We start from the raw sequence: 461,373 nt of genomic DNA on the forward strand, positions 1-461,373 counted from the left end.
GCATGTGCCGCTGTCAACTCCCGTTCGGCATTGGCTGATTGTGTGCGTCGGACACCGAGTCGGTGCGCGCAATCTCCTGGTGCGGTCACGTTCGGTTGCTTACCGTAGAAACTGGAGGTCGCGAAGCGTGCACTCTGCGTGTTCGCGGACCGATCTCCGGCCTTGTCCGTCAACCCCTGTTGTTGTGGGGGTGCGAGAGGAGAACCCATGTCGCTCGACGTCTCACCGGCCCTACTCGAACAGGCCGAGCGAGGCGAGGTCGACGAAGCCGCCTTCGTCGACTGCGTCCGGACCTCCCTGCCCTACGCGTGGGAGATGATCAGCTCCCTGGTGGCCCAGCTGAAGGTCGACGGCGGAGAGTTCGCCGACAACCAGACGCCCCCGCCGGACGAGCAGGCACGCGGACAACTGCTGCGCGCGCTCGCCAGCGACGCGATTCGCGGCGCGCTGCAGCGGCACTTCGGTGTCCGGCTGGCCTTCCAGAACTGCCACCGTGTGGCGGTGTTCCCTCTGGACCCGTCCGTGGACGACAGGCTGGCCCGCTTCACCTCGATCCGCGGCCAACTCCTCAACCAGTCCCCGGAACTCCGGGACTGCTGAGAACGTGACGCAGTACAGCTTGCCGCTCCCACCGCGGGAGGTGCATCGGTAACCGGGGCGGCAAGCTCCCCGCAGTGGCTCAGCCGAGGTGAGGCAGCACCTCGGCACCGAGTCGCCGTACGTTCTCCTCCGTCGCCGACAGGTCGCCGGAGCCCTCGACGAGCAGGGCGAAGCGGGAGATGCCCGTCCGTTCACTGGTCGCCGCGAGCCGGTCGGCGCACAGCCGCGGGGGCCCCACCGGGTGGAGCCCGCAGAGCAGTTCGGTGTACGCGAGCGGGTCCCGCATGGCGCGGGCGCGGCCGTCGACGGTCACATGCGCGTCGAGGCCCTGCTTCAGCCAGCCCGGCATCGCCTTGGTGAGTGCCTCCACGGCGTCGGTGCGCCGGTCCGCGATCTGGCAGACACCGGCCGAGACGTGGGCCGCGCCGGAGATCTCCTCCGGCGAACGGCCCGCCGCCCGGGCGTACGTGCGCCACAGCGCGACCATGTCGGCCTTCTCCTCGTCCCCGACGTGCATCCCGAGAAGCATCGACAGCCCCCGCTCGGCGGCCAGCCGTACGCTCGCCGGCGAGGTGCAGGCGACGACGACCTCCGGCCCCGGCGTCTCGTCCAGGTCCTCGGCGGGCCTGGGGACGACGGGGACCTCACGGAAGCTGAATCGTTCCCCCGAGGCGGACACCGAGGGTTCGCGCAGCCAGCGCACCAGCAGATCGAGTGATTCCGGGAACCCCTTCTCGTACGCCTCGAGGCCGGCGCCGAACACCTCCAGGTCGACCCACGGTCCGCCGCGCCCGACGCCCAGCGAGAAGCGTCCGCCGGACGTCACATGCAGCAGTGCGGCCTGTTCGCCCAGGGCCACGGGGTGGACGGTGGGCAGCACGCTGACCGCCGTGCCGACGCGGATGCGCCGGGTTCGCCCCAGCAGTAACGCGGCGAGGGTGATCGCCGACGGGCATGTGCCGTACGGCACGAAATGGTGCTCGGCCAGCCAGACCGCGTCCAGCCCGGCCTCGTCGGCCACTTCGGCGGTCCGGACCGCCCGGTGGAGCGCCTCCCCCTGGCCCTGGCCGGGGAATTGGGCTCCCAGTACAAATGTTCCTACGTGCATCGCTCTTCCTGCTTCCTCGGCTCCGACTCGGGAGCTCCCCCACCGGCATAACCGTGTGACACGTGCCGAAGACACGGCCTCGCGGCGAGATTTGCGGATTGTCTGCAGAATGCGGCGGACGGAGGGCGATCTGAGGGGATTGGTGAGGTACGCATACCCCCACCGGGCGCGCGTAGGCTGGACGCCAACCCTGCTCCCTGTATAGCCCCGTGAGGTGTCCCGTGTCCCCGCGTCGCAACCGCCCCAAGGACCATGCCTCGTCGGGTCTGTCCGGTCCGTCGGGCCGCAGCGCGGAGGAGGACCGGTCGGACCGGTACGGCGGCTGGCAGACCAGCGAGCCCTGGCGGGGCGAGGAGTGGAGCGTGCGCCATGTGGCGGGCGCGAGCGCCGCGGGCAAGACCTATCGCTGCCCCGGCTGCGACCAGATGATCCCCTCCGGGGTGCCGCACCTCGTCGCCTGGCCCGAGCACTCGGGCGTCGACGAGCGCCGGCACTGGCACAAGGCCTGCTGGAACGCGAAGGACCGCCGCACCTCGCGGGTGCAGCGGTCCCGTAACGCACCGAGGTTCTGAACCTCATCGGCCCCCGGTCACACGTCCCGCTGCTCCAGCAGGGCGTACGCGCCGACGAACGCGGCGGCCACCAGCCCGAGCATGATCCACAGCGGGTCCCAGCCGGACGGGCCCGACTGGCTGAGCTCCGAGCCGTAGAACACGCTGAGCTGGCTCGGGATCGAGTACTCCAGCAGGAACTCCTGCACGTCCTTCAGCGACTCCGAGAACATGAAGATCGCGATGACCAGCGGCGCGAGGAACACCCCGAGCATGAGGGTGATCGCGCCCGCCGAGTGCCGGATGAGCGAGCCCATCAGCAGCGCCAGCAGTCCGAACAGCGCGAGGAAGAGGCTCACGCCGACGGTCGCCTTGAACCACTCGTCGGCGTCGGGGCTGGTGGCGCCGTTGCCCTCCAGGATCGCCACCGTGGCGAAGCTGACGAACGCGGTGGACACCAGGGTGACCGTGAACGCGAGCCCGAAGAACACGATCGCCTTCGCGGCCAGGACCCGGCCGCGGCTCGGGCACGCGGTCATCGTGGTCCGGATCATCCCCGTGCCGTACTCGGAGGCCGTGGTCAGCACCCCGAGCGTGAGGATGCAGACGCTGCCGATCATCAGCCCGAACATGCCCAGGCCCAGCGGGGACTCGCCGTTCAGTTCCATGTCCGTGGAGGCGGCGATCATGGCGAAGAGCAGACCGAGGCCGATCACCAGGACGACGAAGACGCCCAGCGTCCACATCGTCGAGCGGACCGACTTGATCTTCGTCCACTCGGAGGAGATCGCGTGCCCGAGGTGGGTGCGCACCACCGGGATCGGCGAGGTGTACGAAGTGCCCGGAGCCCCCTGCCAGTTGGGGGCGGGCGGCTGCTGGGCGAGGGGTGGCTGGGGCGTGCTCATCGGGCGTCCTCGGACTTCGTCAGGTCGGCGGCGGGCGCGGCCGCGGGGGCGGGCTGTGCGGGGGCCGGCGCGGCGGAGGGCTGCGCGGGGGCCTGGGGCGCGGCCTGGGCGTACGGGTTCGGCTGCGGCTGACCCGGAGCCGGAGCGGGCGCGGCGGCGGGCGCCGGAGCCCCGTACGGCCCGGCCGGCGGCGGACCCTGCGGCACGGGCTGGCCCTGCGGCGCGTACGGCTGGCCGCCCTGCTGCGGCGCCGGCGGGGCGTACCAGCCCGGCTGGCCCTGTCCGGGCACCGGCATGGGCGGCTGCGCGCCGGGCGGCAGGGGCTGCTGGAAACCGGCCTTCTGGTCGGTCGTCGAGCGGTAGTCGACGGCGCCCTGCGTCATCCGCATGTACGCCTCCTCCAGCGACGCCTGGTGCGGCGACAGCTCCCACAGGCGTACGTCGGCGCCGTGCGCGAGGTCGCTGATGCGGGGGAGCGGCAGACCCATGACGCGCAGCGCGCCGTCCTGCTCGGGCAGCACCTGGCCGCCCGCCTCGGTCAGCGCGGCCGTCAGCTTCTCGCGCTGCTGCGGCTCGGTGTCCGGTGTCCGGACCCGCGCGAAGTCGGCGGAGTTCGCCGAGATGAAGTCCTTGATGCTCATGTCGGAGAGCAGCTGCCCGCGCCCGATCACGATGAGGTGGTCGGCGGTCAGCGCCATCTCGCTCATCAGGTGCGAGGAGACGAAGACCGTACGGCCCTCGGCGGCGAGCGCCTTCATCAGGTTGCGGACCCAGAGGATGCCCTCGGGGTCGAGGCCGTTGACCGGCTCGTCGAAGAGCAGCACCTGGGGGTCGCCGAGCAGGGCGGCGGCGATGCCGAGCCGCTGGCCCATACCGAGCGAGAAGCCCTTGGAGCGCTTTTTGGCCACATCCTGGAGGCCGACGACGCCCAGCACCTCGTCCACCCGGCGGGCCGGGATGCCCGACAGCTGCGCCAGCGACAGCAGGTGGTTGCGGGCGTGCCGGCCACCGTGCACCGCCTTGGCGTCGAGGAGCGCACCGACCTGGCGGGCCGCGTTCGGCAGCTTGCGGTACGGATAGCCGCCGATCGTCACCTGCCCGGAGGTGGGATTGTCCAGGCCGAGGATCATGCGCATCGTCGTCGACTTGCCCGAGCCGTTGGGCCCCAGGAAGCCGGTGACGGCCCCCGGCCGCACCTGGAAGGAAAGGTTGTACACGGCCGTCTTGGCGCCATAGCGCTTCGTCAGGCCGACTGCCTCGATCATGCTCCGCACCCATCGAACGGTTGAGGACGTCTCAGGACGTCGGGGCACACGCCCCCGTAAGGGTTAGGAGCCTATCGGGGCGTTGACGGTTCCGCCCAAGAGGAAGTAAAACCACGCAGGTCACCGGGGCATCGGTTTGGCATGTACGTAACTGCTGGTCAGGCCTCTGGTCGTGGGCCACGACCATCTGCCACGTCCGCCCGGCACGGTCACGCGTCACGCTCCTTCAACATCAGACAGCCTCCGAGCAGGGCCGCCGCCACCCACAGCGCCATGATGGCGAGGCCGCCCCAGGGCCCGTACGGCGTGTCGTCGTCGACCGGGGTGACCACCTGCATGATCTTGCTGCCGGCCTGGTCGGGCAGATACCGGCCGATCTTCTCGGTGGCGTCGACATTGCCCAGGATGTTGGAGATCAGGAAGAAGAAGGGCATCAGGATGCCGAGCGACAGCATCGGGCTGCGCAGCATCGCGGCGACGCCCATCGAGAACATGGCGATGAGGGTCATGTAGAGCCCGCCCCCGAAGACCGCGCGCAGGACGCCCGGATCGCCGATCTCGGCCCGGTGCGAGCCGAGCATGGCCTGTCCCAGGAAGAAGGCCACGAAACTGGTCGCGAGGCCCACCACGAAGGCGAGGGCGGTGGCCACCGCGATCTTGCTGAAGAGGAAGGTGCCCCGCTGCGGCACGGCGGCCAGCGAGGTCCGGATCATGCCGGTGCTGTACTCGTTCGACACCACCAGCACCCCGAACACGATCATCGCCAGCTGTCCGAGGGTCATTCCCGCGAAGCTGATGAACGTCGGGTCGAACGAGAGCCGGTCCGCGCGGCTCAGACGGTCGAACTCGTGCTTCGACAACAGCGAGATCAGCACGCCCAGGGCGATCGTGACGACCCCGGCCAGTGACAGCGTCCACACCGTGGACGCCACCGAACGGATCTTGGTCCACTCCGAGCGGACGACCTGGGTGGCGGCCACGGTCAGCCCTCCCGCTTCGAGCCGCCGCCCCAGCCGGGGACGGGGGCCGGGTTCGCCACCGGCGTGCCGTCGTGCGCGTGGTACTCCACCGACTCGGCCGTCAGTCGCATGAACGCCTCCTCCAGCGAGGCCTGTTGGGGACTCAGCTCGTGCAGGACGATCTGATGCCGGGCCGCCAGCTCGCCGATCTGTTCCGGTTTCGCGCCGTCCGCCTCCAGCGCTCCGTCGCCCGTCTCCACGACCATGACGCCGATGGCGTGCAGTGAGTCGAGCAGCTGTTCCCGCTGCGGGGTGCGGATCCGTACGTACGACCGTGAGTTCTGCTGGATGAACTCCGCCATCGAGGTGTCGGCGAGCAGCCTGCCCTGCCCGATGACCACGAGATGGTCGGCGGTCAGCGCCATCTCGCTCATCAGATGCGACGACACGAAGACGGTCCGGCCCTGCGCCGCGAGGGACTTCATCAGATTCCGGATCCAGTGGATGCCTTCGGGATCGAGCCCGTTGACCGGCTCGTCGAACATGAGAATCCGTGGATCCCCGAGCAGCGCGCCGGCGATGCCGAGCCGCTGGCCCATGCCCAGGGAGAACCCCTTCGCCTTCTTCCCGGCGACCGACGTCAGTCCGACCGTGTCCAGCACCTCGTGCACCCGCGCCCTGGGGACGCCGTTGCTCTGCGCGAGACAGAGGAGGTGATGGAAGGCGCTCCGGCCGCCGTGCACGGCCTTGGCGTCCAACAGCGCGCCGATGTACGTGAGCGGGTCCCTGAGGCGGTCGTAATGCGTCCCGTCGATCCGTACGTCCCCCGCCGTCGGCCGGTCCAGCCCCAGAATCATCCGCATCGTCGTCGATTTCCCGGCCCCGTTCGGCCCGAGAAACCCGGTCACGATCCCGGGCCGCACAGCGAAGGTGAGGTTATTGACCGCGACCTTCTCGCCGTACCGCTTGGTCAGCCCGTCGAGCTCGATCATGCGGCCACGCTAGAACGGGCACCGGGTGCCTGCCACCGGAGTGCGCCGAGGCCACTCCGGCCCCGTCAGGGGCGCGGGAAACCGCGCCACCAGCCGCGTACTGGTGGCAGCCGCGATACGACGGGTACCCCCGAGCCCACCCCCGCCCCCGGAACACCGAAGGCCCGCGCCCCCCGAGGGGAGACGCGGGCCCTGCTTGCCTCTTCCGGCTGGTGCCGCCGTCCGGCAAAGGTGTTACCGGGACTGCTGCGCCGGAACCCCACGCGAGATCGGCTCGTCGTCCGTGACCGGCGTGCTGGCCGCGGCCACCGCGGCACCCGTGAGGGTCGCCAGCATTTCGCGCACGTTGGTGAGCTGGGCGTTGATCGAGTCGCGGCGGTTGGTGAGCGCGGCGAGCTCGCGCTCGGATTCCGAACGGATCCGGTCCGCCTTGGCGTTCGCGTCCGCGACGATGTCCTCGGCCTGACGCTGCGCGGTCTCCACCGTCTGGCGGGCGCGGCGCTCGGCGTCGGTGCGCAGCTTCTCGGCCTCCAGGCGGAGCTGCTCCGCGCGGTGCTCGATCTCCGCGAGACGCTTCTCGGCCTTCTGCTGACGCGACGCCAGGTCCCGCTCGGACTGCTCACGGCGCTTGGCGAGGTTCGTCTCGAAGTCGGCGGCGGCCTGCGCGGCCTTCGCGCGGGTCTCCTCGAAGAGGGCGTCCGCCTCCTCGCGCTTGGACTGCGCGTCCTTCTGCGCCTCCTGACGCAGCTGCGAGGCGTCGCTCTTGGCCTTCTCGACGATCCGGACGCCCTCGTCCTCCGCCTTGGCCTTGCGGTCCGCGGCGAACGACTCGGCGTCGTTGCGTACCTGCTGGGCCGCCGACTCGGCGAGCTCGCGGTGCTGCTCGGAAGCGCGACGGGCCTCCTCGCGCAGGTCCTTCGCCTCCTCCTCGGCGAGGCGGAGGATCTTCTCGACGCGTGCGCCGAGACCCGCGTACGACGGCTCCGCGTCGGTTACCTGGGCCTGGGCGTTCTGCGTTTCGAGGTGGAGCTCCTCGATGCGCTTTTCCAGAGCGGTGATGCGGGCGAGAGCGGAGTCACGGTCGGAGACGAGCTTGGAGATACGTTCGTCCACCTGAGCGCGGTCGTATCCACGCCGCACAAGCTCGAAGCCGTAGGGGGAAGTGTCGCTCATGGGGTTCCTGTCGAATGAGACCGGTGAGGTGATAGGTGGAATCCTAGGGGGCGAAGCGGCGTGTCATCGAGCAGATGCACGTTTGATCTGGAGAATGACACCCCTTTTGAGTGGCCGACCATCGGAATACTTGCCAGAAACTTTGCATAAAGGCCCTGGCAAGCACAGAACGAGCACAAATTGATCTCTTTAGCGCTGGGGCGGTGCGGGAAGATACCCGCAACGCTCCGGCACCGCTAGCCGTCTGACGGCTTACCACCCGAACGAGTCGCACCCGCCGCGGCACCCGTCTTGACTCCACCGTCCTTGCCACTCGACGGGGCCTCAAAAGACTCCAACGCCACCAGGACGTCCTGGACACGGGAAATCTCCGCATTGATGTCCTCGCGGCGCCGGACCAGCACCTCCAGCTCGCGCTTGCCCTCCTCGACCGTGCGGCGGGCCTCGCGGATCGCCTCGGCCTTCAGCTCCTCGGCCTCACGGACGAGCGTGGACTTCTTCTGCTCGGCCTCCTTCAGGAGACCCTCGGCCTTCTTCACCGCGGCGATACGGACCTTGCCCGCCTCGGAGTTCGCCTCGGAAACGATCTCCTTGGCCTTCGACGTCGCCTTCTCCAGCTGCTCCTCGGCGGCCTTGATGAGCGCGTCACAACGGTCGCCCGTCGATTTCATCGTCTCGGCGGCCTCGCGGCGGGCCCGCGTGTGCAGCGCCTCGATCTCGGCCGTGATGCGGTCGCGCAGCTCCTCCGCCCGCTCCCTGATGGCGGTCGCGTCCCGGCGCGCGCCGACCAGCAGCTCGTCGGCGTCCGTGCGGGCCTTCTCCACCGTGGAGTTCCCCTCGACGGTCGCCTCCGCGACCAGCCGGTCGGCCTCCTTGCGGGCCGCGCCGACCATGGAGTCGGCCTGCCCCTCGGCGTCCGCGGTGGTCTGCAGCGCCTGCGTCTGCGCCTCGGTGAGCAGCTTGTCGGCCTCGGCCGCCGTCTCCGAGATGAGCTTGTCGACCTGCTCGGCCGCCTCGGAGCGCCGCTTGTTGGCGTCCTTGCGGGCCTCGTCGAGGGTGTTGTCGGCCTCCTCGCGGGCGTGCGCCATGAGCCGGTCGGCCTCCGCCTCCGCCTCGGCCCGCGCGCGCTCGGCGTCGGCCCGTACCCGCTCGGCGTGCTGCCGCGCGGAGCCCACCGTCTCGGCGGCCTCGGCCCGCAGCCGCTCGGCCTCGTCGGTGGCCTCGCCGATCAACCGGTCGGCCTTGGCGACGGACTCGGCCCGTACCCGCTCGGCCTCCTCGTTGGTCTCCCGCGTCAGCCGCTCCGCCTCGGCCGTCACCTCGGTGATGAGGGTGTCCGCCTGGGTGGCCGCGTCCGAACGGATGCGGTTGGCGTCCTCGCGTGCCTCCGCCCGGGTGCGCGAGGCGTCCTGGTCGGCCCGCGCGACGGTGTCCGAGGCCTCCGTGCGGACCCGCTGGGCGTGCTCGGAGGCGTCCGAACGCACCCGCTCCGCGTCGGTGATGGCCTCCGCGACCGTGCGCTCGGCGAGCGCCTTGGCGGCGTCCGTCTCGTCCCGTGCCTCACGGCGGAGCCGGTTGGCGTCCTCGGTGGCTCGCTCCCGCTCCGCGTAGGCGTCGGCGCGGACCCGGTCGGACTCCTCCTCGGCCTCCCTGCGCATCCGGTCCGCCACGTGCTCGGCCGTGTTGCGCAGCCCGGCGATCTCCTCCTGGGCCTGCTCGTGCAGCCCGGCGACGGACTCCCGCACCTGCTGGGCGTGCTGCTCGGCCGCCGACACCATCTCGCCGGCGCGCCGCTCGGACTCCTCGACCAGTCGTACGGCCTCGGCCTGGGCCTCCTCCACGCGCTTGCGCGCCGAGGCCAGCAGCTCCTCGCTCTGCTCGCGGGCCCGCCGGCGCTCCTGGTCGGCCTCCTGCCGGGCCGCGCCGAGCAGTTCCTCGGCCTCGCGGCGGCGCCGGGTGGCCTCCTCCTGCGCGGCGGCCAGCGTCTCCGAGGCCTCCGTGGCGAGCCGCTCGGCGGCGGCCTGCGCCTCCGCCCGTACCCGGTCGGCGGTGTCCTGCGCCTCGGACTTCAGCCGCTCCGCCTCGGCCGCGGCCTCGGACCGCAGCCGTACGGCGATGGCCTCGCCCTCGGCGCGGGAGGCGGACGCGTCCGACGCGGCCTCGTCCCGCAGCCGCTCGGCCTCGGCCTCGGCCTGCGCCTGGAGCGTACGGATGCGCTCGGCGGCCTCGGAGCGCAGCCGGTCGCTCTCCTCGCCGGCCTCGCGGCGGATCCGCTCGGCCTCGGCGCGGGCGTCGGCGAGGGACTCCTCGGCGGAGGCCAGACGGGCCTCGGCCTCGGTGTGCAGCCGGGCCAGCTCCTCGGCGGCCTCGGCCTTGCGGGCCTCCACGCCGCGCTCGGTCTCCTCGCGCAGCTCACGGGCGGCGAGCTCGGCCTCGGCCTTCAGCTCCTCGGTCTGCTCGGCGGCCTCGGCGCGGTACCGCTCGGCCTCCTTGCGGGTGCGGTCCAGCGTCTCCTCGGCCTGGCGGCGCAGCGTCGAAGCGCGTTCGATGGCCTCGGTGCGGACCTTCTCGCTGTCCGCGGTGGCCGTCTGCCGCAGCTCGTCCGCGTCCGTGCGCGCCTTGGCGAGCAGCTCCTCGGCGGTCTTGGCCGCCTCCTCGATCTGCTGGACGGCCTCGCGGCGGGCCTCGGAGCGGATCCGCTCGCCCTCGGCGACCGCGTCGGAGCGCAGCTGCTCGGCCTCGCCGCGCAGCCGGCGCGCCTCCTCCTGCAGCTCGACCGTCTTGGCGCGGTACTCCTTGGTGTCGTCCTTCGCCGTGCCCTTGAGCTGTTCGGCGAGGTCGTGCGCCTCGGCGCGCAGCCGGTCCGCCTCGGCCTCGGCCTCGGCGCGGATGCGCTCGGCCTCCTCGGTGGCGGCCTTGGTGGTGTTCCTGGCCTCCTCGGACGCCTTGTTCAGCACGTCCTCGGCGGTCTTGGCCGTCTTGGCGAGCTGGGAGGCGGACTCCTCCGCGGTGATCGAGCGGGCCTTCTCGGAGGCCTCGGCGACGATCTTCTCGGCCTGGGCCTTGGCGTCGGCGACGGCTTCCTCGGCGGCCGCCTTGGTGGCCTCGGCCTCCTTCGTGGCCTCCGTGACCAGCCGGGCGACCTGCTCCTTGGCCGTACGCGTGCGCTGCTCGTTGGTCGACTCGGCGCCGGCGACGGCCTTGGCCGCGGTCTCCCTCGCCTCCGTGACCAGCTTCTCGGCCTCGGCGCGCGCCTCGCGGAGCGCCGCCTCGGCCTCGGTCATGCGCTGCTCCGCGGTCCGGCTCAGCTCGGAGGCCTGGCGGCGGGCGGAGTCCGACTCGGTCGCGGTGGAGGAGCGCAACTGCTCGGCGTGCTCGGTGGCCTCCTGGGCCTGTGTCGACGCCGCGTTCAGCAGCCGCTCGGCCTCGGCGCGGGCCCGGCGCAGGATCTGGTCGGCCTCGCCGCGGGCGGCCTCCGAGTCGCTCTGGAGCCGCTGGCGGGCCTCGGTGGCGAGCCGCTCGGCCTCGGCGCGGGCGGCGGCCAGCGCCTGCTCGGCCTCGGCGCGGGACTCGTCGACGAGCCGACGGGCCTGGGACTCGCTGCGGGCGCGGAGCTGCTCGGCCCACGCCACGTTCTCGTTGACGTGCGACTCGACCGTCTGGCGGCGCTCCGACAGCTCCTGGTCGAGCTGCTGGCGACGGGTGACCGCCTCCTGGTGCAGCTCCGCCTGGAGACGGGCCGCCTGCTCGGCGTGCTCCTGCAGGATCCGCTGGGTCTGCGCCCGGGCCTGGCTCAGCTCGCGCTCGGCGTCCGCGCGCAGTTGGTCGGCCTGCATCTGGGCCTGGCGGAGCATCTGCTCGGCCTGGTACCCGAGGTCGCCCCCGCTGTCGTAGGCGGGCCGGGACATGAGGGTGCGGCGCGCCTCGTGCAGCTTGGCGCGCAGCACCTCGACCTGGTAGCCGAGGTCCTCGGCGTGCTGGATCGCCTTTTCCCGCTCGGTCTTCAGCCGCTCCATCTCGGCCTCGAACCGAGAGAGGTGGTCGACGTCAGCCGCCGGCTCTCGCTCCTGGCGTTCGTAGCCCCGCACTGCGCGGTCCCATCCGTCCCCTGGTCGCAACCTCTGGCAAACGAGCTCCGTCCAACCGCCGAACGGGGCCCCCGGGGAATGGTGTCAGATCAACGGCGGAGCACGGGCTGCCGCCCTCACCCTCGTCCCCCGAAACCTGGACCCCGGCCCTGGGGCAGCCGCTGATGGATCTCCGCGGTGCCCCTGGATCCCGCTCCTCGGAAGGCGACGGGATCCGGGCCGTCCCCCTCGAAGGCGACGGCCGACCCCAACCCTACCGGCCCATATGTACGGGGGTCAGTGCTCAGGTGACTCAACTGGCGCCGAAGTGACCAGTTCTGTCAGTACGCCGTGGCAATCCTTGGGGTGCAGAAACGTGATGCGTGACCCCATGGAACCGACTCGCGGCTCCTCGTACAGGACGCGTACGCCCTTGTCCTTGATCGCGGCGGACTCGCCGTCCACATCCGCCGTACCGAAGGCGATGTGGTGGACCCCCTCGCCGTTCTTGGCCAGCCACTTCGCGACGGTGGAGTCCTCGCGGGTGGGCTCCAGAAGCTGCAGGTAGGAGGCACCGCCGTCGTCCGTGCTGTTGATCTTGAGCATGGCCTCGCGCACGCCCTGCTCCTCGTTGACCTCGGAGTGGTACACCTCGAAGCCGTAGGTGGCCCGGTAGAACTCGACGGTCTTGTCGAGGTCGAAACAGGCGATCCCGATGTGGTCGATTCGCGTCAGCATGGTGTCAGTGCAGCGCGCCGCGAGTGGTTACGCAACGTGCCAGCGATCACACCGACAGCCCGGTGACGGCACGGAGTGCCACTCAGTACATTCGAAGTAAACCCTCGTTCACTCCTCGGCTGTGCAAGCTGGAAGGGGATCGCACCTCATGACTGGATCCAACGGCAGGACCTCGGTGATCGTCGCCGGAGCCCGGACGCCCATGGGACGGCTGCTCGGTTCGCTGAAGTCCTTCTCCGGAGCCGACCTCGGTGGCTTCGCGATCAAGGCCGCCCTCGACCGTGCGGGGATCGGTGGCGACCAGGTGCAGTACGTGATCATGGGCCAGGTGCTCCAGGCCGGGGCGGGGCAGATCCCGGCGCGCCAGGCAGCGGTCAAGGCGGGCATCCCGATGAACGTGCCCGCGCTCACGATCAACAAGGTCTGTCTCTCGGGCCTCGACGCCATCGCGCTGGCCGACCAGCTGATCCGCGCCGGCGAGTTCGACGTGGTCGTGGCGGGCGGCCAGGAGTCCATGACCAACGCCCCCCACCTGCTCCCGAAGTCCCGTGAGGGCTACAAGTACGGGGCGATCCAGATGCTCGACGCCATGGCGCACGACGGGCTGACGGACGCCTTCGAGAACATCGCCATGGGCGAGTCCACCGAGAAGCACAACACGCGCCTCGGCATCCTGCGCCCCGAGCAGGACGAGATCGCCGCCCTGTCCCACCAGCGGGCGGCCGCCGCCCAGAAGAACGGCCTCTTCGACGCCGAGATCACGCCGGTGGAGATCCCGCAGCGCAAGGGTGAACCGGTCGTTTTCAGCCAGGACGAGGGCATCCGCGGCGAGACGACCGCCGAGTCGCTGGGCAAGCTGCGGCCGGCCTTCGCCAAGGACGGCACGATCACGGCCGGCTCCGCGTCGCAGATCTCCGACGGCGCCGCCGCCGTGGTCGTCATGAGCAAGGCCAAGGCGGAGGAGCTGGGCCTCACGTGGCTCGCCGAGATCGGCGCCCACGGGAACGTGGCCGGACCGGACAACTCCCTGCAGTCGCAGCCGTCGAACGCGATCGAGCACGCCCTGAAGAAGGACGGCCTGGCGGTCGCCGATCTCGACCTCATCGAGATCAACGAGGCCTTCGCCGCGGTCGCCGTGCAGTCAATGAAGGACCTCGGCGTGTCCCCGGAAAAGGTGAATGTCAACGGTGGTGCGATCGCTCTCGGGCACCCCATCGGCATGTCCGGCGCCCGTCTCGTCCTCCACCTCGCCCTGGAGCTGAAGCGGCGCGGCGGCGGGGTCGGCGCGGCCGCGCTGTGCGGTGGCGGCGGGCAGGGTGACGCGCTGATCGTGCGGGTACCCAAGGCCTGAGGCCCTCGGTACCCAGGTGTACGTGCTACTCGGAACGGAGCTGTGATGCAGGACGTCCCCACGCTGGTGGCACAGGCCAGGGAAGGGCGGCCCCGGGCCGTCGCCCGGCTGATCTCCCTGGTGGAGGGGGCGTCCCCGCAGCTCCGCGAGGTCATGGCGGCGCTGGCCCCGCTCACCGGCGGGGCCTACGTCGTCGGCCTCACCGGCTCGCCCGGCGTGGGCAAGTCCACGTCCACGTCGGCGCTGGTGACCGCGTACCGGAAGGCCGGGAAGCGGGTCGGGGTGCTGGCGGTGGATCCGTCGTCGCCCTTCAGCGGCGGTGCCCTGCTCGGCGACCGGGTCCGGATGTCGGAGCACGCCTCCGACCCCGGCGTGTACATCCGTTCGATGGCGACACGTGGACACCTGGGCGGCCTGGCGTGGGCGGCCCCGCAGGCGATCCGGGTGCTCGATGCCGCCGGGTGCGACGTCGTGCTGGTCGAGACGGTCGGTGTCGGCCAGTCGGAGGTGGAGATCGCCTCCCAGGCGGACACGTCCGTGGTGCTGCTGGCGCCCGGCATGGGGGACGGCATCCAGGCGGCCAAGGCCGGGATCCTGGAGATCGGCGACGTCTACGTCGTCAACAAGGCGGACCGGGACGGCGCCGACGCGACCGCGCGCGAGCTGAACCACATGCTGGGGCTGGGCGAGTCCCGTGGCCCCGGTGACTGGCGGCCGCCGATCGTCAAGACGGTCGCCGCGCGGGCGGAGGGCATCGGCGAGGTCGTGGAGGCGCTGGAGAAGCATCGGGCGTGGATGGAGGAGCGGGGGGTCCTCGCGGAGCGGCGCCGCTCCCGGGCCGCGCATGAGGTCGAGGCCATCGCGGTCACCGCGCTGCGGGAGCGGATCGGGGACCTGCACGGCGACCGCCGGCTGTCGGCTCTCGCCGAGCGGATCGTGGCGGGGGAGCTGGATCCGTATCGGGCGGCGGACGAACTGGTGGCGGGGTTGACGGAGGGCTGAGCCGGGCTTTTCCTCGCCCCCGCCGCCCCTACCCGTCCCCTCCCCGGGACTCCGCCCCGGACCCCGTTCGCGCAGTTCCCCGCGCCCCTTTTCAGGGGCGCGGGGAACTGCGGGCCAAGCCCCCACCCGCCCGCAGCCGAACAACTCACCTGAGCCGGGGTCGAAGGGGCGGCAGCCCCCGGGGATGGGACGGGTAGGGGCGGCGGGGGCGAAATCCCTTTGTGGGCTGCTAAGTTGGCCGTATGTTCCCTCACTGTGCGTAAAGGGCGGGCGGCCTCGCAGGCGACGTGTGGTCGGCGCGCGGGGCATCGGCGTCCCCCTTTCGCCTCCAGGTGAGGAACCTTTCGCATGTCCGCGACCTCTTCGCGGCCGTCGTACGCCGCGGTGCTCCGCATCCCGTACGCCCGCCGCACCTTCGCCGCCGTACTCGTCGGCCGGCTCTCCTACGGCATGGTGCCGGTCGCCGTGCTGCTCGCCGTGACCCGTGCGACGGGGTCGTACGCCGTCGCCGGCACGGTCATGGCCCTGTTCGGGGCCACCAGTGTCTTCCTGTCGCCCGTGCGGGCGGCGCTCGTCGACCGGTACGGCCCCCGCCGGGCGCTGCCGCCGATGGCCTCGCTGTACGCCGTGCTCCTCGGCGTGCTGGCGGTGGCGAGCTGGCGGCCGGGGGTGTCGGGGCCGGTGCTGGGCGCGGTCGCGGTCGTCGCGGGGGCCTGTACGCCGCCGCTCGGGCCGACGATGCGCACGGTGTGGAGCGAACTCGCCGCCGACCGGGGGCTGTTGCGGCGCGCGTACAGCCTCGACGGCGTCGCGGAGGAACTGCTGTTCGTGTCGGGGCCGTTGGTGGTGGGCGGGGTGGTGCAGTTCGCCGCTCCGGCGGCCGCCGTGGCCATGGGGGCCGTGCTGGTGGTGGCGGGCACCTTCGCGTTCGTGACCTCTCCGGCCGTGGTCCGGATGCGGGGGCAGGGCGCGGTGCCGAAGGAGCGCGGGGGTCCGTGGGCGCCCCGCGTGGTGGCCGGGCTCGTGCCGCCCGTCGTCGCGGCCGGCGGGGTCGGGCTGTCGCTCGGGGCGCTCGACCTGCTGGTGCTGGCCTTCGCCGAGCAGCGGGGGCACGGGGACGACGTCGTGGCCTGGATCTTCGCCGCACTGTCCGCCGGGAGCGCGGTGGGCGGTCTGGTGTACGGCGCGGTCGAGTGGCGCTCCGGTGCCCGCGTACGGCTGTCGCTGCTGACGGCGGGGCTGGGCCTCGCCCTCGCCGGTGCCGGGCTCGCCCCGGACCTCGTCACCCTCACCGCCGCCATCGCCTGTGCGGGCCTCTTCGTCGCGCCGGCCCTGACCACCGCGTATCTCGTCGCCGACGCCTCCGCCCCGCCCGCCGCCCGCACCCGGTCCGGCGCCTGGGTCAACACCGCCGTGAACGCGGGCGTTTCGGCGGGAGCGGCCGTCTCGGGTCTCCTGGTCGCCCACTTCTCGCCGGCCCTCGGCTTCGCCCTCGCGGGCGGCACGGCCCTGCTCGCGGCGACGGCCGTGGGGGCGGGGAAGCGGCGGGGCCGTCCGGCGGCGCGGGAGGAGAGTGGGATGGAGCGGGAGGAGAGTGCGGTGGAGCGGGTCGGCGAACTGCGGTGAGCGGGTTCCGGACGACCCGTGCAGGGCCCTGAAACGCCGGTAGGGGCACCCGGTGTCGGGTGCCCCTACCTGTGGGGGAGGAAGGCTCTCACCTCCGGGGGAGTCGAGGTGTCGGCCTTCCGGTGTGGAAGGAGGAGTCGGTCTCCCGGGGGTGGGGGGAGGGAGACGTGGTCCTCCTGGAGGGCGACGGCCGGCCGAGGGGGATCGGCGGCGTCACTCCTGCCGGTGGCTCGTGTGGGCCCGCGCGGACGTCAGTCCTCCGAGCGGTCGGCGGTGACCTTGCCGGAGTCGGGGTTCACCCTCCAGTCGCTGCCGGTGCCGTCGGCGGCGGTGGTGTCGACCTCCCAGGCCTTGTCCCTGCTCTCCTCGTCGAGGTCGACGGAGGTGACCGTGCCCTTGTCGGCGGCGGCCTCGGCGGCCTCCGCGGCGGTCACGGAGCCGCCCTTCAGCGCGGCCCGGATCTGCTCGGTCTCGGCGGCGTCGTCACCGTCGTCGTCCCGGTCGGCGTGCGAGCCGAGGACCTTGCCGGTGCCGGGGTCGACCTGGACGCTGAACCACTTGCCGCCGTCGGTCAGGACGTCGACGTCCCAGACCAGGTTCGTGCCCTCGTCGTCGAGATCGGCGGAGACCGCCGTGCCGGTCTTCTGCTTCAGCGCCGTCCTGATCGCGTCGGCGGCCGTGACCTGACCGGCCTTCGCCTCGGCGGCGTTCTCGGCCTTGTCCTCGGCGTCCTCGCCCGTGTCGCGGGCGGCCTTGTCCTCGGCCCGGTCCTCGGCCTTGTCCTGTGCCGAGTCGTCGGTGTCGTTGACGTCGTCGCGGTCGTTGCCGTCGTTCGACACCGTCACGGACTTCTTCGTCGGCGCCTCCTCGTCACCCGAGACCGCGATGGCGGTCGCGGTGCCGCCGCCGATCAGGGCGACGGCCGTGATGGTGGCGATGACGATGTTGCGCTTCATGGTTTTCCTCCAGAATGCGACTGGTCGCAACCAGTAACGGATGAAGTCGCCGGTTGCAGCTGGCTTGTTCGGCCTCGTCTGCTTCGACGGGAACCAATCTGGCCGACCGACGCTGAAGCGGACCTGAAGCCCCCTGAAGACCGCTTCAGGTTCGGTTTGCCAAGCTGAGCGCATGCGCCTGTTGATCGTGGAAGATGAGAAGCGGCTCGCGGTGTCGCTGGCCAAGGGGCTGACGGCCGAGGGATACGCCGTGGACGTCGTCCACGACGGGATCGACGGCCTGCACCGGGCGAGCGAGGGGTCGTACGACCTCGTGATCCTCGACATCATGCTGCCCGGCATGAACGGCTACCGCGTGTGCGGCGCCCTGCGCGCCGCCGGGCACGACGTGCCGATCCTGATGCTCACCGCGAAGGACGGCGAGTACGACGAGGCCGAGGGCCTCGACACGGGCGCCGACGACTATCTGACCAAGCCCTTCTCGTACGTCGTCCTCGTGGCCCGGGTCAAGGCGCTGCTGCGGCGGCGCGGTCCGTCGGGCGGTGCCTCGCCCGTGCACGAGGTCGGCGATCTGTTGGTCGACACCGCCGCCCGGCGCGTGTTCGTCGCCGAGGACGAGATCACCCTCACCACCAAGGAGTTCTCCGTCCTGGAGCAGCTCGTGATGAGAGCCGGTGAGGTCGTGTCCAAGGCCGACATCCTGGAGCACGTCTGGGACTTCGCCTACGACGGCGACCCGAACATCGTCGAGGTCTACATAAGCGCCCTGCGCCGCAAGCTCGGCTCCCCGCTCATCAAGACCGTACGCGGGGCCGGATACAGACTGGAGGCCCGCCCGTGAAGCGCCGTCTCGGCTCGGTGAGGGCGCGCGCCACCCTGGCCGCGACCGTCGTCGTCGCCGTCGCCCTGGTCGCCGCGGGCGCCGCCGTGCTGCTCTCGCTGCGGTTCACCCTCACCGACAAGGCGGACGCGGAGGCCGACTCCGTGGCCCGCAACGCCGCCTCGGCGCTGGCGAACGGGTTCGCCTACGACGAGCTGAGGCTGCCGGACGGCGACGAGAACCCCGTCGAGGTCCTGGACCGGAACGAGAAGCCCGTCGTCGTCGGCGAGGACGTCGAGGGCATGGACGTGACCGCCGTCGACTCGGACCGGCTGAACTCCGAGACCAACGACGACGTCGACGACCGAGCGGAGGGCGACCGGGACGCGGAGGACGCGGACACGCTCGGTGCCGCCGACGTCGCCGACGAGACCTGGTACGGCGAGGGCACCGCCACCGTCGAGGGGGTGACGGCGGACTACCGGTTCGCCGGGGTCGAGGTGGTCACGCCGGCCGGCGTGCCGCTCACCGTCTACGCGGGCGCCCCGCTCTCCACCGAAGAGGACGCCGTCGGCACCGCGTTGACGACCATGCTCATCGGCCTGCCGCTCCTGCTGCTGACGGTCGGCGGAGTGACGTACTTCGTCACCAAGCGGGCTCTGCGCCCCGTCGAGGGCATCCGTTCCGAGATGGCGGCCATCACCGCCTCCGAGGATCTCTCCCGACGCGTCCCCGAGCCGGACACGCACGACGAGATCGCCCGGCTGGCCCGGACGACGAACGAGACGCTGGCCGCGCTGGAGACGTCGGTGGAGCGGCAGCGCGCGTTCGTCGCGGACGCCTCGCACGAGCTGCGCAGCCCGATCGCGTCGCTGCGGACCCAGCTCGAAGTGGGCGCGGCGCATCCGGAGTTGCTGGATCTGGAGGGCGCCGTCGAGGACACCGTACGGCTGCAGAGCCTCGCCGCCGACCTGCTGCTGCTCGCCCGCCTGGACGCGGGGGAGCGGCCGCCGCCCGACGCGCGGTTCGACCTGGCGAAGGTCGTACGGCAAGAGGTGGCGTCCCGGGACGGCGTGACCCTGGACGGCGTCGAGTCCGTGGAGCTGCGCGGCTCGCGCAACCAGGTCTGCCGGGTCCTCGGCAACCTCCTGGACAACGCCCGCCGCCATGCCCAGGACCGGGTCGCCGTCACCCTGCGCACCACCCCGGACTGGGCGATCCTCCAGGTTGTCGACGACGGTTCGGGCGTCCCCCGGGCCGACCGCGAACGCGTCTTCGAACGCTTCGTCCGCCTCGACGAGTCCCGGGCGAGGGACGACGGCGGCGCGGGCCTGGGCCTCGCCATCGCCCGGGACATCGCCGTACGCCATGGAGGCACGTTGACGGTCGACGACGCCCCCGGCGGAGGCGCCCTCTTCGAACTGAGGTTGCCACGCGTGTGAGGGCGCCGGGAAACCGCCGTTTCCACCAGGGGCGCGGGGCTGTATTGATGTGCGGATCCGCCGCGTGGGCGCGACCAGCCACGACGATCCCGCAGCCGCGAGCCGTCCCACAGTCCCCCGGCGCTGAATCGGCGAACCGCAGCGGAGCGCTACGGTTTGCCGCGGTGGCTCCGGAGGTGCTCCGCGATCGGCGTCAGCGACTTGTGCAGCTCCTCCAGCGCCTCCTCCGGCAGCAGATCGATGAAGTGCCGCCGGACGGAGGCGACATGATGGGGCGCCACCCGCTGCATCGTCTCCATGCCGTGCTCCGTGAGCACGGCGAACAGCCCGCGCCGGTCGGACTCGCAGTTCTCCCGGCGCACCAGGTCCCCGTTCTCCATGCGGGTGATCTGGTGCGAGAGGCGGCTCTTGGACTGGAGTGTGGCGGCGGCGAGGTCGCTCATCCGCATCCGGTGGCCCTCCGACTCGGAGAGGTTCACCAGGATCTCGTAGTCGTTCATTGTCAGGCCGAACGGCTGCAGATCCCTTTCGAGCTGGTGCGTCAGCAGCCTGTTGACGTCCAGATGGGTGCGCCAGGCGCACTGCTCCGCATCGGTCAGCCAGCGCGTGGCCGTTTCGGTCTCCATGAATGAAGTCTACCTAAAAGGTTGAAAGGCGAACTAGTGAGGGTTCGGTGCTGCTGGTCGTACGGACAGGGCGGGTCTTACGGGGGTGGAGCATGACAACGCGCACACGTTCGATGTCACACTCCGCAGACTACCGCTCACAGCCCGAAGCGACGCTGGAGATCCCCCAGCTGTCCGGGAAGGCGCGGTGCGCCCGCCGGCTGTCCGTGGTGGCCCGGCACCCCGCCGCCGCCGGGTACGCCCGGCTCGTGCGGGACCATGCCCGTGGCCTGCTCGGCCATGAGGGTCTCGGAGGACTGGAGCAGGACCGTGCCCGCCCCGACGAACTCGAACTGGTGCTCCTCGCCGGAGGCGCCGCCCAGGCCTGTCATCGCACGTAGGCCGCCCATGAGGCCCGCCATGTAACCGTGGTCGTAGTGATGGCAGGGCGAGGGGCAGTCGGCCCATCCGACCAGGGCCTGCGGGTCGACCCGGATGGGGGGTTCCATGAACACCACCGGGCCGTTGGAGGCCGCCACGAACTTGCCCGTGCCGATCAGGGTCAGGAAGCCCGGGACGATCGACTGCTTCAGCGCGAGACTTGGCTGAAAAGCGAGGAGGTTGCCCGAGCGAATGGTCAGGTTGCCGTCTTCGAGGTCGTACGAATTGACGTCGAAGGCCCGGTCGGCGAGGAGCATCTTGCCGGAGCCCTCGGCCACGACCCAGTCGCTGGCGTGCAGAGGCGAATGGAACGACGTACGGACGAGACCGCCGAAACGGCCGTGCCCGATGCCGTTGAACTCCATCGAGCCGTAGTAGGCGATCATCTTGCCCTTCTGCAGGAACCACTGGCTCCCCTTGAGCTCCACGCAGAAGGTGTAGTTGTTGACGTTGTCGTCGGACGGCAGCGTCATCGGGTCGTGGACGGTCGGGCCGGCCACCGGGGCCCCGTACATGCTCACAGCTTCTCCTCCGAGGCCTGGACGTACACCGCACCACTGCCGCTCAGCTCCAGCTGGAACGCCTCGCCGGAGCCCCGGCCCACCATGTCGCGCCAGCCGAGCGCGGTGGAGAGCTTGTTGCGTACGTCGCCGTGGTGCGCCACGTACGCCTGCGGGTCCACGTGGACCGGGCGCTGGGGGGTGATCGGGACCTCGATCACACCGCCGTGCGCCATGACGGCGACGGCGCCGTGGCCCTTGAGGGTCGTGGTGAACAGACCCTGGCCCGTCACCTGGCCCCGGACCATGCCCATGACGCCACCCTGCGAGCCCATGAACATCGTGCCCTGCTGGAGGGTGCCGTCGAAGGCCAGCAGGCGGTCGGCCTCGACGTAGAGCGTCTCGCCGGTCAGGTTGATCACCTGGATGTGGTGGCCGCCGTGCCCGAACAGCACCGTGCCGCTGCCCTCGACGGTCATCAGCGGCGTCGCCTCGCCCGCCACCCGACGGCCGATCATCGACGCGATACCGCCCTGGCCGCCCTGTGTGTTGGGGGTGAAGGACACCTCGCCCCGGTAGGCGAGCATCGCGCCGCGCTGGCTGAACAGCCGCTGGCCCGGCATCACGGTCGCCTCGATCATCTTCGAATTGATCTCACGGAAGGCCATGTCACACGTCTCCCGCCACCGTGTTGCGCTCGCTGGGCTGGACATAGACGAGTCCGTCGCCCTCGAAGCGGATCTGGAAGGCCTCGCCGCCGCCCTCGCCCATGAACGTGCGGAACGTCACACCGGACTGGAAGGACTGCTGGAGGTCGCCCTGGTGCGCGATGTACGCCCCCGGGTCCACCGTCAGCGGGTACTGGCGGCTCACCCGCAGCACCACCGCCGGGCCGTCGGACATGATCGCCGCCTGGCCGTGGCCCTCGATGGTCGTGGTGAACAGGCCGTTGCCCTGCGAGGCGCCACGCAGCCCCGTGAAGCTCGTGCCCGTACGCAGCCCGGAGTCCGTCGCGAGCAGATTGCTCGACTCCACGTACAGCTTGTCCCCCTGAAGGTTCACGAGGTTGATCTCGGACGCCCGGTCCGCGAACCAGCAGGTCCCTTGCCCGGTCACCTCCATCAACGTCATCTGTTCGCCCGTGAGGCGCCGCGTCACCATCCCGCGCAGGCCCTCACCACCGCCGCTCAGTTTTTTGAACGACATCTGACCGTCGTACGCGACCATCGAGCCGTTCTTCGCCTTCACGGCGTCCCCGGTCATGTCGACGGCCAGCACTTTGCTGCCTTGAAGTCGGAACATTGCCACGCGGTGACGGTAACCGCCCGATGGCGGACAGGACAGGGCCCAGAGGTGGATCTCGACCCTGAAGGGACCCTAGGGGACGTCGTGAGATTGACGGATGCCAGAATGGACGGCGCTTGTGCTTCCGTTCACAAAGATCGACCCGCGACGCGACGACTCGCCCCGCCGACCCCACCGAAGGTGACCCGTGGACATAAAGACCGCCTCCGCCCTGCGCCGCCTGCGCCTCGTCTCCGCCCCCGAGGCCGTCTCCTTCCTGCTGCTGCTCGTCTGCTCGGTGCTGAAGCGCACCACGGAGTTCAACGCGGTGCCGGTGATGGGCTGGGTCCACGCCATCCTCTTCATCCTGTACCTGGTCTTCTGGGCCGACGCCTGGAACCGCACCAAGTGGCCCCTGAAGACCGCCGCGCTCTACTTCGCCCTCTCCGTCCTGCCCACCGGCGGCTTCTTCGCCGACCGCAGGCTCCGCCGCGAGGCCGAGAACGCGGTCCACGCGGCGATCGCCACCCGCGCCGACGAGGAAGGCGCGGTGAAAGCGTGATCGTCGCCTTCTCCGTGACCCCCCTCGGCGTCGGCGAGGACGTGGGGGAGTACGTCGCCGAGGCCGTACGGGTCGTCCGCGCGTCGGGCCTGCCGAACCGGACCGACGCGATGTTCACCTCGATCGAGGGTGAGTGGGACGAGGTGATGGACGTCGTGCGCCGCGCCGTCGCCGCCGTCGAGGAGCGCGCGCCCCGCGTCTCCCTCGTCCTCAAGGCCGACATCAGGCCCGGCGTCACGGACGGCCTGACGTCGAAGGTGGAGACGGTGGAGCGCCACCTGTCCGCGTAGCCCGGTAGCCCAGTAGCCCGTACCGCCGCTTGGTGAACCCCGGTCCTGCTTGGTGAACCCCGGTCCTGCTTCGTGACCCCGGTCCTTCTGGGCCGGGGTTTTCTCGTGCCGCACTTTTTGAGCGATCGCTCAAATCGGTGTACGGTCTTGTCCAGTCGCTTGAGCAGTCGCTCAAAAAACGCGCTGAACTGGGGGAACAGGATGGGGCTCTACATAGAGGCACGTATACGGGCCGACCTCGACGAGCTGTGGGCGCGCACCCAGGACCCGGCCTCCCATCAGCGCTGGGACCTGCGCTTCACCGAGATCGACCACCTCCCGCGCGCGGAGGGCGAACCGCAGCGCTTCCGGTACGCCACCCGCGTGCTCCCCGGCCTGACGGTCGCCGGGACGGGAGTCTCGGCCGGGGAGAAGGAACGCCCGGACGGCACCCGGACCTCGGCGCTGCGCTTCGCCTCGCCGCACCCGCTCTCCCTGATCGCCGAGGGCGGCGGCTACTGGCGCTACGTACCGGACGGCGCGGAGGTCCGCTTCCTCACCGGCTACGACTACCACCCCCGCTGGGGCCGTCCCGGCGCGATCGCCGACCGGCTGCTGTTCCGCCCGCTCATGGGCTGGGCCACCGCCTGGTCCTTCGACCGCCTCCGTCTGTGGCTGGAGCGGGACATCACCCCCGAACGTGCCCTGCGCAGCTGGCTCGCCGAGGCGGCCGTACGCGCGCTGACGATCGCGGTCGCCTGCGCCGGACTGGCGTACGGGGCTCTGGCGGACCCGGCGGGCCCCTGGGCGCCGTCGGCGATGTTCGCCACGCCGGTGGCGGCCATGGCGGCGGCCCTGGCCGCCCTGATCGTGCCGCCCCTGCCCGGTACCCCGTCCGCCCGCCGCTGTCTGCGGACCCCGCCCGCACGCGCGCGTGCTCCCCGCCTGCTCGCGACCCTGAAGGGATAGCCGGCCATGGACGTGACGACCCCGACGGCCTCGTCTCCGACGACCGCTCCGGCCTCGATCTTCCGTACGGTCATGGGGGCGGACTTCGACCGGCTCCACCCCGAACTGCGCCGCCGCTTCTCGGTCGGCCTGGCGAGCGGCGAGGCCTGCACCGGCCGGGGGGTGATGGACCGTGTCTGGCACGGGCGGGGCTTGGTGAAGCCGTTCCTCGCGCTCGGCGGCACCCGCAACATCCTCGTCCCGCGCGAGGGGCGGAACGTCCCCTTCACCATCGAGAACGTGCCGTACGTCGACGGCCACGGCCGTGAGACGGTGACCTTCGTGCGTACCTTCGACCTGCCCGGCCGGGCCCGCCGGTTCGACGCCCAGATGGTGCTGAGCCCCAAGGGCGACCGCGTCCTCGACTACCTCGGCACCCACCAACACCTCGCCAGCGACCTGCACTTCAGCGCGGAGGCCGACGGGTCGCTGCTGATCCGCTCCGGCGAGCACCGCTTCCGGGAGGGGCCGGTCGACGTCCGCGTCCCCGAACTCATCGGCGGTGAGGCGGAGGTGCGGGAGCGGTTCGACGAGCGGACCGGACGCTTCCGCATCCGCGTGCGGGTGGTGAACCGGTACGTCGGGCCGCTCTTCGGCTACGAGGGCTCCTTCGCCGCGACCTACGACGACGTCCGGGTGTGCGGGGTCCGGCCCGGTCTGCGGCCGGTCCGCGAGGAGGCGCGGGCGTGAGCGAGGCGACCAGGGCGAAGCTGCTGGAGGGCGCGCTGCGGACCCTCGTCGAGCAGGGGATCGCCAAGACGTCCGCCCGCACGATCGCCGCGACCGCCGGGGTGAACCAGGCGCTCGTCTTCTACCACTTCGGATCCGTGGACGAACTCCTCGCGGCGGCGTGCCGGTACGGGGCGGAGCGGCGCGTCGCCCGCCACCGGGAGCGGCTGGCGACGATCGGCTCCCTCGCGGAGCTGCTGGCCTTCGGGCGGGAGATGCACGAGGAGGAGCGCGCGGAGGGGCATGTGGCCGTTCTGGGGCAGCTCCTCGCGGGGGCGCAGACCCATCCCAGGCTGGCGCCGGCGACCGCGGCGGGGCTGGATCTGTGGATCGCGGAGGTCGAGGGGGTGCTGCGGCGGGTCCTGGCGACATCGCCACTCGGGGAGTTCGCCGACGCGGGAGGGCTGGCCCGGGCCGTCGCCGCGTCCTTCGTGGGGCTGGAGCTGTACGAGGGGGTCGATCCGGAGGGGGCGGGCGCGGCGCTCGCCGCCCTCGAACAGCTGACGGCGCTCGCGGCGGCGCTCGACAGCCTCGGGCCGGTGGCCCAGCGGGCGGTCCGTCACCACCTCCGGAAGACGGCCGGCCGCTGAGTCCGCCGGGTGCCTTTCCCGCCCCCGCCCCCGCCGCCCCTGCCCGTTCCCATCCCAGGGGCGCTGCCCCGTCGACCCCGTTCAGGTGTGTCGGTCGTCCGCGGGTGGGCGGGGGCTGGTCGCGCGGTTCCCCGCGCCCCTGAAAAGCAGGGGTTGCGCCCCGTGCTTCCGGCCCGCACCGCCGTGCCCCCACCCACCCGATCAGCCTAATTAGTTGGACTCGCCACTCAATTGGCCCTTTCGTGTGGGTATCGGCTCGTTCGATCAGTGGAGGGCGCCGTGCGGTCGGAGGTGTACGACTACGACAGCCACAGCAGACTCGCCGGGCCGCTCACGGAGCCCGCGGGATCGGCGTACCAGGTGGAATACCGCAGGCTTCTCTCGCGGGAGCCGCATCGAATACGGGCCGTGCTGCTGATGACGCTGGCGCCGCTGCTGACCGGCGGCCTGCTCGTCTATCTGGTCTGGCCCACGCACTGGGTGGAGCGTGAGGGCGGGGACCCCTGGCTCGTCGGGCTCGACGTCACGATGCTGACGGCCATCGGGCTGATCGAGCTGTTCATGGTGGTCAACGTGGCGTCGATCGCCCACGCGACGATGGTCGCGCGCGATCCCGTACCGGTCGTCCCCGAACCCGGCACCCGCGTCGCCTTCCTCACCACCTACGTCCCGGGCAAGGAACCCCTCGCCATGGTCCGGGCCACCCTGGAGGGCGCGACGCGGATCCGCCACGACGGCCACCTCGACATCTGGCTCCTCGACGAGGGTGACGACGACCGGGCGAAGGCGCTCTGCGCGGAACTCGGCGTCCGGCACTTCTCCCGCAGGGGCGTACCCGAGTGGAACCGGTCGAAGGGCGCCCACAAGGCCCGTACCAAGCACGGCAACTACAACGCGTGGATCGCCCGGCACGGCGAGGAGTACGAGTTCTTCGCCTCCGTCGACACCGACCACGTGCCGCTCCCCGAGTTCCTGGAGCGGATGCTGGGGTACTTCCGCGACCCGGACGTCGCCTTCGTCGTCGGACCGCAGGTGTACGGGAACTACGTCACCCCGGTCACCAAGGCGGCCGAATCCCAGCAGTTCCTCTTCCACGCCCTCATCCAGCGCGCCGGCAACCGCTACCGCGCCCCCATGTTCGTCGGCACCAACAACGTCGTACGCGTCGCGGCCCTGCGGCAGATCGGCGGGCTGTACGACTCCATCACCGAGGACATGGCCACCGGCTTCGAACTGCACCGGCACCGGAACCCCGGGACGCGCGGGCACTGGCGGTCCGTGTACACGCCCGACGTGCTCGCGGTGGGGGAGGGGCCGGCGTCCTGGACGGACTTCTTCGCCCAGCAGATGCGCTGGTCGCGCGGGACCTACGAGACGCTGTTCAAGCAGTACTGGAAGGCGCCCTTCACGATGCCCCCAGGGCGCCTCTTCTCGTACACGCTGATGCTCGTCTACTACCCGATGACGGCCGTCAACTGGCTTCTGGGAATCGTCAGTTGTGTGCTGTTCCTTTGGTTCGGGGCATCCGGCACGCAGGTCACCGCCTCCGTCTGGCTGATGCTCTACAGCGACGCGGCCGCCCTCCAGGTGGGGCTGTATCTGTGGAACCGCAGGCACAACGTCTCGCCGCACGAACCGGAAGGGTCGGGCGGGCTCGCCGGGATGGCGATGTCGGCGCTCTCCGCGCCCGTCTACCTGCAGTCCCTGGGCGCCGCCGTGCTCCGGCTGCCCTGCCGTTTCGTCGTCACGCCGAAGGGCGGCGACGTGAGCCCCGACCGGCTGCTGACCTTCCGGATCCATCTGTTCTGGGCGGCCGTGCTCGCCTCGTCGCTGACCGCGTCGTTCGTCCTCGGCCACACCCATGTGGCCATGCGCACCTGGGCCGTCCTCGCCATGGCGATCTCGCTCGCGCCCGTCGGGGTGTGGGCCCTCACCCGGCTCACCGAGGGGAGGAAGCCCGCCCTCGCGACCCCGCCCACCCCCACCCCCAACCCCGCACCCGCACCCGCCGCCCCCTCCGTCTCCGGCACCACGACAGGAGGTAACTGACCCATGGCACACCGACCCTCGAAGAAGACCAGGAAGACCTTGCTCGGGGTCGGCGCCGTCGCGCTGCTCGCCGGTCTCAACGCCCCGGCCGCCATCGGTTTCGCGCAGGAGCGATACCACGAGTGGAAGATCGCCCAACCCGACTACCAGGCCAGATACGGCTCCTGGAGCCAGGTCGACATCCCCGAGCGGTTCCGCACCAACGCCATACACGCGGCCCTGCTGCACACCGGCAAGGTGCTGATCGTCGCCGGATCGGGCAACGAGCAGAAGAAGTTCGACAAGGGATCCTTCGACACCGTCCTGTGGGACCCGGCGCGGAACACGTACAGGAAGATCCCCACCCCCGTGGACTTCTTCTGCGCCGGACACGCCCAACTCCCCGACGGCCGCCTCCTGGTGGCCGGCGGCACCGCCCGTTACGAGCTGCTGGAGAGCGAGGTCGAACGGGCCGGCGGCGGTATGCGGGTGAAGAACGAGAACCCCGACAAGGCGGTCGTCCTGAAGAAGGGGACCCGTTTCCGCTCGCCCTCCGGCGTCGAGTACGTCAGCCGCTTCGACGTCACCGTTCCCAAGGCCAGGCGCACCTTCGGCATCACCCACGACGCGGCCGGTGTCATGCGGCCCTGGAAGACCGAGGTCACCGCGAGCGAGGCCCGGGTCTTCGTCGAGGCCGTGGACAAGGGCGCCGGATCCGTCACGCCCGGGCGGGCCCAGTACGAGATCCTCGGCCTCAAGGGCGAGGACGCCGTCAACACGTACGGCCTCGCCGAGAAGATCACCCTGGACAAGCAGGACTTCCAGGGGATCAGGGCGGCGTACGAGTTCGATCCGAAGGCCGAGAAGTACGTGCCGGTCGCCCCGATGAGGAAGGCCCGCTGGTATCCGACGCTCGTCGGACTGGCGGACGGGCGGGTGCTGGCCGTCTCCGGCCTCGACGACGTCGGTGTGGTCGACCCCGGTGACAACGAGATCTACGACCCGAGGACCAAGAAGTGGAAGCCCGGCCCGCAGCGGTACTTCCCCACCTACCCCGCCCTCTTCCTCATCCGGGGCGGCAAGCTCTTCTACCCGGCCTCCAACGCCGGCTACGGGCCCGACGACCTCGGCCGCGAACCCGGCATCTGGGACCTGAGGACCAACAGGTTCCAGAAGGTGAAGGGCCTCACCGACCTCGACCGGACCGAGACCTCGGCGTCCGTACTGCTGCCGCCCGCCCAGGACCAGAAGGTGATGATCCTCGGCGGCGGAGGCGTCGGTGAGTCGGGGAAGGCGACCTCGCGCACCGCCGTCATCGACCTCAAGAAGGAGAACCCGGCCTTCGAGGACGGCCCCGACCTCCCCCAGGGCACCCGCTACCTGAACAGCGTGCTCATGCCCGACGACACCGTCTTCACCTCCAACGGCTCCGGCGACTACCGGGGCCGCAGCGCCAGCAACATCCTCAAGGCGCAGTTCTACGACCCGAGGTCCAACTCCTTCCGCGGTGCCGCCGCCCCCAAGGTCGGCCGCAACTACCACTCCGAGGCCCTGCTCCTGCCCGACGGCCGGGTCGCCACCTTCGGCTCCGACCCGCTCTTCGACGACCAGCGGAACACCAAGCTGGGCCACTTCGAGCAGCGCATGGAGATCTACACGCCGCCCCTCCTCCACAAGTACGGCAGGAAGCGGCCCGTCCTCGGCGACGGCCCCCAGGAGATCGACGCCAAGGGCCGAGCCACCTTCGCCACCACCCACCCCGAACGCGTCGCCGACGCCCGCCTCATCCGTCCCAGCGCCGTGACCCACAGCACGGACGTCGAGCAGCGCTCCATCGCCCTGGAGGTGACCAGGACCCGCGACTCGGTCACCGTCGACGTACCGGACGACCGGACCCTCGTCCCGCCCGGCTGGTACATGCTCTTCGTGACGGACGGGGAGGGCACGCCGTCGAAGGCGAAGTGGATCCAGGTCAGGTGACGCGGCGGACCAATGTGACCGAAAAGCGAGACGGGGCTGACCAACATGTGACCGGCCGGTAAGGTCGATGCCGTGCCGAAGCCGCTCAGCCTCTCCTTCGATCCCATCTCGCGCGCCGACGAGCACTGGAAGCAGCGCTGGGGAAACGTCCCGTCCATGGGCGCGATCACGTCGATCATGCGCGCCCAGCAGATCCTGCTGGCGGAGGTCGACGCGGTGGTCAAGCCGTACGGCCTGACGTTCGCGCGCTACGAGGCTCTCGTGCTGCTCACCTTCTCCCAGAAGGGCGAGCTGCCGATGTCCAAGATCGGCGAGCGGCTCATGGTGCACCCGACGTCCGTGACGAACACGGTCGACCGCCTGGTGAAGTCCGGCCTCGTCGACAAACGCCCCAACCCCAACGACGGCCGCGGCACCCTCGCCTCCATCACCGACAAGGGCCGCGAGGTCTGCGACGCGGCCACCCGTGACCTGATGTCCATGGACTTCGGCCTCGGTGTCTACGACGCCGAGGAGTGCGCGGAGATCTTCGCGATGCTCCGGCCGCTGCGGGTGGCGGCGGGGGACTTCGAGGAGAGCTGACCGGCGGCCGCCGGCTCCCGGTACGGGGTTGTCAGGCGGCGGCGGGGTTCGGGGCCGCTTCCTTGATGATCAGCGGCTCGACCTCGCGGCTCACCTTGCGTTCGACGAAGAAGGCGGCGGTGGGGACGGTGCCGGCGAGCAGCACCCAGGCGAGGCGGCCCAGCGGCATCTTCGCCTTGCTGCCGAGGTCGAAGGCGAAGACCAGGTACAGCACGTACAGCCAGCCGTGGGCGAAGCCGATCACCGTGACGAAGCTGTCGAAGCCGTCCAGGTCCAGCAGACGCTTACCGATCACGCCCGCCGTCAGCAGGATCAGCAGGACAGCGGTGACGTAGGCCATCACCCGGTAGCGGGTCAAGACGCTCTTCTTCATGGCGTCGAGCGTAACGGGTGCTTTTGGGTGCCTCGCGCGCGCGTCCTGGCCTGCGTCGCTGTCATTTACTAGGACGTCCAAGTAAATTGGTGTCATGGACGCTGACGCCATCGAAGAGGGCCGCCGCCGCTGGCAGGACCGTTACGACTCCGCGCGGAAGCGGGAGGCCGACTTCACGACGCTCTCCGGGGATCCGGTGGAGCCCGCGTACGGGCCCCGGCCGGGGGACGTGTACGAGGGGTTCGAGCGGATCGGGTGGCCGGGGGAGTATCCGTTCACGCGCGGGCTGTATCCGACCGGGTACCGGGGGCGGACCTGGACGATCCGCCAGTTCGCGGGGTTCGGGAACGCGGAGCAGACGAACGAGCGGTACAAGAAGATCCTCGCCAACGGTGGCGGGGGGCTGTCCGTCGCGTTCGACATGCCGACGCTCATGGGGCGGGACTCCGACGAACTCCGGTCCCTGGGGGAGGTCGGGCACTGCGGGGTGGCCATCGACTCCGCCGCCGACATGGAGGTGCTGTTCAAGGACATCCCGCTGGGGGACGTCACGACCTCCATGACGATCAGCGGGCCCGCCGTTCCCGTCTTCTGCATGTATCTCGTCGCCGCCGAGCGGCAGGGCGTCGATCCGCGGGTGCTCAACGGCACGCTCCAGACCGACATCTTCAAGGAGTACATCGCGCAGAAGGAGTGGCTCTTCCAGCCCGAGCCGCATCTCCGCCTCATCGGTGACCTCATGGAGCACTGCGCGGCCGAGATCCCCGCCTACAAGCCGCTGTCCGTCTCCGGCTACCACATCCGCGAGGCCGGGGCCACGGCCGCGCAGGAGCTGGCGTACACGCTCGCGGACGGGTTCGGGTATGTGGAGCTGGGGCTCAGCCGGGGGCTGGACGTCGATGTGTTCGCGCCCGGACTGTCGTTCTTCTTCGACGCGCACGTCGACTTCTTCGAGGAGATCGCCAAGTTCCGCGCGGCGCGCAGGATCTGGGCGCGGTGGATGCGGGACGTGTACGGGGCCCGCACCGACAAGGCGCAGTGGCTGCGGTTCCACACGCAGACCGCCGGGGTCTCCCTGACCGCGCAGCAGCCGTACAACAACGTGGTGCGTACGGCGGTGGAGGCGCTGTCCGCGGTGCTCGGCGGCACCAACTCCCTGCACACCAACGCGTTGGACGAGACCCTGGCGCTGCCGTCCGAGCAGGCCGCGGAGATCGCCCTGCGGACGCAGCAGGTGCTCATGGAGGAGACCGGGGTCGCCAACGTGGCCGATCCGCTGGGTGGTTCGTGGTACGTCGAGCAGCTGACCGACCGTATCGAGGCGGACGCGGAGAAGATCTTCGACCAGATCAGGGAGCGGGGGCTGCGGGCCCACCCCGACGGACGGCACCCCATCGGGCCGATCACGTCCGGGATCCTGCGGGGGATCGAGGACGGGTGGTTCACCGGGGAGATCGCGGAGTCGGCCTTCCGGTACCAGCAGGCCCTGGAGAAGGGCGAGAAGCGGGTCGTCGGTGTCAACGTCCACCACGGGTCCGTGACGGGCGATCTGGAGATCCTGCGGGTCAGTCACGAGGTGGAGCGGGAGCAGGTGCGGGTCCTCGCGGGGCGGAAGGGCGCGCGGGACGACGCGGCCGTGGGGCGGGCGCTCGACGCCATGCTCGCGGCCGCGCGGGACGGGGCCAACATGATCGAGCCCATGCTCGACGCGGTGCGGGCCGAGGCGACGCTGGGGGAGATCTGTGGGGTGCTGCGGGAGGAGTGGGGGGTCTATACGGAGCCGCCGGGTTTCTAGGAGCGGTCGGGTCGGGTCGGGGCGGGCGTGGGGATTTCCGCCCCCGCCGGCCCTTACCCCTTACCCGTTCCCATCCCCGGGGGCGGTGCCCCTTCGACCCCCCTCTGGGGACGGCAGCCCCCAGGCCCCCGCTGGGAGGCGAGAGGGGGTGACGTGCGTTCGTACGTGTCGGAGCGTCGTGGCCTGTCGCGCGGTTCCCCGCGCCCCCTACGGGCCGCGAATCAGGGCGGCTCCGACGCCGCGCCTCGCAAGCCCAGCAACAACAGCCTGGTGAAGTCCCGTACCCATTCCTCGTCCGCGGGTTCCGCGCTGACGAGGGTGCGGTGGACGACCGCGCCGGCCACGACGTCGAAGACGAGGTCGGTGGTGTGGGAGGCGGTGGAGGGGTCGGTCTCCGGGGGGAGTTCGCCGCGGGCCTGGGCGCGGGAGCGGCCTTCCACGACGAGGCGTTTCTGTCGGTCGACGATGGACGCGCGGATGCGTTCGCGGAGGGCGTCGTCGCGGGTCGACTCGGCGATGACCGCCATGAGTCCGCTCCTGGCCTCCGGGCGGGCCAGGATCGCCGCGAACTGGAGCACCACGCCCTCGATGTCGGCCGCCAGGCTGCCCCGGTCGGGCAGGCGGAGTTCGTCGAAGAGCTCCGCCACCGCGTCCACGACGAGTTCGTTCTTGCCGGCCCAGCGGCGGTAGAGGGTCGTCTTCGCGACGCCGGCCCGCGTCGCCACGTCGCCCAGCGTCAGCTTCGACCAGCCCAGGTCGACCAGCGCCTCCCGGGTCGCCGCCAGGATCGCGGCGTCCGCGGCGGCGCTGCGCGGACGGCCGCCCGTGGCGCGGGAGGCGGGGGTGCGGCTCTGCATCCGCCGACCATATCCGGCCGTTCCCGAACTTCCCCGGGGTGTCGTGAGGCAGATCACTGGGGAGTGGGTAGTGAGGGGTACAGGAGAGTCGCCGGGGCGGTTACGCTACGAGTCGTAGCGAAAGCTTGGGGGGATGCCTGGCTTTCAGGACGCTTTTCACCTGAGTGCTCGGAAGGGGGAGGATGTACTCATGCAGCCACGGAACATGTCCATGAGCGGAGTCGTCGACCTCGCCGCGGTGAAGGCGGCCCAGGAGGCCAAGGCGAAGGCGGAGCAGGCGCGCGCCGAATCGGCCCGGCAGGGCGGCGGAGGAGCGGTCTCCCCGGTCGACCTGGTCATCGATGTCGATGAGGCCGGGTTCGAGAGCGAGGTCCTGCAGCGGTCCACCGAAGTACCCGTCGTCATCGACTTCTGGGCCGAGTGGTGCCAGCCCTGCAAGCAGCTCAGCCCGGTGCTGGAGCGGCTCGCCGTCGAGTACAACGGCAAGTTCGTCCTCGCCAAGATCGATGTCGACGCCAACCAGATGTTGATGCAGCAGTTCGGGATCCAGGGGATTCCGGCGGTGTTCGCCGTTGTCGCGGGGCAGGCGCTGCCCCTCTTCCAGGGGGCCGCCCCCGAGCAGCAGATCCGCTCGACCCTCGACCAGCTCGTGCAGGTCGCCGAGCAGCGCTTCGGGCTCACCGGCCTCGTGGTGGACCCGGACGCCGAGTCCGACGCCCCCGTCGAGGCGGCCCCGCAGATCCCGGCCGGCCCGTACGACCACCTGCTCGAAGCCGCCGTACAGGCCTTGGACGCGGGCGACTTCGGCGGTGCGGTGCAGGCGTACAAGAACGTGCTGAGCGACGACCCGGGCAACACCGAGGCCAAACTGGGCCTCGCGCAGGCCGAGTTGCTCCAGCGCGTGCAGGGCGCCGACCCGCAGGACGTGCGCAAGGCGGCCGCCGAGAACCCGGATGACGCGCAGGCGCAGATCGCGGCGGCGGACCTCGACCTCGTCGGCGGACATGTGGAGGACGCGTTCGGTCGACTCATCGACACGGTGCGGCGCACGGCCGGGGACGACCGGGACGCCGTACGGACGCGGCTGCTGGAGCTCTTCGAGGTGGTCGGCGGCGACGATCCGCGGGTGGCCGCGGCGCGGCGGGCGCTGGCGCGGGCGCTGTTCTGATCCACATGTGAACCTCACACGTGAACCCCACATGTGAACCCCGCGTGTGAACCAGTGCATCGGCTGAGCGTCGGCTGTGGTGGGCGGGGTTCGGGGGGCCGGGACCACCCGTTCCCGGAGTACCGGGACGTGTGTTGCGCGAGTGAGAGATTTGGCGACACAGCGACACCGCGGCCGCGTTTTACCAAATCTTGGTAAACGCGGCCGCTGTTACTGGCAGTAAGAGAAAGTCGTCGATCTGTCGGACTCTGTCCATCTGTCAACCGTTGTGTCGCCTCACTCGGCGCCACCCAGGGTTGCTCGCCGATGCCGATGGGTCGTTGTTCGGTTATCCGTCCGTTACTAGCCAGTAACGACCCCCCTTGCGGGGGCGGCGAGAATGCACCACGATCGGCGACGCTCGGTCCTGTCCCGTACCCCGCCAGCCAGTCGGGTCAACGGTTTTTCTGGGTCCCCACCGAGTAGAGCGGGCGACAGTGGCGCCTGTCTCTTGGGCAGGGGGGTCTCCGCTCAACGGCGGAGCCTGTCCAGCAGGTTGTGCGTGATGCGTGTCAGGCGCGACCAGTGGTTGTCGCTCGGGGGTGATCGCCGGTGATTCGGACGCTTTTCGCGCCACCGAGCTCAGGCGCTCTCCTTCCCGAGGACGTAGCACTTCTCCCATCCCTGTCCGGCTGAGCCGCCGCCAAGGGGCGAACCGGTGTACAGGAGATGTACGTCCGAGAAGGAGGAAATATGGAGTCCCAGGTGCGTGGCGGGACCAGATGGAAGCGGTTCGCTGTGGTCATGGTGCCCAGCGTCGCCGCTACAGCAGCGATAGGTGTGGCCCTGGCACAGGGTGCTCTCGCAGCGTCGTTCAGTGTGTCGGGCCAGTCGTTCAAGGTGACGGCTGACCAGCTCGACGGTACGGGCTTCTCGCAGTACGGAGCGCTCGACGAGGGTTACACCCTCAAGGGCGAGAAGACGGTTCACCCCGTCGCCGTTTCGGCGTTCAGGTCCGCGTCGATCACCAACATGTGCCAGTCGGTCGTCACCCCGGGTGTCCCGTTCCTGGGTAGCGTCAGCCTCAAGCTGACGGCCGGTACCGGTGGCAAGAAGGTCGAGGCCGAGAACCTCTACATCGACGTCGAGGACCTCTCGGCCGATGCCGTCTTCCGCGGCATCGACATCGGTGTGGCGGCGAAGGACGCCAAAAAGGGTCCTGGCATGAAGGGTGGCTCGGAGCAGGCCAACCCCTACGGGTTCGCCCAGCAGGCCGACTCGGCCACGCTGACCGACGTGAAGCAGACGGCGTGGGCGACCACTGCCGGAACCTTCAAGCTGAGCAACCTGAAGATGTCGCTCCACAAGGGCACCGTGGAGTGCTACTAGGCACTCCCTGGGCGGGTGAGGGGGCCTGTGCTTCTTCGCCCGCCCGTCCTTCCCGCCGTGCGCGCGACCGCCGCGCACGCGCACTCCGTACGTGAATTCCGTACGCGCGCCTCGTACGTGTCGTACGTGAACTTGTCACAGCAACACCGTTCCAGGGAGCTGTTGTCCATGAGCGCCGAGCCAACGGGGCAGAACGAAGACTATCTCCGCGTCCTCCGGCGGCGCTTCAGCGACTGGAGGGGCAGCCGTCCCTTCTGGGCAGGCCTGTTGGTCCTGCTCAGCGGCTTCCCGATCATGTACTTCCCGTACGCGAATCTGCAGCTCGGTCACCTCACGCTCGCCATGGCGACGACGGGCGGCTCGGGCTCCCTCATCATCGGCGTGCTGCTGGTGGTGCTCGGGGTCAGCCTGTGGTTCCAGCGGCATGTACGCACCTTCGCCGGTACGGCGGCGATCCTCCTGGCGCTCGTGTCCATCCCCGTCTCCAACCTCGGAGGCTTCGGCTTCGGCTTCCTGCTCGCGCTGATCGGCGGTGCGCTGGCCATCGCCTGGGCGCCCGGTGGCGACGAGGCGGCGGTGCCGTCCACGTACAGGACCCCGGCACGGTCCCGGGCTCCCGAGGACACGACAGCCCAGAACACGGCACAGCAAGGTGCGGTCCCCCTGCACAAGGGCGACGCCCCGGAGCCCGCGGCAGCGGGCTCGATGAGCGGGGCGGCGAACGGCGAGGGCGACGACCTGTCAGGTACCACCCCCACGAACGGGACGAACGGGAGGCACAGTGCCGGCTGACGAGGTGACCCACGGGACTTCGGTGGGAGAGTCCCGTGCGAGATCCGGACCGCGGCACGCGGCGCCCAAGAAGCCCCTTCTCACCCGGCTGAACATGCCGGCGGGCAAGGCGATAGCCCTGGCGGCCATGCCCACGGCGGTCCTCATGGGCATGGGCTTCACACCCACCACCACCCTCGCCCGCGCCGAGGACCCGGCGAAGCTGAGTCTGACGGCCGACGAGTACAAGGACTGCGTGGAGGCGCTGGAGGGCGCCGAGGAGGGCACCGACACGTCCGCCTCGCCGACCCCGACGCCGTCCGCCTCCGCGTCGGAGAGCGCCGACTCCCCGGACGACGAGCCCAAGGACGAGGACACGTCCTCCGACGACGGCTCCTCGGACGACTCCGGTTCCGACGACTCCGCCTCCGGCGACTCGTCCTCGGACGACTCCTCTTCGTCGGATTCAGGTTCCGACGACAAGGAGACGGCCGGCGACTCCACGTCGACCGACACCGCCGACACGTCCGCCGGCGACGCCTCGGCCACACCGTCGGAGGCCGCCTCCGAGAGTGGGAGCGGCAACGTCCTGGAGGACATCGGCAACGCGATCGAGGACGTGTTCACGCCGGACGACGAGGAGACGGAGAGCACCACGCCGTCCGCGTCCACCAGCCCGTCCCCCTCGCCCTCGGCCTCGGAGGACGCCTCCGGCTCGGACGAGGACGAGGACACGGGCTCGGACTCCTCCAAGGACGCGCAGGACACCGCCGACGACGCCACCGACAAGGTCGAGGACACCGCGAAGGACGTCACCGACACCGCCGGGGACACCAAGGACACCGCCGAGGACACCGCGGACGACGCGACCTCGACGCCGAGCCCGTCGCCGAGCGAGAGCACGGACACGGAAGGCTGTCCGGTCGCCACGGACGACGAGAGCGGCGTGGAGAAGGGCATCCCGGCGCTGCCCGACGACCCCTGGTACCTCAACGCCAGTTCGCTGCTGCTGAAGGGCGCCGACTACCAGGGCATCGTCAAGGTGAAGACCGCCGACGGCACGGTCAAGGAGGTGCTGAAGTACGTCATCTCCGACGGCACCGACATCGGCGACCTCCACCAGACGGTCGACGACAAGCAGGCCGGCGTGACCTACCACGTGCAGGCCGGCAAGGGCACGACGTCCACGATCCGCGACGGCAAGACGGTCATGTACACCGAGAGCATCTCCGGCAACCTGCTCGGTCTGATCCCGGTGACCTTCGACCCGAAGCACCCGCCGCCGCTGAACATCCCGCTGATCTACTTCACCAAGGTGAAGGTCGTCCAGGCGGGACAGTTCGGCGGGACGCTCACCGTGCCGGGGCTGCACCAGTACACCACCGACTGAGCAGCCGCCACGGCCGGCCGAGCGCCGTACAGGACCCTTCCGGGAGCCGCAACACACCGAGGGCGCCCCCTGTTCCAGGGGGCGCCCTCGGCGTTGTCCTACGGCACCTGCCGCGACGGCGTCAGTCGCGGGCGCCGCCGCCCAGGTGGTGCACCCGGACCATGTTCGTGGTGCCCGGGACGCCGGGGGGCGAGCCGGCGGTGATGACCGCGATGTCGCCCTCACTGAAACGGTTGAGCTTGATCATCTCGTGGTCCACCAGGTCGACCATCTCGTCGGTGCTGTTCACGAACGGCACGACGTGCGACTCGACACCCCAGCTGAGCGCCAGCTGGTTACGGGTGGACTCGTCGGTGGTGTACGCGATGATCGGCTGGGAGGCGCGATAGCGGGACAGCCGGCGGGCGGTGTCACCGGACTGCGTGAAGGCCACCAGGGCCCGGCCGCCGAGGAAGTCGGCGATCTCGCAGGCGGCACGGGCGATCGAACCACCCTGCGTACGCGGCTTCTTGCCCGGCACGAGCGGCTGCAGACCCTTGGAGAGGAGCTCCTGCTCGGCCGCCGAGACGATCTTCGACATCGTCCGGACCGTCTCCAGCGGGTACGCGCCCACGCTGGACTCCGCCGACAGCATGACCGCGTCCGCGCCGTCCAGGATCGCGTTGGCGACGTCGGACGCCTCGGCGCGCGTGGGGCGGGAGTTGGTGATCATCGACTCCATCATCTGGGTCGCCACGATCACCGGCTTGGCGTTGCGGCGGCACAGCTCGATGAGCCGCTTCTGCACCATGGGGACCTTCTCGAGCGGGTACTCGACGGCCAGGTCGCCACGGGCGACCATCACGCCGTCGAACGCCATCACGACGTCGTCCATGTTCTCGACGGCCTGCGGCTTCTCCACCTTGGCGATGACGGGGACCCGGCGGCCCACCTCGTCCATCACCTTGTGGACGTCCCGCACGTCGCTCGCGTCCCGCACGAAGGACAGCGCCACCAGGTCGCAGCCCATCCGCAGGGCGAACCGCAGGTCCTCGACGTCCTTCTCGGACAGCGCGGGCACGTTGACGGCCGCGCCGGGCAGGTTGATGCCCTTGTGGTCGGAGATGACACCGCCCTCGATGACCTCGGTCCGCACGCGCGGGCCGTCGACCTCGATGACCTTCAGCTCGACGTTGCCGTCGTTGATGAGGACCTGGTCGCCGGGGGAGACGTCACCGGGCAGCCCCTTGTACGTCGTACCGCAGATCTGCTTGTCGCCCGGCACGTCCTCGGCGGTGATGGTGAACTCGTCACCGCGGACCAGCTCCACCGGACCCTCGGCGAAGGTCTCCAGACGGATCTTCGGGCCCTGCAGGTCGGCGAGGACACCGATGGCCACGCCGGTCTCGGCGGCGGCGGCCCGGACCCGGTCGTAGCGGCCCTGGTGCTCGGCGTGGCTGCCGTGGCTGAAATTGAAACGGGCCACGTTCATGCCGGCCTCGATGAGGGCGACCAGTTGCTCGTGGGAGTCGACCGCGGGGCCGAGAGTACAGACGATTTTCGAACGGCGCATGGGGCGATCCTATCGGTTTGTTTCGCTACGGAATATTCCGTCTGATGGAATGTACAAATGGGCGGCTATGCGCTCAGTCGTGTTACCCGCGTGTATTGCTCAGCTGTTCTGTTCTTTGCTCAGTTGTCCTTGCTCGGTTGTCTTCGCTCGACCGTCTTGCTCAGTTGTTCTTTTCGAAGCTCATATGTGGCTCAGTCGTTCTTTCCGACCAGCGCGTACGTCTGCGCCGCGATCTCCAGTTCCTCGTCCGTCGGCACCACCGCGACCGCGACCCGCGCGCCGGCCGGAGAGATCAGCCGCGGCTCACCGCTCCGTACGGCGTTCAGCTCGCCGTCGACCGCGAGGCCCAGCCCCTCCAGGCCCGCCACGGCCGCCGCCCGCACGGGCGCCGCGTTCTCGCCGACACCGGCCGTGAACGCGACCGCGTCCACCCGGCCGAGCACCGCGTAGTAGGCGCCGATGTACTTCTTCAGCCGGTGAATGTAGATGTCGAAGGCCAGCTGCGCCCGCTCGTCGCCCTCGTCGATCCGGCGGCGAATTTCCCGCATGTCGTTGTCGCCGCACAGCCCGATCAGACCGCTCTTCTTGTTGAGGAGAGTGTCGATCTCGTCCGTGGACATTCCGCCAACACGCATCAAATGAAAGATGACGGCCGGGTCCATGTCTCCGGACCGCGTACCCATCACGAGCCCCTCCAAAGGCGTCAGCCCCATGGAGGTGTCCACGCACCGGCCGCCCTCGACCGCCGAGGCGGACGCCCCGTTGCCGAGGTGCAGCACGATGACGTTCACCTCGGACGGGTCCTTGCCCAGCAGTTCGGCCGTGGCCCGGGAGACGTACGCGTGCGAGGTGCCGTGGAAGCCGTAGCGCCGGATGCGGTGCGCGTCGGCCGTCTCGACGTCGATGGCGTAGCGGGCGGCGGACTCCGGCATCGTCGTGTGGAACGCGGTGTCGAAGACGGCGACCTGGGGGAGATCGGGCCGCAGCGCGCGGGCGGTCCGGATGCCGGTCAGGTTGGCCGGGTTGTGCAGCGGCGCGACCGGGATCAGGCGCTCGATCTCGGCGAGCACGGTCTCGTCGACGACGGTCGGGTGCGTGAAGCTCTGCCCGCCGTGCACGACGCGGTGCCCGATCGCGGCCAGCTCGGGGGAGTCGAGGCCGAGCCCGTCCTTGGCCAGCTCCTCGGCGACGGCCTTCAGAGCGGCCTCGTGGTCGGCGATCGGCCCGGTGCGCTCGCGGGAGGCGCCCCCGTCGGTGAGCGGGGTGTGCTTCAGCCGGGAGTTCTCCTCGCCGATCCGTTCGACCAGCCCCACGGCCAGCCGGCCGCTGTCGCGCATGTCGAGCAACTGGTACTTCACCGAGGAGGAGCCGGAGTTGAGGACGAGGACGCGGGTGGCGGTCACGGTGGTCGGGTGCCTTCTGTCGTCGGAGGGGGTCACTGGGCGGCGGGTGTGGCGGGTGCGGCGGGTGTGCCGGCGGGGGACGCGGGAGTCTGGGCCTGGATCGCCGTGATGGCGACCGTGGTGACGATGTCCTGGACGAGCGCGCCCCGGGACAGGTCGTTGACCGGCTTGCGCAGCCCCTGCAGGACCGGCCCGACCGCGAGCGCGCCGGCCGACCGCTGCACGGCCTTGTAGGTGTTGTTGCCGGTGTTGAGGTCCGGGAAGATCAACACCGTTGCCTGGCCCGCGACTTCGGAGTCCGGCAGCTTGGTCGCCGCGACACTCGGCTCGACGGCGGCGTCGTACTGGATCGGCCCCTCGATCAGCAGGTCGGGCCGCCGGGAGCGCACGATCTCGGTGGCCTCCCGCACCTTGTCGACGTCGGCGCCCGAGCCGGACGTCCCCGTGGAGTACGACAGCATCGCGATCCTCGGCTCGACCCCGAACCGCCGTGCGGTGGCGGCGGACTGGACGGCGATGTCGGCGAGCTGCCGGGCGTTCGGGTCCGGGTTGACCGCGCAGTCGCCGTAGACCAGCACCTTGTCGGCGAGGCACATGAAGAAGACGGACGAGACGATGTCGGCGTCCGGCTTGGTCTTGATGATCTCGAAGGCGGGCCGGATGGTGGCGGCGGTGGAGTGCACCGACCCCGACACCATGCCGTCGGCGAGCCCCTCCTGGACCATGAGCGTGCCGAAGTAGTTCACATCGGACACGACGTCGTACGCCAGCTCGACGCTGACGTTCTTGTGGGCGCGGAACTGGGCGTACTTCTCGGCGAAGGAGTCCCGCCACTCGGAGGTCGCCGGGTCCACCAGCATGCTGTCCCCGAGGTCGATGCCCAGGTCGGCGGCCTTCTTGCGGATCTGTTCGACGGGCCCGAGCAGGGTGAGGTCGCAGACCCCGCGCCGCAGCAACACCTCGGCCGCATGCAGGACGCGCTCCTCGGTGCCCTCGGGGAGGACGACACGGCGCTTGTCGGCACGGGCCTGTTCGAGGAGCGTGTGCTCGAACATCATCGGCGTGACGCGGTCGCTGCTCGGCGCGGAGACCCGGCCGCGCAGCTCGGCGGTGTCGACGTACCGCTCGAAGAGCCCGAGCGCCATCTCCGCCTTGCGCGGTGTCACCGCGCTCAACTTCCCCTCCATGGAGAAGAGTTCGGAGGCGGTGAGGAAGGAGCCGGTCTCGACGGCGACGACCGGCGTGCCGGGGGCGAGGCGGGCGGCCAGGGTGAGGACTTCGTCGCTGGGCCGCTCGTCGAGGGTGAGGAGAACACCGGCGATGGGCGGGGTCCCGGCGCTGTGGGCGGCGAGGGCGCCGACGACGAGGTCCGCGCGGTCGCCGGGGGTGACGACCAGACAGCCCGGGGTCAGGGCGTTGAGGAAGTTCGGCAGCATGGCCCCGCCGAAGACGAAGTTCAGCGCGTCGCGCGCGAGCCCCGAGTCGTCGCCGAGGAGGACCTTGCCGCCGAGGGCGTGGGTGATCTGGGCGACGGTGGGCGCGGAGAGCGCGGGCTCGTCGGGGACGACGTAACAGGGCACGGGGAGAGGCAGCCGGGAGTCACCGAGCCGCTCGGCTATCTCGGTGCGGTCGGCGGGCGTGACGCGATTGACGACCATGGCGAGGACGTCACAGCCGAGGCCGTCGTACGCGCGATAGGCGTTGTGCGTCTCGGCGGCCACGGACTCGGCGGTCTGCTTCCGCCCGCCGACCACGGAGATGACGGAGGCGCCGAACTCGTTGGCGAGCCGGGCGTTGAGGGAGAGCTCGTCAGGGAACTGCGTGTCGGCGAAGTCCGTACCCAGGACGAGGACGACGTCGTAGTCGCGGGCGACGCCGTGGAACCGCTCGACGAGTGTGGAGACGAGTTCGTCCGTGCCGTGCTCGGCCTGGAGCGTGGACGCCTCGTGGTAGTCCATGCCGTACACGGTCGCAGGGTCCTGGGTGAGCCGATAGCGGGCGCGCAGCAGGTCGAAGAGCCGGTCCGGTCCGTGGTGCAGCAGCGGCCGGAACACCCCCACCCGGTCGACCTGGCGGGTCAGGAGCTCCATGACCCCCAGCTCGACGACCTGGCGGCCGTCGCCGCGGTCGATACCGGTCACGTACACGCTGCGCGTCACGTGTGCTCTCCGTTTCATGTGGGACGTGTAGGACGTGTGGTTCGGTAGGTGGGTTTCGGTAGGTGGGTTTCGGTAGGTGGGTTCAGTAGGTGGTTTCGGTAGGTGGGAACGAAAATCACCGTCGTGGTGGACGGAAACCCTCTTGACAATACCTCTGACCATGGATAAGGCGCCCATCAGCTTGGCGGTGGCGGCGGGCGGACGGTGGCCGTGCGGTGGGGGAGCCGTGGACGGGGGTGGACGGGCGCGGCGCCCCCCTGGCGGCCGTGAAACAATCGGACTGGCTCATAAGTAACAACACCGATCAGGACGATCAGGACGAGCAGGAGACACAGCACGATGCGTATCGGAGTTCTCACCGCAGGCGGCGACTGTCCGGGCCTGAACGCAGTGATCCGGTCGGTCGTGCACCGAGCGGTCGCCCAGTACGGCGACGAGGTCATCGGCTTCGAGGACGGCTACGCCGGCCTCCTCGACGGCCGCTACCGCACCCTCGACCTGGACTCCGTCAGCGGCATCCTGGCCCGCGGCGGCACCATCCTCGGCTCCTCGCGCCTCCAGCGTGACCGGCTCCGCGAGGCCTGCGAGAACGCGCAGGACATGGCGCACCAGTTCGGTATCGACGTGCTGATCCCGATCGGCGGCGAGGGCACGCTGACGGCGGCGCGGATGCTGTCGGACGCGGGCCTGCCCGTGGTCGGCGTCCCGAAGACCATCGACAACGACATCTCGTCCACGGACCGGACGTTCGGCTTCGACACGGCGGTCGGGGTCGCCACGGAGGCGATGGACCGCCTGAAGACGACCGCCGAGTCCCATCAGCGGGTGATGGTGGTCGAGGTCATGGGCCGGCACGCGGGCTGGATCGCGCTGGAGTCGGGCATGGCGGCGGGCGCGCACGGCATCTGCCTGCCCGAGCGCGCGTTCGACCCGGCCAGCCTGGTGAAGATGGTCGAGGAGCGGTTCGCCCGCGGCAAGAAGTTCGCGGTCATCTGTGTCGCCGAGGGCGCCCACCCGGCCGAGGGCTCGATGGACTACGGCCACGGCGAGATCGACCAGTTCGGCCACGAGCGCTTCCAGGGCATCGGCGCGGCCCTGGCGTACGAGCTGGAGCGGCGCCTCGGCAAGGAGGCCAAGCCGGTCATTCTCGGTCACATCCAGCGGGGCGGCACCCCGACCGCGTACGACAGGGTGCTCGCCACGCGCTTCGGCTGGCACGCGGTCGAGGCCGCGCACCGGGCCGACTTCGGCCGGATGACCGCGCTGCGCGGCACCGAGGTGGTGATGGTGCCGCTGGCGGAGGCGGTGACCGAGCTGAAGACGGTGCCGAAGGATCGGATGGACGAGGCGGAGTCGGTGTTCTAGGTCGTTCCGCCTGCGGTGCGGCGGGCGCGGGTCAGTAGGCGGCCGTGCGCTGGACCAGTGACCAGAAGTGGTCGACGATCCGGTCCAGGTAGTCGCGGCCGGTGTCGCCCGAGTCGGTCGCGGCGGTGCCGTTGGCCCAGGTGAGGGTGGCGGCCACCAGGCCCTGGTAGTCGGCGTGCATCTCCTGGAGGACGTCCTCCAGGAGATGCCGGTCGAGGTGCCGATCGAGGTGCCGCTCGGGGTGGCGACCCAGGTGACGGTCGGGATGCCGGTCGAGATGCCGTTCCAGGGACAGCAGCTTGACGGTCGGTCGCACGTAGGCCTTCCAGCGCGTGGTCACCGCGCTGCGGAGCAGATCAGTCAGCTTCGCCTCGCGTCCCGTGACGGTGATCAGGTCGGGCAGTGAGAGGTCGAGCACGTCGGCGAGGGCGGCTGACTGTCGATCGGTACCGCGCCACTCCTCGGTCTCCTCCATGCCGAGGTAGGCGGAGAGTTCGAGGCCGACCGCACGGGCGATGTCCTCGGCGGCGATCCCTTGGGCCATGCGGTGCTCGCGCAAGGTCCTGGGTGTGCCGGTGAGTTCATTCGTGGAGCACCACAACACGCCCGCTAGCGCGGTGAGTTCGGGGTTGGTGGGTGCGACGGCGCCGTGTTCCCAGGCGGCGACCATGTCCGGGGTGACGTACGGGAGCCCGTACGAGGAGCGCATCCCGTAGGCGACGTGCTCGGGGCCCATGCCGAGGGCGATACGGAGTTGCCGGGCGGCGGGGGCGTTGAAGGGCGGGGTGGGGGCGGGGGGTTGAGGGTCCGAGTACGGGCCCGGGTCCGCGTAGGGGGCCGGGTGCGGTTGCGGGTACGGGTGCTGGGGCTGCCGTTCGTGGGCTGAGCGTCGGTGCACGCGCACAACGTAGGGGTGCGCGGCTGCGGTGACTACGCGCTGTTCGGCCACAATCACGGATTGTGGGAATCTACGGTTTGTGGGGGTGGTGGGCTCCGAGTGATCGGAGTGGCTTGCTGGGTATGGGTGGCCGTATGACGAAGCTGGACGGACACATACGCGAGCGCCTACTGGCTCCGAACTTCTGGCACTTGGCGACGGTCGGGCCGGACGGGGCGCCTCAGGTGTCACCCATGTGGGTGGACATCGAGGGGGAGGGCGAGGGTGCCTCCCGGGTCGAGTACGTGATGGTGAACACGTCGGTCGGCCGGGTGAAGGAGGAGAACCTGCGCCGCAACCCGCTCGTGTCCTTGTCCCATCACGACCCCGAGAACCCGTACGACCGGGCCGAGATCCGGGGGCGGGTAGCGCGGTTCGTGGAGGGCGAGGAAGCGGACCGCGCCATGGACCGGCTCACCCGGAAGTACATCGGGGAGGAGCGGTATCCGTGGCTGCTGCCCGGGGAACGCCGCCTGATGATCCTGATCGAGCCGGTGCGGGTGCGGTGGGTGGTGGGGGTGGAGCCGTTCCGGCCCGGGGTGTTGCCGGAGGGTGGCTAGAGCAGGTGGTCGGCCTTGCCCGTCTTGATGTCGCGGATGAGGGTGCGGAGCGCTTCGCGGGTGTCGGTGAGGTAGGTGTCCTCTTGGCCGGCGATGGCTATGTAGGCGTTGCCGGTGGGGTCGGTGCCTATGCGGAAGCAGTTGTTGCCCTCGCCGCAGAAGGGTTCTTCCCAGGTGATGTCGGCCACGGTGTTTCCTCTCGGGTCAGAGTCGGCGGGCAATGGAGTGAATGAGGTCGCGTGAGTCGATTGGGCTGAGCGTGTGGGTGTGCCACCACTCCATGTGGGCCCGGTACTTGGCGAGCTGTGCTTCGGAATGAGCGAACTCACCGCCGTGCGCGGAGTCCAGTTGCACGGTGTCGAGCTTTGGCACGGCACCGTCGGCGTAGAGGACGGCGTGCCCCGCGCCGGGGAAGGCGCCGGTCTCGGCGGACAGGATCCGTACGTCGATGCCGTCCCGCTCGGAGGACTCGCACAGGTGAAGGAGTTGCTCACGCATGGCGCGGCGCCCGCCGAACTGCATGCGCAGGGCCCATTCGTGGATGTACGCGATGTACTCCGGCGGCTCGGGGTGCTCGCGGTCGAGCAGCTGTTGCCGCCGCAGGCGCTGCGTGACGCGGAGTTCGACCTCTGACTTCGGCAGGGCGGGGAGAACGGCGGTGAAGATGGAGCGGGCGTACTCGCCGAGCTGGAGCAGTCCCGGGATGTGCACGGTCTGATAGCTCCGCAGCCGCGTGGCGAACCACTCCATTTCGGCGATATCCAGGAAGCCGCTTCGGAGTTGACTCCGGTATGCCTCCCACCAGCCCTTCTCGCGGTTCGCGGCGCTCGCGGCCATGGCGGCCAGCGCGTCCACGTACTCCGCGTCGGCGCAGCCGTAGTTGCTCGCGAGGGTGCGCACGCGGTCGGGGCTGATGCCTGAGCGGCCGGACTCCATGTTGGGCACGTTGGTTCGGGGAACGCCCAGCAGTTTGGCCGCGTGCTCGGCCGTCATCCCGGCCGCCGTGCGCATCCTGCGCAATTCCGTGCCCAGCCGCCGCTGACGCTCTGTCGGTGTGCTTCTTGGCGGCATGTGTTCCCTCGTGTCCGGATGGTCGACGGGCTCAGTGTGCCGTCGTGGCGGGTGGTTGGTCCACCGAGGTTGCGTTGAGAGTAGTACGTGTACTCCTTGATTGCGGTACGGTCGGTGACGAGCCGCTCACGGTACGGGTTGCTTCCCGCTACCGGTGTGCGGTGCTGTCGTCTGCCCCAAATCCCCCTGTGCGATAGGGAGCTCCCCATGCGCGAACAGCTTGCCGTCCTGAAGTGCCCCGTCTTCGGGGAGGCGCCGCAGCCCGTGGCCTCGGTGCATCCGGAGGACCTGGACTACCGGCTCACCATGCCGCTGGGGCCGTTGAGCCCCAGGATCGCGCGGGACTCGACGCGGGCCGTGCTGTCGGCGTACGGGATGTTCGGCATGGTGGATGCAGCGGTTCAGGTGGTCGGTGAACTCGTTGCGTGTGCCTGGCAGTTCACGCCGGATGAGGTGGCGTACGTGTCGCTTCGGTACCGGGACGGGGGCCTGGAGATCGTCCTGTACGACGGGCATCGGCGGCACGGGCATCCGCGACTGGTGGCGGCTTGCGATGCGCGGAGGCGGGCCGCGTTGCGGGTGTTGGGGTGCGTGGTGCGGGCGTGTGAGGGGGAGTGGGGGTTCGGGGAGGCGCGGGAGCCTGGGGGTGGGACTCGGATGTGGGTGGTGCTGCCGGGGTGGGGGGCTTTGGGGTTTGGGGAGGGTGGATCACGCTAGGTCCTCGGCCCAGGCACGGGCTTGGGCGGCTTCCCCGGGGGCGTTGCCTTGGGTGTAGGCGTCGGCGGCCTGCAGCCAGTGGGCATGGGCTTCGGCAGGGCGGTGCGCTTTCAGGTGGGCGACGGCAAGGTTGTGCAGGGTCTGACCTGCCCAATACCAGTTCTCGAACTCACGGTAGATCTCCAGGGCTCTGCCGTGTGCCTCGACCCCTTCCTCCGGCCGGACCGCCTGCCCAAAGGCGATGCCGAGGCCATTCCATGTGTTGGCCTCGCTGTGGCGGTCCCCGATGGCCCGGAACAGGTCCAGGGCGTGGGCGAGGGCGTCAATCGCCTTCTCCGCCTGGTCCACCCTCAGCAAGGCGCCGCCGAGGTTGATCCACGCTATGGCCTCGCCCCGACGGTTTCCGGTGGCCCGACATCGGTCGCCGGCGCGGGTGTGGGCGTTGATCGCCTCTTCTGCCCGGCCCGCCTCCCTGAGGGCAATGCCGAGGTTGTTCCACGCATCGGCCTCGCGGTGGTGGTCCCCGGCGACCTGGTAGAGCTCGCGGGCGCGGGTGTGGGCGTCGATCGCCTCTTCTGCCAGACCGGCCCCGCCCAGGGCATTGCCGAGGTTGTTGCACGCCACGGCCTCGCTGATGATGTTCCCGGCACGGTTGGCGGCCTCGCGCGCGGCCCGGCAGACCGTGATCAAGTCGTCGAAGTAGCGCCGCCAGGCTAGGTATTCCGCCAAGTTCCCGGCCAGTCCAACCGCCGAGGCCGTGAACCGCTCTTCCCTGGCCCACGACACCGCTGCCACCAACCCTGCCCGCTCTCCGTCAAACCACCCCAACGCCTCCCCACGATCAGGGAAGCGCTCCGGCACCGGCGCCCCCGGCAACCACCGCAACCGGGCATCCGCCACACCCGCGCACCGTCGGTAGTAACCCAGCACTCGCTCCCGCCCGGCCTCCCCCTCCTCCCGCAACCTCGCATCCCCCGCCGCCACACCCACCCCGAACACCCGCACCAGGTCATGCAACCGCCACCGCAGCCCTGCCTCGCCCCGGACCGGCGTGACCAGATACGCGGCGGCCAAACTCTCGAGCAGGGACAAGGCGGTCTCCTCGTCCAGGGTCGTCAGCGCTGCCACCGCCTCCGTCCCGGTATCCGCGCCCGGCGCCAGGCACAGCAGCCGCAGCAACCGGGCCTGGTCGTCCGACAGGCGGCGGTAGGAGGTCTCCAACACCGGCCGCAGCACCAGCGAGCGGCCGTACAGGTCGGTCCCGGGACTGCCGTTGTCGAGCGCGATCGTCGGATCCTCGGCCTCGCGGATCTCATCGACCAGCGACGCGATGCCCCGATGACGGCGTCGACGTAGCATCGCAGCGGCGATCTGGAGAGCCAGGGGCAAGTGACCGCAAAGGGCGGCGAGTTCGCGTAGGGCATCGGGTTCACAGGACGGCCGGTCGTCGCGTTCGTCGGCGTCGTGCAGCGCGTGGGTGATGAGCGTGGCGGACTCGTCCGGGTCGAGTGTTTCGAGGTCGATGACGCGTACGGGGAGGGCGTCCGGGCGATCTCGGGACGTGATCAACACCCGGTGGTGGTCCGTGCCGGGGAGTAGGGGGAGGTACTGGGACGGGTCCGAGGCGTTGTCCAGGATCAGCAGCGTGCGGTCTCGCCGCTCGGTGAGGAGCGTGCGGTAGGCGTCGTACTGGCGTGCTGTCGTCGGCGGCAGATCCGCGCCCCGTACTCCCATCGCGTCCAGCAGTGCCAGGACGCCCTGGTCAGCTGTCGCCGGGTTGTCGTCGTAGCCGCGCAGGTCGACGAAGAGGAAGCCGCCGGGGAACCAGCCCTTCGCCCGTGCCCGGTGCGCCGCCTCCACCGCGAGGGCCGTCTTGCCGATGCCGCCCATGCCGGTGACGGCCGAGATGAGGAGTGGGGTGCCCTCGTCCGAGGTGGGGGCGAGGCGGGGAAGCAGGCGGTTCAGTTCCGCCGTGCGGCCGGTGAAGCCGGGAGGGCGGGGTGGGAGGGTGGTGGTCGCGACCGGGACCGGGCCGTGGACCGTGCCTCTATGGCTGGTGTCCGATCTGTTTGCCGATGACGGGTCCGTAGAAGGTGCCGCCTCGCAGGTCGATGTGGTCGCCTCCGTGCGAGGCTCCGCCATCGTCGCTGCGGCGATGGGGGCCCTCCTCGGTGTCGGAGGAGCCGTTGCGGCCCCCGCGCGGCCGGTGCTTCCGTAGCGTCGCCACCGCCACCGAGGCCGCCTGCGCAGCCGCCCGCTCCTGTGAGCCCGTCGCGTCGTCCTCGTGCTTGGCGGCGTCGGCGTGGTCGCTGATGCCCCGGAGCACGAGGGCGTGCAACTGGCCGTTCAGGTGGGCGGCCTGGAGCGCGCCCGCGCCCTCCATCTCGATCGCCGCGGCGTCGTTGTAATGCTCGCGTAGATGCTGGGCGATCGCCGACTCGGCATCGGCCAGCACGACGTCACCCGAGGCGATCGGCTTGAAGTGCGCCCGTACGCCGGCTATGTCCCGCACCGCGGAACGTGCCGCGTTCACCAGCGCGTTCGAGACCGGCCAGGCCTCGGGACGGACCTGGAAGCCGTTCTCTGTCTGCTTGCCGCCGTGGATGCCGTACACCTTCGTGCCGACCACGACGTCCCCGATGCCGATGTCGGCCTTGAGGCTGCCCGCGACACCGACGAACAGCACCGCCTCGGGCTTCAGCCACTCGATGATCTGTGTCGTGAGCGTGGCGGCCGTCCTGGTGCCCTCGCCCAGTTCGGCCAGGGCGACATACCAATCGGTACCGGTCAGCCTGCCCCGCTCGACCCGGGTTCCGTCGGGGTGGACGAGCTCCTCCCGGTCCTCCTCGATGTACGGGCGCATGGCGGCGTACTCCAGCGCGAGCGCGGTCAGGACGACGACGGTGGGGTGAGTCTGCGGCACCTCTTCAAGATACTGCCAAGTGGTCGGCTCGAAGCGGGTGTTGACTGGTCGGGATGTCGGGGGAGAGCGGCCGGGCGGGATCGGGTGGTGCACACGAGACCGGTACCGGCTCGCCCCTGACCCCGTACCGTTGACGCACTGCTGACGCTGGACACCGGGGACGGAACGGGCACATGAAAGCGGCGTTGCTGACCGCCCTGGCCGAGGGCGCGTGCGGGGATGAGGGGCGCCGGGCGGTGGAGTCGCTGGCGCGGGCGATTGGGCTGGACGCGGGGACGTCGGTCGCGGAAGTCGTCGAGGTGGCACAGGACCCGGCACGGCGGGATGTCGTACGGGAATGGGGCGCGCGGCTGGTCGACCTGCTCGCCGCGGATCCGACGGTCGCGGGTGCCGTGGCGGCGGCCATGGAACGGCACACGCCGGGCAGCGGGACGGCCTGGTACGGCGGGGACCACTCCGACTTCAGGGGCGGGGTCTTCCTGCGCGAGGCGATCGGCGTCCAGGTGGTGATCCAGCTCGGCGGGGCCGCCGCCTCGCCGGAGGCCATGGCCTCACTGCCGACGAGGCCCGGCGGGTTCACCGGGCGGGACGAGGAGACGTCCGCGTTGCTGCGTGCGCTCGACGGCTCGACGGCCGTCCTCGTCAGCGCCGTGTCCGGGCTCGGCGGCATCGGGAAGACCGCGCTCGCCGTGGAGACCGCGCACCTGGCGTGCGAGGAGGGGCGGTTCCCCGGCGGGGTGCTCTTCGTCGACCTGCATGGGTACGACGAGGAGCCGGTCACCGCTGATCAGGCGCTGCAGTCGCTCTTGCGGGCACTTGGGATTCCGCCGGAGCAGATCCCGGCCAAGGCGGACGACCGGGCGGTCCTCTATCGCTCGGTGCTCGCGGAGAGGGGGAGAGAGCGAGGGTCGGTGCTGGTACTGGCCGACAACGCGTCGTCACCGGACCAGGTACGGCCGCTCCTGCCCGGCGACCCCCGGCATCGGGTGCTGGTCACCTCTCGTGACCGCCTCACCCAACTCGGCGCCCGGCTCGTGCCGTTGGACCAGCTCACGCCGGAGCATGCTCGGGGGCTGCTCGACCTCGCCCTACGGACCGCCGAACCCGAGGACAGCCGCGTCAGCGACGACGTCGACGCGGCCGGGCGACTCGCCGCCCTCTGCGGACACCTGCCGCTCGCACTCCAGATCGCGGCCGCGCTGCTGGTCGAGGACCGGGGCATGCCGGTCGCGGAACTTGTCGACGAGCTTGCGGCATCGGGTGACCGGCTCGCACAGCTTGACGACGGGGAGCGTAGAGTCCGCGCCGCCTTCGACCTGTCCTACCGGCGGCTGCCGCCCGAGCAGGCGCGGCTGCTTCGGCTGTTGGCTCTCGCGCCAGGGGCTGAGGTGAGTGACGAGATCGCCGCTGCGCTGGTCGGTGCGGAAGCGCCCCCGCTGCTGGACCTCAGGGAGCTGGCTCGTGCGCACCTTGTTGAGCGGGGAAGCGAGCGTGGGCGGTGGCGGATACACGATCTGGTGCGCGTGTACGGGGCGAGTGAGGTGCATGGGGATCCGAGGCGGTGGGAGGAGGGAGAGGAAGCCCGAAACCGCCTGCTGCAGTTCTACTGCCGCTGGGCGGGTGCGGCGGACGGGCGGCTGCGCTGGTTGCCGGGGAAGGCCGAGCCGGAGCGGTTCGTCACCCGAGGGGAGGCGTTGCAGTGGTTCGACGATGAGCGTGCGGGGCTGGTGGCTACCGTGTTGTGGGCACCGGAGGAGCGGTTCGCGGATGCGGCTGTGCTGTTGGCGACGTGCTTGAGTGAATATCTGGGATGGCGTCGGTACTTCGACGACGGGATCACCGTCGCGCGTGCTGCGCGGGAGGCCGCGCACCGCTCCGGTGACAGCCTTGCAGAGGCCATGGCATGGAACAGTCTTGGCCTCGCCCTGAGTCAGGGGGGTCGAGTGGACGAGGCCGTCGACGCGTACATGAGCGCACACGACTTGTTTCATTGCGTCGGCGACCACGAAGGTGAGGCCAATGTGTGGAACAACCTCGGCAACGCCCTCATGGGGGTGGGCCGAGCGGAGGAAGCGGTCGGTGCGCTCACCCGGGCCCGTGACTTGTACCAGGAGATTGGGGACCGTTGCCGGCAGGCCGATGCTTGGACCGGTCTCGGCAGCGCTCTGGATCAGACGGGTCGGGTAGAGGAGGCGATCAACGCCCATACCAGCGCTTGTGACCTGCACCAAGTGGGCGGGTGCCGCCACAGTGAGGGTGCGGCCTGGCACAACCTGGGTCTCGCCCTGCAGCATGCGGGTCAACTGGCACAGGCGATCGAGGCGTACGACAGGGCTTTGGACATTCACCGCGTCTTCGAGGACTGGTTCAGGTTGGGCCAGACCCTCAGCAACTTGTCCCTCGTTCACGAATACAGCGACCGTCTCGCCGAGGCCCGTACCTATCGTCTTCAGGCCGCCGACGCTTTCACCCGAGGCAACGCCCCCACCGAAGCCGCCCAAGCCCGCACCCGAGCCGCAGAACTGGAAGACCCCTCCCCCTCCCCCTCCCACCCCCTCCCCCTCCCACCCCCTCACCCCTTGACCGCCCCACCCAGCGCAAACCCCCCACCCAACCGCCGAGCCACCCCCACATACAACAAAATCACCGGCGTCGAATAAATAACCGAGAACGCCGCCAACTGCCCATAAACCACCGTTCCCCGATTCCCGAAGAACTCATTGATGCTCACCGCCGCCGGCATCTGTTCCGGTGTGAGCAGCAGCATGAACGGGACGAAGAAATTGCCCCACATCATCACGAACGAGAAGACGGTCACCACCGCGACGCCCGGCCCCATCAGCGGCAGCACCACCCGCATCAGCGACTGAAGTGACGACGCGCCGTCCGTCCACGCCGCCTCTTCCAGCTCCTTCGGAACTCCGTCCATGAAGTTCTTCATCAGCCAGATCGCGAACGGCAGTTGGGACGCGGCGAAGAAGAAGATCGTGCCCTGCAAGGTGTCGATCAGGTTCACCTGGACGAACAACGCGTACACCGGCACCATGATCGCCGTGATCGGCAGGCTCGTCGCGAAGAGGATCGTGAGGAGGAAAGGCCGGTTCAGGCGGGACCGGAACCTCGACAGCGGATACGCCGCCAGCGCCGCGCACACCACCGTCAACGCCGTTCCCCCGCCGCACAGCAGCAGGCTGTTGAGCAGCGGCGTGAAGGTGATCTCCGGGGTCAGGACCGCGTCGAAGTTGTCCAGGGTCACGCCGTCCGGGCGTTTCACCGTCAGGTTCGCCTGCGGGTCCACGGACGAGAGGACCACCCAGGCCAGCGGGAGGACGAAGGTCGCGGCCACGACGAGGAGGCCGAAGTCCGCGGCCAGGCGGTGGCGGATCGTCCGGCGGGAGGCGGGCGTTCGGGTCTTCAGGTCTGTCACGACACTCACACCTCAGTTCGCAACAGCCGCAGGTAGACCGCAGAGAACAACGACCCCACCACCAGCAGCAACAGCGCCACCGCCGTGCCGTAGCCGATCATGCTTTTCTGGAACGCCTCCTCGTACATGAACAAGGGGAGGGTTTGGCTCTTTCCGCCCGGGCCGCCTCGCGTCATCACCCAGATCAGGCCGAAGACGGACAGCGTCTGGAGCGTGATGAGCATGAGATTCGTGCCGATCGAGCGGCGGATCATCGGCAGCGTGATGTGCCACATACGGCGCCAGCCGCCCGCGCCGTCCACCTCCGCCGCTTCCGTGATCTCCTTCGGGATTTCGTTCAGGGCCGCCGAATAGACCAGCATCGAGAACGCCGTTCCCCGCCAGACATTCGCGAACGACACCGCCAGGATCGGAAGCGTGTACAGCCAGTTCTGGGTGGGGAGATGGAGCCATTCCAGGACGGCGTTCAGCGTGCCTTCTCGGCGGAAGAAGGCGTACAGGAGGAATCCCGCCACCACCTCCGGAAGTACCCACGCTGTGACGACGATTCCTCCCACCAGCGTGCGAACCGGTTTGGACGCGCGTTGCATCAAGGCCGCCAGTGCCAGGCCCAGCGTGTTCTGGCCGAGCAGGGCCGATACGACCGTGAAGACCAGGGTCAGCCAGACCGCGTTGAGAAAGGCCTCGTCCCCGAATGCCGTGCGGAAGTTCTCGAAGCCGATGAAGGAGTCCTCGGCCTGGCCGGTGAGTTGGAGGTCGGTGAAGGCGATGTAGGCGCAGTAGGCGATCGGGCCTGCCAGGAAGAGGAGCAGGAGGACGGTGGCGGGGGTGAGGGGGAGGACTCGGGTGGCGGTGCGCAGTGCCGGGTGGGGCACCGGCCCGGACGTAGCCCTTGTCTGCCCCTTCATACGCGGGGGCTCACTCTTCGATCACCTGGTCGTCCGTCGCCGCCTTCAACTCCTCGTCGTAGTTCTTCGCCGCCTCCGCCACCGAGGCATCCCCGGTCGTCACGGATTCCATCGCTTCCTGGATGGCCGTGGAGACCTTCGGATACGCGGGATACGCCGGGCGGTAATGCGTGCTGGACACCAGGTCGGTGAAGAACTTGATGCCGGGCTGGGCCTCCGCGTAGGCGGGGTCGGCCGCCACGTCCTTGCGGACCGCGATTCCGGAGTTGGCGATGTACCACCTCTGGGCGTTCGCCTTCGTCTGCATCGTCTCGATGAACTTGAAGGCCAGGTCGGGATTGGCTGCCTTGTCGGGGATGGCCCAGGTCCAGCCGCCGGACATGCTCACCTTGCCGGGGGACTGGCCGTTCTGGGTGGGCATGGCGGCGAGGCCGAGTTTCTCCGACCACTCGGGCCATTCGTGGCCGCTGCCGGGCAGCCAGTCCTGGGGGAGCCAGGAGCCGTCCAGGTTGATGCCGAGCCTGCCTTCGGGGAGGAGTTCGCCGCGGACCCGGGTCGAGATGTTCGGGTCGAGGGCGTCGGAGACCTCCGGGCCGAGCTTTTCCTCGTAGACCGTCTCCACGAAGGTGAGGGCGTCCTTGAAGCCCTGCGTGCCCGCCTTCCATTTCTTCGACTTCTCGTCATACAGGGGATCGCTCGCCCCGGCGGCCGTGGCGCCTTCCGTGCCGTAGAGCAGCATTTCGAAGCCCTGCATGGTGGCGGCTTCGCCGGCCGGTTTGCCCGTGTAGACGTTCAGCGGGATGACGTCCGGGACTTTCCGCTTGATGGTGCGGGCGGCGTCGAGAACGTCCTCCCAGGTCTTGGGCTGCCAGTCAGCAGGCAGGCCCGCCTTCTCGAAGATCGCCTTGTCGAACCACAGGCCGCGGGTGTCCGTGCCGTCCGGAACGCCGTACGTCTTCCCGTCCTCGGCCTTCGCCGCGGTCTTGGCCGTGTCGATGAACTGGTCCCAGTCCTTCCAGTCGGCCAAGTAGTCGTCCAGGGGCTTCAGATAACCGCTCGTGATGTCGGAGTTGATGAGGAACGTGTCCTCGTAGACCAGGTCCGGGGCAGTCTTCGGCGAGCGCAGCATCTGCTGGACCTTGGTGTAGTACTCCGAGTCCGGGGCCTTGATCGGGACGAGTTTCACCTTCTTGCCCGGATTCGCCTTCTCGAACTGCTTCTTGACGTCGGCGAGGAAGGTGTCCATCACGCGGACCTGGTTGTCCGTGGACTGTTTGTAGGAGACCTCCACCGTGTCCGGATCACTGCCGGAGCCGTTGCCGCATGCGGTGAGGGCGCCGGGGGCGGTGATCGCCAGGGCGGCGGTGAGGAGGAGGCGGAGGGGGGATCGGCGGGGGTGGGGTGCGGTGGGGCGCACGGGCACGACCTCCTGCTGGCTACGTCCTTGTGGCCTTGGGTGGTGCCCGGTGACGGTAAGGGGAGTGGTCTAGTCAGGTCAATGCGTCTGCACCGGTTCCCCGTAAGGTGCTGAGCAAGTTGTCTGAGCAGAGGCTTTGTTGGCGCTGGGTAGGGGGCACGGGTGTCGGACCGGGATGACGTCACCGTCGGGCAGTTGTTGCTCGTCGAGTATCAGACCGTCAAGGACGAGCAGAAGACGCGGATCGGGTTCCGGGACAATCTGCTCTACGTCACCCTCACCGTGCTCGCCGCCGTCATCGCCGCCTCGGCACAGGCGAAGCAGCCGGCGATGCTGCTCGCGCTGCCGCCCGTGTGTGTCGTGCTCGGGTGGACCTACCTCGTCAACGACGAGAAGATCTCGGCGATCGGGGCGTATGTGCGAGGGGAACTCGGGCCGCGGCTGGCCCAGCTCGCCGGTGCGGAGAAGGCTTTCGACTGGGAAGTCGCGCATCGGGCCGATGCGCGGAGACGCTCCCGCAAGGCCATCCAGTGCGGGATCGATCTGCTGGCCTTCTGTGGCGTGCCGTTCGCCGGGCTGCTGGTGTACTGGGTGAGCGGTGAGACGAGCGCGGGGCTCGTCGCCCTCTCCGGCGTCGAGGCGCTCACGGTCGTCGGGCTCGGGGTCCAGATCGTCCTCTACGCCAGGCCCTTCAGGCCTTCTACGCCCTCCACGACCTCCCCGCCCTCCGGCTGACGGCGGGCGCTAACCCTTCACCCACCGATACTGCAACTCCGGCCGTCCCACCTGCCCGTACTGCGGACTCCGCGCCGCCCGCCCGGCATCCACCAGGTGCTCCAGGTACCGCCGGGCCGTGATCCGCGAGATGCCGACCGCCTCCGCCACCCCGGCCGCCGTCAGGCCCTCGCCCGCGTCCCGCAGGGCCACCGTCACCCGCTCCAGCGTCGGCGCGCTCAGCCCTTTCGGCAGTGCCGCCGGGCCCGGCGCCCGCAGGGTCGCCAGCGCCCGGTCCACCTCGTCCTGGCCGCTCGCCTCGCCCGCCGCCGCGTGGAACTCGGCGTACCGCACCAGCCGGTCGCGCAACGTCGCGAACGTGAACGGCTTCAGGACGTACTGCACCACCCCCAGGGACACACCCTCCCGCACCACCGTCAGGTCCCGCGCCGACGTCACCGCTATCACGTCCGCGTGGTGGCCGGCCGCCCGCAGGGAGCGGGCCAGCTGCAGGCCGTGTACGTCCGGCAGGTGGAGGTCCAGCAGCAGCAGGTCCACCGGCATGCGGTCCAGCGCGCGCCGCGCCTCCGCGCCCGTGTGGGCCTTGCCGACCGCCGTGAAGCCGGGGACGCGGCCGACGTACATCATGTGCGCGTCGGCGGCCACGGGGTCGTCCTCGACGACCAGGACTCTGATGGGATCGGCACCGGTCATACGTCGTCGCCTCCAGCCACAGTGGCCCGAGGGGCCTGGACAGCCTGCACCGTCTTGTCGATACCGGTGGTGCGCAGTGGCAGCCGCACCTCGAACCGGGCCCCGCCGCCGGCCGCCTCCGACACGGTCAGTGTGCCCTCGTGGCGGCGCGCGGTCTGCCGTACGAGCGCCAGGCCCAGACCCCGGCCGCCCGGGCCCGCCGGTTTCGTCGAGAAGCCGCGTTCGAAGACGGCCTCCGCATGGGCCGGGTCCACGCCGCTACCCGTGTCCGACACGCTCAGCACCAGCACGGAGTCGTCCGCCGACCCGCCCGCGTCCCCTGGCTCGTCCGCGTCCTGAAGCGCGTCCGACTCGTGCGTGTACGCCGTCACCGTCACCCTCGCCCCCACCGACCCCTGCGCCGCGTCCACCGCGTTGTCGATCAGGTTGCCCAGGACCGTGACCAGGTCACGGGCGGGGAGGGACTCCGGGAGCAGGCCGTCGTCGATGCGGCTGTCCTCGGAGACCACCAGCTCGACGCCCCGCTCGTTCGCCTGGGCGGCCTTGCCCAGCAGCAGGGCCGCCAGCACCGGTTCGCTCACCGCCGCCACGACCTTGTCCGTCAGGGCCTGTGCCAGTTCCAGCTCCGCGGTGGCGAAGTCGACCGCCTCGTCCGAGCGGCCCAGCTCGATGAGCGAGACGACCGTGTGGAGGCGGTTCGCGGCCTCGTGCGCCTGGGAGCGCAGCGCCTCCGTGAAGCCGCGTTCGGAGTTCAGCTCGCCCGTGAGGGACTGGAGTTCCGTCACGTCCCGCAGGGTGACCACCGTGCCGCGGCGCTGGCCGCCCGACACCAGTGAGGTGTTCACGACGAGGACCCGTTCGGCGGTGAGGAGGACCTCGTCCACCCTCGGCTCGGAGGAGAGCAGGGCGCCCGTCAGCGCGGCCGGCAGGCCCAGGTCCGCCACCGAGCGGCCGACCACGTCCTGCGTCACCCCCAGCAGCTCCCGCGCCCCGTCGTTGATGAGTGCCACCCGGTACTGGCCGTCGAGCATCAGCAGGCCCTCGCGCACGGCGTGCAGGGCGGCCTGGTGGTAGTCGTGCATGTTGCTCAGCTCGGCCGCGTTCATGTTGTGGGTGTGGCGGCGCAGGCGGGCGTTGACGATATAGGTGCCGATGCCGCCGAGGGCGAGTGCGCCGGCGGCCACGCCGAGGAGGGCCGTGAGCTGCCCCTCGGCGCGCTCGCTGATCGCCTGGACCCTGATGCCGGCGCTGACGAGGCCGATGACCTCGCCGTTCTCCACGACCGGGGCGACCGCGCGGACGGACGGGCCGAGGGTGCCCGTGTAGGTCTCGGTGAAGGACTCGCCGTTCTGGGCCTTCTCTATGTGGCCGAGGAAGTGCTCGCCGATCCGGTCGGGGTCGGGGTGCGTCCAGCGGATGCCGTCACGGGTCATGATCGTGACGAAGTCGACGCCGGCGTGCTGCTGCACCTGCGTCGCGTACGGCTGGAGCCGCCTGGTCGGCTCGGGCGTGTGGATCGCCGCACGGACCGAGGGGGCGTCGGCGACCGTGGCCGCCACGGCCAGGGCCTGGCGGCGGGCCGAGTCCTCCGCCTGGGAGCGGTCGCTGACGTACGTGAACAGCGCGTATCCGGCCACGACGGCAGCGATCAGCACCGCCTGTACGGCGAAGAGCTGACCGGCCAGGCTGCGGGGACGGAGACGGGGCGTGACGCGCATGGCAACAGTCTGCATCCACGGGTTGGCGTGAACTAAATGAACGGAAGGGTGACCGCCCTCACAGGGCGAGACATAGTCACACCATCGACTCGTCCAGCACATGGACAACGACAGGGAGGACGACTCCCGCCCCGGGACCCCACAACCCGAGCCGCCGGGAGCCCGTCTCCCACCCCCGGGAGGCATCTCTCCCACCACTGGGAGCCTGTCTCCCACCACCGGGAGCCCCCGCTCCCACCGCCGGAAGCCCCCAAGCCTCCGGCCCGGAAGCCCGCCGGCTTCCACCGCCGGGAGCCCCGGCTCCCACACCCCCCGGGAGCCCCGCTCCCACCGCCGGAAGTCCCCCAGCTACCGGCTCCGGGAGCCCGCCGGCTCCCGACACCGGGAGCCGGTCTCCCACCCGGGAACCCGCCGGTTCCCACCCTGGGAGACCGTCTCCCGAATTCCCCCGGTCGTGAGCCGCACGCCGGAGACGAACGAGCCGACGATGTCGTCGACGAGGAGGGCAGCCGTGGCCAGCACCGCCCATACGGCACCTACCGCACCCGCCAAGCGGGACCGCACCCACTACCTGTACATCGCCGTGATCGTGGCTGTGGCCATCGGCATCGCCGTGGGCCTCATCGCCCCCGACTTCGCCGTCGAGCTGAAGCCCATCGGCACCGGCTTCGTGAACCTGATCAAGATGATGATCTCGCCGATCATCTTCTGCACGATCGTGCTGGGCATCGGCTCCGTACGGAAGGCCGCGAAGGTCGGCGCCGTCGGCGGTATCGCCCTCGTCTACTTCACGATCATGTCGCTGGTCGCGCTCAGCATCGGTCTGGTCGTCGGCAACATCCTGGAGCCGGGCACCGGCCTCGCGGTGACCGACGCGATCAAGGAGACCGGTCAGGCGCAGGTGTCGGCCGAGGCCAAGGACACCACCGAGTTCCTGCTCGGCATCATCCCGACGACGATCGTCTCCGCCTTCACCGGCGGCGAGGTCCTCCAGACGCTGCTCGTCGCCGTGCTCGCCGGCTTCGCGCTCCAGGCGATGGGCGACGCCGGTCAGCCGATCCTGCGCGGTATCGAGCACATCCAGCGCCTCGTCTTCCGCATCCTCGCCATGGTGATGTGGGCCGCCCCGATCGGTGCCTTCGGCGCCATCGCGGCCGTGACCGGTTCCGCGGGCGTCGACGCCCTGAAGAGCCTCGCCGTGCTGATGCTCGGCTTCTACGTCACCTGCTTCCTCTTCGTCTTCATCGTGCTCGCCGCGCTGCTGCGGATCGTCTCCGGCCTCAACATCCTGACGTTCTTCAAGTACCTGGGCCGTGAGTTCCTGCTGATCCTGTCCACCTCCTCCTCCGAGTCGGCGCTGCCGCGCCTCATCGCGAAGATGGAGCACATGGGCGTCAGCAAGCCCGTCGTCGGTATCACCGTCCCGACCGGCTACTCCTTCAACCTCGACGGCACCATGATCTACATGACCATGGCGTCCCTGTTCATCGCCGACGCCATGGGTACGCCGATGTCGATCGGCGAGCAGATCCCGCTGCTGCTCTTCCTGCTGGTCGCCTCCAAGGGCGCGGCGGGTGTCACCGGCGCCGGTCTCGCGACCCTCGCGGGTGGTCTGCAGTCCCACAAGCCGGCCCTGGTGGACGGTATCGGCCTCATCGTCGGCATCGACCGCTTCATGAGCGAGGCCCGCGCCCTCACCAACTTCGCGGGCAACGCGGTCGCCACGGTCCTCATCGGTACCTGGACCAAGGAGATCGACAAGGAGCGGGTCAGCGAGGTGCTCGCCGGGCGGCTGCCGTTCGACGAGAAGACGCTGCTGGACGACGGGCACGGGCCCGCGCCGGCTGCCGAGGCCGAGCCCGACGGCGAGAAGGAACTCGCCAAGGCGTAGTGGGCCTGCGGCCCTCCAAGAACGCCGTACGGCCGGGTCCTCCCCCGTAGACCCGGCCGTACGGTCCACAACTGAAGAGCACCAGAACACCGAGTGGCCAGGTCCTCCCCCTATTGACCTGGTCACTCGGCTTTCTATTGGCCTGGTCACTCGGCTTTTCCGGCTTCGTTGTCCCGTTGCGCGTCGGTGGGGCTTCTCGCGCGGTTCCCCGCGCCCCTGAAGGGGCGCGCGTTTGCCTTGACGTCGGCGTCAAGGAATACCGTCTCCCCATGCGCATCGGCGAGCTGGCGGAACGGGCCGGGACGACGACACGGGCCCTGCGGTACTACGAGGCGCGGGGGCTGTTGCCCGCGCGGCGGACCGACAACGGCTATCGGACGTACGACGAGGCGGATCTGAAGCTGTTGCGGCAGATCCGGACGCTGCAGGACTTCGGGTTCGACCTGGAGGAGACGCGGCCGTTCGTGGAGTGTCTGCGGGCCGGGCATCCGGAGGGCGACTCGTGCCCGGCGTCGCTGGCGGTGTACCGGCGGAAGCTGGACGAACTCGACGCGCTGATCGGTGAGTTGGCGGCCGTGCGGGCGTCGGTCGGCGAGCAGTTGGCGCGGGCCGAGCAGGCGCGGGAGCGGCTGGCGGCCGAGGCGGAGGTTCCGGGGGGTCCGGGGCCGGGGTGTGAACTGGGAGGCGGGGAACTGTGATCAGGGCGGCGGGTGTGGCCGAGGTGACGGACGAGGACTTCGAGGCGGAGGTGATCGGTGCGGAGCTGCCGGTGCTCGTGGAGTTCACCGCCGACTGGTGTCCGCCGTGCCGGCAGATGGGGCCGGTGCTGAGCGCGCTCGCCGCTCAGGAGGGGGAGCGGCTGAAGGTGGTGCAGCTGGACGTGGACACCAATCCGGAGACCACCCACGCCTACAAGGTGCTGTCGATGCCGACCTTCATGGTGTTCCGGGGTGGTGAGCCGGTGAAGGCCATGGTGGGCGCGCGGCCCAAGCGGCGGCTGCTGGAGGAACTCGACGACGTCCTCTGACGCCCGGACGAGAAAAGCCCCCGAGCAATTGTGCTCGGGGGCTTTTCTTGCGTATATTTGATGGTTCACGACTTCAAGAATATTGAGTCGCAAAGAAGTTCAGTGAACACAGTATATCCGGGCGGGAGTGGAATTGTCAAACACCGGCTATTCGCACGATGAATTGCGGCGGGAGCAGGAATTCATCGACGGGCTGTACGCCCGCGTGGACGCCCTGCGCGGTGCGACCGAGGGGTCGGTCACGGACGCGCTCGCCCAGGGCGACACGCCCATGCAGGCCCGTCTGGAGCGGGACATCCTCGTCGCCGAGCGCTCGGGGCTGCTGGCCGCGCTGAACGCCGTCGACGGCTCGCTCTGCTTCGGCCGGCTCGACCTCGCCGACGGGGGCGTCCACCACATCGGCCGGATCGGGCTGCGGGAGGACGACACCGAGCGCACCCCGATCCTGATCGACTGGCGCGCCGACGTCGCCCGCCCCTTCTACCTCGCCACCGGCCACACCCCGATGGGCCTGCGCCGCCGCCGGCACCTCACCACCGAGGGCCGCCGGGTCACCGCCCTGCACGACGAGATCCTCGACCTCGGCGACGCGACCCGCACCGGCTACGAGGACCCCACCGGCGACGCCGTCCTGCTGGCCGCCCTCAACTCCGCCCGCACCGGCCGCATGGGCGACATCGTGCAGACCATCCAGGCCGAGCAGGACCGCATCATCCGCGCCCCGCACCAGGGGGTGATGGTCGTGGAGGGCGGCCCGGGAACGGGCAAGACCGCCGTCGCCCTGCACCGGGCCGCCTACCTCCTCTACGAGCAGCGCGAACTGCTCGCCAAGCGCGCCGTCCTCATCGTCGGCCCCAACCCCGCCTTCCTCGGCTACATCGGCGAGGTGCTGCCCTCGCTGGGGGAGACGGGCGTGCTGCTGTCCACCGTCGGCGAGCTGTTCCCCGGCGTACGCGCCACGGCGACCGACACCCCGCAGGCCGCCCGGGTGAAGGGCGGCGCCGCCATGGCCGACGTGCTCGCGGCCGTCGTCCGGGACCGGCAGACGCTGCCCGACCCGGTGATCGCCATCGAGCACGACCGGGAGATCCTCATGCTCGACGACGACCTCGTACGGGTCGCCCGCGAGCGCACCCGCGAGGCGAAACTCCCGCACAACATGTCCCGCGAGTACTTCGAGGGTCACATCCTCAACACCCTCACGGAGATGGTCGCCGAACGCATCGGCACCGACCCCTACGACGGCTCCAACCTCCTCGACCCCAGCGACATCACCCAGATCCGCGACGAACTGGCCGAGAACCCCGAGGTCTGGGCCGCCATCGGCCGGCTGTGGCCCCGGATCACCCCGCGCCGCCTGATCGCCGACTTCCTCGCCGAGCCGGACGCCTATCTGTCCCAGGAGGACGCCGACGCCGTACGCCGCCCCGTCACGCGCGCGTGGACCGTCGCCGACGTCCCCCTCCTCGACGAGGCCGCCGAGCTGCTGGGCGAGGACGACCGGGTGGCGCGGGCCCGGGCCGAGCGCGAGCGGGAGACCCAGATCGCCTACGCGCAGGGCGTGCTGGAGGTGTCGTACGCGTCCCGGACGTACGAGTTCGAGGACAAGGAGGACAGCGACCCCGACGGCTCGGAGGTGCTGTCCGCGCACGACATCATCGACGCCGAACGGTTCGCCGAGCGCCACGAGGAGGACGACCACCGCAGCGCCGCCGACCGGGCGGCGGCCGACCGGACCTGGGCGTTCGGGCACATCATCGTCGACGAGGCGCAGGAGCTGTCGCCGATGGCCTGGCGGCTGCTGATACGCCGCTCGCCGACCCGCTCGATGACCCTCGTCGGCGACCCGGCCCAGACGGCGGAGGCCGCGGGCGTCGGCTCCTGGGCCGACATCCTCGCCCCGTACGTCGAGGACCGCTGGGAGCACACCCGGCTCGGCGTCAACTACCGCACCCCCGCCGAGATCATGGCGGTCGCGGCCGGTGTCGTCCGCGCCGAGCGGCCGGACTTCGAGCCGCCGAGCTCCGTGCGGTCGACCGGAGTACGGCCCTGGGCGCGTCGCGCGGCGCCGAAGGAACTGCCCGCCGAGGTGGCCAAGGCGGTCGCCGAGCTGACCCCGGCCGAGGGGCGGCTCGCGGTGATCGCCCCGCGCGAGCTGCACCGGCCGCTCGCGGCCCGGCTCGACGGGGTGACGGCGGGCGCGGAGCCCGATCTGACCCGGACCGTCGTCCTCCTCGACCCCCGGCAGGCCAAGGGCCTGGAGTTCGACTCCGTCCTCGTCGTCGAACCGGGACGCTTCGGCACGAGCGACCTGTACGTGGCGCTGACGCGTGCCACGCAGGCGCTCGGTGTCGTACACACGGAGGAACTGCCGGAGGCGCTGGGGGAGTTGTCGACGGTTGGCCTGAACTAGCCGGACGGGTCCCGCCGGTCCCGCCGGTCCCGCCGGTCCCGCCGGTCCCGCCGGTCCCGCCGGTCCCGCCGGTCCCGCCGGTCCCGCCGGGCCGACGCCCGGCGGGCCGCCGTACCGGGCACCGTCACCCCAGGTGCAACAGGGATCACCAAGCCGTAACAGTTCCCGTCATCGTCACTGCTCGTACATGGTTCATGCGGTATGCGTGTCGGTCATGGAAACACATCCGTTCGCGGCCGCTCCGGCCGGCACCCCCGGCCTGGAATCGCTGCGCGTGGAGCCGCTGCTGACCTCGGAGTTCGACGCGGATCCCAGCAGCGTCTACGAGCGACTGCGGAGTACGTACGGCCCCGTGGCACCGGTGGGGCTGATGGGGGTACCGGCATGGCTGGTTCTCGACTACCGCGAGGTGCTGGAGGTCCTGCGCAACGAGAGCGTGTGGCGGCGCGACGTACGGCACTGGCGGGCGCGGGCGGAGGGGCGGCTGCCGAGGGACTGGCCGCTCCTGGCCGGGTACGAGGTCCGGCAGACCATGTTCTTCGACGACGAGGAACACCGGCACGCCCGGCTGAGCTACCACTCGGCGATGCGGCCCTTCCAGGACGGGCACTCACCCGAGGGCTGGGAGCTGCGGGCGGCCGTCGCCCGGTACGCCGACGAACTGATCGCCATGCTCGCGGCCGAGTCCGGGAACACCGGGTTCGCCGATCTCGCGGCGCAGTACACCAGGCCGCTGCTCCTCATGGTCACGACCAAGCTGTTCGGGTGCCCCGTCGAACTCGGCGACGAGATGGTCATGGACCTCTGGCGGATGCTGGACGGCGGGCCGGACGCGGGCCCGGCGACCGGGCGGGCGCTGGGCGCGATGACCCGGCTGGCAGCTCATCGGCGGTCCCGGCCCGGCGAGGACCTGACCTCCTACATGCTGCTGGCCGATCCCTCGCTGAGCGACGAGCAGCTGGGCCGTGAGCTGTTCATGAACGCGGTCTATCTCAACGACATCACCGGGAACATGGTCTGCAACACCCTGCTCGAGGTGCTGCGGGGCAACACGACCGTCCGGCGGAGCCTGTCCAACGGGCAGCTCGGGGAGACCGTGAACCGGGCGGCGCTGGTGAATCCGCCGACGGCCAACCTGTGCTTCCGGTTCGCGGCGCGGGACGTGCGGCTCGGGAACTTCTGGATCCGGGCCGGTGACATCGTGTCCCCGTCCGTCGCGGCCGCGCACCGGGATCTGCTGAAGATCGGCTCCTCCCACATCGTCGACTCCACCGTCAGTACGCGGGCGCATCTCGCGTGGGGGGCCGGGCCGCACCAGTGTCCCAGTGCCGCGCGTGAGCTCGCGGGGACGATCGTCACGACCGCGGTGGGGCGGGTCTTCGAGCACTTCGCCCGTGCGGAGCTCACGTTGCCGCCGGACCAGTTGCCGTGGCGGTCGGGGCCGGTGGTGCGCGGGCTGCGGTTGTTGCCGGTCCGCTATGAACTCGCCGCTCACAGTACGGCTCGGGTGGCGGCGGCCGGGCGGGGGGAGGAGGCCGCGCCCGTGGCTCCGCCGGTGGTGCCGGCCGCCGGGCCCGCGGCCGGGGATCGGTCGGGGAGCGGGTTGTTGGGGGCGTTGCGGCGGATGATGTTCGGGGGACGCAAGAGCGGCTGACGACCGCCGGGCAGGTTTTCTCGCCCCCGCCGCCCCTACCCGTCCCATCCCTCGGGGCTCCGCCCCGGACCCCGTTCGCGCCGTTCCCCGCGCCCCTGAAAAGGGGCGCGGGGAACTGCGCGAGAAGCCCCACCCGCCCGCACCCGAACAACCCACCCGAGCGGGGTCGAAGGGGCGGCAGCCCCTGGGGACGGGACGGGTAGGGGCGGCGGGGGCGAGAGGACTAGGCCGGGCGGAGCCAGAGCGTGGACAGCGGGGGCAGGGTGACGCGGATGCTGGCGGGGCGGCCGTGCCAGGACTGGGGCTCGGGTTTCACGGGCTCGGGCATCGTGGCATCCGTGCCCCCGTACACGGCCGCGTCCGTGTTGAGGATTTCCCGCCAGGCCGGAATGTCCTCCGGGACACCCAGACGGTAGTCCTCGCGCACGACCGGGCTGAAGTTGGAGACGGCCAACAGGGGCGTGCCGTCCTCGGCGAACCGCAGGAACGCCAGGACGTTGTCCTCCGCCGAGTCACCCGTGATCCAGGAGAAGCCGGCCGGGCGCGTGTCCTGCTGCCAGAGGGCGGGGGTGTGCCGGTAGGCGGTGTTGAGGTCGCGGACGAGGTCGCGTACACCCCGGTGGTCGGCCTCGGCGCCGTACGCGGGATCCAGCAGCCACCAGTCCGGCCCGTGCGCCTCCGACCACTCCGCGCCCTGGGCGAACTCCTGCCCCATGAAAAGGAGTTGTTTGCCGGGGTGGGCCCACATGAAGCCCAGGTACGCGCGGTGGTCGGCGCGCTGCTGCCACCAGTCGCCCGGCATCTTCGACACCAGTGAGCCCTTGCCGTGCACGACCTCGTCGTGGGAGATGGGCAGGACGTAGTTCTCGCTGTACGCGTACACCATCGAGAACGTCATCTCGTGGTGGTGGTGCTGGCGATGGACGGGATCCTTGGACATGTAGCCCAGCGAGTCGTGCATCCACCCCATGTTCCACTTCAGCCCGAAGCCGAGGCCGCCGAAGCCGCCCGGACCGGTGTGGTGGGTGGCGCGGGTGACGCCGTCCCAGGCCGTGGACTCCTCCGCGATCGTCACGACGCCCGGCACCCGCCGGTACACCGTCGCGTTCATCTCCTGCAGGAAGGCGACCGCGTCCAGGTTCTCCCGGCCGCCGTGCTCGTTCGGCGTCCACTGGCCCTCCTCGCGCGAGTAGTCGAGGTAGAGCATCGAGGCGACGGCATCCACCCGCAGCCCGTCGATGTGGTACTCCTCGCACCAGTAAAGGGCGTTCGCCACCAGGAAGTTGCGCACCTCACGGCGCCCGTAGTCGAACTCCAGCGTCCCCCAGTCGGGGTGCGCCGCCCGCTGCGGGTCCGCGTGCTCGTACAGCGGACGCCCGTCGAACTCGGCCAACGCCCAGTCGTCACGCGGGAAGTGGGCCGGCACCCAGTCCATCAGGACACCGATCCCGGCCCGGTGCAGGGCGTCGACGAGGAACTTGAAGTCGTCGGGGGTGCCGAGGCGGGCGGTCGGGGCGTAGAAGCCGGTGACCTGGTAGCCCCAGGAGCCGCCGAACGGGTGCTCGGCGATGGGCAGCAGCTCGACATGCGTGAAGCCCAGGTCGGAGACGTACGCCGGCAGCTGCTCGGCGAGTTGGCGGTACGTCAGTCCCGGTCGCCAGGACGGCAGATGGACCTCGTAGACCGAGAACGGGGCCTCGTGCGCGGGGGTCTGGGCCCGCTTCGCCAGCCACTCCTCGTCGCCCCACTCGTAGTGCGAGGCGTGGATGACGGACGAGGTGTGGGGCGGGACCTCCGTGCGGCGGGCCAGCGGGTCGGCCCGGAGCGTCTTCGAGCCGTCCGGCCGGGTGATCTCGAACTTGTACAGCTCGCCCTCGCCGATCCCGGGCGCGAACAGCTCCCACACCCCCGAGGAGCCCAGGGAACGCATCGGGAAGCCGGTGCCGTCCCAGAAGTTGAAGGTCCCGGCCACGCGCACGCCGCGCGCGTTGGGCGCCCACACGGTGAAGCGGGTGCCGGTCACGCCCTGGTGGGTCATCGGCTCGGCGCCGAGCACGCGCCACAGCTCCTCGTGCCGGCCCTCGCCGATCAGATACAGGTCCAGCTCGCCGATCGCGGGCAGGAAACGGTACGCGTCCTCGGTCTCCTGCTCCGTCCCCTCGTAGGAGACCAGCAGCCGGTACGCCTCCGGCACCTCCCGCAACGGCAGCAGCGCCGAGAAGAACCCGTCCCCGTCGTCGTGCAACTCCGCCCGCAGCGACTCCGCCACCACGCTCACCCCGAGCGCGTACGGCCGGAACGCCCGGAACACCACGCCACCGGGGGCGGGGTGAGCCCCGAGCACCGCGTGCGGCGCGTGGTGGGTGCCGGCGAGCAGCCGCTCCCGGTCGACGCCGTCCATCGCGGGGGAGTAGGCGGGCCGGGCGGGGCCGGGTTCGACGTCGGTGACGCCGACCGGCTCGTGGGTGACCCGTTCGGCGGCGGACTCGGGGACGGCCTGCTTGGGGACCACCGGCTCGGGGGGCATCTGCTCGGCGGCGGCCTGCTTGGGGACCAGGGGTTCCCGGGTCGGCGGTTCAGCCGGCGCCGACCTGGGAGCGGACGGTCCGGCGCCCGGCGGGGCGGCTGGGACCAACGCCGCGCTCTCCGTCTGCCGCCGCGGCTTCACGGCCCTCTTCGCGGTCCTCTTCCCGGCGATCTCCGCGGTGGTCTTCCCGGCGGCGGCCTCGGCGGTGACGGGTTCCTCGGCCACGGTCTTCTTGGCCGTGGCCTTCTTGACCGCCGTCTTCTTCGCGACGGCCTTGACCGCCGCGGTCTTGGCCACGGCCTTCTTCGCTACGGCCTTCTTCGCCACGGCTGTCTTCGCCACGGCTGTCTTCGACGCGGCCTTCTTCGCGACAGCTGTCTTCGACGCGGCCTTCCTGGCGACGGGTTTCTCCGCCACGGTCGTCTTCGCGGTGACCTTCTTGGCGGTGGACCTCTTGGCCGCCTCCATGCCCTCGCCCTCGCCCTCGCCCTCGCCCACGGCCACCTTTCTCGGCGCGGACTTCTTGGCGACCGCCTTGGCCTCGGCCGGCTTCTTGCCCTCGGCCGTCTTCCTGGCCGCGGTCGTCCTCTTGACCGCAGACGTCCCCCCGGCCGTCTTCTTGGCTGCTGTCGTCCTCTTGACCGCAGACGTCCCCCCGGCTGTCTTCCTGGCCGGCGGCGCCTCCTCGGTGACCTTCCCGGCCTCGGCCGTCCCCCCGGCAGCGTCGGTCGTGCTCTTGGCCGCTGCCTTCTTGGTCGCCGTCTTCTTCGCCGTCGCCTTCTTCGCCACGGCTTTCTCGGCCGCGACGGTCTTCACGGCCGCCTTCTTCGTGACTGCCTTCTTCGTGGCCGTCTTCTTCGCGGCGGTCTTCTTCACCGGGGCGGTTACCTCGGCCGCGGCGTCGGGGTGTTGCGTGCTGTCGTCGGACGGCGGGCGGGGAGTCACAGGGACGATCTCCTCGGGAGGGGTGGTGTCAGTCGGGAGGGGTGGTGTCAGGGGGTGTCGGTGCAGGGGTCCGTGGCGAGGCGGTGTACTGCGGCCAGGGGCACGGGAAGCCAGTCGGGGCGGTGGCGGGCCTCGTAGAGGACCTCGTACACGGCCTTGTCGGTCTCGTACGCCCGCAGCAGCACGGGATCGGTGCGCGGATCGACGCCGGCGACGTCCGCGTAGCCGGAGCAGTACGCGGCCCGGCAGGCGGTCGCCCAGTCGGCGGCCGGGGGCTGGAGGGAGTGCGCGGCGTAGTCGAAGGAGCGGAGCATGCCGGCGATGTCACGGGCGACGGGCTGTGGCATCCGCCGCTCGGCCAGCGGCTTCGACGGCTCGCCCTCGAAATCTATGAGGGACCACTCCCCGGACGGAGAGCGGAGACACTGGCCGAGGTGGAGGTCGCCGTGGATGCGCTGGGCCGTCCAGGTGCGGCCCTCGCCGGCCAGGTCGGCGAGGGCCTCGAAGGCCGTGTGCAGGCCGGGCGCGTACGGCCGCAGCGCGGGGACGGCCTGCGCGGCGGCCTCCAGGCGTTCGGTCATCCCGTCGACCAGCGACTCCAGCTGCGGTCGCCCCAGGGTGACCGTGGGCAGGGAGCGCGTCAGCGCGGTGTGCACCTCGGCGGTCACTCGCCCCAGCGCGCGCGCCTCGGCGGTGAAGTCCTCGCTCTTGGCCAGCACGCTCAGCGCCAGCTCCCAGCCGTCCGCCGCGCCGTGCAGGAACGGCTGGAGGACGCCCAGGACGTGATGGCCGTCGGGGCCGGGCTCGGTGCCCCGGCCCAGGTCCGCCACCATCCAGGCCACCGGCGCCGGCACCCGGGGGCAGCCCTCGCGGGACAGCGTCAGCGGCAGTTCGAGGTCGGGGTTGTCCCCGGGCACGACCCGGCGGAACAGCTTCAGAATGAACGTATCGCCGTAGACGATGGAGGAGTTGGACTGCTCGGCGGTGGCCACCCGCGGCACCAGACCCTCGGGGATGTCGTAGCTCATGTCCCGGCCGCAGCGCAGCTCACCGACGCGTGCCTGGGACCGCAGCGCCTCCAGGAGGACGTCGGCGAGGCGGGGGTCGTGCAGCGCCTCGTACACCGTCCGCCCGGCCAGCGGCCCGTCGGCCACATGCCCGATCAGCGCGGGCGCCAGCCGTGGCGGCAGTGTCTCGCGTACGCCGAGCAGCAGCTGGTAGCAGTCGCCGGGGTGCGCCGGGGCGCCCTGGGACGGCACCAGCGGCTGATGGGCGCGTACGAGGAGATGCAGCAGCCCGGCCTTGGAGGCGCCCACCGGCAACAGTTCCGTCCCCGCCACCAGGCTGAACCCGGTGACCGGCCGCCCCTTTCCCGCGAACCAGCGCTGCCGTGGCAGCCACTCCCGCAGCAGCGGCTCCAGGGAGGTGAGCAGCTCGGGTGTCGGCTCCGTGGCGGGCGGTGGAGCAGGACTTGTCGCGGTGGAGTGCGTGGCGGCTTCCGACATGGCGTCGCGTCCTTTCCCCGGGGGCGGGGTGTTCCTGTCTGCGTGCCCCGGGCGGGCCGGGAGAAACCGGCCCGCCCGGGGTTCCGGTCGGGCTTACACGGTGTCCTTCCGCAGGCGGAACCAGTAGAAGCCGTGGCCCGCGAGGGTGAGGAGGTAGGGCAGTTCGCCGATGGCCGGGAAGCGCACTCCGCCGATGAGTTCGACGGGGTGGCGTCCTTCGTAGGCGCGCAGATCGAGTTCGGTGGGCTGCGCGAAACGGGAGAAGTTGTTCACGCACAGCACCAGGTCGTCCCCGTTCTCCTCGGACGAGGGCGCCTCCCTCAGGAAGGCGAGGACGGCCGGGTTCGACGACGGGAGTTCGGTGTACGAGCCGAGGCCGAACGCCGGGTTCTGCTTGCGGATCTCGATCATCCGGCGCGTCCAGTGCAGCAGCGACGAGGGCGACGACATCGACGCCTCGACGTTCGTGACCTGGTAGCCGTAGACCGGATCCATGATCGTCGGCAGCGACAGCCGCCCCGGGTCGCAGGAGGAGAAGCCCGCGTTGCGGTCCGGCGTCCACTGCATCGGTGTCCGCACCGCGTCGCGGTCGCCGAGCCAGATGTTGTCGCCCATGCCGATCTCGTCGCCGTAGTAGAGGATCGGCGAGCCGGGCAGGGACAGCAGCAGGGCGGTGAACAGTTCGATCTGGTTGCGGTCGTTGTCCAGGAGCGGGGCGAGCCGGCGGCGGATGCCGATGTTGGCGCGCATGCGCGGGTCTTTGGCGTATTCCGCGTACATGTAGTCGCGTTCTTCGTCCGTGACCATTTCGAGCGTGAGCTCGTCGTGGTTGCGCAGGAAGATGCCCCATTGGCAGCTGGAGGGAATGGCCGGGGTCTTGGCGAGGATTTCCGAGACCGGGTAGCGGGATTCCCTGCGCACGGCCATGAAGATGCGTGGCATGACGGGGAAATGGAACGCCATGTGGCATTCGTCGCCGCCGCTGGGGAAGTCGCCGAAGTAGTCGACGACGTCCTCCGGCCACTGGTTCGCCTCGGCCAGCAGCACGGTGTCGGGGTAGTGCGCGTCGATCTGCTTCCGCACCCGCTTGAGGAAGTCATGGGTTGCGGGAAGGTTTTCGCAGTTGGTGCCCTCCTGCTGGTACAGATACGGCACCGCGTCGAGCCGGAAGCCGTCGATGCCCAGGTCCAGCCAGAACCGCAGCGCCGAGATCATCTCCTCCTGAACCGCCGGGTTCTCGTAGTTGAGGTCCGGTTGGTGGGAGAAGAACCGGTGCCAGAAGTACTGCTTGCGCACCGGGTCGAAGGTCCAGTTGGAGGCTTCGGTGTCGACGAAGATGATGCGGGCGTCCTGGAACTGCTTGTCGTCGTCGGCCCAGACGTAGTAGTCGCCGTAGGGCCCGTCGGGGTCTTTCCTCGATTCCTGGAACCACGGGTGCTGGTCGCTGGTGTGGTTCATGACGAAGTCGATGATGACGCGCATGCCGCGCTGGTGGGCGGCGTCGACGAATTCCACGAAGTCGGCGAGGTCGCCGAACTCGGGGAGGACGGCGGTGTAGTCGGAGACGTCGTAGCCGCCGTCGCGCAGGGGCGATTTGAAGAAGGGCGGGAGCCAGATGCAGTCGATGCCCAGCCACTGCAGGTAGTCGAGTTTGGCGGTCAGACCCTTGAGGTCGCCGATGCCGTCGCCGTTGCTGTCCTGGAAGGAGCGGACGAGGACCTCGTAGAAGACGGCGCGTTTGAACCAGTCCGGGTCCCGGTCCTTCTGTGGAGTGTCCTCGAAGGTGTCCGGAACGGGCTCGTTGACGATCATTGTGTGGGTGACCCCCCGATCTGCGGGTTGGACGGTCGCAGGACGGTCAGTACGTGCGCGGGCGCGCGGCCCGGTTCGAGACGTACATAGTTGTTCCTGCCCCAGGTGTAGACCTCGCCGGTGAGCTCGTCGCGCACCAGCACGGACTCATGCCAGTCCAGGCCGAGTTGCGGCATGTCCAACGAGACCGTGGCCTCCTGGGTGTGGTGGGGGTCGAGGTTGACCACCACCAGAACCGTGTTCGAGCCCGCGCGCTTCGAGTAGACGATCACCGCTTCCTGGTCGGCGTGGTGGAAGTGCAGATTCCGCAACTGCCGAAGCGCCGGGCTCCGACGCCTGATCTCGTTGAGTTTGCCGAGCAATGGGGCGATCGTACGTCCGTCTTGTTCGGCTGTGTCCCAGTCGCGGGGGCGGAGTTGGTACTTCTCGGAGTCGAGGTACTCCTCGCTGCCGGGTTTGAGGGGGGTGTTCTCGCACAGTTCGTAGCCGGAGTACACGCCCCAGGTGGGGGAGAGGGTCGCGGCGAGGACGGCGCGGAGTTCGAAGGCGGGGCGGCCGCCTTCCTGGAGGAAGGCGTGGAGGATGTCGGGGGTGTTGACGAAGAAGTTCGGCCGCATGTAGCTCGCGGCCTCGCCGGCGAGTTCGGTGGCGTACTCGGTGAGTTCCGCTTTGGTGGTGCGCCAGGTGAAGTAGGTGTAGGACTGCTGGAAGCCGGTGGCGGCCAGGGTGTGCATCATCGCCGGGCGGGTGAAGGCCTCGGCCAGGAAGATGACGTCGGGGTCGGTGGCGTTGACGTCGGCGATCACCTGTTCCCAGAAGACGACCGGTTTGGTGTGGGGATTGTCGACGCGGAAGATCCGTACCCCGTGGTCCATCCAGTGCCGCAGCACCCGTGTCGTTTCGGCGACGAGGCCGGGCATGTCGGCGTCGAAGGCGATGGGGTAGATGTCCTGGTACTTCTTCGGCGGGTTCTCCGCGTAGGCGATCGTGCCGTCCGGGCGGTGGTGGAACCACTCGGGGTGTTTGTGCACCCAGGGGTGGTCCGGGGAGCACTGCAGCGCGAAGTCCAGGGCGACTTCCAGGCCCAGTGCCCGGGCTTCGGTGACGAAGTGGTCGAAGTCGTCGATGGTGCCCAGATCCGGGTGGACGGCGTCGTGGCCGCCCTCCGGGGAGCCGATCGCCCACGGCACACCCACATCGTCCGGGGTGGGGGAGAGGGTGTTGTTGCGGCCTTTGCGGAAGGTGGTGCCGATGGGGTGGATCGGGGGGAGGTAGACGACGTCGAAGCCCATCCGGGCGATGGCGGGCAGGCGGCGGGCGGCGGTGCGGAACGTGCCGTGGGGCTGCTCGGGGGTGCCCTCGGAACGCGGGAAGAACTCGTACCAGGAGCCGAACAGGGCCCGTTCCCGTTCCACCAGCAGCGGCAACGGCTCCGACGACGTGACCAGTTCCCGCAGGGGGTGGCGGGTCAGGACCTCGTCCACCTCCGGCGCCAACGCCGCCGCCAGACGGGAGGACGCGGGCCGGGCGGTGTCCCGCAGCGCGTCCACGGCGGCGAGGAGAGTGCCGCGGCCGCTCTTGCCCTCGGGGATGTGGTCGGCGGCGCGTTCGTGGAGGCGGGCGCCCTCCTCCAGGACGAGTTCGGTGTCGATGCCGGCCGGGATCTTGATGTGGGCGTGATGGCGCCAGGTGGTGACCGGGTCGCCCCAGCCCTCCACGGCATAGGACCAGACGCCCTCGCTCGGTACGGAGACGGTGGCGCCCCAGCGGTCGGTGCCGGGGGCGAGTTCGCGCATCGGGGTCCAGTCGGCCGGGCGGCCCTCCGGGTCCCTGAGCACGACGTTGGCGGCGACCGCGTCGTGGCCCTCGCGGATGACGACGGCCGAGATCTCGAACGCCTCGCCCACGACGGCTTTCGCCGGTCGGCGGCCGTGGTGGACCGTCGGCCGTACGTCGAAGACCGGTATCCGCCCGATGGTGGGGGCGCCCGGGGTCTTCGGGAGCGCGGGGGGCGGCGTGTCCGGCGTGGGCGGGCCGGTGCGCGCCCGGCGTGCGGGGCGTGCGGCGGTGCTGTCGGGTGTGGCGGTGGTGGTACTGGTCGTCGGGGGTGCTGACGAGTGGTGCGTGGCGGGCATGACCGCTCCTGTCCGCGTCAACGTGGGTGGGCGGATGAGGGTGTGGGGAGGTGGGGCCAGCGGGACTACCGGTGGAGCCTTCCCACACAGTGCGGGTGGGCATTCCGGCACTTTGTTAACTACTCACGCGTATGTCTACACACAAGACCGGCCTCGTCCGAGAGGGGCGAGGCCGGTCACTGTAGTCGCTCTGGGTAAAGCGCCGTTCACCTGTGGTGTTACGAGCTCCTACGGGTTGTCGACTTGGAGAAGTCTGTTCGGGGAGCCCGGATATCTGTCCTTGACCTTGCCCGAAACCGAACGCTTCGCCAGCGCCTTGGCCACCTCGGCCGGTGTGGCCCGTGGATGCTCGGCCAGATACAGGGCCGCCGCGCCCGCGGCGTGCGGCGAGGCCATGGACGTACCGGAATGGGTCGCCTTCGCGGTGTCACTCCTGTGGGAAGCGGAGGTGATGGACGCGCCGGGGGCGAACAGATCCAGGCTCGGGCCCCAGTTCGAGAAGTCGGCGCGGACGTCCTTCTTGTCGGTGGCCCCGACCGTGATCGCCTGCTTGACGCGGGCGGGCGAGTAGAGGCCGGCGGCGAGCGCGTCGTTGCCCGCGGCGACCGTGTAGGTGACCCCGGACGCTATGGAGTTGCGTACGGCCGCGTCGAGTTGGGCGTTGCCGGGGCCACCGAGGCTCATGTTGGCCACGGCCGGCTTCCTCGCGTGCTCGGTGACCCAGTCGATACCCGCGATGACCTGGGCGGTCGTCCCCCCGCCCGCGTCGTCGAGCACCCGTACGGCGACGACCTCGGCCTTCTTGGCGACGCCGTAGGTGGTGCCGGCGACGGTGCCCGCGACATGGGTGCCGTGGCCGTTGCCGTCCTGCGCGGTCCTGTCGTTCTGCACGAAGTCCCAGCCGTGACGGGCCCGGCCGCCGAAGTCCTTGTGCGTGATCCGTATGCCGGTGTCGATCACGTAGACGGTGGCGCCCTTGCCCGCCGGCTCGGGCCAGGTGTAATTCCTGTCGAGCGGCAGGTTCGACTGGTCGACGCGGTCCAGGCCCCAAGAGGGCGGAGCGGGCTGCCGGTGGCCGGGCGCGATCCGCCGGTGGTCGTAGGTGACCTTCGTGTCCTGGACGACCGAGGCCACACGGGAGTCCGCCGCGAGTCGCCTGGCCTGTTTCTCGTCGGCCCTCACGGAATATCCGTTCAGGGCGTTGCTGTACATGTGGCGTATTTTCGCCCCGTACTTCGTCGCTATGCCCTTTCCGGCCTTCGACGGTGCCGTCGTTCCCCCCTTGAGGGTGACTATGTAACTGCCGCTGACGGAACCGGGACCACCGGCCCCGTGGACGAACCCCTCCGGAGCGGCCTGCGCGGGCAGGGTGATGGCCGAAAGCGTCGCGGCCGTCATCACCGCGGTGAGCCCTCCCGCCCAGCGCGTACGCCTGTTTCTCGCCTCTGCCAGGTGGTGCATGGGTGAGAACCCCCTCCTCGACACGGCGCACCCGCACCGGGGTTCGCCGGAAGCCGGTCGTGGCGGGCTGCCGGGGTCCACCGGATTCGGCCGAGGTCGGCCGGTGGTGCGCCACTGGGAAGCCTCTCGTGCGGTGTGAAGCGCCACAAGGCCGCGCAGAGGGGTGGAATCGGCCATATCGCCCGTGGGGTACATGTGAAGGTTGCGCCTGGGTTGCGGCGAATTCAGGACTGAACGGGCCGGGGCGGACTGCCCGGCCGGGCGGCCGGGGTACGGATGCGCCGTAATCGCATACCGGAGGACGCACCGTGGTTGCCGGGCCCTCGCGCCGCTACCGTCGGGGGGAGACGAACGGCGCACAGCGGAGTGCGTCCCCCGGCCCGTACGTCCTGGCGCGAAGGTGGAACCCTCTGTGAAGGCCATCCGCAGATTCACCGTCCGACCCGTCCTGCCCGAAGCCCTCCACCCGCTCAGCGAACTGGCGCGCAATCTGCGCTGGTCCTGGCACGCGGAGACCCGTGACCTCTTCCAGTCGGTCGATCCCGAGCGCTGGGCCGCCTCCGGCGGCGACCCCGTACGCCTCCTCGGCTCCGTCTCCGTCCGACGCCTGGCCGAACTCGCCGAGGACCGGCGCTTCCTGCGCCGGCTGACCGCGGTCGCCGACGACCTGCGCGACTACGTCACCGGGGACCGCTGGTACCAGGGGCAGGCGCAGACGTCCGAACTCCCGGCCGCCATCGCCTACTTCTCGCCCGAGTTCGGCATCACGGCCGCGCTGCCGCAGTACTCCGGCGGCCTCGGCATCCTCGCCGGCGACCATCTGAAGGCGGCCAGTGACCTCGGCGTCCCGCTGATCGGCGTCGGCCTGCTCTACCGCCACGGCTACTTCCGGCAGTCCCTGTCCCGGGACGGCTGGCAGCAGGAGCACTACCCGGTGCTCGACCCGAACGAGCTGCCCCTGGTACCGCTGCGGGAGCCCGACGGCTCACCTGCCCAGGTCGACCTGGCCCTCCCCGGCGGGCGCTGGCTGCACGCCCGGATCTGGCAGGCCCAGGTGGGCCGGGTACCGCTGCTGCTGCTCGACTCGGACGTCGAGGAGAACGACCTCGGCGAACGCGGGGTGACCGACCGGCTCTACGGCGGCGGCAGCGAACACCGGCTCCTCCAGGAGATGCTGCTCGGCATAGGAGGAGTGCGGGCCGTCCGTACGTACTGCCGGCTCACCGGCCACGCCGGACCCGAGGTGTTCCACACCAACGAGGGCCACGCCGGCTTCCTCGGCCTGGAACGCATCGCCGAACTCTGCGACGAGGGGCTCGACTTCGACGCCGGCCTGGAAGCGGTCCGCTCCGGCACGGTCTTCACCACCCACACCCCCGTTCCCGCCGGCATCGACCGCTTCGACCGTGAACTGGTCGCCCGCCACTTCGGCCCCGACGCCGAACTCCCGCGCATCGACGTGGGCCGCATCCTGGGCCTCGGCATGGAGACGTACGCGGACGGCGACCCGAACGTCTTCAACATGGCGGTGATGGGGCTCCGGCTCGCCCAGCGCGCCAACGGCGTCTCCCTGCTGCACGGGCACGTCAGCCGGGACATGTTCTCGGGACTGTGGCCGGGCTTCGACCCGGACGAGGTCCCGATCACCTCGGTCACCAACGGCGTCCACGCCCCGACCTGGGTGGCCCCGGAGGTCTTCCGCCTCGGCGCCCGGCAGATCGGCGCCCAGCGGACCGAGGACGCCATGACGGTCGGCGGCTCCGAACGCTGGGACTCCGTCGGTGACATCCCCGACCAGGACATCTGGGAGCTGCGCCGGGACCTGCGCGAGCAACTGGTCATGGAGGTACGGGAACGCCTGGCCGCCTCCTGGCGGCAGCGCGGCGCCGGCACCGCCGAACTCGGCTGGATCGACGGGGTGCTGGACCCGGACGTCCTGACCATCGGCTTCGCGCGCAGAGTCCCGTCCTACAAGCGTCTGACGCTGATGCTGCGCGATCAGGACCGTCTGATGGATCTGCTGCTCCACCCGGAGCGACCGGTGCAGATCGTGATCGCGGGCAAGGCGCACCCGGCGGACGACGGCGGAAAACGCCTGATCCAGGAGCTCGTGCGGTTCGCGGACGATCCACGCGTACGCCACCGGATCGTGTTCCTGCCGGACTACGGCATGGCGATGGCCCAGAAGCTGTACCCGGGCTGCGACGTGTGGCTCAACAACCCTCTCCGCCCCCTGGAGGCGTGCGGGACGAGCGGGATGAAGGCGGCGCTGAACGGCTGTCTGAACCTGTCGGTGCTGGACGGCTGGTGGGACGAATGGTTCCGGCCGGACTTCGGCTGGGCGATCCCCACCGCCGACGGCACGGCGACGGACGACGACCGCCGGGACGACCTGGAGGCGTCGGCCCTCTACGACCTGCTGGAACAGCGGGTCGCCCCGCGCTTCTACGAGCGCGGCCAGGGCGGCCTGCCCGACCGCTGGATCGAGATGGTCCGCCAGACCCTCACCCACCTCGGGCCGAAGGTGCTCGCCGGCCGCATGGTCCGGGAGTACGTGGAGCGCCTGTACGCCCCGGCCGCCCGGGCCCACCGGTCGCTGGCCCCGGACGTGGCCCGGGAACTTGCCGAGTGGAAGGCCCGCGTGCGGGGCGCCTGGCACCGGGTGACCGTGGACCATGTGGAGACCTCGGCGGCTCCTCTCAGTACGGCCGCCGAGCTCGGCGCGACGCTGGTGCTGCGCGTCCGGGTCGGTCTGGGCGACCTGGTCCCGGACGACGTCGAGGTCCAGGCCGTCTCCGGCCGCGTCGACACGGACGACCGCATCACCGACGCGACGTACGTCCCGCTGAAGCCGGTCGGCGGCCCCGACGGGGAGGGTCGCTGGTCCTACGAGGGCCCACTCTCCCTCGACCGCACGGGCTCCTTCGGCTACACGGTCCGCATCCTGCCCGCCCACCGCCTGCTCGCCTCGGCCGCCGAACTGGGGCTGGTGGCGGTGCCTTCGGAGGAGATGGGGGAGCAGGCGGGGGTGTTGATGCGCTAGCCCTGGCCGGGCGGGGGGCGTTGAGACCGCCACCCCGCCCGAGCGTCCGGGCCGGGACTTCGGCGCGACCAGCGGCTGTCTGATGCGGACGCGAACAAGCTCGCGGCTGGATCTTCGACTCGTTGGCCAAGGGGCGGCTCGACACGGCGATCCGCTACGGCGGTGGTTCGGTCGTGACCGGTGCGGCGCACACGAAGAAGATCACGCCGTACGACCCTCTGTACCAGGTCAAAAGAGCCAGCTCCTGCTCCCCGAGACCGACGAGTTGGCCGCGGCGGGTGTGCCGAAGACGTTGTCCTTCGCGACGGGTTACCGATTGGACGCCACGATCAGCCTGACGTCCCATCCGGCGGCAGGTGGCCTCCCCGCGGAGTCGGCCGGATACGAGTACAACGCGACCGGCGAGCAGACCCAGTCGACCGGGACGACCATCGGGATACCTCATTCCTCCGGCGCAGCGCGGCACACGACAGCCGTCACGACCCCGCGTACCCCGGACCCTTAAAGATCTCTAGTGCTGTGACCGCATGGGTTCGCCGGGTGGGATCCGGCAGGATCTCGTGCATGTTCGAAGAGAAGCTCGACGCGCTCTCTCAGATGTTGGCCGAGCACATGGCCATGCCGTTCCCCCCAGGCTTCCGCGGCCTGGACATCGAGGACCAGGACATGGTGATGCTTGGTGCGGACGCCTACGGCTACGCCCTGGGCGTTTTCAAAGGCCCGCTCGACGAACAGCGCGGTGGAGTCTTGATCCGGCTGACGGCGGTGTTCCAGAACGTTCTCCCGGCGATCGACGACGAGTACGCAACCAGGTACTACACGCACGTACGCGACATGACTGTGCTGGCCGCCGAAGTCGAGGCACTGCGCGAGAGGTAGCCCTCCGACCGGGAAGGTTCGCCCGACTCGTGGTCGCGGCGGTTCTGCAACATGCTTTCGGCCCCAAGGCCACTCAGACCCGGGATCAGAAACTGGCACTCATGCACAGGATGCCGTGGCTGAGTCGACACAAGTGGTGGAGACGGGACTTGAGTGAGTGTCAGGTCCATCATGCCTGTTCGGAGGCGGTTTCGGTAGGACGCACGGCACGTCCGTTCGACCTTGTGGCCGCTGGTACCGCGCGCCAGACTCGTCGTCATCCACTCTCCGGCCAACCCGTCGGCAACCTTTCTCGGTTGTCGACGCGTTCGCTGTGCTGTCTCGCCGTGTGACGTGCGCCGGTCGGGGATGGGGGGACGAAGGGGATCTATGGATCAGGACATGGTCGTGCTGGCGAGGGTCAGGCTGCTCAGTGCCAACCGGCGGGTGGTGCGCGGTGCCGAGGGGCTGTGGATCTACCGCCTTCTGACACAGGTCGAGCCGGAGGCGTACGGGTCGAAGCTGGCGTACGTCCTGGTGGAGGCGAGCGCGTCGCCCCTGGTGCGGGAGTTGCCTGAGCGACGGTTGGCCCTGTTGGACGAGGCCGTGGAGGTGGCGAAGGCCCTGGGTGCGTCGAACCCCTACCGGGCGAAGATGCTGGCGAGGGCCCTGGCCGCCAGGCAGCGGGAATGGGAGGGCCGCCCGGCGGAGCCGCTCGCGTCCGAGGGGCGGGAGCATCGGGCGGCCCTTCAGGAAGAGCCGCAAGAACGCGCATGACCCGGTCCGTCACGTCGGCGTGGAAGCCGTACAGCGAGAAGAGCGCCAGAGTGACCCCGCTCGTGTCGTGGCCCTGCTCGGACAGCAAGTCCCGGATACGTTCGAGGCGTTGGAGGTCGCTCATGCCGCAGCGGGCCGCCGTCGCCTTGGCCTCGCCCAGTAGTGCGATGCGGGCGCGTGGCGACTGGGGACGTTCGCCCAGGGCCAGGGCGATGACGGCCACCTCGTGTTTCGTGCGGGCTGCCGGGTCAGAGACCTCCGTTGTGCCGACCGGGCCCGGGAGACCGCCCGGGAGGACCGTGTGGGCGTAGCGGCGGGTCCAGGTGCGGGCCAGTTCTTCGAAGTGGGGGCCCAGGATCTTGGAGTTGAAGGTGGGGAGAGAGGTCTGCCAGATTTCTGCGGCATTGCCCTCTTCCACGGCGGCCACCTGGGGGAGCGTGATGAGTTGGTTGAAGCGGATCAGTGGGTCCGTGAGGGTGATGACGGGGTGGCGGGCGCGGAGGAGGTCCTGCTCCCGGTGGATGTAGCCCGTTGACTCCAGGACGTCCAGCGGGTGCGTGACGGCGTTGCGCTGGCGGCCGAGGGCGGCGCCGATCTTGCTGGGAGTGCTCGCGCCCTGTGCGATGGCGGAGAGGATGTCGTAGTACAGCGTGTGCTGGGTGATGCGGGGGTCTTCGCGCAGCAGATGCTCGGTTTCCGTGGGGGAGTAGACCGCCCTGCCCGGATCGAGCAGGGTCCGTGTCACCCACGCGTCGAAGTCGGCGTTGGGATCCGGGCGGCCGGCGAGGGCACGGTAACCGGCGGCGCCGCCCAGGACCGCGTGGACCCGGAGCGCGGTGAGGGGATCGTCGATCTGCCAGAACCGCCTGCTCATACGGAAGTCGAAGGCGCCGAGGCGTAGATCGATGACTGCGCGGCCGCGCAGGGGCTTCGTACCCGACAGCAGCTCGTGCATGACGCTCATGGCGGATCCGCACATGATGATCCGCGCGCCGACACCCTCGTGCCACTGGTGCTCGTCGTAGAGGAGCTGGATCAGGCCCGGCAGTTCGGGGGAGTGCTGGAGCAGATACGGGAGTTCGTCGATGATCAGGAGGGGGGTCGCAGAGCTGCGGGCCGCGACGTCCAGGGCGTTGGTCAGAACCTCTCGCCAGTCGGGAAGATTCAGGGTGCCTGGGCGTAGGCCGGCGTGCGCGGCGATCGCCTCGCTGAAACGCCGTAGAGCCGGGAGACGGCCTTCCTCCCTGACCGCGGTGACGTACAGACCGCCGTATTCCTCGCACAGGGCTCGTAGGAGGAACGACTTGCCGTGGCGTCGCCGACCGGACACGATGCCCAGCCGCATCTCGGGCGACGGATCGCTCAGGAAATCGGTGAGCAGCGCCCATTCTCGATCACGGTCGACCAGCCTGCCGGGCTTGGCCGGAACTGGCGGGCGCTGAGCGTCGCGTCCTCCCACAAGGAGACTCCTGCCGGTCGGCTGCCGGATTCTGTCTAAGTCTAGTTAGACGGAATCCGTCGTAGCCCGCTACGGCGCGGGTTCACTCCTTTGGGTCCCCCGCCAGCCTCCGCAACACCACCCCGCACCGCCGCGCATAAGCATGCTGCAGCCCCCTGGTCGCGGCCCCGCCCGCCCGGGCGTACCACTTCGCCCCGCGGCTGAAGGCCGTGATCGTCAGCCAGACCGTGCCGTCTCCCGTGCGGTCGACTATGAAGGCCTCCTCGCCGCACTCCGGGTGGCCCGGGAGCGTGCCGTAGGCCCAGCCTTTGCGGCGGGGTTCGTCGACCGTCCAGACGACGCGGCAGGGGGCCTTGATGACGCCGCCCAGGGTGACGGTGACGTCGACGCCGGGGGACGCCTCGGGGGCGGAGGCCTGTATGCCGACGCCCATCGCTCGGTGCATCTCCCAGGTGCGGACGGCGTGCGCGGCCCGCTCGAACACGTCCGTGCCCTCGCCTATGCGGGAGCGGACGTGGAGGGGGCTGAAGTCGGGTGGGCAGTGGCCCTCACGGGTCGCGCCGACCGCGGCGTAGGTGAAGGGGCCCTCGGGGAGCGGGCCTTTGGTTTCGGGCATGGCGCAAAGACTAGGGCGGCACCCGGAGTCGCCTTCTCTCCGGGTACCGCCCCAGTCACCTACATCTACACCTGCGCCTGCACCACCACGTCAGGTCAGGCGTTGACGTTGACCGCCGCCCACGCCGCGTTCACGGCCGCGTACTCCGTGCTGCCGGCGCCGTAGAGGGAGGACGCCGCGTTCAGGGTCGCCGTGCGGGCGCCCTTGTAGTTGGTCGTCGAGGTCATGTACGTGCTCAGCGCCTTGTACCAGATCTGGACGGCCTTGGCGCGGCCGATGCCGGTGATCGTGGCGCCGTTGGAGGTGGGGGAGTTGTACGCCACCCCGTTGATCGTCTTCGAACCGCTGCCCTCGGAGAGGAGGTAGAAGAAGTGGTTCGCCGGGCCCGACGAGTAGTGGACGTCCAGGCCGGCCAGCGACGACGACCAGTAGTTGGCCGAGTTGCCGTCCTTGCTGGGCTGGTCCATGTAGCGCAGCGGGGTGCCGTTGCCGCGGATGTCGACCTTCTCGCCGATGAGGTAGTCGCCCGGGTCCTTGGAGTTGGCGGCGTAGAACTCGACCGCCGTGCCGAGGATGTCCGAGGTGGCCTCGTTCAGGCCGCCGGACTCGCCGGAGTAGTTGAGGCCGGCCGTGTTCGAGGTCAGGCCGTGGGTCATCTCGTGGCCGGCCACGTCCAGGGAGGTGAGCGGCTTGACGTTGCCGTCGCCGTCGCCGTACGTCATGCAGAAGCAGCTGTCGGACCAGAAGGCGTTGACGTACGCGTTGCCGTAGTGGACACGGGAGTACGCGGCGACGCCGTTGTTCTTGATGCCGTTGCGGCCGAGGACGTTCTTGTAGAAGTCCCAGGTGACCTGGGCGCCGTAGTGGGCGTCCACCGCGGCGTTCTGGTCGGTCGAGGAGCTCGTCGCGGTGCCGGTGCCCCAGACGTCGTTGGCGTCGGTGAAGAGCGTGCCGGCCGAGGACGACGTGGCGCGGGCCTTGTTGTACGTCTTGTGGCTGCCACGGGTGGCGTCCGTCAGGTTGTACGTCGAGCCCGACAGGGTCGTGCCGATGGTGACCGTGCCGTTGTACTGGCTGTTGCCGGTGCCGGTCTGGATGGCCTCGAACTCGTACAGCTTCTTGCCGGTCTCCGCGTCGGTGATGACGTGGAGCTCCTGCGGGGTGCCGTCGTGCTGGAAGCCGCCGACGACCGTCTCGTAGGCGAGCGCGGGCTTGCCGTTCGCCGCCCACACGACCTTGCGCGGCGCCTTGTCCGCCTCGGTCTTCGTCGAGCCCTCGGCCTTGGCGGCCTTCAGCGCCTGCTTCTCGGCGGTGGCCTTGGTGACGTCCGCGGTGAGGTCGGAGACCTTGACGGAGGCGTCGGTGGCCTTGGTGATGCTCTTGATGTCGCCGGCCTTGGACTCGTGGACGACCAGGTCGCCGCCGAGCACCGGGAGGCCGCCGAAGGTGCGCTCGTAGCGCGTGTGGACGGTGCCGTCCGCGTCCTTGAGGACGTCGCGGACGACCAGCTCCTCCTTGGCGCCCAGGCCTATCTCGTCGGCGGTCTCGGCCGTGGCCGCGTCCGCCTTCTTGATCAGGGCCGTGCGCGCGGCGGGGGTCAGCGGGGCCGGGGCACCGGCCGGCTGGGCCTTGTCCGCGACGGGCGCGGGCTGGGCGGTGGCACCGGAGGTCAGTCCGGTGGTCAGCAGCGCGCCGGCGGCGACGGCGGTCGCGATGGCCAGCGTGGTTCGCTTGCGACGCGCGTAGAACGGAGTCACTCATGCTCCTTGGTGGGGGAGACCGGACGTCATGGGGGTGCCGTCCGGCGGATCTGAAGTTACGAGTGCGGCGGGTGGGTGAAGAGTGGCACCCCGGGCGCGTACATGTCAGGAGGGCAAAGTGATGTTGGCCGAAAGTCAACCGTCCGGAAATGTTGCCGCCATGTAAAACGGTTTCGAACGCGGCAAAGGGGCGGCAAAGCAGGTCCCGGTGAACGGCAAAGAAGGCGCCGCCCCGGGGAGTTGGATCCACCGGGGCGGCGCCCTGTCACGTCACGCTCGTGCCGGGCCCTGTATACGAAGGGCCGTGCCGCGCCCTACGGGAACGTCAGCTTCCAGCTGTTGATGTACCCGGTGTCCTGGGCCGCGTTGTCCTGGACCCTCAACTGCCAGACGCCGTTGGCGACTTCGGAGGACGCGTTCACGGTGTACGTGGTGTTGAGGTTGTCCGAGCTGCCACCGGCGCCGTACGCCTTCATGGTGTACGCCGTGCCGTCGGGGGCGACCAGCTGGACCTGGAGGTCACCGACGTAGGTGTGGACGATGTCCACGGCGACCGCGAGGTTCGAGGGCGCGTTGCCGGTCCGGCCGGAGACGGTGATCGGCGAGGTGACCGCCGCGCCGTTGTCCGGAATCGATACGTCGGTCGTGCTCTCGAACGACGTACCGCCGCCCCCGCCGCCGCCGGGCCGCGTGCCCACGTTGATGCCCGCCCACGCGTTCTGCACCGCCGTGTACTCGGCGGACGTGGTGCCGTACAGCTCACCGGCGACCGCGAGCGTGCCGGTGCGGGCCGCCGCGTAGTTGGTCGTCGACGTGAACTTCGTGGTCAGCGCCTTGAACCAGATCTGCTCCGCCTTGGCGCGGCCGATACCCGTCACCGGGAGGCCGTCCGAGGTGGGCGAGTCGTAGCTGACGCCGTTGATGGTCTTGGCGCCGCTGCCCTCGGAGAGGAGGTAGAAGAAGTGGTTCGCGGGGCCCGACGAGTAGTGCACGTCGATCGAGCCGATGCCCGAGTACCAGGCGTCCTTGGACGAGCCGTCCTTGCTGGGCTTGTCCATGTAACGCAGCGGCGTCCCGTCGCCGTTGATGTTGATCTCCTCGCCGATGAGGTAGTCACCGACGTCGGAGGAGTTCGCCGCGTAGAACTCGACCGTCGAGCCGAAGATGTCCGAGGTGGCCTCGTTCAGGCCGCCGGACTCACCGGAGTAGTTGAGACCCGCCGTGTTGGAGGTGAGGCCGTGGGTCATCTCGTGGGCGGCCACGTCGATCGACGTCAGCGGGTTGGCGTTGCCCGAGCCGTCGCCGTACGTCATGCAGAAGCAGGTGTCCTGCCAGAACGCGTTGACGTAGTTGTTGCCGTAGTGCACACGCGAGTAGGCGCCGACGCCGTCACCGCGGATGCCGCTGCGGCCGTGCACGTTCTTGTAGTAGTCCCAGGTCAGCGCGGCGCCGTAGTGGGCGTCGGCGGCGGCCGACTCCAGGTTCGACGGGGCGCCGTTGCCCCACACGTCGTCGGGGCCGGAGAACAGGGTCCCGGTACCGGAGGTGCCGCGGTTCAGGTTGTACGTCTTGTGGTTGCCGCGCGCGCCGTCGGTGAGGTTGTACGTCGAGCCGGACTGCGTGGTGCCGAGGGTCACCGAGCCGCTGTACACCGTGTTGCCGGTGCCGGTCTCGACCGCCTCCCACTCGTACAGCTTCGCGCCGCTGGTGGCGTCGGTGACGACGTGCAGCTCCTGCGGGGTGCCGTCGTGCTGGAAGCCGCCGACGACCGTCTCGTAGGCGAGGACGGGCTTGCCGCTCGCGGCCCAGACGACCTTGCGGGGCGCGCGGTTGACCTCGGGGCTCTTGGCGTCCTCGGCCTTCGCCGCGCCGAGCGCCTGCTTCTCGGCCTTGGCCTTGGTGACGGTGGGCGTCAGCGAGGGGACACCGATCTTCGCCTTGGTGGCCTTGACGATGCCCTCGGTCTCGCCCGCCTTCGAGGTCTCGACGACCAGGTCGCCGCCGAGGACCGGGAGGCCGTCGTACGTCCGCTCGTACCGGGTGTGCACGGTGCCGTCGCGGTCCTTGACCACGTCACGGACGACGAGCTTCTCCTTCGCGCCGAGGTTCAGCTCCTCGGCGGTCTCCGCCTTCGTGGCGTTGGCCTCGCGTATCAGCTCGGCCCGCTGGGCGGGGGTGAGCTTGACCGGGACCGCGCCCTGGCCGGCCTTGCCCGCCGCCGACGGTGCCTTCTCCGGGGCGGCGGTGGCGGCGCCCGACTGGACGGCCGTGGCCAACAGGGCGGTGACGGCGACGAGCGCGCCGGCGGCCGCGCGCCGGCGGGCGCTGTGGCCGAAAGTGTTACCGGTGTGGGAGGTGCGTCTGTGGGACTGGCGTCTCAACACTGACTCCTTCTGCGTGGCCGCGGTTCGCGCGGCCAGGGGAGACCGGACGGCTGGTGGCCGCCCGGGCAGAACAAGGTGAGAACTGGTGAACGCTTAAACCACATGCGTGGGGGGTGCTTCGCGGCACGGCGAGCCCTGCTTGTGAGGTTGCTGTGTCGCGGTTGTGGGCAGAGTGGCAGGAGACTGTGGGTCCTGTCAGGAGCGCGTCAACAAGTTGGCCGGAAATCGTCCGTTGCCCGGTTGGTCATGTTCGCTATACGGACCGTTCGCTCTACGGACCGTTTCGCTGTGCGCGGGCGACGCGTCTGATCAGCTCCGCGCCATCCGCTGCCTGATCTCCTCCAGCGCCTCGCCGGCCGGCAGGCCGGTCAGCCCCTCGGCGAGAGGCGCGTGGTCGGTGCAGAACCACACGGCGTTCGGCGGGTGTCCGACCCAGCCCACGGGATACGTGAAGTTCCCCTGGAAGTACACCAGAGCGAACTCCGTGAGTTCCCTGCCCTCATGCAGCGAAGCCGGGCATACGGCACACATCGGAGGCATCAAGGTGCGGCAACTCCTCGTTCTCGTCGGGCTGTCGGGCTGTCGGGCTGTCGGGCATTCTCGTACGGCGTCGTGCCCGCCCGTCAGCCGAGGCCCAGTTCGCGGCGCCACCGCCAGGCGAGTGCGAGGCAGGTGCGGCCCGCCGCGAGGGTGCCCGGGTGGGTCGCGTAGCCGAGGACGTTCTCCTCGGTGAAGGGGATGCCCTGGTAAGCCGTGCCGGTACGGCTGCCGACGACGAGGACGCCCTCCTCGTTGCGTTCGCCCATCGCCGCGAAGATCTCGTCGAAGGCGGCCGCGTCCCATACGCAGACCAGGCAGATCTCGGGCTTCCAGGGCAGCGGGTCCAGTCCGAGGCCGAGGAACCGCACGCGCGCCCGGCCCTCGTGCACGGCCCGCTGGAAGTCCGCGTACGGGAGGTCGCGCTCGTAGTCGATGGTCACGCCGCCGTCACCGGTGGCGTCGGCCGCGCCGAGGAATTCCTCCGCGTACTCGCGCATCGTGTTGCGCCACAGGTCGAGGTCGGACCGCCAGACGGGCAGGGCGTCCGTATGCGGCTGGAACTCCCCGGCCGGAACGACGTGCGTGATGCCCGTCGCCACGGCGACCTTGCCCGCCTCGCGCCGGTGCAGGAAGAAGTACGGCCGGCCGTCCTCGATCCGGATCGTCAGGGTGCTGATCCCCGGGAGCGCGGCCCGTGCGCCCAGCGCGAAGGGGCTGCCCAGCCTGCGCCGGTAGGGGCCTGCCGGCGGCCTGCCCCCGCCCTTGCCCCTGCCGCGCAGATCGCGCAGCGCCGCCTCGTACGCGAGGGCCTCGCCGGTGTCCAGGCCGTCGAAGTAGTGGCTGAGGGAGAAGGTGAGGTCGAGCCCGGCCTCCGGGGCGTCCGCCGGCGGGGCGGCGACCTCCAGCAGGCGGTACGAGGGGCCGTTGAACCAGACGGTGGGGCGGTCGTACGCCTCGATCGCGGCCGAGTAGGCGGTCAGCCGGCCGGTGCTCTCGCCGCGCGGCCAGTAGCGGTGCAACGTCGCGCGGGAGCCGTCCAGCCGCTCCTCGGGCCTGGTATCACGCAACGTCATCCGGATGGCGTCCAGGGGGAGCGGCCGGGGCGGGATCCAGCCGGGCCGGGTCAGCAGGGGCAGCTCCGGGTCCGCGCGGTGTGCCGCCTGGGCACCGTGGCACGCCGTGGTCAACTCCGTTCGTCGGAGCCGTAGATGCTGCCGGGTGTGGACGAACAGCGCGACACTCCGCTCCCGGCTCGCCAGCCGCTGCGGCGCGTAGGCGAGCATCGCGGCCACGACCGCGACCAACAGTCCGGCCGCCCCGAACACGGTCTCCCACTCCATGACGTCCCCCGTCGAATCGACCTTGATCATTCAATCAGGAGAGGGGGCGGAGCGGCAGACCGCCGGGGGCGGGCAGGGGCCGGGCGCCTGCGGCGGGGTTGACCACGGCGACGAGCTTGCGCGGCCTGCCGCCACCGCCTGGGCACCGGCCGGCCCAGGGAAGGGGCTCCGAACTCGGCGTGTTCCGGCCCACCGTGTTCCCGAAGGCCGCCGCGGCGAACCACGAACCGGCCCCAGCGCCCTGAGAGTTCCGCCACCCCATGTCGCCGCCCGACCGCGACCGCCCGTCCCACCGAACGCCCTCGCTGTCGTCGACGCCAACGCTGCCTTCAGGCCGATCCCTCCCCGTGCCACCTCTGCCACAGGGCCGCGTACGCGCCGTTCGCCGCCACCAGCTCCTCGTGCGTGCCGAGTTCCGTGAGGCGGCCGTCCTCCATGACGGCCACACGGTCCGCGTCGTGGGCGGTGTGGAGGCGGTGGGCGATGGCGATGACGGTGCGGCCGTGGAGGACGGCGGCGAGGGCGCGTTCGGTGTGGCGGGCGGTGGTGGGGTCGAGGAGGGCGGTGGCCTCGTCGAGGATGAGGGTGTGGGGGTCGGCCAGGACCACGCGGGCGAGGGCGAGTTGCTGGGCCTGGGGGCCGTCCGTGCGGCGACCGCCCTCGCCGAGGCGGGTGTCGAGGCCGTCGGGGAGGTCACGGACCCAGTGGTCCGCGCCCACGGCCGTCAGCGCCGCCCACAACTCCTCGTCGGTGGAGGCCGGTTCGGCGATGAGGAGGTTGTCGCGGACCGTGCCCAGGAAGACGTGGTGCTCCTGGGTGACGAGGACGACCTGGCGGCGCAGGCGTTCCGGGCCGAGGCCCACGACGGGGACGCCGCCGACCGTCACCGACCCGGCTGTCGGCGCGTCGATGCCGGCCAGGAGGCGGCTCAGCGTCGTCTTGCCGGCGCCGGACGGGCCCACCACCGCGAGTCGTTCGCCCGGCCGTACCGTCAGGTCGACGCCCCGCAGCACCTCGCCGCCCCGGTCGTACGCGTAGCGGACGCCCGTCACGTCGATGCGGTCGTCCGCCGGTTCCGGAGAGTCGCCGGAGTCCGCGCGTGGGGCCCCGGCCAGCCCCTCCACCCGGGCGAACGAGGCGCCGCTGCTCTGCAGCAGCTCGACCCGCATCAGGATCTCGTCGAGCGGTCCGCTGAGCTGTTGCAGATACAGGGCCGCCGACACCACCGCGCCCAGAGTGACCGAGCCGCGCGCGAGCAGCACCCCGCCGAGGAGGAGCACGAGCACCTGGGGCACGAAGTACGAGATATCCACCCCCGGGAAGAACACCGTGCGCAGGAACAGGGTGTGGAACCGCCGCCGCCGGGACACCTCCAGTGCGTCCCGGCTCGCCGTGATCCGCCGTCGCTCCAGCCGCAGCGCCTCGACCGTACGGGCCCCGGACGCGGTCGCCGCGACGATCTCCGCGACCTCGGAACCGGCCGCGCCCTCCGCGAGGTAACCGGTACGCGCCCGGCGCAGATACCAGCGCAGCACCACCCCGATGCCGCTCAGCCCGAACAGCACGCACACCCCGAGCAGCGGGTCCAGCGCGAACACCGCGCCGATCAGGAACAACGCCTGTACCGAGCTGATCAGCAACTCGGGACCCACGTCACGCAACGTCCTGCCGACCGCGTCCACATCGGCCGTGCCGCGCGCCGTCAGGTCACCGGTCCCCGCCCGCTCCACGACGGACGCCGGCAGCGCCAGCGTCCGGTCCACGAACTCCTCCCGCACCCGCGCCAGCGTCCGCTCCCCGAACCGGTGCCCCACATACCGGGCCCAGCGCGCCAGCAGCAACTGCGCCACCGCGCACAGCAGGATCACCGACGCCAGCCGGTCCACCGCCCCGACGCCGCCCCCGCCGCGCACCTCGTCGATGATCCGCCCCAGCAGCCACGGCCCGGCCAGCCCCATCGCGGCGGCCGCCCCGTTCAGCCCCAGCACGGCCAGGAACGCCCGCCCGTCCGCCCGCACCAGCCGTACGGTGGCCCGTCGTACGGCGGCCGCGTCGGCGATGGGCAGCCGGCCCGGGGAGTGGGGGGTGGGTCCGACCGTCGTCACCGTACGACCTCCTCGGCGCCAGAGCTCTGCGCGCTGCCCATGTCCGTGTTGTCCGTGTTGCCCGCATCGTTCTCGTCCTCCCCGGCGTCCCGCGCCACCAGCGCCCGGTAGCCCGGCTCGGCGGCCAGGAGCTCGCGGTGGCCGCCGGTGGCCGCGACCTTGCCGTCGACCAGGTGCAGGACCGTGTCGGCGTGGTCGAGGACGAGGGGCGAGGTGGTGGTGACGAGGGTCGTACGGCCCTCGCGGGCGGCCCGCAGCCGCTGGGCGACGCGGGCCTCGGTGTGGGCGTCGAGCGCCGAGGTCGGCTCGACGGCGAGCAGGATCTCGGGGTCGGCCACCAGTGCCCGGGCCAGCCGTACGCGTTGCCGCTGGCCGCCGGAGAGGTTGCGGCCCTGCGCGTCGATCGCCGAGTCGAGGCCGTCCGACAGGCCCTGCACGATGTCCTCGGCCACGGCCGCGCGCAGCGCCCGAGCGGCCGCCTCGTCGTCGACGTCGCCGTGCCCGCCGAGCAGTTCGCGCAGCCGTCCCGCGAACAGGTCGGCCTCGTGGTCGGCGACCAGGATCCGCGCGCGGACCTGCTCCAACGGGATCGCGTCGAGCGGGGTTCCGCCCCAGGTCACCGCCGTCGGCGCGTACCGGCCGAGCCGGTCGACCACGGCTGCCGCGTCGGCCGGCCGGTCGGCCGCCAGCGCGACCAGCCGCCCGGGCGGCACCCGTACGCCCGACTCGGGGTCGTGCAGCGCCGAGGGCTCGGCGGGCGCGTCCGTGGTGCCGTGGTCCGGCAGCGGCTCCAGGGTCAGGAAGCGGATGACGCGCCGTGCGGCCACCACCCCGCGGCTCACCTCGTACCCCCAGTCGACGAAGTACGACACCGGCCGCACCAGCACGGTGACATACCCGTACACCGACACCAACTCGCCCACCGTGATGGCCCCTTGGGCAGCCAGCCGGGCCGCGAGCCAGGTCACCACCGCGAGGAACAGCGTCGGCAGTCCCACCCCGAGCGCCTGCATCCAGCTGGTCACCGACCCCACCCGGTACCCCTGCGCCCGCAGCCGCTGCGAGTCCCGGTGGAACGCGTCCGCGACCAGCCCCTTGCCACCGAGCCCGTTGAGGACGCGCAGCCCGCCCGCGAGGTCCGCGATCCGCGCCGTCAGCACGCCCTGCCGCTCGCGGTACTCCGTCTCCGTGCCCTGCAGCCGCCGCATCAACGGCCCCACGAGTAAGGCCATCAGCGGCATCCCGAGCAGGACGACCGCGGCGATCGGGAGCGAGACCGACACGAGCAGCCCGGCGACCACCAGATACGCGGCGATCGCGCCGACGCCCGGCCCGATGACCGTCAGGGACGAGGAGATCGTGTGGACGTCGCCCACGCCGATCGTGACGACCTCCCCGGCGCCGACGCGGCGCGGCAGGGCCGCCCCCAGCCGGACCGCGTGCGCCATCACGACCTTCACCGTGCGGAAGTTGGCGTCCATCCGGACCCGGGTCATCGTGCGGTGACGCATGATGCTCAGCCAGGCGTTGAAGGCGCCGACGCCGAAGAGGGCGGCCGTCCAGCCGGCCAGGGCGCCGCGGTCACCGGGTTCCAGGCCCTCGTCGATCGCCCGGGAGAGCAGGTACGGGGTGGCCGCGAGCAGGATCATCCACACGCAGGAGATGAGGGAGCCGAGGGCGGAGCGGCCCGCCTGTTGTCTGACCAGCCACCACAGGTAGCGGGCGCCGCCTCGGCAGTCGGGTGTGCCGGGGTCCTCGTACGCGTTGATCATTGGCCCCCGGTTTCTGTGTGGACTCGGATGAGGATGAGTGGGTGCGTTCTCGGGTTCGGGCCCGGTGGGGGCTGGTCGCGCCAACCGGCGGAGCCGCATGGTGATACAGCCCGGCGCCCCTTGAGGGAAGGGCTTCGCCCTTCCCTCAAGGGCGCGCTACGCCAGGCTGTCCCGCCATGCCCGGTGCAGGTCCGCGAACCTGCCCGTGCCCGCGATCAGGTCCGCCGGGGTGCCGTCCTCGACGATCCGGCCGTGTTCCATCACCAGGACCCGGTCGGCGATCTCGACCGTGGAGAGACGGTGGGCGATCACCACGGCCGTACGGCCGCGCAGGACCGTGGACATGGCGCGCTGGACGGCCCGTTCGCCCGGAATGTCGAGGGAACTGGTCGCCTCGTCCAGGATGAGGACGGCCGGGTCGGCGAGCAACGCCCGTGCGAATGCCACGAGTTGACGCTGACCGGCGGAGATTCGGCCACCGCGCTTGCGGACGTCGGTGTCGTAGCCGTCTGGCAGGGCGCTGATGAAGTCGTGGGCGCCGATGGCCTTGGCGGCCCGCTCGATGTCCTCGCGGGTGGCGTCGGGCCGGCCGATGGCGATGTTCTCGGCGACCGTGCCGGAGAACAGGAACGACTCCTGGGTCACCATGACCACCCCGCGCCGCAGCTCGGGCACCGAGAGGTCACGCAGGTCGACGCCGTCCAGGAGGACCCGCCCGGACGAGGGGTCGTAGAAGCGGGCCACCAGCTTGGCGAGGGTCGACTTGCCGGCGCCGGTGGAGCCGACCACCGCCACCGTGCTGCCCGCCGCGAGGGTGAGGTCGAAGCGGGGCAGGACCTCGCCGCCGGTGCGGTACGCGAACCGCACCTCGTCGAACACGACCTCACGGCCCGGGAGTTCGGAGGCCGCGGCCGGCAGCTCCCGCGGCGCGGCGGGCTCCGGGACCGTCGGGGCCTGGGCCAGCAGGCCCGCGATCTTTTCCAGCGAGGCCGCAGCCGACTGGTACGAGTTGAGGAACATGCCGAGCCGGTCGATCGGGTCGTACAGCCGCCGCAGATACAGCACCGCCGCCGCCAGCACACCCAGCGCGAGCGTCCCGGACGCCACCCGGTACGCGCCCCACAGCACGATCGCCGCCACCGTGATGTTGGCGACGACACGGGAGCAGACCACGTAGCGGGCCATCTCCAGGATGGCGTCGCCGTTCCTGCGCTCGTGGTGCCGGTTCAGGGCGCCGAACTCCGTGTCGTTCGCGGCCTCCCGGCGGAACGCCCGCACCGGGCGGATGCCGTTCATCGTCTCCGCGAACTTCACGATCACCGCGGCGATCGCGGTGGACCGGGCCGTGTAGACGCTCGCCGCGCGCCGCTGGTACATCCGCACGAACCCGTACAGCGGCACGAACGACGCCAGCGCCGCCGCGCCCAGACCCAGGTCCAGCCAGAGCAGCATCGCCGAGATGTAGGCGAAGGCGAGGATCACGCCGATGAGTTCCTGCAGACCCTCGTTGAGCAGCTCCCGCAGGGACTCGACGTCCGTGGTGGACCGGGAGATGAGCCGGCCCGAGGTGTACCGCTCGTGGAAGTCGATGCTCAGCGCCTGCGCGTGCCGGAAGATCCGGCCGCGCAGATCCAGCAGCACGTCCTGGTTCACCCGCGCGGACGCCCCGATGAACGCGTACTGCAGTCCGCCGGCCGCCAGCGCGCACGCCAGATACCCGACCCCCACCACGACCAGCGGCCCGTGCCGGCCGTCCCGGAGCGCCGGTACGGCACGGTCGATCGCGTACGCCACCAGCAGCGGGCCCGCCTGCACCGCCGCCTGCTGGAGCAGGAGCAGCACACTCGCCATGACCACCCGGGCCCGCATCGGCGCGAGCAGGGAGCGCAGCAGTGCGAGGGTGGCGCCCGGGGGAGTGGGGAGGTTGTCGTGGTCGAACGGGTCGTCGGCGGCCGCGTTCCGCGCGGCGGCGGGCCGGTCGCCGTCCGGCGACTTCCCCGGAGACGTGGCCTTGCCGGGCTCCCCGGTCGGCTGCTCGTTCGGCTCCTTGTTCGACTCCTCGTTCGGTTCCTTGTCCGGTGCGGTGGTCATGGACGCCGTCATCGCTCGTCCCCTTCGGTCCCGGACATCAGGTGGGCGTACTCCGTGTTCGTGCGCAGCAGTTCCTGGTGGGTGCCCACCGCCGTGACCCGGCCGCCGGAGAGCAGGGCCACGCGGTCGGCGAGCAGCACGGTCGACGGGCGGTGCGCCACGATCAGCGCGGTCGTCTCCGCGAGCACGCGGCGCAGCGCGGCCTCCACCGCGGCCTCCGTGTGCACGTCCAGTGCCGACAGCGGGTCGTCCAGCACGAGGAAGCGGGGGCGGCCGACCACCGCCCGCGCCAGCGCGAGGCGCTGCCGCTGGCCGCCGGAGAGGCTGAGGCCTTGTTCGCCGACCTGCGTGGCGCTGCCCTGGGGCAGCGCGTGCACGAACTCCGCCTGTGCGATGGCCAGGGCGCGGTCCAGCTCGGGCTCGCCCGCGTCCGGCCGGCCGCCCATGAGGACGTTCTCGCCGACGGTCGCGGAGAAGAGGGTGGGTTCCTCGAAGGCCACGGCCACCAGGGCGCGCAGCGATTCCCGGGGCATCTCGGTGATGTCGTGACCGTCCAGCGTGATGCGGCCCGAGGTGACCTCGTGCAGGCGGGGGACGAGGGCGGTGAGGGTGGTCTTGCCGGAACCGGTGGCGCCGACCAGGGCCATCGACTCGCCGTGGCGGATGTGCAGGTCGATACGGTCGAGCGTGGGGGCGGAGCCGGGGGCGGCGTCGGGATAGCGGAAGGTGACGTCGTGGAACCGGAGCCCGCTCGGCTGCCCCGCGCCGTCGACCCGTGCCGCCCCGGCGCCGTCGACCCGTGCCGCCCCGGAGGCGCGGCCGCTCGCCGCCGGGACAGCCGATGATTCCGGCTTTGATTCCGGCTTCTCGTCCATCACCTCGAAGTACCGCTCCGTCGCCGTCGCGGCCTCCTGGCTCATCGCCAGCAGGAAGCCGATCGAGTCGACGGGCCAGCGCAGCGCGAGGGCGGTGGAGAGGAAGGCGACCAGTGTGCCCGCCGACAGTTCACCGTCCGCGACCTGGACGACGCCCAGCACCAGCGCCGCGCCGATCGCGAGCTCGGGAAGCGTGATGATGACGCCCCAGATCGCCGACAGGAGGCGGGCCTTGCGCAGCTCCGTGCCCCGCAGGGTCCGCGACAGCTCACGGAACGCACGGGCCTGGCTGCGGTGCCGCCCGAACCCCTTGATGATGCGGATCCCGAGGACGCTCTCCTCGACGACCGTCGTCAGGTCACCGACCTGGTCCTGCGCGAGACGCGCGACCGCGGCGTACTTCCTCTCGAAGAGGACACAGGTGACGATCACGGGCACGACGGGCCCCAGGATGACCAGCCCGAGGGTCCAGTCCTGGGCCAGCATGATGATGACGCCGACCACGATGGTCACCGCGTTGACCAGCAGGAACGTCAGCGGGAAGGCGAGGAACATCCGCAGCAGCATCAGGTCGGTCGTACCGCGCGAGAGCAGCTGCCCGGAGGCCCAGCGGTCGTGGAAGGCGACCGGCAGGCGCTGCAGATGCCGGTAGAGGTCCGCGCGCATCGACGCCTCGACCCCGGCGAGGGGCCGCGCCACGAGCCAGCGCCGCAACCCGAACAGCAGCGCCTCGGTGAGGCCGAGCAGCAGCAGGTACAGCGCCCCGAGCCACACGCCCGCCGGGTCCCGGTCGGCGACCGGCCCGTCCACCATCCACTTCAGGACGAGGGGGATGAACAGGCCCACGCACGAGGCGACTATCGCGACGAACGCGGCGACGGACAGCCGCGCCCGCACGGGCCGCACATACGGCCACAGCCGCAGCAGCGTGCGCACGGCGGACCGCCCCTCGGCCTTCCGGGGCGCCTCGGCCCGCTCGGGCTCCTCGGGCTCCGAGGCCGTTTCGGGTTCCTCGGCGGTTGCACGTGTCGTGGACATCAGCAGCGAGCCTACGGATCGCCACTGACAACGCCCACCGAGTTTTGGCCGGACCGCGTTCGGTCTCACGTCCTACGACCTGCGCGGCCACGGGGGGCGTACGGGGAGCTCAGAGGGGTCGCACCGGCGCATGGGCCACCGGCTTCCGCAGGTCGCACAGCGGCCGGAACGTCGTCGACACCGCCCTCGGGACGGCCGGCTAGCTCGGATACGGCAGCAGACCGGCGGCGATCCTCTCCCAGGCCGCCTTCAGCTCGGCGAGCAGCTCCGGCTTGTCGGGGGCGAGGTCGGCCTGTTCCCGGGCGTCGGCGGCCAGGTTGTACAGATGGTCGGTGCCGGCGGCGTCCCGGTAGTACTTCCAGTCACCGCGCCGCAGCGCCCGGTTGGCCCGGACCCGCCAGAACAGGTCCCGCTCCGGTACCTGTTCGCCGCGCAGGAGATGGCCGACGAGGCTCTCGCCGTCGAGGGGGTGGGCCGGATCGGGCCGGGCGCCGCCCAGTTCCAGGAGGGTCGCCGTCCAGTCGGGGGAGAACAGCGGCTCGTCGCTGACCTGGTGGCCGTCGATCCGGGCGGGCCAGCGCAGAATCGTCGGCACCCGGATGCCGCCCTCCAGCAGCACGAACTTCTCCCCGCTGAGCGGCCAGTTGTAGGAGTAGCGCTCGCCGCCGTTGTCACTGGCGAACAGCACCACCGTGTTCTCCTCCTGCCCGGACCGGCGCAGCGCGGCCATGACCTCGCCGACGGCCGCGTCCAGGCTCTCCACCATCTGCGTGTACTTCTCGACCGAGCCGCCGTCGTAGTGGTTGAGCGCCCGGGACACCTCGGCCTGCGTCTTCGCGGCCCGGATCTTCGCCGCGATCTCGGCGCCGGTCTCCTGGTCGTCCTCCGCGAGCCAGGGCCAGTGCGGGGTGGTGAAGTTGAGGTTCAGCAGCCACGGCCTGTCGTGCCGGCGGCAGACGTACTCGACGGCCCGCTCGGTCAGGACCTCGGTGTAGTAGCGCAGGTCCTTGTACTCGGCGTCCCCCTCGTAGAGGTCGTACGTGCCGAGCTGGCCCAGCTTGGAGAAGTACTCCAGCACGCCCCCGAAGTTGCCGAAGAACTCGTCCCAGCCGGACTTGGTGGGGCTGTGGTCGGGCAGCCAGCCGCAGTGCCACTTGCCGATCAGGGCGGTCGCGTAGCCCGCCTTCTTCAGCAGGGAGGCCAGCGTGGGGTGGTTCGGGTCCAGCCCCTGCGTCCTGTTGGCGACCGGCTCGGCGAGTCCACCCGGCGTACGGCCCGGGTATCGGCCGGTGTAGAGACTGAACCGGGTCGGCGAGCAGGTCGCCGACCCCGAGTACGCGTCGGTGAACCGCACCCCCTGCCGGGCCAGCCGGTCCAGGTTCGGTGTCCTGATGTGCGGAGCGCCGTACGAGGAGAGGTCGGCCCAGCCCAGGTCGTCACCGAGGATGACGAGGAGGTTGGGGCGCTTGCCGGAGGCCGTGGCGGGGCGGGCCTCGAAGGGGCGTTCGGCGGTGGCGGCCTCGGCGGGCGCGGCCTCGGCAGGGGCGGCCGCACCGGCGACGGCGGTCACCGCACCGCCGCCGACGAGACCACCGAAGGCACGACGGGATATCTCAGGCATGCGATCGAGTTGATCAGCGGTCCGCCGCCCTGGCCAGGCATCCGGCGAGGATTTCATGGACCTGCCACAGCCCCGAAACCCTGCCGCAGGCCTGCAACTCTGCCTCAGGCCTGCAACGTTGCCTCAGCCGAGCACCCGCAGCAGCAGCACACACCGCGCCGGTACCGTCACCGCCGCCCCCGCCCGGTGCACCACCCCCGGCCCCTCCTCCTGCTCCTCCCGTGACGTGTCGACGACCACCTCGTACCGCTGCGCCCACGGTGTCCCCGGCAGGACGAAGTCCACCGGGCGGTCGCCGGCGTGGAGGACGGTGAGGAAGCTGTCGTCGAGGATGGGCGCGCCGCGGGCGTCCCGGCCGGGGATGTCGCGGCCGGAGAGGTACATGCCGAGGGTCGCGGCCGGCGCGTACCAGTCCCGTTCGGTCATCTCCGTGCCGCGTACCGTGAACCAGGCCAGGTCACGGAGCCCGTCCGCCGAGTGGGCCCGGCCGGAGAAGAAGGCCCGGCGGCGGAGTACGGGATGGGACTGGCGCAACGCGATCAGACGGGCCGTCAGGTCGAAGAGCGCCTTCCAGGCGGGGTCGTCCAAGAGCCGCCAGTCGAGCCAGCTGATCTCGTTGTCCTGGCAGTACGCGTTGTTGTTGCCCCCCTGGGTGCGGCCCAGTTCGTCACCGGCGACCAGCATCGGCACGCCCGTGGACAGCAGCAGCGTGGTCAGCAGGTTCCGCAGCTGCCGCCGCCGCAGCGCCCGGACGCGCTCGTCGTCCGTCTCGCCCTCGGTACCGCAGTTCCAGGACCGGTTGTCGTCCGAGCCGTCCCGGTTCCCCTCCCCGTTCGCCTCGTTGTGCTTGCGCTCGTACGACACCAGGTCCCGCAGGGTGAAACCGTCGTGCGCGGTGATGAAGTTGACCGACGCGTACGGCCGCCGTCCACCCCACGCGTACAGGTCGCTCGACCCCGACAGCCGGTACCCCAGGTCCCGGACGTCGGGCAGCGCGCCCCGCCAGAAGTCCCGGACGGCGCCCCGGTAGCGGTCGTTCCACTCCGTCCACAGGGGTGGGAAGGCCCCGACCTGGTAGCCGCCCGAGCCCACGTCCCACGGCTCGGCGATCAGCTTCACCCGCCGCAGCACGGGGTCCTGGGCGATGACGGCGAGGAACGGGGAGAGCATGTCGACGTCGTGCATGGAACGGGCGAGGGCCGCCGCCAGATCGAAACGGAAGCCGTCCACCCCCATCTCCGTCACCCAGTACCGCAGCGAGTCGGTGATGAGCCGCAGGACATGCGGCTGGACCACGTGCAGCGTGTTCCCGCAGCCCGAGTAGTCCGCGTACCGGCGGGCGTCGCCCTGCAGGCGGTAGTAGCCCCGGTTGTCGATGCCGCGCAGCGACAGGCTCGGGCCGCGTTCGTCGGCCTCGGCCGTGTGGTTGTAGACGACGTCGAGGACGACCTCGATGCCGGCGGCGTGCAGGGCCCGCACCATCCGCCTGAACTCCCCGACCTGCTGCCCGGTCGTGCCCGACGACGCGTACCCCGCGTGCGGGGCGAAGTAGCCGATCGAGTTGTAGCCCCAGTAGTTGCGCATGCCCCGGCGCAGCAGATGGTCCTCGTGGGCGAACTGGTGCACGGGCAGCAGCTCCACCGCCGTCACACCGAGCTTCACCAGGTGCTCGATCGCCGCCGGATGCGCGAGACCGGCGTACGTGCCGCGCAGTTCCTCCGGGATGCCCGGGTGGGTCATGGTGAAGCCGCGGACGTGCAGCTCGTAGATGACCGAGTCGGCCCACGGGGTCTTCGGGCGGCGGTCGTCGATCCATTCGTCGTCGGGGGCGTCGTCGTGGACGACGACGCCCTTCGGGACGTGCGGCGCCGAGTCCCGCTCGTCGCGCACGGTGTCCGCGACATGCTGCTCGGGCCAGTCCCGGACGTGCGCGTACACCTCCGGCGGCAGACCGAACTCCCCGTCCACGGCCCGCGCGTACGGGTCGAGGAGGAGCTTCGCCGGGTTCCAGCGGGCGCCGGTCCACGGGTCCCAGCGGCCGTGCACGCGATAGCCGTACCGCTGCCCCGGCAGGACGCCCGGCACGAACCCGTGCCAGATCTCGTGGGTCAGCTCGGACAGCCTCAGCCGGGTCTCCTCGCCCGCCTCGGAGAACAGACACAGCTCGACGGCCTCCGCCCCGCCGGCCCACAACGCGAAGTTGGTGCCCGCGACCCCGTCGGGGCCCACCCGGAACCGCGCGCCGAGCGGCGTCGACGCCCCCGGCCACACGGGCCTCGTCTCCGGCGCGGCCTCCCCGCGCCGACCGCCGTTCAGCACGGTGGCCGGACGCGCGGCCGGTACCCCGCGCGTCCCTCGTACTTCCTCCTGCTCGGCTGCGCTCGACACCTCAGGCCTCCCGCGGCTCGGTGGGGCGACGGGAAAGGGGAAGCAAGGTGTCCCTGCCACTGCTCCCCGCCGAGTCGTCCTCCCAAGGGTTCTGCCCAGAGCACGCCTCGCACTCACGTTTCCCGGGGGCGTGCGCCGTCGTTGGGCCGCACGTGAACCACGCACAGACGCACGCGCGCCGCGCCGGGGCCGCCCTGGCCGCCGCACTCATCTGGGCCGGCCTGCTGGCCGGGGCCGCCGGCTGCACCGTCGGACCGCCACTGACCAGCGAAAAGGCACCGGACGACACGATCCGGGTCACGCCGGAGGACGGCAGCAAGGGCGTGCGCCCGGAGCAGCGCTTCGAAGTTCGGGTGCCCAGCGGGCGCCTGGAGTCCGTCAAGGTGGTGAAGTCCCAGGACGCGCAGGAGTCACCCGTACCGGGGCGGATGTCCGCCGACGGACTGACCTGGCGCCCCACCGGCTCACCGAAGCTCGCCCTGGCCGCCAGGTACACCGTCGACGCGGTCGCCCTCGACGGCCACGGCCGCCGCTCGGCTCGGCACGTCACCTTCACGACGGACGTCCCCGACGAGCGCTTCATCGCGTACGTCACGCCCGAGCACCGGGCCACCGTCGGCACCGGGATGATCGTCTCCCTGGAGTTCAACCGGGAGATCGAGGACCGCGCGGCCGTGGAACGCGCCGTCGACGTGACCGCAGAGCCGGCCGTCGAGGTCCGCCCGCACTGGTTCGGCAAGGGACGTCTCGACTTCCGCCCCGAGACGTACTGGAAGCCCGGCACCAGGGTCACCGTCGGTCTGCGGCTGCGGGACGTCGAAGGCGCCCCCGGCGTGTACGGCCAGCAGTACAAGACGTTCTCCTTCACCGTCGGCCGCCACCAGGTCAGCGTGGTCGACGCGGCGAAGCACACCATGCGCGTGGAACGCGGCGACGGCGTCCTCGCCACGCTCCCCGTCACGGCCGGGGCGCCGAAGACGACGACGTACAACGGGAAGATGGTCGTCACCGAGATGTTGGAGGTGACCCGGATGAACGGCGCCACCGTCGGTTTCAGGAAGGCGAACGGCAAGGGCGAGTACGACATCCCGGATGTTCCGCACGCCATGCGCCTCACCACCTCCGGCACCTTCCTGCACGGTAACTACTGGGCCCCGGACGCCTTCGGCAGGGCCAACGTCAGCCACGGCTGCGTCGGTCTGCGCGATGTGAAGGGCGGCAGCTCCGGCACCCCCGCCGGCTGGTTCTTCGACCGCAGCCTCGTCGGGGACGTCGTCGAGGTGATCAACAGCGACGACAAAAAGGTCGCTCCCGACAACGGGCTCGGAGGGTGGAACTTGGGGTGGAATGAATGGAAAGCGGGTGCCGCGGTGAAGTAGACCGACATAGGTGTACGCGCGCGGGGGAGCTCCCGAGGGCGGCGACTGTCCAAGTTGGGACTGAACGGTGACATACACCGAGGCCAAACCCTTCCGATCATCTGGTTAATGTACGTGCGTACGCGCGCGCTGCGCGTAGGGGTGCGGGCCTGATCAGGCCGTGCGAGGGGAGAACAGAACATTGAACGGGCGACCGATATCGGGGGCGTCGGTTGGCGCGCGGACACGGCGGCGCAAGGGGGCCCTGGCCATGCTGCCGGTCCTGATGCTGCTCGCCGTCACCGCGTGCGGCGGAGGCGGGGGTTCGGACTCGGGCTCCGGCGGCGACAAGGGGAAGGGCTCCGACAAGAGCGCCTCCGACAAGGCGGCCACCAAGGCCTCGGAAGCGGTGGTCTCCATCGCCCCGAAGAACGGCGCCGACGACGTGGCCACCAGCGGCGCCCTCAAGGTGAGCGCAGCCAAGGGCAAGCTGTCCGAGGTCACGGTCGAGAACGACAAGGGCGAGAAGATCGCCGGCGAGATATCCGGGGACGGCGCCACCTGGACGCCGTCCATCCACCTAAACTCGGCCACCGAGTACAAGGTGCACGCCGTCGCGAAGGACTCCGAGGGGCGTGAGGCGGCCGAGGACGCGTCCTTCACCACACTGACCCCGAAGAACACCTTCGTTGGCATCTTCACCCCCGAGGACGGCTCGAAGGTCGGCGTCGGCATGCCGTTCTCGATCCGCTTCACGCGGGGCATCACCGCCCCGGAGGACGTCGAGAAGGCCATCACCATCAAGACCGAGCCGGCCGTCGACGTCGAGGGCCACTGGTTCGGCAACGACCGCATCGACTTCCGCCCGGAGAAGTACTGGAAGGCCGGCACGAAGGTCACCGTCGACCTCAACCTCGACGGCGTCGAGGGCCGCGACGGTGTCTACGGCGAGCAGAGCAAGAAGGTCTCCTTCACCATCGGCCGCAGCCAGGTCTCCGTCGTCGACGTCAAGAAGCTCACGATGAAGGTCCAGCGGGACGGCAAGGTCATCAAGACCATCCCCGTCACCACCGGCAAGCCCGGCATGGAGACCTGGAACGGCCAGATGGTCATCAGTGAGCGCCTGCGCGTGACCCGGATGAACGGCGAGACGGTCGGCTACGGCGGCGAGTACGACATCAAGGACGTGCCGGACGCCATGCGCCTGACCAACTCGGGCACCTTCATCCACGGCAACTACTGGGGCGGCGGCGCCTTCGGCAACTACAACGCCAGCCACGGCTGCATCGGCCTGCGCGACACCCGCGGCGGCTACGACCGCAAGGCGCCGGGCGCGTGGTTCTTCGACAACTCGATGGTCGGTGACGTCGTGGTCGTCAAGAACTCCAACGACCGCGTCGTCGACCCGGACAACGGCTACAACGGCTGGAACATGGCGTGGGACAAGTGGAAGGCGTGAGCGCCGCCGCCTGATACGTGGTGCACGGCCCCGGTGTGATGTACGGCACCGGGGCCTTTGCCGTTAGCCGCCGTTAACCTGCCCTCATGACTGTGCACCTCGAAGTCGCCGAAGGCGTCGGCACCATCCGCCTCGACCGGCCGCCCATGAACGCTCTGGACATCGCCACCCAGGACCGCCTCAAGGAACTCGCCGAGGAGGCGGCGGACCGGGACGACGTACGCGCCGTGATCCTCTACGGCGGGGAGAAGGTGTTCGCGGCCGGCGCGGACATCAAGGAGATGCAGGCCATGGACCACGCGGCGATGGTCGCCCGGTCCCGGGCCCTGCAGGACTCCTTCAGTGCCGTGGCCCGTATCCCCAAGCCCGTCGTCGCGGCCGTCACGGGGTACGCGCTGGGCGGCGGTTGCGAGCTGGCGCTGTGCGCGGACTACCGCATCGCCGGGGAGAACGCGAAGCTCGGCCAGCCGGAGATCCTGCTCGGCGTCATCCCGGGCGCGGGCGGCACCCAGCGGCTGTCCCGTCTCGTCGGCCCCTCCAAGGCCAAGGACCTCATCTTCACCGGCCGTATGGTCAAGGCGGACGAGGCGCTCACGCTCGGTCTGGTCGACCGGGTCGTCCCGGCCGACGAGGTGTACACCGCCGCGCACGAGTGGGCCGCGCGGCTGGCGCGGGGGCCGGCGATCGCGCTGCGGGCCGCCAAGGAGTCGATCGACGCGGGCCTGGAGACCGACCTGGAGACCGGGCTCGCGATCGAGCGGAACTGGTTCGCGGGGCTGTTCGCCACGGAGGACCGCGAGCGCGGGATGCGGAGCTTCGTGGAGGAGGGGCCGGGCAAGGCGAAGTTCGTCTGACGGCTGACGGCTGACGGCTGACGGCTGAGGGGCAGGGGTCAGGGGTCAGGGCCGGGTTCCCGAGATCCGGCCCACAAGTTCCGCTGATCGGCTTGCAGTTGACGCGACGTATGACCCGCGTCCCCCGAAGGAGCGGTTTGTCCGAGCCTTAAGGCAGCCTTAAGAAAGCCTTGCCCAAAGGTCGTGGCGTTGACCGAAGTTCAGGGTGTTCGCGCAGGTCGAGCGGGCTGTCGTCGGTGAATTGCTGCCATTGGCATATGCCATCCGAAACCTCCGGAATGGTTGGTTCCGGGGGTTGTATTCCTGCGGAACGGCCCCGAAAGGGGCTCGGGACGGCCATGATGGGGGCATGGCGGGGCTGGAGGGTATCGAACAGCCGCGGCGGCACGGGAGTGCGACCGCGGCGCGTTGGTCGCCTGCGATCGAGGACGAACGGGCGCAGAAGGCACTGGAGTTGTTCGGCGATCCCACCGAGGGAGAGGTTCCGCTCCCGTCCCGTCCCGAGTCTGCCGCCACGGCCCGGCGGCTCGCCCAGGTCGTCGTCCTGCGCCAGTGGCGGCTGTCGCCGAAGATGACCGAGGACGCGGTCCTCCTCGTCTCCGAACTCGTGGGCAACGCCGTGCGGCACACCGGCGCCCGCGTCTTCGGGCTCCGCATGCGCCGCCGGCCCGGCTGGATCCGTGTCGAGGTCCGCGATCCCTCACGGGGGCTGCCCTGCCTGATTCCGGTGCAGGAGATGGACATCAGCGGGCGGGGGTTGTTCCTGGTGGACAAGCTCTCGGACCGGTGGGGGGTCGATCTGCTGCCGCGCGGGAAGACGACGTGGTTCGAGATGAGGGTCGCGGACCGGTAGGGCGCGCAACGCGCACCTCCGTCGATCGGGCCAATCGCCGACATTCGTGCTCGACCTCCCTATAAAGGTCGCGTGACCACGTCCCGCACCCCCCTCATGCAGCGCAACCTCGTGCAGCGCGCCCTTCTCGCGGCCGCCGTTCTCGCCGCCGTGGCCGCGTGCGGCTCCGAGGCCAGGACCGGTGAGCAGGAGCAGCGGATCCGGGCCGACCGGGCCACCGCCGAAGCCGAAGCCGCCGAGCGGAAGAAGAAGCAGCGGACGGCGGTCCGGGGACTGCGCGGCATGCCGCCCGTGCTGGACCCGAAGGACGTCTACGCCGCCGACCGCCCGAACCGGCTCTCCCCGGTGGTCAAGGACTTCCCGTCCCGGGTGTACGTCCCCAACAGCGAGTCCGACACCGTCTCCGTCATCGACCCGAAGACGTACGAGATCATCGAGACGATCCCGGTGGGCCGCCAGCCCCAGCACGTCGTGCCCTCCTGGGACCTGAAGACCCTCTGGGTCAACAACAACCGGGGCCACACCCTCACCCCCATCGACCCGAAGACGGGGAAGGCGGGCAAGCCGGTCGAGGTGCACGACCCGTACAACCTGTACTTCACCCCGAACGGCGAGTACGCCGTCGTCATGGCCTCCCTCGACCGCGAACTCGTTTTCCGCGACCCGCACACCATGAAGCGGGTCAGGACCGAGCCGGTCACCTGCTACGGCGTCAACCACGCCGACTTCTCGATCGACGGCACCTACTTCATCGTGTCGTGCGAGTTCAGCGGTGAGCTGCTGAAGGTCGACACCGAGAGGATGAAGGTGATCGGGCAGCTGAAGCTGCCGTTCGAGGGGGCCATGCCGCAGGACGTGAAGATCTCACCGGACGGCAAGCGGTTCTACATCGCCGACATGATGGCCGACGGCATGTGGGTCCTGGACGGCGACACGTTCGACGAGCCGAAGCTCCTGCCCACCGGCAAGGGCACCCACGGGCTGTACGTCGGCCGCGACTCCCGTGAGATGTACGTCTCCAACCGCGGCGAGGGCACCGTCTCCGTCTTCGACTTCACCAAGAACAAGCTCACCAAGAAGTGGCACCTCCCCGACGGCGGCAGCCCCGACATGGGCGGCGTCTCCGCCGACGGCAAGGTCCTGTGGCTCTCCGGCCGCTACGACTCCGAGGTGTACGCCCTCGACACCCGCAGCGGGAAGCAGCTCGCCCGCATCCCCGTCGGCAGCGGCCCGCACGGCCTCGCGGTGTACCCGCAGCCCGGCCGCTACTCGCTCGGGCACACGGGCGTCTTCCGGTGACACAGGACAACCGGGCGGGCTGACACGCCTCCGTACGAGTGAGGGTCCCCGGCCCGGCGCCGCGCAGCCGAGATCGTGATCGGCATGATCACCACCCGTCCGCGGCGCCGGGCCGCCGCCGTCGTCCTGTCCCTCTCCGCCGTCCTCGCCACCTCCGCCGCGACCGCTCCGGCGCAGACCCGGACCGCCACGCCGGCCGAGGCCGCCGCTGCCTTCGCGGGGGCCGCCGCCCCCACCTGTCCCCGGTTCGAGGACCCGGTCCACGCCGCCGCCGACCGCCGCGTGGCCGTCGACCGCATCAGCCCCGAGCCGGTCTGGCGCAAGACCTGCGGCACCCTCTACCGCAGCGACAGCCGGGGCCCGGCGACCATCTTCGAACAGGGGCTCCAGCCCAAGGACGTCATCGACGGGCAGTACGACATCGAGCAGTACGTCCTGGTCAACCAGCCCTCGCCGTACGTCTCCACGACCTACGACCACGACCTGTACAAGACCTGGTACAAGTCCGGCTACAACTACTACATCGACGCCCCCGGCGGCGTGGACGTCAACAGGACCATCGGCGACCAGCACAAGTGGGCCGACCAGGTCGAGGTCGCCTTCCCCGGCGGCATCAGGACGGAGTTCATCATCGGCGTCTGCCCGGTCGACAAGAAGACCAAGACGGAGAAGATGAGCGAGTGCGAGAGCAACCCGCACTACGAGCCCTGGCACTGATGCCCGCCGTGCCCGCCGCGCCCGCCGCGCGGGTCGCGCTCATCGGGCCCCTCGAGCCGGTCCGGCCCCTCGTGCCGGTCGGGCGCTGAGCAGTATCTCGGAGCCCACCGGCAGATAGCCCGCCGACTGGAACGCCCGCATGCTGCGGGCGTTCCCCGGCGCGACCTGCGCCCACAGCGGCTCGGCGACGAGATGACGTGCGGCGGTCACCAGAGACCGGCCCAGCCCCCTGTGCCGTACGACAGGACCCCGCGCGGAGCGCTCGTCCACCTCGACCGAGACCTCCAGCCGTCCGGCGATTCCGCGGCCCGTCGTCAGGACCCCGCCGTCCGCCGTCCAGACCCGTACGTCGTCCCGGCGCAGCCGCGCGTACGCGACGCGGGGGTGGCCGGCGTCCTCGATCTCCTTCAGCGGGAGCGGCGGTTCGCCCGGCAGGGGGGAGGCGACCAGCATCGCGTCGATGGTCTCGGACGTGCGGCCCGTCCGTTCCATGAAGGCCGCCAGGAACCGTGGGTTCATGCTCGCGGACAGCGCGTCGCACTCCATGGCCGCCAGCGTCTCGTGCACCCAGTCCGGGTCCTCGTCCGTGAACACGACGGAGTGGGCCGTGAAGCACAGGACACCCGCGTCCCGGGGGGAGTGCTGGGCGATGACGGTCGTACCGCCGTCCGCCGGCGGGAAGACACCCCGCGCCGCCGCGTCCAGAATGTCCCGCAAGCTCTCCATCGCCGTGCTCCCCGGATCTCCCCTTGAGTCTCCACCCGCTGGAAGGCCCACACTCGCAGACATGATCGAGAACGGCACCGGCCTTTTCACCATCGGGCAGCTCGCCCGCGGCTCCGGTCTGTCCGTCCGCACGATCCGCTACTGGTCCGACGAGGGCGTCCTGCACCCGGTCACCCGCAGCGCGGGAGGCTACCGGCTGTACGACGCCGAGTCCGTGGCCCGGCTCGAACTCATCCGCACCCTGCGGGAGCTGGGCCTCGGCCTGGACCACGTACGGCGGGTGCTCGCGGGGGAGACGACCGTCGCGGAGGTGGCGGCCGCCCATGTGGCCGCGCTGGACACGCAGATCCGGGCCCTGAAGGTGACCCGGGCGGTGCTGTCGACCGTGGCGCGACGCGGCTCGACCGCGGAGGAGATGACGCTGATGAACAGACTGGCCCGGCTGTCCGCCGCCGAACGAGGGCGGATCATCGACGACTTCATGGAGGAGACCTTCGGGGGACTCGACACCGCCGACCCCGACATCCGTACGCGGCTGAGGTTCGGCCTCGCGGATCTGCCGGAGGACCCCACGCCCGAGCAGGTGGACGCCTGGGTGGAGCTGGCCGAGATGCTCCAGGACCCCGGGTTCCGGGCGCGGATGCGGCAGACGGTCGAGTTCAACGCGGCGGACCGGGGGCCGGATGTGCCGGCGGGCACCTCCCTGTGGTTCATGAGCCGCCTGGTGCAGCTCGCGGGGGAGGCGCTGCGGGAGGGTGTCGATCCGGCCTCGCCCGCGGCCGAGGAGGTGCTGGCCGGGCTGCTCGGCGACGCCGACCGGGCCGTCCTGCTCGAACGCGTCACATCGGCGGCCCACGCCGAAATGGCCCGGTTCCGGGAGCTGGCCGCGCTGGTGCGGGGCGTGGAGCCGCTGTCGGCGCACACCGAGGAGTTCGCGTGGGTGGTCGCCGCACTCCGTGCTCGCGTGGCCGGTTAATCTGACCTGCGTCAGTAGGACTGTCGGCAGGACTGCCTCGAAGAGGCAGGGCACCAAGAAGGGGCGGATCGGTGGCGGACATCGAGGCAGCGCGCAAGGAGTTCCAGCGGATCGACGCGGACGGGGACGGGTTCATCACCGCCGCGGAGTTCAAGACCGCCCTGGCCCAGGAGGGCGACTGGAACGTCACCGAGTCCGTGGCGGAGGTCATCATCCGCACCCGCGACCTCAACGGCGACAAGCTCCTGTCGTTCGACGAGTTCTGGGCCCACCTGGGCAAGTGAGGTCAGGGGCCGAGGGGCGCCTTCCGTCGCGTACGACGGGGGCGCCCCTTCGTCATGCCGGGGCCGGAATAGCGGGGGGTGCTCCTGGGTTGCAGCCCAGTAATGCATGCACGCGCATGAAAATATGACGCAAGGGGAGACTTGTCATGAAGATCGGCATCATCGGCGCCGGCAACATCGGCGGCAACCTCACCCGGCGGCTCACCGCCCTCGGCCACGACGTCTCCGTCGCCAACTCCCGAGGCCCGCACACGCTCACCGCACTGGCCGAGGAGACGGGCGCGACGCCGGTCCCGGTGCGGGAGGCGGCGCGCGGCGCCGAAGTCGTGGTGATCACGATCCCGCTGAAGGCGGTCCCGGACCTGCCGCCCGGCCTCCTCGACGAGGCCGCGGACGGTGTCGCCGTCATCGACACCGGCAACTACTACCCCCGGCAGCGTGACGGCAGGATCGCCGGGATCGAGGACGACGGCCTCACCGAGAGCCGCTGGACCGAACGCCACCTGGGCCACCCCGTCATCAAGGCCTTCAACGGCACCTACGCCCAGGACATCCTCGACCGCCCCCGCCCCGCCGACGCCCCCGACCGCCTCGCCCTCCCCGTCGCCGGCGACGACGACGCGGCCAAGTCCAGGGTCCGCGCCCTCATCGACGCACTCGGCTTCGACACCGTCGACGCGGGCGGCCTCGACGACTCGTGGCGCCAGCAGCCCGACACCCCTGTCTATGGTCTGCAGGCCGGCGTCGAGGCCGTGACCAAGGCCCTGTCCGAGGCGTCACCGGAACGCAAGCCGGAGTTCCGGGGTTAGCTCAGCCTCCTGCGGCCCACGACCTGAGCGCGGCCTTGCTCGCGAAGTCCGCGACGTTCTTGTCGACGGGGTCGTCCGTGTACTGGTGGAAGCGCCACTTCGCCTTGATACGGGGCTTGCCCGCGGTCACGTAGTCGGCGATCCAGAGGCCGTCGCCGGCGAATGAGGTGCTGTCGACATTGAGCCAAAAGTTCCTGTTGGCGTACAGGATCACCCGGTTGTTCGGCCGCAGTTCCTGCACCTTCCGGATGAACCGATCCTTGTCCGCATTGCTCGCGTGCGTCCCGTCGCTCGTCGTCTCCCAGTCGACGGCGAGGATGTCGCCCGCCTTTTCCGGGGCCTTGCTCACGAAGTACTCGGCCTGCGCGGTCAGGTTGCCGGGCCAGAGGAAGTGGTAGTAGCCGACGACGAGGCCGGCGTCGCGGGCGGTCTTCGTCTGGGCGGCGAGTTTCGGGTTGGTGTAGGTGCGGCCTTCGGTGGCCTTGATGAAGACGAAGGAGAGGCCGGTGGTGTCGTAGGAGGAGGACTGGTAGGAGCTGACGTCGATGCCGCGCAGCATGGGGGTCTCCGGGGGTGGGGGCGGTCAGGTGGGGGCGGTGATCCGCTCGGCCAGGGACGTGACGTCCGCGAGGAGGGTGGGGGGCGGGACGGCGAGGTCGAGGGTGTGGGCGATGACGGTGATGCCGGATCGGCGGATCACGTGGGGGGTCGGGCCGGGGGCCGGGGCGGAGGCGGCGGCCGCGTAGATCAGGTGGCCCCGGGGGAGGCCGAGGGCCGTGCAGTAGGCGAGCAGTTGGTAGAGGTGGGACGTGGGAGGGGCGGCGGGGGTGACGTACGTGTACTTCGCGTCCGCCACGGAGAGGGGGCGGCCGGCGCGGTAGAGGACGAGGTCGGGGCGGAAGGGGACGCGGGCGGCCTCGTCGAGGCGGTGCTGGGTCTCCTGGGCGGCGCAGCGGATGCCGCGGCGGGCGAGGGCGGCGGTGAGGGTGACGGTCAGGAAGCGTTCGAAGACCGCCGGCATGTCGAGGAGGAAGCCGTCGGTGGGGAGCGGGCTGTCGCCCTCCGGCTGGGCGGAGCGGTGGGCGAGGAGCAGTTCCGCGAGGCGCAGGGCCGGGGCGTAGCGGGAGTTGAGACGGGTCGGGGTCCAGTCGGGGAGCGGTGCGCCCGGGTGGAGGAGGTGGACTCCGTGGAGGTGGTCGGTGAGGTGGCGCAGGGTGAGACGGGTGGGGGCCGGGACGCCCGGCAGGTGCGTGGCCAGGTGGAGGGCGGCCAGGAGGATGCGGTTCTCCGCGATGTCCGGGGTGTGGTCGTCGTAGCGGACGGCCACCGGGAGGGGCAGACCGACGCGGCGGAGCTGGTCCGCCGTCCGGATGCGGCCCTTGACCAGGGGGAGGTCCTCCTCGACCGTGCGGTAGCCGTGCAGGACGCCGGACTCCAGGGTGCGGCGCGCGGTGCGGGCGAGGAGCTCCGCGAGCGCGGGGAGCAGGTCGTCGGCCGTGGCCGCGGTGACCGGATCGGGGTCCGGGTGCCAGGGATCGTCGGGGGAGTAGGAGAGCAGGAAGAGAAGGTCCCGGACCGGGAGTTTGGGCCGGAGGAGCAGCTCGATCGCGCCGCCCGCCGGGGTGCGCAGCCGGACCAGGCCCACCTTCTGGTTTCCGGCCACGCGCCAGCGGCCGCCGGGGGCCGGGGTCAGTCGTACGAGGCCGGGGGCGGAGAGCAGGCCCGCGACCTGGTCGGCCGTCAGTTCCCGTACGGTGCCGGCGCCGGTCTCGTCGACGGTGAGCCGCAGCGGGGGCGCCAGCGCGGGGCGGGCACCGGTGGTGGCGGGGGGACTGGTGGTGGGCGCCTCACTCGCGGTGGACTCCTGTTCACCAGCCATGCCGGGCCCGGTCGTCATGAGCCGAGGGCCGCGCGCAGGGAGGCCAGGCCGTACTCCTCCTCGACGTCCACGCCCGTGCCGTACACCTGGTCCTCCAGCAGCGGCAGGATCTGCGTACGCCAGATCAGGTCGAGGCCCTCGGGGCGGGCCGCGCCGGGCTTCATCAGGTACGACGGGCCGATGGCGCGGTCGGCGTCACCGAGGCGCCGGTTCAGCTCGTCCAGGAGGCGGGCGGGGCCCTCCGGCAGGCCGTGGCGGCGCAGCCAGCGGTCCAGGAGGCCGTGGACCGGCTGCTTCTCGGGGGAGAGACGGCGGAAGGCGAAGCGGCGGCGCATCGCCGCGTCGACGAGCGCGATCGAACGGTCGGCCGTGTTCATCGTGCCGACGAGGAACAGGTTGCCCGGCAGATGGAACGGGTCGTGCGGGCTGTACTGGGTGGTGACCGGCTCCTCGCGGTACTCCAGCAGGAAGTACAGCTCGCCGAACACCTTCGCCAGATTGGCCCGGTTGATCTCGTCGACGATCAGGACGTACGGGTTCGCCGGGTCCTTCCTCGCCCGCTCGGCCAGCAGCTTGAAGGGGCCCGGGACGACGTCGAACACCACCGAGCCCGAGCCGCCCGCCCCGCCCTCGCCGCGTACCGGGCGGAAGCCCTCGAAGAAGTCCTCGTACGTGTACGACGGGTGGAACTGCACGAGCTCCACCCGGTCCGGTCCCGCCAGATGCCTGGCCAGGGCACGGGCGAGATACGTCTTCCCGGTGCCGGGCGGGCCGTGGAACACGAGCTGACGCTGCTCCTGGAGCTGTTGGGCCGTCTCGCTCAGCCAGTCCAGCGGCATGAGCAGCTGCTCGGCCAACTCCGCGGTGACGGACGGTAGTTCGAGCGGTTTGGTGACATCGGCTTCGAGCAGCGGTTCGGCGACGACGTCCTCCAGGCCCGCGCGTTCCGCGAGTTCGGCGGCCACGCTGCTGATGTCGTACACCGTGGGCGGCTGAGTCAGTCGGTTCTGGACGGTCTGAGGAAGCTCCGAGCGCTTCAGAGGCCGCTCGGCGGTGGCCCAGCGCACCGGAAGGCGCCGGGCGTTGTCGAGGCCGTCCGAGGTGTCGTACACCGCCGGGCCCTGGACCGTACCGACGTGAACCTCGTCCGGAGTGACCGTGGCCACCAGGTCGCCGGGCTGTATGAGCGTGAGGAAGGCGTGCAACTGGTACACGGACTGTCCTCGTGACTGGGTGCTGTCCTCGGGAAGTCCTTCCAGCACCGTCCGTTGGATCTCCTGCTTGGCCGTGCCCGCCGGGATGTCCGGCAGCTCCTTCCAGGACACCGAGCAGTAGCCCTGCTCTAGCCACTGCGGCACGACATTGCGCCCGTCCACGTTGAATCCGCGCACCAGCCAGCCCCGCTGGTCGTGTTCGACGGCGCCGCGCCGCCACCGGCTGACCCAGGGGTCGGCGTAGAACCACACCGGCTCCCCGCTCTGCGCCTCCAGGATCTTCCGCAGCTCCAGCAGATCGCGGTCGTCGTCGCCGGTGACCTGCGGCAGCTCGTCAGCGAACGCCTTGGCGATCTCCTGCTTGTGGTAGGCGCTGGCGATCGGCTGGAACACGTCCGGGAAGAGCGCGTACAGCAGGACGTGGATCTGCGCGCGGCCCTTCTTGTGGCCCACGGAGCGTTGGACGTCCAGGCACTCCTCCCGGAACCGCCACGGGTCGTTCAGTACGGCGTCCCGCTCGGCGTAGGGCCTGCCCGCGAGCCGCTCCACCAGCAGGACCAGGATCTGGAACTGCGCCCAGCGGTAGTTGAGGAAGCCCTGGCCGCCGTTGAGGAAGCCCCTCAGGCGTGTCTCCATGAGCTCCGGGGTCGCCAAGTGGCCCAGGCCGGCCCAGGAGAGGACCTCGCCGAGGATCTGGAGTTTCTTCCTGATGCCGATCTGCTCGGGCCGCAGGGGCGCCATGTTCACGAAGAGCAGCTCGGCCGCCAGCACGATCGTGGCGGCCGGTGCGCCGTCCAACTGGCGGCGCAGCTTGACCAGGAACGTGTCCGACGACTCGTCCGGGCGGTCCACGAAACGGGCGCGCAGATCGGAGGCCGTGCCCTCGCTCCAGGCGTCCGTCTCCGGCGCGAACGCGGACCTGCCGCTCAGCAGTCCGTCACGGAAGACCCGCTGCACCTCCGCCACGACCTCGGCGCCCACCGGCCGATCCGATCCCATACCCACTCCGCCCGCCCTCGTGTGCTCGAAGGGCCCACCCTAGGAGGGTCGTTGGGCCGACGCCACGGGAAGGCGTCGGAACGACGGGCGGGGATCGGGGATCCCTGTCGGTGAACACCGGCCCGTTCCCCGGCCCGTTCCCCGGCCGTTTCCCGGCCCGGCACGGTCAACGGGGCGGTCGAGCGCGCCCCTGTTCGTGCCGGCAGTTCTCGGCCCGCGGCAGATCCTGCGGGCCCACCAGGCCGCGCTGGGAGAGGTACTCGGCGATGTGCTCACGCGAGGGCTTCCGGGGTTCGTCGGGCCACAGCGCGTTCCGCAGCCGCGACAGGATCCTGTCGACCGCCGAGACGCTGTACCCGGCGCATTCGGCCGCCACTCTGCGGCTCTTGTGCTCCTGCAGCGTCGGGTCGGCGGAGAGCCAGGGGGCGAGGACCGCCACCAGGAGGTCCCGGCCGGGACCCCGCAGGATCTTGTTCGCCTCGGCGTTCATCTCCGGCCCCCAGACGGTGCTGCGTCCGTGGGAGACGAGGTCCTCGCAGGATTCGTCCCCCTGCGCGGTGGCGGGCGGAACCGTCACCGTCACGGGGTCGACGTCCGCGACGAGAAACTGGACCTGCGTGGTCCCGGCCGAGAACACATGCGCCCGGCCGGGCGGGATCTCCGACCACGGGGCGGACGGCGGAGCCACTCGGACGCCCAGCTTCGTCGAGCGGTTCACCAGCATCCACCCGGTGTGGAGATGGACGATCTGGGGGCAGTGCGGTCGACGGGACAGCTGTGTGTTGCCGGGGTCCAGCACGGACCGGCTGAGGTGGAACACACCCGCGGGGTCCAGGGTGAACGACGCCAGGCCCTCCCGCGTCGTGATGCTCACGGTCGCCCGGGGGATGTCGTACGCGTCGGACAGTACGGCGGAGGTGGCGGAAGAGGTCATCGTCGTTCCTGACGGGCGGGGAGCAGGTCGGCGTCGGCCAGCGGGCGGGCCACGGGTGCCTGCGCGACCACATCGGCCACGACCACGGTGATGTTGTCCGACCCCCCGGCCTTGAGCGCCTGCCGCAGCAGTTCGTCGGCCGCCTCCTGGGGGAGCAGGCCGAGGGTGTCCACCAGCAGGGCGTGGGCCGCCTCCTCCCCCAGATCCGCGCAGAGCCCGTCGCTCGCCATGACGATCCGCATGTCCGGTTCGGCATCGACCTGCCACAGATCCGGCCGGGCGGCCGCCGCGGAGCCGACCACGCGAAGCAGCGGGCCACCCGCGGTGTGCGGGGTGGTCAGCCGGTGCGGAAGCTGGTCGTCCTGGCGTACGGCCCAGACCGTGCCGTCGCCCACATGGGCTCCGACCACCGTGCCGCCCACCAGGCCGCAGGCGTCCAGTGTGGTGGCCATGCCCAGCAGTTGGGGCCTGTCCTGGGTGTGTGCGCGAATCACGCCGGTCGCCTGCCGGAACCCGGCCTGCAGAGCACGTACGGAACCCGAACCGGCCGCGTGCCAGGCGTCGACCACGGCCTGTACCGCGAGTCGTGAGGCGAGGTCACCCGCCGGCGCTCCGCCGACTCCGTCGGCGATGACCGCGAGTTCGTCGTCGACGAAGTACGCGTCCTCGTTGGTCGTCCGGCGGCCGGAAGACGTGGCCGCCGCGACGTCCAGCCACCGGGAGTCCGGGCTCTCCGCCGCCGTCAGGGCCTTGCGGGGGCTGCTCCGCACCAGCCGGGTGCCGGACGAACCGGCGGCCGGAGCACCCTCGTAGGCCGTCGGCGACGAGGCCGCGGATCGCCGGGCCCGCCCCGGGACCGCGGAGCGCCGGGCCGGCGGCCCGGACCGGGCCGCCGGGGCTGCCGGGGCCGCCGGCGAACCGGCGGGGCCGTCGTGCGGGTTCGGCCGCTCCCGACGCCGCGGCGCGACCGGCGCGGCCGCCGCGGGCAGTGCCAGCGCGGGCAACTCCGGGACCGGAACGGACCGGTCGCCGCCGCGTTCCTTGCGCCGCGGGCGCGGCGCGGGGCCCCGCCGGCCGGTCGGTACCTCCTCCTCGCCCTCGGGGGGACGGGGAGCGTCCGCCGCTTCGGCGGTGGGGGCCCCGGGGTCGTGGACGGGCGGGCGGCTCTTCTCGGCCGTGGCCGAAGCCGAAGCCGTGGCCGTGGCTGTGCCGTGGCCGGGAGGCGCGCCGTGGCCGGGAGCAGCGCCGTGGCCGGGAGGCGCGCCGCGCCATGCGTCGTGCGGGGACGGCATGGCGCCCAGGTCGCCCCGGCGCCGGGCCGTAGCTCCCACGACGGCTCCGAGCACGAACGTGCCGACCAGGGCCAGGGTCGTCAGCAGAAGGTGTGTCGAGTTCACTTGTGTCCCCCGAAGTCGGTGGTGGGTCCGTCGCTTTCGCCGGTGTAGTCACCAGGGGCCAGGGGAAGGTCCTGCCGGGCGTGGATCGGGCCCACCGGCATCGTCAGGTCCCTCGGCCGGGTGGCTCGCAGATGTTCACGGATCTGGCTGAGGGCCCGCCGGGCGTCCCTGGCGGCGCTCTTGGCGGGGCCGCCGGTGCGCTGCGCGGGCTCGTAGGCGAGCCACTGGTCGACCAGCTCCACGACGCTCTTGGGCAGTCCGGGCAACAGCGCGTCCAGCCGGGCGGGACGGTGGTTCTCCTGCATGAGCTGGTAGAGCTGGAAGATCGCCTCGGCCTGCCCGGACCGTGCCCGCACCTCCCGGGCGAGCGCCGGCTGCCCGGACAGCAGCCAGTACATCAGGCTGCCCATCTGGTAGATGTCCGTCGCGAGCGACCGGCCGTCCTTCTCCTGCGACATGGTGAGCTGCTCGAACGCGGCGTAGTAGGGCGTGCCCTGGAAATGTCCGGTGAAGGAGACGCTGGAATCGGTGAACTGCTTGGCCAGTCCGAAGTCGGTGAACGCGGCGGACAGGGTGTTCAGGCGCATGTCGCGCCAGGACAGCAGCACGTTCTGCGGCTTGATGTCGAGGTGCGCCACGTCCCTGTCGTGGATGGCCTCCAGGCCGGCGAGCAGCTGCTCGCCCATGACGAGCACCCACTCCAGGGTGCGTGCCTGGGCGCTGTCGCGGCCGTAGGCGAACAGGGAACCGGGCACGTACCGGGGGGTGACCGTCCACTGCCAGTCGTCGTCGATACCGAAGTCGACGATCTTCACGGTGTGCGGGCTGTCGATCTTCGCGGCCGTCCGTACCTCCCGGCGCCACGCCCGTGACTTGCGGCCCATCGCACCGGGGCCCTCGCGGTCCCTGGCGACGAACTTGATGACGTACTCGTTCGTCGTCGCCGGCTCTCGCAGGTTCTGGCAGAGCATGATGCCGCCGACGGCCGCGAACCCCGGTTTGTCCGCCCCCGGGAGCTGCCCGACCAGTCGCCAGCGCCCGGCGACGACCGACCCGGGCCGGAGCGGGAAGTCCGCCGCGTCGTCGTCCCGTTGTTCGTCGGGCGGGGACAACGATGACCAGGTACCGCTCTCGGTGGACGGCCGGTACTCGGGGGTCTCCTGGCGGAACGCGACGGAACCGAGCCGGCCCAGCGCGTCCACGGCGGCGGGGGTGACGATCCTGGCGTTGCGCTGGGCCGCGTCGGCGGTGATCCGGGCGCCGAGCGCGGCGATGTGGAGGGCCAGCTCCGACACGGCCACGAACAGCAGCCACACGCCCATCAGCACGTAGTCCAGGGCCCAGCCGACGGCGAGTGAGCCCACGCTCGTGATGGCGGCCGTGCCACCGCCCGCGCTGTAGGCGGCCAGTTCGGCGACCGTCGTGATCTCCCTGCCTCCCACGCTCTGCTCCGCCCGGAACATCCCCAGGGCGACCGAGCACAGGACGGCGATGACGCAGAGCCCGAGCACGGCGACGGTGACCGTGTGCCGTACTCCGGGCGTCTGCCGGGCGAGGGGGCCGATGCGGTCGGTGTCGTCCCGGGCCAGCACGAAGGGCAGACCCCCCAGGACCACCGTGCCGCCCACGAAGACCCAGGCGATGGACTCGGCCATCTCACGGTTCTGCGGGCCGGCCTCGACGATGCTGCCGCCGGCGTCGAGGGTGTCGGGGGCGATGATCGCGGCGGCCGAGGACTCCACGAGGGTGAACTCGCCGCGCACGAAGAAGAAGGCGCCGGCGAGGGCGATGGCCGCCGCGATCAGCGGCCAGACGGGCCAGCCGCCACGGGCGATGCCGTGACGCGCGGCCGCGGTGACATGCCCGCACGTGTCGGCGGCGTTCTCCAGGGCGGAGGCGATCAGATCCAGGGAGTACGCTCCCCAGTCGGCCACCGCACCTGCCGCCAGCCTGAGTTGGGGCTGCAGGAACGCGCCGGCGGTCACGGCGACCGCGCAGCTCAGCACCGTCCAGAGCAGGACCATCATTTGTCCTCAGCCTCCGATCCGAAGAGCGCGGCCGAGACGCCTGGCCTGGTGATGTTCACGGAACGCGCCCCGAGGGCGTCGAAGCGCTTCGTCCACGTGCGGCGCAGCGCGTCGCAGGTCCTGGCCTGGGTGCAGGCGAACTCGATCACGTCGACCGTCACGCCGTTCAGCCGCGCGGCCGCCAGCTGCTGGACTCCGTGGACGCGCAGGTCGGAGGCGATCACCAGCCGCCGGTCACCCTTGTGGTCCCTGAACTGCTCCGCCGCGTTCTCCAGGCAACCGCCGATGTCCGTGCCCTCCCGGGTGCCCAGCCGGAGGTCGCGTACCTTCTCCGCCTCGACCCGGGCCCCGCGCCGGGCGTCACGCCTCTCGTCCTCCCACTTGTCGACGATCTTCTCCAGCTGCTCGGTGAGCGCACCTCCCTGGAGCGGGGGCGCCGACTCCAGGGAGGCGGCCGGCTTCTCGCGGAGCGCGGGCACGGTCAGGGTGAGCAGGGGCGGCCGCCCGTAGGAGTTCTCGCTGATCTCGTACACGTACACGTCGTGGGTTCCACGACCCGGCCTCACCAGGTGGGGCAGCGCGTCCGCCACGGTCTGCTGGGCCGCCCGGCGGTGGCTGTCGTCGTAGGACGAGGAGATGTCGAGGCAGAAGACCACCTTGTCACCGGGCAGAGCGGGGGCCGGTATCGCGTCGGCCGGTTTGTCGTTCTGCGGTGCGGGCCGCAGACAGCCGCTCGTCAATAGAGCGGCGCCGCACACCAGTGCGGTAAGGCGTGTCGATTCTCGAAAAGTGAGCCGGGTGAAAGTTTTGGGCACGCCTTTTCCCTTCGAGCCTCAGTGCATGCCGCTGTGGTTCATCCCGCCGTTGGAGAACGTCCTGCCCGCGGGCGCGTACGGACGTCGAACGGCGGGAGAGAACGCGGCGTGCAGAGATTGTTGCTGATCTCGCCGTATTCCCGCTGAGAAATCAGTGATCGGGGTGGAACAGCCTTTTCCCCGCGTACACGTGGACCAGGAAGTAGTTCGTGTCTCCGACGCGCAGTACCTGCCCGGCGCGCATGGTCCCCCGGCGGGTGGCGACCCCGTCGACGCTGACCCCGTTGGTGGACCCCAGGTCATCCACCTGGACACCGCCCGGCACCGGCGTCAGCTCGACATGACGGCGCGACACCCCGGTTCCCCTCAGGTGCCCGATGCCGTTCGCCCGGCCGAGGATCACCCCGTCGTCCGGAATGAGGATCTGCCGGCCGTTCGGCGAACAGAGGAACCAGCGCTGCATCACCATGGTTCCGTCCTCGTGCAGGGAGCCCGGAGCATCGGAATCCCGCCCTGTTCGAACACCATTTCCGGCGTCGAAAGTATTTCCGTCGTACGTGTTCTGGTGCATTCGCATGCTGTCTCCCCGGAAAGCAGTCGACACCGTTGAGCCGACGTCCACGAGGATGCGGCGTGATCCACCGTGGCACAGGTGACAGGGAGTGCATAGTGAGGAAGGGTCTTACTCTTTCGAGCGCTCCCGGGAAAGAAAAATGCCCTGACCGGCGCTCATCCATGAAAGCGCTGGTCAGGGCTTGCCCGTGCGGCCGCTTCTCGTCGGCGGTCCTGCGGTCCTGCGGGCCTGTCGTGGCTGCCGGGTCAGCTGCTGCTGTTCGAGCGGCCGAAGAACTCGATCTCGGCTATGGCCACCTGCTTCTTGTCGTCGGCGCCGTAGGCGGAGCGGAGGGTGAAGCGGACGGCCACGGCGTCGCCGACGCGGAACTTGCGGCGCTGGCTGCCGGCGCCCTGGTCGAGGGTGAGGATCTTGGTGGAGGTGGAGCCGTCGCCGGCGGTGATCTTCGCCTCGATGCGGTGCGGGCGGGCCGACTCCGCGATCTGGTCCACCCTCTTCGAGACGCCCGGCGTGATCATCACGTCCAGCAGCCGGGTCGGCTGCTGGAAGCGGGCCTCCAGCCACTCCCCCTCGCCGGACTGCGTGACACCCGGGCCCCACCACGTGTTGCTGTGGTTGTCGAAGGCCAGCCCCGGCTTGTGACCGGGATACGAGCGGGACGCCTTGAAGGTGTCCGGAACGACCGGGGCGCGCTTGGCGAAGTGGTCGCGGGTCGCCTGGTAGGCGTCGTCGGCCTGGAAGGCGAGCGTGACGATCAGGGTGAGGACGAGGGCGGCGACCACCCAGTTGAGGATCTGGCCGAAGCCGCGACGCAGACGGGGGCGGTCGCCCGCCCACGGGGTCTGCGTGTTGCGGCCGTTCAGCATCCGGCGCCACCACGGGAGCCGTCCCGGTGTCTCCGGCCGCCCGGCCATCGGCATCGCGCAGCGCCCGCAGAAGTGCCGGTCCGGCCGGGTGGGGGTCCCGCACCACGGGCAGGGCACGCCGCCCTCCGTGCCGAACTCCGGCCCCGGGGTGCGGACCTGGGGCCGCTGCACATCGGGGAGACCCGGCAGTACGGGCGCGACGGCGGGCTCCGCCGGAGCACGGGGCTCGGGGTCGGCGACCGGGACCAGGAGGGACCTGGCCCGGTCGGCGGCGGAGGGAACGGGGGCCGGTGAGGCGGGGGGTGCGGGGGAGGTGTGCGTCGGGAGGGGAGTGGTGGGGTCCTCGTCGTCGTGGTGGGGGTGGGTGTGGGGGGCCGGGCGGGCCGGCTCGGGGGCGGGGGGAGCGGAGTGGGCGGGTGAGGCCGCGACCGTGGATGCGGATGCGGATGCGGATGCGGGGGTGGCCGCCGGGGCCGGGGGCTGGGCCGTGGGGGGCGCCGCCGGCTCGGCTCCCGGGCGGGCGGTGGCGGCGGGTGCGTCCGTGCGGACCGCCGTGCCGGCCTCCGCGGCGCGGACGTCGGTGACCGCGGCCGCGGTCACCCCCGCCTGGGCCGGGTCGTGGCCGGTGCGGGCCGTACCCGTTCCGGCACCCGGGAGGGAGAAGGCGTCCCAGCCGTGCTCGTCGTCGGCCGTCGTGCGGCCGGCGTTCGCCGGGGCCGGGGTTTGGGCGCGGGATTCGGCTTCGGCTTCGGCCCTCGGGTGTCCGGCGTCCGCGTGGGCGGGGGCCGTGTCGGGCGTACGCACGGTGTCCGCGTGGTCGGGGGCCTCGCCCGCCGTACGGCCGCCGTCGGCCGGGGCGTCGCTCCGCGCGCGTCCGGCGTCCGGTCGGTCGGCGGTCTCGCTCCTGGTGCCGCCCGTGGTGGACCGGGCCGGGGTGCCGGACCAGCCGAGTACCGCGCCGCAGGCGTCGCAGAAGGACTGGCCGGGCTCCCCGCGGGTTCCGCATTCGGCGCAGCTCCGGGCCTGGCCGGTGCCGGGGGTCTGGCTGGTCATCTCTCGGGGATCCTTTCGGCGGCGGTCACCTGGACCGTGTAGGGCATGTGGGCGGGGCGGGCGGCGGCCACGAGGCTGTCCAGCCGGTGTTCGTCCGCGGGGGTGGGGTCGGGCAGGCGCAGGGCCACGTGGAGGCGCGGGCGGGCTTCGCCGGGGACCGGGCCGAGGGGCCGGGCGTCCCAGGAGGCGGCGCCGCTCTCGGTGATCTCCGGGGTCACACCGAAGACCAGGCGCACGGCCTCGGACAGGCCGCGCCGGGTGCCGCGTACCCGGTGCAGATACGCGGCGGCGGCGACCGCGGCGCGCAGCCGGGCCTCCGGTTCCGTGCCGTCGGTCTCGGCGCCCACCCAGCCGGCGAGCCACTGGGTGAAGTCCACGGGGGCGAGGGACGGCGTGAAGTAGGAGTCCAGGCAGTCGAGGACGGAGAGGATCGGGGCGATCACGTCGTCCAGACCGCCGATGAAGCGCTGGGCGAGGTCGTCGTCGGCGAACACGGCCGGGAGCATGGTGCCGATGGGGTGGGAGGAGCCGAGGCCGTCTATGGAGCCCCTCATTCGGCGCCCCCTGTCCGGTGGCCTTGCGCGGTCGGTGCTCCAAAGGCGCCCGGCGCTGCAGGCTGTGCCCACCCGCCCCCACTCTCGGCTTCGTTCGAGCGGGGGGACCCCCATCGCCCTGCGGAACGATTGCCCACAGCGGGGACGGTGGGGACGATGGCCCTCACTGCTTGTCCCCGATCACGCGGACCCGGTGGTCGAAGGAGAAGACCAGGGACGGGGGAGAGAGGTCGATGCGGTTGGTGGGGTCGCCCCGTTTGCCGGTGAGGGGGTCGGCGGGGTGGAGCTGGACGTCGTCGACGAGTTCGACGCCGGGGACGCGTTGGAGGACGGCGAAGACCTCGCCGGACTGGACGGGGCGGCCGAAGGGCCAGCCCCGGCCGTCGGCGCCGCCGGTCAGCGGGTCGAGGTGGCGGTAGAGCGCGTCGTGGGCCTGGCGGCGGACCCGGTCGGTGTCGGTGCCGCGGAAGGCGTGCAGCGTGGCGACGACGGTGATGCCCTGGTAGAAGGGCGGGCCCACCGCCAACCGCGTGCCAATCAGGCGGCGTTCGTCCAGGTGCCGGGTGATGCGGCGCAACAGCGCGTCGCCGGGGACCAGTTGCTCGAAACGGAGACGGCCGCCCGGGTCCGGGACGGCTTGCGGGACCACCAACACCCGTACCGCGTACGCCCCGTGCTCGCCCTCCTCGCCCTCCAGACAGGTGATGCGGGCGGTCTCGGGGGCCGCGCGGCGGGCGAGTTCCTCGTAGTCGCGCAGGGTCACCGCGCGTTCCTGGGCGCGCAGGGTGATCGGCGCCCGGACCTTCGCCTCCTCCACGGTCTCGGCGTCGACCCCGCCGCGCGCCGCCTCACGGTTGACCACCTCGGAGACGTACGGGACGGAGGTGCGCAGCACCCGGATGGCGCCCCGGGCGACGTTGCCGGCCCTGCCCCCGCCGGTGCGGTAGCGCACGGCGCGGATGACGGCCCCCTTGGGGGCGACGGCCCCGTACTGGCGCAGGGTGCCGTCGGGTTCCCGTACCGCCGGGCCGAAGGCGATCTCGCCGGTGGCGGAGTCCAGGGTGATGTGCCGGTCGTACGAGGTGGACGCGGCGAAGGACGCGACGACGTCCCAGTCGGTCCAGCCGTCGTGCTCGGCGGTCTGGAGGAGGACGGGCGGGGTGTCGCCCACCACCGGGAAGTGGGCGAGCCGCAGCCGCTGTCCCGGCAGGCCGGTGGACTCGCCGAGTGCCTCGTCGTACACCGTCTCGGCGTGCACGACGGTGGTGGTGCCGCCGATGGTGAAGGCCTCGGCGGCGCGGACCGTCGGCGAGGTGGTGTAGAAGGGCTGGCCGGGGAGGGGGTCGGTGACCCGGCAGCGCAGCCAGCCGGCCTCCTGCCCGCCCGTGCGGGACAGGGTGTGTCCGCCGGGCATGTGCAGGACGACCTCGCCCGGACGGTTCAGGCCGCCCGTGCCGTCACGGTCGACCTCGCACGTCGTCCAGCCGTCCTCGGTCCACGCCTCCCAGACCAGCGGCGGCTGCCGCGGGTCCACGCCGACGCCGTCGACCACGCTGTCCAGTTCCAGTACGACCGCGCAGTACGGTACGGCGGCGGTCAGCCCGAACAGCATGCAGTCGCCGGGCCGCGGGGACTCGGCGAAGCACATCAGGTCCTTGCCCTCGGCGAGGTCGGCCGTCCGGTCGGCGACCGGCTCACCGGGAAGCTGGGTGACCAGATACCGCAACTCACAAGGGACGACGGCCAGGTCGCCCTCGGTGGCGAAGACGACCGCCTCCTCGCTCTCGGTGCGCACGGTGGCGACCTCGGTGCCCACGGACAGCACGACCGGCTCCTCCTGCGGCGCCGACAGCCAGAACGTCACATCCGTGCGGGCGGCCGAGGGAGGGAACAGGGTGATGCCCACCAGGTCCAGGAACGCCAGATGGTTCTTCTCCGGCACCCGGTTGAGCCGGTAGACGATCTGGTCGGCCATGTGGGCGACCGTCTCCACCAGGGTGACGCCGGGGTCGGAGACGTTGTGGTCGGTCCACTCCGGGGCCCGCTGCTGGATGTAACGCTTGGCGTCGTCGACGAACTGCTGGAAGCGGCGGTCGTCGAGGTTCGGGGAGGGCAGGGCCATCAGCGGTCGCTTTCGGGACGGTCGGAGCCTTCGGAAGCCAGGTCCGGCTCGTCGTGGGAGGGGATGACGTAGAACGGGAAGACCAGGCTGCGCGGGTTGTTGGTGCCGCGGATCGCGTAGCGGACGTCGATGAACAGGACGCCCTGGTCGGCGCCCGCCGTCACCTCGACGTCGGTCACCTCGATCCGCGGCTCCCAGCGGTCGAGGCTCGCGTACACCTCGTGCTGGATACGGCCGGCGGTGGCCTCGTTGACCGGCGCGAACACCAGGTCGTGGATGGCGCAGCCGAACTCGGGGCGCATCGGCCGCTCACCCGGCGAGGTGGCCAGGATCAGCCGGATGGCCTCCTCGACCTCGCGCTCCCCGCTGACCAGGGCGATGCCCCCGGTGGGCCCGATGCGCAACGGGAACGCCCAGCCGGATCCGACGAACTGCTCGGCCATCGTGGGCCGCCCTCCTTCTGAAGTACGTGGGTGCTCGAAGTACGTGGTGTGCGAGGTGAGTGGGGGTGCGCGTGGGCTCTCGGCCGTCACCCGAACGGATATTTGACCGTGTTGACGAAGAACCCCCCGAAGATGTCGACCTTGACGGCCTTGAGGCCCAACTGGCCCACGGCGTTGATCTGCACGGTCCCGGCGGCGTTGACCGTCGCCGCGCCGGCCGCGCTGAGGTTGAGGGCGCCCATCGCGTTCACGTTCACCACACCGCCCAGCGACCGGAGGCTGACCAGCCCCTGGCCCTGGAGGTTGAGGGGCCCGCCGCTCCTGATGGTCACGGACCGCCGCGCGCTCAGCGTCAGATCGGTCCCGGCCTTCACGGACACCGACGTACCGCCCGTGATGCTGACGGCGCCCTTGCTGTCCACCGTGATCTCGGTCTTCGTCCGGTCGAGGTTGATGATCAGCCGGTCGTTGCCGGTGGCGAGGCGGACGCCCTGCTTGCGCAGGCCCGTCTGCTGGCTGAGCAGGTCGACCCGGTTGCCCTCCCGGTCGGACAGGGTGTGCCGGATCGCCTTCTTCTTGACCGGGTCGTGCAGCCACACGTCCTTCACGGGGGTCGGCTTGTCGACGCCGTTGTAGAGACCGCCGATGACGAACGGGTGGTCGAGCGCGCCCCGGTCGAAGGCGACCAGCACCTCGTCCCCGACGTCCAGCGGGAAGATCCCGCCGCCGCCCTTGCCGCCCATCTGCACGGTCCGCGTCCAGTCGCTGACGTACGTGTCGTCCAGCCACGGGAACTGGAGCTTCACCCGGCCCTGCTTCAGCGGATCCTGTACGTCGGTGACCAGCGCGTTGGCCACGCTCGGCAGCCGGGGCGCCGCCGTACCGCCACCCGACGTCAGGCCGAAGAGCGAGCGCCACTGCCGGCCGCTGACGGTCACCCAGGTCTCGTAGTGGCTGCCGTCGCCGAAGGAGTGCCGGACGGAGGTGCAGGTGTACTTGCCCTCGAACGGGGCGCCCACCTCGGTGAGCGTCACCGGCACACCGGGCCGCAGCTGCGGGTTGCCGCGCACCGTGACCTCCAGCTCGGCGAAGGAGGAGGTGATGTCGTCGGCGAGGGAGCCGGCGGCGTGCGTGACCTCGCTCTGGAGGTCGTACGGGACGTCCGTCTCGACCAGCTTGGCGGCCTTGAACGCGCCCGCCGCCTTCTGCGGGGTGCTGCCGATGGCGATACCGGGGTGGGAGTTCGCCGGGGTCGTCGCCGTGAGCTTCTTCTTCGTCGTGACGTTCCAGCCGCGCGCCTCGACCCTGCCGACCTGGTCGGCCGCGGTGACGGCGGCCCGGCAGCGCAGGATGTCGACCCCTGCCTGCAGCACGAAGGGGCTCTTCTCGCCGGGGGTGCTCGTCGGGGGCGCGCCGGACGCCGGCTTCGGCTTGACGAACTGGAACTTCCCCTTGGCGTCCAGCGACATCACCATCTCGTTCTCGTCGGCGAGCCGCGCCAGGAAGTCCCAGTCCGTCACATTGGACTGCGAGATGAAGTCGTAGACCGTCTTGGTGCCCTGCACCTGTCCGACCGGGATGCCGTTCATCCCGGCCAGCTTGCGGGCGATGTCGGCGGCCGTCTGATTGCGGTACGCCGCCACCCTGCGCACCCGCATCAGCCGGTGGCCCGGGTCGTAGCCGCGGACGACGGTGAAGGTGCCGGTGCCGTCGTAGTCGGTCTCCATGCCGGTGACCTCACCGGTGAGCAGCGGGGACGCCGCGCCCTGCCCGTCGGCGACGGGCGCGATGACGACCTTGGTGCCGAACCTGACGTTCAGTTTGCCCAGCAGCAGGCCGTGCGGGTCCCGGAAGGTGAGCCGGAACGCGCCGGGCACCCCGGCTCCGAGATCGACCCACCCGCCGACCAGCAGATCGGCGTACTCCGGCGGCAGCTTCGCGCCGTCGAGGGTGACATGGATGACGTTGGAGAAGGACGGCTTCACCATCAGAAACCCACCTCCTCGGCCGCCGGGAGGACGAGTTCGATGCCGGTGGGCAGACGCGTGGGATCGTCGATGCCGTTGGCCTCCGCGATCGCCCGCCACGCGGACGCGTTGCCGTACTCCCGCCACGCCAGCGACTGGAGCGAGTCGCCCGCGACGACCCGGTGCACACTCCGCGCGGTGAGCGCGCCCGAGGTCGGGTTCTGCCCCTTGGTCGTACTGGGGATCTCGTGCAGCGACATCCGGCAGGTGGCCCGGATCGGCACACCGGTCGTCCCGAACAGCGAGTACGTGACGTCCACGGAGCTGACGTACGCCGTGAAGCGGGCCGTCGAGAACGACCCCCACTGGAACACCACCCACGGCGGCGACGGCTGTTTCGCGGCGAGGCTCTTGGTCGTCACCTCGCAGCACGACAGCAGCGACTCCACCTTCTTCAGCACCGTGGTGCCGCTCGGCTTGTCGGAGGAGTCGAGGAAGATCTCGACGTTCATCTCCCGCGCCTCGGGCCCCATGAACTCCGGCAGGGCGCCGTCGCGTACGGCCGCGCTGATCGTGGTCTTCCACTGGGCGCCCCGGCGCAGCGTCAGCTCCGCCGGATTGAACTCGAAGCTGAACGTCTTCATCAGCCCGCCCGGCGTCGTGCTCGTCCCCACCGGCGGCTCGTGAATGGCCAGTGTGGCCCGCACGAGGCTCTTGCCCGCGCCGCCCTTGCTGCCCTTCGCCATGTCCTGTGCCCGCCCCTCAGTCCGTGAATCCGTGGTGCGTGATCTCCAGGACCTCGGTCGCCACGCTCGGGTTCGCCGGGTCCAGGGACGGCCCCTGCCAGCTCACCGGCAGGACGTCGATCAGCCCCCAGTGCGCCACCTCCGAGCCGTCCGCGCGCAGTGCCGCGATCTGGGCGGTCGGGCGCTTCACGCCCGTCGCCACGGACGAGATCCACGCCGCGACCTTGGCCGTGTCCGGGGTGAGCGGCCTCGTCAGCCGGATGTTCGAGAACGTCACACGTGACGGGAACTGCCAGACGAACCCGTTGTTCCCGCCCTCCTGGCGGTGCTCGATCTCCACCGTCGAGGACAGCCCCTCACACCCGTTGAAGTAACCGAGGCTCTCGCCGTCGATCGTCAGGGTGAAGAAGATGGTGGAGCCCGGGTCGAGATCGCGGGGCATCGGGGAGGGCCTTTCTGCGGACAGGGGTCGGGTGGTGCGGGTGGAGCGGGTACGGGGCGGACGGGTCGGTTGGCCGGGGCCGATGTGGGTCAGTGGCGGGGGTCGCGGAGTTTCCCTACGCGCTCGCGGTCGAGACGTAGTTCGGTGCGGACGAGGCGGGTGATCCGGCCGATGAGCTTGTGCGTCAGCTCGTCGAGCTGGAAGTCGGTGAGGGAACGGGGGTCGAACTGGGCCTTGGAGGGCTCGGCGTTCTCGGGGGGTGTCGAGGCCGACGAGGTACGCGGGGGGCGTGCGGTCGCCGTGACGGGTGAGACGGCCGAGGTCGTGGTGGCCGGGGTGGGGCGAAGGGGGATGCCGGGGGCTCGCTGGATGGGTGCGGGTGCGGGTGCGGTGGGTGTGGGTGCCGGTGCCGGTGGGATGAGGGGTGCGGGTACGGGGGTGGCGCCGGGGGGCTTGGGGGTGGTGAGGGCCTGGCGCTGGGCCACTGCTCGGGCGGGGAGCGGGCTCGGCTTCCGCGGGGCCTGCGAGGGCGTCACGGGGGCGACGGCCAGGGGGAGCGCGGTACGGGACAGAGGGGCGGGCTTGTCCGCCGCGAGGCGCTGCACGGCGGGGCCGGTGCCGGGGGACGACGGGCGGCGCAGGGGTACGGCGGCCGACGTCGCCTGACGCTGGAGGGCGGGGGGCGGTGTCGTGGTGGGCAGGGCCGAGGTGAGCGCGCGGGTGGGGGTGAGGGGGCGTACGGGGGTGGGGGTGGGCGCGGGCCGAGAGGGCTGGGCTTCCGTCGCCGCCGGTGCTGGGGCAGAGCTTGATCGTTCAGGGGTGTGCGGGGTCAGGCTGTGCCGGGCCGGGGTGTGGGGCGGCCGAGGGCCGGGTGTGGCCGGTCGCGCGGTTCCCCGCGCCCCTTGCGCCCCTTCAGGGCGCCGGCCGTGGACCGTGGGGGTCAGCGGGACGACGGCCGGGGCTGCCGGTGCGGGGTTCGCGGTTCCCCGGTGCGCCGTTGTCGCTCGCTGTACGGGAGACACGGGAGAGGGGCCGGTGGAGCGTGTACCGCCGGGAGCGCCGCGCCCGGAGAGGGGCTTCGCGTCCTGGGGCGGGGTGGAGAGGGGGGCGCCGAGCAGGGGGCGCTGACGGGGGGCGGTCGGGTTGGTGGTCGCGGCGTGGGCGCGGTCTGCCGAGATCGGGGCCGGGGCCGGGGCCGGGGGTGTGGGAGTGGTCGGTCCGGTCGGCTGCGGGGAGGGGAACGACGGCGGAGGAGTGGTCGCGGCGGCGGCCGGGACAGGGCCGGAGAGGGGGGCGCCTAGGCCTGTGCGCCGTGCGCTGCCGACAGTGCTCCGCTGGAGGAGGTGGGTGCCCGGGGTGGGGCCGATCGGGCCGGGCGCGGGCGAGTTCGGGGTGGCGGGTGCCGGGGGCGGGGCGACCGGGGGTGTGGGGCTGCTGGGGCCGGTTGCGGTCCGCTGGAGGACAGGGGTGCCGTGGGACGGGCCGACGGAGGGGGTGGCTTGGGTGCCGGTGCCGGTGCCGGTGCCGGGCGAGGGGTTGTCGGTGTTGGCCGTTGTGTGCGCGGTGGCGGTTGGAGTGCCTGCCTTGGCCGCCGCGTGAGGGGTGGGGGCCGTGCCACCGGTGTCGGACTGCGCCCGTTGGACGGTGACGGCTGCGCTGCCGGTGGGCGTACCACTGGAGCCGGCCGCCGTACCGACGGGGCTGGAGGCCGAGCCGGGGGCGGCGGTCGGTGCGCCGCTGGGGCCGGAGGTGGCTCTCTGGACGCCGGTCACGGCATCACCGGTGCTGGAGGGTGCGCCGCTGGGGCGGGTCGGCGTCGCGGAGGGTTTGGCCGGGGCACCGGCGGACGCGGCTGACGTACGGCTGGGACCGTTCGTCGTCCGTTGGACGTCGACGGCTCCGCCGGAGGGGCCGGTTGCGGTACGCCTGGGGCTGGGGCTGCCCACGGTCGTGCCGGTGCCGGTGCCGGTGCCGGTGCCCGAGCCGGAGTTGAGGCCGGAGCCGGTGTGGGTGGTCGTACCGGAAGTGAGGTCGGAGCCGACGACGTTGGTGCTGCCGGGGGTGGTGGTGGCGGGGCTGTTCCGCGTGCCGCTGGGGTTGATCACCGCGCGCTGGATGCCGGCCGCCGGGTTGCCGGGGGCGGTCGCCCGCGTGGCGGGGCCACCGGGTGTGGCTCCGCGACCTGTCGTCGTCCCGGCTGCGTCGCCCGCTGTGTTGCCGAGACCGGCCCCGGACCGTGGGGCGTTGGCCGCCGCGTCGCTCGGGCCGGCCGGTGCGCCGCCGGGGCCGCCCGGTGCTCCGGCGGAGCCGGTGGCCGTCGCGCCGGCGTTGGCTGTCGTGGGGCTGGCTCCGGTCGCCGCTCGCTGGATGCCGGCCTCGCCGGGTCCGTGGGTGGCGGGGGCGCTCCCGGGGCCGGTCGCCGTCCTGGCGGGGGCGGCTGTCGTGGGGTTGGTTCCGGTCGCCGCTCGCTGGATGCTGGCCTCGCCGGGCCCGGGGGTGGCGGGGGTACTCCCGGGGTGGGTGCCCGTCCCGGGAGGGCTGGTCGCGGTCCAGGTGGTGCCGGTGACGTTCGCGTCGGCGTTGGCTGTCGTGGGGTTGGTTTCGGCCGTCGTCCGCTGGATGCCGGCCTCGCCGGGTCCGTGGGTGGCGGGGGCGCTCCCGGAGGCGGTGCCCGTTCCGCTGCGCCCGCCCGGTGCTCCGGCGGAGCCGGTGGCCGTCGCGGCGGCGTTGGCGGCCGAAGAGCTGGACCCGGTCGCTGCCCGCTGGATGCCGACCTCGGCGTGTCCGGGGGCGGCGGGGCTGTTCCCGGTGTCGTTGCCCGTCCTGCCGGGGTCGGTTGCCGTCCCGGCGCGGCCGACTGCCGTACGGCCGGGACCTGTTGCCGTTCGGCCGGAGTTCTCTCCCGTTCGGCCGGAACCCGTTGCCGTGTCGCCGGAGCCCGTCGTCGCACGCTGGATGCCGAGCCCCGCGCGACCGGGGTCAGCCGCTGCGTGGCCGGAGGCCGGAGCAGCGTCGGGGAAGCCGCCGCCCGGCGAGTCGGCGCCAACAGCCGCTGCGGCAGGCGTCGTCGCCCCACGCGGGCCACCGGACGCGACGACCGGACTCGCACCCGAGTCGGCCGAGCCCGTCGCACCAGGCTTGGACGCCGTACGCACCGATGTGGTGCCGCCCGACGCCGAACGCTGCGGCGAGGCACTGCCGGAGGCCGGGTGCCCGGAAGGGGCGCCACCGGTAACGGTGTGCCCGGCGCCACCGCCCGACGCCGTACGCCCGGCCGAAGCACCGCCTGCCGTGGTGTGCCCGGACGAGGAAGGGCCTGACGACATCTGCCCGGACGAGGAGGCGCCCGGCGCCGCGTGCCCGGATGAGGCACTCCCCGGAGCCGTACCCCCCGACATCCCACCGGTCCCGGAAGTCTGCGGTCGTGCCGTCGGCAGGGTCCGTCGCTGGACGACGGGCGCGGTCGGGGCCTGGGTCAACGGGGTCGGACGGGCGGCGCGGGGCGGTACGGGAGTCACCCGGGGGCCGGTCGGGCGAGACGGTGTGACCTGGTGCGGCGCGCGCTGCACAGGCCGTGCAGCACTGGGCATGTCGGCGGGGGCCACCGGCTCGTCGTTCGCCACCGGCAGCGTGCGCGAGGGCAGTTCGAGTCCGGCGACGGGTGCCGCCGACGTGGTGAGGACGTCCCTGACGAGCCCGCCTGGTGCTCCGGGCAGGACGGCATGGGACAAGGTCCCGGTGAAGGACGGGTTCTGCCAGGTGCTCAACCGCCCGCTGAACCCGGCGTCCGCGACGACGGCCCGCCCCCCGGTGGCCCGCTGAATCGGAGCGAGCCCCTCCCAGCCACCGACGGAGACGCCGCCACCGACCGCAGTCGCCCCGCCGGCCCGCGTCGCCCCGTGGGCCGAAGTCGCCCCGCCGGCCGAAGCCGTTCCACCCACAGAGCCATCCCCGCCAACCGAACCATCCCCGCCAACCGAACCATCTCCGCCGACAGAGCCCACCCCACTATGGGAGCCCACCCCACTCCGGGAGTCGATCCCGCTACGGGAGTTGGCCCCACCAGGAGAGTCGGCCCCAGCACGGGAGCCCACCCCGCTAGCGGAGCCCACCCCAGGGGAGCCCACCCCAGCAAGGGAGCCCGCCCCGCCCCCCGGGCGGCTCTCCTCGCCCGAGCCACCCCCGTCAACCCCACCCCGGCGCCCCGCCGGACCGGCGGCGGCCCGTAGGCGATCCAAGAAGCCCACGTGTCAGCCCTCCGACCCGCCCCGTGTCACGAGGGACGCGATCTGTTCGGTGTAGCGGCGGCGGTCGTGGTGTTCGAGGTCGAGGATCTCCTCGAAGCTCCAGTGGAAGTGGTAGGCGACGTACGCGATCTCCTCGTGCAGCCGGTCGGTCGCGTACGTCACGATTCCCCCAGGCGGCTCCCGCCGAGTTCGACCTCGAAGGGCTCGGAGCAGTGGGGGCACTCCACAGCCGCACGGGTGTGGCCCTCCGCGTTGACCTGCCGGTAGAAGTCCTGCAGGAACGCGAGGTCGGACGCGAACATGTTCTCCACGATCCCGTCGTGGACCATCGGCAGGTTGCCCAGCCGGGTGATGACCCGGCCGAGCAGCACGACCGACAGATACGCCGGGTTCTCCTGCACGCGGACGTCGCGGAGCGGGATCAACTCGTCCCGGGCGGTGGCGAGACGCATCACGCCCTCCCGGTGGACGTTCCCCGCCTCGTCGACGTAACCGCGAGGCAGCTCGAACGGGAACTCCGTCCGCAGCCGCTGCGCCACCGGCGCGACGGCCGGAGCCGGAGCCGGCGCGGGAGCAGGAGCGGGAGCGGACGCGGAGACGGGGGCGAAGGCGGAAGCGGACGCGGCCGGAGCCGCCTCCGCGCCCATGCCCGCGCCCGGCTCCGTACCCGGGACGTCCACGATCGAGCCCGCGCCCGCGCCCGCCCTGCCAGCCGTACGCCGCATTACTCGATGACCAGTTCTTCGAAGACGATGGTCACGGTCTCGGTGAGCGCGGACGCCTCGCCGGCCTTGAGGGTGCTCGCGTCGATCTTGCTGCACCAGGCGTTGCGCATGTTGTACCGCTTCACCGGATTGTTCTGATAATCCATCATGATGATGGACGCGTTCTTGCGGGCCGAGCCCATCTGACCGTTGATGGAGTCGTTGATCCACGTGTTGAACGCGGCCGACTGGGTCATACCGCGGACCACGGTGCACTGCCCGTTCTTCTGCACACCGGGCAGAAGGTTGACCTCGGGCCGCCCCTGGGCGGAGTTCTGCTGGTACGTGATGACGTCCTGTTCGAGGGTGAGGCCGCTGACCTCCGCGAGGTACTCGACCATCACCCCGTCGATCTGCAGGCCGAAATTGTGTGAGGTAAGGGCGTCACCCGGCGCGAGACTCATCTGTTCTCTGTCCTTCTAGGGGGTCTTGAGGTGGGGCGTGCGAGGGCTGGGAGCGGGGAGGGCACCGCGTGCTACTCCTCCAGCTCCCCGTTGCCGCTGGAGAACTGGGCCAGCCGGAAGATCACGAACTCGGCGGGCTTGACCGGGGCGATGCCGATCTCGCAGATCACCCGGCCGAGGTCGACCGACTCCGGCGGGTTGGTCTCGTCGTCGCACTTGACGTAGTACGCGTCCTCGGGCCGCTGGCCGAACAGGGCGCCCTGGCGCCACTCGTTGACCAGGAACGCGGAGACGTTGCGCCGGATCCGGGCCCACAGCGCGTGGTCGTTCGGCTCGAACACCACCCACTGGGTGCCGATCAGGATCGACTCCTCAAGGTAGTTGAAGTACCGGCGGATGTTGAGGTAGCGCCAGGCCGGGTCGGAGGACATGGTGCGGGCGCCCCAGACGCGGATGCCGCGGCCCGGGAAGGCGCGGATGCAGTTGACGCCGATGGGGTTCAACAGGTCCTGCTCGCCGCGGGTGATCTGGAGCTCCAGGTCGACCGCGCCGCGTACGACCTCGTTGGCGGGCGCCTTGTGCACCCCGCGCTCGAAGTCGTTGCGGGCCCAGACGCCGGCGACGTGGCCGCTCGGCGGGATGACCCGGGACTGGCCGCTGGCCGGGTCGAAGACCTTGATCCAGGGGTAGTAGAGGGCCGCGTACTTGGAGTCGTACCCGGCGGTCTCCTGGCGCCATACCCGGATCTGACGGGCGTTGAGGCCGGGCGGCGGGTCGATGACGGCGACCCGGTCGCCCATCAGCTCGCAGTGCGCGATCAGACCGAGCTGGACCGCCTTGACGGCCTCCAGGTCGATCGCGCCGCGCTGGTAGGCGGCCATCAGGTCGGGCACGGCGACCATGGAGATCTCGTCCACGGCCTCCAGGCCGCCGAAGCCGGTGCGGTCGGCGGAGTCGCCGAGGTACTCGGCCGGGCCGGGGTGGCCGTCGTCCGTCGCGGCGGGCGTGACGGCGGCCGGGGCGGCGGGCGCCGCCAGGGCCACGGTCTGGTTGTCGGGGCGCGCGAGCTGCGCGGCCGGCGCCGTCTCCTGGACCGTGATGAGCTTGGAGCGCTCCTTGACCTGGGTGACGACGTAGTTGCGGCCGCCCTTCTTGGCGGTCACGTCGAACGTCTCCACGGCCTTGTCGCCGTCCTTGACGATCAGCCTGAACCGCTCGGCCGGGCCCTCGCCCTCGGGGTCGGCGACCTCGACGCTGAGCGAACCGCCCGCGATGGCGGTCACGCTGAACGTGCCCAGCTGCTTCGGCTCGCCCGGGGGCAGCGCGGCCGGCGCGGCGGACCCCGTCACGGCGGCCGGGCCGCCGGCGGACGCGCCGCCCTGGTCCGTGCCGCCGACCCGGACGACGTACGCGGCGCTGCCGCCGTTGTTGAAGAACCCGTACACCGAGTGCGCGAGGTAGTAGCCGTCGGTGAACTCGCCGAAGGCGGCGACGTACTGGGACCAGTTGGTCACCAGGGTCGGCTCGTTCAGCGGACCGGTCGGGGCCAGGCCGACGAAGGCGGCCACCGAGGTGCCCACACCCTCGATGGGACGCGAGCCGCTGGCCACCTCCTCGACGTAGACGCCCGGCGACAGGTAGGACGGCATGCTCTGCTCTCCTTGGGGTACGAGACAGGTCGCCTCTCACCCTCACGCGCGAAGCGCGTCACCCGAAACGTCCTCCGGTACCTGATCGGGGGCATCCTCGTTGCCCCCAGGGGCAGTCCGGCCGATCGGCGCGGACGCTCCCCGGCGGCCCGCGCACGCCCGCCCGGCGGCGGCGGCCCCCGTGCCCGCGCACGGTGCCCTTTCGGGCAGTGAGACCGTGCACCTTCTCCTCCTGACCGGGCTTCCGCTCTCCCGGTAGCGTCCTGACGTGAGCCTTTGGACTTCCCTCGAACCCGCCTCCACGACTGTGGACCCGGGGAGCAGTACGACGGTGCGACTGCGTCTGCGCAACACCGGTGACGTGGTGGACGAGTACCGCTTCGAGCCGGTGGGCGAGGTGGCTCCGTGGACGACCGTGGAGCCGCAGACGCTGCGGCTGTATCCGGGGACGACGGGGTCGGTGGAGCTGACGTTCGCGCCGCCGCGCACCCCGGACGCGACGGCGGGGCCGAACGCGTATGCGGTGCGGATCATGCCGACGGAGCATCCGGAGGCGGCGACCGTTCCCGAGGGAAACCTGACGATCACCCCGTTCACGGAGGTGCGGGCGGAGCTGGTGCCGCCGACGGTGAAGGGGCGGTTCCGGGGGCGGCCCAAGCTCGCCGTGGACAACCTGGGCAACACGAAGGTGACCGCGTCGGTCAGCGGCAGCGACAACGGTGACCAGCTGTCGTACGACATCCATCCGAGCAATGTGCAGATCGAGCCGGGGCGCGCGGCGTTCGTGAAGGCCACGCTGAAGCCGCGCCAGATCATCTGGTTCGGGTCCAAGGAGGAGCGGCCGTACGCCTTCGCGGTGAAGCGGTCGGGGGTGACACCGCTCGACGTCGAGGGCACCTACGTACAGCGCAGCTTCCTGCCGGGCTGGCTCGCCACCTGCATGGGGATCTTCCTGGCGCTGGCGATCACCTTCCTGACGCTGTGGCTCGCCTACCAGCCCAAGGTGATCAGCGCCGCCACAGAGCTCCAGGAGACCGCCGTCAGCACGGTGCCGCCGCCCAGCCCCTCGGCGCCGGTGTCGACCCCTCCGCCGCCCACGCCCTCCGCGCCTCCCGCGTCCTCGGCACCTCCGCAGGTGACGGAGACGGAGAGCGACAGCGGGAGCGCGAGCGGCGGCGACGGTGGTGGCGGCTCCGGCGGTGGCTCCGAGGAGAAGAAGAAGGCCGCGCCCACGGCCGCGACCGCCGTGCGGCAGCTGGCCGCCGCGGACCCGGGCGGCCGGCACATCTGCTACCGCGCCTTTGTGACGGGCAAGGGCTGGACGGCCCCCGAATGCGACGGCGACACGGCCGGCACGGTGGGCCAGGGCAGGTCGCTCAAGGCCCTCAACATCGCGGTGTCCGGCGTCAACGGCACGGCGAGTGCCGCGTTCGTCCACAACCCCGACTCCACCAACGGCCAGGGCCACTACAACGGGAAGCCCTGGTCGAACGCGAAGGACGGCTTCGACAACTACTTCGGCAGCTCCAAGGCGGGCGCCCCGGACATGCTGGGCTTCACCATCAACGTCGACAACGGCGGCCGGGGGGTCTGTCAGTCGGTCCACCAGAAGGACCGGGGCTGGCAGAACCTGGCCTGCGACAAGCCGGGCGAGGGAGAGCACTACATCTTCGGCGGCACCCTCGACAACGGCATCTGGCTCGAAGCCGTCAAGTTCACCGTGTGACAAGGCCGTTGGGGCAAGGCCGTTGGGACGGCTTCGGTGGCCGCCGGGGCAGCCGGGCCTGCCCCGGCGGCTCCTGACCTGAGGACGACCGCCGCGTAGCGTCCCTCTGTGAGCCTTTGGACTTCTCTCGAACCCGCCTCCGCGACCGTGGACCCGGGGAGCAGTACGACGGTGCGGCTGCGTCTGCGCAATACCGGTGACGTGGTGGACGAGTACCGCTTCGAGCCGGTGGGTGAGGTGGCTCCGTGGACGACCGTGGAGCCGCAGACGCTCCGGTTGTATCCGGGGACGACGGGGTCGGTGGAGCTGACGTTCGCGCCGCCGCGCACCCCGGACGCGACGGCGGGGCCGAACGCGTATGCGGTGCGGATCATGCCGACGGAGCATCCGGAGGCGACGACGGTTCCCGAGGGGAATCTGACGATCACTCCGTTCACGGAGGTGCGGGCGGAGCTGGTGCCGCCGACGGTGAAGGGGCGGTTCCGCGGGCGGCCCAAGCTCGCCGTGGACAACCTGGGCAACACGAAGGTGACCGCGTCGGTCAGTGGCAGCGACAACGGCGATCAGCTGTCGTACGACATCCATCCGAGCAATGTGCAGATCGAGCCCGGTCGGGCCGCGTTCGTGAAGGCCACATTGAAGCCGCGCCAGATCAGCTGGTTCGGGTCCAAGGAGGAGCGGCCCTACACCCTGGCGGTGAAGCGGTCGGGCGTGATGCCGGTCGACGTCGAGGGCACCTATGTCCAGCGCAGCTTCCTGCCGGGCTGGCTCGCCACCTGCATGGGGATCTTCCTGGCGCTGGCGATCACCTTCCTGACGCTGTGGCTCGCCTACCAGCCCAAGGTGATCAGTGCGGCCACGGAACTCCGGGAGGCCGCTGTCAGCACGCTGCCGCCCTCGGCCTCGCCGCAACCGCTGGAGTCCGCGCAGCCGGAGCCGACGCCGGAGCCGGAGGAAGCCCCCCCGTCCGAGAAGGCGGACGACGACGACGGCGGTGGCGGCAGCGGTGGCGGTGGCGCGCCCGCCGAGCCGACCGAGCCGGCCGAGGAGAAGGCCGAGAGCGTGCTGCCCGCCCGCAACATCCTCCTGCGCAACCTCGCCACCAAGCTGTGCGCCGACGTCCCCGGCGAGGGCAACGGGCGGAGAGACGGCCGGGTCCAGCAGTTCACCTGCGACGACAGCACGGCGGACAACCAGCTCTGGCACCTGGAGGTGAAGGCCGAGAAGAAGGCGCCCGACGGCAGTGATCTCTTCCAGATCCGCAACGCCAAGGACCAGCTCTGCATGGACCTGCCGAACTACGGAGAGAACCCGATCCACACGAAGATCACGGAGTTCACCTGTGACGGCACGACCAGCGACAACCAGTTGTGGTGGCTCGACCCGCAGCAGAGCGGCGGCTACTGGATCCGCAACTTCGCGAGCAAGAACAGGTGCCTCGAAATCGCGGGCAACGAAGACACACGGAACGAGGTGACCTTGATGCTCTTCCACTGCACCGTCACCGACGACCAGGAATGGCAGATCGTTCCTGGCGCGGGGGCCTGACCATGAGCCTTTGGACTTCCCTCGAACCCGCCTCCACGACCGTGGACCCGGGGGCCGGCACGACCGTACGGCTGCGGCTGCGCAACACCGGTGACGTCGTCGACGAGTACCGCTTCGAGCCCGTAGGCGATGTCGCGCCGTGGACCACCGTGGAGCCGCAGACCTTACGGCTCTACCCGGGGACCACGGGGACGGTGGAACTGACGTTCTCGCCGCCGCGCACCCCCGACGCGACGGCGGGCCCGCACCCGTACGCCGTACGGATCACGCCGACCCAGCACCCGGAGGCGACGACCGTCCCCGAGGGGAACCTGACGATCACCCCGTTCACCGAGGTGCGGGCGGAACTCGTCCCGCCGACGGTGAAGGGGCGGTTCCGGGGGCGGCCCAAGCTCGCCATCGACAACCTCGGCAACACGAAGGTCACCGCCGCCGTCAGCGGCAGCGACAACGGCGACCAGCTGTCGTACGACATCCATCCGGGCAACGTGCAGATCGAGCCCGGTCGGGCCGCGTTCGTGAAGGCCACGCTGAAGCCGAGACAGGTCATCTGGTTCGGCTCCAAGGAGGAGAGACCCTACGCGCTCGCCGTCCAGCGGGCGGGCGTCGCGCCGCAGTCCGTCGACGGCACCTATGTCCAGCGGGGGTTCCTGCCGGGCTGGCTCGCCACCTGCATGGGGATCTTCCTGGCGCTGGCCATCACCTTCGTCACTCTCTGGCTCGCCTACCAGCCCAAGGTCGTCAGCGCCGCGACCGAGCTCCAGGAGGCCGGGACGACGGCCCTGCCGAGCGCCAGCCCGTCCGCGATGGCTCCGGCGCCGAGCATCTCCGCGGCGCCGCTGCCCTCGGAGACGCCCGAGGCTCCTCAGCAGGAGGAGGAGCAGCCCGAGGACCCGGGCTCGACATCCGGTTCCGGTGCGGGCTCCGGCTCCGGCTCCGGCGGCTCGGGGTCCGGGGCCGACAAGGAACCGGAACCGAAGGCCACGACCAGGAAACCGGCCGCCGCCAAGGGATTCCTGATCATCGGCAAGGGTTCGAACCGCTGCGTCGACGTCACGGACGCGGAGAACGGCAAGGGCAAGGACGGCACCCCGCTCCAGATCTGGGACTGCGCCGGTACCGCCAACCAGAAGTGGGACTTCCGGGGCGACGGCACCGTCCGCTCCCTCGGGCTGTGCATGGACGTCGCGTGGGGCTCCCGGGACGACGGCGCCGTCATCCAGCTGGCCAGGTGCAGCGGCAACCCCGCCCAGCAGTTCGTGCTGAGCACCGCCGGTGACCTGGTCAACCCGCAGGCCGACAAGTGCGTCGACGTGAAGGACAACGCCACCGGCAACGGCGCCAAGCTCCAGCTGTGGACGTGCGCGGGCACGCCCAACCAGAAGTGGCGCGTGAAGTAGTCCCGTCCGGCGGGCGCGCCACCCTCGGGGGCGCTCCCGCCGTCCTCACCGGGGCGACTCCCGCCGGATGCCGCGCCCGCTACCAGTTGCCCTCGCCCGGCACCAGCCGCCCGGCCTTGCGGTACTCGCGCTCCGCGCCCTCCCGCAGGTCGGCCGTGGTGACCGGGCCGGCGCGCCCGGCGGCGGCGTAGGCGGCGGTGACGACCGCGCTGCGGATGGAACCGCCGGCCAGCTCGAAGTCGCGGGCGACCGCCGCCGGGTCGGTGTCGTCCGCGCCGGGCACCGCGGCGAGGCTGTGCCGCCACAGGGCCAGCCGCTGGGCGGTGTCCGGGAACGGGAAGTCGACCACCAGATCCAGCCGCCGGGTGAACGCCTCGTCGATGTTGGCCCGCAGATTGGTGGTCAGCACGGCGATGCCGTCGAAGGACTCGAGACGCTGGAGCAGATAGGCGCTCTCCATGTTGGCGTGCTTGTCGTGGGAGTCCTTGACCTCCGAGCGCTTGCCGAACACGGCGTCCGCCTCGTCGAAGAGCAGCACGGCGTCCGTGCGGTCGGCCTCGGTGAAGATCCGTTCGAGGTTCTTCTCGGTCTCGCCCACATACTTGTCGACGATCGAGGAGAGCTGCACCACATAGAGGTCCAGGCCGAGCTCGGCGGCCACGACCTCCGCCGACAGCGTCTTGCCGGTGCCCGACTCGCCCGCGAAGAGTCCGAGGACCCCACGGCCCCGGCCGCCTCCGGCGCTCAGCCGCCAGTCGCCGAGCACACGGTCGCGATGCCGCGCACGCAGGGCGAGTTCCCGCAGCTGGGCCAGGGGCTTGTCGGGCAGGACGAGGTCGCCCCAGCCGACGTCGGGGCGGATCCGGCGGGCGTGCCGCTCCAGCCCGGAGGCGGACTGCAGCCGCGCGGCCAGGCGCAGGTGGTCGGCGGTCACGGGGGTGCCGTCGAACGCCGCGAGGTCCACCGCCGCGCGGGCCGCCCGCTCGATCCGGTCCCCGCCGAGCCGGTACGGGGCGACCGTGGCCGCCAGGTCGAACCCCGGCCCGTCCGCTCCGGCGCCGAGCGCCGCCGCCCAGGCGTCCACCGCGCCCGAGGGCGGCCGGGGCACGTCGAGGACCAGCGGATCACGGTCGCACCACTGCGGGTCGTACGGCTGTTCCCCCGCGAACAGCACGGACACGTCGGCCGCCGTCAACGCCCGCACGAGCGGCCCCGGTCGCTCCGGCAGCGGCGACACCACGACCGCGCAGCCGCGCAGCCGGGCCTCGCGCAGCAGTGGGGGGAGGAGCGCGGACAGCTCGTTCTCGGCCGGCGGGGGCGTGAAGTGCAGGGCCTCCACCCCCGCCGTGCGCAGGGCGGCCCCGGCGCGCACCAGGCCGTCGCCCTCGCGGCGCTCCCGCAGATGGACGGTGACCGGGGCGGCGGCCAGGCGGGCGGCCAGCCTGGCGGTGAACCCGCCGTCCTCCACGGACGAGGAGGACACGACGGACGAGGAGGACACGACGGACGAGGGCGACGGCGACGTGAGCGGACGGACATGGCCGACCAGCGCCGCGTCCAGCGTGTCGTCGCCGAGCAGATGGGCGACCAGCCGGTCCGGCACCCGCAACGCCCGCCCGAGGAAGGGGCGTTCGGGGTCCTCGACGGTCAGCAGCCCGAGCGCGCTCAGCGGCGCCGAAGGCAGGAACCGGGCCCGCGCCCGCGCGAGATGCACGGGCAGCCCGCACAGATCCAGCGCGAGCCCGACGGTGGCCCGACGCCTGCTGACGTCGTCGTTCAGATAGCCGTACAACTGCTCGTAGGAGCGGTCCAGATCGGGCGCCACGGCGATCAGCAGGATCCGCGTGTCCAGTTCGGTGAGCCCGAGCCGCCCCGCGAGCCGCTCCAGCGGACCGTCCGGGGCCGGGCCCCCGTCCGCGTCCTCGCCGCTCTCGAACACGGGGGCGTACGCCTGCGCCGACGGCCCCAGCAGATGCCGTACGCCCTCCTCGGACAGGTACAGCCCGCGCAACGGGTCGTTCGCCGTCGGGTCACCGGCACCGCGCTCGGCCACCAACTCGGCGACCCGTTCGCGCAGTCGGGCCAGCCGGAGGAGGAGCGCGTCGGTGGTGGGCGCCGACGGCGAGCCGGGGGAGGCGTGCGTGGTCACCGCTGTTGTTCCCCGGTGTGCGGAGCGGACGCCAACTGCCCCGGCCGGTGGGCGCGTTCCTCCGAGCCGTCCAGGGAGCCGTCGATGCCGCGTACGCGGATCGCCGCGCCCTCGGTGACCGGGGGACCGGCGTCGTACTCGGGGAAGGCCGGGAAGGGGGCGGTGACCACGAGGTCGAGGGACGGCTTCAGCTCGCCGCCCAGCGCGGACCAGATCTCGGCGAGGGACCGGGACTCGGTGTGCAGTCCCGCCACCGAGACCGGCACGGACAGGCCCAGCGCGCCGAGCGCGCCCGGGAGTTCGCCCGGGGGCAGCAGCTCACGCGTCAGCAGGTTGGCCAGCACCGCCGAGAGCAGCCGGTGTTCGTCCTGGGGCTGTTTCGTCCAGGCGGTGACCAGGTACGACAGCCGGAACCAGCGGGGCGGCTGCCGACGGCGTACGACGATGTCCCGCGCGTCGCGGACGGGCATGTGGCCGCGCTGGCGGCGGGAGACGTCCTCCCGGATGTCGTACAGATAGGTGTTGACGGCGGTCGCGTTGCGCCGGGCCGCCCAGTCGCGGGTCGGGGCCTCGAAGGAGACGTCGATGCCGGAGCCGGCCAGGGCACCACCGCCGATCAGTCCCTTGAGGACCTCGTCCACCTCGTGGATCACGGTCGTGCTCCTGCTGTGTCGTGTGCCTGTCCGCCGATCCTGCCCGTCGGGGACGCCGTATGCGCAGATGTGCCGGGGACGTCGAGCGGGCAGAGTGTGGTGCCCAAGTGGCCCGTTGGGTCTGCCCGTTCGATCAGATGTAGCCTTCCCGGAGGGCATAGGCCACCGCGTGCGCCCGGTTGCGGAGATGCAGCCGGGTGGTGAGCCCGTGCATCACGTTCTTGACGGTGCGTTCGGAGTAGGAGAGCTTGCTCGCGATCTCGCCGGTGTCCATCCCCTCGGCGACGAGCCGGAGGACGTCGATCTCCCGCGGCACCAGGCCGGACAGCGGCGCCCCGGTGCGTCCGGCCACGGAACGCTGCAGCGTCCCCACCTGGTTGATCAGCCGGCCGAGCAGATCGGCGGGCAGGTCGCCGTCCCCGCGCGAGGCCGCGAGCACCGCCTGCGCCAGCCGGTGCGCGGTGGCCTCGTGCCGCCAGACGATGGCCCCGACCCCGCACTCGATGACATCGAGCAGCTCGGTCTCGCGGATCAGGCTCACCACCAGGACCGCGCGTGCCCCCTCGCTGCGCACCAGTCGGCGCAGCGCGGAGAGCAGCGGCTCGTCCGGTGTGTCACCGACCAGCACGGCCACGGTGCCCGGCCGTACCTCGGCGTCGTCCACCAGGTCGATCACCGGGTGCCCGCGCAGCTGGCTGAGCACTCCGGCGCGGGAGAGCGGGTCGAGGGTGTGGACCACGACGGGGATACGGCGCCGGGGCTCCTGGGGCTCGGCCGTGGCCGTGGCCGCCGCCGTGTCCGCGGTCCGGAATGTGCTGCGCAACCGTTTCTCCCGTATGCACGAAAACGCCGCTCCTGCGAGGGGAGTGGCCGATGGGCTCGATTCACCCTTCTGTGTGTCGTGTGCGCTGCGCAATCGTGGAGGACCACGAGACACACCACGAGATTCACCGCGGGACCGACCACCGGACCGACCACCGGACCGACCGCGGGACCGACCACGGGACCGGCCACGGGACCGGCCACGGCGCTTTCACGCCGACCGCTGGCGAACGGTGCACCCCGACGGGCCATGCCCCGTCTACGGAAGCGGAAAACGACAGTCCACGACAGTCCACGACAGGAGACAGCGATGTGCGCGCCGGAACCGCTTCTCGAACGCCGTGAGCCCCTGGAGCTGCTGGCCGCCGAGGCCGCCCGCGCCCGGGGCGGCTCCGGCCGTCTGGTGCTGCTCCGGGGCGCCACCGGCACCGGCCGCACCGCACTCCTGGAGGCCGCCGCCGACCACGCGGCGGCGAACGGCATGCGTGTCCTGCGTGCCCGCTGCTCGCCCGAGCACTCCTCCGTGCCGTTCGACACCGTATTCCAACTCCTCGCCCACGGACCGGAGTTCGACCAGGCCGCCGGCGAGGAACCGGACCCGCCGGGCACCCCGCCGCACCGGGGCAGGCCCGCGCGCCTGTGGCGCCTGCTGAACTCCTACGCGGCCGAGTCCCCGCTGCTCGTCGCCGTGGACGACGCGCACTTCGCCGACGCCCCGTCCCGCCGCTGGCTCGTCGAGGCCGTCCGCCGCATCGACCGGCTGCCGGTGCTCCTGGTGGTCACCGAGCGCAGCCAGTACGACATCGACCGCCCGGCGGACGGCCTCGCGCACGCCCTCTCCCCTGCCCTCGTGCACACCCGCACCCTGGCCCCGCTGAGCCCGGACGCCGCCGCACGGCTGGTCCGTTCCGTCCACGGCGGTGCCCCGCCGGAGCGGGTCGACGCCTGCTTACGGGCGGGCGCGGGCAACCCGCTGTTGCTGCGCGCCCTGCTCGCAGACCTCCACAACGCCGGCCCCGAGGCCTTCCCCGCTGCCCTCCCGGACACCTGCGCCGCGCTCTACTCGGGCACCTACGCCGCCGCGGTGTCCTGGTGGCTGGACAGCGCGGGGCCCGCGACCACCGAGGTCGCCCGCGCGCTCGCCGCGCTGGACGACGAGGCCGCCCCCGTACCGGCCGACGCCGACCTGCTCGCCCGCACGGCCGACGCCGACCCCGCCCGCGTACCCGGCTGGCTCACCGCGATGACCTGCCTCGGCCTGCTGCGCCCCGACCCCGAGGGCCGGCCCCGCTACGCCCATCCGCTGCTGCGGGACGCCGTGCTGGGCGGCTGGGCCGGCGCCGACCGGCAGGCCGCCCACCGCCGGGCCGCCGAGGCGATGCTGCACCGCGGCGACCACGCCGAGGCCGTCGCGGGACAACTGCTGCGCTGCGGCCCCGTCGGCGAGGCCTGGGCGACCGGAGCCCTGCTCGACGCCGCCGACCTCGCCGTCCGCGAGGACCGCAGCGACGACGCCCTCGCCTACCTCCGCCGCGCCCTGGACGAGCCGATGCCGGCCGCCCGCCGCACCGTGGTCCTCACCGAACTGGGCTCCCTGGAGTACGCCACCGTACGGTCCACCGCCGGCATACCCCGGCTCGCCGAGGCGATGCGGCTGCCCGGCCCGCCCCGGGAACGCGTCCACGCGGCGGTCGCCCTGGGCACGGCCCTGGCCCGCCGCGGCGAGGCCCGCGCCGCCGTCGACGTGCTGCGCGGACTGCGCGACGAGCACCTGACGGGCCACCCGGACCTGATCCGCACCGTCCAGACCGCCTCCGCGCTGCTCTCCGACCACGACCAGGGCGTACGGCAGGAGGTCTACCGCTGGCTGCGCGAGACCGCCGAGCGCTCACCCCACCTGGTCGGCACCGCGGGACAGGCCCTCCTCGTGCGCTACGAGGCCACCGCGGGCCTGACCTCGGCGGCCTCGGCCATGCACCGCATCCGGGCCCTCCTCTCCCAGCCGTCCGACCCGTCGGCCGAGGTCTTCCTGCTGGGCACCGCCGCCGCCGTCGCCCAGTGGGCCGACCAGCTCGACGAGGCCGAACGACTCGTCCGCCGAGGCCTCAGCGGCCAGCGCACCTCCCTCCTGCACCCCATGCACCTGGCCCTCCTCAACGTCCGCATCGACATCACCGCCGCACGCGGCGCCCACGAGGAGGTCCTCGCCGACCCCGAGGTCGCGCGCGCGGTCGCCGGCCGCCCCGAGTCCGCCAACGCGCTGGCCCACGCGGTCATCGCCCTCGTGGAGACCGGCCGCACGGAGGAGGCCGCCCGCCTCGCAGACGCCTTCGAGGTCCAACACGCCCACGACTCCTGGGAGTTGAACCGCTTCCTCTACGCCCGAGGCCTCCTGCGCGCCGCCACCGGCGACCCCGCGGCCGCCCTGGACGACTTCCTGGAGTGCGGCCGCCGCCAGTGCGCCCGCGACGTCGCCAGCCCCGTCGTCACCCCCTGGCGCACCGCCGCCGCCGCATGCCACCTCGCCCTCGGCCGCCCTCACGAGGCCCTCGCCCTGGCCGAACAGGAACTCGGCCTCGCCGCCATCTGGAACACCCCCCGCGTCCTCGGCCGCGCTCTGTCCGCCCTGGGCACGGCGACGGGCGGACGCCGGGGCCTGGAGCTGGGCGACCGGGCGGTAAGGGTGCTGCGCCAGGGCGTCGACGGCACGCCGGAGGAGGCCACGGGGACCGCCGGGGCCGCCGTCGTGGCACTGGGCGGTATCGCCGGGCCCACGGCCACGGGAAGTCCCACGCCGGGCGGGTCCACCGTGGCGGGGGTGGGCGGCCCCGGGCCGGCCAAGGGCGGCTGGACACAAGGCGGATCACGTGCGACGGCGACGGCGGTGCACGGCTGGACGCTGGGCGAAGGTCCCGCGAGGGCCGTGGGCCGCTGGACGCCGGACACCGGCCCCGCGAGGGCCGTGAACGGCCGGCCCGCGGGCGGAGCGTCCACGACACCGTCGATCGACGGCTGGGCCTCGGCAGAAGCACCGGGCGGAGGCCGGACTCCGGCATCGGCCGGAGGCCGGACCCCGGCACCGGGCGGAAGCCGGACCCCGGCACCGGCCGGAGGCCGGACCGTGGCGCCGGGCGGTGCGCCGGTCGAGACGGAGCTGATACCGGCGCTCGTGGCGCAGGGGCGGGGGCTCGCCTCCGCCGGGGAGCGGGCGCGGGCCCGTGACGCCTTCCGCGAGGCGGCCGAACGCGCCGAACGCCTGGGCGCGCTCCGCCTCCGCGCGGTCGCGGAATCAGCCCTGCGCGAGGGCGGCGCCCGCCGCCCCGCGGCGGCCCTGACCGGCCCCTCCGCCCTCACCGCGGGCGAGCGCCGCATCGCCGAACTCGCCGCGCAGAACCGCACGAACACCGAGATAGCCCAACTCCTGCACCTCGCCCGCCGCACCGTCGAGACCCACCTGACCAGCACCTACCGCAAGCTCGGCATCCGCCGCAGGTCAGAACTGGGCGCGGCCCTCGCGCACACCGAGGAGAACGCCTGACCGCCACCCGCGTCACACGGTCCGGTGTACGACGTGACCGCGGACCTACGTCCCGTCGAGACCGGCTTCCTCCGGGTGGCCGCCACCCAGGACGACGCCAACCCGCCCCGAACGCACCCGACCTGCTCGCCCCCGCCTTGCACGCCCACCCCGTCGCGGACCCCCGCCGAGCACCCTTGCCGACGGCCTCCTGTCCCCACCGGGGACCAGTGAGGCGGACAGCCCCTGAAGGGGCGCTCAGCACTCGATGATGTTCACCGCGAGCCCGCCCCGGGCCGTCTCCTCGTACTGGCTCATGACCATGTGAGGGTCGCTGCATTCCATGTGCGGGTGGTGGCGTCACCGTTGAGGAGAGTGTCTGCGAAGGCGGTGACCTGCCGGACGACGTCGGTGAAGCGGTCGGGGTAGCCGGTTGCGGCGGGGCCTTGCCGGCGGCGCCAGGCGGTGTAGGAGGTCTGGCGACGCTCGCCGAGGTCGGTGATCGCGGTGCTGAGGGGTTTCAGGGCGATGCCGCGGTGTGTGGCGGTGGCGGTCAATGCCGTGGTGAGTTCTTGGCCGTCGAGGTCGTTGAGGGTGAGCAGGCGGTAGAGGTCGCCGTAGTCGCGGTCGCGGGTGTTGAGGTCGCCGAGTGAGACGGCGGTGGAGAGTTTCTCGGCGATGACGGTTGCGAGGGGGTAGCCGAGGATCTGGAAGCTCTCCGTCGTGAGCTGCTGCGGGTAGTCGATGATCCGGGGGCCGGGGGTGACAGGGTCGCCGAAGCTGACGTCCAACTGGAGCTTGAGCCGGGCCCGGGCGATGGATGCGGCCATGGACAGACGCAGTCCGTGGTACTCGTCCTCCTCGCGGATGGGGACGGTCTTGAGCGTCGCGGGGTCGAATGTCACTCCGTCGTCGATCCCGGTGGCGGCGATGCCGGCGATCCTGCGGATGATCTCGGCCTCGTTGCCTGGGAACGAGCGGCCGAGGATGTCGATGTCGCGGGTCATCCGACGCGCGCCGAACTGGGCCAGCAGCAAGCCGCCCTTGAGGACGAAGTGGTCGCGCCCAAGGGGTGATGCGGCCATGCGGTAGAGGAACCGTTCGAGGACGTAATCGACCATGACCTCGTCCGTGGACCGGCTGTTGCGGCGGGCCAGGTTGCGAAGGTCGTTGTAGACGCGGCCGGCGGTGGTGTCGCGTGTGGGGTTGGCCATCAGGCGAGCACCGCCTCCACGGCGGGGCGGACGACAGAGAGAGCGCCCAACTCGCGTGCGATGTCCTGGAGTTCGCTGACCCCGCCACGGCCGCTCCGGCGCAGATAGCGGCCGAGTGCGGAGAGCGCGAGGGTCTCGCCGATGCGGCTGCGGTGGCGCATCGCGTCGACGACGCAGCGGGCTGCGTTGTACACGGGGACGGTCTCTCCTGGAGCTGCTTCGAACCGTTCGATGCCGAGGGCGAAGGTCTTCGAGGCGTACTGCGCCACCACGGTCGGCGGGTAGGAAATCGTGGGGCGGCGAGTACCGCGCGGCACGGCGATGTGCACTGCTGCGGGGATGTCGTCGATCAGTTCATGCAGGGCCAGGGCGGACTCGCCGCACACGACGGCGCGTGGAGCCCGCGTGCACACGGCCAGCAGATCTGCGTGCGCGGTCTCTGGTGCGTCTGCCTGTCGGTACACCCCACGGGACAGTTCGTCTATGTCCCCCTTCGCGACCAAGGACGCCAGATCGCGGGGGGAGAGCAGGGCCTGACGTGCCTGCGCCGTCGTGAACGTGGGAGAGAGGCCGGTCAGCCGCTGCTCCAGGCGCGAACGCGAGTTCTCCGCAGCACTCATGTATCCAATAGTACCCCTCAAGTGGGCTTAGGGGATCGATTTGATACATTCTGGCGATGGTCGGCGGTCAGGGCGCATCGGAACAGTGGTCGAGGGTGCCACGAACCCCCAGGTCAGGCGCCCATTCCATGGGATTTCCCGGGGACTTTTCGCCGACTTTCACACCTGTCCCAGGGGCATTCCGGGGACTTTCCGCCGGGTGAGCAGAGAAGGCCCCGACAGCGCCGAAAGAAACGAACACGCCGGTCAGGGCCCATCCCCTCAGCACTCGATGATGTTCACCGCGAGCCCGCCCCGCGCCGTCTCCTTGTACTTGACGCTCATGTCGGCGCCGGTCTCCTTCATGGTCTTGATGACCTTGTCGAGGGACACCTTGTGGGAGCCGTCGCCGCGCATGGCCATCCTGGCCGCCGTGACGGCCTTCACCGCGGCCATGCCGTTGCGTTCGATGCAGGGGATCTGCACGAGGCCGCCGACGGGGTCGCAGGTGAGGCCGAGGTTGTGTTCCATGCCGATCTCGGCGGCGTTCTCGACCTGTTCGGGGCTGCCGCCGAGGACTTCGGCGAGGGCGCCTGCGGCCATCGAGCAGGCGGAGCCGACCTCGCCCTGACAGCCGACCTCGGCGCCGGAGATGGAGGCGTTCTCCTTGAAGAGCATGCCGATGGCGCCGGCGGCCAGGAGGAAGCGGACCACGCCGTCCTCGTCCGCGCCCGGCACGAAGTTGATGTAGTAGTGCAGGACGGCGGGGATGATGCCGGCCGCGCCGTTGGTGGGGGCCGTGACGACGCGGCCGCCGGCGGCGTTCTCCTCGTTCACGGCCATCGCGTAGAGGGTGATCCACTCCATGGAGCGGGCCAGCGGGTCGCCCTCCGCCCGGAGTTGGCGGGCCGACATGGACGCGCGGCGGCGTACGCGCAGGCCACCGGGGAGGATGCCCTCGCGGGTCATGCCGCGTGAGACGCAGGCCTGCATCACGCGCCAGATGTCGAGGAGGCCGGAGCGGATCTCGTCCTCGGTGCGCCAGGCGCGCTCGTTCTCCAGCATCAGCGCGGAGATCGACAGGCCCGTCTCCTTGGCCACCCGGAGCAGCTCGTCGCCCGTGCGGAAGGGGTACTTGAGGGGCGTGTCGTCGAGTTTGATGCGGTCCGCGCCGACCGCGTCCTCGTCGACGACGAAGCCGCCGCCGACGGAGTAGTACGTCTTCGACAGGAGTTCGGCGCCGTCCGCGTCGTACGCCCAGATCGTCATGCCGTTGGCGTGGTAGGGCAGCGTCTCACGGCGGTGCAGGACCAGGTCCTCGTCGAAGGCGAAGGGGATCTCGTGGTCGCCGAGCAGGCGGATGCGGCCCGATTCCCTGATCGCCTCCACCCGGTCGTCGGCCGACTCGACGTCCACCGTGCGCGGTGAGGCGCCCTCCAGGCCCAGGAGGACGGCCTTGGGGGTGCCGTGGCCGTGACCGGTCGCGCCCAGGGAGCCGTACAGCTCGACGCGCACCGAGGCGACGCCCGCGAGCAGTTCCTCGTTGCGCAGTCGGCGGGCGAACATCCGGGCGGCCCGCATCGGGCCGACCGTGTGGGAGCTGGACGGGCCGATGCCGATCGAGAACAGGTCGAAGACCGAGATGGCCACGGTGACTCCTCAGAACGGGGGAGGGTGGTGCGGGGGGTGGGGCACCGCGCTCACTGCCCAGTGTGCGCGGTGCCCCGGAGAAGCGGGACTACGTACCGGTGAAGCCCGGGTTACTTCCCCAGCCCCGGGTACAGCGGGTGCTTGTCCGCGAGGGCCTTGACCCGGGTCCTGAGGACTTCGGCCTCGTAGGACGGCTTCAGCGCCTCGGCGATGACGTCGGCGACCTCGGTGAAGTCCTCGGCCGTGAAGCCGCGGGTGGCCAGGGCGGGGGTGCCGATGCGCAGGCCGGAGGTGACCATGGGCGGGCGGGGGTCGTTGGGGACCGCGTTGCGGTTGACGGTGATGCCGACCTCGTGGAGGCGGTCCTCGGCCTGCTGCCCGTCCAGCTCGGAGGCGCGCAGGTCGACCAGGATCAGGTGCACGTCGGTGCCGCCGGACAGGACGTCCACGCCGGCCTCACGCGCGTCCGGGGCCGTCAGCCGCTCGGCGAGGATCCGCGCGCCTTCGACGGTGCGGCGCTGGCGCTCCTTGAAGTCCTCCGAGGCAGCGACCTTGAAGGACACCGCCTTCGCGGCGATCACGTGCTCCAGGGGGCCGCCCTGGAAGCCGGGGAAGACGGAGGAGTTCAGCTTCTTCGCGAACTCCTTCTTGGCGAGGATGATCCCGCCGCGCGGACCGCCGAGCGTCTTGTGCGTGGTGGACGTGACCACGTCCGCGTGCTCGACGGGGTTGGGGTGCAGCCCGGCGGCGACCAGGCCCGCGAAGTGCGCCATGTCCACCCACAGATACGCCCCGACCTCGTCGGCGATCCGGCGGAACTCGGCGAAGTCCAGCTGACGCGGGTACGCCGACCAGCCCGCGATGATCACCTTCGGCCGGTGCTCCTTGGCGAGCTTCTCCAGTTCGGCCATGTCGACGAGGCCGGTGGCGGTGTCGACGTGGTAGGCGACGACGTTGAACTGCTTGCCGGAGAAGTTCAGGCGCATGCCGTGGGTGAGGTGGCCGCCGTGGGCGAGGTCCAGGCCGAGGATGGTGTCGCCGGGCTGGGCCAGGGCGAAGAGGGCGGCCTGGTTGGCGGAGGCGCCGGAGTGGGGCTGGACGTTGGCGTACTCGGCGCCGAAGAGGTCCTTGACGCGGTCGATGGCGATCTGTTCGGTGACGTCGACGTGTTCGCAGCCGCCGTAGTAGCGGCGGCCGGGGTAGCCCTCGGCGTACTTGTTGGTGAGGACCGTGCCCTGGGCCTCCATGACCGCGACGGGAGCGAAGTTCTCCGAGGCGATCATCTCCAGGGTGGACTGCTGGCGGTGCAGCTCGGCGTCGACGGCCGCGGCGACCTCCGGGTCCAGCTCGTGCAGGGGCGTGTTCAGCAGCGACATGCGTACGACCTCGTCTTCTCAGCCGGCGGTGTGGGCGACGTACTCGTCGGCGGAGAGCAGATCGTCCGGCTCCTGCGCGACACGTACCTTGAACAGCCATCCGCCCTCGAACGGGGCGGTGTTCACCAGCGACGGGTCGCTGACGACGTCCTCGTTGATCTCGGTGATCTCACCGGAGACCGGCGAGTACAGGTCGCTGACCGACTTCGTGGACTCCAGTTCGCCGCAGGTCTCGCCCGCGGTCACCGTGGAGCCCACCTCGGGGAGCTGGGCGTAGACGACATCGCCGAGCGCGTTCGCCGCGAACTCCGTGATGCCGACCGTCGAGACGCCGTCCTCGGCGCCCGACAGCCACTCGTGCTCCTTGCTGTAGCGCAGCTGCTGGGGGTTGCTCATGGCCTGAATTCTCCTGTACGCGGGGGAGTGGTGATGAATGGGGGACAGCTGAAACCGCTGTTGAGCAGCGCGGATGTGCCCAGTGTCACGCTCGGGCTCCGCACGGGTGCCGCTTCCGGACGACTTCGCATACGACTTCGCATACGGCTGCGCATGTGACGACGAACCAACGACTACGAAAGTGTCACTTCTGCCGTTTGTAGAACGGCAGCGCCACGACCTCGTACGGCTCGTGGCTGCCCCGGATGTCCACGCCCACACCGGCGGTGCCCGGCGCGGAGTGCGGGGCGTCGACGTACGCCATGGCGATCGGCCTGCCCAGGGTGGGGGAGGGCGCGCCGGAGGTGACCTCGCCGATCACCTTGCCGTCGGCGACGACCGGGTACCCGGCGCGCGGCACCCGGCGGCCCTCGGCGACCAGCCCGACGAGGACACGCGGAGGAGCGACGGCAGCGCGCTCGGCGGCCGCTGCCAGCGCCGTGCGCCCGACGAAGTCGCCCTCCTTCTCGAACTTCACGACCCGCCCGAGCCCGGCGTCGAAGGGCGTCAGCGCGGTGGACAGCTCGTGCCCGTACAGCGGCATCCCCGCCTCCAGGCGCAGCGTGTCCCGGCAGGACAGCCCGCAGGGCACCAGGCCGGTGCCCTCGCCCGCCTTGGTCAGCGCCTGCCACAGCTCGACGGCGTGCTCCGGCTTCACGAACAGCTCGAAGCCGTCCTCACCGGTGTACCCGGTGCGGGCGATCAGCGCGGGGACTCCGGCGACCGTGCCGGGCAGCCCCGCGTAGTACTTCAGACCGTCGAGATCGGCGTCGGTGAGGGAGGCCAGGATCCCGGGCGACTCGGGGCCCTGCACGGCGAGCAGCGCGTACGCGTCCCGGTCGTCCCGCACCTCGGCGTCGAACCCGGCGGAACGCTCGACGAGCGCGTCCAGCACCACCTGGGCGTTGGAGGCGTTCGCGACGACCAGGTAGGTCGAGGATCCGGCCTCCGTGTCCGCCAGCCGGTAGACGATCAGGTCGTCGAGGATGCCGCCGTCCTCGCGGCAGATCATGGTGTAGCGGGCGCGGCCGGGCTTCACCCCGCCGATGTTGCCGACCAGCGCGTGGTCCAGCAGCGCGGCGGCCCGCGGGCCGGAGACGGTGATCTCGCCCATGTGGGAGAGGTCGAAGAGGCCGGCCCTCGTGCGGACGGCGGTGTGCTCGTCGCGTTCGGAGCCGTAGCGCAGGGGCATGTCCCAGCCTGCGAAGTCGGTCATCGTGGCACCGAGCGAGCGATGCAGGGCATCGAGCGCGGTACGGCGCGATCCAGCGGTCGGGCTACTGCTCATCGGTTCTGCTCCCAGGGCATGACAGGCGAGGAAAGATCCTCCCCATCTGTCATCGGAACCTGAGAGGTTCACCACGACCGTACGTACCGGTGGTCGTGACTTGCACCGTGGGTGGAGCCGCCCTCCGTGGAAGAGGAATGCGGCCCGCTTTTCAGATGTGCCTCGCCCGCGCGGTATCTGGGCCTGAGAGATTCAAGGGAGGGACTTGCTCCTTCGGCGCCCCAGCGAACGGCTGCTGGGAGCTCTCCCGCGCGGATTCAAGCGGCCGGTATGCAGTTGGCGGGCACATCATTGCACGCATCGACGCGGTGCGGCAGGGGGACCTTTCACAGAGAGGGACGACGGAGCACAGGCGGACACAGCGGTCCGTAGCACTCTTGTGGCAGGACGAGGACTGAACCAGGAGGGATCGGGCATTACCTTCTCTTTACAATCTGTGGGGATGGGACCTCCAACCCCTGGGGAGGACGATCACGGTGAACAGGACCACGGCATACGCGACGACCTCGGGCATCGCGATGCCCGAGCAGCCCGTCGTACCGGCCGGTGAGGCGTGCGGCCCGTTCCCGAGGGCGGTCGTCCGCGACCTCAGGGAGCGGGCCGGGCGGAGTCCCCACGGGCTGTCCTTCGGACCGGGCGACCTGGTGGTCGTCACCGGGCTGCCCGGCAGCGGCAAGTCGACGCTGATGCGGCGGGCGGTGCCCGGCGTCCGGATCGACTCCCAGGACACCCGCGACCGCTTCGACGCGCGCTTCGCCCGCCATCTGCCGTACGCGCTCTACCGGCCCTTCGTACGCCTCGCCCACTACGCCGGGCTGCGGCGTGCCCTCCGCTCGGGGGAGGGCATCGTCGTGCACGACTGCGGAGCCCAGGCGTGGGTACGAAGTTGGCTCGCGCGCGAGGCCGTAAGGCGGGGCGGCACATTGCACCTGCTGTTGCTCGACGTGACTCCCGGTGAGGCGCGGGACGGGCAGCGGGAGCGGGGGCGGGGGGTGTCGCGCTACGCCTTCGCCCGGCACCGGGGCGCCATGACCCGGCTGCTGAGTGCGGTGGAGAAGGGGCGGCTGCCGCAGGGGTGTGGGGCGGCGGTGATCATTGACCGGGCCGCCGCGGATGCGCTGAAGCGGATCGACTTCGTGGGGTGAGATCCAGGGGAGAGCTCGGGGGGTGAGATCGCGGGGAGGGCTCGGGGGGTGCGGGTGCGTGGTGGTTGATTCCGCGGTTCCCCGCGCCCCTTCAGGGGTGCCCGGGGCGGCCGGGGCGTTAAGGTGCAGCTACAACAGCATCACGGAGCAAAGCGGTAGGCAGCAGATGGACTTCCCGGCGGACTTTCCGGCACAGGCGTATCCCCATGGGCACGGCGGGTGGCCCGGCAATGAGCTGGAGGAGGTGCTGTCCGCGTCTCTCGGGGTGCCCCAGGCCGGGGCGCGCATCGTGGAGGTGCTTGCCCGCAGCTTCGTGTGGGTGCCGCTGCCGGAGGGCGGCGGTCCGCACAGCGGTCAGCTGGACCTGCCCACGATGGAGTTCGACGGGCAGGCGTACGTGCCGGTCTTCAGCTCCGAGGAGCAGTTCCGCCAGGTCGTCGGCAACCACATGTCGTACACCATCGCCCCGGCCGTCGAGTTCGCGCGCGGTCTGCCCCCGCAGATCGGCCTCGCCCTGAACCCGGACGCTGTCGTGGGCATCCCGCTGCCGCCGCCCGCCGTGGCCGAGCTGTGCCGGGCCGGGCGGACCACACTGGACGGATCGGCGAGCGGCGCCCGGGTACGGCTGTTCGAGCCGGACTGGCAGGACGACCCCGTGGACTTCCTCGCCGCCGCCTCGGCCGAGTTCGCCGGAATCGGAGTGGTCCTCTCCGCCCGCCGCTGCCTCGCCTCCATCGAGACCGCCGACCCCGTCATGTTCATCGGCGTCGACCTGGCCTCCTGGGAGGCCGACCGCGCCCTCCCCCTCGCCGCCCTCGGCCGAGCGCTCACCAAGACACCCGTCCCCTGGCCGGTCAACATGGTCTTCCTGGACGTGGCGCAGGACCCGGTGGGCGACTGGCTCCGTGAAAAAGTACGACCCTTCTACCAACAGGGTTACTGACCAGTTCTTTCAGGGGCGCGGGGAACGGCGCGACCAGCCACGACGGCGCCGCGACCCGCGACGCACAACAACCCCCGAGCCCTGACCGGCTCAACCCGCACACCACCTAAGCTGTTTCCTATAACCAGGGTCCAACACCGAAGGGCGGCCAACGTGAGCGCGAGCGGCAGCCGCATCGCCACCGGGCAGGTCGAGCACATGCTGCGCCAGGTGACGCCCGGGCGTTACGACGCCTACGAGGCGCTGCTGCGTGCCCTCGCGACCCCGTCCTCCGGCCAGGTCTGGATGCTGCTCTGGCACGGCCAGGGCGGCTCCCCGGACGCGCAGTACGGGAACATGGAGGTCGACGGGTTCAACTACGCCCCGTGCGTCACCTCCGCCCAGGAACTCTCCGCCAGTGGCTGGAACCGCAGTTACGAGGTGGTCGACGGCCTCGACGTGGCCCGCACCCTCTACCCCGACCACTACGGCCTCTGGCTCAACCCGCACGCGCCGGGCGGCGGCGTCGGCATCCCCTGGCTCGACCTGCGCCGGATCGCCACGGGCCTGGAGCGGCAGCCCGCGGGCCCGCTCCGGCTGTCCGAACCGGCCATCGAGATCCCGCAGTTCTACGCCCTGCTGACGCAGAACGCCCACCGCACGTCCGCCGTGCGTTCGCTGCGCCGCGCCTGGGTGCAGCCCGCGCTCGGCGCGCCGTACCTGGCCATCGGCCTCGACGTGTACGACACCTCGCCGCCGGCCGTCGATTCCGTGCGCGCGATGATGCAGCAGTCCATCGGCGCGGTCCCGGACGGCCTGCCCGTCTCCACCGTCGCCATGTCCGACGAGTACGACCCGGTCGCCATGTGGCTCCGCGCCGCGGCCCGTCCGTTCTACGACCGCGAGGCCCACGCGGCGCCGGCCCAGGCCCCCGCGGCGGGCGGATACGGGTACCCGAGCGGCTACTGAGCCCGCGCAACGCGGACCGGAGCCCCGTGCGGACGATGAGGGGCGATCCGGACATGACGGTCCTGTCCGGTGACCTGGACCACAGGTGACCGCCGTGCCCACCGCTCAACAGAGCGTCACGTCCGGATAGCGGAACCCTGCTGGCCACATCACGGTTGCGCATACATTCGCCGTCAAGTCTGGTGCCTGATCGCGCGACCGTTGAAGACTCCCCCAGAGCGATGGGGGGATCCGGCGAACGCGCTGTTCATACGGCGAAGTTCCGTGCCGCGCCCCCTCTCGTACCCAGCAGTAGTCACAGAGCAAGAGAGCAGCAGTGGTGACGGACCGCACCGTAGACCCGGGCGGCCGTCAGGCACAGTCGGCAACCACCGGCACGGGCAAGCACGAGGGACGATGACCGCACCCATAGAGACGACCGGATCGCAGGCCGAGGCGCAGCCCGAAGCCGTGCTGGAAGGTGTCGAGGCCAAGAAGATCGAGGGCCGTTCGCTCGGCCAGATCGCCTGGACCCGCTTCAAGCGCGACAAGGTGGCGGTCGCCGGCGGTGTCGTCGTCGTCCTGCTGATCCTGATCGCGGCGCTCTCCCGGCCGCTGCAGTCGCTGCTGGGGCTCGACCCCAACGCCTTCAACCAGGATCTGATCGACCCCAACACGTCGCTGCCCAAGGGTGACTTCGGCGGGATGAGCTGGGACCACCCGCTCGGTGTCGAGCCGAAGTTCGGCCGCGACATCCTCGCCCGCATCCTGGAGGGCTCCTGGGTCTCCCTGGTCGTGGCCTTCGGCGCGACGATCCTGTCCAACGCCATCGGTGTGGTGCTGGGTCTGGTCGCCGGGTACTACGGCGGCCGGGTGGACACGGTCGTGAGCCGGCTGATGGACACCTTCCTGGCGTTCCCGCTGCTGCTCTTCGCCATCGCCATCTCCGCGACGCTCCAGGGCGGCGCCTTCGGTCTCGAGGGACTGCCGCTGCACATCTCGGTGCTGATCTTCGTCATCGGCTTCTTCAACTGGCCGTACATGGGGCGCATCGTGCGCGGTCAGACCCTGGCGCTGCGCGAGCGGGAGTTCATCGACGCCTCGCGGGGGATGGGGGCGGGCGGCCCGTACGTCCTGTTCAAGGAACTGCTGCCCAACCTCGTCGCGCCGATCATCGTCTACTCGACCCTGCTCATCCCGACCAACATCATCTTCGAGGCGTCGCTCAGCTTCCTCGGCGTCGGGATCCAGCCGCCGCAGGCCTCCTGGGGCGGCATGCTCAACCAGGCGGTCGACTTCTTCGAGGTCGACCCGCAGTACATGATCGTTCCCGGCCTCGCGATCTTCATCACGGTGCTGGCCTTCAACCTTCTCGGTGACGGCCTCCGGGACGCCCTCGACCCCCGCAGCCGCTGACGTCTGCGACCGCGGCCCGGTTGTGGCCCCAAGTCCCACTCAACTGTCCAACTACGAAGGGGAAACCGACCATCATGCGAAGGTCAGCAATGGCCGCTGTCGCGGTTGTGAGCAGCGCCGGCCTGCTTCTGTCCGCCTGCAGCAAGGCGGACGACGGTACGGACACCCCCAAGGGCGCCGGCGCCAACGCCGCGACCAAGGGTGTCGTCAACGAGTCCACGGCGAAGGGCGGCACGGTCACCTACGCCAGCTCCGACGCCCCCGAGTCCCTCGACCCGGGCAACATGTACTACGCGTACGGCTTCAACTTCAGCCGCCTCTACGCGCGTCCGCTGATGACGTTCAAGCCCGGCGCGGGCGAGGCGGGCAACGAGCTCGTCCCGGACCTGGCCGAGAGCGCGGGCACGCCCAGCGACGGCGGCAAGACCTGGACGTACAAGATCCGTCAGGGCGTCAAGTTCGAGGACGGCACCGTCGTCACCTCGAAGGACGTCAAGTACGCGGTCGAGCGCTCGAACTTCGCGCGTGACGTGCTCTCCTCGGGCCCCAACTACTTCCAGCAGCTGCTTGACGGCGGGGACAAGTACAAGGGCCCGTACAAGGACAAGAACGAGGCGGGCATCTCGTCCCTCGAGACGCCGGACGACAACACCATCGTCTTCAAGCTCAACAAGCCCTTCGCCGACTTCGACTACCTGGCGAGCATGCCGCAGACGGCCCCGGTGCCGAAGGCCAAGGACACCGGTGTCGACTACACCAAGAAGGTCGTCTCCACCGGCTCGTACAAGTTCCAGAAGTACGACGAGGGCAAGCAGATAGTCCTGGTGCGCAACCCGGAGTGGGACGCCAAGACGGACCCGCTGCGCAAGCAGTACCCGGAAAAGATCGTGGTGAACCTGAAGGTCAACAAGGCCACCATCGACAAGGACGTCATGTCCGGCGACACCATGATCGACATCCAGGGCACCGGTGTCGACGCCCAGACCCAGGCCCAGGTCCTCAAGGACAAGGACCAGCTGGCCAACACGGACAACGCGCTCGGCGGCCGTCTCGTCTACACGGCGATCAACACCAAGGTGGCGCCGTTCGACAACGTCGATTGCCGCAAGGCCGTGCAGTACGCGATCGACAAGACCGCCGTGCAGACCGCCATGGGCGGCCCGATCCGCGGTGACATCGCCTCCACCGTCCTGCCCACCGACGTCTCGGGCTACGAGAAGGCCGACACGTACGCCACCCCGGACAACAAGGGTGACGTCGCCAAGGCCAAGGAGAGCCTGAAGGCCTGCGGCAAGGAGGGCGGCTTCAAGACCTCCATCTCCGCCCGCACCGACCGTCAGGGCGAGGTCGACGCGGCCACCGCGATCGTCGAGGCGCTGAAGAAGGTCGGCATCGAGGCCGACATCAAGCAGTACCCGTCGGGCAAGTACTTCTCCGACTACGCGGGCGTGCCGAAGTTCAACAAGAAGAACAACATCGGCCTCATCATGATGCAGTGGGGTGCCGACTGGCCGACCGGCTACGGCTTCCTGCAGCAGATCGTGCACGGCAAGGCCATCGGCGAGTCCGGTAACACCAACCTCTCCGAGCTGGACGACCCGGCGATCAACAAGCTGCTGGACGACGCGATCGGCAACACGGACGAGGCCGCCCGCACCGCCGCGTACACCGAGGTCGACAAGAAGGTCATGGAGCAGGCCGCCATCGTGCCCCTGACCTACTTCAAGGTCCTGCTGTACCGCTCGCCGTACGCCACCAACCTGGTGTCGTCCTCGGCCTTCAGCGGTCAGTACGACTACCTCAACATCGGTGTCAAGGAAAAGAAGTAGCCCCGGAAGGCAGGTGAAGGCATTGGCGCCCGCGGGTGAGCACACCCGCGGGCGCCGGCGCCGGTCCTCGTGATCTCGTACATCATCCGCCGGACGATCGCGGCGGTGATCCTGCTGCTCGTCGTCACCGCGGTCACCTTCGGCATCTTCTTCATCCTGCCGAAACTCGCCGGGCAGACCGCCGACCAGCTGGCACAGCAGTACATCGGCAAGAACCCCTCGCCCGCGGACATCGCGGCGGTCAAGCGGAACCTCGGCCTGGACCAGCCGGTCTACGAGCAGTACTGGAACTTCATCAAGGGCATCGTCTCCGGTGCCACGTACGACCTGGGCCCCACCACGGTCCGCTGTGACGCCCCCTGCTTCGGCTACTCCTTCAAGGACCACCTGGAGGTCTGGCCGCAGCTCACCACCCGCCTGCCGGTGACCATCTCGCTCGCCGCCGGTGCCGCCGTGCTGTGGCTGGTGGGCGGTATCACGGCCGGTGTCATCTCGGCCCTGAAGCCCGGCTCGTTCTTCGACCGGGCCGCCATGGGCGTGGCACTCGCCGGTGTCTCCCTGCCCATGTTCTTCACCGGACAGCTCGCCCTGCTGCTGTTCAGCTACCAGCTGGAGATCTTCGGCCGGACGTACGTCCCCTTCACCGAGAACCCCTCGCAGTGGGCCAACACCCTCTTCCTGCCGTGGTGTTCGCTGGCGCTCCTCTACTCGGCCATCTACGCCCGGCTCACCCGCTCGGGCATGCTGGAGACGATGAACGAGGACTACATCCGCACCGCTCGGGCCAAGGGCCTCGGCGAGCGCAAGGTGGTCGTGAAGCACGGTCTGCGGGCCGCGCTGACCCCGCTGGTGACGGTCTTCGGCATGGACGTCGGCCTGCTCCTCGGCGGTGCCCTCATCACCGAGACCGTGTTCTCCCTGCACGGCATCGGCGAGTACGCGGTCCAGTCGATCAGCGCCAACGACCTGCCCCCGATCCTCGGGGTGACCCTGCTCGCGGCGTTCTTCGTCGTCTTCATGAACCTTGTGGTGGACCTGCTGTACGCCACGATCGACCCGCGGGTGAGGCTCTCGTGACCGAACTGTCCAAGACCGGGGCCGCCGTCGGCGAGCCCGCACGCGCCGGGGACGCCCCCGAGGCGTTCCTCGAAGTGCGCGACCTCAAGGTGCACTTCCCGACCGACGACGGCCTGGTCAAGTCCGTCGACGGCCTCTCCTTCCAGCTGGAGAAGGGCAAGACCCTCGGCATCGTGGGCGAGTCCGGCTCCGGCAAGTCGGTGACCTCGCTGGCGATCATGGGTCTGCACCGGCTCGGGGCACGGGGCAAGAACGTCCAGATGTCCGGCGAGATCTGGCTCGACGGCAAGGAACTCGTCGGGGCGAGCCCCGACGAGGTGCGCCGGCTGCGCGGCCGCGAGATGGCGATGATCTTCCAGGATCCGCTGTCCGCGATGCACCCGTACTACAAGGTCGGCAGCCAGATCGTCGAGGCGTACCGCGTCCACCACGACGTCAGCAAGAAGGTGGCCCGCAAGCGCGCCGTCGAACTCCTCGACCGCGTCGGCATACCGGAGCCCCACAAGCGGGTCGACGGCTACCCGCACGAGTTCTCCGGCGGTATGCGCCAGCGCGCCATGATCGCGATGGCCCTGGTGAACAACCCCGAGCTGCTGATCGCCGACGAGCCCACCACCGCCCTGGACGTCACCGTCCAGGCGCAGATCCTGGACCTCATCCGGGACCTGCAGAAGGAGTTCGGCTCCGCGGTCATCATCATCACGCACGACCTCGGCGTGGTCGCCGAGATCGCCGACGACATCCTCGTGATGTACGGCGGCCGCTGCGTGGAGCGCGGGCCGGTCGACGACATCTTCTACGAGCCGCAGCACCCCTACACCTGGGGCCTGCTCGGCTCGATGCCGCGCCTCGACCGCGCGCAGACCGACCGGCTCATCCCGGTCAAGGGCCAGCCGCCGAGCCTCATCAACGTGCCCTCGGGCTGCGCCTTCAACCCGCGCTGCCCCTACGCGGACGTGCCCAAGGACAACATCACCCGCACCGAGCGCCCCGAGCTGCGTGAGGTCGGCGGCCGGCACTTCACCGCCTGCCACCTGTCGCAGGAGGACCGTACGCGGATCTGGACCGAAGAGATTGCGCCGAAGCTGTGAGCGAGACTGAGACCCGGGCCGCCGTGCCGGCCCCGCGCACCGATGCCGACGCCGACGAGAAACCGCTGCTCAGGGTCGAGGGCCTGGTCAAGCACTTCCCCATCAAGAAGGGCCTGCTCCAGCGGCAGGTCGGGGCGGTCAAGGCCGTCGACGGCATCGACTTCGAGGTGCGCCGGGGCGAGACCCTGGGCGTGGTCGGGGAGTCCGGCTGCGGCAAGTCGACCATGGGCCGGCTCATCACCCGCCTGCTGGAACCGTCCGGCGGCAAGGTCGAGTTCGACGGCACGGACATCACGCACCTCAAGACGGCCGGGATGCGTCCGCTGCGCCGCGACATCCAGATGATCTTCCAGGACCCGTACGGCTCGCTGAACCCCCGCCACACCATCGGCACCATCGTCTCGGCGCCGTTCAAGCTCCAGGGCGTCGCGCCCGAGGGCGGGGTGAAGAAGGAGGTCCAGCGTCTCCTGGAGCTGGTGGGCCTGAGCCCCGAGCACTACAACCGCTACCCGCACGAATTCTCCGGCGGCCAGCGCCAGCGCATCGGCATCGCCCGCGCGCTCGCCCTCAAGCCCCGGATGGTCGTCGCGGACGAGCCGGTCTCCGCGCTCGACGTGTCCATCCAGGCGCAGGTCGTCAACCTCATGGACGACCTGCAGGACGAGCTCGGCCTGACGTACGTGATCATCGCGCACGACCTCTCCGTCGTCCGTCACGTCTCCGACCGCATCGCCGTGATGTACCTCGGCAAGATCGTGGAGCTGGCCGACCGGGACTCCCTGTACACGGCGCCGATGCACCCGTACACCAAGGCGCTGCTCTCGGCCGTGCCGATCCCGGACCCCAAGCGCCGCAGCGCCAAGAGCGAGCGCATCCTGCTCCAGGGCGACGTGCCCTCGCCGATAGCGCCGCCGAGCGGCTGCCGCTTCCACACCCGGTGCTGGAAGGCCACGCAGGTCTGCACGACCACCGAGCCGCCCCTCGCCGAGCTGAAGCCGGGGCAGCGGGTCGCCTGCCACCACCCCGAGAACTTCGAGGACCAGCAGCCCCAGGACGTCGTCCTGCTGACGGCCGCGAAGCAGGCGGCCCAGCTCGTACCGGAATCGGTCAAGAAGCCCGAGGCTCCGACAGGGACCAGTGCCGTCGGCAAGGAGGCCGGTGCCGTCAAGGAGACCGGTGCCGGCAAGGAGGCCGAGGTCGTGGACAAGACCGAGGTCGTCGAGAAGACCGAGGTCGCCAAAGAAACCGACGAGAAGTAAGCGATAACGAGCCCTCGCCTTGCAATGTAAGGCGGGGGTTCGCTATTGGGTCACAATGTGAGGGTGCTCCAGCAACTCTTCAGCCCCTCCGTCCAGCACACGCTCGACCTGGTCGGCATCTTCGTCTTCGCCATCTCGGGCGCGCTGCTGGCCGTCCGCAAGAACTTCGACGTCTTCGGCATCGCCGTCCTCGCCGAGGTCACCGCGCTCGGCGGCGGACTGTTCCGGGACCTGGTCATCGGCGCCGTACCGCCGGCCGCCTTCACCGACCTCGGCTACTTCCTCACGCCGCTGCTCGCCGCCCTCCTCGTCTTCTTCCTCCACCCGCACGTGGAGCGCATCCAGACCGGGGTGAACGTCTTCGACGCGGCCGGTCTCGGCCTGTTCTGCGTCGCGGGCACGACGAAGGCGTACGAGTACGGGCTCGGCCTGACCGCCTCCGCCGCCCTCGGCCTCGCCACGGGCGTCGGCGGTGGTGTGCTGCGGGACGTCCTCGCCAACGAGGTGCCCTCGCTGCTGCGCTGGGACCGCGACCTGTACGCCGTGCCCGCGATGGTCGGTGCCGGGATGGTCGTCCTGTGCATCCGCCTCGACGCCCTGAACCCGCTCACCTCGGCCCTCGCCGCGATCACGGCCTTCGCGCTGCGACTGCTGGCGATGCGCTACCACTGGCGGGCGCCGAGGGCATGGAACCGGCGGTCCTCGGCGGTCGAGGAGAGCTGAGACGAAACGTCTCCGCAATGCATAAAGCTACCGCTTAGTAATCGCCTGTTGTACGGTTCACCCATGCCCGAAGCAGCTTTCGTACAGGCCACCATCGGCGACAGCGAGTTCGACCGGGACACCGCGGTCACCCTGCGGGAACCCGGCGTCTACGACATCGACCTCTCCGCCGGCTGGACCATCACCGGCGCCGTCAACGGCGGCTACCTGCTGGCCGTCCTGGGCCGCGCCCTCGCCGACGCGCTCCCGCACGACGACCCGTTCACGATCTCCGCGTACTACCTGACCGCCTCCCGGCCGGGCCCCGCGGTCGTCCGCACGGACGTCGTCCGCACCGGACGGACCCTGTCGACCGGCCAGGCCTCCCTCTTCCAGTACGACGACGAGGGCCGCGAGGTCGAGCGGATACGCGTCCTCGCCTCCTACGGCGACCTGGGCTCCCTCCCGGACGACGTCCGTACGACGGCGAAGGCACCCGCGATCCCGCCGATCGAGCAGTGCTTCGGCCCGCAGGACGCCCCCGGCCCCGTCCCCGGCGGCTCCGCGATCGCCGACCGGCTGTTCCTCAAGCTCGACCCCGCGACGCTCGGCTGGGCGCTCGGCGCACCGTCCGGAAACGGCGAGATGCGGTCCTGGTTCGGGCTCGCCGACGGCCGCGACGCCGACCCGTTCTCCCTGCTCCTCGCCGTGGACGCGCTGCCGCCGACCGCCTTCGAGCTGGGCATCATGGGCTGGGCCCCGACGATCGAGTTGACCGTCCACGTCCGCTGCCGCCCCGCGCCGGGGCCGCTCCGGGTCTCCATCACCACCCGCAACCTCGCCGGCGGTTTCCTGGAGGAGGACGCCGAGGTCTGGGACAGCGCCGACCGGCTGGTCGCGCAGTCGCGGCAGCTGGCGCGCGTCCGGCTGTCGGACTGAGCGGTCCGCGGCCCGGCCGGGCCGCCATCCGGCCGTAGGCGTCGGCCCCTTCGGGGGCCGTCACCGCCTCCCCGAACGGCCCCTCGCGCGGCCCGTCCGGGAGGACGCCCCGCGCCCTCGCCGGGGCGTACTCGGCCGGCTCCGGTTCGAGCGCGAGCGGTCGGCCCGGGCCCGCGGGATCCCGGCCCTGATCTCCTCGTACGCTTCCGGTCGGCCGACCGTCGTCCGCTTCCGGCCGGCCGTCGTCCGCCACCCCGTCGGCGAACATCCGTACGGCCGGCCCGTCACCGCCCTCGCCGACGACCGCCCTCGCCGACGACCGCGATCCGTTGCGGGCCGCCGACGAGGTGACTGGGCAAGGCCGGCGTGCGGTCCGTCCTGGACGATCCCGTCAGGCGCCGTGCGGGCGTCGAACTCGGCGATACCTGGGAAGAGTTGCGGCGCCGGGTCGACGAACGGCCGGACGGCGTCGACGTCACCTGTGCGTGCGGCGCCCCTTCCTCGACATGTTCCTGCGCCTCTGTCACGAGCCCGTATCAGAGCCGAGGTGCGGGGGAGGAGTGAAAGGCCAGGTCAGGCGGGGGTTGTTGATGATCGCTTTGCTGTTCGCACAGGGTTGGCACAGCGCGAACCCAAGAGAGCCCCAAGCTGCGTTGATTCGATGCCGCCCACGAACTGCCTCATCGTTCTTGGAGTTGTCTCTCATGAAGCGTGCACGTCTCCTCCCCGCCGTCGCCCTGCTGGCGGCCGCGCCCCTCTTCCTTGTGGCGTGCGGCTCCGGCGACTCGTCGTCGTCCACCTCGAACAACGGCGACTCCGGAGGCCAGAGCTGCCAGGCCCCGTCGGGCGCTCCGTCCGGTGCCCCCTCGGGTGCCCCCTCCGGTCAGCCCTCCGCGAACGGCCAGGCACCCTCCGGCGCCCCCTCGGGCCAGCCGTCCGGTGCGCCGAGCGGCGCCCCCGGCGGTGGCGGCCAGAACGGCGGCCCCGGCGGCGGTGGCGGCTGCGGCGGCCCCGGCGGCGGCCAGCCTGGCCAGGGCGGCCAGGCCCCGAGCGGGGCGCCGAGCCAGGAGGCCTCCGCGTCGGCGTCCAAGGACAGCTGACCGGGACGTACGTGAGCAGGAGGGCGCGCCCGGCGAACGGGCGCGCCCTCCGCGTGTTCCGGCCGGTTCAGTCGAGCCAGTGACGACAGCCGATGCTGATCAGCCGCATGCGGCGGCTCGCCAGCCGGGTCACCCGGAGGCGCTCCTCCTCCGGCTTGTCCTGGGCCTCCAGGAACAGCGAGGCCGTCACCAGCATCTGATCGACGTACAGTCCCGCGAGCATCAGCCGGTCGTCGTCGGTCCACCCCCCGGTCTCCGGCCGCTTGGCCAACTCGCCGCGCACCTCCTCGGCGAACCGGGCCAGTTGACCCTGGATGGCGTCGCGCACCGGCTGGACCCCGCTGTGCCGTTCCCGTGCGATGAACCGGGCGTGTGCGGGGTACGCGTCCACGTGGCGGGCGATCAGATCGACGGCGCGCTCGATGAGTTCGTCGCTGTCGCCCACCGTCGACATCAGATCCCCGAGGACCGGGTGCAGGCTGCCGAGCACCTCCTCGACCAGCGCGACACCGAGGTCCGCGGTCGACCTGAAGTGCCGGTAGAACGCGGTCGGGGCGACGCCCACGGCCCGGGTGACCTCGCGAAGCCCCAGGCTGCTGAGGCTCTGCTCCTCCAGCAGGGCGAGCGCGGCGTCCATGAGCGCCTGCCGGGTCCTCTGCTTCTGGGCCTGCCGGCTGCCGAGAGTGTGACTCATGCCATGCAGTTAACAACTGTTCTCTGTAATTGCAAAGCCGGGCGCCGCGCTAGACTTGGCGGTCAGTGAACAGTTGTAACTACAACCGTTCACCCAGCCGTAACGAGCGAACCGACCCGACGAACCGTCACGACGAACCGAAACGAGAGGAGAGTCCGCCATGTTGTTCCTCGTCGCCGCACTGCTGCTGTTGGGTGTCGTCCTCGGCACCGTCGCCCATGTGCCGATGGCCGTCTCGTCCGCCCTGGCGGCCGGCATCGCCCTCTGGCTTGCGGTCTTCGCGTACCGCGAGCGCCACGCCCGCCGCAGCCGCACCACCGACTGACCGTCCCCGAGAGCCCGTTGGGAGCAGACCGACCATGCAGCTCACCGCCGCACGCCGGACCGGAGCCACCGCCCGCCCCCGAGGCCGCGACGCCGACGGTATGGCCGTCGCCTCCTTCGTCCTGGGCCTCCTGGGCCTCCTCGTCCTCAACCTCTTCCTCGGCCCCATCGCCGTCGTCCTGGCCGCGGTTGCCCTGAAGCGCGGTACGACCAGGCGAGGCCGCGCCTACCTGGGCCTGGGCCTGGGCATCGCCGACCTCGTGGTCCTCGCCACCCTGATGCAGACCACGAACACGGTGTCCTGGAGCTTCTGAGGGCAGAGGGCAGAGGGCAGAGGGCAGAGGGCAGAGGGCAGAGGGCTGAAAGCTTTCCGTCACCACTGCGGGCGTTCGTGCCGCACGGTGAACGCCGGGTACGGCCGGACCGCGCCGGGTGCCTTGTCGGCCAAGTCCGGGAGCACCGCCGAGGCCACCTGAACAGGGCCCCGTAGAATCGGCTCACCATGGCTTACCTCGACCACGCGGCGACCACCCCGATGCTCCCCGAGGCGGCAGAGGCCCTGACCGCCCAGCTGAGCGTCACCGGCAACGCCTCCTCGCTGCACGCCTCCGGCCGCCGAGCGCGGCGAACCGTCGAGGAGGCCCGCGAAACCCTCGCCGAAGCCCTCGGAGCCCGCCCGAGCGAGGTGGTCTTCACCTCCGGCGGCACCGAGGCCGACAACCTCGCCGTGAAGGGTCTGTACTGGTCCCGCCGCGACGCCGACCCGGCCCGCACCCGTGTCCTCGCCAGTCCCGTCGAACACCACGCGGTCCTCGACGCCGTGCACTGGCTCGGCGAACACGAGGGCGCCACCGTCGAGTACCTGCCGGTCGACGCGTACGGCCGAGTCCACCCGGACACCCTCCGCGAGGCCATCGCCCGCAACCCCGACGACGTCGCCCTGGCCACCGTGATGTGGGCCAACAACGAGATCGGCACGATCCTGCCGGTCCGTGAACTCGCCGACACCGCACAGGAGTTCGGCGTCCCGCTGCACGCCGACGCGGTCCAGGCCTTCGGTCAGGTTCCGGTCGACTTCGACGCCTCCGGCCTCGCCGCCATGACCGTCTCCGGCCACAAGATCGGCGGCCCGTACGGCATCGGCGCGCTGCTCCTCGGCCGCGAGTACAGCCCCGTACCCGTCCTGCACGGCGGCGGCCAGGAGCGCCACGTCCGCTCCGGCACCCTCGACGTCCCGGCCATCGCCTCCTTCGCGGTCGCCGGCCGGCTCGCCGCCGAGCAGCGCGAGTGGTTCGCCCGGGAGATCGGCGCCCTCCGCGACGCCCTGGTCGAGGCGGTCCGTGAGGCGGTGCCGGACGCGATCCTGGGCGGTGACCCGGCCCCGGGCGGACGCCTCCCCGCCAACGCGCACTTCACCTTCCCCGGCTGCGAGGGCGACTCCCTGCTCCTGCTGCTCGACGCCCAGGGCATCGAGTGCTCCACGGGGTCCGCCTGCACCGCCGGCGTCGCCCAGCCCAGCCACGTCCTCCTCGCCACCGGCACCGACCCCGACCTGGCCCGCGGCACCCTCCGCTTCTCCCTCGGCCACACCTCGACGGAGGCGGACGTGGAGGCGGTCGCGAAGGCGATCGGCCCGGTGGTGGAGCGCGCCCGCAACGCGGGCCTGAGCTGACCCCTTGGTACGGCACACGAGGTGACGGCGGGGCCGCGGTCACCGAGTCCGCGGATGCGCGGCCCCGCCGTCGTCCCGGTGCTCCCCCGGCGGCCTAGCTCTCCATCACCATGAGGCCGGCCATCATGCCCTCGTCCTCGTGCTGGAGGAGGTGGCAGTGGAGCATGTACATGTACGTGTCGTCCGCGAAGTCGGTGAACTCCATGGCGATCTTGATGGAGCCGCCGCCGACGACCTCGTAGGTGTCGAACCAGCCGAGGTCGACGCCGGTGGGCCCCTCGCCGTTGATCTCGATCAGCTGGAAGGGCACGTCGTGCAGGTGGAACGAGTGCTCCAGCATCGTGTTGTTGGTGATCGTCCAGATCTCCTTCGAGCCGAGCGTCGTCATGATCGTCGCCATGGAGTCCATGGTGGTGCCGACCGCCCCGTTGATCGCCATCTCGAGGCCGTCCTGGTCGAGCGTGATCTCGCGGGCGGTGAAGCCCGAGGTGTCGTACCGCTCGATCGTGTTGAGCGAGGACGGCAGGTCGTCGGGGGTGTCCGAGGCGTCCGGGGTGACGGTGAGGAAGTCGAACGTACCGCTGCCGCCACGGACCCACCCGGTCGTGATGACGGCCTGCAGCGTGACCGCGTCGCCGAGGTCCATCACGAACTCGGCGCGCCCGCCCGCCACCAGCCGGATGCTCTCCACCTCGGTGGCCTCGGTGAGATAGCCCTGCTCGGTGGCGATCTGGGTGAGCGTGCCGCCGTCACCGCGCTGGACGGTGATGATGTCCGACGGCGAGGCGTTGAGGACCCGGAACCGGGTGCGGGTCCTGGTCGCGGTGAACGTGAGCGTGGTGTCGTCGACGTTCGTGCCGTTGCACAGCACCGGGAAGCTGAGCGTGTTGCGCAGATAGCCGTTCAGGTCGTACTTGATGTCGCCCGCCGCGTCGGTGGCCAGGCACTGGAGGACGAGCGGGATGTCGTCGACGCCGTACTCGCTCGGCAGCGCGGCGGACGCGTCGGTCTCGTCCTCCACGATGATCAGACCGGCCAGCCCGTGCACGACCTGCTCGGCCGTGGTGCCCAGCGCGTGCGGGTGGTACCAGAGCGTCTTGGCCTCGTCGAGGATCTCGAAGGTGGGGGACCAGGTCTTCCCGGCGGCGAAGGCGTTCTGCGGGCCGCCGTCCATGTCGGGTGGGATGTGCGCGCCGTGGAAGTGGACGCTGGTGTCGGCGTCGAGGTCGTTGGTGATGTTCAGCAGGACCGTGGAGCCGGTGGTCCACTTCATGGTGGGGCCGAGGTACGACCCGTTGTAGCCGGCGGTGTCGCTGGAGACGCCGCTGAGCACCTCGTGGGTGCCGGTCCGGGCGGTCAGCGTGAACGTGGTGGTGCCGTCGGAGGTGGTGCCCTCCAGGAGGTCCGGGATGTTCAGCGTGGCGGTGTTGGTCGCGGCGCCCGCCTTGTTGCCCTTGGCGTCGGTCAGCAGCGAGAAGGCCGTACCGGCGACCGCGACCGCCGCCAGCCCGGCTCCCGCCATGCCGCCGAGGAACGTGCGGCGGTGCAGTCCCCTGCCCTTGCGGTGCTCGCCCTTGCGGTGACCGGCCGTGCCGGAGGTGGGCTCCATGTTGTTCGTCATGAGCCGGGATGCTTGACCTGAGGGCTGTGTGAGGTCTGGGGCGAAGTTAGGAGCGGGCCGAGCGGGCTGTGAGACCGCCGTGAGCAGCGGGCATCCTCAACTCATGTGTGATGAGGGCGAGTTGGGGCCGCCGCAGGTCGCGTCCGTGGCGTGGGACGTATCGGGCGGTCGTCGAGCGGGGCAGGTCCGTCGGGGACCCTTCATGTGATGTGTGTCATATGGGCGATGGTCTGTGGCGGGGCTGTCCCCACTCCCTCGCACCCCTGTGGCCCGGCTGTCCGCGCCCGGCGGACGCGATCGCCGTCGGGGGTCAGGCGGGGGTCGAGGTCTGGGCGGCGGCGGCGCGGACCAGCTTCATGTAGCGGTCCCAGTCCCAGCCCTCGCCGGGGTCCGTGTGGTCCGTCCCCGGGACCTCGACGTGGCCGAGGATGTGCTCGCGGTCGAGGGGGATGTCGTACCGTGCGCAGATACGGGCCGTCAGCCGCGCGGAGGCCTCGTACATCTCGGCGGTGAAGTCCTCTGGTTTCTCGACGAAGCCCTCGTGCTCGATGCCGACACTGCGCTCGTTGTAGTCGCGGTTGCCCGCGTGGTATGCCACGTCCAGTTCGCGGATCATCTGCGTGACGTGGCCGTCCTTGCGGACGATGTAGTGCGCGGCCGCTCCGTGCGCCGGGTCCTGGAAGACCTTCACGGCGCTGTCGAAACTGCCCTGGGTGACATGGATGATCACCATGTCTATGCCGAAGTCGTCCGGCCGGTCGGCCAGCCGCCAGTTCGCGTCCGACGCCGCGACCCACTTCGCGCCCGTGTAGTCGACCTCGCCCTCCTTACGCGGCTTCGTGACACCGGGCACCCGCCACCACGCGCGCGTCAGCTCGTCCCGGGCCACCACGGCCGTACCGACGGCGGCGACGGCCGTGCCGATGAGCAGCGCCCGGCGCCCGACGCGCCGGCCCGCGTCCTTGCCGCCGGAGGCGCTCGCGCCGCCGTCCCCGGAACCGTTCTTGGAAGCCCGTCTTGTTCCCACGAGATCGTCAACGGATACTCGCGGGCTCCGGTTCCCGGCGCCCCTTACCCTTGAAGGGTTATGACTGAGATCTCGCAGCGCTCCCGCCCCCTCCGTGTCCTCGCCGCCATGTCCGGCGGGGTCGACTCCGCCGTGGCCGCCGCCCGCGCGGCGGAAGCCGGGCACGACGTGACGGGCGTCCATCTGGCGCTGTCCGCGAACCCGCAGTCCTTCCGGACCGGGGCGCGCGGCTGCTGCACGATCGAGGACTCCCGGGACGCCCGCCGTGCCGCCGACGTCATCGGCATCCCCTTCTACGTGTGGGACCTCGCCGAGCGCTTCCGCGAGGACGTCGTCGAGGACTTCGTCGCCGAGTACGAGGCCGGACGCACCCCGAACCCCTGCCTGCGCTGCAACGAGAAGATCAAGTTCGCGGCCCTGCTCGACAAGGCCCTCGCGCTCGGCTTCGACGCCGTCTGCACGGGCCACTACGCCCAGGTGATCGTGCGCGAGGACGGCACCCGGGAGCTGCACCGCGCCTCCGACATGGCCAAGGACCAGTCGTACGTCCTCGGCGTGCTCGACGACAGGCAGCTCGCCCACGCCCTGTTCCCCCTCGGCGACACCGTCACCACCAAGGACGAGATCCGCGCCGAGGCCGAGCGCCGGGGCCTCGCGGTCGCCAAGAAGCCCGACTCCCACGACATCTGCTTCATCGCCGACGGCGACACCCAGGGCTTCCTGGCCGGCCGCCTCGGCAAGGCGGAGGGCGACATCGTCGACGAGTCCGGCACCGTGCTGGGCACCCACGAGGGCGCCTACGGCTACACCATCGGTCAGCGCAAGGGCCTGCGCATCGGCACACCGGCCCCCGACGGCAAGCCGCGCTACGTCCTCGACATCTCCCCGGTGGACAACACGGTGACGGTCGGCCCGGCCGCCGCCCTCGACGTCGACGCCCTGACCGCGATCCGCCCCCGCTGGTGCGGCGCGGCCCCCACCGGCCCCGGCACCTACACGGCCCAGCTCCGCGCCCACGGCGGCGAGACCGAGGTCCGGGCGGAGCTGGTCGACGGCGAGCTCCAGGTCCGCTTCACCGAGCCGGTCCGCGGCGTCGCCCCCGGCCAGGCGATCGTCCTGTACGACGGCACCCGCGTCGTGGGTTCGGCGACGATCGCGTCGACGGTACGGGCGAAGGCCGGGGTGGCCTAGAAAAGATCTTCGGGGCTGGCCCCGGACCCGCAGCCGTCATAGGCTTCCCTAGCGGATCGTCCGCAAGGGTCAGTGAACGACGGGGCCGCCTCCCCGTCCGCCAGGAGGTCGAGGGTGCTCCTCCGTTTCCGGGTGGCGAACCACCGCTCGATCCGTGACGAGTGTGAGCTGTCGCTGATCGGCGCCGGGCTCAAGGAAGGCACCGCTCGGGACACCGGAATCGAGTATGACCACCGGCCGGTTCCGGGGCTCTCCGTCCTGGGTGTCTTCGGCGCCAACGCGTCGGGCAAGACCAATCTGCTCAGCGCCATGACGGCCATGCGGGACGCCGTACGCACCTCTTTCGCGGACTGGCCGAAGTCGCCGGGCGTCCCCCGTCAGCCCTTCAAACTCGACCGCAAGAGCGCCGACGAAACGACCCTCTTCGAGGTCGACCTCGTCCTGGGCCATCACCGCAAGATCCGCTACACCTACGGTTTCGAGCTGTCCGACGAGCGCGTCGAGGCCGAGTGGCTGCACGCCTACCCCGACGGCGAACGTCAGGTCTGGTTCGACCGGGAGGCGGGCCGGCCGGCGGCCGAGGGCCCCGAATTCGTCTTCGAGGGCGACGGCATCGCCGGGAATCGCCGCGACGACCTGGTTCGGTACACGCGATCCGACGCGCTGTTCCTCTCCACCGGAGCCACCCTCAACGACCCCGTGCTGTCGGCGCTGCACCGCTGGTTCCTCGACAACCTGTGGCTGGTCACGCCGGGCGAGGACATCACGGGGCGTACGACGTTCACCCAGCGGATGCTGACCGAGAAGAGCACGAAGAACACGGAGCGCGCCTACCGCGAACGGATCCTCCAACTCCTCGCCATCGCCGATCTGGGCATCACCGGCATCGACGTCGATCCCGAGTCCGGAGGCATCCGGCTCAGGCACCGCACCCCGGACGGCGGGGATGTCCCGCTGGAGTTCCTGCGCGAGGAGTCGTTCGGCACGCACGCCTGGTTCGCGTTCCTCGGCCCCATGCTCACGGTGCTGGACAACGGTACGACGCTGCTGGTCGACGAACTCGACTCCAGCCTCCATCCCACCCTCGCCGCCGAGGTCGTACGGATCTTCCAGGACCCGAAGGCCAATCCGAACAACGCCCAGCTCGTCTTCACGACGCATGACGCGACCCTGCTCGGCAGCGCCGTACTCGACCGTCCACTGGACCGGGAACAGGTGTGGATCGCGGCGAAGGAGCGTTCGGGGGCGACCAGCGTCTATCCCGTCACCGCCGCCCACCCGGCAGAGGACGAAGACCTGGAGAGCGGATACCTACGAGGCCGCTACGGCGGTGTACCGCGCGTCGGCGCGGGAGCGATCGCTCGTGAACTGTCCTGGCAGGAGGCGAAGGAAACAGCGTGAGCAGGCGGGGCGGACGGCAGCAGGACAACGGTGTCGGCGGGGCGGGAGAGACGGAAGGCGCGGGAGGGACCGGGACGTCACGGAGGCGCAGGGGGAGCAGGGACGACCGGTTCGCGCCGGTCCCGTACCGGCCGCCGGTCTCGAAGGAGCAGCGGGTGCTCTTCGTCGCCTGTGAGGGCGAGGTCACCGAGCCGCAGTACCTCGACCACCTCAACTCCCGCTACGGGGACGGCGGGGACGGGGAGAGGCAGCCGTTCCTGATCCATCCGATCAGCGCGAAGAACGGTCTCATCCCTTCCCGGACCGTCGCCGCCGTGCGCGACCTCAAGCAGGCCGAGGGCGAGGAGGCGTGGGTTTTGTTCGACCGGGACCGGCACCACGACATCCCGAAGGCGCTCACGGACGCCGCCGAGGCCAACGTCCAGGTGTGTTTCTCGCACCCGTCCTTCGACCTGTGGCTGCGTGAAGAACGACAAGAGCGTCAAGGGCGAGCGCCGGGACGCGCTGGACGAACATGACGCCGCGAAGAAGGCGGTCGCCCACGCCAGAAGCCTGGTCAACCAGTGCGAGCACGGCGGCTGCAAGGCCGGCAACCGTACACGGCGTCGCCCGCTGGCCGTGCCTACTTCCAGCGCGTGGGCAAGCAGACCACGAACCTCGCGTCGATCAACTCGACCCAGGTGAAGGCCATGCCCGTCCCGGTGCCTCCGCTGGATGAGCAGGAGCGGCTGCTCGGGCCGATTCGTGCGGTAAGAAGGCGATCGGAGGCGTTGGAGAGGCAGGTCACCAAGCTGAGGACCGTTCAGCGGGCGGTGGTTGAGGAGCTGCTGGTAGGGCGGGCCGGGAGCCCCGCTACGTGAGCTGATCCGCCTTGACGCTCCGTAGGAGCGCCCCCAGCGCAGCCTGGTCCGTGGTCAGAACGCGGGCCGGGGCCTCGCTCTCGCGGAGGGCGATGCCCTCGGGGCTCGGCGCGGCTATCTCCACGCAGGCGTTGGCCGAAGCCTCCGAGAACGAGGACTTGATCCATTTCAACGTGGTCAACGGGGCACCTCTTACAGCTCTCCGGTGATCTCAAGGATGCGGTTCCTTGACTCATCCGGATTCAACGCCACCCGTTCGACCAAGTCCAGCCGCCGACGGAAGTTGGACAACTGGGTCGGAGAGTCGAAGAACACTGCGCCGATGGGTGAGTCCACCTGGACGGTGTCCAGATGGGGGCTCGCGGCGGCGGCGTACATGATCGTGTCCCCGGCCATGGGAAATCCTTCGGCCGTCAGCGGGATCACCAGCAATCTGACGTTGGGGCGCTCGCTTTCCTCCAAGAGGCGATTCAACTGGGCCTTGGCTACCCGGCGACCGCCGATTCGAAGGTGGAGCGCGGCCTCGTAGATCAAGCCCACGTAAGGCACGCCGAGGTCGCCCGCCACCACGTCATGCCGGGCCAGGCGATGGGCCACACGCAACTCGACCTCCAGCCGTGGCAATGCCGGGACGAAGAGGTCGAACAGTGCGCGGGCGTGCTCTTCGGTCTGGAACACGCCCGGGATGTGAGCCGTCTGGAGGGTGCGCAGACTCGTGGCGTGGTGCTCAAGCTCTGCCAGGTCCAGGAAGTCGGGCGGGATCTTGCCCCGGTACTCGTCCCACCATCCCCGTGTGCGTCCTCCGGTGATGGTGGCAAGAGCGTCGATCAATTCACTGTTGTCGCACTCGTAGATGCTTGCCAGTCGACGTAGTCGCTCCTCGCTGATGCCGAAGCGGCCCGACTCGATGTTGGAGATCATCGTGCGGTCCACTCCCAGCCGCTCGGCGGCGATGGGCGCGGACATGCCTACGGAGTCACGGAGTCGTCGAAGCTCAGCGCCGAAGCGCCTCTGACGAATCGTAGGTGTGTGACGTGGTGCCATGAGTTAACTCCTTGCTCGCGCGCACAGTTTGCCGATCTCGGAGTGTCGTCGTCCACGGGAAACAGGACTATGACCCGTTTTAGTGAATGAGGTAGCACGCGTTTTAGTCGTGAGGCTAGCCTGTGACTCAGGCCACCCCCTGCTCCACTCTCGCGGAAGCACACCGGACCCCACCGCCCTCCGGAAGGCGGCGAACGTCCCGGCAAAGACACCGCACCGGCCCGGAGTCGGAGGGAACGGCCCCACCGCGCGATTCGCATCCGCGTACTCACCGCAGCCACTCGCACCAACGGAGGTGCCGCGTGACCCGACCCCCCACCGTCCTCACCCCTCACGCCGACGACCCCGAACCCCCTCCACCCGCTGGCCTAGGCCCCCTCCCCTTCACCGCCCCCTGGAGTTACGAGCTCCACTTCCCCTGCGACCCCCGAGCCCCCGGAATCGCCCGCCTCACCCTCCGCGCCGTACTCACCGCCCACGGCCTCGCCCAACTCACCGACCGCGCCGAGCTGCTGACGTCCGAGCTCGCGACCAACTCGGTGCGGCACACCAAAGGCCCCGCGTTCGTCCGCCTGCACTGGCTGGACCCCGTCCTCCGCGTGAGCGTCTGGGACATGGGCCCCGACCTGCCACCGCTGCCGCCGCCCCCGGCCGTACCGGCGTACGCGGACGGAGGGCGAGGCCTGCTGATCCTCGACCTGCTCGCCGACCGCTGGGGCGGCTGCGGCACGGGTGAGGGGCCGTACGGGCCCGCCGGCAAGACGATCTGGTTCGAGCTGGCCCTTCCGCCGCAGCCGCCGCCCGCCCTCGCGGCTTGAACCGGAGATCCGGTGAGCCCTCGAAGCGCCCCCGTGGCTTGATCGCGAGGCCGAAACACCCCTGGTCGGCTCCCTGCCCGTGAGCAGAGTTTCCTGTACGTCCCATGGAGACGCCGGGGCGCACGGTGGGGCAGGGAGTCCAGCGGTGAGTCGCGGGAGCTACCGGAGTACGACCAGACCGAGCAGCCGCTGATACGGCACCTGGTCGACCTCGGATGGGAGCACCTGGAAGGGGCGCCGCCCGGCGAACCGGCCACCTCGCCGGGCCTCTCCGAGCGCGAGGCGTTCACCGAGGTCGTCTATGTGAAGCGCTTCCGGGACGCGATCTCGCGGATCAACCCGGGGCCGAACGGCGGGACCGGGCTCACCAGCGCTCAGCTCGACCACCTCCTCGCCTTCGTGCTCGGCACGGCGCCCGGTCAGGGCCCTGCCGATCGCGGCGTGCGCGGCAACCTCGCCGTGACCGGGCTGCTGCGCAAGGGCGTCAACGCCCGCATGCCCCGGCTGGAAGAAGGGCGACCCCGAACACGTACAGCTCGTCGACTGGGACGGGGAGAACGGCGGACGCAACGACCTGCTCGCGGTCAGTCAGTTCCGCGTGGAGCGCAAGGACGCGGCCCCAGTCACCCCCGACCTCGTGCTGTTCGTCAACGGGCTGCCCTGGGTCGTCATCGAGTGCAAGGCCCCGCTCACCTCCGGCGGCAGGGAGGAGAGCAGGGCCGCCCTCGACGACGCGGTCGGGCAGGTCTGCCGCTACGCGAGCCTGGAATCGCCCTTCCCCGTCGCCGAGTTCACCCGCTTCGCGCAGGTGCTGGTCGGCACCGACCGGACGTACGCGGAACTGGGGACGGTCACCTCGACGCCCGAGTACTTCACGCCCTGGCGTACGACTGAGCCCGCGCCCGCAGACGGGTGCGCCACCGACATGGCGGTCCTCGTCGTCGAAGTCCTGCGGCCCGACCATCTCCTCACCCTCGTAAGGGACTTCACTCGAACACGGCATCCTCTCCCTGGCCGACGAACAGCGTCGCGAGGCACTGCTCGACGCGCTCGAAGACCCGCTCACGCGCGGTCAGTTCGACGAACTGGCACGGGACTTCCTCACCGCCCTGGGCGCGGTCCTGCCCCGCCCGTACGCCCTGCGGTACGAGCGGTTCGCGGGCCGGCTGGGCGAGGTGCAGTACCTGGCACGGCAGCGCTATCTGGACGGACGCGACGAGTTCAGCCCGCGCCGGTACGGGGAGAAGGTACGCCGGCTCATCGCCGACCACCTCCGGGTAACGGGTGTCGAACTGCGGGTCCCGCCCATCGAACTGAGCGCGCCCGAGTTCATGGAACGCGTCGACGCCAACCCCGACGCCCGCGCCAGGACCAGGTACATGGTCAGCCGCCTGCGGACCCACATCACGGCGAGGATCGGCACGGACCGGGCCCGCTACGAGCTGTTCAGCGCCCGTCTGGAGGAGATCGTCCAGCAGATGCGCCAGGACTTCGAGCAGGCGGCGACCGACCTGGCACGGCTGTACGGCGACATCACGGCGGACGTCGAGGAGACGGGCCCGTCCCTCGACCCTCTGACGGAACGCCCGGTCTACCGGGCACTGGTGCGGGCCCTGGAGCAGGAGGGCGCGCCTCTCCCGTCCGCCGAGGTCGACCTGTACGAGGCGGCCTGCCTCCTGACGTCGGATATCGCGGTCCTCGTGCGGACGCCGCACTTCGTGACACAGGCCGACGCCCAGAGCGAGGCGCGCAAGGTGTCCGCAAGGAACTGGTCAGCGGGGCGAGCTTCGGGTATCTCGGCCGCCGCCACCGGCTGAGGGTCGTGGCCGCCGAGCCTGGCACACGGGTACGGCTGCACCAGGGATGGCTGGAACTTCCGCGCCCCGACTCCCCACGGGTGGGCGCGCGGCTGATCGCCGACTGGTACACCGCACGGGGCGTGGACTGGATGACCGCGCGCATGCGGCCTCTGGCCGCGCGGGCAGGTGTGGCCCCCGGAGGCATCGTCGTACGAGACCTCAACGAGCGCTGGGGTGCCTGTGACCCGGACGGGACCATCACCGTGCACTGGGCGTTGATGCAACTGCCTCCTGCCCTGGTGGACCTCGTTCTCGTCCATGAGCTGACGCACCTGGCCGTCCCGGCTCACGGGCCGGCGTTCCGGCGCAGGATGCGGCTCGCACTCGGAGACCTGGAAGGACTGGAACACCGTTTCGCGCAGGCCGAGCCCGATCTGTGGCGCGGGGCTGTGTGAGTCCTACTCGACGACCTCGGTGTCGTAGAAGCACAGATGCCCCTTGATCCCGGCGACCTCGGGCTTCGGGTCGGGGTACGCCCACACGAGGTCGGGGGCCTCGGGGAGCGACCAGTAGGACGCCGTGCCCTTGAACGGGCAGTAAGAGTGCGTCTCGGACGCGGTCAGCAGCTCCATACGGACATCTCCTTCGGGGATGTAATACCGCACGGGACAGCCTGTCTCGCGCAGCACCAGGGGGCGGCTGCTCTCCGCGAGCACCCGGTCTCCGTGGACCACACGGACGCGTTCGATTCCTTGTTCGATGGTGATGTGATGGCCTTGGGTCACGATCGCCCTTCCTCGGGTAGCCGTCTCACCGGGTACAGCACAGGCTGCTGGTGAGTTCTTCCACAAGGTCGCAGGAGGTCGCCATGGAAGCCGCAGACCCGGCCAAAGGGGCTGGAAAGCCGTCCCGGGACCCGTCCAGGAACCGCCGGAGCCTCACCCACCGGGCTCGGTACGCCCTGCGCCACCCCAGGCGCGTGCCCGCGCACGCCCGGCGGGTGGCGCGGGACACCTGGCTGCAGCTGAAGCACCGCGACCACATCGCGTACTACCGGGCCGTCATGGCCGCCGACACGGCACACAGCCCGGAGGCCGCCGTCGGGCACAACCCGTCCGTCGAGAAGTGGGAACGCATGGGCCGGATGCAGTTCGACTACCTCCTGCGGCACGGTCTGGAGCCGGGGCACCGGATGCTGGAGATCGGCTGCGGGAACCTGCGGGCCGGGCGGCTGTTCATCGACCACCTGGACACCGGGAACTACTACGGGATCGACATCTCGCCGGCCATCCTCATGGAGGCCCAGCGCACCCTCGCGCGCGAGGGCCTGCAGGCCAAACTCCCTCACCTGGCGCTCGTCGCCGACCTCACGTTCGACTTCCTGCCCGCGGGCCACTTCGACGTCGTCCACGCGCACAGCGTGTTCTCCCACTCGCCGCCACATGTCATCGAGCAGTGCCTCGCACACGTCGGCCGCGTCCTCGCCCCCGGCGGCTTCTTCGACTTCACCTTCGGCCGCACCGAGGGCAAGGAGCACCAGGTGCTGCACGAGGACTTCTACTACCGGACCGACACCCTCGTCGAACTCGCCCGCGAACACGGCCTGTCCGCCCGCCTCATGGACGACTGGGAGGACCTGCCGCACCGTCAGTCCAAGATCCGCGCGACGGTGGCGGAGGAAGCCGGTGGACACGACGGCCGCGATGTCGGTGCCGCCCCCTAACGTGGACCCATGAACATCTGCGTCTTCCTCTCCGCCGCCGACCTCGCCGACCGTTACACGGGCCCCGCGAAGGAGTTCGCCAAGCTGATCGGCAAGGGCGGGCACACCCTGGTATGGGGTGGTTCGGACGTCGGGCTGATGAAGGTGGTCGCCGACGGCGTGCAGGAGGCGGGCGGCAGACTGCTGGGCGTGTCGGTCGAGTTCCTGGCGGCCAAGGCGCGGCCCGGCACCGACGAGATGGTGGTCGCGCGGGACCTCGCCGAGAGGAAGCGACTGCTGCTGGAGAAGGCCGACGCGGTCGTCGTCATGGTCGGCGGGACCGGCACGCTCGACGAGGCGACCGAGATCCTGGAGCTGAAGAAGCACGGCCACACCGAGATGCCGGTCGTGCTCCTCAACACCGCGGGCTTCTACGACGGCCTGAAGGAGCAGTTCCGGCGCATGGAGGACGAGGGTTTCCTGCCCCGCCCGCTCACCGACCTGGTCTTCTTCGCGGAGGAGCCGGTGGGGGCGATGGCGTATCTGGAGGAGAGCCGGGGCGTCGCGTGAGGCCGGGCGTTCGACGGGGGTCTCGGCGGGCTCCAGTGGGCACCGGTGGGCACCGGTGGGCACCGGTGGACGTCCTCGGCTCCCGGGTGATGCGAGCATGACCGCATGGCTACTCATGTGATCACCGGCGCGGGTTCCGGCATCGGCGCGGCCGTCGCCCGACGGCTGCACGAGCGCGGGGACGACCTCGTGCTGCACGCGCGCGACGCGGGGCGGGCGAAGGAACTGGCGGCTGAGTTCCCCGGGGCGCGGACGCTGGTCGGCGATCTGGCGGACCCGGACAGGCTCTCCTGGGCCTTCTCCCACCAGGCCCTGCCCGACCGGGTGGACTCGCTACTGCACATCGCGGGCGTGGTCGACCTCGGGCCGGTCGGTGAGCTGACCCCCAAGGCCTGGCGCCACCAGTTGAACGTCAACCTCGTCGCACCCGCCGAGCTGACCCGCCACCTCCTGCCCCAACTCCGGGCCGCCCGTGGGCACGTGGTGTTCGTCAACTCCGGCGCGGGTCTCCACGCGCACGCGGACTGGTCCGCGTACGCCGCGTCCAAGCACGGGCTCAAGGCGTTGGCGGACTCCCTGCGGTGGGAGGAGCACGGCAACGGGGTGCGGGTGACCACGGTGTACCCCGGGCGCACCGCCAGTCCCATGCAGGCGAAGGTGCACCAGCAGGAGGGCAAGGAGTACGACCCGTCTCGGTGGATCGCCCCCGAGTCGGTCGCGACGACGATCCTCATGGCGCTGGACCTGCCCCGCGACGCGGAAGTGAACGACCTGACGGTCCGCCCGGGCCTCTGACGAGCGGCTTGAATCGCCCCCGCCGCCCCTACCCGTCCCATCCCCAGGGGCTCCGCCCCTTCGACCCCGGTCGGCTGGGAGTCGTCTGCGGGTGGGTGGGGGCTTGTCGCGCAGTTCCCCGCGCCCCTTTGAGGGGCGCGGGGAACTGCGCGAACGGGGTTCGGGGCGGAGCCCCGAGGACGGGACGGGTAGGGGCGGCGGGGGCGGAAAACGTAGGCTTCGGTGCGTGAACGCACACTTCAGTTTCGGCCCCGCCACCGGCATCGGCTCCATGCCCGGCGGCGACGCCCGGGAGGCCGCCAAGACCGTCTCCGGCACCTTCGAGTGGCCGGAGACGGGGATGGCGTACCTCCCCGAACTGCCCGCCAGAGGCCCCGGCGCCGACATGATCGGCAGAACCGCCGGGATGCTGGTCGAGCTGTACGCGCGCGTGGAGCCCAGCGGATGGCGGATCGGTGACCGGCCGGGCCGCGACACCAAGCGGGCCCGGTCGTGGCTGGGCGAGGACCTGGACGCGCTGGAGGAGTTCACACAGGGGTACGAGGGCCCGCTGAAGGTGCAGGCCGTCGGCCCGTGGACCCTCGCCGCCGCGCTGGAACTGAGGAACGGCGAGGTGGCCCTCTCCGATCCCGGCGCCTGTCGTGACCTCGCCGGCTCGCTCGCCGAGGGACTGCGCGAGCACCTCGCCGAGGTCCGACGCCGCGCACCGGGAGCCCAACTCGTCCTCCAGCTCGACGAACCCTCCCTCATCGCCGTCCTGCGCGGCCAGGTGAAGAGCGCGAGCGGCTACCGGACCCACCGCGCCGTCGACCGCCAACTCGTCGAGTCCACCCTCAGGGACGTCATCGGCGTCCACTCCACGGAGGGGAGCCCCCAGGGGGCGGTCGTCGTGCACTCCTGCGCCCCCGACGTACCCTTCGCGCTCCTGCGCCGAGCCGGTGCCACCGGGATCTCCTTCGACTTCTCCTTGCTCACCGAACGTGACGACGACACGATCGGGGAAGCGGTGGAGGGGGGCACGAAGCTGCTGGCCGGTGTCGTGCCCACCACGGAGGGCCCGTTGTCGGACCCTGCCGGTAGCGTCATGGGTGTCAGGACGCTGTGGCGCAGGCTGGGGCTGCGTCCGGGGCTTCTCGCGGAGGCGGTCACGCTCACTCCGACGTGCGGGCTCGCGGGGGTCTCCCCGGCGTACGCGCGCCGGGCGCTCGCCCACTGCGTCAAGGCGGCGAGATCTCTCGCGGACAACCCAGAGTAACGGGAGGACAACACGGTGGCCGGCGACAAGGACGCACAGCCCACATCGGTACCCGCCGAGGCAGCGGTGCCCGCCGAGGCCCGCGAGAAGCACGCGCGGCTCGCCGAACAGATCGAGGAGCACCGCTTCCGGTACTACGTGAAGGACGCTCCCGTCGTCAGCGACGCGGAGTTCGACGAACTCCTGCGCACCCTGGAGGCGTTGGAGGACGAGTACGCCGAGCTGCGTACCCCGGACTCGCCGACCCAGAAGGTCGCCGTCGAGTACGAGACCGATCTCGCCGAGGTGGAGCACCGCGAGCGCATGCTCTCCCTCGACAACGTCTTCGACGACGACGGGCTCGCCGCCTGGGCCGACCGCGTGGCCAAGGACGTCGGGACCACCGACTACCACCTGCTGTGCGAGCTGAAGATCGACGGTCTCGCGGTGAACCTGACGTACGAGGACGGCAGGCTCACCCGCGCCGCCACCCGGGGCACCGGGCGGACCGGCGAGGACATCACGCCCAACGTCATGACGATCGCGGAGATCCCGCACCGGCTGAAGGGCGACCGCGTCCCGCGGCTCGTCGAGATCCGGGGCGAGGTCTACTTCCCGATGGAGGCCTTCCAGGGTCTCAACGAACGCCGTGTGGCGGCCGGTGAGAAGCCGTACGCCAATCCCCGCAACTCCGCCTCGGGTTCACTGCGCCAGAAGGACCCCAAGGTCACGGCCACCCTGCCCCTCCACATGGTCGTCCACGGCATCGGCGCCCTGGAGGGCTTCGACGGCGGTTTCACCCGCCTCTCCCAGGCCTACGACCTCCTCAAGTCCTGGGGTCTGCCCACCGCCGAGCACAACAGGGTGGTCGACGACCTCGACGGCGTACGGGAGTTCATCGCCTACTACGGCGAACACCGTCACTCGGTGGCGCACGAGATCGACGGCGTGGTCGTCAAGCTCGACGAGATCCGTCTGCAGGGACGTCTCGGCTCGACGGCGCGCGCACCCCGCTGGGCCATCGCCTACAAGTACGCGCCAGAAGAGGTCAACACCAAGCTCATCGACATCAAGGTGGGCGTCGGCCGCACCGGCCGGGTCACGCCGTACGCCCAGGTCGAGCCGGTCACGGTGGCGGGCTCGGAGGTCGAGTTCGCCACGCTGCACAACCAGGAGGTCGTCAAGGCCAAGAACGTCCTCATCGGGGACACGGTCGTGATCCGCAAGGCCGGTGACGTCATCCCCGAGATCCTCGGGCCGGTCGTGGACCTGCGCGTCGAAGGCGAGACCCGCCCCTTCGTGATGCCGACCGAGTGCCCGGAGTGCGGGACACCGCTGCGGCCCATGAAAGAGGGCGACATCGACCTGCGGTGCCCCAACGCCCGCAGCTGCCCCGCCCAGTTGAGAGAGCGCGTCTCGTATCTGGCGGGCCGGGAATGCCTGGACATCGAGCACTTCGGCGGTGTCGCCGCCGCCGCCCTCACCCGGCCCCTGGAGCCGGCCGACCCGCCCCTCGTCGACGAGGGCGACCTCTTCGACCTCACGGTGGAGAAGCTGCTCCCCATCAAGGCGTACGTCCTGGACGCGGACAGCGGTCTGCCCAAGCACGATCCGAAGACGGGCGAGCCGAAGATCGTCACGGTCTTCGCCAACCAGCAGGGCGAGCCCAAGAAGAACACGCTCGCCCTGCTCCAGAAGATCGAGGAGGCCAAGAGCCGCCCGCTCGCCCGCTTCCTCAACGGGCTCTCCATCCGCCACGTCGGACCGGTCGCCGCCCAGGCCCTGGCCCGCGAGTTCCGTTCGATCGACCGTATCCGGCAGGCCACGGTGGAGGAGCTCACGGCAGTCGACGGCGTGGGCGCCATCGTCGCGAAGGCGCTCGAGGAGTGGTTCGCCGAGGAATGGCACCTAGAGATCATCCGTAAGTGGAAGGAGGCCGGTGTCCCCCTGGAGGACAAGGGCTCCGGCGAGGACGAGGGACCCAGGCCCCTCGAAGGGCTGACGGTCGTCGTCACCGGCACACTCGAACACCACACCCGCGACGGGGCCAAGGAGGCGCTGCAGAGCCGGGGCGCCAAGGTGACCGGCTCGGTGTCGAAGAAGACCTCATTCGTCGTAGTGGGTGAGAATCCGGGCTCCAAGTACGACAAGGCGATGCAGCTCAAGGTGCCCGTCCTGAACGAGGACGGCTTCGCCGTACTGCTCGAACAGGGACCGGACGCGGCGGCGGAAGTCGCGCTCCCGATCGAGGAGTAGGGGTTGAAGGCCACCCGTTCGGCGCATACCAGATGCATACGGGTGGCCGGTCGCATTCGGGCAACCGCCGTCGACCGCTGCCCGTAGAAGCCTTGTGCGGCCTACTGTTGAGGTGTGCGCCTGCCGTGCCCGGACGCGTGGCGGGTTTTCGGACGCGGTGCCGTTGAGGTTGTCGGGAGCAACGGGCCGCGTGGCGCGGGCACCGCCGGCTGTGAGAGGGACGGGAATGGAACCGACCGAGAGCGTCGCCCCGGACTCACGGCTGCGTCTGCGCCGGATGTCCGGGGCCTGGCGACGGGGGCGCTCCCTGCTCATGGGAGGACGCCCGTTCGAGGGAAGCCGAGAGCAGCGAGGTCGAGAGCGGGAGAGCCGAGAGCGGGAGAGCCGGGAGCGGGGTTCCCGGCAGGCGACGGCGGCGGAATCCAGGGCCGGGGTGGCATGGCCGCCGGGCCGTGCGGGCGCGAGCGCACGCGGCTCCCTCGTACCCGGCCCGGCACAGCTCACCTCCGGCACCGCGGTCGGCACGGGCGGGACCCCTGCCGTCACCGGCGCGCTCAGCCAGGGCCGCGGCCACGAACTGCCGGGCCACGAAGCCGATCGGCACATGTCCTGGCCCGCGCTGCCCGCCGTGATCGTGGGCCTCGCCGGCGCCATCCTGGGCGCCGGGTTCTACCGGGCGTTCGTCGGGCAGCACGCGCTCTTCCCGGCCGGCGCCGTCGGCTGGTCCCTCGCCCTGCTGACCGGCATCATCGTCGGCCACCTCGTCGCCATGGGCCGCGCCCGCTGGTGGGGCGGCACCGGCTCCGGCGCCGCCCTCACCCTCGCCGTCCTGCTGCTGTACGGCTGGGTGGCCGCAGGGATGGTCAGCCTCACCGTCGTCGTCCTCGTCGGCATCGCCCGCCGGGGCCGCTGGCGGCAGGGCGTGCTGCACGGCGCGGTCGACATCCTCGGCATCGGTGCCGCCGCGCTCGTCCTGAGGGTCTTCGGCCGGGTCCCCTCGGTGGAGCGGCCCTGGGACCCGGACAGCTGGAACCTCTACTCGGCGCCCCAGGTGGCGCTGGTCGCCATCGCCTACCTCGCGGTCAGCCGCGCCCTGCTCTGGTATCTGGCCGCGCCACGCGGCGGACTGCCCACCGTCGCGCGTACGGCCCTGGTCAGACAGGGGCTCGTCGCCGTCGCGCTGCTCGGCATCGCCCCGCTCGTCTGCGTCGTCGCCCTCGCCCAGCCCCTGCTGCTGCCGCTCTTCGCCATCCCCCTCATCGCGCTCGACTCCACGCTGTGGATAGCCCGCGCCCGCGCCGAGGAGCAACTGCGCGACCCGCTCACCGGACTGCCGAACCGCCAGTGGCTGCTGGAACGGACCTGGACCGCCCTGGACGACGCCGAACGCATCGGGGCGAGGTCCGCACTGATGCTGATCGACCTCGACCGCTTCAGGTCCGTCAACGACACACTCGGGCATCTCGCGGGCGACCGGTTGCTGTTGCAGATAGCCGATCGGCTGCGGGTCGCCCTGCCGCGCGGAGCGGAGGCCGCGCGGCTCGGCGGCGACGAGTTCGCCGTCCTGCTGCCCGTCGCCGACTCCACGACGTCCGCGTCGCGGGTCGCCCGCAACCTCGTCGCCGCGCTCGGCTCGCCGCTCGACCTCGACGGGCTCACCCTCGTCCTGGAGGCCAGCGCCGGGCTCGCCGTCTTCCCCGACCACGCGCTCGACGCGGAGGGGCTGCTGCGCCGGGCGGACGTGGCGATGTACCAGGCGAAGCGGGACCGTACGGGCGTCGAGGTGTACGAGCCCAAGCGGGACTCGAACACGCCGGACCGGCTCGGTCTGCTGGGCGACCTGCGGCGCGCGCTCGACGCACAGGAGGTCGAGCTGCACTACCAGCCGAAGGTCCGCTTCGACGGGCAGGTCGCCGGGCTGGAGGCGCTGGTCAGGTGGGTGCATCCCGAGCGGGGGAAGGTACCGCCGGACGAGTTCATAGCGATCGCCGAGTCGTCCGGGCTGATGCCGCATCTGACGGAGTACGTCCTGGAGACCGCCCTCGCGCAGGTGGCGCGGTGGCGGGCCCAGGGGCTGCACGTACCGGTCGCCGTGAACGTGTCGCCGCGCGATGTCCACACCCCCGGCTTCGCGGGCGCGGTGGCCGCGCGGCTCGCCCGCCACGGGGTTCCCGCCGGGTCGTTGCAGCTGGAGATAACGGAACACGTGCTCCTGGAGGACCCTCAGCGGGCCGCGGACACCCTCGCCGGGCTGACCGGGCACGGGGTGAAGATGTCGCTCGACGACTTCGGGACGGGGTACTCGTCGCTGGTCCATCTGCGGCGACTGCCGGTGAGCGAGCTGAAGATCGACCGGTCGTTCGTGGCGCGGCTGGCGATCGACAACGAGGACGCGGAGATCGTGCGCTGCACGGTGGACCTCGCGCATTCGCTCGGCCTGCTCGTCGTCGCGGAGGGTGTGGAGGACGACGAGACGTGGGAGCGGTTGCGGGATCTGGGGTGTGACGCGGTGCAGGGCTGGCTCGTCGCCGCCGCGATGCCGCCGGAGGAGGCCACGGCCTGGCTGCGGGCGCGGGGGTCCCGTGGGTGGCAGCGGCCGAAAGCCGCCTTGCCCGCGGCTACGGCGGACGAGTAGCGCGGGCGCCTGATGGCTCGGGGGTGCGGGCCTGGTTGGCGGGTGCGGGTCCGGTGGGGCTTCTCGCGCAGTTCCCCGCGCCCCTGAACAGCAGGGGCCGCGCCCCGTGCTTCTCAGGCCCGCAGGGCCTGGGCCTTCAGGGGCGCGGGAAACTGCGCGAGCAACCACGACGAACCCGCACTCGCCCGATTACAGTGCACCCCGAGCTACCAGGCGCCCGGCCCAGCGGCGCAGCCAACCCCGCGCGCCCCATAGGATTGGCGCCAAACCACACTCACTCACCCCAGAGGATCGCTGCATGCCTGGCATCACGCGCGAGGAGGTCGCCCACCTCGCACGGCTGGCGCGTCTGGAGCTGAAGCCCGAAGAGCTTGAACACTTCGCGGGCCAGCTGGACGACATCATCGGCGCGGTCGCCCGCGTCAGCGAGGTCGCCGACCAAGATGTGCCGCCGACCTCGCACCCGCTGCCGCTGACGAACGTCATGCGCGCGGACGAGGTCCGTCCGTCGCTCACCCCCGAGCAGGCACTTTCCGCCGCCCCGGCCCAGGAGCAGCAGCGTTTCAAGGTGCCGCAGATCCTGGGGGAGGACTGATCACGTCATGACCGACAGCATCATCAAGCTCACCGCGGCGGAGATCGCCGCGAAGATCGCTTCCGGCGAGCTCACCGCCGTACAGGTCACCGAGGCCCACCTGGCCCGGATCGAGGCCGTCGACGAGAAGGTGCACGCCTTCCTGCACGTCGACCGCGAGGGCGCCCTCGCCCAGGCCCGTGCCGTCGACGAGAAGAAGGCCAGGGGCGAGAAGCTCGGCCCGCTCGCCGGTGTTCCGCTCGCGCTCAAGGACATCTTCACCACGGTCGGCATTCCGACCACCGTGGGCTCGAAGATCCTCGAAGGGTGGATCCCGCCTTACGACGCGACCCTCACCAAGCGCCTGAAGGACGCCGACGTCGTCATCCTCGGCAAGACCAACATGGACGAGTTCGCCATGGGGTCCTCCACCGAGAACAGCGCGTACGGGCCGACCGGCAACCCCTGGGACCTCACCCGGATCCCGGGCGGCTCCGGCGGCGGTTCCTCCGCCTCGCTCGCCTCCTACCAGGCGCCCCTCGCCATCGGCACCGACACCGGCGGTTCGATCCGTCAGCCGGCCGCCGTCACCGGCACGGTCGGCGTCAAGCCGACGTACGGCGCGGTCTCCCGCTACGGCATGGTGGCGTTCTCGTCCTCCCTCGACCAGGGCGGGCCCTGTGCCCGTACGGTCCTGGACGCGGCGCTGCTGCACGAGGTCATCGCGGGGCACGACCCGCTCGACTCGACCTCCATCGACGCCCCGGTCCCGGCGGTCGTCGAGGCCGCGCGCAACGGCAGTGTCGCCGGGATGCGGGTGGGCGTCGTCAAGCAGTTCCGGGGCGAGGGCTACCAGGCGGGCGTGCTCCAGCGGTTCGACGAGTCCGTCGTGCTGCTGAAGGAGCTGGGCGCCGAGATCGTCGAGCTGGACTGCCCGTCGTTCGACCTGGCGCTGGCCGCGTACTACCTGATCGCGCCGAGCGAGTGTTCGAGCAACCTCGCCCGCTTCGACGGGCTGCGCTACGGCCTGCGTACCGGCGACGACGGCACGAACTCCGCCGAGACGGTCACCTCCCTCACCCGTGAGGCGGGCTTCGGCCCCGAGGTGAAGCGCCGCATCATGCTCGGCACGTACGCGCTCAGCTCCGGCTACTACGACGCGTACTACGGCAGCGCCCAGAAGGTCCGTACGCTCATCACGCGGGACTTCGAGAAGTCGTTCGAGAAGGTTGACGTCATCGTCTCGCCGACCACGCCCACCACCGCCTTCCCGATCGGCGAGCGCGCCGACGACCCGATGGCGATGTACCTGGCGGATCTCTGCACCATCCCGACCAACCTCGCGGGCAACGCCGCGATGTCCCTGCCCTGCGGCCTCGCGCCGGAGGACGGGCTGCCGGTCGGACTGCAGATCATCGCTCCGGCACTGAAGGACGACCGGCTTTACAAGGTCGGCGCCGCCGTCGAGGCCGCCTTCGTGGAAAAGTGGGGGCACCCGCTCCTCGAGGAGGCTCCGTCGCTGTGACCAACGCACTGTCCAAGGCCAAGGACTTTCAGAAGTCGAAGTCCGGCACGTACGTGTCCATCGCCACCACCGCCTTCGGCGCGTGGGGTGTCGCCAAGCGGATCAAGAAGGCCCGCTCGGACGAGGACACCCTGCGCCTGATCGACGCGACGGTCGCCGCCGTCGGCATCGTCACCGGCCTCGCCATCCTGTACCGCGAACTGAAGCGGCTGGGCGACGACGACGTCCTGCTGGGCTGAGAGGGAAGTTAGACCGTGACCACCACGACCGACCTGGTGTCGTACGAGGACGCGCTGGCGTCGTACGACCCCGTCATGGGCCTCGAGGTCCATGTCGAACTCGGCACCAAGACCAAGATGTTCTGCGGCTGTTCGACCGAACTCGGTCAGGACGCCAACACGCAGACCTGTCCCGTCTGCCTCGGCCTGCCCGGCGCGCTCCCGGTCGTCAACGCGATCGGCGTCGAGTCGGCGATCAAGATCGGTCTCGCGCTGAACTGCGAGATCGCCGAGTGGTGCCGCTTCGCCCGGAAGAACTACTTCTATCCGGACATGCCGAAGAACTTCCAGACCTCCCAGTACGACGAGCCGATCGCCTTCAACGGCTACCTCGACGTACAGCTGGAGGACGGCGAGACCTTCCGTGTGGAGATCGAGCGCGCCCACATGGAGGAGGACACCGGCAAGTCGACGCACGTCGGCGGTGCCACCGGCCGCATCCACGGCGCCTCGCACTCGCTGCTCGACTACAACCGCGCGGGCATCCCGCTCATCGAGATCGTCACCAAGCCGATCGAGGGTGCGGGGATGCGGGCTCCCGAGGTCGCCAAGGCGTACGTCCGTGAGCTGCGCGAGGTCATCAAGGCGCTCGGTGTCTCGGAAGCCCGTATGGAGATGGGCCAGATGCGCTGCGACGTGAACCTGTCGCTGCGCCCGCACGGCCGCGAGAAGTTCGGCACGCGTTCCGAGACGAAGAACGTGAACTCGCTGCGGTCCGTCGAGCGTGCCGCCCGCTTCGAGATCCAGCGGCACGCCGCCGTGCTGAACGACGGCGGGACGATCATCCAGGAGACCCGGCACTTCCACGAGGACACGGGGTCCACGACCTCCGGCCGCGTGAAGGAGGAGGCCGAGGACTACCGGTACTTCCCCGAGCCGGACCTCGTGCCGGTGGCCCCCTCGCGCGAGTGGGTCGAGGAGATCCGGGCCGCGCTGCCCGAGCTGCCGCTGGTCCGTCGCAACCGGCTCCTCGGGGAGTGGGGCATCTCGGGCACCGAGATGCAGGCGATCCTCAACGCCGGCGCGCTGGACCTGATCGTCTCCACCATCGAGGCCGGGGCCGACGCCGCCTCCGCCCGCAAGTGGTGGATGGGCGAGCTGGCCCGCAGCGCCAACGAGTCGGGCGTCCCGCTCGACGAGCTGGCGATCACGCCGGAGCAGGTGGCCCGGGTCACCGAGCTGGTCTCGAAGGGCGACCTGAACGACAAGCTGGCCCGCCAGGTCATCGAAGGCGTTCTCGCGGGCGAAGGCACCCCGGACGAGGTCGTCGACAAGCGCGGTCTGAAGGTCGTCTCCGACGAGGGCGCCCTGACGACGGCCGTCGAGGAGGCCATCGCCGGCAACCCGGGCATCGCCGACAAGATCCGCGGCGGCAAGGTGGCCGCGGCCGGAGCCCTGGTCGGTGCGGTCATGAAGGCCACCCGTGGTCAGGCCGACGCGGCCCGCGTCAAGGAACTGATCCTGGAGAAGCTGGGCGTCGGCGAGGGCTGAACGACCGGCGGTTCCGCCGCGTATCCCTGGGGGCGGTGCATCACTGCGATGTGCCGCCCCCCGGGTGTGCCCGGGGGCGTGGCGCAGGGTGACAGAGTGCTGTCGTCTGTCCTGTGAGGTGGCTCCCATCTCCTGTGAGGAGACCCTCAAAGGGGCCTAACGATCACTTCTGGGTGCAACAGTGGCCAGACGTTGCTCATGCGTTCTTTGTGTGCTGTTCAGTTCGATTCACGGCTGTACACGGTCAAAGATCCACAAACCCCCCAGGAGCGCGATCCGTGGCAGCCCTTGCGCGCTGGTGCGTCCGGCACCGTCTCGTCGCCGTACTTCTGTGGCTTCTCGCGTTCGCCGGCACGGCCGCCGGCGCCGCCGTCGCGGGAGCCGCGTACTCGAACGACTACAAGACCCCCGGAACCGAGTCCAGCCGCGCCACCGAACTCCTGAACGAGGGCTTCCCGGGTGTCAGCGGCGACAGCGCCACCGTCGTCTGGCACAGCGATGCCGGCTCCGTGCGGGCCGCCGCCGTCGAACAGACGATGACCCGCACCCTCGACGAGATCGCCGACCTGCCGGGCGTCGCCGCCGTCACCGACCCGTACGACGGCGCCGACGGCGGCCGGATCAGCGAGGACGGCCGTACGGCGTACGCCACCGTCACCTTCGACCAGTCGGCCGAGGACGTGGACAAGGCGCAGGCCGAGGCCGTCGTCGACGCGGCGAAGGGCGCCGAGGGTGGCGGGCTCCAGGTGGAGCTGGGCGGCACCTCGATCGAACTCACCGAGACCTCCGGCGGGCACCTCGCCGAGATCGTCGGCGTACTCGTCGCCGCCGTCGTCCTCTTCCTCGCGTTCGGCTCCCTCGCCGCCAGTCTGCTGCCGATCGCGACCGCCCTGGTCAGTGTGGGCACCGCCTACGCGGGGATCACCCTGCTGGGGCACGCCATGACGGTCGCCGACTTCGCGCCCATGCTGGGCACCCTGATCGGCCTCGGCGTCGGCATCGACTACGCGCTGTTCATCGTGACCCGGCACCGGCGCGGGCTGAAGCGGGGGCTGTCCGTCGAGGAGGCCGCGCGGAACGCGGTCGCGACCACCGGACGGGCCGTCGTGTTCGCCGGCGCCACGGTCTGCATAGCCCTGCTCGGCATGCTGATCCTGCGCCTCGGCTTCCTCAACGGCGTCGCGATCGCCGCCTCCCTCACCGTGGTCCTCACCGTCGCCGCCTCCGTGACGCTGCTGCCGGCCCTGCTGTCGTTCATCGGCATGCGGGCGCTGAGCCGCCGCGAGCGGCGCCGCCTGGCCGAGCACGGCCCCGAGCCCGAACTGCCCACCGGCTTCGCCGCACGCTGGTCCGCCTTCGTCGAGAAGCACCCCAAGAAGCTCGGCGCGATCGCCCTCGTCGTCATGACCCTGCTCGCCCTGCCCACCCTCGGGCTGCGCCTGGGCACCTCCGACCAGGGCAACGACCCGCAGGCGACGACCACCCGCCAGGCCTACGACCTGCTCGCCGACGGCTTCGGCCCCGGCGTGAACGGCCCGCTCACCCTCGTCACCGAGGTCGACGGCGCCGCCGACAAACTCGCCCTCGACAACCTCGACACCACGCTCCGGGCCACCGAGGGCGTCTCGGCGGTGACCCCGGTCACGTACAACACCGGCGGCGACACCGCGTACCTCACCGTCGTCCCCGACTCCTCCCCGCAGTCCGCGAAGACCAGCGACCTCGTCGAACGGCTGCGCGACGAGGTGCTGCCGAGGGCCGAGACCGGCACCTCGCTCGATCTGCGCGTCGGCGGGGTGACCGCCGGTTACGACGACTTCGCGGACGTCATCGTCGGCAAGCTGCCGCTGTTCGTGGGCGTGGTCATCGGCCTCGGCTGCCTGCTGCTCCTGCTCGCCTTCAGGTCCATCGGCATACCGCTCAAGGCCGCCGCGATGAACGTGGCCGCCGTCGCCGCCGCCTTCGGCGTGGTCGTCGCGATCTTCCAGTGGGGCTGGGGGAGTGAGCTGCTGGGCCTCGGCCGGGCCGGGCCGATCGAGCCCTTCCTCCCCGTGATCATGGTGTCGGTCCTCTTCGGGCTCTCCATGGACTACCAGGTCTTCCTGGTCAGCCGGATGTACGAGGAGTGGCTGGAGACCGGCGACAACCGGCGCGCGGTCCGGGTCGGCCTGGCCGAGACCAGCCGGGTGATCAACTCCGCGGCGGTCATCATGATCTCCGTCTTCCTCGCCTTCGTGCTCAGCGGCGACCGCGTGATCGCCATGTTCGGCATCGCCCTGGCCGCCGCCGTCGCCCTCGACGCCTTCGTCCTGCGCACGCTCCTCGTCCCCGCCCTCATGCACCTGCTCGGCGGCGCCAACTGGTGGCTGCCCCGCTGGCTGGACAAGCGCATGCCCCGCATCAGCATCGAGCCGCCCGAATCCCGCGCCGCCCATGAGAGGCTGGCCGCCGCGACGGACGCCGAGGCGGCGGACGTACTGGCGGGGGACGCCGAGGACGTACCGGCGGGGTACGCCGACGCGACGGACGTACGGGCGAAGGAGCGACAGCCGGATGTACGCGATATCCCTGGGTGACGACGGGGCCGAACTGCGGCCCCTGGAGCCCTGGCACGCCGAGGAGTTCCTCGCGCACCTGGAGCGGGGGCGCGACTTCATCAACGCGTACGTCCCCTTCGGCCAGACCGCCACGGACGTCGCGTCCGCGCGCGCCGTCCTCCAGCGGTACGCCGACATGCGCGCCGCCGACACCGGCTCCCTGCACGGCATCTGGCTCGACGGCAAGCTCGTCGGCGGGGTCCTCTTCCTCAACTTCGACGCGGAGAACGCCAACTGCGAGGTCGGCTGCTGGCTGGAGCCCGCTGGCACCGGGCGGGGGCTGATCACCCGTGCCATGCGGATCCTCATCGACTGGGCCGTCGACGTCCGTGCCATCCACCGGGTCGAGTGGATCGCGGCCTCCGGCAACACGCCGAGCCTGAACGTGGCGCGGCGGCTGGGCATGGTCAGGGACGGTGTGCAGCGGGAGAGATATCCCCACCGAGGTGTCCGGCACGACTTGCAGATATGGTCCGTTCTGGCGCCCGAATGGCGTGCGGCACGTGATCGCAGCGCTCACAGCGATCATTAAGAAACCTCTCAGACAACATTCGTACGGTGCGAGGTATGGGAACCAAGACAGTTGACGAGACCGGTGCCGACACGGGTGCCGAGGCCAGGAACGACGACGAGTCGGTGAAGGGCACCGACGTCATCAAGGAGGACGCGGCGCAGACGGAGGCCGCGGCGGAAGCCGGCCGCTCGGTCGAGGCCGACGACTCCGACGAGGCCGGAGAGTTCGACGAGGAGTTCCCCCCGGCCGCCGCGAAGGCGTCGCCGGGCGTCGGACAGGGTGCCGCCGGCATCGTGTCCGTGGTGCTGGGCCTCGTCTCGCTGACCGGCGGCTGGGTCGGCACGGTCGCCTCCGCGCGCGAGGAGATCACCGGCCAGCTGGAGATGCAGGCCGCGACGAACGCGACCGTCGCCACGCAGCTCCAGGCGGTCTACGGCGATGCCTGGCAGGCGTCCGCGCTGTGGGGCGGCGTCTTCGCGCTCGTCGGGCTGCTCGTCGGCGTCGCCGTGCTCGTGCGGCCCGCGTTCGGCGACCCCGACCAGGTGCAGACGCCGTGGATCAAGTCGGTGGCCTGGGCCGGTGTCTCGGTCGGCTTCATCGGGCTGGTGCTGGCCGCCCTGAAGTACTCCGACATCCTGCTGGCGCTGCCGAGCACCTGACGCCCTGCCCCGAGCAGGGCTGACGGGACGGTCAGGTAGGACGGACAGGACGGACAGGACGGTTTCTGAGGGGCCTTAGGCCCGGTGCGGGTATCCCTGCACCGGCCTAAGGCCCCTCCCCGCGTTCAAGATGCGGAACTCTCCCGATGTGGCGGACCCGCCTCGGAGACGAAGGTTGAGGCATCGCAGCAAGCGAGCCGAGACCGACTCTTCACGAGGGGTACGAGATGTTCGAGTACGAGCTCCAGCAGATCCGTTCCGCAGAGCTGATCCGCGAGGCGGAGCAGTACCGCCAGGTACGCGAGGCCCGCCGCGCCCGCCGCGACGAGCGAAACGAGGAGGGCCGGGTGCCTCACGAACGCCCACGCAGGCTCCGGTTCCCACGCGCCGCGTGAATGCGGGGCGTGGGCGTTCCTGGGCGAGTGCGGGCGGTGTGGGGTTGCTCGCGCAGTTCCCCGCGCTAGTTGAGAACCGGGGGCGACCCCATGCTCCTAAGGGGCGCCGGGAACTGCGCGAGCACCCCCCACTCACCCGCACTCGCCCGACAACCGCCCCCCGGAGCTCTGACGCGAAAGCCGGACGTGGAGTGATGGAGGCCTGGTGAACGACGGTTCGGTGGCCGGGCGCCCGCGGATAATCGGTGCCGGAGTGTCCGAGGGTCGTGCGATGCTCGGCGATGTGGAGACCAGGTCCGTCAGTCCGGTGTTCGTCGGTCGAGCCGACGAACTGGAGGTGTTGCGCGAGGCGTTGGCCCGCGCAGCGGGTGGGGGTGCCGCGCGGGCGGCGGGAAGCGGGGGAGACGGGGGCGGCGGCCCGCAGGCGCTGCTGCTCGGCGGTGAGGCCGGGGTGGGCAAGACCCGCCTGGTCGAGGAGTTCGCCGCCGAGGCCGTGCGCGCGGGCGCGGTCGTCGCGCTCGGCGGCTGCGTCGAGATCGGCGCCGACGGACTGCCCTTCGCGCCCTTCTCCACCGCGCTGCGCGCCCTGCGCCGCCGACTGCCCGACGAACTGGCCACCGCGGCCGCCGGACAGGAACAGGAACTGGCCAGGCTGCTCCCCGAGTTGGGCGAGACTCCCCGCGTACGGCACGACGAGGAGGGCACGGCCCGCCTCTTCGAACTCACCGCCCGCCTCCTGGAACGCCTCGCCGCCGACCGCACGATCGTCCTCACCCTGGAGGACCTGCATTGGGCCGACGCCTCCACCCGCCACCTCCTCTCCTACCTGCTGCGCACCCTGCGCACCGGCCGTCTCGTCGTCCTCGCCACCTATCGCTCCGACGACATCCACCGCCGCCACCCGCTGCGCCCCCTCCTCGCCGAACTCGACCGCCTCCGCACGGTCCGTCGCATCGAACTGCCCCGCTTCAACCGCGCCGAGGTCGGCCACCAACTCGCCGGCATCCTCGCCGCCGAGCCCGAACCGGAGCGCGTGGACGAGATCTTCGACCGCTCCGACGGCAACGCCTTCTTCGTCGAGGAACTCGCCGTCGCCGCCCACGACGGCGGCTGCCCCGGCCTCACCGACTCCCTGCGCGACCTGCTCCTCGTCCGCGTCGAACGGCTCCCCGAGGACGCCCAGCGGATCGCCCGCATCGTCGCCGAGGGCGGGTCCACCGTGGAGTACGCCCTGCTCGCGGCCGCGGCCCGGCTTCCCGAGGACGACCTCATCGAGGCCCTGCGGGCCGCCGTCGGCGCCAACATCCTGCTCGCCGCCCCCGGCGGCGACGGCTACCGCTTCCGGCACTCCCTGGTCCGCGAGGCCGTCAGCGACGACCTGCTGCCCGGCGAACGCTCCCGCCTCAACCGCCGCTACGCCGAGGTCCTGGAGGCCGACCCGACCCTCGTCCCGGCCGACGGCCGCGCCACCCGCCTGGCCAGCTACTGGTACCACGCCCACGACGCGGCCAAGGCCCTGCCCGCCGTCCTCGACGCCTCCGCCGAGGCCCGCTCCCGACACGCCCACTCCGAGCAACTACGGCTCCTGGAACGGGCGATGGAGCTGTGGGACGCCGCCCCCGACGCCGTACGCACCGCACTGCGCCCCGTCGACTACACCGAGGTCTACCCTCCCTGCGGCTGCGACCCCGCCACCACCCCCCTGCGCTATCTGGACCTCATGGCCGAGGCCGCCGTCGCCGGACGGCTGTGCGGGGAGCGGGAGCGGGCCCTGAGGATCACTCGGCGGGCCCTCGACCTGCTCGCCGACGGGGGCGACCCGCTGCGCACCGCCTGGTTCTGGGTACAGCGCTCCATGCTCACCGAGGGCCTGGCCCGGGGCGACGGCTGGAAGGAGCTCGCCACCGCCCAGGATCTCGTCCGCGGCCTGCCGCCCTCGGAGGTGCACGCCGAGGTGCTCTCCCGCGTCGCCTGTTGGTCCATGCTCCACGCCCCCGGCCCCGACGCCCTCTCCGACGCCCAGCGCGCCGTCGAATACGCGCGCATGGTGGGCGCCGAGGACATCGAACTCAACGCCCGTCTCACCCTCGGCGGCCTGATGGTCGACGCCGGTGACGTCGAGACGGGCATCGCGGAGATGGAGGAGGCCCGCCGCCGCACGCTCGAACGCGGCCCCGCCGCCGTCGTGGGCCGCGCCTACGTGAACATCCCGTCCTGCCTGGAGGGCATCGGACGCTCCCAGGACGCGGTGCGCCTGCTGAAGGAAGGCGTCCAAGTCACCCGAAGCAGGGGCCTGTCGGAGTCCGAGGCCTGGGTCTGGGGCAACCTCGCCGAGTCCCTGTTCTCCCTGGGGTGCTGGGACGAGGCCCTGGAGGCCGTGGAGAAGGCCCAGAGCGTCGTCTCCAGCCAGAAGCCGCGAGGGCTCAGCACCCTCATCCACGCCGCCATCGCCCTGGCCCGCGGCGATTTCGCCGAGGCCCGCGGCCAACTCGCCGTCGCACGCGGCCATTACGGCAGCCACAACCCCATGCCGCAGAACGACCTGCCGCTGTCCTCTCTCACCCTCGGCATCGCCGTCGCCGAGGGCCGCCTCCCGGACGCCCGCGCGGAGCTCGCCCGCGTCCTCGACACCGGCTTCCCCGTCGGCACCCAGCGCTATGCCTGGCCCCTGCTGCTCACCGCCGCCATCGCCGAGGCCGACGCCCGCACCCTGCCGGCCACCGGGCCCGGCCGCGCCGAGGCCCTCGACCGGATCTTCACCGCGGTGAAGAAGCTCACCACCGGCGCACCGATCTGGCTCGCCCACGAGCAGTGGGTGCGCGCCGAACTCCAGCGCGCCGAAGGCGTATCGGCCCCGGACACCTGGTCCGATGTCGTCACCGCCTTCGAGCCTCTGGAACGGCCCTACGACCTCGCCCGCGTCCGGCACCGCCTCGCCGAGGCCCTGCTGACCGAGGGCACCGACGAGGAGGCCCGGGACCGCGCGACGGAACTGCTGCGGCTGGCCGCCGCCGTCGCCGACCACCTCGGTGCCCGCCCACTCGCCGACGAGGTCGCCCTCCTCGCCCGCCGCGCCCGCCTCACCCTCAGCCGCGCCCCCGAGCCCGCCCTCACGCCCGCCGACCCCGTGGCCGCGCTCGGCCTCACCGGCCGCGAACACGACGTCCTCCGCCTGGTGGCCGTCGGCCGCACCAACCGCCAGATAGCCGAGGAACTCTTCATCTCCCCGAAGACGGCCAGCGTCCACGTCTCCAACATCCTCGCCAAGCTCGGTGTCTCGGGCCGGGGCGAGGCGGCGGCGGTGGCGCATCGGGTGGGGTTGCCCCCGGCGGGGGCCGGGGAACGGCTGGCAGCGGGATGATGGCAGGGAGGACCGCCGAGGCTCCGCTGTTCGACAGGGACCGACCGCCCGCCGCCTCGCGGCCCCGGGGGAGGGAGCACCGTGTTCAACGCCTTCGAGGAACTCTTCGCACCTGGCCGCAAGCACACGCGTGACGAGCAGAACCGGCTGGAACTGACCCGCGAGGACGTCGGGGACAACGACCCGGGACGCGGACCGATAGACCTTGCGTCCGGGAAGGTCGTCGTACGCCCGCCCGAGCCGGTGGAGGAGGAGGCAGGGGAAGGCAGGGCGGCCGAGGAGTAGGCGGCCGGTTACGTCACCTCCAGCTCCAGGATCTTGTCGTCGCCCCCTTCCGGGGAACCCCGGCCGTCCGTCTCGCTGGTCACCAGCCAGAGTTTGCCGCCGCCGGCGGAGACAACCGTGCGAAGACGGCCGTAGTCCTCCTCCAGGAAGGCCTGGGGGTCGGCGGCGGCCTTGGTGCCGTCCAGGGGGACGCGCCACAGACGCTGGCCCCTCAGGCCCGCCATCCAGACCGAGCCCTCCGCTATGGCGATGCCGCTCGGGGAGGCCTCGTCCGTACTCCACACGGCCACCGGGTCGACGTAACCGGACTTGCCGCCCTTGCCCTCCACCTCCGGCCAGCCGTAGTTCCCGCCGGGCCGGATCTGGTTCAGCTCGTCCCAGGTGTTCTGGCCGAACTCCGAGGCCCACAGACGCTGCTTGCCGTCCCAGGCGAGGCCCTGGACGTTGCGGTGGCCGTACGAATACACCACGGAGTCGTCGAACGGGTTGCCCGGGGCGGGCTCGCCGTCCGGGGTCATACGGAGGATCTTGCCGCCGAGGGAGTCCTTGTCCTGGGCCAGCGGGCCCTCGTACCGCTCGCCCGTGCTCGCGTACAGCAGTCGGTCGGGGCCGAAGGCGAGCCGGCCGCCGTTGTGGTTCGTGCCCTTGGGGATGCCCCGGAGGATGGTGTCCGGCGCGCCGAGCTGCTCGCCGGCGGGCTTCTCGGGGTCGTACAGCATCCGGACGATCCTGTTGTCGGACTCCGAGGTGAAGTACGCGTAGATCATGTGGTCGGAGGCGTACTCCGGGGAGACGGCGATGCCCATGAGGCCGCCCTCGCCGGCCGGGGCGACGCCGGGGACCTCGCCGAGCTCGGTGCTCTTGCCGGACTTCTCGTCGATTCTGCTGATCGTGGCCTCGTCACGGGAGGACACGAGGAGACCGCCCTCGGGGAGGGGCGCGAGGCCCCAGGGGGTGTCGAGGTCCTCGGCGACGGTGCGGACCACCCTCACCGAGCCCTTCGCGGGGGGCGCCGCGTCCGCCGCCTGCTCGGGCGGGGACGACTCGGCACTGCTGCTGCTCGGGGGTGAGCCGCCGGCCGCGTCCGGCTTCTCTCCGTCGTCGGAGGAGCAGCCGGTCGTCACCAGGAGCACGGCTGCGGCCAACGCGGCCGTCACCACTCGACGTTGCACCATCACGATCCCTTCGGCGTGGAGCTTCTACTTGTCATACACCGCGAGTGCCCCACAGGTTCCGCCTCCGCCCGATCAAGCGGCTTTTTCGCCCGACGCCCGACGCCCGACGCCCGACGCCCGATGCCCGACGCCTGATGCCCGATGCCCGACGCCTGATGCCCGACGTCCGGCGCGAAGGGCCGCGACGCTCGGCCCGGGCGCCGCCCGATCGCCGATCGCCGTCCGCCGTCCGCCGTCCGCAGTCCGCTCAGTCCGCTCAGTCCGCTCAGTCCGCTCAGTCCGCTCAGTCCGCTCAGTCCCAGGATCCCCGCGCGGGCGGGAGGCCCGCCACCTCCGACAGGTCCTGGGCCGTGAGACGGAGGGCGTGGGCGGCCGCGTTCTCCGTCACCCACCGTGCCTGCTTGGTGCCCGGCACCGGGACCACATGGGGGCCGAGGGAGAGGATCCAGGCGAGGGCGACCTGGGCCGGGGTCACCGTCGCCCCGTGGCGTGCCGCGACGCGGCGGAGGCCGACGACGAGGGGCTGGTTGGCGGCCATCATCTCGGCGGTGAAGCGGGGGTGACGGGCGCGGAGGTCGTCGATCTCGAAGCCCCCGCCGGGCGTCAGGGTGCCGGTGAGGAAACCATTCCCCAGGGGCATGGCGGCCAGGAAACCGATGCCGCGGGCCACACACCAGGGGAGAAGGGAGTCCAGGGCCTCCCGCGACCAGACCGACAGCTCGGCCTGCACGGCGCTCACCGGGAATATCTGCTGGACCCGCTGGAGCTGGCGGATCGTGGTGTCGTACATGCCCGCGCCCGGCCGGCGGCCCGCCCGCGCGCCCACCGCGCACAGGCCCAACGCCCTCACCTTCCCCGCCTGTACGAGCTCCGCCATCGCGCCCCACGTCTCCTCGACGGGGACCTCGGGGTCCGCCCGGTGGAGCTGGTAGAGATCGATGACGTCGGTCTGGAGGCGGCGCAGCGAGGCGTCGCAGGCACGTTTCACATAGCCGGGGCGGCCGTTGGCCACGATGTGCTGCTCACCCACCAACAAACCCACCTTGGTGGAGACGAAGGCCTCCGCGCGGCGCTCCCTCAGCACCCGGCCCACCAGCAGCTCGTTGGTGAAGGGGCCGTACATGTCGGCGGTGTCCAGCAGCGTGGTGCCGAGGTCGAGGGCCCGGTGCACCGTCCGCATCGACTCGTCGCCCCGTTGCCGCGACCTGGTGTACGCCCAGCTCATCGGCATGCACCCGAGTCCTACGGCCCCCACCTCGAGCGTCGCCGCGCCGATCGTCCTGCGCTCCACCTGGTCGTGACCCTCCCTCTCCCGACCCCCAACCTAACCTCTGCCGTGCCGGGTACCTGACATAGCCTCCGGAGCATGACTGCTGACGCGACTGCCGACCCGACCGCGGACGTGACCGCCGATGTGTGGCTCCCCATCCCGCCGGACGAGATCGAGGGGCTCCCGCAGGGCCCCAACTACCTCTTCTGGGACGGAGGTGAGGACGGCACGCAGCCGTACCCGGGCGACCCCGCGGACTGCGTCCTGTACGTGGTGCCCTACATGAAGCGCTGGCCGGTGAAGGTGAACCCGCTGGAGCACATGCGGAACCTGCGGGTGATCCAGACGCTCACGGCGGGCGTCGACGACGTCCTGGCCCGGCTGTCCGCGGTCGCTCCCGGTGTCCAGCTCTGCAACGCGCGTGGAGTGCACGAGGCCAGCACGGCCGAGCTCGCGCTCACCCTGACCCTCGCCTCGCTGCGCGGTGTCCCCGACTTCGTCCGGGCCCAGCAACAGGAGCGCTGGCAGGGCGACTTCCGCCCCGCGCTCGCCGACCGGACCGTCCTGATCGTCGGCTACGGCGCGATCGGCGCCGCCATCGAGGACCGGCTCGTGCCCTTCGAGGTGGCGCGGGTGGCGCGCGTCGCGCGCTCTGAGCGCACCACGGCGCGCGGACCGGTGCATTCGTTCACCGAACTGCCCTCCCTGCTGCCGCAGGCGGATGTCGTGATCCTGTCCACTCCTCTCACAGAACAGACGAAAGGCCTGGTCAACGCCGACTTCCTGGCCCGTATGAAAAACGGCGCCCTCCTGGTGAATGTTGCCCGCGGAGGCGTCGTCGACACCAAGGCGCTGCTCGCGGAACTGGACGGTGGGCGCATCACGGCGGCGCTCGACGTCACCGATCCCGAGCCGCTGCCGCCGGGGCACCCGCTCTGGCGCGCGCCCGGCGTCCTCATCAGCCCGCACGTCGGCGGCCCCACCTCGGCCTTCCTGCCGCGTGCCAAAAGGCTGTTGGTGGCCCAGTTGGGACGATTCGTGAACCGGGAGCCCTTGCGCAACGTGGTCCTTACGACGGGCGAGACGGACGACGCGTAATCCACTTCGGGCACCCTCCGCATTCCTTCGGAAGCGGAACGTGCTCACGTTGCCGCAGGTGGTCACTGAGCGTAGAGGAACTATGTCCCTGAGTGACGAGACTGGTGTATCGTCCCCGACAGGGGCTGCGCCGCGCACCGTTCGGCGCCGGGGACGGACTTGAGACAGCGAGGGGGGCGACGGGCGATGCACGGCCTATGGACGAACGATCCGACGCGGCGGAGCCGCCGACGGCGGCCCTGGCGAGCTGCGACGCGGAGGCACCCGCACGGGAGCCACGGCGGCCACAGCGGTCACGGTCAGCACCGCAGGCACAGCAGCCGCAGAAAGCACACCCCCCTGACGCGCCGGGACCGGCGGGACGCGGGAGCGGCGCTCACCTGGGAGAACCGGTGAGTCCCCGCCAGTCCACCGGCTCCACGCTGAGCCCCACGCTCCGGGCGACCAAGCCACTGCCCGGGCCGCTGCCGCCCGGGAGGGCACCCGGCCGCGGTGGCGCGAGCCTCCGGGCCCAACTCGTCCTCGCCCTGCTCTGCGCGGCCTACGCCGTCGGTGCCGCGTTCAGCTGGGGCAACGAACAAGTCGCCCTCGTCATGGGCGACTTCGGGCTCAGCGCGGCCGCGGCCGCGGCCGCCGTCTCCTGCTTCCGCTACGCACGCCGCCGCAGCAGCCGCTTTCGGCCCGCCTGGCTGCTGTTCGCCCTCTCCTCCGCCATGGCGGCACTGGGCAACGGCGTCTGGGGGTGGTACGAGGTCGTCCTGGAGCGGCCCGTGCCCGAGCCGAGCTACGCGGACCTGTTCTTCCTCTGCTTCGCGCCACCCGCCATCGTCGGCCTGCTGGTGCTGGCCAAGAGGCCCATGACCAGGGCCGGCTGGGTCTGCCTCGCGCTGGACTCCTGGCTCATCGGGGGCTCCCTGGTCACCCTCTCCTGGAGCCTCGCGCTCGCCCAGACCGCCCAGCTCGACGGGTCCGACACCGCGCACACCGCACTCTCACTGGCCTACCCGCTGCTCGACATCGCCCTGGTCAGCATGGTGCTCGCGCTGCACTTCCGCCGGTCCTCGATGCACCGCTCCGCGGTCAACACCGCGATCGGCGCCCTCGCGCTCACCGTGATGTGCGACGCCCTGTTCACCTCACCCCTCCTGCACACCAGCTACCGCTCCGGCCAGCTCCTCGACGCCGGCTGGTTCGCGGGCTCCCTGCTCCTCGCCTACGCCCCCTGGGCCGGCCAGCGGCACGGACAGGCGGACGAGGGCGGGCACGCGCGCGTGGTGCACGAACACATCCCGGGCCAGCGGCACGACGCGCAGCCGGGCCACCGCCACGAGGTCCAGCCGGGCCACCGGCACGACATCCAGCAAGGAGGACACGTGCATGTGCTCCTCCAGGGAGGAGGTCACAGTCGGTATCCGGCCACCCGCCCCATCGCCGGATCCCTGGCCGCGCTCACTCCCTACCTGGCCGCCGCCGTCTGCACCCTGGGCATCCTCTACAACGTCCTGAACGGCCGCAGTGTCGATCGCGTGGTGCTCATCACCGCCTGCACCGTCGTGCTCGCCCTCGTCGTCCGCCAGGGCATCATGCTCCTCGACAACATCACCCTCACCCAGGAGCTGGCCCAGAAGGAGAACCACTTCCGCTCCCTGGTGCAGGGCTCCAGCGACGTCATCATGATCGCCGCGCCGAACGGCATCCTCCGCTACGTCAGCCCGGCCGCCGCCGGGGTCTACGGACGTCCCGCGGAGGACCTCGTCGGCAAGGAGCTGGCGTCGATCATCCACCCCGAGGACCTCGGCTGCGTCGTCCACGAGGTGCGCCGCTTCCTCGCCGCCGACCCCGCCGAGGAGCCCACCACCCGTATCGAGTGCCGCTTCAAGGCCGGCGGTGGGGGCACCTCCCGCTCGAGCGAAGCCGAGAGCCGGGGAGGCTGGCTGAACGTGGAGTCCACGGTCAACCGCCACCACGGCGGCCTCATCTTCAACAGCCGGGACGTGACCGAGAGAGTGCGGCTGCAGGCCCAGCTCCAGCACAACGCCGAGCACGACCCGCTCACCGACCTGCCCAACCGCGCCCTGTTCACCAAGCGCGTCCAGCAGGCGCTTTCCGGCCGCCGCTCCTCCGACCGAGGTGTCGCCCTGCGCAACACGGCGGTCCTCTTCATCGACCTCGACGGCTTCAAGGCCGTCAACGACACGATCGGGCACCAGGCCGGGGACGAGCTGTTGGTCCAGGCCGCCCGCAGACTCCAGGACGCCGTCCGGCAGGGGGACACCGCCTCCCGGCTCGGCGGCGACGAGTTCGCGGCCCTCATCGTCGGGGACGGCTCCCGGGACCGCACCGCCCGTGAGCGGCACATCCTGGAGCTCGCCGACCGGCTCCGGATCGCCCTCTCACAGCCGTACACCATCGACGGCAACGATGTCCGGGTGGCCGCCTCCATCGGCGTCTCCTTCGCCGAGCCCGGCCTCGGCGCGGGCGAGCTGCTGCGCAACGCCGACCTCGCCATGTACCGCGCCAAGGCGTCCGGCAAGGGCCGCGTCGAGCTGTACAAGCCACAGATGCAGCAGGACGTCGTCCGCAAGGCGGAGCTGGCCACCCGGCTGCGGGCCGCGCTGCACGACGGCGAGTTCATGCTGCTGAACCAGCCCGTCGTGGAGCTGGAGACCGGCCGGATCTCGTCGGTCGCGACCGCGGCACGCTGGCGCTCGTCCCAGGGGGTGCTGTTCACGCCGGCCGAGTTCCTGCGGGTCTCCGAGGACAGTGAGAAGACCGCCGAGCTGGGCCGCTGGATGCTGGAGCAGGCCGTCGAGCAGGCCGCGGACCGGCTCACCAGCGGCCTGAACGTCCCGGTGTCCGTCCGGATGAGCGCCCGGCGCCTGCTGGACCGCTCCCTGCCCCCCGGCTCGGTGGAGACGCTCCTGACCCGCCACGGGCTGCCCTCGGGCTCCTTGATCGTCGAGCTGTCGGACACCGAGCTGAAGGGCCCGCTGGACGAGCTGGAGCGCCGGCTGAACCACCTCCGGCGCCTCGGTGTCCGGATCGCCCTGGACGGTCTCGGCAGTGGCCACGCGGCCATCACGGCACTGCGCCGGCTTCCCGTCGACGTACTGAAGCTGGACCGAGGCCTCGTCGAGGGGATCGTGGAGTCCACGCGGCTCCACAAGATCACCAGGGGGTTGCTGCGCATCGCCGACGACCTGGGGCTGCAGTCCGTCGCCGACGGCGTGGATCTGCCCGAGCAGGTGGTCGCCCTGCGCGCGATGGGCTGCACCCACGGCCAGGGCGCGGCCTTCTCCGGACCGCTGGACGAGTACCGGCTCCGCCGGGCCCTGTCCCTCGGGCACTACCCGGTGCCCAGCGGGCCCGCGGAACCCGCGTTCGCGGGCGGTGGGGGAGGGGTGTACACAAGTGGTGTGACCGCTGTCTACGGAGGCGGAAGTGCCCTTCGCTCACATAATGAGACTCCCGTCCCACCTACTTGACACGCGGTGCACGCCGGGGGGAGGGTCAGTGCCATGCGCACTCGAATCCTCGTACTTGGAAAGCGCGTCGGCTGAAGCTGGGACCCACCGGACGACGACCCGGAATCCCCAGCGACCGTACCCGACGCGCTCCCCTCGCTTGCCTCGTGGCAAGGAGGGGTTTTTTGTTGCACGGGCACCAGTCAGGCGCTAGCCGCACACCGCACGAACCTCGCAAAACACCCTCAGCATCGAGAAGAGAATGCCGATGACCGAGCAGGCCACCGGGGCCCACCATCCGCAGCCGCGGCCCCGATCCGGAGGACCGTCCACCCCCGTCGAGCACGTCACGGGTGCGCAGTCCCTCATCCGCTCTCTCGAGGAGGTCGGGGCCGACACGGTATTCGGCATCCCCGGCGGCACCATCCTGCCGGCGTACGACCCGATGATGGACTCCAAGCGGGTGCGGCATGTGCTGGTCCGCCACGAGCAGGGCGCCGGCCACGCGGCCACCGGTTACGCGCAGGCCACCGGCAAGGTCGGGGTGTGCATGGCGACGTCCGGGCCGGGCGCCACCAACCTGGTCACCCCGATCGCGGACGCGCACATGGACTCCGTGCCGCTGGTCGCGATCACCGGGCAGGTCGTGTCCAAGGCGATCGGTACGGACGCCTTCCAGGAGGCGGACATCGTCGGCATCACCATGCCGATCACCAAGCACAGCTTCCTGGTCACCAAGGCGGAGGACATCCCCCGGGCGATCGCGCAGGCGTTCCACATCGCGTCCACGGGGCGTCCGGGACCGGTCCTGGTCGACATCCCCAAGGACATCCTCCAGGCGAAGACCACCTTCAGCTGGCCGCCGAACATGGACCTGCCCGGCTACCGGCCCGTGACCAAGCCGCACGCCAAGCAGATCCGCGAGGCCGCCAAGCTGATCACCGCCGCCAAGCGGCCCGTCCTGTACGTCGGTGGCGGCGTTCTGAAGGCGCAGGCGACCGCCGAGCTGAAGGTGCTGGCCGAACTGACCGGCGCGCCCGTCACCACCACCCTGATGGCGCTCGGCGCGTTCCCCGACAGCCACCCGCAGCACCTGGGCATGCCCGGCATGCACGGCTCGGTGGCCGCCGTCACCGGACTGCAGAAGGCCGACCTGATCGTCGCCCTCGGCGCCCGCTTCGACGACCGGGTCACCGGCAAGCTGGACAGCTTCGCGCCCTTCGCCAAGATCGTCCACGCGGACATCGACCCGGCGGAGATCGGCAAGAACCGCGCCGCCGACGTGCCGATCGTCGGGGATGCCCGCGAGGTCATCGCCGACCTGATCCAGGCGGTGCAGAGGGAGCACAGCGAGGGCGGACAGGGGGACTACACCGCCTGGTGGAAGGACCTCAACCGCTGGCGCGAGACCTACCCGCTCGGCTACGACCAGCCGGCCGACGGCTCGCTCTCCCCGCAGCAGGTCATCGAGCGCATCGGTCAGCTCGCCCCCGAGGGCACGATCTTCACGGCGGGCGTCGGCCAGCACCAGATGTGGTCCGCTCACTTCATCCAGTACGAGAAGCCCGCCACCTGGCTGAACTCCGGCGGCGCCGGAACGATGGGGTACGCGGTCCCGGCCGCCATGGGCGCCAAGGCCGGAGCGCCGGCGCAGACCGTCTGGGCGATCGACGGCGACGGCTGCTTCCAGATGACCAACCAGGAACTCACCACCTGCGCCCTGAACAACATCCCGATCAAGGTGGCCATCATCAACAACGGCGCCCTCGGGATGGTCCGCCAGTGGCAGACCCTGTTCTACAACCAGCGCTACTCCAACACCGTGCTGCACAGCGGCCCGGACGACGTCAACCCGAAGGCCCGCGGCACCCGCGTCCCCGACTTCGTGAAGCTGTCGGAGGCCATGGGCTGCTACGCGATCCGCTGCGAGTCCCCGGACGACCTGGACAAGGTCATCGAGGAGGCGAACTCGATCAACGACCGCCCGGTCGTCGTCGACTTCATCGTCCACGAGGACGCGATGGTGTGGCCGATGGTCGCCGCCGGCACCTCGAACGACACGATCATGGCCGCCCGGGACGTCCGCCCCGACTTCGGCGACAACGAAGACGACTGAGCGAGAGAGACTGAACGAGACATGTCCAAGCACACGCTCTCCGTCCTGGTGGAGAACACCCCGGGCATCCTGGCCAGGATCGCCGCCCTGTTCTCCCGCCGCGGCTTCAACATCGACTCGCTCGCGGTCGGTGTCACCGAGCACCCCGAGATCTCCCGTATCACCATCGTGGTCAACGTGATCGAGGAACTGCCGCTGGAGCAGGTGACGAAGCAGCTCAACAAGCTCGTCAACGTCCTGAAGATCGTCGAGCTGGAGCCGGGCTCCGCCGTTCAGCGGGAACTCGTTCTGGTGAAGGTGCGCGCCGACAACGAGACGCGCTCCCAGATCGTCGAGATCGTCCAGCTGTTCCGCGCCAAGACCGTCGACGTCTCCCCGGAGGCCGTCACCATCGAGGCCACCGGGTCGAGCGACAAGCTGTCCGCCATGCTCAAGATGCTGGAGCCGTTCGGCATCAAGGAGCTGGTCCAGTCCGGCACGATCGCGATCGGCCGTGGCTCCCGTTCGATCACGGACCGCTCGCTGCGCGCCCTGGACCGGTCGGCCTGACACCCGGAACGGGCGGCCGACGACGCGCGGCCGCCCGTATGCCGAGACCCGCGAACTTTCACGACGCCCGCCGTCATACGGTGGGACGCAACACCTGCACTCAAGGAGAGAACCCAAAGTGGCCGAGCTGTTCTACGACGCTGACGCCGACCTGTCCATCATCCAGGGCCGCAAGGTCGCGGTCATCGGCTACGGCAGCCAGGGCCACGCCCACGCGCTGTCCCTGCGCGACTCGGGCGCGGACGTCCGCGTCGGTCTGCACGAGGGCTCCAAGTCCAAGGCGAAGGCCGAGGAGCAGGGCCTGCGCGTGGTGACCCCGTCGGAGGCCGCCGCCGAGGCCGACGTCATCATGATCCTCGTCCCGGACCCGATCCAGGCCCAGGTCTACGAGGAGTCCATCAAGGACAACCTCAATGACGGTGACGCGCTGTTCTTCGGCCACGGCCTGAACATCCGCTTCGGCTTCATCAAGCCCCCGGCCGGCGTCGACGTCTGCATGGTCGCCCCCAAGGGCCCCGGCCACCTCGTCCGCCGCCAGTACGAGGAGGGCCGCGGCGTTCCGTGTATCGCCGCCGTCGAGCAGGACGCCACGGGCAACGCGTTCGCGCTGGCGCTGTCGTACGCCAAGGGCATCGGCGGTACCCGTGCCGGTGTCATCAAGACGACCTTCACCGAGGAGACCGAGACCGACCTGTTCGGTGAGCAGGCCGTTCTCTGCGGTGGTACGGCCGCGCTGGTCAAGGCCGGTTTCGAGACGCTGACCGAGGCCGGTTACCAGCCGGAGATCGCGTACTTCGAGTGCCTGCACGAGCTGAAGCTGATCGTCGACCTCATGTACGAGGGCGGCCTGGAGAAGATGCGCTGGTCGATCTCCGAGACCGCCGAGTGGGGCGACTACGTCACCGGCCCCCGCATCATCACGGACGCCACCAAGGCCGAGATGAAGAAGGTCCTCGCCGAGATCCAGGACGGCACCTTCGCCCAGGCGTGGATGGACGAGTACCACGGTGGTCTGAAGAAGTACAACGAGTACAAGACCCAGGACTCCGAGCACCTGCTGGAGACCACCGGCAAGGAGCTGCGCAAGCTCATGTCGTGGGTCAACGACGAAGAGGCGTAGGCGCTGCCGCTGTGCCGAGCCGGGTTCCGCGGCGGTGTCCTCTCCCAAGGCGCCGTCGCGGGGCCCTGCCCCGGGCCCGCTCCTCGATCGCCGGAGGGGCTTTGTGCATGAGGTTCCCGTCCGGGTGATCCTTCCGCAGTGACGTGAGGCGACGCCCCCGGCGCCACTACACTGCTGGACTACATACGCGTCAGGCCCACAGCGTCGTGCGCTTCCACGCGGCCACCACCCTCCACCGCCTGCGGCCGTCGGGACGGCCGTCCGCAGCATTGGACTTGTGAGGACTCACGTGAGCTCGAAACCAGTCGTACTGATCGCTGAAGAGCTGTCGCCCGCCACCGTCGACGCGCTGGGCCCGGACTTCGAGATCCGGAACGTCAACGGAGCGGACCGAGCCGAACTGCTCCCGGCCATCGCCGACGTCGACGCGATCCTGATCCGCTCGGCCACCAAGGTCGACGCCGAGGCGATCGCCGCCGCGAAGAAACTGAAGGTCGTCGCGCGCGCCGGCGTCGGCCTGGACAACGTGGACGTCTCCGCCGCCACCAAGGCCGGCGTGATGGTCGTCAACGCCCCGACCTCGAACATCGTGACCGCCGCCGAGCTGGCCTGCGGTCTGCTCCTCGCCACCGCCCGCCACATCCCGCAGGCGAACACGGCGCTGAAGAACGGCGAGTGGAAGCGCAGCAAGTACACGGGCGTGGAGCTGGCCGAGAAGACCCTCGGTGTCGTGGGCCTCGGCCGCATCGGTGCCCTGGTGGCCCAGCGCATGTCCGCCTTCGGCATGAAGGTCGTCGCCTACGACCCCTACGTACAGCCCGCGCGGGCCGCGCAGATGGGTGTCAAGGTCCTCTCCCTGGACGAGCTCCTCGAGGTCTCCGACTTCATCACCGTCCACCTGCCGAAGACCCCCGAGACGGTCGGCCTGATCGGCGACGAGGCGCTGCGCAAGGTCAAGCCGTCGGTGCGCATCGTCAACGCCGCGCGCGGCGGGATCGTCGACGAGGCCGCGCTGTACTCGGCTCTCAAGGAGGGTCGCGTCGCGGGCGCGGGCCTCGACGTGTACGCCAAGGAGCCCTGCACCGACTCGCCGCTGTTCGAGCTGGACGAGGTCGTGTGCACCCCGCACCTCGGCGCCTCGACCGACGAGGCCCAGGAGAAGGCGGGCATCGCGGTCGCGCGGTCCGTGCGCCTCGCCCTCGCGGGTGAGCTGGTGCCGGACGCGGTGAACGTCCAGGGCGGTGTCATCGCCGAGGACGTCAAGCCGGGTCTGCCGCTCGCCGAGCGTCTCGGCCGGATCTTCACCGCGCTGGCCGGTGAGGTCGCGGTGCGGCTCGACGTCGAGGTGTACGGCGAGATCACCCAGCACGATGTGAAGGTGCTGGAGCTGTCCGCGCTCAAGGGTGTCTTCGAGGACGTCGTCGACGAGACGGTGTCGTACGTCAACGCTCCGCTGTTCGCGCAGGAGCGTGGCGTCGAGGTCCGGCTGACCACCAGCTCCGAGTCGCCCGACCACCGCAACGTCGTCACCGTGCGCGGCACGCTCGGCAGTGGCGAGGAGGTGTCGGTGTCCGGCACGCTGGCCGGGCCGAAGCACCACCAGAAGATCGTCGCGGTGGGCGAGTACGACGTGGACCTCGCCCTCGCCGACCACATGGTGGTCCTGAGCTACGTCGACCGTCCCGGTGTCGTCGGCACCGTCGGCCGCGTCTTCGGCGAGGCCGGTATCAACATCGCCGGGATGCAGGTCGCCCGGTCCACGGCGGGTGGCGAGGCGCTCGCCGTCCTCACCGTCGACGACACGGTGCCCCAGCCGGTGCTCGCCGAGGTCGCGGAGGAGATCGGCGCGACGTCCGCGCGTTCGGTGAACCTGGTCTGAGGTTGCTTTTTGCGGGAGGCGGGGCCCGGTCACCTGGGGTGGCCGGGCCCCGCTTTTTTGCGCCCCCGCGGGGTCGGATCTTTGGCTGCGGGTGGGTGGAGGCTTCTCGCGCAGTTCCCCGCGCCCCTGAAAAGCAGGGGCTGCGCCTCGTGCTTTTCGGCCCGCGAGGGCCGTAGGCCCTCAAGGGGCGCGGGGAACTGCGCGAGAAGCCCCACCTGCCCGCACACACCCGCGCAGACCGGCCCCCCCGAAGGGGCAGCGCGAAGCCCGGCGGTGTGGGGGTGGGCGTGGGGGTGCGTGCCAGGATGGCCGTGTGCCGCAGAACATGTTCCACGCGCCGTTCGTCGGGCGGGACACCGAGATCGCCCGACTGAGGGACGTGCTGGACCGGACCGCCCGCGGCGAACCCCGGGCCGTACTGCTCGCCGGGGACGCGGGCGTGGGGAAGAGCCGGACGCTGGCGGAGGTGGCGGCGTACGCCGTGGACATGGGGACCGCCGTGTTCACCGGGCACTGCGTGGACCTCGGTGATGTCGGTCTGCCGTACCTCCCGTTCACGGAGATCCTCGGTGCCCTCGCCGCGGACGAGCGATGCGCGCCGCTTCTCCAGGCGCACCCGGCCACCGCACGCCTCCTCGGCGGCGGCGCGGACGGCGGTGACCGACTGCAGCTCTTCGAGGGCATCGCCGCACTGCTGTCGGACCTCGCCGAGACGACGCCCGTCCTGCTCGTGCTGGAGGACCTGCACTGGGCCGACCAGTCCTCGCGGGACCTGCTGCGCTTCCTGCTCAGCCGGGGTGTGCTCCAGCGCCCCACCCCCGGTACGCCCGCCCACCGCCTCGCCGTCTTCGCCTCGTACCGCACGGACGACCTGCACCGCCGCCACCCGCTGCGCCCCCTGCTGGCCGAGCTGGTGCGGCTGCCCGCCGTGGAGCGGCTGGAGCTGAGGCCGATGCCGGACACCGAGGTCGCGCGGCTGGTGCGTTCGCTGCGTGCCGAGCCACTGCCCGACACCACGGTCGGCCGGATCGTCGAGCGGGCGGAGGGCAACGCGTTCTACGCGGAGGAGCTGCTGGCCGCGACGGCGGACGAGCCCGGGGCGGTGCTGCCGAGCGGCCTGGCCGACGTTCTGCTGATCCGGATCGAGCAACTGCCCGGCGCCGCCCAGCAGGTGCTGCGCACGGCGGCGGTGGCGGGCCGCAGGGTCGAGCACGATCTGCTGCGGGACGCCGTACAACTCCCCGACGACGAGTTGGAGTCGGCGCTGCGGGAGGCGGTCGGCCGACAACTGCTGCTGCCGGGCGAGGGATCGACGTACCAGTTCCGGCACGCCCTCACCCGGGAGGCGGTCTACGCGGATCTGCTGCCGGGCGAACGGGTCCGGCTGCACGGGGTGTTCGCCAAGTTGCTGGCCGGCCGTGGCCGTGCCGGGCAGAGTGCGGAGCGCGCCCATCACTCGCGCGAGAGCCACGACCTCGCCGACGCGCTGACGGCGTCCGTCGAGGCCGCCGACCACGCGCACGGCATCGGGGCGCCCGCGGAGGAGCTGCGGCATCTGGAGGGCGCCCTCGATCTGTGGTCGTCCGTGGACGCCGGGGCCCGGCCCCGGGACCTCGACACGGTCACCCTGACCCTGCGCGCCTCGTCCGCCGCCGCGCGCGCCGGGGAGAACCACCGCGCGGTCTCCCTCTCGCGGTCGGCCCTCGCCGGGGCCGGTCCGGACGCGGACTCGGAGCTGGCCGCCCGGGTGCGCTACACCCTCGCCGGTGACCTGATGCGCGTCGACAGGCTGCAGGCCGCGTTCCGGTACAGCAGCGAGGCGCTGGCGATGATCCCCGCCGAGCCGCCGTCCCGTACCTGGGTGTGGGCGGCGGCCACGCATGTGATGGCGGCACGGTACGTGGGGGAGGACGAGGAGGCCGGGCGGGTCGCGAGCGGTGCGCTGTCCGTCGCCGAGCGGCTCGAACTGGGCGACGCCCAGGCCGACCTGATCATCTCCGTGGTCGGTCTCCACCCCCGGAGCAACCGGAGTACGCGGGAGGGCCGGGCACGGTTGCGCGACGCCCGCGAGCTGGCCCGCCGCGCGGGCAACGTCCCCGTGGAGATGCGTGCCCTGTTCAACCTCGCCATGGGGTGCTACGAATCCGGTGACCTGGAGGAATGCCTCACCTGGCTCTCCGAGGGGCTGGACCGCGCGGGCCGCACCGGCCTCCTGTCCTCCCCGTACCCGGTGGAGATGCGCTATCTCCACTCCCTCTGCCTCTACACCCTGGGCCGCTGGGACGAGTGCGCCCGCTCGGCCGCCGACACCGACCGGCTGCCCGCCACGGCCGGCCACACGGTCGGTCCCGCCCTGTACGTCGCCCTCGCCCGCGGCGACGAGAGCGCCGCGGAGCGGGCCCGGGCGCTTCTGGACGGGCCGTACGACTGGATGGCCGGCCTCGTCGCGGGCATCGCGCTCACCGAGGCGGCCGTCCTGCGGCGTGATCCGGAGGCCGCGGTCGCGCAGTTCCGGACGACCGTCGCCGCCCTCTCCGACGAGTCCGGGACCCGGCTCGACGCGACCGTCCGGCTGGCCGCGCTGGCCCTCGGGGCGATCGCGGACGCGGTGGCGGAGCGCCGGTCGGCCGGGGACGAGAACGGGGCGCGGGGCTGGGCCGCCACCGGGGAGGAGCTGGTGACTGCGGCGCGGGTCACCGCAGCGGAGGGGGAGGACGAGAGCGGGCAGGGACCGGAGGGGCGCGCCTGGCTGGCCCGGGCCGAGGCGGAGTTCGCGCGGGTGCGTACCGGACCCGATGTGGAGGCCTGGCGGAAGGCGGTGGACGCGTTCGCGTTCGGAGATCCGTATGAGACGGCCCGGTGCCGGCTGCGGTTGGCGGAGGCGTTGCTGGGGGCGGGGGCGCGGGAGGAGGCCTCGACCGAGGCCCGGGCGGTGGGGGAGACCGCCGACCGGCTGGGCGCCGTACCGCTGCGTGCCGCCCTGGACGCGCTGCTCCGGCGGGGGCGGCTGGCGGAGGTCTCCGGGGCCGGGGACGTCCCCGCGCTCACCGCGCGGGAGAGCGATGTCCTTCGGCTGCTCGCGCTCGGGCGCACCAACCGGCAGATCGGCGACGAGCTGTTCATCACCGGGAAGACGGCGAGCGTCCATGTGTCCAACATCCTGGCCAAGTTGGGGGCGGCGAGCCGTACGGAGGCGGTGGCCATCGCGTATCGGGAGGGGCTGATCACGACCGGCTCGCCGTCCTGACCCGGCGCGAGTGCTCCTCGGCGGCCCGAGCGGCCGCCGCCAGGGACTCGGCCGCGGGACCGAGCCCGGCCCATGCCACCCGCTCCGAGCCGGGCGGCCAGACGGTAGCCGGCCACCTGAGTCGGGTCGTCCGCCTGGAGCGGAAGCAGCCCAGAGGTTGCTGTGCGACCGCTGTCTGGAGTTGTGGCACACCTGATCGACGCTGATCAGCGCTGGTCGGCGGCGGACCGGGGCGAAGCCCCCTAGAAGGCCCATGAAGATCTTGGGCCTTCTAGGCCGGTACGAGCCTCCCGGCGCGCATCTCGATCGAGCGGTCCGCGAAGTGGCGTACGACCGCGCGGTCGTGGCAGATGAAGAGGTACCCCAGGTCCAGCTCGTCCTGGAGGTCGGCGAGCAGGTTCAGCACTCCGGCCCGGACCGACGGGTCGAGGGCGGACACCGGCTCGTCGAGGACCAGCAGGCGGGGCTCGGAGGCCAAGGCCCGTGCGATACCGGCGCGTTGGCACTGGCCGCCGGACAGCTCGTGCGGGAAGCGGTCGCCGTAGGCCGGGTCCAGGCCGACCCGGTCGAGGAGTTCGGCGACCCGGGCCGGGCCCGTGGCGTCCCAGCGGCCCTGGACCCGCAGGGGTTCCGCCACCGCGTCCCGGATGCGGTGGCGAGGGCTGAGGGAGCCGTACGGGTCCTGGAAGACGGGCTGCATACGCGGGCGGAGCGGGCGCAGTTCGCGTTCGGTGAGCCTCGTCAACTCCCGCCCCTCGAAACGGACTTCGCCGCTGTCCGGGCGCCGCAGCCGCAGCACGGCGGCGACCGTGGAGGACTTGCCGCAACCGGACGGGCCGTTCAGGGCCAGGGTCTCGCCCGCGTCCACCGTGAAGGACACCTGGTCGACGGCGGTGACCGCGCCGTAGCGGACGACCAGGTCGCGCACGTCGAGCAGGGGGTCACGCCGGTTCATACGGGCTCCTGGAACAACTCGGTCGCGGGATACGGGACTTCGTCCCAGCGGTGGCAGGAGACCTCGTGGCCGTCGCCGGCCGCCCACGACCGCGGTTCCTCCCGGTGGCAGCGGTCCTCGACGAGCGGGCAGCGCGGCGCGAAGGCGCAGCCCGACGGGAGGGCGTCGGGGGTGGGCGGGGAGCCGGGGATGGAGGGCAGCCGCCGGCGACGACCGGCGGCGGGGTGCGGATCGCCGTGACGACCCTCGCCCTTGTCATGGTCGACGTCGTCGCCGTCCGGTGGCAGCGATGCCAGCAGGCCCGCCGTGTAAGGCGCTCGCGGGCGCCCCAGCACCCGGGTCGCCGGGCCCTGTTCGACCTGGCGGCCGGCGTACATCACCAGCACGCGGTCGGCGTGTTCCCGGACCACGCCCAGGTCGTGGGTGACCAGCACGAGCGCGGCGCCGACCGCCTCCCGCTGCTCGCCCAGGACCCGGAGCACCTGATCCCGGAGCTCCGCGTCGAGCGCGGTCGTGGGCTCGTCGGCGACGACGACGTCCGGTTCGTTGATCGTGGCCATGGCGATCACGGCCCGCTGGCGCATACCGCCGGAGTACTCGTGCGGATACGCCCGCGCCCTGCGTACGGCGTCGGGGATCCCCACCCGGTCGAGCGCGGCGACCGCCCGGGCGCGGGCCTCCTTGCGCGAGACGCCCGCCACCGACCGTACGGCGGCGGCGAGTTGGTCGCCCACGGGATGCACCGGGGACAGGGCGGCGAGGGCGTCCTGGGGGACGAGGGCGATACGGCGGCCGCGCTGGGCGGCGACATCCGTGTCACCGCGCAGCCGCACGGTTCCGCTCGTCGTCGCCCCCTTGGGCAGCATTCCGAGCAGCGCCCGGGCCGTGAGGGACTTTCCCGCGCCCGACTCGCCGACCAGGGCGAGCACTTCGCGCGGCCGGACGTCGAAGGACAGCCCGCGTACGGCCTCCGCCTCGTCGAACGCGATCCGCAGCCCGCGGACCGACAGCAGTACGTCAGAACTCGGCAATACATCCGAACTCGGCAATACATCCGAACTCGGCGGTACGTCAGACTCCGGCAGCGACTTCAACGGACGCCTCCCCTTTCCGCGTGCGTGCCCGGCCCGGTTTCCTCGTACGGCGGCCCGTGCGCGTCTCCGCGTACGCCGCGCCCGACACCGCCAGTCCGGCCAGCACGGCCAGGGCGACCGCCGGGGCCAGGGCCGCCCACGGGGCGCGTTCCACGTAGGCGCGGGACTCGTCGAGGAGGAGTCCCCATTCGGGGGTGGGCGGTTGGGCGCCGAGCCCCAGGAAGCCGAGGGAGGCGAGCGCCAGGGCGATACCCGGGAGGCGGAGGACCGCGTGGCGGGTGACCGGGGCGGCGACGGACGGCAGGACGTGCCGGGTGAGGATCCACGACGGGCTCGCCCCGAGGGCCCGTTGGGCGGTCAGGAACGTGGACGCGCGGACCTCCTGGACGAGTGCCGCCGCGTGGGCGGCCAGGGCCGGCCAGGAGATCAGGGCCACGGCGAGGGCCGCGCCGCCCGTGCCGGGGCCGGCCGCCGCGGCGACGAGGATGCCGACGATCACCGGGGGCAGCGCGTTGGCGATGTCGGCCGCGCCCTCGGCCACGCCGGGCAGGAAGCCGAGCGCCAGGGAGACCAGGAGGCTCAGCAGGCAGACCGCCGCCGCGGTGCCGACCGTGGAGGCCGCGCCGTGGCCGAGCCGGGCCAGCACGTCACGGCCGAGCCCGTCCGTGCCGAGCGGGTGCGCCCAGGACGGCGGGAGGAGGCGGGCGGTGGTGTCCACGGCGTACGGGTCGCGCAGCAGGCCCCAGCCGATGGTGATCAGGAGGACGGCCGCCAGGGCCAGGGGGATCGCGGGGTGGGTGCGGACCGGGCGGGCCGGCGGCAGGGTGAGGCCCGCGTCGCGCAGGGCGGGGCCGAGGAGTCGGCGGCGGCCGAGGGCGGCCAGGGCGCCGGCGACCAGGCCCAGGGCGAGGAGGGCGAGGACCGAGCCCTGGAGGAGGGGGAGGTCCTGGGACTTGGCCGCGCCCAGGGCCGTACGGCCGATGCCGGGCACCGCGAACACGGTCTCCACGGCGACCGCGCCGCCCGTCAGACCGACGGCCGCCATGCCGAACTGCGGTACCAGGGGCGGCAGTACGCGGCGCAGTGCGGCCGCCGAGACACGGGCCCGGCTCACGCCCGCGCCGCGCCACAGCTCCACCCAGCGTTCGTCGAGCACGGACGGCAGCGCGTCCGCGACCAGGCGGCCCAGCAGACCGCCGGCCGGGACGCCGAGGGCGATCGCGGGCAGCACCAGGTACTCGGGGCCCGCCCAGCCCGCCGTCGGCAGCAGGCCCAGCCACACCCCGCACACCAGCAACGCCACCGTGGCCAGCAGGAACTCGGGCACGGCGGCGAGCATCGCGGCGAACGCGCCGGCCGACCCCCGGCCCCGTACGAGGACCGGGGCGACCAGCGCGCCGGCCAGCAGGACCGCGACGGCGAAGGCGGCGCCCATCAGGCCGAGGGAGACCTGGAGGCCGGAGACCACCGAGGGCAGCACGTCCGTGCCCGACACCCACGAGGTGCCGAGATCGCCACGCAGCAGTCCGGAGGCCCAGTCCCCCAGCAGGGAGAGGGGACCCGCGCCCAGACCGAGGTCCTCACGGATCGCGGCCAGCGCCTCGGGTGTCGCCTCCTGCTCGGCCGACCGGGCGCGCAGCACGGTCAGCGCGGGGTCGCGGCCGGACAGCCACGGCAGCAGTCCGACGGCGGCCAGCACGGCGACGAGACAGACGAAGCGGGTGAGCCCGGCCGGACCGACCCACTTCCCTACGGCACGCTTCACCTGACGTACGTGTCCGCCGTGACCAGCTCCCGCTCGCGCGGGTCGTGCGCCGCGTCCACGACCCCGGCCGCGTCGCCCTGGATCACCCGCTCGTGGAGCATCGGCACGGCCGCGTCGGTGGTGAGGACGGCGGCCTCGGCGTCGATGACGGCCCGGCGGCGGGCGTCACCGGCTGCCGTGTCGGAAGCCTTCCCGAGGGCCGTGTCGACGGTCTGGTCGGCCAGCTGGGAGAGGTTGAAGGAGCCCTCGGAGGCGAAGTCGCTGTAGAGGTACGCGGCCGGGTCGCCGGAGTCGAGGACGGTCGCCCGGGACAGGATGAACGCGTCGAACTCGCCCGCCAGGGCGTCGGTCTCGATGTTGGCGTATTCGCGCACGTCGAGCTTCACCTTGAACCCGGCCTTCTGCAGCTGCTGTTGGAGCGTGGCCGCGACCTCGGGCAGTTCGGCGCGGTCGGTGAAGGTGCCGATGGTGATCGACTGGCCGGAGGGGTCACCGGCCTTCGCGCGCTTCACCGTCGACCGCAGTTCGGCGGCCCAGGGGAGCGCGGGCCCGAGGAGCCCCTCGGCGACGTCGGCCCGTCCTTCGTACACCCCCTCGACGATCGCCTCGGCGTCGACGGCCTCGCGGGCGGCGGCGCGCAGCGAGGCGTCCTTGAAGACGCCCTTCCCGGTGTTCAGGTAGAGGGTGTTGGTGCGGGGCATCGGGACCTCGGTGATCAGGTCCTGGTCGAGCACGGCGGCCTGCGACACGGGGACCGCCTCGACGATGTCGGCCTCGCCGCTGCGCAGGGAGGCCGCGCGGGCGGTGCCGTCCGGCACGAACGTGACATCGATGCCGGGGGCCTTGGCCCTGCCGCCCCAGTAGCCGTCGTAGCGGTCGAGGGCGGCGGAGGCGGTGCCGTTGACCTTGGTCAGCTCGAAGGGGCCGGTGCCGGCGCCGACCGGGTTCACCGTCTTCCCTTCATACGCCTTCGCCGCGAGGATCGACAGCTGCGGTGAGCTGAGGCGCTGGGGGACGAGCGGGTCCTCGGTGCCCGTGGTGACGGTGACGGTGGCGCCGTCGGCCTTCGCGGTCAGGTCCACGCCGTCGAGGATGCGGGGCTTGGGGGAGGCGGTGGCGGCCTCGGTGAGGGAGTTGACGACGGCCTCGCCGGTCAGTTTCGTCCCGTCGTGAAAGGTCACGCCGTCGCGGATCGTGAAGGTCCACTTCCTGCCCGACTGCTTCCACCCGGTGGCCAGCGCGGGTTGTGCGTCGCCCACCGCGTTCAGCTTCACCAGGGTCTCGGCGGTCGACCAGCGCGACAGCTTGAACGCGTCGTCGGACAGCGGCGACAGGCCCGAGCGGGGCGGCAGCATCATCGCGATCCGTACGCGCTTGCCCTCACCGGAAGCAGCGCCCTCGGCGGCGCCCGTCGACGAGAAACAGCCCGTGAGCAGGGCGGAGGCCGCGGTGGTCACCGCGGTGAGGGGGACGAAACGGGCCGGGAGGCGCACGGGGACACTCCGAGTAAAGGCGTGGTCAAAGATTCAACGTGCCTGACCGTAGCACGATGACAATCATTTTCAGAAGCGCGTTTTTCCGCCATCGAGACGTGCCGGGAGCGGCCAAAGAGCAGTCAAAGAGGCGCCTGCCGGAAGGTCCGGAGAGAGCGCGTCAGAGCCGCGCCCCCTTCAGCGCCATGTGCAGCAGCAGCCGGTCCTCGCCGTCGGTCAGGCGCAGGCCCGTGAGCTGTTCGACGCGCGAGAGGCGGTAGTAGAGGGTCTGCCGGTGGATGCCCAGCTCGGCGGCGGTGCGGCCGGCCTGGCCCGCGTGGTCGAGGAAGACCTCGGCGGTGTGGGCGAGTTCGCGGTGGGCGGGGGTGAGGAGGGCGCGGACGGACGGGTCCTGGGAGGCTCCTGGAGGCAGCGCGGTCAGCAGGCGGTACGGGCCGATGGAGCGCCACTGGGCGATCGGGCCCAGCCGGGGTTCCGCGAGCGCCGCGCGGGCCGCCGCCGAGGCCTCCCGCCAGTCGGCGCCCAGTTCGGCGAGGCCCGTGCGGGCGCCCGAGACGCCCGCCGCCGCGTGCGCGCCCGCGCGTTCCAGGAGCCGGGCGGCGGCCGTGAGCGCCGGGGCCGGTACGTCCGCCGAGCGGAGCCGCACCAGCAGGGCCAGGCCCTGGCCCGCCGCGCCCCACGGCACCGTGCACAGTGCGGTCGCCCCCGGAACCGTACGGAAGGACGGGGCGTCGTCCGGGTCGGCGGACGGCCAGGGGGCCACGCACACCATCGTGTGGACGCCGTCGCCGCGCGGGCCGAGGGCCGCGCGCAGCTCCGCCACGGCCATGTCGCGCTCCCAGTCGCGCTCGGCGGTGAGGACGGCGCGCAGCTCCCGGGTGAGGTCCGCGCCGGCCTGCGCCTCGTCCGCGAGGAGGGCGCCGATCCGGGAGGTGACCGCCATGGCGGCGGACAGCTGTGCGCCGGTGGGGCCGGGGTCGTCGTCCAGGAGCCAGACGTAGCCGAGGGCGACACCCCGATGGCGTACGGGGAGGCAGACGCGGCCCCGGAGCACCCCCGCCTCCGGAGTCGGCGGGATACGGACCGGGGCCGTCGCCCGGGTGATGCCGAAGCCCTCGAACCACTCCCGTACCGCCGTCGTCGAGCGGCGGGTCAGGATCGAGCGGGTGCGGACCGGGTCCAGGGCCGACGGATCGAGGTCGCCCTCGCTGTCGTACGCGCCGAAGGCGATCAGCTCGAAGTCGCGGTTCTCCAGCGTCGCCGGGGCGCCGAGCAGCCCGGAGATCTCGTCGACGAGGTCCTGGTAGTCACCCACGGGGTGGGGCGATGCGGTTTCCGGCGTCACTCGGGCATTCTCCCGCATTTCTCGAAGACCTTCATACATCTGTCTGAGATCTGCGGCACGGATACGTGACAGCTGTCGATGGTCGGCGAACGGGGGGATCCTTAGGTTTCACGGTGGTTCTGTCCGCTGGTCTGTGGAGGTGCCCCGTGCTGGGTCCCGTGATTCTCGCCGCGTCGCGCAGCGACCGGATACGACGCCTGATCTCGGCGGCGCCCGTGACCAAGCGGGTCGTCGACCGCTTCATCCCCGGTGAACGGGTCGACGACATCGTCCCGGTCGTCCGGGATCTCACCGGCAGGGGCCTCGATGTGACGCTGGACGTCGTCGGTGAGGACATCACCCGCCCCGAGCAGGCCGCCGCCGCCCGCGACGCCTACCTGGAGCTGATCGACCGGCTGAAGGAACTGGAGCTCGGCGAGCGCGCCGAGATGTCCGTGAAGCTGTCCCTGTTCGGGCAGGCGCTTCCCGGCGGCCACGAGCTGGCCCTCGCCAACGTCCGCGCGGTCGTCGAGGCCGCCGCCGCGATCGGGACGACGGTCACGCTCGACGCGGAGGACCACACCACCCTCGACTCGATGTTCGCCATCCACGACGAGCTGCGGCGGGACTTCCCGCAGACCGGCTGTGTCATCCAGGCCTACCTCTTCCGCACCGAGGCCGACGCCCGCCGCCTCGCCGAGAACGGCAGCCGCGTGCGGCTGGTCAAGGGCGCGTACAAGGAGCCCGCGGACGTCGCCTTCCAGCAGAGGACCGAGATCGACAAGGCGTACGTCCGCGTCCTGAAGATCCTCATGGAGGGGGAGGGGTACCCGATGATCGGGTCCCACGACCCTCGCCTGATCTCCATCACCCAGGAACTCGCCCACCGGGCCGGGCGCAAGCTCGACGAGTACGAGTTCCAGATGCTGTACGGCATCCGCGGCGACGAGCATCTGCGGCTCGCCGCCGAGGGACACCGGATGCGTGTGTACACCGCGTACGGCACCGACTGGTACGGCTACTTCATGCGCCGTCTGGCGGAGAAGCCGGCGAACCTGCGCTTCTTCGTCCGCTCGATGGCCGGCAAGGGCTGAGCCCCACAGACATCGAGCCCCACAGACATCGAGCCCCACAGACATACGGCCGAACAAGAACGGCCAGCCACCCAACGGCCCACGACACCGCTCACGTCAAGGAGACACGGAAACCATGGACGCTGTGACCCAGGTCCCCACCCCCGTCAACGAGCCGGTGCACGGCTATGCCCCCGGCTCGCCCGAGCGCGCCCGGCTGGAGGTCAAGCTGAAGGAGCTGGCCGAGAACCCGATCGACCTGCCCATGACGATCGGCGGCGAGCGGCGGATGGGCGGTGGCGACCGCTTCGACGTGGTGCAGCCGCACAACCACAAGGCCCGCCTCGGCACCTACGGCAACGCCACCGGGCAGGACGCCCAGGACGCCATCGACGCGGCCCTCGCCGCCGCGCCCGGCTGGCGCGCGATGTCCTTCGACGACCGCGCCGCGATCATCCTGCGCGCCGCCGAACTGCTCGCCGGCCCCTGGCGCGAGACGCTGGCCGCCTCCACCATGCTCGGCCAGTCGAAGACCGCCCAGCAGGCCGAGATCGACTGTCCCTGCGAGCTGGTCGACTTCTGGCGCTTCAACGTCAAGTACGCCCGTGACCTGCTCGCCGAGCAGCCCCCGGCCAACTCCCCGGGTGTCTGGAACCGCCTCGACCACCGCCCCCTCGAAGGCTTCGTCTACGCGATCACACCCTTCAACTTCAGCGCGATCGCGGGCAACCTGCCGACCGCGCCCGCCCTGATGGGCAACGTCGTGGTGTGGAAGCCGTCCCCGACGCAGACCCACGCGGCCGTCCTGCTCATGCGGTTGCTGGAGGAGGCGGGTCTGCCCAAGGGCGTCATCAACCTCGTCACGGGCGACGGCATCGAGGTCTCCAAGGTGGCACTCGAACACCGTGACCTCGCCGGCATCCACTTCACCGGCTCGACCAGGACCTTCCAGTACCTGTGGAAGACGGTCGGCGCGAACATCGAGAAGTACCGCTCGTACCCGCGGCTGGTCGGCGAGACCGGCGGCAAGGACTTCGTGGTCGCCCACCCGAGCGCCGACCGCGCGGTCCTCAAGACCGCCCTCACCCGGGGTGCCTTCGAGTACCAGGGCCAGAAGTGCAGCGCGACCTCCCGGGCGTACATCCCGGCGTCGATCTGGAACTCCGGCTTCAAGGAGGAGTTCGCGGCCGAGGTCGACTACCTGACCATGGGGGACGTCACCGACCTCGCCAACTTCGTCGGTGCCGTCATCGACGAACGCTCCTTCGCCAAGAACAAGGCCGCCATCGACCGCGCCAAGTCCGACCCCACCTGCACGATCGTCGCGGGCGGTTCCTACGACGACTCCGTCGGCTACTTCGTCCGCCCGACCGTCGTGGAGTGCACCGACCCGGCCAACGAGGTCTTCACCACGGAGTACTTCGGCCCGTTCCTCGCCGTGCACGTCTACGAGGACGACGAGTACGAGGAGATGCTGACCCAGATGGAGTCGGTGTCCGCCTACGCCCTGACGGGTTCCGTCATCTCGGGCGACCGCGCGGCGGCGGCGTACACGATGGACAAGCTCCGCTACGCGGCCGGCAACTTCTACATCAACGACAAGTCCACCGGCGCCGTCGTCGGCCAGCAGCCCTTCGGCGGCGGCCGGGCGTCGGGCACGAACGACAAGGCCGGGGCCCCGCAGAACCTGATGCGCTGGACCCTCACCCGCGCCATCAAGGAGACCCTGGTCCCGCCGACGGACTACACGTACCCGCACATGGGCTGAGGGTCGGTCGGAGAGCTTGAGGGGCCGGGCGATCGCCCGGCCCTTCGCCGTTTCCGGGCGGGCTCGTGGCGCAAACTCGGCTGGACGACCGGGCGACCGTCGTCCGCTGGGACCAGCGCGGGTGCGGGCGTCCGGAGCGGGGCGCGGGGCCGTGGACGACCGAGCGGTTCGTGGCGGATCTGGACGCCGTACGACAGCACTTCGCGCTCGATCGGCCCGTGCTGCTCGGCCACTCCTGGGGCGCCCAGTTGGCGCTGAGCTATGCGCCGGCCCACCCGGAGCGGGTCGGGGGGCTCGTGTAAGTGGGCGGTACGGGTATCGACCCGGTGTCCACCTGGCGCGGGCCCTTCGAGGAGAACTTCCGCGCGAGGCTGGGAGAGGCGCCCTAACGGTTCGCCCGGTGGCGGGAGTTGGTGGACGGGGACCGGGAGCGGGCGGTGTTGCAGTGGTCGGTCGACTTCGAGGACCGGGAGCGGGCGCTGGAGCTGGAGCATGCCGGGCGGATGGCGGACCCCTGGTTCGAGATCAACTTCGAGTGCGACAAGGTGCTGGGCACGGAGACGAAGGAGAGCTGGGGGGACCCCGAGCTGTACGCCGCCTGCCAGGGCCTGGACGTGCCGGTGCTGATCGTCGACGGTGAGCGGGACGTCCGGCCGCGCTGGGCGGTCGACTCGCTGGAGCGGGCGCTGCCTCGGGTACGGCGGGTGGTGCTCCCCGGCGCCGGGCATCTGCCGTGGGTGGAGGATCCGGAGGGGTTCGGGGAGGCGGTGGGGGCGGCGCTCAGAGGGTCCGTCAGAGGGTCCGGCTGAGGAAGTCCCGTATCAGCGCGCCGATCTGGGGTGCGTGTGTCTCCAGGGCGAAGTGGCCAGTGGGCAGGAGGTGGATCTCGGCCTTCGGCAGGTCACGCTGGTAGGCGAGGGCGCCGGCCGGGACGAAGATCTCGTCGTGGGCGCCCCAGACGGCCAGCAGGGGGACCTGGCGGGTGCGGAAGTAGTCGTGGAAGGCGGGGTAGAGGGCGAGGTTGGAGCCGTAGTCGGAGATCAGGTCGAGCTGGATCTCCGACTGGCCGGGGCGGGCGATGAGGGCCGCGTCGTGCTCGTACGCGTCCGGGCTGACGAGGTGCCGCAGATCCTCCGGAACCCCGTGCAGGTACTGCCACTTGATGCCGTCGAGCGAGTAGATCTCGCGGACCGGTTCCTCGGTCCGCGGGGTCCGCTCGGCGATGAGCGCGAGCACGGGAGCCCAGGCCTCCTTGCCCAGCCCCTCCTCGTAGGCGTTGCCGTTCTGCGTGATGATCGCCGTCACGCGCTCGGGGTGCGCGAGGGCGAGCCGCAGGCCGATCGGGGCGCCGTAGTCCTGGATGTAGAGGGCGTACTCCTTCAGGCCGAGCCGCTCGGTGAACTCCGCGGTGACCTCGGCGAGTTCGGCGAAGGTGTACGGGAAGTCGCCTGCGTCCGGGGTCGACGAGCGGCCGAAGCCGATGTGGTCCGGGGCGATGAGGCGGTAGCCGTCGGCGAGGAGGGGGATGAGATCGCGGAACATGTGCGAGCTGGTCGGGAAGCCGTGCAGGAGCAGGAGGACGGGGGCGTCGGCGGGGCCGGCCTCGCGGTAGTGGATGTCCAGGCCGCGGACGGTGGTGGTGCGGTGGGCGGTGGTCATGATGCATAACCCCTGACGGCGTGTTTGATGGTTAGGTAAGTTCAGCATGAGTTGCCACAGAACACAACTGGTCAAGCGTGCATGAGGGGTTAGTCGGGCATCGCCAGGGCGAGCTTGCCCTTCGTGTCCGGTGTCCCGTGTCGCCGAGCTCGTGCGCCTTGGGGCCTCGGCGAACGAGTGTGGCGGCTACCCTTCGGCACCATGCCGGTCCACTTCGAACTCCGCCCTGGGGAAGGGCTTGTCCTGCCCCGAGGGGCGGGGGTGCTGCGGTTCGGGATGGGGGAGCGGGAGGCTCAGTGGGCGGTGGCCGCGCTCGCCGATGTGCGGGAGACGTGGGTGTGCGGGGCGGGGTGGAGTTTCGGGGCCGCTTACGAAGGGGTCGAGCTGCTGGTCTGTGGGGCCGCGGACGAAGGGCGGCGGCTCGACTGGATCAACCTGGCTCAGCCGGACGCGCCGGCCTCCCCGGTCGTCTATGAGGGCATCGACCTCTTCGGGCATGAACAGGGCGAGGTGGAGCGGGCGTTGGCGGACGTCGACGGGATCGGCCTTCGGCTGGAGCGGTCTACGTCGGGGTACCTGAGGTCGGTGTCCCTGGCGGCGCGCCCGCCGGCCCCGCCCCGCTGACCCGGAGGGCTTCTTCGCCCCCGCCGCCCCTACCCTTCCCTTCCCCAGGGGCGCCGCCCCTTCGACCCCGCTCCCTGGGGGCTCCGCCCCCAGCCCCCCATCGGCCCCTAAGTGGCCTTGTCCTCGAGGACCGGACGGGCTGAGGTTGCCTCGACCGGCGTTCAAGATCATGCCCTCGCCCGCACCAAGATCTTCCCCACATTCCCACCCCCCAGCATCAACAAGAACGCCTCCACGATCCGCTCGAAGCCCTCCACCACCGTCTCGTCCGGCACCAGCGCGCCGCTGAGCAGGTGCGGTACGGCGAAGTCGTACAGCTCGTCCTGGAGGTCGCGGTAGTTGCTGACCAGGAAGCCCTCGACGCGGAGGCTCTTCTCGACCACGTCGGCGTGGTTGAAGAGGACCGGGGGCTCGTCCGGGGTGTTGTACTGGCTCACCGTGCCGATGCGCACCACGCGGCCGTGGTCGCGCAGGGCGCCGATCGCCGCGCCGAGGTGGTCGCCGCCGACGTTGTCGATGAAGACGTCGATGCCGGTGGGGGCGGATTTCGACAGGAGGTCCGAGACCGGGCCCGCGTGGTAGTCGCACGCCGCGTCGTAGCCGACCTGTTCGGTGAGGTGGCGGACCTTCTCCGGTGAGCCCGCGCTGCCCACCAGCCGCCCCGCGCCCAGCAGCCGCGCGAAGCGGCCCGTCGCCGTGCCGACCCCGCCCGCCGCCGCGGAGACGAACACGTCGTCGCCCTCCCGGAGCCGCGCGATCCGGGTGAGACCGACGTACGCCGTCAGGCCCGTGCCGCCCAGCACGCTCAAGTGCGCGGACAGCGGGACGCCTTCGTACCGCGGCAGGCGTCGGACTTCCTGCGGGGTCACCAGGGCGTGGGTCCGCCAGCCCTGCCGGTGGAAGACGATCTCGCCCTCGGGCAGCCCCGGGTCCCGCGAGGCCACGATCCGGCCCAGCGTGCGGCCCTCCAGCGGCGCGTTCAACTCGAAGTCGCCGTCCATCATTTCGCGGTGGTAGGGGTCGACCGACCAGTAGAGGTTCTCGACGAGTGCCGTGCCGGGGGTGGGGGTGGGCAGCCCGGACTCCACGAAGGCGAAGTCGTCGAGGGTGGGGAAGCCCTTCGGGCGGGCGGTCTGGTGCACGGTGATCGCTGTGTCGGTCATGGACGGGACCGTACGGAGGAATGCCGAACCGCAGCAGAGGGTTGCGCTCATGGAACGCACACATCCATGAGCTCTCGCTCATGGCAGCAGGTGGGGGACCCGCAATGAGCAGCACCGTCGATCTTGCGCCGCAGGAACTCCGTACCCTCGTCGCGGTCGCCGAGGAGGGCGGCTTCTCGGCCGCCGCCGGTCGGCTCGGCACGAGCCAGTCCGCCGTCTCGCACGCGGTGCGCGGCATCGAGCGCAAGCTGGGCGTCGTGCTGTTCGAGCGCGGACGGTACGGGGCCCGGCCGACCGCGGCCGGTGCGCGGGCCGTCGCCCATGGCCGTCGTGTCCTGCGGATGCTGGACGTGCTCGTACGGGAGACGCGGGCCGTGGAGCCCCAGGACGTCGCCGGCCCCCTCCGCATCGCTGCCTTCCGCAGTGCCGCCCTCCACCTCCTGCCACCCGTCCTCGAACGCCTCACCGCACGGCACCCCGCCATCGAGCCGACCGTCGCCGTTGTACGGGAGATCGGGCCCGGCACGGCCGGGGAGGTCGCCGAGGGGCGGGCCGACCTTGGTATCGCCACCCTCGGCACCAGTTCCCCGATCCCGCCGCAACTGGTCGGGGGCGTGCTGTTGGAAGAGCCGTACTCGCTCGTGCATCCGGCCGGCCACTCCGCCCCGCGCTCCCTGCCGCTCGTCGACTGGCAGGAGAACTGCTCCTCCTACACCCGCACCTGGTGGGCGGCCCAGGACTGGATCCCCACCGCGACCGTCCGCGCCGAGGACGACGGGGCGGTGCTCTCGATGGTGGGCAGCGGCCTCGGCATGGCGATCATGCCCGCGCTCTCCCTCGCCGGGGCACCGCTCGGCCTGGAGATCACCGATCTCGGACCGGACCGGCCCACCCGTCAGGTCGGGTACGTCACCTCACCCGAGCTCGCCGCCACCGCTGTCGTGCGGGCCCTGGTCCGCGAGCTGCGCAGCCATGCGAAACAGCAGGTCAGCGCCGTGTGACCCAATCCACCGTCTCAGATAGTAGGAAGTCCGACTAGTTGTAGAGACAGATGCGCCGACCTCACCTAGCTTTGTAGGAGCCGAACGTCTCGCTCGATCCAGCGAATGGCGGTCGTGAGCCGGAGCCCGAGGCAGGCAACCCCTGCGGCCCCGCTCCCCGCCCCATCCGGCGTCTCGTACCCCTCCCGTTTCCGTACTCCGGATTGCCTCGAAGGAGTCGATTCCCCATGGCCGAGACGACCGTCCGCCGCCGAGTCCGTCACGTTTCCCGGACGACCGAGTCCGACCGCAAGAACGCCGCCGCCGCCCTCCAGCGCGCCCTCGACCGCAGGGACAACGGCGGTTCGACCGGGCACTGAGCGGCCCGGTCGACCGGGTGCCGAACGGCCCGCACACGCGGGCTCTCGGTGCCCCCACCAGTCGGGAGCCGCACCCTCCCCCACTCTCGGCTTCGCTCGAGCGGGGGGACCCCATGGGGTGCGGTGCGGCCGTGGGCAGACGACCTACGCGCCGCGCCGCACCTCGAAGTGGTCGATGCGCTCACCGTCCTGTGCCAGCGCCGACACCTTCAGGGCCGGTCGCGCGCCGCTCTCCGCCTCCACCGAGAGCAGGGAGAAGCCCCGGTAGCGCACCCGTGACCACTCCACCGTCTCCGCCCTGGACCGGCGTGACCTGGTCCACTCGAAGGTGTCGACGGCGTCGTGCCGGGTGACGTGCCCCTCGTAGCTCTCCTTCACGCCGGACGGGAAGCCGTACAGATCCCGTCCGCCGCCGCCCGCCGTCACGTACACGATCCCGTCCCGTGTCGGGTCGGTCGACGCGCCGATGGGCACCGCCCTGCCGACCTCGCCGTCCTTGACGGCGTCGGTCCGCTCGTAGACGTGGTTGTGGCCGTTGATCACCAGGTCCACCTGGTGCTTGGCGAACAGCGGCAGCCACGTGTCGCGGACGCCGCCGTCGGAGGCGTGCGAGGACGTCGAGTACGCGCAGTGATGGAAGAAGACGACGATGAAGTCGACCCCCTTCGCCGCCCGCAGCTCACCCAGTTTCCTGTCCAGCCACTTGGTCTGCCGGCCGTCCGAGTAGCCGAAGTTGGCGGGGATCTCGTACGACACGTCGTTCGCGTCCAGCGCCACGAAGCCGACGTTGCCGTAGGTGAACGCGTACACCCCCGGCGCCGACCGCGGGTCGAAGCCGCTGTCCGGGAGGGACCAGCGGGCGATCTGGCCGCCGTAGCCGTCCGGGGAGTACCAGGCCTCCATGTCGTGGTTGCCGGTCGTCACCATCCACGGCACGGATCTGGCCACCGGCTCGTTCTGCTTGAGGAACAGGTCCCAGAACGCGGGGTCGTAGCCGTCCGACTCCACCCCCTTGCCGTTCCCGTTCGCGTAGCAGATGTCGCCGGCGTGGAGGTGGAACGCGGGCTTCCGGCGGACGATCAGGTTGTCGTTGGCGGCTGCGGCCTTGCCGACGCCCTGGTCGCCGAACGCGGTGAACACGAACTTCTCCGGGGCGGCGGGCGCCGTACGGAAGGTGCCGATCGTCGAGCGGTGGGCGGGGGAGGCCGGGTCGAAGCCCTCGTGGCCGACGCCGTAGTAGTACGTCGTGCCGGGGCGCAGGCCGTCCAGGGCCGCGTGCAGGTAGTACTGCTCCAGTTCCAGGCGCACGCCCTCGACCCCCGGCGTGTGCAGGTCGCGGACCTCCGCAACCACCTTCCGGCTCAGCTCCTCGGGCTTCAGGCCCACGCGCACGTACGGCTTCTTCACCGCGAGCGGCACCTGCCAGGAGATCCGCATCTGTGTCTTCGGGTCGGCGCCGAAGGCCAGATGGCGGCCGAAGGGGGAGACGACCGAGCCGGGCGCCCTGGAGGTGGCGGGCGACGGGGCCGAGGTCGTCGCGTTCGGCGAGGCCGACGATCCGGAGTCGCCACAGCCGGTCAGCAGCCCGCCCGCCGCGAGCGAGCCCGCCGTCACCAGGGTGCGTCGCCGCGTCAGCCTCGTCCGCAGGTACTCGTGCTGCTCGGCCATGCTCATCCGGCGCGCGAGCTGCGGCGGGATGCCGAAGTCGGGTACGGGGGGTCCGGGGGGTGTCCCCCTGGAAGGGAGGGTCATGTCGACGAAGTTCCCAGCGAATCCCAACGCCCGCCACACGTACGGGTGAACGCGTGGCGACGTGTGGGTGCCGTCACCTGTCCGTCATCCGTCCGTACGCCCGTCCGCCACCCGTCCGCACCGTCCGTATCGCGGACACCTCGTGTCATCCCGTGGGACAAGGGAGTACGGTGCCGTCATGTCTCGCAGCCTCAATCTCGCAGTGATCCCCGGTGACGGCATCGGTCAGGAAGTCGTGGCCCAGGGGCTCAAGGTCCTCTCCGCCGTCCTTCCGCAGGATGTGAAGCTGGAGACCAAGGAGTACGACTTCGGCGCCAAGCGCTACCACGCCACCGGTGAGACCCTCACCGACGCCGACCTCGACTCGCTGAAGCGGCACGACGCGATCCTGCTGGGCGCGATCGGCGACCCGAGCGTCCCCTCCGGGGTCCTGGAGCGCGGCTTCCTGCTCAAGCTCCGCTTCGCCTTCGACCACCACGTGAACCTGCGTCCCTCGAAGCTGCTCCCGGGTGTCGCCACCCCGCTGGCCGGACAGCCCGAGATCGACTTCGTCGTGGTCCGCGAGGGCACCGAGGGCCCGTACACGGGCAACGGCGGCACGATCCGCAAGGGCACCGAGCACGAGGTCGCCACCGAGGTCTCCGTGAACACGGCCTTCGGTGTCGAGCGCGTGGTCCGCGACGCGTTCGCCCGCGCCCAGGCCCGCCCGCGCAAGAAGCTCACCCTCGTCCACAAGAACAACGTGCTGACCTTCGCCGGTCACCTGTGGACGAACATCTTCAACAAGGTGGCCGTGGAGTTCCCCGACGTCACCACCGACTACATCCACGTCGACGCGGCGACCATCTACCTGGTCACCGACCCGGCCCGCTTCGACGTGATCGTCACCGACAACCTCTTCGGCGACATCATCACCGACCTCGCCGCGGCCGTCTCCGGCGGCATCGGCGTCGCGGCCTCCGGCAACATCAACCCGGCCGGCGAGTATCCGTCCATGTTCGAGCCCGTGCACGGCTCGGCCCCGGACATCGCCGGCCAGGGCAAGGCCGACCCCTCCGCCACCGTCCTGTCCGTCGCCCTGCTCCTGCGCCACCTCGGCTACGAGGCCGAGGCCGCGGCGATCGAGGAGGCCGTCTCCGCCGACCTCGCGGAGCGTGTCGGCAAGCCCGCCCGTTCGACGGCCGAGATCGGCGACGCCCTCGCCGTACGAGTAGCCGGCTGACCCGCCGCGCTCACCGAACTCTTTCGAAGCCGCCGGGTCGCACCAGCACCCGGCGGCTTCCGCATGTTCCCGCCGGGTGTCACCATCATCCCTGGGCCGCGCATCGCACCGTTTTCGTCCACGGTCATCCACGTTTCGTGCACGCCCCTCCCCGGGCGATAATCGAACGAGGTGCCGCGGGATGAGGGAATGCTCGGACGTCCTAACACTGGCCACTGGCAGTGTGCGGATGTGAGCGCGGCCCGTCACACACAACCGGTGAAGGACAACCATTCATGACGACGCCCACGATCGAGCTGAAGCCGTCCGCCCACCCGCTCTCCGCCACGGAGCGCGAGGCGGTCCTGGCCGACCCCGGCTTCGGCCGCCACTTCACCGACCACATGGTGACGATCAAGTGGACCGAGGGCCGCGGCTGGCACGACGGTCAGCTCGTGCCGTACGGCCCGCTCTCCCTCGACCCCGCGAACATGACCCTGCACTACGCGCAGGAGATCTTCGAGGGACTGAAGGCGTACCGGCGGCCCGACGGCTCCGTCGCCACCTTCCGCCCGGAGATGAACGCCCAGCGCTTCCAGCGGTCCGCCAGGCGCCTCGCGATGCCCGAGCTGCCGGTGGAGACCTTCATCGAGGCGTGCGACGTCCTGGTCCAGCAGGACAAGGCGTGGGTGCCCGCGCACGGCGGCGAGGAGTCCCTCTACCTCCGCCCGTTCATGATCGCCACCGAGGTCGGCCTGGGCGTCAAGCCGGCCAACGAGTACCTCTTCCTGGTCATCGCCTCCCCGGCCGGCGCGTACTTCCCGGGCGGCGTCAAGCCCGTCTCCATCTGGGTCTCCGAGGACCACGTCCGTGCCGTCCCCGGCGGCATGGGCGACGCCAAGACCGGCGGCAACTACGCGGCCTCCCTGCTCGCCCAGGCCGAGGCGGCGGCCGAGGGCTGCGCCCAGGTCTGCTACCTCGACGCGGTCGAGCGCACGTGGGTCGAGGAACTCGGCGGCATGAACCTGTACTTCGTGTACGGCGACCGCATCGTCACCCCCACCCTCACCGGCTCGATCCTGGAGGGCGTCACCCGTGACTCCCTGCTGACGGTCGCCGCCGACCTCGGCTACAAGGCCGAGGAGGGCCGTATCTCCATCGACCAGTGGCAGGCCGACTCCGAGAGCGGCGCCCTCACCGAGGTCTTCGCCTGCGGCACCGCCGCCGTCATCACCCCCGTCGGCACGGTCAAGCGCACCGGCGCCGCCTGGCAGCAGTCCGGCGGTGAGCCCGGCCCCGTCACCCTCAAGCTCCGCGAGGCCCTGCTGAACATCCAGCGCGGCACGGTGGAGGACAAGCACGGGTGGATGCACGAACTGGGCTGAGCGCCTGAACCCCTGAGGCCCGCCCCGGACCTGGCCGTCCGAGGCGGGCTTCGGCTTTCGACGCCGGTCCCTCACCGAGTCCCGGGACGACCGCTGCTCGCGAACACGCGAGCAGCCGCCCGGGTGGTACGTGATCGAACGCGGCCCGGGCAGGACCGCGGACGGCGGCGGCCGGGGCGTCCTCGAGCCTGCGGACCCGACCCTGATCCCGGCCGGTGACAGCGACGAGGCCCGGGACGTCTTCGTACGCCACACGCGGTGACCATGAGGTGATCAGCGCGCTGTTCGCATCCTGAGACGGACGGTGAGCACGGGGACGGTCTGTGCCAGACTGCCCCCGTGCTCTCGTTCGCCACGATTATTGGCAGCAGGCGCGCCGGTCCGCAGTGACCGCCACGTACGACCAGGTACGGGCGGACACCGTCGTTCTCGACCCGCGCGCAGACCTCTCGCACCCGCGAGGGGTTTTTCGCTTTTCTGGCCCACCCCCAGCCGGGAGCGCAGCGCGAGGGATCATTGGAGGACGGTGGAGCCGGTCATTCCGGTACGACCGAGATCCAACACAGGAGCCTTGAGACCATGACGGAAACCAGCGAGCTCGACGACTCGTTCCACGTCTTCGACACCACCCTGCGCGACGGCGCCCAGCGCGAGGGCATCAACCTCACGGTCGCGGACAAGCTGGCCATCGCACGGCACCTGGACGACTTCGGCGTCGGCTTCATCGAGGGCGGCTGGCCCGGCGCGAACCCGAGGGACACCGAGTTCTTCGCCCGCGCGCGGAAGGAGATCGCCTTCAAGCACGCCCAGCTGGTCGCCTTCGGCGCCACCCGCCGCGCCGGCGGCAAGGCGAGCGAGGACCCGCAGGTCAAGGCCCTCCTCGACTCCGGCGCCCCGGTCATCACCCTCGTCGCCAAGTCCCACGACCGGCATGTGGAACTGGCGCTGCGCACGACCCTCGACGAGAACCTGGAGATGGTCCGCGACACCGTCTCGCACCTGCGCGCGCAGGGCCGCCGGGTCTTCGTCGACTGCGAGCACTTCTTCGACGGCTACCGCGCCAACCCCGAGTACGCCAAGGCCGTCGTCCGCGCCGCCGCCGAGGCCGGCGCCGACGTGGTGATCCTCTGCGACACCAACGGCGGCATGCTCCCCGCCCAGGTCCAGGCCGTCGTCGCCACCGTGCTCGCCGACACCGGAGCCCGCCTCGGCATCCACGCCCAGGACGACACCGGCTGCGCGGTCGCCAACACCCTGGCCGCCGTCGACGCCGGCGCGACCCACGTCCAGTGCACCGCCAACGGCTACGGCGAACGCGTCGGCAACTCCAACCTGTTCCCGGTCGTCGCCGCCCTGGAGCTGAAGTACGGAAAGAAGGTCCTCCCCGACGGCGCCCTGCGCGAGATGACCCGCATCTCCCACGCCATCGCCGAGGTCGTCAACCTCACCCCCTCCACCCACCAGCCGTACGTGGGTGTCTCCGCCTTCGCGCACAAGGCCGGCCTGCACGCCTCCGCGATCAAGGTCGACCCGGACCTGTACCAGCACATCGACCCCGAGCAGGTCGGCAACACCATGCGGATGCTGGTCTCCGACATGGCGGGCCGCGCCTCCATCGAGCTCAAGGGCAAGGAGCTGGGCGTCGACCTCGGCGACGACCGCGCACTGGTCGGCCGGGTCGTCGAGCGGGTCAAGGAGCGCGAGCTCAAGGGCTACACCTACGAGGCCGCCGACGCGAGCTTCGAGATCCTGCTGCGCGACGAGGTCGCGGGCAAGCCCCAGCGCTACTTCCGTACCGAGTCCTGGCGGGCCATCGTCGAGGACCGCCCCGACGGCAGCCACGCCAACGAGGCCACGGTCAAGCTGTGGGCCAAGAGCGAGCGGATCGTCGCCACGGCCGAGGGCAACGGCCCCGTCAACGCGCTCGACCGCGCCCTGCGCGTCGCCCTGGAGAAGATCTACCCCCAGCTCGCCAAGCTGGAGCTGGTCGACTACAAGGTCCGCATCCTGGAGGGCAAGCACGGCACCAACTCCACGACCCGGGTACTGATCTCCACGACGGACGGTACGGGGGAGTGGTCCACGGTGGGCGTCGCCGAGAACGTGATCGCCGCGTCGTGGCAGGCGCTGGAGGACGCGTACACGTACGGGCTGCTGCGGGCGGGGGTCGAGCCGGCGGAGTAGTGCGCCAGGAGCTCGGCGGGCTGGGGTGCGTGGGCGGCCGCGGGTGGTGTGGCTGCTCGCGCCCACCCGCACCCGCCGGCGCACCCCTTCGGCGGAGCCGTCAGCACGACTCCTCCGCGACCTTCTCGAACTCCTCGACGCTCATCGCCCGGTCGTCCGCCCAGACCTGCCCCCGCTTCAGCCGCCCGAGATCGGCCGTGGTGAACGTGACCGCGCCGTTGGCGTAGTCGTCGGTCTGGTCATGGAAGACGAACGTGTAGGTGTGGCCCGACAGGAGCCGCTGCTCGCCCGCTTCCTTGGCCCCCCACGCCGCCGGCGGCGAGAAGAGCGGGAACTCCGCGTCCCCCGACCACTCGCCGTCCGTCTCCCAGACCGTGGTGTCCGTCTCGTCCTCGCTCGGCTCGTCCTCGGAGGAACCGGCCCAGCCCGAGAACGTCGGCCCCACGTAGGGGTCGTCCTCGCAGGGCCGGATCAGCACCCGAGGCGCCCCGTCCGCGTCCACCGTCACGGCCGCGAGCGGCAGTTCGAGCGCCGTGCAGCCGCTCAACAGCACGGCCCCGCCCACCGCACCCAGCACCGCGAGAACTCTCCGCAGCATCACGCTCGCCCCCCGTAACCCTCTCGCACTACCTGACCCGAACCCCTCCCGAACGGTTGTACAGCCGTCCTGCCGCCTGCCCAAGTCGACAGTCGGCTCCCATCAAGTCACAAAGGGGAAACGGGAGTTGAACGCGGTGTCTCGGCCGCTCCGCTGTCCGGCCCGATCCCGCTGTCGTTCGCCCCTCCCACGGCGACGGCGACGGCGGCCGCACCCGCGAACGTGACCGCCGACGCCACGGCGTACCCCGTGGCCGAGGGTGGCACGGCCCAGGTCCGCGTCATCGTCACCGGCACGGTCGACAGCCCCGTCCCCGTGACGCACCGAACGGCCGCCTGCGCCGACCACCGGCCGGCTCCCCGTCACGTGGCCGACGCCAAAGGCTGAGCCGCCGATCAACGTCGCCGCCCCGTCGTACGACCCGCGGTTCCCGTACGAGGCGGGCCTGACGGCGAAGGGGGCGGCACCCGAGCGCGGGATGCACGCCGCGGTGATCGAGGCACGGTGACGGGTGCGGCGGAGCACGGCGACGGGTGCGGCGGACGGTGGGCCAGGGCGTCCGGATGACGGAGGCGGTCGCGAAACCCTTGGCGCAGCTTTTCGGCTCCCAGCCGACGGACGGCGGCTCGCGCCGACGAATGGGCGGCGGCTCAGTGTCCGTTTTCCGGCCGATCGAGGTAGCTTCGAAGGTATGAAGGGCGCATCGGTCCGACGTCTGCTCCGCCTCCTCATGCTGCCGCTCGCCGCGCTGGCGCTGGCGGCCCTGGCGGTGCTGTCGGTCGGTGCGCCGGGCGCGCACGCGGCCACCGACGTCTCCACGGTGGCCGCGGCCCTGCGCGACAGCCCCGTCTACGTCGACCCGGCCGCCTCCGACCTGCTCTCCTCGGCGGACGCCGAAGCCCTCGCCGACAAGATCGAGGACGCGGACGAGCCGATCTTCGTGGCCGTCCTCCCCGCCGACCAGCCGGCCCAGAACCTCTTCCGGAACCTCCGCACCGAGACCGGTGTGACCGGCCTGTACGCCGTCCGCCTCGGTGACCGCTTCGACGCCCGCGCCGACAGCAGCGTGCTGAGCCCCCAGACCGTGGAGAATCTGGTCACGGCGGTCCAGGGCGCGGGCGACCCGAAGGCCCAGCTCAACGACTTCGTGGACGACGCCCTGCGCAGCAACCCCGGCGGCACGGCCCCCTCCAGCTGGAGCGACGGCGGCGACGAGGGCGTGGACGCGGGCGCCCTCGCCGCGACGGGTGCGGTCGTGGCGGCGGGCGGCGTGGGCGCGTACGCGCTGGTCCGCCGGAGCCGCCGCAAGAAGGAGGAGGAACGCCGCGCGGCGCTGGCCAAGCTCGCCGTGGTGGTGGACGAGGACATCACCGCCTTCGGCGAGGAGCTGGAGCGCTTGGACTTCCACCCCGCCGAGGCGGGCGCCGACGACGCGATGCGCGCCGACTACGAACGGGCCCTGGACGCGTACGAGAAGGCCAAGTCGCTCATGGCCGCGACCACCCGCCCCGAGGAGGTCCGCGCGGTCACCCAGACCCTGGAGGACGGCCGCTTCTCCCTCGCCCAGCTCGCCGCCCGCAGAGAGGGCCGCCCGCTCCCCGAACGCCGCGCCCCCTGCTTCTTCGACCCCCGCCACGGCCCCTCGGTCGCGGACGTCCCCTGGACCCCGGGCGTCGGCGCCGAACGCGAGGTCCCGGTCTGCGCTGCCGACCAGGCCCGCCTCGCCGACGGCCGGGACCCCATGATCCGCGAGGTCGAGACGGTGTCCGGTGGGCGTCGCCCGTACTGGGACGCCGGCCCCGCCTACGGCCCCTGGGCAGGCGGCTACTACGGCGGCGGCCTCCTCCCCGGCCTCCTCGTCGGCACGATGCTCGGCAGCATGATGGCCACCCCCTCCTACGCGGCCATGTACGGCTCGGGCTACGGCGACTTCGGCGCGGCCTCCGGCTACGACGGCGGTGACGTCTCGGGCGGCGACTTCAACACGGACGACTTCTCCGGCGGGTTCGGCGGCGGCGACTTCGGCGGTGGCGGCGACTTCGGGGGCGGCGGGGACTTCGGCGGCTTCTGACGGTCCGGCCCGCCGAGGGCACGCATGAGCACGGGTCCGGCGCTGAGCGGCGCCGGACCCGTGGACGTCGTACGCGGTGGTGCGAGGACCTCGCTCAGAGAGTGGCCGCGGCCGAGGCGATCTGGGACGCGAAGGTGGACACCTCGGTGTAGACACCGGGCGCGTTGGGCCGGGCGCAGCCGATGCCCCAGCTGACGATGCCGACCTGGACCCACTCGTTGGCGTTGTCCCGGCGGAACATCGGGCCACCGGAGTCGCCCTGGCAGGTGTCGACGCCGCCCGAGGCGAGCCCGGCGCAGATCTCCTCGCTCGCGATGAGCCCGCTGTAGCCGCTGTACGAACGGCAGGTCGCGTCGCTCACGAACGGCACGGTCGCCTTGAGCAGGTAACGCTGCTGCGAGCCGCCCTCGGTGGCCGCGCCCCAGCCGGCGACCGTGAAGGTGCCGGTGTTGTACGCCGTGGACGTGGCGATCTTCAGCGTCGGGAGGTTGATGGGCGAGGCCAGCTTGATGAGGGCCCAGTCCTTGCCGTCGCCGTTGTAGCCGGGGGCCCGGTACACCTTGGTCGAGCGGACCTGGACCCGGCCGCTGGTGTTCTGGAGGTCCACGACGCCGGCCGTGGCCGTGTAGCTGGTGTTGTTGCCGGTCGCGCCCACACAGTGCGCGGCCGTGAGCACGATCTGCTGCGTGTACAGCGCGCCGCCACAGCCCATCGACAACCGGACCATGAACGGGAACTCGCCCTGCGCGGCCCGCGTTCCGCCGACCACAGGCGCCGGCGCGGCCTCCGCCGCCGACACGGGCTGCAGGCTGGCGATCGCGAGCGCGGCGGCACCGACAGCCGCACATCTCTTCAGAGCGGTGATGAGTCGCTTCAACGTGATGCCTTCCGTGGGGGGTTGACATGCGATGACCCGTACAACCGAACCGCAGACATGACGCAGGCATGCCAATGAGGCGCCAAGAAATCACCCTCGATGGCATGCCCAGGTCAATTTCTGTTGCAGGATTATGAGAACGCCGAAAGTCCCCGCACAAGAGGCGCGATCCAGCCAGCCTCACGTCCGGCTCGCGTACCGCTCCCGCCAAAAGGGCGTGCGGCGGCCTCTAAGGTGCGCGCACACTGACCTGATGATCGACATCACCCCGGACCTCGTCCGCGCCCTGATCTCGGCCCAGTTCCCCGAGTGGAGCGAGCTGTCCGTCAGGCCCGTCGACCGGCAGGGCTGGGACAATCGCACTTTCAGGCTCGGCGACGAACTGACGGTCCGGCTGCCCAGTGCGGAGGGCTATGTGGCCGCCGTGGCGAAGGAGGACCGTTGTCTGCCCGCGCTGGCCCGGCATCTGCCGTTGCCCGTGCCGGAGCCGGTCGCCGTCGGGAGGCCGGGGGAGGGATACCCGTTCCCGTGGTCGGTGCGCAGGTGGCTCCCGGGGGACACGGTCGAGGTCGCGACGGGCGTCGACCGCACCCGACTCGCCCGCGATCTCGGCGACTTCCTGACCGAACTGCGCGAGGCCCCGCGCGGACGGGGACCGGCGGCCGGGCGGCACTCGTACTTCCGCGGCTGCCATCCCAGCGTGTACGGCGACGAGGCAGAGGCGGCCCTGGAGCGGCTGAGGGACGTCGTCGACGTCGCCGGCTGCCGGGCCGTCTGGGCGGACGCCCTGACCTCCGCCTGGCCATCGGCTCCGACGTGGTTCCACGGTGACGTCGCCGTCGGCAATCTCCTCGCCACGGACGGCACCCTCTGCGCCGTCATCGACTTCGGCTCCTCCGGTGTCGGCGACCCCGCCTGCGACCTCGTCATCGCCTGGAACCACTTCACCGGCGAGGAACGGAAGGTCTTCCGCGAGGCCGTCGGCCTGCCCGACGACGCCTGGCGACGGGCACGCGGCTGGGCGCTGTGGAAGGCGCTGGCGACCACGGCGGGGCTGTCCGGCCCCGACCCGGAGGGACGGCAGCGCCGGGTGCTCGACCGGGTACTGGAGGACGCGGTCGCATAGGACAGGAAGCGACTCGTACAGGACGGGAACCGACTCATAGAGGACGGGACAGGAAGCGACTCGTATAGGACAGAAGACGACCTAATGCAGGCCTACCGTGCGGAGCATGACCCTCCCCGAAGGCACGGAAGCCCGCGCGTTCCCCGACGTCGACCACCTCGACGCCTGGCTGACCACCCACCCCGCCCCACCCTCCGGCGGCCTGTGGGTCAAGGTCGCCAAGAAGGGGACCGGGATCCGTTCCGTCGGCGCAGGTGAGGTCAACGACGTGGCCCTCTGCCACGGCTGGATCACGGGTCACCGGCGACGCCTCGACGAGTCGTACTTCCTGCAGCGGATCACCCCGCGCCGGCCGGGCGGTGACTGGTCGATGGTGAACGTGCGGCGTGTGGGGGAGTTGACCGCCGCCGGACGCATGCGGCCCGGCGGTCTCGCGGAGGTGGCCTCGGCGAAGGCGGACGGACGCTGGGCGGCGGCGTACGCGTCGCAGAAGGAGGCCGGCGTGCCGGAGGACCTGACGGCGGCACTCGACGGCAACCCCCGGGCCCGGCAGGCCTTCGAGAGGCTGGGGAAGACGGACCGGTATCTCGTCGTGCTGGGGCTGCTCAAGGCCCGGACGCCGCACACCCGGGCCGCTCGCCTGCGGACGGCGCTCGCCGGGCTGGAGACCGGGCCGGACCGGACCTGAACCGTTCGGACGCCTGCGGACCGCTGTCGCCGCCGGGGAGGCCGACGGCCGATGATGCTCCTACTGCTGTCAGACCCTCGTGCCACACTCCGTCGCATGTCTCCCGGCTCTCCCGACGCTTCCGACCTGCCCGCCTCCCCCGCCCTCGCCGCACTCACCCTCGACCGATGGCGCTCCTTCGACCCGGCCACCGCGCGACGCGTCGCCGACGAGGCCGCGCACCTGGTGCACGGCCGGCTGATCGGCGTCGAGACGGTCGAGCACCTCGGCGGGCCCCTCCACCGCGCGCGGATCGAGCGGGACGGGCAGGAGTTCGCCCTGATACCCGGCGGCCGGGTGATCCTCGGCTTCGACCCGGAGACCTGGCGGCCGACGGCCGAGCAGGCCGCCGACTACGCCGCCAGCCAGGAACAGGGCTTCGGATACGGCGCCGATCTGAGGGAGCATCTCGCCCGCATGCTCAGCCCGCTCCGCACCGTCGTCCTGGACACCGTGCTCATGGCGGTGGAGGGTGAACCACTGACCGAACCGCCCGCCGACATGCCGGCCGTCCTCGCGGCGCGCGGACTGCGCATGCCGAGCTCCGACGAGTGGGAGCACGCCTGCGGAGCCGGGTCCGGCACCCTCTTCCGGTGGGGCGACGACTGCCCTCTCGACCGCATCCCGTACGGAGACCGCACCGGCCCCCACAACGAGCCGAACGCCTTCGGCCTGCGTATCGCCCACGACACCTACAGCGCCGAGATCACCGGCGACACCACGGAGGTCCGCGGTGGAGACGGCGGCGAGTCGGTCTGCGGCGGATACGGTCACCTGCTGGCGTGGCTGCCCCTGGCCACCGCACACATCCACCCCGACATGGCCGAGTTCGTGTACGGCGAGGACGGCGACGACCTCTATGACGACTTCACCGTCCGCCCGGTTCTCGCTTTCCCGTAGCGCTCCCGTAGCGCTCCCGTAGCGCTCCCGTAGCGCTCCCGTAGCGCTCCCCTAGCTGTATTGCCCTGTGAGGTTGGGGACGCGGCTGGCGGGTGGTTTGCCTGCGAGCGCGGTGTGTCCGCGGTGGTGATTGTAGGTGTGCAGCCAGTCGGGGAAGGCGTCGCGTCGTTCGGCTTCTGAGCGGTAGGGGCGGGCGTAGGCCCACTCGTCGAGCAGGGTGCGGTTGAAGCGTTCGACCTTGCCGTTCGTCTGCGGCCGGTAGGGCCGGGTTCGCTTGTGGGTGATCCCGGCCGTGGTGAGCAGGTCGCGCCAGTCGCGTGAGCGGTAGCAGGAGCCGTTGTCGGTCAGGACGCGTTCGACGGTGATCCCGCACGCCGTGAAGAACGCCTGGGCGCGGGTCCAGAAGCCGGTGGCGGTCTCTTTCTTCTCGTCGGTGAGGATCTCGCTGTAGGCGAGGCGGGAGTGGTCGTCGACGGCGGTGTGCAGGTAGCTGTAGCCGGCGTTCGAGCGGGTCTTGCGGCCCGCTTGGCGGCCCAGGATCTTGTGTCCGCCGCCGTCGGGGATGTTGCCGAGCTTCTTGATGTCGACGTGCACCAGCTCGCCTGGCCTGTCGCGTTCGTAGCGGCGTATGACACGGCCGGTGGTCCGGTCCAGGTGCGTCAGGCGGGCCAGCCGGTAGCGGGTGAGCACGCGGTGCACGGTCGAGGGCACCAGGCCGAGCAGGTGCGCGATGCGGGCCGGTCCCCAGCGGCGCAGCACGCGGACCTTGATGATCCGCCGTTCTGTGCGGGTCGGGGTGCGGCGCGGGCTGGAGTGGGGACGGCTGGAGCGGTCGGCCATGCCTGCCTCGCCGAGTCGGCGGTAGCGGTCGGCCCAGCGCCGGGCGGTGGTCGGCGAGACCTGGAAGCGTTCGGCGGCCCGGCGCAGGGGCCAGCCGTCCTCGACCACGCAGCGGGCCAGACGCAGACGGCCGGTCTCGGTCAGGGGTGCATTACGGTGGGGCACGAGGGCCTTTCTGTTGCTGGTGCAGATGTCGCAATCCACACCAGGCCAGAAGGCCCTCACCCATTTCAAGATCAATCAGCCGTGATCCCTGTCACCGTCCACAACCTCCCGGGACAGAACACCTAGCGCTCCCAGGAGCGGCCGGCCGGGACACCGCTGGGGCCCTGAACGAGCCGCCCGCGCCCGGGTCCGGGGCCGCGTACCCACCGCACCTCCTGGAAGGTCGCTCGGTGGTCATACGGACAGAAGCCCTCGCCCGGGACCTGGACGACTCGCGCCACGGGCCCCACATCGGTGACACATGATCACGATCGGTCACGAACGATGCTGTTCGGTCATGACCGGTCGGGATCGAGCGACGGTCGAACCTCAGCCCGCGTTCCGGATCGCCGAGATGTCGAAGTTCAGCTTGATCTTGTCCGACACCAGAACGCCGCCCGTCTCCAGCGCCGCGTTCCAGGTCAGGCCCCACTCGGAGCGCAGGATCTCCGCCTTGCCCTCGAAGCCGACGCGCTCGCTGCCGAAGGGGTCCTTGGCGGCGCCGTTGAACTCCAGGTCGATGGTGAGCGGCTTGGTCGTGCCGAGGATGGAGAGGTCGCCGGTGATGCGGTAGTCGTCGCCCCCGAGGGCCTCCACCTCCGTGGAGCGGAAGGTCATCGTCGGGAACTCGTCCGTCTTGAAGAAGTCCGCGCTCTTCAGGTGGCCGTCACGGTCGGCGTTGCCGGTGTCGATGCTCTCCATCGTGACGTCCAGGGAGGCGGTGGACCGGGACGGGTCCGAGCCGTCCAGGTGCAGGCTGCCGGAGAAGTCCCGGAACCCGCCCTTGACGTTGGTGACCATGGCGTGGCGCGCCACGAAACCGATCGTGGTGTGGGCCGCGTCGATCGTGTAGTCACCGGTCAGTGCGGCCAGTTCGGGGTTCACCGCGGAGGGGGTCGCCGAGGCTGCGGCGGTCTCGGTGGTCGTGTCGTTGCGGCCGAAGATGCCCATGACGTACTCCTTGAGTGATTTCGTTCAATGTTCAACGAACTGAACACGGCTCACCGTAGCCCTATTCCGTTCAAGTTTCAACCTTATCGCGGCGTGATCCGGCGTGATCGCCGTGTCACGCACTGTTGATCCCGCCGAAGGCGAGATGATACACGGCATGAGCATGACCCCCACCCGCCGTACCGTCCTGCTCCTCGCCGCGGCCCTGACGGCGGCCACCCCCTCCGCGTACCCCGGATCCACCGCGCATGCCGCCCAGGCCGCCGACCCGTACGACAGCCTTCGCCGCCGCTGGCTGACCATCGCGCTCGGCACCGGCTACGACCCCACCGCCGAGCCCTACGCCACCCGCCTGCGCGAGACCGGAGACCTCGCCCACGCGTTCCGCGCGGCCATGGCGCCCACCGCCGGCTCCCTCTGGCCGGGCCACCCCTTCGACCCGCCCACCGGAATCACCCAGAGCTACAGCCGCCTGTGGACCATGGCCCAGGCGTACGCGCAGCCGGGCACCGGCTCGACGGGCGACACCGCCCTCCTCACGGACGTCCTGCGCGGCCTCGACCACCTCACCGCGACCGTCTACAACCCCTCCACCACCCGCTACGGCAACTGGTGGGAGTGGCAGATCGGCAGCCCACGCCTCCTGCTGGACATCGTCGCCGCCCTGTACGACGAGCTGACACCCGCTCGCCGGGCCGACGCCTGCGCGGCGGTCGACCACTTCATCCCCGACTCGACGCTCCGCGAGTACACCGGCACCTCCACCGGCGCCAACCGCGTCGACCTCTGCCGCTCCGTGGCCCTGCGCGGCATCCTCGGCCGCGCCCCCGAGAAGATCGCCCTCGCCAGGGACGCCCTCTCGCCCGTCTTCCCGTACGTCACCCGCGGGGACGGGCTGTACGCCGACGGCTCGTTCGTGCAGCACACCTGGGTCGCCTATTCGGGGACGTACGGGCAGGTCATGCTCGACGGACTGGGGAGACTCTTCGCGCTGCTGGCCGGGTCGGCCTGGGAGGTGACCGATCCGAACAGGCAGATCGTCCTCGACGGTGTCGAGCGGGCGTACGCACCGCTCATCCATGACGGCCTGGTCATGGACAGCGTCAACGGCCGTGCCATCAGCCGGGGTTACCTGAAGGGCGACGACCGGCACATCATGCGGAGCGACCACTTCCACGGTCAGGGGATCATCGCCGCCATCGCGCTGCTCGCGCTCGGGGCCACCGCCGCCGAGCGGGAGCGGTGGCACGGGCGCATCAAGGGGTGGATCGAACGCGACACGGTGACCCCGATCCTCACGGCGAAGCAGTTCGGTGTCGCGGACCTGGCCCGGCTGCACGCCGTCGCCGACTCCCCGGTCGCCGCCGCGCCCGAACCCGTCGGCCACCGCCTCTTCGCCGCCATGGACAGAGCCGTCCACCGCCGCCCGGGCTTCGCGGTCAACATCGCCATGGCCTCCGACCGCATCGCCCACTACGAGTGCGGCAACGGCGAGAACCCCCGCGGCTGGCACACGGGCGCGGGGACGACCCTCTGGTGGGCCGAGGGGCACGGCGACCAGTACACGAACTGGTTCTGGCCCACCGTCGACTGGTACCGCCTCCCCGGCACGACCGTCTCCACCAAACGGCTCGCCGACAAGGAGGGCGGCGAATGGGGCGCGCCGAAGCCCGCGGTCCGGTGGGTCGGCGGCACCACGGACGGCGAGTACGCGGCGATCGGCCAGCACCTCGAAGGGCTCGGCTCCACGCTCCGGGCCCGCAAGTCGTGGTTCTGCGTCGCAGACGCCGTCATCTGCCTGGGGGCCGACATCAGCTGCACGGACGGGATGCCGGTGGAGACGGTCGTCGACAACCGCAACCTGGGGGAGGCCGGCGACGGGGCACCGCAGCCCCTCGTGCGCGGCAGGCACTGGGCGTACCTGGAGGGCCACGGGGGCTGGGTCTTCCCGGACGACGCGCCGGACGACGCGCCGGGCGGCCCGTCGTCCGGCGGCGCCCTGCGCACCCTGCGCGAGGACCGCACCGGCGCCTGGTCCGACATCAACACCACGAGCACGACCGAACGCCGCACCCGGCGCTGGCAGACCCTCTGGCTGGACCACGGCACCGATCCGGTGAACGCCGGCTACGCCTATCTGCTCATGCCCGGAGCCTCCCGCCACGCCGTCGCGGCCCGTGCCGCCGATCGGAGCTGGTTGTCGATCTTCGCCAATGACGGCGTGTGCCAGGCCGTCCACGTGCCCTCGCTCGGTCTGACGGCCGCCAACTTCTGGCAGTCCGGTACGGCGGGCCCGCTGACCGCCTCCGCCGGGGCGAGCGTGCTGCTGCGCCGCCGGGGGCGGACCGCTACCCTCTGCGTGAGCGAACCGCCGCGCACGGGCGGGCCGGTGGAGATCACATGGCGCGGACCGCTCCGTACGGTGGTCAGGGCGGACGACCCGGTCGAGGTGCTGGAGTCGACGGCCGGCCGGCTACGCCTCCGCGTCACCCCCGGCACGGCCTGCGCCACGCACACCTGTGACCTGACTCTCGCCTGAGCGGACCCAGGGGTCTTTGTGTGACTCCTACAAGCCCCACACCCCCTGAGCAGTCGGTTCGGCTGTATGCCGACGAGGTTCTGTTCAGGGGCACCAGGAAAACACGCCGGAGACTGTACGGAGTCGACGGACCGCTTTCCTGGGTCAACTTCGTAAGGTCACTACATGACCGTTTTGGATGAGGCACCGGGTGAGCCGACGGACGCGCGCGGGCGAGTGGCCGAGCTGCACGAGATTCGTGCCCAGGCGTTGGCCGGTCCCAGCGAGAAGGCGACCGAGGCGCAGCATGCCAAGGGCAAGCTGACCTCCCGGGAGCGCATCGAGCTGCTGCTGGACCCGGGCTCCTTCAACGAGGTCGAGCAGCTGCGCCGGCACCGGGCCACCGGATTCGGTCTGGAGGCCAAGAAGCCGTACACCGACGGTGTCGTCACCGGCTGGGGCACGGTGGAGGGCCGTACGGTCTTCGTCTACGCCCATGACTTCCGTATCTTCGGCGGTGCCCTCGGCGAGGCCCACGCCACGAAGATCCACAAGATCATGGACATGGCCATCGCGGCCGGCGCTCCGCTCGTCTCGCTCAACGACGGCGCGGGCGCCCGTATCCAGGAGGGCGTCTCCGCCCTCGCCGGGTACGGCGGCATCTTCCAGCGCAACACCAGGGCGTCCGGTGTCATCCCGCAGATCAGCGTGATGCTCGGCCCGTGCGCGGGCGGCGCGGCCTACAGCCCCGCCCTCACGGACTTCGTGTTCATGGTCCGCGAGACGTCGCAGATGTTCATCACGGGCCCGGACGTCGTCAAGGCGGTCACCGGCGAGGAGATCACCCAGAACGGCCTCGGTGGCGCGGACGTGCACGCCGAGACCAGCGGCGTGGCCCACTTCGCCTACGACGACGAGGAGACATGCATCGCCGAGGTGCGCTACCTCCTGTCGATGCTTCCGCAGAACAACCGCGAGAACCCGCCGCGCGTGGAGCCCTCCGACGCGGCGGACCGCCGCGGCGACGTCCTCCTCGACCTGGTCCCGGCCGACGGCAACCGGCCGTACGACATGACCAAGGTCATCGAGGAGATCGTCGACGACGGCGACTACCTGGAGGTCCACGAGCGCTGGGCCCGCAACATCATCTGCGCGCTGGGTCGTCTCGACGGCCAGGTGGTCGGCATCGTCGCCAACCAGCCGCAGTCCCTCGCGGGCGTCCTGGACATCGAGGCCTCGGAAAAAGCTGCACGTTTTGTCCAGATGTGCGACGCTTTTAACATTCCGATCATCACGCTGCTGGATGTCCCCGGGTTCCTCCCGGGCGTCGACCAGGAGCACGGCGGAATCATCCGCCACGGCGCGAAGCTGTTGTACGCGTACTGCAACGCGACCGTGCCCCGGATCTCCCTCATCCTGCGCAAGGCGTACGGAGGTGCCTACATCGTCATGGACAGCCAGTCCATCGGCGCCGACCTCACCTACGCGTGGCCGACCAACGAGATCGCCGTCATGGGCGCCGAAGGTGCCGCCAACGTCATCTTCCGTCGGCAGATCGCCGACGCCGAGGACCCCGAGGCCATGCGGGTCCGCATGGTCAAGGAGTACAAGGCCGAGCTGATGCACCCGTACTACGCGGCCGAGCGCGGCCTCGTGGACGACGTGATCGACCCCGCGGACACCCGCGCGGTCCTCATCCGCTCCCTCGCGATGCTCCACACCAAGCACGCGGACCTGCCGTCCCGCAAGCACGGCAACCCGCCGCAGTAACCCGACGGTTCCTTCGCGGTACCCCTGCGGAAACCTCATCCACGGAGACTGACACCCATGAAGCTTCCTGATATTCGCGTCGAGAAGGGCCACGCCGAGCCGGAAGAAGTGGCCGCGATCACCGCGCTGCTCCTCGCCCGCGCCGCCGCGCAGCCGGCCGAGGCCCCGGCCCACCGGGGCCGCCCCCGCGCGGGCTGGCGCCGCCTGGAGCGCGAGCCCGGTTTCAGGGCACCGCACAGCTGGCGCTGAGGCTGCGCCGCTGAACCGTACGAAGGGGCCCCTCTCCGGCAGAGGGGCCCCTTCGTCGTGCCTGGCTCCCGATCAGCGCCGTCGTGACGTCGGATCGTCGTCGGCCGCGGGTCGTGTGTGGTTGCCCGCGCAGTTCCCCGCGCCCCTGGAAGACTCGGGCGCACCCCGTGCTTTTCAGGGGCGCGGGGACCTGCGCGAGCAACCACGACGAACCGCAAGCCGTCGAGCACGCCGCACCCGGATGGCGCTGAACACACGACGAAGGGGCCCCTCTGCGACAGAGGGGCCCCTTCGTACGGCTGAGCGCCGCAGGCCTACCGCAGGCGGGCCATGAGAGCGTGCTCGACCAGGGTGATCAGGGCGCTCTTCGCGTCCGAGCGATGCCGCGCGTCCGTCGTGATGATCGGTGTGTCAGGGCCGATCTGGAGCGCCTCGCGGACTTCGTCCGGGTTGTACGGCTGCTGGCCGTCGAAGCCGTTCAACGCGATGACGAAGGGGAGGCCGCTGTTCTCGAAGTAGTCGACGGCGGGGAAGCAGTCGGCGAGGCGGCGGGTGTCGACGAGGACGATGGCGCCGATGGCGCCGCGTACGAGGTCGTCCCACATGAACCAGAAGCGGTCCTGGCCGGGGGTGCCGAACAGGTACAGGATCAGGTCCTGGTCGAGGGTGATGCGGCCGAAGTCCATGGCGACCGTGGTGGTCGTCTTGTCTCCGGTGTGGGTGAGGTCGTCGATGCCCGCGGACGCGGACGTCATGACGGCCTCGGTACGCAGCGGGTTGATCTCCGAGACGGCCCCGACGAACGTGGTCTTGCCCACGCCGAAGCCACCCGCCACCACGATCTTCGCCGAGGTGGTGGAGCGGGAAGGACCGCCGCTAGAGCTTGCGAAGTCCACTGAGCACCCTTTCGAGCAGTGTCACGTCTGGCTGGCCGCCGGCGCTCTCGTCGCCGCCGGGCTGATGAATGGCGACCAGGCCTGCCTCCGCCAAGTCGGCGACGAGGATCCTGGCCACGCCGAGAGGGATCGTCAGGAGGGCCGAGATCTCGGCCACCGACTTGATTTCCCGGCAGAGGTTGCAGATCCGCTGATGCTCGGGCAACTGGCCCTGCATCTGGTGCGGCTGCGCGGTGGTGTGCACCAGCGCCTCGATGGCGAGCTGGTAGCGCGGCCTGGTGCGGCCGCCTGTCATGGCGTACGGGCGCACCAGGGGGTTGTGCGACGCCCCGGCGGGCGACGGCTCAGGGGTGCGGCGTTGCGGCTGCACGGGCTGGATGCGCGGCGCCGGCGGCTGGTCGTACGGCGAAGGGCCGGGGCCCTGCGGTGTGTACGGCTGCTGACGGCTGGGTGCGGAGGGGAAGTTGTACCGGTTCTGGTCACCCTGGCCCGGCCCCTGGCCAGGGTAGGACCAGTTGCCCGACGATGAACCGCCTGGGGGTGTTGCCACGTTCTCTCCTCCTCCGACTGTGCTGGCATCCATGGCTCATGGGAAGCCGCGTCCCGAAACCTTACGGCCCCGGGACGCCAAAACGCACCGTCTGACTGTTAGTTGAGCAGGCTGCCCTGAAGCTCCGCACGAAGATCGGGGGTCAGGACCGAACCGGCACGATCCACCAGAAGGGCCATCTCGTACCCGATGAGACCGATGTCGGCTTCCGGATGTGCGAGAACGGCGAGCGAGGAACCATCGGAAACGGACATGATGAACAGGAATCCCCGCTCCATCTCCACAACCGTCTGATTGACGCTGCCACCCTCGAAAATGCGGGACGCACCCGCGGTCAGAGAGGTCAGACCCGACGCGACGGCCGCCAGCTGATCGGCTCGGTCACGCGGAAAACCTTCGGACATCGCCAGAAGGAGTCCGTCGGCGGAGACCACCACCGTGTGCGACACCCCGGGGGTGTTGTCCACGAAATTGGTGATCAACCAGTTCAGGTTCTGCGCCGCCTGGCTCATCGGGCTCACACTAACGCTCCTGGTTGTAGGTGCTGTCAGGACCGAAGCCCTGGCCGTTCGTTTCACTGCCTGCGTTGCGCCCACGCTGCACACCCCGGCGCAGGTTGCTCAGCCTGCCCCGGACGTCCTCGGGAGCGCGGGAGATCTGTGGACCTCCCTGCGGGGTCGTCTGGGCGGCGCCTTCGACCAGGTTGGCCTTGGGCACCCGCCGCGGCAGACCGGAGGAGGTGACCCCGCCTGCCTTGGGCTTCTTCAGCTGGGAGGCCTGCTGCCAGCGCGCGTCGTTGGCCGAGCGCCAGTCGCCGTTTGGTCCCCCGGCCGTCGGCTGGTCCTGGGCCACATCCTGTCGTCCGTTCGCGGCGCCCGCGCTCGTGCCGCCCGCGCTCGCGGTGGAGCCGCGGCGGGGCAGGCCGGCGTTGGTCAGCGCGTGGCCGGCGGAAGGGGTGGATCCCGGACGGTCGAAGCCTACGCTGTCCGGCTCCTTCACGTCAGCGGCCTGCGTAGGTTCCGGTTCCGGAGCGTACTCGGAGCGGTACGCGCCCTGGTAGTCCTGCTGCTGCGGCCAGTCGTCCTGATAGGACGGCTCTTCGAAGCCCGAGTAGGTCTCCGGGGCGTTCGCGCCGGCCGCCGTGTGGCTCTCCTGGCCGGACTCCGCATAGCCGGGCTCAGGGTAACCGCCGGTGGCGGAGAACGTGTCGTTCCCGCCCGGCAGGTGCCCGTTGCCGTTCGCCGTGCCGTTGCCCTGGCCGAAGTACGCCTCGTCGTACGACGGCTGCTGCGGCTCCTCGTACGCCGTCTGCTGGTCGAACGACCGCTGCGGGTCCACGTACGCGGTCGCGCCGTTGCCGTAGGACGGCTCGGGCGCCTGGAAGTCGTCGCCGTAGCGCGGCGCCTCGCCCGCGGGCAGCTGCGGGTTCGGGTGCGCCTGGGACTCCAGGGCCGCGCGACGCTCCTCGCGCATCAGCGAACGGCCCACGGGGTCCAGGTCGCGGATGTCGTCCGGAACCTCGTAGCGGCTGTCGTCGAAGCCCAGCTCGGCGGCGGTCCGCATCGGGGCCAGGCCCGGCTGCTGGAACGAGTGCTGCTGCTCCGGGATGATCTGCGAGACCGTGAACTGGTCGGCCTGCGGCTGCTGCTGCTCGCCACCGCCACCATGGGTGATGACGTCCGGGAGCATGACCAGCGAGGTCGTACCGGCCTGCTCGCCCGAGGGACGCAGCTGGACGCGGATGCCGTGCCGGTCGGACAGCCGGCCGACCACGAAGAGACCCATGCGCTGCGAGATCGCGGCGTCCACGGTCGGCGGGTTGGCCAGCTTGTGGTTGATGTCCGCGAAGTCCTCGGCGGTGAGGCCGATGCCCTTGTCGTGGATCTCGATCATCACACGGCCGTCGGGGAGACGGGTCGCGGTGACGCGGACCTTGGTCTGCGGGGAGGAGAACGTGGTGGCGTTCTCCAGGAGCTCGGCGAGCAGGTGCACGAGGTCGGTCACGGCACGGCCGTGGATCTCGGCCTCCGGGACGCCGGAGAGCTCGATGCGCTCGTACTGCTCCACCTCGGAGGAGGCGGCGCGCAGCACGTCGACCAGCGGGACCGGCTGGTCCCAGCGGCGGCCGGGCTCCTCGCCGGCGAGGACCAGGAGGTTCTCGCCGTTGCGTCGCATACGGGTCGCCAGGTGGTCCAGCTTGAAGAGGTTCTCCAGCTGGTCCGGGTCGGCCTCGTTGTTCTCCAGGTCGGTGATCAGGGTCAGCTGGCCCTCGATCAACGACTGGTTGCGGCGCGACAGGTTGGTGAAGATCGCGTTGATGTTGCCCCGCAGCAGGGCCTGCTCGGCGGCGAGCCGGACGGCCTCGCGGTGGACCTGGTCGAAGGCGCGGGCGACTTCGCCGATCTCGTCCGTGGAGTTGATCGGGATCGGTGCCACACGGGTGTCGACGCGGCCGGGGTCGGTGCGCGAGAGCTGGTCGACCAGCATCGGCAGACGCTGCTCGGCGATGCCGAAGGCGGCGTTGCGCAGCTGGCGCATCGAGCGGCTCATCTGGCGGGCCATGATCCCGGCGATGATGAACGCGGCCAGCAGGGCGACGATGACGATGGCGCCGTTGATGTAGGCGTCGCGCTGGGCGTCGGAGGCGATCTGGCCGGCCTCGTCCACCGCGCGGTTGATCAGCTCGGTCTCGACCTCGCTGTAACCCTCGAACTTCAGGGTGGAGGCCGCCATCCAGTTCTGGTAGGTGACGCCCTGCTTCGCGAGATCCTCGGGCGAGGCGCCGCTGCCGATCGCCTGGATCATCTTCAGCATGGTGTCCGGCGGCGGGACGTAGTCGGGGTCCTTGGCCGCAGCCTCGGCGGCCTGCTTCTTGCCCTCTTCGGTCTTCTGCGCCATGACCGACTCCAGGCGAGCGGCGTCGGCCTCGGTGCCACCGGAGACGTACTCCTGTACGGCGATGTTCTCCAGGTAGGCGTATGAGGTGAACGCGGTGACCTGCCGGCGGAAGACCGCCTGGTCCTCGCTCGGGCGGACCAGCAGGTGGGTGCCGATCGAACGCTGCAGCGAGGCGGCGCCCTTGGCGAGCGTGACCGCGTAGACCGTACGGCCGTACGCGGTGATGTTGCCGGTACCGAGGCCGAGCTCGTTGGAGAACTCCGCCAGGAGGTGCTCGACGGTGACGTAGCCCTCTTCGGTCTGTACCGGGTCGGCGGCGCGGGTGAACGCGGTCTGCCGGAGCTTCTCCAGCGACGGTTCGGCCTCCTCGACCAGGCGCAGCCGGCGCTCCAGGCCCTGCCCGGACGGCATGCCCACGACCTCGGCGTGGAAGGCGTCGGCCTTCTCGTCGGTGAAGGCGCGGGCGTCCTTGACGACCTCGCTGTCGCGGTCGCCGTCCAGCAGCGGCTGGGCGGAGAGGTCGCGCTCGTTGAGCAGGGCCTCGGCGTAGATGCCGGCGGCGGCCACGATCTTGGCGACCTTCTCGGCGTCCTTGGCCTCCTGCCAGGTGTCGATCGAGCCCTTCACCTGGAAGCCGCCCATGACCAGGCCGACCAGCACGGGTATGAGGAGAATCGCGTTCAGGCGAGTGGGTACACGCCAGTTGCGGGGGGAGAGACGACTGCCGCTGGGCGCGGGAGCTGCCGTCGGCTCCGGTCCGGTCACTTGTGCGGGTGCCGCTCCGCGCGGCGGCGGGGTGAAGTTGCCCCGCGCCGACGGCTCGGGACCTTTCTTGCTTCGCCTCACTCGACCAACAACCTCTCGGCGCCGGCACCTACGTCGTGCCGCGGGTGACTCCACGCCCTAGTACGTCTTTGACTAATGGGCAGTTCAGGCATTCCAGCACGTCACGCTGAGGACTTCCAAACACTGGGAGGCAACGATTCCGCGTGATGTAAGTCCTAGATAAAACGGTCATAAAGAGCGAGCCCCGGCAAAAAGCGGGGCCATGGTGAGCGCAGCGGTACCGATCGACCGCGACGCGTGGTCGTACCACCCTATTTCTCTGTCGAAACGTTATGAACACCGAGGCCGACCGTGTCAAAGGACACAGCCGGCTTCGGTGTAACTACGACAACCGCCGTATGACGTTGTGGACTTGGGTCCTGTTTTGGGCCCAGCCGTGGTACTTCGACCCCGCAGGCCTACCGCAGGCGGGCCATGAGAGCGTGCTCGACCAGGGTGATCAGGGCGCTCTTCGCGTCCGAGCGATGCCGCGCGTCCGTCGTGATGATCGGGGTGTCGGGCCCGATCTGGAGCGCCTCGCGGACCTCGTCCGGCGTGTAGGGCTGGTGCCCCTCGAAGCCGTTGAGGGCGATGACGAAGGGGAGGCCGCTGTTCTCGAAGTAGTCGACGGCGGGGAAGCAGTCGGCGAGGCGGCGGGTGTCGACGAGGACGATGGCGCCGATGGCGCCGCGTACGAGGTCGTCCCACATGAACCAGAAGCGGTCCTGGCCGGGGGTGCCGAACAGGTACAGGATCAGGTCCTGGTCGAGGGTGATGCGGCCGAAGTCCATGGCGACCGTGGTGGTCGTCTTGTCTCCGGTGTGGGTGAGGTCGTCGATGCCCGCGGACGCGGACGTCATGACGGCCTCGGTACGCAGCGGGTTGATCTCCGAGACGGCCCCGACGAACGTGGTCTTGCCCACGCCGAAGCCACCCGCCACCACGATCTTCGCCGAGGTGGTGGCCCGCCCCGATTCAGAGCTTCCGAAGTCCACTGAGCACCCTTTCCAGCAGAGTCACGTCGGGCGCGCCACCGGCGCTCTCGTCGCCACCGGGCTGATGGATCGCGACGAGTCCGGCCTCGGCGAGGTCCGCGACAAGGATCCGTGCCACACCGAGCGGCATGGACAACAGGGCCGACACCTCGGCCACCGACTTCACCTCGTGGCAGAGGTGGCAGATCCGCTGGTGCTCGGGAAGCAGCCCCATCAGGTGCGCGGGATCTGCCGTCGTGCTGATCAGCGCCTCGAGGGCGAGCTGGTAACGCGGCCGCGTCCGGCCACCGGTCATGGCGTACGGCCGAACCAGCGGCTGGTCCCCCTCGTCTCCGTACGGCTCTGCGTACGGATCGTGAGGAGCGGTGGGCGGGGTCATTGATCCTCCGAGCGGGACAGCAAGTCGGTCAGTCGTGCCGTCTGACGGGGGCCGGTGGGGGGACTGTGTCGGCCGGACGGTGATGTGGTGAGTTCTGTTGATCCGCAGGCGTCAGTGGAGCAAGCTGCCTTGGAGTTCGGCGCGCAGGTCGGGCGTGAGCACGGCGCCCGCGCGGTCGACGAGCAGCGCCATCTCGTAACCGACCAGGCCGATGTCGCACTCGGGATGGGCGAGAACGGCCAGGGACGATCCGTCGGAGACGGACATCAGGAAGAGAAAACCGCGCTCCATCTCCACCACCGTCTGGGCCACGTCCCCGCCCTCGAAGATCCGGGATGCCCCGGCCGTGAGCGAGGTGAGCCCGGAGGCGACGGCCGCGAGCTGATCGGCACGGTCGCGCGGAAAGCCTTCCGACATCGCCAGAAGAAGACCGTCGGCGGACACGACGACGGTGTGGGACACCCCTGGGGTGTTGTCCACGAAGTTGGTGATCAACCAGTTGAGGTTCTGTGCCGCTTGGCTCATCTGGCTCAACTAACGCTCCTGCTGGTGAGTGGGGCTCGGGAAGCTGCCGGTCTGGCCGGTACCGGCCTGTCGACCCTGCGCGATGCCCCGACGGAGATTGGTCAGCCGGCCGCGTACGTCGTCAGGCGAACGCGAGACCTGCGGACCGGTTTGGTGCTGTTGCTGCTGAGCCGTGCCCGGCACGAGGTTCGCGCGCGGGACCCGGCGCGGCAGGCCGGAGGTGGTGACCCCGCCCGCCGAAGGCTGACGGGCGCGTTCGGCCTGGCGGACCAGGTCGTCGTTGGGTGTGCTGCGCCAGGTGGGGGAAGCGGGCGCGGTGGGGGTCGCCGGACGCTGAGGAGCGGCCGGAGTCTGGGGAGCCGGGGCGGCCTGCTGCTGCGCGGAACCGTTGCCCTGCTGCTGGCCGTTCTGGCCGTTCTGGCCGTTCTGGCCGTTCTGGCCGTTCTGGCCGCCCTGACCGTGGAACCAGTTGGTTTCCAGCGTGTCGTAGAGCGGGGTACGGCCGTCCATCGGACCCGTTGCCGGCGGCAGCGCCTCCGGCTCCTGCGGGCGCGCGGGGCGCTGCGGGGGCACCGGGGGACGCTGCGGCGGCACCGGCGGGCGGGGCGCGCCGTAGCTCTCACCGTTGACCTGCGGCCGCTCGAACTGGCCGGTGTCCTGGGAGTTCTGCCGACCCTGCGGGTTGAACTGCCCGGTGCCCTGGCCGTTCTGCCGGGCGGGTGCACCGTACTGTCCCGTGTCCTGCGGGTTCTGCCGGCCCGGGACGCCGTACTGTCCCGTGTCCTGCGGATTCTGCCGACCCGGAGCCGGGAACTGGCCCGTGCCGGAACCGTCGTAGCCCGGCATGGCGAACTGGCCGGTGGACGACGGGTCCTGCGAAGCACCGCGCGGCGGACCGGAGGGCGCCGGCGGAGCACCGGCCCCGCCGAACACGTCGGAGCGGACGTAGGACCCGGTGCCGTTCTGCGGCGTGTCCGCGCCGGGGCGGCGGCTGTCGTAGTCGGCCCGCGGGGAACGCGGGAAGTCGGTGGGCGAGCCCGGAGTCTGGTGGGGGTCGACGCGGGGCATCGGCGCGGTGACGTCCGGCTGCTCCTCGTGGCCGCGCGGGGCGTCCAGCGAGGCGCGCGGCACCGGCGGCTGAGCGTTGTCGTCGCTCCAGCTGGGCGTCCGCGACGGGGAGTTGCCACCGGGCAGCTCGGCGCGCGGGCCACCGCGGCCGGGCAACTGCGGACGGCGCCTGCCGGAACGTTCCTTGCCCTGCTTCGGCGGCACGGCACCCGGGCCGCCGTCGGCCCCGCCGGCCGGGCGCAGGCCCGAGCCGCCGCCCGGGAAGCCGCCCTGGCGTCCGGAGTCGTCGAAGCTCTCGAAGGTGCCCGGGCCACCGGTCCCGGCGGCCTGCAGGCCCTGCGGGGCACCCGGCGCCTGACCGCCGCCGAACCCACCGGCACCGGAACCCGCCGGAGCCGGCCGGCCGCCCTGCGGGGGCACCGGCGGACCACCCTGCGGCCCACGCGGACCACCGGGGTTGCCGAAACCGCCCGGACCACTGGGGTTGCCGGGCAGCGCGGCCCGCGGACCCTGGCCCGCGCCGACCTGCCCACGCTGCGGAGGGGCACCGAGGAGACCACCGGCGGAGGGGCCGCCGCCGAGCGGCGGACCCGACTGGTTGCCGGCCTGGCGACGCGCGGCGGCGGCGCCGGCCGCGGCCTGCGCGGCGGCCGGACCACCGGTGGAAGGACCGCCCTGGCCGGGCTTGCCCGGGGTGGGCTTCTTGTTGCCCTGGGCCACGTCGACGGGAAGCATGACCAGCGCGGTCGTACCGCCCGAGTCGGACGGACGCAGCTGGATACGGATGCCGTGGCGCTGCGACAGCCGGCCGACCACGAACAGACCCATGCGGCGGGAGACCGACACGTCCACGGTGGGCGGTGAGGCGAGGCGCTCGTTGATCGCCGCGAGGTCCTCGGGGGAGAGGCCGATACCGGTGTCGTGGATCTCGATCAGCACCCGGCCGTCGGGCAGGGCGTGACCGGTGACCTTGACCTTGGTCTGCGGCGAGGAGAAGGAGGTGGCGTTCTCCAGCAGCTCGGCGAGCAGGTGCACGAGGTCGTTGACCACGCGGCCGGCGACCTCGGTCGTCGGCACGGAGGACAGTTCGATGCGCTCGTACTGCTCCACCTCGGACGCGGCGGCGCGGAGCACGTCGACCAGCGGGACCGGGCGGGTCCAGCGGCGGCCGGGCTCCTCACCGGCGAGAACGAGGAGGTTCTCACCGTTACGGCGCATGCGGGTCGCGAGGTGGTCGAGCTTGAAGAGGGAGGACAGCTGGTCCGGGTCGGCCTCGCGGGACTCCAGTTCGGAGATGAGCGACAGCTGACGCTGGATGAGGCCCTGGGAGCGGCGCGAGAGGTTGGTGAACATCGCGTTGACGTTGCCCCGGAGCAGGGCCTGCTCGGCGGCGAGGCGGACGGCCTCGCGGTGCACGTCGTCGAAGGCCGCGGCCACCTGGCCGATCTCGTCCCGGGAGTGCACACCGACCGACTCGACGGAGGTGTCGACGTCCTGCGGGTCCGACTCCGAGAGCTGCTTGACCAGCTCGGGCAGCCGGTCCTGGGCGACCTTGGTCGCGGTGTCCTGCAGCCGGCGCAGCGAGCGGATCATGGACCGGGCCACGACGAACGCGCCGACCAGGGAGACACCGAGGACGAGCAGGATCAGCGCACCGGAGATGATCGCCTCTTGCTCGGCGTCGGCGCGGAGATTACGAGCGGTCTGTTCCATCTCCTCGAGGAGCGAGCCCTCGATCTTCTTCATCTGCTCGATCTTGGCCGAGGAGTCGTCGGTCCAGTCCTTGTACGAGCGGTTGTCCTGCCCGCCCAGACCGCCGGCGCTGGCGAGGACCCGGTCCGCGTAGACGTCGGCGGCCTCGATGGTGGGGCTCGCGTCGTCGATCGGCTTGGTCAGTTCCTCGGCACCGGAACCGTAGATGTCGGAGAAGGTGCTGCGGTCGGACTCCTCGTTCGAGAGCGCGGAGTTCGCGTACAGCCGGTCGTTCTCGGAGAGCTTGCCGCCCTTGTCGTCGGTCGCGGGCAGGGCCGCCGCGATGACCGCGCGCTGGATGGAGGCGTACTCCTTGGCGGACGAGAACGCCGCCAGGGCACGGGTCCGCTTGATCATGTCCGGGTTGCTGGTGGCCTCGGCCATGTCCGTGGAGAGGTCCAGCAACTGGCCGATCAGGCGGTGGTAGGCCTCGACCGTCTGCGTGGAGTTCTTGGGGTCCACGTAGGCGTTCTTGCGGATGCTGCTGAGGTTGTAGAGCTCGCGCACGACCCGGACGAGGCTGTCGCGGACGCCGGGCATCTTCGCCGTGGTGTTCGCGGTCTCGGCGGCCTGGGTCGCGTCCGTGAACTGGATGCGGGCCTGGTCCGTCTTCTCGCGGGTGCCCTTGACGGTGAAGTCGGTGGCGTCCAGACCGTGGGCGAGGGGGCCGGCGGACAGGTCGCGCTCCTGCTGGAGCGCGGCGGCGAGCTCGGTCGCCTGCTTCGTCATGTCGGTCAGCAGCCGCATGTTGTCGAGCTGCTGGATGTCGTCCACGTTGTCGCCGATGCGCAGCGCGCCGAGCGAGGTCGCCGCCACCACGGGGAGCGCGAGCAACGACACGAGACGGGTCGAGATGCGCCAGTTGCGCAGGGCTATTCGGGAGCCGCCGCTCGTGGCGCCGGCCTTGGTGCCGCCCTTGGGCTTCCCGGGCGGCGTGGGAGCAACTGACGCGCCGGGGCGCCCGGAGCGCTCCCCGCCGTCGCCGATCTCCGCCGGACCCGGGTTCTGGGCGTGCTGGGGGGAGGAACCGTTACCGGCTCCCTTGTGTGGCTCCGGCTCCGCCGAAGCGCTGCCATCCCTCTTGAAACGTCCCTGCACTAGCGTCGCAACCTCTGGACCAGGCGCCCCACCGCGTGAACGGCGGGACGGTGTCGGCGTCTTCGGGGGCGCCCTGAATACGTCCCCAATTGGTGGTCGTGAGTGACCGGCGCAGGCTCCCCCTTCCACCGCCGCCAGGCGCTTTTGTTCTGCGCCCCTGCGCGCCGGCACGATCCTGCGGCGGTCCGTGGAATTCCAGCACAGTGCAGGATCTCCAACAAGGCCAATGGGTAACGGTCTGTTCACAGTGACAGCATGTGAGGACCACGTCACCAGGCGTGGAAGGTGTTTCCGTTCATTACGGACATATCCGTGCGATCCAGGGGGGTGAGGGGGGTGTCCCAGTCGCCATGATCAGGAGCGGAATGCGGGCTTCAGGTTACTAATGTCTGTTTCGCGGGGTCGGGTTGATGGCCTGGATTGTCCGTTTTACCCATGACTGAGTGAGCAAACTCACACGCCGATCATGCCTTCTTCACGTCTTGACCCGGGAATCGCATGTTTAGCCTGACGCTTTACAGGGATGGCGAATCCGACAACCCGCGCTTGTGGGACGGCCCTTGCGGTCCGCCCGGCGCCCGCACACGACGAGGTCCAGGACGACAGTGAAGACGACGACGATGATCCGCACGATAGCCAACCCCCGGCGTACGACGCTGGCCCACCTCGCCGACGCCGAGGACCTGCGTACGCCGGAGCAGGAGCACTCCGTCGACCTCCCCTCCCAGACCGCCAACCCCCGCCGGACGGTCCTGATGACGGTCCCGGTCCAGGCGGCGGAGTAGTTGCACGCTCAAGTACGCGCCGAATCCGCCAACCGCTCAAGCCGGTTCCCGTGAAGATTCGGCGGAGTTCGTGAAAGCGAGTGCGAAGGGCGCCCGGCACGTGCCGGGCGCCCTTCCGCATGCGTACGTCATCAATTGCGCGAGGCGGGCACCCCGCCCCGCGTTAGCCTGGACCGTCAGATCTCCAGCCAGCTCAGTTAGGGGCGCAAGCAACCCGTGCGCATCGCCAGGTTCTCCATCGACGGGAACGTAGCCTTCGGCGCGGTCGAGGGCGACAAGCCGGACGAGCTCGTCCTCGACATCATCAAGGGCATTCCGTTCGCGGACTATGAGCTCTCCGGTACGAAGGTCCCGCTGAGCAAGGTCAGGCTGCTGCCGCCGGTGCTCCCCAACAAGGTCGTGGCCTTCGGCCGCAACTACGCCGAGCACGCGCGCGAGCTGGGCAACGAGGTCCCCGACGCCCCGTTCGCCTTCTTCAAGCCGGCCACCTCGGTGATCGGCCCCGGCGACGCGATCCAGTACCCGTCCTTCTCCGAGGACCTCCACCACGAGGCCGAGCTGGCCGTCGTCATCGGCCGGATGTGCCGCGAGGTCCCGCGTGAGCGCGTCAAGGACGTGATCTTCGGCTACACCTGCGCCAACGACATCACCGCCCGTGACGTCCAGAAGCGCGAGAAGCAGTGGGCCCGGGCCAAGGGCTTCGACACAGCCTGCCCGCTGGGCCCCTGGGTGGAGACCGACCTCGACCCGAGCGACCTGACCGTCCAGCTCACCGTCAACGGCGCGCAACGCCAGCTCGGCCGGACGAGCGAGATGATCCACTCCATCGAGGATCTGATCGTCAACATCACCGAGGCCATGACGCTGCTCCCCGGCGACGTGATCCTCACGGGCACCCCGGCAGGGGTCGGCCCCCTCAACGTCGGCGACGAGGTCGCCGTCACCATCGAAGGCATCGGCACTCTCACCAACAAGGTGATCAAGCGTGGCTAACGGCTCCGTCCGCGTACGTTTCTGTCCGTCCCCGACCGGCAACCCCCACGTGGGTCTGGTCCGCACGGCCCTGTTCAACTGGGCGTTCGCCCGCCACAACGGCGGCACGTTCGTCTTCCGCATCGAGGACACCGACGCGGCCCGCGACTCCGAGGAGTCCTACGAGCAGCTCCTGGACTCCCTGCGCTGGCTGGGCTTCACCTGGGACGAGGGCCCCGAGGTCGGCGGCCCGCACGCGCCGTACCGCCAGTCGCAGCGCATGGACACGTACAAGGAGGTGGCGGAGAAGCTCAAGGACGCGGGCCACGCCTACTCCTGCTACTGCACCGCCTCCGAGCTGGAGGAGCGCCGCGACGCCGCCCGCGCGGCCGGCAGGCCCTCCGGCTACGACGGCAAGTGCCGCGAGGTCACGCCGGAGCAGAAGGCTCGGTACGAGGCCGAGGGCCGCGAGCCGATCGTCCGCTTCCGGATGCCCGACGAGACGATCACTTTCACGGACCTGGTCCGCGGCGAGCTGACCTTCACCCCGGAGAACGTGCCGGACTACGGCATCGTCCGCGCGAACGGCGCTCCGCTCTACACGCTCGTCAACCCCGTCGACGACGCCCTGATGGAGATCACCCACGTCCTGCGCGGCGAGGACCTGCTCTCCTCCACGCCCCGCCAGATCGCCCTGTACAAGGCGCTGATCGAACTGGGCATCGCCAAGGAGGTCCCGTCCTTCGGCCACCTGCCGTACGTGATGGGCGAGGGCAACAAGAAGCTCTCCAAGCGCGACCCCGAGTCGAGCCTGAACCTCTACCGGGAGCGCGGCTTCCTGGCCGAGGGCCTGCTCAACTACCTCTCCCTGCTCGGCTGGTCGCTCTCCGCGGACAAGGACATCTTCACGATCGAGGAGATGGTCGCCGCCTTCGACGTCGCGGACGTGAACCCCAACCCGGCCCGCTTCGACCTGAAGAAGGCCGAGGCGATCAACGCCGACCACATCCGCCTGCTGGACGTGAAGGACTTCACCGAGCGCTGCGCCCCGTGGCTGAAGGCCCCGTTCGCCCCCTGGGCGCCGGAGGACTTCGACGAGGCCAAGTGGGAGGCCATCGCCCCCCACGCGCAGACCCGCCTCAAGGTCCTCTCGGAGATCACGGACAACGTCGACTTCCTGTTCCTGCCGGAGCCGGCGCAGGACGAGGCGAGCTGGACGAAGGCCATGAAGGAGGGCTCCGACGCGCTGCTCCGTACGGCGAAGGAGAAGCTGGAGGCGGCCGACTGGACCTCGGCCGAGTCCTTGAAGGAGGCCGTCCTGGCCGCCGGCGAGGCACACGGCCTCAAGCTCGGCAAGGCCCAGGCCCCCGTCCGCGTCGCCGTCACCGGCCGCACGGTCGGCCTCCCCCTCTTCGAGTCCCTGGAGATCCTGGGCAAGGAGAAGACGCTGGCGAGGATCGACGCGGCCCTGGCCAAACTGGCCGCGTAACGCCCGCACGTGGACGCGCGGAGGGGGTGTCACCCGGGCCACCGGGTGACACCCCCTCCGCGCATCCGATCAGACGGCGTCGTTCTCGTCGATCAAGTACGCGCTCTCGTCGAAGATCTCCAGGACGACAACGACCATGATCGCCCCGGCCACCATGTACTCCAGCACCACACCGGGAGCCACGTACGCCTTGCGCAGGTTCTCGTCCGGACCCAGCTGCGCGGTCGAGGTCTTGCGGAACGGATCACGGGCCAGTATCCGCACGGCCCTGTCCAAGTGGGCGCGGTGCTCTCCGGGCAGGGCGTCGTACGTCGCACGGGCCTCGACGGTGAACTGGACGCGATACTCGGTCATGGCGGTGTCTCGGTCTTTCGCTCGGCGGTCCCACCACGTTAAGGCATCCGCGGTACGAGGGACCCCGGCGACGGATACCGTCGTTCCATGAACATCAAGGCCGTGCTCTGGGACGTCGACGACACCCTTTTCGACTACACCGCGGCCGACCGGGCCGGAATGCGGGACCACCTCGCCGCCGAGGGCCTGCTGCTCGGATACGACACCGTCGAAGAGGCCATCTCGCGCTGGCGCGAACTGACGAGCCTGCACTGGCGGCGGTACGCGGCGGGCGAGGGCGACTGGGAGGCCACGCGCCGCGACCGGGTACGGGACTTCCAGGGCCGGCCCCTGAGCGACGCGGAGGCCGACGCCTGGTTCGAGCGCTACGTCGCCCACTACGAGCGGGCCTGGTCGCTCTTCCCGGACGTCGTGCCCGTCCTGGACTCGCTCTCCGCGAGCCACCGGCACGCGGTGCTCTCCAACTCCAGCCTCCCCGTCCAGGAACGCAAGCTGCGCGCCCTCGGCGTGTGGGACCGCTTCGAGACGGTGTTGTGCGCCGAGCAACTGGGCGTCCACAAGCCGGCCGCCGAGGCGTTCCACGTCGCCTGCGAAGCCCTGGAACTGCCGCCGCACGAGGTCGCGTACGTCGGCGACCACCCGGAGATCGACGGCCGGGGAGCCGCCGACGCCGGTCTGCTGTCGGTCTGGATCGATCGCGGCGGCCTCCACGCGACCATCGACCCGCCCGCCGGGCCGCACCGGATCGCCACCCTGACCGAACTCCCCGCGATCCTCGGCTCCGATACCCGTTTTGGAGCGCCGTCCACCTTCGGGTAATGTTCTTCCTGCGCCGCCGGGAAGCGGGCCGAAAGGCCGGAACCGGCGGAGCGAACTAGAACAAGATCCCCTGAGGGGCTTGCGTTCCAGTGGCCTATGGTGTAATTGGCAGCACGACTGATTCTGGTTCAGTTAGTCTTGGTTCGAGTCCAGGTAGGCCAGCTCGCAGAGCTCATCTGCGCATGCGGAGATCAGATCCGCGAAGCCCCCGTTGTGTAGCGGCCTAGCACGCTGCCCTCTCAAGGCAGTAGCGCCGGTTCGAATCCGGTCGGGGGTACAGATCCTTCCCGCGAAGGTGGCCAGGGTAGCTCCCTCCACCATCGATGCAGGATCGCTAGGGCCCCCGTTGTGTAGCGGCCTAGCACGCCGCCCTCTCAAGGCGGTAGCGCCGGTTCGAATCCGGTCGGGGGTACGGAAAAGGTCTCAACCATATTGGTCTATGGTGTAATTGGCAACACTACGGTTTCTGGTACCGTCATTCTTGGTTCGAGTCCAGGTAGACCAGCTCGGACCTGCGGAAACGCAGGCTCCACGCCCCCGTTGTGTAGCGGCCTAGCACGCCGCCCTCTCAAGGCGGTAGCGCCGGTTCGAATCCGGTCGGGGGTACGCATCGAGAAGGCCCTCCACTTCGGTGGGGGGCCTCTTTCGTGCGCTCCGGCTACTCGATGCCGTACCGCCGCGCCGACTCCTCCTCCTGGGCCAGCCGGTGCAGCGAGCGGAGCACCGGCTCGAAGAGTACCGCCGCCGAGACCGCCACCTCCACCTTCTCCGTGTCGGACGAGTAGCTCTCCATCTGGTCCAGGTCCCGCACGGCCGCCTGGTGCATCAACTCGGCGTACGGGGCCATGAGTTCGGCGTCGCACGGATAACCGAGCCGCAGCAGCGTCGCCACCAGCGCCACCAGCGAACGATGGACGGGGGAGAGGGAGCCGATCTCCCTCACCGAGTCCCAGCCCAGTGTCCGCAGCAGCCGGTCCACCTCGGCCGTCGCGGCGACCGTGGCCGGGTCCTCCTCGTCCGGGTCGGGGGTCTGGGGCAGCGCCCACAGGGCCGCGCCGAGCCGGATCGTACGGCCCAGGGACTCGTCGTCCACGTGCTTGAGCACCTCCCTGGCGTTCGCCACCGGCACCCTGCCGACCTGGATCAACGCCCGCACCAGCCGCAGCCGGCGCAGATGCTCCTCGTCGTACTCCGCCGTCGTCGCGTTGATCTGGCGGCCCGGCGCCAACAGCCCTTCGCGCAGGTAGTACTTGATCGTCGCCGGGGACACCCCGCTGCGCTCGCTCAGCTCCGCCAGCCGCATCTCTTGCGCCTCTCCTTGGGAAGTGCCACTATCCAAACACGAGGAGTCGGATAGTGCCGCTCACCAACTAGGGGGAGACATGTTAGGGAAGCGGGTTGCCGCCGGCCGTACCACCGCGGCCGCCGAGGGCGACGTGGTGGTCCTGCTGATCGGCATGCGGATCAACCACTTCTGGGCCGTGCATCACTGGGGGCCCGTGCTCATGGCGATGCCGCGGATGCTGCGGGAGCTGCGGAAGGACCCGGGCCGGGGGCTGCTGAACGCCGTGCTGCTCACGGCCTCGCCGCGGACGTACTACGTCGTCCAGTACTGGGAGTCCAAGGACAAGCTGTACGGGTACGCGCACGCGCCCGACGCGTTCCATCGCGTCGCGTGGGCGGCGATCAACCGCAAGGAGCGCAAGGGGAAGGCCCGGCAGCATGTGGGGCTGTGGCACGAGACGTATGTGGTGCCGGAGGGGTCGTACGAGTCGATCTACGCCGACATGCCCGCGTTCGGTCTCGCGGCGGCCACGGGGGTGCTGCCGGTCGAGGGTAGGGGGAGGTCGGCGAAGGAGCGGTTCGCCCACCGGCGGGACGTGAGCGCTTAGGCGCCGTCGAGGGGAGCCGCGTGATTCGCTGCGGACTGCTCGTGGTTGTCCGCGCGGTTCCCCGCGCCGCCTGAAGGGGCGCGCCGCAGTCGCACCCATGAGGAAAGGCCTGCCGCGGCGTTGAGGCAGGCCTTTTTTCGTGGTGGACGGGGGCTTCGCAGGTCAGCCGGTGCGGCGCAGGGCCTCGGACAGGCGGCCCGCGGCGTCGATGACCGCCTGGGCGTGCATGCGGCCGGGGTGGCGGGTGAGGCGCTCGATGGGGCCGGAGACGGAGACCGCGGCCACCACCCGGTTCGACGGGCCTCGAACGGGGGCGGAGACCGAGGCGACGCCCGGCTCGCGCTCGCCGATGGACTGTGCCCAGCCCCGGCGCCGTACGCCCGAGAGGGCGGTGGCGGTGAAGCGTGCGCCCTGGAGTCCGCGGTGCAGGCGCTCGGGCTCCTCCCAGGCCATGAGGATCTGGGCCGAGGAACCGGCCTTCATCGTGAGGGTCGAACCGACCGGGACCGTGTCCCGCAGGCCGGACAGGCGCTCCGCCGCGGCGACGCAGATGCGCATGTCGCCCTGGCGGCGGTAGAGCTGTGCGCTCTCGCCCGTCACGTCCCGTAGGTGGGTGAGCACCGGGCCCGCCGTCGCGAGGAGGCGGTCCTCGCCTGCGGCCGCGGCCAGCTCGGCCAGCCTGGGGCCGAGTATGAAACGGCCCTGCATGTCGCGTGCCACCATGCGGTGGTGTTCCAGAGCCACGGCCAGGCGGTGGGCCGTGGGTCGTGCGAGTCCGGTGGCGCCGACCAGACCCGCGAGGGTGGCCGGACCGGACTCCAGAGCGCTCAGGACCAGGGCCGCCTTGTCCAGAACGCCGACGCCGCTACTGTTGTCCATGCAACGATACTCGCGTCTCACTCTGTGAAACGCAAGTTCAATTTCGCGTGGACCTTGCCACTCTGGAAGCAGAACGAACGGCTCGCGGACCAACGAGCCCGGCGGCCGGCGCTCATACGAGGGGTACGTGCGCTCGCCACCTCCGATATCTCTAGTTGGGCCGGTGCTCGGACAAGCCGGCCGGAGGGAAAGCGATGGGTAGGACACTCGCGGAGAAGGTCTGGGACGACCACGTCGTCCGGCGCGCCGAGGGCGAGCCCGACCTCCTCTTCATCGATCTGCACCTGCTGCACGAGGTGACCAGCCCCCAGGCCTTCGACGGTCTCCGCAAGAGCGGGCGCAAAGTGCGCCGGCTCGACCTGACCATCGCGACCGAGGACCACAACACCCCCACCCTCGACATCGACAAGCCCATCGCGGACCCGGTCTCCCGCGTCCAGCTGGAGACGCTGCGCGCGAACGCCGCCGAGTTCGGAGTGCGTCTGCACCCGCTGGGCGATGTCGAGCAGGGCGTCGTGCACGTCGTCGGCCCGCAGCTGGGTCTGACCCAGCCCGGCATGACGGTCGTCTGCGGTGACTCCCACACCTCCACGCACGGCGCCTTCGGCGGTCTGGCGTTCGGTATCGGCACCTCCCAGGTGGAGCACGTGCTGGCCACCCAGACGCTGCCGCTGGTCCGCCCCAAGACCATGGCCATCACGGTCGAGGGCGAGCTGCCCGACGGCGTCACCGCCAAGGACCTGATCCTGGCGATCATCGCCAGGATCGGTACGGGCGGTGGCCAGGGCTATGTCCTGGAGTACCGCGGCCCGGCCATCGAGAAGCTCTCGATGGAAGCCCGCATGACCATCTGCAACATGTCGATCGAGGCCGGTGCCCGCGCGGGCATGATCGCCCCCGACCAGACCACCTTCGACTACCTCAAGGGCCGTCCGCACGCCCCCGAGGGCGAGGACTGGGACGCGGCCGTCGCGTACTGGAAGACGCTGAAGACGGACGAGGACGCCGAGTTCGACGCCGAGGTCGTCATCGACGGCGCCGCCCTGTCGCCGTTCGTCACCTGGGGCACCAACCCCGGCCAGGGCGCGCCGCTTTCGGCGTCGGTCCCCGACCCGGCTTCGTACGAGGACGCTTCGGAGCGCCACGCCGCCGAAAAGGCCCTGGAGTACATGGGGTTGGAGGCCGGCCAGCCGCTGAAGTCCATCGACGTGGACACCGTCTTCGTAGGTTCGTGCACCAACGGCCGCATCGAGGACCTGCGCGCCGCCGCCGAGCTGATCAAGGGCCGCAAAGTCGCCGACGGCGTACGGATGCTGGTCGTCCCCGGCTCCGCGCGGGTCGGTCTGCAGGCCGTCTCCGAGGGCCTGGACGTCGTCTTCAAGGAGGCCGGCGCCGAATGGCGGCACGCGGGCTGCTCGATGTGTCTGGGCATGAACCCGGACCAGCTGGCCCCCGGCGAGCGCTCCGCGTCCACCTCCAACCGCAACTTCGAGGGCAGGCAGGGCAAGGGCGGCCGTACGCACCTGGTCTCGCCGCAGGTCGCCGCCGCGACGGCCGTCCTGGGCCACCTGGCGTCCCCCGCCGACCTGACCGACGCCGACACCCGTACGCCCGCTGGAGTCTGAACAGCCATGGAAGCATTCACCACGCACACCGGCCGGGCCGTCCCGCTGCGCCGCAGCAACGTCGACACCGACCAGATCATCCCCGCCCACTGGCTCAAGAAGGTGACCAGGGACGGCTTCGAGGACGGGCTGTTCGAGGCCTGGCGCAAGGACGAGAAATTCATCCTCAACCAGCCCGAGCGCAAGGGCGCCACCGTCCTGGTGGCCGGCCCCGACTTCGGCACCGGCTCCTCCCGTGAGCACGCCGTGTGGGCGCTGCAGAACTACGGCTTCAAGGCCGTCATCTCCTCCCGCTTCGCCGACATCTTCCGCGGCAACTCGCTCAAGAACGGCCTGCTCACGGTCGTCCTGGAGCAGAAGATCGTGGACGCGCTGCAGGAGCTCACCGAGAAGGACCCCGAGGTCGAGATCACGGTCGACCTTCAGGCCCGCGAGGTGCGCGCCGAGGGCATCACCGCCTCCTTCGAGCTGGACGAGAACTCCCGCTGGCGGCTGCTGAACGGGCTGGACGACATCTCCATCACCCTCCAGAACGAGGCCGACATCTCCGCGTACGAGGCCAAGCGCCCCTCGCACAAGCCGAGGACGCTGACGATCTGACCCATGGGCGCGGACCCCCCTCGGGGCGGTCCGCGCAAGGCGGATTCCGGCCACCGCGACACCCCCAGGTACCCCCAATCGTGCACGGTTGGGGGTACCGCCATGTTCGGGTTCGGAGACCTTCGAAGTCATGTGCAGAAAGGTTTCAACTCCCCTAGTTACAAAGGTGATTGCCGGGGTACGCGCATCATGGTGTGGCATCGGCCGGGGGTGCTCCACAGGCCCCCGGAAGACGGCAGTTGCCCCCTGCGCAGGCGACAACTCGCCCCAGATGGCACAATCTGTGCATGGAACACGACGGCCAACTCGAGCTCTATACGGCGGTCGCGGGCCAACTCAAGGAAGCGCACGCAAGGGTGCGCGCACTGCAAGTCCCGGAGGGCGTACGCATGGCGCTGGCCCGGAAGCTGCTGGTCATTACGGCCGTGGCCAAGCACGATCTCGCCGACGCGGCAAGGCGTCTGGAGAGCTTCATGACGGACCTCGACGAAGGGCGAATGCCCGCAGAGGAACGCTGAAGGCACTCCATGACCGCCGAGTTCGTTGCGGCACAAGGGTGATAAGCCCGTTTCGTGTTTGATTTGCGGTATATATCTGCCTAACGTGCGAAAAAGCTTGAACACTTTCGTTCTGGCGATGTCTCCGAAGGGGAAGACGTGAACAAGGCGCAGCTCGTAGAAGCGATTGCGGACAAGGTCGGCGGGCGTCAGCAGGCCGCCGACGCGGTCGACGCTGTTCTGGACGCCATCGTCCGCGCGGTCGTCGGCGGGGACCGGGTGTCGGTCACCGGCTTCGGTTCGTTCGAGAAGGTCGACCGGCCGGCCCGTTACGCCCGCAACCCGCAGACGGGTGAGCGGGTTCGGGTCAAGAAGACCTCGGTGCCGCGGTTCCGCGCGGGCCAGGGCTTCAAGGACCTGGTGAGCGGCTCGAAGAAGCTTCCCCGGGGTGGCGAGGTCGCGGTCAAGAAGGCCCCCAAGGGCAGCCTGAGTGGTGGCGCTTCGGCGACGGTCAAGAAGGCGGCGGCGAAGAAGACCACCGCCAAGAAGGTGACCGCCCGCAAGACCACGGCCGCCGCCAAGAAGACGACGGCCGCCGCGAAGAAGACCACGGCGAAGAAGACGACCGCCAAGAAGGCCACCACCAAGACGGCGGCGGCGAAGAAGACGACCGCCAAGAAGACCACGGCGGCGGCGAAGAAGACCACGGCGAAGAAGGCGCCGGCCAAGAAGGCCACCGCGAAGAAGGCGCCGGCCAAGAAGTCGACGGCTCGCAAGACGACCGCGAAGAAGACTGCCGCGCGCCAGGCGTAGGGCGCCGGGTACTCACACGCGCCGGGCCGGGCTCCTGTTGAGGAGCCCGGCCCGCGGCGTGTTCCGGTGCCTGCCCGCCGTCGGAACGCCTGCTCAGAACGTCTGCAGGGTGATCAGGGTGATCCGCAGCGCTTCGCCCTCGCCCTCCGTCTCGATGCGGACCCGCTGGCCCGGGCGGAGGAGGCGCAGGGCGCCCGCGTCGAAGGACGGGGCGTCGAAGGGGAGCGGGGTGCCGTCGTCGAGGAGGACCTGGCCGGTGCGGGTGGCGGGGTCGTAGGTGTACGCGGTGGCCTGCATGGCCGCAGCCTACTGGCCGGGGATCAGCAGGCGCGCGGCCGCTGCGGCCGTACGGGGACCGACGCCGAGACCGAGGGCGGTGCGGAGGTCGTCGCCGGTGTCGACGTCCTGCCGCACGGAGTCGACGGCGGTGAGGGCGAGTTCCACGGCGCCGGAGCGGCGGTGGCGGAGGCGGGATTCGGGGCCGAAGACGGGGGAGAGGTCGTGGCCGGGGGTCGCGGCGAGCAGGGTGGTGCCGGTGCCGGCGGCGTCCGGGAGGAAAGAACGGGGGAATTCGGCGGCCGCGTTCAGGACGCGGGTCAATTCCCCGGGACGCAGGGCGGGCAGATCGGCGTTGAGGGCCGCCACGGGGCTTTGCGGGCGTATAGCGCGTACGACGGCTGTTCCGTGCCGCAGAGCGGCGTTCAGGCCGTCCCGGGAGCCGTTTCGGTTGTCCTCCGGGACGGTTCGGGCGCCCAGGGCCGTCAGCTCGCGGGCGGCGAGGGGGTCGTCCGTGACCACCACCACACCGCCGACCGCCGCGGCGGCCAGGGCCGCGGCCACGGTGTCCTGGGCGAAGGCGAGGGCCAGGCCGGGGCGCACCCCGTCGGCGGCGGTGTCCGAGAGTCTGCTCTTGGCCCGCGCCAGGGGCTTCAGGGGTACGACCAGGGTCCACTGCACGGGCGTTCCGTCCCTCTCTTGTCGCGGCCATTGTCACCTGGGCGCAAGGGGCGGCCGCAGGGCGGGGCGTACGGTGTTCTCGACAGACCGGTGGGCCGGGGCGACACTTGTGCGGCTCCGGGTCCCCGGAACAGGCCCTGGGAAGTCCTAGAGGAAGGTGTCCGCGTGCCCCGCCGGAGAATCGGCTTCTGGTACCGCCTCGCCGCGGTGATCGCCAAACCACCACTGGTGGTGCTGATCAAGCGGGACTGGCGTGGAATGGAGAACATTCCGGCCGAGGGTGGATTTATCACCGCCGTGAACCACAATTCGCATGTCGATCCCTTTGCGTACGCCCATTATCAGTACAACAGTGGCCGGGTTCCGCGTTTTCTCGCGAAGAGCGGTCTCTTCGGCAAGGGATTCATCGGCGCCGTGATGCGCGGCACCGGACAGATCCCCGTCTATCGCGAGAGCACCGACGCGCTGAGCGCCTTCCGGGCCGCGATCGAGGCCGTGGAGCGCGGCGAGTGCGTCGCCTTCTACCCCGAGGGCACCCTCACCCGCGACCCGAACGGCTGGCCCATGACCGGCAAGACCGGCGCCGCGCGGGTCGCCCTGCAGACCAGGTGCCCGGTGATCCCGGTCGCGCAGTGGGGCGCCAACGAACTGCTGCCGCCGTACGCCAAGAAGCCCCACCTCCTGCCGCGCAAGACCCATCATGTGCTCGCGGGCCCGCCCGTCGACCTCTCGCGCTTCTACGGCCTGGAGATGAGCCCCGACCTGCTGAAGGACGCGACGGAGGTCATCATGGCCGCCATCACCCACCAGCTGGAGCAGATCCGCGGCGAGAAGGCGCCCGAGACGCCGTACGACCCGAAGCGGGAGCGGATCGAGCAGCGGCGCAGGACCGCCCGGGCGGTCGTCGACCATCATCAACGGCAACAGCACAGCACGGTCCAGCGGGCACAGGAACATCAGGAAGAGGGGCAGAGCAAGTGAGCAAGCCGGTCAAGGCGGCCGTCTTCGGCACCGGTTCGTGGGGCACGGCCTTCGGCATGGTGCTCGCCGACGCGGGGTGCGACACCGTTCTGTGGGGGCGGCGTCCGGAACTCGCGGACGCGGTCAACTCCACCCGGACCAACCCGGACTACCTGCCCGGCGTGGAACTCCCGGAGAACCTCCGGGCCACGACCGACCCCGCCGAGGCCGCCGCCGGCGCCGACTTCACCGTCCTCGCCGTCCCCTCCCAGACGCTGCGCGCCAACCTCGCCGACTGGACCGGGCTGCTGGCCCCCGACACCGTCCTCGTCTCGCTGATGAAAGGCGTCGAACTCGGTTCCGCCATGCGGATGAGCGAGGTGATCGAGGACGTCGCGAAGGTCGGGCAGGACCGTATCGCCGTCGTCACCGGGCCCAACCTGGCACGCGAGATCGCCTCCCGCATGCCGGCCGCCTCCGTGGTCGCCTGCACCGACGAGGCCGTCGCCCAGCGGCTCCAGACCGCCTGCCACACCCCGTACTTCCGCCCCTACACCAACACCGACGTCGTCGGCTGCGAGCTGGGCGGCGCGGTGAAGAACGTCATCGGTCTCGCCGTCGGCATCGCGGACGGCATGGGCCTGGGCGACAACGCCAAGGGGTCGCTCATCACGCGCGGTCTCGCCGAGACGACCCGGCTCGGCCTCGCGATGGGCGCCGACCCGCTCACCTTCGCCGGACTCGCGGGCCTCGGCGACCTGGTGGCGACCTGCTCCTCGCCGCTCTCGCGCAACCACACCTTCGGCACCAACCTCGGCAAGGGCATGACCCTGCAGGAGACCATCGCGGTCACCCGGCAGACCGCCGAGGGCGTCAAGTCCTGTGAGTCCGTACTGGACTTGGGGCGCCGGCACGGCGTCGACATGCCCATCACGGAGACGGTCGTCGACATCGTCCACGACGGCAAGCCGCCCGTCGTCGCCCTCAAGGAGATGATGTCGCGCAGCGCCAAGCCGGAGCGACGCTGAGCGAACGCGACCGTAGGGGCGCTGACTGGCGCACTACCAACGGGTACCCTCAACGCGATATGAGCACCGAGAACCTCCCCCAGAGCCCTGAGCAGCCGTCCCGCAAGCCGCGCGTGGCCGTCGTCTTCGGCGGCCGCAGCTCGGAACACGGGATCTCCGTGGTCACGGCAGGCGCCGTCCTGCGGGCCATCGACCGGACGAAGTACGACGTCCTGCCGATCGGCATCAGCCGGGAAGGCCGCTGGTTCCTCACCGCCGACGAACCGGAGCGGATGGCGATCACCGACCGCCGCACGCCGAGCGTCGAGGAGCTCGCCGAGTCGCGGGAGGGCGGCGTGGTGCTCCCCGTCGACCCCGCCAACCGCGAAGTCGTCTACAGCGAGCCCGGATCGGTGCCCAAGGCGCTCGGTGAGGTCGACGTCGTCTTCCCCGTCCTGCACGGCCCGTACGGCGAGGACGGAACCCTCCAGGGCATGCTGGAGCTCTCCGGTGTCCCGTACGTCGGCTCGGGCGTCCTCGCCTCGGCCGTCGGCCAGGACAAGGAGTACATGAAGCGGGTGTTCACCTCCTTCGGGCTCAAGGTCGGCCCGTACGTGGTGATCAGGCCGCGTGAGTGGCAGCTCGACGAGTCCGCCGCCCGCAAGAAGATCATCGATCTCGCCGGTGAGCACGGCTGGCCCCTTTTCGTGAAGCCCGCCCGCGCGGGCTCCTCCATCGGCATCACCAAGGTCGACGACCTGGCGGGCCTCGACGAGGCGATCGCCGAGGCCCAGCGCCACGACCCGAAGATCCTGGTCGAGGCGGCCCTGCGCGGCCGTGAGATCGAGTGCGGCGTCCTGGAGTTCGAGGACGGCCCCCGCGCCTCCGTCCCCGCCGAGATCCCGCCGCCCGAGGCCCACGCGTACTACGACTTCGACGCCAAGTACATCGACTCGACCCCCGGCATCGTCCCGGCCCCGCTCACCCCGGAGGAGACCGCCGAGGTCCAGAGGCTCGCGGTGGAAGCCTTCGACGCCGCCTCCTGCGAGGGCCTGGTCCGCGCGGACTTCTTCCTCACGGAGGACGGCGAGTTCGTGATCAACGAGATCAACACGCTCCCCGGCTTCACACCGATCTCGATGTACCCGGCGATGTGGAAGGCGAGCGGAATCGAATACCCGGAGCTGGTGGACCGCCTGGTCCAGGCCGCCCTGCACAGGTCGACGGGCCTGCGCTGAGGCGCCTTCGAAAGGGGCGGAGCCCCTTTTTCGAGGGGCGCGGGGAACTGCGCGACCAGCCACAACCGGTCCGCAGCCTCCCGACGGCCTGCCGAGGCACCCCCTTAGGAGGCAACCCCTTCAGGAATCTAGGAGGCAACCCCTTCAGGAATCGCTTTCTCGATCGCGGTCGCCAGCCCCACCAGGATCGGCGAGGTGTCCTCCCCGGCCCGATCCGCCGACACCGACACCTCCACATACGCGGAGCGATTGGCGGTGGTGAAGCGGTACGACCCGTCGTCCCGCTTCTCCATCAGCCAGTCGACCCCGTCGACGGCCCCGGCCACCGCATCGGCATCGCGCCCCTCGGCCACCCCGGGATCGATCATCTTCGGCGGCTGGGGCACACCACAGCGCAGTATGATCACCGCGTCACCCCAGCCCGCCGTCAGCGCGGAGGCCGGCTGCGGATCCCGGCGGCCGAGACCGTCCACCTTTCGCGGCAGCACCTCGTCCAGGTTCCGGCACAGTTTCACGGCGGCAGTCCCCGCGCTGGGAACCGCCGCCGAGCCGCCGTCGTCTGCTGAGGAGCAGCCCGTGACGGCGATCAACGACACGGCCAGGACGGGAAGCCCGAGGCGAGCGGGGCGCCGGTGACGGAACGAGTTCACCGGCCAAGGGTAGACGGGGGCTACAGGTGCACGACCGGGCAGGTCAGGGTGCGGGTGATCCCGTCCACTTGCTGGACCTTCGCGACCACCAGCCGGCCGAGGTCGTCGACGGTGTCGGCCTGGGCGCGCACGATGACGTCGTACGGACCCGTCACGTCCTCGGCCTGGATGACACCGGGGAGTTTGCTGATCGTGTCGGCGACGGTCGACGCTTTGCCGACCTCCGTCTGGATCAGGATGTACGCCTGTACCACGGAACCTCCAGGGCGGCCACGAGGATCATGTGGATCATGTCGGGAAAAGGAACGCCACGGTATCGCGTCGTCCCGCACCACGGGGAGACCCGTGGAGGCCGCGCCACGCACACCGGGGTGCGGGGACGACGGAAGTTGACGGTCCACTCGACCGTACCGAGCACGAGAACGGCCCGCGACCGGGCGCGACAGACACTGGAAGCGGCACGAGAAGGGGCGATACGACGATGAAGGGCACCGTGGGAGAGCTGGGGGAGTTCGGGCTCATCAGGGAGCTCACCTCCCGGCTCACCACCACCCCGGCGGTCCGGGTCGGCCCCGGCGACGACGCCGCCGTGGTGGCGGCGCCGGACCGCAGGGTCGTGGCGAGCACCGACCTGCTCCTGGAGGGACGGCACTTCCGGCGCGACTGGTCCACGGCGTACGACGTGGGGCGCAAGGCCGCCGCGCAGAACCTCGCCGACATCGCCGCCATGGGTGCCGTACCCACCGCGCTGCTCCTCGGCCTGGTCGCGCCCGCCGAACTTCCGGTGACCTGGGCCACCGAGCTGATGGACGGCCTGCGCGACGAGTGCCAGGTGGCCGGCGCGGCCGTGGTGGGCGGTGACGTCGTCCGCGGCGACACCATCATGATCTCGATCACCGCGCTCGGTGATCTGCGCAACCACGAGCCCGTGACCAGGGGTGGAGCCCAGCCCGGTGATGTCGTGGCCGTCACCGGCTGGCTCGGCTGGTCCGCCGCCGGGCACGCGGTGCTCTCCCGGGGCTTCCGCTCGCCGCGGGCCTTCGTGGAGGCCCACCGGCGCCCCGAGCCGCCGTACCACGCGGGCCCGGCCGCCGCCTCCCTCGGCGCGACCGCGATGTGCGATGTCAGCGACGGGCTGATCGCGGACCTGGGGCACATCGCCGAGGCGAGCAAGTGCCGGATCGACATCCGCTCCGGCGCCATCGACATCCCCACCCAGATGCACGACATCGGTCAGGCCGTCGGTGTCGACCCCCTCCAGTGGGTGCTCACCGGGGGCGAGGACCACGCGATCGTGGCCACCTTCCCGCAGGACGTGAAGCTGCCCGCGCGGTGGAAGGTGATCGGCGAGGTCCTCAACCCCTCCGCGCTGCCCCAGGTGACCGTGGACGGGGCGCCCTGGACCAGCAAGGGCGGCTGGGACCACTTCGCGGACATCGAGTCATGAGTCCCGCGCCGCCGAGGGTCCTCACCGTGGCCGGGTCCGACTCCGGCGGCGGGGCCGGGATCCAGGCCGACCTGAAGACGATGCTCGCGCTCGGGGTGCACGGCATGAGCGTCGTCACGGCCGTCACCGCGCAGAACTCCCTCGGCGTGCAGGGCGCTTGGGAGCTTCCCGTGGAGGCCGTGCGCGCCCAGTACCGCAGCGTCGTCGACGACATCGGCGTCCAGGCGGTCAAGACCGGCATGCTCGCCTCCGCCGAACTCGTCGAGGCCGTCGCCGAGTTGCTCGCCGCCACCGACGCGCCGGTCGTCGTCGACCCGGTCGGTGTCTCCAAGCACGGTGACCCGCTCCTCGCCGCCTCCGCGCTGGACTCCGTACGGACGCGCCTGCTGCCGGTGGCCACCGTCGCGACCCCCAACCTCGACGAGGTGGCCCAACTCACCGGCGTACGGGTCCAGTCGGAGTCCCAGATGAGCGAGGCGGCCGAGGCCCTGCTGGCGTACGGGCCCCGGTGGGCACTGATCAAGGGCGGACATCTCTTGGGAGACGCCGTCGATCTGCTCACCGACGGCTCCGAGGAGTTCTGGCTGCGGGCCCCCAGGTACGACAACCGGCACACGCACGGCACGGGCTGCACCCTCGCCTCCGCGATCGCGTCGCACCTCGCACGGGGGCGGACCGTGCCGGAGGCCGTGGCGGCGGCCAAGGAGTACGTCACCGGGGCGATCGTCGCCGGGTTCGCGCTCGGCGGGGGGATCGGGCCCGTGGACCACGGCTGGGTCCTCACACGGGGTACTCCGGCAGCTTGATGTTCGTCGCCGACTTCTCGGTGAGCCGCTTGAAGAAGGCCGCCAGCGGGCGGGAGGCGAGCAGGCGGTACATGCGGTCCCGGCCGCGGATCCGCCGCTCGGTGGGCGGCGCGAAGAACGGGCCCGCGTTGCCCGAGGTCTTCTGGTAGCCCTCGGCGAAGTCCCTGATCCGGGACTCGTACGCGGCGAACGCCGTACGGTGGTCACCGCCCGCCAGGGCGAGTTCACCGGCCAGGACGTACGCGCCGACGACCGCCACACCGGTGCCCATGCCGCCCATCGTGGCGCCGTACGCCGCGTCCCCGAGCAGCGCCACCCGGCCCTTCGTGAGCCGGTCGACGTGGATCTGGGCGATCGCGTCGAAGTACAGGTCGTCGGCCGCCTCCAGCGCCTTGAGGACGTGCGGCCCCTCCCAGCCCATGCCCGCGAAGCGCTCGGTGAGGATCCGCTTCTGCCCGGCGATGTCCTGGCGGTCGTACGACAGCCGTGCGGAGCGGAAGACCAGCAGCGCCACCGCGCGGTCCGGGTCGCCGTCGTAGTTTCTCCCGTACGTGTGCCAGGCCCTCGTCGAGCAGTTCCAGGGCGCGCCCGTACTCGCCGCGCCAGTCGGCGAACGAGGCCAGTGGGTCCAGGCAGTTGGCCATGCCCCAGCGGTCGCCGGTCGCGCGGAAGCCGTCCAACGCGCGCGTGAAGGCCGCCTCCGACGCGGCGGGGCGCCCCGCGAACAGGTCCTGGTAGGCGAGGCCGACGTCCAGCAGTGCCCGGCCCCATGGGTCGTCGCTCATCTGCACGGCCCGGATCTCCTCCTCCACGGAGAGGACCGGACCGCCGACGAGCGACCAGATGACCATGGTGGACGGCAGCCGCAACGGCTCCTCCAGTGCCCGCAGTACGGCCGCCACGCGCGCGAGGCGCTCGGGTTCGCCGGGGTCGTCACCGCGTCCGGCGACCGTGTGCATCACACACAGCGCGTACTCCTCGGCCAGTCCCGGGGGCGGCACCTCGCCCACGGCCGCCAGCAGCGCGCGGGCGAGCGGCAGATGCTCGCTCTGCGGACCGCGCAGCCGCCAGAACCACGACAGGGACGCCATCAGTCGCAGCGCGGCCCCGCTGTCGGTGTGCGTCAGGTGGCGCAGGGCCGCGTCGAGATTGCCGTGCTCGGCGGTCAGCCGTTCCAGCCAGGGCAGCTGCCCGGCACCGCGCAGGACGGGTTCCGCGCGCTCGGCCAGTGCCAGGAAGTACCCGGCGTGCGCGGTCCGCAGCCGCTGCGGATCGTTCTCCCCGGCGAGCCGCTCGGCGGCGTACGCGCGGATCGTCTCCAGCATCCGGTACCGCCCGTCGGCGACCTCCACCAGCGACTTCTCCACCAGCGAGGCCAGCACGTCCTCCGCGTACGGCACCCCGCACACCGCCTCGACCGCCTCCGCCGTCGCACCCCCGGAGAACACGGCCAGCCGCCGCGCCAACTCCCGCTCCGCCTCGTCCAGCAGTTCCCAGCTCCACTCCACCACGGCCCGCAGCGTGCGATGCCGGGGCGCCTTGGTGCGGTCGCCGCGGGAGAGGAGACGGAAGCGGTCGGTGGCGGGGGCGCAGACGGTCCCGGGAGTGGGCCCGTGGGTGCCCAGCCGGGTGCCGAGGCGGTCGGCGAGGCGGTCGGCGAGGTCGTCCATGGTCAGGGTGCGCAGCCGGGCTGCGGCCAGTTCGATGGCCAGGGGCAGGCCGTCGAGGGCGGCGCAGATGTCGGCCACGCGCGCGTGCTCGCTGGGACCGGCCACGCGCGCGTGCCCCTCGACACCGGGGGCGGTGATGTCCTGGCCGATACCGATACCGATACCGATACCGATACCGATACCGATACCGATACCGATACCGATACCGATACCGATACCGATACCGCTGCCGAGGTCGGGGCGTACGGCCCGCGCGCGGTCCAGGAACAGGTGGCCGGCGAGTTCCGGGGGCAGTGGCGGCACCGGCACGAGGATCTCGCCGGTGATGCCGAGCGACTCGCGGCTGGTGGCGAGCACCTGGAGGCCGGGGCAGCCGCCCAGCAGGAGGCCGACGAGGCGGGCCGCCTCCTCGACCAGATGCTCGCAGTTGTCGAGCACGAGCAGCAGTTCACGTTCCTCCAGGGCGGCCAGCAACCGTTCCGTGGCCTGCGCGACAGGGCTCCCGGGCCCGCGCAGACCCTCGCGTACGCCGAGGGCCGCGAGAACGGCGTACGGGATCTGCGCGCCGTCGGTCAGAGACGCCAGCTCGGTGACGCAGACGCTCGTGGAGGCGGCCTCGTGGGCCCGCGCGGCCTCGATCGCGAGCCGCGTCTTGCCCGCCCCGCCGGGCCCGGTCAATGTGACGAGCCGGGCACCGGAAGCGCGGGAGGGAGAGCGGGAGAGGGTGCGGTCGGCCGGGCCGGAGCCGGACAGGGCGGGCTCGGACCCGTCGGGGCCGGTCAGGAGCGCGGCGATGCGCGCCAGTTCGGTGTCCCGGCCGATGAAGCGGGTGAGTTGGGCCGGCACGCGGGGGCGACGTGGGCCCGGGTCCTGGCCCTGCAGCAGTTCGCGGTGGAGTGTGGAGAGCTCGGGCGACGGGTCGGCGCCCAGTTCGTCGGCGAGGACGCGCCGGGCCTCCTCGTAGACGCGGAGCGCCTCGGCCGGGCGCCCGCTCGCGTGGAGCGCCCGCATCAGCTGGCCGTACAGCCGTTCGCTCAGCGGGTGTGCGGCCAGCAGCGTGCGCGTCTCGGGGACGAGTCCGGGGCCGCCGCCGAGCGCGAGGTCCGCCTCGATCCGGTCCTGCACGGCGGCCAGCCGCAGCTCGTCGAGGCGGGCGACCTCGGCGTACGCGTCCGGCAGGTCGGGCAGCGCGGGCCCGCGCCACAGGGCGAGCGCCTCGCGCAGCCGGGCCGCCGCCCGCGGAGGGTCCCCGGCGGCGAGAGCGCTTCGCCCTTCCCCGGACAGCTGCTCGAAGAGGTGGGCGTCGACGGTGTCGGGCGGGACGGCGACGCGGTAACCGGCGGGCGTGGCCTCGATCCGCGCGTGCGGGCCCAGGCGTCTGCGCAGCCGGGAGACCTGGGACTGGAGCGCGTTGGCTGCCCCGGCGGGTGGCCGGGCCCCGTACAGGCCGTCGATGAGGCGCTCGACGGAGACGGTACGGCCCGCGTCGAGGAGGAGCAGCGTCAGCAGGGCGCGGGGGCGGGGGCCGCCCGGGTCCAGCGAGGCGCCGTCGTCGGTGCGTAGGGCGAGGGGACCCAGGATGCCGAACCGCATTCACGGGATTCTGGCAGCAAGGGGACGTGCGGGCACGGCCGGGAGGGACGCAGGAGGGCACGCGGGCACAGCAAAAAGCCGGCCCACCCTATGGTGGACCGGCTCTGTGCGGCGAACCGGCAGTGGCCGCGCGCTGGCTGAGCGTCAGCGCGAGACCTTGCCGGCCTTGATGCACGAGGTGCAGGCGTTCACGCGCTTCGGCGTCCCACCGACCACGGTACGCACGCGCTGGATGTTCGGGTTCCAGCGACGGGACGTACGGCGGTGCGAGTGCGAGATGTTGTTGCCGAAGCCCGGCCCCTTGCCGCAGACGTCGCAGTTGGCAGCCACGGGTCACTCCAAAGACTTCAGATGCGCTTACGGTTGATCCCGGCATGCCGGGATCACGACCCCATTGACTGGGATCTGAGTGGCGCTGCCGGGGGGAAGAGTCCGACCCGGATCATCGATCCGAACCGGACAACCGGAGCAGCATACAACGACTGCGTCGGTACAACGAAATTACCATGGCTGGTCCGGGGCCCGTCCCGGCCCTCTTACCGGCGGTCACCGCTGCGGGTCTACGCTGCGTGCGACGTGCGGCGTCCCACCTGGCCCACGTCCAGCAGCCAAGCAGCTCAAGGAGGCGCAGGTGCCGCAGGTGCCGCAGACGTTCTTCGATGCTCTCGCGGTACGCACCTGGTGCGGACTCGCGCTGGCGGCGCTGGGTCGCGCGCGCGAGGAGATCGACGCCATCAACGTGTACCCGGTGGCCGACGGCGACACCGGCACGAACCTGTACCTGACGATGGAGTCGGCGGTGGCGGCCGTCGAGGCGGTGTTCGCGGGCCACGAGACCGGAGGTCCGCCCGCCGGTGCGGGGAAGCCGACGCTCGCCCAGGCCGCGCGGGCCATGGCGCACGGCGCGCTGATCGGGGCCCGGGGCAACTCCGGGACGATCCTCGCCCAGCTCCTGAGGGGCATGGCCCAGGTCCTCGCCGATGACGGTGAGGCGGCCCACACCGACGGCCAGGGCCTGCGACTCGCCCTCCGGCACGCCGCAGACTCCGCCCGCGACGCCGTCGCCCATCCCGTCGAGGGCACCGTCCTCACGGTCGCCTCCGCCGCCGCCGACGCGGCCACCGACGCCGAGGGCGACTGCGGAACGGTCGCCCGCGCCGCCTACGAGGGCGCCGGTACGGCCCTGGCGGCCACCCCCGCCCAACTGGCCGCCCTGGCCCGCGCCGGCGTCGTGGACGCGGGCGGACGGGGACTGGTGGCGGTGCTGGCGGCGCTGGTGGAGACGTTCACGGGGGAGGCGCCGAGGGCGGTGGCCGTTTCCGGGGGGCACGCGCGCGTGGCCGACGTCGCCGCGGTCGTGGAGGTGTGCGCGGACGACCGGCCCGAAGCGGAGGGGCCCGCCTTCGAGGTGATCTATCTCCTGGAGGCGGAGGACGCGGCCGTGGCCCGCCTGCGGCGCCGGCTGGACGAGTTGGGCGACTCGCTCGTCGTGGTCGGCGGGGACGGGTTGTGGAACGTCCATGTGCACGTCGACGACGCCGGGGCCGCCGTGGAGGCCGGGGTCGAGGCCGGGCGGCCGTACCGGATCCGGATCACGCACTTCGGGGCCGAGGACGCCCACATGACCGGTGAGGCCGGGCGCCGGCCGCGCGAGCGCGCCCAGCGGGCCGTGGTGGCCGTCGTGCCGGGGGAGGGGCTGGCCGGGCTCTACACCGAGGCCGGCGCGACCACGGTCCTGGCCCGCCCCGGGGAGCCGCCCGCCAGCGGGGAGCTCGTGGAGGCCGTACGGCGTGCCCACGCGCGCGAGGTGGTGCTGCTGCCCAACGACGCGGACCTCCGCCACACGGCGGCGGCCGCCGCCGAGCAGGCCCGCGCCGAGGGCGTCCGGGTCGCCCTCATCCCCACCCGCTCGGCCGTCCAGGGCATCGCCGCCCTCGCCGTCCACGAGCCCGACCGCCGCTTCGACGAGGACGTCGTCTCCATGACCTCCGCGGCAGGCGCCACCCGCTACGCCGAGGTCGTCATCGCCGAGCGCCAGTCCTGGACCATGGCCGGCATCTGCCAGGCCGGGGACGTCCTCGGCCTCATCGAGGGCGATGTCGCCGTCATCGGCTCCGACGTCACGCGGACGGCGACCGCGGTGGTCGACCGCATGCTCGCCGCCGGCGGCGAAATGGTCACCCTCGTCCTGGGCGACGAGGCCCCCACCGACGTCGTGGACCACGTGGAGACCCGGGTGCGGGAGGGATACCTGGCGGTGGACACGGTGGTGTACCGGGGCGGGCGGCAGGGCGCGCTGCTGCTGATCGGTGTGGAGTAGGGATTTTCTCGCCCCCGCCGCCCCTACCCGTCCCATCCTCCAGGGGCTGCGCCCCTTCGACCCCCATCCGCGGGTCCGTGGGGCTTCTCGCGCAGTTCCCCGCGCCCCTAGAACAGGGGCGCGGGGAACTGCGCGAACGGGGTCCGGGGCGGAGCCCCGAGGGAGGGGACGGGTAGGGGCGGCGGGGGCGAGAAACCATGGTCGCCCCCAACTCAGCCCTCTTCCCGCGCCCCCGCGGCCCCCGCCACCTCCGACAACCGCTCCGCCTCCGCCCGCCGAGCCACCGCCGTCTCGTCGTCCCGCCCGGCGAGCGCGGACACCACACCCCGCGCCCGCCCCGCGGCCGCGGCCCCCCGCCGGAGGTCGGCCTCCAGCCACCCCGCAGCGAGTTCCACGGCGGTCCGCGCGTCGAGGAAGTCCTCCCCGAGGGACTCGTACACCGACACCGCCCGCTCGACGAACCCGAGCGCCTCCTCGAAGACCGGCCCGAAGGACGCGAGTTCCGCGTCCTCGGCCACGGACCGGGCGAGCAGGTCGCCGAACTGCCGGCAGGTCTCGCCGAGTTCCGCGGCGATCCGCCGCCGGTTCTCCTCACCGGTCACATCGGACAGGGCCGCCTCGCAGCCCACCACGGCGTCACCCATCAGCTCCCGGGCCTCGTCCAGGGCCGACGGCTCCGCGCCCTGACGGCTCTCCCGCGCCGCGTACCAGGCCCGCGCCCGCAGCGCCCGGACGTACCCGTGGACGTTCCCCAGCTCACCCCAGAGATCGACGGCACGCGCGTACGCCCGGTCGGCCTCGCCGGGCAGCCCCGCGCGCGCGAGCGCCTCGGCGGCGAGATGGGCGAGCATGGCGTGGTCGCGCTGCTCGGGCCAGTGCCGGGCGATGTCGGCGGCCCGCAGCCACCGTTCGGCGGCCTCACGGTGCTCACCCAGCTCGGTGTGGCAGTCACCGAGCCACCACAGGGTCTGGGCGACGGCCCCGTCCCCGTGCGTCTCGGTGGTGAGGTCCGGCAGCGCCGACTCCAGCACCTCGGCCGCCTCCGCCCACCGTCCCAGCCGCAGCAGGAACCCGCCGAGCAGATGCCGGGCCCAGGCGCCGAGCGTCGGACCCTCACCCGCCTCGTCGGACCAGTGCGCCGCCTCCAGGGCGTGCGCGGAGGCCTCCTCCACCCGCTCGCCGGCGCCGAGCAGCTCGGCCAGCTGGAGGTGCAGCTGCGCGTGCCCCACCGCCTCCAGATCCGCCCCGCCGTGCTCCAGCGCCGAACGGGCCGCCCGCTCGGCGGTCTCCAGGTCCCCGAGATGCTGCGCGACCCCGGCGAGCCGCGCCTCGTACTGCACCGCGAACCAGGGCAGCCCGGCCGCCACATACCGCTCCGCGGCCTCCGCGAACAGCCCGGCGGCGGCCTCCGCGTCCCCGCCGCGCGCGGCCAGCTCCCCGAGCATCGCCCGCGCCTCCGCGGCCCGCGAGGCCAGCCGTACGTCCTCCGTGTGGCGCGGCTCGGCGCCCGCACAGAACTCGGCCAGCTCCCGCACGGCGGCCTCGGCGGGGGCCACCACGTCGGCGTCCTCGCTCTCGTGCATCCGCTGCACGAGTATCCGCGCCCGCCCCACCAGCACGGACGCCGTCTGCCGCACGCCCGTCCGGCCGTCCGCCCAGAGGGCGAGGATCCGCTCGTACGGCTCGGAGATCAGCTCCAGGGCCGCGTCGGGGTGGCCCGCCAGGGCGTGCACGTTCGCCCCGCGCGCGCGTGCCGCCAGCGCCTCGCCGGGGTCACCGGCCTCCTCGTACAGCTCGGCCGCCCGTTCGAAGAGGGTGCGGCCCTCCGGCCCGAGGCCGATCGCCTCGTGGTCGACGATCTCCGCACGGTCCCAGGCGTCCAGCTCCGCGCCCTCGGCCTCGGCGGCACGTGACACGGCGGCCCAGGCGCCGACCGACCCGGGATGCAGGGACTCGGAGAGCCGCCGCGCCTCCGCGAGGAGAGCGGGCAGGTCCTCGGGGGCCGCCATGCCCTCCGTCCGCTCGACTTCGGCGGGCGGCCGGGGCGCCGGCACCGGAACGACGGCCCGCGTCGAACGCACCCCCAGCGGCAGCCGCTCCAGCAGCGGCGATCGGTCCATCCGCTCCCGGACATGGGTGCTGACGTACGCCGTGCCGTTGCGCTCGTCGAAGAGCGCGGCCAGAGCGAGGGCCTCCTCGCGCGCGTGGGCGGCCAGTTCGCGGGCGGTCCAGCCACGCCCGGCGGGACCGGGGACGTTCTGCTCGCCGAACCCACGCGCGGTGAGGCGGCTCATGAGCAGGGCCACCACACTCATGAAGTCCAGCTTGCTGCGCGGGTCCCCGGAGTCGGTGAAGTACGCCGGACGCTCGGCCAGCAGCTCCAGGCCGCGTGCCTCGTTACCGGTCAGGGCACAGAACTCCACGTGGTCCGCGTACGCGCCCCGCATGCTCTCCATGGCCCGCACCAGCCGGAAACCCCGCAGATGGTGGGCCCGCGCCTCGTCCGGGCGCCCCAGGCGCAGCAGCGGCACCAGGGAGGACGCCAGGACGGTGTGCGGCTCGTGCGCGCACGTGTACTCGCCCTCCAGGACCGGCGCCCACAGCTCCAGCGCTTCCGCTTCCCGGCGCCGCAGGGCCTGCCACCAGCCCTGCCCGTGCAGCTCGCACGCGTGACAGTCGGCCATGGCGTCCCGGTCGGCGGCCAGCCACGCCCCGTACGCCCGCTCGGCCCGCGCCAGGTCGCCGATGTGCGTGGCCACACTGAACTCGGCGCTGCGCACGGCCCGTTCCGAGTGCCCGGCGAGCCGGTAGCGGTGCTCCATCTCGCCGAGCCACTTCTCGATGGAGGCCAGCGGGACGTGCGGCTGGTTCAGCATGCCGGCCGACATCCACTTGAACACCCAGTGCAGGGAGTGGACCTCGTACTCGTCGAAGTCCTCCGGGCGCTCGTCCCACATGCGCAGCAGACGCGCGAAGGGGACGAACATCTTGTCCTTCTCGGAGCTGTAGTTGTAGACCTTCAGCTGATGCCCGAGCGCCTCGATCACGGCGAGCGGCACGTTCAGCTTCTCGGCCTGAGCGAGCAGCAGTTCCGCGCGCGCGTTGCGGGCGGGGCCCTCCGGCTGCTCGTAGTTCTCCGCCATGGCCCGGCGCAGCTCGTCGAAATCCGTGATGTCGCTGAACCGGCTCATCGGCGGCCGTCCTCCCCGAAACCGGAACCCGAACCCGAGCCGGGCCCCGACCCGGGATCGGTGTGCGTGGCCCACTCCAGCAGGCCGATGAAGGCACGGTTCAAAAGCGCCGAGTCCGCGGGCCTCAGCGGTCGCTGGGCCATCAGCAGGGCCTGCCCGTACAGGGACTCCGTGGCCGTGCCGACCAGCTCCCGGTCGGACAGGGAACTGATCCGCCGGATCAGCGGGTTGAGATGGTTGAGCACCAGCCGCGCGCGCGGGGCGCTGCTCCGCAGCGAGCCGAGGATGCCCGCCCACAGGTCGTCGGCCCGCTCCTCCGCCTCCGCACGGGCCTGCTCGTGCCGGGAGGACCGGTCGTCCAGGTGCAGCGCGGGCACCGAGAGCGGATGGAAGGCCCGCAGCACGACATCGCACCCCAGGGGGTCCAGTCGGGCCCGCGCGGCCGACAGGAAGCCCGTCAGCGCCAGCTCCTCGTCCGGGTCCAGCGTGTCCAGGTGCGCGGTCACCGTGTCGGCGTCCAGCTCGGCGACCACCGTCCCCGGGCGCACCGACGGCAGCGCCTCGACCAGCTCGCTGTCGTACGTGTAGCCGCCGTTGACGACCCCGACGCCCTGCGCGGACGCGATCGGGGCGACCTGGCGGTACTCCTCGACCGTGCGCGTGAAGTGCACCACCGGGTGCCGCTGCGCGAACTCCTCCAGGGACAGCCGCCCGTCGGTCGTCTCGAAGGGCAGCCACGGCAGCATCGTGCGCAGCATCTCCCTGTCGTGCCGCGCCAGGGACTTCACGCCCAGGTAGTGCACCGACAGGAAGGCCGCCAGCCGCTCCGGATCGCCCGCGGCGAGCCCCGTGAGCCAACCGCGGATCCTCTCGCCCAGCGCCTCCCGTACGGCCGCCAGGGTCTCGTCCTCGTACAGCGACTCCCGCGACGCCGTGGGCCGCAGACTGTCCGTGTCGAGGACACAGCGCACGAAGAACGCCCAGTCCGGCAACAGCTGTTCGGCCCGCTCGGTGAGCAGCATGCCCTTCAGATGCACCCGGTGGGTCGCCCGCTGGGCGGGGCTGACGGCGGCCGGCAGGACGTACGCCACGCCCCGGATCCCGGCCAGCGGCACGTTCAGCTCTATCGAGTCCAGCGGCGTGAACCCGAACAGGTCGTGGCAGTGCCGGGCCAGGGCCACCCGCCGGGTGGTGGGGGAGGGGTACGCGCGGTCCCAGGGCGCCGGCAGATCGGTGACCGCCTCGTCGCCCACCCGGACGTCGTACGGCAGCAGCGACCCGAAGTCCCGCGCCAGTGTCAGTACGCGCGCGGGGGAGAGCCATTCCGCCGCGCCGGGCCGCGCGAGCAGGTGCACGGTCGTGCCCGGCTCGGGACGCGCCTCGTCGGGCAGCGTCCGCACGGTGTACGAGCCGTCGTCGGCCGCCGTCCACTCCACGGGCGGCGCGTCCGGCGTACGGGCGCTGCGGCTGACCACGCGGATCCGCTCGGCGACCACGAAACAGGCCAGCATGCCGATACCGAACTGCCCGAGAAAGTCCGAGCGGACCTCCTGAATGCCACCGTCGTCGCGCTTCGAACTGCGCCCGATGGTGGCGAGCAGGTCGTGTACGTCGGCCTCGGTGAGCCCGATGCCCGAGTCCTCCACCCGCAGTGCGCCGCCCTCGGCGAACAGCCGTACCCGGGCGGGCGCGTCGGGCTGCTCGACGCGGCGCGCGGTGATCGCGTCCACGGCGTTCTGCAGCAGCTCGCGCAGATAGACCTTCGGACTGGAATAGAGGTGGTGCGAGAGCAGATCCACCAGGCCACGCAGATCGACCTGGAATGTATGAGGCGACTGGGGCGCCTGAGGAGTCTGGGGTGCCTGGGATGACTGTGAGGTCATTGAATCCATCGTCGCAGCGCCGGTGGGGTGGGAATCTGGCGACGGCGGCGGGGTCGGGCGGTCCCGAGAGACGGTGACCGCGGACGGGAGGCGGTACGGACCCTGACACAGCCGGGCCCGGGAGTGCGTCATCCTAGGCGCGAACGACCCGTCTGACCAGCGGATTTCAAGGACGTATACGGGATTGTCAGTGCCGTGGTGTGCAATGGATCCCGTGCCCGCGCTCGAAGAACCGCTCAAGAACACGCTCGGCGCCGCCACCGCGAAGGTGATGGCCGAGCACCTCGGCCTGCACACCGTCGGTGACCTGCTGCACCACTATCCCCGCAGGTACGAGGAGCGCGGCCAGCTCACCCACCTCGCCGACCTCCCGATGGACGAGCACGTCACGGTGGTCGCCCAGGTCGCCGACGCCCGCCTGCACACCTTCGCCTCCGCCAAGGCCCCCCGGGGCAAGGGCCAGCGCCTCGAAGTCACCATCACCGACGGCAGCGGCCGCCTCCAGCTCGTCTTCTTCGGCCACGGCGTGCACAAACCCCACAAGGACCTCCTCCCCGGCACCCGCGCCCTCTTCGCCGGCAAGGTCTCCGTCTTCAACCGCCGACTCCAACTGGCCCACCCGGCCTACGAGTTGCTGCGCGGCGAGGAGGTCACGGAGACCGTCGACAGCTGGGCCGGCGCCCTCATCCCGATGTACCCGGCCACCGCCAAGCTGGAGTCCTGGAAGATCGCCAAGGCCGTCCAGACGGTCCTCCCGAGCGCACAGGAAGCCGTCGACCCCCTCCCCGACTCCCTTCGCGAGGGCCGAGGCCTGGCCACCCTCCCCGAAGCCCTCCTGAAGATCCACCGCCCGCACACCAAGGCGGACATCGAGTCCGCCCGCGACCGCCTCAAATGGGACGAGGCCTTCGTCCTCCAGGTCGCCCTCGCCCGCCGCCGCCACGCCGACGCCCAACTGCCCGCCGTCGCCCGCCGCCCCGCCCCCGAAGGCCTCCTCACCACCTTCGACGCCCGCCTCCCCTTCACCCTCACCGACGGCCAGCGCAAGGTCTCCAAGGAGATCTTCGACGACCTGGCCACCGAGCATCCGATGCACCGGCTGCTCCAGGGCGAGGTGGGTTCCGGGAAGACGATGGTGGCCCTCCGCGCCATGCTCGCCGTCGTCGACGCCGGCGGGCAGGCGGCCATGCTGGCGCCCACCGAGGTGCTCGCCCAGCAGCACCACCGGTCGGTGACCGAGATGATGGGCGAGCTGGCCGAGGGCGGGATGCTCGGCGGGGCCGAGCACGCCACCAAGGTGGTGCTGCTCACCGGGTCGATGGGTGCCGCGGGCCGCAGGCAGGCGTTGCTGGACCTGGTCACCGGCGAGGCCGGCATCGTCATCGGCACGCACGCGCTGATCGAGGACAAGGTGCAGTTCCACGACCTGGGCCTGGTCGTCGTGGACGAGCAGCACCGCTTCGGCGTCGAACAGCGCGACGCCCTGCGTGGCAAGGGCAAACAGCCGCCCCACCTCCTCGTCATGACGGCCACCCCCATCCCGCGCACGGTCGCCATGACCGTCTTCGGCGACCTGGAGACCTCGGTCCTCGACCAACTCCCCGCCGGCCGCTCGCCCATCGCCAGCCATGTCGTCCCGGCCGCCGACAAGCCCCACTTCCTCGCCCGCACCTGGGAACGCGTCCGCGAGGAGGTGGAGAACGGCCACCAGGCGTACGTCGTCTGCCCGCGCATCGGGGACGAGGAGGACGACCCGAAGAAGCCCGGCAGGAAGTCCCCCGAGGACGAGGCCGAGAAGCGCCCGCCGCTCGCCGTCCTCGCCGTCGCCGACCAGCTCGCCAAGGGCCCCCTCCAGGGCCTGAAGGTCGAGGTTTTGCACGGCCGTATGCATCCCGACGACAAGGACGCGGTCATGCGCCGCTTCGCCGCCGGCGAGACCCATGTCCTGGTCGCCACCACGGTCATCGAGGTTGGCGTGAACGTCCCGAACGCCACCGCCATGGTGATCATGGACGCCGACCGCTTCGGCGTCTCCCAGCTCCACCAGCTCCGCGGCCGGGTGGGCCGGGGCTCCGCCGCCGGTCTCTGCCTCCTGGTCACCGAGATGCCCGAGGCGAGCGCGGCCCGCCAGCGCCTCAACGCCGTCGCCGCCACGCTCGACGGCTTCGAACTCTCCCGCATCGACCTCGAACAACGCCGCGAGGGCGACGTCCTCGGCCAGGCCCAGTCCGGCGCCCGCACCAGCCTCCGCATGCTCGCCGTCATCGACGACGAGGAGATCATCGCGGAGGCGAGGCAGGAGGCGGCGGCCGTGGTGGCCGCCGACCCGGACCTGAAGAGCCTCCCGGGCCTGCGCACAGCCCTGGACGCCCTCCTGGACGAGGAGCGGGAGCAGTACCTGGACAAGGGCTGAGGACCGGTGCGCCCCGAAGGGGCGCGGGGAACTGCGCGACCAGCCACGACGGACCCGCAGTCGCCCATGCTGATCAGGAGGCACCCCACCAGGCGAATCCTCCGCTGACCCGCAGCCGTCCACGGCAGAACGCACCCCTCACCTCCGACTGCCAGACTGGACCCACAGCCGCCCCTCCTCCACCAAGGACGCAAGATGACCCGCGTGATCGCCGGCGCAGCCGGCGGACGCCGCCTGGCCGTCCCGCCAGGGACAGGCACCCGCCCCACCTCCGACCGCGCACGCGAAGGCCTCTTCTCCACCTGGCAGTCCCTCCTCGGCGGCCCCCTGGACGGCGAACGCGTCCTGGACCTGTACGCGGGATCGGGCGCGGTCGGCCTGGAGGCCCTCTCCCGGGGCGCCGCCCACACCCTCCTCGTCGAGGCCGACGCCCGCGCCGCCCGGACGGTCCGCGACAACGTCAGATCGCTCGGCCTCCCCGGCGCCGAGGTGAGGTCGGGCAAAGCGGAGCAGATCGTCCAGGGCCCGGCGCCGGACGAGCCGTACGACCTCGTCTTCCTGGACCCCCCGTACGCCGTCTCGGACGACGATCTTCGCGAGATCCTGCTCACACTCCGTACCGGGGGCTGGCTCGGCGAGGAAGCTCTCGTCACCGTGGAGCGCAGCACCAGAGGCGGTGAATTCGCCTGGCCGACCGGTTTCGAAGCCATCAGGGCCCGTCGCTACGGCGAGGGAACGTTTTGGTACGGTCGCGCCGCCTCTACGTGCGAAGACGCACGATGACCGGACCGGAGAGCGAGGGATCCCAAGTGCGCCGTGCCGTCTGTCCCGGGTCGTTCGACCCCATCACCAACGGACATCTCGACATCATTGGCCGCGCCTCCAAGTTGTACGACGAGGTCTATGTCGCGGTGATGATCAACAAGTCGAAGAAGGGCCTCTTCGAGGTCGAGGAGCGGATCGAGCTGATCCGCCAGGTCACCACCGAGTACGGGAACGTACGGGTGGAGGCCTTCCACGGCCTGCTCGTCGACTTCTGCAAGCAGCGCGACATCCCGGCCATCGTCAAGGGCCTGCGCGCGGTCAGCGACTTCGACTACGAGCTGCAGATGGCCCAGATGAACATCGGCCTCTCGGGCGTGGAGACCCTTTTTGTCCCCACCAACCCCACCTACAGCTTCCTGTCGTCCTCCCTGGTCAAGGAGGTCGCGACCTGGGGCGGCGATGTCTCCCACCTGGTGCCCCCGCTCGTCCTCGAAGCGCTGGGCGAGCGACTGAAGCACGACTGAGCGGACGAACGTCCCCCGCTGGCCGTACAGTCGACCCGACCGTCTCCAACCCGGCTGTAGAGAGTGGCGAGCACACGGTGGACCACACGGTGGACGTGCAGAAGAAGCTCGACGAGATCGTCTCGGTGGTCTCCGGCGCCCGATCCATGCCCATGTCGGCCTCGTGCGTGGTCAACCGCGCCGAACTGCTCTCCCTGCTCGACGAGCTGCGTGCGGCCCTGCCCGACTCGCTCGCCCAGGCGCGGGAGCTGATCGGCGACCGCGACACCATGGTCGAGCGGGCCCGCCAGGAGGCCGAGCGGATCATCGAGAACGCGCACGCCGAGCGCGGCTCCCTGATCTCCGACACCGAGGTCGCCCGCCGCTCCCAGAACGAGGCCGACCGCATCCTGGGCGAGGCCCGCCAGGAGGCCGAGGAGGTCCGCGCGGAGGCCGACGACTACGTCGACTCCAAGCTCGCCAACTTCGAGGTCGTCCTCACCAAGACCCTCGGTTCGGTGGGACGGGGCCGCGAGAAGCTCCTCGGTACAGGCCCCGGCCTCGACGGGCAGGGCTACGTGGACCCTGAAGAAGACGACGCCCCCGAGCGCAGCCACGACCCGGAGCAGCTCCGCCGTGACGCCGACGCCTACGTGGACGCCAAGCTCGGTGCCTTCGAGGCGGTCCTCGCCAAGACCCTGGACGCCGTCGGCCGCGGCCGGCAGAAGCTCCACGGCCGTATCGCCACCGACGACCTCGGCGCCCTCGCCCTGAACGACGACGGCACCTCCCCGCGGCCCACCAGCGACGCCGACTACCTGGCCGGGCTGGCCGACCTCTCGGACACCCCCGCGCAGCAGTCCCCCTCCGTGCCGGCGCACCAGTCGTACGGACAGCAGCAGGACACCTACGCGGCGACGGCGTACCAGCAGGACCCCTACGGCGGCTACCAGCAGCAGTACACCCAGCCCCAGCAGGCCGCCGACCCCTACGGCTACCAGCAGGCCGACCCGTACGCGGCCGGCTACCCGCAGCAGCCGGCGTACGACACGAACCAGGGACACCAGGACCCGCAGGGGCACCAGGATCACCAGGATCAGCAGGGGCAACAGGGGTACGCGCAGCCGCAGGCGAACACCCTCGACGAGACCAGCCTCTTCGACACCACCATGATCACGGCGGAGCAGTTGCGCCGCTACGAGCAGGGTCGCTGACAGCGGATTGGGCCGAAAGCGAATGGTCCAGTATCCTGGCTCTTCGGTCGCGTGTACGTCCGCGATCAACGCTGCCCGGGAAACATCGAAGGGTGGCGTCCTCAAGCTTCAAGATCGAAAGCAGGAATGGCCCTGAACGCCCGCCTCGACCACCGCAACCCTCTCGTGTTCGACACACACGAGCTGGGGCGGCGTCCTGGCGCGCTGCAGCGCCTGACCCGTGAGATCGACGCTCCGAAGGATCTCGGGATCCAGGGAGTGATCGGGGTGCCGGAAGGCGCCCCGGTGGAGCTCGAACTCCGCCTGGAGTCGGTCATGGAAGGTGTGCTTGTCACAGGCACCGCCCGTGCACGGGCCAAGGGGGAGTGCGTAAGGTGTCTGGAGCCGCTGGAGCTGGAGCTCGAAGCGGACTTCCAGGAGATGTTCTCGTACCCTGACGCCGACGACCGGGGCCGCCCCAAAGCGGAGCCGGCCGACGACGCCGAGGAAGACGAGGACAGGCTCTTCATCGAGGACGGCCTGTTCGACCTCGAACCCGTGCTGCGTGATGCGGTGGTGCTCGCACTGCCGATGCAGCCGGTGTGCCAGGACGACTGCCCCGGTCTGTGCTCCGAGTGCGGAGCGCGGCTGGCGGACGACCCGGACCACCACCACGACGCCCTCGACATCCGTTGGGCGGCACTGCAGGGACTCGCCGGTTCACTCGAAGACGGCGAGAAGGACGAGATGAGCGGCGCCGAAGCCGGTGTCGACGAGAAGCAGGAGAAGTAGCCGTGGCTGTTCCGAAGCGGAAGATGTCGCGCAGCAACACGCGCCACCGCCGGTCGCAGTGGAAGGCTGCGGTCCCCACCCTGGTTGCGTGCGAGCGCTGCCACGAGCCCAAGCTGCAGCACATCGCGTGCCCGTCTTGCGGCACCTACAACAAGCGCCAGGTCCTCGAGGTCTGAGCGGCTGGTGAGAGGCTCTATGTCTGACGCCAAGGCGGAGACCAACGCCAAGAAAAAGGCGGAGAACACAGCCTCGCCCCACACGCTTCTGGAAGGGCGGCTCGGCTACCAGCTCGAGTCCGCCCTTCTGGTGCGTGCGCTGACCCACCGTTCGTACGCGTACGAGAACGGCGGCCTGCCCACCAACGAGCGCCTGGAGTTCCTCGGGGACTCCGTCCTCGGCCTCGTGGTCACGGACACGCTGTACCGCACCCACCCCGACCTGCCCGAAGGCCAACTGGCCAAGCTGCGGGCCGCGGTGGTCAATTCTCGTGCGCTGGCGGAGGTGGGCCGCGGGCTCGACCTCGGCTCCTTCATCCGGCTCGGCCGTGGTGAAGAGGGCACAGGTGGCCGGGACAAGGCATCCATCCTCGCCGACACCCTCGAAGCGGTGATCGGTGCGGTCTATCTCGACCAGGGACTCGATTCGGCGGCGGAGCTGGTGCACCGCCTGTTCGATCCGCTGATCGAGAAGTCCTCGAACCTCGGAGCCGGCCTGGACTGGAAGACCAGTCTCCAGGAGCTCACCGCGACCGAGGGGCTCGGCGTGCCCGAGTACCTGGTCACGGAGACCGGCCCCGACCATGAGAAGACCTTCACCGCTGCCGCCCGCGTCGGAGGCGTCTCGTACGGCACCGGCACCGGCCGCAGCAAGAAGGAAGCGGAGCAGCAGGCGGCCGAGTCGGCCTGGCTTGCGATCCGCGCCGCGGCGGACGAGCGGGCGAAGGCGGCGGCGGAAGCCGCGGTCCTGCCCGACGAGTCCGCCGAGACTCCTTCGGACACTGCCCCGGCCTGAGGTCTTGCCGGGGGCTGCCGCCCCCAGACCCCTGCCCGGGGGTGAGGGGGCGGCTGCGGTGAGTGGGTACGTGCAGGTCGGTTCGCGGTTGCTCACGCAGTTCCCCGCGCCCCTCAAAACCTGGGGGCGCCCCCCTGATCTTTTAGGGGCGCGGGGAGCTGCGCGAGCAACCACAACCCACCCGCAGCCGCCCCACGACATCACCCCCCACCCCTCTCGCGCTCACCCTCCGGAGGACCCCGTGCCCGAACTCCCCGAGGTCGAGGTCGTACGACGGGGTCTCGCACGCTGGGTGGCCCACCGCACCGTCGCCGACGTAGAGGTGCTGCACCCCCGGGCGATCCGCCGGCACCTGGCCGGCCCCGAGGACTTCGCGCACCGGCTGAAGGGCCACCTCATCGGAGAGCCCAGCCGACGCGGCAAGTACCTGTGGCTGCCCGTGGAGGACACCGGCATCGCCGTGCTCGCCCACCTCGGCATGAGCGGCCAACTGCTCGTGCAGCCGCACGACGCGGTGGACGAGAAACACCTCAGGATCCGCGTCCGCTTCGCCGACGACCTGCGCACCGAACTCCGCTTCGTGGACCAACGCACCTTCGGTGGACTGTCGTTGCACGACACCACCCCCGACGGCCTGCCGGACGTCATCGCGCACATCGCCCGCGACCCCCTCGACCCGCTGTTCGACGCCGAGGCCTTCCACCAGGCGCTGCGACGGAAGCGTACGACCGTCAAACGGGCCCTGCTCGACCAGTCGTTGATCAGCGGGGTCGGCAACATCTATGCCGACGAGGCCCTTTGGCGGGCGAGGATCCACTACGAGCGCCCCACCGCCGGGTTCACCCGCCCCCGCACCACCGAACTCCTGGGCCACGTACGGGACGTGATGAACGCGGCCCTCGCGGTGGGCGGCACGAGCTTCGACAGCCTCTACGTCAACGTGAACGGCGAGTCGGGGTACTTCGACCGATCGCTCGACGCGTACGGCCGTGAGGGGCTGCCCTGCCGCCGCTGTGCCACGCCGATGCGGCGGCGGCCCTGGATGAACCGGTCCAGCTACTTCTGCCCGACGTGTCAGCGGGCGCCGCGCGTCTCGTCGTAACGCTCGCGGGCCCGGAGGACGTCCTCCATGCGGTCCTCCACACAGGTGATGAGGGACAGCAGGCGCTCGGAGACCTCGCGGCCGAGCGGGGTGAGGGTGTAGTCGACGCGGGGCGGGTTGGTGGGCTGGGCCTCGCGGTGCACCAGACCGTCGCGCTCCAGGGCGTGCAGGGTCTGGGAGAGCATCTTCTCGCTGACCCCGTCGACGCGACGGCGCAGCTCGTTGAAGCGGAGCGACCCCTCGTGCAGCGCACCCATCGTGAGCACCCCCCAGCGGCCCGTGACGTGCTCCAGGGTGCCCCTCGACGGACAGTTCTTGGCGAACACGTCGAAGGGCAGATCGGCGAGGTTCCCGACGTCCGCGCCCGCGGCGGCCTGCGCGGGCGTCACGGCGGTCTGCGCGGCTGATTCCATACGTCGAGGATACTCCGGCGCAGCGCTAACTAGAAGGTTGCACTAACTCCTGGTTAGCGGGAGCTCGGAGGGCACCTGACGGCGGACGGGCCTAGTAGCCGAAGTCCTGCGTCCACCACGGTCCGCCGTCGCCCAGGTGGACGCCGACGCCGAGGGTCTTGAAGTCGCAGTTCAGGATGTTCGCCTTGTGGCCGGGGCTGCTCATCCAGGCCTCCATGACCGCCTCGGCGGTGGCCTGGCCGCGGGCTATGTTCTCGCCGCCGAGGCCGGTGATCCCGAGGGCGGCCGCGCGGTCCCACGGGTCGGCGCCGTCGGGGTCGGTGTGGTCGAAGTAGCCGCGGAGGGCCATGTCCTTGCTGAAGATCTCGGCCAGCTTCGCCAGGTCGCTGTTGGCCGCCACCGGGCTGCAGCCCGCCTTGGCCCGCTCCTCGTTGACCAGCAGAAGGACCGCCGCCTCGGCCTGGGTCTCCGCGGAGACCTCCACCGGGGACGTGGTCTTCTTGTCCTTCCCCTTCTCCTTGGTGGGCTCGGCGGACGGCTTCTTGGTCTTCTTCGAGCCGGTGTCCTTGCCCGCCTCTTCGGAGGGCTTCTTCTCGGACGGCTTCTTCGAGGGGGCCGGGGTGTTCGACGGCGAGGCCTCGCGCTCGGCGTCACGGCTGGTGGACTCGTCCTCGCGCTGCTCCTGCGCGGCGCCGTCCGTACCGCCCTGCTGGGCCGCCGCACCGGTGGGTGAGCCGGCCGGCACCACCGTCTCGTTGCTGCTGCCCCCGCTGACCGTGTACGTGTCGCCACCCGGCAGCACCCCGGTGGCCACCGCGACGGTGCCGAGGGCGACGGCGGCGGAGACACCGAGCAGACCGGTCTTGACGGGGGTGACGGCCCTCTTCTTGCGGCGGCGGGACCCGCCGCCCCGCGACGCGGCCTGGGCGTCGGCTTCCAGGACCGCGGCGAACCCGTACAGGTTCTCCGGACCGTAGTGCGGCTCTTCGGAGGTGAAGCCCGTGTCGGTGACCCCGGCGGCGCGGCCCCCCCTGGCGGCGCGGCCGGCGGCGGAGCGTCGGTGGCGTCCCATGTCTTGGCCTTCCTCGTCCTTGCGTGTCCTGAGGTCAACGTTGGGGATCTCGTCAACGTTGTGATCGTCGTCTTCACGAATCTCACACGAAGGAGTGAGTTTCATATGAGATTCATTGGGTGGGGACGGTACAGCATGGCGCCAGGGGAGGGAGAGACCCAGGAGACATTGGCCCGTTAGCGTGCAGTCATGAGCGAGGATGTACGGCTGGCCGCCTGGGTGCGTGGACGGGTGCAAGGTGTGGGTTTCCGCTGGTTCACCCGGGCCAGGGCGCTGGAGATCGGCGGGCTGAGTGGTTTTGCTCTCAATTTGGCCGACGGACGGGTCCAGGTCGTCGCCGAGGGCCCCCGTGAGGCGTGCCAGGGGCTCCTGGAGTGGCTTGAGAGTGACGACACGCCCGGGCGCGTGGACGGTGTCACCGAGATCTGGGACACACCGCGAGGGGGGTACGACGGCTTCGCCATCCGCTGACCCCCTTCTGTAGGGCGGGCCGGGCGCGGGCGGAGGGGTGCGCCACCGGCATATGCCAGGAGCATGCACAAAACAGAAATGTGCAGGTGATTGCCAAGACGCACTTGTCATGGCAGGCTCCGAAGGAAGGATGATCCCCTCGCTCCGCCGGCCAGGAGAGGTCCCTGAATCGCCGCAGCGTCGCCCGCTCAGGGCCGCGCGGAACCGGGGTGCCCGCCGATACGGGGCGTGATCGTGTTGACCGTCAAACTTTTTGGTGAGACGCTAAAAGCAACCCCGCGCACCTTAGCTGTTTGGCATGAGAACGGCAGCAAAAACTCAACAGTGCCAAGCATCGCGGGTGCGATTCCCTCACGACCCACACCGCTTCGGTCGGTCATCAGTGTGGAGGACCATCCATCATGGCAAAGGCGCTTCTCGGTTACGTCGGCGGCTCCGATCCGCGACTCCTCGCCGAGATGCGACGGCTCCAGCAGCGCGTCCAGGACCTGGAATCCGAGCTCGGACGAATCCAGGCGGAGAACGACGCGCTGACGGCTGCCGCTTCTCACGACTCGCTCATGGAGCTCGACGCACGCCAGGCGGAGCCTGCGCTCACCTGATCACTGCATCGCACCACAACAGACAGCAGTGGTTGGGCTGCCCGTATCAACCGCTAAGTTGTCAGATCTGCAAGGGACGCCTTCTCTAGAGGCGTCCCTTCTTTCTTTCCCCCGAACCCCCGTGCTCCCTCACTCTCCCTAACGTCTGATGTGCCCTGCACGTTCATGTGCGAAACCGCGCGTTCATGGAGTGGGACAAGGCCGGAAGGTAGAGTCCAGCGCCGTGCACCTCAAGGCCCTGACCCTCCGTGGTTTCAAATCGTTCGCCTCGGCGACCACGCTCCGGTTCGAGCCGGGCATCACGTGCGTCGTCGGACCGAACGGTTCGGGCAAGTCCAACGTCGTGGACGCGCTCAGCTGGGTCATGGGCGAGCAGGGCGCGAAGTCGCTGCGCGGCGGCAAGATGGAGGACGTCATCTTCGCCGGCACCACCGGGCGGCCCCCGCTCGGCCGCGCCGAGGTGTCCCTGACCATCGACAACTCCGACGGGGCCCTCCCCATCGAGTACTCCGAGGTCACGATCACGCGGATCATGTTCCGCAACGGCGGCAGCGAGTACCAGATCAACGGCGACACCTGCCGCCTCCTCGACATCCAGGACCTGCTCTCCGACTCCGGCATCGGCCGCGAGATGCACGTCATCGTCGGCCAGGGCCAGCTCGACTCCGTCCTGCACGCCGACCCCATGGGCCGCCGCGCCTTCATCGAAGAGGCCGCCGGTGTGCTCAAGCACCGCAAGCGCAAGGAGAAGGCGCTCCGGAAACTGGACGCCATGCAGGCCAACCTGGCCCGCGTCCAGGACCTCACCGACGAGCTCCGTCGTCAGCTCAAGCCCCTCGGCCGCCAGGCCGCCGTCGCCCGCCGGGCCGCCGTCATCCAGGCCGACCTGCGCGACGCGCGCCTGAGACTGCTGGCCGACGATCTCGTACGACTCCACGCGGCGCTCCGCACCGAGGTCGCCGACGAGGCCGCGCTCAAGCAGCGCAAGGAGGCCGCCGAGGCCGAGCTGAAGAAGGCGCTCCAGCGGGAGGCACATCTGGAGGGCGAGGTACGACGGCTGAACCCGCGCCTGCAGCGGGCCCAGGAGACCTGGTACGAGCTCTCGCAACTCGCCGAACGGGTACGCGGCACGATCTCCCTGGCCGACGCCCGGGTCAAGAGCGCCACCTCCGCGCCTCCCGAGGAGCGGCGCGGCCGCGACCCGGAGGACATGGAGCGCGAGGCCGCCCGTATCCGGGAACAGGAGGCCGAGCTCGAAGCGGCCCTCGAGGCGGCCGAGCACGCACTGGAGGACACGGTCGAGCACCGCGCCGAGCTGGAGCGCGAACTGTTGGTCGAGGAACGCCGGCTGAAGGACGTCGCCCGCTCCATCGCAGACCGCCGCGAAAGCCTCGCGCGCCTCAACGGCCAGGTCAACGCGGCCCGCTCCCGCGCGGCCTCCGCCCAGGCGGAGATCGACCGTCTCGCCGCCGCCCGCGACGAGGCGCGGGAACGTGCCGTCACCGCGCAGGAGGAGTACGAGGCGCTGAAGGCCGAGGTCGACGGTCTCGACGCCGACGACTCCGAACTGGCCGAGCGGCACGACGCCGCGAAGCGCGCCCTGGCCGAGGCCGAGTCCGCCCTCACGGTCGCCCGCGAGGCCACCACCACCGCCGAACGCCGCCGCGCCGCCACCCAGGCCCGCCACGAAGCCCTCGCCCTGGGCCTGCGCCGCAAGGACGGGACGGGCGCGCTGCTCGGTGCGAAGGACAAGCTCGGTGGGTTGCTGGGTCCGGCCGCCGAACTGCTGACGGTGACCCCGGGCCACGAGGTCGCCCTCGCGGCGGCCTTCGGCGCGGCGGCCGACGCGATCGCGGTGACCACCCCCGCCTCGGCCGCCGAGGCGATCCGACTGCTGCGCAAGCAGGACGCGGGCCGGGCGGCGCTGCTGCTGGCGGGGGCGCCGGAGGACCTGCCACCAACGGCGGCGTCCCGAAGGGGCGCGGGGAACGGCGAGACCAGCCACGACGAACCCGCGGACGGACGACCGCCCCTCCCCGCGGCCCCCGCCGGGCACTTCGCCGCCGACCTGGTCCGTGGCCCCTCCGACCTCATGCCGGCCGTACGCCGACTTCTCCACCGAGTCGTCGTGGTCGACACCCTCGAAGACGCCGAGGACCTCGTCTACGCGCGCCCCGATCTCACCGCCGTCACCGCCGAAGGCGACCTGCTGGGGGCGCACTTCGCGCACGGCGGTTCGGCCGGGGCGCCGAGTCTGCTGGAGGTGCAGGCGTCCGTCGACGAGGCGGCGGCCGAGCTGGAGGAGCTGGCCGTACGGTGTGAGGAGTTGGCCGAGGCCCAGGAGAACGCGGTCGAGCTGCGCCGGGAACGGGCCGGACTCGTGGAGGAGCTGGGGGAGCGGCGCCGGGCGGCCGAGCGGGAGAAGTCCGCGGTCGCCCAGCAGCTCGGGCGGCTGGCCGGGCAGGCGAGGGGCGCCGCAGGGGAGGCCGAGCGGTCCACGGCCGCCGCCGCCCGCGCTCAGGAGGCGCTCGACAAGGCCGTCCAGGAAGCCGAGGAGCTGGCCGAACGGCTCGCGGTGGCCGAGGAGATGCCCGTCGAGGAGGAGCCGGACACCTCCGTACGGGATCGGCTCGCGGCGGACGGGGCCAACGCGCGGCAGACCGAGATGGAGGCCCGGCTCCAGGTGCGGACGCACGAGGAGCGGGTCAAGGGGCTCGCGGGGCGTGCGGATTCCCTCGACCGGGCCGCGCGCGCCGAGCGCGAGGCGCGGGCGCGGGCCGAGCAGCGCAGGGCGCGGTTGCGGCACGAGGCGGCCGTCGCCGAGGCCGTGGCGTCCGGCGCCCGGCAGCTGCTGCGCCATGTGGAGGTCTCCCTCGCCCGCGCGGAGGAGGAACGCACCGCTGCCGACGCCGCCAAGGCGCGCCGGGAGCAGGAACTCGGCCAGGCCCGTAACGAGGGGCGTGATCTCAAGGCCGAGCTGGACAAACTGACCGACTCCGTCCACCGGGGCGAGGTGCTCGGGGCCGAGAAGCGGATGCGGATCGAGCAGCTGGAGACCAAGGCGCTGGAGGAACTGGGCGTCGAACCGGAAGGGCTGATCGCGGAGTACGGGCCCGATCAGCTCGTACCGCCGTCGCCACCGGCCGAGGGGGAGGAGCTGCCGGACGATCCGGAGCACCCCCGCAACCAGCCGAAGACGTTCCACCGTGCCGAGCAGGAGAAGCGGCTCAAGGCGGCCGAGCGGGCGTACCAGCAGCTCGGCAAGGTCAACCCGCTGGCGTTGGAGGAGTTCGCGGCCCTGGAGGAGCGGCACAAGTTCCTCAGCGAGCAGCTGGAGGACCTGAAGAAGACCCGCGCCGATCTGCTCCAGGTGGTGAAGGAGGTCGACGAGCGGGTCGAGCAGGTCTTCACCGAGGCCTACTGGGACACCGCACGGGAGTTCGAGGGAGTCTTCGGTCGGCTGTTTCCCGGCGGTGAGGGGCGGTTGATCCTCACCGACCCGGACAACATGCTCACCACCGGCGTCGACGTCGAGGCCCGTCCGCCGGGCAAGAAGGTCAAGCGGCTGTCGCTGCTCTCGGGCGGCGAGCGGTCACTGACCGCAGTCGCCATGCTCGTGTCGATCTTCAAAGCGCGGCCCAGCCCGTTCTATGTGATGGACGAGGTCGAGGCGGCGCTCGACGACACCAACCTGCAGCGGCTGATCCGGATCATGCAGGAGCTGCAGGAGGCGTCGCAGCTGATCGTGATCACCCATCAGAAGCGGACGATGGAAGTCGCCGACGCGCTGTACGGCGTGTCCATGCAGGGCGACGGCGTGTCGAAGGTCATCAGCCAGAGATTGCGTTAGTCGTTTTCGCGCGCGGGTAGGCGGGTGCTGATTCCGCTGCCGTTGCCATTTCTTCAAGAGTTGAACGCGATGTGATGAAGACTGCCCTTCCGTGACCTTCAGTCCCCTCTTGACTTCGAAAGTTGAAGGCATATTCTCTGGGGCGTTGCTTTTGCCTTCAAGTCGAAGGTTCCCCCCACATCGGCGACGTTGCCGGTGGTCCGAGGAGTACAGACGTGACCAGCAGTGCGCAGACATCCCCGACAGGAGTGCGGGACGCTCAGCCCGACCATCTCTCGCACGTGATCTTCATCGCGGCCGCCGCCGCGATGGGCGGCTTCCTCTTCGGCTACGACAGCGCCGTGATCAACGGCGCCGTCGAAGCCATCCGAGGCCGCTACGACATCGGCTCCACGGCTCTGGCGCAGGTCATCGCCGTCGCGCTGATCGGCTGTGCCGTCGGCGCGGCCACGGCGGGCCGGATAGCCGACCGCATCGGGCGCATCCGGTGCATGCAGATCGCGGCCGCCCTCTTCACGGTCAGCGCCGTCGGCTCCGCGCTCCCCTTCGCGCTGTACGACCTCGCCTTCTGGCGGATCGTCGGCGGCTTCGCCATCGGCATGGCGTCCGTCATCGGCCCCGCCTACATCGCCGAGGTCGCCCCGCCCGCGTACCGGGGCCGGCTCGGCTCGTTCCAGCAGGCCGCGATCGTCGTCGGTATCGCCATCTCCCAACTGGTCAACTGGGGCATCCTGAACGCCGCCGACGGCGACCAGCGCGGCGAGCTGCTCGGCCTGGAGGCCTGGCAGATCATGCTCGGTGTCATGGTCGTCCCGGCCGTGCTCTACGGCCTGCTCTCCTTCGCGATCCCCGAGTCCCCGCGCTTCTTGATCTCCGTCGGCAAGGACGAGCGCGCCCGTGAGGTGCTCGCCGAGGTCGAGGGCAAGGACGTCGACCTGGACGCCCGGGTCGCCGAGATCGAGTCGGCCATGCACAGCGAGCACAAGTCGACCTTCAAGGACCTGCTCGGCGGCAGCTTCTTCTTCAAGCCGATCGTCTGGATCGGCATCGGCCTCTCGGTCTTCCAGCAGTTCGTCGGCATCAACGTCGCCTTCTACTACTCCGCCACGCTGTGGCAGTCCGTCGGCGTCGACCCGAGCGAGTCGTTCTTCTACTCCTTCACGACCTCGATCATCAACATCGTCGGCACCGTCATCGCGATGATCTTCGTGGACCGGATCGGCCGCAAGCCCCTCGCCCTCATCGGCTCCGTCGGCATGGTCCTCGGCCTCGCCCTGGAGGCCTGGGCCTTCTCCTTCGACCTCGTCGACGGCAAGCTCCCCGCCACCCAGGGCTGGGTCGCCCTGATCGCCGCCCACGTCTTCGTCCTCTTCTTCGCCCTCTCCTGGGGGGTCGTCGTCTGGGTCATGCTCGGCGAGATGTTCCCGAACCGGATCCGCGCCGCCGCCCTGGGCGTGGCCGCCTCCGCGCAGTGGATCGCCAACTGGGCCATCACCGCGAGCTTCCCGTCCCTGGCCGAATGGAACCTCTCGCTGACGTACGTGATCTACACGGCCTTCGCCGCGCTCTCCATCCCCTTCGTCCTCAAGTTCGTGAAGGAGACGAAGGGCAAGTCGCTGGAGGAGATGGGCTAGCCGGCCCGTCGGCCACGCGCCTCCCCGAGTCCGGGGAGAAGGGCCAAGTCCCCGCTGCCCCTCTCCTCGTCCCCTCCGCCGTCCCGGCCCGACCACCGAGCGGGCCGGGACGGCGTTTCTCCGGGGCGCGAGGCGCGGGGCGTGGTGGTCAGCCGTCGAGCCGGGGCAGCACCCGCTCGGCGAACAGCCGCAGACCGCGCCACCCCTCCTCGACCGGCATCCCGCCGGCCAGCGGATGCAGTACGTAGCTGTCCAGGCCCAGCGCCACACACTCGTCCGGCGTCACGATCCGGTACACGCCCTCCGCGCGCAGCTCCGCCACCGTCGCCGCCCCCGACCGCACGGCCGACCGGATACCGGCCGACTGCCAGGAGGCGTACGTCCGCGCCTCGTGCAGGAAATGCCCGCCGTACTCGGCCCACGCCCGGTCCGGATCCTCCGCGACATGCAGCAACGGCGTCTCGGCGGCGGGCATCATCGTCCAGCCCTCGGTGCCGTACTCGACGAGCCGCTCCTTGTAGTACGCCTCCAGCTCCGGCAGATGCGCACTCGGGAAGAAGGGGAGCCCGAGGCGTGCCGCCCGGCGGGCCGCGGCCTTCGAGGAGCCGCCGACCAGCAGCAGCGGATGCGGCTCGGTGCCCGGACGCGGAGTGACACGGACCGTGCGCCCCCGGTAGGAGAACGGCTCACCGGTCCACGCCTGGAGCAACGTCTCCAACACCTCGTCCTGGAGCTTTCCGCGGCCCTTCCAGTCGACGTCGAACTGCGCGTACTCCTCCGGCCGGTACCCGATCCCGGCGACGGTCACCAGCCGTCCGCCGCTCACCAGATCCAGGACGGCGATGTCCTCGGCCAGCCGCAGCGGGTCGTGCAGCGGCCCGATCACCGCCGACACCGTGACCGCGATACGCCGGGTGGCCCCGAACACCGCCCCCGCGAAGACGAACGGCGACGGCAGCCAGTTGTTCTCGACCCCGTGGTGCTCCTCCGTCTGCACGGTGCTGATGCCCTGCTCATCGGCGTACGCGGCCATCTCGACGGCGGCCCGGTAGCGGGCCCGGAGCGATGCGGGCGTGGCGCCCGGCTCGACCAGATTGAAACGGACGACCGTGACGGGCATGGGGGACCCCCTTCGGGCGGCTGTGGAGGGGGACGTTAGCTGACGGTTCGTCAGGTATCCAGGGGTGTGGAAGGGCGCGTGCCCCCGTACGGCGATCGAACGCGGCGCGGGGCGGTCCCGCATACTGGCCTAGTTATGGAACTCATCCTTGCTGTAGTCATCGCCGTGGTCGTGCTCGGCGTGCTGGGCGGGCTCGTCGTAGGCGGCCGCAAGAAGAAGTCGCTGCCCCCGGCGCCCCCCACGACCCCCGACATCACCGCACCTCCGGCCGAGCCGCATATCGGCGACGAGGCCGAGACGCCGCGCGACGAACCGCGCCGAACGATCGAGGAGGTGGATCTCCCGGACGGCACGGCGACGGCGCCCGTCGCCGTCGAGGAGCCGCCGGCCGCTCCCGAGATCGAGATCCCCGAGCCGACCGCCGGCCGTCTGGTACGGCTGCGCGCCCGGCTCTCCCGCTCGCAGAACGCGCTCGGCAAGGGGCTGCTCACGCTGCTCTCGCGTGAGCACCTCGACGAGGACACCTGGGAGGAGATCGAGGACACCCTCCTCACCGCCGACGTCGGCGTGCAGCCCACCCAGGAGCTGGTCGAACGGCTGCGCGAGCGGGTGAAGGTGCTCGGCACCCGCACCCCCGTGGAGCTGCGCGCGCTGCTGCGCGAGGAGCTGCTGACGATTCTCGTCCCCGAGTTCGACCGCGTGGTCAACACCGACTCGCCGCTCGACACCCCGGGCATCGTGATGGTCGTCGGCGTCAACGGCACCGGCAAGACCACCACCACCGGCAAGCTCGCCCGGGTCCTCGTCGCCGACGGCAAGAACGTCGTCCTCGGCGCCGCGGACACCTTCCGTGCCGCCGCCGCCGACCAGCTGCAGACGTGGGGCGAACGGGTCGGCGCCCGTACCGTGCGCGGTCCCGAGGGCGGCGACCCGGCGTCCATCGCCTTCGACGCCGTGAAGGAGGGCATCGAGGAGGGCGCCGACGTGGTCCTCATCGACACCGCCGGCCGGCTGCACACCAAGACCGGCCTCATGGACGAGCTCGGCAAGGTCAAGCGCGTCGTCGAGAAGCACGCGCCGCTGGACGAGATCCTGCTCGTCCTCGACGCCACCACCGGTCAGAACGGCCTGGTCCAGGCCCGTGTCTTCGCCGAGGTCGTCGACATCACCGGCATCGTCCTCACCAAGCTGGACGGCACCGCCAAGGGCGGCATCGTCATCGCCGTCCAGCGCGAGCTGGGCGTACCCGTCAAGCTCGTCGGCCTGGGAGAGGGCGCGGACGACCTGGCACCGTTCGAGCCGGAGGCGTTCGTGGATGCGCTTATCGGCGACTGACCTCCGAGCCACATACGAAAATTCTCATGTGAGACAAACGGTGGCACAAAAGCGCCCGTCCCCGGGCTGCAGGTCGGGGACGGGCGCTTCGCTGTGCAGGGACGAGGGGCTGCGGTCAGGCCCGCGACCGGTGGGCCACGTACGCCAAGGTCCCCAGCAGCAGCCGCGCGGCCGGTGGCCTCGTCGCCGAGTCGAGGGCGGGGGAGCGGAGCCAGCGGACCGGGCCGAGGCCACCGCGGTCGGAGGGCGGCGCGGTGACGTGGGTGCCGGGGCCGAGGCCGCGCAGGTCGAGGGCGGACGGGTCGTCCCAGCCCATGCGGTAGAGCAGGGTGGGCAGCTCGGCGGCGGCGCCGGGGGCGACGAAGAAGTGGGCGCGACCCTCGGGGGTGGCGATCACGGGGCCGACGGGGAGACCCATGCGTTCGAGGCGGACGAGCGCGTGCCGGCCCGCCGACTCGGCGACCTCGATCACGTCGAAGGACCGGCCCACCGGGAGCATCAGGGAGGCGCCGGGGAACTCGGCCCAGGCCTCGGTCACCTCGTCGAGCGTCGCTCCGGCGGGAACGGGAGCCGCGAAGTCGAGTGGATGCGCGCCGGGCGCGGAGCAGGTGGTCCGGCCGCACGAGCACGCGCCCGAAGCCGCCCGCGCGCCGGGGGTGACGTCCCATCCCCAGAGGCCGGTGAACTCGGCCACGGCCGTGCACTCCGAGGAACGCCCGCGTCGACGCGTGCCGGATCGCATCTCCCGGATGCCGCCGATCGTGAAGCCCATGCCCCCTCCAACGGGTCCAGCGCGCCGGTGGTTACGCGACGGAGTCGGAATGCGACGCTCTGTTTCCGCATGGGTGGCGCACTTCGACATTCCAGGTGGTGCGGTCTGCGACACGCGCCCCTGAATGCATCGCTCCGCCCACTCTCGGCCGTCATGTGTCAAGTGAATCGCGTGCGGGCGACCGTTAGTTCATTCGAAGGGGTGGCGAATGGTGGCGTTTCTCGAATCGCCGTGGCCGGACGCGTGATCGTAGGATTACTTTGAGTGCACGAGGTCTGGGGACGTGTGCGCCCGTGGGTATGCCGGGGGCAAGTCGTCTTTCCGTTCGATGGGTGACAGGGGTCGGACGTACGGCGTGGTAACCGGCATTCTGGTAGGGCTTGGCGCACACAGCGCACAGGTGGTTTCAGGGATGGGGGCGTTCCAGTGGGCGGCAACGGCGGAAGCGGCACGAACGCTGAGAAGCGCCCGAACGAACTGCTGGGCTCGTGGTTCGTCCGCAGCGGCTGGTCCAAGGGCGAGCTCGCCCGGCAGGTGAACCGCCGGGCCCGTCAGCTCGGTGCCAACCACATCTCCACCGACACCTCGCGCGTACGGCGCTGGCTCGACGGGGAGAACCCGCGCGAGCCGATCCCGAGGATCCTCTCCGAGCTGTTCTCCGAGCGGTTCGGCTGTGTCGTCGCCGTGGAGGACCTGGGGCTGCGCGCGGCCCATCAGTCCCCGTCCGTCTCCGGTGTCGACCTGCCCTGGACGGGCCCGCAGACCGTGGCGTTGATCAGCGAGTTCTCGCGCAGCGACCTGATGCTGGCGCGGCGCGGCTTCCTCGGGAGCTCGCTCGCCCTGTCCGCGGGCCCGGCCCTCATCGAGCCGATGCAGCGCTGGCTCGTCCCCGTGCCCCCCGCCCCGCGCGCGGAGCCCGAGCCGTCGGCCGCCGCCCGCCGCGCCGGCCGGCTCTCCAAACCGGAGCTGGACCTCCTCGAGTCCACCACGGTGATGTTCCGGCAGTGGGACGCCCAGTGCGGCGGCGGTCTGCGCCGCAAGGCGGTCGTCGGCCAGCTGCACGAGGTGACCGACCTCCTCCAGGAGCCCCAGGCCGAGGCCACCACACGGCGGCTGTTCAAGGTCGCCGCCGAGCTGGCCGAGCTGGCCGGCTGGATGAGCTACGACATCGGCCTCCAGCCCACCGCCCAGAAGTACTTCGTCCTGGCCCTGCACGCGGCCAAGGAGGCCGGCGACAAGCCCCTCGGCTCGTACGTCCTGTCCAGCATGAGCCGTCAGATGATCCACCTCGGCCGGCCCGACGACGCCCTCGAACTGATCCATCTCGCCCAGTACGGCAGCCGTGACTGCGCGAGCCCGCGCACCCAGTCGATGCTGTATGCGATGGAGGCCCGTGCCTACGCCAACATGGGCCAGCCCGGAAAGTGCAAACGGGCCGTGCGGATGGCCGAGGACGTCTTCGCCGACGCCGAGGAATGGGACGACCCGGACCCCGACTGGATCCGCTTCTTCAACGAGGCCGAGCTGCACGGCGAGAACTCCCACTCCTACCGCGACCTCGCCTATGTCGCCGGCCGCAGCCCCACCTACGCCTCCCTCGCCGAACCCGTGATGCGCCGGGCCGTCGAGCTCTTCTCCACGGACACCGAACACCAGCGGTCCTACGCGCTGAACCTTATCGGCATGGCCACCGTGCACCTGCTCCAACGTGAGCCCGAGCAGGGGGCCGCCATGGCCCAGCAGGCCATGGAGACCGCCAGGAAAGTGCGTTCCGAGCGGGTGAACACCCGTATCCGAAAGACCGTCGACACGGCCGTACGCGATTTCGGCGGCCTCACCGAGATCGTCGACCTCACCGACCAGCTCGCCGTCCACCTCCCCGAGACCGCCGAGGCGGTCTGACCCCGGCCCGCCGCATCACGCGGGCCCCTCTGCTCCGGCCGCGGCCGGCCATCCCGACTGCCCGACTCGGCTCCCCCATGCCAGGTCATCGGATGGCCGCCGTGGTCGGTTCTCCTTGCTCGTCCGGCTTCGTCGTCCGTGCAATCCGGGTCGTCTGCAAAAGGTTGCGCTGCGATAACCATCGTCGTGGTTGGTGTCAGCGGTCCCGCGTGAAATGGGAAGAGGAATCCGGCATGTCTCACATTCGGGTCGATATTTGTTCGGGAGGGGTTGTTCCTGTTGGAGTGGAGTGGTGTTTTCGGATTGACATGAGTATGTCGCACTGGCAACCTTTTCCCCTGCGGGCCGGAACTCAGCGGCTTGTTGTTGATGGCGCTCGACCAGACGCCATCTTTCACGGGGAACGGGGAATTCTTTCCATGTTCAAAAAAACGTCGGTTTCGGCTGCCCTGGCGGGCCTCGCGGCGGGTCTGTTCGTCATGCTTCCGGCTTCTGAGGTCAATGCCGCCACGTGGACGACGCACACCAAGAAGTACTCGCAGACGAAAAGCTTCTACTCCAAACCGCTCAAGCGCTGCGTTCGCACCACCCTGTCCGGTAAGGTGACCTTTAAGTACGGTTACATTGTGGGTCGATACACCTACAAGGACATCAAGATCATCGAGCCGAAGATGACGACGAAGGTCCTGACCAAGTGCTCGGGTGGTAAGGCTGCCACCACCACGAAGATGGAGATGACCCAGCGCTGGTACGAAAGCCGTAAGTGCGAAATGGACGTCGACGTCTCGGTGGGTGCCCCGTGGAGCGTCTCGGCGACCCCGACGGTGGAGTGCGGCTCGCGCAAGGCTGGCACTCGCAAGTCCGTGTACGGTAACAAGAACAAGACTTACACCCAGTCCAGCACGGGCCGGCCGGTTTACTTCAAGGGGAAGCTGGAGATTCGGCACGCGCCCACCGGCAAGAATGACCGGAGGTTCTGCATGTCTGGTCGTCCGACGGTGCAGGCGTACATCAAGAATAACTCCGATGCTTGGGCGCAGACGATGAGGTTCTGCTTCAAGCCGTAAAAAAGCGGAAGTAACCAATAAATCGAAAGGGTTCCCGGTGTTGAATTCTGACACCGGGAACCCGCTTTTTCGTTGTGCGGCGCAGCGGAATTCCGGGTAGGTGGTGCTCCGGGGCGGGTGGCGCACGGAAGGTCTCATGGAGATAACGGAGAAGTTCCCACAGGGCTTGGATTTTACATAGACGTAACATCATTGGCCGGTTGGTTACGTGGCTGAAATGTTCCGTAGCGTCGATGGAAACCGGGTTTGGCGAGTCTGTGGCGCATCTTGGCCCCGACGCCCGCACGGGCCGTTCCAACGACGAGGAGACACCGGCATTGAACGGCACAGATACCGGATTCGTATTGATCAGTGCAGCGCTCGTCATGGTGATGACGCCTGGACTGGCGCTCTTCTACGGTGGCATGGTCCGCTCCAAGAGCGTGCTCAACATGCTGATGATGTCCTTCATCTCGCTTGGCATCGTGAGCGTGTTGTGGGTGCTGTACGGGCACTCCCTCGCCTTCAGCGGTGATTCGGGCGGCTTCATCGGCAACCTGGACATGATCGGGCTCAAGGGCGTCGACGCCGCCAGTACCACGGCCAGCTTCGTGACGGACGAGAACGGCAAAGCGCACCAGATCGCGACGTTCGCCTTCTCTCTCTTCCAGATGCTGTTCGCCGTCATCACTGCGGCCCTGATCAGCGGCGCCATCGCCGACCGCGTCAAGTTCGGCGCGTGGATGATCTTCATCGGCCTATGGGTCACCGCGGTGTATTTCCCGGTCGCCCACTGGGTCTGGGGCGGCGGCTGGCTCGCCAGCCTCGACACCCCGGTGATCGACTTCGCCGGTGGTACCGCGGTCCACATCAACGCCGGTATCGCCGCGCTCGCAGTGGTCCTCGTGATCGGCAAACGCGTCGGCTTCAAGAAGGACCCGATGCGGCCGCACAACATGCCGCTGGTCCTGCTTGGCACCGCCCTGCTCTGGTTCGGCTGGTTCGGCTTCAACGCCGGCTCCGAGCTCGGCGTCGACGGCGTCACCGCCCAGATGGCGATCAACACGCAGGTCGCGACCGGTGCCGCCATGCTCGGCTGGCTCATCTACGAGCGCATCCGGCACGGCGCCTTCACCACGCTCGGCGCCTGCTCCGGTGCCGTCGCCGGTCTCGTCGCGATCACCCCGTCCGGCGGCAACGTCAACATCTTCGGTGCCCTGCTCATCGGTGTCGTCGCCGGTGCCGTCTGCTCCTGGGCCGTCAGCCTCAAGTACAAGCTCGGTTACGACGACTCCCTGGACGTCGTGGGCGTCCACCTCGTCGGCGGTGTCCTCGGCACCCTGATGGTCGGCTTCCTCGCCATCGACGGCAAGGGCGGCTGGGACCAGTTCCTGTCGCAGGCGATTGGTGCTTTCTCGGTGATGGGCTACACCTTTGTGGTGACCTACATCCTCGCCTTCGCCATCCAGAAGACGATCGGCTTCCGCGCCTCCGAGGACGACGAGATCAGCGGCATCGACCAGGCCGCGCACGCCGAGACCGCATACGACTTCAGCTCGGCAGCCAGTTCCCACATGTCCGCCACCCCGAGCAGCGTCGCTGCCACTGAGAGCAAGAAGGTCGGGGCATGAAGCTGATCACCGCGGTCGTCAAGCCGCACCGGCTCGACGAGATCAAGGAAGCCCTGCAGGCCTTCGGGGTGCACGGCCTTACGGTGACCGAGGCCAGTGGGTACGGTCGGCAGCGGGGCCACACGGAGGTGTACCGGGGTGCCGAGTACACGGTGGACCTGGTTCCCAAGATCCGTATCGAGGTGCTCGCCGAGGACGACGACGCCGAGCAGTTGATCGACGTCATCGTCAAGGCCGCCCGCACCGGCAAGATCGGTGACGGCAAGGTCTGGTCCCTCCCGGTCGAGACGGCCGTTCGGGTCCGGACCGGCGAGCGCGGCCCGGACGCGCTCTGATCGAAGAGAAGAACAGGAGTCGCTGGGTGACGAGTACGGACGTACGTACGGATGCAGAGGACTCGGGACCCAGCGGCTATGCGGCGGCCCGGCTGCGCCTCCTCCAGGAGGAGGCGCAGTCCGGGCCGCCGCGCCGTTCGGCCCTGGCCGAGCTGACCGACGACTGGCTCGCCGGCCTCTTTGGGGCGGGCGCCGCCGAGTCGCGCGGGGTCTCCCTCGTGGCCGTCGGAGGATACGGGCGCGGCGAGCTCTCGCCCCGCAGCGATCTCGATCTGCTGCTCCTGCACGACGGGTCCGACGGGGCGGCGGTGGCCGCGCTGGCCGACCGCATCTGGTATCCCGTCTGGGATCTGGGGCTGGCCCTCGACCACTCCGTGCGCACCCCCGCCGAGGCCCGCAAGACCGCCGGCGAGGACCTCAAGGTGCAACTGGGGCTGCTGGACGCCCGGCACATCGCCGGTGATCTGGGCCTGACCGCCGGACTGCGGACCGCCGTCCTCGCCGACTGGCGCAACCAGGCGCCCAAACGCCTCCCGGAACTCCAGGAGCTGTGCGCCGAGCGGGCCGAGCGGCAGGGGGAGCTGCAGTACCTGCTGGAACCGGACCTCAAGGAGGCGCGCGGCGGACTGCGCGACGCCACCGCCCTGCGCGCCGTCGCCGCCTCCTGGCTCGCCGACGCCCCGCGCGAGGGGCTCGCCGACGCCCGGCGCAGGCTCCTCGACGTACGGGACGCGCTGCATCTCGCCACCGGCCGCGCGACCGACCGGCTCGCGCTCCAGGAGCAGGACCAGGTCGCCGCCGAGCTGGGACTGCTGGACGCCGACACCCTGCTGCGCCAGGTGTACGAGGCGGCGAGAGTCATCTCCTACGCCAGTGATGTGACCTGGCGTGAAGTGGGGCGCGTGCTGCGGTCGCGCGCCGTGCGGCCCCGGCTGCGCGCCATGCTCGGCGGTGCGAAGCCGGCCCCCGAGCGGTCGCCGCTGGCCGAGGGCGTGGTCGAGCAGGACGGGGAGGTCGTGCTCGCGCGCGCCGCCCGGCCCGATCGGGACCCGGTGCTGCCGCTGCGCGCCGCCGCCGCTGCCGCCCAGGCCGGACTGCCGCTGTCCCTGCACGCCGTACGACGCCTGGCGGCCGCTGCCCGGCCGCTGCCCACACCCTGGCCCGCGGAGGCGCGCGAGCAGCTCGTCACCCTGCTGGGTTCCGGACGCCCGACCGTCGACGTCTGGGAGGCGCTGGAGGCCGAAGGCCTCATCACGCACCTGCTGCCCGACTGGGAGCGGGTGCGCTGCCGGCCCCAGCGCAACGCCGTGCACATCTGGACCGTCGACCGGCACCTCATCGAGACCGCGGTCCAGGCCTCCGAGATGACCCGCCGGGTCCACCGGCCCGACCTCCTGCTCGTCGCCGCGCTGCTGCACGACATCGGCAAGGGCTGGCCCGGGGACCACTCCGTGGCCGGCGAGATCATCGCCAAGGACGTGGCGGCCAGGATCGGCTTCGACCGCGAGGACGTGGCGGTGCTCTCCACCCTCGTACGCCATCATCTGCTGCTCGTCGACACCGCCACCCGGCGTGACCTGGAGGACCCGGCCACCGTCCGGTCCGTGGCCGACGCCGTCGGATCGCCGGGCACGCTCGAACTGCTGCACGCGCTGACCGAGTCGGACGCGCTGGCCACCGGGCCCGCCGCCTGGTCGTCGTGGCGTGCCTCGCTCGTGTCCGAGCTGGTCCAGCGGGTCGACGCGCTGTTCGCCGGGGACGCCCCGCAGGAGCCGGAGCCCGGCGAGATCAGCGCCGAACAGGAGCGGCTCGCCATCGAGGCGTTCCGCACGGGCGGCCCGGTGCTGTCGCTGCGCGCGCAGACGGAGGCCGCCCCCGAGGAGAAGGACGAGAAGGCCGACCCCGAGCCGCTCGGCGTGGAACTCCTCATCGCCGTCCCCGACCAGGCGGGCGTCCTGCCCGCGGTCGCCGGCGTTCTCGCCATGCACCGGCTCACCGTGCGCACGGCCGAACTGCGGACGTTCGACCTCCCGGACGGCGTCGAGGGCTCGGTACTGCTGCTGAACTGGCGGGTGGCCGCCGAGTACGGCTCCCTGCCCCAGGCGGCCCGGCTCCGCGCCGATCTCGTCCGGGCCCTGGACGGCTCGCTGGACATCGCCGGGCGACTGGCCGAGCGGGACGCGGCCTACCCCCGGCGGCGGGGTGTCGTCGCGCCCCCGCCGCGCGTCACGGTTGCCGCGGCGGCCTCCCGACACGCCACGGTCATCGAGGTACGCGCCCAGGACGCACCCGGGCTCCTGCACCGGATCGGGCGCGCCCTGGAGGACTCGCACGTACGGATGCGCAGCGCGCACGTCAGCACGCTCGGCGCCAACGCCGTGGACGCCTTCTACGTGACCGGGCCGAAGGGGGCACCGCTGCCGGGCGACGAGGCGGCGTCCGTGGCGCGGAAGCTGGAGGAGACCCTGCGCGGCTGACACACGACGGGTACGGGGCCCGCCCGGCCCCGTACCCGTGCGGGCCGGGCTCCGTCACCACTATCCACAGGGGTGGAGACCCGACCACACCCAGACAGATACCCTGGAGGGCAGCCCACCCTGCCCCCGACTCCGAGGACCGACACCGCCGTGTTCGATACGCTCTCCGATCGCCTCTCAGCGACTTTCAAGAACCTGCGCGGCAAGGGGCGCCTTTCCGAGGCGGACATCGACGCCACGGCGCGCGAGATCCGCATCGCGCTCCTGGAGGCGGACGTCGCGCTGCCGGTCGTCCGGGGCTTCATCAAGAACGTCAAGGAGCGCGCGCTCGGCGCCGAGGTCTCCAAGGCGCTGAACCCCGCCCAGCAGGTCCTCAAGATCGTCAACGAGGAGCTGGTCAGGATCCTCGGCGGCGAGACCCGCCGCCTGCGCTTCGCCAAGAACCCGCCGACCGTGATCATGCTCGCGGGTCTCCAGGGTGCCGGTAAGACGACCCTCGCGGGCAAGCTGGGCCGCTGGCTGAAGGAGCAGGGCCACTCGCCGCTCCTCGTCGCCTGTGACCTCCAGCGCCCGAACGCGGTCAACCAGCTCAGCGTCGTGGCCGAGCGCGCCGGCGTGGCGGTCTACGCCCCCGAGCCGGGCAACGGCGTGGGTGACCCGGTCAAGGTCGCCAAGGACTCCATCGAGTTCGCCAAGTCGAAGGTCCACGACATCGTGGTCGTCGACACCGCGGGCCGGCTGGGCATCGACCAGGAGATGATGCGGCAGGCCGCCGACATCCGGGACGCGGTCTCCCCGGACGAGATCCTCTTCGTCGTCGACGCGATGATCGGTCAGGACGCCGTCAACACGGCCGAGGCCTTCCGGGACGGCGTCGGCTTCGACGGCGTGGTCCTCTCCAAGCTCGACGGTGACGCCCGCGGTGGTGCCGCCCTGTCGATCGCCTCCGTCACCGGCAAGCCGATCATGTTCGCGTCGAACGGCGAGAAGCTCGACGAGTTCGACGCGTTCCACCCGGACCGGATGGCCTCCCGCATCCTCGACATGGGTGACCTGCTCACCCTGATCGAGCAGGCGGAGAAGACCTTCAGCCAGGAAGAGGCCGCCAAGATGGCCTCCAAGCTGGCGTCCAAGAAGGGCCAGGACTTCACGCTCGACGACTTCCTGGCCCAGATGGAGCAGGTCAGGAAGATGGGCAGCATCAGCAAGCTGCTCGGCATGCTGCCCGGCATGGGCCAGATCAAGGACCAGATCAACAACATCGACGAGCGCGACGTCGACCGCACGGCCGCGATCATCAAGTCGATGACCCCGGCCGAGCGCCAGGAGCCGACGATCATCAACGGCTCGCGCCGTGCCCGTATCGCCAAGGGCTCCGGTGTCGAGGTCAGCGCGGTGAAGAGCCTCGTCGAGCGGTTCTTCGAGGCCCGCAAGATGATGTCCCGCATGGCCCAGGGCGGTGGCATGCCCGGCATGCCCGGGATGCCCGGCATGGGTGGTGGCCCCGGTCGCAGCAAGAAGCAGCCCAAGCAGGCCAAGGGCAAGCAGCGCTCGGGCAACCCGATGAAGCGCAAGCAGCAGGAGCAGGAGGAGGCCGCCCGCCGGGCCGCCGCGGCCCAGGGCGGTGCCCTCGGACTGCCGGGCCAGCAGGGCGCTCAGGACTTCGAGCTGCCGGACGAGTTCAAGAAGTTCATGGGCTGACCCGCCCACAACGGCGGACGCCGCGTGACCGGCCGGGGGGTGTGGCCGGGCGCGCGGCGCCGGGTGCCGTGTGCGTGGACGGCATGTGTGGTGTCGCTCGTGGTGCTTCTGGTGGCAACTCCCGTACGCAGATGTGTTGTTCCCCTGGACGATGCGCCAGGCTATGGCTGCCGCGCGGCGCTTGGCCAAGCGAAAGCGCTACCGGCCCGCTTTCTTCACACCATTCACACCCGCGTCGGAAGAAGTCTCGAAGACCTTCTCAGTGTTCCCCACAACGTTCGGGGAGCGCCCCGAAGTCCTCAAGGCGTGCCCCGCATCGCTCAGGGCGTCCGCGCGATCAGGTAGCGGAACACGTTCGGCATCCAGACCGTGCCGTCCCGGCGGCGGTGGGGGTGCAGGGCCTCGGTCAGTTCCTTGTCCACCTGTGCCTGGTCGGTGGCCCTGATCGCCGCGTCGAACAGGCCGGTCGACAGCAGCCCCCGTACCGCGTTGTCCACGTTGGCGTACCCGAAGGGGCAGGCCACGCGTCCCGAGCCGTCCGGTTTCAGGCCGGCCCGCTGGGCGACCTCCTCCAGGTCGTCCCGCAGCGCCGGACGCCAACTGCCCGCGCTGCGCAGAGGGTCGGCGAGCTTCGTGGCCACGCGGAGCACGGTGGACGTGGTGCAGCGTTCCGGCGGGCCCCAGCCGGCCAGGATCACCGGAGCACCGCGTTCCGCCAGCGGGGTCGCCGCGGCGAGCAGTTCGCCGAGGCCCTCGGAGTCCCCGGCCAGACAGCCGATCGGCTCGAAGGCGGTCACCAGGTTGTACGGCGGGTCCCCGGGGCCGCGGACCGCGTCCTCGGGGACACCGTCGACGACCCGTGTGCCGACACGCGCGCGCGTGCCCCACCCTTCCGGCTGCAGTCGCTCCCGCGCGAGTGCCGTTCTCTCCGGCGACCCCGAGTCGACGCCGGTGACCGAGGCTCCCCGCGACGCCGCCATCAGCAGCGCGAGCCCCGACCCGCAGCCGAGGCCGAGCAGGCGCGTCCCGGTACCGACGTCGAGCCGCCGGTGGACGGCCTCGTACAGCGGCACCAGCATCCGTTCCTGAATCTCGGCCCAGTCACGCGCGCGTGCACACCGGTCCACGCGGGGTGTGGCCCCCGCGCGAGGCAGTTGCTGCCGCACGAGCGTAGGTGTCATATCGAAAGCGCCCCAATCCGCCGTGAGTTGCCGTTGCCGGATTTCCTGGCCCCCGTGGCAGTGCGCGCTCGCACTCCCCCCCCCGTATGCCAGGAAACTCCCCGCCCGGCGAGTCGTCCAGGGGTCTCGGACACCTGCTTGCGTACTGTCCGTGCGCGGGCAAAAGAATTCACATCCCCGCAACGTGGACCCGTACCATCGCGCCATGGCAAAGGCTCCCGTACTCACGCCCCGCGCGGACGACTTCCCGCGCTGGTACCAGGATCTGATCACCAAGGCCGAACTGGCCGACAACGGTCCGGTGCGCGGCACCATGGTCATCCGACCGTACGGGTACGGGCTGTGGGAGCGGATGCAGCAGGAGATGGACGCCCGGATCAAGGAGACGGGCACCCAGAACGCGTACTTCCCGCTCCTGATCCCGCAGTCCTACCTCGCCCGGGAGGCCGAGCACGTCGAGGGCTTCGCGCCCGAGCTGGCCGTGGTGACGCACGGCGGCGGCAAGGACCTCGAAGAGCCCGCCGTGGTCCGCCCCACCTCCGAGATGATCATCAATGACTACTTCTCGAAGTGGGTGCAGAGCTACCGCGACCTGCCGCTGCTGATCAACCAGTGGGCGAACGTGGTCCGTTGGGAGCTGCGCCCCCGGCTCTTCCTCCGCACGAGCGAGTTCCTCTGGCAGGAGGGCCACACGGCGCACGCGACGTACGAGGAGGCGCGCGACTTCGCCGCGCACATCCACCGGGAGGTCTACGAGGACTTCATGGTGAACGTCCTCGCGATGGACGTCGTCCCCGGCCGCAAGACCGTCAAGGAGCGCTTCGCGGGCGCCATCAACACCCTCACGCTCGAAGGCATGATGGGCGACGGCAAGGCCCTCCAGATGGCCACCAGCCACGAGCTGGGCCAGAACTTCGCCAAGGCCTTCAACACCCGGTATCTGTCGAAGGAAGGCAAGCAGGAGCTCGTCTGGCAGACATCCTGGGGCTCCACCACCCGCATGATCGGCGCCCTGGTGATGATGCACGGCGACGACAACGGCCTGCGGGTCCCGCCCCGGCTGGCCCAGGTCCAGGCCGTCGTCCTCGCGATCAAGGGCGACGACGCGGTTCTGGCCAAGGTCCGCGAGCTCGGCGCCCAGCTGAAGGCGGCCGGCATCCGCGTCCAGGTGGACGACCGTACGGACATCCCGTTCGGCCGCCGCGCCGTCGACTGGGAACTCAAGGGCGTCCCCGTACGCATCGAGGTCGGCCCCCGTGACCTGGAGAACGGCACCGCGATGCTCGCCCGTCGCATCCCGGGCGGCAAGGAGCCGGTCGCCCTCGACTCGCTGGTACACCTGCTGCCCACCGTCTTCGAAGAGGACCAGGCGCTCCTCCTGAAGCAGTCGCGCGAGCGCCGCGAGTCCCGTACGACCGAGGTGTCCACCCTCGACGAGGCGATCGAGGCCGCCGCGGGCGGCGGCTGGGCGCGTATCCCCTGGTCGAGGCTGGGCGAGGACGGCGAGACCAAGCTCGGGGAGCACGCGGTGACCGTACGGTGTCTGGTCGCCGCGGACGGGTCGGTGCCCGACTCCTACGACGCACCCGGTAACGTCGCCGTCGTGGCGCGCGCTTACTAGAGCACCCCGTTCCGCCGGGAGAGCGACCGAAACGCCCCTTGCACATCAGCCGACCACAGGTGCCCCCGACGCGCGGACCTCGCTACGCGTCGGGGCGTACGTGTTACTACGTACCGCCTTGTGGGGAGCTGCGAGGCTTCTCCGCAGATCAGCGCACCCGCCCTCGTCAGGACGCACTAGTGGCAACTGACGGGTACGTGCAAATTATTTGGGATGGCCCGGAATCGGAACACAGGGGCACTCCGGCTCGTTGTCATTACGTGAGCACGACACAGACACCACCTGTTCTCGCCGCAGAACTGGCACAGGCGTGGGCCGACATTCAACGGCACCACCCCGAGCTGCCGGATCTTGCCGCTCCCGAGTCCCTGATCGGGGAGTCGTCGTCCGCCTGCGGGCACGAACTCTCCTTCGAGCGACTGCTCCATGAGGCAGTCCATGGCATCGCCGCCGCGCGTGGAGTCCGCGACACCTCCCGGGCGGGCCGGTACCACAACCGCAGATTCCTCGCGATCGCCGAGGAGCTCGGCCTCGACCACCCCGAGGAACCGCATCCCAGCAGCGGTTTCTCGCTGGTCACGCTCAACCCCGAGGCCAAGCGTCGCTACCGCCCGACCATCGACAGACTGCAGCGCGCCCTCAAGGCCCACACCGCCGCGACCTCCGCGGACACGGCCCGCAGCTTCCGGGGCCCGGCCGCCCGCCACGGGTCCTCCGGCGGCGGCGTCCGCGTCAAGGCCGTCTGCGACTGCGGCCGCAACGTCCGGGTCGTCCCGTCCGTACTCGCCCAGGCCCCCATCGTCTGCGGCGGCTGCGGCAAGCCCTTCCGGATCCCGGAGGTCGTGGGCGCGGCGTGACACGACGACGCACTGAACAGACGGCTGCTCGTGGCGGCCGTACCAGTGAGTCGTATGTCGAGCCGTACCCGGAGTGGAGGGAGCCGCCGCAGCCTCGCGCCCGCCCGGCCGCGGGCAGTCGTGCCTCTGTGGCGGCACGGGTGCGCGGCGGCACCCTCCACTCCGGTGAGCGGCACCCCCTGGCGCGGGGTGCCGCTCAGCCATGGCTGAACGCACCCTGACGGCCGAAGCGACCCGCTGGGTGTGGCACAATGGCTAGCTGTACTCGACAGTCGCACAGGACCCCTCTCTCCTCCGGCTGACGCGTCCATCGGGCACTCGGGTACCGCAACCCCACGCGGCTCTCTCGCCGTGCCCAATCACGTCAAATCCAGGAGAACCCACTCCCGTGGCAGTCAAGATCAAGCTGAAGCGTCTGGGCAAGATCCGTTCGCCTCACTACCGCATCGTCATCGCCGACTCCCGTACCCGTCGTGACGGTCGTGCGATCGAGGAGATCGGCAAGTACCACCCGACGTACAACCCGTCGGTCATCGAGGTCGACGAGGAGCGCGTCGCGTACTGGCTGGGTGTCGGCGCGCAGCCGACCGAGCCCGTGCTCGCCATTCTGAAGAAGACCGGCGACTGGCAGAAGTTCAAGGGCGAGCCCGCTCCGGCGCCGCTCCTCGTGGCTCAGCCGAAGTCCGCGCGCCCGTCGTTCGAGGCCCTGGGCGGCGACGACGAGGGCAAGGGTGAGGCGATCACCCAGAAGAAGAAGGCCGACAAGAAGGACGAGGCTGCCGCTGCGTCTTCCTCGTCTGAGCCGACCGAGGCCTGAGCATGCTCGAGGAGGCTCTCGAGCACCTCGTCAAGGGCATCGTCGACAACCCCGACGACGTGCAGGTCGCTTCCCGCAACCTGCGCCGGGGGCGCGTACTCGAGGTCCGGGTCCACCCCGACGACCTCGGTAAGGTGATCGGCCGCAACGGCCGTACCGCCCGTGCTCTGCGTACCGTCGTGGGTGCCATCGGCGGCCGTGGTGTCCGTGTCGACCTCGTCGACGTGGATCACGTCCGCTGACGAAGATTCGCAGCACCGGCTCGGGCCGGGGAGGGCCTCTGGGCCGTCCCCGGCCCGTAGTCGTATGACAGGAGATCAAGCACAGTGCAGCTCGTAGTCGCACGGATCGGCCGCGCCCACGGCATCAAGGGTGAGGTCACCGTCGAGGTCCGCACCGACGAGCCGGAACTCCGGCTCGCCCCCGGCGCCGTTCTGCTCACGGACCCCGCCTCGACGGGTCCGCTCACCATCGAGACCGGCCGGGTCCACAGCGGCCGGCTGCTCCTGCGCTTCGAGGGCGTCCGCGACCGCAACGCCGCCGAGGCCCTCCGCAACACCCTGCTGATCGCGGAGGTGGACCCGGAGGAGCTGCCGGAGGAAGAGGACGAGTACTACGACCACCAGCTGATGGACCTGGACGTGGTCACCAAGGAGGGAGTCGAGGTCGGCCGGATCACCGAGATCTCGCACCTGCCCTCCCAGGACCTCTTCATCGTCGAGCGGCCCGACGGGAGCGAGGTGATGATCCCGTTCGTCGAGTCGATCGTCACCGAGATCGACCTGAAGGAGCAGCGGGCGGTCATCGACCCGCCACCCGGGCTGATCGACGACCGGGCGGAGATCGCGTCCGCCCGGGACTCCGAGGACTCCGCCGAGCCGGCCGGGGACGAGGCCTGATGCGGCTCGACGTCGTCACGATCTTCCCCGAGTACCTCGAACCCCTGAACGTCTCCCTCGTCGGCAAGGCACGCGCGCGCGGACAGCTGAACGTGCACGTCCACGATCTGCGCGAGTGGACGTACGACCGGCACAACACGGTCGACGACACCCCGTACGGCGGCGGCCCCGGCATGGTCATGAAGACCGACCCCTGGGGCGACGCCCTGGACTCCGTCCTCGCCGACGGCTACGAGACGGGCTCCCACCGGCCCGCGCTCATCGTCCCCACCCCCAGCGGTCGCCCCTTCACCCAGGAACTCGCCGTCGAACTCTCCGAGCGCCCCTGGCTGGTCTTCACGCCGGCGCGTTACGAGGGCATCGACCGCCGGGTGATCGACGAGTACGCCACCCGCATGCCGGTCTACGAGGTGTCCATCGGCGACTACGTGCTCGCCGGCGGCGAGGCGGCCGTCCTCGTCGTCACCGAGGCCGTCGCGCGGCTGCTGCCCGGCGTCCTCGGCAACGCCGAGTCCCACCGGGACGACTCCTTCGCGCCCGGCGCCATGGCCAACCTCCTGGAGGGGCCGGTCTACACGAAGCCCCCCGAGTGGCGTGGCCGCGACATCCCCGAGGTGCTGCTCAGCGGCCACCACGGCAAGATCGCGCGGTGGCGCCGGGACGAGGCCCTGAAGCGTACGGCCGCCAACCGGCCCGACCTCATCGAGCGTTGCGACCCCAAGGCCTTCGACAAGAAGGACCGCGAGATGCTCTCCATCCTGGGCTGGGCCCCGGACCCGGAAGGGGAGTCGCACGGCCGATTTTGGCGGCGGCCCGAGGGCGTGGAAGAATAGGCCGTTGTTGTGCGTCGTCCGGCGCGCGCCCCTGCCGCAGGGGGACACGACGCCCGCCCCGACACGGACAGCATCCTCTCGTAACACCTAGCTCCCGCCTATGACCTGTGGCATGGGCGAAGAAAGCAGACGAAATGTCTCACCTGCTCGACTCCCTCGACTCCGCGTCGCTGCGGAGCGACATCCCGGCCTTCCGCCCGGGTGACACCGTCAACGTCCACGTCCGCGTCATCGAGGGCAACCGCTCCCGTGTGCAGCAGTTCAAGGGCGTGGTGATCCGTCGCCAGGGCGCCGGTGTCCGCGAGACCTTCACGGTCCGCAAGGTCTCGTTCTCCGTCGGCGTCGAGCGCACCTTCCCGGTGCACACCCCGATCGTCGAGAAGATCGAGCTCGTCACCCGCGGTGACGTCCGTCGCGCCAAGCTGTACTACCTGCGCGAGCTGCGCGGCAAGGCGGCGAAGATCAAGGAGAAGCGCGACAACTGATCGCGCGTTCGCGTCACAAAAGGTCGTCACAGCGGGGCCGGATACGATCTGGCCCCGATGGACACCGAAGCACAGCAGCACATGGAGCGCGACCGTTCCCCCCGCCCTTCCGGCGCGGAGGTCTCCGAGGAGATCTCCGACACGCGAGGGCCGGAGGAGCGGTCGCGTTTCGCATGGGTGGACCGGACCACCGAGTGGGTTCCGGGCGGGAGATACACCCTGACCGTGCTGATCTGCCTGCTTCTTCTGGCGCTCTTCAGCAACTTCGTGATCCAGCCGTTCCAGATTCCCAGCAGCTCCATGGCCGACTCATTGAGGATCGGGGACCGCGTTCTCGTAAATAAGTTGGCGTACCGTTTCGGATCTGAGCCGCAGCGCGGTGACGTCGTCGTCTTCGACGGCACCGGCTACTTCGGGAACGCCGACTACGTCAAGCGCGTTGTCGGCGTGGGGGGCGACCGGGTGGTCTGCTGCGACCAGGAGGGGAGGCTTGAGGTGAACGGCCGGTGGGTCGACGAGTCGTCGTTTCTGTATCCGGGCGACAGCCCGTCGAACGTTCCCTTCGACGTGGTCGTCCCCGAGGGCAGGCTGTTCCTCCTCGGCGACCACCGCAGTGACTCCAGCGATTCCCGTGACCACCTGGGATCGCCCGGCGGCGGCATGGTCCCGCTCGACTCCGTGATCGGCCGGGCCGACTGGATCGCCTGGCCCGCCGACCACTGGACACGTCTGGACCGTCCGGACGCCTACGCGCGTGTGCCCGCCGCGGGCGGTGCGCATGGGTAACCGTGGCAAACCCCGCGGTGCGCCTCCCACCACCGCGGCGGCCAACCTGCTGCCCACCGGTTCGCGGCGGTCCGGCGGTGCCGCCCGGCCGAGCCGGGTCGAGCGGCGCAAGCTCGCCCGCAAGATCAAGCGGCGCAGGCGTCGCTCCGCGGTCAAGGAGATCCCGCTCCTCGTCGGTGTCGCCGTCCTCATAGCTCTGGTCCTGAAGACCTTCCTCGTCCAGGCGTTCGTGATCCCGTCGGGCTCCATGGAGCAGACGATCCAGATCGGCGACCGTGTCCTGGTCGACAAGCTCACGCCCTGGTTCGGCTCCAAGCCCACCCGCGGGGACGTGGTCGTCTTCAAGGACCCGGGCGGCTGGCTGGAGGACGAGCAGACGACGGCCGCCACCGAGGATCCGATCGTCATCAAGCAGATAAAGGAAGGCCTGCAGTTCATCGGCCTTCTCCCGTCCGACGACGAGCAGGACCTGATCAAGCGGGTCGTCGCGGTCGGCGGCGACACCGTCAAGTGCTGTGACACCCAGGGCCGTGTCACCGTCAACGGCATGCCGCTGGACGAGACGGCCTACATCCACCCCGGCAACCAGCCCTCGACCCAGCGGTTCGAGGTGACCGTGCCCCAGGGCCGCCTCTGGGTGATGGGCGACCACCGGGAGAACTCCGCCGACTCACGCGCCCACCAGTCCGACGACTCGAAGACGGCCCAGTTCGGCGGGACGGTCCCGGAGGATTCCGTCGTCGGCCGGGCCGTCGTCATCGCCTGGCCGGTGGGCCACTGGGGGCAGTTGGAGGAACCGGACACGTTCTCCGCCGTACCGAGCGGGTCGACCACCGCCCTCGGCGCTTCGCATAGGGTGGCCTCCGCGGATCGAAACGGATTGATCCCTCTCCCGACCCCTGCGGAACTCCCGCTCGTTATGGGAGTGGTGGGCCTGCACCGGCTGTGGCGCGGGCGGCGGTACGGAGTGAGGAGTGGATGTGGGGGATTTGGCGGTCGGCGCACGGTCCGGACACGGTGGTTCCGAAGAACGGCCGGAGCGATCCGACGAGGCGGCTTCCCCGGCCGCGGAGAACGCGGAGGGCGTCGTGAATTCCGAGGGTTCCGCCGACACCGGGAGTGACTCCCCGGAGGGGGCGGACGGCGGGGACGGCGCCCGGACCTCGGCCGACGACGGCGACCAGGAAGAGCGGCCCAGGAAGAAGCAGCGTTCCTTCTGGAAGGAACTGCCGATCCTGATCGGTATCGCGCTGGTGCTCGCGCTGCTGATCAAGACGTTCCTGGTGCAGGCGTTCTCCATCCCGTCCGACTCGATGCAGAACACGCTGCAGGAGGGCGACCGGGTCCTGGTCGACAAGCTCACCCCGTGGTTCGGCTCCGAGCCCGAGCGCGGCGAGGTCGTCGTCTTCCACGACCCGGACGGCTGGCTGGACGGCGAGCCCACCCTGGAGCCCAACGCCGTGCAGCGGGTCCTCGGCTGGATCGGCCTGATGCCGTCCGCCGAGGAGAAGGACCTCATCAAGCGGGTCGTCGGCGTCGCCGGCGACACCGTGGAGTGCAAGGGCACCGGCCCGCTGAAGGTCAACGGCAAGGCGCTGAACGAGCCGTACGTGTACCCGGGCAACACCCCCTGCACCGTCGACGACACCGGCGGCCAGTTCAAGGTGAAGGTGCCCGAGGGCAAAATCTGGGTCATGGGTGACCACCGGCAGAACTCGCTGGACTCCCGCTACCACCAGAACGACAGCAACAAGGGCATGGTCCCCGTCAGCCAGGCCGTGGGCCGCGCCATCGTGGTCGCCTGGCCGCCCACCCGCTGGTCCACGCTGCCGGTTCCCGACACCTTCGACCAGAACCTGAGCGCCGCCGCCCCCGGGGCGCTCGGCCTCGCGGGAGCGGTGCCGCTGGTGCTGTGGCGCCGGCGTCGCCTTCTGGCCACCGAAAGCCCGAGGGTTTCTGGCACGGGTACCGCCGGGTAGGGTGCCGTCCCAGATCGCCGATCTTCCGCGGCCCGCACGGGGCCCGGACGGTCGATTCTCCGAACTGGGGGAGCACTGGGATGAGCGGGACGACACGTCGTACGGACGAGGGCCGCGGACGGCTCGGCAGCAAGCTGTCGGGACTGGCCGTGGCCCTCGGCTGTGTGCTCTTCCTGGGCGGTTTCCTCTGGGGCGCGATCGCCTACGCGCCCTACACCGTGCCCACCGACTCCATGTCCCCCACCATCACCTCCGGGGACCGCATACTCGCCGAGCGGATCGACGGCGCCGAGATCAAGCGCGGTGACGTCGTGGTCTTCCGGCAGGAGACCTGGGGCAACACCCCCATGGTCAAGCGGGTCGTCGCGGTCGGCGGTGACACGGTCGCCTGCTGCACCGACGGCAAGCTGACCGTCAACGGCAAGAAGATCGACGAGGGGTATCTGCCCGAGGGCGAGGTCGCCGAGCTGACCGGCATCCCGGAGATCACCGTCCCCAAGGGCCGGCTGTTCCTCCTCGGTGACGAGCGCAGCGGCTCCCTGGACTCCACCGCCCACCTCACGGAGGCCGGCAACGGCACGGTGCCGCGCACCAACGTGGACGCGCGCGTGGACGCCGTCGTCTGGCCCATGGACGGCATGCTGGCCCGCCCCACGGGCTTCGAGAAGCTCGGCGCGCTCTCCTCTCCCGGCCCGCTGCGGCTGATCACCGCCGCGCTGGTCGTGGGCATGGTGCTCGTCATGGGCGGCGCGGCCTACGGGCCCGTCGCCCAGCGGATCGGCGGACGCGGACGTACGGCGCAGTCGGAGCCCGCCGGTGTCGGCTGAGGACACGTACGAGGGCGGGCTGCGCAAGGTCGCCCGGGTGATCCTGCTGGATCCGCGGGAGCGCGTCCTGCTGCTGCACGGGCACGAGCCGGACGATCCGGCCGACGACTGGTGGTTCACGCCCGGCGGCGGTGTGGAGGGCGCGGAGACCCGTGAGGAGGCCGCCCTGCGGGAACTCGCGGAGGAGACCGGGATCACGGACGTGGAGCTCGGCCCCGTGCTCTGGCGGCGGATGTGCTCCTTCCCCTTCGCCGGACGCCGCTGGGACCAGGACGAGTGGTACTACCTCGCCCGGACCACCGCTACGCACCAGGTCGTGCCCGCGGCGGCGGGCCTGACGGAGCTGGAAAGACGCAGCGTCGCAGGAGCACGCTGGTGGACGTGCGGGGAACTGACCCGGGCGCATGAGACGGTGTACCCGACCAGACTCGCCGAACTGCTCCGCACACTGCTCGACGAGGGTCCCCCGGCCAGACCCGTGGTCCTCGACACCGAAATTGTCTAGGGGCTCGCGGGACTGGCGCACAATGGTGGGATCGCACGGCTGAAGGGGAACATGCCATGAGCGCCGAGGACCTCGAGAAGTACGAGACCGAGATGGAGCTGAAGCTCTACCGGGAGTACCGCGATGTCGTCGGTCTGTTCAAATACGTGATCGAGACCGAGCGGCGTTTCTACCTGACCAATGACTACGAGATGCAGGTGCACTCGGTCCAGGGCGAGGTGTTCTTCGAGGTGTCGATGGCGGACGCCTGGGTGTGGGACATGTACCGGCCGGCTCGGTTCGTGAAGCAGGTGAGGGTGCTCACGTTCAAGGACGTGAACATCGAGGAGCTGAACAAGAGCGATCTGGAGCTGCCGGGCAGCTGAGGCCGGCGGAGGGGCTGCGGCACCGTCATCCGTGTGGGTGACGAAGTTATCCACAATCGCCTGTTTGTCCACCAAGATCCAATAGCGGGCTGAGTCGCACTCAGTGTTGGCGCCGGAGGTGGTGCCGACATGAGCAAGGCACGAGGCGACAACACACGAGGCAACGGCGCGCCGGGCAACGGCGCGCCGGGCAACGGCGCGCCGGGCAACGGCGCGCGAGGTGCGCTCGGCAAGTACGGCGAGGAGCTGGCCGCACGGCGGCTGGCCGAGGCCGGGATGACGGTCCTGGAGCGCAACTGGCGCTGCGGCAGGACCGGCGAGATCGACATCGTGGCCCGCGACGGGGACGCGCTGGTCGTCTGCGAGGTGAAGACCCGCAGGGCCGGCCCCTTCGAACACCCCATGGCGGCCGTCACGACCACCAAGGCCGAACGACTGCGCGGCCTCGCCGAACGCTGGCTCCAGGAACACGGAGGAAGTCCGCCGGGCGGCGTCCGTATCGACGTCGTCGGCGTCGTCCTCCCCGCCCGCGGCGCCCCCGTCGTGGAACACGTGCGGGGGGTGGCCTGATGGGATTCGCCCGCACGTGTTCCGTGGCCCTTGTCGGCGTCGAGGGCGTCGTCGTCGAGGTCCAGGCCGACCTGGAACCGGGCGTGGCGGCCTTCACGCTGGTGGGGCTGCCGGACAAGAGCCTGACGGAGAGCAAGGACCGGGTGAGGGCGGCCCTGGTCAACTCGGGCGCCGAGTGGCCGCAGAAGAAGCTGACGGTGGGGCTCAGTCCCGCGTCGGTGCCGAAGGCCGGCAGCGGGTTCGACCTGGCGGTCGCCAGCGCCGTCCTGGGCGCATCCGAGCGGATCGATCCGCGGGTGCTCTCCGACGTCGTGATGATCGGGGAGCTGGGACTCGATGGTCGGGTCCGGCCGGTACGGGGCATCCTGCCCGCCGTGCTGGCCGCCGCCGAGGCCGGATACGAGCAGGTGGTGGTGCCGGAGTGCGCTGCCGCGGAGGCCTCGCTGGTGCCCGGGGTCTCGGTGCTGGGCGTGCGCACCCTGCGGCAGTTGATCGCCGTGCTGGCGGACGAACCGGTGCCGGACGAGGAACCCGACGAGGGCCGCCCGGACCCTCTCATGGCGGGACTCCGTCTGCCGGGCACGGGGGCGGCCACCGGCATGCGCACCGCGGCAGGCGCGCACCAGGACCAGGGCCACGACCTCGCCGATGTCGTCGGTCAGCTCGCGGCCCGAACCGCCGTGGAAGTCGCGGCGGCCGGCGGACATCACCTCTTCCTGGAAGGGCCGCCGGGCGCGGGCAAGACGATGCTCGCCGAGCGGATGCCGGCCATCCTGCCGAGGCTGGCCAGAGAGGAGTCGCTGGAGGTCACGGCGGTCCACTCGATCGCCGGTCTGCTGCCCGCGGGAAAACCACTGGTCGACGTGGCGCCCTACTGCGCCCCTCACCATTCGGCCACGATGCAGTCCCTCGTCGGCGGCGGCCAGGGCATCGCACGACCCGGTGCGGTCTCCCTCGCCCACCGGGGGGTGCTCTTCCTGGACGAGACCCCGGAGTTCAGCAGCCATGCGCTGGACGCCCTGCGGCAGCCGCTGGAGGCGGGGCACGTCGTGATCGCGCGCAGCGCGGGAGTGGTGCGGTTCCCCGCGAAGTTCTTGATGGTGCTCGCCGCGAACCCCTGTCCCTGCGGTCGCTTCTCGCGGACGGACGACTTGTGCGAGTGCCCGCCCGCCTTGATCCGCCGCTATCAGGCGCGGCTCTCCGGGCCGCTGCTGGACCGGGTCGACCTGCGGGTCGAGGTCGACCGGGTCACTCGGTCCGAGCTCACCCGGCGTGGAGCCCAGGGCGAGTCCACGGCGACGGTGGCCGACCGTGTGCGCTCGGCCAGGGAGCGCGCGGCAGCCCGTCTGCTGGATACGCCCTGGCGGACGAACAGCGAGGTACCGGGGCGTGAACTGCGCAGCCGGTGGCACGCGACCCCGGGCGCGATGGACGAGGCCGAGCGCTGCCTGGAGCGGGGCGTGCTGACCGCGCGCGGCCTGGACCGGGTGCTCCGGGTCGGCTGGACCATCGCCGACCTCGTCGGCCACGACCGCCCGGACGCGACGGACGTCAACCTGGCTCTGCAGCTGCGCACCGGAGTGCCACGCGGGGTGCCGATGGCGATCGGAGCGCTGACGTGAGGCCTGAGGCCCGTGGGTCATCGGCGGGCGCGCCATGACCGGCGGCGGTGCGCCGGATGTCGAGCGGCTCGACCGGGCTTTCCTGGCCCGTGTCATCGAGCCCGGAGACGAGCTGGGTGGTCGGTGGCTACGGGAGTTCGGAGCCCGGGAAGTGGTGCGGAGGCTCTCCGGGGGCGGTCGCCCGCTGCCCGAGGCCTCGGAGAAGCGGTGGGCGGGACTGTGTGCCCGCGCCGGGCGCGCCGACCCCGAGGGTGACCTGGCGCGGGCGAGGGAGGCCGGGGTCCGGTTCCTCGTCCCCGGGGACGGTGAGTGGCCCGGGCAGCTCGATGATCTCGGGGACGGGCGGCCCATGGGGCTGTGGGTGCGGGGGAAGGCGAATGTGCGGATGTGGGCATTGCGGTCCGTGGCTGTGGTGGGGGCGCGGGCCTGCACGGAGTACGGGGCGCACATGGCGGCGGTGCTGGGGGCGGGGCTTGCCGAGCAGGGGTGGGTGGTCGTGTCCGGTGGCGCGTACGGGGTGGACGGGGCCGCGCATCGGGGGGTGCTCGGGGCCGGTGGGGCGACCGTCGCCGTGCTGGCCTGCGGGGTGGACCGGCCGTATCCCAGGGGGCATGTGCAGTTGATCAGCAGAATCGCCGAACAGGGGTTGGTGGTGGGGGAGTTGCCGCCGGGGGAGCATCCGACGCCGAGCCGGTTCATCCTGCGGAACCGGGTCATCGCCGCGCTCACCAGGGGGACCGTGGTCGTGGAGGCGGCCTACCGCAGCGGCGCGCTGGTCACGGCGCGGGCGGCGCAGCGATTGGGTCGGTTCACGATGGGCGTGCCGGGGCCCGCGACCTCGGCCCTCTCCGCCGGCGTGCACGAACTGCTGCGGGGGGAGGCCGTGCTCGTGTCCGACGCTGCCGAAGTCGTCGAGCTGGTGGGTGACATGGGAGAGCTGGCGCCCGACCGGCGGGGCCCCGTGCTCCCCCGTGACCTGCTGGAACCCGGCGCACGGCAGGTTCTCGCCGCACTGCCGGGGCGGGGGAGCGCGGCCCCCGACGAGGTCGCCCGCGGCGCGGGCACGACCGTGGACGACGCGGTCGGGAGACTGTACGAACTCCGCGCACTTGGTTACGTCGAACGACACGGCGACGGCTGGAAGTTGACACGCCAGGCGATGATCTCCGTCTCGCCGGATCGGAGGCGAAGTTGACCCAGCGTGTTCGGCCGTCCGGGGGAACGCCGACAGCCGTGCGGTTTCCGGCAGTTGGCCTTCCGGATCCGTCACGCAGCGCGATCGCCGTGACCCCGCGGGGCACCCAGCGGAACGTATCTGCGCACCGGCGATCCCTCGGCCTTCGCGCACTGCGACTCCCCAGTCACGCTACGCTCACGTGGGTTCCCCCTCAGGGCAGGCAACTCGACATCAGACCGACAGCTCACCCAGGCACCCCCAGTTCACGGCAGAACGGCACAAGGCGACGAATGCCCCAGCACACCTCCGGGTCTGACCGGACGGCGGTACCCTCCGCCGCTCGCGGCACCGTGCGCCCGCCCGCCCCCTCGACACTCGAGGAGCTGTGGCGGACGTACAAGACGACGGGCGACGAACGGCTGCGCGAGCAGTTGATCCTGCACTACTCACCGCTGGTGAAGTACGTCGCGGGCCGGGTCAGTGTCGGCCTGCCGGCCAACGTCGAGCAGGCCGACTTCGTCTCCTCCGGGGTCTTCGGGCTGATCGACGCGATCGAGAAGTTCGACATCGACCGGGAGATCAAGTTCGAGACGTACGCGATCACCCGGATCCGTGGCGCCATGATCGACGAACTGCGCGCGCTGGACTGGATCCCCCGGTCGGTGCGGCAGAAGGCGCGCAACGTGGAGCGGGCCTACGCCACCCTGGAGTCCCGGCTCAGACGCACCCCGAGCGAGGGCGAGGTGGCCGCCGAGATGGGTATCGCGGTCGATGAACTTCACTCGGTCTTCAGTCAGTTGTCGCTGGCCAACGTCGTGGCGCTGGAGGAGCTGCTGCATGTCGGGGGCGAGGGCGGCGACCGGCTGAGCCTGATGGACACGCTGGAGGACACCGCCGCGGACAACCCGGTCGAGGTCGCCGAGGACCGGGAGCTGCGCCGCTTCCTGGCGCGGGCCATCAACACGCTGCCCGAGCGGGAGAAGACCGTCGTCACGCTGTACTACTACGAGGGGCTCACCCTCGCGGAGATCGGGAACGTGCTGGGGGTCACCGAGAGCCGGGTGAGCCAGATCCACACGAAGTCGGTGCTGCAGCTACGGGCGAAGCTGGCGAGTTTTGGTCGTTGACCCGGCCCTACCTGGCCGGATGAGCCGCGAGGCCAGGGCTGTGGAGGGTGTCGGCAGGGCTTCGGCCCAGGGCCTGTCGGGGGAAGACACTCCCGTTGGTGGCGGTCCGTCCGTAAAGTGGTTGACGTGCCAAGGATTCGAGCGGCCTCCGTGGCCGAGCACCGGTCGATGCAGCGAGCCGCCCTGCTGGACGCGGCTCGGTCCCTGCTGTCCGAGGGAGGGACGGAGGCGTTGACGTTCCCCGCGCTCGCCGAGCGTACGGGGCTGGCGCGGTCGTCCGTGTACGAGTACTTCCGGTCGCGGGCGGCGGTGGTCGAGGAGCTGTGCGAGGTCGACTTTCCCGTGTGGGCGGCGGAGGTCGAGGCGGCGATGGCCGCGGCCGAGCGGCCCGAGGGCAAGGTCGAGGCGTACGTCCGCAAACAGTTGGAGCTGGTCGGGGACCGGCGGCATCGGGCCGTGGTGGCGATCTCGGCGAGCGAACTGGACGCCGGGGCGCGGGAGAAGATCCGGGCCGCGCACGGTGGGCTCGTCGCGATGATCGTGGAGGCGCTCGCGGGGCTGGGGCAGACGGAGCCCCGGCTGGCCGCGATGCTGTTGCAGGGAGTCGTGGACGCGGCGGTGCGGCGTATCGAGCTGGGGGCCGCCGAGGAGCCCTCCGCGATCACCGAGGCGGCCGTGGGGATGGCTCTGCGGGGCGTACGGGGCTGAGCGGTCGTTGCGCGGTGCTGGGTGCTGGGTGCTGGGTGCTGGGTGCTGTGGCCGGGTGCCGCGGCTGGGCCCTCATCGCCAGGTGCCCCGCGTCGTCATGCGTCAGGGTCGAGCTCGGGGCGGGGTAGCGCTCACCGGTGCCGGCCCCGTACCTCCCCCACTCTCGGCTTCGCCTCGAGCGGGGCCCTCGTCGCCCACCCGTGCCGCCCCGCAGCCACGCCTGCCCGAAGCCGGGACGGCAACGTGATTGCCGTGGTCAGGGACGGCAGGCACGCTTGCTCGTGGCAGGGGACTGCAACACCATCGCCCGCAGCTGCCCACGGCCGTGAAAGAGGCCGGCCGTCCGGCTACTCGGGTACCGGCAGTAGGCGTGAGGGGCCCCTGCGCAGCAGCCACGGCGGGAGGAGCGAGAGCGGGTCCAGGTAGGTCTCCCCTCTGCGCAGGCCCCAGTGCAGGCAGGCTGTCGGGCAGTGGGACGGGGAGGCTTCCAGGGTGCCCAGGATCGTGCCCGCGGTTACCTCGTCGCCCTTCCTCACGGATGCCCGGACCGGCTCGTAGGTCGTGCGCAGGGGTGGGTCGCCCGTGGCGGAGAGGCCGACCGCGATGACTCCACGGCCCGCCACCCGGCCCGCGAAGGAGACGCGGCCCGATGCCACCGCGCGTACCGGGGAGCCGGGCGGGGCGGACAGGTCGACGCCTCGATGCCCCCGGGCATAGGGGGTGGGCGGGGGCTCCCAGGCGCGGACCACCAGCGGGCGGAGCCCGACGGGCCAGGCACGGCCCAGGGCGGGGACGGGGTCCTCGGGGGCCGGTGGCCCGGGGGCCGCGCGAGGTGCCGTCGTCCAGGCCGTGGCCAGGAGGGTCGACATCAGGCACAGCAGCAGGGCCGACCATGCACCCGCACCCGCACCCGCACCCGCACCCGCACCCGCACGCGCACGTCGGCGGGTCGTTCGCTCGTGAGCCGTTTCGTGAGACATGGGGGAAGCGTCCCGTGAACCGGGTGATCATGGTCGGGATCTGTGGAGTACTCGCCGGTTGTGGATATCGGCGTCACCCGGGGCCTCGCGGGTCCCGTACACTTCTGGTGGCGATCCGGGTCACCGGGTCGACTTCGCACGCCCCGGTACGAGGCCCGTCTGTGGTCCGTATCAGCGCCTCTCGGTCCTTTGTGGCAACGGCGCTTCGCGGGTGTCAGGCGCGGGAGCCGTCCGGCTCCCACGGCACAACCGAGAAAATTCAAGGAGAACGGCCATGGCCGTCGTCACGATGCGGGAGCTGCTGGAAAGCGGCGTCCACTTCGGTCACCAGACCCGTCGTTGGAACCCGAAGATGAAGCGCTTCATCTTCACGGAGCGCAACGGCATCTACATCATCGACCTGCTCCAGTCGCTGTCGTACATCGACCGCGCCTACGAGTTCGTCAAGGAGACCGTCGCCCACGGCGGCACGGTCATGTTCGTCGGCACGAAGAAGCAGGCGCAGGAGGCCATCGCCGAGCAGGCCACCCGCGTCGGCATGCCCTACGTCAACCAGCGCTGGCTGGGCGGCATGCTCACCAACTTCTCGACCGTCTACAAGCGTCTGCAGCGCCTCAAGGAGCTCGAGCAGATCGACTTCGAGGACGTCGCCGCGTCGGGTCTCACCAAGAAGGAGCTTCTCGTGCTCTCGCGCGAGAAGGCCAAGCTGGAGAAGACCCTCGGTGGTATCCGCGAGATGCAGAAGGTGCCCAGCGCCGTCTGGATCGTGGACACCAAGAAGGAGCACATCGCGGTCGGCGAGGCCCGGAAGCTCAACATCCCGGTCGTCGCCATCCTCGACACCAACTGCGACCCCGACGAGGTCGACTACAAGATCCCCGGCAACGACGACGCGATCCGCTCCGTCACGCTGCTCACCCGCGTGATCGCGGACGCGGTCGCCGAGGGCCTCATCTCCCGCTCCCGGGTCGCCACCGAGGGCAAGGGCGACAAGGCCGCGGGCGAGCCGCTGGCCGCCTGGGAGCGCGACCTGCTCGAGGGCGAGAAGAAGGCCGACGAGGCCCCTGCCGCCGCTGCTGAGGCTCCGGCTGCCGCCGAGGCCCCCGCCGAGGCCCCCGCCGAGGCTCCGGCCGAGGCCGCTGCTGAGGCTCCGGCCGAGGCCGCTGCCGAGGCTGAGGCCCCCGCCGCCGAGGCTCCGGCCGCGGACGCCGAGCAGGCCTGACCTTCACGGTCGTAGGGCTGTCGACATGACGGCGGGTGGCGCCGAGCGCGCCACCCGCCGTTCACCCACAGCCCGTAGATCTTTCGGCGGGCGCCCGCCCTACGAGCGGCGGCGGACGCCGACTTCGAGACTTCGAACTCCGAGAAGAGATTCACAGATCATGGCGAACTACACCGCCGCCGACGTCAAGAAGCTCCGTGAGCTCACCGGCGCCGGCATGATGGACTGCAAGAAGGCGCTGGACGAGGCCGAGGGCAGCGTCGACAAGGCCGTCGAGGCCCTGCGCATCAAGGGCCAGAAGGGCGTCGCCAAGCGCGAGGGCCGCTCCGCCGAGAACGGCGCCGTGGTCTCCCTCATCGCCGACGACAACACCTCCGGTGTGCTGGTCGAGCTGAAGTGCGAGACGGACTTCGTCGCCAAGGGCGAGAAGTTCCAGGCCGCCGCCGCCGCGATCGCCGAGCACGTCGCCAAGACCTCCCCGGCCGACCTCGAGGCCCTGCTCGCCTCCGAGATCGAGGCCGGCAAGACCGTCCAGGCGTACGTCGACGAGGCCAACGCCAACCTCGGCGAGAAGATCGTCCTCGACCGTTTCGCGCAGTACGCCGACGGTTTCGTCTTCTCCTACATGCACCGCACCATGCCCGACCTGCCCCCGCAGATCGGTGTCCTGGTCGAGCTGGACAAGGCCGACGCCGCCGTGGCCAAGGGCATCGCCCAGCACATCGCCGCCTTCGCGCCGAAGTACCTCTCCAAGGAGGACGTGCCGGCCGACGTCGTCGAGTCCGAGCGCCGCGTCGCCGAGGAGACCACCCGCGCCGAGGGCAAGCCCGAGGCCGCCCTGCCGAAGATCGTCGAGGGTCGCCTCAACGGCTTCTTCAAGGACGCCACGCTGCTCGGCCAGCCGTACGCGCTGGACAACAAGAAGTCCGTCCAGAAGGTCCTGGACGAGGCCGGTGTCACCCTGAAGCGCTTCACGCGCATCAAGGTCGGCATCTGAGTCCGTTACGCGACGGGCGCCCGGCCCCGATAGGGTCGAGTGCAGTCGTTCGCGTACGCACGCCACGTGCGCGCGTGACGCGCGACGGACGACAGCGGATCTGACGAGGAGGCCATTGCCGCGCATGGGATGCGAACACCACCCCACCGGCAATGGCCTTCTTCGTATGTGCGACACGTAAAGAGGCGAGATCTCCATGACCACCAAGCCCGAGAAGAGCGACGCAAGCAAAGCGGAACGCGGCCGGTTCATGCTGAAGCTGTCCGGAGAGGCGTTCTCCGGGGGCGGTGGCCTCGGCGTCGACCCGGACGTGGTGCACGCCATCGCCCGGGAGATCGCGGCCGTCGTACGCGACGGAGCAGAGATCGCCGTCGTCATCGGCGGCGGCAACTTCTTCCGCGGCGCCGAACTCCAGCAGCGCGGCATGGACCGGGCCCGCTCCGACTACATGGGCATGCTCGGCACGGTCATGAACTGCCTCGCCCTCCAGGACTTCCTGGAGAAGGAGGGCATCGACAGCCGCGTCCAGACCGCCATCACCATGGGCCAGGTCGCCGAGCCGTACATCCCGCTCCGCGCCGTGCGCCACCTGGAGAAGGGCCGTGTGGTCATCTTCGGCGCCGGTATGGGCATGCCGTACTTCTCCACCGACACCACCGCCGCCCAGCGCGCTCTGGAGATCGACGCCGAGGCGCTGCTGATGGGCAAGAACGGCGTGGACGGGGTCTACGACTCCGACCCCAAGACCAACCCGGACGCGGTCAGGTTCGACTCCCTCGGCTACGGCGAGGTCATCACCCGCGAGCTCAAGGTCGCCGACGCCACCGCGATCACGCTCTGCCGTGACAACAAGCTCCCGATCCTCGTGTTCGAGCTTCTCAAGGAGGGCAATATCGCGCGGGCCGTCAAGGGTGAGAAGATCGGCACTCTCGTGGGTGATCAGGGAAGCCGGGCCTGACCGGGTCCTTCCCCTGCCCGGGGGACGGAGCCTGACCAAGGGATGGACAATGTCCTGCCGGTCCGGAACCGTGCAGGAACAAGACGCGACGCAGCCGGCCGCCGACCAGACCAAGTACAGCTGCCGGGCCTACTCAAGACACGCAGGAGCAAGTGGTGATCGAAGAGACCCTCCTCGAGGCCGAGGAGAAGATGGAGAAGGCCGTCGTGGTCGCCAAGGACGACTTCGCCGCGATCCGCACCGGTCGTGCGCACCCGGCGATGTTCAACAAGATCGTGGCCGACTACTACGGTGCGCTGACGCCGATCAACCAGCTGGCCTCGTTCTCGGTGCCGGAGCCGCGCATGGCCGTGGTGACCCCGTTCGACAAGACCGCCCTGCGCAACATCGAGCAGGCGATCCGCGACTCCGACCTGGGCGTCAACCCGAGCAACGACGGCAACATCATCCGAGTGGTGTTCCCCGAGCTGACCGAGGAGCGCCGCCGCGACTACATCAAGGTCGCGAAGAGCAAGGCGGAGGACTCCAAGGTGTCCATCCGCTCGGTCCGCCGTAAGGCCAAAGACGCGATCGACAAGCTCGTCAAGGACGGCGAGGTCGGCGAGGACGAGGGCCGTCGTGCGGAGAAGGAGCTCGACGACACCACCGCGAAGTACGTCGCCCAGGTGGACGAGCTGCTCAAGCACAAGGAAGCGGAGCTCCTCGAGGTCTGATGAACGACTCTTCCTGGGGGGCGCCGTCACAAGCCGGGTACTGGGCGCCGACCGACCGGGGACCTGTCCAGGGGCATGCCCCGGCGGGTCCCCCGTACGATGCGCCTGAGGCCCAGCAGACTCGCCCCATGCCCATCGTGCCCGACGTACCCGCGCATGGCGGGGACCAGGACGACGACCGGGGGGCCGCTCGGCAGGCCGGTCCCCCGTTCCGCGACGAGACGCCGTCGGCGCACCCCTACGGGGAGGCGCCGCAGAAGCCGGAGCCCATGCCCGACGCCCCGCAGCCCGCCCCGCAGAAGAAGAGCGCGGGCCGTGACCTCGGCGCCGCCATAGGGGTCGGCGTCGGGCTCGGCGTGGTCATCGTCGCGTCGCTGTTCATCGTCAAGGCGGCCTTCGTCGGCGTGATAGCGGTGGCCGTGGTGGTCGGGCTGTGGGAGCTCACCTCGCGCCTGCAGGAACGCAAGGGCATCAAGGCGCCCCTCGTTCCGCTCGCGGTCGGCGGGGCCGCCATGGTCGTCGCCGGGTACGTGCGCGGGCCCGAGGGCGCGTGGGTGGCCATGGCGCTCACCGCGCTCGCCGTCCTTGTCTGGCGGATGACGGAACCGCCGGACAACTACCTCAAGGACGTCACCGCGGGGGTCTTCGCGGCCTTCTACGTGCCGTTCCTGGCCACGTTCGTCGCGCTCATGCTGACCGCCGACGACGGGCCGCAGCGGGTTCTGGTGTTCCTGTTGCTGACCGTCGTCAGTGACACGGGCGCGTATGCCGTCGGCTGGCGGTTCGGCACGCACAAGCTCGCGCCGCGCATCAGCCCCGGCAAGACCCGTGAGGGACTGCTCGGCGCGATCGCCTTCGCCATGGTCGCCGGCGCGCTGCTCATGCAGTTCGTCATCGACGGCGGTGCGTGGTGGCAGGGCCTGCTCCTCGGTCTCGCCGTCGCCGCCAGCGCCACGCTCGGCGACCTCGGCGAGTCCATGATCAAGCGGGACCTCGGCATCAAGGACATGGGCACGCTCCTGCCGGGCCACGGCGGCATCATGGACCGCCTGGACTCCCTCCTCCCGACCGCCCCGGTGGTCTGGCTGCTGCTGGTGCTGTTCGTGGGCTCCGGCTGACAGACGCGTTGATGGTGTCGTGGGCCCCCGTCCGGTTCGCCGGGGTGGGGGCCCCTTTCCGTGGTCCTTCGGACGGTCGGGCGGGAGTCGATAGAGTCCGCGTTCATGGGGAGAGCACGGGTGGGCGAGGACGGCAGGTACCACGGTGATCTGCCCTGCCGGTGGTGCGAGACGCTGATCGACCAGGCGGGCCGACGCAGACCGCGCCTGTACTGCCGTATGTCCCATCGCTGGAAGAACTACGGCGCGTGGATCGTGGGCGTGGTCGGCGGAATCCTCTGACCTCTCGACCGGCTCGGGTCACACGATTCGATCTGCGACACTGGGAGGGTTATGCCTGCACCCGGAGAACTCACATTCGTCGCCCCCCGCGGAGCCAAGAAGCCGCCGCGGCATCTTGCTGATCTTTCGCCTGTGGAGCGTAAGGAGGCTGTTGCCGCGATCGGGGAGAAGCCGTTTCGCGCCAAGCAGCTCTCGCAGCACTACTTCGCGCGGTACGCGCACGACCCGGAGCAGTGGACCGACATCCCCGCGGGCGCGCGTACGAAGCTTCAGGAGGCGTTGCTTCCGGAGCTGATGACGGTCGTGCGGCATCTGTCGACCGACCAGGAGACCACGCGCAAGACGCTGTGGCGGCTGTTCGACGGGACGCTCGTCGAGTCGGTGCTGATGCGGTACCCGGACCGGGTCACCATGTGCATCAGTTCGCAGGCCGGGTGCGGGATGAACTGTCCCTTCTGCGCGACCGGGCAGGCCGGGCTCGACCGGAATCTGTCGACCGCCGAGATCGTCCATCAGATCGTCGACGGGATGCGGGCGCTCAGGGACGGCGAGATCCCCGGTGGGCCCGCGCGGCTGTCCAACATCGTCTTCATGGGGATGGGGGAGCCGCTCGCCAACTACAACCGGGTCGTGGGGGCCATCCGCCGCCTCACCGATCCGGAGCCGGACGGGCTCGGGCTCTCGCAGCGCGGGATCACCGTGTCGACGGTCGGGCTCGTGCCCGCCATCCATCGGTTCTCCGACGAAGGGTTCAAGTGCCGGCTCGCCATCTCGCTGCACGCGCCCGACGACGAGCTGCGCGACACGCTCGTACCGGTGAACACGCGGTGGAAGGTGCGCGAGGTCCTGGACGCAGGCTGGGAGTACGCGGCCAGGTCCGGGCGGCGGCTGTCGATCGAGTACGCGCTCATCCGGGACATCAACGACCAGGCGTGGCGCGGTGACCGGCTGGGCCGGCTGCTCAAGGGCAAGCCGGTGCACGTGAACCTGATTCCGCTGAACCCGACACCGGGGTCCAAGTGGACGGCCTCCCGGCCCGAGGACGAGAAGGCGTTCGTCGAGGCCATCGCGGCCCACGGCGTGCCGGTGACCGTCCGGGACACCCGGGGGCAGGAGATCGACGGGGCGTGCGGTCAGCTGGCGGCCACCGAAAGGTAGGCGGCCACCGAAAGGTAGAGCGACCGGTGGCGTGACCTGGCGCGACGGACGGTCGTGGCCACCGGCGGGAGTCGGAATCCGGCCACGGGGTACGCTGACCTCCGTACACATCTTCATATTCCGACAGGGGAGCGCCACAGCGCTGAGAGTGCGGCAAGCGGGCCGCAGACCCTCTGAACCTCGCCCAGGTCATTCTGGGTAGGAAGTTCGGTCTTCACTCAAGCTGTTGCGCCCTGCCCGGGAGCCGGAGGAACCTCCGACGGTCCCCGGGCAGGGCCGCGTCTCTTCCTGGTCACGCCCAGGAGGAATCGATTCAGTGCACATCACCAAGAAGGCAACGGTTCTGGTCGTAGGGCTGGGCCTCGTCACGCTGTCCGCGTGCGGGTCGTCCGGATCGGGCGGCAGCGGCAGCGGGGCCGACTCCAAGACCGTCACCCTCGTCAGCCACGGCTCCTTCGCCTACTCGAAGGACGTGCTGAAGGCGTTCGAGAAGGAGTCCGGGTACAAGGTCAAGGTCCTCAAGAGCGGGGACGCGGGGCAGGCCGTCAACCAGGCGATCCTGACCAAGGACAACCCGCAGGGCGACGTCTTCTTCGGCGTCGACAACACGCTGCTGTCCCGCGCGCTCGACAACGGACTCTTCCAGCCGTACGAGGCGAAGGGGCTCGACAAGGTCGGCGCCGAGTACCAGCTCGACCAGGACGAGCATCGGGTCACGCCCATCGACTCCGGTGACATCTGCGTCAACTACGACAAGGCGTACTTCGAGAAGAACAAGATCGCGCCGCCTCGGTCGTTCGACGATCTGATCAAGCCCGAGTACAAGGACCTCCTCGTCACCGAGAACGCCTCCACCTCCTCGCCGGGGCTCGGGTTCGTCCTCGGTACGGCCGCCGAGTACGGCGACGACGGCTGGGAGGGCTACTGGGAGAAGCTCAAGGCCAATGGCGTGAAGGTCGTCGACGGCTGGGAGCAGGCGTACTACCAGGAGTTCTCCGGGTCGACGGACGGCAAGAAGGCCGGCGGCGACCGGCCGCTCGTCGTGTCGTACGCCTCCTCGCCGCCCGCCGAGGTCGTCTACGCGGACCCGAAGCCGAAGACCGCGCCCACCGGGGTCGCGACCGGCACCTGCTTCCGGCAGATCGAGTTCGCGGGGCTGCTGAGCAACGCGAATAACGCCGAGGGCGGCAAGGCGCTGATCGACTTCCTGATCTCGAAGGAGTTCCAGGAGGACATGCCGCTCAACATGTTCGTGTACCCGGTGGTCGAGGGGGCGTCCGTGCCCGCCGAGTTCACCGAGTACGGGCCCGCGGCGAAGGACCCCGAGACCATGGCGCCGGAGAAGATCGCCGAGAACCGTGACCAGTGGGTCAAGTCGTGGACCTCGCTCGTACTGAAGTAACCGAAGCGACCAAGGAGGCCGTGGCCGCACCGCGTGGACCCCGTCGGTCGGGGAGCGCGGCGCGGCTCGGGCTCATGGTGCTGCCCGTCGCCTTCTTCGGGGTCTTCTTCGCCTATCCCGTCGCCGCGATCGTCGTCCGGGGGCTGAAGGCCGACGGGACCTGGGACCTCGGGCGGATCGGGGAGGTGCTCGCGGACTCCGGGATCCGGCACGTGCTGTGGTTCACCACCTGGCAGGCGCTGGTCTCGACCGCGCTCACGCTGCTGATCGCGCTCCCCGGCGCGTATGTGTTCGCGCGCTTCGATTTCAGGGGCAAGGACATTCTGCGGGCGGTCGTGACCGTGCCCTTCGTGCTGCCGACCGTGGTCGTCGGCACGGCGTTCCTGGCGCTGGTCGGGCGCGGCGGACTCTTCGACGAGCTGTGGGGCGTAAGGCTGGACACCACGGTGTGGGCGATTCTGCTCGCGCATGTGTTCTTCAACTACGCGGTCGTGGTACGGACCGTCGGCGGGCTGTGGGCGCAGCTCGACCCGGGGCAGGAGGAGGCGGCGCGGATGCTCGGGGCGTCGCCGCTCGCGGCTTGGCGGAGGGTCACGCTTCCGGCGCTCGCACCCGCCGTGGCCGCCGCGGCGCTGATGGTCTTCCTCTTCACCTTCACCTCCTTCGGTGTGGTGCAGATCCTCGGTGGGCCGACCTTCTCGACGCTCGAAGTGGAGATCTACCGGCAGACCTCGGAGATCTTCGACCTCGCGACGGCCGCCGTGCTGACACTCGTGCAGTTCGTCGCGGTCGGGTGCATCCTCGCCGTGCACGCGTGGACCGTACGGCGACGGGAGACCGCCCTGCGGCTGGTGGACGCGTCACTCACCTCCCGACGTCCTCGTGGGGCGGGGCAGTGGGCGCTCCTGGGCGGGGTCCTCGCCACCGTCGTCGTGCTGATCCTGCTGCCGCTGGGCGTGCTGGTGGAGCGGTCGCTCGACGCGCCCGGCTTCGGCTACTACAAGGCGCTGACCAGTGACGACAGCGGGATCTTCCTGGTGGCGCCGATCGAGGCGGTCGGCAACTCGCTCACGTACGCGCTCGCCGCGACCGCCATCGCCCTGGTCATCGGAGGGCTCGCCGCCGCCGCGCTCACCCGGCGGGCCGGCCGTCTCGTCCGTGGCTTCGACGCGCTGCTGATGCTGCCGCTCGGGGTGTCCGCGGTGACCGTCGGCTTCGGCTTCCTGATCGCGCTGGACGAGCCGCCGCTCGACCTGCGGTCGTCGTGGATCCTGGTGCCGCTCGCCCAGGCCCTGGTCGGCGTCCCCTTCGTCGTACGGATCATGCTGCCCGTGCTGCGCGCGGTGGACGAACGGCTGCGGGAGGCGGCGGCCGTGCTCGGGGCGTCGCCGTGGCGGGTGTGGCGTGAGGTCGATCTGCCGATGGTGCGGCGGGCGCTGCTGGTCGCGGCCGGGTTCGCCTTCGCCGTGTCGCTCGGGGAGTTCGGGGCGACCGTGTTCATCGCGCGCGCCGACAACCCGACACTGCCCGTCGCGGTGGCACGGCTGCTCGGGCGCCCCGGGGACCTCAACTACGGCCAGGCGATGGCCCTTTCGACGATTCTGATGGTGGTGTGCGCGGGCGCCCTGCTGGTGTTGGAGCGCCTCCGCCCCGATCGCACGGGGGAGTTCTGATGTTGCTCAGGCTTGAGGACGCGACCGTACGGTTCGACGGGCGGCCCGTGCTCGACGCGGTCGGTCTGGAGGTCGCCGAACACGAGGTCGTGTGTGTGCTGGGGCCCAGTGGCAGCGGCAAGTCGACGCTGCTGCGGGTGGTCGCGGGTCTCCAACCGCTCGACGCCGGGCGGGTGTTGCTCGGCGGACGGGACCAGCGGGGCGTGCCCGCCCACAAGCGCGGTGTCGGCCTGATGTTCCAGGACCACCAGCTGTTCCCGCAGCGGGACGTGGCCGGCAATGTCGCCTTCGGGCCCCGCATGCACGGCGCGGCGAAGGACGAACGTGCCGTACGGGTACGGGAGTTGCTGGAGCTGGTCGGGTTGCCCGGGGCCGCGCGCCGACGGGTCGGGGAGTTGTCCGGCGGTGAGCAGCAGCGGGTGGCGCTGGCCCGCGCCCTCGCTCCGCGCCCCCGGCTGCTCATGCTGGACGAGCCCCTCGGCCAGCTGGACCGCTCGTTGCGGGAGCGGCTGGTCGTCGAACTCCGGGAGCTGTTCGGGGAGTTGGGGACGACCGTGCTGGCGGTCACGCACGATCAGGGGGAGGCCTTCGCGCTGGCCGACCGGGTCGTGGTGATGCGGGACGGGCGGATCGCCCAGTCCGGTACGCCTCTTGAGGTGTGGCAGCGGCCGGTGGACGAGTTCGTGGCCCGTTTCCTCGGTTTCGACAACGTGGTCGACGCGACCGTGACGGGGGCGATCGCGGCCACGGCGTGGGGCAAGGTGCCGGTGCCCGAGGGCGCGCCGCAGGGGGCGTGCGCGCTGCTCGTGCGGCCCGCCGGCGTACGACTGGTCGACGTGGCCGACGGGCTTCGCTGCACCGTGGCCGCGCGTACCTTCCGGGGCACCCATGTCGCCGTGCACCTCCAGCCCGGGGGCGCGCCGCGTCTGGAGGCGGCGTGCGCGCTGCGGGACGCGCCGGAGCCCGGGGCCGAGGTCGGCGTGAGCTTCGACGCGACCGAAATCGTCGTGCTGGGAGCCGGTCCCGCCGCATAAGGTGCGGCACCATGGCGATAGGTACGCGAGAACCCCAGGCCCGGCATGACCGCTACTGCGCCGAGATCGAGCTTCAGGTACGGCGGTTGAGGGACATCGTGACCTCGGGAGCCGATCTGTCGGCGACCGTGCCGACCTGCCCCGACTGGTCGCTGGAACAGCTACTGAGGCACACCGGCGGCGCCATGCGCTGGGTCGAACTGAACGTACGGACCTGGTCGGAGGAAGAGGTGCCCGAGGCGGACGTCCCGCTGTGCGAGGGCCCGGAGAAGCAGGGGGACCCGGTCGCGCTGGACGCCTGGCTCGCGGAGACCGGCGAGATGACCGTGGCCACGCTGCGCGAGGCGGGGCCCGAGGCGCCGGTGTGGTCATGGGGCTGGGAGCACAGTGCGGGGTTCTGGGCCCGCCGGATGGCCCATGAGCAGGTCATTCACGGGGCCGATGCCGCGCTCACCGTCGGGCGGCCGGTCGAGGTGGCGCCGGAGATCGCCGCCGACGCGATCGACGAGTGGCTGGAGATCGTCGAGTTCGTGCAGCGGACCATGCCGCACGACGCGGCGGCCGAACTGCGCGGCCCGGGACGGACCATCCATCTCCATGCCACGGACACGTCCGCGGAGGTGAACGTCGAGCGACGCGAGGAGGGGGTCCCCTCGCCCGAAGAGTGGGGGAGGGTGGTCGAGCTGACCGAGGACGGCGTGCGCCGGCGCCGTGGCCACGAGGAGGCGACGGTCGCGCTGCGCGGGCCGCTCACCGAGGTGCTGCTCGCCTTCTATCGCCGACTGCCGCCGGACGGTGGCGAGTTGGAGGTGTTGGGCGACCGCGGGCTGCTGGACTTCTGGCTGGAGCGGGCGACGTTCGGGTGAGTGCGAGGCAGTGCCCGGCGTGTGGCCCGTACCCTCGGTGAGAGGTACGGGCCACAGCCCTGAGGCAGCGGCGATCAGCGTGTGGAGGCCCCACGCCGCCGCATGCTGTAGTACACGGCACCTGCGCCGAGGGCGACCAGGGCCGCCGCGGCACCGGCGATCGTGCCGGTGTTGGAGTCGCCACCGGTCTCGGCGAGGTCGGAGTCACCCTCGGGGGAGGGGGCGTTGTTGTCGTTCGAGCCGACGGGCGTGGTGCCCTCGGAGGCGGACGGGGTGGGGGACGTCTTGGTCTTGGACGGCTTGCCCTTGTCCTTGTCCTTGTTCTCCGCGGGCTTCTTCGGGTTCTTCGAGTTGGCCGGCGGGGTGACCGTCTCCGCCGTGCAGGCCTCGGCGGGGGCGACCAGGATCGGCAGGTCGTCGTCGACGTACTTGTCCGCCGTGACGTGGATGCGGTACTCGGCGTTCGGCTCCCATTCCTCCTCGAAGGTGACGGTGACACCCTCGGCGGTGGAGTTCTCGATGGTCCTGCTGCCGACCTGGCGCAGGTCGGCCCCGTTGTTCTCCAGGTAGACGGAGATCTCGGCCTTGACGCCCAGGGGGTCCACATCGGTCACACGGATGACGCCCTTGTCACCGTCGCACCCGGCGACGGCGGAGAAGTCCTTGATGCTGCAGGCCATGGCGTTGCCCGCGGCGCCGAACACGAGTGCGGCGGACGCGAAAGCAACACCGACATAGCGCGAAGTCCGCGCGGTACGGGGAGATATGGACACTTTTGCCCTTCACGGGAAGCACAGGGGAGTGGGGGGTGACGGAGGGCCGCCGGAGGAGCGGCTTCCCCATGTGCCTCACAGGTTTATAAGTGCGCCATAAGCACTGTCAATCCGAAGAAGTGTTTGGGCGGTTGGCTTTGCCCATTGATGAACCGTCCGCAGGTTTGACGCGTGTTCAGCAACGCGCGTAGCTCTCACCCTCCCAGACGCGCCAAGGCCTCCGGGGCCTCCTCGATGCGGTCCACCAGGGCTATCCGGGCCTCCATCGAACGGCCCCGCGCCAGCGACCGGAGCAGTGGCCAGGTCGGCAGTCTCTCCGTCCAGTGGGCGCGGTCGACGAGAACCATGGGGGTCGGTTCACCGCGCGACTCGTAGTAGTTGGGGGTCGCGTTGTCGAAGATCTCCTGGACGGTTCCGGCCGCGCCCGGCAGGAAGACGACGCCCGTGTCGCAGCGGGCCAGGAGACCGTCCTCGCGGGTGGCGTTGGCGAAGTACTTCGCGATGTGCGAGGCGAACGGGTTCGGCGGCTCGTGGCCGTAGAACCAGGTGGGGATGCCGACGGAGGTGCCGCCCTTCGGCCAGCGGGTGCGCACGTCGAAGGCGGCGCTCGCCCAGTCGGTGATCGAGGGCGTGAACGTCGGTGCCTTCGCCAGGATTTGCAGCGCCTCGGCGAGCATCTCGTCGTCGTACGGGGCCGCGTAGGCGCCCAGGTTCGCCGCCTCCATCGCGCCCGGACCACCGCCGGTGGCGACCGTGAGACCCGAGCGGGCCAGGGTGCGGCCGAGGTGGGCGGCGCCCTCGTACGCCTCGGTGCCGCGTGCCATCGCGTGACCGCCCATCACGCCCACCACCCGTGCGCCGGTGAGGAGTTCGTCGAGGGCGTCGGAGACGGAGTCGTCGTGGACGGCGCGCAGCATGGAGGCGTAGACGTCCCGGTCGGCCTTGGTCCGCTGGAACCAGGCGTACGCGAGGGCGTCGGGTGTCGCCTCGTAGCCGCCGTCCGACAGGGACGCGAAGAGTTCGTCGGGGGAGTAGAGCAGGCCGCGGTACGGATCGAAGGGCAGGCCGGGCACGGGCGGGAAGACCAGGGCGCCGTCCGCGCGTATCTTCGCCGCCGCCTCCTCGCGCATCGGGCAGCCCAGGAAGACGGCTCCCGCCGTGCCGGTGGCGAGCAGCACGCGCGTACGGTCTGTCAGGTCGACGGCCTGGATGCGGAATCCCGAGAGCGTGCCGCGCGCGGAGACGATCGCGTCGAACTCCTCGATCGTCTCGATCTCGTGGTCGCCGTGGTGGGCCGCGTGGGCGGGCATCGTCTGCACCCGCCCATGCTATTGCGCTCCGCTGGGGGAGCCGGGGTCGTGCCGGGGGCCCGGAGCAGCGTGGGCGGGTGCGGGTGCGTCGTGGCTGGTCGCGCGGTTCCCCGCGCCCCGTCCGGGGCGCGGCGGTACGGGGCGGTTGGCAGGTGAGCCTCAGCCCTCGATGGTGGCCGGGTCCATCCACACGACCTCCCAGGTGTGGCCGTCGAGGTCGTCGAAGGCGCGGCCGTACATGAAGTCCATCTCCTGGATCTTCTCCGACGCGGTGCCGCCGGCGGCGACCGCCTTGTCGACCAGCTCGTCCACCTTCTCGCGGCTCTCGGCGCTCAGACAGAGCAGCACCTCGCTGGTCTTCGTGGCGTCCGCGATCTCCTTCTGGGTGAAGGACGAGTAGAACGGCTTGGTGAGCAGCATCGCCACAATGGTGTCGCTGATCACCACGGAGGCCGCGTTCTCGTCGCTGAACTGGGGGTTGAGCGCGTACCCGAGCTCCGTGAAGAACTTCTTCGAGGCGTCGAGGTCGTTCACGGGCAGGTTCACGAAGATCATCTGCTGGTACATGGCGAGGTCTCTCCTGTCGGTCGCGGTCCGTTCGCAGGGGTAGACCGGGGACCCTCGTGGAACTCATCGCCGGTCTCGGATTTTTTTTCGTACGAGTTTTCCGGCGCCCCAGCGGTGTGTCTCAGGGGCGCGTCTCAGGCGACCAGCGGCAGCGCCGCCAGCCGGGCGACCGTCCAGGTCAGAGGGCCGAACACAGCGAGCAGGGCGCCCGCGCGGAGCAGGGCCGCCCGCCGCGGCAACGCGCTGGGCGCTCCCAGCCGCAACAGCGCGGCCGTGGCGTCCGCGTGCGCCCGACGGGCCTCGACGGCGGCCGTCGCGAGGGTGAGCACGGCACAGCCGGCCACCACGAGCGCGCCCAGGAGGGCGAGCGGGCCGACCGTGGGGCGCACGCCGGAGGACAGCGTCACCATGGCGTACGCCCCGGAGGCCACCGCGCACACCACCCCGAGAGGGCGCCCGATGCGCCGGGCGTCTTCCTGGAGCACGCGCCCGGAGAGGAGCCGCAGTGCGCCGGGGCGTACGGACTGGAGCAGGCGTCCGGTGAGGTGGGTGAGCCCGGGGCCGGTGAGGACCAGCCCGAGCGCGGTGAGCAGCCAGCCGCCGAGGGCTCCGGCGGGGCTGTCCGCGAAGCCGCCGGGGAGGGGGAGGGTGGAGCCGTCGTCGGACTGTCCGGCGTACGTCTCCACGGCGAGGCCGACGGCGAGCACGGCGATGCCCCAGGGGAGACCGCCGGGGGCGGGGCGCGGAGCCGCGGGTTCCGGTGGCTCCTGGGGGGCCGTGGGGGCGACGGCCTCCTCGTCCGGCTCCTCCTGGTACCTCGTGGCGCCCGCCGGGGACGCGGCCCGCCGGCCGATGGCGAAGGTGTCGTACGCCATGAAGCGTGTCCGGGGTCCGGTGGGCCGGGCACCCGTGTCCTTGGGGCGTAGCACCAGGGCGGTCGTGGCGCAGGCCACGGCCGGTACCAGGGCGAGGAGGGTCAGGGCCGCGGGGAGGGGGAGGGGCTGCCCCGCGGCGAGGGCGTCGGCGGCGGCGCCGTCGAAGGGCATGCCCCTGAGGTCGCCGCGCAGATGGAGGAAGAAGAGCAGGGCGAGGAGCGAGCCGAGGACGGTGGACAGGGCCGTCGTGACCGCGGAGATGGCCATCAGGCGGCCGGGGCCGAGGCCGATCGCGGACAGGCCGGGGCGGGGGCGGGTTCCGGGGTCGGTGCGGGCCACCGTCACCGCGAAGTACACGGTGGCGGCCGCGGGTGCGAAGCACCAGGCCAGGCGGAGCACCGAGCCGGCCGGGGCGTGCGGATGGGCCATGGCGTGCCCGAGGGCGCAGAGCAGCAGGAATCCCGTGCCGCCGGTGGCCGCGGCGACCAGGAGACGGCGGAGCTGGACCACGGGGTGGGCCCGGCGGGCTAGGCGGAGAGCGAGCACGCGGCCCGGCCTTCCCCGTCGGCGGACGGATGCTCCCCCTCGGCAGCGGTTCCACCACCTCCTTCCGCGGCGGCCCGGCGCTCCTCCTCGGCGGCCGGGCGGCCTCCCTCGTCGGTGCCGGGACGGCGTCCTTGCTCGGTGGTCGGGCGGCCTCCTCGCCCCGTGGCGAGGTGACCTTTGCCGTCGCCGGCGGACACGTGTTCCTCGTCGGCGGTGGGCCGCCCTCCCCGCTCGGTGGCCGGCCGGCCTCCTTGCCCGGTGGTGAGGTGGCCTCCTCCTTCGGCGGTGGCCCGGCGGTCTCCCCCGGCGGCCGGGCGGCCTCCCTTCTTGGTGCCGGGACGGCGTCCCCGCTCGGCAGCCAGGTGGCCTCCCCTCTCGGCGGCGAGGTGGCCTTCGGCTTCCGCGGTGGGCCGGCGGTCTGCCTCGGGCGTGGCTCGGGGGTTCGGCTCTGTGGGGGCTCGGCCTTGCCGGTCTGTGGGAGTTCGGCCTTGCCGGTTCGCGGCGGAGGGGAGGTGGACGGTCTTCACGTGGCGCCCGTCGAGCAGGGAGATCGTGCGGTCCACGAAGGAGGCGGTCTCGGGGTCGTGGGTGGCGAGGACGACGGTGATGTCGTGGGAGCGGGCGGCCGTGGTGAGGGTGCGCAGGACGTGGGTGTGCTCGGCGCGGTGCAGCGCGGCGGTCGGCTCGTCCGCGAAGAGCACGTGGGGGGCGGCGACCAGGGCGCGGGCGACGACCACGCGCTGGCGCTCGGACTGGAGGAGGGCGTGCGGGCGCTTGCGTGCCGAGTCGCGGATGTCGAGGCGCTCCAGCCACTCCAGGGCGGCGGCCTTGGCGGCCCGGCGGCCGGTGCCGCGCAGCATCAGCGGCAGGGCGGCGTTCTCCCAGGCGTTCAGCTCGGGGACGAGGACCGGCTCGGGGTCGATCCAGCCGAAGCGGTCCAGGCGCAGCCGTTCCCGGGCGAGCGGACCCATCGTGTGCACGGGAAGGCTGTTGAACCACACCTCGCCGTGCTGGGCCCGCAGCTGTCCGGACAGGCACCGCAGGAGCGTGGTCTTGCCGCTGCCGCGCGGGCCGGTGACGGCGACGATCTCGCCCTCCCGGACGGCCATCGACACGCCTCGCAGAGCGGGCGAGCCGTCGTGCGCGTAGGTCAGACCACGTGCCCAGAGCACGTCGTTGTCCGGCGGGGCCACCATGGGCGTACACCTCGGTTCGGATCAGGATTGCCGGGGGAGCCCCCCGTCCGGGGGAACGAAGGCAGGGCCGATCGGTTACAGGGGGCACGCTAGGGAGTCAGGGGGGCGGGGGCCGGACAGCACACGGCCCGGGACGCCCCCATCTCACTCGGATGGGTGCGTCCCGGGCCGTTTGAAAGAGCCGTCCGCGAGCGCCGACGGGATCGTCGGGGGCTACAGCAGCGTCCACGCCTCCGTCAGCGTCGCGCGCAGGATCTGCTCGATCTCGTCGAAGGTCGACTGGTCGGAGATCAGCGGCGGGGCGAGCTGGACGACCGGGTCGCCACGGTCGTCGGCACGGCAGTAGAGGCCGTTCTCGAACAGCTTCTTCGACAGGAAGCCGTAGAGGATCCGCTCGGTCTCGGCGTCGTCGAAGCTCTCCTTCGTCGCCTTGTCCTTGACCAGCTCGATTCCGTAGAAGTAGCCGTTGCCGCGGACGTCGCCGACGATCGGCAGGTCGTACAGCTTCTCCAGCGTGGACCGGAACGCGTCCTCGTGGTCGAGGACGTGCTGGTTGAGGCCCTCGCGCTCGAACAGGTCGAGGTTGGCGAGGCCGACGGCCGCGGAGACCGGGTGGCCGCCGAAGGTGTAGCCGTGCAGGAAGGTGTTGTCGCCCTTGTAGAAGGGCTCGGCTATGCGGTCCGAGATGACGCAGGCGCCGATCGGGGAGTAGCCCGAGGTCATGCCCTTGGCGCAGGTGATCATGTCCGGGACGTAGCCGAACTTGTCGCAGGCGAACATCGTGCCGAGCCGGCCGAAGGCGCAGATGACCTCGTCCGACACCAGCAGTACGTCGTACTGGTCGCAGATCTCGCGGACCCGCTGGAAGTAGCCGGGCGGCGGCGGGAAGCAGCCGCCGGCGTTCTGTACCGGCTCCAGGAAGACCGCCGCGACCGTGTCGGGGCCCTCGAAGAGGATCTCCTGCTCGATCTGGTCGGCGGCCCAGCGGCCGAAGGCCTCCGGGTCGTCGCCGAAGTACGGAGCCCGGTAGATGTTGGTGTTCGGGACCTTGTGCGCGCCCGGCACCAGCGGCTCGAAGGGGGCCTTCAGGGCCGGCAGGCCGGTGATGGACAGGGCGCCCTGCGGAGTGCCGTGGTAGGCGACCGCGCGGGAGATGACCTTGTACTTGGTCGGCTTGCCCTGGAGCTTGAAGTACTGCTTGGCGAGCTTCCAGGCGGTCTCGACCGCCTCACCGCCGCCGGTGGTGAAGAAGACCTTGTTCAGATCGCCGGGCGCGTAGTCGGCGATGCGTTCCGCCAGTTCGACGGCCTTCGGGTGGGCGTAGGACCAGACCGGGAAGAAGGCCAGCTCCTGCGCCTGCTTGAACGCGGTCTCCGCCAGCTCGGTGCGGCCGTGGCCCGCCTGGACCACGAAGAGCCCCGCGAGACCGTCGAGGTACCGCTTGCCCTTGTCGTCGTAGATGTAGGTGCCCTCGCCCCGGACGATCGTGGGGACCGGGGAGTTCTCGTACGAGGACATGCGGGTGAAGTGCATCCACAGGTGGTCGTACGCGGTCTGGCTGAGGTCCTTGGGGCTCACGGCTTATCCGTCCTCACGGTTATCGGGTTCCCCACATGTAGGTCTGCTTCTTGAGCTTGAGGTAGACGAAGCTCTCGGTGGAGCGCACGCCGGGCAGGGTCCGGATGCGTTTGTTGATGACCTCCAGGAGGTGGTCGTCGTCCTCGCAGACGACCTCCGCCATCAGGTCGAAGGAGCCGGCGGTGATCACGATGTACTCGACCTCGGACATGGCCGTCAGCGCGTCTGCCACGGGATCCAGGTCGCCGTCGACGTTGATGCCGATCATCGCCTGACGCCGGAAGCCCACGGTGAGCGGATCGGTGACGGCCACGATCTGCATCACGCCCTGGTCGAGCAGCTTCTGGACGCGCTGGCGCACGGCCGCCTCGGACAGGCCGACGGCCTTGCCGATCGCGGCGTACGGCCGCCGGCCGTCCTCCTGGAGCTGCTCGACGATGGCGAGGGAGACGGCGTCCAACTGCGGAGTGCCGTTCCTCGGCTCCTTGGAGTCCTTCCGGGGCTCCTTGGGGTCCTTCTGGTCTGCGCTTCGACTGGCCACGGCCACACTGTGCACGACGTATCGACAGTTCCGCAAGGCTGGATCGATGAAATTCGTTGTTTCTGGGGTCTTAGCTTGCGGATTTCGCAGTCGGCGGGGTGTCGGGGGTGTTGAAAACGTGGGGCGGCGGATTAGGGTGGTGTCTCAAGGGATGGACACCCCAACCTGGACACCCACATCTGGAGGGCCGGCAGTGAGTACCGAGCTGGGTCGGCTGCGCAAGCTACGTAACTACATCGACGGGGAATTCCGTGACGCCGTCGACGGACGGACCACCGAGGTGGTCAACCCCGCGACGGGCGAGGCCTACGCGACCGCGCCCCTGTCCGGCCAGGCCGACGTCGACGCGGCCATGGCCGCCGCCGCGGCCGCGTTCCCGGCCTGGCGGGACACGACCCCGGCCGAGCGCCAGAAAGCCCTGCTGAAGATCGCCGACGCGTTCGAGGAGCGGGCCGAGGAGCTCATCGCGGCGGAGGTGGAGAACACGGGCAAGCCGATCGGGCTGACCCGCTCCGAGGAGATCCCGCCGATGGTGGACCAGATCCGCTTCTTCGCGGGCGCCGCGCGGATGCTGGAGGGCCGGTCGGCCGGCGAGTACATGGAGGGGATGACCTCGATCGTCCGCCGTGAGCCGGTCGGTGTCTGCGCCCAGGTCGCGCCGTGGAACTACCCGATGATGATGGCCGTGTGGAAGTTCGCGCCGGCGATCGCCGCGGGCAACACGGTCGTGCTGAAGCCGTCGGACACGACGCCGGCGTCGACCGTTCTCATCGCGGAGATCATCGGGGCGATCCTGCCGAAGGGCGTCTTCAACGTGATCACGGGCGACCGTGACACGGGTCGGCTGATGGTCGAGCACCCGACTCCGGCCATGGCGTCCATCACCGGGTCCGTGCGGGCCGGTATGTCCGTCGCCGAGTCCGCGTCCAAGGACCTCAAGCGCGTCCACCTGGAGCTGGGCGGCAAGGCGCCGGTCGTCGTGTTCGCCGACACCGACATCGCCAAGGCCGTCGAGGAGATCTCGGTGGCGGGCTTCTTCAACGCCGGGCAGGACTGTACGGCCGCGACCCGCGTCCTCGTCCAGGAGGGCATCCACGACGAGTTCGTGGCCGCGCTCGCGAAGGCGGCGGCCGAGACGAAGACCGGGCAGCCGGACGACGAGGACGTGCTGTACGGGCCGCTGAACAACCCCAACCAGCTCAAGCAGGTGGCCGGGTTCATCGAGCGGCTGCCGGCCCACGCCAAGGTCGAGGCGGGTGGCCACCAGGTCGGCGAGAAGGGGTACTTCTACGCGGCGACCGTCGTCTCCGGGCTGAAGCAGGACGACGAGATCATCCAGCGGGAGGTCTTCGGGCCGGTCATCACGGTTCAGTCGTTCACCGACGAGGAGCAGGCCGTCGGCTGGGCGAACGGGGTCGAGTACGCGCTCGCGTCGTCCGTGTGGACGAAGGACCACGGGCGGGCGATGCGCATGTCGAAGGCGTTGGACTTCGGGTGCGTGTGGATCAACACGCACATCGCGCTGGTCGCCGAGATGCCGCACGGCGGGTTCAAGAAGTCGGGGTACGGCAAGGATCTCTCGGGTTATGGGTTCGACGACTACACGCGGATCAAGCACGTGATGACGTCGTTGGACTGAGGGTTCGTCGACGGGCGCGGGGTGTCTGTGGCCGGTCGCGCGGTTCCCCGCGCCCCTGATCGGGCCTGCGGCCCGCCCGGTTCCCCGTGGACTTCTGTCACCGCGGTCTCGTTCCGTGTCCGGTGCGGGACCGCATCCCCGTGCCGCTCGAGGACCGGTCCTGAATCCGAGGGGCGTATTCCGGTCTTCCCGAGATGAATTTCGGCGGGCAATTCGTGGCGACCCTGTGGAGATAGTGCAATTGTCTGCCGCGCGGTGGCGCTTTATCAGCCTTTCGGTGTCGATTCGGACCTGACGGATCAGCCGACGAAGGGTTGCGGCAAATTCCGTCGTGCCGTAGTTACGTGAATCATGAACCTGTTCACCCGTGCTGCGTCCCTGCGCCGCCCGGCATCCCCCACAGCCTCACAACTCCCCCACGAGTCCCCGGCTTTCGGTCCCGACGGCCCGCCCGATCCCACCCTGGCGACGCTGACCGGCGAATGGATGATCGACGCGGCGCACAGCCGTATCGGTTTCTCCGTCCGGCATGCCCTGGTGACGACCGTGCGCGGTGCGTTCACCGAGTATCAGAGCCGGCTCTACTTCGACGGCCGTGATCCTGCTCGTTCACGGGCCGAGATAGTTCTGTCCACCACGTCCGTCGATACCGGAGTGGAACAACGCGACGCCCATCTGATGGGCCGCGACTTCCTGGACGCCGCGACCTATCCGCGTATGCGCTTCGTCAGTACGGCGGTGCGACCCGTGGGCAACGATGTCTACCGCATGGCCGGCGAACTCACGATCAAGAGCATCACCCGGCCTGTGGATCTGGAACTCACCTATATAGGGCACGTCATGGACCCGTTCGGATACGAGCGGGTCGGTTTCGACGGGACGACCACCATCAATCGTTCCGAATGGGGCCTTATGTACAACCAGCGGCTCGCGGAGGGGGGCGCCATGGTGAGCGAGAAGGTGCGCCTGCAATTCGACATCGCCGCGATCCGCACGATTCCCGGCGGCTGACGGCCTGCTGCGTTCTCGTGGGGGCCCGGCATGCCGGGCCCCCACTTTTGAACGCGTTCAAGACGGGGCGTACGCTCACCGCATGAGCGACAGAGCCGCCCTGTTGAAGGGCATCCGTGCGTGGCTGGTCTTCTTCGTCGTCAGTCTGGTGCTGAGCGGCGCCACGGCCTTCCCACTCGTCCACGAGCTGCGCTGGACCGAGGAGTTGCTGCGATCGCTGTCCGTGGGGGAGTACCTGCCGGCGCTCGTGGAGTGGATCGAACGCGTACGGGCGGGGCTCGACGAGGCCGACGCCGAGTACCCGTTCCTCCTGTACGGCACGGACTGGCTGGCCTTCGCCCACCTCGTGATCGCGGTGGCCTTCTACGGCCCCTACCGTGACCCGGTCCGCAACATCTGGGTCGTCGAGTTCGGCATGATCGCCTGCGCGGGAATCATCCCGCTGGCCCTGATCTGCGGGCCGATCCGGGGCATCCCCTTCTGGTGGACGGTGATCGACATGTCGTTCGGTGTGTTCGGGGTGATCCCGCTGTACGTCGTTCGGCGGCGGATCAAGCGGCTGGAGGCGCTCACCGACGGGTGGGACCGAAAAACTGTTATCCCGGCCGCCTCCACACCGTCTCCGTAGGCACCCCTGTTTCCCCACGTACAGGAGCGAGCCGTATGAGCAGTGTGATCTCCGCCTCGGAGGATCCCCACGTCACAGCGATGGCTGAGAAGGTACGGAACACAGCCGAGTGAACAGGGTGAGCCCAGCGGGACCGGAGGGAACGTACGTGGACGGGCGGCAGTGGCGCGCCACCATCGCGGCCGCACAGACAGGGGACCGGCGCGCCCTCGACGAACTGGTCGAGGGCTGGCTGCCCCTCGTCTACAACATCGTCGGCCGGGCCCTCAACGGCCACGCCGATGTCGACGACGTCGTGCAGGAGACCATGCTGCGCGCCGTCGACAACCTCGACACGCTGCGCGATCCGGACAGCTTCCGCTCCTGGCTGGTCGCGATCGCGATGCGGCAGATACGGGACCGGGCGCGCCGCCGCACCGCCGACCAGCTCGACGACAGCGCCGCCCAGGGCGCCACCGACTTCGCCGAGCTGACCGTGCTGCGGCTGCAGTTGGAGGGCCAGCGGAAAGAGGTCGCGGAAGCGGTCCGCTGGCTCGACGGCGAGGACCGCCAGCTGCTCTCGCTGTGGTGGCTGGAGGTCGCGGGCGAACTCACCCGGCGCGAGCTCGCCGCCGCCGTCGGCATCAGCCGGCAGCATGCCGCCGTGCGCGTCCAGCGGATGAAGGCCCGTCTGGAGACCGCGCGGGGCATCGTCCGCGCCCTCGACTCCTCCTGCTCCGACCTGGGCCGGGTCACCGCCCGTTGGAGCGGGCGGCCCGACTCGGTGTGGCGCAAGCGCATCGCCCGGCACATCCGAGGCTGCGCCCGCTGCGACGGCCACGGCCGCCCCGGCGAGGTCGTCGTCCCCGCCGAACGCCTCCTCGTCGGCCTGGCCCTGGTGCCCGTCCCCGTCGGTTTCACGCTGTCCCTGGCGTTCGGCGGGAAGACCGCCGTGGCGGCGACCGCCGCGACCGCCTCCGTGGGCTGGTCCGCCAAGGTGCTCGGCGCCCTCGCCAAGCCCGCCGTCGCGGTGACGGCGAGTGCGTCGATCGTCGCCGGGGGCGCGTACGTCGTGACGCAGCCCCCGCAGGACCGGCCCGCGCAGGCCGCGCCCACGGCGCTCAGCACGGCCCGCGCGCCCGAGGTTTCGAAGCCCCGGGGCCCCTCGCCCTCCACCTCGCCGACGCCGTCCCCCTCCGTCTCCCCGTCCGCGACGAAGAAGGCCGATCTCTACGGCACCGTCGTCGACGTCGTGGACGCGGCGCCGGACCCGGACACCCCGCCCGGCGCCCTCCCGCGCCGGCCGGAGTCCGGCCTCACGAGCAGTGGCGGCACGCGGACCGTGATGAACCACCGGGGCGACGCCGTGACCTTCACGGGCGAGGGTTATGTCCTGGTCCGCTGGCAGATCTCGCCGCAGTACCGGGCGGGCGGCCTGGTCATGCCGTCCTGGACCGGCCTGAAGGGCAAGCTCTTCCACGTCGCCTCGGGCGGCGGCCGCCGCATGGACGATCCGACCTCCGCCGACGGCGAGACCTCCGGCATGGGCGGGCCCGACACCGGATACACGGTCCTGCCCGCAGGCACCCAACAGATGTGGCAGAACGAGTACTTCTATCTCGACGGCACGGTCACCCTCACCCAGAACGAACGCGGCGCCGACTACGGCATCACCGTCGCCCCCTCCACCTGGGACAGCGTCACCGAGGACATCACCCAAGGGCCCGACCGGGGCGCCCGTCGCTACGGCCTCGTCCGCGACAACGGCCGGGACTCGGCCCCCGTACCGCAGTACGTCACGCGGGAGAAGCCTCAGGACGCGGCGACGGTGGAGCAGCGGTCGGAGGTGTAACGGCCTCGTCGGCTCCCCGCCGTATGCGGCCGCGGGGTGTCGCTGAGCGTCCAGGGGCTCGGGACCCCGGAGGGCGTGTGCGGGTGTGTCGTGGCTGTTCGCGCAGTTCCCCGCGCCCCCTAGAGGGCGCTGTCCTCGGCCTCGGTTCGGGGATGCTGCCTCAGTGCGCACAGGGTGTCGACTCGGTTCGTCGTGATCGAGTCGACGCCCAGGCCGATCAGGCGACGCATGGAGCGGCGGGTGTCGGGGGTCCAGGCGGAGAGGAGGTAGCCGTCGTGGTGGACGCGGTCCGCGAGGGCGTGGGTGAGCAGGCCGAAGCGGTAGTTGAGCCAGCGGGGGCGGATCGCGTCGAGCAGGGCGGGGCGGGGTGGGGCGAGGGTCTTCCAGGTGAGGGCGAGCTCGGCGGTGGGGGCGGCGGCGCGGACGGCGAGCAGGGTGGGCGGGTCCGCGCTGTAGTAGACGCGGTCCTCGGCGTCGCGCTCCCGTACGACACCGAGGATCTGCCGCACCGCCCGGGGGTTCACCGAGCCCGGCAGGTCGACCATGACCCGGCTGCTCCGGGTGGTGAGCAGCGCGTCGGCCAGCGTCGGCACCCCGTCGGCCGTCAGCCCGCGCAGCTCCGCGGCGGAGAGCGCGGCCAGCGGCCGGTCCAGCTCCCAGAGCCGGTTCAGCGTCGCGTCGTGGAGCAGGACGGGCACGCCGTCACGGGTCGTCCGTACGTCGAACTCGACGGCGTCCGCGCCCAGTTCGAGCCCGGCGCGCAGGGAGTCGAGCGTGTTCTCACGGTGGCGGTAGGGGGCGCCGCGATGGGCGACGGCTGTCACGGTGCGCATGAGGGTGATGAGGGTCCCGATCGTGTCAGGGGGTCAGCCAGGCTGATGTGTAGGTGTCGATCTCGGCGGAGACGCGGGCCTTGCCGGGCTCGTCGAGGAAGGACGCGTCCACCGCGTTCTTCGCCAGCGCGGCCAGCCCCTGCTCGTCGAGGTCGAGGAGGCGCGCGGCGACCGCGTACTCGGTGTTGAGGTCGGTGCCGAACATCGGCGGGTCGTCGGAGTTGATGGTGACCAGGACCCCGGCCCGCACGAACTCCTTGATGGGGTGCTCGTCGAGGGTGCGGACCGCGCGCGTGGCTATGTTCGAGGTCGGGCAGACCTCCAGGGCGATGCGGTGCTCGGCGAGGTGGGCGAGCAGCTTCGGGTCGCGGGCCGAACTGGTGCCGTGCCCGATGCGCTCCGCGCGCAGGTGGTGGAGCGCGTCCCACACCGTCTCGGGGCCGGTGGTCTCGCCGGCGTGCGGCACGGAGTGCAGCCCGGCCGCGATCGCGCGGTCGAAGTACGGCTTGAACTGCGGCCTCGGCACGCCGACCTCGGGCCCGCCGAGCCCGAACGACACCAGCCCCTCCGGCCGCAGCCGGTCGTCCGTGGCGAGCCGGACGGTCTCCTCGGCCGAGACCAGCCCCGCCTCGCCCGGAATGTCGAAGCACCACCGCAGTACGGTCCCGAACTCGGCCTCCGCCGCCTTCCGCGCGTCCTCGATCGCCTCCATGAAGGCCCGCTCGTCGATCCCGCGACGGGTGGAGGAGTACGGCGTGACGGTCAGCTCGGCGTACCGCACCTGCTGCCGGGCGAGGTCCCGCGCCACCTCGAACGTCAGCAGCCGGACGTCCTCCGGGGTGCGGATCAGGTCGACGACGGACAGATACACCTGGATGAAGTGGGCGAAGTCCGTGAACGAGAAGTAGTCCGCGAGCGCTTCGGGGTCCGTCGGCACCGCGGAGTCGGGGTGGCGGGCGGCCAGTTCCGCGACGATACGGGGAGAGGCGGAGCCGACGTGGTGCACATGCAGTTCGGCCTTGGGCAGACCGGCGATGAAGGCGTGCAGGTCGCGGGTGCCAAAGGCGCCGGGAGCGGCGGACGTGCCGGCGACGGCGGGGGCCACGGGCACGCCCTGTGCGGTGCGGTGGTCGGTCAAGGTTCCTCCCCGGGAACGGCGTCCGCCCCGGACCGTGGTCTTCGTCGGGGGACGCGGGTGATCGGCTGATCGATGACTCGGGGATCATCGTAGGCGGCTGCCCGCACGCCCAACCCCGGGCCTTAGCATGACCGAACGTACAGCTGATCGCGTACGACGGAAAAGACGACGCAGAACGGCACGGAACGCTACAGGGGGACCCACTCATGTCATCCGACGAGGCACCTGCTCCGGAGAGACCGGCCGACCCGCAGCCGGACCCGTGGGCACCTCCACAGGACCGCGTCCCGACACCGCCACCGACGGTCGCCGACGGGGCCCCGCTGCCGACGGCGGCCGACGATGCCGCCCTGCCGACAGTCGTGGACGGCGCCACTCTGCCGACGCTGACCGACGATGCCGTGCCGCCGGTGGTGGTGGATGGTGCCACTCTGCCGACGCTGACCGAGGACGCCGTACCGCCGTCGGTCGCCGCCGACGCCGACATGCTGACGGTGGGCGACGGCATCCCCCTGCCGGCCGCGCAGGCCGCCGTCCCGCAGCCCGAGGACGCGGTCCCGGCCCCGAAGGTCGCGCTGGACAAGCCGACCGTGTCCGCGGGGCCTGCCGACTTCGGCGAGCCCGCCGGGGCCGTGGGTTCCGCCGGGCCGAGCGCACCGGTGCCGCCCACGGGCTCCACCGGGCCCGGTGCGCCGGTTTCGTACGCCGGGTCGGCCCCGTCCGCTGCCCCCGCCGACGCCGCGCCTCCCCGCGATCCCTGGGCCGTGCCCGCCGACACCCCGGCGCCGGGCAGCCCCACCCGCCCCGCCCCCTCGGTGCACGACCAGATGACGGTCGTGTCCATGCCGGGAGTGGACGAGAGCGGCCCGGTGCCGACCGCGCCGACTTCTCCCCAGGCCCCCACGGCACCGCAGCCCTGGGCCGGCCCCGGCGCGTTCGCACCCCCGGGCGGCCCGCAGTCCGCCACGTCCACCACCTCCGGCTACAACCCGTTCGCCCCGCCCGCCGCCCAGGCACCTCACACACCCGGCGCACCCCACGCGTCCTACCCGCCACCGGCAGTCGGCGCCCCCTACGCCGCCCCCGCCCCCGCCCCCGCCCCCGGTGCCGCCGTCCCGCCGCCGCCCATCGGCCCCGAAGGGCCCGGCCAGGTCCCGTACGGCTATCCCCAGTACCCGGCGTACCCGGGTGCCCACGCCCACCCCGGTGTCGGCTACCCCGGCACCGGCTACCCCGCCCCCGGCGCGGCCTACGCCTGGCCCGCGATGGCGCCGCCGCCGAGCAACGGGATGGGGATCGCGGCGATGGTGCTCGGCATCTGTGCCGCCGTGCTCTTCTGTCTGTGGCCGCTGGCGATCCTGCTCGGGGTCATGGCCGTGATCTTCGGGTCCATCGGTCGGGTCAAGGCGCGCCGGGGCGAGGCGACGAACCCGGGGCACGCACTGGCCGGGATCATCTGCGGAGTGGTCGGCATCCTGCTCGGCATCGGCTTCATCGTCCTCATCGTCGTGGCGCCCGGCAGCGCCGACTACGACTCGGACCCCGCCCCCTTCGACGACAGCTACTCCACGTCGCTGTCCCTGGTGCTGCCGCCCGGCGACGGCGACGCGACCCACGCCGCCGAGGTCTTCTCGCCCCGCGTCGGCTAGTACCCCACCGGGCGACAGTGCCCCGAAGGGGCACGGAGCCGTGACGATGCGCGGAGCCGGAGCCGTGACGATGCGCGGAGCCGGAGCCGTGACGATGCGCGGAGCCGGAGCCGTGACGATGCGCGGAGCCGGAGCCGTGACGATGCGCGGAGCCGGAGCCGTGACGATGCGCGGAGCCGGAGCCGTGACGATGCGCGGAGCCGTGACGATGCGCGGAGCCGTGACGATGCGCGGAGCCGTGACGATGCGCGGAGCCGTGACGATGCGCGGCTCCGCCGCATGGCCCGACCGGTCACGACGCACCCGCGGATGATGGACCGGGCTCCCGGCGGAGCGCTCAGGCGTCGACCCCGCTCAGCAGTCTCTCCCGGGCCGCCATCAGCGCGAAGCCCAGCAGATTGGGGCCCCGCCACCGCGCGGGGTCCATGGCGCGTTCGTCGTCCGCGGCGAGGCCGATGCCCCAGACACGGTCGAGAGGGCTGGCCTCGACGAGCACCCGGTTCCCCGTGCCCAGGAGGAACGTCCGCAGCTCGGCGTGGGCGGCGAACTTGTGGAAGCTGCCCTCGACGACGATGCCGAAGCGCTCCCGCTGCCACAGGGCGTCGTCGAAGCCGCGGACCAGTCGCCCGATCTTCTTGGCCTGGGCGGGGCTCGACGCGGCGACGGCCCTGCGCTCCGCCTCCGGGTCCCCGAAGAGCCGGGCCTTCGACGCCATCATCCAGTGCTCTGCCGTCGCGTACTCCACGCCGTCCACCGTGAACGGTGACGGCCACCACTGGCTCAGACAGCTCGCGCCGATCCGGCCGTCGGGCCGGGGACGGTGTCCCCAGAAGTGCAGGTACGTGACCCTTGCCCCCGCTCGGACCGCTCCGGTGAGCGTCTCCCAAGAATCGATCTTCTCCATGCCGACGAGTCTGGCAGCCGCCACCGACAAACCGTCCTCGATTTTCCGTCCCGGATGGACACCTGGTCGACAGATTCCGTCGCGTAACCAAAAGGCAACAACGGAATCCCTTGTTGGCGCCGCATGGCTCTGTCAGGATCGGCACTCAAATCGAGCTGGAGCTACGCCACCCGCCCCCGGGACAGAGGGGGTACCGGCGGAGGAGAGCGACATGCAGAACCCGGGCACCGCCGCCCCGGAACGATTCCCCGCACAGGACCGCTTCGCGGCCGGCGCGCAGTACATCGCCGGCCGCCTGACGAAGGGCACATCGGGCCGTACCCACGCGGTCGTCGACCCCGCGACCGGCGACGAGGTCCTCACCTACGAGCTGGCCGGCCCGGACGACGTGGACGCGGCCGTCGCCGCCGCCCTCGCGGCGTTCCCCGGCTGGGCCGCCACCACGCCCGGCGAGCGGTCCGACGCCCTGCACCGCTTCGCCGCGGTCCTGGCGGACCGCGCGGAGGAGTTCGCCCGGGCCGAGTCCCTGCAGTGCGGGAAGCCGCTCAAACTGACGCGCGAGTTCGACGTGCCCGGCACCCTCGACAACACCGCGTTCTTCGCGGGCGCCGCCCGGCACCTGCAGGGCCAGTCGGCCGGCGAGTACTCCGGCGACCACACCTCGTACGTACGCCGTGAACCCATCGGCGTGGTCGGTTCGATCGCGCCCTGGAACTATCCGCTCCAGATGGCCGCCTGGAAGATCCTCCCGGCGGTCGCCGCGGGCAACACGATCGTCCTGAAGCCCGCCGAGACCACCCCGCTCACCTCGCTGCTCTTCGCGCAGGCCGCCACGGACGCCGGAATCCCCGACGGCGTGATCAACGTCGTCACCGGGACCGGCAAGGACGCCGGTGAACATCTCGTCGGGCACCCCGACGTGGTCATGACCTCCTTCACGGGGTCCACGGCCGTCGGCAAGCGTGTCGCCGAGATCGCCACGGCCACCGTCAAGCGCATCCATCTGGAGCTGGGCGGCAAGGCCCCGTTCGTGGTCTTCGACGACGCCGACCTGGAGGCCGCCGTCCACGGCGCGGTCGCGGGTGCCCTCATCAACACCGGGCAGGACTGCACGGCCGCCACGCGCGCGTACGTGCAGCGGCCCCTCTACGAGGAGTTCGTCGCGCGGACGGCCGCCCTCATGGAGACCGTCCGGCTCGGCGACCCCTTCGCCCCGGGCACCGACCTCGGTCCGCTGATCTCCCACGTCCAGCGCGACCGTGTCGCCGGATTCGTCGAGCGGGCACGCGCGTACGCGCGCGTGGTCACCGGTGGCGAGGCACCACAGGGAGATCTCAAGAACGGGGCCTACTATCGGCCCACGCTCGTCGCGGACGCCGCCCAGGACAGCGAGATCGTCCAGTCGGAGATCTTCGGGCCGGTGCTCGTGGTCCTGCCCTTCGACAGCGACGACGAGGGAATCCGGCTCGCGAACGACACACCGTACGGCCTCGCCGCCTCCGCCTGGAGCCGGGACGTGTACCGGACGGGCCGCGCCACCCGCGAGATCAAGGCCGGGTGCGTGTGGGTCAACGACCACATCCCGATCATCAGCGAGATGCCGCACGGCGGCTACAAGGCCTCCGGCTTCGGCAAGGACATGTCCGTGTACTCGTTCGAGGAGTACACCCAGATCAAGCACGTCATGTTCGACAATACGGCGATCGCCAGGAAGGACTGGCACCGCACGATCTTCGGGGACCGCTAGTCAGCCCGGGGACCGGCCGCCCGACCCCCGGCCGCTCTCCGCCCACCCTCCCGAAAGGGCCCCTCCGAAAGGGCATCACGCGCATGGAGCAGTACGAGCCCGACCGCCTGTCACCGGCCCAGGCGGCCGCCGTGCGGCGCAGCCTCACCAGCGGCAGGGCCGCCCTCAGCCGCCGTTCGCTGCTGCGCGCCGGAACCGGCGGCGCACTCGCGATCGGCGGGCTCGGCGCGCTGAGCGCCTGCGGCATCCCCGCGGCGAAGAACACCTCGGGCGTCTCGTCAGAGGACCACTCGGCCAAGGAGAAGGAGGTCGACTTCTCCAACTGGACCGATTACATGGACATCGACGACAGCGGCAAGCGTCACCCCAGCCTGGAGCAGTTCACCCGGCGCACCGGCATCAAGGTCAAGTACAGCGAGGACATCAACGACAACGTCGAGTTCTTCGGCAAGATCAAGCCGCAGCTCGCGGCCGGTCAGGACACCGGGCGTGACCTCATCTGCGTCACCGACTGGCTGGCGGCCAGGCTGATCCGCTTCGGGTGGGTGCAGAAACTGGACGCGTCCAACCTCCCGCATGCCTTCATGAACCTCTCCCAGCAGTTCCGCGACCCGGACTGGGACCCGGGGCGCGCCTACTCGTACCCCTGGCAGGGCATCTCGACCGTCATCGCCTACAACAAGAAGGCCCTGGACGGCGAGGAGGTGCAGTCCGTCTCCGACATGCTCGACAACCCGAAGCTGAAGGGCCGCATCGGCTTCCTCTCCGAGATGCGCGACAGCATCGGGATGACCCTGCTGGACATGGGCAAGGATCCGGCGACGTTCGGCGACGACGACTACGACGCGGCGATCGCCCGCCTCCAGAAGGCCGTCGACAACGGCCAGATCCGCCGCTTCACCGGCAACGACTACATCTCGGACCTCAGCAAGGGCGACCTCGCGGCCTGTATCGCCTGGGCCGGTGACGTGGTCCAGCTCAAGGCCGACAGCCCGGACGTCGACTTCGTCATCCCCGACAGCGGCTACATGACCTCGACGGACAACCTGCTGATCCCGAACAGGGCCCGGCACAAGACCAACGCCGAACGGCTCATCGACTACTACTACGAGCCGAAGCCGGCCGCCGAACTCGCCGCGTACATCAACTACGTGTGCCCCGTCGACGGTGTGAAGGCGGAGCTGGCCAAGATCGACCCGGACGCGGCGAACAACCCGCTGATCATTCCCGACGCGGCCATGGCAGCCAAGTCACACGCCTTCCGCTCCCTCAGCCAGCGGGAAGAGACGGCGTACGAAGAGAAGTTCGCGAAGCTGACAGGGGCGTGACGAGGACGATGACCAGCAAGAAGAGCACAGACAACGGCAGCGGTGACGTCCGCCTCTCCGGCATCGGCAAGACCTACGGCTCCTTCACCGCCGTGCACCCGCTCGACCTGACCGTGCCGGCCGGTTCCTTCTTCGCTCTGCTCGGCGCCTCCGGCTGCGGCAAGACGACCACCCTGCGCATGATCGCGGGTCTGGAGGAACCTTCCTGCGGAAGCGTCTCCCTCGGCGATCAGGACGTGACGAACCTGCCCCCGTACAAGCGGCCGGTGAACACGGTCTTCCAGTCGTACGCCCTCTTCCCGCACCTCGACATCTTCGAGAACGTCGCCTTCGGTCTGCGCCGGCGCGGCATCAAGAGCGTGAAGAAGCAGGTCGAGGAGATGCTGGAGCTGGTCCAGCTCGCCGAGCAGGCCCGCAAGAAGCCGCACCAGCTGTCGGGCGGCCAGCAGCAGCGCGTCGCCGTCGCCCGCGCCCTCATCAACCACCCCAAGGTCCTCCTCCTCGACGAGCCCCTCGGCGCCCTCGACCTCAAACTGCGCCGCCAGATGCAGCTGGAGCTGAAGCGCATCCAGACCGAGGTCGGCATCACCTTCATCCACGTCACGCACGACCAGGAGGAGGCCATGACCATGGCCGACACGGTCGCCGTGATGAACGGCGGCCGCGTCGAGCAGCTCGGCTCACCCACCGACCTGTACGAGAACCCGCGGACCACCTTCGTCGCCAACTTCCTCGGCACCTCCAACCTCATAGAGGCCGAGGTCGACTCCAGGAGCGGCGACGAGATCGTCCTGAAGGCGGGCGACGGCAAGCTCGTCCTGCCACAGGCGCGGTGCGCCGCGCCCACCGCGACCGGGGGCAAGGTCCTCGTCGGCGTACGCCCCGAGAAGATCACCCTCACGCACGCGGACGACGCCGGGGACATCCCCGTCGGCCGCAACCGCGTCAACGGCAGGATCACCGCCACCAGCTTCATCGGCGTCTCCACGCAGTACGTCATCGACAGCTCGGTCTGCCCCGAGTTCGAGGTGTACGTCCAGAACATCGACCGCGACGTCCGCCTCGTCCCCGGCGCGGATGTCGTCCTGCACTGGAATCCCGCGCACACGTTCGGTCTGGACGCCGCCCAGGACATCGACGCGGGCGTGGACGAGGGCGTGGACGAGGGGGCGGCCGTCTGATGTCGACCCTCACCGAAGCCGAGGCACCACCGCCCCTGGCCCCCGTCCCGACCACGAAGCCGCCCCGGAAAAGGGGTCGCTGGACGCCGTATCTGCTGCTCGCGCCCGGTCTGATCTGGCTGCTGGTCTTCTTCGCGATGCCGATGGTCTACCAGGCCTCCACGTCCGTGCAGACGGGCTCCCTGGAGGACGGCTACCAGGTCACCTGGCACTTCGCGACCTACTGGGACGCGCTGAGCGAGTACTACCCGCAGTTCCTGCGCTCGGTCCTGTACGCGGGCTCGGCGACGATCCTGTGCCTGCTCCTCGGCTATCCGCTGGCGTACCTGATCGCGTTCCGCGCGGGCCGCTGGCGCAATCTGATCCTGATCCTGGTGATCGCCCCGTTCTTCACCAGCTTCCTGATCCGCACCCTCGCCTGGAAGACGATCCTGTCGGACGGCGGCCCGGTCGTCGGCGCCCTCGACACCCTGCACGTCCTGGACGTCACCAGCTGGCTCGGCCTCACGGCCGGGGACCGGGTGCTGGCCACGCCGCTCGCGGTGGTCTGCGGCCTCACGTACAACTTCCTGCCGTTCATGATCCTGCCGCTCTACACCTCGCTGGAGCGCATCGACGGGCGGCTGCACGAAGCGGCCGGCGACCTCTACGCGAAGCCGTTCACCACCTTCCGCAAGGTCACGTTCCCGCTCTCCATGCCCGGTGTCGTCTCCGGCACGCTGCTGACGTTCATCCCGGCGAGCGGCGACTACGTGAACGCCGAACTCCTCGGCTCCACCAACACCCAGATGATCGGCAACGTCATCCAGAGCCAATTCCTGCGGATCCTCGACTATCCGACGGCGGCGGCCCTCTCGTTCATCCTCATGGCCGCGATCCTCGTCATGGTCACGGTCTACATCCGTAAGTCGGGGACGGAGGATCTGGTTTAAATGGCCCTCATAAACTGGCTCAAGCGCCGTCTCGTGGTCATCGCGGGACTTCTGACGCTCGGATATCTGCTCCTGCCGAACGTCGTCGTCACCGTCTTCTCCTTCAATCAGCCGAAGGGCCGCTTCAACTACGAGTGGCAGGAATTCTCCACGGCCGCCTGGACCGACCCGTGCGGTGTCGCCGACCTGTGCGGCTCGCTCTCGCTCAGCCTCCAGCTGGCCGCCTGGGCGACCCTCGGCGCGACCGTCCTCGGCACGATGATCGCCTTCGCGCTGGTGCGGTACCGCTTCCGCGCGCGCGGTGCGGTGAACTCGCTGATCTTCCTGCCGATGGCGATGCCCGAGGTCGTGATGGCCGCCTCGCTGCTCACCCTTTTCCTCAACATGGGTGCACAGCTGGGATTCTGGACGATCCTCATCGCGCACATCATGTTCTGCCTCAGCTTCGTCGTCGTCGCCGTGAAGGCGCGGGTGATGTCGATGGACCCGAGGCTGGAGGAGGCCGCGCGGGACCTGTACGCGGGCCCCGTCCAGACCTTCGTCCGGGTCACCCTGCCGATCGCCGCCCCGGGCATCGCGGCGGGCGCGCTGCTCGCCTTCGCGCTCTCCTTCGACGATTTCATCATCACCAATTTCAACGCGGGTTCGACCGTCACCTTCCCCATGTTCGTCTGGGGTTCGGCACAGCGCGGCACACCCGTCCAGATCAATGTCATCGGTACGGCCATGTTCCTGGTCGCCGTACTGTTCGTGATGGCCGGAATGGCCATCGGAAACCGCAGGAAGAAGCACAAGGCATAAAGCCTCTGCCGACTCTGTAGGGAGTTGAAATCATGGCCCCGAGCGCCATGAACCGTTGGACGAAGTCGCTTTCCGACGCACAGCCGGTCCCGTACTGGCTCGACGACCCCTGCAAGCCCCACCCCGAGCCCGCGCTCACCGGCGCCGAGAGCTGCGACCTGCTGGTCGTCGGCGGCGGCTACAGCGGGCTGTGGACCGCGCTGATCGCCAAGGAGCGCGACCCTGGGCGGGATGTCGTCCTGCTGGAAGGCCGTGAGGTGGGCTGGGCCGCCTCCGGCCGCAACGGCGGCTTCTGTGCCGCCTCCATCACCCACGGCCTGGCCAACGGCCTCGCCCGCTGGCCCGAGGAGATCCACAAGCTCCAGGAACTGGGCGACCGCAACCTCGACGAGATCGAGGCGGCGGTCGCCCGCCACGGCCTCGACTGCGACTTCGAACGCACCGGCGAGATCGACGTCGCCACCGAGCCGTACCAGGCCCGGGAGCTGCGCGACTGGTACGACGAGATCGCCCGCGAGGGCCTCGCCGACGGCATCGAGTTCCTGGACGCCGACGCCGTCCGCGACCAGGTCGCCTCACCCACCTTCGAGGCGGGCCTGCACGACCGCCGGGGCGTCGCCATGCTCCATCCCGCCAAACTCGCCTGGGGCCTGAAGCGGGCGTGCCGGAACCTCGGCGTCCGCGTCTACGAGCACACCCCCGCGCTGACCCTGAGGACGTACGGCGCCGGCATGGCCGTCCGCACCCCCTACGGCCACGTCCGTACCCGTCAGGTCGCGCTGGGCACGAACATCTTCCCCAGCCTGGTCAAGCGCGTCCGCGCGTACACCGTCCCCGTCTACGACTACGCCCTGATGACCGAGCCGCTGACCGCCGACCAGCTGGCGGCGATCGGCTGGAAGAACCGGCAGGGGCTCGGGGACTCGGCCAACCAGTTCCACTACTTCCGGCTCAGCGCCGACAACCGGATCCTCTGGGGCGGCTACGACGCGGTCTACCAGTACGGCGGCCGGGTGCGCGCCGAGTACGACGACCGGCCGGAGACGTACGCCAAGCTCGCCGGGCACTTTTTCACCTGCTTCCCGCAGCTGGAGGGGGTCCGCTTCACCCACGCCTGGGGTGGCGCGATCGACACCTGCTCCCGCTTCTCGGCGTTCTTCGGGACGGCCCACCAGGGCAGGGTCGCCTACGCGGCCGGGTACACGGGCCTCGGCGTGGGCGCCACCCGGTTCGGCGCGGACGTCATGCTCGACCTGCTCGCCGGGGAGCACACCGAGCGCACCGAGCTGGAGATGGTCCGCAAGAAGCCGCTGCCGTTCCCGCCGGAGCCGTTCGCCTGGACCGGCATCGCCCTCACCAAGTGGTCGCTGGCCCGCGCCGACTCCCACGCGGGCCGCCGCAACCTGTGGCTGAAGGCCATGGACCGGCTGGGGCTGGGCTTCGACAGCTGACGGAGCGAGAGCGCCGACGGCGTGAGGGCGTGAGGGCGCACACGTGATCAACAGGCGTACGCCCTGCTGAGCGTGCTGCCTCATTCACCACCAAGAAGTGGTCGGAACCCGCGTAATGCCCGGCCGGAACCTCTGTAGTGCTCCTGACGCGAAACCGCGTCAGGAGCACTACAGAGAGGAAGGTCCCTGTCATGACTGGGGCCAAGACGGCGGCCGAGTGGCTGGCATCCGTGTCACCGGATCCCGAGGCCTGCCGCTGGGAGTGGGAGCGTAACCGTTCCTGTGGACTGAGCGGGGTGAGTCCGTTCAGCCGCGCGCCCCGAACGGTCTTGGGCGAGCTGGTCACCGGTGTACTCGACCCCGGGTGGCGACACGCATCCTGTGCGTGGTCCGGGCCCGGGAGGCCCCCGCGGCCGGAGGCCGCTGATGAACACGGCCCTGCGCGACCTGGCCAATTCGGTACGGCCAGAGGCGACGGGGAGGCCCTGAACCATCCTCTGGTGGAGCAGGGGCCCCGCACGCCGACGCCGTACCCGGTGTCCCAGGTCGCACGACCACGTCAGCCCGATCAGCCCAGGGCACCGCAAGCCCGCAAGCGGACGATCACACGATCGAGCTAACTCGGCCTTGTGCGCACTCCTGGCCCCCCCGGGGTCGCCCTGCTTCCGGCCGGCAGGGCCTGGGACGTGTTGATCCTGCCGAACGCACTCGGCTATCCCACGCTGGATGTCCTGACCAGTCGACCGAGAACCTCACCCCGCAGGACGGCGACGCACCCGGAACCACAGCGAGGAGAGCAGCGTCGCGCACACGCACCAGCTCGCCACCACGTCGAGCGGCCAGTGGTAGCCCTGGCGCACCAGGCCGAAGCCGACCCCGAGGTTCAGGACGACCGCGAGGACGACGACCGCGCGGCGCGCGAGGGTGCCGCGCAGCCAGGGCAGCAGAAGCAGGACGGCACCGCCGTAGGCGATGGAGGCGGTCGCCGTGTGGCCGGAGGGGTAGAAACCCGTGCCAGGGCCCATGATCGGCGGGCCCGAGCGGGCGATGAGCTCCTTCAGCGGCACGACCCAGAGGGGCACGGCGGCCATGAGCAGGGCTGCCGCGGCGGACGGCCGCCACCAGTGGTCCCCACCGGTGGCGCGCGTACGCCACGCGACGCACACCAGCACCAGGGCGAGGACCGGGACGGCGACCGTGACGTTGCCGAGGTCGGCGAGGAACTGGGTGGGGGCGCCCCGCTGGACGAGGGAGTCGCTGAGGCGTCCGTCCGCGCGGGCCAGTGGACCGTGCGCGAGGACCTGCCAGGTGATCAGCGCGAAGAGAAGGGCCGGGGTGCCGAGAAGGAGGAGGGCGGCAGGGCGGCCGGAGGGGGTGGTCGGCCGTCCTCGAACAGGGGGGGTGGTTCGAGGACGGCCGACCGGATCGGTGTGCCGCACGCCCCGGGGGGTTTGGGGCGGGCGGCCATCCGATCGGTGAGGAGATCCGGAGCCGGAAGCTCCGGGTGTGTGCGCGAGGGCACGACCAGGGCGAAGCTGGGGAGGCCCCGACCCGGTGTCACCCACAGTCCCCTGTGGGCGGGGTGTATCTCTCATCTGCGTTAGAACCTACGACAGGGAACGCGGCGAGGACAGGAGGAATCGCGACCCGACATGCACTTTGCACACCTTCTTCACGCCCTCCGACACTCGTCCACAGAGACCGGAATCCGGGATCGGATTCCGGTTCCGGGGAGCGTGGGACGTCGGAGGCGGATGGGGGATTCCGTATGCGGGTGACCCGCGACGGCGGCTGCTCAGACGCGGGTGAACGCCTGCTCGATGATGTCGAGGCCCTCGGTGAGGAGGTCCTCGCCGATGACGAGCGGCGGCAGGAAGCGCAGCACGTTGCCGTAGGTGCCACAGGTCAGGACCAGCAGGCCCTCCTGGTGGCAGGCCTTCGCCAGCGCGGCGGTCGCCTCCGGGTTCGGCTCCTTCGTCGTACGGTCCTTGACCAGCTCGATGGCGATCATGGCGCCGCGGCCGCGGATGTCGCCGATGACGTCGAACTTCTCGGCCATGGCGGTGAGGCGGGTCTTCATGACCGTCTCGATGGTCTTCGCCCTGGCGTTGAGGTCGAGTTCCCTCATCGTCTCGATCGAGCCGAGGGCGCCCGCGCAGGCGACGGGGTTACCGCCGTAGGTGCCGCCCAGGCCGCCCGCGTGGGCCGCGTCCATGATCTCCGCGCGTCCGGTGACGGCGGCGAGCGGGAGCCCGCCGGCGATGCCCTTGGCGGTGGTGATCAGGTCCGGGACGATGCCCTCGTCCTCGCACGCGAACCACTGGCCGGTGCGGCAGAAGCCGGACTGGATCTCGTCGGCGACGAAGACGATGCCGTGGTCGGAGGCGAACTCGCTGATCGCGGGCAGGAAGCCCTTGGCCGGCTCGATGAAGCCGCCCTCGCCGAGCACCGGCTCGATGACGATCGCGGCCACGTTCTCCGCGCCGACCTGCTTGGTGATCTGGTCGATCGCCTGCGCGGCGGCCTCCGGGCCGGCGTTGTCCGGGCCGGTCGGCCAGCGGTAGCCGTACGCCACCGGGACGCGGTAGACCTCGGGCGCGAACGGGCCGAAGCCGTGCTTGTACGGCATGTTCTTCGCGGTCAGCGCCATGGTGAGGTTGGTGCGGCCGTGGTAACCGTGGTCGAACACGACCACGGCCTGCCGCTTGGTGTACGACCGGGCGATCTTCACGGCGTTCTCGACGGCCTCGGCGCCGCTGTTGAAGAGCGCGGACTTCTTGGCGTGGTCGCCCGGGGTCAGCTCGGCGAGGGCCTCGGCGACGGCGACGTAACCCTCGTACGGCGTGACCATGAAACAGGTGTGCGTGAAGTCCTGGAGCTGGGCGGTCGCCCGGCGTACGACGGCCTCCGCGCTCGCGCCGACGCTCGTGACGGCGATGCCCGAGCCGAAGTCGATCAGCCGGTTGCCGTCGACGTCCTCGATGATGCCGCCGCCCGCGCGCGCGGTGAACACCGGCAGCACCGACCCCACTCCCGCCGCGACCGCGGCGACACGACGGGCCTGCAGCTCCTGGGACTTCGGTCCGGGGATGGCGGTGACTACGCGGCGCTCCTGGGGAAGCGGCGGAAGGGCGGTCATGGGAGCTCCCTGGTGATCGTGCGTGTGTACGACATGGGGCGTACGGGGCGGGTCGGCGATCGCGCCGACCGGTGAGGGTGTTTTCGGACGCTTGCCTTCTTTTCTCGCAGGCTAGGGCGGCGACCGGAAGGTGGGCATGCTCCATGTGGGCGTTGTCGCGTGTTCGTCTTGTCCGCGTTGGACATGGAGGAACGGGGGCACGCGTGTGCCCCCGACCGCGTAATACGGTGAGCACACGGGTCCGCCCGGCCGCGTAAACGGTGAACTCCCCTTGTGGGAGCGTTAGATTGGCTCGCTGATGGTGGACGGAACGGCTGGTCAGGGGGCAGGCGCGATGAACAGCGACGGAACGCGGGACGTACGGGGCACGCATGCGCATCCTGTGCCGCGTCCGGCGGGGTCGCCGGAGATGCCTTCGGTACCTCCCGTGCCTCCCCTGCCCTCGGGCGCTCCGGGCGTGCCGCCCAGGCCGGACGGGAACGCCTTCCTGTCCTGGCTGCGGACACCACGACCCGACGCGGCGCCCGGTGTGTGGCGGTTCGGGCATCGGCCGCGGCCGGAGGAGGAGCCGGAGACGGTCCCCGGTCTGCAGCTGCTCGCCGGCGCTCTGATCGCGTTCCTCGTCGGCTGGCTGGTCTGGTCCCTGCTCTTCAACGGCTACCTCGGCGGCTGGTGGATGCTGCCGTTGTGGGCGATGGTCCCCGAGTCCTGGGCGCCGCCAGGCTCGTACGCCTCGGTGGTCTTCGGCTACGTCTGGTACACCGTCGTTGCCCTGGTAATCATGATCGGCGTGGGTCGGCTCGGCCGCTGGGGCGAGGTCTGGCGCCGGTACGGGGCGTCGCGCTTCCGCCGGCCGCGGGTGCGGCAGGTCGTACCGCCGCCCCAGGACGACCCCGCCCAGTGGAACCAGCTTCGGGAGGCCGGGGCCGGGGAGGCTGCTGAGCGGCTGGCTGTCGAGGCGGGGGCCGGGCTCATGCGGGATGTGGATCACGCGCGGATCATGCGGGCGTGGCAGGGGGTGCGGAGCGGACGGCACAGTCTGGCGACGTTCACCGGTGCCGTGCTGAAGGACGGCGCGGCGGCGTGTCTGCACCCCTCCGGGGAGCGGGACCTGCCCGCCCGGCTGGCCCGGCACGACATGGTCACCGGGCAGGTCCGCCTGGGCGGCACCGTCGACGACCCACGCAACCCCTACGCCTACCGTGGCACGGGCCTCGCTCTGGGTCCCGAACTGCTCGGTACGTCCCTGTTGGCCGTCGGGCCCGCCGGGTCGGGGAAGACCGGGAGCGTGGTCTGGCCGGTCGCCGAGTCGCTGTGTCTGCACGCGCTCGCCGGGCGGGCCGCCGTGGTGGTCGTGGGGGCGGCGGGGGCAGGGCTCGGACCGGCCGACGCGTACGACGTCGTCGTGCGGATCGGGAACCCGGAGTCCGTGTACGACCTCGACCTCTACGGCGGGACCACGGACCCCGACGAGGCCGCGGCCGTGCTCGCGGAGGCGCTCGTCGGTGATCTCGCCGACCCCCACCCGGGCGGCGACAGCCGGCGCTCCACCACGGTCCTCGCCCAGCTGCTCGGACCGTTCCGGGCGGTGCACGGGCGGTTCCCGTCGGTGCCGCAGCTACGGCAGCTGCTGGACGGCGCCCCCGGTCCGCTGGGCGAGCTGCGCAAGGGCCTCCAGGACGCGGGACAGGAGTCGCTGCTGCGGGAGCTGGACGCGCGGGAACGGCAGCTCGGGCACCCCGGGGACGTCGGCTCCGTACTGGCCGACCGGGTCGCCCTCCTCGACCGGCCCGCCTTCGCCGGGTTCTTCGACACTTCCGGCCAGTCCCGGCCCTTCTCCCTCCGGGCCCTCGACCACCCCGTACGGGTCCGTATCGACCTCCCCGAACGCGGTCACGCCGACGCCTCGCGCATCCTGGCGCGGCTGGTGCTCGCGCAGTTCACCGCGAGCGTCGCCGTACGGGAGGACCGGTCGCTCTTCGCCTGCCTCGTGCTGGACGACGCCACGGGGGTCGTCACCCCCGAGGCCGTACGCGGCATCCAGCGGCTGCGGTCCGCCAACGCGGGCGCGGTCCTCACCCTCCGCACCCTGGACGACGCGCCCCGGCCGTTGCGCGGGCCGCTCCTCGGCGCCACCGGCTGCCGGATGGCGCTGTCCGGGCTCACCCCGTGGGACGGGCAGGACTTCGCCGAGGTCTGGGGCAAGGAGTGGACCGAGGCACGGGACGTCACCGACCGGCAGATCATCGCCGACTCCCCGGCGGGCAAGGCCTGGCACGCGCTGCGCCGCGTCATCACCGGCCATGCGCCCACCGCCCGGGCCGTGACCGTACGCCAGGTCGAACGGGAACGCTGGTCCGCCTCCGAACTGGCGCACGGTGTGCCGCCGGGCCACGCGGTGCTGTCGCTGACGAACGTGCGGGGCGAGCACGCGCCGCCGCTGCTGGTGGATCTTCGGGGCTGAGGGCGGCGAGCCGGGCGGCGGCCGGGGCGCCGTTCGGTTCGAGCCATTCGGTGTGCGATGCGTGGGACTTGTGATCGTACGGTGAGGCAGAATCGGGACAGGTCGTTCATACGCGGCGGCCAAAAGCCGATGTTCTCCCGCAGTCCGATCCGCGTCCGACTCCCCTCCGCCTCCGCTCCCCTCCGCCTCCGTCTCTGACGTCGACCTGAAGGTCCCATGCCCCCCACGCTCGCCTCGCTCGTCCACCACTCCGCGCTCAAGCTGACCGTGCGGGCCGGCGAGGACCGCCTGGACGTGCCGGTGCGCTGGGCGCACGCCAGTGAGCTCGCCGACCCCGTGCCGTACATGGAGGGCGGAGAACTGCTGCTGATCACCGCGTTGAAGCTGGACGCGGAGGATCCGGAGGCGATGCGGCGCTATGTACGGCGGCTGGCGGGTGCCGGGGTCGTCGGGCTCGGCTTCGCCGTGGGGGTGCACTACGAGGACATCCCCGAGGCGCTCGTGCGCGCGGCCGAGGGGGAGGGGCTGCCCCTCCTGGAAGTACCCCGGCGCACGCCCTTCCTCGCCATCAGCAAGGCGGTCTCGGCCGCCATCGCCGCCGAGCAGTACCGGGCGGTGACAGCGGGGTTCGCCGCGCAGCGGGAACTCACCAAGCAGGCGTTGACCGACGGCCCCGAGGGCCTGCTCCGCGCGCTCGCCGGGCAGGTCGACGGGTGGGCCGCCCTGTACGACGCCTCCGGTGCGGTCGTCGCGGTGGCGCCCGAGTGGGCGGAGCGGCGGGCCGGGCGGCTCACCGGCGACGTCGACCGGCTGCGGGACCGGCCGGCGCCGGCCAGCGCGGTCGTCGGCGGCGAGGACCGTGTCGAACTGCACTCCCTCGGCACCGGCCGCCGGGCCCGCGCCGCCCTCGCCGTCGGCACGGCGGCGGCCCTCGGCACGGCCGAGCGGTACGCCGTCCACTCCGCGATCGCCCTCCTGACCCTCACGACGGAACGGTCGCGCTCGTTGCACGCCGCCGAGCAGCGGATCGGCGCGGCGGTGCTGCGCATGCTGCTGGCAGGGGAGTGCGACCATGCGCGCGCCGTCGCCGGGGATCTGTACGGAGGCCTGTTGGACGCCCCGTTCCGGCTGATCCTCGCGGAGTCGGCGTCCGCTTCGGCGGCGCGGGCACGGGTGGAAGGGGCGGTGAGCGCGGTGGGTGCGGTGGGTGTGGTGGAGGAAGTGGCTGGGGCTGGGGCTGGGGCTGGGGCTGCGGATCCGGGCAGGGGCGGGAACGCGGCCGCGCGTGGAGGCGGGGCCCGGTCCGGTGCGGGGGCGGACCGCGCCGGGCCCGGGGCTGCGGCCGGGCCCGGGGGCGGGGCCGGGGAAGCCGGGCGGGCTGTGATGGGCGCGGCGGTCGCCGTGGGCTCGGGTGGTGATCTGCTTGGGCAGCTCGTCGAGGTCGTGGAGGCGGCTGCCGCGCGCGCCGGGGAGGCTGTGCTCGTCGTTCCGGACGGGGAGCGGCTCGTCGTGCTCGCCGTGGACGGGGGAGCGGCGGTCGAGGCGTGCGGGGAGTTCGCGACGGCCTTGGAGGCGTCGCGGGCGGCCGGGCCGGATGCGGCATCCGCTGCCGCCTCCACCTCCGTCGCCGCCCCTGTCTCCGTCGAGGAGGAGGAACTCGTCGTCGGGCTGTCCGCGCCCGCCGGGCCGATCGCGGCCGCCGCCGCGTACAAGCAGGCCGAGCAGGCGCTGTCCGTGGCCCGGCGGCGTGGGCGCTGTCTGGTCGAGCACGAGGAGCTCGCCGCCGGGTCCGTTCTGCCACTGCTGGGCGACGACGCGGTGCGGGCCTTCGCCGACAGTCTGCTCCGCCCGCTCCGGGAGCACGACGCGACCGGGCGGGGGGATCTCGTCGCCTCGCTGCGGGCGTGGTTGTCGCGCCACGGGCAGTGGGACGCGGCTGCCGCCGACCTGGGGGTTCATCGGCACACCCTGCGCTACCGGATGCGGCGGGTGGAGGAGATCGTGGGGCGCTCGCTGGACGATCCCGATGTGCGGATGGAGCTGTGGCTGGCGTTGAAGGCGACGGCTGCGGCGGGGGAGTAGGGGGCTCTTTCGCCCCCGCCGCCCCTACCCGTTCCCGTCCCCAGGGGCTGCGCCCCTTCGACCCCCAGGTGCGGGTCCGGTGGGGGCTGGTCGCGCCGTTCCCCGCGCCCCTGAAAAGGCAGGGGGCTGCGCCCCTGGCTTTTCAGCGGCCCGTAGGGCTGTGTCGTTCAGGGGCGCGGGGAACGGCGCGACCAGCCCCCACTCACCCGCACTCGACGCACCCACCCCGCCAATCCGGCACAACCCCCGGCCGCACTCATACGTGCCGGACAAACGACCTCCCGCCGCCCCGGCCCTACCGTGGAGCCGGAAGCTGAAGTGCCACCCACCGAAGGGCCGGGATCGACTATGACCGCCACCCACGCCTTCTGGCTCGCCGGCCGTCAGGCCACCGGTGAGACCACGTTCGATGTGACGTCGCCCTGGGACGGCCGCCTGGTCGGCAGGGTGAGTGTGCCGACGGACGAGCAGGTCGAAGAGGCCGTGGCCGCCGCGTACGCCGTGCGGGACGCGTGCGCGGCGACGTCGGCGCATGTGCGGGCCGCCGTCCTGGACCACGTCAGCAGGCGTCTGGTCGAGCGGACCGAGGAGATCGCACAGCTGATCTCCGCGGAGAACGGCAAGCCGATCAAGTGGGCGCGGGGTGAGGTCGGCCGGGCCGTCTCCGTGTTCCGGTTCGCGGCCGAGGAGGCCCGGCGGTTCAACGGCGGCGAGGCGCAGCGACTCGACACCGACCTGGGCGGACAGGGGCGGCTGGCGTTCACACGCCGCTTCCCCAAGGGCGTCGTCCTCGGTATCGCGCCCTTCAACTTCCCGCTCAACCTCTGCGCCCACAAGATCGCCCCGGCGATCGCGGCCGGTGTGCCGATCATCCTGAAGCCCGCCCCGGCCACCCCGCTCTCCGGGCTGGTCATCGGTGAACTGCTCGCCGAGGCCGAGGCCCACGCGGCGGGCGCGGTCGGCGCGGCCGGCGCGGGAGCCGGGACTGCCCTTCCCGTCGGCTCCTGGAGCATCCTCCCCGTCGCCAACGACCGCATGCCCGCCCTCGTCCAGGACGAGCGGCTGCCCGTGATCTCCTTCACCGGGTCCGAGAAGGTCGGCTACGCGATCATGGACTCGGCGCCGCGCAAGCACTGCACGCTGGAGCTGGGCGGCAACGGCGCGGCGGTCGTGCTCGCCGACTTCGCGAGCGACGAGGACCTCGACTGGGCCGCGACCCGTATCGCGACCTTCTCGAACTACCAGGGCGGCCAGTCCTGCATCTCCGTGCAGCGGGTGATCGCGGACGCGTCCGTGTACGAGCGGCTGCTGCCGCGCATCGTCGCCGCGGTCGAGGCCCAGGTGACCGGCGACCCGTCCGACGGCGCCACCGATGTCGGGCCGCTGGTCAGTGAGGACGCCGCCCAGCGGGTCGAGGCGTGGGTCGAGGAGGCCGTCGGGGCCGGGGCCGTCCTGCGCACCGGAGGCAAGCGCGACGGCGCCTCGTACGCGCCGACCGTCCTCACCGACGTACCCGCCGACGTCACCCTCTCCTGCGAGGAGGTCTTCGGGCCCGTCCTCACCGTACGGAAGGTGGAGGGGGAGGCCGAGGCCTTCGCCGCCGTCAACGACTCCAAGTACGGCCTCCAGGCGGGCGTCTTCACCCACGACCTGCAGACCGCCTTCCGCGCCCACCGCGCGCTGGAGGTCGGCGGCGTGGTCATCGGCGACGTGCCGTCCTACCGCGCCGACCAGATGCCGTACGGCGGCGTGAAGCAGTCCGGAGTGGGGCGTGAGGGTGTGAAGTTCGCGATGGACGACTACACCTACGAGCGGGTGATGGTGCTGACGGGGCTCGCTCTGTGAGGTTCCCGGCCGCCCACGATGCTTCCGATTCTCGGAAGCATCGGAAGCATCGGAAGTGGTCCCCGGCAACCTCTAGCTTGTGACAATCGTTTTCATGTAGCCTGGGGGCAGATCCCGGGATGAAGGGGCCCGGCACCGATGCCTTCCGGTGCCGGGCCCCTTCTGTGTGTCGGCCTGCTTCCGGACCCTCAACCGGAGAAGCCGACGTGCGCCAGCCGCAGTGGGCCGCGCAGCCTGAGGTGGACGTCATGTGTGCCGGCGGCCGAGACGGCGGCGCGCACGGTCGTGTACGTGTACGGGTCCGCGGTGGGGGTGTCGAGCGTCAGCGTCGCCAGCACCGGGCCGCCGACCAGGGAGAACTCGACGCTGCCCGCGCCCGCCGCCGCCACCGTCACCTCGGTGACACCCGCGCCGAAGTCGCAGGCGTGGAAGAGCAGTTCACCCGATGCGCCGTCCGTCGGCGTCACCGCGTCGCCCGACACCTTCGTACGGTCGACGATCTCCGTGCCGCGCTGCTCGTCGAAGTCCGCCGCGTCCAGGCCGTGCGTGACGACCGGGCGCGGAGCCACGGGTGCGCCCTCGACGGCGACGGTCGTACGGAGGCGGATGTCCTCGCTCGACGCGCCGACCAGCAGTTCGTACGCGCCGGGCTCCAGGTGCCAGGTGCCGTGCGCCACGTCCCAGAACTGCAGCACGGAGAGCGGGAGCCGGAAGGTCAGCTCCGCCGAGGTGCCGGGGGCGAGGGTGATGCGGCGGTGGCCGGCCAGCTCGCGGCGCGGGCGCGGGACGGACGGGTCCTCGGCGCGGACGTAGAGCTGGGCGACCTCGTCGGCGGTCACCGCGCCGTTGTTGGTCACCGTGCAGGAGACCGTCAGGTCGTCGTCACCCACATGGGCGCGGAGGCTTCCGTACGCGAACTCCGCGTACGACAGCCCGTGGCCGAACGGGAACAGCGGGGTGCCCTCGAAGTAGAGGTAGGTCTGGCGGGCGCCGATCACGTCGTAGTCGAGGAGGTCGGGGAGGTCCGCGTCGGACGCGTACCAGGTCTGCGGGAGGCGGCCCGCCGGGGAGACGTCGCCGGCGAGGACACGGGCCAGGGCCGTGCCCGCGGCCTGGCCGCCGTGCGCGGTCCACAGGACGGCGGGCAGGTCGGCGGGGTCGACGGCGTACGGATAGGCGGAGACCAGGACCAGCGCGGTGTTCGGGTTGGCGGCGCGGGCCGCGCGCAGCAGACGCTCCTGATGGGCCGGGAGCGCGAGGGTGGCGCGGTCCTCGGTCTCGCGGCCGTTGATGTGCGGGTCGTTGCCCGCGACCACGACGACCACGTCGGCCTCGGCGGCCACGCGGGTGACGGACGCCTCGCCCCGTTCGGTCACGACCAGGTCGAAGATTTCCGGATTGCTGTCGGCAACCTTTACTCCGTCGGTGCCGACAGTGACGTACCGGCCTGTCCCTGTGTGCTTGAGGAGGTGACCGTTCCCGTGGGACTCGGAGGGCTCCAGGCGGAACGTCTCCTGGACGATCCAGCCGCCCGGCTGGTCGGCCGCGGCGCGCAGATAACCGTCGTCGGCGACCGAGAGGTAGCGGCCGTCCGGCGCGCGGAAGGTGAGCACGCCCCCGCCCCAGTCGACGAGGGCCAGTTCGGTGCCGTCCGCGTCCGTGGTGAGCGGCGACAGGTCGGTGCGGCCGGCCAGGAGCGCCGGGTCGAGGGCACCCTCCGCGCCACGCACCTCGTCGGCGGTCTCGGGCGCCTCGGGCACGGACACGTACGCGCCGGTGGACAGCGCCCTGAGGCGTACGCGGTCCACGCCCTCCGCGAACGTCACGCGCTCGGCACCGAAGCGGTCGTACAGGCCTTCGAGCGGGGTCGAGCGGTGGATGAGGGTGCCGCTGTACCAGTCGAGCTTGCACTCGTCGGCGAGCAGGCCGACGACGGCGATCCGGGTGTCGGCGGCGAGCGGCAGGAGGGCACCCTCGTTCTTCAGCAGCACGATCGCCTGCTCGGCGCTCTCCTGGGCGAGGGCGCGGTGGGCCGGGGTGTCGAAGTCCTTGGCGTCGGCGTACGGGTCCTGCTCCGGTTCGAACTCGCCGAGGCGGAAACGGACCGACAGTTGGCGGCGGACCGCCTCGTCGATGTCGTCGGTGGTCAACAGGCCCTGGTCCAGGGCGCCCCGGAGGCGTCCGACCATCGTCGAACCGTCCGTGCCGTGGTCGGTGAAGCTGTCGACGCCGGCGCGCAGCGAGGCGGCGGTCGCCTCCTCGTGGGTGTCGAAGTAGTGCTCGGAGTCGACCAGGTTCGACGGCGCGCCCGCGTCCGAGCAGACCAGCAGGTGCTCGTCGGTCCAGGTGCGCAGGTGCTCGGCCAGATAGGGCGAGACGTGGTTGGGGCGGCCGTTGACCAGGTTGTACGCGGGCATCACCCCGGCCACCGCGCCCGCCTCGACCGTCTCGCGGAAGGCGCGCAGGTCGTACTCGTGCAGGACGCGCGGGCGGACCGAGGAGGAGGTGGTGGAGCGGTCGGTCTCGTTGTTGTGCGCCAGCCAGTGCTTGAGCACGGGGGCCGTGCGCCAGTACGTGGGGTGGTCGCCGCGCAGGCCGCGGGTGTACGCGGTCGCGATCGCCGAGGTCAGCCTCGGGTCCTCGGAGTAGCCCTCCTCGTTGCGGCCCCACAGGGGGTGGCGCAGCAGGTTGACCGTGGGGGACCAGACGTTGAGGCCGACGCGGTCGTCGCGGGCGCGCATCGCGCGGGTCTCGGTGGAGACGGCCTCGCCGATACGGCGGACGAGGTCCTCGTTCCAGGTCGCGCCGATCCCCACGGCCTGCGGGAACACCGTCGCGGGGCCCATCCAGGCCACCCCGTGCAGGGCCTCCTGGCCGGTGCGGAAGGCGGCCACCCCGAGACGGTCGACGGCGGGCGCGAACTGGTGGAGGAACGCGATCTTCTCATCCGGGGTGAGCCGCTGGAGCAGATCGTCGATGCGCTTCGCGAGCGGCAGCCGCGGATCGCGGAAAGGCGGCGTGGGCGGCGTCTGTGCGGTCACGTGGGGATCCCTTTGCGGTGGAGCGGCGAGGCACTTTCGAAGCGCTTCGATGCTCATTCGACCGTGGGGTGGGTGTCAAGAGACCACGGCGCAACAGATCCGTTTCCCCACCGTCATACAGGCCGGGACAGCGACGGTCGGAAGGGTGTCTTCCGGTCCTCCACACCTCCGAGGAATCTGGGAATCGACCCTTGTGCACCCCCGGTCGTTCACTTAACCTCGCAGCAACATCGAAGCGCTTCGACTGCGGAGGGAATCGCTTCGCGTGCTCACCTCCCTCTGCTGTTCATCAGTTCCATCGCTTCAGCACAGCCAGTTCCACTCAAGACACCGCAGCCGACGGCCACCGCCGGGTGTCCTGGTGTGCGCCATGAAGGGTTGACGCAATGACGCCGAACTCCGCCACCTCCGCCGCGCCCAGCCGGAGAAGCTTCCTCGCCTCCACGGCGGTCGCCGCCGCAGCGGTGGCCGGGGGCATGCCACTGCTGTCCGCCTGCGGCGGCTCGGACAGCGGCTCGCGTGAGGGCACCACGTCGGGCAAGGACGCCCAGAAGATCCTTCCGGCGTACGTGGCCAGCAACGTGGTGAAGCCGGACATCCCGTCCAAGAACGGTTCGTCGATGGGCTTCACCGCCAAGCTCGACGGCGACGCCCTCAAGACCTCGGTCGCGAAGAAGCTCGGCAAGGGTGGCAAGGTCACCATCATGTCGCCGTTCTGGGGCTCGCCGCCGAAGGGTGACAACCCCTACTACACGGCGATGAACGACCTGATCGGCGTCGACGTCCAGTGGCGCAACCAGGACGGCAACACCTACGACCAGAAGCTCGGCGCGGTCCTCGCCTCCAGCGAGATCCCGGACGTGGTCGTCATCCCCGGCTGGAACATGATGGGCAAGATACCCAGCGCCATCACCGGCAAGTTCGCCGACCTCGGCCCGTACCTGTCCGGCGACAAGGTCAAGGAGTACCCCAACCTCGCGGCGATCCCCAGCGGTGCCTGGCAGCGCTCCATCTTCGGCGGCAAGCTGATGGGCCTGCCCATGCCCGCCCCGTCCGTCGCGACCATCGTGCCCCTCTACCGCCAGGACATCTTCGACAAGGAGGGCTACGAAGTTCCGCGGTCCGCCGACGAGTTCATGGCCCTGTGCAAGGACATCACCAATGCCCGCGCCAAGGTGTGGGCCTGCGGTGACATGAAGTGGACCGCGATGAACAACTTCGGGGTGCTCGGGGGCGGGGAGAAGCCGCTCTGGTGGAACATGGTCGACGGCAAGCTGATCAACCGCATCGAGACCCCGGAGTACCTGGAAGCCATCGAGTGGACGCGCAAGCTGTTCGCCGCCGGAGTCGTCCACCCCAATTTCAAGCTGGGCAAGAGCCAGATCGCCGACCCGGCACCCAAGTTCGCCTCCGGGGAGTTCCTGATCTGGGACAACAACATCGTCCACTGGTACGGCCAGCAGGCGTCCCAGGCCACCCAGAACCCCGACTTCAAGGTCTGGGGCATGGACATCTGGGGCCACGACGGCGGTGACCCGACGCTGTACGCCGCGAACCCGGCCGGCATCTTCGCCTTCGTCAGCAAGAAGGCCTCCGAGTCCGTCATCCGCGACGTGCTGGCGGTCGCCAACGTCACCGCGGCGCCGTACGGCACCAAGGAGTGGATGATGACCAACTACGGGGTCGAGGGAACGCACTACACGATCAAGGACGGCGTCCCGGTCAAGAACGACCAGGGCAACAACGAGGTCCTCAACGCCTACGTCATGGTGGCGAGCCCCGCCCCGACCACCGCCCACCCCGACCTGCCGGACTACACCAAGGCCATGGTCGAGTGGGAGCAGCGGATGGGCGCCTTCACCAAGAAGTCGTCCTTCTGGGGCCTGCAGATCACCGAGCCCTCCCGTTACACCAACCTGGCCAACGACTTCGAGCAGCTCGAGGACGACATCATCCGCGGGCACAAGAAGATCAGCGACATGCAGCAGGCCGTGTCCGACTGGAAGAGCAAGGGCGGCGACAAGCTGCGCGACTGGTACAAGAAGCTCCTCGACGAGAACGGCTCGGCGGCGAGCTGACCAGGATCTGAGGCAAGGAGAACGGCTGTGTCCCACAGCACGGTGCCTCGGAGCAGTGCCGAGGCCAGCACGCCGGAGAAGATCCCGGTGCCCTCCGGCAGCGTCACCGGCGCCACCGGCTCCCCGGGGAAACGCCCCCCGGAGAAGCTGAGCCTGAGGCTCAGGTTCCGACGCGACCGCGTCCTGCTCCTGATGACGCTGCCGGCCGTCGTGCTGGTCATGGTCTTCAACTACCTGCCGATCCTCGGCAACGTCGTCGCCTTCCAGGACTACGACCCGTACATCAGCGACAACGGCATCGTGTCCATGCTGAACAGCCCCTTCGTGGGTCTGGAGAACTTCCAGCGGATCTTCCAGGACTCGGCCTTCCGGAACGCCGTCGAGAACACGCTGGTGCTGTTCTTCGTCCAGCTCGTGCTGTTCTTCCCGATCCCGATCCTGCTCGCGCTGCTCATCAACAGCGTGGTCCGGCCCCGGGTGCGGGCCGTCGCGCAGGCGGTGCTCTACCTGCCGCACTTCTTCTCCTGGGTGCTGGTCATCGCCGTCTTCCAGCAGATGTTCGGCGGCGCGGGGATGCTCTCCCAGCTGCTCAGGGAGAACGGGTACGACGGCCTCGACATCATGACCAACCCGGACACCTTCGCCTTCCTGATCACCGCGCAGAGCGTGTGGAAGGACGCCGGGTGGGGGATCATCGTCTTCCTCGCCGCTCTGGCGTCGGTCCCCACGGACCATTACGAGGCCGCCGCGATGGACGGCGCCGGACGCTGGCGCCGCATGTGGCACGTCACGCTTCCCGCCCTGCGTCCGGTGATCGCCCTTCTCCTCGTGCTGCGCGTCGGTGACGCCCTGACCGTCGGGTTCGAACAGATCCTGCTGCAACGCGACGGTGTCGGACCGGGCGCGGGTGAGGTCCTCGACACCTTCGTGTGGTGGAACGGCGTGCGCAACCAGGACTTCGGCTACGCGGCCGCCGCCGGTCTCGTCAAGGGCGTGGTCAGCATCGGCCTGGTTCTCGCCGCGAACAAGGTGGCCCATCTCATGGGCGAGTCGGGGGTGTACAAGAAATGACGTCCGTGATGTGGGAACCGCGCCAGGACACCGAGCCGGTCCGGCAGGAGAAGACGCCCCGCTGGTGGCAGGCTCCGCCCCGACCGTCCTGGGAGGAGGAGCCCTCGAAGGCCGGCGTGGCGGGCAAGGGCATCGCCCTGTCGTTCGCCTGCCTGGCGGTCCTCTTCCCGTTGTGGATCGTGATCGTCACCAGCCTCTCGTCGCGGAAGACCATCGACGAGGCGGGCGGCCTGGTGATGGTGCCCAAGGGCATCACCTTCATCGCCTACGAGGAACTGCTCAGCGGCGGCCAGGTCACCCGCGCCGCGGTCATCAGCATCCTCGTCACTCTGGTCGGCACACTGTTCTCAATGACGGTGTCCGTCCTGTGCGCCTACGGCCTGTCCCGCACCGGCTCCTTCGGCCACAGCTGGATCCTGATGACGCTGCTGGCGACCATGTTCTTCAGCGCCGGCCTCATCCCCACCTACCTGCTGGTGCAGTCCCTCGGTCTGATGGACACCTATCTCGCGCTGATCCTGCCGAGCGCGGTGAGCATCTTCAACATCCTGGTGCTGCGCGGCTTCTTCATGGGGATCTCGCAGGAACTCATCGACAGCGCGCGCATCGACGGCGCCGGGGACTTCCGGATCCTATGGCAGATCGTCATGCCGCTGTCGCGGGCGGTGCTCGCGGTGATCACCCTGTTCTACGCCGTCGGGTACTGGAGCGCCTGGTTCAACGCGTCGATCTACCTGAACGAGCAGGACATGATGCCGTTGCAGAACGTCATGATCCAGCTCGTGCAGAAGCAGGAAGCCCCGGTCGGCCTGAGCCAGGCCATCAGGACCGGTCAGCTGTCGGGGCTGGCCATCCAGATGGCCGTCATGGTCATGGCCCTCCTCCCCGTCGCCGTCCTCTCCCCCTTCGTCCAGAAGCACTTCAAGAAGGGCATGCTCACCGGCGCGGTCAAGGGCTGACCGGGGCGCCTGTGAACTCGGGGTGCGGGTCCGTCGGCGGCTGCGGGTGATTCGTGGCTGGTCGCGCAGTTCCCCGCGCCCCTGAAAAAGCGGGGCTGCGCCCCTGCTCTTTCGGCCCGGAAGGGCCGTAGGCCCTTGAGGGGCGCGGGGAACTGCGCGAGCAACCACCCACCACCCGCAGCCGCCGACGAACCCAACCCCCCGAGCCACAAGGCGCCCACCCCGTACCCCTCCCCGCAAAACGAGGTATGTCATGCGCACCCCCAAGCCGAGCCGCCGCACCGTATTCGCCGGCACAGCCGCGGCCGCAGCCCTTACGGCCCTCCCCGCGCTGGGAACTCCGGCCCACGCAGCCGGAGCCCGAACCGGCTCGACCGCCGGAGGTTACCGCTGGCGCAACGCAGTTGTCGGCGGCACCGGCTTCGTCACCGGCGTCCTCTTCCACCCCTCCGTACGCGGCCTCGCCTACGCCCGCACCGACATCGGCGGCGCCTACCGTTGGGACGACCGGAAGGCCCGCTGGACCCCGCTCACCGACCATCTCGGCTGGGACGACTGGAACCTCCTCGGCGTGGAGGCCATCGCCATCGACCCCGCCCACCCGAACCGCCTCTACCTCGCCCTCGGCACCTATGCCCAGTCCTGGGCCGGCAACGGCGCGATCCTCCGCTCCGACGACCGGGGCGCCACCTGGACCCGTACCGACCTCACCGTCAAGCTCGGCGCCAACGAGGACGGCCGGGGCGCCGGCGAGCGCCTCCTCGTCGACCCCCGCGACAGCGACACCCTGTGGCTCGGCACCAGACACGACGGCTTGCTCAAGTCGACCGACCGGGGCGCCACCTGGACGACGGCGACCGGCTTCCCGGCGACCCCCAGCGGCTCCGGCCAGGGCGTCACCCTGCTCGTCGCCGCCGGACGCGTCGTCTACGCCGGCTGGGGCGACGCCGACGGCACCTCGGCCACCGTGAACCTCTACCGGACCACCGACGGCACCACCTGGGAAGCCGTCCCCGGCCGGCCCACCGGCGCCTCCGCCAAGGTCCCGATCCGCGCCGCGTACGACAGGCACACCCGCGAGCTGTACCTGACGTACGCCAACGCGCCCGGCCCCAACGGCCAGTCCGACGGCAGCGTCCACAAGCTCCGCACCACCAACGGCAAGTGGACCGACGTGACCCCGGTGAAGCCGGGCGGCACCACGTCCGACGGCGGCGCCGACACCTTCGGCTACGGCGGGGTGGACGTCGACGCCCGCCGCCCCGGCACGGTGGTCGTGTCCACCAACAACCGCTGGGCCGACATCGACACCGTGTACCGCTCCACCGACGGCGGCCGTACCTGGACGTCCCTCAAGGACTCCGCCGTCTTCGACGTGTCCGAGACCCCCTATCTCAAGTGGGGCGCCGACAAGCCGAAGTTCGGCTGGTGGATCCAGGCACTCGCCCTCGACCCGTACGACTCCGAGCACATCGTCTACGGCACCGGCGCGACCCTCTACGGCACCCGGGACCTCAAGCGCTGGGCGCCGCAGATCCGGGGCCTGGAGGAGACGTCCGTGCGCCAGCTGATCTCGCCTCCGGTCGGAGAGGCGCACCTGATCAGCGGTCTCGGGGACATCGGCACGATGTACCACGAGCGGCTCACGGCGTCCCCGTCGCGCGGCATGGCGTCCAACCCCGTGTTCGGATCGGCGACGGGACTCGCGCAGGCCTCGGCGAAGCCGTCGTACGTCGTCCGCACCGGCTGGGGCGACCACGGCAACGGCGCGTACTCCCGCGACGGCGGGCGGACCTGGGCCCCCTTCGAAGCCCAGCCGGACATCGCCAAGGACGCACCGGGGCCGATCGCCACCAACGCCGACGGCAGCGCGCTGCTGTGGTCCTTCGTGCACTGGGACGGCACGAAGTACGCGGCCCACCGCTCCGCCGACAACGGCGCGACCTGGACCGAGATCTCCTCCTTCCCCAAGGGCGCCACACCGGTCGCCGACCCGGCCGACCCGACGCGCTTCTACGCCTACGACACCGACACGGGAACGCTGTACGCCAGCGCTGACAGTGGCCGTTCGTTCACCGCCCGCGCGACCGGACTGCCCTCCGGCGACAGCCAGTTCGAGCTGGTGGCGGCCCCCGGACGCACCGGTGACCTGTGGCTGAGCGTGAAGTGGAACGGGCTGTACCGGTCCACCGACGGCGGGGCGACCTTCTCGAAGGTCGACAGCTGCTGGGCCTCGTACACCCTCGGCTTCGGCAAGGCCGCCGACGGCGCCGACTACCCGGCGATCTACCTGGTCGGCTCGACCGAGACCATCACCGCCGTCCACCGCTCCGACGACGGCGCGAAGACCTGGACCCGCATCAACGACGACGCCCACCAGTGGGGCTGGACCGGTGAGGTCGTCATCGGCGACCCGCGTGTGTACGGCCGCGTGTACCTGGCGACGAACGGACGCGGTATCCAGTACGGGGAGCCGGTCTGATGCCGGAGACGACGCGACCGGAACCGGCGGACGCCACCCGGCCCGGGCCCCGGCACCGGTCCAGGCCCGGCCTGGGTGCCGCCACGCGCGGCCGTGTCCTCTTCGGCGGCGACTACAACCCCGAGCAGTGGCCCGACGAGGTGTGGCACGAGGACATACGCCTCATGCAGGAGGCCGGCGTCAACTCCGTCACCCTCGGCGTCTTCTCCTGGGCCAAGCTTGAACCCCGCCCTGGCGCACGGGAGTTCGGCTGGCTGGACACGCTGATGGACCTGATGCACGCAGGCGGCATCGGTGTCGTCCTCGCCACCCCCACCTCCTCCCCGCCTCCCTGGATGGGCCGCCTCCACCCCGAGACCCTCCCGCGCGACGAGAACGGGCAGGTCGAGTGGTGGGGCTCCCGCCAGCACTTCTCGCACTCCAGCGCCGTCTACCGCCGACACGCCGCCGCCATCACCGAGGACCTGGCCGCCCGCTACGGCGGCCACCCGGCCCTCACCATGTGGCACATCAACAACGAGTACTGCACCTACGACTGGGGCGACGAGGCGGCGGCCACCTTCCGCGACTGGCTCCGGAAGAAGTACGGTACGCTCGACGCGCTCAACGAGGCCTGGGGGACGGCCTTCTGGAGCCAGGGCTACGACGGCTGGCACGAGATCCTCCCGCCGCGCCGCGCCCACTACATGAAGAACCCCACGCACGTGCTCGACTTCAAACGCTTCACGAGCGACATGCTGCTGGAGTGCTACGTCATCGAGCGCGACATCGTCCGCCGGCACACCCCGCACCTCCCGGTCACCACCAACTTCATGCCGATGTGGGTGGGTCAGGACGCGTGGCGGTGGGCCGAGGAGGAGGACGTGGTCTCGGTCGACATCTACCCGGACCCCCGTGACCCGTTCGGCGCACAAAACGGGGCCCTGGTCCAGGACATGACGCGCTCCCAGGCGGGGGGCGGCCCGTGGATGCTCATGGAGCAGGCCGCGGGTCCGGTCAACTGGCGCGGCGTCAACCATCCCAAGCCCCGTGGCCTCAACCGCCTGTGGTCCCTGCAGGCCGTCGCCCGAGGTGCGGACGCCGTCTGCTACTTCCAGTGGCGGCAGTCCCGGCAGGGGTCGGAGAAGTTCCACTCCGGCATGCTCAGCCACGCGGGCGAACAGGGCCGCACCTATCAGGAGGTCAAGCGGATCGGGGCCGAACTGGCCGCCATCAGCCGCGAGGTGACGGGACATCACATTCAGGCGGACGTGGCCGTGTTGTTCGACTGGAACTCCTGGTGGGCCGGTGCCCAGGACGGCCGTCCGTCGTCCGAGGTGGACCTTTCCCAGGTCGTCCGCTCCTGGCACCGCGCCCTCTGGGAGTCGAACCTCACCACCGCCTTCGCCCATCCCGAGCACGACCTCTCCGCGTACAGGCTCGTCGTCGTACCGCAGCTGTACCTGCTCACGGACCCGGCCATCGAGAACCTCCTCGCGTACGTACGAGGCGGCGGCACCCTCGTCAGCGGCTTCCTGACCGGCATCGCCGACGAGGACGACCGCGTACGCCCCGGCGGTATGGACGCGCGACTCCGCGACCTCTTCGGCATCCGCACCCTGCACGAGTGGTGGCCGCTGGACGCGGGGGAGGAGGTCGAGTGCGACGGCTCCCGGGGGGCCTTCCGGGGGACGCTGTGGTCCGAGGAGATCGAGGCGGCGGACGTGGACGAGGTCGTCCCCTACAAGGGCGGCGAACTCGACGGACTCCCGGCGGTGCTGCGGAAGGGGCGCGCCTGGTACGTCTCCACGCTGCCCGAACCGGGCGAGCTGCGTGCCCTGTTGGCGCGGGTCGCCTCCGACGCGGGGGTGCGGCCGGTGCTGGACGGACTGCCCGACGGGGTCGAGGCGGTGCGGCGCGGCGGGGTGCTCTTCGTGCTCAACCACGGCCGCGACGAGGTCGTCGTCGACGTCCCGGGCACCCATCGCGACCTGCTGACGGGGGCGACCGTCACCGGATCGCTGGCGCTCGGCCGGTACGGAGTGGCGGTGCTGAAACCATGACCACGACCACGGGCGGGACGCCTTCCGGCGGGACGACTTCGCGTGACAAGGCCGCGCGTGACAAGGCCGCGCGTGACACGGCCAGGCATGCGGGCCGGCACGGCACGTGGGAACCTCGCCCCGCCGCCCGCTGGGAGGACGCCTTCCTCAGCGGCAACGGCCGACACGGCGCCCTGGTGTTCGGCGATCCGGACGACGACCGCGTCATCGTCAACCACCACACCCTCGTGCGCCCCAACGGCGGAGAGACCGCCAGGCCACCGCACCTCGCCGCCGAACTCGCCTCGCTCCAGGACCGGTTGCTCGCCGGCGACCTGACCGCCGCCGAAGGGTTCACGGACGGGCGCGAGTTGCAGTGGGTGCAGCCCTTCCATCCGGCGTTCCAGATGCGGCTGAGACGAGCGGACAGAAACGGGGAGAGGAACGGGGACAGAAACAGGGACGGCGACAGGGGCGGCGACAGGGGCGAGGAGGGGGACGGGAGCGGGGGCTGGGGCTGGGGTGGGCGTGGCTACCGCCGTTCGGTCGACTTCACCACCGGTGTCGTCGAGACGGAGTGCGAGGACCTGCGCAGCCGGGTCTTCGTCTCGCGTGCGGACGACGTGATCGTCCAGTGCGTCTCGGGGCACCGGCTCACGCTGGACATCGACCTCGACCACCGGCTGCCGGGCGCACCCCCGGCCCTGAAGATCGGTTACGGCGCGGTCCTCACCCCCGAGGGCGCCCTCCTGAGCCTGCGCGCCCGCTACCCGGGCGGCGACCGCGCATACACCGGCACCACACTCGTCGCCGTCACCGGCGGCCACACGACCCTCACCCCGCCCGGCATGCACGTGGAACGGGCGCGGTCCGTACTGCTGCTGACCCGGGTGCGTCGGCATACGGGCGAGCTGGACGCGGTGGCCGAGGGACAGGCGCTCAGGGCACTGCTGGCGGATGGCTCGGAGCCATATGCCCGGCTCCTCGACCGGCATGTGGGGCTGCACCGGCCGGCGTATGAGCGGGTGTCGTTGGAGCTCGGGGGCGAGGGGAAAGAAAGCGAAGGTTCGTTTTCGGACGCCGGGCAGAACGAAGGCTCGCGCTCGGAAGTCAGCCAAAACGAGGGTTCGTTCCCACGAAGCGGCCCACGCCACCAAGGTGCGTTCCCGGCACGCGCCGCCGAAAACGAAGGTTCGTTCCCGCACCCCGCCACGCAAAACGAAGGTTCGTTCCGCAACACCCCCCAAAACGAACGTTCCCTCCCCGGCTCCGAGCTGATCCGCCGCCCGCACAGCCCCGCCCTCCTGGAACGTCTCTTCGCCGCAGGCCGCTACCACCTCCTCTCCTCCAGCGGGCTGTTCCCGCCCCGGCTGGTCGGCCTGTGGACCGGTGACTGGAACACGGCGTGGGCGGGGGCGTTCACCAACGACGCCAACCTCAACCTGCAGACGTCGTCCGCGGCGGCCGCCGCGCTGCCCGAGGTCACCGAGGCACACGCGTCCCTGATCCATGGTCAGCTCGACGACTGGCGGGACAACGCCAGGACGATCTTCGGCGCCCGGGGTGTCGTCGCCCCGCCGCACTCCGACGGGGAGAGCGGGCTGACGTACCACTTCAGCCGTGAGTACCCGCTGCATCTGTGGACGGCGGGGGCGGACTGGCTGCTGAAGCCGCTGGTCGACCACGACGAGACCCGGGGCGAACGCGACCCGCGCACCGCGGCCGCGCTGGCCGAAGTCGCGCTGTTCTACGAGGACTTCCTCACCCGCGTCGACGCCGACGGGAACCTCGTCGTCGTCCCCTCCTACTCGCCCGAGAACCGTCCCGCGAACGCGAGCTGGGGTGCGATCAACGCGGCCATGGACCTGTCGGCCGCCCGGCACGCCCTGCTCACGGCCGCCGAGTACCACGCCGACCGGCCCGAGCGCGCGGACCGCTGGCGCGCGCTCGCCGACCGGCTGCCGCCCCATCGCGTCAACGCCGACGGCGCGCTCGCCGAGTGGGCCTGGCCGGGCCTCGACGACACCTACGACCACCGTCACCTGAGTCACCTCTACGGCGTCTGGCCGCTGGACGAGATCAACCCGTACGACACCCCCGAGCTGGCGACCGCCGCCCATCGTGCCCTCGAACTCCGCGGCGCCGAGAACGACTCGGCCCACGGCCATCTGCACCACGCCCTCGTCGCGGCCCGCTTGCGCGACGCCGACCGGGTCGCGCACGCCCTCGGCCAGGTGCTCGGCGGGGACTTCTTCCACGCCTCCCTGATGAGCGCCCACTACCCGAAGCGGGACGTCTACAACGCGGACGCCGCCCACACCCTGCCCGCCGTGCTGATCGAGATGCTCGTGCAGTCGACACCGGACCGCCTGGTGCTGCTGCCCGCCCTCCCGGCGCTCTGTCCGGCAGGCCGGCTGCGAGGCGTCCGCACAAGGTTCGGGGCCGAACTCGACCTGACCTGGAGCCCACAGAAAGCGACAGCGGTGATCCGCCCCACCCGGACCTGCCGCGTCGAACTCCGGACTTCCTCCGGCGCCGAGTCGCTCGACCTCGTCGCCGGAGAAGACCACGCCCTGTTGTTGGAGGTGTGGTAACCCCCGCATTTCCCCCCACCCATGGAAGGAACACGACACCCCATGGCAACACGCACCCGCACCCGTACCCGCACTCGTACCCTGGGCCGGATCGGCAAGGCCCTGCTGGCACCCGCGCTCGCGCTCGGCGCCACCATCGGCCTCGCCTCCGCCCCCGCCTCGGCCGCAGTCTGGAACTCCTGCGACCAGTGGGGCAACACGAGCCTCAACGGCTACACGCTCTACAACAACATCTGGGGCTCCGGCGCCGGCAGCCAGTGCATCTGGGCCAACTCCGGTACGAACTGGGGGGTCTGGGCCAACCACCCCAACACCGGCGGCATCAAGTCGTACCCCAACTCCAAGAAGGTGATCAACAAGACGATCACCTCGCTCGGCTCGCTCAACAGCAGCTACAACGTCACGGTCCCGTCGTCCGGCGCGTACAACACGTCGTACGACATCTGGGACACGGACTACGACTACGAGATCATGCTCTGGGTCAACTACAACGGAGCCGTCGGCCCGCTCGGCACCTCGCAGGGCAACGTGACGCTCGGCGGCCACACCTGGACCGTCTACAAGGGCAGCAACGGCGCGAACGAGGTCTTCTCGTTCCTGCGGACCTCCGACTCCAACTCCGGCACCGTCCAGATCCTCCCCATCCTCAAGTGGATCAAGGACACCAAGGGCTGGATGGGCAACGAGACCATCGGCGACGTACAGTTCGGCTTCGAGATCACCTCGTCGTCCGGCGGCCTGGACTTCGCCACCAACAACCTGACCGTCAGCAGCAGCTGACGTTCGACGGCGGTTGAGCCGTATACAGGTCCGAGCCGGTGCCGTACCCCCATGCGGCACCGGCTCGGGTCGTCCTACGCCGCTGCCCGGGCGTCCGGTGTCAGACGGATCAGCACGACGCCCGGGGCGCGCGGCACCGACACCCGCAGCTCGCCGCTGGACGGGTCCCAGACCGTCGTCGTCGTCGCCGCCGACGTACGGGCGGCGGACGGATGCAGGATCTCCGTGCGGACGGGTGTGTCCCGGCCCGCCAAGTGCGGGACCGGCAGCCGCACTTCGGCCTCCCCGCCCCTCCGCCACACCGAGACGTACGACGGGCCGTGTCTCTCCGGCGCCCGCAGCCCCAGTGCCAGCCGCTCGTCCGTCCAGCCCGGCAGACCGAGCGGCCAGAAGGGGACCGCGTGGGCCAGGTCCCCGCGGATCGACTTGTACGTGTCCACCGCGTCGCGTACGAGACCGAGTTGACGAGGCGTCATGCGGTCGAGGTGGCCCGACAGGTGGATGCGGCCGAGGAGGGCGCCGCCGAGGGTGAAGGTGATGAGGTCGTCGTCGTGCTCGGGCTGTGGGTAGGCCCAGACGGCGCCCTGCTCCGGCGGTACCGCCGTGGGCGCGGACGCGGCGATCGGGGGGTAGCGGAGGGGGTCCTGCTGGTCGCTGGTGGACTGGAGTTGGGAGACGGCCAGGGTGGCGCCGTCCATGCGCATGCCGCCGGAGGCGCAGTTCTCGACGACCAGGTGCGGGTAGCGGTCCAGGACGTCGGAGAGCCAGCCCAGGTAGGCGTGGGCGTGGCCGAGGAGGCCGGCGCCGGGGGAGAGGTCGCCGGGGGCGGTGGTGCCGGGGTCGATCACGATGTTGTAGTCGAGCTTGAGGTAGCCCACGCCCCAGTCGCCGACGAGGCGGTCCACCGTCTTGTCGAGGTGGGCGCGGGCGGCCGGGTGACGCAGGTCGAGCTGGTGACGGCCCTGCTCGGTCAGCCGTACGCCGTCACGCTGGAAGAAGGCCTCCGGCGGCAACTCCGCCGCCACCGGGCTGCGCACGCCCACGACCTCCGGCTCCAGCCACAGCCCGGGCACCATGCCGCGCTCCCGGATCCGTCCCAGCACGCCCCGGATCCCACCGTCGGACAGGGCACCCTCTCCGCTCGCACTGCCGCGGCCCTCCCCGACTCGGACAACCGCCTCGCTCCCGCCGCGCTCGCCGCTGTCGCCGGTTCGGGTCCCCGCCTCGCTCCGCGCGTCCTGCCCCGCCCCGGTCGACGCCCCCCTCCCGCCGCCCGCACCCCCGTCAGGGAAGCGGCGTGCCGACGGCAGCCATTCACCGACGCTGTCCCACCAGCCGCCGTCCACCGAGTCGTCGTACCAGCCGGAGTCGATGCAGAAGTACTCCGCGCCCGCGTCCGCCGCCGCGTCGATCAGCGGCAGCAGCTTCGCGGTGGTCGGGTCGCCCATCAGCGTGTTCATGTAGTCGTTGAAGATGACCGGCAGCACCTCGTGGTCCGGGTGCGGGCGGCGGACGGCCCGGCGGTAGGCGGTCAGCGCCCCCAGCGCCGCGTCCAGCCCTGATCCGTGCCCGGCTCCGGCCCCGGCGGCCGCCCCGACGGCCAGCGCCGCCGGTACCGTCGTGAACTCCTCGCCCGGCGCCAGCCGCACCCGCCACTGGTGCTCGGCGTCGGTCGGGCCGTTCAGGGCGAGGTAGGTGCCGTGCGCGCGTTCCCCCAGGTCCCAGCGCCACCCGGCCGGCGACTCCACCTGCCAGACCCACGCCCGGCCCCGGCCCCTGACCCGGCCCGGGTCTTCACTCCCGTCCCCGTCCCCGTCTCCGTTTCCATCCCCGCCTCCATCTCGGACCCCGCCCCGTTCCGTGAGCGCACCCATCGCCAGATGCCCGTCACTGGGCCAACTGCCGCGCCCGGTAAGGGAGAGCGCCGCCCGGCTGTCGTGCTGGTGGACGTCGACGCTGATGTCGGCGACCGTCGCCCGCAGCGGCTCGGCGTACCAACGGCACTCCGCGAGCCAGTCGTTGCGGGCCCGGTGCACGTCGAGGACGTCGGGGGAGGGAAGCCCGCCGAGGAGAAGGCTGCTGACGGACTGGACGACGAGGGACTCGGTGCCGTCGTTGCGGAGTCGGACGAGGGAGCGGAGGACGGCCACTCCGGTGGGGGAGGACAGCTCCACGAGGGCCGTCAACCCGGTCTCGGCGTCGTGGAGTTCGATCGTCAGTCGCTCCCAGCCGCCGCCACTGTCACGACGGTGCCCCCGGTAGGCGAGCGTCGCGCCGAACGCCGTACCGGTGAAGCGCGGCCCGGACCACCCGCTGCCGTGCCCGAACGCGGTCAACTCGACCAGCGGGAGCGCCGCTTCGGGATCGGCGGTGTCACCGGAGGGGCCGAGCCGGACCAGCCGCAGCGTTCCGTCCGCAGCCGTCGCGAACTCCGTCTCGATCGCCGCATGACCCCAAGTGAAGGCCGGTCCAGTGCGATTGAGGCCGGTCATACCGTCCATCAGGCCGCTGCCGCTGCCGCTGCCGCTGCCGCTGCCGTCGAAGTCGCTCGCACCCGAGTCCAAGTCGCTTCCCCTCCCAAGCCGTCCGTCCGTACGCCGCCCGCTCCACGCGCCATCCGCTCCGACCGCCGACCGCCGCCGGAGCCGCCCGCGTGAATCCCTCGTTACGTTCTCTTGACGCCTCCTGTGTGACCGGTCACAATCCTGGCATGAATGTGACCGGTCACACAAGGCGCCCGGCGAGCATCCGGGACGTCGCGACGGCCGCCGGGGTCTCGTACCAGACCGTCTCCCGGGTGATCAACGACCACCCCAGCGTCAAGCACACGACGCGGGAGCGGGTGCTGGCGGCCATCGACGAGCTGGGGTTCCGGCGGAACGCCACCGCGCTCGCGCTGGCCAGCGGGCGCAGCCGGGCCGTGACCGTGTTGACCGCCAACACCACGCACTACGGCTATGCCTCGATCCTCCAGGGCATCGAGGAGGCGGCGCGGGCGGCGTCGTACGCGGTCGGGATCGGTGTCCTCGAATCGGCGGACGAGGCCGCGGTCGCCGCCGAGGTGCAGCGGGCGGCGGACGCGGGCGGCGGCCTCATCGTGATCGCCTACGATCCGGCCGGTGTCGCGGCCCTGCGCGCCGTCCCCGCCGAACTCCCGGTCGTCGGCGTCGTCGAGACCCCCACGACCCCGCCCGGCGGCGACCGCCCCTGGGTGTGGACCGACGACCGCGAGGCCGCCTACGAGGCGACCCGTCACCTGCTCTCCCTCGGCCACGAGACCGTGCACTACGTCGCGATCCCGTCCAGCACCCGGCGGACGAGCGCCGCCCGTACCAGCGGCTGGCGGCAGGCGCTCAAGGAGGCCGGGGCGCCCGAACCCCGTCCGCTGCAGGGGAGTTGGGGCCCGGCGGGCGGTCACGCGGCCGGGCTCGAACTGGCGGGGGACCCGGCGGTCACCGCGATCCTCTGCGGCAACGACGACCTCGCGCTCGGGGTGCTGCGCGCGCTGCACGAGGCCGGGCGGTCGGTGCCCGGCGAGGTGAGCGTCGCCGGGTTCGACGACGCCCCGCACTCCGCCTATCTGACCCCGTCCCTGACGACCGTACGCCTGGACTTCACCGGCCTCGGCCGGGCCGCGTTCGCCCTGCTGCACGGGGTGGTGGAGGAGTCCGCGCAGATCGCCCCGCACCCCGTCTCCGTACCCGAACTGGTGGTGCGGGAGAGCGCGGGGCCACCGCCCGCCCGGGCCTGAGCAACCCCGTACACCTCATACGCCCCCTACACCTCGGTCGAACACCCCGTCCGCGCACAGCTGTTCCGCATCCTGCCCTGCCCTGGACCACCCTGTTCTCGAAAGGCCGCGATGAAGACAAAGGCTCTCCCGACGCTGTCCCTCATATGTGCCCTCGGCCTGGCCGCCACCGCGTGCAGCGATCCCACGGCGGGGACCTCGGGCGCGGACACGGACACCCAGCAGTCGGCCGTCGACCCCACCGCCCGGCTCGACGGCGTGAAGCTGACCATGTGGACCGCGCAGAACACGGTGACCGCGCCCAAGCAGGTCATCGACGCCTTCGAGAAGGCCACCGGCGCCGAGGTCGAGACCCAGCCGGTGCCGGACCCCTACGAGTCGAACGTGCCGACGAAGCTGGCCTCCGGCGACCGCCCCGACCTGATGTTCTGGCAGCCGTCCATCTCCACGCTCCCCTTCATCCAGCCACGGCAGAACCTCCTCACCCTCGACGGCGAGGAGTGGGTCTCCCAGCTCGGCGACACCGAGAAGACGCTCGGCGTCATCGACGGCAAGCGGTACGCGGCGATCGTCACCAGCCCCGCGATGCTCGGCGTCTACTACAACAAGGACGTCTTCGAGCAGGCGGGCATCGCCGAGAAGGACTTCCCGAAGTCGTACGACGAGCTCCTCGCCCTCGGCCACAAGGTCGTCGACGACACTGACGCGGCCGCCTTCTACGAGGCCGGCGGCGACAAGTGGCCCCTGCAGTGGCAGATGCAGGTGCAGCTCACCGACCTCGACAAGCAGTGGTGGGCGGACCTGAACGAGAACAAGGAGAAGTGGACCGACCCGGTCGTCGTCGGAGCGATCAAGAAGTACAAGGAGAAGCTGCTCGACGCCGGGCTCGCGCAGAAGAACCACCGGACCGGCACCTTCACCGGCCAGGCCGACGCGCTGTGGAAGGGCGAGGCCGGCATGGTCCTCAACGTCACGTCCTTCCAGAGCCAGTTGCAGGCCAAGTACTCCACCGCCGAGATCGACAAGAGGATCGGCTGGTTCCCGATCGCCAACTCCGCCGCCACCGGCCTGTATTCGCCCGACCAGACCAACGGCGTGGTCGCCTTCAAGACGGGTGACGAGAAGCGGCAGAACGCGGCCCGGCAGTTCCTCGCCTTCTGGCTCGGTCCCGACTACCCCGACTACATCAAGGCGATGAAGATCCCGTCCGTGCAGCCCTCCGTGCCCACCCCGGACGGCCTCCCTCAGGCGTCGAAGGCCCAGGTCGCGGCCCTGCCCACCGCCATCGGCGTCTTCCAGGCCAAGGCGATCGTCGCCCCGGACACACACCTGTACCTCGCCGACATGCTCTTCGACAAGAAGAGCCCGCAGCAGGTCGCCCAGGCCATCCAGGACCAGTTCGCGCAGGTGGCCAAGGCCCAGGGCGCGCCCGGCTTCTAGCCGGAGGGAGAGACAGGGCTTCCGATGGCGGACACGGCCGTACGTACGCGCAAGAAGGCACCCACGAGAAGCGAACCCCGGCGGGCGGGGCGGCTGCCCCGGGCCGCCGTGCACCACCCCTGGTGGTTCGCGCTCCCCGCGGTCATCGTCTTCGCGGGCTTCTTCCTGGTGCCCAACCTGCTCAACTTCTACTACCCGTTCACCAACTGGTCCTCGTACCACCCGGACATCGCCTTCACGGGCCTCGACAACTTCACGACCATCGCCGCCGACGGCACCCTCGTCCGCGCGATCCGTACCACCCTGCTGTACGCGCTGCTCGCGGCCGTCTTCCAGAACGGCTTCGGGCTGGTGCTGGCCCTGCTGCTGGAGGACGACACCCGCTTCAACCGGTTCTTCCGTGCCGTCTTCTTCCTGCCGGTGCTCATCTCGGCCCTCGCCACGGGGTACGTCTTCCAGGCGCTCCTCGACCAGGACGGCGCGGTCAACTCGCTGCTCGGCACGGACGTTCCCTGGCTGGGCTCGACGACGTGGACGCTCGTCGTCGTCACCCTCATCCACGGCTGGAAGTGGATGGGCCTGTCGATGCTGATCTATCTGGCGGGGCTGAAGGGCATCCCCGGCGACATGCTCGAAGCCGCGCGGATGGACGGAGCCGGGCCCTGGCGGACGTTCTGGTCGGTGCGCTGGCCGATGCTGGCCCCGGCCCTCACCTTCAACGTCACCACGGCGCTCATCGGCTCGATGAACACCTTCGACATCGTGCAGGCCACGACCGGCGGGGGGCCCGCCGCCTCCACCGAGGTCTTCAACATCTACATGTTCCGGATCTTCGGCCAGGGCCTGTACGCACAGGCGTCCGCGATGAGCCTCGTCCTCTTCCTGGTCGTGGTCGCCGTCGCGATTCCGCTGGTCATCGGATTGCGCCGAAGGGAGCAGCTGCTGTGAACCCTCCCGTGCCCCGGCTCTGGCGGTACGGCCGCCCCGCCCTCGTCCTCCTCCTCGCCGCTCTCGCCGTCGGCGTCCCCCTCTGGCTGGTCCTCGTCACCTCCGCCAAGCCGCAGGCGGAGGCCATCGAGCCGAACCTCGACCCGCCGGAGCACTGGCAGCCCGGCGCCAACTACGACGACGCCGTCGCCCAGGGCGAGATGCTGCGCGGTCTTCTCAACTCCCTGCTGGTCGTGGTCCCTTCGGTGGTCCTCGTGCTGATCCTCGGCGCGGGCGCCGCCTGGGTCTTCGCGCGCCGCAGGTCGAAGCTGGTCTCGGCGGCGTACGCGCTGTGCATCAGCGGTCTGCTGCTGCCACCGGCCGTCATCACCATCGTGATGGAGCTGCGGCAGCTCGGGCTGGCCGGCACCCGGCCCGGAATGATCGCCGTCTACACCGGGATGTACCTCTCCACGTCGATCTTCTTCATGACGGGCTTCATCCGCGCCATCCCCATGGAGCTGGAGGAGGCGGCCCGGATCGACGGGGCGAAACCGCTGAGGATCTTCGCGCGGATCGTCCTTCCCCTCCTCCGGCCGGTCATCGCCACCGCGACGATCATGGTGATGCTCTACGCCTGGAGCGACATCTTCTACGCCTTCTTCGTCCTCGGCGGCGGCGACCGGGCCACCCTCCCGCTCAACCTCTACAAGGTCGCGAGCGCCCAGCTCTACCTCAACAACTGGCACCTCGTCTTCGCGTACGTCGTGGTGATGAGCCTGCCGATGGTCGCCGTCTTCCTCGTCGGCCAGCGAAAGATCGTGTCCGGAATCACCAGTGGAGCCGTCAAATGACCGGAGGTCCAGCAGCGTGATCACCCCCACCCGCACGAGAGCCCGCACCCGGATCCGCACCAGGTCTCGTACGAGAACCGCCCTGGTCACCGCACTACTTGGAGTCACCGCCATGGCAGGCACCCTCCCCGCCACCGGGGCGTCCGCGGCGGCCGCCGCGGACCCGCAGCGCCTCACCGTCGACCTCTCCGCCTCCGAGGGCCCGGTGATGCTCGGCGCCAACGGCGCGCTGTACGGGCTCAGCGACGACGGGGTGCCCAGCGACGCGGCCCTCGCCCCCTTGAAGATCACCAGCATCTCGCAGAAGCCGGAGGGCGGCGCCCAGCACCCCAACGGCGACGCGCTGACCGTCTCCAAGTCGTTCTTCCGCAACGGCGGCGGCGAGATCAACGTGATGATGCAGGACATCTACGCCAAGTGGCCCTACGAGGACCTCGGCATCGACGACTACCTCCCCAAGGTCGACAAGATCGTCAAGGAGGTCTCGGCCGACCCGAACAGCGACCGCTTCGTCTACATCCCGTTCAACGAGCCCGACCAGATCTGGTACAAGCTCGACGTCGCCGACCAGGCTCAGTACGAGGTCAACCGCGACCGGTTCTTCCGGGACTGGAAGACGGTGTACGAGCGCATCCGAGCCATCGACCCGGACGCGCGGATCGCCGGCCCCAACGAAGCGGGCTACCACACACGCCTGTTGAAGGACTTCCTCGCCTTCGCCAAGCGCGAGAACGTCCTGCCCCAGGTGATGACCTGGCACGAGCTGGGCTCCGGCTCCCTGCGGGACTTCCAGGCCCACTACGACGACTACCGCGCCCTGGAGCGGGCGGCGGGCATAGCCCCGCTGAAGATCAACATCGACGAGTACGCCAACCGGCGCGACCTCTCCGTCCCCGGCCAACTCGTCCAGTGGGTCTCGATGTTCGAGCGGAACAAGGTGTACGCCAACCAGGCGTACTGGGACGCCGCGGGCAACATGGACGGCAACGTCGTCCGCTCCAACATCCCCAACGGCGGCTGGTGGTTCTTCCGCTGGTACGCGGGCCTGACCGGCGACACCGTCAAGGTCACCCCGCCGCAGGCGAACACCATCGACACCCTCCAGGGTCTCGCCTCCCTCGACGCCTCCCGCCGCCAGGCCCAGGTCCTGCTCGGCGGCGCCGCCGGTGACACGGACGTCGTGGTCGAGAAGGTCTCCCGTTCCCTGTTCGGCCGTACGGTCACCGCGACCGTCGCCGAGGCCGCCTGGTCCGGCTACGAGGGGCAGCACGCGACCCCGCGCGTCCTCTCCCGCACGAAGGTGAGGATCGCGGACGACGGCACGGTGACCGTCCCGCTGCGCGGCCTGCACAAGATGTCCGCCTACCGCGTCGTCCTCACCCCGGGCGGCTCCGGCACCCCGACGACCCCGTCCGTCCCCTGGACCGCCTCCTACGAGGCCGAGGACGCCGCGATCACCGACGGCAAGGTCTACACCCAGGGCACCGTCAGCAACGCCAACGGCTACGCGGCCTCCGGCACCAAGGACGTCGGCTCGCTCAACCAGGTCGGCAGCAAGGTGGACTTCACCGTGTCGGTGCCGAAGGACGGCACGTACGACCTGGCGATCCTGTACGGCAACCAGTCCGGGACCCCGGCCACCCAGAAGCTGATCGTCGACGGCGGCGACCCGGTCACCGTCACCTACCCCTCCACCGAGAACTGGACCTACCGCGCCAAGAAGGACGTCACCGTCCGACTTCCGGCGGGGACGCACCGGTTGACCCTCGCCAAGGGCGACACCGAGGTCACCCTCGACCGGATCGACCTCACCGCCCGCACCGCCGAGCCCTCCGCCTCCTACGAGGCCACGCTCGCCGACATCAGCGGGAAGCCGTCGTACGACTACGCCTCGTCAGCGGGTGTCGGCACCGGCGCGCTCGGCTTGCGCTCCGGCGACAAGGCGGTCTTCGACGTGTACGCCCCGCGCGACGGCTACTACCGGGTGGTGCCCCGGGCGTCCGCGCCGGTGAAGCTCGCCCTGCACGGGCAGTCGGTGGCGGCGGTGCCCGACCGGCCGCTGCGGCTGTACCTCGTGGCCGGCAACAACCGGATCACCGCGACCGCCAAGCACACCGCCGTCCGCTCCCTCGACGTCACCGGCGCCGGCTCGACCACGGGCACGCTCGCGTACGAGGGCGCCTCGGCCACGCTCGCGGGCGGAGCCAGGCTCGTCGACTCCGCGCACGCCTCGGCCGGGTCGTACATCGGCTGGCTCGGCAACAGCGCGGACAGCACCGCCGAGTTCACGGTGAACGCCCCCACGTCCGGCCGCTACGTCCTGGTCGTCCACTACGCGCACAACGACCGCCGCGACAACGGCCACTCGTACAACACCGACATCATGTCCCGTACGGCGGACATCACGGTCGGGGACGGTGCGCCGCGCACGGTCACCTTCAAGAACACCTGGGGCTGGGACGACTACTGGACCGTGGGCGTCCCCGTCGACCTGGAGAAGGGCGCCAACAAGGTGACCTTCGGCAACGCGGGCGCGTGGGCGCCGAACATCGACCGGATCGAGGTGGGCCGGGTCGTCGGCTAGGACACGCCGGACCTCGGCCACCGGTGGGCGCGCGGGTGGCCGAGGTCCTGTCGTGCCCGAGAGCGTCAGGCCCGGTCGACCTCGGCCCGCAGCGCGTTGTAGTCGGTGAAGGCCGCCTCGACGTCGGCCCGGGTCAGGCCGTACCGGGCCAGGTCATAGCGATGAGGGCGGGAGCCCTTGGGGCGGGCGACGATCCCGGGGAGCCGGGCGGCGTCGGCGTCGGTCCACCGGGCGCCGACGGCCTCGTAGAGCTTCGGGGCGCCCGTGGCCGGGTCGGAACCGAGCCAGGAGTACGGGACGTCCACCAGCGCCTCGCGGGGGATGGCGGCCCGGGCCGCGAGCGCGCGCTCCATGGAGCGGCTCAGCAGTTCGAGCCACTGGGCGCCGAGGACGTGCAGGTCGAGGGGGCGGAGGGTGCCGACCATGCCCTGCTCGACCAGGCTGCAGAACGACCCGACGACGGTCGCCGGGTCCCGGTGGGTCCACACGATCGTGGCGTCGGGGAAGACCGCGCGCAGGGCGTCGAGGTTCCCGAGATGCATGGGGGACTTGAGCATCCAGCGGCGGCGTGGGCGACCGTACTGGAGCACCTGGTAGACCTGCTTGAGGTAGCCGTAGTCCGGGACGAAGTCCCGCTCGAAGTGCCAGGCCTGGTACTGCGGTATGCGGGCCTGGGACAGGGGCACCAGGGCGTGCGGCAGGACGAAGGTGCACTCCTCGGGGCCCTCGGCGGTCATGGGGTGGATGTCCTGGAAGCGCGGGGCGAACAGGTTGATGCCGCCGACCCAGCGGCGCGTGGACGTGATCGCCTTCCGCCGCCGCTCGGGTGACGTGTGGAGGTCGGGCGCGAGCAGCTCCCACAGCAGCGGGCAGCGGTGCTCGTCCGAGATCGACAGCACGCCGTGGGTGAGTGTGGTGGCGGTGCGCGGCAGACCGACCACGAACACCGGCCGCTCGATGGTCTCCTGCTCGATCTCCGGGTGTTCGGCGATCAGCCGCCGGACGCGGGCCCGGTTGGTGAGATGCCTGCGCAGATGGGCCTGGGCGGACTGCCAGCCGACGGCGGTGAGGTCGGCGTCGCCCGCCCAGTGGCGCAGCAGGAACCGGAAGCCGTCGGTGAACTCCTCGTCCCCGTCCGCCTGTCCGGCCTTGGCGACGATCCGGTCGAAGACCCGGTCCGGGTCGCGTCGGGAGCCGAGCGTCGGCCGGAGTAACAGATTGGCCAGGGAGAGGGACAGGGGAGTGGAGGTCATCGAGGAGATCCCTTCGGGTGCGGGGGCCGGATGATCCGGGTCCGGGTCCGGGTCCGGGCGCGGGGGCCGGACGATCCGGGTCCGGGCGTGGTGCCGTCGGCGGTCGGCCCGGTGCGGCGCCCGCCGGTGATCATCCTGCCGCGCGGGCTACCTCCCGGCTCCCCGGGGGTGCGGTCGCGCCCGCCCCGTCCCCGTACCGTGCCCGCAGCTCCGACAGCACACCGGACACCGCCGCCGTGAGCGGCACGGCGAGGAGCATGCCGAGGATGCCGGCGATGGAGGCCCCGGCCGTGAGGGCCAGCAGAATGGCCGCCGGGTGCATCTGCACGGTCCGGCTGTGGATCATCGGCTGGAGCACGTTCCCTTCGAGGATCTGCACGGCGAAGACGACCCCGACCGCCCACAGCGCCGTCACCAGGCCCCGGTCCGCGAACGCGACGAGGATCGCCACCGCGCCCGACAGGAACGAGCCCAGATACGGGATGTACGCGCCGACGAACACCAGCGCGCCGAGGCCGATCGCGCCCGGCACCTGGAGTATCAGCAGACCGATGGCGATACAGGCGCCGTCGATGAAGGCGATGAGCGTCGTTCCCCGCATATAGCCCTCGATGGCCCGGAACGCGCGCCGGGCCATCACCTCCAGGGTGTCACCGGAGCCGCGCGGCGCGAGCGAGTGCAGGGAGGCGACCGCCTTGTCGGAGTCGCGCAGGAAGAAGAACATCAGCAGCATCGCCAGGATGGCCATCGCGACGAACTCACTGACCGCGCTGACCCCGGTGAGCACCCCGGAGGCCGCGGTGCCGCCGAACTTCGACAGCAGCTCCTTCGCGTTCTTCGCGAGGTCGTCCAGCGAGGTCCCCGCGAGCCCGAACTCGTCGCTGAGGGACTTCGCCGCGTCCCTGAGCGAGGTGATGATCTGGTCACCGGTGTCGATCAGCGCGGCCACCACGATGTACGCGGCCCCGCCCATCACCACCACCACGGCGGCACAGGTCAGCCCGGCGGCAAGGGACTTGTTGAACTTCATCGCGACCAGCCGCCGGTAGAACGGACCCAGCAGCGCCGTACCGAGCAGCGCGATCAGCATCGGCGTGACCGCCGTCTGGAACGTCACACAGATCCACACGCCCACCGAGACGACACCCGTCACCAGCAGCGTGAGCGCGCTCCACACGGCGATGTGCCGCGCGGGCCCCGGCAGGAAACCACGGGGGACCCCCTCGTCCGACCGCGCGAGGGCCCTCGGCGCCTCCACGTACCCGCCGGTGGTGCGTATCGTCGTACGCGTCCGATGGACCGGTCTGCGCGCGGGTCCGCCCCTGCGGCCCGGCCGTCCCCCGCGGGTTCCGCGAGAGTCTCCCGTACGGCTGTTCATCCTCTGTCATCTCCACTCGCTCAGAGGTCGCGCACACCCCTGAGGATCATGGGATGGCCATGGCGCCATAGCGTAGACCCGGCCGGCGAACGGTGATCGGGCCGGTCCGCCACCTCTGCGAGGTGGTCTCCCGCACCCAGGGCAGCAGCAGCCGCTCCGCGACCACCAGCACCTGGAACAGCGCCACGCTCATCACGCCCGGCAGGGCCACCCCCGCACAGGCGCCTACTCGGCGATCGGCAACGACACCCCGTCCCGCAGGAACACCGGAATCCGCTCCAGCGGAGCATCCACGGTCACGGACGCACCGCCCTCGTACGTCTCCCCGGTCCACGCGTCGGTCCACCGCGCTCCCGCCGGAAGGTACGTCGTCCACCGCGTCACCCCCGCCTCCAGCACCGGCGCGACCAGCACATCCCGCCCGAACAGATACGCGTCGTCGACCGACCAGGCCCGCTCGTCCTCCGGGAACTCCAGGAACAGCGGCCGCATCACCGGCAGCCCCTCCTCATGGGCCTCCCGCATCACCCGCAGCACATACGGCTTCAGCCGCTCCCGCAGCCGGAGGTAGTCCTCCAGGATCGCCCCGGCCTCCTCCCCGTACGACCAGACCTCGTTGGGCCCCCCGGTCATCGCCGGACCCAGCGGCATACCGGGCTCACGGAAGCCGTGCAGCCGCATCAGCGGCGAGAACGCGCCGAACTGGAACCAGCGCACCATCACCTCGCGGTACGCCGGATCATCGGGGTCGCCGCCGTGGAAGCCGCCGATGTCGGTGTTCCACCAGGGAATGCCGGACAGCGCCGTGTTGAGGCCCGCCGCGATCTGCTGGCGCAGGGCCGTGAAGTCCGTGCCGATGTCACCGGACCACAGCGCGGCGCCCCACCGCTGACTGCCCGCCCACGCCGAACGGTTGAGGGAGACGATCTCGTCCTCGCCGGCCGCCCTCAGCCCCTCGTAGAAGGTGCGGGCGCTCTCGGCCGGGTACATGTTGCCGACCTCCAGGCCGGGCCCCGCCCAGTAGCGCAGGTTCTCCTGGAAGCCCGGCTTGATCTCCGGCTCGCAGGCGTCCAGCCAGAACGCCTTGATGCCGTACGGCTCCAGGTAGTTCTCCTTCACCCGCGACCACACGAACTCCCGTGCCTCCGGGTTCGTCGCGTCGTAGAAGGCGACCTGGACCGTCGACGCGACCCCCTTGTCCGGCCAGTCGGCGTGCGCCATCGGGCCGTACTGCGTCCCGATGAAGTAGCCGCGCTGCTCCATCACAGGGTGGTTCTCGCTCAGCGGCGACACCGACGGCCACACGGACACCACCAGCTTGATGCCCAGCTCGTCCAGCTCCCGGACCATGGCCGCAGGGTCGGGCCACTCGGCGAGGTCGAACTTCCACTCGCCGAGATGCGTCCAGTGGAAGAAGTCGCAGACGATGACGTCGATGGGCAGACCCCGCCGCTTGTACTCCCGTGCCACGGCGAGGAGTTCGTCCTGAGTGCGGTAGCGCAGCTTGCACTGCCAGAAGCCGGCCGCCCACTCGGGCAGCATCGGCGTACGGCCCGTCGCCGCGCTGTAGCGGCGCTGCGCGTCGGCCGGATCGCCCGCGGTGATCCAGTAGTCGATCTGCCGGGCGGAGTCGGCGACCCAGCGGGTGCCGTTGCCGGCCAGCTCGACACGGCCGATCGCCGGGTTGTTCCACAGCAGGGTGTAGCCGCGGCTGGAGGTGAGCACCGGGATGCCGACCTCGGCGTTGCGCTGGACCAGGTCGAGCACCAGGCCCTTCTGGTCGAGCCGCCCGTGCTGGTGCTGCCCGAGGCCGTACAGCTTCTCGTCGTCGTACGCGGCGAAGCGCTGCTCCAGGCGGTGGTGGCCGTTGCCGACGGCCGTGTAGAGGCGCGATCCGGGCCACCAGAAGTGGGCGCGGGCCTCCGACAGCAGCTCGCCGCCGTCGGCGGTGCGCGTGTACCGGATCAGGCCCTCGGCGTCGACCTCGACGGTGAGCGCGCCGACGGTCAGCCGGCCCAGGCCGTCCTCGATCTTGACGCTGCTCTCGGTGCTCTCCGCCTCGTCGAGCAGGGCGCCCGGCAGCCCGTCGAGGACCGGGCCGCCCAGGCGGGCGCGGACCCGGACCGCGTCCGGGCCCCAGGGCTCGATCCGCAGGGTCTCCTGGCGTCCGCTCCACTCCAGGGCGCCGTCCCGCTCACGGAACGTGCCGACGGTGGGGGAGGACTGGGCGAGGCTGACCGCGCCCGTCGGGGTCTGGTTCTCGGCAGGCTGATTCACGGGAGGTCTCCTGGAAGGGAGGAGTGGCGGCACACCCGGCACGGCTCCGGCCGCCGGGCTGTGGGGGAGGAGGAGGGAGCCGTACGGCGACTTCCGAACGGCGGCTTGCGTGCGGCGGCTCGCGTACGACGGGGGCTCAGCCGGTGGTGGACAGCGGTCCCGTGCTCGCGCGGACCGTCAACTCGGGGGCGAGGAGCACCACTTCGTCGGTGTCCCGGCCCTCCAGCTTGGCGACCAGCTGCTCCACGGCCCGTCGGCCCATCTCCTGGGCGGGGATGGCGACGGAGGTCAGCCGTACCGAGGCCTGCACGGCGACCTGGTCCGGGCAGACCGCGATCACCGAGACGTCCTCCGGCACCGCGCGCCCCTGCTGCCGCAACAGCGCGAGCAGCGGCTCCACCGCGGACTCGTTCTGCACGACGACCCCCGTGGTGCCCGGGCGTTCGTCGAAGATCCGGGCCAGGGTCGCGGCCATCGCGTCGTAGCCGCCCCCGCAGGGGCGGTGCAGCACGCGCATGCCCAGCTCCTTCGCCCGGGACCGGAGTCCGTCGAGGGTGCGCTCGGCGAAACCGGTGTGCCGTTCGTACACCGCGGGCGCCTCGCCGATGACGGCGATGTCGCGGTGGCCGAGCATCGCCAGATGCTCCACGCACAGCGCACCCGTCGCCCCGAAGTCGAGGTCGACGCAGGTCAGGCCGCTGGTGTCGGCGGGCAGTCCGATGAGCACCGACGGCTGGTCGGTGCCGCGCAACAGCGGCAGCCGTTCGTCGTCGAGCTCCACGTCCATCAGGATCATCGCGTCGGCGAGCCCGCTGCCGGTGACCCGGCGCACCGCGTCGGGGCCCTCCTCGCCGGTGAGCAGCAGCACGTCGTAGCCGTACGTACGGGCGGTGGTGGCCACCGCTATGGCGATCTCCATCATCACCGGGACGTACATGTCGGTGCGCAGCGGGACCATCAGGGCGACGATGTTCGACTTGTTGCTCGCCAGGGCGCGGGCCCCCGCGTTCGGGTGGTAGCCGAGCTCCTGGATGCTCCGCTCGACCCGCTGCCGGGTGCCCGCGGAGATGGACCGCTTGCCGCTGAGGACATAGCTCACCGTGCTCGCCGAGACTCCGGCGTGCTGGGCGACCTCGGCGAGGGTGACCATCCAGCTCTCCAAGCGTGTTTAAGCGCTTCGACAGAGCGCTATCTCTGAACAGGGGCGAGTGAGGGTGGCTCGACAGTAGCTCGGCGGTGAGTGGGTGTCCATAGGTTGTCGAAGCGCTTCGATAATTCGCCGGACGCCCAAGGGGGTGGTGGGGGTGTTGTGGGGCGGGCGCGGGTGAGTGGGGGGCTTCTCTCGCAGTTCCCCGCGCCCCTCCGGGGCGCTCCTGTGTCCCCAGTTTAGAACTCGACTTTGGAACTCGACGGCAACTTCAGGAGGGGCGGTGGCGACCAGGTCGCGTATGTGTTCACCCCTGGAAGGAAACACCGATGTCGCACCGTCGCCCACGCCTGACCCGTACGGCCAAGATCGGCGCGGCCGCGGTCACCGCGCTCGCGGTCGGGGCCTCCGTGACCGTGGCGACGGCGGGGGAGGAGGCCAGGAGATGCACGGACTTCGACACGATCACGCTGGGCAAGTACTACGTGAACAACAACGTCTGGAACAGGGAGAAGGCCGTCGGCACCCAGTGCGTCTGGGACAACTCCCGGTCGGGCTCGACCATCTCGTGGGGAACGAGCTACAGCCTCGCCAACTCCGGCACGGGCATGGACCACGACGTGAAGTCGTACGCGAGCAGCGTGCTCGGCTGGCACTGGGGCTGGAAGGTCGACAAGGCGGCCACCGGGCTGCCGATCCGTGTCGGTGACCGCAAGGCCGTGAAGACCGGCTGGGAGTTCTCGGTCGGCTCCGACCCCGGCACCATGAACGTCGCCTACGACCTGTGGCTGCACTCCAAGAACACCGCGGACTGGCAGGACCGGCCCACCGACGAGGTCATGATCTGGCTCAACCGGCAGGGCGGCGCGGGACCGCTCGGCACCAGGTACGGGAGCGTCAGCCTCGGCGGGGCGATGTGGGACATCCACACCGGTGACATCGGCTGGAAGGTGTATTCCTTCGTCCGCCGCACCAACACCACCAAGGCCACGCTCAACCTCGACGACTTCACCCAGGCCCTGGTCCGCCGCAAGCTGCTGAGCGGCGACAAGTACGTCTCCGGCATCGAGGCGGGCACCGAGGTCTTCAAGGGAACCGGCCGCCTGGACACGAAGGCGTACTCGGTGGACATCGGCTGAGCGGGGGAGTGCGGGAGCGCGCTCGCGCGCCTGCCGAAGAGGTCGAACGCTCGGCCGATCGCGCACGCGAGGGGTGGCGGGGTCACTCCGGATCGGGTACCAACGATCGAGTAGCACCCATCGGTAACCCTTCAGGTACCCATCCGGTACGAGATCCCGATTCGCGGCGAGGTGAGCCTCATGTCCGCACCACCCCTCAAGAAGCCCGTCGTCACAGAACGTGAGGCCCGCCAGGTGGCGGAGGCCGCCCGGGAGCGGGACTGGCGCAAGCCCAGCTTCGCCAAGGAACTGTTCCTGGGCCGGTTCCGCCTCGACCTCATCCACCCCCACCCGCTGCCCACCGACGAGGCCGTCCGGCGCGGCGAGCAGTTCCTGGCCAAGCTCCGCGCCTTCTGCGAGACGAAGGTCGACGGCGCCCTGATCGAGCGCGAGGCCCGTATCCCCGACGAGGTCGTCAACGGCCTCAAGGAGCTCGGCGCCCTCGGCATGAAGATCGATCCCAGGTACGGCGGTCTCGGCCTCACCCAGGTGTACTACAACAAGGCGCTGGCCCTGGTGGGCTCGGCCAGCCCGGCGATCGGCGTCCTGCTCTCGGCGCATCAGTCGATCGGCGTACCGCAGCCGCTGAAACTGTTCGGCACCCCCGAGCAGAAGGAGCGGTTCCTGCCGCGCTGCGCCCGCACCGACATCAGCGCCTTCCTCCTCACCGAGCCCGACGTGGGCTCCGACCCGGCCCGGCTCGCCACGAGCGCGGTGCCCGACGGCGACGACTACGTCCTCGACGGGGTGAAGCTGTGGACGACGAACGGCGTGGTCGCCGACCTCCTCGTCGTCATGGCGCGGGTGCCGAAGTCGGACGGGCACAAGGGCGGCATCACCGCCTTCGTCGTGGAGAGCGACTCGCCCGGCGTCACCGTCGAGAACCGCAACGCGTTCATGGGCCTGCGCGGCATCGAGAACGGCGTCACCCGTTTCCACCAGGTCCGGGTCCCCGCCGCCAACCGCATCGGCCCCGAGGGCGCGGGCCTGAAGATCGCCCTCACCACCCTCAACACCGGCCGGCTCTCGCTCCCGGCGTCCTGCGTGGCCGCCGGCAAATGGTGCCTGAAGATCGCCCGTGAGTGGTCGGCGGCCCGTGAGCAGTGGGGCAAGCCGGTCGCCCACCACGAGGCGGTCGGCCAGAAGATCTCCTTCATCGCCGCCACCACCTTCGCCCTGGAAGCGGTGCTGGACCTCTCCTCCCAGATGGCCGACGAGGACCGCAACGACATCCGTATCGAGGGCGCCCTCGCCAAGCTCTTCGCCTCCGAGATGGGCTGGAAGATCGCCGACGAGCTGGTCCAGATCCGCGGCGGCCGGGGCTTCGAGACGGCCGATTCGCTCCGGGCGCGCGGCGAACGGGCCGTCCCCGCCGAGCAGATGCTGCGCGACCTGCGCATCAACCGGATCTTCGAGGGCTCCACGGAGATCATGCACCTGCTGATCGCCCGCGAGGCCGTCGACGCCCACCTCTCCGTGGCCGGCGACCTCATCGACCCGGAGAAGTCCCTCTCCGACAAGGCGAAGGCGGGCGCGAACGCGGGCGTCTTCTACGCCAAGTGGCTGCCCAAGCTGGTCGCGGGACCGGGCCAACTCCCGCGCACCTACGGCGACTTCCACCCGGCGGGCCACCCCGACCTCTCCACCCATCTGCGCTACGTCGAGCGCAACGCCCGCAAGCTCGCCCGCTCCACCTTCTACGCCATGTCCCGCTGGCAGGGCCGCATGGAGACCAAGCAGGGCTTCCTGGGCCGGATCGTCGACATCGGCGCCGAACTCTTCGCGATGAGCGCGGCGGTCGTCCGCGCGGAACTGCTCCGCACCACCGAGGGCCACGGCCGTGAGGCCTACCAGCTCGCCGACGTCTTCTGCCGCCAGTCCCGCATCCGCGTCGAGGAACTCTTCGGCCGCCTGTGGAGCAACACCGACGACCTCGACCACAAGGTGGTCAAGGGCGTCCTCGGCGGCGCGTACGAGTGGCTGGAGCAAGGCGTGATCGACCCGTCGGGAGAGGGCCCGTGGATCGCGGACGCGACGCCCGGCCCCAGCGAGAAGGAGAACGTCCACCGCCGCATCCGGTGACATCCCACATCCCCCGCGCCCCTTAACGGGGCGCGGGGGGACTGCGCGACCAGCCACAGCCGGCCCGCAGCCCGCGAACGACCCTCCCCCGCAGCGCCTGGCGGTACCGGTCTTCACGCGTGCTTCACAAACGGAGAAAGCGCATCGTCAAGGCGCATCGCACGAAGTGGGTCATCAGTGGGGCGCGCGGTCCTGCCGGACACCGGATGCGGCCACAATGGGGGGATGAGCGACAGTCCAGCCCCTCTCGCCGATCCGCATCTCGTCTTCGACCCGGTCGACGGCGCACGGGACGTAGTGATCCTCGGATCGACCGGCTCGATCGGCACCCAGGCCATCGACCTCGTCCTGCGCAACCCGGACCGCTTCCGCGTGACCGGGCTCTCCGCCGCCGGAGGGAGGGTGGAGCTGCTGGCCGAGCAGGCGCACCGCCTGCGCGTGCGGACCGTCGCCGTCGCCCGCCGGGACGTCGTACCGGCGCTGCGCGAGGCCCTGACCGCCGCGTACGGCGCGGGGGAGCCCCTCCCCGAGATCCTCGCCGGCCCGGACGCGGCCACCGAGCTCGCCGCCTCCGATTCCTCGCGGTGCCACACCGTTCTCAACGGCATCACCGGCTCCATCGGCCTCGCCCCGACCCTCGCCGCCCTGGAGGCGGGCCGCACCCTCGCGCTCGCCAACAAGGAGTCGCTCATCGTCGGCGGCCCGCTGGTGAAGGCGGTGGCGAAGCCGGGCCAGATCATCCCGGTCGACTCCGAGCACGCCGCCCTCTTCCAGGCCCTCGCCTCCGGCACCCGGGCCGACGTGCGCAAGCTCGTCGTCACCGCCTCCGGAGGCCCGTTCCGGGGCCGTACGAAGGCGGAACTGGCGGACGTGACGCCCGCCGACGCCCTCGCGCACCCCACCTGGGCCATGGGCCCGGTCATCACCGTGAACTCCGCGACCCTGGTCAACAAGGGCCTGGAGGTCATCGAGGCACACCTCCTCTACGACATTCCCTTCGACCGCATTGAGGTCGTCGTGCATCCCCAGTCGTATGTCCACTCGATGGTTGAGTTCACGGACGGATCGACGATGGCCCAGGCGACGCCCCCCGACATGCGCGGGCCCATCGCCATCGGCCTCGGCTGGCCGCAGCGCGTCCCGGACGCCGCGCCCGCCTTCGACTGGACCAAGGCGTCCACCTGGGAGTTCTTCCCCCTCGACAACGACGCGTTCCCGTCGGTCGGGCTCGCCCGGCACGTGGGGGAACTCGCGGGCACCGCCCCGGCGGTGTTCAATGCGGCCAACGAGGAGTGCGTCGACGCGTTCCTGCACGGGGGTCTCCGGTTCGACGCGATCATGGAGACCGTCACGCGGGTCGTCGAGGAGCACGGCACCCCCGGAACGGGAACTTCCCTGACCGTGGCGGACGTCCTCGAAGCGGAGACCTGGGCGCGCGCCAGGGCCCGTGAACTGACCACCTCGACCACTTCGACAGGCAAACCCACCGAGCGGACGACCGCGGAGGCCCGTGCATGACGACCCTGATGTTCATCCTCGGCATAGTGGTCTTCGTGATCGGCCTGGCGTTCTCGATCGCGTGGCACGAGCTGGGCCACTTCTCGACCGCCAAACTCTTCGGTGTCCGCGTGCCCCAGTTCATGGTGGGCTTCGGCCCGACCATCTGGTCGCGCAAGAAGGGCGAGACCGAGTACGGCGTCAAGGCGATCCCGCTCGGCGGCTTCATCCGCATGATCGGCATGATCCCGCCCGGCGAGGACGGCCGGATCGAGAGCCGCTCGACCTCCCCGTGGCGCGTGATGATCGAGGACGCCCGCGCGGCCTCCTTCGAGGAGCTCCAGCCCGGCGACGAGAACCGCCTCTTCTACACGCGCAAGCCCTGGAAGCGCGTCATCGTGATGTTCGCCGGACCCTTCATGAACCTGGTCCTGGCCTTCGTGATCTTCCTCGGCGTGATGATGACCTTCGGCGCCCAGACCCAGACGACCACGGTCAGCAAGGTCTCGGACTGCGTCATCTCCGCCAGTGAGAACCGCTCCAAGTGCAAGGGCAGCGACAAGGAGGCCCCCGCCAAGGCGGCCGGCCTGGAGCCCGGCGACAAGATCATCGCCTTCAACGGCACGCCCGTGGAGAACTGGTCCTCCCTGCAGGCCGACATCCGCGACAACCCCGGCAAGCAGATCACGCTCACCGTGGACCGCAAGGGGCAGCAGGTCGATCTGACCCCCACCCTCATCAAGAACCAGGTCAGCCAGACCGACGGCCAGGGCGGCTACGTCCAGGACAAGTACGTGTACGCCGGCTGGCTCGGCTTCACCCCCGCCTCCGACATCCTCCCGCTGTCCTTCGGCGAGTCCGTGGACCGCATGGGCGACATGATGGAGAACGGCGTCGAGTCCCTGCTCTCCCTGCCCGCCAAGGTCCCCGCCCTGTGGGACGCCACCTTCGGCGACGGCGAGCGCGAGGCCGACTCGCCCATGGGCGTGGTCGGCGCGGCCCGCGTCGGCGGTGAGATCTTCACCATGGACATCCCCGCCACCCAGCAGCTCGCCAGCTTCCTCATCCTGCTCGCCGGCTTCAACCTCTCCCTCTTCCTGTTCAACATGCTCCCGCTCCTCCCGCTCGACGGCGGGCACATCGCGGGCGCCCTGTGGGAGTCGCTGCGCCGCAACGCGGCCAAGGTGCTGCGCCGCCCCGACCCCGGCCCGTTCGACGTGGCGAAGCTGATGCCCGTCGCGTACGTCGTGGCCGGAATCTTCGTCTGCTTCACCCTCCTGGTGCTGATCGCGGACCTCGTGAACCCGGTGCGCATCTCGTAGTCACCCGTGGTTCACGGCGGCCGGGCACACTCACGGAGTGGGCCCGGCCGCCGTCGTACCGGTACGTCCGCCGACCTGTGCCCGAACGCCGCGGCGAGTCTCCCCAACGGGTGGGTTTACGGACGGTGATGTGCTCGGGCCCATGCCTGTGCCGTAATCTCGAAGCCCGGAGCCCGCCCGTACCGGGAACCGATCCTGATCCACAACTTGGGGTTGCACAGCAGATGACTGCGATTTCTCTCGGCATGCCGTCCGTTCCGACCAAGCTCGCCGAGCGCCGGAAGAGCCGGCAGATCCAGGTCGGGTCCGTGGCGGTCGGCGGAGACGCGCCGGTCTCGGTCCAGTCGATGACCACCACGCGTACGTCGGACATCGGCGCCACGCTGCAGCAGATCGCCGAGCTGACGGCCTCCGGCTGCCAGATCGTCCGCGTCGCCTGCCCCACGCAGGACGACGCCGACGCCCTCCCGGTGATCGCCCGCAAGTCGCAGATCCCGGTCATCGCCGACATCCACTTCCAGCCGAAGTACGTCTTCGCCGCGATCGAGGCCGGCTGCGCCGCAGTCCGCGTCAACCCCGGCAACATCAAGCAGTTCGACGACAAGGTCAAGGAGATCGCGAAGGCGGCGGCCGAACACGGCACCCCGATCCGCATCGGCGTCAACGCCGGCTCCCTGGACCGCCGCCTCCTCCAGAAGTACGGCAAGGCCACCCCCGAGGCGCTGGTCGAGTCCGCCCTCTGGGAGGCCTCCCTCTTCGAGGAGCACGGCTTCCGGGACATCAAGATCTCGGTCAAGCACAACGACCCGGTCGTCATGGTCAACGCGTACCGCCAGCTGGCCGCCCAGTGCGACTACCCCCTCCACCTCGGCGTCACGGAGGCGGGCCCCGCCTTCCAGGGCACCATCAAGTCGGCGGTGGCCTTCGGCGCGCTGCTCTCCGAGGGCATCGGCGACACGATCCGGGTCTCCCTGTCGGCCCCGCCGGTCGAGGAGATCAAGGTCGGCAACCAGATCCTCGAATCCCTCAACCTCCGCCAGCGCGGCCTCGAAATCGTCTCCTGCCCCTCCTGCGGCCGCGCCCAGGTCGACGTCTACAAGCTCGCCGAAGAGGTCACCGCCGGCCTCACCGGTATGGAGGTCCCCCTCCGCGTGGCCGTCATGGGCTGCGTCGTCAACGGCCCCGGCGAGGCCCGCGAGGCCGACCTCGGCGTCGCGTCCGGCAACGGCAAGGGCCAGATCTTCGTCAAGGGCGAGATCATCAAGACCGTCCCCGAGTCCAAGATCGTCGAGACCCTCATCGAGGAGGCGATGAAGATCGCCGAACAGATGGAGGCCGACGGCATCACCTCGGGCGAGCCGACGGTGGCGGTAGCGGGCTGAGGGGCCGCTCTTCTCTGGAAGGGGCCGCAGGCCCTCTTCCAGGGGTGCGGGGCTGTATCCGATGTGCGGCTCCGCCGCGTGGGCGCGACAAGCCCCGACGCACGCGCACCCGCCAAAGCGCAGTAGCCACCGAGCTACCAGGCGCCCCGGCCGCGGCGCAGCCGCAGGGCGCCCCGCACAGCCCGGCAGGGTATCGTGCGGAGACCAGCGCAGACCCCAGGGTGAGGCCCCCGCACGTGTTGACCCAGACCACCACCAGGGTCCTCGAACCGAGTGACCTGGACGCCGCACTCGCCGTCCTGGACCGAGACCCCGTCGCGAACGCCTTCGTGACGTCCCGCGTCCAGGTCGCCGGCCTGGACCCCTGGCGACTCGGCGGCGAGATGTGGGGCTGGTACGAGGATGGCGCCCTGACGTCCCTCTGCTACGCCGGCGCCAACCTCGTCCCCATCTGCGCCACCCCCCGCGCCGTGCGCGCCTTCGCCGACCGCGCCCGCCGGGCCGGCCGCCGCTGCTCCTCGGTCGTCGGCCCCGCCGAATCCACCGCCCAGCTCTGGCGGCTGCTGGAACCCAGCTGGGGCCCGGCCCGCGAGGTCCGCTCCCACCAGCCCCTCATGGTCACCGACCGGCTCCCCGACCCCGCCGAGGTCACCCCCGACCCGTACGTCCGCCGGATCCGCAAGGACGAGATGGACGCGATCATGCCGGCGTGCGTGGCGATGTTCACCGAAGAGGTAGGCGTCTCCCCGCTGGCCGGCGACGGAGGCCTCCTCTACCAGGCCCGAGTCGCCGAACTCGTGGGCTCCGGCCGCTCCTTCGCCCGCCTCGGCCCCGACGGCCGCGTCGTCTTCAAGGCCGAGATCGGCGCGGCGACGCCCCAGGCCTGCCAGATCCAGGGCGTCTGGGTGGCCCCCGAACACCGCGGCCAGGGCCTGGCCGCCCCCGGCATGGCAGCGGTCCTCCGCTACGCGCTGGCCGACGTGGCCCCGCTGGTCAGCCTCTACGTCAACGACTACAACACGGCGGCGAGGCGCACGTACCAGCGGGTGGGCTTCCAGGAAGTGGGCGCGTTCATGAGCGTCCTGTTCTGAGGAACCGGCCTCCCCGTTCGACCTCCCAGCGCCGGGCACGGTGCGCGCCCTTCGGGGGCGCGGGGCTGTCCCGACACGCGGCTCCGCCGCGTGGGGCGCGACCGGCCACAACCAACCCGCACCCCGCGGACAACCCGAACCCCCCTGTAGCATCCGCAACATGAGCCTCGTCATCGGCCCCTTGGACCTCTCCGCCCACGTAGACGAGGCCCTAGCCGTCCAAGCCGTCGCCTTCGGCCTGGGCCCCGACGAGGTGGCCGTACGCCGCCACATCGTCCTCCGCCACATGACCTACCCGGGGGCACGAGCACTCGGCGCCACGGTCGACAACCGCCTCGTCGGCTTCGTCTACGGCATGCCCAACGACCGCACCCACTGGTGGTCCACCGTCGTCGAGCCCTACCTCCGCGCCCTCGGCCACGAACACTGGCTGGACGACTCCTTCGTGATCACCGAACTGCACGTCCACCCCCGCCACCAGAACCACGGCGTCGGCCGCGCCCTCATCACCACCATCACCGACAGCGCGACCGAACCCCGCTCGATCCTCTCCGCGATCGACGTCGACAGCCCGGCCCGCGCCCTGTACCGGTCCCTCGGCTACACGGACCTGGCCCGCCAGGTCGTCTTCCCCAGCGCCCCCAAGCCGTACGCGGTGATGGGTGCCCCCCTGCCGCTGCGCCGCAGGTGACCGCCGTACCGCCCCCTGCCGCCACCGCCGGATTTCCACGGGCCCGTACCACCCGGCTAACCTCCTGCCATCAACCGATCCGCAGCAGGAGTACGAGAACCATGGCGAACGCACCGGTCCAGCGCATGTCCCAGTTGATGGCGAAGACGCTGCGCGACGACCCGGCGGACGCCGAGGTGCTCAGCCACAAGCTCCTCGTCCGCGCCGGCTACGTCCGCCGCACGGCGGCCGGCGTGTGGACCTGGCTGCCGCTCGGCAAGAAGGTCCTCGCCAACGTGGAGCGGATCGTCCGCGAGGAGATGGACGCGATCGGCGCCCAGGAGGTGCTGCTCCCCGCGCTGCTGCCGAAGGAGCCCTACGAGGCGACCGGCCGCTGGGACGAGTACGGCCCGGAGCTGTTCCGCCTGAAGGACCGCAAGGGCGGCGACTACCTTCTCGGCCCCACCCACGAGGAGATCTTCACGCTGATCGTGAAGGACCAGGCGTCCTCCTACAAGGACCTGCCGGTGATCCTCTACCAGATCCAGACCAAGTTCCGGGACGAGGCCCGCCCCCGCGCCGGCATCCTGCGCGGCCGTGAGTTCCTGATGAAGGACTCGTACTCCTTCGACACCGAGGACGAGGGCCTCGCCCAGTCGTACGCCCTGCACCGCCAGGCCTACCAGAAGGTCTTCGAGCGCCTGGGCCTCGACTACCGCATCTGCGCCGCCACGGCGGGCGCGATGGGCGGCTCGAAGTCGGAGGAGTTCCTGGCCCCGGCCGGCGCCGGCGAGGACACCTTCGCGGACTGCCCGGCCTGCGACTTCGCCGCCAACACCGAGGCGATCACCTTCGAGTTGAAGCCGGTGGACGCCGACGGCGTGCCCGCCCTCGAAGAGATCCCGACGCCCGACACCCCGACCATCGAGACCCTCGCCGCGCACCTCGGCGTCGAGGCCTCCGCCACCCTCAAGAACCTCCTGGTGAAGGTCGACGGCGAGATCGTCGCCGTCGGTGTCCCCGGCGACCGCGAGGTCGACCTGGGCAAGGTCGAGGCGCACTTCGCCCCGGCGGTCGTCGAGATGGTCACCGAGGCGGACTTCGCGGGCCGCCCCGACCTGGTCCGCGGCTATGTCGGCCCGCAGGGCCTCGGCGAGAAGGTGCGGTACGTCGCCGACCCGCGCGTGGCGCCGGGCACCGCCTGGATCACGGGCGCCAACAAGGCGGGCACACACGCCAGGAACGTCGTCGCGGGCCGTGACTTCGAGGTCGGCGAGTACGTCGACGTCGTGGTCGTCCAGGAGGGCGACCCCTGCCCGAACTGCGGCACCGGCCTCAAGCTGGACCGCGCCATCGAGATCGGCCACATCTTCCAGCTGGGCCGCAAGTACGCCGACGCCCTCAAGCTCGACGTCCTCGGCCAGCACGGCAAGCCCGTCCGCGTCACCATGGGCTCGTACGGCATCGGCGTCTCCCGCGCGGTGGCGGCCCTCGCCGAGCAGTCCGCCGACGACAAGGGCCTGTGCTGGCCCGCCGAGGTCGCCCCGGCCGACGTCCACGTCGTCGCGGCGGGCAAGGCCCTCCAGACCGAACTGGCCCTCGACGTCTCCGAGAAGCTGCGGGCGGCCGGCCTCCGCGTCCTGGTCGACGACCGCGCCGGTGTCTCCCCGGGCGTGAAGTTCACCGACTCCGAGCTCATCGGCGTACCGAAGATCCTGGTCGCCGGCCGCCGCTCCGCCGAGGGCGTCCTGGAGCTGAAGGACCGCCGCACCGGTGAGCGCGAGGAGTTGACGGTCGACGAGGCGATCGCCCGCCTGACCACCGCCTGATCGCCGCTTGAAGGAAACCCTCAGAATGTTCTCCGGGGACCTATAGCCACCTCACAGGTTTCTCTCAGACCGTTCCCCGACCGTAGGGCGTGACAGAACGTCACTACGGAGGGGAACGGTCATGACGACCAGAGAACGAGGTGCCGTCGCGGGAATCCGCAGAGGCGCCCGGCGTACGGCGGCCACCGCGGCGGCGGTGACGCTCGCGGCGGCCGCCGGCATGTTCGCGCTGATCGGCACGATGCAGGTGGACGCGGACACCACCGCGAGCGCGGGCGGCACGAGTTCGACGTCGTCGAGCACGAACGACGACACGAGTTCGGGCAGCGACAGCGGCAGCGGTACGGGCAGCAGCACGGACGCGTCGTCGGACGCGTCGTCGGACTCCTCCTCGTCCTCGGACAGTTCGAGCGACTCCTCCGCGGAGTCCTCCTCCGACTCATCTGCCGACTCCTCCGAGGACCTCCAGTCGTCCTCCGACGGCATGACGTCCTCCTCGGACGACTCCGCGGACTCCACCTCGGGGGCGTCGTGACGACCGTGTCCACGACCTCCCGCCCCACGGCCGCCACGGACTGGCGGGCCCTCGGTACGAGCGTCCGCCTGGTCACCACCGACCCTGCCCTGCTCGACTCCTGCAACCTGCTGCTGGCCCGGCACCTGGCCGAGGTCGACGCCGCGTGCAGCCGATTCCGAGCGGACTCGGAGCTGTCGGCGCTGAACGCGGCCGAAGGACGACCCGTCAAGGTCAGCCCGCTGCTGGCCGAGGCCCTCGCGGTGGCCCTGCGCGCCGCCCGCGCCACGGACGGCGCCGTGGACCCCACGGTCGGCTCGGCGATGGAGGCCCTCGGCTACGACCGGGACTTCACCCTGGTCCAGGAGGACGACCGCCCCGTGCGCCTGTCGGTGAAGCGGGTGCCGGGCTGGAGCCTGGTCGCACTGGACCGCGCCACGAACACGGTGACCCTGCCGCCCGGCGTCAGCCTGGACCTGGGCGCCACGGCCAAGGCATGGGCGGCCGACAAGTCCGCGCGGACGCTGGCGCGGACGGCCGGCTGCGGCGTCCTGGTCAGCCTCGGCGGCGACACGGCCGTCGCGGGCGAACCCCCGGCCGGCGGCTGGCGCATCCGCGTCCAGGACGAGACGGCCCCGGTCGACCGACTGCCCGAACACGGCTCGTACGCCACGGTCGGCATCCGCGACGGAGGCCTCGCCACCTCCGGCACCTCGGCCCGTCGCTGGCGCCGCGGCGACCACGACCTCCACCACATAGTCGACCCCCGCACGGGGCAACCCGCCGCCACCCCCTGGCGCACCGTCTCGGTGGCAGCCGCCACCTGCGCCGACGCCAACGCCGCCACCACCGCCGCCCTGGTCAAGGGCCACACCGCCCCCCGCTGGCTCTCCCGCCTGGCCCTCCCGGCCCGCCTGGTCACCCACGAAGGCACGGTCGTCACGACACCGGGCTGGCCCTCCCCGACGCCGAAAGCCGGGCCCGCCGCATGAGCGACGAGATCCTCTGGTACGCCAACAGAGCCACCGGCGCCGTCTGTCTGGTCCTCTTCACCGTCGTCGTGCTGCTCGGCATCGCCGTACGGCTCCGGGCCCGCATCCCCGGCCTGCCCCGCTTCGGCACGGTCTCCCTCCACCGCACCCTCTCCCTCTCCGCCACCGTGTTCCTGGTCCTGCACATCGCGGCCGCGGTCGCCGACGACTACGTGAACATCACCGTCGTCGACGCGTTCCTCCCGTTCCTCTCCGACTACCAGCCCCTCTGGCTCGGCCTCGGCACGGTCTCCCTGGACCTGATGCTCGCCGTCCTGATCACCAGCCTCCTGCGTGCCCGCGTCGGCCACCGCACCTGGCGAGCCGTGCACCGGCTGGCGTACGCGTCCTGGCCGTTCGCCCTGGTCCACGGCATCGGCATCGGCACGGACAGCGGCACCGCCTGGATGCTCTGGCTCACGGTCGCCTGCGTCGCCGCGGTACTCGCCGCCCTCGCCCCGCGCACCGCCCACGCCGTACGAGACTCCCGCCGCACCCCCGCCGACCTGCTCCGCACGGCCGAAGGAGCCCGCCCGTGACCACCGTGACCGCCCCCACCGCCCCGACCGTCCACGGCGACCTCCACATGCCACCCCGTCTCCTCGCCCCCGGCGGCACCCCGGCCGACCACCTCACCCACGAGCAGCGCTACGGCCCCCTCACCTCCCTCACCCCCGCCGACCTGCTCCGCGTGACCGCCGAGTCCGGCCTCACCGGCCGTGGCGGCGCCGCCTTCCCCACGTACCGCAAACTCGCCTCCGTCGCCGAAGCGGGCCGCCGCACCGGCCGCGCCCCGGTGGTCGTCGCGAACGGCTCCGAGGGCGAACCCGCCAGTGCCAAGGACAAGACGCTGCTGCGTCTGTCACCCCACCTCGTCCTGGACGGCCTCCGGCTGGCCACCGAGGCGACCGGCGCGGCCGAGGCGTACCTCGCGGTCGAGGAAGGCACGGCTCCGCTGGAGGCAGCCGTCGCCGAACGACGCGATCCGGTCCCCGTGCGAGTCGTCCGCGTCCCCCCACGCTTCCTGTCCGGCGAGTCCTCGGCCCTCATCCAGCACCTCGACGGCCGGGCCGCCCTGCCCCGGCACCAGAACCCCCCGGTCCGCGAACAGGGCGTGCACCGCGCCCCCACCCTCGTCCAGAACGTCGAGACCCTCGCCCACCTGGCCCTGATCGCCCGCTACGGCGCCGACTGGTACCGCTCGGCCGGCACCCCCGGCGATCCCGGCAGCGTCCTGTGCACGCTCCACGTCCCCGGCCACACCCCCCGAGTCGTGGAGGCCCCCTACGGCCTCCCCCTGCACCGCCTGCTCCCCCTCCACGGCACGAGCGCGGTCCTGATCGGCGGCTACCACGGCACCTGGATCCCGGCCCGGCAGGCCGCTCACCTCACCCTCGCCGCAGCGGACCTGGGTGCGGGGGTCCTCGTCGCCCTCCCCGCCGACCGCTGCGGTCCCGCCGAGACCGCCCGTGTCCTGCGCTACCTCGCTCTTCAGTCGGCCGGCCAGTGCGGCCCCTGCCTCAACGGCCTGCCCCGTATCGCCGCCGCCTTCCAGACCCTGGCCGCCCCCGGCCCCCAGGGCACCACCCGCGCCGACATCGCCCGCTGGGCGGGCCTGGTCGAGGGCCGAGGAGTCTGCCACCACCCCGACGGCACCGTCCGCCTGGTCCGCAGCGCCCTGACCACCTTCGCCCCCGAACTCGACGCCCACGCCCAGGGCCACTGCACGGCCGCCGACCGCACCCCCGTCCTGCCCGTCCCCGAGCCCCGGAGCTGACGACACCGTGCCCGCACCCTCAACCCCGACCCTCGACGTCGACTGGACCGCCTGCCAGGCCCACGGCCTCTGCGCGGAACTCCTCCCCGACCACGTCACCCTGGACGAATGGGGCTACCCGCTGTTCGAGAAGGGGCCGGTCCCGAGAGCGGCTCTGAAACGAGCGAAGCGAGCAGCGGCCGACTGCCCCGTCCTGGCCTTGAAACTGGGGTCCCGCTAAGAGGCGCGGGGAACTGCGCGACCAGCCACGGACAACCAGCGGCTTCCAACGGTCCGGCTTCCGGCGAAGCCAGAGCCACCCGGCGAAGCCAGAGCCACCCGGCGAAGCCAGAGCCACCCGGCGAAGCTAGAGCCACCCGGCGAACTCCAGCAGCAACTCGGCGTCCCGCGGCCGCCCGACCCGCCGCGCCCGAACCCCCGACTCCACGGCCCGGAACAACGTCCACCCCCGCAACCGCTCCTGATCCACGTCCAACGACTCGGCCAGCCTCTTCACCCGCCGCCGAGTGATCGCCGCCCCCGACGGCGACGCGATCAGATCCTCCACCCGATCCCGCACCAGCCGAGCCAGATCGAACGCGCACTCACCCACCACCGGATCCGGCCCCACGGCCAGCCACGGCAACCGCTCCCCGGCCAGCACCTTGCTCTGCCGAAACGTGCCGTGCAGCAACCGCTCCTCGGGAGCGGCGGCCAGCAGCTCCTCCCGCGCGGCCAGAGCGGAGTCGACCAGCGCCCGCACCTCGCCGTCCCCGGCGGAGCCGCCCCGCATCAGCTCGGCCTGCCGTCCCGTCCGCTCGGCCACGGTCTCGAAGACATGCGCCTCGGGCGGCTCGACCCACAGCCGCCGCAACGTCGCGGCGGCCTCCAGCAGCGCCTTCGCCTCGGGCAGCGACCGCACCGACAGATCGGGATGCAGCCGCTCCAGCAGCAGGACGCCCTGACTGTCCCCGGGGTTGAGCAACTGCACCGCGCCCCGCCCGTCCCAGTGCGCGAGCGCCGCCCGCTCGCTCTCCGGCCGGGCCCGCCGGGGCGCCAGCTTGAGCACGGCGGGGGTGTCGTCGATCAGCCGTACGAGGACCACCAGACTGCTGCGGCCGCCGGGTGCCTGCACCCGCTCGACGGTCAACTCGCGTAGATCGACGGCCTGTTGGAGCAGATCGGGAAGCGTTTCCAGCCACTCGCCGATCCCGTCACCGCCGTCCGGCCGCCGGGTCTCGGCGAGCGCTCGCACCAGCCGCTGCGGCGGTTCGAAGTCCTCGAAAGCCATGCGCGCCATGGGCGAGTCGTTCCCTTCCTGGGCGTGATCAGGTGTGCGGTGTCGCCGACGGGCCGGCAGCGGCCGTCCGCTCGGTGAGACCAGGGAAGGCTACGCTTCCGCCCCGCCACCGCACCGCCCGCACCGCCGCTTCCCGCAGCGCCTCGGCAGCCGTGCCGCGCCGGTCACCCTCGCAGGCCCGGACGAGATCGGAGTACACGCCGGCCACCCGCTCCTCCAGCTCGGCGGCGAGCCGCGCGGCGGAGTCGGAATCGGTCACCTGGAAGGGCAGGGCGTACCCGGCGGCCGCCACGGCGGGTTTGCCGCCCAGATCCCGCACGGCCCGGGTGAGCGTGTCCCGGCGGGCCCGGTGCGCGTCGTACGCCTCCCGCGCCTCGCTCTGCCGCGCCTCACCGATCTTCCCGCCGACGACCCCGTACCCGTACACGGCGGCGTGCTCGGCCCCGAGCGCCGCCTGTACCGCCTTCAGCTCCCCGCCGCTCACTTCGCGCCCTCCGTCAACATGTACGCGTGCCCGGCCCCCGCCGCCGCCACCGAAGCCATCAGCCGCGCCATCTCGCCCGGTACCTCCAGCAACGCCTTGGCCCGCGTGTCGGCGAGCCTCCGCTCGGCGGCGGCCAACTCGGCGAGGGCTGCCCTGGGGTCCTCCGGCACGGGGGAGGGGGACGCCGAGGCGGAAGGCGAGCCGGACGGGGAGGCGCTCGCCGCAGCCGGACGCGCGTCCTTCCCGGCCCCGAACGCCCGGGCATGCCGTACGACCTCCGCCCGCAGCGGTGTCAGCAGCGCGGCCAGATCCGGATGCGCGGCGATCACGGCGTCGTACCGCTTCACCAGCCCTCCACTGTCCTTCACCACCCGGGCCCGGGCCTTCGCCACCACCGAAGGACTTCCCCCGGCGGAATCCGACCCCTCACCCCCCGCCGAACACCCCGCCAGCAGGCCCGCACCGGCGGCCCCGACAAGCAGACTCCTTCTGCGCGGCCCCGACGGGGTACGCGACGGCACGGTGAACGACACGGCAGACGTCCTCGGGGGGTCGTACGAACAAAGAAGCGGTGTGATCACGGTACCCGTGAAAGTCCCCGAGCCCCGAGAGGGGCGCGGGAACCCCCTCCCACAGGAACCCTCATGGACGGCAACACCCCAGTGGAGCGGCTACCCTTTGACCTGACACGCGCCCTACCCACAACAGCACACGCGGCCGAGGAGTCACCCGGATGAGCACCACCCAGAGCGAGAGGCTGCGAGAACTACTGGAACCGCTCGTACGCTCCCAGGGCCTGGATCTCGAAGAGATCGCAGTGGACTCGGTCGGACGCAAGCGGGTGCTGCGCGTGGTCGTCGACTCGGACGAGGGCGCGGATCTGGACGCGGTCGCCGATGTCAGCCGCGCGCTCTCGGCCAAGCTGGACGAGACGGACGCGATGGGCCAGGCGGAGTACACGCTGGAAGTCGGTACGCCGGGCGCCGAGCGCGCCCTCACCGAGCACCGCCACTACCGCCGGGCCGCGGACCGCCTGGTGAAGTTCACGCTCCGCGAGGACGGGGAACTGATCGCCAGAATCCTGACCGTGGACGACGACGGCCTCGACCTCGAGGTGCCCGGAGTGAAGGGCCGCAAGGCCACCACCCGCCGGCTCGCCTTCGCCGAGATCGACAAGGCCCGCGTCCAGGTCGAGTTCAACCGCAAGGACAAGAAGGACATGACGGAAGAGGAGGAGGCGTAGCCGTGGACATCGACATGAGCGCCCTGCGGGGCTTGGTACGGGAGAAGGAGATCTCCTTCGACCTGCTCGTCGAGGCGATCGAGGCGGCCCTCCTCATCGCCTACCACCGCACCGAGGGAAGCCGCCGTCACGCGCGCGTGGAGCTCAACCGGGAGACCGGCCATGTGACCGTGTGGGCGAAGGAGGACCCCGAGGACCTGGAGGAGGGGCAGGAGGCGCGCGCGTTCGACGACACCCCGTCGGACTTCGGCCGCATCGCCGCCACCACCGCCAAACAGGTGATCCTGCAGCGACTGCGGGACGCGGAGGACGACGCCACGCTCGGCGAGTACGCGGGGCGCGAGGGCGACATCGTCACCGGTGTGGTCCAGCAGGGCCGCGACCCGAAGAACGTGCTCGTCGACATCGGCAAGCTGGAGGCCATCCTGCCCGTGCAGGAACAGGTCCCCGGCGAGTCGTACCAGCACGGGATGCGGCTGCGGTCGTACGTCGTCCGGGTGGCGAAGGGTGTCCGCGGTCCGTCCGTCACTCTCTCGCGCACGCATCCCAATCTGGTGAAGAAGCTCTTCGCGCTGGAGGTGCCGGAGATCGCCGACGGGTCCGTCGAGATCTCCGCCATCGCGCGTGAGGCGGGTCACCGTACGAAGATCGCCGTCCGCTCCACCCGCAGCGGTCTGAACGCCAAGGGCGCCTGTATCGGCCCGATGGGCGGCCGGGTCCGCAACGTGATGGGCGAGCTGAACGGCGAGAAGATCGACATCGTCGACTGGTCGGACGACCCGGCCGAGATGGTGGCGAACGCCCTCTCCCCGGCCCGGGTCTCCAAGGTCGAGGTGGTGGACCTCGCGGCCCGCTCCGCGCGCGTGACGGTGCCCGACTACCAGCTGTCACTGGCGATCGGCAAGGAGGGCCAGAACGCCCGCCTCGCCGCCCGCCTCACCGGCTGGCGGATCGACATCCGCCCGGACACCGAGCAGCCCTCGGAGTAACCACTCGATCGGACGTCCGAGCTGGGCCGTTCGGGTACTGCCCGGTGGCCGGGGAATAGATCCAAGCCGCAGGTCGCTTAGATCACGACAACAACCGTTCGATTTTTGCCCCGCAGGGGTGAGGTCGGTGCGGGGAGGTAGACTTAGCAGTGTCTGGCCGGACGCGTGCCCGTGCATGCCCTGAACGCACCTGTGTGGGGTGCAGGCAGCGATCGGCCAAGACCGAGCTGCTGCGGGTCGTGGCGATCGAGGACGAATGCGTCCCCGATCCTCGCGGTACGCTGCCCGGCCGGGGTGCGTACGTTCACCCCGCCCAGGTCTGTCTCGACTTGGGGCTTCGCCGTCGGGCGTTCACGCGGGCGCTGCGTGCCCCGGGAGCGCTCGACACAAAGGCGTTGCGCCGATACGTGGAGCAGACAACAGTTGCCGAGCAGGCAACACCGTAAGACGTGCCGTGCGGAGCCTCCGTACGGCCCTGGTACCCCGCGAGTTGGAAGTAGGTCGAGATTGCGATGAGCACTCGATGAGCACGCGATGAGTACGCCCATGAAGTAGCGACGGTCCGGACGCACCCGGACCTAAAAAGGAGCGAAGTGGCTAAGGTCCGGGTATACGAACTCGCCAAGGAGTTCGGGGTTGAGAGCAAGGTCGTCATGGCCAAGCTCCAGGAACTCGGTGAATTCGTCCGTTCGGCGTCCTCGACGATCGAGGCGCCCGTTGTACGCAAACTGACTGACGCCCTCCAGCAGGGCAGCGGTGGCGGCAAGCCCGCCCCGCGCAAGGCCGCCCCGGCACGTCCGGGGGCCCCCTCTCCGGCGCAGGCCGCACGTCCGGCCGCCCCGCGCCCGGGTCCGGCAGCACCGAAGCCGCCCGCCGCGGAGAAGCCCGCGACTCCGGCCCCGGGCCCGCGCCCGCTGCCGGGTCCCAAGCCGCCGGCCCCGAAGCCCGCTCCGGCCTCCCCGGCCCCGAGCGTGCCCGAGTTCCAGGCGCCCCCGTCGGCCCCGGCCGCCGCGTCCGCCCCGTCCGCACCGCGTCCGGGCGCTCGTCCCGGCCCGGGTGCTCAGCGACCGGCCGGGGGCCACGGTGGTCAGCGTCCGGGTGGTCCCGGACAGGACCGTCAGGAGCGCGGGGACCGTCAGGACCGTGGCCAGGCGCCGCGTCCCGGTGGTCAGCGTCCCGGTGGCGCCGGTGCCCCCAAGCCGGGCGGTGCCCGTCCCGCGGGTCCGCGTCCCGGTAACAACCCCTTCACCTCCGGTGGCTCCACGGGCATGGGTCGCCCGCAGGGCCCCCGTCCCGGTGGCGCGCCCCGACCTGGTGGACACGGCGGCCCGGGTGGTCCCGGTGGCGCCCAGGGCGGTGCGCGTCCCGCGGCTCCCGGCCAGGCGCCGCGTCCGCAGGGTGCCGGCGGCGGTCCTCGTCCGCAGGCTCCGGGCGGTTCCCGTCCGACCCCGGGCGGCATGCCCCGTCCGCAGGGTGGCGGTCCCCGTCCCGGCGGTGGCCCCGGCGGCGCTCGTCCGAACCCCGGCATGATGCCGCAGCGTCCGGCTGCCGGCCCGCGTCCCGGCGGCGGTGGCCCCGGTGGCCGTGGTCCCGGTGGCGGCGGTCGTCCCGGTGGTCCCGGTGGCGGCGGCGGTCGTCCCGGTGGCGGCGGCTTCGCAGGTCGTCCGGGCGGTCCCGGTGGCGGTGGCGGCGGTTTCGCCGGTCGTCCCGGTGGTCCGGGTGGCGGCGGTGGCGGTTTCGCCGGTCGTCCCGGTGGTCCCGGTGGCGGCGGCGGTCGTCCCGGCTTCGGCGGTCGTCCCGGTGGTCCGGGTGCCCGTGGTGGCACGCAGGGCGCCTTCGGTCGCCCCGGCGGTCCCGCGCGTCGTGGTCGCAAGTCGAAGCGGCAGAGGCGCCAGGAGTACGAGGCCATGCAGGCCCCGTCGGTCGGCGGCGTGATGCTGCCTCGCGGCAACGGACAGTCCGTCCGCCTGTCGCGCGGTGCGTCGCTCACCGACTTCGCCGAGAAGATCGGCGCCAACCCGGCGTCGCTCGTCGGCGTGATGATGAACCTCGGCGAGATGGTCACTGCCACGCAGTCCGTCTCCGACGAGACGCTGAAGCTCCTCGCGGACGAGATGAACTTCATCCTCGAGATCGTCAGCCCGGAGGAGGAGGACCGAGAGCTTCTCGAGTCCTTCGACATCGAGTTCGGCGAGGACGAGGGCGGCGAGGAGTTCCTCGTCGCGCGTCCGCCGGTCGTGACCGTCATGGGTCACGTCGACCACGGTAAGACCCGCCTCCTCGACACCATCCGCAAGACGAACGTCGTCGCGGGCGAGGCCGGCGGTATCACGCAGCACATCGGTGCGTACCAGGTCGCGACCCAGGTCAACGACGAAGAGCGCAGGATCACCTTCATCGACACCCCGGGCCACGAGGCGTTCACCGCCATGCGTGCCCGTGGTGCGAAGTCGACCGACATCGCGATCCTCGTGGTGGCGGCCAACGACGGTGTGATGCCCCAGACGATCGAGGCGTTGAACCACGCCAAGGCGGCCGACGTGCCGATCGTGGTCGCGGTCAACAAGATCGACGTCGAGGGCGCCGACCCGACCAAGGTGCGCGGTCAGCTCACCGAGTTCGGTCTGGTGGCCGAGGAGTACGGCGGCGACACGATGTTCGTCGACATCTCCGCCAAGCAGGGTCTCAACATCGACTCCCTGCTGGAGGCCGTGGTCCTGACCGCGGACGCCTCGCTCGACCTGCGGGCCAACCCCCAGCAGGACGCGCAGGGTATCGCGATCGAGTCCCACCTCGACCGCGGCCGCGGTGCCGTTTCGACCGTCCTGGTCCAGCGCGGCACGCTGCGCATCGGTGACACGATGGTGGTCGGCGACGCGTACGGCCGGGTCCGGGCGATGCTCGACGACAACGGCAACAACGTCGAGGAAGCGGGTCCGTCGACCCCCGTCCTCGTCCTCGGTCTCACCAACGTCCCGGGCGCCGGCGACAACTTCCTCGTCGTCGACGAGGACCGTACGGCCCGTCAGATCGCCGAGAAGCGCGCGGCGCGTGAGCGCAACGCCAACTTCGCCCGGCGCGGAGTCCGGTTCTCCCTGGAGAACCTGGACGAGGCCCTCAAGGCCGGTCTGGTGCAGGAACTCAACCTCATCATCAAGGGCGACGCGTCCGGTTCGGTGGAGGCTCTCGAGTCCTCGCTGCTCCAGCTCGACGTCGGCGAAGAGGTCGACATCCGCGTCCTGCACCGCGGCGTGGGTGCGGTCACCGAGTCGGACATCGACCTGGCGACCGGCTCCGACGCGATCGTCATCGGCTTCAACGTCCGCGCTGCGGGCCGCGCGGCGCAGATGGCGGAGCGCGAGGGCGTCGACGTCCGGTACTACTCGGTGATCTACCAGGCCATCGAGGAGATCGAGGCGGCCCTCAAGGGCATGCTCAAGCCGGAGTACGAGGAGGTCGAGCTCGGCACGGCGGAGATCCGCGAGGTCTTCAAGTCGTCCAAGCTGGGCAACATCGCCGGTGTCCTGGTCCGCTCCGGAGAGGTCAAGCGCAACACCAAGGCGCGCCTCGTCCGCGACGGCAAGGTCATCGCGGAGAACCTCACCATCTCCGGTCTGCGTCGCTTCAAGGACGACGTCACCGAGATCCGCGAAGGCTTCGAGGGTGGTATCAACCTCGGAAACTTCAACGACATCAAGGTCGACGACGTCATCGCGACGTACGAGATGCGCGAGAAGCCGCGGTCGTAACCAGCGGTGGTTCACGCCGGCCGGGGGTGACCTGTTCACCCCCGGCCGGTGTGGCCGTTCCCGGGCCGCGCCCCGGACCCCCGGCAAACAATCCCGTCGAGGGTGTCCGCCATTCGTTGTACGGTTCTGATGTTCCTGCCCCGTGCTGTGGGCAGGCCATCTATCCCGTACCGGCGGGTGAACCGGATACACACATGTACGTGGGGACTCTGTCCTTCGATCTCCTGCTCGGCGACGTACGGTCGCTGAAGGAGAAGCGCTCCGTCGTCCGTCCGATCGTGGCCGAGCTGCACCGCAAGTTCGCGGTGAGCGTGGCGGAGGTCGACCATATGGATCTGCACCGCCGGGCCGTGATCGGGCTGGCGGTGGTGTCCGGTGACACGGGGCATCTGACGGACGTACTGGACCGGTGCGAGCGGCTGGTCGCCGGACGCCCCGAGGTGGAGCTGCTCTCGGTCAGACGGCGGCTGCACGGGGACGACGACTGACCGGTCGCCGAGACAATTCAAGAAACAGCAGTAACGCGGAACGAGCTAGGAGACGGACCAGTGGCCGACAACGCGCGTGCCAAGAGGCTGGCGGACCTCATCCGAGAGGTGGTGGCCCAGAAGCTGCTGCGTGGGATCAAGGACCCGCGGCTCGGCTCGAAGGTCACCATCACGGACACCCGGGTGACCGGGGACCTGCGGGAGGCGACCGTCTTCTACACGGTGTACGGGGACGACGAGGAGCGGGCGGCCGCCGCCGCGGGACTGGAGAGCGCCAAGGGCGTCCTGCGTTCCGAGGTCGGCCGTGCCGCGGGTGTGAAGTTCACGCCGACCCTCACTTTCGTGGCCGACGCCCTCCCGGACACCGCCAAGACCATCGACGACCTCCTCGACAAGGCGCGGGCCTCGGACGCCCAGGTGCGCGAGAACGCCTCGGGGGCGACGTACGCCGGTGAGGCCGACCCGTACCGCAAGCCGGGTGACGACGAGGACGACGCCGCCGAATGACCCAGCAGCGCCAGAAGAACACCACGCCCGACGGCCTTGTCATCGTCGACAAGCCGTCGGGCTTCACTTCGCACGACGTCGTCGCCAAGATGCGGGGCATCGCCCGGACCCGGCGGGTCGGGCACGCGGGGACGCTCGACCCCATGGCCACCGGAGTGCTCGTCCTGGGGGTGGAGAAGGCGACCAAGCTGCTCGGTCACCTCGCGCTCACCGAGAAGGAGTACCTGGGGACCATCCGGCTCGGGCAGACGACGGTCACCGACGACGCCGAGGGCGAGATCACGGCGTCGGTCGACGCGTCGAAGGTCACCCGCGAGTCCGTCGACGCCGGTGTGGCCGAGCTGACCGGCGAGATCATGCAGGTGCCGTCCAAGGTCAGCGCCATCAAGATCGACGGCGTGCGGTCGTACAAACGGGCCCGGGACGGTGAGGACTTCGAGATTCCCGCCCGACCCGTCACGGTCTCCTCCTTCGCGGTCCACGACGTCCGGGACACCGTCGCCGAGGACGGCACCCCGGTGCTGGACTTGGTGGTGTCGGTGGTGTGCTCCTCCGGGACGTACATCCGGGCCCTCGCCCGCGACCTGGGCTCCGGCCTGGGCGTCGGTGGCCACCTCACGGCGCTGCGCCGGACGCGCGTGGGGCCGTACAAGCTGGACTCCGCGCGGACCCTCGACCAGCTCCAGGAGGAGCTGACCGTGATGCCGGTCGCCGAGGCCGCCACGGCCGCGTTCCCGCGCTGGGACGTGGACGACAAGCGGGCCCGGCTGCTGCTGAACGGCGTGCGGCTGGAGATGCCCGAGGAGTACACGGGCCGCGGCGCGGTCGCGGTCTTCGACCCCACCGGCCGCTTCCTGGCCCTGGTGGAGAGCCAGAAGGGCAAGGCCAAGAGCCTGGCCGTCTTCGGCTGAGGGCGAGCCCGGCTCTTTGAGGGGCGCGGGGAACTGCGCGATCAGCCACATGGGACCTGTACTCGCCGAACTCTCCGAACCCCCGAACTCTCCGAACCCCCGAACTCTCCGAACCCCCGGACTCTCCGAACCCCCCGCGCTCTCAGGCGGAGGGTTCGGAGAGTCCGGGGGTTCGGCCGGTGGCGGAAGCACCCGGCGTATTCGGCCCAGCCCAGCGGAGCGTGGAGCGACGGTCACGGGGTTCGCTGTTCCCGCCGCTCCACGGTCCCCCCCCCTCGGTTCCCCCACCCAGAGGTGTATCCATCTGCCCGGGGCTATTCACCCCTTCGTGCAGGCGCTCGGAGTGAACCGAGGGAGCGGAAGGGGGCGCGTTCGCCGGGCGATCTGTTCCGCTGATCTTCGCGTGCCTACCGTCGGAACACAGGTACGACGGGGAGGTCAGGACATGGCGGTACGGGGCCGTCGGGCAACCGACGACGGCCGCCGGGCGGCGCGGGACGAAGTCCTGGTGCGGGTCGGCGATCTGGCGGGACGACCGCGCGGCACGGGCTTCGTGGCCGATCACCACGGCACGGTCGTCACCAGCCACGAGGCGGTGGACGGGCTGGCCCGGATCGTGGTGCACGCCACCGGCGACCGCGTCTGTGTGGTGGCCTCCGACGCGGTGACCCCGCTGCCCGCCCTCGATCTCGCGCTCATCCGCACCGCGGGGCTGTGTGTGGACCCGCTGCCCTTCGCCCTGCGGGACGAGGTCGAGAGGGGCGCGTACGTCCGTATCGCGGCCGGCGGCTGGCGCGAGGCGCGGGTGCTGGGCACGGCGGACGTCACATACACCGCGACGGACGGTTTCCATCTGCTGCGCGGCGCCCTGGAGTTGGCGATCGGCACGGCCGGGAGCGAGGCGCTGCGGCTGGGCGGGGGCGCGGCCGGGGGACCCGTGCTCGACATGACCACCGGGGCCGTGATCGGCGTCCTCGGCACGGCGCTGGAGGCCCCGCACCGGGCCACCGGTTTCGCCGTGCCCCTGCGCGGGTGGCGGGCCGAGCGGCCGCTGGCCGAGCTCCTCGCGCGCAACGCGGCGACGGTGGCCGCGTACGGGACCGATCTGAACCTGGCCGGGGTGCTGGAGCTCACGGCCACCACCGTCGGGTCGGACGGGCCGGGGGCGGGTGCCGGGGCCGTCGCGGGTGCCGAGGCCGATCCCGTCGAACGGGTCGATGTGGTCCGGGAGTTCGCCGCCTTCGCCGACGGTCCGGCCACCGTCCTCGGCCTCGTCGGCCCACCCGGCACCGGCCGCACGACGGAACTGGCCGCCCTCGCCGCCAGACGCGGCCGGGACCCCGAGCCCGCACCCACCCTGTGGCTCCGCGGCGCCGACCTGCTCTCCGACGACCACTCGGTAGCGGACGCGGCCCGTCGCGCGCTGGAACGGGCGGGGCGGATCGTGGCGGCGTCCTCGGGGTCCTCGGCGTCCTCGGCGTCGGCCGCGTCGGCGGCGGAGAGGTCCACAGGGGAGTGGGGGGCATCGGCGGGGAGGGGCGAGTCGGGTGGCTGGGCTGCCTCGGACTTTTCGGCTGCCTCTGCCGCGCCTGCCGCGCCTGCCGCGCCGGCCGCCTCTGCCGCGTCGGCTGCTTCGGGCGGTGGTGGTGCTGGCGGGAGTCGGGGTTCCTCGGGCTGTGCTGGTGCTTCGGGAGAGTGGTGGCCCGGAGCGGGGCGGCCCTGGCTGCCAGGCCGGTACGAGGGCGAACTCGGGGACATCCGGCCGGAGCGGCTTGCCCGGCTGGCGCTGGCGGAGGGGCGGCCCATGGTGCTGCTTCTCGACGGGCCCGAGGAGATGCCGCCGACGCTCGCGCACCGGCTGGCCGAGTGGACCGCCGGGACGGTCGACTGGCTGCGGGAGCACGGGGCTCGGCTCGTGGTGGCCTGCAGGGCCGAGTACTGGGAGCGGGCCGGGGCGCAGTTCCCGGCGGAGCTGCTGCACGGGGAGGCGCCCGGTGGAGAGGTGCAGTCGCTGCCAGCCTGCGTGCGGCTGGGTGACCTGACGGAGAACGAGGCCCGGCGGGCCAGGCTGCGGTACGGGATCCCCGAGGACGCGCTCGCCGACGCCGACGCCCGGCATCCGCTCACCCTGCGGCTCCTGTCCGAGGTACGGGCGGCACTCCCGGAGGTCCCGGACGGGCGGCCCGGCGAGGATGGCGCCTTCGCCGGGCCGCCCGACGGGGGAGAGGCCGGGGGCGGCCGGTCGGGACCGGACGGGTGGGGACCGGACGGGTGGGGACCCGACGCGTACGGACCCAGCGGGCCGGGAGCCTCACGTGTGGGCGCCGAGGGGGCTTCGGGAGGGGGCGACGGTGCGACGGCGGCCCCTTCCGTCACGGTCCCCATGGGCACGGTCCCCATGGGCACGGTCCCTTCCGCCACGGCCCCTACGCGCCCGGTCCCTTCCGCCACAGTCCCTTCGGGCACAGTCCCTTCGGGCACAGTCCCTTCCGGGACTGGGTCATCCTCCTCCGGCTCGGCGGGTTCCTTCTTGGGCTCGGTGGGTTCCTCCGCCGGGTCGGCGGGTTGCTTCTTGGGCTCGGTGGGTCCCTCTGTCGGTTCGACGAGATCCTCCTCCGCCTCGACGACTCCCCCCTTCGGCTCGGCGTCGCCCTCCTTCGGCTCGGCGTCGCCCTCCGCCGGCGCGGCGGCATCGTCCACCCCCGTGGGACGACCCGATCGGGACGAGGTGCTGGCCGCCTACCTGGATCTGATGTGTCTGCGTGTCGCCGTGCGGCTCGCCGCGGTGAACGGGGTGCGGGGTGCGGCCGTGCGGCGGCTCGCGGCGCAGGTGTCGGGGCAGGTGCATGAGGCGGCACGGCGGTGTCTGGGGCCCGGCCAGGGGGAGCTGGACCGGGCGGCGTTCGAGGCGGTGTTCCCGTGGGGGCCGGTGCCCGGGCGGCGGCTCGGCGGCACCACCGGCTGGGCCTCGGCCGTGCTCACCGAGGGGCTGCTCGTCCCGGCCGGCGACGGCTACCGCTTCGCCCACGAGGAACTGGCCGACTGGATCCAGGGCGCGCATCTGGACCTCGACGCGGCCCTGCACGCGCTGGTGCACCGGGGCTGGGTCGCCCAGGCCGAGGCACGGCGGGGCTGGGGCACGATGCCGTCGGAGGCCCGCGTCCGACGGCAGGCCCGCCGGGCCACCCGTAACCTCCCCGTGCCCCGCCACCGCATCGGCCCCGTCGTCCACGCCCTGCTCCTCCTCGGCCGGCAACAGGGCCCCAACGAACTCGCCGGACGCCTGGAGGAGTTGCTCGACGCCCTGGACGCACTGCTGCCGCCGGGCGCCCCCGTCCCCGACGACCCGACCTGGTGGGCCACCCGTCTCCTGGCCGAGGTCCTGCTCCGGGTGCCCGACGCGACGCCGTACACCCGGGTGCTGCGGTTCCTCACCGAGCGGATCGGCGCCTGGCGGGCCCAGGGCAGAGGCGTACCGGGGGAGTTGGGACCGGACTTCTGGGCGTCGCTGCCGCTGCCCGAGGCGGAACGGTTCGACCTGCTGCGACGCCTCGTCGTAGCCGACCCGCCCCCCGGCGAGGGGCCCCGCTATCTGGACGTGGTCTCCCGTCTCCTCGCGGCCGGCCCCGCGGCCGTGCAGCCGCTCCTCACCCGCTGGTTCCTCGACGACACCCCGCTGGTCGCGACCCCCGACGCCACCGTGGCGACGGCCGCGCAGGCGCTGCTGCACACGCATCGCCGGTGCGCCCTGGACGACCTGACCGAGGCCTTGGTCGACAGCGCGCACCGGCGCGGCGACGAACTGCTCGCCGTACTGTCCGAGGAGGAGCCCTCGGCGGTGTGCCGGGCCGTCGACCGGTGGGCGCACGACGAGCGCCCGGCGCGGCGGGTCGCGGGGCTCGCGTACGGACTGCGGACCGCTCCGCACGTGCGTACGCACGCCGATCGCGAGCTGCTTCGCTACGCGGCGCTGGCCCTGCTGGGGCGCCCCGCCGACGTCACCCTGCACAGCGGCGCCCTCGCCCTGCTCGTACGGGATCCGCGGACCCGGTCCCGGTATCTGCCGCAGGCGCTGGAGCGCTTCGCGGCCGGCGACGCCCAGCTGCCCGCGAGCGCCCTGGTCACCGCCCTCGCCACCCACCCGGACCCGGTCCTGGACGCCTTCCGCGCCCGGCTGCGGACTCCGGGCACCGAGGGCTCCGACGGGGAGGCACTGAGGACGCTCGCCGAGGTCACCACACCCGGCCTCGCCCGCCGCGTCACCACCCTCGTAAGGGAGGTCGTCGAACTGCGCCCCGAGGTGGCCGGGCATGTCGCCGCCTACGTCGACCGCCGGCTGGAGCACGGACCGGGCACCCGAGCCGTGCTGTTCCCGCTGGTCAGCGGTCTGATCGTCGACGGCCCCGTCCAGGTCCGCGCAGCCCTCGCGGCGGTCTTCGCCGAGCCGGGCACGCAGGTCTCCGGCCCACTGCGGCGCGAACTGCTCGACCTGCTGATGGCGACCGAGCGGGACCCTTCCGTCCTGGACGCGCTGCTGCGGGCGGCCGCCGCGCGCGGAGGAACAGCGGATTCGCAGGACAGGGCGGGGACGGGGCGCATGGGGCAGACGGAGGAGACGGGGGACAGTGCCGCCACCCGGTTGCTGGTCCATCGGGTCGGCATGCTTCTCGTTCGTACGCCCGAGGGGGCCACCCGTTTCGACTGGGCGCTCGTCGACCTGGCCCGCCATGTGCCCGGCTTCGCGGCGCTGGTGGCCGGCTGGCTCAGCGGCACGCCTCAGGAGTGGGCGGCGGTGGTCGGTCCCAGCACCCGCCGGATGATCGAGAACCTGGCGGGGGTGCCGGGGGTGCCGGGGGCGTCGGGCGTGCGGGTGCCCGCGTGAAAAGCGGCGCCGAGTTCCGTGCTCCGGGTCACAGCGCGGATGCCGATGCGGGCCGATGGCATCGGGCATGGCACCCTTAGACCTGCGCAAGGGTTAGGCGTCAATACGGACACGGGTTCGACGAGGAGCGGTCACAGTGCAGCGCTGGCGTGGCTTGGAGGACATCCCCGAGGACTGGGGGCGCAGCGTCGTCACCATCGGTTCTTACGACGGGGTGCACCGCGGGCACCAGCTGATCCTCCGGCACGCCGTGGAACGCGCGCGTGAGCTGGGCGTTCCCTCCGTCGCCGTCACCTTCGACCCGCACCCCAGCGAGGTCGTACGCCCCGGCACGCATCCCCCGCTGCTCGCCCCGCACCATCGCCGCGCCGAACTGATGGCCGAGCAGGGCGTGGACGCGGTGCTGATCCTGCCCTTCACGAGCGAGTTCTCGCGGCTGTCCCCGGCCGACTTCGTCGTCAAGGTCCTGGTCGACAAGCTGCACGCCAAGGCCGTCGTCGAGGGCCCCAACTTCCGTTTCGGCCACAAGGCCGCCGGAGATGTGGCGTTCCTGGCCGAGCAGGGCAAGACGTACGACTTCGACGTCGAGGTCGTCGACCTGTTCGTCACCGGCGAGGCGGGCGGCGGGCAGCCGTTCTCCTCGACCCTGACCCGACGGCTGGTCGCCGAGGGCGATGTCGAGGGCGCGCGCGAGATCCTCGGCCGTCCCCACCGCGTCGAGGGGGTCGTCGTACGCGGCGCCCAGCGCGGCCGCGAACTGGGCTTCCCCACGGCCAACGTCGAGACCCTCCCGCACACCGCGATCCCCGCCGACGGCGTCTACGCCGGCTGGCTGCACGTCGCCGGCGAGGCGATGCCCGCCGCGATCTCCGTCGGCACGAACCCGCAGTTCGACGGCACCGAGCGCACGGTCGAGGCGTACGCCATCGACCGCGTCGGACTCGACCTCTACGGCCTCCATGTCGCCGTCGACTTCCTCGCCTTCGTGCGCGGCCAGGCGAAGTTCGACTCGCTGGAGGCGCTGCTCGTGGCGATGGGCGAGGACGTGAAGAAGTGCCGGGAGCTGATCGGGGCGTATGAGGGGGAGTAGCCCCCGAGGTCTGGTTGCGTCGGAGGGCCCGTACCGTTCGTGGATCGTGAACGGTACGGGCCCTCCGACGTGTCCGACTCCCGCCGCCTACTGCTGAGGCGGTGCCGGGGGGTAGGGCTGACCCTGCTGGGGATGGTGCGGTTGCTGCGGCGGGTACGGCTGCCCCGGAGCGGGTTGCCCCGGAGCCGGCTGACCGGGGTGGCCGTAGGGCTGCGGGGCCTGGCCGGGTGCCGGCTGACCCGGATAGGGCTGCCCGGGGTACGGCTGGCCCTGCTGCGGCGGGTAGGGCTGTTGACCCGGCATCGGCTGACCGGGCATCTGCTGACCCGGCATCGGCGGGGCGACCACCGGCGGCGGATTGCCGTCCGACGTCCACAGACCGTGCGACTGCTGGTGACGGGCGATGTCCTCGGCGACCATCGCGGCGAGCGTGAAGTACGCCTCCCGCACCTTCGGGCGCATCATGTCGAGGTCCAACTCGGCGCCCGCGGACAGGTGTTCGTCGAAGGGTACGACGACGACACCGCGGCAGCGCGTCTCGAAGTGGGAGACGATGTCGTCCACCTTGATCATCTTGCCGGTCTCGCGCACCCCAGAGATGACCGTGAGGGAACGTGCCACCAGGTCCTGGTAGCCGTGCGCGGACAGCCAGTCCAGCGTCGTACTGGCGCTGCTCGCACCGTCCACGGACGGCGTCGAGATGATGATGAGCTGGTCGGCGAGGTCGAGCACCCCGCGCATGGCGCTGTAGAGCAGGCCGGTGCCCGAGTCGGTGAGGATGATCGGGTACTGCTTGCCGAGGATGTCGATCGCGCGCCGGTAGTCCTCGTCGTTGAACGTCGTGGAGACGGCGGGGTCGACGTCGTTGGCGATGATCTCCAGCCCGGAGGCCGCCTGCGAGGTGAACCGCCGGATGTCCATGTACGAGTTGAGGTACGGGATCGCCTGGACCAGGTCGCGGATGGTGGCTCCGGTCTCGCGGCGCACCCGGCGGCCGAGTGTGCCCGCGTCCGGGTTGGCATCGATCGCGAGGATCTTGTCCTGGCGCTCGGTGGCGAGCGTCGAGCCGAGGGCCGTGGTGGTCGTCGTCTTGCCCACGCCGCCCTTGAGGCTGATGACCGCGATGCGGTAGCAGGACAGCACGGGCGTCCTGATCAGCTCCAGCTTCCGCTGCCGCTCGGCCTCCTCCTTCTTCCCGCCCAGCTTGAACAGCCCGCCGCCCGACGACGGACGACTGCTCTTCGTCTTCTGCTTCTTGCTGTTCAGCAGCCGGTCGGAGGAGAGCTCGACGGCTGCGGTGTAACCGAGCGGCGCGGCACCGGGGTTGGTGGGCTGACGGTGGTCGTGCTGCACGGGCTGCGGCCAGGCGGTGCCTGTGCGGGGGTCGATGGGGGCGGGGGGCTGGGCGTGACCCCCGGGGTGACCGGGCTGTCCGGCGTGACCCGGGTGGTCCGGGTGCGCTGCGATGGCCGGCTGTCCGGGCTGGGCGGGCTGGGCGGGTTGGCCTGGGTGTCCGGGGAACGGGGGTTGCTGGTGGCCGGGGTGGCCCGGGTGCTCCGGTTGTCCGGGGTGGGCGGGGGGCTGGGGGAAGCCGTAGCCGCTCTGGGGAGCAGGGGAGTTGGGCGGACCCTGGGGGGCGGGGGTACCAGGCGTGCCGGCGGCGCCGGAGGGCGGGAAGCCGTAGCCGGCCTGGGGGGCGTTGGGGTGGGGAGTGGGGGCGCCTGGTGTGCTCGGCGCGCCTGGCTGTGCCGGGGGCTGGGGGAAGCCGTAGCCGCCCTGCTGGGGGATGGGTGTCTGCGGGGGCACGGGGCCGCCGGGGTGCGGGAAGCCGTAACCGGGGGTGGGCTGGGCCGGGGGTGTGGTGGGAACGGGGGCACCGGAGTGGCCCGGCTGCTGTCCCGGGTGGCCCGGCTGGCCCGGCTGGTCGGGCTGTGCCGGGGGCTGGGGGAAGCCATAGCCGCCCTGCTGGGGGATGGGTGCCTGCGGCGGCACGGGGCCGCCGGAGGGCGGGAAGCCGTAACCGGCGGGGGCGGCGGGCGGCGCAGTGGCACCGGGGGTGCCGGGTGCACTGCCGGGCGCACTGGGTACGCCGGGTGCGGCGTCGACCGGGTTGCCCCATGGCGCGGGCGCGCCCTGAGGAGCCTGCGGCTGGAATGGTTGCTGCGGCGACACGGACGGCTCGCCCTGCGCGGCCACCGGCTGCTGCTGACCGGGCGCCTGGGGGAACGTCTGCCCGCCAGGCGCCGACGGAGCGGACGCGGGCCACTGCCCCGCCGAGGCAGGCGCGGTGGCCTCAGCCGGCTGGAACGCCGGAGGCAACGGAGGAAGCCCACCCTGCGGCGCGGGCGGCGTCCAGGCGGGAGGCGTCTGCGGAACGCCGCCGGGGGCACCCGGAGCGGGTGCGGCGGGCGGGGCGTCCTGAGGAGCGCCGGACTGAGGTGGGGTGGTCGGCGACGCGGCGGCCTGGGGCACGGCGCCGACGGAGGCGGCGTCGGCAGACTTGGCCACGTCAGAGGTGGCGTCCTGAGGCACGGAGTGCTGCGGGACGGAGCCCTGCGGGACGGAGCCCTGAGAGGTGGCATCCGTCGGCCCGGTCCCGTCGGAGACGGCGTCCGGGGTCGCGGTGCCGTCGGGCTGCTCGACCTCGGCGGCCCCGGCCCCACCGGACGCTTCCGAGGTAGCCGCACCGGCGGCGCTCACCCCGCCCTCGCTGCCCTGACCGTTGCCTTCCTGCACGGCCTGCATGGCCTGGACGTCCTGATCCTCGCCGGACGAAGCGCCGTCGGAGGGCTGCGCGACGGCGGCGTCGGCCACGGCGGCGCCGTCCTGCCCCTGAGGTTGCCCCTGAGGTTGCCCCTGAGGCTGTGCCTCGGCGGCCGCATCAGTTTGCGTCACACCCTCAGCCTGCGTCACACCCTCAGCGTCAGAGATCCCATCACCGTCACTGTCGGCGCCACTGGCCACCGATCCGGCGTCGGAGGTGGTGGCGCCGCCCGGCTCCACGGCCTCCACCTGAGGCGCGTTCAACTCGAAGTCGTCGGCACCCACTTCACCACGGGGAGCACCATCGGCACCCACACCTGCGGCCGCATCCCCGATCGCGCCCGCACCCGCGTCGGCACGCCCGGCGGAGGCATCCTCGGCCACACCCGCACCCGCGATCTCCCGCTTCAACGCGGCAGCGGAAATCCGCATGGTCGCGCCACTCTCGATGTCCCCGTGCCCGGTGCCGGCCTCGGGCGCGGCGGCAACCGGCGGCCACGGCGGCGGAAACGTGTCACCCGAACCGGCACCGGGCACCGCGGACATGTCGACAGGAGGACCGGCCGGCGGCGCGGGCGGAGGCGTAGCGGAACCGACAGCCGAAGGAACGCCGTCCGTGCCCGCACCCGTGTCGGTACCCGCAGCCGGTTCCGCACCGGCCCCGGCCGACGAGGCGTTCTGCGTGTACCAGGCAGGCGGCGCGTAGTCGATGGTGAACTCGCCCGTCGTCTCGACGGCGGACTCCGCGTCGGGCTGGTCATCGTCGGGTGTGGCCCAGCCCCCGCGCGTCCCGTCCCGATCGCTACTCACAGTTCCTCCTGGTGTGGTCGAGCACCCTCATGTCGTGCTGGGGCGACCGTTCCTGTCGTCCGATTCGCCGGGCTGGTCCCCCCTCGGGCCCCGGGCAGATGTCGCACAGTCCTTACCACCCGCTTGCGGGCAACTCGCGACGTGCTGTACCCCAGCCTAATCATCAAAACCGCGGGCCCGGCAGGCCCGTCTCTCCCAACGGGCTTCAGTGAAGTACTCAACTGCCCCAATGGTGAAGCAAAGTGGGCATACCGTATCGCCTTGATCCGCACTCGCCGGGCTTGTCCTGAACCGTCGGCTCAGTCCATGCGACGTGCCACACCCAGGAGACCGGTCTCCGCGTCCGTGGCCTGCGTCATCACGTACTGCCGGTCCCGCTCCGCGCACCACAGCGTGATGCCGTCCTGCAGCCCGGGCAGGGACCGGGTCTCGGGGTGCGGCAGGCCTATCACGCGCCCGATCTCAGTCGCCTCGTCCGGCGATACCCGCTGGACGCCCACGACGCGAGCCTGACGCATCAACCGCGGCGCGACCGGACTCAGATAGGGAAGCAGCGTGAGTACGGACTGCCAGGGTGCCGAGGTCACGCGTCCGCGCGGCGGCCGCATGCCGCAGTCACGCACCACCAGTACGGGCGTGCCGGCCGACGCGCCCTGTGGTGGTACGCGCCCCACGTCGTACACCGCCAGGCCGTTCTGCCCGCCGCCCATGGCGTGCACCAACGGCATCCAGGCCTGTGCCCGCGCTGTCTCGACGGCCACGCGTGCCCCCGTCGCGGCCGTGCGCAGTGCCAGGACCTGGGCCGTCCACAGGCCGCCGATGAGGACGATGTCGAAGGGGGTCGGTCGGTTGACCCCGAGAACGGCGGGCCGGCCCTGTTGGTTGACGCCGACCACCACACCGTCGTCTCCGATGGGCAGGGAGAGCGCACCCACCTGCTCCACGGGCAGCGTGTGCCGCGGGTGCCGGGGACCCAACAGCCCGAACCCGGTGCGCAGCCGCTGTCCGAGGCCCGTGACCTCCGGAGTGCCTTCCGGCGCGGACGTGGATGACGGCGAGGCCGATGCCCTCATGGCCATCAGCGGGTACCTCCGAGCGGCAGGGTGGCGAGCACGCCAGGGAGTTGTTCACGGTCCAGACGCACGAGCCCGGTCCGTGCCTGACGCGCGGCATGCTCCAGATCCCGCCGCGCGTCGGTCAGCTCCTGGTTGCTGCGACCGGTGATGCGAAGGTGACCTGTAAGGGTGACGTCCTGCCGACCGCCTTTGGCCAGCGTCAGGCTGAAGGTCGTCGCCAGCGCGGGAACCGCGGTCAGATGTGCCACCAACTGTGCCAGCGAGGTGCCGGAGCCGCCCAGTTGAGGCCAGCGGCGCACCCAGTACGTGGTGTGCCGACGGTTGTCACAGCGCCAGCTGCGGCTGGACTCCTCGGTCCGCCGCTGTGGCGCCTCGTCCCGCCCGGTCTGTGCGGCCTGCGCGGTCACCATCGGGTTGGCGCACGCGGAGGTGGCGATGGCAGCCGTCAGCTCCTCCTCCGTCAGCAGATTGGCCCGGAAGCCGGCGCCGGTCAGTCGACTGGACAAGTGCTCCGCAGACCGCACCAGACACTTCTGCGCCCCACGGAGCCCGCCGCCGCGCGCGGCCACCGCCTCCGGGCACGACTCGGGGTCGAGTTTCAGGGCTATCCACATGATGCGCACTGACGGAGCGCCGGTCTGGGCCTGGAGCGGTGCGTAATTGCTCACGACGACCGACTGCTGGGGCAGGTGCAGCGCGGGCGCCGGCTGCGTGTGCACCAGGATCTGTGCCGACTCCAGCCGGATTCCGTCGACTTCGAGGACGTCCTGCACGAGCGCGACGGGCAGCGGCCGGCGACTGCGCTCGGCGCGCAGCGCACCGGCATCCGACTCCAGTTGGAGCACCGCGGTGAGGAATCCTCCGTCGCCCACCATGCCGATCGGCCGCTGATCGCGACGGTCGCCGCGGTGGAAGCTGTACGTCCGCAGGCTGGGATCACACTCCACGGCAGGTGCGAGGCCGGAATCGATCCCCGAAGGCACCGGTGCGCTCGCGGCCCTGCGCATGCGGGCCCGCAGCGCCAACAGCGAGCCCAGCCAATCGGGCAGGGAGTGTCCGCGGCGTCGTACGAGAGCGAGGACGACCAGCACGGCGGCGGCCGCGATGGCCGGAATGAGCGCGGCCGTACCGACGAGCCATCCGACGGCCACGAGGGCGGCCGCCATCTCCAGCATCACCAGCCGCTGTAGCGCGAACGAGCCCCCGTGCCCCGAGTGGGACCTCAGATGGGGCGAGACGGACCCGCGGGACGATGCGGCGGCGTCAGGTACCGCTCCCGACCGCGCTGTCGGAGAAGGAGAAGAGGAACCGCCCGAACGCGACCGAAGCGTGCCACCTGATCGCGGCCCCGATTGCGATCGCGACCGGGCCCGTGTTGCGGAAGCCATTGCTCCAAAACCCCCGAACTCTCCCGAAATTCCCTGCACTCAGGGCCGTGCACGGCCTGAGCGCCCTGCCCCTGCCATCAGCACAGTCACGCAACAGGCATAGTAGGGGGCGGCTCTGACAGCCCAGGCACCAGAGGCAATTGAGGACAGGGGCAGATCTTCACAGATCACCCCACGGCTCCGCACGGGGAGAGAGCGGACACAGATGGCATCACGGCGGGACGAACTCAACGCCTACACCTTCGCGAAGCGCCGTACGCTCGCATCCTTCCTTCAGCCGTCTCCGTCGGGCTCGGAGGAGGGCGCTCCCAAGCCGCTGCGCGCGCTGTGGCCCGGCGCCGTCGTCGGTGTGGTGATTCTCGCGGTCTTCGGGGGCATCGGTGTGTTCAGCCCGAAGGCACCCAAGGACTGGGCCGACGCGGAGGCGCACGTCATCGTGGCGAGCGATTCCACCACCCGGTACGTGGTGCTGAAGACGGATGGTCGCAATCAGCTGCATCCGGTTCTCAACATGGCGTCGGCCAAACTGCTCCTGGATCCCGGCAAGGCCGACATCATCACCGTCGACGAGAAGATCCTGGACAGCGGCGAGCCGCCGCACGGTGCCACGATCGGGATCCCCTACGCCCCCGACCGCCTGCCCTCCGCCGAGGAGGCGGAGGTCGCCAAGCGCTGGGCCGTGTGCGAGCGTCCCGGTGACGGCGAACGCGCCATCCAGAAGGCCGCGTTCGTCCTGGCCAAGAAGGAGTTCGACAAGACGGGAGGCTCCGACAAGCTCTCGGGCGGCGACTTGATGTACGTCGTCGGCCCGGACGGCAGGACGCAGTACGTGGTCGACGCGCAGGGCACGGCGTACCGACTGGCCGACCCGACCGACACCGAGCTGCTCAAGGCCCTCGACACCCAGGGCCGAGACCCGCAGCGCGTGTCCCAGGAATGGCTCGACACCCTCCACAAGGGCGACCCGATCTCCATCCCGGCGATCGACGGCACGCCCGGCACGAAGGCGAACGCCTCCACCCGCCTTGAGCAGTACGACAAGGTCGGTGAGGTCATCAAGGCATACGACGGCCGGCGGATGCAGTACTACGTGGTGCTGCAGGGCGAGGTGGCCCGGATCTCCGAGTTCGTCGCCACGCTGCTGCTCAACAGCGGGGACCTCGTCGACGTCGGACAGGCTGGCGAGGCGCAACAGGTGCACCCCAGTGCGGTCGCCGACAGTACGACCTTCGAGGCGGACAAGACCTGGCCGGCGTTCGAGCCGAAGACGGTGAACGACGGCTCCAGCGCCACCTCGGGCCGCAACACCGTCTGCAACGTCCTGCTCTCGGTCGGCTCGAAGGGGAAGACGACGCTGTCCACCTGGGTGGGCACCGACTTCCCCGCTCAACTGCCCACCGGTTCCTCCAGTGCGTATGTCACCCCCGGCTCCGGCCAGCTCTACCGCCAGTTCCAGGGCACGGAGACGAGGGCAGGTGGCGTCTTCCTGGTCACGGACACGGGCCTGCGTTACGCCCTGCAGTCCAACAGCGACAGCACCACCGGAGACGAGGGCATCGGCACCTCGGCCAAGCAGCGCGAGGAAGAGCTGAACGAGGCGAAGATCGCCCAGACCCGGCTCGGCTACGAGAAGGTGACGCCGTCCCCCATCCCGGCGCAGTGGTCGACGTTCCTGCCGACGGGGCCGCGCCTGTCGGAGGCGGCGGCACGGCAGCCGCAGGGTTCGTAGACGCGCGGTGGAGGGGAGCGAAGCGATGTCGAAAGCGAACGCGGGGGCGCTGAGCGCGCGGATCAGGCGGAACACGCAGACGCGGGGGCTCCGGAGCGGCCGGGGTACGAGGCCGGCGGCCCGGGCCGCCGCGACCGCGCTGATCGCCACCACCTCGGTACTCGCCCTGCCCACGACCACTGCCTGGGCCGACGGCGGCCAGTGCACGTTCCCGTCGAAGGACTACGCGGGCCGTCCCTGGGCGCTGCAACGCGTCAACCTCGACGAGCTGTGGGCGCTGTCCACGGGGAAGAACGTCCAAGTGGCCGTGATCGACACAGGGGTGGATATCAGGAACCCCCAGCTCACCAAGGCCGTGGACGCCGCCAAGGGCGCGAACTACCTCCCCACGAAGAACTCCGAGGGCGAGAAGATCGACCGCGGCAACAGCCAGGGCACCACCGACACGGTGGGCCACGGCACACGCGTGGCCGGCATCATCGCGGCCCGCCCGCTGAAGGGGACCGGCTTCGTGGGCCTGGCCCCGGACGCCAGGATCATTCCGATCAAGCAGAACAACGCGGAGGGCGACGGAACGGCCCTCACCCTGGCGTCGTCGATCCGCCACGCCGTCGACGTGGGCGCCGATGTCATCAACATCTCGCAGGACACGGCCAACGCCGTGAAACCCGACGTGAGACTGGAGGATGCCGTCGACTACGCCCTCGACAACAAGGTCGTGGTCGTCGCCTCGGCCGGCAACGACGGCCTGGGCGGCAACGTCAAGGTCACCTACCCGGCGTCGTACGAGGGAGTCCTGGCGGTGGCGTCCTCCGACCGCAACAACGAACGTGCCCCCTTCTCACAATCAGGGGAATTCGTAGGAGTCGCAGCCCCCGGCGTCGACATGATCTCCACTGTCCCCGGCGGCGGCCACTGCTCCGACAACGGCACGAGCTTCTCCGCGCCGTACGTGGCCGGCGTGGCGGCTCTCCTGAAGTCCAAGTACCCGCAATGGACCGCCCAGCAGGTCGTCGCCCAGATCGAGCAGACGGCGGAACGCTCGATCCCCGGCCATGACCTCCTGGTCGGCTGGGGAGTGGTCGACCCCGTCAACGCCCTGACGAACGTGGACCCGGAGCACCCTGTCGAGAGCCCGAAGCCCGAGGGCGGAGTGGCCAGGGGCGAGGCACCCTCGGTCACTCCGCTGCATTTCGGTGAGTCCGCGGAGGAACGGAACACGCGCCTGGCGACGTATGTGACCGTAGGCGGCCTGGTGCTGGTGGCGGGCCTGAGCGGCACGGCGGTGGCGGTGCGGGATTCGCGGCGCAGGCAGCGGAGATCAAGGAGTGACACATGAACGCGCTGGCCGTAACGAACGTCCTGAGCCTGGTCCTGGCCGCTGTATTCCTGGTGATGGCCTGTGTCAAGGCGGACTGGGTACGCGCCTGGCGCTCCCGCGTCAACCCGTCGGCCGAGGAACTGCCCGACGCGGCCTTCACCGCCGCCCGCGTCATCCTGGTCCTCATGGCTGGCATGGGCATCTACCTCGCCATACAGGGCTTCAGCGTCTCCGACGACGCGGCGTGGGACGGCAGCGAGCTGACCGGAGCGGTGCAGGGGCCACCAACGACCTGGACGGCTACATGAAACCCGACCGACAAGGCTGGCGACTCCCTTTCCCTCGATGACTACTCGACTCTCATCAAGGACACGGTGTCGCAGAACGGCGGCGGCGATGCCCCAGGTCGGGCGTGGACTTCTTTCTGCCCGGATACGTGAGGGACACTGCCCCTCACCGCCCGTTGCCGCGCGGCCGCCCATGAGCGCCGGATGGATCGCAGGACGCACCGCGTTGCGTCGAAGTCGGTGAGCCGTGCTGGCCTCCACATCGCGTGCACCGGCAAACCGACTCCGTACTTCGCACGGGATCGGTAGACGCGGCGGGGCAGGAGAAACGGGACCGCAATGCAGTGCGCACAGACTGTTGATGCCGCGTACTCCGCCACGCAGGGGTCTGTCGATCAAACCCGGTCCATGGAGAATTTGGGGCAAGTCCCCTGTGCGTAGATTGTCGCCGTGAAGGTTTGCAGGAGACGCGTACTTGAGACTCCGGTGACGGCTGGCAGGGGGAGGGGCGCGTGCCCGGGCACCTCTTCAGCCGTGGCGCACGGGAGTTGGCGCAGAGACGCGATCGAACGTCTCCGGAAGTCTGATGAAGATCGCAAGCAGTGTGACGCCATCGTCCGTGGGGTGCTGAATCATGGGGTAGAGCCATGCGTGCCCGGTGCACGGCCTGTCGTGTGCACCCGTTCACAGTGAACAGGCAAGACGGGCAAGGCGGGACGGCCGATCGGTCTCGTAACCGAGCTGACGCACATCGCTGTTGGCCCCGTTGTGCAGGTTGACTACAGTGGTAAAAGCGTTGTGAGGCGCGGCTTGCTTTGCGATCGTACGGTGAGTGGTTGGGCCAGGTCTCGATCGTGTCGGAGCCGATGGCTGTACGGGGGAACGGGGAGGGGTGTCGTGCTTCCGGCAGAGATGGCGGGGGGTGTGTCGGCGGCCAGGGCGGCGAACCTGGAGGCCAGTGGTGAGGCCCTGGACAAGTTCGTGAAGCGGGTGGATGCGGTTCTCCGCGACCTTGAGACGTCGGCCGGCAACCCGACGAAGGTGGGAGCCCAGACCATCAGGTCCACGTCTTTGAGTGCGGGGGCGGACGGTATCTTCCCTGAAGCCGACGGCTTGTACACGCAGTACAACCGGGTCCATCAAGAGCTCACGTCCCTGTCCAAGACCCTGCATCTGCAGATTGAGGCGACGGCCATCGCGGTTCAGGGTGCGCATCGAGGCTTCGACAACCTTGAGGAGGAACTGCGTCAGCGGTTCTACGCCATCCAGGGAGAGATCGCGAAGATCCAATATGCCAAGGACGGCAAGCAGCGCGTCGGTGACAACCGCACCGGGGTGATGTGACGATGACCGACAAACAGCGCGAGGTGGACCTCGACCGCGTCGAGGGGCAGAACGGCGTCACGGATATCGTCCGAGGGTTTGAGGACCGTCCGCGAGGTGGGTTGCTCAACCGCATGATGCGCTCGGCCTTCGTGGACAGTCCGCTCGGGCGGACCATCGCGGAGCGCACGGACTTTGAGAAGCGCGACTTCGACCTCAATCAACTGATCGACCTCGTCGAGCAGACGGACCCGGAGGATCTGGAATCCTCGGGCAAGGCATTGTGGGACGCGCGCGACGCCATCAATGCGGCAGCTGACGAACTCGAAGGCCACATCGACAACGTCCACTGGGTCGGAGAGTCGGGTGATGCCTTTCGTAAATGGGGCAGCTCGCTCGTCACCAACACGCATCACTTGAGTGACTTCGCCGGGTCGGCAGGGGATCAGATCACCGCTGCCGCCGTGGGCCTTGCGTCTGTGCGCGGTGCCATGCCGTCTCGTGATTCGGAAACGAGCCGGAAGCGGCCTGAGCACTTCACAGAGGCTGAGAAAACCGCGGACAAAGGCGAGTACGAGGCTGCCGTACGGGTGGAGAAGGACCGCCAGGAGGCGATCAACCAGATGAACCGGTTGGCGTCGTACTACGCGGTGTCCGAAGAGGTGCTGGCGTCCCTGCCCGCCAAGGACAAGACGCCGGAGTTCACGGCCATGCCTGATGTTGGGGTTCCGCGGCCGGCGAAGGAGTATCGCCCCGGCGGATCTGCCTCAGCCACGACTGGAGAGTCCGGAACGACAACTGTCGTGGGCCATGACGCTGCCGTGACGGATGATGCCGCTAGGCACGGCGTAAGCGATAACCCGAGGTCCGCAAAGGACATCACTGGCAAGATCGCGTACCCCGACGAGCCTGTCCGTACCAACATCGACAGCGTCGGCACGCTGCCACCGTCCACGACCACACCCGTGACCGGCCACACTCCGCCGACACTGGGCACCCCTGCTCCCGGTGGCGGTCAGCCGAACATGTTCGAGGTTGGTCTAAGGACACCGGTCTCCAACGGCACGTCAGGCCGGAACCTGGGTGGAACAGGTGGTCTTCGCACCCCTGCGTCGGCTCAGGCGCGCATTGGTACGCCCGGTTCGGGTTCTGGGCGCTCCACGGGGCAAGGGCCCATGAACCAGATGGGGCGTGCCACGTCGACCGGGCAGTCCGCTGCCAGAGGCATGGCTCCTGGATCGCAGTCGTCCCAGATGGGCCGTGCGGTCACCGGTGGTACGTCGCGAGCCGGCGGCACGGCTGCTCCGCGGGCGAACAGCGGTCCGGTGACCGGAGCAGGTCGGGCCAACGGAGTTGTTGGGGGACAGCCCAGGGCGGTTGGTGGCGCTTCTGCGCAGGGCGGCGCCAGGATTCCTCGCGGGACGGTTGTCGGTGGCGAGGGAGTAGCCAACTCACGTCCCGCTACTGGTCGACCCGGGCAGCGTGGGGTCTTCGGAGCGCCCGAGCCCACGGCGAGGTCGGGTGCAAGCGCGACGCCCCCTCGTGGGGGCTCCGGAACGTCCGAGGCTGTCACAGGCAGGCCGGTCGCACGCAACTCCGTTGCGGGCGCCGAGCGTAACGGCCTGACACGTGGCGGCGCCGGTCTCGTGCGCGGCCCTGGCCACGTAGCGTCCGGTGACGATGGGAACGTCCAGGGATCGCCGCGTCCCGACCACCGGGTCGAAGGCGAAGAGATGCACCTACCTAGCAGGCCGCGGCGTGATGTGCCGCCGGTCGTCAACTGACCAAGCACGAGCGAGGACACGGAACACGATGACGTCAGGGACCAGCCGACGAGCCGAGCGGGCCAAGGTCCACAGATCCCGCCCCGGTAGACGAGCGCGGGCTGTGGGCGCGGTTGTCGGTGCCCTGGTGGCCGTGAGCGTGGGATCCGCCCCTGGTGCCGCTGCGTACGACGCTCAGTCCAAGCAGTGGTACCTGGAACCGATGCAGGCCGAACAGATGTGGAAGGTCAGTACGGGGAAGGGCATCAAGGTTGCGGTCATCGACAGCGGCGTAAACGCAAATACCTCCTCCCTGAAGGGGCAGGTCCTGACCGGCGAAGTTCCCAAGTCGGTCGCCTACAACGCCACGGACGACTACACCGGCCATGGAACGACCATGGCTGAGTTGATCGCAGGTACGGGAGCAGGAGGAGGCCTGCAGGGGTTGGCGCCGGGGGCGAAGATCGTTCCATATCGCATTGAGCTTGAGGGACTGAAAGGTGGGGCGGAGGAACTGGAGAAGACGCCCGGGGCCGTAGACGCGATCAGGGCGGCAGCCGACACCGACGCGCAGATCATCAGCATGTCGTTCGGAGCGGAGGGGCCGAGTTCCAAGGAGAAGGAGGCCGTCGAGTACGCCGCTTCGAAGGGCAAGCTGATGATCGCAGCAGTTGGTAACGAGGGCGGAACCGGGGGCAGGATCGGTTATCCAGCCGCGTACCCCTATGTAATTGGTGTGTCGGCGACAGACGAATCCGGCACGGCGTCGGAGTTCGCCTCGTCTGGGAACTATGTGGATCTCATGGCGCCAGGGCAGGGCTTCCCCGGGTGGTGCGACGGGAACCTCCGCTCGTACTGCGATGACGACCAAGGCACCAGTGCCGCAGCTGCCATCGCCTCGGCCTCCGCCGCCCTGATCTGGTCCGCCCACCCTGAATGGACGGTGAACCAGGTTACCCGCTCCATGATCGACACGGCTGGCCGTACGTGGGCGAAGGACAAGCCGAGTAAGTACGCGGGTTATGGGTTCGTCCGTCCTCGGATTGTTCTCAAGGACTCCAACTACGACGCAGGCCCCGCCAACGTCGACCCCCTCGCGAAAGACAACGGCGGAGACCTCCTGGCCAACTCCGCATCCACCGCCTCGTCCTCTCCCTCCCCCTCTCCGTCAACCGCATCACAGGCCCCCGAAAAGGGTTCCAGTGGCGGTACCTCGGCGGCAGGTTCAGCCGCGGAATCGACGAATGGCGGCAACACTCTGTGGATTGCGCTCGGGGCAGCTGCCGCAGCCATCGTGATCGGTGGCGCCGGCGTGGCTGTCATACGGGCGCGACGCGCCAGGTGACATCGACAGCCGTAAAGGGCCGTCAGGAGCCCTGTGCTGTGCGGCTCAAGCCCAAACAGTTGGATCAGGAAGCAGACACAGAAAGGACGGCTGACCATGGCCGGCAAGCAGAAGCTCGAAAACGATGCGGTAATTCTGCTCCAGAAGCAGATGCTTGAGAAGTACGAGAACGTCAAGTCACGTGTGCACAGGCTTCAGGGAATCATCGACAGCCTGGAGACCGGTCAATGGGACGGAATCGGCCGAGCCGCGTTCGACAAGAAGCAGTTCGAGATCAACCAGTCGCTGCGGAGCATGGGCAACATCCTTGCTGAGGTCATCGAGGCGATGACCTCGGCGCGCAACATCATCGACACCAAGGAAGACGAGGTGCGCGCGGCGGTCAACAGGATTGACCTCCAGGACGGTGCTCCCACGGTTTCTCCCTTCACTTCCTTCTGAGTCGAGCCGAGCTCAGGACCAAGGCCGGACACCGGCACGCATCAGCCACGCACCAATGAGACGAGGTAAGCAAGCATGGCCGGCAACAACATGGATGGGCTTTCCGTCACTTATGACGCACTCGACATCACGGCGACCAAGATCGCTAACGAGGCGAGGGACCTCGAGCAGGATCTGCAGGAGCTGAAGAGGCTTGTCGAGAACAGTGTGCAGTACTGGGAGGGTGAGGCCCAGGACACGTTCAAGGTGAAGCTGGAGAGGTGGGACAAGGAAGCCACCGACATCCACACGGCGCTCACGGGTATCGGTCACGTCGTGGCTACGGCAGGCGGTACCTACATGGAGGGCGACAAAAAGGGAGCCAGCTACCTTCAGTAGCTGGAGGCTCATGAAGAACAGTTCCGGGGTGGGCGCGCGCGGGAGGCGCCCACCCCGTCGTTGTCCCCCGTCGCAGCGTGAGCCGTGGTCCTGGGTCCGCCGTACGGAGGCATACGGGCCCGGGAAGTTCATGCCGCACGTCCTGATCCCGCGCTGTGCCGGACCGGAGAAGACCCCTCTCCCCACCGGCCCAATCTGCCCGCGCCACCTCCGGCTCCGGGCCGTGACCGTCGAAGCGACCACGGCCCCAAGACCCTCGCACGTCAGCCGGCCGTCAGCCCGTCACCCATCCCCGTCCTCGACCAACCCGACCTGAACCAACGGCTTCCCCCGCTTCCGAGACACGAACACACCGCGCCCCGCAGGCATCGGCCGCGGCCGTACGCCGCCCAGCAGGTCGCCCTCGCCCGGGTCGCCCGCGAGGACGACGCCTTGAGCCCCGAGTTCCTTGATGCGCTGGGTGAAGGCCTCGTAGCCGGCGCGGCCGGCGCCCGCGGTGGAGCGGGCGATGATGAAGCGGACGCCGACGTCACGGGCGAACGGGAGCATTTCCGTGAGTCCCGACAGCGGGTTGCCGCTCGACGTGGACACCAGGTCGTAGTCGTCGACGATCACGAACACCGTGGGGCCACGCCACCAGCTGCGGTTGCGCAGTTGCTCCGGTGTGACGTCCGCGGTGGGGGTGCGGCGTTGCATGAGGTCGGCCAGGGCGTCCATGTGGTGCTGCATCTGGTTCGACATGGGGATGTACTCCGCCAGATGGGAAGGAGGGGTGACACCCAGCAGCGAGCGGCGGTTGTCGACCACGAACAGCTTGCAGCTGTTGCTGTCGTAGCGCTCGGCGAGACGCTTGATGAGCAGTTTCAGCAGATTCGACTTACCGGACTCGCTCTCGCCGAAGACGAGGAAGAACGGGTCCTGGTCGAAGTCCACGAACACCGGCTCGAGGCTGTCCTCGTCGAGGGCGAAGGAGATACCGCGGTTCGGGAAGCGGTTGCCCGGGGGCAGCTGGGATGCCGGGAACTCCCGCGGCAGCAAGCGGACTTCGGGAGCGCCAGGCTGTTGCCAGTGGCGGCCGACCTCGGACGCGAGGGCCACCGTCGCCTCCGCCAGGTCCGTGTCGGAGGACAGACCGTCGATACGCGGGACCGCCGCCATGAAGTGCTGCTTCTGCGGTGTCTGGCCGCGTCCAGGAACACCTGTGGGAACGTTCGCCGCCACCTTGCGGTCGAACTCGGAGTCCATGGGGTCGCCGAGCCGCAACTCCAAGCGGTTCATCAGGTGGTCCTTGAGGTTCGAACGGACCTCCATGGAGCGCGATGCGGTGAGGATCAGATGGATGCCGTAACCGAGGCCGCGCGCCGCGATGTCCAGGATCACCGGATCCAACGCCTCGTAGTCCGTACGGAAGTTGCCCCAGCCGTCGATGGCGAGGAAGACGTCGCCCCAGGGCTGGTCGGTCACCGAGATGTCCCCCCGCGCGCGGCGCGCACGGAACTCGGCGATCGACGGGATGTTCGCGGTGCGGAAGTACTCCTCACGGCGGGTCAGGACGCCGTACACCTCAGCCACCGTACGCCGGACCTTCTCGGGGTCCAGTCGTGAGGCCACTCCGCCCACGTGCGGCAGGTCGGCCACGGCCGACAGGCCGCCACCACCGAAGTCGAGTCCGTAGAACTGCACTTCGTGAGGGGTGTGGGTGAGGGCGAACGATGCGATGATCGAGCGCAGGAGTGTCGACTTCCCGGACTGCGGGCCGCCGAGGATCTGCATGTGGCCGGCCGCGCCGCCGAAGTCGGTCCAGAGCGGTTCGCGCCGCTGCTCGTACGGCTTGTCGACGATGCCGACCGGGACGACGAGCCGACCGGCACCCTCGTAACCGGGCTGCGTCATGCCCCGGCCGGCCACCGGAGCCAGCCCCGGGAGCAACGAGTCGAGCGACGGCGGACTGTCCAGCGGGGGCAGCCACACCTGGTGGGCGGCCGGCCCCTGGGCCTCCAGACGCCGGACGATCACGTCCAGCACGGTGTCGGCGAGCGCGTCGTCCTGCCGTTCGTCGGGCTCCTCCTGCCGCTGCTGCGGTACCGGCGCGTACTGCACCGGCACTTCGGCCGCGGTGAACAGCACGGGCCGACGGTCGACCGGGAGCGGCCCGCCGGGCACGACGGCCTGCTGAGAATCCGTGCGGTACGCGCCGGAGACGTACGCGGCCTTGAAGCGCACCATCTCCTCCGTGCCGAACTTCAGGATGCCGGAACCCGGCACGTTCGGCAGCTCGTACGCGTCGGGGACGCCGATCGCGGCGCGGGACTCGGCCGCCGAGAACGTCCGCAGACCGATCCGGTACGACAGGTAGGTCTCCAGTCCCCTCAGACGGCCCTCCTCCAGACGCTGCGAGGCGAGCAGGAGATGGACGCCCAGAGATCGGCCGATACGGCCGATCTGCACGAACATCTCGATGAAGTCCGGCTTCGCGGTGAGCAGTTCACTGAACTCGTCGATCACCAGGACCAGCGACGGAATGGGCTGGAGCGGGGCGCCGGCGGCGCGCGCCTTCTCGTAGTCGTGGATGTTGGCGTAGTTGCCGGCATCGCGGAGCAGCTCCTGGCGACGGTTCAGCTCACCACGGATCGAATCACCCATACGGTCGACGAGGGTCAGGTCGTCCGCCAGGTTGGTGATCACGGCCGCCACGTGGGGCATCTGCGCCATCCCGGCGAAGGTCGCACCACCCTTGAAGTCCGCCAGGACGAAGTTCAGTGTCTCGGAGGAGTGGGTCACGGCCAGTCCCAGGACCAGCGTACGCAGCAGCTCCGACTTCCCGGAGCCGGTCGCGCCGACGCAGAGACCGTGCGGGCCCATGCCCTCCTGCGCGGCCTCCTTGAGGTCGAGCATCACGGGCCGGCCGTCCTCGCCGAGGCCGATCGGTACGCGCAGCCGCTCCGACTGCGAACGCGGGCGCCAGGTGCGCCGGGGGTCGACCGAAGCCGCGTCGCCCAGGTTCAGCAGTTCCGTGAAATCGAGGTTGGCCAGCAGTGGTTCGCCGTCGTCGCCGCCCGATGCCATGCGCAGCGGCGCCAGTTGTCGGGCAAGCGCTTCGGCGGCCTCGTACGACAGGACGTCCGGTGTGCCCTCGTAGACCATGCCGTGCGCCGACTCCAGACGCAGTTCCTTGGGCTGCACGATGATCGAGAGGTCGCCGCGCCCGGAGCTGAGGTCACCGGGGACGATCTCGATGACCGTCACGCTCTGCAGGCCTTCAGGACTGGCCAGCAGGGACGTGGGCGGCAGTGAGACACCGTCGAGCAGGACGACCAGGTGCGGTTGCTCGGAGACCGGCGGAGCGGCGGGGTGGAAACGCGGACGGCCCTGGAGGATGTCGGTCAGCCGGTCCTCCAGCTCCATCGGATCGGTGGTGATCAGACGCATGCTGCCCGCGCCGTCCGTGACGCCCCGCGTCTGCGTGTGCGGCAGCCACTTCGCCCATTCCCACGCGGGCGCCGACTCCCGTCCGGTGGCGACCGCGATGACCAGGTCCTCGGACGAGTGCAGCGCGGCGAGGCAGGCCGTGACCGCTCGGGCGGTGCCGCGCACGGTGCCGGGTTCGCCACTGATCGTCACGTGGTAGAAGGCGCGCAGCGAGACCGCCATCGGCAGGCCCTCGAGCGTGCTGTGCGTGGTCAGGAAACGCTGCATGGCCCCGGCGGTCAGCGGCTCCAACTCGTCGACCGGAGCGGTCTGCGGTGCGATCAGGGGAGTGGCCAGGCCCTGCGGGCCGAGGCCCACGCGTACCTGCCCGAAGTCCTCGTCACCGGTGCGCCGTTCCCACACCCGGCTGCCCTCGGCGACCAGGGCCCACAGTTGCTCCGGTGAAGGATGCAGGTAGTACTGGGCGTCGCGCTGGGCCTTGGCGGTGTCCATGGCCCGGTGCCGGGTCTGCGACAGGTAACGCAGGTAGTCCCGTCGGATGTCCGCCAGTTGCCCCTGGTTGCCGCGGCGGTAGCGGACCAGCATCGCGACGCCCATGGCGATCGTGGAGGCCACCATCACCATGCCCATGATCTTCATGAAGGGCTGGGCCTGCGGGTTGAAGAAGAACACCACGGATCCGCCCATACCGAGCATGGGCAGGAGTTGCATGAGTGCACCCTCCTGCTGCCCGCGCGGAAGCTCCGGCGGAGGCTGCAGCACGACCTCGTCCGTGGGCACTTCCTTCGGCAGCGCCCGCGGTGGGCGCTTGACGACGATGTGGCTCACTACGCACCAATTCCCTTGCCGGACCGAGATGTTTCGTCCACCGCCCCGTGTCCGGCGGACGTCGATCGCGAAGGGTGATCCTACTGACAACCACCGCTACCGGCGGGCGGTAGGGTGCCCATGAGGTGTGTGAGCAGTTGCGAATCGTTCCGGGAAAACCGGGCAATCCGCGACGCTCGGAACCAAGCGCCGCCCCGCATTTCCCGGGCGTGACGACATCGTTGCCCGGATGCGCGGGCGGCGCGGCGCAACGTGCACAGGATCTTTGCGGGCGGACGGGTGTGCAGCGGCACCGCAGACCGCCCGACCACCGACGAGGGGGAACAGCAGGTGAGCATGACGGCCTCCGCGCCGGTCGGCGCGACCGGCGGACCGGGCATCGGAGTCCCTTCCGGGGCAGGTACGGGCCTGGGCTTCTGCCGGGTCACCATCGTGGCACCCGACAGCCGCATCGACGTGGCGCTGCCCGACGACGTACCGGTCGCCGACCTGTACCCGGAGATCCTGAGGCTTTCCCAGCAGAGCCCTGACGAGGGTGCTCCTGTCGGCTATCACCTCGTACGCCGTGACGGCACCGTTCTCGACGGAGCGCGGTCGTTCGCGGCGCAGCGCATCCTCGACGGAGAGTTGCTCACTCTGCGTCCGTTCGCGGAGTCGCTGCCGCCGGCCGTCCTCGACGACGTCTCCGAGGCGGTGGCCGCTGCCGTCACCCGTGACCGCACCCTGTGGAACGGCGAACTCACACGGACCGCCGGCCTCATCGCGGGCGGCGTCCTGCCGGCGCTGCTGGCGTTCGTGGCCTGGAGTTCCCAGATCCGTCACGACATGCACAGCTTGCAGGGCGTCATCGCCGGTGTGTTCGGGCTGCTGTTGCTCACCATCGCCTGCGTGCGCGCACGGGTGTACGGCGATCGCGGCTCAGCGATCGCTCTCGGCCTGGGCGCCTTCCCGAACGTCGCTGTGGCCGGTTCCGGACTGCTTCCTCTCTCCGAGGGGCAGGGCATCGGGCGGCTGCAGTTTCTGCTCGCCTGCACGGCCGTCCTGCTCGCCGCCGTGGTACTCATGCTGTTGTCGCCCGGAGGCGACGGTCCCTTCGTGGCCTTCGTCTTCGCCACCGCGATCGGTCTGATCACCACCTTCATCGCCATCCTCACGAAGCTGCGGCCCATGGAGACGGCCGCCATCTGTGCCCCGCTCTCCGTTGTCGCGCTGGCCTTCCTGCCCGGCCTGTCCATGCGCTTCGCGCGATTGCCGATCGGTTTCGAAGCGCCCAATCCGTCCTGGGGCGGCTACGACGCGGGCGAGCCGGATGCGCAGGATCCCATCGACGTCGAACGCGTCGCGGCCCAGGCCCGCCGCGGCCACGAGCTTCTCGTCGGCCTCGTCGGTGGCTGTGCGCTCGTCTCCGTAGGCGCGTCGATCGTCCTGGCCTTCTCCGGCGATGTGTGGGCGGAGCTCCTGGCTCTGTCCACAGGCGTGGCGATGTTGATGCGCGCCCACCTCTTCCGCTACACCGCGCAGGTGAGCGCTGCCCTGGCGGCAGGCCTCACGGCCCTGGTCTTCCTCGGACTCGGGCTCGCACTGAACCCGCCGCAGGACTATGTGCGCGACGCCGTCCTCGGCGATGCGACTGCCCTCAACATCCGTAGCGTCTGGCTCGCTGCGGCGATCGCCGCAGCCGTCGTCCTTGTCACCGCGATCGGTCTCATCGCCCCGCAGCGTGGTGTGACCCCGTTCTGGGGACGCTTCCTGGAGATCGCCGAGAGCTTCGTCCTGCTCACGCTGATCCCGCTGGCTCTGGCCGTCTTCGACGTGTACGCACGGGCCCGGGCCATGACGAGCTAGTGGTGGGGCACCCGTCCCGCGTACGTGTCCGGGTGGGAAGCGGGCAGTGCTCTTCCGCCGACGGGCCGGCGCGCTCTGTCGCCGGCCGGGCGAGGGCGGACACGCCG

The 461,373-nt window shown here is 70.9% G+C and carries 374 protein-coding genes, 5 tRNA genes, 3 pseudogenes and 2 riboswitches; of the genes and pseudogenes, 235 read left to right on the forward strand and 147 right to left on the reverse strand.

What is annotated here, in order from left to right; genetic code table 11:
* Positions 1-207: 207 nt before the first annotated feature.
* A complete protein-coding gene (locus OG272_RS33720; protein WP_005480204.1) occupies positions 208-600 on the forward strand; it encodes an SCO5389 family protein in 393 nt (130 codons plus the stop codon).
* 79 nt (positions 601-679) lie between these two features.
* Here OG272_RS33720 and OG272_RS33725 read toward each other — a convergent pair whose 3' ends face one another.
* Positions 680-1,708, reverse strand: a complete 1,029-nt coding sequence (locus OG272_RS33725; protein ID WP_327727784.1) for an LLM class flavin-dependent oxidoreductase — start codon at positions 1,706-1,708, stop codon at positions 680-682.
* 221 nt (positions 1,709-1,929) lie between these two features.
* Here OG272_RS33725 and OG272_RS33730 point away from each other — a divergent pair, with 221 nt between their 5' ends.
* The gene (locus OG272_RS33730; RefSeq protein ID WP_326577368.1) at positions 1,930-2,280 is read left to right on the forward strand and encodes an ATP/GTP-binding protein; all 351 of its coding nucleotides are present in this window, start codon (positions 1,930-1,932) and stop codon (positions 2,278-2,280) included.
* Positions 2,281-2,297: 17 nt separating this feature from the next.
* Here the strand turns inward: OG272_RS33730 and OG272_RS33735 are convergent, their stop codons facing one another.
* The 7 genes from OG272_RS33735 to mce form a co-directional block, all read right to left on the reverse strand.
* Positions 2,298-3,164, reverse strand: coding sequence for an ABC transporter permease subunit (locus tag OG272_RS33735; RefSeq protein WP_327727783.1), 867 nt, complete (start codon positions 3,162-3,164; stop codon positions 2,298-2,300).
* Entirely contained in the window at positions 3,161-4,429 is a 1,269-nt protein-coding gene (locus tag OG272_RS33740) for an ABC transporter ATP-binding protein (RefSeq protein ID WP_327727782.1), read from the reverse strand. Before OG272_RS33740 ends, OG272_RS33735 begins: the two co-directional genes overlap by 4 nt.
* Before the next feature lie 209 nt (positions 4,430-4,638).
* Positions 4,639-5,409 (reverse strand): ABC transporter permease, encoded by a 771-nt coding sequence (locus OG272_RS33745; RefSeq protein ID WP_326577361.1) that lies wholly within the window; start codon positions 5,407-5,409, stop codon positions 4,639-4,641.
* A gap of 2 nt (positions 5,410-5,411) precedes the next feature.
* Entirely contained in the window at positions 5,412-6,380 is a 969-nt protein-coding gene (locus OG272_RS33750; protein ID WP_327727781.1) for an ATP-binding cassette domain-containing protein, read from the reverse strand.
* A 234-nt stretch (positions 6,381-6,614) separates the two neighbouring features.
* A complete protein-coding gene (locus OG272_RS33755; protein ID WP_326577357.1) occupies positions 6,615-7,553 on the reverse strand; it encodes a cellulose-binding protein in 939 nt (312 codons plus the stop codon).
* A 236-nt stretch (positions 7,554-7,789) separates the two neighbouring features.
* The gene (scy, locus tag OG272_RS33760) at positions 7,790-11,641 is read right to left on the reverse strand and encodes a polarized growth protein Scy (RefSeq protein WP_327727780.1); all 3,852 of its coding nucleotides are present in this window, start codon (positions 11,639-11,641) and stop codon (positions 7,790-7,792) included.
* A 276-nt stretch (positions 11,642-11,917) separates the two neighbouring features.
* Positions 11,918-12,358, reverse strand: a complete 441-nt coding sequence (gene mce / locus OG272_RS33765; RefSeq protein WP_326577353.1) for a methylmalonyl-CoA epimerase — start codon at positions 12,356-12,358, stop codon at positions 11,918-11,920.
* Positions 12,359-12,506: 148 nt separating this feature from the next.
* Here mce and OG272_RS33770 point away from each other — a divergent pair, with 148 nt between their 5' ends.
* From OG272_RS33770 to OG272_RS33780, 3 genes are all read left to right on the forward strand, one after another.
* Positions 12,507-13,709: an acetyl-CoA C-acetyltransferase gene (locus tag OG272_RS33770; protein ID WP_326577351.1), complete on the forward strand. Its 1,203-nt coding sequence runs from the start codon at positions 12,507-12,509 to the stop codon at positions 13,707-13,709.
* 45 nt (positions 13,710-13,754) lie between these two features.
* Positions 13,755-14,711 carry a methylmalonyl Co-A mutase-associated GTPase MeaB gene (meaB, locus tag OG272_RS33775; RefSeq protein WP_326577349.1) on the forward strand — a complete coding sequence of 319 codons (957 nt, stop codon included), beginning with the start codon at positions 13,755-13,757 and terminating at the stop codon, positions 14,709-14,711.
* Positions 14,712-15,059: 348 nt separating this feature from the next.
* Positions 15,060-16,337, forward strand: a complete 1,278-nt coding sequence (locus tag OG272_RS33780) for an MFS transporter (protein ID WP_405895419.1) — start codon at positions 15,060-15,062, stop codon at positions 16,335-16,337.
* Positions 16,338-16,588: 251 nt separating this feature from the next.
* Here the strand turns inward: OG272_RS33780 and OG272_RS33785 are convergent, their stop codons facing one another.
* Positions 16,589-17,293, reverse strand: coding sequence for a PepSY domain-containing protein (locus OG272_RS33785; protein ID WP_327727779.1), 705 nt, complete (start codon positions 17,291-17,293; stop codon positions 16,589-16,591).
* A 172-nt stretch (positions 17,294-17,465) separates the two neighbouring features.
* Between OG272_RS33785 and OG272_RS33790 the strand changes: the two genes are divergently transcribed.
* A complete protein-coding gene (locus OG272_RS33790; RefSeq protein ID WP_327727778.1) occupies positions 17,466-18,134 on the forward strand; it encodes a response regulator transcription factor in 669 nt (222 codons plus the stop codon).
* Positions 18,131-19,555, forward strand: a complete 1,425-nt coding sequence (locus OG272_RS33795) for a HAMP domain-containing sensor histidine kinase (RefSeq protein WP_327727777.1) — start codon at positions 18,131-18,133, stop codon at positions 19,553-19,555. The genes OG272_RS33790 and OG272_RS33795 overlap by 4 nt, the downstream gene beginning before the upstream one ends.
* 149 nt (positions 19,556-19,704) lie before the next feature.
* Here OG272_RS33795 and OG272_RS33800 read toward each other — a convergent pair whose 3' ends face one another.
* The 4 genes from OG272_RS33800 to OG272_RS33815 form a co-directional block, all read right to left on the reverse strand.
* Positions 19,705-20,181, reverse strand: a complete 477-nt coding sequence (locus tag OG272_RS33800) for a MarR family transcriptional regulator (RefSeq protein ID WP_326577339.1) — start codon at positions 20,179-20,181, stop codon at positions 19,705-19,707.
* Positions 20,182-20,318: 137 nt separating this feature from the next.
* On the reverse strand, positions 20,319-21,116 hold the full coding sequence (locus OG272_RS33805; protein WP_327732116.1) for an AIM24 family protein: 798 nt from the start codon (positions 21,114-21,116) through the stop codon (positions 20,319-20,321).
* A gap of 2 nt (positions 21,117-21,118) precedes the next feature.
* Positions 21,119-21,769, reverse strand: coding sequence for an AIM24 family protein (locus OG272_RS33810; protein WP_257567163.1), 651 nt, complete (start codon positions 21,767-21,769; stop codon positions 21,119-21,121).
* A gap of 1 nt (position 21,770) precedes the next feature.
* Positions 21,771-22,403: an AIM24 family protein gene (locus OG272_RS33815; protein WP_046708947.1), complete on the reverse strand. Its 633-nt coding sequence runs from the start codon at positions 22,401-22,403 to the stop codon at positions 21,771-21,773.
* A gap of 190 nt (positions 22,404-22,593) precedes the next feature.
* On the opposite strand from OG272_RS33815, the gene OG272_RS33820 reads away from it, so the two are divergent.
* The 8 genes from OG272_RS33820 to OG272_RS33855 all read left to right on the forward strand — a co-directional run bounded on the left by OG272_RS33820 (position 22,594) and on the right by OG272_RS33855 (position 30,133).
* A complete protein-coding gene (locus OG272_RS33820) occupies positions 22,594-22,947 on the forward strand; it encodes a DUF3817 domain-containing protein (protein ID WP_326577335.1) in 354 nt (117 codons plus the stop codon).
* On the forward strand, positions 22,944-23,237 hold the full coding sequence (locus tag OG272_RS33825) for an MTH1187 family thiamine-binding protein (protein WP_326577333.1): 294 nt from the start codon (positions 22,944-22,946) through the stop codon (positions 23,235-23,237). The genes OG272_RS33820 and OG272_RS33825 overlap by 4 nt, the downstream gene beginning before the upstream one ends.
* Before the next feature lie 201 nt (positions 23,238-23,438).
* Complete coding sequence (locus OG272_RS33830; protein ID WP_405895420.1) at positions 23,439-24,185, forward strand: hypothetical protein; 747 nt, start codon at positions 23,439-23,441, stop codon at positions 24,183-24,185.
* Between the two features lie 6 nt (positions 24,186-24,191).
* Positions 24,192-24,914 (forward strand): DUF4166 domain-containing protein, encoded by a 723-nt coding sequence (locus tag OG272_RS33835; RefSeq protein ID WP_327727775.1) that lies wholly within the window; start codon positions 24,192-24,194, stop codon positions 24,912-24,914.
* Positions 24,911-25,543, forward strand: coding sequence for a TetR/AcrR family transcriptional regulator (locus OG272_RS33840; protein ID WP_326577328.1), 633 nt, complete (start codon positions 24,911-24,913; stop codon positions 25,541-25,543). The genes OG272_RS33835 and OG272_RS33840 overlap by 4 nt, the downstream gene beginning before the upstream one ends.
* A 279-nt stretch (positions 25,544-25,822) precedes the next feature.
* On the forward strand, positions 25,823-27,592 hold the full coding sequence (locus OG272_RS33845; protein ID WP_405895421.1) for a glycosyltransferase family 2 protein: 1,770 nt from the start codon (positions 25,823-25,825) through the stop codon (positions 27,590-27,592).
* A 3-nt stretch (positions 27,593-27,595) separates the two neighbouring features.
* A complete protein-coding gene (locus tag OG272_RS33850; RefSeq protein ID WP_405895422.1) occupies positions 27,596-29,551 on the forward strand; it encodes a galactose oxidase-like domain-containing protein in 1,956 nt (651 codons plus the stop codon).
* A 72-nt stretch (positions 29,552-29,623) separates the two neighbouring features.
* Complete coding sequence (locus OG272_RS33855; protein WP_326577322.1) at positions 29,624-30,133, forward strand: MarR family transcriptional regulator; 510 nt, start codon at positions 29,624-29,626, stop codon at positions 30,131-30,133.
* A gap of 31 nt (positions 30,134-30,164) precedes the next feature.
* Here the strand turns inward: OG272_RS33855 and OG272_RS33860 are convergent, their stop codons facing one another.
* Positions 30,165-30,506, reverse strand: coding sequence for a DUF3817 domain-containing protein (locus OG272_RS33860; RefSeq protein ID WP_326577320.1), 342 nt, complete (start codon positions 30,504-30,506; stop codon positions 30,165-30,167).
* A 94-nt stretch (positions 30,507-30,600) separates the two neighbouring features.
* Here OG272_RS33860 and OG272_RS33865 point away from each other — a divergent pair, with 94 nt between their 5' ends.
* Complete coding sequence (locus OG272_RS33865; protein WP_405895423.1) at positions 30,601-32,301, forward strand: methylmalonyl-CoA mutase; 1,701 nt, start codon at positions 30,601-30,603, stop codon at positions 32,299-32,301.
* Positions 32,302-32,522: 221 nt separating this feature from the next.
* Here the strand turns inward: OG272_RS33865 and OG272_RS33870 are convergent, their stop codons facing one another.
* Complete coding sequence (locus tag OG272_RS33870) at positions 32,523-33,158, reverse strand: TetR/AcrR family transcriptional regulator (protein ID WP_326577316.1); 636 nt, start codon at positions 33,156-33,158, stop codon at positions 32,523-32,525.
* Between the two features lie 190 nt (positions 33,159-33,348).
* Between OG272_RS33870 and OG272_RS33875 the strand changes: the two genes are divergently transcribed.
* The 4 genes from OG272_RS33875 (at position 33,349) to OG272_RS33890 (ending at position 37,855) form a co-directional block, all read left to right on the forward strand.
* Positions 33,349-34,326 carry a tetratricopeptide repeat protein gene (locus OG272_RS33875; protein WP_326577314.1) on the forward strand — a complete coding sequence of 326 codons (978 nt, stop codon included), beginning with the start codon at positions 33,349-33,351 and terminating at the stop codon, positions 34,324-34,326.
* A gap of 732 nt (positions 34,327-35,058) precedes the next feature.
* Positions 35,059-35,694: a DUF6230 family protein gene (locus tag OG272_RS33880; RefSeq protein ID WP_327727771.1), complete on the forward strand. Its 636-nt coding sequence runs from the start codon at positions 35,059-35,061 to the stop codon at positions 35,692-35,694.
* 168 nt (positions 35,695-35,862) lie between these two features.
* On the forward strand, positions 35,863-36,486 hold the full coding sequence (locus OG272_RS33885) for a DUF6114 domain-containing protein (RefSeq protein WP_326577310.1): 624 nt from the start codon (positions 35,863-35,865) through the stop codon (positions 36,484-36,486).
* Positions 36,476-37,855, forward strand: coding sequence for a hypothetical protein (locus tag OG272_RS33890; protein ID WP_405895424.1), 1,380 nt, complete (start codon positions 36,476-36,478; stop codon positions 37,853-37,855). The genes OG272_RS33885 and OG272_RS33890 overlap by 11 nt, the downstream gene beginning before the upstream one ends.
* A 121-nt stretch (positions 37,856-37,976) precedes the next feature.
* Here OG272_RS33890 and pyk read toward each other — a convergent pair whose 3' ends face one another.
* The 3 genes from pyk to pta form a co-directional block, all read right to left on the reverse strand.
* Positions 37,977-39,407, reverse strand: coding sequence for a pyruvate kinase (gene pyk / locus OG272_RS33895; RefSeq protein WP_326577306.1), 1,431 nt, complete (start codon positions 39,405-39,407; stop codon positions 37,977-37,979).
* A gap of 191 nt (positions 39,408-39,598) precedes the next feature.
* Positions 39,599-40,810, reverse strand: coding sequence for an acetate kinase (locus OG272_RS33900; RefSeq protein ID WP_326577304.1), 1,212 nt, complete (start codon positions 40,808-40,810; stop codon positions 39,599-39,601).
* Positions 40,811-40,842: 32 nt separating this feature from the next.
* Entirely contained in the window at positions 40,843-42,969 is a 2,127-nt protein-coding gene (gene pta / locus OG272_RS33905) for a phosphate acetyltransferase (RefSeq protein ID WP_405895425.1), read from the reverse strand.
* Between the two features lie 339 nt (positions 42,970-43,308).
* Here pta and OG272_RS33910 point away from each other — a divergent pair, with 339 nt between their 5' ends.
* The gene (locus OG272_RS33910; protein WP_326577301.1) at positions 43,309-44,334 is read left to right on the forward strand and encodes an ATP-dependent 6-phosphofructokinase; all 1,026 of its coding nucleotides are present in this window, start codon (positions 43,309-43,311) and stop codon (positions 44,332-44,334) included.
* A 31-nt stretch (positions 44,335-44,365) separates the two neighbouring features.
* Here OG272_RS33910 and OG272_RS33915 read toward each other — a convergent pair whose 3' ends face one another.
* Positions 44,366-45,232, reverse strand: a complete 867-nt coding sequence (locus OG272_RS33915) for a helix-turn-helix transcriptional regulator (RefSeq protein ID WP_327727767.1) — start codon at positions 45,230-45,232, stop codon at positions 44,366-44,368.
* 134 nt (positions 45,233-45,366) lie between these two features.
* On the opposite strand from OG272_RS33915, the gene OG272_RS33920 reads away from it, so the two are divergent.
* Positions 45,367-45,831, forward strand: a complete 465-nt coding sequence (locus OG272_RS33920; protein ID WP_405895426.1) for a PPOX class F420-dependent oxidoreductase — start codon at positions 45,367-45,369, stop codon at positions 45,829-45,831.
* Here OG272_RS33920 and OG272_RS33925 read toward each other — a convergent pair.
* The gene (locus OG272_RS33925) at positions 45,828-46,019 is read right to left on the reverse strand and encodes a hypothetical protein (RefSeq protein ID WP_405895427.1); all 192 of its coding nucleotides are present in this window, start codon (positions 46,017-46,019) and stop codon (positions 45,828-45,830) included. The two genes, OG272_RS33920 and OG272_RS33925, sit on opposite strands and share 4 nt — an antisense overlap.
* Positions 46,020-46,035: 16 nt before the next feature.
* Positions 46,036-46,902 carry a helix-turn-helix domain-containing protein gene (locus OG272_RS33930; protein ID WP_405895428.1) on the reverse strand — a complete coding sequence of 289 codons (867 nt, stop codon included), beginning with the start codon at positions 46,900-46,902 and terminating at the stop codon, positions 46,036-46,038.
* Between the two features lie 207 nt (positions 46,903-47,109).
* Between OG272_RS33930 and OG272_RS33935 the strand changes: the two genes are divergently transcribed.
* On the forward strand, positions 47,110-47,619 hold the full coding sequence (locus OG272_RS33935; RefSeq protein WP_405895429.1) for an ATP-binding protein: 510 nt from the start codon (positions 47,110-47,112) through the stop codon (positions 47,617-47,619).
* Here OG272_RS33935 and OG272_RS33940 read toward each other — a convergent pair.
* Positions 47,611-49,761: a tetratricopeptide repeat protein gene (locus OG272_RS33940; RefSeq protein WP_405895430.1), complete on the reverse strand. Its 2,151-nt coding sequence runs from the start codon at positions 49,759-49,761 to the stop codon at positions 47,611-47,613. The two genes, OG272_RS33935 and OG272_RS33940, sit on opposite strands and share 9 nt — an antisense overlap.
* A complete protein-coding gene (locus OG272_RS33945) occupies positions 49,667-50,542 on the reverse strand; it encodes a 5'-methylthioadenosine/S-adenosylhomocysteine nucleosidase (protein WP_405895431.1) in 876 nt (291 codons plus the stop codon). The genes OG272_RS33940 and OG272_RS33945 overlap by 95 nt, the downstream gene beginning before the upstream one ends.
* Before the next feature lie 173 nt (positions 50,543-50,715).
* Between OG272_RS33945 and OG272_RS33950 the strand changes: the two genes are divergently transcribed.
* Entirely contained in the window at positions 50,716-53,202 is a 2,487-nt protein-coding gene (locus tag OG272_RS33950; RefSeq protein WP_405895432.1) for a tetratricopeptide repeat protein, read from the forward strand.
* On the opposite strand, the gene OG272_RS33955 is transcribed toward OG272_RS33950, so the two are convergent.
* Genes OG272_RS33955 through OG272_RS33965 form a run of 3 tightly spaced genes read right to left on the reverse strand, consistent with a single transcriptional unit; the run spans position 53,115 to position 56,294 of the window.
* Positions 53,115-53,969, reverse strand: a complete 855-nt coding sequence (locus OG272_RS33955; RefSeq protein ID WP_405895433.1) for a carbohydrate ABC transporter permease — start codon at positions 53,967-53,969, stop codon at positions 53,115-53,117. The two genes, OG272_RS33950 and OG272_RS33955, sit on opposite strands and share 88 nt — an antisense overlap.
* Before the next feature lie 5 nt (positions 53,970-53,974).
* On the reverse strand, positions 53,975-54,877 hold the full coding sequence (locus OG272_RS33960) for a carbohydrate ABC transporter permease (protein WP_405895434.1): 903 nt from the start codon (positions 54,875-54,877) through the stop codon (positions 53,975-53,977).
* Positions 54,878-54,887: 10 nt separating this feature from the next.
* A complete protein-coding gene (locus OG272_RS33965; protein WP_326577289.1) occupies positions 54,888-56,294 on the reverse strand; it encodes an extracellular solute-binding protein in 1,407 nt (468 codons plus the stop codon).
* Between the two features lie 162 nt (positions 56,295-56,456).
* On the opposite strand from OG272_RS33965, the gene OG272_RS33970 reads away from it, so the two are divergent.
* Positions 56,457-57,029, forward strand: coding sequence for a hypothetical protein (locus tag OG272_RS33970; RefSeq protein ID WP_327727762.1), 573 nt, complete (start codon positions 56,457-56,459; stop codon positions 57,027-57,029).
* Positions 57,030-57,038: 9 nt separating this feature from the next.
* Here OG272_RS33970 and OG272_RS33975 read toward each other — a convergent pair whose 3' ends face one another.
* Positions 57,039-57,722: a response regulator gene (locus OG272_RS33975; protein WP_086753540.1), complete on the reverse strand. Its 684-nt coding sequence runs from the start codon at positions 57,720-57,722 to the stop codon at positions 57,039-57,041.
* Positions 57,719-59,440, reverse strand: a complete 1,722-nt coding sequence (locus OG272_RS33980; protein ID WP_328506106.1) for a sensor histidine kinase — start codon at positions 59,438-59,440, stop codon at positions 57,719-57,721. Before OG272_RS33980 ends, OG272_RS33975 begins: the two co-directional genes overlap by 4 nt.
* 511 nt (positions 59,441-59,951) lie before the next feature.
* Between OG272_RS33980 and OG272_RS33985 the strand changes: the two genes are divergently transcribed.
* The 5 genes from OG272_RS33985 (at position 59,952) to OG272_RS34005 (ending at position 66,425) form a co-directional block, all read left to right on the forward strand.
* Positions 59,952-61,331: a cation:dicarboxylate symporter family transporter gene (locus OG272_RS33985; RefSeq protein WP_326577280.1), complete on the forward strand. Its 1,380-nt coding sequence runs from the start codon at positions 59,952-59,954 to the stop codon at positions 61,329-61,331.
* A 269-nt stretch (positions 61,332-61,600) separates the two neighbouring features.
* A complete protein-coding gene (locus tag OG272_RS33990) occupies positions 61,601-62,029 on the forward strand; it encodes a MerR family transcriptional regulator (protein ID WP_326577278.1) in 429 nt (142 codons plus the stop codon).
* Complete coding sequence (locus OG272_RS33995) at positions 62,026-62,358, forward strand: thioredoxin domain-containing protein (protein WP_326577276.1); 333 nt, start codon at positions 62,026-62,028, stop codon at positions 62,356-62,358. Before OG272_RS33990 ends, OG272_RS33995 begins: the two co-directional genes overlap by 4 nt.
* A gap of 163 nt (positions 62,359-62,521) precedes the next feature.
* Entirely contained in the window at positions 62,522-64,771 is a 2,250-nt protein-coding gene (locus tag OG272_RS34000; protein WP_405896106.1) for a HelD family protein, read from the forward strand.
* 214 nt (positions 64,772-64,985) lie between these two features.
* The gene (locus tag OG272_RS34005) at positions 64,986-66,425 is read left to right on the forward strand and encodes a cytochrome (RefSeq protein WP_405895435.1); all 1,440 of its coding nucleotides are present in this window, start codon (positions 64,986-64,988) and stop codon (positions 66,423-66,425) included.
* 223 nt (positions 66,426-66,648) lie between these two features.
* Here the strand turns inward: OG272_RS34005 and glgB are convergent, their stop codons facing one another.
* The 5 genes from glgB to OG272_RS34030 all read right to left on the reverse strand — a co-directional run bounded on the left by glgB (position 66,649) and on the right by OG272_RS34030 (position 76,810).
* On the reverse strand, positions 66,649-69,897 hold the full coding sequence (gene glgB, locus OG272_RS34010; RefSeq protein WP_405895436.1) for a 1,4-alpha-glucan branching enzyme: 3,249 nt from the start codon (positions 69,895-69,897) through the stop codon (positions 66,649-66,651).
* Between the two features lie 47 nt (positions 69,898-69,944).
* The gene (locus OG272_RS34015) at positions 69,945-71,402 is read right to left on the reverse strand and encodes a maltokinase N-terminal cap-like domain-containing protein (RefSeq protein WP_328224043.1); all 1,458 of its coding nucleotides are present in this window, start codon (positions 71,400-71,402) and stop codon (positions 69,945-69,947) included.
* A gap of 93 nt (positions 71,403-71,495) precedes the next feature.
* Positions 71,496-73,214, reverse strand: coding sequence for a maltose alpha-D-glucosyltransferase (treS, locus tag OG272_RS34020; protein ID WP_326577270.1), 1,719 nt, complete (start codon positions 73,212-73,214; stop codon positions 71,496-71,498).
* The gene (locus OG272_RS34025; RefSeq protein ID WP_405895437.1) at positions 73,211-75,349 is read right to left on the reverse strand and encodes an alpha-1,4-glucan--maltose-1-phosphate maltosyltransferase; all 2,139 of its coding nucleotides are present in this window, start codon (positions 75,347-75,349) and stop codon (positions 73,211-73,213) included. The genes treS and OG272_RS34025 overlap by 4 nt, the downstream gene beginning before the upstream one ends.
* 228 nt (positions 75,350-75,577) lie before the next feature.
* Complete coding sequence (locus OG272_RS34030) at positions 75,578-76,810, reverse strand: S8 family peptidase (RefSeq protein ID WP_405895438.1); 1,233 nt, start codon at positions 76,808-76,810, stop codon at positions 75,578-75,580.
* A 412-nt stretch (positions 76,811-77,222) separates the two neighbouring features.
* Here OG272_RS34030 and OG272_RS34035 point away from each other — a divergent pair, with 412 nt between their 5' ends.
* On the forward strand, positions 77,223-79,853 hold the full coding sequence (locus OG272_RS34035) for a glycosyltransferase family 1 protein (RefSeq protein ID WP_328224046.1): 2,631 nt from the start codon (positions 77,223-77,225) through the stop codon (positions 79,851-79,853).
* 564 nt (positions 79,854-80,417) lie between these two features.
* On the forward strand, positions 80,418-80,732 hold the full coding sequence (locus OG272_RS34040) for a hypothetical protein (RefSeq protein ID WP_326577262.1): 315 nt from the start codon (positions 80,418-80,420) through the stop codon (positions 80,730-80,732).
* A 760-nt stretch (positions 80,733-81,492) separates the two neighbouring features.
* Here OG272_RS34040 and OG272_RS34045 read toward each other — a convergent pair.
* From OG272_RS34045 to glgX, 12 genes and pseudogenes are all read right to left on the reverse strand, one after another.
* Positions 81,493-82,833: pseudogene (locus tag OG272_RS34045) on the reverse strand (ATP-binding protein); the annotation flags it as partial.
* 196 nt (positions 82,834-83,029) lie between these two features.
* On the reverse strand, positions 83,030-83,563 hold the full coding sequence (locus OG272_RS34050; protein ID WP_326577260.1) for a DUF1990 domain-containing protein: 534 nt from the start codon (positions 83,561-83,563) through the stop codon (positions 83,030-83,032).
* A 95-nt stretch (positions 83,564-83,658) separates the two neighbouring features.
* Complete coding sequence (locus OG272_RS34055) at positions 83,659-85,320, reverse strand: M4 family metallopeptidase (protein ID WP_326577258.1); 1,662 nt, start codon at positions 85,318-85,320, stop codon at positions 83,659-83,661.
* 317 nt (positions 85,321-85,637) lie between these two features.
* Positions 85,638-87,707, reverse strand: coding sequence for a M4 family metallopeptidase (locus OG272_RS34060; protein ID WP_405895439.1), 2,070 nt, complete (start codon positions 87,705-87,707; stop codon positions 85,638-85,640).
* A 309-nt stretch (positions 87,708-88,016) separates the two neighbouring features.
* Positions 88,017-88,247: a hypothetical protein gene (locus OG272_RS34065; protein ID WP_405896107.1), complete on the reverse strand. Its 231-nt coding sequence runs from the start codon at positions 88,245-88,247 to the stop codon at positions 88,017-88,019.
* 83 nt (positions 88,248-88,330) lie between these two features.
* Entirely contained in the window at positions 88,331-89,617 is a 1,287-nt protein-coding gene (locus tag OG272_RS34070) for a hypothetical protein (RefSeq protein WP_405895440.1), read from the reverse strand.
* Positions 89,618-89,916: 299 nt separating this feature from the next.
* Positions 89,917-91,692, reverse strand: a complete 1,776-nt coding sequence (locus OG272_RS34075; protein ID WP_327727753.1) for an ABC transporter ATP-binding protein — start codon at positions 91,690-91,692, stop codon at positions 89,917-89,919.
* Complete coding sequence (locus OG272_RS34080) at positions 91,689-93,464, reverse strand: ABC transporter ATP-binding protein (protein ID WP_405895441.1); 1,776 nt, start codon at positions 93,462-93,464, stop codon at positions 91,689-91,691. The genes OG272_RS34075 and OG272_RS34080 overlap by 4 nt, the downstream gene beginning before the upstream one ends.
* A 156-nt stretch (positions 93,465-93,620) precedes the next feature.
* Positions 93,621-95,567, reverse strand: coding sequence for an ABC transporter ATP-binding protein (locus OG272_RS34085; protein ID WP_405895442.1), 1,947 nt, complete (start codon positions 95,565-95,567; stop codon positions 93,621-93,623).
* Entirely contained in the window at positions 95,564-97,468 is a 1,905-nt protein-coding gene (locus OG272_RS34090) for an ABC transporter ATP-binding protein (RefSeq protein ID WP_405895443.1), read from the reverse strand. Before OG272_RS34090 ends, OG272_RS34085 begins: the two co-directional genes overlap by 4 nt.
* A gap of 199 nt (positions 97,469-97,667) precedes the next feature.
* Positions 97,668-99,089, reverse strand: a complete 1,422-nt coding sequence (locus tag OG272_RS34095) for a sulfatase-like hydrolase/transferase (RefSeq protein WP_327727749.1) — start codon at positions 99,087-99,089, stop codon at positions 97,668-97,670.
* Positions 99,090-99,212: 123 nt separating this feature from the next.
* Complete coding sequence (gene glgX, locus OG272_RS34100; RefSeq protein ID WP_405895444.1) at positions 99,213-101,477, reverse strand: glycogen debranching protein GlgX; 2,265 nt, start codon at positions 101,475-101,477, stop codon at positions 99,213-99,215.
* Positions 101,478-101,629: 152 nt separating this feature from the next.
* Between glgX and OG272_RS34105 the strand changes: the two genes are divergently transcribed.
* The 6 genes from OG272_RS34105 (at position 101,630) to OG272_RS34130 (ending at position 108,017) form a co-directional block, all read left to right on the forward strand.
* Entirely contained in the window at positions 101,630-102,856 is a 1,227-nt protein-coding gene (locus tag OG272_RS34105) for an Ig-like domain-containing protein (RefSeq protein WP_327727747.1), read from the forward strand.
* A gap of 181 nt (positions 102,857-103,037) precedes the next feature.
* A complete protein-coding gene (locus OG272_RS34110; protein ID WP_326577227.1) occupies positions 103,038-104,294 on the forward strand; it encodes an Ig-like domain-containing protein in 1,257 nt (418 codons plus the stop codon).
* Between the two features lie 86 nt (positions 104,295-104,380).
* Positions 104,381-105,148 (forward strand): enoyl-CoA hydratase-related protein, encoded by a 768-nt coding sequence (locus OG272_RS34115; protein ID WP_326577225.1) that lies wholly within the window; start codon positions 104,381-104,383, stop codon positions 105,146-105,148.
* A 349-nt stretch (positions 105,149-105,497) separates the two neighbouring features.
* A complete protein-coding gene (locus tag OG272_RS34120) occupies positions 105,498-106,001 on the forward strand; it encodes an ATP-binding protein (protein ID WP_326577223.1) in 504 nt (167 codons plus the stop codon).
* A gap of 96 nt (positions 106,002-106,097) precedes the next feature.
* Positions 106,098-107,300: a YncE family protein gene (locus tag OG272_RS34125; RefSeq protein WP_326585612.1), complete on the forward strand. Its 1,203-nt coding sequence runs from the start codon at positions 106,098-106,100 to the stop codon at positions 107,298-107,300.
* Positions 107,301-107,384: 84 nt separating this feature from the next.
* Positions 107,385-108,017 (forward strand): ADP-ribosyltransferase, encoded by a 633-nt coding sequence (locus tag OG272_RS34130; protein ID WP_405895445.1) that lies wholly within the window; start codon positions 107,385-107,387, stop codon positions 108,015-108,017.
* A gap of 39 nt (positions 108,018-108,056) precedes the next feature.
* Here OG272_RS34130 and OG272_RS34135 read toward each other — a convergent pair whose 3' ends face one another.
* Positions 108,057-108,743 (reverse strand): GNAT family N-acetyltransferase, encoded by a 687-nt coding sequence (locus tag OG272_RS34135; RefSeq protein WP_327727745.1) that lies wholly within the window; start codon positions 108,741-108,743, stop codon positions 108,057-108,059.
* A gap of 61 nt (positions 108,744-108,804) precedes the next feature.
* On the opposite strand from OG272_RS34135, the gene OG272_RS34140 reads away from it, so the two are divergent.
* The 3 genes from OG272_RS34140 to OG272_RS34150 all read left to right on the forward strand — a co-directional run bounded on the left by OG272_RS34140 (position 108,805) and on the right by OG272_RS34150 (position 110,812).
* Entirely contained in the window at positions 108,805-109,719 is a 915-nt protein-coding gene (locus OG272_RS34140) for a MerR family transcriptional regulator (RefSeq protein WP_327727744.1), read from the forward strand.
* A gap of 71 nt (positions 109,720-109,790) precedes the next feature.
* Positions 109,791-110,003: an EF-hand domain-containing protein gene (locus OG272_RS34145; RefSeq protein ID WP_033526808.1), complete on the forward strand. Its 213-nt coding sequence runs from the start codon at positions 109,791-109,793 to the stop codon at positions 110,001-110,003.
* A 146-nt stretch (positions 110,004-110,149) separates the two neighbouring features.
* Complete coding sequence (locus OG272_RS34150; RefSeq protein WP_326577213.1) at positions 110,150-110,812, forward strand: NAD(P)-binding domain-containing protein; 663 nt, start codon at positions 110,150-110,152, stop codon at positions 110,810-110,812.
* 1 nt (position 110,813) lies between these two features.
* Here OG272_RS34150 and OG272_RS34155 read toward each other — a convergent pair whose 3' ends face one another.
* The 16 genes from OG272_RS34155 to OG272_RS34230 form a co-directional block, all read right to left on the reverse strand.
* Positions 110,814-111,371, reverse strand: a complete 558-nt coding sequence (locus OG272_RS34155; protein ID WP_326577211.1) for a glycoside hydrolase family 25 protein — start codon at positions 111,369-111,371, stop codon at positions 110,814-110,816.
* A 24-nt stretch (positions 111,372-111,395) separates the two neighbouring features.
* Positions 111,396-112,691 (reverse strand): 5-methylcytosine restriction system specificity protein McrC, encoded by a 1,296-nt coding sequence (locus tag OG272_RS34160; protein WP_328224052.1) that lies wholly within the window; start codon positions 112,689-112,691, stop codon positions 111,396-111,398.
* Between the two features lie 14 nt (positions 112,692-112,705).
* On the reverse strand, positions 112,706-114,904 hold the full coding sequence (locus OG272_RS34165; protein ID WP_328224053.1) for an AAA family ATPase: 2,199 nt from the start codon (positions 114,902-114,904) through the stop codon (positions 112,706-112,708).
* A gap of 166 nt (positions 114,905-115,070) precedes the next feature.
* The gene (locus OG272_RS34170) at positions 115,071-115,838 is read right to left on the reverse strand and encodes a hypothetical protein (RefSeq protein WP_326577205.1); all 768 of its coding nucleotides are present in this window, start codon (positions 115,836-115,838) and stop codon (positions 115,071-115,073) included.
* Positions 115,835-117,235, reverse strand: a complete 1,401-nt coding sequence (locus OG272_RS34175) for a PP2C family serine/threonine-protein phosphatase (protein WP_328224054.1) — start codon at positions 117,233-117,235, stop codon at positions 115,835-115,837. The genes OG272_RS34170 and OG272_RS34175 overlap by 4 nt, the downstream gene beginning before the upstream one ends.
* Positions 117,232-119,262, reverse strand: a complete 2,031-nt coding sequence (locus tag OG272_RS34180; protein WP_405895446.1) for a serine/threonine-protein kinase — start codon at positions 119,260-119,262, stop codon at positions 117,232-117,234. Before OG272_RS34180 ends, OG272_RS34175 begins: the two co-directional genes overlap by 4 nt.
* Positions 119,259-120,002, reverse strand: coding sequence for a hypothetical protein (locus tag OG272_RS34185; protein WP_328224056.1), 744 nt, complete (start codon positions 120,000-120,002; stop codon positions 119,259-119,261). Before OG272_RS34185 ends, OG272_RS34180 begins: the two co-directional genes overlap by 4 nt.
* A gap of 226 nt (positions 120,003-120,228) precedes the next feature.
* Entirely contained in the window at positions 120,229-120,546 is a 318-nt protein-coding gene (locus OG272_RS34190) for an FHA domain-containing protein (RefSeq protein WP_405895447.1), read from the reverse strand.
* Positions 120,547-120,896: 350 nt separating this feature from the next.
* Entirely contained in the window at positions 120,897-122,570 is a 1,674-nt protein-coding gene (locus tag OG272_RS34195; RefSeq protein WP_405895448.1) for an NADase-type glycan-binding domain-containing protein, read from the reverse strand.
* The gene (locus OG272_RS34200) at positions 122,567-123,124 is read right to left on the reverse strand and encodes a phage tail protein (RefSeq protein ID WP_326577195.1); all 558 of its coding nucleotides are present in this window, start codon (positions 123,122-123,124) and stop codon (positions 122,567-122,569) included. The genes OG272_RS34195 and OG272_RS34200 overlap by 4 nt, the downstream gene beginning before the upstream one ends.
* A gap of 163 nt (positions 123,125-123,287) precedes the next feature.
* A complete protein-coding gene (locus OG272_RS34205; protein ID WP_328506086.1) occupies positions 123,288-125,246 on the reverse strand; it encodes a putative baseplate assembly protein in 1,959 nt (652 codons plus the stop codon).
* Positions 125,246-125,689, reverse strand: coding sequence for a GPW/gp25 family protein (locus OG272_RS34210; RefSeq protein WP_086750113.1), 444 nt, complete (start codon positions 125,687-125,689; stop codon positions 125,246-125,248). The genes OG272_RS34205 and OG272_RS34210 overlap by 1 nt, the downstream gene beginning before the upstream one ends.
* A gap of 86 nt (positions 125,690-125,775) precedes the next feature.
* Positions 125,776-127,677, reverse strand: coding sequence for a VgrG-related protein (locus tag OG272_RS34215; RefSeq protein ID WP_326577190.1), 1,902 nt, complete (start codon positions 127,675-127,677; stop codon positions 125,776-125,778).
* Positions 127,677-128,402 carry a LysM peptidoglycan-binding domain-containing protein gene (locus tag OG272_RS34220; protein WP_326577188.1) on the reverse strand — a complete coding sequence of 242 codons (726 nt, stop codon included), beginning with the start codon at positions 128,400-128,402 and terminating at the stop codon, positions 127,677-127,679. Before OG272_RS34220 ends, OG272_RS34215 begins: the two co-directional genes overlap by 1 nt.
* Positions 128,403-128,418: 16 nt before the next feature.
* The gene (locus tag OG272_RS34225; RefSeq protein ID WP_037695699.1) at positions 128,419-128,844 is read right to left on the reverse strand and encodes a phage tail protein; all 426 of its coding nucleotides are present in this window, start codon (positions 128,842-128,844) and stop codon (positions 128,419-128,421) included.
* Positions 128,845-128,933: 89 nt separating this feature from the next.
* Complete coding sequence (locus OG272_RS34230; protein WP_405895449.1) at positions 128,934-131,999, reverse strand: hypothetical protein; 3,066 nt, start codon at positions 131,997-131,999, stop codon at positions 128,934-128,936.
* 433 nt (positions 132,000-132,432) lie between these two features.
* Here OG272_RS34230 and OG272_RS34235 point away from each other — a divergent pair, with 433 nt between their 5' ends.
* Complete coding sequence (locus tag OG272_RS34235) at positions 132,433-132,666, forward strand: hypothetical protein (RefSeq protein WP_405895450.1); 234 nt, start codon at positions 132,433-132,435, stop codon at positions 132,664-132,666.
* Positions 132,667-133,094: 428 nt separating this feature from the next.
* Here the strand turns inward: OG272_RS34235 and OG272_RS34240 are convergent, their stop codons facing one another.
* The 4 genes from OG272_RS34240 to OG272_RS34255 form a co-directional block, all read right to left on the reverse strand.
* On the reverse strand, positions 133,095-133,253 hold the full coding sequence (locus tag OG272_RS34240) for a DUF6760 family protein (RefSeq protein ID WP_193241757.1): 159 nt from the start codon (positions 133,251-133,253) through the stop codon (positions 133,095-133,097).
* Entirely contained in the window at positions 133,250-133,816 is a 567-nt protein-coding gene (locus OG272_RS34245; RefSeq protein ID WP_327727735.1) for a hypothetical protein, read from the reverse strand. Before OG272_RS34245 ends, OG272_RS34240 begins: the two co-directional genes overlap by 4 nt.
* Positions 133,816-134,259, reverse strand: a complete 444-nt coding sequence (locus OG272_RS34250; RefSeq protein ID WP_033526822.1) for a phage tail protein — start codon at positions 134,257-134,259, stop codon at positions 133,816-133,818. Before OG272_RS34250 ends, OG272_RS34245 begins: the two co-directional genes overlap by 1 nt.
* Positions 134,260-134,330: 71 nt before the next feature.
* Positions 134,331-135,908 carry a phage tail sheath subtilisin-like domain-containing protein gene (locus tag OG272_RS34255; RefSeq protein WP_326577175.1) on the reverse strand — a complete coding sequence of 526 codons (1,578 nt, stop codon included), beginning with the start codon at positions 135,906-135,908 and terminating at the stop codon, positions 134,331-134,333.
* A gap of 268 nt (positions 135,909-136,176) precedes the next feature.
* Between OG272_RS34255 and OG272_RS34260 the strand changes: the two genes are divergently transcribed.
* The 3 genes from OG272_RS34260 to OG272_RS34270 all read left to right on the forward strand — a co-directional run bounded on the left by OG272_RS34260 (position 136,177) and on the right by OG272_RS34270 (position 140,582).
* Complete coding sequence (locus tag OG272_RS34260; protein WP_328224063.1) at positions 136,177-137,634, forward strand: hydrolase; 1,458 nt, start codon at positions 136,177-136,179, stop codon at positions 137,632-137,634.
* 108 nt (positions 137,635-137,742) lie between these two features.
* Positions 137,743-139,182, forward strand: a complete 1,440-nt coding sequence (locus tag OG272_RS34265) for an RICIN domain-containing protein (protein WP_327727732.1) — start codon at positions 137,743-137,745, stop codon at positions 139,180-139,182.
* Between the two features lie 2 nt (positions 139,183-139,184).
* Positions 139,185-140,582, forward strand: a complete 1,398-nt coding sequence (locus OG272_RS34270; protein WP_327727731.1) for a ricin-type beta-trefoil lectin domain protein — start codon at positions 139,185-139,187, stop codon at positions 140,580-140,582.
* Between the two features lie 79 nt (positions 140,583-140,661).
* Here the strand turns inward: OG272_RS34270 and OG272_RS34275 are convergent, their stop codons facing one another.
* The 3 genes from OG272_RS34275 to OG272_RS34285 form a co-directional block, all read right to left on the reverse strand.
* Positions 140,662-142,731, reverse strand: coding sequence for an ATP-binding protein (locus tag OG272_RS34275; protein WP_327727730.1), 2,070 nt, complete (start codon positions 142,729-142,731; stop codon positions 140,662-140,664).
* Positions 142,728-143,384, reverse strand: a complete 657-nt coding sequence (locus OG272_RS34280) for a DUF4255 domain-containing protein (RefSeq protein ID WP_327727729.1) — start codon at positions 143,382-143,384, stop codon at positions 142,728-142,730. The genes OG272_RS34275 and OG272_RS34280 overlap by 4 nt, the downstream gene beginning before the upstream one ends.
* 133 nt (positions 143,385-143,517) lie before the next feature.
* Positions 143,518-144,207, reverse strand: a complete 690-nt coding sequence (locus OG272_RS34285) for a response regulator transcription factor (protein ID WP_326577164.1) — start codon at positions 144,205-144,207, stop codon at positions 143,518-143,520.
* A gap of 309 nt (positions 144,208-144,516) precedes the next feature.
* On the opposite strand from OG272_RS34285, the gene OG272_RS34290 reads away from it, so the two are divergent.
* Complete coding sequence (locus tag OG272_RS34290) at positions 144,517-147,744, forward strand: AAA family ATPase (RefSeq protein ID WP_405895451.1); 3,228 nt, start codon at positions 144,517-144,519, stop codon at positions 147,742-147,744.
* A 293-nt stretch (positions 147,745-148,037) separates the two neighbouring features.
* Here OG272_RS34290 and OG272_RS34295 read toward each other — a convergent pair whose 3' ends face one another.
* The 6 genes from OG272_RS34295 to gcvT form a co-directional block, all read right to left on the reverse strand.
* Positions 148,038-148,937 carry a nucleotidyl transferase AbiEii/AbiGii toxin family protein gene (locus OG272_RS34295; protein ID WP_405895452.1) on the reverse strand — a complete coding sequence of 300 codons (900 nt, stop codon included), beginning with the start codon at positions 148,935-148,937 and terminating at the stop codon, positions 148,038-148,040.
* Positions 148,937-149,557, reverse strand: coding sequence for a type IV toxin-antitoxin system AbiEi family antitoxin domain-containing protein (locus OG272_RS34300; protein ID WP_326577160.1), 621 nt, complete (start codon positions 149,555-149,557; stop codon positions 148,937-148,939). The genes OG272_RS34295 and OG272_RS34300 overlap by 1 nt, the downstream gene beginning before the upstream one ends.
* Before the next feature lie 261 nt (positions 149,558-149,818).
* Positions 149,819-151,186, reverse strand: coding sequence for an L-serine ammonia-lyase (locus tag OG272_RS34305; protein WP_327727725.1), 1,368 nt, complete (start codon positions 151,184-151,186; stop codon positions 149,819-149,821).
* A 110-nt stretch (positions 151,187-151,296) separates the two neighbouring features.
* Positions 151,297-152,562 (reverse strand): serine hydroxymethyltransferase, encoded by a 1,266-nt coding sequence (gene glyA, locus OG272_RS34310; protein WP_327727724.1) that lies wholly within the window; start codon positions 152,560-152,562, stop codon positions 151,297-151,299.
* Between the two features lie 18 nt (positions 152,563-152,580).
* The gene (gene gcvH, locus OG272_RS34315) at positions 152,581-152,958 is read right to left on the reverse strand and encodes a glycine cleavage system protein GcvH (protein ID WP_327727723.1); all 378 of its coding nucleotides are present in this window, start codon (positions 152,956-152,958) and stop codon (positions 152,581-152,583) included.
* Positions 152,959-153,142: 184 nt separating this feature from the next.
* The gene (gcvT, locus tag OG272_RS34320; protein WP_327727722.1) at positions 153,143-154,285 is read right to left on the reverse strand and encodes a glycine cleavage system aminomethyltransferase GcvT; all 1,143 of its coding nucleotides are present in this window, start codon (positions 154,283-154,285) and stop codon (positions 153,143-153,145) included.
* A gap of 161 nt (positions 154,286-154,446) precedes the next feature.
* Positions 154,447-154,545, reverse strand: a riboswitch (glycine riboswitch).
* A 216-nt stretch (positions 154,546-154,761) separates the two neighbouring features.
* On the opposite strand from gcvT, the gene OG272_RS34325 reads away from it, so the two are divergent.
* From OG272_RS34325 to OG272_RS34375, 11 genes are all read left to right on the forward strand, one after another.
* Entirely contained in the window at positions 154,762-155,430 is a 669-nt protein-coding gene (locus OG272_RS34325; protein ID WP_326577153.1) for an AAA family ATPase, read from the forward strand.
* 166 nt (positions 155,431-155,596) lie between these two features.
* Positions 155,597-156,373 carry an enhanced serine sensitivity protein SseB gene (locus tag OG272_RS34330; RefSeq protein ID WP_328506079.1) on the forward strand — a complete coding sequence of 259 codons (777 nt, stop codon included), beginning with the start codon at positions 155,597-155,599 and terminating at the stop codon, positions 156,371-156,373.
* Between the two features lie 153 nt (positions 156,374-156,526).
* Complete coding sequence (locus OG272_RS34335) at positions 156,527-157,321, forward strand: enhanced serine sensitivity protein SseB C-terminal domain-containing protein (RefSeq protein ID WP_326577150.1); 795 nt, start codon at positions 156,527-156,529, stop codon at positions 157,319-157,321.
* A gap of 396 nt (positions 157,322-157,717) precedes the next feature.
* The gene (locus OG272_RS34340; protein ID WP_405895453.1) at positions 157,718-158,716 is read left to right on the forward strand and encodes an ABC transporter permease; all 999 of its coding nucleotides are present in this window, start codon (positions 157,718-157,720) and stop codon (positions 158,714-158,716) included.
* 89 nt (positions 158,717-158,805) lie between these two features.
* A complete protein-coding gene (locus OG272_RS34345; protein WP_327727721.1) occupies positions 158,806-160,545 on the forward strand; it encodes an ABC transporter substrate-binding protein in 1,740 nt (579 codons plus the stop codon).
* A gap of 69 nt (positions 160,546-160,614) precedes the next feature.
* Positions 160,615-161,622 carry an ABC transporter permease gene (locus OG272_RS34350; RefSeq protein ID WP_327727720.1) on the forward strand — a complete coding sequence of 336 codons (1,008 nt, stop codon included), beginning with the start codon at positions 160,615-160,617 and terminating at the stop codon, positions 161,620-161,622.
* Positions 161,619-162,713: an ABC transporter ATP-binding protein gene (locus OG272_RS34355; protein WP_326577142.1), complete on the forward strand. Its 1,095-nt coding sequence runs from the start codon at positions 161,619-161,621 to the stop codon at positions 162,711-162,713. Before OG272_RS34350 ends, OG272_RS34355 begins: the two co-directional genes overlap by 4 nt.
* Entirely contained in the window at positions 162,710-163,972 is a 1,263-nt protein-coding gene (locus OG272_RS34360; RefSeq protein WP_405895454.1) for an ABC transporter ATP-binding protein, read from the forward strand. The genes OG272_RS34355 and OG272_RS34360 overlap by 4 nt, the downstream gene beginning before the upstream one ends.
* A 63-nt stretch (positions 163,973-164,035) precedes the next feature.
* Complete coding sequence (locus OG272_RS34365) at positions 164,036-164,695, forward strand: trimeric intracellular cation channel family protein (RefSeq protein WP_405895455.1); 660 nt, start codon at positions 164,036-164,038, stop codon at positions 164,693-164,695.
* A gap of 63 nt (positions 164,696-164,758) precedes the next feature.
* Complete coding sequence (locus OG272_RS34370) at positions 164,759-165,613, forward strand: thioesterase family protein (RefSeq protein ID WP_327727717.1); 855 nt, start codon at positions 164,759-164,761, stop codon at positions 165,611-165,613.
* 704 nt (positions 165,614-166,317) lie between these two features.
* On the forward strand, positions 166,318-166,713 hold the full coding sequence (locus tag OG272_RS34375; protein WP_327732114.1) for a hypothetical protein: 396 nt from the start codon (positions 166,318-166,320) through the stop codon (positions 166,711-166,713).
* 67 nt (positions 166,714-166,780) lie between these two features.
* Here the strand turns inward: OG272_RS34375 and OG272_RS34380 are convergent, their stop codons facing one another.
* The gene (locus OG272_RS34380; RefSeq protein ID WP_327727716.1) at positions 166,781-167,407 is read right to left on the reverse strand and encodes a TetR family transcriptional regulator; all 627 of its coding nucleotides are present in this window, start codon (positions 167,405-167,407) and stop codon (positions 166,781-166,783) included.
* 160 nt (positions 167,408-167,567) lie between these two features.
* Here OG272_RS34380 and OG272_RS34385 point away from each other — a divergent pair, with 160 nt between their 5' ends.
* The 3 genes from OG272_RS34385 (at position 167,568) to OG272_RS34395 (ending at position 169,403) form a co-directional block, all read left to right on the forward strand.
* Positions 167,568-167,732, forward strand: coding sequence for a hypothetical protein (locus OG272_RS34385; protein WP_013000518.1), 165 nt, complete (start codon positions 167,568-167,570; stop codon positions 167,730-167,732).
* A gap of 34 nt (positions 167,733-167,766) precedes the next feature.
* Positions 167,767-168,045 (forward strand): DUF4190 domain-containing protein, encoded by a 279-nt coding sequence (locus OG272_RS34390; protein ID WP_328224065.1) that lies wholly within the window; start codon positions 167,767-167,769, stop codon positions 168,043-168,045.
* 188 nt (positions 168,046-168,233) lie between these two features.
* Positions 168,234-169,403: a cysteine desulfurase family protein gene (locus OG272_RS34395; RefSeq protein ID WP_327727715.1), complete on the forward strand. Its 1,170-nt coding sequence runs from the start codon at positions 168,234-168,236 to the stop codon at positions 169,401-169,403.
* 94 nt (positions 169,404-169,497) lie between these two features.
* Here OG272_RS34395 and OG272_RS34400 read toward each other — a convergent pair whose 3' ends face one another.
* Complete coding sequence (locus OG272_RS34400; protein ID WP_328224066.1) at positions 169,498-171,024, reverse strand: multicopper oxidase domain-containing protein; 1,527 nt, start codon at positions 171,022-171,024, stop codon at positions 169,498-169,500.
* A gap of 310 nt (positions 171,025-171,334) precedes the next feature.
* A complete protein-coding gene (locus tag OG272_RS34405; protein WP_405895456.1) occupies positions 171,335-172,051 on the reverse strand; it encodes an N-acetylmuramoyl-L-alanine amidase in 717 nt (238 codons plus the stop codon).
* 60 nt (positions 172,052-172,111) lie between these two features.
* Here OG272_RS34405 and mnmA point away from each other — a divergent pair, with 60 nt between their 5' ends.
* From mnmA to OG272_RS34425, 4 genes are all read left to right on the forward strand, one after another.
* Complete coding sequence (gene mnmA, locus OG272_RS34410; protein WP_327727712.1) at positions 172,112-173,242, forward strand: tRNA 2-thiouridine(34) synthase MnmA; 1,131 nt, start codon at positions 172,112-172,114, stop codon at positions 173,240-173,242.
* A 114-nt stretch (positions 173,243-173,356) separates the two neighbouring features.
* Complete coding sequence (locus tag OG272_RS34415) at positions 173,357-174,643, forward strand: ATP-binding protein (RefSeq protein ID WP_326577119.1); 1,287 nt, start codon at positions 173,357-173,359, stop codon at positions 174,641-174,643.
* Entirely contained in the window at positions 174,640-175,161 is a 522-nt protein-coding gene (locus tag OG272_RS34420; RefSeq protein WP_405895457.1) for an RloB family protein, read from the forward strand. The genes OG272_RS34415 and OG272_RS34420 overlap by 4 nt, the downstream gene beginning before the upstream one ends.
* Positions 175,162-175,278: 117 nt before the next feature.
* Complete coding sequence (locus OG272_RS34425; RefSeq protein ID WP_326577115.1) at positions 175,279-175,503, forward strand: hypothetical protein; 225 nt, start codon at positions 175,279-175,281, stop codon at positions 175,501-175,503.
* Here OG272_RS34425 and OG272_RS34430 read toward each other — a convergent pair.
* Both OG272_RS34430 and OG272_RS34435 read right to left on the reverse strand, forming a co-directional pair.
* On the reverse strand, positions 175,496-175,684 hold the full coding sequence (locus OG272_RS34430) for a DUF397 domain-containing protein (protein ID WP_326577113.1): 189 nt from the start codon (positions 175,682-175,684) through the stop codon (positions 175,496-175,498). The genes OG272_RS34425 and OG272_RS34430 overlap by 8 nt on opposite strands.
* Positions 175,685-175,695: 11 nt before the next feature.
* The gene (locus tag OG272_RS34435) at positions 175,696-176,547 is read right to left on the reverse strand and encodes a helix-turn-helix transcriptional regulator (protein WP_326577111.1); all 852 of its coding nucleotides are present in this window, start codon (positions 176,545-176,547) and stop codon (positions 175,696-175,698) included.
* A 302-nt stretch (positions 176,548-176,849) separates the two neighbouring features.
* Here OG272_RS34435 and OG272_RS34440 point away from each other — a divergent pair, with 302 nt between their 5' ends.
* Positions 176,850-177,365, forward strand: a complete 516-nt coding sequence (locus tag OG272_RS34440) for an ATP-binding protein (RefSeq protein WP_405895458.1) — start codon at positions 176,850-176,852, stop codon at positions 177,363-177,365.
* Positions 177,366-177,936: 571 nt separating this feature from the next.
* Positions 177,937-178,170 (forward strand): annotated as a pseudogene (locus OG272_RS34445) (type I restriction endonuclease); the annotation flags it as partial.
* Here the strand turns inward: OG272_RS34445 and OG272_RS34450 are convergent.
* Positions 178,119-178,292: a hypothetical protein gene (locus OG272_RS34450; protein ID WP_326577107.1), complete on the reverse strand. Its 174-nt coding sequence runs from the start codon at positions 178,290-178,292 to the stop codon at positions 178,119-178,121. The pseudogene OG272_RS34445 and the gene OG272_RS34450 sit on opposite strands and share 52 nt — an antisense overlap.
* On the opposite strand from OG272_RS34450, the gene OG272_RS34455 reads away from it, so the two are divergent.
* A complete protein-coding gene (locus OG272_RS34455) occupies positions 178,291-179,619 on the forward strand; it encodes a YgjP-like metallopeptidase domain-containing protein (RefSeq protein WP_405896108.1) in 1,329 nt (442 codons plus the stop codon). The two genes, OG272_RS34450 and OG272_RS34455, sit on opposite strands and share 2 nt — an antisense overlap.
* 3 nt (positions 179,620-179,622) lie before the next feature.
* Here OG272_RS34455 and OG272_RS34460 read toward each other — a convergent pair whose 3' ends face one another.
* Positions 179,623-179,949: a DUF427 domain-containing protein gene (locus tag OG272_RS34460; RefSeq protein ID WP_326577102.1), complete on the reverse strand. Its 327-nt coding sequence runs from the start codon at positions 179,947-179,949 to the stop codon at positions 179,623-179,625.
* Between the two features lie 83 nt (positions 179,950-180,032).
* Between OG272_RS34460 and OG272_RS34465 the strand changes: the two genes are divergently transcribed.
* The 16 genes from OG272_RS34465 to OG272_RS34540 all read left to right on the forward strand — a co-directional run bounded on the left by OG272_RS34465 (position 180,033) and on the right by OG272_RS34540 (position 200,035).
* Positions 180,033-180,887, forward strand: coding sequence for a class I SAM-dependent methyltransferase (locus OG272_RS34465; RefSeq protein WP_326577100.1), 855 nt, complete (start codon positions 180,033-180,035; stop codon positions 180,885-180,887).
* A 9-nt stretch (positions 180,888-180,896) separates the two neighbouring features.
* Positions 180,897-181,436, forward strand: coding sequence for a TIGR00730 family Rossman fold protein (locus tag OG272_RS34470; protein WP_326577098.1), 540 nt, complete (start codon positions 180,897-180,899; stop codon positions 181,434-181,436).
* 105 nt (positions 181,437-181,541) lie between these two features.
* A complete protein-coding gene (locus OG272_RS34475; protein WP_326577096.1) occupies positions 181,542-182,231 on the forward strand; it encodes an SDR family oxidoreductase in 690 nt (229 codons plus the stop codon).
* Positions 182,232-182,457: 226 nt separating this feature from the next.
* Positions 182,458-183,486, forward strand: coding sequence for a methionine synthase (locus OG272_RS34480; RefSeq protein ID WP_327727700.1), 1,029 nt, complete (start codon positions 182,458-182,460; stop codon positions 183,484-183,486).
* Positions 183,487-183,501: 15 nt separating this feature from the next.
* On the forward strand, positions 183,502-185,721 hold the full coding sequence (gene ligA, locus OG272_RS34485; RefSeq protein WP_327727699.1) for an NAD-dependent DNA ligase LigA: 2,220 nt from the start codon (positions 183,502-183,504) through the stop codon (positions 185,719-185,721).
* 226 nt (positions 185,722-185,947) lie between these two features.
* Positions 185,948-188,356, forward strand: a complete 2,409-nt coding sequence (locus tag OG272_RS34490; RefSeq protein ID WP_405895459.1) for a putative bifunctional diguanylate cyclase/phosphodiesterase — start codon at positions 185,948-185,950, stop codon at positions 188,354-188,356.
* Positions 188,357-188,654: 298 nt separating this feature from the next.
* The gene (gene gatC, locus OG272_RS34495) at positions 188,655-188,951 is read left to right on the forward strand and encodes an Asp-tRNA(Asn)/Glu-tRNA(Gln) amidotransferase subunit GatC (protein ID WP_005480000.1); all 297 of its coding nucleotides are present in this window, start codon (positions 188,655-188,657) and stop codon (positions 188,949-188,951) included.
* A gap of 7 nt (positions 188,952-188,958) precedes the next feature.
* The gene (gene gatA, locus OG272_RS34500) at positions 188,959-190,455 is read left to right on the forward strand and encodes an Asp-tRNA(Asn)/Glu-tRNA(Gln) amidotransferase subunit GatA (RefSeq protein ID WP_327727698.1); all 1,497 of its coding nucleotides are present in this window, start codon (positions 188,959-188,961) and stop codon (positions 190,453-190,455) included.
* The gene (locus OG272_RS34505; protein WP_326577087.1) at positions 190,452-190,694 is read left to right on the forward strand and encodes a hypothetical protein; all 243 of its coding nucleotides are present in this window, start codon (positions 190,452-190,454) and stop codon (positions 190,692-190,694) included. Before gatA ends, OG272_RS34505 begins: the two co-directional genes overlap by 4 nt.
* Before the next feature lie 15 nt (positions 190,695-190,709).
* Positions 190,710-192,224, forward strand: coding sequence for an Asp-tRNA(Asn)/Glu-tRNA(Gln) amidotransferase subunit GatB (gatB, locus tag OG272_RS34510; protein WP_326577085.1), 1,515 nt, complete (start codon positions 190,710-190,712; stop codon positions 192,222-192,224).
* A gap of 278 nt (positions 192,225-192,502) precedes the next feature.
* Positions 192,503-194,800, forward strand: coding sequence for an MMPL family transporter (locus OG272_RS34515; protein WP_327727697.1), 2,298 nt, complete (start codon positions 192,503-192,505; stop codon positions 194,798-194,800).
* A complete protein-coding gene (locus OG272_RS34520; protein WP_326577082.1) occupies positions 194,778-195,353 on the forward strand; it encodes a GNAT family protein in 576 nt (191 codons plus the stop codon). The genes OG272_RS34515 and OG272_RS34520 overlap by 23 nt, the downstream gene beginning before the upstream one ends.
* 35 nt (positions 195,354-195,388) lie before the next feature.
* Positions 195,389-195,994: a hypothetical protein gene (locus OG272_RS34525; protein WP_327727696.1), complete on the forward strand. Its 606-nt coding sequence runs from the start codon at positions 195,389-195,391 to the stop codon at positions 195,992-195,994.
* Positions 195,995-196,221: 227 nt separating this feature from the next.
* Positions 196,222-196,389 carry a hypothetical protein gene (locus tag OG272_RS34530; RefSeq protein ID WP_405895460.1) on the forward strand — a complete coding sequence of 56 codons (168 nt, stop codon included), beginning with the start codon at positions 196,222-196,224 and terminating at the stop codon, positions 196,387-196,389.
* A gap of 271 nt (positions 196,390-196,660) precedes the next feature.
* The gene (locus OG272_RS34535; protein WP_405896109.1) at positions 196,661-199,750 is read left to right on the forward strand and encodes an AAA family ATPase; all 3,090 of its coding nucleotides are present in this window, start codon (positions 196,661-196,663) and stop codon (positions 199,748-199,750) included.
* A gap of 81 nt (positions 199,751-199,831) precedes the next feature.
* Entirely contained in the window at positions 199,832-200,035 is a 204-nt protein-coding gene (locus OG272_RS34540) for a DUF6191 domain-containing protein (protein WP_405895461.1), read from the forward strand.
* 8 nt (positions 200,036-200,043) lie between these two features.
* Here the strand turns inward: OG272_RS34540 and OG272_RS34545 are convergent, their stop codons facing one another.
* The gene (locus OG272_RS34545) at positions 200,044-201,210 is read right to left on the reverse strand and encodes a PQQ-dependent sugar dehydrogenase (protein ID WP_326577074.1); all 1,167 of its coding nucleotides are present in this window, start codon (positions 201,208-201,210) and stop codon (positions 200,044-200,046) included.
* Between the two features lie 292 nt (positions 201,211-201,502).
* Entirely contained in the window at positions 201,503-202,501 is a 999-nt protein-coding gene (locus tag OG272_RS34550; RefSeq protein ID WP_328224073.1) for an aldo/keto reductase, read from the reverse strand.
* 75 nt (positions 202,502-202,576) lie between these two features.
* Here OG272_RS34550 and OG272_RS34555 point away from each other — a divergent pair, with 75 nt between their 5' ends.
* From OG272_RS34555 to OG272_RS34585, 7 genes are all read left to right on the forward strand, one after another.
* Positions 202,577-203,578 carry a 2-hydroxyacid dehydrogenase gene (locus tag OG272_RS34555; protein ID WP_327727692.1) on the forward strand — a complete coding sequence of 334 codons (1,002 nt, stop codon included), beginning with the start codon at positions 202,577-202,579 and terminating at the stop codon, positions 203,576-203,578.
* Positions 203,579-203,970: 392 nt separating this feature from the next.
* Positions 203,971-207,063 carry an EAL domain-containing protein gene (locus tag OG272_RS34560; RefSeq protein ID WP_327727691.1) on the forward strand — a complete coding sequence of 1,031 codons (3,093 nt, stop codon included), beginning with the start codon at positions 203,971-203,973 and terminating at the stop codon, positions 207,061-207,063.
* A 247-nt stretch (positions 207,064-207,310) separates the two neighbouring features.
* On the forward strand, positions 207,311-209,158 hold the full coding sequence (locus tag OG272_RS34565; protein WP_326577066.1) for an acetolactate synthase large subunit: 1,848 nt from the start codon (positions 207,311-207,313) through the stop codon (positions 209,156-209,158).
* 21 nt (positions 209,159-209,179) lie between these two features.
* Complete coding sequence (gene ilvN, locus OG272_RS34570; protein ID WP_030040507.1) at positions 209,180-209,707, forward strand: acetolactate synthase small subunit; 528 nt, start codon at positions 209,180-209,182, stop codon at positions 209,705-209,707.
* 118 nt (positions 209,708-209,825) lie between these two features.
* Positions 209,826-210,827 (forward strand): ketol-acid reductoisomerase, encoded by a 1,002-nt coding sequence (gene ilvC, locus OG272_RS34575; protein ID WP_327727690.1) that lies wholly within the window; start codon positions 209,826-209,828, stop codon positions 210,825-210,827.
* A gap of 289 nt (positions 210,828-211,116) precedes the next feature.
* Positions 211,117-212,706 (forward strand): phosphoglycerate dehydrogenase, encoded by a 1,590-nt coding sequence (serA, locus tag OG272_RS34580; protein WP_326577061.1) that lies wholly within the window; start codon positions 211,117-211,119, stop codon positions 212,704-212,706.
* A 325-nt stretch (positions 212,707-213,031) separates the two neighbouring features.
* Complete coding sequence (locus OG272_RS34585) at positions 213,032-215,953, forward strand: AAA family ATPase (RefSeq protein WP_405896110.1); 2,922 nt, start codon at positions 213,032-213,034, stop codon at positions 215,951-215,953.
* A gap of 271 nt (positions 215,954-216,224) precedes the next feature.
* On the opposite strand, the gene OG272_RS34590 is transcribed toward OG272_RS34585, so the two are convergent.
* The 5 genes from OG272_RS34590 to OG272_RS34610 all read right to left on the reverse strand — a co-directional run bounded on the left by OG272_RS34590 (position 216,225) and on the right by OG272_RS34610 (position 222,623).
* Entirely contained in the window at positions 216,225-216,908 is a 684-nt protein-coding gene (locus OG272_RS34590) for an ATP-binding cassette domain-containing protein (RefSeq protein ID WP_405895462.1), read from the reverse strand.
* Positions 216,905-217,939 (reverse strand): ABC transporter ATP-binding protein, encoded by a 1,035-nt coding sequence (locus OG272_RS34595; RefSeq protein ID WP_405895463.1) that lies wholly within the window; start codon positions 217,937-217,939, stop codon positions 216,905-216,907. The genes OG272_RS34590 and OG272_RS34595 overlap by 4 nt, the downstream gene beginning before the upstream one ends.
* A 40-nt stretch (positions 217,940-217,979) precedes the next feature.
* Positions 217,980-219,767 carry an ABC transporter permease subunit gene (locus tag OG272_RS34600; RefSeq protein WP_327727687.1) on the reverse strand — a complete coding sequence of 596 codons (1,788 nt, stop codon included), beginning with the start codon at positions 219,765-219,767 and terminating at the stop codon, positions 217,980-217,982.
* The gene (locus OG272_RS34605) at positions 219,764-221,260 is read right to left on the reverse strand and encodes an ABC transporter substrate-binding protein (protein ID WP_326577051.1); all 1,497 of its coding nucleotides are present in this window, start codon (positions 221,258-221,260) and stop codon (positions 219,764-219,766) included. Before OG272_RS34605 ends, OG272_RS34600 begins: the two co-directional genes overlap by 4 nt.
* 160 nt (positions 221,261-221,420) lie before the next feature.
* Complete coding sequence (locus tag OG272_RS34610; protein WP_405895464.1) at positions 221,421-222,623, reverse strand: PucR family transcriptional regulator; 1,203 nt, start codon at positions 222,621-222,623, stop codon at positions 221,421-221,423.
* A gap of 128 nt (positions 222,624-222,751) precedes the next feature.
* On the opposite strand from OG272_RS34610, the gene OG272_RS34615 reads away from it, so the two are divergent.
* From OG272_RS34615 to OG272_RS34630, 4 genes are all read left to right on the forward strand, one after another.
* Complete coding sequence (locus OG272_RS34615) at positions 222,752-223,678, forward strand: proline dehydrogenase family protein (RefSeq protein WP_405895465.1); 927 nt, start codon at positions 222,752-222,754, stop codon at positions 223,676-223,678.
* A gap of 115 nt (positions 223,679-223,793) precedes the next feature.
* Positions 223,794-225,425, forward strand: coding sequence for an L-glutamate gamma-semialdehyde dehydrogenase (pruA, locus tag OG272_RS34620; RefSeq protein ID WP_327727684.1), 1,632 nt, complete (start codon positions 223,794-223,796; stop codon positions 225,423-225,425).
* 65 nt (positions 225,426-225,490) lie between these two features.
* Positions 225,491-225,727 (forward strand): alpha/beta fold hydrolase, encoded by a 237-nt coding sequence (locus OG272_RS34625; RefSeq protein ID WP_327727683.1) that lies wholly within the window; start codon positions 225,491-225,493, stop codon positions 225,725-225,727.
* Positions 225,728-225,862: 135 nt separating this feature from the next.
* Positions 225,863-226,234: an alpha/beta hydrolase gene (locus OG272_RS34630; protein ID WP_328224079.1), complete on the forward strand. Its 372-nt coding sequence runs from the start codon at positions 225,863-225,865 to the stop codon at positions 226,232-226,234.
* Here OG272_RS34630 and OG272_RS34635 read toward each other — a convergent pair.
* Positions 226,218-227,084 (reverse strand): alpha/beta fold hydrolase, encoded by an 867-nt coding sequence (locus tag OG272_RS34635; protein WP_327727681.1) that lies wholly within the window; start codon positions 227,082-227,084, stop codon positions 226,218-226,220. The genes OG272_RS34630 and OG272_RS34635 overlap by 17 nt on opposite strands.
* A 201-nt stretch (positions 227,085-227,285) precedes the next feature.
* On the opposite strand from OG272_RS34635, the gene OG272_RS34640 reads away from it, so the two are divergent.
* Positions 227,286-227,708 carry a hypothetical protein gene (locus OG272_RS34640; protein ID WP_405895466.1) on the forward strand — a complete coding sequence of 141 codons (423 nt, stop codon included), beginning with the start codon at positions 227,286-227,288 and terminating at the stop codon, positions 227,706-227,708.
* A gap of 167 nt (positions 227,709-227,875) precedes the next feature.
* Here OG272_RS34640 and OG272_RS34645 read toward each other — a convergent pair whose 3' ends face one another.
* Positions 227,876-228,871 carry an NADP-dependent oxidoreductase gene (locus OG272_RS34645; RefSeq protein WP_405895467.1) on the reverse strand — a complete coding sequence of 332 codons (996 nt, stop codon included), beginning with the start codon at positions 228,869-228,871 and terminating at the stop codon, positions 227,876-227,878.
* Between the two features lie 104 nt (positions 228,872-228,975).
* Here OG272_RS34645 and OG272_RS34650 point away from each other — a divergent pair, with 104 nt between their 5' ends.
* Both OG272_RS34650 and OG272_RS34655 read left to right on the forward strand, forming a co-directional pair.
* Positions 228,976-229,872, forward strand: coding sequence for a LysR family transcriptional regulator (locus OG272_RS34650; RefSeq protein ID WP_327727678.1), 897 nt, complete (start codon positions 228,976-228,978; stop codon positions 229,870-229,872).
* Positions 229,873-230,099: 227 nt separating this feature from the next.
* Positions 230,100-230,231 carry a hypothetical protein gene (locus OG272_RS34655; protein ID WP_005479955.1) on the forward strand — a complete coding sequence of 44 codons (132 nt, stop codon included), beginning with the start codon at positions 230,100-230,102 and terminating at the stop codon, positions 230,229-230,231.
* A gap of 144 nt (positions 230,232-230,375) precedes the next feature.
* Here OG272_RS34655 and OG272_RS34660 read toward each other — a convergent pair whose 3' ends face one another.
* Complete coding sequence (locus OG272_RS34660; RefSeq protein ID WP_405895468.1) at positions 230,376-231,983, reverse strand: purple acid phosphatase family protein; 1,608 nt, start codon at positions 231,981-231,983, stop codon at positions 230,376-230,378.
* A gap of 178 nt (positions 231,984-232,161) precedes the next feature.
* Here OG272_RS34660 and OG272_RS34665 point away from each other — a divergent pair, with 178 nt between their 5' ends.
* The 4 genes from OG272_RS34665 (at position 232,162) to cimA (ending at position 236,753) form a co-directional block, all read left to right on the forward strand.
* On the forward strand, positions 232,162-233,205 hold the full coding sequence (locus OG272_RS34665; RefSeq protein ID WP_405895469.1) for a 3-isopropylmalate dehydrogenase: 1,044 nt from the start codon (positions 232,162-232,164) through the stop codon (positions 233,203-233,205).
* 275 nt (positions 233,206-233,480) lie between these two features.
* Positions 233,481-234,569, forward strand: a complete 1,089-nt coding sequence (locus OG272_RS34670; RefSeq protein ID WP_326577037.1) for a branched-chain amino acid aminotransferase — start codon at positions 233,481-233,483, stop codon at positions 234,567-234,569.
* Between the two features lie 130 nt (positions 234,570-234,699).
* Positions 234,700-234,831 (forward strand): hypothetical protein, encoded by a 132-nt coding sequence (locus OG272_RS34675; protein ID WP_327727675.1) that lies wholly within the window; start codon positions 234,700-234,702, stop codon positions 234,829-234,831.
* Between the two features lie 317 nt (positions 234,832-235,148).
* Positions 235,149-236,753 carry a citramalate synthase gene (gene cimA / locus OG272_RS34680; protein WP_326577033.1) on the forward strand — a complete coding sequence of 535 codons (1,605 nt, stop codon included), beginning with the start codon at positions 235,149-235,151 and terminating at the stop codon, positions 236,751-236,753.
* Between the two features lie 100 nt (positions 236,754-236,853).
* Here the strand turns inward: cimA and OG272_RS34685 are convergent, their stop codons facing one another.
* Positions 236,854-237,351: a hypothetical protein gene (locus OG272_RS34685; protein WP_327727673.1), complete on the reverse strand. Its 498-nt coding sequence runs from the start codon at positions 237,349-237,351 to the stop codon at positions 236,854-236,856.
* A 222-nt stretch (positions 237,352-237,573) separates the two neighbouring features.
* On the opposite strand from OG272_RS34685, the gene OG272_RS34690 reads away from it, so the two are divergent.
* Both OG272_RS34690 and OG272_RS34695 read left to right on the forward strand, forming a co-directional pair.
* Positions 237,574-237,738 (forward strand): hypothetical protein, encoded by a 165-nt coding sequence (locus OG272_RS34690; protein ID WP_327727672.1) that lies wholly within the window; start codon positions 237,574-237,576, stop codon positions 237,736-237,738.
* Positions 237,739-238,042: 304 nt separating this feature from the next.
* Positions 238,043-239,422: a hypothetical protein gene (locus OG272_RS34695; RefSeq protein WP_405895470.1), complete on the forward strand. Its 1,380-nt coding sequence runs from the start codon at positions 238,043-238,045 to the stop codon at positions 239,420-239,422.
* 94 nt (positions 239,423-239,516) lie between these two features.
* Here OG272_RS34695 and OG272_RS34700 read toward each other — a convergent pair whose 3' ends face one another.
* Positions 239,517-240,299 (reverse strand): serine protease, encoded by a 783-nt coding sequence (locus tag OG272_RS34700; RefSeq protein ID WP_327727670.1) that lies wholly within the window; start codon positions 240,297-240,299, stop codon positions 239,517-239,519.
* 253 nt (positions 240,300-240,552) lie between these two features.
* Between OG272_RS34700 and OG272_RS34705 the strand changes: the two genes are divergently transcribed.
* The 3 genes from OG272_RS34705 (at position 240,553) to OG272_RS34715 (ending at position 243,052) form a co-directional block, all read left to right on the forward strand.
* Positions 240,553-241,425, forward strand: a complete 873-nt coding sequence (locus OG272_RS34705) for an aminoglycoside phosphotransferase family protein (RefSeq protein WP_405895471.1) — start codon at positions 240,553-240,555, stop codon at positions 241,423-241,425.
* Between the two features lie 106 nt (positions 241,426-241,531).
* The gene (locus tag OG272_RS34710) at positions 241,532-242,113 is read left to right on the forward strand and encodes a YdeI/OmpD-associated family protein (RefSeq protein ID WP_327727668.1); all 582 of its coding nucleotides are present in this window, start codon (positions 241,532-241,534) and stop codon (positions 242,111-242,113) included.
* Between the two features lie 96 nt (positions 242,114-242,209).
* Entirely contained in the window at positions 242,210-243,052 is an 843-nt protein-coding gene (locus tag OG272_RS34715; protein ID WP_327727667.1) for a hypothetical protein, read from the forward strand.
* Positions 243,053-243,103: 51 nt separating this feature from the next.
* Here the strand turns inward: OG272_RS34715 and OG272_RS34720 are convergent, their stop codons facing one another.
* Together OG272_RS34720 and OG272_RS34725 are read right to left on the reverse strand one after the other, a co-directional pair.
* A complete protein-coding gene (locus OG272_RS34720) occupies positions 243,104-244,057 on the reverse strand; it encodes an IS481 family transposase (protein ID WP_405894876.1) in 954 nt (317 codons plus the stop codon).
* A gap of 369 nt (positions 244,058-244,426) precedes the next feature.
* Positions 244,427-245,047: a YceI family protein gene (locus OG272_RS34725; protein ID WP_326577017.1), complete on the reverse strand. Its 621-nt coding sequence runs from the start codon at positions 245,045-245,047 to the stop codon at positions 244,427-244,429.
* A 157-nt stretch (positions 245,048-245,204) separates the two neighbouring features.
* Here OG272_RS34725 and OG272_RS34730 point away from each other — a divergent pair, with 157 nt between their 5' ends.
* The 3 genes from OG272_RS34730 (at position 245,205) to OG272_RS34740 (ending at position 249,584) form a co-directional block, all read left to right on the forward strand.
* Positions 245,205-247,586, forward strand: coding sequence for a polysaccharide lyase 8 family protein (locus tag OG272_RS34730; RefSeq protein ID WP_327727666.1), 2,382 nt, complete (start codon positions 245,205-245,207; stop codon positions 247,584-247,586).
* Between the two features lie 165 nt (positions 247,587-247,751).
* On the forward strand, positions 247,752-249,335 hold the full coding sequence (locus OG272_RS34735) for an acyl-CoA carboxylase subunit beta (RefSeq protein WP_326577013.1): 1,584 nt from the start codon (positions 247,752-247,754) through the stop codon (positions 249,333-249,335).
* A 57-nt stretch (positions 249,336-249,392) separates the two neighbouring features.
* A complete protein-coding gene (locus OG272_RS34740; RefSeq protein WP_257567317.1) occupies positions 249,393-249,584 on the forward strand; it encodes an acyl-CoA carboxylase epsilon subunit in 192 nt (63 codons plus the stop codon).
* 314 nt (positions 249,585-249,898) lie between these two features.
* Here the strand turns inward: OG272_RS34740 and OG272_RS34745 are convergent, their stop codons facing one another.
* The 8 genes from OG272_RS34745 to OG272_RS34780 form a co-directional block, all read right to left on the reverse strand.
* A complete protein-coding gene (locus OG272_RS34745) occupies positions 249,899-250,480 on the reverse strand; it encodes an ATP/GTP-binding protein (protein ID WP_013000463.1) in 582 nt (193 codons plus the stop codon).
* Positions 250,461-251,030 carry a DUF742 domain-containing protein gene (locus OG272_RS34750; protein ID WP_327727665.1) on the reverse strand — a complete coding sequence of 190 codons (570 nt, stop codon included), beginning with the start codon at positions 251,028-251,030 and terminating at the stop codon, positions 250,461-250,463. Before OG272_RS34750 ends, OG272_RS34745 begins: the two co-directional genes overlap by 20 nt.
* Positions 251,031-251,128: 98 nt before the next feature.
* A complete protein-coding gene (locus OG272_RS34755) occupies positions 251,129-251,542 on the reverse strand; it encodes a roadblock/LC7 domain-containing protein (RefSeq protein ID WP_037781109.1) in 414 nt (137 codons plus the stop codon).
* Between the two features lie 10 nt (positions 251,543-251,552).
* A complete protein-coding gene (locus OG272_RS34760; protein WP_328224084.1) occupies positions 251,553-254,774 on the reverse strand; it encodes a nitrate- and nitrite sensing domain-containing protein in 3,222 nt (1,073 codons plus the stop codon).
* Between the two features lie 398 nt (positions 254,775-255,172).
* Positions 255,173-255,748, reverse strand: a complete 576-nt coding sequence (locus tag OG272_RS34765) for an ATP/GTP-binding protein (protein ID WP_020114072.1) — start codon at positions 255,746-255,748, stop codon at positions 255,173-255,175.
* On the reverse strand, positions 255,729-256,127 hold the full coding sequence (locus OG272_RS34770) for a DUF742 domain-containing protein (protein ID WP_326577000.1): 399 nt from the start codon (positions 256,125-256,127) through the stop codon (positions 255,729-255,731). The genes OG272_RS34765 and OG272_RS34770 overlap by 20 nt, the downstream gene beginning before the upstream one ends.
* Before the next feature lie 111 nt (positions 256,128-256,238).
* Positions 256,239-256,652, reverse strand: a complete 414-nt coding sequence (locus OG272_RS34775; RefSeq protein WP_005479910.1) for a roadblock/LC7 domain-containing protein — start codon at positions 256,650-256,652, stop codon at positions 256,239-256,241.
* Positions 256,653-256,661: 9 nt separating this feature from the next.
* Positions 256,662-260,570, reverse strand: coding sequence for a nitrate- and nitrite sensing domain-containing protein (locus OG272_RS34780; RefSeq protein ID WP_405895472.1), 3,909 nt, complete (start codon positions 260,568-260,570; stop codon positions 256,662-256,664).
* 605 nt (positions 260,571-261,175) lie between these two features.
* On the opposite strand from OG272_RS34780, the gene OG272_RS34785 reads away from it, so the two are divergent.
* From OG272_RS34785 to gltX, 3 genes are all read left to right on the forward strand, one after another.
* Positions 261,176-261,355 (forward strand): hypothetical protein, encoded by a 180-nt coding sequence (locus OG272_RS34785; RefSeq protein WP_326576997.1) that lies wholly within the window; start codon positions 261,176-261,178, stop codon positions 261,353-261,355.
* Positions 261,356-261,571: 216 nt separating this feature from the next.
* Positions 261,572-262,348 carry a fumarylacetoacetate hydrolase family protein gene (locus tag OG272_RS34790; RefSeq protein ID WP_326576996.1) on the forward strand — a complete coding sequence of 259 codons (777 nt, stop codon included), beginning with the start codon at positions 261,572-261,574 and terminating at the stop codon, positions 262,346-262,348.
* Positions 262,341-263,816 (forward strand): glutamate--tRNA ligase, encoded by a 1,476-nt coding sequence (gltX, locus tag OG272_RS34795; protein WP_328224086.1) that lies wholly within the window; start codon positions 262,341-262,343, stop codon positions 263,814-263,816. The genes OG272_RS34790 and gltX overlap by 8 nt, the downstream gene beginning before the upstream one ends.
* 69 nt (positions 263,817-263,885) lie before the next feature.
* Here the strand turns inward: gltX and OG272_RS34800 are convergent, their stop codons facing one another.
* On the reverse strand, positions 263,886-264,170 hold the full coding sequence (locus tag OG272_RS34800; protein WP_327727661.1) for a hypothetical protein: 285 nt from the start codon (positions 264,168-264,170) through the stop codon (positions 263,886-263,888).
* Between the two features lie 87 nt (positions 264,171-264,257).
* Between OG272_RS34800 and OG272_RS34805 the strand changes: the two genes are divergently transcribed.
* From OG272_RS34805 to OG272_RS34830, 6 genes are all read left to right on the forward strand, one after another.
* The gene (locus OG272_RS34805) at positions 264,258-264,989 is read left to right on the forward strand and encodes an HAD family hydrolase (RefSeq protein ID WP_327727660.1); all 732 of its coding nucleotides are present in this window, start codon (positions 264,258-264,260) and stop codon (positions 264,987-264,989) included.
* A gap of 90 nt (positions 264,990-265,079) precedes the next feature.
* Positions 265,080-265,151: transfer RNA gene (locus OG272_RS34810), tRNA-Gln, on the forward strand.
* Positions 265,152-265,193: 42 nt separating this feature from the next.
* A tRNA-Glu gene (locus tag OG272_RS34815) sits at positions 265,194-265,266 on the forward strand.
* Between the two features lie 62 nt (positions 265,267-265,328).
* Positions 265,329-265,401 (forward strand) — tRNA-Glu (locus tag OG272_RS34820).
* A 21-nt stretch (positions 265,402-265,422) separates the two neighbouring features.
* A tRNA-Gln gene (locus OG272_RS34825) sits at positions 265,423-265,494 on the forward strand.
* 28 nt (positions 265,495-265,522) lie between these two features.
* A tRNA-Glu gene (locus OG272_RS34830) sits at positions 265,523-265,595 on the forward strand.
* 52 nt (positions 265,596-265,647) lie between these two features.
* Here the strand turns inward: OG272_RS34830 and OG272_RS34835 are convergent.
* Positions 265,648-266,292, reverse strand: coding sequence for a MerR family transcriptional regulator (locus OG272_RS34835; protein WP_326576987.1), 645 nt, complete (start codon positions 266,290-266,292; stop codon positions 265,648-265,650).
* Positions 266,293-266,371: 79 nt separating this feature from the next.
* Here OG272_RS34835 and OG272_RS34840 point away from each other — a divergent pair, with 79 nt between their 5' ends.
* On the forward strand, positions 266,372-266,881 hold the full coding sequence (locus OG272_RS34840; protein ID WP_326576985.1) for a DUF4188 domain-containing protein: 510 nt from the start codon (positions 266,372-266,374) through the stop codon (positions 266,879-266,881).
* 162 nt (positions 266,882-267,043) lie between these two features.
* On the opposite strand, the gene ndgR is transcribed toward OG272_RS34840, so the two are convergent.
* Entirely contained in the window at positions 267,044-267,760 is a 717-nt protein-coding gene (gene ndgR / locus OG272_RS34845; RefSeq protein WP_020270051.1) for an IclR family transcriptional regulator NdgR, read from the reverse strand.
* A 194-nt stretch (positions 267,761-267,954) separates the two neighbouring features.
* On the opposite strand from ndgR, the gene leuC reads away from it, so the two are divergent.
* The 4 genes from leuC (at position 267,955) to OG272_RS34865 (ending at position 271,295) form a co-directional block, all read left to right on the forward strand.
* Positions 267,955-269,385: a 3-isopropylmalate dehydratase large subunit gene (leuC, locus tag OG272_RS34850; protein WP_326576980.1), complete on the forward strand. Its 1,431-nt coding sequence runs from the start codon at positions 267,955-267,957 to the stop codon at positions 269,383-269,385.
* A 6-nt stretch (positions 269,386-269,391) separates the two neighbouring features.
* Entirely contained in the window at positions 269,392-269,985 is a 594-nt protein-coding gene (leuD, locus tag OG272_RS34855) for a 3-isopropylmalate dehydratase small subunit (protein WP_327727659.1), read from the forward strand.
* A 287-nt stretch (positions 269,986-270,272) separates the two neighbouring features.
* Positions 270,273-270,503 carry a hypothetical protein gene (locus OG272_RS34860; protein ID WP_326576976.1) on the forward strand — a complete coding sequence of 77 codons (231 nt, stop codon included), beginning with the start codon at positions 270,273-270,275 and terminating at the stop codon, positions 270,501-270,503.
* A gap of 138 nt (positions 270,504-270,641) precedes the next feature.
* Positions 270,642-271,295: an HU family DNA-binding protein gene (locus tag OG272_RS34865; protein WP_326576974.1), complete on the forward strand. Its 654-nt coding sequence runs from the start codon at positions 270,642-270,644 to the stop codon at positions 271,293-271,295.
* 93 nt (positions 271,296-271,388) lie between these two features.
* Here the strand turns inward: OG272_RS34865 and OG272_RS34870 are convergent, their stop codons facing one another.
* Complete coding sequence (locus tag OG272_RS34870; RefSeq protein WP_326576972.1) at positions 271,389-271,592, reverse strand: hypothetical protein; 204 nt, start codon at positions 271,590-271,592, stop codon at positions 271,389-271,391.
* A gap of 9 nt (positions 271,593-271,601) precedes the next feature.
* Positions 271,602-272,252, reverse strand: coding sequence for a 2-phospho-L-lactate guanylyltransferase (gene cofC, locus OG272_RS34875; protein ID WP_326576970.1), 651 nt, complete (start codon positions 272,250-272,252; stop codon positions 271,602-271,604).
* Between the two features lie 165 nt (positions 272,253-272,417).
* Here cofC and OG272_RS34880 point away from each other — a divergent pair, with 165 nt between their 5' ends.
* From OG272_RS34880 to OG272_RS34890, 3 genes are read left to right on the forward strand one after another with little or no spacing between them, the layout of a single operon-like run.
* Complete coding sequence (locus OG272_RS34880; RefSeq protein ID WP_327727658.1) at positions 272,418-273,233, forward strand: lysophospholipid acyltransferase family protein; 816 nt, start codon at positions 272,418-272,420, stop codon at positions 273,231-273,233.
* Positions 273,230-274,240, forward strand: a complete 1,011-nt coding sequence (locus OG272_RS34885; protein ID WP_326576966.1) for an NAD(P)H-dependent glycerol-3-phosphate dehydrogenase — start codon at positions 273,230-273,232, stop codon at positions 274,238-274,240. The genes OG272_RS34880 and OG272_RS34885 overlap by 4 nt, the downstream gene beginning before the upstream one ends.
* 59 nt (positions 274,241-274,299) lie before the next feature.
* On the forward strand, positions 274,300-275,457 hold the full coding sequence (locus OG272_RS34890; protein WP_327727657.1) for a D-alanine--D-alanine ligase family protein: 1,158 nt from the start codon (positions 274,300-274,302) through the stop codon (positions 275,455-275,457).
* Between the two features lie 128 nt (positions 275,458-275,585).
* Here the strand turns inward: OG272_RS34890 and OG272_RS34895 are convergent, their stop codons facing one another.
* Positions 275,586-276,107 (reverse strand): DUF3515 domain-containing protein, encoded by a 522-nt coding sequence (locus tag OG272_RS34895; protein WP_405895473.1) that lies wholly within the window; start codon positions 276,105-276,107, stop codon positions 275,586-275,588.
* 20 nt (positions 276,108-276,127) lie between these two features.
* Positions 276,128-276,361, reverse strand: a complete 234-nt coding sequence (locus OG272_RS34900) for an Lrp/AsnC family transcriptional regulator (protein WP_033526900.1) — start codon at positions 276,359-276,361, stop codon at positions 276,128-276,130.
* Between the two features lie 227 nt (positions 276,362-276,588).
* Between OG272_RS34900 and OG272_RS34905 the strand changes: the two genes are divergently transcribed.
* On the forward strand, positions 276,589-277,554 hold the full coding sequence (locus tag OG272_RS34905; protein ID WP_326576959.1) for a thiamine-phosphate kinase: 966 nt from the start codon (positions 276,589-276,591) through the stop codon (positions 277,552-277,554).
* Entirely contained in the window at positions 277,551-278,360 is an 810-nt protein-coding gene (gene thiD / locus OG272_RS34910) for a bifunctional hydroxymethylpyrimidine kinase/phosphomethylpyrimidine kinase (protein WP_327727655.1), read from the forward strand. Before OG272_RS34905 ends, thiD begins: the two co-directional genes overlap by 4 nt.
* Here thiD and OG272_RS34915 read toward each other — a convergent pair.
* The 3 genes from OG272_RS34915 to rpmB form a co-directional block, all read right to left on the reverse strand.
* Positions 278,335-278,631: a hypothetical protein gene (locus OG272_RS34915; RefSeq protein WP_405895474.1), complete on the reverse strand. Its 297-nt coding sequence runs from the start codon at positions 278,629-278,631 to the stop codon at positions 278,335-278,337. The genes thiD and OG272_RS34915 overlap by 26 nt on opposite strands.
* On the reverse strand, positions 278,585-281,623 hold the full coding sequence (locus OG272_RS34920; protein ID WP_405895475.1) for a BTAD domain-containing putative transcriptional regulator: 3,039 nt from the start codon (positions 281,621-281,623) through the stop codon (positions 278,585-278,587). Before OG272_RS34920 ends, OG272_RS34915 begins: the two co-directional genes overlap by 47 nt.
* A 144-nt stretch (positions 281,624-281,767) precedes the next feature.
* Positions 281,768-281,953: a 50S ribosomal protein L28 gene (gene rpmB / locus OG272_RS34925; RefSeq protein ID WP_003993230.1), complete on the reverse strand. Its 186-nt coding sequence runs from the start codon at positions 281,951-281,953 to the stop codon at positions 281,768-281,770.
* Between the two features lie 301 nt (positions 281,954-282,254).
* On the opposite strand from rpmB, the gene OG272_RS34930 reads away from it, so the two are divergent.
* Entirely contained in the window at positions 282,255-283,943 is a 1,689-nt protein-coding gene (locus tag OG272_RS34930; protein ID WP_327727652.1) for a DAK2 domain-containing protein, read from the forward strand.
* Between the two features lie 212 nt (positions 283,944-284,155).
* On the opposite strand, the gene OG272_RS34935 is transcribed toward OG272_RS34930, so the two are convergent.
* Both OG272_RS34935 and OG272_RS34940 read right to left on the reverse strand, forming a co-directional pair.
* Positions 284,156-287,134, reverse strand: coding sequence for a tetratricopeptide repeat protein (locus OG272_RS34935; RefSeq protein WP_405895476.1), 2,979 nt, complete (start codon positions 287,132-287,134; stop codon positions 284,156-284,158).
* Entirely contained in the window at positions 287,131-289,026 is a 1,896-nt protein-coding gene (locus OG272_RS34940) for an HSP90 family protein (protein WP_405895477.1), read from the reverse strand. Before OG272_RS34940 ends, OG272_RS34935 begins: the two co-directional genes overlap by 4 nt.
* A 196-nt stretch (positions 289,027-289,222) precedes the next feature.
* On the opposite strand from OG272_RS34940, the gene recG reads away from it, so the two are divergent.
* The 8 genes from recG to mutM all read left to right on the forward strand — a co-directional run bounded on the left by recG (position 289,223) and on the right by mutM (position 296,796).
* The gene (recG, locus tag OG272_RS34945; protein WP_326576877.1) at positions 289,223-291,430 is read left to right on the forward strand and encodes an ATP-dependent DNA helicase RecG; all 2,208 of its coding nucleotides are present in this window, start codon (positions 289,223-289,225) and stop codon (positions 291,428-291,430) included.
* A 156-nt stretch (positions 291,431-291,586) separates the two neighbouring features.
* Positions 291,587-292,213 carry a 16S rRNA (guanine(966)-N(2))-methyltransferase RsmD gene (rsmD, locus tag OG272_RS34950; RefSeq protein ID WP_326585606.1) on the forward strand — a complete coding sequence of 209 codons (627 nt, stop codon included), beginning with the start codon at positions 291,587-291,589 and terminating at the stop codon, positions 292,211-292,213.
* A gap of 26 nt (positions 292,214-292,239) precedes the next feature.
* Entirely contained in the window at positions 292,240-292,719 is a 480-nt protein-coding gene (coaD, locus tag OG272_RS34955) for a pantetheine-phosphate adenylyltransferase (RefSeq protein WP_327727649.1), read from the forward strand.
* An 89-nt stretch (positions 292,720-292,808) separates the two neighbouring features.
* Positions 292,809-293,912 (forward strand): ATP synthase F0 subunit B, encoded by a 1,104-nt coding sequence (locus tag OG272_RS34960; protein ID WP_327732112.1) that lies wholly within the window; start codon positions 292,809-292,811, stop codon positions 293,910-293,912.
* A gap of 126 nt (positions 293,913-294,038) precedes the next feature.
* Entirely contained in the window at positions 294,039-294,683 is a 645-nt protein-coding gene (locus tag OG272_RS34965; RefSeq protein ID WP_326585604.1) for a YceD family protein, read from the forward strand.
* 2 nt (positions 294,684-294,685) lie between these two features.
* A complete protein-coding gene (rpmF, locus tag OG272_RS34970; protein ID WP_007493396.1) occupies positions 294,686-294,859 on the forward strand; it encodes a 50S ribosomal protein L32 in 174 nt (57 codons plus the stop codon).
* 19 nt (positions 294,860-294,878) lie between these two features.
* Positions 294,879-295,694, forward strand: a complete 816-nt coding sequence (gene rnc, locus OG272_RS34975; RefSeq protein WP_405895478.1) for a ribonuclease III — start codon at positions 294,879-294,881, stop codon at positions 295,692-295,694.
* 241 nt (positions 295,695-295,935) lie between these two features.
* Positions 295,936-296,796 carry a bifunctional DNA-formamidopyrimidine glycosylase/DNA-(apurinic or apyrimidinic site) lyase gene (gene mutM, locus OG272_RS34980; RefSeq protein ID WP_326576847.1) on the forward strand — a complete coding sequence of 287 codons (861 nt, stop codon included), beginning with the start codon at positions 295,936-295,938 and terminating at the stop codon, positions 296,794-296,796.
* Here mutM and OG272_RS34985 read toward each other — a convergent pair.
* Together OG272_RS34985 and OG272_RS34990 are read right to left on the reverse strand one after the other, a co-directional pair.
* Entirely contained in the window at positions 296,769-297,209 is a 441-nt protein-coding gene (locus OG272_RS34985; RefSeq protein ID WP_326576845.1) for a helix-turn-helix domain-containing protein, read from the reverse strand. The genes mutM and OG272_RS34985 overlap by 28 nt on opposite strands.
* Before the next feature lie 91 nt (positions 297,210-297,300).
* Entirely contained in the window at positions 297,301-298,281 is a 981-nt protein-coding gene (locus OG272_RS34990; RefSeq protein WP_326576843.1) for a CAP domain-containing protein, read from the reverse strand.
* Positions 298,282-298,470: 189 nt separating this feature from the next.
* On the opposite strand from OG272_RS34990, the gene OG272_RS34995 reads away from it, so the two are divergent.
* The 4 genes from OG272_RS34995 to OG272_RS35010 all read left to right on the forward strand — a co-directional run bounded on the left by OG272_RS34995 (position 298,471) and on the right by OG272_RS35010 (position 304,838).
* Positions 298,471-298,752, forward strand: a complete 282-nt coding sequence (locus OG272_RS34995) for an acylphosphatase (RefSeq protein ID WP_327727647.1) — start codon at positions 298,471-298,473, stop codon at positions 298,750-298,752.
* Between the two features lie 401 nt (positions 298,753-299,153).
* A complete protein-coding gene (locus tag OG272_RS35000) occupies positions 299,154-299,354 on the forward strand; it encodes a hypothetical protein (RefSeq protein ID WP_005479841.1) in 201 nt (66 codons plus the stop codon).
* A gap of 223 nt (positions 299,355-299,577) precedes the next feature.
* Positions 299,578-303,204: a chromosome segregation protein SMC gene (smc, locus tag OG272_RS35005; RefSeq protein ID WP_327727646.1), complete on the forward strand. Its 3,627-nt coding sequence runs from the start codon at positions 299,578-299,580 to the stop codon at positions 303,202-303,204.
* 215 nt (positions 303,205-303,419) lie between these two features.
* The gene (locus tag OG272_RS35010; RefSeq protein ID WP_326576837.1) at positions 303,420-304,838 is read left to right on the forward strand and encodes a sugar porter family MFS transporter; all 1,419 of its coding nucleotides are present in this window, start codon (positions 303,420-303,422) and stop codon (positions 304,836-304,838) included.
* 148 nt (positions 304,839-304,986) lie between these two features.
* On the opposite strand, the gene OG272_RS35015 is transcribed toward OG272_RS35010, so the two are convergent.
* Positions 304,987-305,958 carry an LLM class flavin-dependent oxidoreductase gene (locus OG272_RS35015; protein ID WP_327727645.1) on the reverse strand — a complete coding sequence of 324 codons (972 nt, stop codon included), beginning with the start codon at positions 305,956-305,958 and terminating at the stop codon, positions 304,987-304,989.
* A gap of 135 nt (positions 305,959-306,093) precedes the next feature.
* On the opposite strand from OG272_RS35015, the gene ftsY reads away from it, so the two are divergent.
* Positions 306,094-307,293, forward strand: a complete 1,200-nt coding sequence (gene ftsY, locus OG272_RS35020) for a signal recognition particle-docking protein FtsY (protein ID WP_326576833.1) — start codon at positions 306,094-306,096, stop codon at positions 307,291-307,293.
* A 115-nt stretch (positions 307,294-307,408) separates the two neighbouring features.
* On the opposite strand, the gene OG272_RS35025 is transcribed toward ftsY, so the two are convergent.
* On the reverse strand, positions 307,409-308,065 hold the full coding sequence (locus OG272_RS35025; RefSeq protein WP_327727644.1) for a bifunctional DNA primase/polymerase: 657 nt from the start codon (positions 308,063-308,065) through the stop codon (positions 307,409-307,411).
* 426 nt (positions 308,066-308,491) lie between these two features.
* On the opposite strand from OG272_RS35025, the gene OG272_RS35030 reads away from it, so the two are divergent.
* The 6 genes from OG272_RS35030 to ffh all read left to right on the forward strand — a co-directional run bounded on the left by OG272_RS35030 (position 308,492) and on the right by ffh (position 317,157).
* The gene (locus OG272_RS35030; RefSeq protein WP_326576830.1) at positions 308,492-309,967 is read left to right on the forward strand and encodes a hypothetical protein; all 1,476 of its coding nucleotides are present in this window, start codon (positions 308,492-308,494) and stop codon (positions 309,965-309,967) included.
* A gap of 92 nt (positions 309,968-310,059) precedes the next feature.
* Entirely contained in the window at positions 310,060-311,034 is a 975-nt protein-coding gene (locus OG272_RS35035; protein WP_327727643.1) for a hypothetical protein, read from the forward strand.
* Between the two features lie 317 nt (positions 311,035-311,351).
* Positions 311,352-312,644, forward strand: a complete 1,293-nt coding sequence (locus OG272_RS35040) for an ammonium transporter (RefSeq protein WP_327727642.1) — start codon at positions 311,352-311,354, stop codon at positions 312,642-312,644.
* Positions 312,641-312,979 (forward strand): P-II family nitrogen regulator, encoded by a 339-nt coding sequence (locus tag OG272_RS35045; protein ID WP_003997576.1) that lies wholly within the window; start codon positions 312,641-312,643, stop codon positions 312,977-312,979. Before OG272_RS35040 ends, OG272_RS35045 begins: the two co-directional genes overlap by 4 nt.
* Before the next feature lie 26 nt (positions 312,980-313,005).
* Complete coding sequence (locus tag OG272_RS35050; RefSeq protein ID WP_327727641.1) at positions 313,006-315,456, forward strand: [protein-PII] uridylyltransferase; 2,451 nt, start codon at positions 313,006-313,008, stop codon at positions 315,454-315,456.
* Between the two features lie 150 nt (positions 315,457-315,606).
* Positions 315,607-317,157 (forward strand): signal recognition particle protein, encoded by a 1,551-nt coding sequence (ffh, locus tag OG272_RS35055; protein WP_326576793.1) that lies wholly within the window; start codon positions 315,607-315,609, stop codon positions 317,155-317,157.
* A 320-nt stretch (positions 317,158-317,477) separates the two neighbouring features.
* Here the strand turns inward: ffh and OG272_RS35060 are convergent, their stop codons facing one another.
* Positions 317,478-318,236: an SAM-dependent methyltransferase gene (locus OG272_RS35060; protein ID WP_328224093.1), complete on the reverse strand. Its 759-nt coding sequence runs from the start codon at positions 318,234-318,236 to the stop codon at positions 317,478-317,480.
* A gap of 307 nt (positions 318,237-318,543) precedes the next feature.
* On the opposite strand from OG272_RS35060, the gene proS reads away from it, so the two are divergent.
* The 18 genes from proS (at position 318,544) to OG272_RS35150 (ending at position 333,516) form a co-directional block, all read left to right on the forward strand.
* A complete protein-coding gene (gene proS / locus OG272_RS35065; protein WP_327727639.1) occupies positions 318,544-319,959 on the forward strand; it encodes a proline--tRNA ligase in 1,416 nt (471 codons plus the stop codon).
* 260 nt (positions 319,960-320,219) lie between these two features.
* Complete coding sequence (locus OG272_RS35070; RefSeq protein WP_033526923.1) at positions 320,220-320,816, forward strand: hypothetical protein; 597 nt, start codon at positions 320,220-320,222, stop codon at positions 320,814-320,816.
* A gap of 388 nt (positions 320,817-321,204) precedes the next feature.
* Positions 321,205-321,633, forward strand: a complete 429-nt coding sequence (gene rpsP / locus OG272_RS35075; protein ID WP_326576786.1) for a 30S ribosomal protein S16 — start codon at positions 321,205-321,207, stop codon at positions 321,631-321,633.
* A 2-nt stretch (positions 321,634-321,635) separates the two neighbouring features.
* Positions 321,636-321,875 (forward strand): RNA-binding protein, encoded by a 240-nt coding sequence (locus OG272_RS35080; RefSeq protein WP_003973401.1) that lies wholly within the window; start codon positions 321,636-321,638, stop codon positions 321,873-321,875.
* 84 nt (positions 321,876-321,959) lie between these two features.
* Positions 321,960-322,532, forward strand: coding sequence for a ribosome maturation factor RimM (gene rimM, locus OG272_RS35085; RefSeq protein WP_327727638.1), 573 nt, complete (start codon positions 321,960-321,962; stop codon positions 322,530-322,532).
* Positions 322,532-323,365 carry a tRNA (guanosine(37)-N1)-methyltransferase TrmD gene (trmD, locus tag OG272_RS35090; RefSeq protein ID WP_327727637.1) on the forward strand — a complete coding sequence of 278 codons (834 nt, stop codon included), beginning with the start codon at positions 322,532-322,534 and terminating at the stop codon, positions 323,363-323,365. The genes rimM and trmD overlap by 1 nt, the downstream gene beginning before the upstream one ends.
* A 134-nt stretch (positions 323,366-323,499) precedes the next feature.
* Positions 323,500-323,850 carry a 50S ribosomal protein L19 gene (gene rplS / locus OG272_RS35095; RefSeq protein ID WP_033526928.1) on the forward strand — a complete coding sequence of 117 codons (351 nt, stop codon included), beginning with the start codon at positions 323,500-323,502 and terminating at the stop codon, positions 323,848-323,850.
* A 57-nt stretch (positions 323,851-323,907) separates the two neighbouring features.
* On the forward strand, positions 323,908-324,636 hold the full coding sequence (gene lepB, locus OG272_RS35100) for a signal peptidase I (RefSeq protein ID WP_327727636.1): 729 nt from the start codon (positions 323,908-323,910) through the stop codon (positions 324,634-324,636).
* The gene (lepB, locus tag OG272_RS35105) at positions 324,629-325,759 is read left to right on the forward strand and encodes a signal peptidase I (protein WP_327727635.1); all 1,131 of its coding nucleotides are present in this window, start codon (positions 324,629-324,631) and stop codon (positions 325,757-325,759) included. The genes lepB (OG272_RS35100) and lepB (OG272_RS35105) overlap by 8 nt, the downstream gene beginning before the upstream one ends.
* Positions 325,725-326,615 carry a signal peptidase I gene (gene lepB, locus OG272_RS35110; RefSeq protein WP_327727634.1) on the forward strand — a complete coding sequence of 297 codons (891 nt, stop codon included), beginning with the start codon at positions 325,725-325,727 and terminating at the stop codon, positions 326,613-326,615. Before lepB (OG272_RS35105) ends, lepB (OG272_RS35110) begins: the two co-directional genes overlap by 35 nt.
* A gap of 80 nt (positions 326,616-326,695) precedes the next feature.
* On the forward strand, positions 326,696-327,442 hold the full coding sequence (lepB, locus tag OG272_RS35115) for a signal peptidase I (RefSeq protein WP_326576732.1): 747 nt from the start codon (positions 326,696-326,698) through the stop codon (positions 327,440-327,442).
* On the forward strand, positions 327,432-327,947 hold the full coding sequence (locus tag OG272_RS35120; protein WP_326576730.1) for an NUDIX hydrolase: 516 nt from the start codon (positions 327,432-327,434) through the stop codon (positions 327,945-327,947). Before lepB (OG272_RS35115) ends, OG272_RS35120 begins: the two co-directional genes overlap by 11 nt.
* A 56-nt stretch (positions 327,948-328,003) precedes the next feature.
* Positions 328,004-328,312, forward strand: coding sequence for a DUF2469 domain-containing protein (locus tag OG272_RS35125; RefSeq protein WP_005311352.1), 309 nt, complete (start codon positions 328,004-328,006; stop codon positions 328,310-328,312).
* 129 nt (positions 328,313-328,441) lie between these two features.
* Positions 328,442-328,882 (forward strand): YraN family protein, encoded by a 441-nt coding sequence (locus OG272_RS35130; protein ID WP_405895479.1) that lies wholly within the window; start codon positions 328,442-328,444, stop codon positions 328,880-328,882.
* Positions 328,882-330,504 (forward strand): YifB family Mg chelatase-like AAA ATPase, encoded by a 1,623-nt coding sequence (locus OG272_RS35135; RefSeq protein WP_327727631.1) that lies wholly within the window; start codon positions 328,882-328,884, stop codon positions 330,502-330,504. Before OG272_RS35130 ends, OG272_RS35135 begins: the two co-directional genes overlap by 1 nt.
* A 34-nt stretch (positions 330,505-330,538) precedes the next feature.
* A complete protein-coding gene (gene dprA, locus OG272_RS35140; RefSeq protein ID WP_327727630.1) occupies positions 330,539-331,699 on the forward strand; it encodes a DNA-processing protein DprA in 1,161 nt (386 codons plus the stop codon).
* A 272-nt stretch (positions 331,700-331,971) separates the two neighbouring features.
* Complete coding sequence (gene whiG / locus OG272_RS35145) at positions 331,972-332,808, forward strand: RNA polymerase sigma factor WhiG (RefSeq protein WP_326576642.1); 837 nt, start codon at positions 331,972-331,974, stop codon at positions 332,806-332,808.
* A 150-nt stretch (positions 332,809-332,958) separates the two neighbouring features.
* Positions 332,959-333,516, forward strand: coding sequence for a helix-turn-helix domain-containing protein (locus tag OG272_RS35150; RefSeq protein WP_326585603.1), 558 nt, complete (start codon positions 332,959-332,961; stop codon positions 333,514-333,516).
* Between the two features lie 347 nt (positions 333,517-333,863).
* On the opposite strand, the gene OG272_RS35155 is transcribed toward OG272_RS35150, so the two are convergent.
* Positions 333,864-334,496 carry a M23 family metallopeptidase gene (locus OG272_RS35155; protein WP_327727629.1) on the reverse strand — a complete coding sequence of 211 codons (633 nt, stop codon included), beginning with the start codon at positions 334,494-334,496 and terminating at the stop codon, positions 333,864-333,866.
* A gap of 274 nt (positions 334,497-334,770) precedes the next feature.
* Here OG272_RS35155 and rpsB point away from each other — a divergent pair, with 274 nt between their 5' ends.
* From rpsB to OG272_RS35210, 11 genes are all read left to right on the forward strand, one after another.
* Positions 334,771-335,718, forward strand: a complete 948-nt coding sequence (gene rpsB, locus OG272_RS35160) for a 30S ribosomal protein S2 (RefSeq protein WP_405895480.1) — start codon at positions 334,771-334,773, stop codon at positions 335,716-335,718.
* Between the two features lie 160 nt (positions 335,719-335,878).
* Positions 335,879-336,715, forward strand: coding sequence for a translation elongation factor Ts (tsf, locus tag OG272_RS35165; protein ID WP_326576636.1), 837 nt, complete (start codon positions 335,879-335,881; stop codon positions 336,713-336,715).
* A gap of 196 nt (positions 336,716-336,911) precedes the next feature.
* Positions 336,912-337,673: a UMP kinase gene (gene pyrH / locus OG272_RS35170; protein ID WP_327727627.1), complete on the forward strand. Its 762-nt coding sequence runs from the start codon at positions 336,912-336,914 to the stop codon at positions 337,671-337,673.
* Positions 337,674-337,828: 155 nt separating this feature from the next.
* Complete coding sequence (gene frr, locus OG272_RS35175) at positions 337,829-338,386, forward strand: ribosome recycling factor (protein ID WP_045561444.1); 558 nt, start codon at positions 337,829-337,831, stop codon at positions 338,384-338,386.
* The gene (locus OG272_RS35180; RefSeq protein ID WP_326576625.1) at positions 338,386-339,504 is read left to right on the forward strand and encodes a phosphatidate cytidylyltransferase; all 1,119 of its coding nucleotides are present in this window, start codon (positions 338,386-338,388) and stop codon (positions 339,502-339,504) included. Before frr ends, OG272_RS35180 begins: the two co-directional genes overlap by 1 nt.
* 105 nt (positions 339,505-339,609) lie before the next feature.
* Complete coding sequence (locus OG272_RS35185) at positions 339,610-339,786, forward strand: hypothetical protein (RefSeq protein WP_319768401.1); 177 nt, start codon at positions 339,610-339,612, stop codon at positions 339,784-339,786.
* Positions 339,787-339,837: 51 nt separating this feature from the next.
* The gene (rlmN, locus tag OG272_RS35190; protein WP_327727625.1) at positions 339,838-340,944 is read left to right on the forward strand and encodes a 23S rRNA (adenine(2503)-C(2))-methyltransferase RlmN; all 1,107 of its coding nucleotides are present in this window, start codon (positions 339,838-339,840) and stop codon (positions 340,942-340,944) included.
* 115 nt (positions 340,945-341,059) lie between these two features.
* Positions 341,060-341,167: riboswitch (TPP riboswitch) on the forward strand.
* 93 nt (positions 341,168-341,260) lie between these two features.
* Positions 341,261-342,346 carry a thiamine ABC transporter substrate-binding protein gene (locus OG272_RS35195; RefSeq protein ID WP_327727624.1) on the forward strand — a complete coding sequence of 362 codons (1,086 nt, stop codon included), beginning with the start codon at positions 341,261-341,263 and terminating at the stop codon, positions 342,344-342,346.
* Positions 342,322-344,019, forward strand: a complete 1,698-nt coding sequence (locus OG272_RS35200; RefSeq protein ID WP_405896111.1) for an ABC transporter permease — start codon at positions 342,322-342,324, stop codon at positions 344,017-344,019. Before OG272_RS35195 ends, OG272_RS35200 begins: the two co-directional genes overlap by 25 nt.
* A complete protein-coding gene (locus tag OG272_RS35205) occupies positions 344,019-345,053 on the forward strand; it encodes an ABC transporter ATP-binding protein (protein ID WP_328224117.1) in 1,035 nt (344 codons plus the stop codon). Before OG272_RS35200 ends, OG272_RS35205 begins: the two co-directional genes overlap by 1 nt.
* A gap of 11 nt (positions 345,054-345,064) precedes the next feature.
* On the forward strand, positions 345,065-345,919 hold the full coding sequence (locus OG272_RS35210; protein WP_405895481.1) for a maleylpyruvate isomerase family mycothiol-dependent enzyme: 855 nt from the start codon (positions 345,065-345,067) through the stop codon (positions 345,917-345,919).
* Between the two features lie 74 nt (positions 345,920-345,993).
* Here the strand turns inward: OG272_RS35210 and OG272_RS35215 are convergent, their stop codons facing one another.
* From OG272_RS35215 to OG272_RS35245, 7 genes and pseudogenes are all read right to left on the reverse strand, one after another.
* Positions 345,994-346,692: an LAETG motif-containing sortase-dependent surface protein gene (locus OG272_RS35215; protein ID WP_327727622.1), complete on the reverse strand. Its 699-nt coding sequence runs from the start codon at positions 346,690-346,692 to the stop codon at positions 345,994-345,996.
* Positions 346,693-346,886: 194 nt separating this feature from the next.
* The gene (locus tag OG272_RS35220; RefSeq protein WP_326576612.1) at positions 346,887-348,011 is read right to left on the reverse strand and encodes an LOG family protein; all 1,125 of its coding nucleotides are present in this window, start codon (positions 348,009-348,011) and stop codon (positions 346,887-346,889) included.
* Positions 348,012-348,161: 150 nt separating this feature from the next.
* Positions 348,162-348,569, reverse strand: a complete 408-nt coding sequence (locus OG272_RS35225) for a VOC family protein (protein ID WP_326576610.1) — start codon at positions 348,567-348,569, stop codon at positions 348,162-348,164.
* A gap of 134 nt (positions 348,570-348,703) precedes the next feature.
* Positions 348,704-349,990: a hypothetical protein gene (locus OG272_RS35230; RefSeq protein WP_328224119.1), complete on the reverse strand. Its 1,287-nt coding sequence runs from the start codon at positions 349,988-349,990 to the stop codon at positions 348,704-348,706.
* 479 nt (positions 349,991-350,469) lie between these two features.
* Positions 350,470-351,186 (reverse strand): annotated as a pseudogene (locus tag OG272_RS35235) (ABC transporter ATP-binding protein); the annotation flags it as partial.
* Positions 351,187-351,399: 213 nt separating this feature from the next.
* Complete coding sequence (locus tag OG272_RS35240) at positions 351,400-352,764, reverse strand: aspartate aminotransferase family protein (RefSeq protein ID WP_327727620.1); 1,365 nt, start codon at positions 352,762-352,764, stop codon at positions 351,400-351,402.
* Positions 352,765-352,783: 19 nt separating this feature from the next.
* Entirely contained in the window at positions 352,784-353,320 is a 537-nt protein-coding gene (locus tag OG272_RS35245; RefSeq protein ID WP_327727619.1) for an Lrp/AsnC family transcriptional regulator, read from the reverse strand.
* A gap of 178 nt (positions 353,321-353,498) precedes the next feature.
* Between OG272_RS35245 and OG272_RS35250 the strand changes: the two genes are divergently transcribed.
* From OG272_RS35250 to OG272_RS35265, 4 genes are all read left to right on the forward strand, one after another.
* Positions 353,499-354,944, forward strand: a complete 1,446-nt coding sequence (locus OG272_RS35250) for a gamma-aminobutyraldehyde dehydrogenase (protein WP_326576602.1) — start codon at positions 353,499-353,501, stop codon at positions 354,942-354,944.
* 351 nt (positions 354,945-355,295) lie between these two features.
* Positions 355,296-355,955, forward strand: coding sequence for a YceI family protein (locus OG272_RS35255; protein ID WP_326576600.1), 660 nt, complete (start codon positions 355,296-355,298; stop codon positions 355,953-355,955).
* An 82-nt stretch (positions 355,956-356,037) separates the two neighbouring features.
* Positions 356,038-356,583: a hypothetical protein gene (locus OG272_RS35260; RefSeq protein ID WP_326576598.1), complete on the forward strand. Its 546-nt coding sequence runs from the start codon at positions 356,038-356,040 to the stop codon at positions 356,581-356,583.
* 148 nt (positions 356,584-356,731) lie between these two features.
* Positions 356,732-358,414: a sigma-70 family RNA polymerase sigma factor gene (locus tag OG272_RS35265; RefSeq protein WP_328224123.1), complete on the forward strand. Its 1,683-nt coding sequence runs from the start codon at positions 356,732-356,734 to the stop codon at positions 358,412-358,414.
* A gap of 119 nt (positions 358,415-358,533) precedes the next feature.
* Here the strand turns inward: OG272_RS35265 and OG272_RS35270 are convergent, their stop codons facing one another.
* Both OG272_RS35270 and OG272_RS35275 read right to left on the reverse strand, forming a co-directional pair.
* Positions 358,534-359,247, reverse strand: coding sequence for a glycerophosphodiester phosphodiesterase (locus tag OG272_RS35270; RefSeq protein ID WP_405895482.1), 714 nt, complete (start codon positions 359,245-359,247; stop codon positions 358,534-358,536).
* 25 nt (positions 359,248-359,272) lie between these two features.
* Complete coding sequence (locus OG272_RS35275) at positions 359,273-360,385, reverse strand: adenosine deaminase (protein ID WP_405895483.1); 1,113 nt, start codon at positions 360,383-360,385, stop codon at positions 359,273-359,275.
* Between the two features lie 206 nt (positions 360,386-360,591).
* On the opposite strand from OG272_RS35275, the gene OG272_RS35280 reads away from it, so the two are divergent.
* Both OG272_RS35280 and OG272_RS35285 read left to right on the forward strand, forming a co-directional pair.
* Positions 360,592-362,034, forward strand: a complete 1,443-nt coding sequence (locus OG272_RS35280; protein WP_405895484.1) for a DUF4190 domain-containing protein — start codon at positions 360,592-360,594, stop codon at positions 362,032-362,034.
* Between the two features lie 46 nt (positions 362,035-362,080).
* Positions 362,081-362,347, forward strand: a complete 267-nt coding sequence (locus OG272_RS35285) for a hypothetical protein (RefSeq protein WP_405895485.1) — start codon at positions 362,081-362,083, stop codon at positions 362,345-362,347.
* A gap of 24 nt (positions 362,348-362,371) precedes the next feature.
* On the opposite strand, the gene OG272_RS35290 is transcribed toward OG272_RS35285, so the two are convergent.
* Positions 362,372-362,938 (reverse strand): NADAR family protein, encoded by a 567-nt coding sequence (locus OG272_RS35290; RefSeq protein ID WP_327732111.1) that lies wholly within the window; start codon positions 362,936-362,938, stop codon positions 362,372-362,374.
* A gap of 211 nt (positions 362,939-363,149) precedes the next feature.
* Between OG272_RS35290 and OG272_RS35295 the strand changes: the two genes are divergently transcribed.
* The 6 genes from OG272_RS35295 (at position 363,150) to OG272_RS35320 (ending at position 370,378) form a co-directional block, all read left to right on the forward strand.
* Positions 363,150-364,685 (forward strand): gamma-aminobutyraldehyde dehydrogenase, encoded by a 1,536-nt coding sequence (locus tag OG272_RS35295; protein ID WP_326576588.1) that lies wholly within the window; start codon positions 363,150-363,152, stop codon positions 364,683-364,685.
* A gap of 83 nt (positions 364,686-364,768) precedes the next feature.
* The gene (locus OG272_RS35300) at positions 364,769-366,013 is read left to right on the forward strand and encodes a spermidine/putrescine ABC transporter substrate-binding protein (RefSeq protein WP_327727613.1); all 1,245 of its coding nucleotides are present in this window, start codon (positions 364,769-364,771) and stop codon (positions 366,011-366,013) included.
* Between the two features lie 8 nt (positions 366,014-366,021).
* Positions 366,022-367,194, forward strand: a complete 1,173-nt coding sequence (locus OG272_RS35305) for an ABC transporter ATP-binding protein (protein ID WP_327727612.1) — start codon at positions 366,022-366,024, stop codon at positions 367,192-367,194.
* Positions 367,194-368,126, forward strand: coding sequence for an ABC transporter permease (locus OG272_RS35310; RefSeq protein ID WP_327727611.1), 933 nt, complete (start codon positions 367,194-367,196; stop codon positions 368,124-368,126). The genes OG272_RS35305 and OG272_RS35310 overlap by 1 nt, the downstream gene beginning before the upstream one ends.
* Entirely contained in the window at positions 368,127-368,927 is an 801-nt protein-coding gene (locus OG272_RS35315; RefSeq protein ID WP_328224128.1) for an ABC transporter permease, read from the forward strand.
* A 32-nt stretch (positions 368,928-368,959) separates the two neighbouring features.
* A complete protein-coding gene (locus OG272_RS35320) occupies positions 368,960-370,378 on the forward strand; it encodes an NAD(P)/FAD-dependent oxidoreductase (protein ID WP_405895486.1) in 1,419 nt (472 codons plus the stop codon).
* 752 nt (positions 370,379-371,130) lie between these two features.
* On the opposite strand, the gene OG272_RS35325 is transcribed toward OG272_RS35320, so the two are convergent.
* On the reverse strand, positions 371,131-371,817 hold the full coding sequence (locus tag OG272_RS35325; protein ID WP_405895487.1) for a phosphatase PAP2 family protein: 687 nt from the start codon (positions 371,815-371,817) through the stop codon (positions 371,131-371,133).
* Positions 371,818-372,173: 356 nt separating this feature from the next.
* Entirely contained in the window at positions 372,174-373,517 is a 1,344-nt protein-coding gene (gene gabT / locus OG272_RS35330) for a 4-aminobutyrate--2-oxoglutarate transaminase (RefSeq protein ID WP_326576573.1), read from the reverse strand.
* 334 nt (positions 373,518-373,851) lie between these two features.
* Between gabT and OG272_RS35335 the strand changes: the two genes are divergently transcribed.
* The 3 genes from OG272_RS35335 (at position 373,852) to OG272_RS35345 (ending at position 379,908) form a co-directional block, all read left to right on the forward strand.
* A complete protein-coding gene (locus OG272_RS35335; protein ID WP_327727607.1) occupies positions 373,852-375,981 on the forward strand; it encodes an ATP-binding protein in 2,130 nt (709 codons plus the stop codon).
* Between the two features lie 216 nt (positions 375,982-376,197).
* Positions 376,198-378,063, forward strand: a complete 1,866-nt coding sequence (locus OG272_RS35340; protein WP_405895488.1) for a PucR family transcriptional regulator — start codon at positions 376,198-376,200, stop codon at positions 378,061-378,063.
* 348 nt (positions 378,064-378,411) lie between these two features.
* Positions 378,412-379,908 carry an aldehyde dehydrogenase family protein gene (locus tag OG272_RS35345; protein WP_405895489.1) on the forward strand — a complete coding sequence of 499 codons (1,497 nt, stop codon included), beginning with the start codon at positions 378,412-378,414 and terminating at the stop codon, positions 379,906-379,908.
* Positions 379,909-380,096: 188 nt separating this feature from the next.
* Here OG272_RS35345 and OG272_RS35350 read toward each other — a convergent pair whose 3' ends face one another.
* Positions 380,097-382,949, reverse strand: a complete 2,853-nt coding sequence (locus OG272_RS35350; protein WP_405895490.1) for a glycoside hydrolase family 3 C-terminal domain-containing protein — start codon at positions 382,947-382,949, stop codon at positions 380,097-380,099.
* Positions 382,950-383,335: 386 nt separating this feature from the next.
* Here OG272_RS35350 and OG272_RS35355 point away from each other — a divergent pair, with 386 nt between their 5' ends.
* The 7 genes from OG272_RS35355 (at position 383,336) to OG272_RS35385 (ending at position 394,934) form a co-directional block, all read left to right on the forward strand.
* A complete protein-coding gene (locus tag OG272_RS35355) occupies positions 383,336-385,027 on the forward strand; it encodes an extracellular solute-binding protein (protein WP_328224132.1) in 1,692 nt (563 codons plus the stop codon).
* Between the two features lie 27 nt (positions 385,028-385,054).
* A complete protein-coding gene (locus OG272_RS35360) occupies positions 385,055-386,098 on the forward strand; it encodes an ABC transporter permease subunit (RefSeq protein WP_326576560.1) in 1,044 nt (347 codons plus the stop codon).
* Positions 386,095-387,057, forward strand: coding sequence for a carbohydrate ABC transporter permease (locus tag OG272_RS35365; protein WP_326576558.1), 963 nt, complete (start codon positions 386,095-386,097; stop codon positions 387,055-387,057). Before OG272_RS35360 ends, OG272_RS35365 begins: the two co-directional genes overlap by 4 nt.
* A gap of 253 nt (positions 387,058-387,310) precedes the next feature.
* Complete coding sequence (locus OG272_RS35370) at positions 387,311-389,539, forward strand: 1,4-beta-glucanase (RefSeq protein WP_405895491.1); 2,229 nt, start codon at positions 387,311-387,313, stop codon at positions 389,537-389,539.
* Positions 389,539-391,581, forward strand: coding sequence for a beta-galactosidase (locus OG272_RS35375; protein ID WP_405895492.1), 2,043 nt, complete (start codon positions 389,539-389,541; stop codon positions 391,579-391,581). Before OG272_RS35370 ends, OG272_RS35375 begins: the two co-directional genes overlap by 1 nt.
* Positions 391,578-394,154 (forward strand): glycosyl hydrolase family 95 catalytic domain-containing protein, encoded by a 2,577-nt coding sequence (locus tag OG272_RS35380; RefSeq protein WP_405895493.1) that lies wholly within the window; start codon positions 391,578-391,580, stop codon positions 394,152-394,154. Before OG272_RS35375 ends, OG272_RS35380 begins: the two co-directional genes overlap by 4 nt.
* A gap of 42 nt (positions 394,155-394,196) precedes the next feature.
* A complete protein-coding gene (locus OG272_RS35385) occupies positions 394,197-394,934 on the forward strand; it encodes a GH12 family glycosyl hydrolase domain-containing protein (protein ID WP_327727599.1) in 738 nt (245 codons plus the stop codon).
* 74 nt (positions 394,935-395,008) lie between these two features.
* On the opposite strand, the gene OG272_RS35390 is transcribed toward OG272_RS35385, so the two are convergent.
* Positions 395,009-397,435, reverse strand: a complete 2,427-nt coding sequence (locus OG272_RS35390; RefSeq protein WP_405896112.1) for an alpha-galactosidase — start codon at positions 397,433-397,435, stop codon at positions 395,009-395,011.
* 209 nt (positions 397,436-397,644) lie between these two features.
* Here OG272_RS35390 and OG272_RS35395 point away from each other — a divergent pair, with 209 nt between their 5' ends.
* The 5 genes from OG272_RS35395 (at position 397,645) to OG272_RS35415 (ending at position 404,490) form a co-directional block, all read left to right on the forward strand.
* Complete coding sequence (locus OG272_RS35395; RefSeq protein ID WP_326576549.1) at positions 397,645-398,685, forward strand: LacI family DNA-binding transcriptional regulator; 1,041 nt, start codon at positions 397,645-397,647, stop codon at positions 398,683-398,685.
* A gap of 111 nt (positions 398,686-398,796) precedes the next feature.
* Positions 398,797-400,125, forward strand: coding sequence for an ABC transporter substrate-binding protein (locus OG272_RS35400; RefSeq protein WP_326576548.1), 1,329 nt, complete (start codon positions 398,797-398,799; stop codon positions 400,123-400,125).
* A 24-nt stretch (positions 400,126-400,149) separates the two neighbouring features.
* Entirely contained in the window at positions 400,150-401,073 is a 924-nt protein-coding gene (locus OG272_RS35405; RefSeq protein ID WP_326576547.1) for a sugar ABC transporter permease, read from the forward strand.
* 8 nt (positions 401,074-401,081) lie between these two features.
* A complete protein-coding gene (locus OG272_RS35410) occupies positions 401,082-401,906 on the forward strand; it encodes a carbohydrate ABC transporter permease (protein WP_326585598.1) in 825 nt (274 codons plus the stop codon).
* A gap of 112 nt (positions 401,907-402,018) precedes the next feature.
* Positions 402,019-404,490, forward strand: a complete 2,472-nt coding sequence (locus tag OG272_RS35415; RefSeq protein ID WP_327727598.1) for a CBM35 domain-containing protein — start codon at positions 402,019-402,021, stop codon at positions 404,488-404,490.
* A 65-nt stretch (positions 404,491-404,555) separates the two neighbouring features.
* Here OG272_RS35415 and OG272_RS35420 read toward each other — a convergent pair whose 3' ends face one another.
* From OG272_RS35420 to OG272_RS35435, 4 genes are all read right to left on the reverse strand, one after another.
* Positions 404,556-405,743 carry a sulfotransferase gene (locus OG272_RS35420; protein WP_327727597.1) on the reverse strand — a complete coding sequence of 396 codons (1,188 nt, stop codon included), beginning with the start codon at positions 405,741-405,743 and terminating at the stop codon, positions 404,556-404,558.
* Positions 405,744-405,873: 130 nt separating this feature from the next.
* Positions 405,874-406,920, reverse strand: coding sequence for an AI-2E family transporter (locus OG272_RS35425; protein WP_326585597.1), 1,047 nt, complete (start codon positions 406,918-406,920; stop codon positions 405,874-405,876).
* A gap of 426 nt (positions 406,921-407,346) precedes the next feature.
* Positions 407,347-409,398, reverse strand: a complete 2,052-nt coding sequence (locus OG272_RS35430; RefSeq protein WP_327727596.1) for a glycoside hydrolase family 31 protein — start codon at positions 409,396-409,398, stop codon at positions 407,347-407,349.
* Positions 409,399-409,534: 136 nt separating this feature from the next.
* Positions 409,535-410,548, reverse strand: coding sequence for a LacI family DNA-binding transcriptional regulator (locus OG272_RS35435; protein ID WP_326576539.1), 1,014 nt, complete (start codon positions 410,546-410,548; stop codon positions 409,535-409,537).
* Between the two features lie 326 nt (positions 410,549-410,874).
* Here OG272_RS35435 and OG272_RS35440 point away from each other — a divergent pair, with 326 nt between their 5' ends.
* From OG272_RS35440 to OG272_RS35500, 13 genes are all read left to right on the forward strand, one after another.
* The gene (locus tag OG272_RS35440; protein WP_327727595.1) at positions 410,875-411,684 is read left to right on the forward strand and encodes a GH12 family glycosyl hydrolase domain-containing protein; all 810 of its coding nucleotides are present in this window, start codon (positions 410,875-410,877) and stop codon (positions 411,682-411,684) included.
* A gap of 180 nt (positions 411,685-411,864) precedes the next feature.
* A complete protein-coding gene (locus OG272_RS35445; protein WP_326576536.1) occupies positions 411,865-413,805 on the forward strand; it encodes an acyl-CoA dehydrogenase family protein in 1,941 nt (646 codons plus the stop codon).
* 225 nt (positions 413,806-414,030) lie between these two features.
* Positions 414,031-415,323, forward strand: coding sequence for a 1-deoxy-D-xylulose-5-phosphate reductoisomerase (gene dxr, locus OG272_RS35450; protein ID WP_326576534.1), 1,293 nt, complete (start codon positions 414,031-414,033; stop codon positions 415,321-415,323).
* Positions 415,320-416,624 (forward strand): site-2 protease family protein, encoded by a 1,305-nt coding sequence (locus tag OG272_RS35455; protein WP_326576532.1) that lies wholly within the window; start codon positions 415,320-415,322, stop codon positions 416,622-416,624. The genes dxr and OG272_RS35455 overlap by 4 nt, the downstream gene beginning before the upstream one ends.
* Before the next feature lie 224 nt (positions 416,625-416,848).
* Positions 416,849-418,006: a flavodoxin-dependent (E)-4-hydroxy-3-methylbut-2-enyl-diphosphate synthase gene (gene ispG, locus OG272_RS35460; RefSeq protein ID WP_326576530.1), complete on the forward strand. Its 1,158-nt coding sequence runs from the start codon at positions 416,849-416,851 to the stop codon at positions 418,004-418,006.
* 236 nt (positions 418,007-418,242) lie between these two features.
* Complete coding sequence (locus tag OG272_RS35465) at positions 418,243-419,097, forward strand: GNAT family N-acetyltransferase (protein ID WP_326576528.1); 855 nt, start codon at positions 418,243-418,245, stop codon at positions 419,095-419,097.
* 160 nt (positions 419,098-419,257) lie between these two features.
* Entirely contained in the window at positions 419,258-419,788 is a 531-nt protein-coding gene (locus OG272_RS35470) for a GNAT family N-acetyltransferase (RefSeq protein WP_326576526.1), read from the forward strand.
* 101 nt (positions 419,789-419,889) lie between these two features.
* Positions 419,890-421,596 (forward strand): proline--tRNA ligase, encoded by a 1,707-nt coding sequence (locus tag OG272_RS35475; protein WP_326576525.1) that lies wholly within the window; start codon positions 419,890-419,892, stop codon positions 421,594-421,596.
* A gap of 121 nt (positions 421,597-421,717) precedes the next feature.
* Positions 421,718-422,131 carry a hypothetical protein gene (locus OG272_RS35480; RefSeq protein WP_405895494.1) on the forward strand — a complete coding sequence of 138 codons (414 nt, stop codon included), beginning with the start codon at positions 421,718-421,720 and terminating at the stop codon, positions 422,129-422,131.
* 5 nt (positions 422,132-422,136) lie between these two features.
* Positions 422,137-423,102 (forward strand): FAD:protein FMN transferase, encoded by a 966-nt coding sequence (locus OG272_RS35485; RefSeq protein ID WP_327727593.1) that lies wholly within the window; start codon positions 422,137-422,139, stop codon positions 423,100-423,102.
* Positions 423,099-423,680: a ferric reductase-like transmembrane domain-containing protein gene (locus tag OG272_RS35490; protein WP_327727592.1), complete on the forward strand. Its 582-nt coding sequence runs from the start codon at positions 423,099-423,101 to the stop codon at positions 423,678-423,680. The genes OG272_RS35485 and OG272_RS35490 overlap by 4 nt, the downstream gene beginning before the upstream one ends.
* Positions 423,677-424,918 (forward strand): NADH-ubiquinone oxidoreductase-F iron-sulfur binding region domain-containing protein, encoded by a 1,242-nt coding sequence (locus OG272_RS35495; protein WP_327727591.1) that lies wholly within the window; start codon positions 423,677-423,679, stop codon positions 424,916-424,918. Before OG272_RS35490 ends, OG272_RS35495 begins: the two co-directional genes overlap by 4 nt.
* 7 nt (positions 424,919-424,925) lie before the next feature.
* The gene (locus OG272_RS35500; protein WP_327727590.1) at positions 424,926-425,138 is read left to right on the forward strand and encodes a ferredoxin; all 213 of its coding nucleotides are present in this window, start codon (positions 424,926-424,928) and stop codon (positions 425,136-425,138) included.
* Between the two features lie 126 nt (positions 425,139-425,264).
* On the opposite strand, the gene OG272_RS35505 is transcribed toward OG272_RS35500, so the two are convergent.
* The 3 genes from OG272_RS35505 to OG272_RS35515 are packed head-to-tail and all read right to left on the reverse strand — an operon-like array spanning position 425,265 to position 427,163.
* A complete protein-coding gene (locus OG272_RS35505; protein WP_327727589.1) occupies positions 425,265-426,197 on the reverse strand; it encodes an aminoglycoside phosphotransferase family protein in 933 nt (310 codons plus the stop codon).
* Between the two features lie 28 nt (positions 426,198-426,225).
* A complete protein-coding gene (locus OG272_RS35510) occupies positions 426,226-426,681 on the reverse strand; it encodes a ferritin-like domain-containing protein (RefSeq protein ID WP_405895495.1) in 456 nt (151 codons plus the stop codon).
* Positions 426,678-427,163, reverse strand: a complete 486-nt coding sequence (locus OG272_RS35515; protein ID WP_326585596.1) for a hypothetical protein — start codon at positions 427,161-427,163, stop codon at positions 426,678-426,680. Before OG272_RS35515 ends, OG272_RS35510 begins: the two co-directional genes overlap by 4 nt.
* 251 nt (positions 427,164-427,414) lie before the next feature.
* Here OG272_RS35515 and rimP point away from each other — a divergent pair, with 251 nt between their 5' ends.
* From rimP to OG272_RS35560, 9 genes are all read left to right on the forward strand, one after another.
* Positions 427,415-427,924 carry a ribosome maturation factor RimP gene (gene rimP / locus OG272_RS35520; protein WP_326576515.1) on the forward strand — a complete coding sequence of 170 codons (510 nt, stop codon included), beginning with the start codon at positions 427,415-427,417 and terminating at the stop codon, positions 427,922-427,924.
* A gap of 2 nt (positions 427,925-427,926) precedes the next feature.
* A complete protein-coding gene (gene nusA / locus OG272_RS35525) occupies positions 427,927-428,913 on the forward strand; it encodes a transcription termination factor NusA (protein WP_326576513.1) in 987 nt (328 codons plus the stop codon).
* Between the two features lie 149 nt (positions 428,914-429,062).
* The gene (locus OG272_RS35530; RefSeq protein WP_326576511.1) at positions 429,063-429,359 is read left to right on the forward strand and encodes a YlxR family protein; all 297 of its coding nucleotides are present in this window, start codon (positions 429,063-429,065) and stop codon (positions 429,357-429,359) included.
* Between the two features lie 147 nt (positions 429,360-429,506).
* Positions 429,507-432,662: a translation initiation factor IF-2 gene (gene infB, locus OG272_RS35535; protein WP_326576509.1), complete on the forward strand. Its 3,156-nt coding sequence runs from the start codon at positions 429,507-429,509 to the stop codon at positions 432,660-432,662.
* 194 nt (positions 432,663-432,856) lie between these two features.
* Positions 432,857-433,150, forward strand: coding sequence for a DUF503 domain-containing protein (locus OG272_RS35540; RefSeq protein WP_013000329.1), 294 nt, complete (start codon positions 432,857-432,859; stop codon positions 433,148-433,150).
* A 60-nt stretch (positions 433,151-433,210) separates the two neighbouring features.
* Positions 433,211-433,657, forward strand: coding sequence for a 30S ribosome-binding factor RbfA (rbfA, locus tag OG272_RS35545; RefSeq protein ID WP_326576503.1), 447 nt, complete (start codon positions 433,211-433,213; stop codon positions 433,655-433,657).
* Positions 433,654-434,568, forward strand: coding sequence for a tRNA pseudouridine(55) synthase TruB (gene truB, locus OG272_RS35550; protein ID WP_327727587.1), 915 nt, complete (start codon positions 433,654-433,656; stop codon positions 434,566-434,568). The genes rbfA and truB overlap by 4 nt, the downstream gene beginning before the upstream one ends.
* Positions 434,569-435,013: 445 nt before the next feature.
* Entirely contained in the window at positions 435,014-439,450 is a 4,437-nt protein-coding gene (locus tag OG272_RS35555) for a serine protease (protein ID WP_405895496.1), read from the forward strand.
* Between the two features lie 136 nt (positions 439,451-439,586).
* Positions 439,587-440,540, forward strand: coding sequence for a bifunctional riboflavin kinase/FAD synthetase (locus OG272_RS35560; protein ID WP_326576496.1), 954 nt, complete (start codon positions 439,587-439,589; stop codon positions 440,538-440,540).
* Between the two features lie 87 nt (positions 440,541-440,627).
* Here OG272_RS35560 and OG272_RS35565 read toward each other — a convergent pair whose 3' ends face one another.
* The 3 genes from OG272_RS35565 to eccE all read right to left on the reverse strand — a co-directional run bounded on the left by OG272_RS35565 (position 440,628) and on the right by eccE (position 446,577).
* The gene (locus OG272_RS35565; RefSeq protein ID WP_327727585.1) at positions 440,628-444,113 is read right to left on the reverse strand and encodes an SCO5717 family growth-regulating ATPase; all 3,486 of its coding nucleotides are present in this window, start codon (positions 444,111-444,113) and stop codon (positions 440,628-440,630) included.
* A 299-nt stretch (positions 444,114-444,412) separates the two neighbouring features.
* A complete protein-coding gene (locus OG272_RS35570; protein ID WP_327727584.1) occupies positions 444,413-445,192 on the reverse strand; it encodes a hypothetical protein in 780 nt (259 codons plus the stop codon).
* Entirely contained in the window at positions 445,192-446,577 is a 1,386-nt protein-coding gene (gene eccE, locus OG272_RS35575; protein WP_327727583.1) for a type VII secretion protein EccE, read from the reverse strand. Before eccE ends, OG272_RS35570 begins: the two co-directional genes overlap by 1 nt.
* A 205-nt stretch (positions 446,578-446,782) precedes the next feature.
* On the opposite strand from eccE, the gene eccB reads away from it, so the two are divergent.
* The 8 genes from eccB to OG272_RS35615 all read left to right on the forward strand — a co-directional run bounded on the left by eccB (position 446,783) and on the right by OG272_RS35615 (position 455,164).
* Positions 446,783-448,306, forward strand: coding sequence for a type VII secretion protein EccB (gene eccB, locus OG272_RS35580; RefSeq protein WP_327727582.1), 1,524 nt, complete (start codon positions 446,783-446,785; stop codon positions 448,304-448,306).
* A 25-nt stretch (positions 448,307-448,331) separates the two neighbouring features.
* Complete coding sequence (mycP, locus tag OG272_RS35585; RefSeq protein ID WP_327727581.1) at positions 448,332-449,645, forward strand: type VII secretion-associated serine protease mycosin; 1,314 nt, start codon at positions 448,332-448,334, stop codon at positions 449,643-449,645.
* The gene (locus OG272_RS35590; RefSeq protein ID WP_327727580.1) at positions 449,642-449,935 is read left to right on the forward strand and encodes a hypothetical protein; all 294 of its coding nucleotides are present in this window, start codon (positions 449,642-449,644) and stop codon (positions 449,933-449,935) included. Before mycP ends, OG272_RS35590 begins: the two co-directional genes overlap by 4 nt.
* A gap of 876 nt (positions 449,936-450,811) precedes the next feature.
* Positions 450,812-451,258: a hypothetical protein gene (locus OG272_RS35595; protein ID WP_327727579.1), complete on the forward strand. Its 447-nt coding sequence runs from the start codon at positions 450,812-450,814 to the stop codon at positions 451,256-451,258.
* Positions 451,259-451,260: 2 nt separating this feature from the next.
* Positions 451,261-453,021, forward strand: a complete 1,761-nt coding sequence (locus OG272_RS35600; protein WP_327727578.1) for a hypothetical protein — start codon at positions 451,261-451,263, stop codon at positions 453,019-453,021.
* A 103-nt stretch (positions 453,022-453,124) separates the two neighbouring features.
* On the forward strand, positions 453,125-454,345 hold the full coding sequence (locus tag OG272_RS35605) for a S8 family serine peptidase (RefSeq protein WP_327727577.1): 1,221 nt from the start codon (positions 453,125-453,127) through the stop codon (positions 454,343-454,345).
* A 96-nt stretch (positions 454,346-454,441) separates the two neighbouring features.
* On the forward strand, positions 454,442-454,786 hold the full coding sequence (locus tag OG272_RS35610; RefSeq protein ID WP_327727576.1) for a WXG100 family type VII secretion target: 345 nt from the start codon (positions 454,442-454,444) through the stop codon (positions 454,784-454,786).
* Positions 454,787-454,861: 75 nt separating this feature from the next.
* Positions 454,862-455,164, forward strand: a complete 303-nt coding sequence (locus OG272_RS35615; RefSeq protein WP_326576469.1) for a WXG100 family type VII secretion target — start codon at positions 454,862-454,864, stop codon at positions 455,162-455,164.
* A gap of 282 nt (positions 455,165-455,446) precedes the next feature.
* On the opposite strand, the gene eccCa is transcribed toward OG272_RS35615, so the two are convergent.
* The gene (gene eccCa, locus OG272_RS35620) at positions 455,447-459,421 is read right to left on the reverse strand and encodes a type VII secretion protein EccCa (protein WP_327727575.1); all 3,975 of its coding nucleotides are present in this window, start codon (positions 459,419-459,421) and stop codon (positions 455,447-455,449) included.
* A gap of 336 nt (positions 459,422-459,757) precedes the next feature.
* On the opposite strand from eccCa, the gene eccD reads away from it, so the two are divergent.
* Positions 459,758-461,266 carry a type VII secretion integral membrane protein EccD gene (gene eccD, locus OG272_RS35625; RefSeq protein WP_326585594.1) on the forward strand — a complete coding sequence of 503 codons (1,509 nt, stop codon included), beginning with the start codon at positions 459,758-459,760 and terminating at the stop codon, positions 461,264-461,266.
* Positions 461,267-461,373 lie beyond the last annotated feature (107 nt).

The organism is Streptomyces sp. NBC_00104 (assembly GCF_045160825.1).
Taxonomy (GTDB): domain Bacteria; phylum Actinomycetota; class Actinomycetes; order Streptomycetales; family Streptomycetaceae; genus Streptomyces.

Excerpts from the sequence above, each read along its gene's own strand:
- OG272_RS34290 (WP_405895451.1), top strand. The coding sequence starts at position 144,517 with ATGTGCGCGCCGGAACCGCTTCTCGAACGCCGTGAGCCCCTGGAGCTG.
- OG272_RS34150 (WP_326577213.1), top strand. The coding sequence starts at position 110,150 with ATGAAGATCGGCATCATCGGCGCCGGCAACATCGGCGGCAACCTCACC.
- OG272_RS33875 (WP_326577314.1), top strand. The coding sequence starts at position 33,349 with ATGCAGCCACGGAACATGTCCATGAGCGGAGTCGTCGACCTCGCCGCG.
- dxr (WP_326576534.1), top strand. The coding sequence starts at position 414,031 with ATGAGCGACAGTCCAGCCCCTCTCGCCGATCCGCATCTCGTCTTCGAC.
- OG272_RS34705 (WP_405895471.1), top strand. The coding sequence starts at position 240,553 with ATGATCGACATCACCCCGGACCTCGTCCGCGCCCTGATCTCGGCCCAG.
- OG272_RS35505 (WP_327727589.1), bottom strand. The coding sequence starts at position 426,197 with ATGGCGCGCATGGCTTTCGAGGACTTCGAACCGCCGCAGCGGCTGGTG.
- treS (WP_326577270.1), bottom strand. The coding sequence starts at position 73,214 with ATGATCGTCAACGAGCCCGTTCCGGACACCTTCGAGGACACTCCACAG.
- OG272_RS34695 (WP_405895470.1), top strand. The coding sequence starts at position 238,043 with ATGAAGGGCGCATCGGTCCGACGTCTGCTCCGCCTCCTCATGCTGCCG.
- gatA (WP_327727698.1), top strand. The coding sequence starts at position 188,959 with ATGACCGACAGCATCATCAAGCTCACCGCGGCGGAGATCGCCGCGAAG.
- OG272_RS34370 (WP_327727717.1), top strand. The coding sequence starts at position 164,759 with ATGCCCGAAGCAGCTTTCGTACAGGCCACCATCGGCGACAGCGAGTTC.
- OG272_RS34610 (WP_405895464.1), bottom strand. The coding sequence starts at position 222,623 with ATGCGGGAGAATGCCCGAGTGACGCCGGAAACCGCATCGCCCCACCCC.
- OG272_RS35540 (WP_013000329.1), top strand. The coding sequence starts at position 432,857 with ATGTACGTGGGGACTCTGTCCTTCGATCTCCTGCTCGGCGACGTACGG.
- OG272_RS34870 (WP_326576972.1), bottom strand. The coding sequence starts at position 271,592 with ATGCAGGCCACCGCGTACACCTACGACCCCGCCACCCGCACCGGCCAG.
- leuD (WP_327727659.1), top strand. The coding sequence starts at position 269,392 with ATGGAAGCATTCACCACGCACACCGGCCGGGCCGTCCCGCTGCGCCGC.
- OG272_RS34390 (WP_328224065.1), top strand. The coding sequence starts at position 167,767 with ATGCAGCTCACCGCCGCACGCCGGACCGGAGCCACCGCCCGCCCCCGA.
- OG272_RS33990 (WP_326577278.1), top strand. The coding sequence starts at position 61,601 with ATGCGCATCGGCGAGCTGGCGGAACGGGCCGGGACGACGACACGGGCC.
- eccB (WP_327727582.1), top strand. The coding sequence starts at position 446,783 with ATGGCATCACGGCGGGACGAACTCAACGCCTACACCTTCGCGAAGCGC.
- OG272_RS34250 (WP_033526822.1), bottom strand. The coding sequence starts at position 134,259 with ATGAGTCTCGCGCCGGGTGACGCCCTTACCTCACACAATTTCGGCCTG.
- OG272_RS35435 (WP_326576539.1), bottom strand. The coding sequence starts at position 410,548 with ATGGTCACCCTCGCCGAGGTCGCCCAGCACGCCGGAGTCTCGGCGAGC.
- OG272_RS34210 (WP_086750113.1), bottom strand. The coding sequence starts at position 125,689 with ATGGCCGAGCAGTTCGTCGGATCCGGCTGGGCGTTCCCGTTGCGCATC.
- OG272_RS35260 (WP_326576598.1), top strand. The coding sequence starts at position 356,038 with ATGAGCGACAGAGCCGCCCTGTTGAAGGGCATCCGTGCGTGGCTGGTC.
- OG272_RS33920 (WP_405895426.1), top strand. The coding sequence starts at position 45,367 with ATGACGAAGCTGGACGGACACATACGCGAGCGCCTACTGGCTCCGAAC.
- OG272_RS34190 (WP_405895447.1), bottom strand. The coding sequence starts at position 120,546 with ATGGTGATGCAGCGCTGGTTCCTCTGTTCGCCGAACGGCCGGCAGATC.
- OG272_RS34205 (WP_328506086.1), bottom strand. The coding sequence starts at position 125,246 with ATGGCCCTGCCCTCCCCGAACCTCGACGACCGCCGCTTCCAGCAGTTC.
- ndgR (WP_020270051.1), bottom strand. The coding sequence starts at position 267,760 with ATGGACAACAGTAGCGGCGTCGGCGTTCTGGACAAGGCGGCCCTGGTC.
- OG272_RS34905 (WP_326576959.1), top strand. The coding sequence starts at position 276,589 with ATGAAGGGCACCGTGGGAGAGCTGGGGGAGTTCGGGCTCATCAGGGAG.
- OG272_RS35370 (WP_405895491.1), top strand. The coding sequence starts at position 387,311 with ATGCGCACCCCCAAGCCGAGCCGCCGCACCGTATTCGCCGGCACAGCC.
- OG272_RS33980 (WP_328506106.1), bottom strand. The coding sequence starts at position 59,440 with ATGCGCGTCACGCCCCGTCTCCGTCCCCGCAGCCTGGCCGGTCAGCTC.
- OG272_RS35300 (WP_327727613.1), top strand. The coding sequence starts at position 364,769 with ATGGAGCAGTACGAGCCCGACCGCCTGTCACCGGCCCAGGCGGCCGCC.
- OG272_RS35315 (WP_328224128.1), top strand. The coding sequence starts at position 368,127 with ATGGCCCTCATAAACTGGCTCAAGCGCCGTCTCGTGGTCATCGCGGGA.
- OG272_RS33950 (WP_405895432.1), top strand. The coding sequence starts at position 50,716 with ATGAAAGCGGCGTTGCTGACCGCCCTGGCCGAGGGCGCGTGCGGGGAT.
- OG272_RS34165 (WP_328224053.1), bottom strand. The coding sequence starts at position 114,904 with ATGGGATCGGATCGGCCGGTGGGCGCCGAGGTCGTGGCGGAGGTGCAG.
- OG272_RS34940 (WP_405895477.1), bottom strand. The coding sequence starts at position 289,026 with ATGGATTCAATGACCTCACAGTCATCCCAGGCACCCCAGACTCCTCAG.
- OG272_RS34235 (WP_405895450.1), top strand. The coding sequence starts at position 132,433 with ATGTCGGCGGGGGCCACCGGCTCGTCGTTCGCCACCGGCAGCGTGCGC.
- OG272_RS34775 (WP_005479910.1), bottom strand. The coding sequence starts at position 256,652 with ATGAGCCAAGCGGCACAGAACCTCAACTGGTTGATCACCAACTTCGTG.
- OG272_RS35045 (WP_003997576.1), top strand. The coding sequence starts at position 312,641 with ATGAAGCTGATCACCGCGGTCGTCAAGCCGCACCGGCTCGACGAGATC.
- OG272_RS35390 (WP_405896112.1), bottom strand. The coding sequence starts at position 397,435 with ATGGACGGTATGACCGGCCTCAATCGCACTGGACCGGCCTTCACTTGG.
- OG272_RS33725 (WP_327727784.1), bottom strand. The coding sequence starts at position 1,708 with ATGCACGTAGGAACATTTGTACTGGGAGCCCAATTCCCCGGCCAGGGC.
- OG272_RS33800 (WP_326577339.1), bottom strand. The coding sequence starts at position 20,181 with ATGGAGACCGAAACGGCCACGCGCTGGCTGACCGATGCGGAGCAGTGC.
- OG272_RS34590 (WP_405895462.1), bottom strand. The coding sequence starts at position 216,908 with ATGAACCGGCGTGACCCCCTGCTCGACGTGCGCGACCTGGTCGTCCGC.
- pruA (WP_327727684.1), top strand. The coding sequence starts at position 223,794 with ATGGACGCTGTGACCCAGGTCCCCACCCCCGTCAACGAGCCGGTGCAC.
- ftsY (WP_326576833.1), top strand. The coding sequence starts at position 306,094 with ATGGAACTCATCCTTGCTGTAGTCATCGCCGTGGTCGTGCTCGGCGTG.
- OG272_RS34840 (WP_326576985.1), top strand. The coding sequence starts at position 266,372 with ATGTTAGGGAAGCGGGTTGCCGCCGGCCGTACCACCGCGGCCGCCGAG.
- OG272_RS33885 (WP_326577310.1), top strand. The coding sequence starts at position 35,863 with ATGAGCGCCGAGCCAACGGGGCAGAACGAAGACTATCTCCGCGTCCTC.
- OG272_RS35305 (WP_327727612.1), top strand. The coding sequence starts at position 366,022 with ATGACCAGCAAGAAGAGCACAGACAACGGCAGCGGTGACGTCCGCCTC.
- OG272_RS35130 (WP_405895479.1), top strand. The coding sequence starts at position 328,442 with ATGAGCAAGGCACGAGGCGACAACACACGAGGCAACGGCGCGCCGGGC.
- OG272_RS34220 (WP_326577188.1), bottom strand. The coding sequence starts at position 128,402 with ATGGCGAAGGGCAGCAAGGGCGGCGCGGGCAAGAGCCTCGTGCGGGCC.
- OG272_RS34655 (WP_005479955.1), top strand. The coding sequence starts at position 230,100 with ATGGCCGAGACGACCGTCCGCCGCCGAGTCCGTCACGTTTCCCGGACG.
- OG272_RS33910 (WP_326577301.1), top strand. The coding sequence starts at position 43,309 with ATGCGTATCGGAGTTCTCACCGCAGGCGGCGACTGTCCGGGCCTGAAC.
- OG272_RS34030 (WP_405895438.1), bottom strand. The coding sequence starts at position 76,810 with ATGCACCACCTGGCAGAGGCGAGAAACAGGCGTACGCGCTGGGCGGGA.
- OG272_RS34135 (WP_327727745.1), bottom strand. The coding sequence starts at position 108,743 with ATGGAGAGCTTGCGGGACATTCTGGACGCGGCGGCGCGGGGTGTCTTC.
- rplS (WP_033526928.1), top strand. The coding sequence starts at position 323,500 with ATGTCTCACCTGCTCGACTCCCTCGACTCCGCGTCGCTGCGGAGCGAC.
- OG272_RS34160 (WP_328224052.1), bottom strand. The coding sequence starts at position 112,691 with ATGGCTGGTGAACAGGAGTCCACCGCGAGTGAGGCGCCCACCACCAGT.
- OG272_RS34470 (WP_326577098.1), top strand. The coding sequence starts at position 180,897 with ATGAACATCTGCGTCTTCCTCTCCGCCGCCGACCTCGCCGACCGTTAC.
- OG272_RS35155 (WP_327727629.1), bottom strand. The coding sequence starts at position 334,496 with ATGTCTCACGAAACGGCTCACGAGCGAACGACCCGCCGACGTGCGCGT.
- OG272_RS33750 (WP_327727781.1), bottom strand. The coding sequence starts at position 6,380 with ATGATCGAGCTCGACGGGCTGACCAAGCGGTACGGCGAGAAGGTCGCG.
- OG272_RS33720 (WP_005480204.1), top strand. The coding sequence starts at position 208 with ATGTCGCTCGACGTCTCACCGGCCCTACTCGAACAGGCCGAGCGAGGC.
- OG272_RS34140 (WP_327727744.1), top strand. The coding sequence starts at position 108,805 with ATGATCGAGAACGGCACCGGCCTTTTCACCATCGGGCAGCTCGCCCGC.
- OG272_RS34835 (WP_326576987.1), bottom strand. The coding sequence starts at position 266,292 with ATGCGGCTGGCGGAGCTGAGCGAGCGCAGCGGGGTGTCCCCGGCGACG.
- OG272_RS33830 (WP_405895420.1), top strand. The coding sequence starts at position 23,439 with ATGGGGCTCTACATAGAGGCACGTATACGGGCCGACCTCGACGAGCTG.
- OG272_RS35475 (WP_326576525.1), top strand. The coding sequence starts at position 419,890 with ATGGCGAACGCACCGGTCCAGCGCATGTCCCAGTTGATGGCGAAGACG.
- OG272_RS35345 (WP_405895489.1), top strand. The coding sequence starts at position 378,412 with ATGACCGCCACCCACGCCTTCTGGCTCGCCGGCCGTCAGGCCACCGGT.
- OG272_RS34770 (WP_326577000.1), bottom strand. The coding sequence starts at position 256,127 with ATGACCCCGCCCACCGCTCCTCACGATCCGTACGCAGAGCCGTACGGA.
- OG272_RS34245 (WP_327727735.1), bottom strand. The coding sequence starts at position 133,816 with ATGCGGCGTACGGCTGGCAGGGCGGGCGCGGGCGCGGGCTCGATCGTG.
- OG272_RS34300 (WP_326577160.1), bottom strand. The coding sequence starts at position 149,557 with ATGAGTGCTGCGGAGAACTCGCGTTCGCGCCTGGAGCAGCGGCTGACC.
- mnmA (WP_327727712.1), top strand. The coding sequence starts at position 172,112 with ATGACTGAGATCTCGCAGCGCTCCCGCCCCCTCCGTGTCCTCGCCGCC.
- OG272_RS33790 (WP_327727778.1), top strand. The coding sequence starts at position 17,466 with ATGCGCCTGTTGATCGTGGAAGATGAGAAGCGGCTCGCGGTGTCGCTG.
- OG272_RS34095 (WP_327727749.1), bottom strand. The coding sequence starts at position 99,089 with ATGCCTGAGATATCCCGTCGTGCCTTCGGTGGTCTCGTCGGCGGCGGT.
- OG272_RS35380 (WP_405895493.1), top strand. The coding sequence starts at position 391,578 with ATGACCACGACCACGGGCGGGACGCCTTCCGGCGGGACGACTTCGCGT.
- OG272_RS35365 (WP_326576558.1), top strand. The coding sequence starts at position 386,095 with ATGACGTCCGTGATGTGGGAACCGCGCCAGGACACCGAGCCGGTCCGG.
- OG272_RS34530 (WP_405895460.1), top strand. The coding sequence starts at position 196,222 with ATGTTCGAGTACGAGCTCCAGCAGATCCGTTCCGCAGAGCTGATCCGC.
- OG272_RS34155 (WP_326577211.1), bottom strand. The coding sequence starts at position 111,371 with ATGCTGCGCGGCATCGACGTCAGCTCCTACCAGTCCTCCTCCTACGAC.
- rpsB (WP_405895480.1), top strand. The coding sequence starts at position 334,771 with ATGGCCGTCGTCACGATGCGGGAGCTGCTGGAAAGCGGCGTCCACTTC.
- OG272_RS34670 (WP_326577037.1), top strand. The coding sequence starts at position 233,481 with ATGACGACGCCCACGATCGAGCTGAAGCCGTCCGCCCACCCGCTCTCC.
- OG272_RS33740 (WP_327727782.1), bottom strand. The coding sequence starts at position 4,429 with ATGATCGAGGCAGTCGGCCTGACGAAGCGCTATGGCGCCAAGACGGCC.
- OG272_RS34735 (WP_326577013.1), top strand. The coding sequence starts at position 247,752 with ATGACCGTTTTGGATGAGGCACCGGGTGAGCCGACGGACGCGCGCGGG.
- OG272_RS33770 (WP_326577351.1), top strand. The coding sequence starts at position 12,507 with ATGACTGGATCCAACGGCAGGACCTCGGTGATCGTCGCCGGAGCCCGG.
- OG272_RS34015 (WP_328224043.1), bottom strand. The coding sequence starts at position 71,402 with ATGTCGGAAGCCGCCACGCACTCCACCGCGACAAGTCCTGCTCCACCG.
- ispG (WP_326576530.1), top strand. The coding sequence starts at position 416,849 with ATGACTGCGATTTCTCTCGGCATGCCGTCCGTTCCGACCAAGCTCGCC.
- OG272_RS34935 (WP_405895476.1), bottom strand. The coding sequence starts at position 287,134 with ATGAGCCGGTTCAGCGACATCACGGATTTCGACGAGCTGCGCCGGGCC.
- whiG (WP_326576642.1), top strand. The coding sequence starts at position 331,972 with ATGCCCCAGCACACCTCCGGGTCTGACCGGACGGCGGTACCCTCCGCC.
- OG272_RS35340 (WP_405895488.1), top strand. The coding sequence starts at position 376,198 with ATGCCCCCCACGCTCGCCTCGCTCGTCCACCACTCCGCGCTCAAGCTG.
- OG272_RS35415 (WP_327727598.1), top strand. The coding sequence starts at position 402,019 with ATGGCAGGCACCCTCCCCGCCACCGGGGCGTCCGCGGCGGCCGCCGCG.
- glyA (WP_327727724.1), bottom strand. The coding sequence starts at position 152,562 with ATGTCGCTGCTGAACACGCCCCTGCACGAGCTGGACCCGGAGGTCGCC.
- OG272_RS34070 (WP_405895440.1), bottom strand. The coding sequence starts at position 89,617 with ATGATCAAGGTCGATTCGACGGGGGACGTCATGGAGTGGGAGACCGTG.
- OG272_RS34375 (WP_327732114.1), top strand. The coding sequence starts at position 166,318 with ATGAAGCGTGCACGTCTCCTCCCCGCCGTCGCCCTGCTGGCGGCCGCG.
- OG272_RS34330 (WP_328506079.1), top strand. The coding sequence starts at position 155,597 with ATGGACTTCCCGGCGGACTTTCCGGCACAGGCGTATCCCCATGGGCAC.
- eccD (WP_326585594.1), top strand. The coding sequence starts at position 459,758 with ATGACGGCCTCCGCGCCGGTCGGCGCGACCGGCGGACCGGGCATCGGA.
- OG272_RS35180 (WP_326576625.1), top strand. The coding sequence starts at position 338,386 with ATGAACGACTCTTCCTGGGGGGCGCCGTCACAAGCCGGGTACTGGGCG.
- OG272_RS35060 (WP_328224093.1), bottom strand. The coding sequence starts at position 318,236 with ATGCTGGTGCCGCTGTACGAGGCCGTCCACCGGCGGCTCGACGTCGGT.
- OG272_RS33880 (WP_327727771.1), top strand. The coding sequence starts at position 35,059 with ATGGAGTCCCAGGTGCGTGGCGGGACCAGATGGAAGCGGTTCGCTGTG.
- OG272_RS34215 (WP_326577190.1), bottom strand. The coding sequence starts at position 127,677 with ATGGTGAAGCCGTCCTTCTCCAACGTCATCCATGTCACCCTCGACGGC.
- OG272_RS34040 (WP_326577262.1), top strand. The coding sequence starts at position 80,418 with ATGTTCGAAGAGAAGCTCGACGCGCTCTCTCAGATGTTGGCCGAGCAC.
- OG272_RS34170 (WP_326577205.1), bottom strand. The coding sequence starts at position 115,838 with ATGACCTCTTCCGCCACCTCCGCCGTACTGTCCGACGCGTACGACATC.
- OG272_RS34465 (WP_326577100.1), top strand. The coding sequence starts at position 180,033 with ATGGAAGCCGCAGACCCGGCCAAAGGGGCTGGAAAGCCGTCCCGGGAC.
- OG272_RS35480 (WP_405895494.1), top strand. The coding sequence starts at position 421,718 with ATGACGACCAGAGAACGAGGTGCCGTCGCGGGAATCCGCAGAGGCGCC.
- OG272_RS35445 (WP_326576536.1), top strand. The coding sequence starts at position 411,865 with ATGTCCGCACCACCCCTCAAGAAGCCCGTCGTCACAGAACGTGAGGCC.
- OG272_RS35440 (WP_327727595.1), top strand. The coding sequence starts at position 410,875 with ATGTCGCACCGTCGCCCACGCCTGACCCGTACGGCCAAGATCGGCGCG.
- lepB (WP_326576732.1), top strand. The coding sequence starts at position 326,696 with ATGAGCGGGACGACACGTCGTACGGACGAGGGCCGCGGACGGCTCGGC.
- OG272_RS35000 (WP_005479841.1), top strand. The coding sequence starts at position 299,154 with ATGGCAAAGGCGCTTCTCGGTTACGTCGGCGGCTCCGATCCGCGACTC.
- OG272_RS34755 (WP_037781109.1), bottom strand. The coding sequence starts at position 251,542 with ATGAGCCAGGCGGCGCAGAACCTGAACTGGTTGATCACCAATTTCGTG.
- OG272_RS33865 (WP_405895423.1), top strand. The coding sequence starts at position 30,601 with ATGGACGCTGACGCCATCGAAGAGGGCCGCCGCCGCTGGCAGGACCGT.
- OG272_RS35310 (WP_327727611.1), top strand. The coding sequence starts at position 367,194 with ATGTCGACCCTCACCGAAGCCGAGGCACCACCGCCCCTGGCCCCCGTC.
- gcvH (WP_327727723.1), bottom strand. The coding sequence starts at position 152,958 with ATGAGCAACCCCCAGCAGCTGCGCTACAGCAAGGAGCACGAGTGGCTG.
- OG272_RS34650 (WP_327727678.1), top strand. The coding sequence starts at position 228,976 with ATGAGCAGCACCGTCGATCTTGCGCCGCAGGAACTCCGTACCCTCGTC.
- gabT (WP_326576573.1), bottom strand. The coding sequence starts at position 373,517 with ATGACCGCCCTTCCGCCGCTTCCCCAGGAGCGCCGCGTAGTCACCGCC.
- OG272_RS33940 (WP_405895430.1), bottom strand. The coding sequence starts at position 49,761 with ATGGCGGAGCCTCGCACGGAGGCGACCACATCGACCTGCGAGGCGGCA.
- pyrH (WP_327727627.1), top strand. The coding sequence starts at position 336,912 with ATGACCACCAAGCCCGAGAAGAGCGACGCAAGCAAAGCGGAACGCGGC.
- OG272_RS34385 (WP_013000518.1), top strand. The coding sequence starts at position 167,568 with ATGTTGTTCCTCGTCGCCGCACTGCTGCTGTTGGGTGTCGTCCTCGGC.
- OG272_RS35400 (WP_326576548.1), top strand. The coding sequence starts at position 398,797 with ATGAAGACAAAGGCTCTCCCGACGCTGTCCCTCATATGTGCCCTCGGC.
- OG272_RS34225 (WP_037695699.1), bottom strand. The coding sequence starts at position 128,844 with ATGCCCCGCGATCTCGACCCGGGCTCCACCATCTTCTTCACCCTGACG.
- OG272_RS34380 (WP_327727716.1), bottom strand. The coding sequence starts at position 167,407 with ATGAGTCACACTCTCGGCAGCCGGCAGGCCCAGAAGCAGAGGACCCGG.
- OG272_RS35375 (WP_405895492.1), top strand. The coding sequence starts at position 389,539 with ATGCCGGAGACGACGCGACCGGAACCGGCGGACGCCACCCGGCCCGGG.
- OG272_RS33850 (WP_405895422.1), top strand. The coding sequence starts at position 27,596 with ATGGCACACCGACCCTCGAAGAAGACCAGGAAGACCTTGCTCGGGGTC.
- OG272_RS34475 (WP_326577096.1), top strand. The coding sequence starts at position 181,542 with ATGGCTACTCATGTGATCACCGGCGCGGGTTCCGGCATCGGCGCGGCC.
- OG272_RS34490 (WP_405895459.1), top strand. The coding sequence starts at position 185,948 with ATGGAACCGACCGAGAGCGTCGCCCCGGACTCACGGCTGCGTCTGCGC.
- mce (WP_326577353.1), bottom strand. The coding sequence starts at position 12,358 with ATGCTGACGCGAATCGACCACATCGGGATCGCCTGTTTCGACCTCGAC.
- OG272_RS34340 (WP_405895453.1), top strand. The coding sequence starts at position 157,718 with ATGACCGCACCCATAGAGACGACCGGATCGCAGGCCGAGGCGCAGCCC.
- lepB (WP_327727635.1), top strand. The coding sequence starts at position 324,629 with ATGGGTAACCGTGGCAAACCCCGCGGTGCGCCTCCCACCACCGCGGCG.
- OG272_RS33780 (WP_405895419.1), top strand. The coding sequence starts at position 15,060 with ATGTCCGCGACCTCTTCGCGGCCGTCGTACGCCGCGGTGCTCCGCATC.
- OG272_RS34565 (WP_326577066.1), top strand. The coding sequence starts at position 207,311 with ATGACCGAGCAGGCCACCGGGGCCCACCATCCGCAGCCGCGGCCCCGA.
- OG272_RS34715 (WP_327727667.1), top strand. The coding sequence starts at position 242,210 with ATGTCTCCCGGCTCTCCCGACGCTTCCGACCTGCCCGCCTCCCCCGCC.
- OG272_RS35205 (WP_328224117.1), top strand. The coding sequence starts at position 344,019 with ATGTTGCTCAGGCTTGAGGACGCGACCGTACGGTTCGACGGGCGGCCC.
- rnc (WP_405895478.1), top strand. The coding sequence starts at position 294,879 with ATGTCTGACGCCAAGGCGGAGACCAACGCCAAGAAAAAGGCGGAGAAC.
- OG272_RS35455 (WP_326576532.1), top strand. The coding sequence starts at position 415,320 with ATGACGACCCTGATGTTCATCCTCGGCATAGTGGTCTTCGTGATCGGC.
- OG272_RS35320 (WP_405895486.1), top strand. The coding sequence starts at position 368,960 with ATGGCCCCGAGCGCCATGAACCGTTGGACGAAGTCGCTTTCCGACGCA.
- OG272_RS35285 (WP_405895485.1), top strand. The coding sequence starts at position 362,081 with ATGCGCGGAGCCGGAGCCGTGACGATGCGCGGAGCCGGAGCCGTGACG.
- pyk (WP_326577306.1), bottom strand. The coding sequence starts at position 39,407 with ATGCGCCGTTCGAAAATCGTCTGTACTCTCGGCCCCGCGGTCGACTCC.
- OG272_RS34545 (WP_326577074.1), bottom strand. The coding sequence starts at position 201,210 with ATGGTGCAACGTCGAGTGGTGACGGCCGCGTTGGCCGCAGCCGTGCTC.
- OG272_RS35185 (WP_319768401.1), top strand. The coding sequence starts at position 339,610 with ATGGGGAGAGCACGGGTGGGCGAGGACGGCAGGTACCACGGTGATCTG.
- OG272_RS35590 (WP_327727580.1), top strand. The coding sequence starts at position 449,642 with ATGAACGCGCTGGCCGTAACGAACGTCCTGAGCCTGGTCCTGGCCGCT.
- OG272_RS34995 (WP_327727647.1), top strand. The coding sequence starts at position 298,471 with ATGAGCGAGGATGTACGGCTGGCCGCCTGGGTGCGTGGACGGGTGCAA.
- OG272_RS34965 (WP_326585604.1), top strand. The coding sequence starts at position 294,039 with ATGGCCCTGAACGCCCGCCTCGACCACCGCAACCCTCTCGTGTTCGAC.
- OG272_RS34080 (WP_405895441.1), bottom strand. The coding sequence starts at position 93,464 with ATGATCAACGCGTACGAGGACCCCGGCACACCCGACTGCCGAGGCGGC.
- OG272_RS34525 (WP_327727696.1), top strand. The coding sequence starts at position 195,389 with ATGGGAACCAAGACAGTTGACGAGACCGGTGCCGACACGGGTGCCGAG.
- OG272_RS35255 (WP_326576600.1), top strand. The coding sequence starts at position 355,296 with ATGAACCTGTTCACCCGTGCTGCGTCCCTGCGCCGCCCGGCATCCCCC.
- OG272_RS34860 (WP_326576976.1), top strand. The coding sequence starts at position 270,273 with ATGGAACACGACGGCCAACTCGAGCTCTATACGGCGGTCGCGGGCCAA.
- OG272_RS34130 (WP_405895445.1), top strand. The coding sequence starts at position 107,385 with ATGATCACCACCCGTCCGCGGCGCCGGGCCGCCGCCGTCGTCCTGTCC.
- OG272_RS35025 (WP_327727644.1), bottom strand. The coding sequence starts at position 308,065 with ATGGGCTTCACGATCGGCGGCATCCGGGAGATGCGATCCGGCACGCGT.
- OG272_RS35210 (WP_405895481.1), top strand. The coding sequence starts at position 345,065 with ATGGCGATAGGTACGCGAGAACCCCAGGCCCGGCATGACCGCTACTGC.
- OG272_RS35335 (WP_327727607.1), top strand. The coding sequence starts at position 373,852 with ATGAACAGCGACGGAACGCGGGACGTACGGGGCACGCATGCGCATCCT.
- OG272_RS34195 (WP_405895448.1), bottom strand. The coding sequence starts at position 122,570 with ATGACCAGCCAGACCCCCGGCACCGGCCAGGCCCGGAGCTGCGCCGAA.
- OG272_RS35470 (WP_326576526.1), top strand. The coding sequence starts at position 419,258 with ATGAGCCTCGTCATCGGCCCCTTGGACCTCTCCGCCCACGTAGACGAG.
- OG272_RS33960 (WP_405895434.1), bottom strand. The coding sequence starts at position 54,877 with ATGAAGGGGCAGACAAGGGCTACGTCCGGGCCGGTGCCCCACCCGGCA.
- OG272_RS33860 (WP_326577320.1), bottom strand. The coding sequence starts at position 30,506 with ATGAAGAAGAGCGTCTTGACCCGCTACCGGGTGATGGCCTACGTCACC.
- OG272_RS34645 (WP_405895467.1), bottom strand. The coding sequence starts at position 228,871 with ATGACCGACACAGCGATCACCGTGCACCAGACCGCCCGCCCGAAGGGC.
- OG272_RS34090 (WP_405895443.1), bottom strand. The coding sequence starts at position 97,468 with ATGTCCACGACACGTGCAACCGCCGAGGAACCCGAAACGGCCTCGGAG.
- OG272_RS34450 (WP_326577107.1), bottom strand. The coding sequence starts at position 178,292 with ATGTCGGTGGCGCACCCGTCTGCGGGCGCGGGCTCAGTCGTACGCCAG.
- OG272_RS33755 (WP_326577357.1), bottom strand. The coding sequence starts at position 7,553 with ATGAGCGACACTTCCCCCTACGGCTTCGAGCTTGTGCGGCGTGGATAC.
- truB (WP_327727587.1), top strand. The coding sequence starts at position 433,654 with ATGACCCAGCAGCGCCAGAAGAACACCACGCCCGACGGCCTTGTCATC.
- OG272_RS34585 (WP_405896110.1), top strand. The coding sequence starts at position 213,032 with ATGTTCCACGCGCCGTTCGTCGGGCGGGACACCGAGATCGCCCGACTG.
- OG272_RS34640 (WP_405895466.1), top strand. The coding sequence starts at position 227,286 with ATGCCGGTCCACTTCGAACTCCGCCCTGGGGAAGGGCTTGTCCTGCCC.
- tsf (WP_326576636.1), top strand. The coding sequence starts at position 335,879 with ATGGCGAACTACACCGCCGCCGACGTCAAGAAGCTCCGTGAGCTCACC.
- OG272_RS33935 (WP_405895429.1), top strand. The coding sequence starts at position 47,110 with ATGCGCGAACAGCTTGCCGTCCTGAAGTGCCCCGTCTTCGGGGAGGCG.
- OG272_RS35610 (WP_327727576.1), top strand. The coding sequence starts at position 454,442 with ATGGCCGGCAAGCAGAAGCTCGAAAACGATGCGGTAATTCTGCTCCAG.
- leuC (WP_326576980.1), top strand. The coding sequence starts at position 267,955 with ATGGGTAGGACACTCGCGGAGAAGGTCTGGGACGACCACGTCGTCCGG.
- OG272_RS33810 (WP_257567163.1), bottom strand. The coding sequence starts at position 21,769 with ATGGCCTTCCGTGAGATCAATTCGAAGATGATCGAGGCGACCGTGATG.
- trmD (WP_327727637.1), top strand. The coding sequence starts at position 322,532 with ATGCGGCTCGACGTCGTCACGATCTTCCCCGAGTACCTCGAACCCCTG.
- OG272_RS34635 (WP_327727681.1), bottom strand. The coding sequence starts at position 227,084 with ATGACCACCGCCCACCGCACCACCACCGTCCGCGGCCTGGACATCCAC.
- OG272_RS34520 (WP_326577082.1), top strand. The coding sequence starts at position 194,778 with ATGTACGCGATATCCCTGGGTGACGACGGGGCCGAACTGCGGCCCCTG.
- OG272_RS34295 (WP_405895452.1), bottom strand. The coding sequence starts at position 148,937 with ATGGCCAACCCCACACGCGACACCACCGCCGGCCGCGTCTACAACGAC.
- OG272_RS34065 (WP_405896107.1), bottom strand. The coding sequence starts at position 88,247 with ATGCCTCCGATGTGTGCCGTATGCCCGGCTTCGCTGCATGAGGGCAGG.
- mycP (WP_327727581.1), top strand. The coding sequence starts at position 448,332 with ATGTCGAAAGCGAACGCGGGGGCGCTGAGCGCGCGGATCAGGCGGAAC.
- OG272_RS34800 (WP_327727661.1), bottom strand. The coding sequence starts at position 264,170 with ATGACCGAGTATCGCGTCCAGTTCACCGTCGAGGCCCGTGCGACGTAC.
- OG272_RS34395 (WP_327727715.1), top strand. The coding sequence starts at position 168,234 with ATGGCTTACCTCGACCACGCGGCGACCACCCCGATGCTCCCCGAGGCG.
- OG272_RS35385 (WP_327727599.1), top strand. The coding sequence starts at position 394,197 with ATGGCAACACGCACCCGCACCCGTACCCGCACTCGTACCCTGGGCCGG.
- OG272_RS34920 (WP_405895475.1), bottom strand. The coding sequence starts at position 281,623 with ATGCGGTTCGGCATCCTGGGTCCCCTCGCCCTACGCACCGACGACGGC.
- OG272_RS34180 (WP_405895446.1), bottom strand. The coding sequence starts at position 119,262 with ATGATGGTCCTGCTCTGGACGGTGCTGAGCTGCGCGGTCGCCGTGACC.
- OG272_RS34740 (WP_257567317.1), top strand. The coding sequence starts at position 249,393 with ATGAAGCTTCCTGATATTCGCGTCGAGAAGGGCCACGCCGAGCCGGAA.
- OG272_RS35570 (WP_327727584.1), bottom strand. The coding sequence starts at position 445,192 with ATGGCCATGAGGGCATCGGCCTCGCCGTCATCCACGTCCGCGCCGGAA.
- OG272_RS35290 (WP_327732111.1), bottom strand. The coding sequence starts at position 362,938 with ATGGAGAAGATCGATTCTTGGGAGACGCTCACCGGAGCGGTCCGAGCG.
- OG272_RS34685 (WP_327727673.1), bottom strand. The coding sequence starts at position 237,351 with ATGCTGCGGAGAGTTCTCGCGGTGCTGGGTGCGGTGGGCGGGGCCGTG.
- OG272_RS34710 (WP_327727668.1), top strand. The coding sequence starts at position 241,532 with ATGACCCTCCCCGAAGGCACGGAAGCCCGCGCGTTCCCCGACGTCGAC.
- OG272_RS34990 (WP_326576843.1), bottom strand. The coding sequence starts at position 298,281 with ATGGGACGCCACCGACGCTCCGCCGCCGGCCGCGCCGCCAGGGGGGGC.
- OG272_RS35015 (WP_327727645.1), bottom strand. The coding sequence starts at position 305,958 with ATGCCCGTCACGGTCGTCCGTTTCAATCTGGTCGAGCCGGGCGCCACG.
- OG272_RS35490 (WP_327727592.1), top strand. The coding sequence starts at position 423,099 with ATGAGCGACGAGATCCTCTGGTACGCCAACAGAGCCACCGGCGCCGTC.
- OG272_RS34050 (WP_326577260.1), bottom strand. The coding sequence starts at position 83,563 with ATGCCCGAAACCAAAGGCCCGCTCCCCGAGGGCCCCTTCACCTACGCC.
- OG272_RS34665 (WP_405895469.1), top strand. The coding sequence starts at position 232,162 with ATGTCTCGCAGCCTCAATCTCGCAGTGATCCCCGGTGACGGCATCGGT.
- OG272_RS35270 (WP_405895482.1), bottom strand. The coding sequence starts at position 359,247 with ATGCGCACCGTGACAGCCGTCGCCCATCGCGGCGCCCCCTACCGCCAC.
- OG272_RS34120 (WP_326577223.1), top strand. The coding sequence starts at position 105,498 with ATGGCGGGGCTGGAGGGTATCGAACAGCCGCGGCGGCACGGGAGTGCG.
- recG (WP_326576877.1), top strand. The coding sequence starts at position 289,223 with ATGGATCCCGTGCCCGCGCTCGAAGAACCGCTCAAGAACACGCTCGGC.
- OG272_RS34345 (WP_327727721.1), top strand. The coding sequence starts at position 158,806 with ATGGCCGCTGTCGCGGTTGTGAGCAGCGCCGGCCTGCTTCTGTCCGCC.
- OG272_RS34025 (WP_405895437.1), bottom strand. The coding sequence starts at position 75,349 with ATGCCCGCCACGCACCACTCGTCAGCACCCCCGACGACCAGTACCACC.
- OG272_RS35295 (WP_326576588.1), top strand. The coding sequence starts at position 363,150 with ATGCAGAACCCGGGCACCGCCGCCCCGGAACGATTCCCCGCACAGGAC.
- gcvT (WP_327727722.1), bottom strand. The coding sequence starts at position 154,285 with ATGAGCAGTAGCCCGACCGCTGGATCGCGCCGTACCGCGCTCGATGCC.
- OG272_RS33805 (WP_327732116.1), bottom strand. The coding sequence starts at position 21,116 with ATGTACGGGGCCCCGGTGGCCGGCCCGACCGTCCACGACCCGATGACG.
- OG272_RS34985 (WP_326576845.1), bottom strand. The coding sequence starts at position 297,209 with ATGGAATCAGCCGCGCAGACCGCCGTGACGCCCGCGCAGGCCGCCGCG.
- gatC (WP_005480000.1), top strand. The coding sequence starts at position 188,655 with ATGCCTGGCATCACGCGCGAGGAGGTCGCCCACCTCGCACGGCTGGCG.
- OG272_RS35555 (WP_405895496.1), top strand. The coding sequence starts at position 435,014 with ATGGCGGTACGGGGCCGTCGGGCAACCGACGACGGCCGCCGGGCGGCG.
- OG272_RS35280 (WP_405895484.1), top strand. The coding sequence starts at position 360,592 with ATGTCATCCGACGAGGCACCTGCTCCGGAGAGACCGGCCGACCCGCAG.
- OG272_RS34125 (WP_326585612.1), top strand. The coding sequence starts at position 106,098 with ATGCAGCGCAACCTCGTGCAGCGCGCCCTTCTCGCGGCCGCCGTTCTC.
- OG272_RS35135 (WP_327727631.1), top strand. The coding sequence starts at position 328,882 with ATGGGATTCGCCCGCACGTGTTCCGTGGCCCTTGTCGGCGTCGAGGGC.
- OG272_RS35125 (WP_005311352.1), top strand. The coding sequence starts at position 328,004 with ATGAGCGCCGAGGACCTCGAGAAGTACGAGACCGAGATGGAGCTGAAG.
- OG272_RS34115 (WP_326577225.1), top strand. The coding sequence starts at position 104,381 with ATGACTGTGCACCTCGAAGTCGCCGAAGGCGTCGGCACCATCCGCCTC.
- rimP (WP_326576515.1), top strand. The coding sequence starts at position 427,415 with ATGAGCACCACCCAGAGCGAGAGGCTGCGAGAACTACTGGAACCGCTC.
- cimA (WP_326577033.1), top strand. The coding sequence starts at position 235,149 with ATGACGGAAACCAGCGAGCTCGACGACTCGTTCCACGTCTTCGACACC.
- OG272_RS35405 (WP_326576547.1), top strand. The coding sequence starts at position 400,150 with ATGGCGGACACGGCCGTACGTACGCGCAAGAAGGCACCCACGAGAAGC.
- OG272_RS35080 (WP_003973401.1), top strand. The coding sequence starts at position 321,636 with ATGCTCGAGGAGGCTCTCGAGCACCTCGTCAAGGGCATCGTCGACAAC.
- OG272_RS34085 (WP_405895442.1), bottom strand. The coding sequence starts at position 95,567 with ATGACGGCGTCCATGACCACCGCACCGGACAAGGAACCGAACGAGGAG.
- OG272_RS35355 (WP_328224132.1), top strand. The coding sequence starts at position 383,336 with ATGACGCCGAACTCCGCCACCTCCGCCGCGCCCAGCCGGAGAAGCTTC.
- OG272_RS35600 (WP_327727578.1), top strand. The coding sequence starts at position 451,261 with ATGACCGACAAACAGCGCGAGGTGGACCTCGACCGCGTCGAGGGGCAG.
- OG272_RS33735 (WP_327727783.1), bottom strand. The coding sequence starts at position 3,164 with ATGAGCACGCCCCAGCCACCCCTCGCCCAGCAGCCGCCCGCCCCCAAC.
- OG272_RS34730 (WP_327727666.1), top strand. The coding sequence starts at position 245,205 with ATGAGCATGACCCCCACCCGCCGTACCGTCCTGCTCCTCGCCGCGGCC.
- OG272_RS34200 (WP_326577195.1), bottom strand. The coding sequence starts at position 123,124 with ATGAGGGGCTCCATAGACGGCCTCGGCTCCTCCCACCCCATCGGCACC.
- OG272_RS35225 (WP_326576610.1), bottom strand. The coding sequence starts at position 348,569 with ATGTACCAGCAGATGATCTTCGTGAACCTGCCCGTGAACGACCTCGAC.
- OG272_RS34435 (WP_326577111.1), bottom strand. The coding sequence starts at position 176,547 with ATGGCACCACGTCACACACCTACGATTCGTCAGAGGCGCTTCGGCGCT.
- OG272_RS34270 (WP_327727731.1), top strand. The coding sequence starts at position 139,185 with ATGAGCCTTTGGACTTCCCTCGAACCCGCCTCCACGACCGTGGACCCG.
- OG272_RS33835 (WP_327727775.1), top strand. The coding sequence starts at position 24,192 with ATGGACGTGACGACCCCGACGGCCTCGTCTCCGACGACCGCTCCGGCC.
- OG272_RS34725 (WP_326577017.1), bottom strand. The coding sequence starts at position 245,047 with ATGGGCATCTTCGGCCGCAACGACACGACCACCGAGACCGCCGCAGCC.
- OG272_RS34890 (WP_327727657.1), top strand. The coding sequence starts at position 274,300 with ATGAGCACCGAGAACCTCCCCCAGAGCCCTGAGCAGCCGTCCCGCAAG.
- OG272_RS34915 (WP_405895474.1), bottom strand. The coding sequence starts at position 278,631 with ATGGGCACCGGTGTGGCGGTCGTCGGCGCGTACGTCCTGGCCGGTGAA.
- ilvN (WP_030040507.1), top strand. The coding sequence starts at position 209,180 with ATGTCCAAGCACACGCTCTCCGTCCTGGTGGAGAACACCCCGGGCATC.
- OG272_RS33975 (WP_086753540.1), bottom strand. The coding sequence starts at position 57,722 with ATGACCGGTGCCGATCCCATCAGAGTCCTGGTCGTCGAGGACGACCCC.
- meaB (WP_326577349.1), top strand. The coding sequence starts at position 13,755 with ATGCAGGACGTCCCCACGCTGGTGGCACAGGCCAGGGAAGGGCGGCCC.
- OG272_RS34005 (WP_405895435.1), top strand. The coding sequence starts at position 64,986 with ATGGAAACACATCCGTTCGCGGCCGCTCCGGCCGGCACCCCCGGCCTG.
- OG272_RS35035 (WP_327727643.1), top strand. The coding sequence starts at position 310,060 with ATGGCCGCCGTGGTCGGTTCTCCTTGCTCGTCCGGCTTCGTCGTCCGT.
- OG272_RS35395 (WP_326576549.1), top strand. The coding sequence starts at position 397,645 with ATGAATGTGACCGGTCACACAAGGCGCCCGGCGAGCATCCGGGACGTC.
- dprA (WP_327727630.1), top strand. The coding sequence starts at position 330,539 with ATGACCGGCGGCGGTGCGCCGGATGTCGAGCGGCTCGACCGGGCTTTC.
- OG272_RS34535 (WP_405896109.1), top strand. The coding sequence starts at position 196,661 with ATGCTCGGCGATGTGGAGACCAGGTCCGTCAGTCCGGTGTTCGTCGGT.
- OG272_RS33870 (WP_326577316.1), bottom strand. The coding sequence starts at position 33,158 with ATGCAGAGCCGCACCCCCGCCTCCCGCGCCACGGGCGGCCGTCCGCGC.
- OG272_RS34400 (WP_328224066.1), bottom strand. The coding sequence starts at position 171,024 with ATGACGAACAACATGGAGCCCACCTCCGGCACGGCCGGTCACCGCAAG.
- OG272_RS33785 (WP_327727779.1), bottom strand. The coding sequence starts at position 17,293 with ATGAAGCGCAACATCGTCATCGCCACCATCACGGCCGTCGCCCTGATC.
- rlmN (WP_327727625.1), top strand. The coding sequence starts at position 339,838 with ATGCCTGCACCCGGAGAACTCACATTCGTCGCCCCCCGCGGAGCCAAG.
- OG272_RS35420 (WP_327727597.1), bottom strand. The coding sequence starts at position 405,743 with ATGACCTCCACTCCCCTGTCCCTCTCCCTGGCCAATCTGTTACTCCGG.
- OG272_RS33815 (WP_046708947.1), bottom strand. The coding sequence starts at position 22,403 with ATGTTCCGACTTCAAGGCAGCAAAGTGCTGGCCGTCGACATGACCGGG.
- OG272_RS34255 (WP_326577175.1), bottom strand. The coding sequence starts at position 135,908 with ATGCCGTCCTACCTGTCGCCGGGCGTCTACGTCGAGGAGGTGGCCAGC.
- proS (WP_327727639.1), top strand. The coding sequence starts at position 318,544 with ATGGCAAAGGCTCCCGTACTCACGCCCCGCGCGGACGACTTCCCGCGC.
- OG272_RS34555 (WP_327727692.1), top strand. The coding sequence starts at position 202,577 with ATGACTGCTGACGCGACTGCCGACCCGACCGCGGACGTGACCGCCGAT.
- OG272_RS34660 (WP_405895468.1), bottom strand. The coding sequence starts at position 231,983 with ATGACCCTCCCTTCCAGGGGGACACCCCCCGGACCCCCCGTACCCGAC.
- OG272_RS33930 (WP_405895428.1), bottom strand. The coding sequence starts at position 46,902 with ATGCCGCCAAGAAGCACACCGACAGAGCGTCAGCGGCGGCTGGGCACG.
- OG272_RS34805 (WP_327727660.1), top strand. The coding sequence starts at position 264,258 with ATGAACATCAAGGCCGTGCTCTGGGACGTCGACGACACCCTTTTCGAC.
- OG272_RS34455 (WP_405896108.1), top strand. The coding sequence starts at position 178,291 with ATGGCGGTCCTCGTCGTCGAAGTCCTGCGGCCCGACCATCTCCTCACC.
- lepB (WP_327727636.1), top strand. The coding sequence starts at position 323,908 with ATGGACACCGAAGCACAGCAGCACATGGAGCGCGACCGTTCCCCCCGC.
- OG272_RS35615 (WP_326576469.1), top strand. The coding sequence starts at position 454,862 with ATGGCCGGCAACAACATGGATGGGCTTTCCGTCACTTATGACGCACTC.
- eccE (WP_327727583.1), bottom strand. The coding sequence starts at position 446,577 with ATGGCTTCCGCAACACGGGCCCGGTCGCGATCGCAATCGGGGCCGCGA.
- thiD (WP_327727655.1), top strand. The coding sequence starts at position 277,551 with ATGAGTCCCGCGCCGCCGAGGGTCCTCACCGTGGCCGGGTCCGACTCC.